Source organism: Streptomyces sp. NBC_00885 (assembly GCF_045207475.1).
GTDB lineage: Bacteria > Actinomycetota > Actinomycetes > Streptomycetales > Streptomycetaceae > Streptomyces.
Map to the genome: position 1 here is coordinate 5,907,875 of NZ_CP108796.1, position 461,373 is coordinate 6,369,247.

Annotated in this window: 381 protein-coding genes, 1 tRNA gene, 1 other RNA gene, 10 pseudogenes and 2 riboswitches (1 of these 395 running past the window's edge); of the genes and pseudogenes, 177 read left to right on the forward strand and 216 right to left on the reverse strand. The window is 70.1% G+C overall.

Annotated features, from left to right (window positions below; genetic code table 11):
• From OHA61_RS26865 to OHA61_RS26900, 8 genes are all read right to left on the reverse strand, one after another.
• Positions 1–357, reverse strand: the 5' portion of a protein-coding gene (locus tag OHA61_RS26865; RefSeq protein ID WP_406305173.1) for a hypothetical protein. It extends 240 nt beyond the left edge of the window; 357 of the gene's 597 nt are visible here — the first part of the coding sequence; it begins with the start codon at positions 355–357; its stop codon lies beyond the left edge, outside the window.
• A 60-nt stretch (positions 358–417) separates the two neighbouring features.
• Entirely contained in the window at positions 418–843 is a 426-nt protein-coding gene (locus tag OHA61_RS26870) for an STAS domain-containing protein (protein WP_406305174.1), read from the reverse strand.
• Between the two features lie 547 nt (positions 844–1,390).
• A complete protein-coding gene (locus OHA61_RS26875; protein WP_175256304.1) occupies positions 1,391–1,573 on the reverse strand; it encodes a hypothetical protein in 183 nt (60 codons plus the stop codon).
• 246 nt (positions 1,574–1,819) lie between these two features.
• Entirely contained in the window at positions 1,820–1,972 is a 153-nt protein-coding gene (locus OHA61_RS26880; protein ID WP_175256303.1) for a hydrophobic protein, read from the reverse strand.
• Positions 1,973–2,149: 177 nt separating this feature from the next.
• Complete coding sequence (locus tag OHA61_RS26885; RefSeq protein ID WP_406305175.1) at positions 2,150–2,575, reverse strand: hypothetical protein; 426 nt, start codon at positions 2,573–2,575, stop codon at positions 2,150–2,152.
• Positions 2,572–3,192: a hypothetical protein gene (locus tag OHA61_RS26890; protein WP_406305176.1), complete on the reverse strand. Its 621-nt coding sequence runs from the start codon at positions 3,190–3,192 to the stop codon at positions 2,572–2,574. Before OHA61_RS26890 ends, OHA61_RS26885 begins: the two co-directional genes overlap by 4 nt.
• A 131-nt stretch (positions 3,193–3,323) precedes the next feature.
• Positions 3,324–3,497 (reverse strand): CsbD family protein, encoded by a 174-nt coding sequence (locus OHA61_RS26895; RefSeq protein WP_175256302.1) that lies wholly within the window; start codon positions 3,495–3,497, stop codon positions 3,324–3,326.
• Between the two features lie 113 nt (positions 3,498–3,610).
• A complete protein-coding gene (locus tag OHA61_RS26900; RefSeq protein ID WP_406305177.1) occupies positions 3,611–3,787 on the reverse strand; it encodes a hydrophobic protein in 177 nt (58 codons plus the stop codon).
• A 974-nt stretch (positions 3,788–4,761) separates the two neighbouring features.
• Between OHA61_RS26900 and OHA61_RS26905 the strand changes: the two genes are divergently transcribed.
• Positions 4,762–5,118: a PRC-barrel domain-containing protein gene (locus OHA61_RS26905; protein ID WP_406305178.1), complete on the forward strand. Its 357-nt coding sequence runs from the start codon at positions 4,762–4,764 to the stop codon at positions 5,116–5,118.
• Positions 5,119–5,150: 32 nt separating this feature from the next.
• Positions 5,151–5,321 (forward strand): hypothetical protein, encoded by a 171-nt coding sequence (locus OHA61_RS26910; RefSeq protein WP_406305179.1) that lies wholly within the window; start codon positions 5,151–5,153, stop codon positions 5,319–5,321.
• A gap of 521 nt (positions 5,322–5,842) precedes the next feature.
• Here the strand turns inward: OHA61_RS26910 and OHA61_RS26915 are convergent.
• Positions 5,843–6,532 (reverse strand): annotated as a pseudogene (locus OHA61_RS26915) (YhjD/YihY/BrkB family envelope integrity protein); the annotation flags it as partial.
• A complete protein-coding gene (locus OHA61_RS26920) occupies positions 6,529–7,521 on the reverse strand; it encodes an IS481 family transposase (RefSeq protein WP_406305180.1) in 993 nt (330 codons plus the stop codon). The gene OHA61_RS26920 and the pseudogene OHA61_RS26915, both read right to left, overlap by 4 nt.
• A 433-nt stretch (positions 7,522–7,954) precedes the next feature.
• Between OHA61_RS26920 and OHA61_RS26925 the strand changes: the two genes are divergently transcribed.
• The 5 genes from OHA61_RS26925 (at position 7,955) to OHA61_RS26945 (ending at position 13,099) form a co-directional block, all read left to right on the forward strand.
• Positions 7,955–8,311, forward strand: coding sequence for a PRC-barrel domain-containing protein (locus OHA61_RS26925; RefSeq protein ID WP_406305181.1), 357 nt, complete (start codon positions 7,955–7,957; stop codon positions 8,309–8,311).
• A gap of 36 nt (positions 8,312–8,347) precedes the next feature.
• Positions 8,348–8,518, forward strand: coding sequence for a hypothetical protein (locus tag OHA61_RS26930; protein WP_406305182.1), 171 nt, complete (start codon positions 8,348–8,350; stop codon positions 8,516–8,518).
• Between the two features lie 932 nt (positions 8,519–9,450).
• Positions 9,451–10,797 (forward strand): flavin-containing monooxygenase, encoded by a 1,347-nt coding sequence (locus tag OHA61_RS26935; protein ID WP_406305183.1) that lies wholly within the window; start codon positions 9,451–9,453, stop codon positions 10,795–10,797.
• Positions 10,794–11,672: an SDR family NAD(P)-dependent oxidoreductase gene (locus OHA61_RS26940; RefSeq protein WP_406305184.1), complete on the forward strand. Its 879-nt coding sequence runs from the start codon at positions 10,794–10,796 to the stop codon at positions 11,670–11,672. The genes OHA61_RS26935 and OHA61_RS26940 overlap by 4 nt, the downstream gene beginning before the upstream one ends.
• Positions 11,669–13,099, forward strand: a complete 1,431-nt coding sequence (locus OHA61_RS26945) for an aldehyde dehydrogenase family protein (RefSeq protein WP_406305185.1) — start codon at positions 11,669–11,671, stop codon at positions 13,097–13,099. Before OHA61_RS26940 ends, OHA61_RS26945 begins: the two co-directional genes overlap by 4 nt.
• 21 nt (positions 13,100–13,120) lie before the next feature.
• On the opposite strand, the gene OHA61_RS26950 is transcribed toward OHA61_RS26945, so the two are convergent.
• Positions 13,121–14,203: an AraC family transcriptional regulator gene (locus tag OHA61_RS26950; RefSeq protein WP_406305186.1), complete on the reverse strand. Its 1,083-nt coding sequence runs from the start codon at positions 14,201–14,203 to the stop codon at positions 13,121–13,123.
• Positions 14,204–14,400: 197 nt separating this feature from the next.
• Between OHA61_RS26950 and OHA61_RS26955 the strand changes: the two genes are divergently transcribed.
• From OHA61_RS26955 to tgmB, 3 genes are all read left to right on the forward strand, one after another.
• Positions 14,401–15,648: an MFS transporter gene (locus OHA61_RS26955; RefSeq protein WP_406305188.1), complete on the forward strand. Its 1,248-nt coding sequence runs from the start codon at positions 14,401–14,403 to the stop codon at positions 15,646–15,648.
• A gap of 220 nt (positions 15,649–15,868) precedes the next feature.
• A riboswitch (cyclic di-AMP (ydaO/yuaA leader) is annotated at positions 15,869–16,026 on the forward strand.
• A gap of 12 nt (positions 16,027–16,038) precedes the next feature.
• Positions 16,039–16,230, forward strand: coding sequence for a putative ATP-grasp-modified RiPP (tgmA, locus tag OHA61_RS26960; protein WP_406305189.1), 192 nt, complete (start codon positions 16,039–16,041; stop codon positions 16,228–16,230).
• Between the two features lie 10 nt (positions 16,231–16,240).
• Entirely contained in the window at positions 16,241–17,173 is a 933-nt protein-coding gene (tgmB, locus tag OHA61_RS26965; protein ID WP_406305190.1) for an ATP-grasp ribosomal peptide maturase, read from the forward strand.
• A 13-nt stretch (positions 17,174–17,186) separates the two neighbouring features.
• On the opposite strand, the gene OHA61_RS26970 is transcribed toward tgmB, so the two are convergent.
• The 4 genes from OHA61_RS26970 to OHA61_RS26985 form a co-directional block, all read right to left on the reverse strand.
• Complete coding sequence (locus tag OHA61_RS26970; protein WP_361909068.1) at positions 17,187–17,606, reverse strand: cupredoxin domain-containing protein; 420 nt, start codon at positions 17,604–17,606, stop codon at positions 17,187–17,189.
• 208 nt (positions 17,607–17,814) lie between these two features.
• Entirely contained in the window at positions 17,815–18,603 is a 789-nt protein-coding gene (locus OHA61_RS26975) for a leucyl/phenylalanyl-tRNA--protein transferase (RefSeq protein WP_406305191.1), read from the reverse strand.
• The gene (locus OHA61_RS26980) at positions 18,600–21,875 is read right to left on the reverse strand and encodes an amino acid adenylation domain-containing protein (RefSeq protein WP_406305192.1); all 3,276 of its coding nucleotides are present in this window, start codon (positions 21,873–21,875) and stop codon (positions 18,600–18,602) included. The genes OHA61_RS26975 and OHA61_RS26980 overlap by 4 nt, the downstream gene beginning before the upstream one ends.
• A gap of 70 nt (positions 21,876–21,945) precedes the next feature.
• Positions 21,946–25,125, reverse strand: coding sequence for a putative bifunctional diguanylate cyclase/phosphodiesterase (locus OHA61_RS26985; RefSeq protein ID WP_406305193.1), 3,180 nt, complete (start codon positions 25,123–25,125; stop codon positions 21,946–21,948).
• 403 nt (positions 25,126–25,528) lie between these two features.
• Here OHA61_RS26985 and OHA61_RS26990 point away from each other — a divergent pair, with 403 nt between their 5' ends.
• Entirely contained in the window at positions 25,529–26,719 is a 1,191-nt protein-coding gene (locus tag OHA61_RS26990; RefSeq protein ID WP_406305194.1) for an MFS transporter, read from the forward strand.
• A gap of 54 nt (positions 26,720–26,773) precedes the next feature.
• On the opposite strand, the gene OHA61_RS26995 is transcribed toward OHA61_RS26990, so the two are convergent.
• Positions 26,774–27,193 carry a TOBE domain-containing protein gene (locus tag OHA61_RS26995; RefSeq protein WP_324989770.1) on the reverse strand — a complete coding sequence of 140 codons (420 nt, stop codon included), beginning with the start codon at positions 27,191–27,193 and terminating at the stop codon, positions 26,774–26,776.
• A 133-nt stretch (positions 27,194–27,326) separates the two neighbouring features.
• Positions 27,327–28,583 carry a S8 family serine peptidase gene (locus OHA61_RS27000; protein ID WP_406305195.1) on the reverse strand — a complete coding sequence of 419 codons (1,257 nt, stop codon included), beginning with the start codon at positions 28,581–28,583 and terminating at the stop codon, positions 27,327–27,329.
• 406 nt (positions 28,584–28,989) lie between these two features.
• On the opposite strand from OHA61_RS27000, the gene OHA61_RS27005 reads away from it, so the two are divergent.
• The 4 genes from OHA61_RS27005 (at position 28,990) to OHA61_RS27020 (ending at position 34,565) form a co-directional block, all read left to right on the forward strand.
• A complete protein-coding gene (locus tag OHA61_RS27005; RefSeq protein ID WP_324989765.1) occupies positions 28,990–29,385 on the forward strand; it encodes a helix-turn-helix transcriptional regulator in 396 nt (131 codons plus the stop codon).
• A gap of 95 nt (positions 29,386–29,480) precedes the next feature.
• Positions 29,481–30,281 carry a molybdate ABC transporter substrate-binding protein gene (modA, locus tag OHA61_RS27010; protein ID WP_361912877.1) on the forward strand — a complete coding sequence of 267 codons (801 nt, stop codon included), beginning with the start codon at positions 29,481–29,483 and terminating at the stop codon, positions 30,279–30,281.
• A 67-nt stretch (positions 30,282–30,348) separates the two neighbouring features.
• Entirely contained in the window at positions 30,349–32,274 is a 1,926-nt protein-coding gene (locus OHA61_RS27015; RefSeq protein WP_406305196.1) for an ABC transporter permease, read from the forward strand.
• A 314-nt stretch (positions 32,275–32,588) separates the two neighbouring features.
• On the forward strand, positions 32,589–34,565 hold the full coding sequence (locus OHA61_RS27020) for a ricin-type beta-trefoil lectin domain protein (RefSeq protein ID WP_406305197.1): 1,977 nt from the start codon (positions 32,589–32,591) through the stop codon (positions 34,563–34,565).
• A 64-nt stretch (positions 34,566–34,629) separates the two neighbouring features.
• Here OHA61_RS27020 and OHA61_RS27025 read toward each other — a convergent pair whose 3' ends face one another.
• Positions 34,630–35,028: a winged helix-turn-helix transcriptional regulator gene (locus OHA61_RS27025; RefSeq protein WP_406305198.1), complete on the reverse strand. Its 399-nt coding sequence runs from the start codon at positions 35,026–35,028 to the stop codon at positions 34,630–34,632.
• Between the two features lie 142 nt (positions 35,029–35,170).
• Here OHA61_RS27025 and OHA61_RS27030 point away from each other — a divergent pair, with 142 nt between their 5' ends.
• On the forward strand, positions 35,171–36,133 hold the full coding sequence (locus tag OHA61_RS27030) for an NADP-dependent oxidoreductase (RefSeq protein ID WP_361912865.1): 963 nt from the start codon (positions 35,171–35,173) through the stop codon (positions 36,131–36,133).
• A gap of 124 nt (positions 36,134–36,257) precedes the next feature.
• Here OHA61_RS27030 and OHA61_RS27035 read toward each other — a convergent pair whose 3' ends face one another.
• The gene (locus OHA61_RS27035) at positions 36,258–36,893 is read right to left on the reverse strand and encodes a LysE family transporter (RefSeq protein ID WP_406305199.1); all 636 of its coding nucleotides are present in this window, start codon (positions 36,891–36,893) and stop codon (positions 36,258–36,260) included.
• Between the two features lie 70 nt (positions 36,894–36,963).
• On the opposite strand from OHA61_RS27035, the gene OHA61_RS27040 reads away from it, so the two are divergent.
• Positions 36,964–37,404: an Lrp/AsnC family transcriptional regulator gene (locus tag OHA61_RS27040; RefSeq protein WP_406305200.1), complete on the forward strand. Its 441-nt coding sequence runs from the start codon at positions 36,964–36,966 to the stop codon at positions 37,402–37,404.
• A 24-nt stretch (positions 37,405–37,428) separates the two neighbouring features.
• Here the strand turns inward: OHA61_RS27040 and OHA61_RS27045 are convergent, their stop codons facing one another.
• On the reverse strand, positions 37,429–38,472 hold the full coding sequence (locus tag OHA61_RS27045) for a rod shape-determining protein (RefSeq protein WP_324989751.1): 1,044 nt from the start codon (positions 38,470–38,472) through the stop codon (positions 37,429–37,431).
• Between the two features lie 143 nt (positions 38,473–38,615).
• Positions 38,616–39,182 (reverse strand): hypothetical protein, encoded by a 567-nt coding sequence (locus tag OHA61_RS27050; protein ID WP_406305201.1) that lies wholly within the window; start codon positions 39,180–39,182, stop codon positions 38,616–38,618.
• Between the two features lie 134 nt (positions 39,183–39,316).
• Here OHA61_RS27050 and OHA61_RS27055 point away from each other — a divergent pair, with 134 nt between their 5' ends.
• Complete coding sequence (locus OHA61_RS27055; RefSeq protein ID WP_406305202.1) at positions 39,317–40,012, forward strand: hypothetical protein; 696 nt, start codon at positions 39,317–39,319, stop codon at positions 40,010–40,012.
• Between the two features lie 28 nt (positions 40,013–40,040).
• On the opposite strand, the gene OHA61_RS27060 is transcribed toward OHA61_RS27055, so the two are convergent.
• Positions 40,041–40,484 (reverse strand): MarR family winged helix-turn-helix transcriptional regulator, encoded by a 444-nt coding sequence (locus tag OHA61_RS27060; RefSeq protein ID WP_406305203.1) that lies wholly within the window; start codon positions 40,482–40,484, stop codon positions 40,041–40,043.
• A 92-nt stretch (positions 40,485–40,576) separates the two neighbouring features.
• On the opposite strand from OHA61_RS27060, the gene OHA61_RS27065 reads away from it, so the two are divergent.
• A complete protein-coding gene (locus OHA61_RS27065; protein ID WP_406305204.1) occupies positions 40,577–41,596 on the forward strand; it encodes an NADP-dependent oxidoreductase in 1,020 nt (339 codons plus the stop codon).
• A 65-nt stretch (positions 41,597–41,661) separates the two neighbouring features.
• On the forward strand, positions 41,662–42,084 hold the full coding sequence (locus OHA61_RS27070; RefSeq protein WP_406305205.1) for an organic hydroperoxide resistance protein: 423 nt from the start codon (positions 41,662–41,664) through the stop codon (positions 42,082–42,084).
• 81 nt (positions 42,085–42,165) lie between these two features.
• Here OHA61_RS27070 and OHA61_RS27075 read toward each other — a convergent pair whose 3' ends face one another.
• Positions 42,166–44,727: a M14 family zinc carboxypeptidase gene (locus tag OHA61_RS27075; RefSeq protein ID WP_406305206.1), complete on the reverse strand. Its 2,562-nt coding sequence runs from the start codon at positions 44,725–44,727 to the stop codon at positions 42,166–42,168.
• Positions 44,728–44,837: 110 nt separating this feature from the next.
• Between OHA61_RS27075 and OHA61_RS27080 the strand changes: the two genes are divergently transcribed.
• Complete coding sequence (locus tag OHA61_RS27080) at positions 44,838–45,629, forward strand: EI24 domain-containing protein (protein WP_406305207.1); 792 nt, start codon at positions 44,838–44,840, stop codon at positions 45,627–45,629.
• A 224-nt stretch (positions 45,630–45,853) separates the two neighbouring features.
• Here the strand turns inward: OHA61_RS27080 and OHA61_RS27085 are convergent, their stop codons facing one another.
• From OHA61_RS27085 to OHA61_RS27100, 4 genes are all read right to left on the reverse strand, one after another.
• The gene (locus OHA61_RS27085) at positions 45,854–46,570 is read right to left on the reverse strand and encodes a carbon-nitrogen hydrolase family protein (RefSeq protein WP_406305208.1); all 717 of its coding nucleotides are present in this window, start codon (positions 46,568–46,570) and stop codon (positions 45,854–45,856) included.
• Positions 46,571–46,631: 61 nt separating this feature from the next.
• A complete protein-coding gene (locus OHA61_RS27090) occupies positions 46,632–48,092 on the reverse strand; it encodes a hydrolase (RefSeq protein WP_406305209.1) in 1,461 nt (486 codons plus the stop codon).
• A gap of 267 nt (positions 48,093–48,359) precedes the next feature.
• Positions 48,360–49,595 carry a pyroglutamyl peptidase gene (locus tag OHA61_RS27095; RefSeq protein WP_406305210.1) on the reverse strand — a complete coding sequence of 412 codons (1,236 nt, stop codon included), beginning with the start codon at positions 49,593–49,595 and terminating at the stop codon, positions 48,360–48,362.
• A gap of 421 nt (positions 49,596–50,016) precedes the next feature.
• Positions 50,017–50,925, reverse strand: a complete 909-nt coding sequence (locus OHA61_RS27100) for an SGNH/GDSL hydrolase family protein (protein ID WP_389372204.1) — start codon at positions 50,923–50,925, stop codon at positions 50,017–50,019.
• Positions 50,926–51,184: 259 nt separating this feature from the next.
• Here OHA61_RS27100 and OHA61_RS27105 point away from each other — a divergent pair, with 259 nt between their 5' ends.
• Positions 51,185–51,679 carry a DUF3145 domain-containing protein gene (locus OHA61_RS27105; RefSeq protein WP_361912828.1) on the forward strand — a complete coding sequence of 165 codons (495 nt, stop codon included), beginning with the start codon at positions 51,185–51,187 and terminating at the stop codon, positions 51,677–51,679.
• Between the two features lie 61 nt (positions 51,680–51,740).
• On the opposite strand, the gene fabF is transcribed toward OHA61_RS27105, so the two are convergent.
• The 5 genes from fabF to OHA61_RS27130 form a co-directional block, all read right to left on the reverse strand.
• Positions 51,741–53,003, reverse strand: a complete 1,263-nt coding sequence (gene fabF, locus OHA61_RS27110) for a beta-ketoacyl-ACP synthase II (protein ID WP_406305211.1) — start codon at positions 53,001–53,003, stop codon at positions 51,741–51,743.
• A gap of 78 nt (positions 53,004–53,081) precedes the next feature.
• Positions 53,082–53,330 carry an acyl carrier protein gene (locus OHA61_RS27115; RefSeq protein ID WP_078077492.1) on the reverse strand — a complete coding sequence of 83 codons (249 nt, stop codon included), beginning with the start codon at positions 53,328–53,330 and terminating at the stop codon, positions 53,082–53,084.
• Between the two features lie 55 nt (positions 53,331–53,385).
• Positions 53,386–54,390 (reverse strand): ketoacyl-ACP synthase III, encoded by a 1,005-nt coding sequence (locus OHA61_RS27120; RefSeq protein ID WP_266476672.1) that lies wholly within the window; start codon positions 54,388–54,390, stop codon positions 53,386–53,388.
• Positions 54,391–54,407: 17 nt separating this feature from the next.
• Positions 54,408–55,319, reverse strand: a complete 912-nt coding sequence (locus OHA61_RS27125; RefSeq protein WP_324981831.1) for an ACP S-malonyltransferase — start codon at positions 55,317–55,319, stop codon at positions 54,408–54,410.
• Between the two features lie 89 nt (positions 55,320–55,408).
• The gene (locus OHA61_RS27130; protein ID WP_406305212.1) at positions 55,409–56,593 is read right to left on the reverse strand and encodes a PucR family transcriptional regulator; all 1,185 of its coding nucleotides are present in this window, start codon (positions 56,591–56,593) and stop codon (positions 55,409–55,411) included.
• 91 nt (positions 56,594–56,684) lie between these two features.
• Between OHA61_RS27130 and OHA61_RS27135 the strand changes: the two genes are divergently transcribed.
• Positions 56,685–57,344: a pirin family protein gene (locus OHA61_RS27135; protein WP_406305213.1), complete on the forward strand. Its 660-nt coding sequence runs from the start codon at positions 56,685–56,687 to the stop codon at positions 57,342–57,344.
• Positions 57,345–57,365: 21 nt separating this feature from the next.
• On the opposite strand, the gene OHA61_RS27140 is transcribed toward OHA61_RS27135, so the two are convergent.
• Complete coding sequence (locus tag OHA61_RS27140) at positions 57,366–58,178, reverse strand: serine hydrolase domain-containing protein (RefSeq protein ID WP_361912821.1); 813 nt, start codon at positions 58,176–58,178, stop codon at positions 57,366–57,368.
• Positions 58,179–58,188: 10 nt separating this feature from the next.
• A complete protein-coding gene (locus OHA61_RS27145; RefSeq protein WP_406305214.1) occupies positions 58,189–58,650 on the reverse strand; it encodes a GNAT family N-acetyltransferase in 462 nt (153 codons plus the stop codon).
• A gap of 88 nt (positions 58,651–58,738) precedes the next feature.
• On the opposite strand from OHA61_RS27145, the gene OHA61_RS27150 reads away from it, so the two are divergent.
• Positions 58,739–59,194 carry a MerR family transcriptional regulator gene (locus OHA61_RS27150; RefSeq protein ID WP_406305215.1) on the forward strand — a complete coding sequence of 152 codons (456 nt, stop codon included), beginning with the start codon at positions 58,739–58,741 and terminating at the stop codon, positions 59,192–59,194.
• A 6-nt stretch (positions 59,195–59,200) separates the two neighbouring features.
• On the forward strand, positions 59,201–60,229 hold the full coding sequence (locus tag OHA61_RS27155) for an aldo/keto reductase (RefSeq protein WP_406305216.1): 1,029 nt from the start codon (positions 59,201–59,203) through the stop codon (positions 60,227–60,229).
• 105 nt (positions 60,230–60,334) lie between these two features.
• On the opposite strand, the gene OHA61_RS27160 is transcribed toward OHA61_RS27155, so the two are convergent.
• Both OHA61_RS27160 and OHA61_RS27165 read right to left on the reverse strand, forming a co-directional pair.
• Positions 60,335–61,204: a DUF4429 domain-containing protein gene (locus OHA61_RS27160; protein WP_406305217.1), complete on the reverse strand. Its 870-nt coding sequence runs from the start codon at positions 61,202–61,204 to the stop codon at positions 60,335–60,337.
• Between the two features lie 75 nt (positions 61,205–61,279).
• Positions 61,280–62,491, reverse strand: a complete 1,212-nt coding sequence (locus tag OHA61_RS27165) for an alpha/beta hydrolase (protein WP_406305218.1) — start codon at positions 62,489–62,491, stop codon at positions 61,280–61,282.
• A gap of 347 nt (positions 62,492–62,838) precedes the next feature.
• On the opposite strand from OHA61_RS27165, the gene OHA61_RS27170 reads away from it, so the two are divergent.
• Together OHA61_RS27170 and OHA61_RS27175 are read left to right on the forward strand one after the other, a co-directional pair.
• Positions 62,839–63,213: a peptidase inhibitor family I36 protein gene (locus OHA61_RS27170; RefSeq protein ID WP_406305219.1), complete on the forward strand. Its 375-nt coding sequence runs from the start codon at positions 62,839–62,841 to the stop codon at positions 63,211–63,213.
• Between the two features lie 47 nt (positions 63,214–63,260).
• On the forward strand, positions 63,261–63,569 hold the full coding sequence (locus OHA61_RS27175) for a small hydrophobic protein (RefSeq protein ID WP_266476690.1): 309 nt from the start codon (positions 63,261–63,263) through the stop codon (positions 63,567–63,569).
• Positions 63,570–63,572: 3 nt separating this feature from the next.
• Here OHA61_RS27175 and OHA61_RS27180 read toward each other — a convergent pair whose 3' ends face one another.
• Together OHA61_RS27180 and aceE (OHA61_RS27185) are read right to left on the reverse strand one after the other, a co-directional pair.
• Positions 63,573–64,400 carry a potassium channel family protein gene (locus OHA61_RS27180; RefSeq protein ID WP_406305220.1) on the reverse strand — a complete coding sequence of 276 codons (828 nt, stop codon included), beginning with the start codon at positions 64,398–64,400 and terminating at the stop codon, positions 63,573–63,575.
• A gap of 70 nt (positions 64,401–64,470) precedes the next feature.
• Positions 64,471–67,218, reverse strand: coding sequence for a pyruvate dehydrogenase (acetyl-transferring), homodimeric type (gene aceE / locus OHA61_RS27185; protein WP_406305221.1), 2,748 nt, complete (start codon positions 67,216–67,218; stop codon positions 64,471–64,473).
• A 459-nt stretch (positions 67,219–67,677) separates the two neighbouring features.
• Between aceE (OHA61_RS27185) and OHA61_RS27190 the strand changes: the two genes are divergently transcribed.
• From OHA61_RS27190 to OHA61_RS27215, 6 genes are all read left to right on the forward strand, one after another.
• Positions 67,678–68,106, forward strand: a complete 429-nt coding sequence (locus tag OHA61_RS27190) for a DUF3052 domain-containing protein (RefSeq protein ID WP_266476695.1) — start codon at positions 67,678–67,680, stop codon at positions 68,104–68,106.
• A 114-nt stretch (positions 68,107–68,220) separates the two neighbouring features.
• Positions 68,221–68,679, forward strand: coding sequence for a peroxiredoxin (locus OHA61_RS27195; protein WP_266476697.1), 459 nt, complete (start codon positions 68,221–68,223; stop codon positions 68,677–68,679).
• A 150-nt stretch (positions 68,680–68,829) separates the two neighbouring features.
• On the forward strand, positions 68,830–69,405 hold the full coding sequence (locus OHA61_RS27200) for a TerD family protein (protein ID WP_142216883.1): 576 nt from the start codon (positions 68,830–68,832) through the stop codon (positions 69,403–69,405).
• Positions 69,406–69,503: 98 nt separating this feature from the next.
• Positions 69,504–70,079 (forward strand): TerD family protein, encoded by a 576-nt coding sequence (locus tag OHA61_RS27205; RefSeq protein ID WP_324981776.1) that lies wholly within the window; start codon positions 69,504–69,506, stop codon positions 70,077–70,079.
• 48 nt (positions 70,080–70,127) lie between these two features.
• A complete protein-coding gene (locus tag OHA61_RS27210) occupies positions 70,128–71,267 on the forward strand; it encodes a DUF475 domain-containing protein (RefSeq protein ID WP_406305222.1) in 1,140 nt (379 codons plus the stop codon).
• A 97-nt stretch (positions 71,268–71,364) separates the two neighbouring features.
• Positions 71,365–72,099 (forward strand): Tellurium resistance, encoded by a 735-nt coding sequence (locus OHA61_RS27215; RefSeq protein WP_406305223.1) that lies wholly within the window; start codon positions 71,365–71,367, stop codon positions 72,097–72,099.
• Between the two features lie 9 nt (positions 72,100–72,108).
• On the opposite strand, the gene OHA61_RS27220 is transcribed toward OHA61_RS27215, so the two are convergent.
• The gene (locus OHA61_RS27220) at positions 72,109–72,918 is read right to left on the reverse strand and encodes a TerD family protein (protein WP_406305224.1); all 810 of its coding nucleotides are present in this window, start codon (positions 72,916–72,918) and stop codon (positions 72,109–72,111) included.
• Positions 72,919–73,121: 203 nt separating this feature from the next.
• On the opposite strand from OHA61_RS27220, the gene OHA61_RS27225 reads away from it, so the two are divergent.
• Genes OHA61_RS27225 through OHA61_RS27235 form a run of 3 tightly spaced genes read left to right on the forward strand, consistent with a single transcriptional unit; the run spans position 73,122 to position 77,723 of the window.
• Positions 73,122–74,285: an HpcH/HpaI aldolase/citrate lyase family protein gene (locus OHA61_RS27225; RefSeq protein ID WP_406305225.1), complete on the forward strand. Its 1,164-nt coding sequence runs from the start codon at positions 73,122–73,124 to the stop codon at positions 74,283–74,285.
• Between the two features lies 1 nt (position 74,286).
• A complete protein-coding gene (locus OHA61_RS27230) occupies positions 74,287–76,908 on the forward strand; it encodes a phosphoribosyltransferase (RefSeq protein WP_406305226.1) in 2,622 nt (873 codons plus the stop codon).
• Positions 76,905–77,723 carry an HAD family hydrolase gene (locus OHA61_RS27235; protein WP_406305227.1) on the forward strand — a complete coding sequence of 273 codons (819 nt, stop codon included), beginning with the start codon at positions 76,905–76,907 and terminating at the stop codon, positions 77,721–77,723. The genes OHA61_RS27230 and OHA61_RS27235 overlap by 4 nt, the downstream gene beginning before the upstream one ends.
• Before the next feature lie 37 nt (positions 77,724–77,760).
• Here OHA61_RS27235 and OHA61_RS27240 read toward each other — a convergent pair whose 3' ends face one another.
• The 4 genes from OHA61_RS27240 to OHA61_RS27255 all read right to left on the reverse strand — a co-directional run bounded on the left by OHA61_RS27240 (position 77,761) and on the right by OHA61_RS27255 (position 80,993).
• Complete coding sequence (locus OHA61_RS27240; RefSeq protein WP_406305228.1) at positions 77,761–77,982, reverse strand: zinc ribbon domain-containing protein; 222 nt, start codon at positions 77,980–77,982, stop codon at positions 77,761–77,763.
• 9 nt (positions 77,983–77,991) lie between these two features.
• Positions 77,992–78,636: a DUF4383 domain-containing protein gene (locus OHA61_RS27245; RefSeq protein ID WP_406305229.1), complete on the reverse strand. Its 645-nt coding sequence runs from the start codon at positions 78,634–78,636 to the stop codon at positions 77,992–77,994.
• A 120-nt stretch (positions 78,637–78,756) separates the two neighbouring features.
• Entirely contained in the window at positions 78,757–80,130 is a 1,374-nt protein-coding gene (locus tag OHA61_RS27250) for a hypothetical protein (protein WP_406305230.1), read from the reverse strand.
• A 71-nt stretch (positions 80,131–80,201) separates the two neighbouring features.
• On the reverse strand, positions 80,202–80,993 hold the full coding sequence (locus tag OHA61_RS27255) for a DUF4097 family beta strand repeat-containing protein (RefSeq protein WP_406305231.1): 792 nt from the start codon (positions 80,991–80,993) through the stop codon (positions 80,202–80,204).
• A 191-nt stretch (positions 80,994–81,184) separates the two neighbouring features.
• Between OHA61_RS27255 and OHA61_RS27260 the strand changes: the two genes are divergently transcribed.
• Positions 81,185–81,259 (forward strand) — tRNA-Val (locus OHA61_RS27260).
• A 100-nt stretch (positions 81,260–81,359) separates the two neighbouring features.
• Here the strand turns inward: OHA61_RS27260 and OHA61_RS27265 are convergent.
• The 12 genes and pseudogenes from OHA61_RS27265 to OHA61_RS27320 all read right to left on the reverse strand — a co-directional run.
• Positions 81,360–81,638: pseudogene (locus OHA61_RS27265) on the reverse strand (tyrosine-type recombinase/integrase); the annotation flags it as partial.
• The gene (locus tag OHA61_RS27270) at positions 81,521–82,510 is read right to left on the reverse strand and encodes a tyrosine-type recombinase/integrase (protein ID WP_406305232.1); all 990 of its coding nucleotides are present in this window, start codon (positions 82,508–82,510) and stop codon (positions 81,521–81,523) included. The pseudogene OHA61_RS27265 and the gene OHA61_RS27270, both read right to left, overlap by 118 nt.
• The gene (locus tag OHA61_RS27275; RefSeq protein ID WP_406305233.1) at positions 82,510–82,722 is read right to left on the reverse strand and encodes an excisionase family DNA-binding protein; all 213 of its coding nucleotides are present in this window, start codon (positions 82,720–82,722) and stop codon (positions 82,510–82,512) included. Before OHA61_RS27275 ends, OHA61_RS27270 begins: the two co-directional genes overlap by 1 nt.
• A complete protein-coding gene (locus tag OHA61_RS27280) occupies positions 82,719–84,020 on the reverse strand; it encodes a replication initiator (protein ID WP_406307481.1) in 1,302 nt (433 codons plus the stop codon). The genes OHA61_RS27275 and OHA61_RS27280 overlap by 4 nt, the downstream gene beginning before the upstream one ends.
• Positions 84,021–84,349: 329 nt before the next feature.
• Positions 84,350–84,556: a hypothetical protein gene (locus OHA61_RS27285; protein WP_406305234.1), complete on the reverse strand. Its 207-nt coding sequence runs from the start codon at positions 84,554–84,556 to the stop codon at positions 84,350–84,352.
• Between the two features lie 93 nt (positions 84,557–84,649).
• Entirely contained in the window at positions 84,650–84,964 is a 315-nt protein-coding gene (locus OHA61_RS27290; protein WP_406305235.1) for a SpdD-like protein, read from the reverse strand.
• Between the two features lie 23 nt (positions 84,965–84,987).
• Entirely contained in the window at positions 84,988–85,182 is a 195-nt protein-coding gene (locus OHA61_RS27295; RefSeq protein ID WP_406305236.1) for a hypothetical protein, read from the reverse strand.
• A gap of 19 nt (positions 85,183–85,201) precedes the next feature.
• A complete protein-coding gene (locus OHA61_RS27300; protein ID WP_406305237.1) occupies positions 85,202–85,393 on the reverse strand; it encodes a mobile element transfer protein in 192 nt (63 codons plus the stop codon).
• A gap of 20 nt (positions 85,394–85,413) precedes the next feature.
• Positions 85,414–85,668, reverse strand: a complete 255-nt coding sequence (locus tag OHA61_RS27305; RefSeq protein WP_406305238.1) for a hypothetical protein — start codon at positions 85,666–85,668, stop codon at positions 85,414–85,416.
• 10 nt (positions 85,669–85,678) lie between these two features.
• Positions 85,679–86,338, reverse strand: a complete 660-nt coding sequence (locus OHA61_RS27310) for a DUF2637 domain-containing protein (protein ID WP_406305239.1) — start codon at positions 86,336–86,338, stop codon at positions 85,679–85,681.
• Between the two features lie 144 nt (positions 86,339–86,482).
• Positions 86,483–87,844 carry an FtsK/SpoIIIE domain-containing protein gene (locus OHA61_RS27315; RefSeq protein WP_406305240.1) on the reverse strand — a complete coding sequence of 454 codons (1,362 nt, stop codon included), beginning with the start codon at positions 87,842–87,844 and terminating at the stop codon, positions 86,483–86,485.
• Positions 87,845–87,849: 5 nt separating this feature from the next.
• Entirely contained in the window at positions 87,850–88,191 is a 342-nt protein-coding gene (locus tag OHA61_RS27320) for a hypothetical protein (protein ID WP_406305241.1), read from the reverse strand.
• A gap of 351 nt (positions 88,192–88,542) precedes the next feature.
• On the opposite strand from OHA61_RS27320, the gene OHA61_RS27325 reads away from it, so the two are divergent.
• Complete coding sequence (locus OHA61_RS27325; RefSeq protein WP_406305242.1) at positions 88,543–89,676, forward strand: XRE family transcriptional regulator; 1,134 nt, start codon at positions 88,543–88,545, stop codon at positions 89,674–89,676.
• Here the strand turns inward: OHA61_RS27325 and OHA61_RS27330 are convergent.
• From OHA61_RS27330 to OHA61_RS27345, 4 genes are all read right to left on the reverse strand, one after another.
• A complete protein-coding gene (locus OHA61_RS27330; protein WP_406305243.1) occupies positions 89,660–90,451 on the reverse strand; it encodes an NUDIX domain-containing protein in 792 nt (263 codons plus the stop codon). The genes OHA61_RS27325 and OHA61_RS27330 overlap by 17 nt on opposite strands.
• Before the next feature lie 462 nt (positions 90,452–90,913).
• On the reverse strand, positions 90,914–93,829 hold the full coding sequence (locus tag OHA61_RS27335) for an NACHT domain-containing protein (RefSeq protein WP_406305244.1): 2,916 nt from the start codon (positions 93,827–93,829) through the stop codon (positions 90,914–90,916).
• A 667-nt stretch (positions 93,830–94,496) separates the two neighbouring features.
• Positions 94,497–96,515, reverse strand: coding sequence for a bifunctional polysaccharide deacetylase/glycosyltransferase family 2 protein (locus OHA61_RS27340; protein ID WP_406305245.1), 2,019 nt, complete (start codon positions 96,513–96,515; stop codon positions 94,497–94,499).
• Between the two features lie 169 nt (positions 96,516–96,684).
• On the reverse strand, positions 96,685–97,044 hold the full coding sequence (locus OHA61_RS27345) for a hypothetical protein (protein WP_406305246.1): 360 nt from the start codon (positions 97,042–97,044) through the stop codon (positions 96,685–96,687).
• 102 nt (positions 97,045–97,146) lie between these two features.
• On the opposite strand from OHA61_RS27345, the gene OHA61_RS27350 reads away from it, so the two are divergent.
• The 4 genes from OHA61_RS27350 (at position 97,147) to OHA61_RS27365 (ending at position 99,673) form a co-directional block, all read left to right on the forward strand.
• Complete coding sequence (locus OHA61_RS27350) at positions 97,147–97,416, forward strand: hypothetical protein (RefSeq protein WP_406305247.1); 270 nt, start codon at positions 97,147–97,149, stop codon at positions 97,414–97,416.
• Positions 97,417–97,866: 450 nt separating this feature from the next.
• Positions 97,867–98,220, forward strand: coding sequence for a DUF6221 family protein (locus tag OHA61_RS27355; RefSeq protein ID WP_406305248.1), 354 nt, complete (start codon positions 97,867–97,869; stop codon positions 98,218–98,220).
• Positions 98,217–98,681 (forward strand): hypothetical protein, encoded by a 465-nt coding sequence (locus tag OHA61_RS27360; RefSeq protein WP_406305249.1) that lies wholly within the window; start codon positions 98,217–98,219, stop codon positions 98,679–98,681. The genes OHA61_RS27355 and OHA61_RS27360 overlap by 4 nt, the downstream gene beginning before the upstream one ends.
• 572 nt (positions 98,682–99,253) lie before the next feature.
• On the forward strand, positions 99,254–99,673 hold the full coding sequence (locus OHA61_RS27365) for a hypothetical protein (RefSeq protein ID WP_406305251.1): 420 nt from the start codon (positions 99,254–99,256) through the stop codon (positions 99,671–99,673).
• Positions 99,674–99,729: 56 nt separating this feature from the next.
• Here the strand turns inward: OHA61_RS27365 and OHA61_RS27370 are convergent, their stop codons facing one another.
• Both OHA61_RS27370 and OHA61_RS27375 read right to left on the reverse strand, forming a co-directional pair.
• Complete coding sequence (locus OHA61_RS27370; protein WP_406305252.1) at positions 99,730–99,891, reverse strand: hypothetical protein; 162 nt, start codon at positions 99,889–99,891, stop codon at positions 99,730–99,732.
• Positions 99,892–99,996: 105 nt separating this feature from the next.
• A complete protein-coding gene (locus OHA61_RS27375; protein WP_406305253.1) occupies positions 99,997–100,533 on the reverse strand; it encodes a GNAT family N-acetyltransferase in 537 nt (178 codons plus the stop codon).
• 223 nt (positions 100,534–100,756) lie between these two features.
• Between OHA61_RS27375 and OHA61_RS27380 the strand changes: the two genes are divergently transcribed.
• The 3 genes from OHA61_RS27380 (at position 100,757) to OHA61_RS27390 (ending at position 102,530) form a co-directional block, all read left to right on the forward strand.
• A complete protein-coding gene (locus OHA61_RS27380) occupies positions 100,757–101,194 on the forward strand; it encodes a hypothetical protein (protein WP_406305254.1) in 438 nt (145 codons plus the stop codon).
• 195 nt (positions 101,195–101,389) lie between these two features.
• The gene (locus OHA61_RS27385) at positions 101,390–101,677 is read left to right on the forward strand and encodes a DUF3303 family protein (protein WP_266476800.1); all 288 of its coding nucleotides are present in this window, start codon (positions 101,390–101,392) and stop codon (positions 101,675–101,677) included.
• A gap of 301 nt (positions 101,678–101,978) precedes the next feature.
• Positions 101,979–102,530 carry a tellurite resistance TerB family protein gene (locus OHA61_RS27390; protein ID WP_324979208.1) on the forward strand — a complete coding sequence of 184 codons (552 nt, stop codon included), beginning with the start codon at positions 101,979–101,981 and terminating at the stop codon, positions 102,528–102,530.
• Positions 102,531–102,651: 121 nt separating this feature from the next.
• Here OHA61_RS27390 and OHA61_RS27395 read toward each other — a convergent pair whose 3' ends face one another.
• From OHA61_RS27395 to OHA61_RS27405, 3 genes are all read right to left on the reverse strand, one after another.
• Positions 102,652–102,921 carry a hypothetical protein gene (locus tag OHA61_RS27395; protein WP_361909555.1) on the reverse strand — a complete coding sequence of 90 codons (270 nt, stop codon included), beginning with the start codon at positions 102,919–102,921 and terminating at the stop codon, positions 102,652–102,654.
• A 180-nt stretch (positions 102,922–103,101) separates the two neighbouring features.
• Positions 103,102–104,658 (reverse strand): serine/threonine-protein kinase, encoded by a 1,557-nt coding sequence (locus OHA61_RS27400; protein WP_406305255.1) that lies wholly within the window; start codon positions 104,656–104,658, stop codon positions 103,102–103,104.
• Positions 104,659–104,799: 141 nt separating this feature from the next.
• Complete coding sequence (locus tag OHA61_RS27405; protein ID WP_406305256.1) at positions 104,800–106,254, reverse strand: MFS transporter; 1,455 nt, start codon at positions 106,252–106,254, stop codon at positions 104,800–104,802.
• Between the two features lie 781 nt (positions 106,255–107,035).
• Here OHA61_RS27405 and OHA61_RS27410 point away from each other — a divergent pair.
• From OHA61_RS27410 to OHA61_RS27435, 6 genes are all read left to right on the forward strand, one after another.
• Complete coding sequence (locus tag OHA61_RS27410) at positions 107,036–107,530, forward strand: RidA family protein (RefSeq protein ID WP_406305257.1); 495 nt, start codon at positions 107,036–107,038, stop codon at positions 107,528–107,530.
• 12 nt (positions 107,531–107,542) lie between these two features.
• Positions 107,543–108,211, forward strand: coding sequence for an NAD(P)-dependent oxidoreductase (locus tag OHA61_RS27415; protein ID WP_406305258.1), 669 nt, complete (start codon positions 107,543–107,545; stop codon positions 108,209–108,211).
• Positions 108,208–109,062 (forward strand): SDR family NAD(P)-dependent oxidoreductase, encoded by an 855-nt coding sequence (locus OHA61_RS27420; RefSeq protein ID WP_406305259.1) that lies wholly within the window; start codon positions 108,208–108,210, stop codon positions 109,060–109,062. The genes OHA61_RS27415 and OHA61_RS27420 overlap by 4 nt, the downstream gene beginning before the upstream one ends.
• A gap of 183 nt (positions 109,063–109,245) precedes the next feature.
• On the forward strand, positions 109,246–109,644 hold the full coding sequence (locus OHA61_RS27425) for a YybH family protein (protein WP_406305260.1): 399 nt from the start codon (positions 109,246–109,248) through the stop codon (positions 109,642–109,644).
• A 105-nt stretch (positions 109,645–109,749) separates the two neighbouring features.
• Positions 109,750–110,475: a tyrosine-protein phosphatase gene (locus OHA61_RS27430; RefSeq protein WP_406305261.1), complete on the forward strand. Its 726-nt coding sequence runs from the start codon at positions 109,750–109,752 to the stop codon at positions 110,473–110,475.
• Positions 110,476–110,526: 51 nt separating this feature from the next.
• Positions 110,527–111,402, forward strand: coding sequence for a glycosyltransferase family 2 protein (locus OHA61_RS27435; protein WP_406305262.1), 876 nt, complete (start codon positions 110,527–110,529; stop codon positions 111,400–111,402).
• Between the two features lie 24 nt (positions 111,403–111,426).
• Here OHA61_RS27435 and OHA61_RS27440 read toward each other — a convergent pair whose 3' ends face one another.
• The 3 genes and pseudogenes from OHA61_RS27440 to OHA61_RS27450 all read right to left on the reverse strand — a co-directional run.
• The gene (locus OHA61_RS27440) at positions 111,427–111,921 is read right to left on the reverse strand and encodes an SRPBCC family protein (RefSeq protein WP_406305263.1); all 495 of its coding nucleotides are present in this window, start codon (positions 111,919–111,921) and stop codon (positions 111,427–111,429) included.
• Entirely contained in the window at positions 111,902–112,255 is a 354-nt protein-coding gene (locus tag OHA61_RS27445; RefSeq protein ID WP_406305264.1) for an ArsR/SmtB family transcription factor, read from the reverse strand. Before OHA61_RS27445 ends, OHA61_RS27440 begins: the two co-directional genes overlap by 20 nt.
• A gap of 100 nt (positions 112,256–112,355) precedes the next feature.
• Positions 112,356–112,469 (reverse strand): annotated as a pseudogene (locus OHA61_RS27450) (LysR family transcriptional regulator); the annotation flags it as partial.
• Positions 112,470–112,592: 123 nt separating this feature from the next.
• Between OHA61_RS27450 and OHA61_RS27455 the strand changes: the two are divergent.
• Together OHA61_RS27455 and OHA61_RS27460 are read left to right on the forward strand one after the other, a co-directional pair.
• Positions 112,593–113,750: a serine hydrolase domain-containing protein gene (locus OHA61_RS27455; protein WP_406305265.1), complete on the forward strand. Its 1,158-nt coding sequence runs from the start codon at positions 112,593–112,595 to the stop codon at positions 113,748–113,750.
• Between the two features lie 56 nt (positions 113,751–113,806).
• Positions 113,807–114,082: a DUF2277 domain-containing protein gene (locus OHA61_RS27460; protein ID WP_389372239.1), complete on the forward strand. Its 276-nt coding sequence runs from the start codon at positions 113,807–113,809 to the stop codon at positions 114,080–114,082.
• On the opposite strand, the gene OHA61_RS27465 is transcribed toward OHA61_RS27460, so the two are convergent.
• The 5 genes from OHA61_RS27465 to OHA61_RS27485 all read right to left on the reverse strand — a co-directional run bounded on the left by OHA61_RS27465 (position 114,036) and on the right by OHA61_RS27485 (position 120,041).
• The gene (locus OHA61_RS27465; protein WP_361909580.1) at positions 114,036–114,695 is read right to left on the reverse strand and encodes a VTT domain-containing protein; all 660 of its coding nucleotides are present in this window, start codon (positions 114,693–114,695) and stop codon (positions 114,036–114,038) included. The genes OHA61_RS27460 and OHA61_RS27465 overlap by 47 nt on opposite strands.
• 222 nt (positions 114,696–114,917) lie before the next feature.
• On the reverse strand, positions 114,918–115,376 hold the full coding sequence (locus tag OHA61_RS27470; RefSeq protein ID WP_361909583.1) for a DoxX family protein: 459 nt from the start codon (positions 115,374–115,376) through the stop codon (positions 114,918–114,920).
• A gap of 57 nt (positions 115,377–115,433) precedes the next feature.
• Positions 115,434–117,500, reverse strand: a complete 2,067-nt coding sequence (locus tag OHA61_RS27475; protein ID WP_406305267.1) for an FAD/NAD(P)-binding protein — start codon at positions 117,498–117,500, stop codon at positions 115,434–115,436.
• A 96-nt stretch (positions 117,501–117,596) separates the two neighbouring features.
• Positions 117,597–119,294, reverse strand: a complete 1,698-nt coding sequence (locus tag OHA61_RS27480) for an alkaline phosphatase D family protein (RefSeq protein WP_406305268.1) — start codon at positions 119,292–119,294, stop codon at positions 117,597–117,599.
• A 93-nt stretch (positions 119,295–119,387) separates the two neighbouring features.
• Positions 119,388–120,041, reverse strand: a complete 654-nt coding sequence (locus tag OHA61_RS27485) for an HNH endonuclease family protein (RefSeq protein WP_324979258.1) — start codon at positions 120,039–120,041, stop codon at positions 119,388–119,390.
• A gap of 166 nt (positions 120,042–120,207) precedes the next feature.
• On the opposite strand from OHA61_RS27485, the gene OHA61_RS27490 reads away from it, so the two are divergent.
• Both OHA61_RS27490 and OHA61_RS27495 read left to right on the forward strand, forming a co-directional pair.
• Positions 120,208–120,948 (forward strand): ABC transporter permease, encoded by a 741-nt coding sequence (locus OHA61_RS27490; protein ID WP_406305269.1) that lies wholly within the window; start codon positions 120,208–120,210, stop codon positions 120,946–120,948.
• Positions 120,949–121,216: 268 nt separating this feature from the next.
• A complete protein-coding gene (locus tag OHA61_RS27495; protein WP_406305270.1) occupies positions 121,217–121,801 on the forward strand; it encodes a TMEM165/GDT1 family protein in 585 nt (194 codons plus the stop codon).
• 42 nt (positions 121,802–121,843) lie between these two features.
• Here OHA61_RS27495 and OHA61_RS27500 read toward each other — a convergent pair whose 3' ends face one another.
• Positions 121,844–122,521, reverse strand: a complete 678-nt coding sequence (locus tag OHA61_RS27500; RefSeq protein ID WP_406305271.1) for an HAD-IA family hydrolase — start codon at positions 122,519–122,521, stop codon at positions 121,844–121,846.
• A 120-nt stretch (positions 122,522–122,641) separates the two neighbouring features.
• The gene (locus OHA61_RS27505) at positions 122,642–123,439 is read right to left on the reverse strand and encodes a peptidoglycan-binding protein (RefSeq protein ID WP_406305272.1); all 798 of its coding nucleotides are present in this window, start codon (positions 123,437–123,439) and stop codon (positions 122,642–122,644) included.
• A gap of 258 nt (positions 123,440–123,697) precedes the next feature.
• On the opposite strand from OHA61_RS27505, the gene OHA61_RS27510 reads away from it, so the two are divergent.
• Complete coding sequence (locus OHA61_RS27510) at positions 123,698–125,749, forward strand: DHA2 family efflux MFS transporter permease subunit (RefSeq protein ID WP_406305273.1); 2,052 nt, start codon at positions 123,698–123,700, stop codon at positions 125,747–125,749.
• 194 nt (positions 125,750–125,943) lie between these two features.
• On the opposite strand, the gene solA is transcribed toward OHA61_RS27510, so the two are convergent.
• Positions 125,944–127,086, reverse strand: coding sequence for an N-methyl-L-tryptophan oxidase (gene solA / locus OHA61_RS27515; RefSeq protein WP_406305274.1), 1,143 nt, complete (start codon positions 127,084–127,086; stop codon positions 125,944–125,946).
• Positions 127,087–127,357: 271 nt separating this feature from the next.
• Here solA and OHA61_RS27520 point away from each other — a divergent pair, with 271 nt between their 5' ends.
• The 4 genes from OHA61_RS27520 (at position 127,358) to OHA61_RS27535 (ending at position 131,395) form a co-directional block, all read left to right on the forward strand.
• The gene (locus OHA61_RS27520; RefSeq protein ID WP_406305275.1) at positions 127,358–128,332 is read left to right on the forward strand and encodes a BTAD domain-containing putative transcriptional regulator; all 975 of its coding nucleotides are present in this window, start codon (positions 127,358–127,360) and stop codon (positions 128,330–128,332) included.
• 143 nt (positions 128,333–128,475) lie between these two features.
• Complete coding sequence (locus tag OHA61_RS27525) at positions 128,476–128,898, forward strand: type II toxin-antitoxin system RatA family toxin (protein WP_406305276.1); 423 nt, start codon at positions 128,476–128,478, stop codon at positions 128,896–128,898.
• A 26-nt stretch (positions 128,899–128,924) separates the two neighbouring features.
• Positions 128,925–130,169 carry an aspartate aminotransferase family protein gene (locus OHA61_RS27530; RefSeq protein WP_406305277.1) on the forward strand — a complete coding sequence of 415 codons (1,245 nt, stop codon included), beginning with the start codon at positions 128,925–128,927 and terminating at the stop codon, positions 130,167–130,169.
• Positions 130,170–130,222: 53 nt separating this feature from the next.
• On the forward strand, positions 130,223–131,395 hold the full coding sequence (locus OHA61_RS27535; protein WP_361905614.1) for a thioester reductase domain-containing protein: 1,173 nt from the start codon (positions 130,223–130,225) through the stop codon (positions 131,393–131,395).
• A 79-nt stretch (positions 131,396–131,474) separates the two neighbouring features.
• Here the strand turns inward: OHA61_RS27535 and OHA61_RS27540 are convergent, their stop codons facing one another.
• The 4 genes from OHA61_RS27540 to OHA61_RS27555 form a co-directional block, all read right to left on the reverse strand.
• On the reverse strand, positions 131,475–134,237 hold the full coding sequence (locus OHA61_RS27540; protein ID WP_406305278.1) for a LuxR C-terminal-related transcriptional regulator: 2,763 nt from the start codon (positions 134,235–134,237) through the stop codon (positions 131,475–131,477).
• Between the two features lie 624 nt (positions 134,238–134,861).
• Positions 134,862–136,601, reverse strand: coding sequence for an ABC transporter ATP-binding protein (locus OHA61_RS27545; RefSeq protein ID WP_389372253.1), 1,740 nt, complete (start codon positions 136,599–136,601; stop codon positions 134,862–134,864).
• Positions 136,601–138,394, reverse strand: coding sequence for an ABC transporter ATP-binding protein (locus tag OHA61_RS27550; protein WP_406305279.1), 1,794 nt, complete (start codon positions 138,392–138,394; stop codon positions 136,601–136,603). Before OHA61_RS27550 ends, OHA61_RS27545 begins: the two co-directional genes overlap by 1 nt.
• A gap of 207 nt (positions 138,395–138,601) precedes the next feature.
• Positions 138,602–140,794, reverse strand: a complete 2,193-nt coding sequence (locus tag OHA61_RS27555; protein WP_406305280.1) for an MMPL family transporter — start codon at positions 140,792–140,794, stop codon at positions 138,602–138,604.
• A gap of 245 nt (positions 140,795–141,039) precedes the next feature.
• Between OHA61_RS27555 and OHA61_RS27560 the strand changes: the two genes are divergently transcribed.
• Positions 141,040–141,642 (forward strand): TetR/AcrR family transcriptional regulator, encoded by a 603-nt coding sequence (locus OHA61_RS27560; protein ID WP_266476865.1) that lies wholly within the window; start codon positions 141,040–141,042, stop codon positions 141,640–141,642.
• Between the two features lie 250 nt (positions 141,643–141,892).
• Here the strand turns inward: OHA61_RS27560 and OHA61_RS27565 are convergent, their stop codons facing one another.
• From OHA61_RS27565 to OHA61_RS27630, 14 genes are read right to left on the reverse strand one after another with little or no spacing between them, the layout of a single operon-like run.
• On the reverse strand, positions 141,893–144,286 hold the full coding sequence (locus OHA61_RS27565) for an SDR family NAD(P)-dependent oxidoreductase (protein ID WP_406305281.1): 2,394 nt from the start codon (positions 144,284–144,286) through the stop codon (positions 141,893–141,895).
• Positions 144,283–145,665, reverse strand: a complete 1,383-nt coding sequence (locus OHA61_RS27570) for a cytochrome P450 (protein WP_406305282.1) — start codon at positions 145,663–145,665, stop codon at positions 144,283–144,285. The genes OHA61_RS27565 and OHA61_RS27570 overlap by 4 nt, the downstream gene beginning before the upstream one ends.
• A complete protein-coding gene (locus tag OHA61_RS27575) occupies positions 145,662–148,376 on the reverse strand; it encodes a KR domain-containing protein (protein ID WP_406305283.1) in 2,715 nt (904 codons plus the stop codon). The genes OHA61_RS27570 and OHA61_RS27575 overlap by 4 nt, the downstream gene beginning before the upstream one ends.
• The gene (locus tag OHA61_RS27580) at positions 148,373–151,819 is read right to left on the reverse strand and encodes an SDR family oxidoreductase (RefSeq protein ID WP_406305284.1); all 3,447 of its coding nucleotides are present in this window, start codon (positions 151,817–151,819) and stop codon (positions 148,373–148,375) included. The genes OHA61_RS27575 and OHA61_RS27580 overlap by 4 nt, the downstream gene beginning before the upstream one ends.
• Positions 151,816–153,132: an acyltransferase domain-containing protein gene (locus OHA61_RS27585; RefSeq protein ID WP_406305285.1), complete on the reverse strand. Its 1,317-nt coding sequence runs from the start codon at positions 153,130–153,132 to the stop codon at positions 151,816–151,818. The genes OHA61_RS27580 and OHA61_RS27585 overlap by 4 nt, the downstream gene beginning before the upstream one ends.
• A gap of 49 nt (positions 153,133–153,181) precedes the next feature.
• The gene (locus OHA61_RS27590; RefSeq protein ID WP_406305286.1) at positions 153,182–153,937 is read right to left on the reverse strand and encodes a 4'-phosphopantetheinyl transferase family protein; all 756 of its coding nucleotides are present in this window, start codon (positions 153,935–153,937) and stop codon (positions 153,182–153,184) included.
• Positions 153,934–155,277: a 3-deoxy-7-phosphoheptulonate synthase class II gene (locus OHA61_RS27595; protein WP_406307483.1), complete on the reverse strand. Its 1,344-nt coding sequence runs from the start codon at positions 155,275–155,277 to the stop codon at positions 153,934–153,936. Before OHA61_RS27595 ends, OHA61_RS27590 begins: the two co-directional genes overlap by 4 nt.
• Positions 155,278–155,282: 5 nt before the next feature.
• A complete protein-coding gene (locus OHA61_RS27600; RefSeq protein ID WP_406305287.1) occupies positions 155,283–157,166 on the reverse strand; it encodes an anthranilate synthase family protein in 1,884 nt (627 codons plus the stop codon).
• Complete coding sequence (locus OHA61_RS27605; RefSeq protein WP_406305288.1) at positions 157,163–157,828, reverse strand: isochorismatase family protein; 666 nt, start codon at positions 157,826–157,828, stop codon at positions 157,163–157,165. Before OHA61_RS27605 ends, OHA61_RS27600 begins: the two co-directional genes overlap by 4 nt.
• A gap of 27 nt (positions 157,829–157,855) precedes the next feature.
• On the reverse strand, positions 157,856–158,632 hold the full coding sequence (locus tag OHA61_RS27610; protein ID WP_266476892.1) for a 2,3-dihydro-2,3-dihydroxybenzoate dehydrogenase: 777 nt from the start codon (positions 158,630–158,632) through the stop codon (positions 157,856–157,858).
• Positions 158,629–160,113 carry an amidohydrolase family protein gene (locus tag OHA61_RS27615; RefSeq protein WP_406305289.1) on the reverse strand — a complete coding sequence of 495 codons (1,485 nt, stop codon included), beginning with the start codon at positions 160,111–160,113 and terminating at the stop codon, positions 158,629–158,631. The genes OHA61_RS27610 and OHA61_RS27615 overlap by 4 nt, the downstream gene beginning before the upstream one ends.
• Positions 160,113–160,382, reverse strand: a complete 270-nt coding sequence (locus tag OHA61_RS27620; protein WP_406305290.1) for a phosphopantetheine-binding protein — start codon at positions 160,380–160,382, stop codon at positions 160,113–160,115. Before OHA61_RS27620 ends, OHA61_RS27615 begins: the two co-directional genes overlap by 1 nt.
• A gap of 1 nt (position 160,383) precedes the next feature.
• Positions 160,384–162,021 carry a (2,3-dihydroxybenzoyl)adenylate synthase gene (locus OHA61_RS27625; RefSeq protein ID WP_406305291.1) on the reverse strand — a complete coding sequence of 546 codons (1,638 nt, stop codon included), beginning with the start codon at positions 162,019–162,021 and terminating at the stop codon, positions 160,384–160,386.
• Positions 162,022–162,031: 10 nt separating this feature from the next.
• A complete protein-coding gene (locus OHA61_RS27630) occupies positions 162,032–163,069 on the reverse strand; it encodes a ketoacyl-ACP synthase III family protein (RefSeq protein WP_406305292.1) in 1,038 nt (345 codons plus the stop codon).
• Between the two features lie 285 nt (positions 163,070–163,354).
• On the opposite strand from OHA61_RS27630, the gene OHA61_RS27635 reads away from it, so the two are divergent.
• The gene (locus OHA61_RS27635; RefSeq protein WP_406305293.1) at positions 163,355–164,665 is read left to right on the forward strand and encodes a phenylacetate--CoA ligase family protein; all 1,311 of its coding nucleotides are present in this window, start codon (positions 163,355–163,357) and stop codon (positions 164,663–164,665) included.
• Between the two features lie 111 nt (positions 164,666–164,776).
• Positions 164,777–169,918, forward strand: a complete 5,142-nt coding sequence (locus OHA61_RS27640; protein ID WP_406305294.1) for a type I polyketide synthase — start codon at positions 164,777–164,779, stop codon at positions 169,916–169,918.
• Between the two features lie 87 nt (positions 169,919–170,005).
• Here the strand turns inward: OHA61_RS27640 and OHA61_RS27645 are convergent, their stop codons facing one another.
• Positions 170,006–170,740 carry a GNAT family N-acetyltransferase gene (locus tag OHA61_RS27645; protein WP_406305295.1) on the reverse strand — a complete coding sequence of 245 codons (735 nt, stop codon included), beginning with the start codon at positions 170,738–170,740 and terminating at the stop codon, positions 170,006–170,008.
• 12 nt (positions 170,741–170,752) lie between these two features.
• Between OHA61_RS27645 and OHA61_RS27650 the strand changes: the two are divergent.
• Both OHA61_RS27650 and OHA61_RS27655 read left to right on the forward strand, forming a co-directional pair.
• Positions 170,753–170,923: pseudogene (locus OHA61_RS27650) on the forward strand (MarR family transcriptional regulator); the annotation flags it as partial.
• Between the two features lie 184 nt (positions 170,924–171,107).
• Positions 171,108–171,545 carry a hypothetical protein gene (locus OHA61_RS27655; RefSeq protein WP_406307637.1) on the forward strand — a complete coding sequence of 146 codons (438 nt, stop codon included), beginning with the start codon at positions 171,108–171,110 and terminating at the stop codon, positions 171,543–171,545.
• Between the two features lie 18 nt (positions 171,546–171,563).
• Here the strand turns inward: OHA61_RS27655 and OHA61_RS27660 are convergent, their stop codons facing one another.
• On the reverse strand, positions 171,564–172,259 hold the full coding sequence (locus OHA61_RS27660; protein ID WP_389372504.1) for a TetR/AcrR family transcriptional regulator: 696 nt from the start codon (positions 172,257–172,259) through the stop codon (positions 171,564–171,566).
• 249 nt (positions 172,260–172,508) lie between these two features.
• Here OHA61_RS27660 and OHA61_RS27665 point away from each other — a divergent pair, with 249 nt between their 5' ends.
• The 10 genes from OHA61_RS27665 to OHA61_RS27710 all read left to right on the forward strand — a co-directional run bounded on the left by OHA61_RS27665 (position 172,509) and on the right by OHA61_RS27710 (position 198,848).
• Positions 172,509–174,056 carry an MFS transporter gene (locus tag OHA61_RS27665; RefSeq protein WP_406305296.1) on the forward strand — a complete coding sequence of 516 codons (1,548 nt, stop codon included), beginning with the start codon at positions 172,509–172,511 and terminating at the stop codon, positions 174,054–174,056.
• 248 nt (positions 174,057–174,304) lie between these two features.
• Complete coding sequence (locus OHA61_RS27670; RefSeq protein ID WP_406305297.1) at positions 174,305–176,260, forward strand: BTAD domain-containing putative transcriptional regulator; 1,956 nt, start codon at positions 174,305–174,307, stop codon at positions 176,258–176,260.
• A gap of 320 nt (positions 176,261–176,580) precedes the next feature.
• Positions 176,581–176,847, forward strand: coding sequence for an acyl carrier protein (locus OHA61_RS27675; protein ID WP_266476925.1), 267 nt, complete (start codon positions 176,581–176,583; stop codon positions 176,845–176,847).
• A 374-nt stretch (positions 176,848–177,221) separates the two neighbouring features.
• Entirely contained in the window at positions 177,222–184,118 is a 6,897-nt protein-coding gene (locus OHA61_RS27680) for an SDR family NAD(P)-dependent oxidoreductase (RefSeq protein WP_406305298.1), read from the forward strand.
• A gap of 105 nt (positions 184,119–184,223) precedes the next feature.
• Positions 184,224–191,603, forward strand: coding sequence for a beta-ketoacyl synthase N-terminal-like domain-containing protein (locus OHA61_RS27685; protein ID WP_406305300.1), 7,380 nt, complete (start codon positions 184,224–184,226; stop codon positions 191,601–191,603).
• 41 nt (positions 191,604–191,644) lie between these two features.
• Positions 191,645–193,279 carry a PfaD family polyunsaturated fatty acid/polyketide biosynthesis protein gene (locus tag OHA61_RS27690; RefSeq protein ID WP_406305302.1) on the forward strand — a complete coding sequence of 545 codons (1,635 nt, stop codon included), beginning with the start codon at positions 191,645–191,647 and terminating at the stop codon, positions 193,277–193,279.
• Positions 193,276–194,979: an acyl-CoA dehydrogenase family protein gene (locus OHA61_RS27695; protein WP_406305303.1), complete on the forward strand. Its 1,704-nt coding sequence runs from the start codon at positions 193,276–193,278 to the stop codon at positions 194,977–194,979. The genes OHA61_RS27690 and OHA61_RS27695 overlap by 4 nt, the downstream gene beginning before the upstream one ends.
• A 9-nt stretch (positions 194,980–194,988) precedes the next feature.
• Positions 194,989–196,782, forward strand: coding sequence for an acyl-CoA dehydrogenase family protein (locus tag OHA61_RS27700; RefSeq protein ID WP_406305304.1), 1,794 nt, complete (start codon positions 194,989–194,991; stop codon positions 196,780–196,782).
• 21 nt (positions 196,783–196,803) lie between these two features.
• Positions 196,804–197,535 (forward strand): 4'-phosphopantetheinyl transferase superfamily protein, encoded by a 732-nt coding sequence (locus tag OHA61_RS27705; protein ID WP_406305305.1) that lies wholly within the window; start codon positions 196,804–196,806, stop codon positions 197,533–197,535.
• 8 nt (positions 197,536–197,543) lie between these two features.
• The gene (locus tag OHA61_RS27710) at positions 197,544–198,848 is read left to right on the forward strand and encodes an NAD(P)/FAD-dependent oxidoreductase (RefSeq protein ID WP_406305306.1); all 1,305 of its coding nucleotides are present in this window, start codon (positions 197,544–197,546) and stop codon (positions 198,846–198,848) included.
• Between the two features lie 66 nt (positions 198,849–198,914).
• Here OHA61_RS27710 and OHA61_RS27715 read toward each other — a convergent pair whose 3' ends face one another.
• Positions 198,915–199,865 carry a BTAD domain-containing putative transcriptional regulator gene (locus tag OHA61_RS27715; RefSeq protein WP_406305307.1) on the reverse strand — a complete coding sequence of 317 codons (951 nt, stop codon included), beginning with the start codon at positions 199,863–199,865 and terminating at the stop codon, positions 198,915–198,917.
• Positions 199,866–200,093: 228 nt separating this feature from the next.
• Positions 200,094–200,729, reverse strand: coding sequence for a MerR family transcriptional regulator (locus OHA61_RS27720; RefSeq protein WP_406305308.1), 636 nt, complete (start codon positions 200,727–200,729; stop codon positions 200,094–200,096).
• Between the two features lie 85 nt (positions 200,730–200,814).
• Here OHA61_RS27720 and OHA61_RS27725 point away from each other — a divergent pair, with 85 nt between their 5' ends.
• Positions 200,815–201,228 carry a DUF3291 domain-containing protein gene (locus OHA61_RS27725; protein WP_324989107.1) on the forward strand — a complete coding sequence of 138 codons (414 nt, stop codon included), beginning with the start codon at positions 200,815–200,817 and terminating at the stop codon, positions 201,226–201,228.
• A gap of 91 nt (positions 201,229–201,319) precedes the next feature.
• Here the strand turns inward: OHA61_RS27725 and OHA61_RS27730 are convergent, their stop codons facing one another.
• Positions 201,320–201,991, reverse strand: a complete 672-nt coding sequence (locus OHA61_RS27730; RefSeq protein WP_406305310.1) for an O-methyltransferase — start codon at positions 201,989–201,991, stop codon at positions 201,320–201,322.
• Positions 201,992–202,023: 32 nt separating this feature from the next.
• The gene (locus tag OHA61_RS27735; RefSeq protein WP_406305311.1) at positions 202,024–203,139 is read right to left on the reverse strand and encodes a DUF2330 domain-containing protein; all 1,116 of its coding nucleotides are present in this window, start codon (positions 203,137–203,139) and stop codon (positions 202,024–202,026) included.
• A gap of 218 nt (positions 203,140–203,357) precedes the next feature.
• Between OHA61_RS27735 and OHA61_RS27740 the strand changes: the two genes are divergently transcribed.
• A complete protein-coding gene (locus OHA61_RS27740) occupies positions 203,358–205,385 on the forward strand; it encodes a bifunctional glycosyltransferase 87/phosphatase PAP2 family protein (protein WP_406305313.1) in 2,028 nt (675 codons plus the stop codon).
• Between the two features lie 212 nt (positions 205,386–205,597).
• Here the strand turns inward: OHA61_RS27740 and OHA61_RS27745 are convergent, their stop codons facing one another.
• A complete protein-coding gene (locus OHA61_RS27745; RefSeq protein WP_361904313.1) occupies positions 205,598–206,854 on the reverse strand; it encodes a cytochrome P450 in 1,257 nt (418 codons plus the stop codon).
• Positions 206,855–207,119: 265 nt separating this feature from the next.
• On the opposite strand from OHA61_RS27745, the gene OHA61_RS27750 reads away from it, so the two are divergent.
• Positions 207,120–208,289 carry a steroid 3-ketoacyl-CoA thiolase gene (locus OHA61_RS27750; protein ID WP_389372490.1) on the forward strand — a complete coding sequence of 390 codons (1,170 nt, stop codon included), beginning with the start codon at positions 207,120–207,122 and terminating at the stop codon, positions 208,287–208,289.
• A 156-nt stretch (positions 208,290–208,445) separates the two neighbouring features.
• Here the strand turns inward: OHA61_RS27750 and OHA61_RS27755 are convergent, their stop codons facing one another.
• The 6 genes from OHA61_RS27755 to OHA61_RS27780 form a co-directional block, all read right to left on the reverse strand.
• Positions 208,446–208,868 (reverse strand): transglycosylase SLT domain-containing protein, encoded by a 423-nt coding sequence (locus OHA61_RS27755; protein ID WP_406305314.1) that lies wholly within the window; start codon positions 208,866–208,868, stop codon positions 208,446–208,448.
• A gap of 317 nt (positions 208,869–209,185) precedes the next feature.
• Positions 209,186–210,040 (reverse strand): ECF transporter S component, encoded by an 855-nt coding sequence (locus OHA61_RS27760; RefSeq protein ID WP_406305315.1) that lies wholly within the window; start codon positions 210,038–210,040, stop codon positions 209,186–209,188.
• Positions 210,004–211,725: an ABC transporter ATP-binding protein gene (locus tag OHA61_RS27765; protein WP_406305316.1), complete on the reverse strand. Its 1,722-nt coding sequence runs from the start codon at positions 211,723–211,725 to the stop codon at positions 210,004–210,006. Before OHA61_RS27765 ends, OHA61_RS27760 begins: the two co-directional genes overlap by 37 nt.
• Entirely contained in the window at positions 211,722–213,041 is a 1,320-nt protein-coding gene (locus OHA61_RS27770) for an energy-coupling factor transporter transmembrane component T (RefSeq protein ID WP_406307485.1), read from the reverse strand. Before OHA61_RS27770 ends, OHA61_RS27765 begins: the two co-directional genes overlap by 4 nt.
• Complete coding sequence (locus OHA61_RS27775; protein ID WP_406305317.1) at positions 213,038–213,688, reverse strand: SCO2322 family protein; 651 nt, start codon at positions 213,686–213,688, stop codon at positions 213,038–213,040. Before OHA61_RS27775 ends, OHA61_RS27770 begins: the two co-directional genes overlap by 4 nt.
• On the reverse strand, positions 213,688–214,914 hold the full coding sequence (locus OHA61_RS27780) for a prenyltransferase/squalene oxidase repeat-containing protein (protein WP_406305318.1): 1,227 nt from the start codon (positions 214,912–214,914) through the stop codon (positions 213,688–213,690). Before OHA61_RS27780 ends, OHA61_RS27775 begins: the two co-directional genes overlap by 1 nt.
• 132 nt (positions 214,915–215,046) lie before the next feature.
• Positions 215,047–215,119, reverse strand: a riboswitch (cobalamin riboswitch).
• 298 nt (positions 215,120–215,417) lie between these two features.
• On the opposite strand from OHA61_RS27780, the gene OHA61_RS27785 reads away from it, so the two are divergent.
• Positions 215,418–215,756 carry an SCO0607 family lipoprotein gene (locus OHA61_RS27785; protein WP_406305319.1) on the forward strand — a complete coding sequence of 113 codons (339 nt, stop codon included), beginning with the start codon at positions 215,418–215,420 and terminating at the stop codon, positions 215,754–215,756.
• Positions 215,757–215,802: 46 nt separating this feature from the next.
• On the opposite strand, the gene OHA61_RS27790 is transcribed toward OHA61_RS27785, so the two are convergent.
• Together OHA61_RS27790 and OHA61_RS27795 are read right to left on the reverse strand one after the other, a co-directional pair.
• The gene (locus tag OHA61_RS27790) at positions 215,803–216,618 is read right to left on the reverse strand and encodes a MerR family transcriptional regulator (RefSeq protein WP_406305320.1); all 816 of its coding nucleotides are present in this window, start codon (positions 216,616–216,618) and stop codon (positions 215,803–215,805) included.
• Positions 216,619–216,720: 102 nt separating this feature from the next.
• Positions 216,721–217,761, reverse strand: a complete 1,041-nt coding sequence (locus tag OHA61_RS27795; protein ID WP_406305321.1) for an MBL fold metallo-hydrolase — start codon at positions 217,759–217,761, stop codon at positions 216,721–216,723.
• A gap of 410 nt (positions 217,762–218,171) precedes the next feature.
• Here OHA61_RS27795 and OHA61_RS27800 point away from each other — a divergent pair, with 410 nt between their 5' ends.
• Positions 218,172–219,053: an alpha/beta fold hydrolase gene (locus OHA61_RS27800; protein ID WP_406305322.1), complete on the forward strand. Its 882-nt coding sequence runs from the start codon at positions 218,172–218,174 to the stop codon at positions 219,051–219,053.
• Here OHA61_RS27800 and OHA61_RS27805 read toward each other — a convergent pair.
• Positions 219,040–220,830, reverse strand: coding sequence for a helix-turn-helix domain-containing protein (locus tag OHA61_RS27805; protein ID WP_406305323.1), 1,791 nt, complete (start codon positions 220,828–220,830; stop codon positions 219,040–219,042). The genes OHA61_RS27800 and OHA61_RS27805 overlap by 14 nt on opposite strands.
• Between OHA61_RS27805 and OHA61_RS27810 the strand changes: the two genes are divergently transcribed.
• The 5 genes from OHA61_RS27810 (at position 220,807) to OHA61_RS27830 (ending at position 223,504) form a co-directional block, all read left to right on the forward strand.
• Positions 220,807–221,358, forward strand: coding sequence for an AMP-binding protein (locus tag OHA61_RS27810; protein WP_406305324.1), 552 nt, complete (start codon positions 220,807–220,809; stop codon positions 221,356–221,358). The genes OHA61_RS27805 and OHA61_RS27810 overlap by 24 nt on opposite strands.
• Entirely contained in the window at positions 221,355–221,507 is a 153-nt protein-coding gene (locus OHA61_RS27815; RefSeq protein ID WP_406305325.1) for a hypothetical protein, read from the forward strand. The genes OHA61_RS27810 and OHA61_RS27815 overlap by 4 nt, the downstream gene beginning before the upstream one ends.
• Before the next feature lie 207 nt (positions 221,508–221,714).
• The gene (locus OHA61_RS27820) at positions 221,715–222,491 is read left to right on the forward strand and encodes a hypothetical protein (protein ID WP_406305326.1); all 777 of its coding nucleotides are present in this window, start codon (positions 221,715–221,717) and stop codon (positions 222,489–222,491) included.
• Positions 222,488–222,862 (forward strand): GntR family transcriptional regulator, encoded by a 375-nt coding sequence (locus OHA61_RS27825; RefSeq protein ID WP_406305327.1) that lies wholly within the window; start codon positions 222,488–222,490, stop codon positions 222,860–222,862. Before OHA61_RS27820 ends, OHA61_RS27825 begins: the two co-directional genes overlap by 4 nt.
• 114 nt (positions 222,863–222,976) lie before the next feature.
• A complete protein-coding gene (locus OHA61_RS27830) occupies positions 222,977–223,504 on the forward strand; it encodes a SigE family RNA polymerase sigma factor (protein WP_406307487.1) in 528 nt (175 codons plus the stop codon).
• Positions 223,505–223,544: 40 nt separating this feature from the next.
• Here OHA61_RS27830 and OHA61_RS27835 read toward each other — a convergent pair whose 3' ends face one another.
• Positions 223,545–224,537, reverse strand: a complete 993-nt coding sequence (locus OHA61_RS27835) for an IS481 family transposase (protein WP_406303294.1) — start codon at positions 224,535–224,537, stop codon at positions 223,545–223,547.
• A gap of 124 nt (positions 224,538–224,661) precedes the next feature.
• Entirely contained in the window at positions 224,662–226,644 is a 1,983-nt protein-coding gene (locus OHA61_RS27840) for a pentapeptide repeat-containing protein (protein ID WP_406305328.1), read from the reverse strand.
• Between the two features lie 247 nt (positions 226,645–226,891).
• On the opposite strand from OHA61_RS27840, the gene OHA61_RS27845 reads away from it, so the two are divergent.
• Positions 226,892–227,590: an alpha/beta fold hydrolase gene (locus OHA61_RS27845; RefSeq protein ID WP_406305329.1), complete on the forward strand. Its 699-nt coding sequence runs from the start codon at positions 226,892–226,894 to the stop codon at positions 227,588–227,590.
• Positions 227,591–227,639: 49 nt separating this feature from the next.
• Here OHA61_RS27845 and OHA61_RS27850 read toward each other — a convergent pair whose 3' ends face one another.
• Positions 227,640–228,212 carry a TetR/AcrR family transcriptional regulator gene (locus tag OHA61_RS27850; RefSeq protein WP_406305330.1) on the reverse strand — a complete coding sequence of 191 codons (573 nt, stop codon included), beginning with the start codon at positions 228,210–228,212 and terminating at the stop codon, positions 227,640–227,642.
• Between the two features lie 121 nt (positions 228,213–228,333).
• Here OHA61_RS27850 and OHA61_RS27855 point away from each other — a divergent pair, with 121 nt between their 5' ends.
• The 7 genes and pseudogenes from OHA61_RS27855 to OHA61_RS27885 all read left to right on the forward strand — a co-directional run.
• Positions 228,334–228,774: a nuclear transport factor 2 family protein gene (locus OHA61_RS27855; RefSeq protein ID WP_406305331.1), complete on the forward strand. Its 441-nt coding sequence runs from the start codon at positions 228,334–228,336 to the stop codon at positions 228,772–228,774.
• Positions 228,775–228,906: 132 nt separating this feature from the next.
• Positions 228,907–230,367 (forward strand): aldehyde dehydrogenase, encoded by a 1,461-nt coding sequence (locus OHA61_RS27860; RefSeq protein ID WP_406305332.1) that lies wholly within the window; start codon positions 228,907–228,909, stop codon positions 230,365–230,367.
• Positions 230,367–230,600 (forward strand): ferredoxin, encoded by a 234-nt coding sequence (locus OHA61_RS27865; RefSeq protein WP_266476968.1) that lies wholly within the window; start codon positions 230,367–230,369, stop codon positions 230,598–230,600. Before OHA61_RS27860 ends, OHA61_RS27865 begins: the two co-directional genes overlap by 1 nt.
• Positions 230,601–230,939: 339 nt before the next feature.
• Positions 230,940–233,579, forward strand: a complete 2,640-nt coding sequence (gene lanKC / locus OHA61_RS27870; RefSeq protein ID WP_406305333.1) for a class III lanthionine synthetase LanKC — start codon at positions 230,940–230,942, stop codon at positions 233,577–233,579.
• 52 nt (positions 233,580–233,631) lie between these two features.
• Positions 233,632–233,772 carry a SapB/AmfS family lanthipeptide gene (locus OHA61_RS27875; protein WP_406305334.1) on the forward strand — a complete coding sequence of 47 codons (141 nt, stop codon included), beginning with the start codon at positions 233,632–233,634 and terminating at the stop codon, positions 233,770–233,772.
• 82 nt (positions 233,773–233,854) lie between these two features.
• Entirely contained in the window at positions 233,855–235,525 is a 1,671-nt protein-coding gene (locus OHA61_RS27880) for an ABC transporter ATP-binding protein (protein WP_406305335.1), read from the forward strand.
• Positions 235,526–236,357: 832 nt separating this feature from the next.
• Positions 236,358–236,864: pseudogene (locus OHA61_RS27885) on the forward strand (ATP-binding cassette domain-containing protein); the annotation flags it as partial.
• Between the two features lie 315 nt (positions 236,865–237,179).
• Here the strand turns inward: OHA61_RS27885 and OHA61_RS27890 are convergent.
• Together OHA61_RS27890 and OHA61_RS27895 are read right to left on the reverse strand one after the other, a co-directional pair.
• On the reverse strand, positions 237,180–237,788 hold the full coding sequence (locus tag OHA61_RS27890; protein WP_406305336.1) for a LuxR C-terminal-related transcriptional regulator: 609 nt from the start codon (positions 237,786–237,788) through the stop codon (positions 237,180–237,182).
• 150 nt (positions 237,789–237,938) lie between these two features.
• Positions 237,939–238,595 carry a TetR family transcriptional regulator gene (locus tag OHA61_RS27895; RefSeq protein ID WP_406305337.1) on the reverse strand — a complete coding sequence of 219 codons (657 nt, stop codon included), beginning with the start codon at positions 238,593–238,595 and terminating at the stop codon, positions 237,939–237,941.
• A 198-nt stretch (positions 238,596–238,793) separates the two neighbouring features.
• Between OHA61_RS27895 and OHA61_RS27900 the strand changes: the two genes are divergently transcribed.
• The 3 genes from OHA61_RS27900 (at position 238,794) to OHA61_RS27910 (ending at position 242,111) form a co-directional block, all read left to right on the forward strand.
• Positions 238,794–240,113, forward strand: coding sequence for a glycosyltransferase family 4 protein (locus OHA61_RS27900; protein WP_406305338.1), 1,320 nt, complete (start codon positions 238,794–238,796; stop codon positions 240,111–240,113).
• Positions 240,114–240,309: 196 nt separating this feature from the next.
• On the forward strand, positions 240,310–241,044 hold the full coding sequence (locus OHA61_RS27905; RefSeq protein ID WP_328678432.1) for a class I SAM-dependent methyltransferase: 735 nt from the start codon (positions 240,310–240,312) through the stop codon (positions 241,042–241,044).
• A complete protein-coding gene (locus OHA61_RS27910; RefSeq protein ID WP_361904250.1) occupies positions 241,041–242,111 on the forward strand; it encodes a prenyltransferase/squalene oxidase repeat-containing protein in 1,071 nt (356 codons plus the stop codon). The genes OHA61_RS27905 and OHA61_RS27910 overlap by 4 nt, the downstream gene beginning before the upstream one ends.
• A 295-nt stretch (positions 242,112–242,406) precedes the next feature.
• On the opposite strand, the gene OHA61_RS27915 is transcribed toward OHA61_RS27910, so the two are convergent.
• From OHA61_RS27915 to OHA61_RS27940, 6 genes are all read right to left on the reverse strand, one after another.
• Entirely contained in the window at positions 242,407–242,697 is a 291-nt protein-coding gene (locus OHA61_RS27915) for a hypothetical protein (RefSeq protein ID WP_361914936.1), read from the reverse strand.
• Positions 242,698–242,732: 35 nt separating this feature from the next.
• Positions 242,733–243,740 (reverse strand): LLM class F420-dependent oxidoreductase, encoded by a 1,008-nt coding sequence (locus tag OHA61_RS27920; RefSeq protein ID WP_406305339.1) that lies wholly within the window; start codon positions 243,738–243,740, stop codon positions 242,733–242,735.
• Between the two features lie 98 nt (positions 243,741–243,838).
• Entirely contained in the window at positions 243,839–244,672 is an 834-nt protein-coding gene (locus OHA61_RS27925) for a hypothetical protein (protein WP_406305340.1), read from the reverse strand.
• 147 nt (positions 244,673–244,819) lie between these two features.
• Complete coding sequence (locus tag OHA61_RS27930; RefSeq protein ID WP_406305341.1) at positions 244,820–245,779, reverse strand: N-acetylmuramoyl-L-alanine amidase; 960 nt, start codon at positions 245,777–245,779, stop codon at positions 244,820–244,822.
• 23 nt (positions 245,780–245,802) lie between these two features.
• Positions 245,803–246,453: a class I SAM-dependent methyltransferase gene (locus OHA61_RS27935; protein WP_406305342.1), complete on the reverse strand. Its 651-nt coding sequence runs from the start codon at positions 246,451–246,453 to the stop codon at positions 245,803–245,805.
• A 43-nt stretch (positions 246,454–246,496) separates the two neighbouring features.
• On the reverse strand, positions 246,497–246,916 hold the full coding sequence (locus OHA61_RS27940; RefSeq protein WP_406305343.1) for an ATP-binding protein: 420 nt from the start codon (positions 246,914–246,916) through the stop codon (positions 246,497–246,499).
• Positions 246,917–247,000: 84 nt separating this feature from the next.
• Here OHA61_RS27940 and OHA61_RS27945 point away from each other — a divergent pair, with 84 nt between their 5' ends.
• Both OHA61_RS27945 and OHA61_RS27950 read left to right on the forward strand, forming a co-directional pair.
• Positions 247,001–247,849 (forward strand): Scr1 family TA system antitoxin-like transcriptional regulator, encoded by an 849-nt coding sequence (locus tag OHA61_RS27945; RefSeq protein WP_406305344.1) that lies wholly within the window; start codon positions 247,001–247,003, stop codon positions 247,847–247,849.
• The gene (locus tag OHA61_RS27950; protein ID WP_406305345.1) at positions 247,809–248,084 is read left to right on the forward strand and encodes a DUF397 domain-containing protein; all 276 of its coding nucleotides are present in this window, start codon (positions 247,809–247,811) and stop codon (positions 248,082–248,084) included. Before OHA61_RS27945 ends, OHA61_RS27950 begins: the two co-directional genes overlap by 41 nt.
• Before the next feature lie 197 nt (positions 248,085–248,281).
• Here the strand turns inward: OHA61_RS27950 and OHA61_RS27955 are convergent, their stop codons facing one another.
• On the reverse strand, positions 248,282–248,827 hold the full coding sequence (locus tag OHA61_RS27955; protein ID WP_406305346.1) for a GNAT family N-acetyltransferase: 546 nt from the start codon (positions 248,825–248,827) through the stop codon (positions 248,282–248,284).
• Between the two features lie 193 nt (positions 248,828–249,020).
• Between OHA61_RS27955 and OHA61_RS27960 the strand changes: the two genes are divergently transcribed.
• Together OHA61_RS27960 and OHA61_RS27965 are read left to right on the forward strand one after the other, a co-directional pair.
• The gene (locus OHA61_RS27960; RefSeq protein WP_406305347.1) at positions 249,021–249,935 is read left to right on the forward strand and encodes an alpha/beta fold hydrolase; all 915 of its coding nucleotides are present in this window, start codon (positions 249,021–249,023) and stop codon (positions 249,933–249,935) included.
• Positions 249,936–250,002: 67 nt separating this feature from the next.
• On the forward strand, positions 250,003–250,740 hold the full coding sequence (locus OHA61_RS27965) for a MerR family transcriptional regulator (protein WP_406305348.1): 738 nt from the start codon (positions 250,003–250,005) through the stop codon (positions 250,738–250,740).
• A gap of 144 nt (positions 250,741–250,884) precedes the next feature.
• Here OHA61_RS27965 and OHA61_RS27970 read toward each other — a convergent pair.
• Positions 250,885–251,278 (reverse strand): annotated as a pseudogene (locus OHA61_RS27970) (DUF4259 domain-containing protein).
• 196 nt (positions 251,279–251,474) lie between these two features.
• Between OHA61_RS27970 and OHA61_RS27975 the strand changes: the two are divergent.
• The 3 genes from OHA61_RS27975 to OHA61_RS27985 all read left to right on the forward strand — a co-directional run bounded on the left by OHA61_RS27975 (position 251,475) and on the right by OHA61_RS27985 (position 255,912).
• Complete coding sequence (locus OHA61_RS27975) at positions 251,475–252,212, forward strand: dienelactone hydrolase family protein (RefSeq protein ID WP_406305349.1); 738 nt, start codon at positions 251,475–251,477, stop codon at positions 252,210–252,212.
• Positions 252,213–252,562: 350 nt separating this feature from the next.
• Entirely contained in the window at positions 252,563–254,713 is a 2,151-nt protein-coding gene (locus tag OHA61_RS27980) for an acyl-CoA dehydrogenase (RefSeq protein WP_406305350.1), read from the forward strand.
• Positions 254,714–254,724: 11 nt separating this feature from the next.
• Entirely contained in the window at positions 254,725–255,912 is a 1,188-nt protein-coding gene (locus tag OHA61_RS27985) for a lipid-transfer protein (protein WP_406305351.1), read from the forward strand.
• A gap of 4 nt (positions 255,913–255,916) precedes the next feature.
• On the opposite strand, the gene OHA61_RS27990 is transcribed toward OHA61_RS27985, so the two are convergent.
• Positions 255,917–256,114 carry a hypothetical protein gene (locus OHA61_RS27990; RefSeq protein WP_406305352.1) on the reverse strand — a complete coding sequence of 66 codons (198 nt, stop codon included), beginning with the start codon at positions 256,112–256,114 and terminating at the stop codon, positions 255,917–255,919.
• A 39-nt stretch (positions 256,115–256,153) separates the two neighbouring features.
• Entirely contained in the window at positions 256,154–256,726 is a 573-nt protein-coding gene (locus tag OHA61_RS27995; protein ID WP_406305353.1) for a TetR/AcrR family transcriptional regulator, read from the reverse strand.
• Positions 256,727–256,800: 74 nt separating this feature from the next.
• Here OHA61_RS27995 and OHA61_RS28000 point away from each other — a divergent pair, with 74 nt between their 5' ends.
• Positions 256,801–257,982 (forward strand): FAD-dependent oxidoreductase, encoded by a 1,182-nt coding sequence (locus OHA61_RS28000; protein ID WP_406305354.1) that lies wholly within the window; start codon positions 256,801–256,803, stop codon positions 257,980–257,982.
• Between the two features lie 162 nt (positions 257,983–258,144).
• A complete protein-coding gene (locus OHA61_RS28005; RefSeq protein ID WP_406305355.1) occupies positions 258,145–260,844 on the forward strand; it encodes a PAS domain S-box protein in 2,700 nt (899 codons plus the stop codon).
• Positions 260,845–260,881: 37 nt separating this feature from the next.
• On the opposite strand, the gene OHA61_RS28010 is transcribed toward OHA61_RS28005, so the two are convergent.
• Together OHA61_RS28010 and OHA61_RS28015 are read right to left on the reverse strand one after the other, a co-directional pair.
• Complete coding sequence (locus tag OHA61_RS28010; RefSeq protein ID WP_406307489.1) at positions 260,882–261,514, reverse strand: response regulator; 633 nt, start codon at positions 261,512–261,514, stop codon at positions 260,882–260,884.
• A gap of 84 nt (positions 261,515–261,598) precedes the next feature.
• Positions 261,599–262,750, reverse strand: coding sequence for a sensor histidine kinase (locus tag OHA61_RS28015; protein WP_406305356.1), 1,152 nt, complete (start codon positions 262,748–262,750; stop codon positions 261,599–261,601).
• Between the two features lie 322 nt (positions 262,751–263,072).
• On the opposite strand from OHA61_RS28015, the gene OHA61_RS28020 reads away from it, so the two are divergent.
• The 3 genes from OHA61_RS28020 to OHA61_RS28030 are packed head-to-tail and all read left to right on the forward strand — an operon-like array spanning position 263,073 to position 265,969.
• A complete protein-coding gene (locus OHA61_RS28020) occupies positions 263,073–263,927 on the forward strand; it encodes a MaoC/PaaZ C-terminal domain-containing protein (protein ID WP_406305357.1) in 855 nt (284 codons plus the stop codon).
• A 13-nt stretch (positions 263,928–263,940) separates the two neighbouring features.
• Positions 263,941–265,017, forward strand: coding sequence for a Zn-dependent alcohol dehydrogenase (locus OHA61_RS28025; protein WP_406305358.1), 1,077 nt, complete (start codon positions 263,941–263,943; stop codon positions 265,015–265,017).
• A gap of 10 nt (positions 265,018–265,027) precedes the next feature.
• The gene (locus tag OHA61_RS28030) at positions 265,028–265,969 is read left to right on the forward strand and encodes a 3-oxoacyl-ACP reductase (protein ID WP_406305359.1); all 942 of its coding nucleotides are present in this window, start codon (positions 265,028–265,030) and stop codon (positions 265,967–265,969) included.
• Between the two features lie 509 nt (positions 265,970–266,478).
• On the opposite strand, the gene OHA61_RS28035 is transcribed toward OHA61_RS28030, so the two are convergent.
• On the reverse strand, positions 266,479–267,624 hold the full coding sequence (locus tag OHA61_RS28035) for a hypothetical protein (protein ID WP_406305360.1): 1,146 nt from the start codon (positions 267,622–267,624) through the stop codon (positions 266,479–266,481).
• Positions 267,625–267,897: 273 nt separating this feature from the next.
• Between OHA61_RS28035 and OHA61_RS28040 the strand changes: the two genes are divergently transcribed.
• The 4 genes from OHA61_RS28040 (at position 267,898) to OHA61_RS28055 (ending at position 271,632) form a co-directional block, all read left to right on the forward strand.
• Positions 267,898–268,716: a Nif3-like dinuclear metal center hexameric protein gene (locus OHA61_RS28040; RefSeq protein WP_361913131.1), complete on the forward strand. Its 819-nt coding sequence runs from the start codon at positions 267,898–267,900 to the stop codon at positions 268,714–268,716.
• The gene (locus tag OHA61_RS28045) at positions 268,713–269,456 is read left to right on the forward strand and encodes a zinc ribbon domain-containing protein (protein ID WP_406307491.1); all 744 of its coding nucleotides are present in this window, start codon (positions 268,713–268,715) and stop codon (positions 269,454–269,456) included. Before OHA61_RS28040 ends, OHA61_RS28045 begins: the two co-directional genes overlap by 4 nt.
• An 8-nt stretch (positions 269,457–269,464) precedes the next feature.
• Positions 269,465–270,721 carry a bifunctional RNase H/acid phosphatase gene (locus OHA61_RS28050; protein ID WP_406307493.1) on the forward strand — a complete coding sequence of 419 codons (1,257 nt, stop codon included), beginning with the start codon at positions 269,465–269,467 and terminating at the stop codon, positions 270,719–270,721.
• A 62-nt stretch (positions 270,722–270,783) separates the two neighbouring features.
• On the forward strand, positions 270,784–271,632 hold the full coding sequence (locus OHA61_RS28055; protein WP_406305361.1) for a GNAT family N-acetyltransferase: 849 nt from the start codon (positions 270,784–270,786) through the stop codon (positions 271,630–271,632).
• Here the strand turns inward: OHA61_RS28055 and eda are convergent.
• A complete protein-coding gene (gene eda / locus OHA61_RS28060; protein WP_406305362.1) occupies positions 271,625–272,239 on the reverse strand; it encodes a bifunctional 4-hydroxy-2-oxoglutarate aldolase/2-dehydro-3-deoxy-phosphogluconate aldolase in 615 nt (204 codons plus the stop codon). The genes OHA61_RS28055 and eda overlap by 8 nt on opposite strands.
• A 56-nt stretch (positions 272,240–272,295) precedes the next feature.
• Complete coding sequence (yaaA, locus tag OHA61_RS28065; protein WP_406305363.1) at positions 272,296–273,078, reverse strand: peroxide stress protein YaaA; 783 nt, start codon at positions 273,076–273,078, stop codon at positions 272,296–272,298.
• Between the two features lie 271 nt (positions 273,079–273,349).
• On the opposite strand from yaaA, the gene OHA61_RS28070 reads away from it, so the two are divergent.
• Positions 273,350–274,789 carry an RNB domain-containing ribonuclease gene (locus OHA61_RS28070; protein WP_406305364.1) on the forward strand — a complete coding sequence of 480 codons (1,440 nt, stop codon included), beginning with the start codon at positions 273,350–273,352 and terminating at the stop codon, positions 274,787–274,789.
• Here the strand turns inward: OHA61_RS28070 and OHA61_RS28075 are convergent.
• Together OHA61_RS28075 and OHA61_RS28080 are read right to left on the reverse strand one after the other, a co-directional pair.
• Positions 274,740–275,360 (reverse strand): hypothetical protein, encoded by a 621-nt coding sequence (locus tag OHA61_RS28075; RefSeq protein ID WP_406305365.1) that lies wholly within the window; start codon positions 275,358–275,360, stop codon positions 274,740–274,742. The two genes, OHA61_RS28070 and OHA61_RS28075, sit on opposite strands and share 50 nt — an antisense overlap.
• Positions 275,357–276,130: a MerR family transcriptional regulator gene (locus OHA61_RS28080; RefSeq protein ID WP_406305366.1), complete on the reverse strand. Its 774-nt coding sequence runs from the start codon at positions 276,128–276,130 to the stop codon at positions 275,357–275,359. The genes OHA61_RS28075 and OHA61_RS28080 overlap by 4 nt, the downstream gene beginning before the upstream one ends.
• A gap of 155 nt (positions 276,131–276,285) precedes the next feature.
• Between OHA61_RS28080 and rnpB the strand changes: the two genes are divergently transcribed.
• The 4 genes from rnpB (at position 276,286) to OHA61_RS28100 (ending at position 288,461) form a co-directional block, all read left to right on the forward strand.
• Positions 276,286–276,689: RNase P RNA component class A (gene rnpB, locus OHA61_RS28085), an RNA gene on the forward strand.
• A 515-nt stretch (positions 276,690–277,204) separates the two neighbouring features.
• Positions 277,205–283,972: a DUF3320 domain-containing protein gene (locus tag OHA61_RS28090; RefSeq protein ID WP_406305367.1), complete on the forward strand. Its 6,768-nt coding sequence runs from the start codon at positions 277,205–277,207 to the stop codon at positions 283,970–283,972.
• A gap of 285 nt (positions 283,973–284,257) precedes the next feature.
• Positions 284,258–286,168, forward strand: coding sequence for a DNA/RNA helicase domain-containing protein (locus OHA61_RS28095; protein WP_406305368.1), 1,911 nt, complete (start codon positions 284,258–284,260; stop codon positions 286,166–286,168).
• Between the two features lie 178 nt (positions 286,169–286,346).
• A complete protein-coding gene (locus OHA61_RS28100) occupies positions 286,347–288,461 on the forward strand; it encodes a DUF2075 domain-containing protein (protein WP_406307495.1) in 2,115 nt (704 codons plus the stop codon).
• Between the two features lie 53 nt (positions 288,462–288,514).
• On the opposite strand, the gene OHA61_RS28105 is transcribed toward OHA61_RS28100, so the two are convergent.
• Complete coding sequence (locus tag OHA61_RS28105; RefSeq protein ID WP_093774758.1) at positions 288,515–288,643, reverse strand: DUF6408 family protein; 129 nt, start codon at positions 288,641–288,643, stop codon at positions 288,515–288,517.
• Between the two features lie 506 nt (positions 288,644–289,149).
• On the opposite strand from OHA61_RS28105, the gene pglW reads away from it, so the two are divergent.
• Complete coding sequence (gene pglW / locus OHA61_RS28110; RefSeq protein WP_406305369.1) at positions 289,150–293,847, forward strand: BREX system serine/threonine kinase PglW; 4,698 nt, start codon at positions 289,150–289,152, stop codon at positions 293,845–293,847.
• Positions 293,844–297,455 carry a BREX-2 system adenine-specific DNA-methyltransferase PglX gene (gene pglX, locus OHA61_RS28115; RefSeq protein WP_406305370.1) on the forward strand — a complete coding sequence of 1,204 codons (3,612 nt, stop codon included), beginning with the start codon at positions 293,844–293,846 and terminating at the stop codon, positions 297,453–297,455. The genes pglW and pglX overlap by 4 nt, the downstream gene beginning before the upstream one ends.
• Here pglX and OHA61_RS28120 read toward each other — a convergent pair.
• Positions 297,382–297,930 carry an ATP-binding protein gene (locus OHA61_RS28120; RefSeq protein WP_406307497.1) on the reverse strand — a complete coding sequence of 183 codons (549 nt, stop codon included), beginning with the start codon at positions 297,928–297,930 and terminating at the stop codon, positions 297,382–297,384. The two genes, pglX and OHA61_RS28120, sit on opposite strands and share 74 nt — an antisense overlap.
• 241 nt (positions 297,931–298,171) lie before the next feature.
• Here OHA61_RS28120 and OHA61_RS28125 point away from each other — a divergent pair, with 241 nt between their 5' ends.
• Positions 298,172–299,002: a helix-turn-helix domain-containing protein gene (locus tag OHA61_RS28125; RefSeq protein WP_406305371.1), complete on the forward strand. Its 831-nt coding sequence runs from the start codon at positions 298,172–298,174 to the stop codon at positions 299,000–299,002.
• Positions 298,999–299,202, forward strand: a complete 204-nt coding sequence (locus OHA61_RS28130; RefSeq protein ID WP_406305372.1) for a DUF397 domain-containing protein — start codon at positions 298,999–299,001, stop codon at positions 299,200–299,202. The genes OHA61_RS28125 and OHA61_RS28130 overlap by 4 nt, the downstream gene beginning before the upstream one ends.
• A 62-nt stretch (positions 299,203–299,264) precedes the next feature.
• Here the strand turns inward: OHA61_RS28130 and OHA61_RS28135 are convergent, their stop codons facing one another.
• Positions 299,265–300,116, reverse strand: coding sequence for a helix-turn-helix domain-containing protein (locus tag OHA61_RS28135; protein ID WP_406305373.1), 852 nt, complete (start codon positions 300,114–300,116; stop codon positions 299,265–299,267).
• 40 nt (positions 300,117–300,156) lie between these two features.
• Positions 300,157–300,878: pseudogene (locus OHA61_RS28140) on the reverse strand (DUF6879 family protein).
• A gap of 175 nt (positions 300,879–301,053) precedes the next feature.
• On the opposite strand from OHA61_RS28140, the gene OHA61_RS28145 reads away from it, so the two are divergent.
• From OHA61_RS28145 to OHA61_RS28160, 4 genes are all read left to right on the forward strand, one after another.
• Positions 301,054–301,263, forward strand: coding sequence for a hypothetical protein (locus OHA61_RS28145; protein WP_326649598.1), 210 nt, complete (start codon positions 301,054–301,056; stop codon positions 301,261–301,263).
• 427 nt (positions 301,264–301,690) lie between these two features.
• A complete protein-coding gene (locus tag OHA61_RS28150) occupies positions 301,691–302,191 on the forward strand; it encodes a hypothetical protein (protein ID WP_406305374.1) in 501 nt (166 codons plus the stop codon).
• A 71-nt stretch (positions 302,192–302,262) separates the two neighbouring features.
• On the forward strand, positions 302,263–302,919 hold the full coding sequence (locus OHA61_RS28155; protein ID WP_406305375.1) for a class I SAM-dependent methyltransferase: 657 nt from the start codon (positions 302,263–302,265) through the stop codon (positions 302,917–302,919).
• Between the two features lie 401 nt (positions 302,920–303,320).
• A complete protein-coding gene (locus OHA61_RS28160; protein ID WP_406305376.1) occupies positions 303,321–304,196 on the forward strand; it encodes a hypothetical protein in 876 nt (291 codons plus the stop codon).
• A 118-nt stretch (positions 304,197–304,314) separates the two neighbouring features.
• Here the strand turns inward: OHA61_RS28160 and OHA61_RS28165 are convergent, their stop codons facing one another.
• Entirely contained in the window at positions 304,315–304,953 is a 639-nt protein-coding gene (locus OHA61_RS28165; RefSeq protein ID WP_406305377.1) for a DUF6879 family protein, read from the reverse strand.
• The gene (locus OHA61_RS28170) at positions 304,946–305,215 is read right to left on the reverse strand and encodes a hypothetical protein (RefSeq protein WP_406307499.1); all 270 of its coding nucleotides are present in this window, start codon (positions 305,213–305,215) and stop codon (positions 304,946–304,948) included. The genes OHA61_RS28165 and OHA61_RS28170 overlap by 8 nt, the downstream gene beginning before the upstream one ends.
• A 227-nt stretch (positions 305,216–305,442) precedes the next feature.
• Here OHA61_RS28170 and OHA61_RS28175 point away from each other — a divergent pair, with 227 nt between their 5' ends.
• From OHA61_RS28175 to pglZ, 4 genes are all read left to right on the forward strand, one after another.
• Entirely contained in the window at positions 305,443–305,853 is a 411-nt protein-coding gene (locus OHA61_RS28175) for a hypothetical protein (RefSeq protein ID WP_406305378.1), read from the forward strand.
• A complete protein-coding gene (locus OHA61_RS28180; protein WP_406305379.1) occupies positions 305,850–307,985 on the forward strand; it encodes a tetratricopeptide repeat protein in 2,136 nt (711 codons plus the stop codon). The genes OHA61_RS28175 and OHA61_RS28180 overlap by 4 nt, the downstream gene beginning before the upstream one ends.
• 382 nt (positions 307,986–308,367) lie before the next feature.
• Entirely contained in the window at positions 308,368–312,255 is a 3,888-nt protein-coding gene (locus tag OHA61_RS28185; protein ID WP_406307501.1) for a phage resistance protein, read from the forward strand.
• Positions 312,252–315,155, forward strand: a complete 2,904-nt coding sequence (gene pglZ, locus OHA61_RS28190) for a BREX-2 system phosphatase PglZ (protein ID WP_406305380.1) — start codon at positions 312,252–312,254, stop codon at positions 315,153–315,155. Before OHA61_RS28185 ends, pglZ begins: the two co-directional genes overlap by 4 nt.
• A gap of 93 nt (positions 315,156–315,248) precedes the next feature.
• On the opposite strand, the gene OHA61_RS28195 is transcribed toward pglZ, so the two are convergent.
• Together OHA61_RS28195 and OHA61_RS28200 are read right to left on the reverse strand one after the other, a co-directional pair.
• Positions 315,249–316,295 carry a CBS domain-containing protein gene (locus OHA61_RS28195; RefSeq protein WP_406305381.1) on the reverse strand — a complete coding sequence of 349 codons (1,047 nt, stop codon included), beginning with the start codon at positions 316,293–316,295 and terminating at the stop codon, positions 315,249–315,251.
• The gene (locus OHA61_RS28200; RefSeq protein WP_406305382.1) at positions 316,292–318,109 is read right to left on the reverse strand and encodes a DUF262 domain-containing protein; all 1,818 of its coding nucleotides are present in this window, start codon (positions 318,107–318,109) and stop codon (positions 316,292–316,294) included. The genes OHA61_RS28195 and OHA61_RS28200 overlap by 4 nt, the downstream gene beginning before the upstream one ends.
• A gap of 182 nt (positions 318,110–318,291) precedes the next feature.
• On the opposite strand from OHA61_RS28200, the gene brxD reads away from it, so the two are divergent.
• From brxD to OHA61_RS28215, 3 genes are all read left to right on the forward strand, one after another.
• The gene (gene brxD / locus OHA61_RS28205) at positions 318,292–319,641 is read left to right on the forward strand and encodes a BREX system ATP-binding protein BrxD (protein WP_406305383.1); all 1,350 of its coding nucleotides are present in this window, start codon (positions 318,292–318,294) and stop codon (positions 319,639–319,641) included.
• On the forward strand, positions 319,641–321,839 hold the full coding sequence (locus tag OHA61_RS28210) for a DEAD/DEAH box helicase (protein ID WP_406305384.1): 2,199 nt from the start codon (positions 319,641–319,643) through the stop codon (positions 321,837–321,839). The genes brxD and OHA61_RS28210 overlap by 1 nt, the downstream gene beginning before the upstream one ends.
• A 1,021-nt stretch (positions 321,840–322,860) precedes the next feature.
• Complete coding sequence (locus OHA61_RS28215) at positions 322,861–323,736, forward strand: hypothetical protein (protein ID WP_406305385.1); 876 nt, start codon at positions 322,861–322,863, stop codon at positions 323,734–323,736.
• Positions 323,737–323,745: 9 nt separating this feature from the next.
• Here OHA61_RS28215 and OHA61_RS28220 read toward each other — a convergent pair whose 3' ends face one another.
• Together OHA61_RS28220 and OHA61_RS28225 are read right to left on the reverse strand one after the other, a co-directional pair.
• The gene (locus tag OHA61_RS28220) at positions 323,746–324,078 is read right to left on the reverse strand and encodes a MazG-like family protein (RefSeq protein ID WP_361913189.1); all 333 of its coding nucleotides are present in this window, start codon (positions 324,076–324,078) and stop codon (positions 323,746–323,748) included.
• Between the two features lie 323 nt (positions 324,079–324,401).
• Complete coding sequence (locus tag OHA61_RS28225; RefSeq protein ID WP_406305386.1) at positions 324,402–325,151, reverse strand: SDR family oxidoreductase; 750 nt, start codon at positions 325,149–325,151, stop codon at positions 324,402–324,404.
• Between the two features lie 133 nt (positions 325,152–325,284).
• On the opposite strand from OHA61_RS28225, the gene OHA61_RS28230 reads away from it, so the two are divergent.
• Complete coding sequence (locus OHA61_RS28230) at positions 325,285–326,907, forward strand: alkaline phosphatase D family protein (RefSeq protein WP_406305387.1); 1,623 nt, start codon at positions 325,285–325,287, stop codon at positions 326,905–326,907.
• Between the two features lie 79 nt (positions 326,908–326,986).
• Positions 326,987–328,366: a Bcr/CflA family multidrug efflux MFS transporter gene (locus tag OHA61_RS28235; RefSeq protein WP_406305388.1), complete on the forward strand. Its 1,380-nt coding sequence runs from the start codon at positions 326,987–326,989 to the stop codon at positions 328,364–328,366.
• Positions 328,367–328,375: 9 nt separating this feature from the next.
• Here the strand turns inward: OHA61_RS28235 and OHA61_RS28240 are convergent, their stop codons facing one another.
• Complete coding sequence (locus tag OHA61_RS28240) at positions 328,376–329,701, reverse strand: hypothetical protein (RefSeq protein WP_406305389.1); 1,326 nt, start codon at positions 329,699–329,701, stop codon at positions 328,376–328,378.
• Between the two features lie 164 nt (positions 329,702–329,865).
• Here OHA61_RS28240 and OHA61_RS28245 point away from each other — a divergent pair, with 164 nt between their 5' ends.
• Positions 329,866–330,864: a small ribosomal subunit Rsm22 family protein gene (locus OHA61_RS28245; protein WP_406305391.1), complete on the forward strand. Its 999-nt coding sequence runs from the start codon at positions 329,866–329,868 to the stop codon at positions 330,862–330,864.
• Positions 330,865–330,874: 10 nt separating this feature from the next.
• On the opposite strand, the gene ddaH is transcribed toward OHA61_RS28245, so the two are convergent.
• Positions 330,875–331,720, reverse strand: a complete 846-nt coding sequence (gene ddaH, locus OHA61_RS28250; RefSeq protein ID WP_406305393.1) for a dimethylargininase — start codon at positions 331,718–331,720, stop codon at positions 330,875–330,877.
• A 271-nt stretch (positions 331,721–331,991) separates the two neighbouring features.
• Here ddaH and OHA61_RS28255 point away from each other — a divergent pair, with 271 nt between their 5' ends.
• Positions 331,992–332,744 carry a bifunctional DNA primase/polymerase gene (locus OHA61_RS28255; protein ID WP_406305395.1) on the forward strand — a complete coding sequence of 251 codons (753 nt, stop codon included), beginning with the start codon at positions 331,992–331,994 and terminating at the stop codon, positions 332,742–332,744.
• A 37-nt stretch (positions 332,745–332,781) separates the two neighbouring features.
• Here the strand turns inward: OHA61_RS28255 and OHA61_RS28260 are convergent, their stop codons facing one another.
• The 7 genes from OHA61_RS28260 to OHA61_RS28290 form a co-directional block, all read right to left on the reverse strand.
• A complete protein-coding gene (locus OHA61_RS28260; RefSeq protein WP_406305396.1) occupies positions 332,782–333,732 on the reverse strand; it encodes a hypothetical protein in 951 nt (316 codons plus the stop codon).
• Positions 333,650–334,633 (reverse strand): iron uptake transporter permease EfeU, encoded by a 984-nt coding sequence (gene efeU, locus OHA61_RS28265; protein WP_406305397.1) that lies wholly within the window; start codon positions 334,631–334,633, stop codon positions 333,650–333,652. Before efeU ends, OHA61_RS28260 begins: the two co-directional genes overlap by 83 nt.
• A 16-nt stretch (positions 334,634–334,649) precedes the next feature.
• The gene (gene efeB / locus OHA61_RS28270) at positions 334,650–335,900 is read right to left on the reverse strand and encodes an iron uptake transporter deferrochelatase/peroxidase subunit (RefSeq protein WP_406305398.1); all 1,251 of its coding nucleotides are present in this window, start codon (positions 335,898–335,900) and stop codon (positions 334,650–334,652) included.
• Between the two features lie 14 nt (positions 335,901–335,914).
• Positions 335,915–337,054: an iron uptake system protein EfeO gene (efeO, locus tag OHA61_RS28275; protein ID WP_406305399.1), complete on the reverse strand. Its 1,140-nt coding sequence runs from the start codon at positions 337,052–337,054 to the stop codon at positions 335,915–335,917.
• Between the two features lie 151 nt (positions 337,055–337,205).
• Positions 337,206–338,045: a heme ABC transporter ATP-binding protein gene (locus OHA61_RS28280; protein ID WP_406305400.1), complete on the reverse strand. Its 840-nt coding sequence runs from the start codon at positions 338,043–338,045 to the stop codon at positions 337,206–337,208.
• Complete coding sequence (locus OHA61_RS28285; protein ID WP_406307503.1) at positions 338,042–339,148, reverse strand: FecCD family ABC transporter permease; 1,107 nt, start codon at positions 339,146–339,148, stop codon at positions 338,042–338,044. The genes OHA61_RS28280 and OHA61_RS28285 overlap by 4 nt, the downstream gene beginning before the upstream one ends.
• A 359-nt stretch (positions 339,149–339,507) precedes the next feature.
• Positions 339,508–340,584, reverse strand: a complete 1,077-nt coding sequence (locus OHA61_RS28290; protein WP_406305401.1) for a hemin ABC transporter substrate-binding protein — start codon at positions 340,582–340,584, stop codon at positions 339,508–339,510.
• A 159-nt stretch (positions 340,585–340,743) separates the two neighbouring features.
• On the opposite strand from OHA61_RS28290, the gene OHA61_RS28295 reads away from it, so the two are divergent.
• Positions 340,744–341,415, forward strand: a complete 672-nt coding sequence (locus OHA61_RS28295; protein WP_406305402.1) for a PhzF family phenazine biosynthesis protein — start codon at positions 340,744–340,746, stop codon at positions 341,413–341,415.
• Here OHA61_RS28295 and OHA61_RS28300 read toward each other — a convergent pair.
• Positions 341,405–342,073, reverse strand: coding sequence for a heme oxygenase (biliverdin-producing) (locus OHA61_RS28300; protein WP_406305403.1), 669 nt, complete (start codon positions 342,071–342,073; stop codon positions 341,405–341,407). The genes OHA61_RS28295 and OHA61_RS28300 overlap by 11 nt on opposite strands.
• A 143-nt stretch (positions 342,074–342,216) precedes the next feature.
• Positions 342,217–343,074, reverse strand: coding sequence for a type I methionyl aminopeptidase (gene map / locus OHA61_RS28305; protein ID WP_406305405.1), 858 nt, complete (start codon positions 343,072–343,074; stop codon positions 342,217–342,219).
• A 58-nt stretch (positions 343,075–343,132) separates the two neighbouring features.
• Between map and OHA61_RS28310 the strand changes: the two genes are divergently transcribed.
• Positions 343,133–343,369 (forward strand): hypothetical protein, encoded by a 237-nt coding sequence (locus OHA61_RS28310; RefSeq protein ID WP_266477065.1) that lies wholly within the window; start codon positions 343,133–343,135, stop codon positions 343,367–343,369.
• Between the two features lie 346 nt (positions 343,370–343,715).
• Here the strand turns inward: OHA61_RS28310 and OHA61_RS28315 are convergent, their stop codons facing one another.
• Positions 343,716–344,996: an MFS transporter gene (locus tag OHA61_RS28315; protein ID WP_406305407.1), complete on the reverse strand. Its 1,281-nt coding sequence runs from the start codon at positions 344,994–344,996 to the stop codon at positions 343,716–343,718.
• A gap of 43 nt (positions 344,997–345,039) precedes the next feature.
• Positions 345,040–345,645 (reverse strand): hypothetical protein, encoded by a 606-nt coding sequence (locus OHA61_RS28320; RefSeq protein WP_361916926.1) that lies wholly within the window; start codon positions 345,643–345,645, stop codon positions 345,040–345,042.
• A gap of 95 nt (positions 345,646–345,740) precedes the next feature.
• Here OHA61_RS28320 and npdG point away from each other — a divergent pair, with 95 nt between their 5' ends.
• Positions 345,741–346,454, forward strand: a complete 714-nt coding sequence (gene npdG, locus OHA61_RS28325; protein WP_324973073.1) for an NADPH-dependent F420 reductase — start codon at positions 345,741–345,743, stop codon at positions 346,452–346,454.
• A gap of 24 nt (positions 346,455–346,478) precedes the next feature.
• Positions 346,479–346,721, forward strand: a complete 243-nt coding sequence (locus OHA61_RS28330) for a hypothetical protein (RefSeq protein ID WP_406305408.1) — start codon at positions 346,479–346,481, stop codon at positions 346,719–346,721.
• On the opposite strand, the gene OHA61_RS28335 is transcribed toward OHA61_RS28330, so the two are convergent.
• Entirely contained in the window at positions 346,711–347,514 is an 804-nt protein-coding gene (locus OHA61_RS28335) for a site-2 protease family protein (protein ID WP_324973069.1), read from the reverse strand. The genes OHA61_RS28330 and OHA61_RS28335 overlap by 11 nt on opposite strands.
• 160 nt (positions 347,515–347,674) lie before the next feature.
• On the opposite strand from OHA61_RS28335, the gene OHA61_RS28340 reads away from it, so the two are divergent.
• Positions 347,675–350,983, forward strand: a complete 3,309-nt coding sequence (locus OHA61_RS28340; RefSeq protein ID WP_406305409.1) for an AfsR/SARP family transcriptional regulator — start codon at positions 347,675–347,677, stop codon at positions 350,981–350,983.
• Between the two features lie 13 nt (positions 350,984–350,996).
• Here the strand turns inward: OHA61_RS28340 and OHA61_RS28345 are convergent, their stop codons facing one another.
• The 4 genes from OHA61_RS28345 to panB form a co-directional block, all read right to left on the reverse strand.
• Positions 350,997–351,851, reverse strand: a complete 855-nt coding sequence (locus OHA61_RS28345; RefSeq protein ID WP_361916917.1) for an ABC transporter permease — start codon at positions 351,849–351,851, stop codon at positions 350,997–350,999.
• Positions 351,848–352,840 (reverse strand): ATP-binding cassette domain-containing protein, encoded by a 993-nt coding sequence (locus OHA61_RS28350; protein WP_406305410.1) that lies wholly within the window; start codon positions 352,838–352,840, stop codon positions 351,848–351,850. Before OHA61_RS28350 ends, OHA61_RS28345 begins: the two co-directional genes overlap by 4 nt.
• 89 nt (positions 352,841–352,929) lie before the next feature.
• Positions 352,930–353,301 (reverse strand): cupin domain-containing protein, encoded by a 372-nt coding sequence (locus OHA61_RS28355; protein WP_406305411.1) that lies wholly within the window; start codon positions 353,299–353,301, stop codon positions 352,930–352,932.
• Between the two features lie 169 nt (positions 353,302–353,470).
• Positions 353,471–354,331: a 3-methyl-2-oxobutanoate hydroxymethyltransferase gene (gene panB / locus OHA61_RS28360; protein ID WP_324988643.1), complete on the reverse strand. Its 861-nt coding sequence runs from the start codon at positions 354,329–354,331 to the stop codon at positions 353,471–353,473.
• A gap of 160 nt (positions 354,332–354,491) precedes the next feature.
• On the opposite strand from panB, the gene OHA61_RS28365 reads away from it, so the two are divergent.
• The 3 genes from OHA61_RS28365 to OHA61_RS28375 all read left to right on the forward strand — a co-directional run bounded on the left by OHA61_RS28365 (position 354,492) and on the right by OHA61_RS28375 (position 358,097).
• Positions 354,492–356,093 carry an MFS transporter gene (locus OHA61_RS28365; RefSeq protein ID WP_406305412.1) on the forward strand — a complete coding sequence of 534 codons (1,602 nt, stop codon included), beginning with the start codon at positions 354,492–354,494 and terminating at the stop codon, positions 356,091–356,093.
• A 161-nt stretch (positions 356,094–356,254) separates the two neighbouring features.
• Positions 356,255–356,869: a TetR/AcrR family transcriptional regulator gene (locus tag OHA61_RS28370; protein WP_328682664.1), complete on the forward strand. Its 615-nt coding sequence runs from the start codon at positions 356,255–356,257 to the stop codon at positions 356,867–356,869.
• A 205-nt stretch (positions 356,870–357,074) separates the two neighbouring features.
• Positions 357,075–358,097, forward strand: coding sequence for an endonuclease/exonuclease/phosphatase family protein (locus tag OHA61_RS28375; protein WP_406305414.1), 1,023 nt, complete (start codon positions 357,075–357,077; stop codon positions 358,095–358,097).
• A gap of 191 nt (positions 358,098–358,288) precedes the next feature.
• On the opposite strand, the gene OHA61_RS28380 is transcribed toward OHA61_RS28375, so the two are convergent.
• The 4 genes from OHA61_RS28380 to OHA61_RS28395 form a co-directional block, all read right to left on the reverse strand.
• Positions 358,289–360,046, reverse strand: coding sequence for an NAD+ synthase (locus tag OHA61_RS28380; RefSeq protein WP_406305415.1), 1,758 nt, complete (start codon positions 360,044–360,046; stop codon positions 358,289–358,291).
• A 103-nt stretch (positions 360,047–360,149) separates the two neighbouring features.
• On the reverse strand, positions 360,150–361,760 hold the full coding sequence (locus tag OHA61_RS28385; protein ID WP_406305416.1) for a multicopper oxidase family protein: 1,611 nt from the start codon (positions 361,758–361,760) through the stop codon (positions 360,150–360,152).
• A 107-nt stretch (positions 361,761–361,867) separates the two neighbouring features.
• Complete coding sequence (locus OHA61_RS28390) at positions 361,868–362,320, reverse strand: hypothetical protein (protein ID WP_406305417.1); 453 nt, start codon at positions 362,318–362,320, stop codon at positions 361,868–361,870.
• Between the two features lie 51 nt (positions 362,321–362,371).
• Complete coding sequence (locus tag OHA61_RS28395) at positions 362,372–362,992, reverse strand: TetR family transcriptional regulator (protein ID WP_406305418.1); 621 nt, start codon at positions 362,990–362,992, stop codon at positions 362,372–362,374.
• A gap of 146 nt (positions 362,993–363,138) precedes the next feature.
• Between OHA61_RS28395 and OHA61_RS28400 the strand changes: the two genes are divergently transcribed.
• Together OHA61_RS28400 and OHA61_RS28405 are read left to right on the forward strand one after the other, a co-directional pair.
• On the forward strand, positions 363,139–364,047 hold the full coding sequence (locus OHA61_RS28400) for an NADP-dependent oxidoreductase (RefSeq protein WP_406305419.1): 909 nt from the start codon (positions 363,139–363,141) through the stop codon (positions 364,045–364,047).
• A 169-nt stretch (positions 364,048–364,216) separates the two neighbouring features.
• Complete coding sequence (locus tag OHA61_RS28405; protein WP_406305420.1) at positions 364,217–365,092, forward strand: alpha/beta fold hydrolase; 876 nt, start codon at positions 364,217–364,219, stop codon at positions 365,090–365,092.
• Here the strand turns inward: OHA61_RS28405 and OHA61_RS28410 are convergent.
• Entirely contained in the window at positions 365,077–365,496 is a 420-nt protein-coding gene (locus OHA61_RS28410; RefSeq protein WP_324977388.1) for a CBS domain-containing protein, read from the reverse strand. The genes OHA61_RS28405 and OHA61_RS28410 overlap by 16 nt on opposite strands.
• A 109-nt stretch (positions 365,497–365,605) precedes the next feature.
• Here OHA61_RS28410 and OHA61_RS28415 point away from each other — a divergent pair, with 109 nt between their 5' ends.
• Positions 365,606–366,034, forward strand: coding sequence for a DUF5990 family protein (locus OHA61_RS28415; protein WP_406305421.1), 429 nt, complete (start codon positions 365,606–365,608; stop codon positions 366,032–366,034).
• A gap of 181 nt (positions 366,035–366,215) precedes the next feature.
• Here OHA61_RS28415 and OHA61_RS28420 read toward each other — a convergent pair whose 3' ends face one another.
• Genes OHA61_RS28420 through OHA61_RS28430 form a run of 3 tightly spaced genes read right to left on the reverse strand, consistent with a single transcriptional unit; the run spans position 366,216 to position 367,993 of the window.
• Positions 366,216–366,896 carry a DUF305 domain-containing protein gene (locus OHA61_RS28420; protein ID WP_406305422.1) on the reverse strand — a complete coding sequence of 227 codons (681 nt, stop codon included), beginning with the start codon at positions 366,894–366,896 and terminating at the stop codon, positions 366,216–366,218.
• A 5-nt stretch (positions 366,897–366,901) separates the two neighbouring features.
• On the reverse strand, positions 366,902–367,543 hold the full coding sequence (locus tag OHA61_RS28425) for a DUF3105 domain-containing protein (protein ID WP_406305423.1): 642 nt from the start codon (positions 367,541–367,543) through the stop codon (positions 366,902–366,904).
• Positions 367,544–367,600: 57 nt separating this feature from the next.
• Complete coding sequence (locus OHA61_RS28430; protein WP_406305424.1) at positions 367,601–367,993, reverse strand: hypothetical protein; 393 nt, start codon at positions 367,991–367,993, stop codon at positions 367,601–367,603.
• Between the two features lie 237 nt (positions 367,994–368,230).
• Here OHA61_RS28430 and glnA (OHA61_RS28435) point away from each other — a divergent pair, with 237 nt between their 5' ends.
• A complete protein-coding gene (gene glnA, locus OHA61_RS28435) occupies positions 368,231–369,592 on the forward strand; it encodes a type I glutamate--ammonia ligase (protein ID WP_361917781.1) in 1,362 nt (453 codons plus the stop codon).
• Positions 369,593–369,673: 81 nt separating this feature from the next.
• On the opposite strand, the gene OHA61_RS28440 is transcribed toward glnA (OHA61_RS28435), so the two are convergent.
• On the reverse strand, positions 369,674–371,833 hold the full coding sequence (locus tag OHA61_RS28440) for an MMPL family transporter (protein WP_406305425.1): 2,160 nt from the start codon (positions 371,831–371,833) through the stop codon (positions 369,674–369,676).
• A gap of 296 nt (positions 371,834–372,129) precedes the next feature.
• Here OHA61_RS28440 and OHA61_RS28445 point away from each other — a divergent pair, with 296 nt between their 5' ends.
• Positions 372,130–373,356, forward strand: a complete 1,227-nt coding sequence (locus tag OHA61_RS28445) for a sensor histidine kinase (protein WP_406305426.1) — start codon at positions 372,130–372,132, stop codon at positions 373,354–373,356.
• The gene (locus OHA61_RS28450; RefSeq protein WP_406305427.1) at positions 373,353–374,030 is read left to right on the forward strand and encodes a response regulator; all 678 of its coding nucleotides are present in this window, start codon (positions 373,353–373,355) and stop codon (positions 374,028–374,030) included. Before OHA61_RS28445 ends, OHA61_RS28450 begins: the two co-directional genes overlap by 4 nt.
• 17 nt (positions 374,031–374,047) lie before the next feature.
• On the opposite strand, the gene OHA61_RS28455 is transcribed toward OHA61_RS28450, so the two are convergent.
• The 11 genes from OHA61_RS28455 to OHA61_RS28505 all read right to left on the reverse strand — a co-directional run bounded on the left by OHA61_RS28455 (position 374,048) and on the right by OHA61_RS28505 (position 383,497).
• Positions 374,048–374,491: a VOC family protein gene (locus OHA61_RS28455; protein WP_361916011.1), complete on the reverse strand. Its 444-nt coding sequence runs from the start codon at positions 374,489–374,491 to the stop codon at positions 374,048–374,050.
• 13 nt (positions 374,492–374,504) lie between these two features.
• Positions 374,505–374,753 carry a DUF397 domain-containing protein gene (locus OHA61_RS28460; RefSeq protein WP_406305428.1) on the reverse strand — a complete coding sequence of 83 codons (249 nt, stop codon included), beginning with the start codon at positions 374,751–374,753 and terminating at the stop codon, positions 374,505–374,507.
• Positions 374,750–375,586, reverse strand: coding sequence for a helix-turn-helix domain-containing protein (locus tag OHA61_RS28465; protein ID WP_406305429.1), 837 nt, complete (start codon positions 375,584–375,586; stop codon positions 374,750–374,752). Before OHA61_RS28465 ends, OHA61_RS28460 begins: the two co-directional genes overlap by 4 nt.
• Positions 375,587–375,767: 181 nt before the next feature.
• Positions 375,768–376,709 (reverse strand): glycoside hydrolase family 16 protein, encoded by a 942-nt coding sequence (locus tag OHA61_RS28470; RefSeq protein WP_406305431.1) that lies wholly within the window; start codon positions 376,707–376,709, stop codon positions 375,768–375,770.
• 51 nt (positions 376,710–376,760) lie between these two features.
• Positions 376,761–378,863, reverse strand: coding sequence for an ATP-binding protein (locus tag OHA61_RS28475; RefSeq protein ID WP_406305432.1), 2,103 nt, complete (start codon positions 378,861–378,863; stop codon positions 376,761–376,763).
• Positions 378,860–380,401 (reverse strand): glycosyltransferase, encoded by a 1,542-nt coding sequence (locus OHA61_RS28480; RefSeq protein ID WP_406305433.1) that lies wholly within the window; start codon positions 380,399–380,401, stop codon positions 378,860–378,862. The genes OHA61_RS28475 and OHA61_RS28480 overlap by 4 nt, the downstream gene beginning before the upstream one ends.
• Complete coding sequence (locus OHA61_RS28485; protein WP_406305434.1) at positions 380,398–381,498, reverse strand: HEAT repeat domain-containing protein; 1,101 nt, start codon at positions 381,496–381,498, stop codon at positions 380,398–380,400. The genes OHA61_RS28480 and OHA61_RS28485 overlap by 4 nt, the downstream gene beginning before the upstream one ends.
• Entirely contained in the window at positions 381,495–381,869 is a 375-nt protein-coding gene (locus OHA61_RS28490) for a response regulator transcription factor (RefSeq protein WP_266477124.1), read from the reverse strand. Before OHA61_RS28490 ends, OHA61_RS28485 begins: the two co-directional genes overlap by 4 nt.
• Positions 381,869–382,258 (reverse strand): response regulator, encoded by a 390-nt coding sequence (locus OHA61_RS28495; protein WP_406305436.1) that lies wholly within the window; start codon positions 382,256–382,258, stop codon positions 381,869–381,871. Before OHA61_RS28495 ends, OHA61_RS28490 begins: the two co-directional genes overlap by 1 nt.
• Before the next feature lie 263 nt (positions 382,259–382,521).
• Positions 382,522–382,953, reverse strand: coding sequence for a VOC family protein (locus OHA61_RS28500; protein WP_406307505.1), 432 nt, complete (start codon positions 382,951–382,953; stop codon positions 382,522–382,524).
• A 31-nt stretch (positions 382,954–382,984) separates the two neighbouring features.
• Positions 382,985–383,497 (reverse strand): pyridoxamine 5'-phosphate oxidase family protein, encoded by a 513-nt coding sequence (locus tag OHA61_RS28505; RefSeq protein ID WP_406305437.1) that lies wholly within the window; start codon positions 383,495–383,497, stop codon positions 382,985–382,987.
• Between the two features lie 177 nt (positions 383,498–383,674).
• Here OHA61_RS28505 and OHA61_RS28510 point away from each other — a divergent pair, with 177 nt between their 5' ends.
• On the forward strand, positions 383,675–386,689 hold the full coding sequence (locus tag OHA61_RS28510) for a bifunctional [glutamine synthetase] adenylyltransferase/[glutamine synthetase]-adenylyl-L-tyrosine phosphorylase (protein ID WP_406305438.1): 3,015 nt from the start codon (positions 383,675–383,677) through the stop codon (positions 386,687–386,689).
• A 577-nt stretch (positions 386,690–387,266) separates the two neighbouring features.
• On the opposite strand, the gene OHA61_RS28515 is transcribed toward OHA61_RS28510, so the two are convergent.
• The 3 genes from OHA61_RS28515 to OHA61_RS28525 form a co-directional block, all read right to left on the reverse strand.
• Entirely contained in the window at positions 387,267–388,145 is an 879-nt protein-coding gene (locus OHA61_RS28515; protein ID WP_406305439.1) for a phosphatase PAP2 family protein, read from the reverse strand.
• A gap of 97 nt (positions 388,146–388,242) precedes the next feature.
• Positions 388,243–389,274, reverse strand: a complete 1,032-nt coding sequence (locus OHA61_RS28520) for a LacI family DNA-binding transcriptional regulator (RefSeq protein ID WP_406305440.1) — start codon at positions 389,272–389,274, stop codon at positions 388,243–388,245.
• Positions 389,275–389,299: 25 nt separating this feature from the next.
• On the reverse strand, positions 389,300–390,946 hold the full coding sequence (locus OHA61_RS28525; RefSeq protein WP_406305441.1) for a glycoside hydrolase family 13 protein: 1,647 nt from the start codon (positions 390,944–390,946) through the stop codon (positions 389,300–389,302).
• A 364-nt stretch (positions 390,947–391,310) separates the two neighbouring features.
• Between OHA61_RS28525 and OHA61_RS28530 the strand changes: the two genes are divergently transcribed.
• The 5 genes from OHA61_RS28530 (at position 391,311) to OHA61_RS28550 (ending at position 397,504) form a co-directional block, all read left to right on the forward strand.
• Positions 391,311–392,585: an extracellular solute-binding protein gene (locus tag OHA61_RS28530; protein WP_406305442.1), complete on the forward strand. Its 1,275-nt coding sequence runs from the start codon at positions 391,311–391,313 to the stop codon at positions 392,583–392,585.
• Between the two features lie 97 nt (positions 392,586–392,682).
• On the forward strand, positions 392,683–393,681 hold the full coding sequence (locus OHA61_RS28535) for a sugar ABC transporter permease (protein ID WP_324988946.1): 999 nt from the start codon (positions 392,683–392,685) through the stop codon (positions 393,679–393,681).
• Positions 393,682–393,734: 53 nt separating this feature from the next.
• Positions 393,735–394,658, forward strand: coding sequence for a sugar ABC transporter permease (locus tag OHA61_RS28540; protein WP_406305443.1), 924 nt, complete (start codon positions 393,735–393,737; stop codon positions 394,656–394,658).
• Between the two features lie 108 nt (positions 394,659–394,766).
• A complete protein-coding gene (locus OHA61_RS28545; protein ID WP_406305444.1) occupies positions 394,767–396,434 on the forward strand; it encodes a glycoside hydrolase family 13 protein in 1,668 nt (555 codons plus the stop codon).
• On the forward strand, positions 396,419–397,504 hold the full coding sequence (locus OHA61_RS28550; protein WP_389373725.1) for a LacI family DNA-binding transcriptional regulator: 1,086 nt from the start codon (positions 396,419–396,421) through the stop codon (positions 397,502–397,504). Before OHA61_RS28545 ends, OHA61_RS28550 begins: the two co-directional genes overlap by 16 nt.
• Before the next feature lie 359 nt (positions 397,505–397,863).
• Here the strand turns inward: OHA61_RS28550 and OHA61_RS28555 are convergent, their stop codons facing one another.
• A complete protein-coding gene (locus tag OHA61_RS28555) occupies positions 397,864–398,334 on the reverse strand; it encodes a hypothetical protein (RefSeq protein ID WP_406305445.1) in 471 nt (156 codons plus the stop codon).
• A 10-nt stretch (positions 398,335–398,344) separates the two neighbouring features.
• Positions 398,345–398,854, reverse strand: coding sequence for a GNAT family N-acetyltransferase (locus OHA61_RS28560; protein ID WP_406305446.1), 510 nt, complete (start codon positions 398,852–398,854; stop codon positions 398,345–398,347).
• A 1,701-nt stretch (positions 398,855–400,555) separates the two neighbouring features.
• Between OHA61_RS28560 and OHA61_RS28565 the strand changes: the two genes are divergently transcribed.
• The 3 genes from OHA61_RS28565 to OHA61_RS28575 all read left to right on the forward strand — a co-directional run bounded on the left by OHA61_RS28565 (position 400,556) and on the right by OHA61_RS28575 (position 409,470).
• Positions 400,556–402,241: a carbohydrate-binding module family 20 domain-containing protein gene (locus OHA61_RS28565; RefSeq protein WP_406305447.1), complete on the forward strand. Its 1,686-nt coding sequence runs from the start codon at positions 400,556–400,558 to the stop codon at positions 402,239–402,241.
• A gap of 323 nt (positions 402,242–402,564) precedes the next feature.
• Complete coding sequence (pulA, locus tag OHA61_RS28570; protein WP_406305448.1) at positions 402,565–407,856, forward strand: pullulanase-type alpha-1,6-glucosidase; 5,292 nt, start codon at positions 402,565–402,567, stop codon at positions 407,854–407,856.
• 24 nt (positions 407,857–407,880) lie between these two features.
• Positions 407,881–409,470: a SpoIIE family protein phosphatase gene (locus OHA61_RS28575; protein WP_406305449.1), complete on the forward strand. Its 1,590-nt coding sequence runs from the start codon at positions 407,881–407,883 to the stop codon at positions 409,468–409,470.
• 18 nt (positions 409,471–409,488) lie between these two features.
• On the opposite strand, the gene OHA61_RS28580 is transcribed toward OHA61_RS28575, so the two are convergent.
• Positions 409,489–409,998 (reverse strand): GNAT family N-acetyltransferase, encoded by a 510-nt coding sequence (locus OHA61_RS28580; protein ID WP_406305450.1) that lies wholly within the window; start codon positions 409,996–409,998, stop codon positions 409,489–409,491.
• An 89-nt stretch (positions 409,999–410,087) separates the two neighbouring features.
• Between OHA61_RS28580 and OHA61_RS28585 the strand changes: the two genes are divergently transcribed.
• A complete protein-coding gene (locus OHA61_RS28585; RefSeq protein ID WP_406305451.1) occupies positions 410,088–410,438 on the forward strand; it encodes a 5-carboxymethyl-2-hydroxymuconate Delta-isomerase in 351 nt (116 codons plus the stop codon).
• Here OHA61_RS28585 and OHA61_RS28590 read toward each other — a convergent pair.
• From OHA61_RS28590 to OHA61_RS28605, 4 genes are all read right to left on the reverse strand, one after another.
• Positions 410,423–411,145 carry a TetR/AcrR family transcriptional regulator gene (locus OHA61_RS28590; RefSeq protein WP_361915827.1) on the reverse strand — a complete coding sequence of 241 codons (723 nt, stop codon included), beginning with the start codon at positions 411,143–411,145 and terminating at the stop codon, positions 410,423–410,425. The two genes, OHA61_RS28585 and OHA61_RS28590, sit on opposite strands and share 16 nt — an antisense overlap.
• 155 nt (positions 411,146–411,300) lie before the next feature.
• Positions 411,301–413,277: a hypothetical protein gene (locus tag OHA61_RS28595; RefSeq protein ID WP_406305452.1), complete on the reverse strand. Its 1,977-nt coding sequence runs from the start codon at positions 413,275–413,277 to the stop codon at positions 411,301–411,303.
• 60 nt (positions 413,278–413,337) lie between these two features.
• The gene (locus OHA61_RS28600) at positions 413,338–414,132 is read right to left on the reverse strand and encodes a tyrosine-protein phosphatase (RefSeq protein ID WP_406305453.1); all 795 of its coding nucleotides are present in this window, start codon (positions 414,130–414,132) and stop codon (positions 413,338–413,340) included.
• A 68-nt stretch (positions 414,133–414,200) separates the two neighbouring features.
• Positions 414,201–417,263: an alpha-N-acetylglucosaminidase TIM-barrel domain-containing protein gene (locus tag OHA61_RS28605; protein WP_406305454.1), complete on the reverse strand. Its 3,063-nt coding sequence runs from the start codon at positions 417,261–417,263 to the stop codon at positions 414,201–414,203.
• A 102-nt stretch (positions 417,264–417,365) separates the two neighbouring features.
• On the opposite strand from OHA61_RS28605, the gene OHA61_RS28610 reads away from it, so the two are divergent.
• Entirely contained in the window at positions 417,366–417,854 is a 489-nt protein-coding gene (locus OHA61_RS28610; RefSeq protein ID WP_361915815.1) for a hypothetical protein, read from the forward strand.
• A gap of 72 nt (positions 417,855–417,926) precedes the next feature.
• Here the strand turns inward: OHA61_RS28610 and OHA61_RS28615 are convergent, their stop codons facing one another.
• Positions 417,927–419,474 (reverse strand): DUF1996 domain-containing protein, encoded by a 1,548-nt coding sequence (locus OHA61_RS28615; RefSeq protein WP_406307507.1) that lies wholly within the window; start codon positions 419,472–419,474, stop codon positions 417,927–417,929.
• Positions 419,475–419,672: 198 nt separating this feature from the next.
• On the opposite strand from OHA61_RS28615, the gene OHA61_RS28620 reads away from it, so the two are divergent.
• On the forward strand, positions 419,673–420,206 hold the full coding sequence (locus OHA61_RS28620; protein ID WP_324983922.1) for a GNAT family N-acetyltransferase: 534 nt from the start codon (positions 419,673–419,675) through the stop codon (positions 420,204–420,206).
• A gap of 123 nt (positions 420,207–420,329) precedes the next feature.
• Here OHA61_RS28620 and OHA61_RS28625 read toward each other — a convergent pair whose 3' ends face one another.
• The gene (locus tag OHA61_RS28625; protein WP_406305455.1) at positions 420,330–420,938 is read right to left on the reverse strand and encodes a TetR/AcrR family transcriptional regulator; all 609 of its coding nucleotides are present in this window, start codon (positions 420,936–420,938) and stop codon (positions 420,330–420,332) included.
• 160 nt (positions 420,939–421,098) lie between these two features.
• On the opposite strand from OHA61_RS28625, the gene OHA61_RS28630 reads away from it, so the two are divergent.
• The gene (locus OHA61_RS28630) at positions 421,099–421,551 is read left to right on the forward strand and encodes an iron chaperone (protein ID WP_406305456.1); all 453 of its coding nucleotides are present in this window, start codon (positions 421,099–421,101) and stop codon (positions 421,549–421,551) included.
• 170 nt (positions 421,552–421,721) lie between these two features.
• Here the strand turns inward: OHA61_RS28630 and OHA61_RS28635 are convergent, their stop codons facing one another.
• The 3 genes from OHA61_RS28635 to glnII all read right to left on the reverse strand — a co-directional run bounded on the left by OHA61_RS28635 (position 421,722) and on the right by glnII (position 424,740).
• Entirely contained in the window at positions 421,722–422,720 is a 999-nt protein-coding gene (locus tag OHA61_RS28635; protein WP_406305458.1) for an SDR family oxidoreductase, read from the reverse strand.
• Positions 422,721–422,809: 89 nt separating this feature from the next.
• Positions 422,810–423,361 (reverse strand): winged helix-turn-helix domain-containing protein, encoded by a 552-nt coding sequence (locus tag OHA61_RS28640; RefSeq protein WP_406305459.1) that lies wholly within the window; start codon positions 423,359–423,361, stop codon positions 422,810–422,812.
• A gap of 359 nt (positions 423,362–423,720) precedes the next feature.
• A complete protein-coding gene (gene glnII, locus OHA61_RS28645) occupies positions 423,721–424,740 on the reverse strand; it encodes a glutamine synthetase (protein WP_406305460.1) in 1,020 nt (339 codons plus the stop codon).
• A gap of 280 nt (positions 424,741–425,020) precedes the next feature.
• Between glnII and OHA61_RS28650 the strand changes: the two genes are divergently transcribed.
• Positions 425,021–425,929 carry a Gfo/Idh/MocA family protein gene (locus tag OHA61_RS28650; protein WP_406305461.1) on the forward strand — a complete coding sequence of 303 codons (909 nt, stop codon included), beginning with the start codon at positions 425,021–425,023 and terminating at the stop codon, positions 425,927–425,929.
• A gap of 60 nt (positions 425,930–425,989) precedes the next feature.
• Here OHA61_RS28650 and OHA61_RS28655 read toward each other — a convergent pair.
• From OHA61_RS28655 to OHA61_RS28665, 3 genes and pseudogenes are all read right to left on the reverse strand, one after another.
• Positions 425,990–426,289 (reverse strand): annotated as a pseudogene (locus OHA61_RS28655) (hypothetical protein); the annotation flags it as partial.
• A 78-nt stretch (positions 426,290–426,367) separates the two neighbouring features.
• Positions 426,368–426,997: pseudogene (locus tag OHA61_RS28660) on the reverse strand (hypothetical protein); the annotation flags it as partial.
• Positions 426,998–427,145: 148 nt separating this feature from the next.
• Positions 427,146–428,564 carry a PLP-dependent aminotransferase family protein gene (locus OHA61_RS28665; protein ID WP_406305462.1) on the reverse strand — a complete coding sequence of 473 codons (1,419 nt, stop codon included), beginning with the start codon at positions 428,562–428,564 and terminating at the stop codon, positions 427,146–427,148.
• A gap of 47 nt (positions 428,565–428,611) precedes the next feature.
• Between OHA61_RS28665 and OHA61_RS28670 the strand changes: the two genes are divergently transcribed.
• A complete protein-coding gene (locus OHA61_RS28670) occupies positions 428,612–429,085 on the forward strand; it encodes a carboxymuconolactone decarboxylase family protein (protein WP_406305463.1) in 474 nt (157 codons plus the stop codon).
• An 80-nt stretch (positions 429,086–429,165) separates the two neighbouring features.
• Here OHA61_RS28670 and OHA61_RS28675 read toward each other — a convergent pair whose 3' ends face one another.
• Positions 429,166–429,534 (reverse strand): arsenate reductase family protein, encoded by a 369-nt coding sequence (locus tag OHA61_RS28675; protein ID WP_406305464.1) that lies wholly within the window; start codon positions 429,532–429,534, stop codon positions 429,166–429,168.
• A 175-nt stretch (positions 429,535–429,709) separates the two neighbouring features.
• Between OHA61_RS28675 and OHA61_RS28680 the strand changes: the two genes are divergently transcribed.
• Together OHA61_RS28680 and OHA61_RS28685 are read left to right on the forward strand one after the other, a co-directional pair.
• Complete coding sequence (locus OHA61_RS28680) at positions 429,710–429,946, forward strand: hypothetical protein (protein ID WP_389373732.1); 237 nt, start codon at positions 429,710–429,712, stop codon at positions 429,944–429,946.
• 204 nt (positions 429,947–430,150) lie between these two features.
• Positions 430,151–431,488 (forward strand): glycoside hydrolase domain-containing protein, encoded by a 1,338-nt coding sequence (locus OHA61_RS28685; RefSeq protein WP_406305466.1) that lies wholly within the window; start codon positions 430,151–430,153, stop codon positions 431,486–431,488.
• Positions 431,489–431,518: 30 nt separating this feature from the next.
• Here the strand turns inward: OHA61_RS28685 and OHA61_RS28690 are convergent, their stop codons facing one another.
• Complete coding sequence (locus OHA61_RS28690) at positions 431,519–432,361, reverse strand: MOSC domain-containing protein (RefSeq protein ID WP_406305467.1); 843 nt, start codon at positions 432,359–432,361, stop codon at positions 431,519–431,521.
• 32 nt (positions 432,362–432,393) lie between these two features.
• Entirely contained in the window at positions 432,394–433,002 is a 609-nt protein-coding gene (locus tag OHA61_RS28695) for a GNAT family N-acetyltransferase (protein ID WP_406305468.1), read from the reverse strand.
• Between the two features lie 158 nt (positions 433,003–433,160).
• Here OHA61_RS28695 and OHA61_RS28700 point away from each other — a divergent pair, with 158 nt between their 5' ends.
• The 6 genes from OHA61_RS28700 to OHA61_RS28725 all read left to right on the forward strand — a co-directional run bounded on the left by OHA61_RS28700 (position 433,161) and on the right by OHA61_RS28725 (position 438,764).
• Positions 433,161–433,664 (forward strand): NUDIX domain-containing protein, encoded by a 504-nt coding sequence (locus tag OHA61_RS28700; RefSeq protein WP_406305469.1) that lies wholly within the window; start codon positions 433,161–433,163, stop codon positions 433,662–433,664.
• Positions 433,665–433,776: 112 nt separating this feature from the next.
• Positions 433,777–434,646, forward strand: coding sequence for an arpA protein (locus OHA61_RS28705; RefSeq protein WP_406305470.1), 870 nt, complete (start codon positions 433,777–433,779; stop codon positions 434,644–434,646).
• Positions 434,647–434,718: 72 nt separating this feature from the next.
• Positions 434,719–435,564, forward strand: coding sequence for a class I SAM-dependent methyltransferase (locus OHA61_RS28710; RefSeq protein ID WP_406305471.1), 846 nt, complete (start codon positions 434,719–434,721; stop codon positions 435,562–435,564).
• A gap of 2 nt (positions 435,565–435,566) precedes the next feature.
• Positions 435,567–437,375, forward strand: a complete 1,809-nt coding sequence (locus tag OHA61_RS28715; protein WP_406307509.1) for a choline/carnitine O-acyltransferase — start codon at positions 435,567–435,569, stop codon at positions 437,373–437,375.
• A 77-nt stretch (positions 437,376–437,452) separates the two neighbouring features.
• Positions 437,453–437,872 (forward strand): MmcQ/YjbR family DNA-binding protein, encoded by a 420-nt coding sequence (locus tag OHA61_RS28720; RefSeq protein ID WP_406305472.1) that lies wholly within the window; start codon positions 437,453–437,455, stop codon positions 437,870–437,872.
• 127 nt (positions 437,873–437,999) lie between these two features.
• Positions 438,000–438,764, forward strand: a complete 765-nt coding sequence (locus OHA61_RS28725; protein ID WP_406305474.1) for an alpha/beta fold hydrolase — start codon at positions 438,000–438,002, stop codon at positions 438,762–438,764.
• Positions 438,765–438,787: 23 nt separating this feature from the next.
• Here OHA61_RS28725 and OHA61_RS28730 read toward each other — a convergent pair whose 3' ends face one another.
• Positions 438,788–438,916 carry a hypothetical protein gene (locus OHA61_RS28730; protein WP_406305475.1) on the reverse strand — a complete coding sequence of 43 codons (129 nt, stop codon included), beginning with the start codon at positions 438,914–438,916 and terminating at the stop codon, positions 438,788–438,790.
• Positions 438,917–439,020: 104 nt separating this feature from the next.
• Positions 439,021–440,430, reverse strand: a complete 1,410-nt coding sequence (gene glnA / locus OHA61_RS28735) for a type I glutamate--ammonia ligase (protein WP_266477200.1) — start codon at positions 440,428–440,430, stop codon at positions 439,021–439,023.
• A gap of 230 nt (positions 440,431–440,660) precedes the next feature.
• Here glnA (OHA61_RS28735) and OHA61_RS28740 point away from each other — a divergent pair, with 230 nt between their 5' ends.
• Positions 440,661–441,128, forward strand: a complete 468-nt coding sequence (locus OHA61_RS28740; protein ID WP_389373696.1) for an RDD family protein — start codon at positions 440,661–440,663, stop codon at positions 441,126–441,128.
• A 66-nt stretch (positions 441,129–441,194) separates the two neighbouring features.
• On the opposite strand, the pseudogene OHA61_RS28745 reads toward OHA61_RS28740, so the two are convergent.
• The 5 genes and pseudogenes from OHA61_RS28745 to lipB all read right to left on the reverse strand — a co-directional run.
• Positions 441,195–441,659: pseudogene (locus OHA61_RS28745) on the reverse strand (sortase domain-bontaining protein); the annotation flags it as partial.
• A 94-nt stretch (positions 441,660–441,753) separates the two neighbouring features.
• The gene (locus tag OHA61_RS28750; protein ID WP_406305476.1) at positions 441,754–442,464 is read right to left on the reverse strand and encodes a DUF4191 domain-containing protein; all 711 of its coding nucleotides are present in this window, start codon (positions 442,462–442,464) and stop codon (positions 441,754–441,756) included.
• Positions 442,465–442,483: 19 nt separating this feature from the next.
• A complete protein-coding gene (locus OHA61_RS28755; protein WP_266477206.1) occupies positions 442,484–442,693 on the reverse strand; it encodes a hypothetical protein in 210 nt (69 codons plus the stop codon).
• A 291-nt stretch (positions 442,694–442,984) separates the two neighbouring features.
• Positions 442,985–443,953 carry a lipoyl synthase gene (lipA, locus tag OHA61_RS28760; protein ID WP_361909314.1) on the reverse strand — a complete coding sequence of 323 codons (969 nt, stop codon included), beginning with the start codon at positions 443,951–443,953 and terminating at the stop codon, positions 442,985–442,987.
• A 102-nt stretch (positions 443,954–444,055) separates the two neighbouring features.
• On the reverse strand, positions 444,056–444,883 hold the full coding sequence (gene lipB, locus OHA61_RS28765) for a lipoyl(octanoyl) transferase LipB (RefSeq protein WP_406305478.1): 828 nt from the start codon (positions 444,881–444,883) through the stop codon (positions 444,056–444,058).
• A gap of 239 nt (positions 444,884–445,122) precedes the next feature.
• Between lipB and OHA61_RS28770 the strand changes: the two genes are divergently transcribed.
• Entirely contained in the window at positions 445,123–446,568 is a 1,446-nt protein-coding gene (locus OHA61_RS28770; protein WP_406305480.1) for a regulator, read from the forward strand.
• A 185-nt stretch (positions 446,569–446,753) separates the two neighbouring features.
• Here the strand turns inward: OHA61_RS28770 and OHA61_RS28775 are convergent, their stop codons facing one another.
• Together OHA61_RS28775 and OHA61_RS28780 are read right to left on the reverse strand one after the other, a co-directional pair.
• The gene (locus OHA61_RS28775) at positions 446,754–448,100 is read right to left on the reverse strand and encodes an FAD-dependent oxidoreductase (protein WP_406305481.1); all 1,347 of its coding nucleotides are present in this window, start codon (positions 448,098–448,100) and stop codon (positions 446,754–446,756) included.
• Positions 448,101–448,314: 214 nt separating this feature from the next.
• Positions 448,315–449,214 carry a TIGR01777 family oxidoreductase gene (locus OHA61_RS28780; protein WP_406305482.1) on the reverse strand — a complete coding sequence of 300 codons (900 nt, stop codon included), beginning with the start codon at positions 449,212–449,214 and terminating at the stop codon, positions 448,315–448,317.
• A gap of 44 nt (positions 449,215–449,258) precedes the next feature.
• Between OHA61_RS28780 and OHA61_RS28785 the strand changes: the two genes are divergently transcribed.
• Positions 449,259–449,759 carry a GNAT family N-acetyltransferase gene (locus tag OHA61_RS28785; RefSeq protein WP_406305483.1) on the forward strand — a complete coding sequence of 167 codons (501 nt, stop codon included), beginning with the start codon at positions 449,259–449,261 and terminating at the stop codon, positions 449,757–449,759.
• Between the two features lie 41 nt (positions 449,760–449,800).
• Here the strand turns inward: OHA61_RS28785 and OHA61_RS28790 are convergent, their stop codons facing one another.
• Positions 449,801–450,322, reverse strand: coding sequence for a DUF4240 domain-containing protein (locus OHA61_RS28790; protein ID WP_406307511.1), 522 nt, complete (start codon positions 450,320–450,322; stop codon positions 449,801–449,803).
• Positions 450,323–450,444: 122 nt separating this feature from the next.
• Between OHA61_RS28790 and OHA61_RS28795 the strand changes: the two genes are divergently transcribed.
• Entirely contained in the window at positions 450,445–451,374 is a 930-nt protein-coding gene (locus OHA61_RS28795; RefSeq protein WP_406305484.1) for an SDR family oxidoreductase, read from the forward strand.
• 6 nt (positions 451,375–451,380) lie between these two features.
• Here the strand turns inward: OHA61_RS28795 and OHA61_RS28800 are convergent, their stop codons facing one another.
• The 6 genes from OHA61_RS28800 to OHA61_RS28825 form a co-directional block, all read right to left on the reverse strand.
• Positions 451,381–452,346, reverse strand: coding sequence for a helix-turn-helix transcriptional regulator (locus tag OHA61_RS28800; RefSeq protein WP_406305485.1), 966 nt, complete (start codon positions 452,344–452,346; stop codon positions 451,381–451,383).
• Positions 452,347–452,503: 157 nt separating this feature from the next.
• Positions 452,504–455,188 (reverse strand): pyruvate dehydrogenase (acetyl-transferring), homodimeric type, encoded by a 2,685-nt coding sequence (gene aceE, locus OHA61_RS28805; protein ID WP_406305486.1) that lies wholly within the window; start codon positions 455,186–455,188, stop codon positions 452,504–452,506.
• 264 nt (positions 455,189–455,452) lie between these two features.
• On the reverse strand, positions 455,453–456,076 hold the full coding sequence (locus tag OHA61_RS28810) for a GntR family transcriptional regulator (RefSeq protein WP_324976874.1): 624 nt from the start codon (positions 456,074–456,076) through the stop codon (positions 455,453–455,455).
• Between the two features lie 94 nt (positions 456,077–456,170).
• The gene (gene sucB, locus OHA61_RS28815; RefSeq protein WP_406305487.1) at positions 456,171–457,934 is read right to left on the reverse strand and encodes a 2-oxoglutarate dehydrogenase, E2 component, dihydrolipoamide succinyltransferase; all 1,764 of its coding nucleotides are present in this window, start codon (positions 457,932–457,934) and stop codon (positions 456,171–456,173) included.
• Between the two features lie 53 nt (positions 457,935–457,987).
• On the reverse strand, positions 457,988–459,376 hold the full coding sequence (gene lpdA / locus OHA61_RS28820; protein WP_406305488.1) for a dihydrolipoyl dehydrogenase: 1,389 nt from the start codon (positions 459,374–459,376) through the stop codon (positions 457,988–457,990).
• A 266-nt stretch (positions 459,377–459,642) separates the two neighbouring features.
• Positions 459,643–461,187 carry a leucyl aminopeptidase gene (locus OHA61_RS28825; RefSeq protein ID WP_406305489.1) on the reverse strand — a complete coding sequence of 515 codons (1,545 nt, stop codon included), beginning with the start codon at positions 461,185–461,187 and terminating at the stop codon, positions 459,643–459,645.
• Positions 461,188–461,373: the final 186 nt, after the last annotated feature.

Genomic DNA, 461,373 nt, shown 5'->3' on the forward strand with positions numbered 1-461,373 from the left:
GCCGATGTCATCGTCCTGCTCGTGCGGAGCGACCAAGATCCTGTTGATCGCGAAGGCATTGTCGGACTTGGTGAGTTGCTCGATGCTGCGTGGCAGTGCCCCGTCGAACCCGAGCCACCACAAATCGTCGCTCCTCACGGGGAATCCGACGGCACATCCCACCAAGGCAGTCGATTCCGCGATCACCATGGCGAATCCCGGCCGTCGGATGTCGCTACTGAGGCGGTGCAGGAACTCTTCCCGGCTGCGGCTGCGGTACCCCTCACTGGGCCTCAGGTGGAAGGACTCCACGTACAGATCCGCCAGTTCCTCACACAGGTCCTCGGCTTGCCAGCGGTTCAGCCGGCGCAGACGCACGGCATCCGTGGCAGACGTATCGGGACCATCATGGTTCCGCGCTCTGCCGGGACCAGGCCATCACAGCACACCGCCCGAGAGGGCAGCAGTGAGGGGAGCAAGCAGCTGCGGCGGGGCTGGAGCGGTCGGGACGAGTCCGCCCCGGAGAGAAGCCGGCAGGCATCCGGTCGGGTGGCCGAGGAGCAGGAACCCGCAGTCGGTGAGATCCAAGAGCCGAGCCACCGGTGGCAGAGGGTAGTGCAGTTGCAGGGACCCACCGCCTGTGGCGGTCTGATGCGACGCGTGGAGGAAAGCGTTAAGGCCGCTGCAGTCGCAGAAGGTGACAGTGGTGAGGTCGACGTCGATGGTGCGGATGCCGTCGCGCAGGCACTTCTCCAGCGATGCGCGCACTATCGGGGCCGTGTCGAGGTCGATCTCACCGGCCAGGGTGAGCAGCGCCCGGCTCCCTCTGTCGTGCCGGTAGACGTTCAGCTGCGGAATGGGCATAACGCCTCGGTTCAGAAGACCATCCGGGCCCGACAGCGGCTGCGGCGGAGCCGGACTCCCGGCTCCTCGTGACGCGCTCCCGGTGGGGACATGCTTTCGGCGGAGGCAGAGCGAGGGCCGGTCCAACAGCCTGTGCACCAGGACAGGGGACCCACCCAGTTCCCTCCAGGGGATGCGCCGGGTGAGCGGACGGAAGATCCGCTCCCCGCAGCCATCTGTGTTGAGCAACCACAGGCCGCCGGGGGCTAGGACGTCCACACAGCAGCATAGTCCTCAGCCGGTCCAAGAGGGCGGCCTGAAGCCGCCCATTCTCAGAGCCGGGACGGTGCCAAGGCGAGGTGCGGGGTGTGCATATCCGCTGCAATGCACGGTACTTGGACACCCGGCACGAAGTGCGGCCGACGACGGCCGCCCGGGCACGGCAGTCTGCGGAACATCCGAAGAGGTGGCTTCGCATGACGGGAGCGTCACCGACATCGCGCAGATGTCCGCGGGAATGTGATCGCCGGGGTGGAAGGGATAGCGAGTCTTGAAGTCGTAACCTCGCTCAGCGCCGACGTCCGCGGCCCCTGGGGGACCACCCAGACCCCACGCCGCCCGAGTGCACAGCGAGGAGGGCAAGCCCGACAAGCATGAGGCTCGTCGGGCTGAAGATCACCTCGGTCGACGTCTCGGTGACGTGAAGGATGAAGGCGATGACGAAGAGCACGGCCGCCGCGAATGCCAGCATCTGACTTCTCCTGCCATTGGACGGCGAACCACACGTGATTCCGGTGGCTGCGCCGCTATCGGTCGTCTTCCCTGCTAAGGGTCAAGCATTCGTGCGAATCGTGGACCGGTGGTGCAGACGAGTCCGAGCCCGGCGCGTCAACGCTGGAGGCCTAAACGACCGTGCCGACTCGATGTGCGGGAGCATCCTGCGCTTCGCGCTGCCGGTCCGCTGACCTGGTCCGGACCAGCCTCCTGACGTCGGCCTTCACTGGTGGCCCTGGGCGGATCGGCTACCGCCGCGGACGGCAAAGCTGAGGATCCAGATGGCCAGGAGCAGGACCGCGGCGTACCACAGGATCAGCATCGGGATGCCGAACCCGAGCAGAATCAGTAGGAGAAGAAGAATCCATAACAGCATGGCTGGGCCTCCAGGTGCGGGAAATTTCCAGCGTTCCGCGGGGTCCCGGCGAACGGGACGACGAGGACTTCGCCCGGAGAGTCCGAAGCGTCGTAGCCTGCGTCGTCGTCAGTCAGTGCTGGGCAACGTCTGCTATCAACGGACCAGTAGGACTGGGGAGTTCTGCGCGTCGACCACTCACATGCGCAGCAGCCGCTCGGTGATCTCCCGGTACTGCCGTAGTGCGAGTCGCAGTTCCTCTGTCTCCGCTTTGGTGTCCTGGCCCTGCCAACTCGCTCGCAGGACGCGCCGCCGTTCGGCGAGTGCCTCGGTGAGGTGGGTGGCGACTTCGTCGAAGGCGCTGTCGGCATCCTCCACCGCCTGGCGTGGGCTCTCGACGAAGTTGTTGAGGGCCTGCCGGAGGCGGATGGCCACCTTGTCCTGTGCCCCCTGCGGGAGCAACTGCTGCTCCGAGCCCGGGGTGCGGGCGGGGCCTTCGGTGCTGATGGCCGGCTCGCGTGGTTGCCGAGCCGGTTCGGGGCGAGGTATGGGCGGGGCGGTCTGCGCAGCGGGAACCGGGTTCTTGGCCTGGGGCTGCTGTGCGTGTTTCGCGTTGTACGTCATCGCGTGTCACTGCCCTTCGTGTGGCGGCGGCCGAGCGTCCACGGTGCCTGGCCGCGGTCGTCACGGGACTTCTGACGGCGTCGGTCCGAGTCGGCCGACTGTTCTGTGATCAGTGCGTCGAAGAGACCCCGGGCCTCGACCAGGGCCTCCCGCATCTCTTCCGTGCCGCCCTGGCCAGGCACCGCCGTGTGCACCCTGCGGTAGCCCCAAACATGGTCGGCGTGGTGTACCGAGATCGCGGCCGCCTGCTCTTCGAACGGCTCGCCGTCGGGGAAGCCCCGGTCCTTTGCCAGCCGCGCCAACACTGCGTCGGCTTCGGTGACCGCATTCTGCGGCGAGTCCACGAACTGCTCCTGGATTGTGGCCCACTGGGCCACGTACTGCTCGCGGGCCGCGGGCGGCAGCGGCTGCTCCTTGAGGGAACCGTGCCGGTTCACTCGCTCGTCGAGTTCCCGCTCTGCCGCCTTGGTGTTGCCGTCGTGGCGGGCGACGGCACGGTCGTACTCGGGGCCGAATCGTCGCTTCAACCCGCGGCCGCCACTGCCCCGGCCGAGTCCGGCGAAGAGGGCGGCGGCCACGACAACGACAGCCACGGTAATGATCACGCCCGTGAACATGGCTGCCCTCTCTGGCTCTCGGCTCGTAAGTCGCTCTGCTGCATTCCCATCAGCCCCTGTCGTTCGTGCCCCGCATCGGTGCCTGCCGGATGAGGCCCACGCGACGTGACCACCACCCGGGGCGGTGGTGGTCAGCGCCTGAAGGCGTCCTTGGCCTTGGCGCCGGACTGCTTCAGGTTGCCGACGACTCGGTCGGTCTTCCCTTGCCTCTTCAGCCGCGTGTTGCGGGTGGCTCGGCCAATGCCCTCCGTGATCCAGCCCTTGAGTTCCTGTGCCTTGTTCCTGATCTTCTGTTCGAAGCTCATGACTGTCCTCTGCTCGTCTATGGGGTGAGGCCTCCGCGTACCCGTCTGGGGCCCCGCGTGTGATTGCCGTACAACTCGCCATTCCCGCGGGTAGGGCGGCGGCCTGGTACGGATTACCCGCGGCTTCGGCCGTGTCGACGCCCGCCACGACTGCTGCCGCGGCCGCGCATGGTGAACCCGGCGATCCAGACGACCAGCAGTACTACCGCTACGTACCAGAGGATCTGCATGGTGAAGCCGAACCCGAACAGAGCCAGGATCAGCAGAAGGAGAAGAATCCAGAGCAGCATGGCTGCGCCTCCACGCGGTCACAGGGACATGTCCTGCGTTCCGCGGGGGCTGGGCGAAGCGAAGGTGAAGGCTTTGCCCGGGGAATCCGGAGCACCACAGCCCTACGCCGTCGGTGTCAGTCAACGCCGGCCCGTGAGCCCTGTCAACGAGCCAGTGTTACTGGGGAGTTGCGAAGTGGGGTTTGGGGCCTCGGGTGTGAAGGGAGCCTCGGGGGCTTCCGCCGGCTCCTTGGCCGGTGGCAGGACGTGGTCCTCCCACCAGGACAGGCCCATCACGGTGCCCAGCAGGACGAAGGGGACTGCAGCCGGAACGATCAGCGCGTACATGTGTACCGCCAGATGTCGGATACGTGCGACGCAGCGGGCGGCGGAAGCGGCCCGCACGGTGGCGCATCGAGGCTGCGCCAGGATCACGACGCGGCGGCGACTACGGAACGGCCACGCTCGTGACGAGGCAGGTTCCGGCATCGATGCGCAAGGTGCGCCCCCGAGGGAGCGCGGTAACTTTTCGACGCTGCCGGGGGCCCGGGCCGCACCAGACAAGCTAGTCGCCGAGGCTCTCCCTGAACAGGCGTCAGGCGGCCATCTGACGTCCGGCAGGGCTGTCTTGCGTCATACACGCAGGACTAGTCTGGCCGGAGAGTCCCCAGCCCCCGGATGCCATGACCTGTTCCGCTCCGAGGAACTCGTGCACAGAGGGTCGGCTTCATCCCCGTCGTCCTTGGGCTCGCCACTTGGCTGGGGAGGCTGCGCAGAGGTCAATCCGACGGTCGGGAGCGCAGGGAACCCATCCCAGTCTGCCCTGCACGGGTTGGACCGGTGCGGCGCCCAGGAGCAGCCACAGGGTGCGCGCTGGTTTCGGGTAGCGGATGGGGGCACACTGAGAAGGGCTGAGGTCACAGGCCCGGGGGCGAGGCGCGACCAACGGTCGCCGAGCATGCCCCGAGCGGTCGGGCCTCCGGGAGGGATCCAGGATGATCCACGTGGGCGATATCCGCGAGTGGCGCAGCCACGACGTCATTGACCGCGACGGACACAAGATCGGCATGCTGGAAGCGATCTATGTGGACACCAGCACCGACGAGCCGGCCATGGCGACCGTTCAGACCGGTCTGCCCACCCGGCACCGCCTCGTCTTTGTACCGCTGGACGGCGCGACTGTCGGACCCGGCTACGTCAAGGTCGCCCATGACAAGGCGCTGGTGAAGGAGTGCCCCTCGATCGGCACGGACGACGTCCTGCCGGCCGAGGAAGAGGAAGCGATCTTCAAGCACTACGGCCTCACCTACCAGCAGGGCGCCGGCGGCGAGCGCCAACTCGCCCGGCGCTGAGCGCCCGCTCCTACGAAGGAGGCATCCGCATCATGGTGCTGTTCCTTGTCGTGCTCGTCGTGGCCATAGTGCTGGGCATCATCGGCGTGGCCGTCGAGGGCATGCTCTATCTGCTCTCCATCGGCGTACTGCTCCTCTTGGCCGGTATGGCGTACCTCGCCGTTCGCTCGGCATTGCGCTCACGCCGACGCCCGGCCCGCTGACGCGCAGGCTCACCACGCTGTCCGCCGAGCGCCGACCTCGCCGAGTGCCGCCGGGTGGCCGCACGCCTGCTGTGCTGGCGCGGCGGCAGGGTGGTCGTGCCGACGTGCGGCAGGGCGAATACCGGTCCGGATGCCGGGTCGTGCGCGCGGGGGCCTGCACCCTCTAATCTCCCTGCCTCGAACGCGTAGACGTTTCCGGGCGGAAGATGTACGTGTCCCGGACGAAGGACGAGATCAAGGACGCGCGGGAGTTCGACAAGGATAGGCACCTGAGAGACCCGGACTACCACCAGCGTCCTGGCTCGCGGTGCAGTACAGCGAAGCAGCCGCAGGCGAGGGCTCGGGTCCCGAGACCGAACCCGCAGTCAGCACGCACCCCGGCCGCCAGCGGAAAGCAGCGGCCCTCAAACGACACCGCGCAGGCACTGATGCCGGGCTGTTCCACGCCCTGCTCCCGCGGTGACTGCCTACGGAAACCCATTGGGCTCCTGCCCGAGTCAGGCGTGACCAGCTCTGGGATCTCACCATTGCCGTTTCAGTGCATGTGCCGCGCGTGGGATCTCTTCGTGCACCAGCCGACCGACCAGGGCACCGCCGAAGACGACGACGCCCACGCCGACCAGCCAGGACTGGACGACCAGGACGGTTCCGACGGGGCCGTAGGTGATGGTGTTGGATGCAATCAGCGGCGAGAAGACCAGCCGGGAGAAGACCCTCAGGCCGAGCAGCCCGATCACGGTGGCGACCGCGCCGGGAAATAGGGCACGCCAGCGGATCCGCCCGCCGAGCAGCAATCGCTGAGACCACCAGACGAGCAGGAGGGCGCTCAGCGACGCGACGGCCCCACCCGCCAGGGGCTCGCGTCGCAGCGTGGTGGTGGCGGAGGCGAAGAGGTATCCGGTGAGGACGCTGAGCCACACCACATGCCGCCATCTGGCCCACCAGCGGGCCGGCGGCAGGTCCCAGACCTTCTCGTAGCCGGTCTGCACCGCAGCCCCGAAGCTCAGGCCGAAGACGGCGAGGGCGGCGATGCCGAAGGCGGTTGTGGTCCGCAGTGCCTGGCCTGGCTGGGTGAACAACTGCTCGACCTTTGCTCTGGAGGCGGTCGAAACGCCGAGCCCTTCGCCGAGCCACTGCGCGAACCCCCGCCCGTGCTCGGGATCGGCAGAGGAGACGATGATCAGCAGCGGCACCAGCGTGAGGAGCCCTAGCTGTACTGCCCAGGGACGTTGGTCAACCTGGTGATGGGTGGTTTGCCGCTGGTTGCGGTGTGGGGGCGGTGGTGATTGTAGTGATGGAGCCAGGCCGGCAGGGCTTTGCGGCGGGCTGATTCGCTGGAGTAGAAGCGGCCAAGAGCCCAGCCGTCGGCCAGGGTGCGGTGGAAGCGTTCGACCTTGCCATTGGTCTGTGGCCGGTAGGGCCGGGTCTTCTTCGGCGTGATTCCCAGCTCGGTGCAGGCCTGTGTCCAGTGCCGGGAGCGGTAGGCCGAGCCGTTGTCGGTGAGCACCCGCTCGACCCTCACGCCGCGGGCGGCGAACCAGTCGACCGCGCGTCGCAGGACACCGACCGCCGTGGCGGCTTTCTCGTCGTCGCAGATCTCGGCGTAGGCGACCCGGGAATGATCGTCGACGACGGTGTGGACGAACGCGGTGCCCAGCAGCGGTCCGCGGTACTTGTTGCGGGGCCTGTCCGGGGTCGCGGCGCGGTTCCTGCGGCCCTGGACGCGTCCGACGTAGCGCCAGCCGCCGCCGTCGGGAACGTTCCCGAGCTTCTTCACGTCGATGTGGAGCATCGCGCCGGGATGGTCGTGTTCGTAGCGGCGGACCGGCTCGCCGGTGGCGCGGTCGATGTGCGAGAGCCGGTTGATCCGGCACCGGGTCAGGACCGCGTGCACGGTGGAGGCAGGCATGCCGAGCCGTCCGGCGATCTGGACCGGGCCCAGACGCTGCTTCCAGCGCAGGTGCACGATCTTGCGGACCTGCGGCTGCGTGGTTCGGGCAGGACTGCGGTGCGGCCGTGAGGACCGGTCGCCCATGGCCTGGGCACCGGACTCGGCGTAACGGACGGCCCACCGCTTCGCGGTCGGCCAGGACACGTCATAACGCTCGGCCGCACGAGCGACCGGCCACCCGTCATCAACAATCAGACGCGCCAGGCGAAGACGGGCACGAGGAGTCAAAGCAGCGTTAGCGTGAGACACGAAGGCCTCCAGGTTGGCGGAGCGGTTCCTAGACAGCTCCACTCCACAACCGGAGGCCTTCGCCATCTCACAGATTCAGACCGTGTCGTCGCACAAACTCAACCAACCTGCCCGGGCAGTACACCTAGCGCCGCGAAGCCCAGCGCACGCGACCACAGCTCAAGATCGCTGCTCCGCCGCCATCCGCGCCCGACTGGTGAACGGCTGATCACGCGGCGCAGCCGTCCGAACCAGGATGAACGGTTCGCGGCACCAGAAGGCTTCATCGGCATCCCTGTCGACTACCACGGCCGGAACCCTTACCGCGCGGGGGCGCGACGCAGAGGTTCCCCGATAGCCTGGCAGGACAAGGGGCTACCTGGGCTCAGCGGGCTGCGCCTGCCGGTGGGGGCGGCTCGCATCGGCCCGGATCAACGGCTCAGGAGGACAGGTCATGATCCATGCAGCCGATATCCGTGAGTGGCGCAACCGCAACGTCGTCGACCCGAAGGGCCACAAGATCGGCGTGCTCGAAGCGATCTATGTGGACACCACCACCGACGAACCGGCCATGGCCACGGTCCGCACCGGACTGCCCACCCGGCACCAGCTGGCCTTCGTGCCCCTCGACGAGGCGATCCTGGGGCCGGACTATGTCAAGGTCTCCTACACCAAGGCGCTGGTGAAGAAGGCGCCCTCGGTCGGCCTGGACGACATCCTGCCCGCCGGGGCAGAGGAAGCGGTCTTCCGGCACTACGACCTGCCGTACCAACCGGGCGCGGGCGGCGAGAGGCAACTCGCGCGCCGCTGACCGCCCGGAGCTCAGCCAGGAGGAGGTGTTCGCATCATGGCTCTCTTCCTGCTTCTCGTTCTGGCCGCCGTCGTGCTGGGAATCATCGGCGCGGTGGCAGAGGGGCTGGGCTACCTGCTGATCATTGGCATCGTGGTTCTCGTGGCCGCTGTGGCCTTCATCGCCGCGCGCTGGTCCCGACGCTCCGGTCGCCACCCCATCCGATAACCCTGGCGGAAACTCATCGTCGCCGGCACCGGGGAGGCCTGGCCGCCCGCGACATGTTGCCCAACCCCGAGCAACAGCATCGAGTTCCTCGCGCGCCTGCTCGGCATCAGCGCCTGCACCCGTTACAACCACATCCCCTCCCTGAACTGCGCTCCTCTCGCACCTCCACCCAGCTCAAAGGCAGCACGACGTGAAATGAACTACGGCTACCACCGCGCCAAGGGCAACGCGCCCGTGCTCGGCGCCACAGACGGCTGACCTGTGAAGAAGCCGCGTGGCTCCACCCTCGGGCGAAGAGGGCGGAGCCCTTCTCGTCGGTAGGGGAATCCGCTGCGCGCAGGTTCGATCCGCTTCGGCGAACTGGGGCGACGTAAGCCCGGTGCCTCACGGCAGCCCCCAGGGAGCTGCCAGGGGACATAGAGGGGACACAAGGACCCGCACAGATCTGCAAGCATCGAGCAAGACCATCGGCGCGCACCCCATCTGACCAGCAAGAACGCCAAGAATCAGACTAGAAATACAAAGGCCGTCACGATCACCAAAGGACTCATAATCCGTCGGCCGTGGGTTCGAGTCCCACCCGCCCCACTGCGCGCTACGCGTGGAGAATCGATCTGACCAGTGTCTTCGCTGGTCAGATGGATCTTTCCGGTGATCGTTGCGGCCGGTTTGTGCCGTTGTCCACCCAGTGTGTGGACCGTGCGTGGACAGAGGCCGCAACGACACACCCCAGCCGCGTGTCCCTGTGCGGCTTCCTTGCCCGGTCCCTCATGCGAGCCGTCGATCACCGTCAGGCTTCGTGCGGACGGATGCCGCGGTGGCGCGGCCGCTGAGGTCCGGTCCCTGGCCGCGAGGGTCAGTTCCCGCCGAACGGCGGGTGAATACGTTTCCTCACAACGCCCGTGAAACGGGAGCAACGAGGAGGCAGGCCCGTGAAGGAAAGCCAGTTCGACACGTGCGTGATCGGGGCGGGACCTGCCGGGCTGGCGGTCGCCAGGGCCCTGGCGGAGCGGAATCTGCCGTACGCGCATCTTGAGCGGCACACCGGCCCCGGCGGCATCTGGGACATCGACAATCCCGGCAGCCCCATGTACGAGTCGGCCCATTTCATCTCCAGCAGGACCCTGTCGGGATTCGGCGGTTTCCCGATGCCCGACCACTTCGCGGACTACCCGCCGCACCGGCAGGTCCTGTCGTACCTGCGGTCCTTCGCCGACGCCTACGGGCTGACGGAGCGGATCGAGTTCGGCGTGGAGGTCGAGGGCGTCGAGAAGAACGCGGACGGCACCTGGACGGTCACCCGGGCCGACGGTCGGCGACGCGTGCACGGGCAGGTCGTCGTCTGCACGGGCTCACAGTGGCACCCCAACATCCCCGACCTGCCGGGGGAGTTCAGCGGGGAGATACGGCACACCGTCGGCTACCGCAGCACGGAGGAGCTGCGCGGGAAGCGGGTCCTGGTCGTGGGCGCGGGGAACTCCGGCTGTGACATCGCGTGTGACGCGGCCCGGACCGCGGACCACGCGGTGATCAGCATGCGGCGCGGGTACTGGTTCATTCCCAAGCACCTGTTCGGCCGGCCGGTGGACACCATCGCCAACAGCGGGCCGCACCTGCCGATGTGGCTGGCGCAGAGGGTCTTCGGCGCCGTCCTGCGCAGAATCAACGGCGATCCGACGCGGCTGGGACTGCAGAAGCCGGACCACAAGCTGTTCGAGACCCACCCGGCCATCAACTCGATGCTCATCCACCACCTCCAGCACGGTGACATCACCGCCAAACCCGGGATCGCCCGCACCGAGGGCAGGACCGTGCACTTCACCGACGGCACGAGCGGCGACTTCGATCTCGTCATGCTGGCCACGGGCTACGTCCACAAAGTGCCCGTCGCGCAGCGGTACTTCGGCGACGAACAGCACCCCGATCTGTACCTGTCGTCGTTCTCGCGCGAGCACCAGGGTCTGTTCGGCATCGGCTTCGTGGAGACCAACTCCGGTGCGTACCAGCTCTTCGACACCCAGGCGCAGCTGATCGCCGGATACGTCCACGACACGCGGCACCGGCTGCCGAACGCGGAGCGGTTCGCCCGCCTGATCCGCGCCGACCGCCCGGATCTGTCCGGCGGTCTGAAGTTCGTCGACTCGCCCCGCCACACCGGCTACGTCGACAGCGGCGCCTTCGTGAAGTACCTGGGCAAGGTCGCGGGCGAGATGGGCTGGCGCACCGAGGGCCGGCCGCCGTCGGTGCGGCCCCTGCGACGCGCGGAGGCGGCGGCATGAGCGGGTTCGACGTCAACGACAAGGTCGTGCTGGTGACCGGCGGCGCGGGTGGCATCGGCAGTGCGCTGTGCCGCCGCTTCGCCTCCGGCGGCGCCCTGTGCGTCGTCGTCGACATCGACGAGCGCCGCGCCAGGCACGTGGCCGCCGGGCTTCCCGGCGCCGGGCACACGGGCATCGGCTGCGATCTGATGGACCGCGCCCAGGTGGAGCGGCTGTTCGAGCTGGTCGCCGAGTCCTACGGCCGTCTCGACGTGCTCGTCAACAACGTGGGCATGACGAGCGCGGAGCGCTTCGACGTCCGCAGCGTCGAGAGCATCGAGCGGGAGATCAACCTCAACCTGATCTCCCCGCTGATCGCCACCCGTATCGCGATCCCCCTGCTGAAGGCTTCTGGGGACGCCCGGGTGGTCACCACGGTCTCCCTCGGCGGGATCTTCCCGCTCGGTGAGACCCCCATCTACACGGCGTCCAAGTTCGGGCTGCGGGGCGCGATGCTTGCCATCGGGCTCGACCTCAGGAGCAAGGGCATTCTCGCCGGCTCGGTGCTGCCGTCGGCGACCGATACCCGGATGCTGCGTCAGGAGGCCGTGGACGGGGGGAACTCCATGCAGTTCCAGGACCGGCCGCAGCAGCCCGCCGACGTCGTCGCGGCCGTGGTGAGCCTGCTCGACAAGCCCCGCCTGGAGGCCTACCCCCGGGCCGGTGAGTCCCGCCTGGTGCGCTTCGCGATGCTCGTGCCGAACCTTTTGCCCAGGCTCTTCCCGCTGTTCCGCAAGCGCGGTGACCGCGGCATGGTCCGCTATCTGGAAGACCTCCGCCGACGCGGACTGGCCCGCCGGACCGACGGGCGCTGGGAGTTGGTGGAGGAGGCATGACCGCGAACGAGATGCTGCACGTGAACGAGATGCTGCACGTGGTCAACCCCGCCACCGGGGAGCCGATCACCACCCTGCCCGCCGCGAGCGCCGACGACGTCGCCAAGGCCGCCGAGCGGGCCCGGCAGGTCTGCGACGCCGGGGTGTGGTCGCGGCTGCATGTCCGGGAGCGCGGCGCGGTACTCCTGCGGCTGGCCGACCTGATGGAACGCGACGCCGAGATCCTCGCCCGGCTGGACAGCGAGGACGCGGGCAAGCCGATCACGGAGTGCCGTACGGGCGACGTACCGGGCGCGATCGAGTCGATCCGCTGGTTCGCCGAGGCGGCCGACAAGGTCTTCGGCCGCCTCGCGCCGAGCGGGCCCGACGGCCTCGGTCTCATGAGCCGCGAACCGGTCGGGGTCGTCGCGGCGATCCTGCCGTGGAACTACCCCCTCGCCATGACCGCCTGGAAGGCCGGACCCGCCCTGGCCGCGGGCAACTGTCTGCTGGTCAAGCCCGCCGAGGCGACCCCGCGCTCGGCCCTGCACCTGGCCGCACTCGCCGCCGAGGCCGGCCTGCCCGACGGGGTGCTCACCATCCTGCCCGGATACGGCCGGGAAGCCGGCGCGGCCCTCGCCCGTGACCCCCTCGTAGGGGCGCTCTCCTTCACCGGGTCCACCGCGACCGGCCGCCGTATCCTCAAGGCCGCCGCCGAGAGCAACTTCAAGCGGGTCTCGCTGGAGATGGGCGGCAAGAGTCCCCAGGTGCTGATGGCCGACGCGCTCTGTTACGGCGACGAGCTGATCGACAACATGATCGAGGCCGCGTTCCTGACCATGGGGCAGAACTGCACGGCCGGCTCCCGTGTCCTGGTCCACCACAGCATCGCCGAGGAGGTTCTGGAGCGGTTCACGGCAGCGGCCAAAGAGCTGGTCATCGGTGATCCGGCCGACCCGCGCACCCGGATGGGACCGCTCATCAACCACGCCGCCTTCGAGAGGGTCGCGGGAGCGGTGGAGGCCGCCCGGGCCGGCGGTGCCCGGATCCACACCGGGGGACTGCCCCACGGGCTGCCCGCGCGCGGCGCCTACTACCCGCCCACCGTCATCACCGGCGCCCCCGAAGGCAGCGATGTCCTCACCCGGGAGCTGTTCGGCCCCGTGGTCACCGTCGAGACCTTCATCTCGGAGGACGAGGCGGTACGCAGGGCGAACGCCACCGAGTACGGGCTCGCCGCCTCAGTGTGGACCCGCGACCTCGACGCTGCGCTGCGGCTGGCACGCGTCATCGAGGCCGGCGTGGTCTCCGTCAACGCCTACAGCGAAGGCGACATCACCACCCCCTTCGGCGGCTGGAAGCAGTCCGGATTCGGCGGCGTGGAGAAGTCCACCAACGCGTTCGACCAGTGGACCCGGGAGAAGACGGTCTGGATCCGCACCCGCTGACCCGGACCGACAGCCGACACGTCATTCCGGGGGCCGCGCCCTTCGGAGCATCCGCTCCCGCAGGTGGACCGGGGAGGTGCCGTGCCAGCGGCGCACCGCGCGGCGCAGCGCCCGTTCGTCGGAGAATCCCGACCGGTGGGCGATGTCGCGCAGCGTCAGTTCCGGCCGGAGCAGCAGCTGTTCCACGCGTTCGCGCCGCACTCCCTCGACGAGTGCCTCGTACGTCGTGCCGCACTCGGCCAGCCGGCGGCGCAGCGTCCGCTCGCTCGTCGTATGCCGCCGTGCCTGCTCGCCGAAGGAAGGGACCACGGGGAGGCTCTGCGCGACGGAGATCTCCAGCACCTCCAGCAGATCCTGCTGGTCGCGGCGCGAAGCCATCTGCGCGTCGAGCGTCTCCAACGTCGACGCGTAGATCACCGGATCCCGGCCGGGCATCCGGGCACGGGCCCACGCCGGGTCGATGACCAGGCGGTTGGCGGGTGCACCGAAGCGGACCGGACAGGTGAACAGGGCGCCGTACAGATCCCTTTGGCCAGGTGGCGGACAGGAGAACTCCACCCCCCTCGGCGCGAAGGCCGGGCCCACGGCCAGCCGGGACAGGGTGACCACGGAGGCGAACGCCTCCTCGATCAGGAAGCCGGCGACGGCCGGATCCATGGCGGGATCGGGGAGGTCGGCGCGCAGCACGAAGGCGTCGTCCTCCGCGCCCACACCGGCCGACCACACCACCATCGCCCCCGAGAGGTTCTGGTACCTCACCCCGGTCTCGATGGCGTGTCGCAGTGTGTCGTCGGCCAGCAGGGCGAAGCCGAGCATGCCCCACGCGGTCAGGTGCTGCGCCGCGCCGACCTTCAGCCCCAGGTGTTCGTCCCCAGTGAGCTCCAGCGCACGGCGGATCAGCGCACTGCCCTGCCGGTACGACACCCTCAGTGCGGCGGAGCGCATGACCGTCTCGTCCAGCCCGACCTGCTTCAGCAGGGGCCGCAGATCGATGCCGCGCTCGTCGGCGACCACGATGAGATAGCGCAGGATGTTCGGCTGAATCGTCGCCGACGTGCTGCGGCTGGTCCCGGGAGGGTCCGCCGGGCCGGGGGCAAGGGACATCGCACTCACCTTCTCCTGGGCGACCACCGTAGGCAGGCCGTCATCACCGGTCACAGGGCTTGGCCCCCGAAGTCCCCTGTACGGCCCCTGGCGTCCTGCGCTCGCCTGCCGCGCCCTGGCTACGTTTCCTGAACCCGCACCGCATCCGACCCGCCGGCCTTCCCGGCGCACAGAGGGAAAGAAGGGGCGACAGCACCATGTCCCTCAATGCCACACGCGGAGCGTGCGCCCGGCGCCCGACCCCCAAGGCCGGCGCCCGAAGGGTCGCGACCCTCGCGTTCGCCGCACAAGGTGTGTCCGTCGCTGCCGTGTACACGACCGTCCCCGCTGTCACCGAGCACCTGAAACTGGCTCCGCTCCTTACCACCGCCATGATGGTGGCGGTGGCACTGACAGCAGGGGCCGGCAGCTTCCTGGGGCTGGCCGCGATCCGCCGCGCCGGTCCCGTCGCCACGATGCGCGGGGCCATGCTGACGGCAGTCGCCGCGCTGGTACTGATCGGGTCGGCCCCTGACGAGGCGACCGTCATCTGCGCGTACATCCACTTCGGGCTGGCTGTCGGTGCCCTCGACGTCGGGGTCAGCACCCGGGCCGCGGCGATCGAACGCGCCTACGGGCGCAGTGTTTTCGGCTCCTTCTACATGGCATGGAGCGTGGGTGGCGTGGTCGCGGCCCTGCTCACTGCCGGGGCTGCCCGACTGGAGTGGTCCGTAGCCGCGGGGCTGAACGCGCAGGCAGGCATCGTGCTGCTTCTCGCCCTCTGCATGCGTTCCCAGGCCCTGCCCTCCTCCGCCCCAGAGCCGTCGGACACCCTCACTCAGCCGCCGCCGGGGCGCCGCCTGTGGATCCGGCTCATCCCGTTCGGCCTGGTCCTCCTCGTGGTCTACGTCGTCGAATCCACCGTCTCGGCCTGGTCGGCGGTCTACCTGCGCCAGACGCTCGCCGCGTCCCTCACCGTGGCGCCGCTGGGATACGCGGCCTACCAGGCCGGCACCGTCTTCGGCCGCGCGGCCACCGACCGACTCGTACACAAGTGCGGAGCGGTCTCCGTCGTCCGTGCCGCAGCCCTGGTGGTCGCGTGCGCCCTGGCGGGCATGGCCGCGGCGCCGAGCTGGCCGTTCGCCGTTCTCGCGGCCGGGGCAGTGGGCCTGGGGGCATCCGTCCTGGCTCCACTGTCCCTGGCCTCCGCCGCGCGACTGCGCCCCGCCGCCTCGGAGGTGGTCCTGGCGCGCCTGAACCTCTTCAACTACGTCGGCGTGGTCATCGGTGGCGCTGTGAGCGGGCTCCTCGGCTCCACCGGCCAGTTCCGCCTCGCCTACGCGGCACCGGCCGCCCTGGCACTTCTTCTCCTGGCCGCCGCCCGCCACTTCACCCAGCCGCCGCGCGGGACGCAGCCGACGGCGGCCCGCCGGGCATGCAGTGGTCGCGGGTCGGCACCGTCATAGCGGCCTGGATGGCTGACACGCAAACGTGTGCACGCATCCCCCCTTACCGGTGGTACTGGGCGCACCTATCACGAACTCCCCTGTAGGAAAAGCCAGTTGATATGAGTCCGCTTGTGGAGACCTTGTGCTCGAACGCAAGGTCCCCCTAACGTGCTCGGCGTTCGGAGAAGTCGAACACCGCGCGGCCGGACCGCCGAATCCTGCCCCCGGCGCGCGGCAGCACATCACCACACCGCAGGCAGGAGCGGGGGACCCACTTGCGCCGTACGGGAACAACGCGTACCCGGGCGGCTTGGGGTGAAGCCGTGAGAACCGCGGCCGGGCAACTCTCCAGCCCGAACCCGACAGCTCACCTCGCAGGCGTTCGGAGCAGGAGCCACCTTGATCACCATGAGACCGTTCGCATTGAACTACGCCCGTCCCGCCGTGAGCCCGCCGGCCGTGGTCCCGTACGCCTATGACCCCTTGCGTCAGTTGAACGTCCTGCCCGATGGGCGCCCGGCCATCAGCGACCGCGAAATGCTGCTGGCGTGCGGCACCACCACGTCCACCGCCGGTTCCCAAACGCACTTCGACGACTGACGGCCGCCCCATGACCGTGCTCGTACTGACCTGCGCCGAGGACGTGACCGCGGACATGGTGGTGTCCGCCCTGGATGATGCGGGAGTCCCGGTCGTACGTCTGGACCCTGCCGACCTCCCGGGCCAGGTTGCCGTGTCGGCCGAATACGTACAGGGCGACTTCGACGGATACCTGTCGGCCGGTGGCCGTGTGGTGAGCATGAGCGGACTGCGCTCGATATGGGTACGCAGGCCCGGCCGTCCTGCGGCGCACGCCGCCCATCAGTCCGCATGGCTCACCGCCGAGGCCGAACAGGCCCTGTACGGAACGCTGAACTGCACGGGCGTGCGCTGGATGAACCACCCGGCTGCCGCCGCGCAGGCCCGCTGGAAACCATGGCAGCTGCGCGTCGCCCACCACAGCGGCTTCGCCGTACCCCCCACGCTGATCACCGGCTTTCCGCGGGTTGCACGCGAGTTCGCCGCCCAGTACCCGGACCTCGTCGTGAAGCCCGTTTCGGGTGCGCACCCCGGCGACCCGGCGCTGGCACTGCCCACCACGCCCGTCGGGCCGGACGCCGACTTCGACGCGGTGACCGGGGGCCCCACGCTCCTGCAGCAGCGCGTGCCCAAGCGTGCGGACATCCGGCTGACCTGTGTGGGGGACGAGATGTTCGCCGCGCGGAGGGTGTCCGACCCGGACGAGGTGGACTGGCGTTTCACCGACAACGGCGGTGCCTGGGCTCCGGCCGAGGTACCCACCCGTATCGCGAAGGCGGTCTGCGCCTACATGTCCCTCGCCCAGCTCGGCTACGGCGCCTTCGATTTCGCTGAGGACGCTGACGGCACTTGGTGGTTCCTGGAGTGCAATCAGGGCGGGCAGTTCGGCTTCGTCCAACTGGAGACCGGCCAGCCCATCGCCGAAGCCGTCGCAGCCTGGCTGGCTCTGAGTCCTGCGGTGTGAGCCGACCGGGGCGTCAGCTCACGGTGAGGGTGCCTTTCATATTGGGGTGGATGGTGCAGATGTAGGGATAGCTGCCGGATGCGGACGGAGCGACGAACGTGGCTGTTTCGCCGGGATCAATGCTGCCGGTGTTGAATGCCTGGTCCCCGGTGGCGGTCAGGGTGTGCGTGACCGAGTCGTCGTTCTCGACGATGACCTTCGTTCCGGGGCGTACCTGAAGTGTCGCCGGGATGAAGGTGAAGTTCTTGATCGAGATGTGCGCTGCGCCGACGTTGGAGGTGCTTGGGGCGGATGAGGCGCTGGTGGTGGCGGGGGCGGTGGTCTCGTTGCCGTTGCCGTCGCCATTGCTCGAGCAGCCGGCCAGGGCAAGCAGGACACAGGCTCCGCCCACTCTGAGGGCGGTGTGGACCCGGTCCGGATAGGTGAGTGACATGCCGGGCGGACCTTTCCGACGGGGGATGCCGTGGTCTGGGCGCGGCCGGTGATCGGCCGCCGTATTCAGGTTCACGGTCTTCGGTGGCGCTCGCCAGAGCGGTACCGCCAGTCGCGGCGCCGTTCACCTGAATACCGACTTGAGCCGAGCTTCATGCCGGGCATACGGGGGAGCGCCGAAATGGCTCACGCCTGTGCGAGCGGCGCGGTCAGCCCGGTCCCCTCGGCTGGGCGAGGCGGCCGGCCGGCAAGGTGTCGGTGGGTATCGGGAGCCTGCCCGGCGCGGTGCCGCGCAGGTCGCGCACGTATTGCTCGCGCGGTACGAGACGGGCGCCCAGGCCGCGGACGTGCGGGCTGTCCCGCTGCGCGTCGAGCAGCACACCGCCCGCCTGTGCGAAGCGCGCCGCGAGGTCGGACACCGCGACCTTCGAGGCACCGGGACGCTGGAAGAACATCGAGTCCATGCTGAAGACCACTCCGACCTGCAGGCCGAAGACGCCGCCGACCACGTCGCCGTCCTCCCACACCTCGACGCTGTGAGCATGACCCAGCTCCTGCAGCCGGATCAGGCTTGCGATCAGCTCTTCGGTGAGCCAGAGGGGGTCGCGGTCGGCGCCGCATTCGCGGACGACCTGCTCGAACCTCTGGTCCAGGCTGGTCGACCACCGCAGCTGGTTGCGCAGCCGCCGGGCGAGGCTCCGGCTGAGGTGCGCGGCCGAGACGGGCAGCACTGGCCTCGGGTCGGGCGACCACCAGGAGACGGCGTAGGGATCGGCCGATTCCTCCCCCACGAGCGGGATGTGGCCCTCTTCAACCTGCTCGGCGAAGACCACCTCATTGAGGACGCGGGTGTACTCGTCGGACGCCGGGAACGGATAGACCCCGGCGCGGTATGCCGCCAGGAGGCTTGCGGGGCTGAGGTCGGCGGAGAAGGCCACCGGACCGTCGGGCGCCGCCTTGCGCACGTCCAGCGCCTCCCAGTCGGGGCATCGGTTCACCACCGCGACGCTCCGTGCCCTTGGCCGTTCCCGGGCCGGACGTACTCGGCCTGGGAAAGGTAGTCGATGTAGCGGTCCATCATCTCCGCGTCCACCGGCGGAATGTCGATCCCGGCTTCCGTCAGCGCCCGTTCCGCGTTGTCGCGGGTGAACTCCGCGAAAACGCCCTGGAAGTACATCTCGCTCACGGTCATGTCGGCGCGGCTGCAACGGTCGACGAAGAGCGGGACGAACGGGGTTATCGGGTCGGTGGGGTGCCCGGCCGCGTACTTCACCAGAACGGCTATCCACTCGGCGTAGGGGATCTCCTGGACCGGGTAACCGCGCTGGCGCAGGCGTTCGGCGAGCGAGTGCAGCAGCGTGGAACGGGGGTTGTTGAGGTGGTAGACCTCGCCGCGAGCGAGATGGTGGGTGGAGATGTGTCCGATTGCGCGGGCGAGGTGGTCGGCCGGCAGGAAGTCCAGCGGCAGCCGCACGTCGGGGCACAGTCCGGTCCGCGCGATGAAGCCGAAGAGGGCGGCCAACTCGCTGCTGGTGTTCATCACGCTGGTTCCGCTGCCGCCCGTGATGTCCATCAGGCGGTAGACGGCGACCGGCAGGCCGGCATCGGACGCTTTCTTCAGCAGCGCCTCGCCGACCCATTTGGCCTCCACGTAACCCACCGACAGATAGTCCGGGAAGCGCAGTGGCGTGCTCTCTGTCACCTCGTGCACCCCGGCCGGCCCGAATCCGGCGAGCACCGCCATGCTGGAGGTGAAGTGGACGGGGACGGCCCTGTCGGCGGCGAGACGGATGATCTCGTATGTTCCCTCGACGTTGGCCGCGCGCAACTCGTGGTACGGGTAGATGAAGTTGACCTGGCCGCCGAAGTGGTAGACGGCGTCGACGGTCGACCCCAGCTCCTCGAACAGGCCGGGAGGCAGCCCCAGTCCGGGCTTGCTCAGGTCGCCGACGACCGGCTGGACGCGCTCGCTGGACAGATCGCTGAGGACGTACCGCTTGTGGCTCGCGCGGATCCTCTCCATGCCGTCGAGCTCGTCGGAGGCCCTGACCAGACACAGGATCCGTCCCGTCGTCCTGCGCAGCAGCTCGTCGATCATGTACGCGCCGCAGAACCCCGTCGCCCCGGTGAGGAGGACGTCGCCGGGGCGCTCAGGGTGCGGAGCCGGCGCGTCATGGCCTATCGGCGGCATGCTCCGATCGGTCTCGGCGGCGAAGTCGACGCTCCCGCCCTCCGGATGGGCCAGTGTGCCGGCCCGTGCCTGGCGCACGGACTCGGTGAAAGCGGCGAGCATCGGCTGCCGCAGCAGTGAGCGGGTCAGCTCGCGGATCTGGGTGACGCCGATGCCGAAGATGACGCGGGTCCGGGCGAGCATCTCCATGGCCAGCAGCGAGTTGCCGCCCAGCTCGAAGAAGTCGTCGTGCGGACGGACGTACTCCACACCCAGGATCTGGCCCCACAACTGGGCCATCCCCTGCGGCACCGGGCGGTCGTCGGCGCTGGGCGTCGTCGCCGCGGTCTTGGGTTCGGGCACGGCCTTGCGGTCGAGCTTTCCGCTGGGCGCGACCGGCAGCTGTTCCACCACGTGGAAGGCTGCCGGGATCATGTAGCCCGGCAGGACCTCGGCGAGTGCCGACCGCAGCCGTGTGCGCAGCGCCGCCTCGCCGCCGGCCGGCGGTGCGGCCGGTGTGTAGTACGCGATGAGGTGCCGGTCGCCGTTGTCGCGCGCCCGAGCCACCACCATCGCCTGGCCGATCTCCGGGTGTGAGACGAGCGCGGCCTCGATCTCTGCCGGGTCGACCCGGAACCCGCGGATCTTCATCTGGTCGTCGACCCGGCCCAGGATTTCCAGGTTGCCGTCCGGGCGCCGGCGGCCCAGATCCCCGGTGCGATACATCCGGTCCCCCGGAGCGGAGCCGTGCGGGTCGGGCAGGAACTGCTGTGCGGTCAGGGCGGGTTGCCGCCAGACACCGCGCGCCAGCCCCGCGCCGCCGATGTAGAGCTCGCCGCGCTCGCCCGTCGGCACCGGGCGCAGTTCGGCGTCGAGCACGTGGACGTGACTCCCCTCCAGGGCCCTTCCGATCGGGGCTACGGCGGTGTCCGGCGCCGCGAGCACCTCCTCGTTCAGGTCGCAGAGCGTGGAGGTGATGGTGGTCTCGGTGAGCCCGTAGGCGTTGACGAGCCGCGCGCCGGGGATGCGGCGCAGAATGGCGCGGCAGTCCTTCGCGGTGACGATCTCGCCGCCGACGATGACGAGCCTCAGCGACGCGAGGATCTCGCCGCGGTCCGCGACGGAGACGATCCGGTGCCAGAAGGCGGGGGTCAGGTCGGCGACGGAGATCCCGTGCTCGGGGAGGCGATGCAGCAGGTCGGTGGGTGCCCACGTCTGTGTTCCCGCGAGGACGAGCGTGGCGCCGCTGATCAGCGTGGCGAAGACCTGCTCCAGCGAGGTGTCGAAGCCGAGCGCCGCGGCGTGCAACACCCGGTCGTCGGGAGTCAGTTGGTAAGCCCGGGCCACCGCGGTGAGGGAGTGGGCCAGCGACCGGTGGGTGATCATCACACCCTTGGGGGGACCGGTGGATCCGGAGGTGTAGATCACGTAGGCGAGGTCGTCCGGCCGGGGGCCGTGTGCTGGCGGAATTCCTTCCAGCGGCGCCTGGGTGGCCTGTTCCCCGGCGTAGACGATCCGCGCCTCGCACCCGGCGAACAACGGGGCGTGCTCGCGGCTCGAGACGATGTGGCGTGAACCGGTCTCCCCGACCAGTGCGACGATCCGCTGCTGCGGAGTCGCCGGGTCGAGGGGGAGGAACGCGCCGCCGGAGCTCAGCACCGCCAGCAGCGCGACGATCAGCTCGGGCTCGCGGTCGAGGCACACGGTGACGACGGACTCCGCGCCGACGCCCGACTCCCGCAGTTCGTGGGCAAGCACGTCGGCGCGGCCGGTCAGCTCGGCGTAGCTGAGCCGCCCCTCGTCCGAGAGCACCGCGAGAGCGGACGGCTCCTGCCGCGCCCGCTCCCGGACCAGCTCGGGCACGGTGCCCGGCCCGGATCCCGGAGGCTGCCGATCGGCGCGGGCGCTCGCGGGCCGCATGTCGGTCCACAGGTGTTCGACCAGGCTCCCGCACTCCGCGGCGGACGCCGGTCCGCCGATCCGGCGCCACCCGTCCGGAATCCGGCGATCGGCGGGCCAGATCGCGTACTGCTCCTCGTCGTTGCGCAGCACGACGCACAGAGCAGCAGACTCTGCCGGAGCATCCTGACGTGTCGTCACGTTGGTCTCCTGCCTCGTGCGGCGTCCTGCGGAGCACGGCCCGTGCCCCTCGCGGGAGAGGCCGGGTCCATCACCGCTTCCTCTCCGCGGGCGCCTCCTCGGGCAATCCGGTCAGGCGGCCGAGCGGCGGTGCGAGGACGAGCTGCTCCGCCTCCTCTGCGCTGACCGGCTCGGCGAAGAGGTATCCCTGACCGAACTTGCAGCCCATGGAGGCCAGCAACTCCTGCTGCCTCACGTCCTCCACTCCTTCGGCGATCACCGTGAGGCCGAGTGTGTCCGCGAGATGCGTGATGCCCTCGACAAGCGCGTACTGTTCGGGTGAGCGTCCGAGTTCGTCGACGAACGACTTGTCGATCTTGAGTATCGAGATCGGGAACTCACGCAGATAGCTCAGCGACGAGTAGCCCGTTCCGAAGTCGTCGATCGCGATACGGATCCCGAGATCGGTGAGCGCACTCATCTCCCGCAGGATGCGTTCGTCGTTGTACATCAGCACACTCTCGGTCAGTTCCAGTACGAGAGACGACGGTTCGATGCCGGAGAGATCAAGGGCGCGCCGGATCACCTGGTAGAACTCCGCGTCCCGGAACTGACGCGGCGACACATTCACACTGACGTAGGGCTGGATGCGGTCGGCCGTCCCGTCGCGCAGCACGGAGTCCTGCCACCGGACAGCCTCGGCCGCGGCCTGATCAAGCACCCAGGCGCCAAGCGGTACGATCTGTCCGCTCTCCTCGGCCAGCGTGATGAACTGCTCCGGCAGCACCATGCCGCGCGTGGAGGGCCAGCGAACGAGTGCCTCGAAGCCGGAGATCCGCCCGCTGGCCAGCTCCACGATGGGCTGGTAAAGCACCAGGAACGAAGTCTCGATCGGCGAACTGTCCAGGCCCTCCTGCAACTTGGCACGCTCGGCCATGCCGCTCTGCAGCTCCGGTTGGTAGCGGCGCCACTGGCGCTTGCCCGCCGTCTTCGCCGCGTACAGCGCGAGATCGGCGTGTGTCAGCAGTTCGACCGAGTCGATGCTGTCCTCCGTCGTCGCGACGCCGATGCTCGCGTATGTGCTCACCGGCCCCACACTGAGCCGGAACGTCTCGGCGAACACGGTCATCACGTTTTCGGTGAACCGCTCCACGCCCTCGGGCCCAATGGAGCCCTCCACCAGCAGTGCGAACTCGTCGCCGCCGATGCGCGCGGCGGTGTCGGAGGCACGGACGGTGGTCGACAGCCGGAGTGACAGCGCGACCAGGAGTTCGTCGCCCACACTGTGGCCGTGTATGTCGTTGACGACCTTGAAGTCGTCCACGTCGACGAAGAGCACGCCGACCACCGTGCCGTCGCGCTGAGCCTGAACCAGTGCGTGGTTGACCCGCTCCTGGAAGAGGATGCGGTTGGCCAGGCCGGTGAGCGGGTCGTGGAACGCCTGGTGGGTGAGTTCGCGTTCGAGCTTTCGCTGCTCGGTCACGTCCTGAAGGGTGAGCACCACCCCACCGACGGTCGCCTCCTCGCGCAGGTCGCTCCACCTCACCTCGACCTCGATGGTTGCCCGGTCGGTGCGGACCATGCGCCAGTGCTCGCGCCTGCCCTGGTGTTCGCGGGTCCGTATCCGGCCGAGCGTCTCGACCACCCCGCGGCTGTCCTGCGGCGGCACCAGATCGATGAGGAGGGTGCCCTCCAGGTCCGGAATGCCGAGCACCTGGTCGGCGGAAGGGCTGGCGTAACGGATCCGGTCGTCGTCGTCGAGGATCAGGATGACGTCGGAGGCGTTCTGCACCAGCGTGCGGAAGTACACCTCGCTGTTGCGCCGGTTGACCTCCTGTGCAAGGCCGACCCGTGCCACGGCAAGTGCCGTCTGCGCGGCGAGAGTCGCCAGCGTTTCGCGGAGCACGAGCAGGTCCTGCTCGTCCCCGGCCACGATCAGTGCCCCGATCAGCGGATCGCCCGAGGGGTGATCCTGCGAGCTGAGCGGGCAGACGAGCGCCTGGTCGGTGCGGCTCGGCTCCTCGTCCTGACTCGTGAGGCAGTCGGCGAGATCGGGCCCCAGACCGTCGAGGGTCACCAGGCGGTTCTCGCCGGACGCGGTCAGTTCCCGTACGGCTGCGGTCACCCGTTCGGCCGCGGGCCCGCGTACGCCGCCTTCCGCCCCGTTCACCCAGAGCGTGTTGTCCGGCGGGGTGAGCAGCGCGGAGCGCGGCGGGCCGTGTGGCATCAGCTCCGTCACTGCCAAGTGGGCGGAGGCGGCCACATCCCGCACGTCGCCCGCTCCGCCCAGCGACGACACCGCGATGCGCAGCACCTTCTCCCGGCCGACCGCCTGCCGGTGGGTCGCCGCCACGCCCGCCAAGCGGTAGAGCACGAGGACGAAGAGCACCGCGGAGAACACTCCGATGACGCCGACATTGGACCTCACGCCGCGCAGCGCCTCGATCAGGAGGATTGCCGGCGCGATCAGCGACGCCAGGGTGAGCAGGCTCAGCCGGCCCACACCGGTCTCACCGCGCCATGCCACCGGCTGGGTCAGCGACCGCATGGACGGATGGAGCGCGGCGGCCGCCCAGGCGCCGTACAGGACGGCCCAGCCGAGCTCGACAACGCTACCCGTGCGCCACGTTCCGTTCAGTTGTATCAGGCCGTAAGCCACGTCTGCGACGAGCAGGCCGACGGTGCCCGCGGTGAGCAGCATGAGCGCGGGGCTCCTGCCGCCACGGCCGGCGAGCAGGCGCACCAGCATCGCCAGTACGAGGATGTCGCCGAGCGGATAGGCGATGGAGAACGCCTTCTGCACCCAGGTAAGACCCGCGATGTGGGCGAGCGGATCGATGAGGAAGATCCACGAAAGCAGCGCCAGGCCGACTGTCAGCGTCAGTGCGTCGACGAGGCTCGCCCGGTCGCGCCACCCAGTGCGCCAGTGGACGAAGCCCAGCAGCCCGGCCGCATAGAGCGGATATGCCGCGAGATAGAAACCGTCGGCGATCGACGGAAACGGCATCTCCTCCTGGAGCAAGTCGATGAGGATGATCTGGGTGGCCTGACCCGCGGCGAAGGCGAAGTTTCCCGCGGCGAGCAGCAGCCAGGGGAGTCGATGCGCCGGGCGGTTGAGAAAGACACCCAGGGCAATTCCGATGACGCCGATCGCTCCAATTCCTACGAAGATCAGCCGATGCTGCGGAAATGTGTAGTAGAGCGCCGTCAGCAGGATGATGCATGCGCTGACGGCGGCCATCGTGGCCAGGCTTCGCAGTCGCGGGTTCACCCCAACTCACCTCCAGGGAGGGCCACTTGTCGGGCGGACCGAGCTGGGCGAACGGCACCGGGCGTCGGCGGAGAAGCCCGTGGGATCGGGCTGAAAAAGGAGAATCTCTCCGGGGCCGGGATTCGGTCCTGGTTGCACGGGAGCACGATCGCCGGTATACGCAGTCACCGGTACACTCGGTCGCCGGTATACGGGCTCCTTACTCGCCAAGACATCGACGTGTCTTCCACTCAGCTTACCCGGCTCGCCATTTCCCGCACGCGCAAGGAGAGATGCCCCAACGCGCAAGGAGAAATACCGCGTCGCGTCGCGAGATGTCGCGCCGTACGTGAAAATGGAAGACGCGGAAAACCGGACCGGATCCGCCCAGCGACGATCGGCTCCTGATGGAGCGTGGAGTCCCATGCTCTCCGATTACCGCCGGATCTTTTCTCCTGCAGGCACTCTGCTCTTCTCCGCCGCGGGCTTCATTGCCCGTCTTCCGCTGGCGATGATCGGCGTCGGAATCATCACCATGCTGTCGCAGCTCGGCTTCGAGTGGTGGCTCGCCGGCTCGGTCTCCGCCACGCAGGCGCTCGCCGCCGCGGCGATCGGACCGCAGATCTCCCGGCTGGTGGACCGTCACGGCCAGCGCCAGGTCGTCCTTCCGGCGACGGCTGTGACGGTCGCCGCCATCGGTGCGCTGCTGCTGTGTGCCCGGTACGCCGCTCCGGCCTGGACGCTTTACGTAGCGGCGGCGCTGGCCGGCTGCATGCCCAGCATGGGCGCGCTCGTCAGGTCACGCTGGGCGGAGATCTACCTGCAGTCACCGCGGCTGCTGCACACCGCGTACTCACTGGAGTCGGTACTCGACGAGGTGATCTACGTCGTGGGTCCGGCTCTGGCCATCACTCTGTCGACCAGCGTCAGCGCCGAGGCCGGACCGCTGGCGGCCGCGGTCCTGCTCGCCGTCGGCGTCCTGCTGTTCGCCGCCCAGCGGCGTACGGAACCGCCGGTGCGCCACGAGTCCCAACGCCCCGGGGGCAGCGTGCTGCGCATCCCGGGACTCGGCCTGCTGGTGCTGACGCTGACATCGGTGGGCGTGGCCTACGGTTCGGTGGAGGTCGCGACGGTCGCGTTCGCCGACGCGCACCACCACAAGGGGTTCTCCGGCCTGCTGCTGGGGGTGTACGCGCTCGGCTCGGGCCTGGCGGGCGCGGTCTTCGGCGCGATCAGGCCGCGGGGGGCGATCACGCGGCGGTTGCTGCTCAGCGTGTGCGCGATGGCGGTGACGATGGTGCCGCTGTTGTTCGCGCCGAATCTCGCGGCCCTGGCCGGGATGCTCTTCGTGGCGGGCATGGCCATCGCGCCGACCCTGATCACCGCGATGGGGCTGGTGAGCCACCTGGCGCCGGCCTCTCAGCTGACCGAGAGCATCACCTGGCTCGTCTCCGGCCTCTCCGTCGGGGTGGCGCTGGGCTACGCCGCGTCCGGATGGGTGGTCGATGTGGCGGGAGCCTCGGCCGGCTACCGCGTGCCGTGCGGGGCGGCCCTGCTCGCCGCCGCGACGGTCTCCCTCGCCCTGCCACGGCTGACCCGCGCCGGCGTGCAGTGAGCCCGCCGCGCGTGGTTGGGCGCCGGGGCGCCGATGCCGGGTGGGGTGGCGTCGTCAGTCCGTCGCGAGGGAGATCTCCGTCGACTTGACCAGCGCGACGACCGAGGATCCTGCCGTCAGGCCCAGATCGGTCACCGCGTCCTTCGTGATCGCGGCCGTCAGTTCGCCGCCGACGACGCCGACCTTGACGCTCGCCATCGCGCCACCGGAGGTGATGCCGTTGACCGTGCCCGGGATCTGATTGCGGATGCTCAGGCCCTCGACCGCCGCCGTGGCAAGGGAGACCTCAGTGGACTTCACCAGGACGCGTACGGGCGAGCCCGGCGCGAGGCCCAGCTCCTGGGCGGCCTCCAGCGTGATCGCGGCGGTGATCTCCTGGCCGCCCTCCAAACGGACCTTGACGGTCGCCATGACCTCGCCGGGATGGACGGACACGACCGTGCCGGGGATCTGATTGCGGATGCTCAGGCTCATGGAAGCACCGTAGTCACGGGCGCGCGCGGAGGCCGGTCGGCGCGCTTGCGTCACCCGGCGGCGGTCGGGACGAGCCGGACGCACGTGGGCGCGCCCCTCATCGGGGCGCGCCCACGGGTCCGGTGACCGCCGGTCAGAAGGACGAGACTCTGAGGAGGCTCTCCTTGGTGCCGTCGGGGTCCTGGGAGGGCCAGGTCCAGTCGAGGCTGCCGGCGGCCTGCAGGGCCGTCTTGACGGACAGGGGTGATGCGGTGGGGTGGGTGGCACGGTACAGCGCCGCGCCGCCCGCGACATGGGGTGCCGCCATCGAGGTGCCGGACAGCGTCGAGTAGCCGCCGAACCTGTAGGTGGAGCGGATGCACACGCCCGGCGCGATCAGGTCGACGTCGGCGCCGTAGTTGGAGAAGTCGGCGAAGGTGTCATCCTGGTCGTCGCGGCACGTGGCGGTGCCGGCGCCTCCGGACTTGCCGTCGAAGTCGGCCAGGGCGCTGACGGTGATCACTTCGTCGTACGCGGCGGGGACGGTGTTCTTCGCGTCGGCGTGGGCGTTGGCCGCCGCAACGGTGTAGGTGACGCCCTTGGCGACCGAATCGCAGATCGCCCGGTGCTCGGCATCGCCGTCGGTCCTGCCGCAGTTGCCGTCGTCGGTGCCCTCGCCGCCCAGACTCATGTTGGCGACGTCGATCTGGTCGGCGTGCTGGGTGACGTAGTCGATGCCGCAGATGACGTCCGAGGTGCTGCCCCAGCCGGCGGCGTTGAGCACCTGCACCGGCCAGATCCGGACGCCCGGTGCCATACCGACGACCCCGGTGCCGTTGTCCAGAGCGCCGATGATTCCGGCGACATGGGTGCCGTGACCGTGGAAGTCCTCGGGCTGCAGGAAGGGCATCGTGCAGTTCTTGGCGCCGGCTTTGTACACGTTCAGGTCCGGGTGGCTCAGATTGACTCCGGTGTCGATGACCGCGACATCGGCGTTGACCCGGGTGTCCTTGCCGTCGATGGCGGCAGTGGGGCTCAGGTCGGCCTCCGCCCGGTCCACACCGGTCGGGACCGACTGGGCGGCGGCTCGTACCCACTTGTCGGGCTGCACCGAAACCTGCGGGTCGGCGGCGAGCGCGGCCGCGGCGCTCGGGGTCATGGATGCCGCATAGCCGTGGACGGCGTAGCGGTAGACGTGGTGCACCACGGCACCGAAGGTGGAGGCCTGCTCCACAGCCGCGTCCACAGCCTCGTCCATTTCGGCTTCCCCGCGCGTGGTGGTGTCCGCGAGGGTCACGATGTACCGGCCGGGGATCTGACCGGACGGGACGGACTCCTTGGCCGCGGAAGGAGTCGGTGAAGCAGTCAGCAGGGCAAGAGCAAGGAGGGCGGCGCCGAAAAGTTTGGGCATCCCGGACCTTTCGTGAGAGCGGTGGAGGGCGAGCCAACCCGGCAATTCCGGGGCATTTGCCCTGGAAATATCCGGTTCGCTATCGCGCCCACAGCTAGCAGGTTTGCGCCTGTGCGACAGCCCGACATACGGCGCCCAGGGGATTCTCTGACCCTCTGTCAACCATGTGGCCCTGTACGGACCCTCGCTCCCTCGCCCCGCTGTCGGGGCCGGTTCGAAGCCCGGGTCCTGCGGGTCCGTTGCGGGGACCGGCCGCGGATGCTCGGACTCATGAATCCGCCGTACGAGCGGCGGCGCCCGCTCGCCGGGCTGCGCTTTGGGCCTTCGTCCAAGCGATCTGGCATTTGCTATGAAGCAGCGCTCCATGGCTTGTAAATGCTGCTCCATGCTGCCTACCGTGTCGCATATGCAGTCCTACACAATCGGCCAGGCGGCGCGCCTGCTGGGCGTCAGCGCCGACACCGCGCGCCGGTGGGCCGACGCCGGCCGGGTCGTGACCCATCGCGACGAGAGCGGCCGTCGGCTTGTCGACGGCCGCGATCTGGCCGCCTTCTCGGTCGAGGTCGCCCAGAGCGGCACCGGCGACGAGGAGGTCTCGTACACCTCGGCCCGCAATGCCTTTCCCGGCATCGTCACCGCCGTGAAGCTCGGAGATATCGCCGCGCAGGTCGAGATTCAGGCCGGTCCGCACCGGCTGGTCTCCCTGCTGACCCGGGAGGCCGTCGAAGAGCTGGGACTGGAAGTCGGCATGCAGGCCACCGCCCGCGTGAAGTCGACCAGCGTGCACATCGACCGCACCTGAGCAGCTGACAGCACACCTTCTTCCGCTTCTTCCGCAGTGGCGTCGTCCGTCCCCGACGCGGCCTTTCCCTACCGCTTTTGCCAAGGAGTCCCGTCATGTCGTACGCCTTCACCCGGCGCCGTACCGCTGCCGTCGTCCTGACCGCCGCCCTGCTCGTGCCGCTGGCCGGCTGCGGCAGCGACGACGCCGAAAAGGACAGCGGCGCGAAGACCGGCGCGTCCGGCACGCCGAAGGCCGCTCTGATCGTGCTGGCCGCCTCCTCGCTGACCGATGTCTTCAAGACCGCCGGTGCCGCGTACGAGAAGTCCCACCCCGGCACGAAGATCACCTTCTCCTTCGCCGGGTCGCAGGAACTCGCCGCCCAGGTCAAGCAGGGCGCCCCCGCCGACGCGCTGGTCACCGCCGACACCAAGACCATGGACGGTCTGAAGTCCGACACCGGCACCCCGACGGTGATCGCCAAGAACCGTCTGGTCATCGCCACCGTCGAGGGCAACCCGAAGAAGGTCGACGAACTGGGGGACCTCGCCGACAGCACGCTGAAGGTCGTCCTCGCCGCGCCCGAGGTCCCCGTCGGCCGCTACAGCAAGAAGATCCTGGACGCTCAGAAGATCGTGGTGAAGCCGGTCTCGGAGGAGCCCAACGTCCGGGCCGTCCTCAGCAAGGTCGAGCTCGGTGAGGCCGACGCGGGTCTCGTCTACAAGACGGATGCCGCCACGGCCACCGGCAAGGTCGACGCCGTCGAGATCCCCGACGCGCAGAACGCCATCGCCCAGTACCCGGCCGCGACCCTGAAGACGTCCAAGAACAGCGAGGCCGCCGCCGCGTTCGTGCAGTGGCTGTCCACGCCCGAGGCGCAGAAGATCCTGAAGGACGCGGGCTTCCAGCAGCCGTAACCGCCATACGCGGGCTGCCCGGTACGGGGGGCCGGGCAGCCCGCCACCAGACCCCCGGGAACATCCGATGAGACGTCCGCGCACGCGTGGCATCCGCACCACCCCGGTCGCGCTCGCCGTGCCCGCGCTCCTCGCGATCGCGTTCCTGCTGATGCCGCTGATCGGCATCCTCGCCCGGACCGCCTGGGGCGATCTCGGTACGCATCTGACCAGCCCGGGCGTCACCGAGGCGCTGCGGCTGTCGCTGCTCGTCTCCTTCTGGGCGCTCGGTCTCTCCCTGCTCCTCGGGGTGCCGCTGGCCTGGCTGCTGGCCCGCGTCGACTTCCCGGGCAAGGCGCTCGTACGCTCCCTCGTCCTGCTGCCGATGGTGCTGCCGCCGACCGTCGGGGGCGTGGCGCTGCTCCTCGGCTTCGGGCGCCGGGGACTGCTCGGCCCCTGGCTGGAGGGCACGTTCGGCATCACGCTGCCCTTCCACACCTCGGGCGCGGTCGTCGCGGCGACGTTCGTCGCGATGCCGTTCCTCGTCATCAGCCTCGAAGGCGCCATCGGGGGACTGCGTCCGAGCTACGAGGAGACCGCGGCCTCGCTCGGAGCCTCGCCGCTGCGGGTGTTCCTCACCGTCACGCTGCCCATGGCGGCTCCCGGGCTCGTCGCCGGGGCGGCGCTCACCTGGGCGCGTGCACTGGGCGAGTTCGGCGCGACCATCACCTTCGCCGGCAATCTGCCCGGCACCACACAGACCCTGCCCCTCCAGGTCTATCTGCTGCTTCAGTCCCAGCCGGAAGCAGCAACCTCGCTGTCCCTGCTGCTGCTCGCCATCGCCATGACGGTGCTCGTCGCCCTGCGCGGGCGCTGGAACGGCGGACCCCCGGTCCGGGCAGCGGGCGGACAGCGTCCTAAGGACGGCCCCGAACCGGCTCCGGCCGGCCCGCAGGCGGACTTTCCCGTACTGGACGAGCACTGGCCGCTGCACGCCCGCGTCACCGGCTTCAACGAGCTCACCCTGGACGCCGGGCCCGGCACCACCATCGCCGTCGTCGGCCCCAACGGCGCGGGCAAGACCACCCTGTTGCGCGCCCTGCTCGGCCTGACCCCGCGCGCCCACGCCGTACTGCGTCTCGGCGACGCCGATGTCACCGATCTGCCCCCGCACCGCCGCGGCGTGGCCTGGGTGCCCCAGGACGGCGCCCTCTTCCCGCACTTGAGTGCCCTGAGCAATACGGCCTACGGGCTGCGGGCCCATGGCGTCCCGCGCGCCCAGGCCCGCCGCAGCGCCCAGGACTGGCTGGACCGGCTCGGCGTCGGCCACCTCGCCCACCGCAGGCCCGCCCAGCTCTCCGGCGGTCAGGCCCAGCGTGTCGCCCTGGCCCGGGCGCTGGCCACCCGGCCCCGGCTGCTGCTGCTCGACGAGCCGCTCGCCGCACTCGACCAGACCACCCGTGCCCAGGTGCGCCACACCCTGCGCACCCACCTCGACGGCTTCGGCGGCGTCTGCCTGATCGTCACCCACGACCCGGTGGAGGCAGTCTCACTGGCCGACCGCGTTCTCGTACTGGACGAGGGCCGCACGATCCAGGACGCGCCGCCCTCCGAGGTCACCCGCCACCCCCGCTCACCGTGGGTCGCCCGGATGCTCGGCCGCAACGCCTGGCCGGGCACGGCGACTTCGGACGGCCTTGCCCTGCCCGGCGGCGGGCTTCTGGTCGTCGCCGAGCCGCTGCCGGTCGGAACCGAGGCGCTGGCGATCATCGCGCCGGAAGCGGTCGCCGTGCACCGCGACAAGCCCGGCGGCAGCCCGCGCAACGTCTGGCCGGGCACCGTCAGGGAGATCACCGCCAGTGGCAGCCGGCTGCGGATCCTGATCGCCTCGCCGCAGGCGCCGGACCTCGTCGCCGAGATCACCCCTCAGGCGGCGGCCGAACTCGGCCTCGCCGACGGGACTTCTGTATGGACAAGTGTCAAGGCGACAGAAGCCGTTGTTGTCACTCTGTGAGTATTGATCGCCGAACTGGGCGGGAAACCGGCCAACTCTGAACAAAAGTCGAGCACTCTTTTTCCTTTCCCGGCAGCGGCCGGAATGGTCGCCGGTTCCCGGAACTCTTGTTCCCCGCCTGGGGTTTGTGTAAGGGTGAGCTTCCTCGCGTCTGAACATGGTGATTATTGTTCAGTCGTTCGAATTAACCGCGGTATAGACCAAGTAGGGCGCATCCTTTCAAGCGACAGAAATTTCTCCGGGCCGGCAACTCGGACCGGGGAACCGGCAACCGTTCAACCCCCCACCGCAATGCCCTGGATGGAAACACGTCTATGCAGAATCCCCGTACTCCGGGTCCCGTCCCTCCCTCTCGCACCGGCCTCAGCTCCGGGGACTCCGACGAAGGTCTCGCGGCGACACTGCGGACCGGCGGGGGGACGGACGAGATACGTCCCGTAGCAGTGCTGCTGGCGAGGCACTGGCAACCCGTCTTCGACTACACGTCGATCTGCACTCCATCGGCCACGGCGGCGTCCATGCTCGCCACTGCCGCCTCCAACAAGGTGCTGGAGAATCTCCGGCAGGTGCGGACGACCGCCGCGCTTCGTCCGCTTCTTCTGGTGACGGCCCGTCAAGTCGGCAAGGCGTGGGCGGCCGACGAGCGGATCACCGCACTGCCCGAACTCCAGAATCCGGACACCGGCCGCTCCGTTCCGGTCGACATGTTCACTATCCCGGAGAATCGGACCCTCGTCGCGCGGGCATTCCAGGCATTGCCCGGGCCCGCCCAATGCCTGCTGTGGCACGCCGAGGCCGAGGGCGAGGGCATATCCGTACCGGCTGGTTTGCTGGCCATTGATCCGCGGGGTGCGGCGGCCCAGCTGGAGCAGGCCCGGGAAATCTTCCGGGCGGCCTGCCTGCGGTTGCACGTGGAGCTGGCCCCGGACAGCGAATGCCGCCACTTCAGCAGGCTGCTCGACGTGTCCCTGCGGCGGGGCGGCACACTGATCCCCGACATCAAGGCGCACTTGGCGAAGTGTCAGCACTGCCGCTTCGGCGCGGAACAACTCGACCAGGTCGGTGGCCGGCTGGCCCTGCTGCTGGCCGAGGCCGTGCTCGGCCGGGCCGCCCAGCCGTATCTCGACTCGCGGCCCGCCCGCAACAGCGCCCGCTTCCAGGCGAAGGCCGCCGGGGCGGAGGGGGCGTCCGGCGGCGCCGGAGTGCGCCCGCCCGCACGAGGCGCCGGACGGCACTCACGGGGCGGACGCCCGCGCGCACTGCCCCGCCTCTCGCTGAGCCCGCGCGGGCGTGGCGCGGTCGTCACCGGGCTCGGGATCATGACCGGCCTCCTCGTCGTCGCGACCGCCGTCACCGAACTCTGGCCGGACGACGACAGCCACGCGGGGCCCGCCGTCCCGAGCGGCTCCGTCACGGCGATGCCCGCGCCCGGATCCCGTACCCCCTCCAGCCCCGGCCCCCAGCCGTCCACCACCTCCGCCGCGATGCCGACCGGCCCGCTGAACACCAGGCTGCGCAATGTCGGCGCGGGCCTGTGCCTCGACATCAAGGACCAGAGGGTTCAGGCCGGTACGGAGGCGACGATGGCGGCGTGCTCGTCGGCGGTGACCCAGCAGTGGGTGTACGAGACGGACGGGCTGCTGCGCAGCGCGGCGGCCGTCGATCTCTGCCTCGACTCCCACGAGCTGGACGGGGTCGCCGAACTCGGCGCCTGTACACAGGCGTTGGCGGCCGATGCGGGGGATGTGCGCTACGACCTGACGATCCAGGGCGATGTGATCCCGCGCTGGAACGAGGCACTGGCTCTGGTGCCCGCTTCGGCCGAGGCCGGGTCGGCGGTGGTGGTCAGGATGAGGGACGGGTCGCCGGGGCAGCGATGGGCCACTGACAACGTTGCCGCACGGGTGCCGAGGGCGCGGCCGAGCGCGGACACGGGGCATCCCTCGACCAAGGAGGTCAACGTGCCGCCGCCGGGGGGTACCGGCAGCGCGCCCGCCGGAACGGGCGCGGCGCCGGACCCTGCGCCGAGCCAGCGGTACGGCGAGACCCGCTCGAGCGTGCGCCGCGTCAACGACGGTGGTACCGGCTGGGGTTCCGAGGCCGTTCCGGAGCCGGAGCGCGCGCCCCGGCTGCGCCCGGCGGCTGCGACGAACCTGCTGAGGCCGACGTCGAGGGGTGCGACCGGAGCGCTGAATGCGCGGGTCCCCGACAAGGATCCGGCGGCGGGAACTGAGCCCATCGGGGCTCGTATCAAGGCAGCCTCCGCTCACCCTGCCCGAGCGTCACTCTGACGGGAGAGCTACTTGTCACGTCGCGGCAGCTTCGGGAGTACGGACTCCCGGAGCTGTCCGGCGGCTAATTCGCCGCGATCGGCCCGGTCAAAGGGCGGATCGGCGTGCTCGTGGCATTGTCGAGGTTCTCTTCGACCCAGGTGCGGAGCAGACGCAGCGGAACGGCTGCGCCGTGACCGAGGTCGGTCAGGGCGTACTCCACGTGCAGGGGCACCGCGGGGTAGATGGTGCGGTCGACGAGCCCTGTGTCCTCCAGGCGCCGCAGGGTCTGGGTGAGCACCTTGGGGCTGACGCCCTGCAGGTGCCGCTGCAGGGCGCCGAAACGCTGTGGGCCGCCTTCCAGGGCTCCGATGGCCAGGGCCGACCACTTGTTCGCGAGCAGGTCCAGCATGGCGCGGCAGGGGCACTGTGCCGCGTAGACGTCGTGGTGGGCGTGCTGCCCGGTCTGGCAGTCGGTGGTCACAGGAACGCTCCTCAGCAGCATGCTTCCCATTGGGAAGTAGGTTCCCTTGATAGTAACTACCTCCCTGGGGATACGGTCAAGCCCGCTGGACCGGGGGTCGACAAGTGGCCTTTCGGCGGTTTTGTTTCAAGGGAGATGACTGATGTCCTCGATGCGCGCGGTGGTGCAGCACACCTTCGGCGGCCCCGACGTCCTGCGGGTGGAGGAGGTGCCCCGGCCCGTACCGCTGCCGACCGAGGTCCTGGTACGGGTGCACGCCGCCGGGATCAACCCGGTCGACTGGAAGACGCGGGGCGGCGGCGGCATGGCCGGTGTGCTCGGCGAGCCGCCGTTCACCCTGGGCTGGGACGTCTCCGGCGTCGTGGAGGAGACCGGCTTCGGTGTGACCACCCTCAAGGCCGGCGACGAGGTCTACGGGATGCCGTGGTTCCCGCGCGCGGCCGGCGGCTACGCCGAGTACGTCACCGCCCCCGCCCGCCAGTTCGCCCGCAAGCCCGCGAGCATCAGCCACGAGCAGGCCGCCGCCGTACCGCTGGCAGCCCTCACCGCTTGGCAGGCCCTGGTGGACACCGCCGGCATCCGCCCCGGTCAGCGCGTGCTGATCCACGCCGCCGCCGGAGGCGTCGGACACTTCGCCGTCCAGTTCGCCAAGCACCTGGGCGCCCATGTCACCGGCACCGCCAGCAGCGCCCGCCACGAGTGGCTCACCGCACTCGGCGCCGACGAACTCATCGACTACACCACGGTCCGCTTCGAGGAGGCGGCCAAGGACATCGACGTCGTCATCGACCTTGTCGGCGACGTGCGCGACAACACCAGCACCCGTTCGCTCGACGTGCTGCGCCCCGGCGGACTGATCGTCGCGATCCCCGCCGGTGTCTCGCCCGAACTCCACGAGGCGGCCGAGTCCCGGGGGCTGCGCACCAGCGCCTTTCTGGTCGAGCCCGACGGCCCGGCCCTGACCCGCATCGCCGAACTCATCGAGGCCGGCGAGGTGAGCGTGGAGGTCGAGGAGGTCTTCCCGCTGGAGCAGGCCGCCCAGGCCCACACCCGCGGCGAGAGCGACCGCACCCGGGGCAAGCTCGTCCTGCGCGTCACCTCCTGACCCCCGCTCAGTCGCCGGCCACGCCACGTTCTCGGCTCGCTCGGCTTCGAGATCCCGGACTGAGACGGTCCACCGTGCCCGTACGGGGCAGCGCCCGGCGCGCCGCCCCGTGCGTGCACGATCGTCAAGGCAGCGGGAGCGCCACCCTGACCGCGTACACGGCCACCAGCCCGTACCCGATCCGGAAGGTCCATGCCCGGGCGGTGTCCGAGATCCGGGTGCCCGCGAAACCGCTGGCCGCCACCAGCAGTTGCTGCCAGCCGAACGAGGCGAGGAACACCGCGCCGACGAAGACCGCCCCCGCGGCGCCCGTGCTCAGGGTCGCCCCCTGAGCGGTGGTCAGGGCGGCGAAGTACAGCGCCGTGGTCGGGTTGATCAGTGTGATCGCGGCGAACCGGGTGAACGTCTGCACCGGGCCCGTGCCCGTCCCTGTGCCCGTGCCCTCGCCCTCGCTCGCCACGGCGGGGCCGGGCCGCCGCGAGGCGAGCAGCCCGCGTACCGCGATCACCGCCAGCACGGCGGCCGACACCAGCCTGACCCAGGCCTCCACACCGGAGAGCGCGGAGGCGACGAGAGGGCCCAGTGCCGTCGCCACGGCGGCATAGGCGCAGTCGACGACGGCGACCGCGGCCGCGGCGGCCACGGCTCCTCGGCGCTCCCGCATGCCCTGCTGGATGAGCAGCACGCCCACCGCCCCCAGGGGCATCGCCACTCCCAGGCCCGCCGCCGCGCCCGCCATCGCCGTTGTCCACATACTCATGGCGGACACTGTCCGGCCCGGGCTGTGATCGGCGCGGCCGTATTACGCCTCGTGCTGCGACAATCTCCGTATGGACCGTCTCGACAGCGAAATCCTCGGTGTGCTGCGGGAGGATGCGCGGATCTCCTACCGCGATCTCGGCGTACGCGTGGGCCTCAGCGCGAATGCAGCCGCCGAGCGCGTGCGCCGGATGCTCCGCGACGGCGTGATCCGCGGCTTCACCACGATCGTCGACCCCACCGCCGACTCCCGCGGGGGTCTCGTCGTCTTCATCGACGTCACGCTCCGGCTCGACACGACGAACGAGGAGTTCGAGCGGGTCGTGCTGAAGCTGCCCGGCATCACCGAAGTCGTGCATGTGACGGGCGCGCACGACTATCTCGTACGGGCCAGAGCAGCCGACCCCGCCGAACTGGACGCACTGTTGCGCACCCTCAAACGCGAGGCGGGCGTCGCCCAGTCCAGCACCCGGATCGCGCTGCGGGCCGCTACCGGGGGACCTGCCAGGTGAGCGTCATCTGCCCCTGACCGGCCTTCATTCGGCCCCGGTGAGAGGGTCGAGGACCAGCGGCCGGATCTTGCCCTCCAGCATCGAACCGAGGCCCAGGATGGCGCAGATGTCGGGCCGTTCGGCGATGTGCACCGGCATGCCGGTCGCGTCGCGCAGCATCTGGTCCAGGCCCGGCAGCAGCGCGCTGCCGCCGACCATCATGATCCCGCGGTCGGCGAGATCGGCCACCAGATCCGGCGGGCAGTCCCGCAGCACCTTGCCGATGCCGTCGAGGACGGAGGTGAGCGGGGTGTGGATCGCGTCGCGTACGGCAGCGGTGTCCACGCGCACCGAACGGGCCAGGCCGGTGGCCACGTCCCGGCCGTGGATCTCGGTCGACGCCGGGCCGTGAGGGGTCAGGCCGTTGCCGTGCAGGGCGAGTTGCAGGGGCCGTACGGACTGGCTGGGCAGCATCAGCTCGTGCTGGTGGCGCAGGTGCTGGATCACCGCGTGGTCGATGGCGTTGCCGCCCACCGGGATCCGCTCGGCGGTGACGATCGCGCCGAGCGAGAGCACGGCGACCTGCGTGGTCGCCGCGCCGCACACCAGGATCATGGTCGCGACGGGCTGCTCCACCGGCAGCCCGCAGCCGACGGCCGCGGCGATCAGAGTGTCGACGAGCTCGACCCGGCGGGCGCCGAGTCCGACGAGGGTCTCGACGGCGGCCCGCTGGGCGAGCGGGTCGCTGTCGTGCGGGGTGCAGGCGGCGGCGCGCAGCCTGGGCTTGCGGCGCAGCTGGCGGCGGAGCTTCTCGCCGAGAAGGTGACGGAGCATCCGCTGGGCCATGTCGATGTCGACGACGGTGCCGCCGGAGACGGGGCGGGCGACGCGGATGTAGTCGGGCGTGCGGCCCGTCATCTGCTCGGCGAACGAACCGACGGCGATCAGCGCGCCGGTGCGGGTGTTCACGGCGGCGACGCTGGGCTCGTCGACGACGAGCCCGGCCCCCTTCACGAAGACCCTGGTCCTCGCGGCTCCCAGGTCGACGGCGACATGGCAACGGCGCAACTGCTCAAGGCTGACGGTCACGGCGGATCCTCCCGAGTGCGGTACCTGTTCGCATCGTGCGATCGCCACGGGAGGTACGCGCGCTGGGTGAGCCGGTCGGGGGTACGAACCTGACGACCCGCCAGATCAGCTCCGCCGTTCGGGGGGTCCGGGCCCTGGGACCCCTACCGCAGCCTCTGCAGCAGCCCCCACGTGAACTCCGCCACGCACCGCTCCCCGCCCGGAAGCGTCAGCTCCAGCTGCCACCTCGTCGGAGCCGAGCCCTCCATCGGCCGTGCGGGCGGGAACGCCCGCGCCGCCTCGTCCACCGTGCACGACCACGGCTTCAGGTCCTGGGCCGTACGCAGCGAAGGACCCGGCACCCCGGGCGCGCGGACCAGCCATTCGTTCCACACCGCCCCGCCGCCCGCCGCCAGCACCTCGAAGCGCAGATCGGGCCAGAGCGGTACGGGCCACAGCAGCGCGTCGCACTCCAGATCGCCGATCGTGCGGCGCACGACCTGTTCCGGCTCGCCGAGCACCGAGCGGTAGCGGGCCAGCGCGCCCCGGCTTCTGGGCGCGCGGACCATCGCCTGCCAGCGGCGGTTGGCCTCGCGCATCTCGGCGAGCGAGGCTCCCAATTGGTGGCGGGCGTCCTCGACGAGGCCCGGCTGGTGGTCGGCCATGCGGCGCAGCAGCACCAGTTGGAAGTCGCGGGGCCCGAAAGGCGCGGCTGGGGTCATGCCCGACATCCTGCCCCGCTGACCGGCTCGAACGCGCCGTCAACCCGGCGAAGCAGACCCGCCGCGGAGTCGAAGATTCCACACACAACCCTCACAGAGTCCTTCACCGCCGGCCCCCTCGGGCCGCATAATCTGCGGGCGCCATGGATTACTGCCACCAGTGTCAACGGCACCTCAACGGCGCTCTGGCCTGCGCAGGCTGCGGCACGCCCGTCGAGGAGCTACGGCATTTCAGCCCCAGTGCGCCCGCGGCGGACCCCGTCTTCGAACTGGACGAGGTGTCCGAGCCCGTGGGCCACAGGCGTTCGCGCCGTCAGCCCCCTCCCCGCCGCAGAGCTCCTGCGGGGCGCCGGGCCCGCAAGAGGCGTGGCCGCAAGGCGCTGTTCGGCACGGTCGGCCTGGTCCTCGCGGTGGGTGCGCTGAGCCTCGCCGAGCTCGCTTACGAGAGCGGGGGCGAGGACGGCGCGGCCACCGCGGTCAAGGAAGAGGACAGCGTCGAGACGGAGCCCGCTCCGGAGCCGACGGACACCTTGACTCCGCAGGGCCCCGACGAGGTGACGGACGCGCCGGTGACCTCGTCCGGATCCCCGCGCCCCAGGCGCACGGCCACCCGTACCGCCGCGGGCGGCAGTGGCACCGGAAAGCCGACCGCGACCGGGTCCGGCCCGGTCGGCACGCCGTCCGCCTCGTCCTCCGCCGCAGATCCCTCGGGCAGTGCGCAGCCGTCGGGCTCCGCGCAGCCGACCGGGTCGAACCCCGGCGAACCTCCTCCACCGAACCCGGTTCCGACGCCCAGCCCCAGCGAGACGTGCGACCAGTTCCTCTGGTGGTGCATCTAGACCGCGGAGTGCTCTTGCGCGGAGTGCTCTACGGCACCGCGGGAGCCTGGTCTCCCAGCATCCGCTTGAGCAGGTCCCGCAGCACCGTCCGCTCCTCCTCCGAGAGCTGGGCCAGCGGCTCGCGCGCGAAGTCCAGCGACTCCCGCAGCCGGCGCGCGGTGTCCTTACCGTCCTCCGTCGGTGCGGCGAGCTTGACCCTGCGGTCGCCCGGATCGGGCCGCCGCTCCACCAGGCCGCGCGCCTCCAGCCGGTCGACGATGCCGGTGATGTTCGACGGCTCGCATTTCAGCGTCTGGGCGACCTGCCGCATGGGCAGGGGCTCGAGGGCCAGCAGTCCCAGGACCCGGGCCTGTGCCCCGGTGAGCGAGTGTTTGGCCGCGGCCTGCTCGTACTCCGTGTAGTAGCGGGCCACGACGGTGCCGATGAGCTCGACGACTTCGCGGGTCAGGGGGTCTGTGCGTTCAGTGGCCATGGGCACCAGGATACCCAGTTACTTGACAACATGAAATATCGAGGCGCATGGTTGTTTCAGTTAGTGAAGCTTTTTCCTAGGAGGAACGCAGCATGTCCGCACTTCCCACGTCCAGTCGTGAATGGCACCTGATCGCCCGTCCGCACGGCTGGCCCAAGGCTGAGGACTTCGCTCTGCGTGAGGCTCCGGTGACCGAGCCGGGCGAGGGCCGCATCCTCGTGCGCAACCACTACTTCTCGGTCGACCCGTACATGCGCGGCCGGATGAACGACGTGAAGTCGTACACCCCGCCCTTCCAGCTCGACCACCCCATGGAGGGCGGCGCGGTCGGCGAGGTCATCGCCTCCGGCGCCGAGGGCTTCGCCGTAGGCGACCACGTACTGCACGGGCTCGGCTGGCGTGAGTACGCCGAGGTGCCCGCCCAGTACGCCACCAAGGTCGACGCTTCCCTCGCCCCCCTCTCCACGTACCTCGGTGTGCTGGGCATGACCGGCCTCACCGCCTACGCCGGTCTCTTCGACGTCGCCTCCTTCAAGGAGGGCGACGCGGTCTTCGTCTCCGGCGCGGCCGGTGCGGTGGGCAGCCAGGTCGGCCAGATGGCCAGGCTCAAGGGCGCCTCGCGGGTCATCGGCTCGGCAGGATCCGACGAGAAGGTCAAGCTCCTCGTCGAGGAGTACGGCTTCGACGCGGCGTTCAACTACAAGAACGGCCCCGTCGCCGAGCAGCTGAAGGAGGCCGCCCCGGACGGCATCGACGTCTACTTCGACAACGTCGGCGGGGACCACCTAGAGGCCGCGATCTCCTCGCTCAACGTGCAGGGCCGCGCGACCATCTGCGGCATGATCGCCCAGTACAACAACACCGAGCCGACGCCCGGCCCGCGCAATCTGGCCATGGTCATCGGCAAGCGGCTGCGGCTGCAGGGCATGCTCGTGAACGACCACAAGGACCTCCAGCCGGAGTTCGTCCGCGAGGTCGCGGGCTGGATCGCCTCCGGCGAGCTCAAGTACAACGAGACGGTCGTCGAGGGCATCGAGAACGGCTACGACGCGTTCCTCGGTCTGCTGCGCGGTGAGAACACCGGCAAGATGATCGTTTCGCTCACCCAGTAGTCTCGACGTCAGCCACCGCGGTCGTGGGCGCGAGCCGCGGTGAACCAGCAGGAGGAAATCTCTTCATGTCGATCCAGCATTCCGACGTCCTCTACACCGCCGTCGCCACCGCGGAGAACGGCCGTGACGGCCGCGTCGCCACGCATGACGGTCAGCTCGATGTGGTCGTCAACCCGCCGAAGGAGATGGGCGGTTCGGGCTCGGGCACCAACCCGGAGCAGCTCTTCGCCGCCGGTTTCAGCGCCTGCTTCCAGGGTGCGCTGGGTGTCGTCGCCCGCCAGGAGAAGGCCGACATCTCCGGCTCGACGGTCACCGCCGAGGTCGGCATCGGCAAGAACGACGAGGGCTTCGGGATCATCGTCAAGATCTCCGCGACGATACCGAACGTGGACGCCGCCACCGCCAAGGACCTGATCGAGAAGGCCCACCAGGTCTGCCCGTACTCCAAGGCGACCCGCGGCAACATCACGGTCGACCTCGCGGTCTGATCGCCTCACGGCATACGAGAGGGCCGCACCCCGGCGGGGGTGCGGCCCTCTTCCATGCTCAGTGCGTCGGCCTTCGCATGCTCAGTGCGTCAGCAGCGCCCGGCCGACCTGCGCGAACACGCCCTTGGGGTGGTCGCGGAACAGCGGCTCGGTGCCGAACAGCACCACGTGCGCCCCCTTCGCGCTAAGGCCGCTGACGATCGACGCCTGTCCCGCCGCGTCCTTCGGGCCGCCCTTGCCGTCCTCCGTCGTACGCCAGTGGCCCGCGACGAGCGGGTTCCCGGAGGCGTACGACTGCTCGACCCGCACGCCCGGGCCCAGGTCGGTGAACCAGAGCGGCGAGTAGACGAAGGAGTGCGCGAGCGCGCCGCCGGTGACCGGGCTGCCGGCCGTATTGGCCACCCGGACCACGCCGTTGGCATCGCCATTGCCCGCCACCGGCTTGGCGGCGAGCAGTCCCGCGCCGGCGTTGAAGGCGGCGCCGCCCGCGCCGAGACCGACGACACCGCCGCCGCGCTTGAGGAAGGCGTCCAGCGCGCCGCGGGCCTTCGGGTTCAGACTCCCGTACTCCAGACCGCTCGACACATACAGCGCATCCGTGGTCGAGAAGTCGTAGCCCGCGTTGAGCACGGCCGTCGACACCGGCCGCACCTCGAAGCCCATCTCGCGCAGCGCGAACAGCTCCCCCGCCGTCACCGCCGCCGCCACCCGGGTCCGCTTCAGCAGGGCCGTGCCCTTCTCCCCGGTCGCCGGGAAAGCGACCCCGAGGCGATCGGCGAGCACGGACGCCACCCCGCGGGCCGAACCCGGCACCACCGCCGAGCCGTCCGCCGCGCGCCGCACCCGCACGCCCTGCGCGAGCAGGGAGTTGAGCGCGGCGATCTCCTTCGGGTCGTCGAGCCGCAGCCGCAGATCCCCGAAGGGGGCGACATGGCCGGTGGGCGCCGCGGCATGCACCGGGCGGCCCACGACATGCAGTTTGCCCGTGACGGCCTTGTCGACCCTCGCGCCCCACAGCAGCCCGAGACTCCAGCCCGAGATGTCATACATCGTGGCGACATCCGCGCTGATGTCCCGGCCCGCGGCCAGGATCACATTGGCGACGGCGCGCTTGGACTGGTGCATGTCGACGACATACGAACCCGCCGGGTAGACGCGGCCCGCGAGCCGGAAGGGCAGCAGCGCCCGCTCCACCCGTACGTCATTGGCGAGAAGATGGTCCACGAGCCGGGCCGCCGCGGTCGCCGACCGCTGGCCCCGCCCGGCCGGAATGACATACGCGCGCGGGAAGGTCGTCGTGTAGACGTCCTCGGGGCCGATGCCCGGCACACCCGGCACGGTCTTCTCCGACACCGGCCGCTGTGCCTCGCCCGCCGCGGCCCGCCGGAAGGTCTCGATCTGGTCGGCGATCACCGAGGTGCGGTGCGTGCGCGTGTAGTCGAGGGTCGCGCGCATCGCCGCGCCCGCAATGGCGGTGTTGATCGCGGCCCGGCGGCGCAGTTCGGCCACCGGGAGCGAGTCGTACTCCTCGTTGTTGACCGCCATCGGGAACTCGACGGTGTGCGCGGCGACCGCGCCCTGGAAGGGCATGTACTGCGGGGTGAAGATCGGAGGCCAGTCGTCCCAGCCCTCCTGCTGGTCACGGAAGGGGATGATCGCGGGCTCGACGCCGTCCTTCGCGGGCGTGTAGCCGAGCCCGTTGACCGCCTTCTCCATCCCGAGCGCGTTGGCGTAGGCGTTCTTCAGAAAGAGGTCGTACTCGTAGTTCTCGCCGTGCGGCGGGGTCGTCGGCTCGATCAGTGTGCCGTTGACGTAGCCGTGCAGATCGAGCATGAGGGCGGGCTGCTTGTCGATGGCGATCTGCCGGATGGCGCGCGCCTCGGGCTGGGATCCCGTGATGAAGTCGCGGTTCAGGTCGAAGCCGTTGGCGTTCGTACGGGTTCCGGCGATCCGGCCGTCCGGGTTGGCCGTCACATTGAGATAGACGCGGTTCTTCGACAGCAGCTCGCGGGTCGTCGCGTCCTTGGCCTTCGCCAGGCGCTCGATGAGACGCAGGGCGGCGTCCGTGCCCTCCCACTCGTTGCCGTGGATGTTGTTGTTGATGAACACCGGCGTCTTGTACGAGGCCTTGATGCGCCTGTCCTTGGCCGCGGCGGCGGGGGAGTTCTCGATGCGCTCCCGCATCCGCTCCTGCTCCCGGGCCTGCGCGGAGCTCTCGGGCGAAGTGACGGTGACGAGAAACAGCTCGTGCCCGCCGGCGGAGTGCCCGGCGACCTCTACGCTGACCCGGTCGCCCAGCTTCTGCAGGGCGTTGAGCCTCGGTGCGAGCGAGTGGTACGGCGCGAGCCCCAGCTTTATCGACTTGTCGGCCGGGTTCACGGGCGGCACGTCGAGGACGGTACGCCGCGGATAGCCTCCGCTCTTCGCGAGCCCGGGGGTCGTGCCTGTCCCGGTCCGCAGGGCGTTGACGGCGGCCTGGAGGGGAGTCTTCGCGACCTCGGTGTCGCGTCCGCCCCCTTCGCGTACGGGATGCGGAGAGTCGCGACCCGGTGCGCCGGGGACGGCGGTCGCGGGCGGCGGTGCGAGTAACAGCGCACCGGCGAGCGCCGCGGTGGCGGCCAGGGCGGGTCGGGGAATGCCCATGCGTACGTGCCTCCATGGTGTCGAAAAATCGAACAGCACAACGATCAGTACGCAGGGGTCTACCGGATCCGACGGCCCGGCAACAAGGGGCCCCCGATAGGCTGGGCCTTATGCGTGATCTTGGGGTGGGCTTCGGCTACTTGGTCAAGGGGCAGCGCTGGGTCACCGGGCACGGCCGGTGGTTCGGCTTCGGGCTGCTGCCCGGGCTGGTGGCCGTGGTGCTGTACGCGGCCGCGCTGGTCGGGCTCGGTTACGGCGCCGACGATCTGACGGCGTGGGCGACACCCTTCGCCGACGACTGGTCCTCGCCCTGGCAGGGCCTGTTCCGCGGCTTTCTGACCGCCCTCGTCGTCGGCTTCGGGCTGTTCACCGCAGTGATCACTTTCACCGCGGTGACCCTGCTGATCGGCCAGCCCTTCTACGAGTCGCTGTCCGAGCAGGTCGACCGCACCGAGGGTGGAGACGTGCCCGAGTCCGGGCTGCCGCTGTGGCGGGAGCTGTGGATCTCCGCACGCGACTCGCTGCGGGTCCTGACGCGCGTCGTGCTGTACGGAGTCCTGCTCTTCGCCCTCGGCTTCGTCCCGGTCGTCGGCCAGACGGTGGTCCCGGTGATCGGCTTCTGTGTCTCGGGCTTCTTCCTCGCCGAGGAGCTCACGGCGGTCGCCCTCCAGCGGCGCGGAATCCAGCTCAAGGAACGCCTCGCGCTGCTGCGCGGCCGCAGGCTGCTCACGCTCGGCTTCGGGGTTCCGCTCACGCTGGCCTTCGTGGTGCCGTTCGTCGCGGTGTTCCTGATGCCGGGGGCGGTGGCGGGGGCGACGCTGATGGTGCGGGACCTGGTGGCGCCGCCGGGGGACGACGAGGCGCCGGGGGCGCCGGCGCCGTTCAGCCTGAACAAAGGGTAGGCGTGGGGGGTGCGGGTCGCCTGCGGCGGGCTTGTTCCCCACCCCGTCCTTTCCCGAACTGGGGCTCCGCCCCAGACCCCGCGCCTCAAACTCCCCCAGACTTCGTCCGGGGGGACCCCCACGGGGCTGAATTTCGCGTCCGGGATCACGCCTCAATCGCCGGCGGGGCTGGATGTGCGGCCCTGCCGCACATTTCAGCCCGCCGGCGATTGAGGCGGCGCGTCCTAGAACCGGAGATCCGCCACCGCCAGGCCCGGCGACCCCGCGCCCGCCGTGGCGAGCAGTGATCCGTCCGGACCCCAGATCGCGCTGCCGCCCCCGCACTCCCCGACCTCGCTCCGGCCCACCGGATTCGCGAGGAGCACATACAGCCCGTTGTCCCGGGCCCGGACGGGGTAGACCGACTCGAACGAGTCATTGCCCACTTCAAGCGCTGAACTCGCCACGTATGCCCGGCAGTTGTCGGCGCGAGCCCGCTCGGCGAGCTCCGGGAAGCGGTTGTCGTAGCAGATCGCCATCGCGAACCGTACGCCGTCGAGCGTGAACCGTCCGTCCTCGGTGCCGGCCTCGAAGAGGTCGAGCTCGTTCCCGTACGGATGCAGCTTGTCGTAGCGGGCGAGCAGTTCGCCGTTCGTGCCGAGGGCGAGCGAGGCGATGGTGGGCCGCTCGCCGGGGGTGCGGGCCGCGCAGTTGACGACCGCCGCGGTGGAGGTGGCGCGGCACGCCTCCCTGACCGGCTGCAGACGCGGATCGTCCGGCGCCACACACAGCTCCGGGTCGTCTGCGATCAGCTTCAGCTCGTAGCCCGTCACCGCCAGCTCGGGGAAGACGACGAGCCGGGCGCCCTGCGCGGATGCCGCATGGATCAGGGCGGACATGGAACGGACATTGGCCTCGATGTCACCGGGTACTGGTGTGAACTGCCCTGCCGCTGTCTTCATGCGTCCCATCATCGGACACGGTCTCCCCCAGGTGCCGTGCTGGGGGAGACCGCCGTCGGCCTCAGCTCACATTGAGCGCCGTGTCGTCGACGACGAACGACGTCTGCAGCTGGGAGCCTTCCGTGCCGGTGAACTTGAGCGTGACGCTCTGGCCGGCGTACGCGCCGAGGTTGAAACTGCGCTGGGCGTAGCCGCTCGCCGCGTTCAGGTTGGAGTACGTGGCGAGCGTGGACAGGACCGTGCCGCTGCTGCTCAGGACCTGGACCTTGAGGGTGTCGTATGCCGTGCTCGTGGTCGTCTCGGCCGTGTCGATGTGCAGATAGAAGCTGAGGGTCGCACTGGTGCAGCCGGACGGGATCGTCACCGACTGGGACAGGGTGTCGGTGTGGGCGGAGCCGTAGCCGTTCAGCCAGGCCTTGTAGGAGCCGGTACGGGCGGGCTCACCGCTGTCGGTGGTGATGACGCCGCCGGTCGCGGACCAGGAAGCGGCGCCGGACTCGAAGCCCGGGTTGGCGATGAGCTGGCCGGCGGTGCAGGTGCCGCCACCGCCACCTCCGCCGCCCGTGCCGCCGGAGAGCCACTCGGTGGCGTTGAGGGCGAGCGCGGCGTTGGTGCCCGCGGTGTCGTTCCAGCCGTCGTAGAGGGTGTTGCCGGACTGGCCGGTGCCGTCGTCGATGGGCGAACTGTCGCCCCAGACCGCGACCCGGCCGCTGCCGAAGGTACTGGTGGCGAAGAAGGCGCCGGTGTTGCCCGAGTAACCCGTGCGGTAGACCAGGCCCTTGACGGCCGGATTGTCGGCGGGCTTGAGCGTGACGGTCGTACCGCTGCGGATGATGCTGCCGGTGACCTTGCCGAAGGGGCCGTTGAGCACCGGGTCGGTGGTGTCGCTGATGGCGCGCGGGTTGTTGGTGGAGACGGACAGCGTGTCGACGGAGAACCCGAACGGGTCCGTGCTGTCGACGCTGTTGTTGCTCATCAGGTCGTTGATGACCTCGACGGCGTCGTAGCCGTCGTTGTTGCGGTCGGCCCCGGTGTGGTCGGAGACCAGGAAGAGCCCGCCGCCGTTCTGCACGAACCTCATGACCGCGGTCTTCTCGGCCGCGCTGAGCAGGACGTTCGGCTCGGGCAGCACGAAGGTGTCGAAGTTCTGCAGGTCGAGCGCGGCGGTGGTGCCGTACGTGATGCTGTTGCCGGGAGGCAGCGTCTTGAGCTGGTAGTCGCCGGTCTTCTGCAGCGCGACACCCCAGGCGGAGATCGCGCCGGTCCAGTCGGTCTCCGCGGAGGGCGTCGCGTCCTGCCCCAGCGGGTCGGGCTGGCTGGTACCGATGATCCAGTCGGCGTTGCCGGCGGTCTCGGCCTTGCTGTTGTCGAAGAGAACCCGGTGGGGAGTGGCGGCGACCGCGGCGGGGGCGGTGGCGGCCTGAACGGTGGTTCCGGCGACGAGGGCGGCGAAGACGGCGAGGGCGCTGACGAGTCCGCGTCCGGGTCTTCTGGCACTTCTGGAACTTCGGGATCCGAGCATCCGGCAGTACCTCCGTGAGGGGTGGGGAGAGGTGGTGCGGGCGTCGATTCTGCGCGCGTAGAACAGCGGGCGGCGAACCGCGGGACGACGCGCGCTTGAACGGTACATGGCGAACCCGGTACCAACAATGGCTTGTTCCCCACCCTGCCCCGCCCGCGCCTCAAACGCCGGCGGGACTGTAATTCAGCCCGTCCGGCGTTTGAGGACAAGCCCGAAGGGTGTTCCGGGGTCTGAAAAGGCCCGCCGCAGGCGCACCCCCGTACCGGCTCAGCCAGACGACTCCGCCGCCACGCGAATGACCGCGCGGACCTGCGCGATGATGTCCAGCCGGTTCCTGACGAACACGGGGTCCGTGACCTCCGTCGTGTTCTCCGGCCCGAACTGGAGTACCGGCGTGTGCACATGACCCCCCGGGATCTTCAGCCCCAGCCGGTCCCGCAGCAGCGTCGCCCGGTACGCGATCTCGTTCGACAGGTAGTCGCCCCCGCCCCCGGCCCGCGCCGTCGAGCCCGCCGTCGGGCCGTCGGGGCGGACCACCGGGTCCGAGCCGCCCGCCGGGATCTCCGTCACCGTCGTGTTGTCGTACACCGGGAAGCGCCCCGTCTGCGCCGCGACGATCGCCTTGTACGGAAGCGTCGTGGTCGTCCACTGCGGCTGCGACGCCGGGTCGGCCACCGGCACCGTCTCCGTACGCGAAACGTTCTCGTTGTCGCCGAACCCGCCCCGCCACGCCCCGTTCGTGCGCTCGATGTCGATACGGCCGACCCGGCCCTGACTCACCGTCGTGAACAGATCCGCCTTCGGAAGCTGCGGGCGCAGCGTCCGCTCGACCGTGCCGTCCGCGAAGTCCTGCCAGCGCACGGGGAAGACCGCAGTCTCGATACGCGCCGGGCCGTCCGAGGTACGGATCCACGTACCGTCCAGCGCCAGCGCCGTCGCCCCGGACGGGTTGCTGATACGGATGTCACGGTCCAGCGTGAAGGGGTCGAAGCCCGTCATCACGATGCGCTTGATGCCCTTGCCCGCGGGGAGGTTCATCGAGTCCTGGCCGCGTGAGGAGCGTTCGAGCCGGTCGAGGAGGCGAGCCCGCTGGGTGTTGGAGAGCCCGAACTCCGGCTGCCACTGCCGCAGTTCGCGGGTCATGCCGAGCCGCGCCCAGTACAGCGGCCGGTCGTCGTCCCGGCTGAGATCACCGAGCGCCGGGCCGCGGCCCTGGGCGCGGTCGACGGCCCGGTCCCACAGCTGTGAGCCTTGGCGTACGACGGCCCGCTCGGCCTGCCGGTACGTCCGCGCCGCGGCGAGCGCGTCCGCGAACCGCGGTGCCACGGCGTCGAATCCGCTGCGCCGCAGGATCTCCTGGGGCACGGCCCGGTCGAGCCGCTGTTCCTCCACCGTGGAGGGTGAGGCCGGTGCGGGCTCGGCCGCGGCGAGGGGTAAGCCTGTGAGGGTGAGGGTGACGAGGGCGGCGCCAACTACGTGCAGGCGGATGCGTATCCGGGACACGGGATTCCTTCCGTCGGGTGGCGGAAGTATCGCCGCCGTCCAACCACCGTGGCCAGTACGTCACTTCGGCAGCGCGGGCCCCAAGAGCCTCAGGAGGCGGCCCGGCAGCTTCTCGCCGTACTCGGTCCGCAGCATCGTGGCCCGGGCCCTGTCAACAAGGCGCCGGGCACGCCACTTTCCGCCATCATGTTCTCCCTCACCCATTTCGGCCCGCAGCGCGACGCCGACGAGCTGATCGCCGAGGCGGTCCGGTCCGGCGGATCGGTGCGCCTGCGGCGGGCTTGTTCCCCACCCCGCCCTCCCCCTACGGCCTGGCGGCCGTGGGAGGTACCCCCATCCCGTAACCGGGGGCGCTGCCCCCGGACCCCCGCGCCTCAAACGCCGGCGGGGCTGAAACGGGGTGCGGGGCGAAGCCCCGCGGTCAGGCCGGCGGCTTCGCCGATGTCACGTTGCGGTAGGCGATTTCCGCCAGCCGTTCCTGGCCGTCCCTGCTCGGGTGGAACCAGTCCCACCGGCTCAACTGCTCGCCGCTGAAGCGGAAGTCGAACACCGCCCCGCCGTCGTACCGGCAGCGCGGGTCCTTTCCGCAGACGGTCTTCAGCACCTCGTTGTACGCGACCACCCGGTCCTGCACCCGCGCCCGCCGTGCCTGCGCCCGCGTGCTCACGTCGTCCGCGTCGCCCAGCATCGACGCGCAGATGCCCAGCTTCCAGATCTGCCTGCCGAGCGGATTGCCGCGCCCGGCCGACCACAGCCGTTTGAGGTCCGGCACGCTCGACACATAGACCTGGGCCTTCGGTGCCGTACGCCGTAACTGCTTCAGCGCGTCCTCGAAGGACCGGCGGAAGTTCTCGACGGTCGTCATCCTCTCCGCCGAGTCCGCGCACGCGTCGTTCGCGCCGACCATGACCGTGACGAGCTCGGGCTTCTTCGCCGCTGCCTGTGCCATCTGCTCGGGCAGATCGGCGACATCGGCCCCGGAGCGGGCGTAGTTCCAGCTGCGCTCGGCGATCGCGGGTTCGCCGATCAGGCGCATCGCAAGGCTGCGTACCTTCGTGTCCGTGCCGGTTGCCCAGGACACTTCCGGGCAGTCGGAGAGCACCACACACGCGTCGAAACCGCGGGTGATGGAGTCGCCGACCGCGGCGATCGAGTCCGGGCTGCGGTCCCAGACGGGGGTGGGGGAGGGCCGCCGTTTGGCGGGCGATCCGTGAGCGTTCGGGTCCGACGAGGAGTCACAGCCGGTCACTGCACCGGTCATGAGGAGGAAAGCCGCCGTCAGGGCTGCCGCCGCCCTGCGTGAGCGGCGCGTCCGACGTGTCTCCCGCATCCCCAGTTCCCCTCCGTATCACCCGTCCCAGACGTCCTGCCGAGTGAAAGCTTGGTGCGTACGGCCCCGGGACCGACATTACGTCACCCCTGGGGCACCTACTCACGGTAGCTTTTTCCCGTCGACCCAGAGGCGCCGCGCCCATCGGCCCCGGTAAATTACATCACGTCACATGCTGTCCCTTTTGTGGAGTTTGACTCCCGATGCTGTTTACTGAGGCCGCTGGGAAGACGATCCTCGTCCCACACTGGAGGTCCCGGTGACGACACGTGGCGTTCTGTACGTTCACTCCGCACCGCGCGCGCTGTGCCCGCACGTCGAATGGGCGGTCGCGAGCGTTCTTGGCGTGCGCGTCCAACTCGACTGGATCCGGCAGCCGGCATCGCCCGGTACCTGGAGGGCCGAGTTCTCCTGGCAGGGCGAGGTGGGCACGGCCTCCAAGCTCGCCTCGGCGCTGCGCGGCTGGCAGCTGCTGCGCTTCGAGGTGACCGCCGAGCCCTGTCCCACCGCGGAGGGCGAGCGCTACAGCGCCACGCCCGAACTCGGCATCTTTCACGCCGTCACGGGGATGCACGGCGACATCCTGATCCCCGAGGACCGGCTGCGCGCGGCGCTGGCGCGGTCGGTGCAGGGCGAGACGGACCTGGAGGCGGAGATCGCCAAGCTGCTGGGCAAGCCGTGGGACGACGAACTGGAGCCGTTCCGGTACGCAGGGGAGGGCGCACCGGTCCGCTGGCTGCACCAGGTCGTCTGAACGACATAGCCGAAAGGGCCCCCACCGCGTGGTGGGGGCCCTTTCGGCTACGTACGCAGACTCAGACCGTGCGGAACGCCAGAACCACGTTGTGGCCGCCGAAGCCGAACGAATTGTTGATCGCCGCGATCGTGCCCTGGGGGAGCTTGCGGGGCTCGCCGCACACGATGTCCGCGTCGACCGCCTCGTCGAGGTCGTCGATGTTGATCGTCGGCGGTGCCGTGCGGTGGTACAGCGCGAGCACCGTGGCGACCGTCTCGATTCCGCCCGCGCCGCCCAGGAGATGGCCGGTCATCGACTTCGTGGCGGACACCGCGACATGGTCGAGGTCGTCGCCCAGGACCTTGCGCAGGGCCTTGATCTCGGCGATGTCGCCCTGCGGCGTCGACGTGGCGTGCGCGTTGAGGTGCACGACCTCGGACGGCTTGAGGTCCGTCGCGTCCAGCAGGTTCTGCATCGCGGTGGCAATGCCGCGGCCGGTCGGCTCGGGCTGCGCGATGTGGTGGCTGTCCGCGGACAGGCCCTGGCCCAGCACCTCGCAGTAGACCTTCGCGCCGCGCTTGGCGGCGTGTTCGGCCGACTCCAGGATGACGACGCCCGCGCCCTCACCGAGGACGAAGCCGTCACGGGCCGTGTCGTACGGACGGGAGGCCTTCTCGGGCTCGTCGTTGTTCTTTGACATCGCCATCATGTTGGCGAACGCCGCGATGGGCAGCGGGTGGATGGCCGCCTCGGTGCCGCCGGCGACGACGACGTCGGCGCGGCCGGTGCGGATCATCTCCACGGCGTAGCCGATCGCTTCGGCGCCCGACGCACAGGCGGAGACCGGAGTGTGCACGCCCGCCTGGGCGTTCACCTCCAGGCCGACGTTGGCGGAGGGGCCGTTCGGCATGAGCATGGGCACGGTGTGCGGGGAGACGCGGCGTACGCCCTTCTCCTTGAGCACGTCGTACTGGTCGAGCAGAGTTGTCACGCCGCCGATGCCGGAGGCGATGACCGCGCCCAGGCGCTCGGGGAGAACGTTGACGTCCTCACCGGCCGGTGCGCCGTAGCCGGCGTCCGCCCATGCCTCGCGGGCCGCGATCAGCGCGAACTGCGCCGAGCGGTCCAGCTTGCGGGCGAGCGGGCGCGGCAGGACCTCGCCCGGGTCGACCGCCGCGGGTGCGGCGATCCGGACCGGGAGTTCGGCGAAGCGCTCGCCCTCGAGGGGCTTCACTCCGGAGCGCCCGGCGAGCAGACCCTCCCAGGTCGATGCGCTGTCGCCACCCAACGGTGTGGTTGCGCCGATACCGGTGACGACCACGGTGCGATTGGTCGAGCTCACAGGAATTCTTTCTCCACGTGTAGGGGGTGCTGAATTTTCACGGCGCCACCGCCGGGTGGCGACAAACGCGATTCAGGCTCAGGCCTGGTGCTTGGCGATGTAGTCCGCGGCGTCGCCGACAGTCTTCAGGTTCTTGACGTCGTCGTCCGGGATCTTGACGTCGAAACGCTCTTCGGCGGCGACGACAACCTCGACCATGGACAGCGAGTCGACGTCCAGGTCGTCGGTGAAGGACTTGTCCAGCTGGACGTCCTCTACCGGGATGCCGGCGATCTCGTTGACGATCTCCGCGAGACCGGTGACGATCTCTTCCTGAGTGGCGGCCATGTGGCGCTCCTTCGGTGTTGTATCAGAGGGTGTGGCGTCCGGAAGATCCGGTTGCCTAGGGGAGGGTAACGACCGTGGCTGCGTAGACGAGACCCGCCCCGAAGCCGATGACGAGCGCGGTGTCGCCGCTCTTGGCCTGTCCGGTCGCCAGGAGCCGCTCCATTGCGAGCGGGATCGAGGCGGCCGAGGTGTTGCCGGTGGTTTCCACGTCACGGGCGACCGTGACGTGCTCCGGCAGCTTCAAAGTCTTCACCATCGAGTCGATGATCCGCATATTGGCCTGGTGCGGGATGAAGACGTCCAGGTCGTCCGCGCTGATTCCGGCCGCGTCCAGCGCCTGCTGGGCGACCTTCGCCATCTCGAACACGGCCCAGCGGAAGACCGCCTGGCCCTCCTGCGTGATCGCCGGAAACTTCTCGACGGTGCCGTTGCGGTAGTCGTCCCACGGCACGGTCTGCTTGATGGTGTCGGACTTGTCGCCCTCCGAGCCCCAGACGGTCGGGCCGATCTGCGGGTCCTTGGAGGGGCCGACGACGACCGCGCCCGCGCCGTCACCGAACAGGAAGGCCGTCGCGCGGTCCTCCAGGTCGGTCAGGTCGCTCAGCCGCTCGACGCCGATGACCAGTACGTACTGCGCCGAGCCCTCGACGACCATGCCCTTGGCGAGGGTGAGGCCGTAGCCGAAACCGGCGCAGCCCGCGGAGATGTCGAACGCCGCCGGCTTGACCGCGCCGATCTTGTCCGCGATCTCGGTGGCGATGGCCGGGGTCTGCTTGAAGTGCGAGACGGTGGAGACGATGACGCCGCCGATCTGCTCCGGGGTGATCCCGGCGTCGGCGATCGCCTTGCCCGCCGCCTCCACGGACATCGCGCTCACGGTCTCCTCGGGGGAGGCCCAGTGACGCGTCGCGATGCCCGAGCGCGAGCGGATCCACTCGTCGGAGGAGTCGATCGTCTCGAGGATCACCTCGTTCGGCACGACCCGGATGGGGCGGTAGCCGCCGACACCCATGATGCGTGCGTACGGGGCGCCCTGGCTGGGCTTGATCTTCGTCGACATGCTCTTACGGCTCCTTGTCAGGCTGAATGCTCGGCGACGAGCGTGCGGGCCGCGTCGAGGTCGTCGGGGGTCTTGAGCGCGAGCGTCTGCACACCCGGCAGGGCGCGCTTGGCCAGACCGGTGAGCGTGCCGCCGGGGCAGACCTCGATCAGGGCGCTGACGCCCTGATCCTTGAAGGTCTCCATGCACAGGTCCCAGCGGACCGGGTTGGCGACCTGGCCGACCAGCCGGGCGATGACCTGGTCGCCGGTGGAGACCGTGCGGCCGTCCTTGTTGGAGATGTACGGCAGGACCGGGTCGGAGACGGTGAGGTTCTCCGCCGCCTCCTGGAGGGTCGCGACCGCGGGCGCCATGTGGTGCGTGTGGAACGCGCCGGCCACCTTCAGTGCGATGACGCGGGCCTTCTCCGGCTTGTTCTCGGCCAGTGCCGCCAGCTGCTCGGCGGTGCCGGCCGCGACGATCTGGCCGGCGCCGTTCACATTGGCCGGGGTCAGGCCGAGGCTTTCGAGATGGGCCACGACCTGGTCGGGGTCACCGCCCAGGACGGCCGACATGCCGGTCTCGGTGACCGCGGCGGCCTCGGCCATGGCCAGTCCGCGCGTACGGACGAAACCGAGCGCGGCGACCTCGTCGAGGACACCGGCGAACACGGCCGCAGTGATTTCGCCGACGCTGTGACCTGCGACGGCGCCGGGGCGTACGTCACCGAGCGCCGCGGCCGAGAGCAGGCCCGCGGCGACCAGGAGCGGCTGTGCCACGGCGGTGTCGCGGATCTCGTCCGCGTCGGCCTTCGTGCCGTAGTGGGCAAGGTCGAGCTCGATGGCGTCGGACCAGGCCGCAATGCGGTCGGCGGCGCCGGGGAGGTCGAGCCAGGGAGTCAGGAAGCCGGGCGTCTGAGCGCCTTGGCCGGGAGCGACGAGTACGAGCACCCTCACACTTTCTCTTGTGGACGGCTCCAACCGCCCGTGGGGACAGGGACCAAGAAACGTCAGGGGAATTGTGGGCAATCGACAAAAGTCTAGGGCTGCGAATCTGCGTCGGCCAGACGCCCGAGAATGAGCGCGATCCGCAGGGTGAACGCGGAGCGTACATCGGAGGGTGACCATCCGGTGACGTCGGTCACACGTCGCAGCCGGTAGCGCACGGTGTTGGGGTGGACGAAGAGCATCCTTGCGGCGCCCTCGAGACTACTCGCCTGCTCTAGATAGACGCTCAAGGTTTCCAGAAGCGCCGACCCCGCTTCTTCCAGCGGTCTGTAGATCTCCTCCACCAACTGCTCCCGCGCGGCCGGGTCCGAGGCGATCGCGCGCTCCGGCAGCAGATCGTCCGCGAGAACCGGGCGGGGGGCGTCCTGCCAGGCGAGACACGCCTTGAGCCCCGCGGCCGCGGCCTGTGCGGACTTGGTGGCGGCGAGCAGGTCGGGCACGACGGGCCCCGCGACCACGGGTCCCGCGGCATAAGGCCCGATCAGAGCCTTGGCGACCTGCAGCGGGTTGTCGCTGCCGCCCGCGATGACCACGAGCCGGTCGCCGAGGACTCCGGTGAGGACCTGGAGCTTGGCGTGCCGGGCGGCCCGGCGGATGGCCTCGACGGTGAGTTCGCTGTCGCCGTCGGGTGCGGTGCCGAGGATGACGCAGACATGCTCGGGAGAGTTCCAGCCGAGCGCGGCGGCGCGGGAGACGGCGCCCTCGTCGGCCTCGCCGGACAGTACGGCGTTCACGACCAGCGATTCGAGCCGGGCGTCCCAGGCGCCGCGGGCTTCGGCGGCCTGGGCGTAGACCTGGGCGGTCGCGAAGGCGATCTCGCGTGCGTAGACGAGCAGTGCCTCGCGCAGTACGGACTCGTCACCGGGCGCCGCGACCTCCTCGATCGCCGACTCCATGACCTCGATGGTCGTGCGCACCATCTCGACGGTCTGGCGCAGGGTGATCGCGCGGGTCAGCTCGCGCGGAGCGGTGCCGAAGACGTCGGTCGAGATCGCCTGCGGGGTCTCCGGATGCCGGAACCACTCGGTGAACGCGGCGATACCGGCCTGGGCGACAAGGCCGATCCACGACCGGTTCTCCGGGGGCATCGCGCGGTACCACGGCAGCGTCTCGTCCATGCGTGCGATGGCGTTCGCGGCGAGCCGGCCGGAGGACTGCTCCAGTCGGCGCAGGGTCGCGGTATGCGGGTGGGCGGAGTTCGCAGCAGGTTCGGGCACGGGGACAAGAGTGCCTTATCGGGACGGGTGAGCGGAGTGGCGGGGCTCCGGTACGTCCATCGGGCCGCCGTCTCGGACTACGGTGGACCCCGTGATTGACGTACGGCGCTCCGCTGGCCGCTTCCGCGGTGGCGACCCCGCCTCGGGCATCGAATCCCTGCACGCCTTCTCCTTCGGGCGGCACTACGACCCCGACAACCTGCGCTTCGGTGCGATCCTCGCCTGCAACGAGGAGCGGCTCGATCCCGGTGCCGGCTTCGACGAGCATCCGCACAGCCACACCGAGATCGTCACCTGGGTCGTCGAGGGTGAGCTGACCCATCGCGACTCGACGGGCCACGCGACCGTCGTCCGGCCCGGCGACGTCCAGCGGCTCAGCTCCGCGGACGGCGTCCGCCATGTGGAGCGCAATGACGGGGACGCGCCGCTGACCTTCGTCCAGATGTGGCTCGCACCGCTGTCGCCGGGCGGCGATCCGGCGTACGAGATCGTGCACGGCATCGCTGACTCGACGCCGTACGCACTCCCCGAGGCGGGCGCGCTGCTGCATGTCCGCCGACTGGGCCGGGGCGAGCGCACGGCGGTGCCGGACGCGCCCGCGGTGTACGTGCATGTGGTGCGGGGCGAAGTGCGCCTGGGAGATGCGGAGTTGGCCCCCGGCGACGCGGCACGCATCACGGACGCGGACGGCCTGGCGCTGGCGGCACTGGTACCCGCCGAGCTGCTGCTCTGGGAGCTGAACGAGTCCTGAGCCCGGTCCTGAGCCGCGTGCTCAGCCCAGCTCGGCCAGCACGGCGTCCGTGAACGGCGGCCACGCGTCGATCGCCCACTGCCCGAAGGGCCGGTCCGTGAGCGCCACACACGCCGCGCCCGCCGCCGGGTCGATCCACAGGAACGTGCCCGACTGGCCGAAGTGGCCGAAGGTGCGGGGCGAGGACGAACTACCCGTCCAGTGCGGCGACTTGGAGTCCCGGATCTCGAAGCCAAGCCCCCAGTCGTTCGGCTTCTGGTGCCCGTAGCCGGGAAGGATGCCCGACAGGCCCGGGTGGACGACCGTCATGGCCTCAAGGACCGTACGGGCGTCAAGGAGCCGGGGCGCCTGCACCTCGGCGGCGAAGCGCACCAGGTCCTCGACCGTCGAGACGCCGTCCTTCGCGGGGGAGCCGTCCAGCGTTGTCGCCGTCATGCCCAGCGGTTCGAGGACCGCCTGGCGCAGATACTCAGCGAACGGGATGTCCGTCGCCTTGGCGATGTGGTCGCCGAGCACCTCGAAGCCCGCGTTGGAGTACAGCCTGCGCGTACCCGGCGGGGCTGTCACCCGGTGCTCGTCGAAGGCCAGGCCAGAGGTGTGGGCGAGCAGATGACGGACCGTGGAGCCCTCGGGGCCCGCCGGTTCGTCGAGCTCGACCGCCCCTTCCTCGTACGCCACGAGCGCCGCGTAGGCCGCGAGCGGCTTGGTGACGGAGGCGAGCGGGAAGCGGTGCGCGAGGGGGCCGTGCGCTCCGGCCAGGGTGCCGTCCGCTCGCACGACGGCGGCCGCCGCGGTCGGTACCGGCCAGTTCTCGATCATCGCCAGGCTCTGCATGCGTACGAGCCTAAAGGGTGAGTCTCATCGCCGGATCGGGGGTGCGGACGAAGCCGAGCGAGGTGTACAGCGGCTCGCCGTCGGCGGAGGCCCGCAGGTCGACCTTGCATACGCCGCGCTCGCGGAACCAGTCGAGCAGCGCCTCCATGCAGGCCCGCGAGTAACCGCGTCGGCGCAGGTCGGGGTCGGTGGCGACACTGAAGACATAGCCGCTGACGCCGTGCGGATTGCCGGGCCCGCCCAGGCGGTACTCGATGGTGCCGACCACGCACGCAGCCAGGCCGCCGGGCCGCTCGACGACGAACGCCGTCAGATCGCCGTCCGGGTCCACGAGCCTGCGGCGCAGCGTTTCGATGGCGGCAGGCTGCCAGCTGACATCGGGATGCGGCCCGAGATACGAGTCCTGCATGACCTTGCGCAGGCGGACCAGCTCTTCGGCGTCGTCGGGGGTGGCGCGTCGTGCGAGGCTCATGGTTTCGGCAGGCTAGGGGGCGCCGCAGGAAAACTGCCATCCATTTCTGCTTGCTTCGAGTGCACTCCAAGGTTTTAGCGTTGAGGACATGACGCTGATCGAGAGCACGCCGGCAGGAGTGGACCTCTGCAAGCCGGCTCCCCGCGCGCATCCCCGCCCCGAGGGCCAGGACCGCTACACGATCAGCGAGGTCGTCGCTTTCACCGGGCTCACCGCGCACACCCTGCGGTGGTACGAGCGGATCGGGCTGATGCCGCACATCGACCGGTCGCACACCGGACAGCGGCGCTTCACCAATCGCGATCTGGACTGGCTCGCCTTTGTCGGCAAGCTGCGGTTGACCGGGATGCCGGTCGCGGACATGGTCCGCTACGCCGAGCTGGTGCGCGAGGGCGAGCACACCTTCGAGGCACGGCAGGAGCTGCTGCAGCAGACGCGGCGCGATGTGCGCAGGCGCATCGCGGAGCTGCACGACACGCTCGCCGTGCTGGATCACAAGATCGACTTCTACGCGGACGCCCGGCGGGCGTCGGAGAGGCTCTGAAACCTGATGGCTGAATCCTCAAGGAGCGGCAGCAAGATCGCACAGGTGCGGCTCGGGACCGGCGGACCGCTGGTCGGCATACAGGGCCTGGGCTGCATGGGCATGAGCGAGTTCTACGGAGAGACCGACCTGGCGGCCGCCCGGGACACCCTGGAGGCTGCGCTGGAGGCGGGCGTCACGCTCTTCGACACGGCGGACGTGTACGGGCGGGGGGCGAACGAGGAGTTCCTCGCGCCGTTCGTCGCAGCGCACCGCGACGAGATCACCCTGGCCACGAAGTTCGCCATCGAGCGGACCGACGACCCGCAGTACCGGGCCGTCCGCAATGACCCGGCGTACATCCGCAAGGCCGTCGAGGCGAGCCTTCGGCGGCTGAAGACCGAAGTCATCGACCTGTACTACATGCACCGCCGCGACCCGGCCGTGCCGCTCGCCGAGTCCGTCGGCTCAATGGCCGAACTGGTGGAGCGCGGCCTCGTCAGGCACCTCGGGCTGAGCGAGGTCACCGGCGCGGAGCTGCGCGAGGCGCACGCCGTGCATCCGATCGCCGCGCTGCAGTCGGAGTGGTCGCTGTTCAGCCGGGACGTGGAGCGCAGTGCGGTGGGCGCCGCGGCCGAACTCGGCGTCGCCTTCGTGCCGTACTCGCCGCTCGGCCGCGGCTTCCTCACCGGCGCCTTCGCCGACGCGGGAAAGGACCTCTCCGAGGGCGACTTCCGCAGGTACCAGCCGCGCTTCACCGGCGACAACGCCAAGACCAACGCCGCGCTCCTGGAGCCGGTCCGCAAGATCGCCGCGGCGCACGGGGCGACGGCCGCGCAGGTGGCTCTCGCCTGGGTGCAGCAGCGGGCCGAGGTGCACTCGCTCGCCGTGGTGCCGATCCCCGGCACCCGCAAGACCAGCCGGCTGCTGGAGAACGTCGCGGCGACCCGGCTGAAGCTGACCGAGGAGGAGCTGGCGGTGCTGGAGCCGATCGCCGGGCAGGTGGCGGGAGACCGCTACCCGGACATGTCCTCGACGTCGGCGGCGCGCGAGTAGCCGTACGGGGCGGGCCCGAAACCGTAAAACGGGGGGCCGGCGCGAAGGACGAAGCCCGCCGCGAGCAGTGCTGCTGCCGCGCGGCGGGCCCTCGTCATGTACGGCTCACAGCTCCGCGAGCAGCTGCGCCTTCTTCGTGCTGAACTCCTCGTCCGTCACCAGACCCGCCTGGTGCAGCTCCCCGAGGTGCCGTATCCGCTCGGCGATGTCCGCCGGGTCGCGCCGCCCCGCCCGCAGCGCCATCACCGGCGCCGAGCCGCTGCTGCGTACGGAATCGAGCACGGCGGCCGCGAACGGCAGCGACTCGTGCACCGGCCCGCGGCTCACCCCGAAGAGCACCGTCGCCGGATCCTGGTCCGCCTGCTTGGGCGCGGCCGCCCCGTCGCCCGGATCGTCCGCCCGGCGCAGCAGCCGCAGATACCCGTCGAAGGCCTCCGGCGAGCGCCACTCCACACCGCTCAGCTCCGTCACCGGGAAACTCTGGTCGCCCGCTCTCCACTTGGCGGACGACGCGGCCGTCCGGGACCAGCGGAAGGAGACCATCGAGCCGTCGAAGAAGGCCTTTCCGTCGTACGCCTTGAAGTGCATCGGCCCCTCGGGCGCGGCCACGGCGTACCGCTCGGCCGGGGTGTCCGCGTCGGCGGGGAGCAGGGCGCGCAGTTCGTCGGCGTAGTACTCGGCGAGCGTCTCGCGCTCCGCGGGCAGCACCAGCCGGTAGGGGTCGCAGCCCTCCTTCAACTGCCCTGCCGCGGCATCCATCAGCGGATCGGCGCCGGGTCTTGGCAGGGCGTGCAGCACCACCGTGCCGCGCTTGCCGGGGGAGAGGGTCACCGACGCCAACGCCTCGTGGGGGATGCGGCGTTCGCGAAGCGTCTGGAACAGCTTCGGCGCACGCAGCCCCCGTTCGAAGCGGATGAGCACGGAGTCGGTCTCGAACTCCCAAGTGGCTTGAATTCCGGCCAGAACATCACCCATACGCCTCATCGTAGGCGGCGCGTGCCCGCGCGTCGCCCCTCGGTGCTCAGGCCCGGCCACGATGCTCTACGCGCGTCAGGCCGCCTCGTCGCCGTAAATACCACTGCGGCATGTGTCCCCGCCGCTCTCACAGGTCACGCCGTCGTACGAACCGACGCCTATCTCGGCGAAGTTGCTGACGCTCTCCGTACCCGGCTCGAAATAGCCGGTGTGACCGACCGCGTCCGCCGCGGACAGCACCCGTGCGCCGAAGGCCTCGGTCACCGGGTCCTCGCCGTGGCCGAGGCCGCCGACCGCCAGATGCGGCACGTCCTCGATCCAGTCGTCCCTGTCGCGCATCGCCCAGACGCGGGCTCGGGCGTGGAGCCCGGCCACGTTCTCGGCGCGCATGCCGGGACTGCCGGCGACCGCCACGTCGGCCACGCGGGCGGGAAGATGGCGGGCGGCGACGCCGCACACGACGGAGCCGTAACTGTGGCAGAACAGCGCGATCTTGGAGCTGCCGGGCAGCGCGCCGGTGAGCGCGGTCAGGCGCACGGCGCCGTCCTCGGCGCGGCGCCCCGTGGCCGAGTCCATGCCGAGGCCGGCGGGTGCGGTGTAGTCGGCCCAGGCGATGACCGCCGTGCGCGTACGCGGGGACGCGGCCCGCTCGGCGGCGTACAGCGACTCCGCCATGCCGACCGGCGCGGTGTACTTGCGGGAGGTCTTCTGGAACGTGAGCACATTGGTGTCCACACCGGGGACGATCACCGACACGCGCTGGGCGCGGTCGAGATCGCCGAGCACCTCGGCGACCTTGCCGGGACCGGACGGGTCGAAGGCGAGGATCTGCCGCTCGGCGCTCATGAGCGCCTCGAAGCGGTGCATACGGCGGACCGCCTGGTGACGGCCGTCCGCGGTCAGGTTGACGTCCTCCACGCGCTTGCGCTCCTCGGCGACCGAGAGCGCGAGGGCCTTGCGGTTGGCTCGGTAGCGCAGGGTGACCGGGGCGCCGTTGAGATTGCCGACGAGGATCGGGTAACGGTCGGCGAGGCGGGCCCGCTGCGTGCTGCCGATGGAACCGAAGAACGCGGCGAGCCGCTGCGGCGGCGAGCCCGGCTCGGGCAGTGCCCGCACCCCGATCCGGGCCTTGGCCCAGCCGGCCAGCTCGGCCTCGAGAGCGTCGCGAGGACCGCCCTGATGTCGTATGGCGGTCCAGCCGGTCGTCGCCAGCATCATGAACACGACCGCGAGCGCGAGCAGGGCGCGCCAGGCGGTGAGGGTGGGGGAGGAGTCGAAGGAAGTCACTGCGGGACACCCTAGGAGACGCGCGACGCGGCTCGTGAAGACCGTGAGACAGATCACGTGTCCGGGGGGCGTGCGGGGGGCAGGTCGTCACTTTCCGTGCGCGGGCGCGCCCCTGTGGTCACCGGGATCGCGGTACGTCGCCCCCTGCCCTCCAGCGCCGGGGCGCGTGCGGGCGCGACCCACATCCGGGGGCGGCAGCGCGTCAACCTTGTGCGTACGACAGCCCCGCCGCGTCCGCCCGGCGGAGCCGTCCCCTATCAGGGTGATGTGTCCCGAACCCCTTTTCCGGCCCCTCGGCCGGGGGCAGGGTGCGGTCAAGTGATCAGTACGACACGGGGGTTGCCAACATGCGCCTTATCGTCACGGCCGGATTCCTGGCCGCATCAGCCCTGGCCGCAGCAGTACTGGCGCCGCAGACGGCGGCCGCCGCGCCGCCCCGCCTCGGGGAGTGCGCGGCGGGCCAGCTCTGCCTGTGGGAAAAGGGGGACTTCAAGGGCACACGCCAGGTCCACGAGCTGTCCGGCACCGATATCGAGAGCTGTGTTCCACTGCCGCCCGGTACCACCGCCGAGGCACTGGCCAACCGGACCGGGCGGCCCGTCACCACGTACCAGTCGGCGGAGTGCGAGGAGACGGGCGAGTTCGAGACCTACCCGGGCGGTGGCACGTGGGTGCCCCAATCCCCGTACCAGGTCAGGGCGTTCAAGGTCTGGGAGCGCTGAACCGGGGTACCCGCTGACGAGGCCCCGATTCGACGACTCGAGGAGTGATGATGGCGGGCTTCGGACACACAACGCGCAGGCACCCCCGTTCACGCAGCCGGAACTGGTCGCGGAGCGGGCCGGATCGCGCCGCACTCGGAATCATCGGCCTGATCTGTGCGATCGCCGGCTTCTTCGTGCTGGGGATCGTCCTCGGCCCGATCGCGATCGTCTGCGGATGGCTCGGTATGGGCCGCCGCTGGAACGGCGCACAGCCGGTCCCGGCACTGGCCGCGGTCGTGCTCGGCGGCATCGACACCCTGCTGGCGATCGTCTGGCTCGCGGGAGCCACGGTTCCCGCGAGCGGTATGTGGTGATCGTCAGCCACGCACAGCAGGCTCGTCGGACGGACCGACCGGGGTGGGCATCGCGCCCGCCCCGGTTTCCGCCGGCATAGCCGTCTGAGGGAGCTCAGTGACCGCGCGGGCCTGCGACAGCGTGGCCACCTGCTCCCGCAGCGCCCGTACTTCCGCCGTCAGCGCCTGGAGCAGCGCCGTCTGCTTGCGTTCCTCCGCGTCGTCCCGCTCGAAGCGGGAGATGAACCACGCCGCGATATTGGCGGTGACGACACCGAGCAGCGCGATCCCCGAAATCATCAGCCCGACCGCGAGCACCCGCCCCAGACCCGTCGTCGGCGCATGGTCGCCGTACCCGACCGTCGTCATCGTGGTGAACGACCACCACACCGCGTCGCCCAGCGTCTTGATGTTCCCGTTCGGCGCGTCCCGTTCCACATGCAGCACGGCCAGCGAGCCGAACATCATCAGCCCCACCACCGCGCCTCCGACATACGTCGTGAGCGTGATCTGGGGTGCCATCCTGGCCCGGCGGCCCACCAGCAGCAGGGTCGAGACGACCCGCAGCAGCCGCAGCGGCTGCACCAGCGGCAGCACCACCGCCACCAGATCCAGCGGATGCTTGCGTACGAAAAGCCACTTGGCCGGTGCCAGCACCAGCCGTACGAGGTAGTCGACGGCGAAGGTCCCCCACACGACCCACTCGGTGACCGTGCAGACGGTTATCACCGACCCCCTGGCGTCGGGCGCCACGATCGGCACGGCGTACGCGAGGGCGAACGCGATGGCGAGTACCAGCAGGGGGGTCTGCATGCGCTGTTCCCACCGGACCTGCGCTGTTCGCTGCTTCATGCCTGCATGTTAGAGACGCGTAAGGGCGGCGGAACCCGGCCGGGTCCCGCCGCCCTTCACCGTGCGAGCGTTACGCGTCGCCGCCGGCCGCGCCCGGGTCCGCCGCGGCCACGTCGAGCAGCTGGTAGCGGTCCACCGCCTGCTTCAGGACCGAGCGGTCGACCTTGCCCTCACGCGCGAGCTCGGTGAGCACCGCCAGGACGATCGACTGCGCGTCGATGTGGAAGAAGCGTCGCGCCGCGCCCCGGGTGTCCGCGAAGCCGAAGCCGTCGGCACCCAGCGACTGGTACGTGCCGGGAACCCAGCGCGAGATCTGGTCCGGGACCGAGCGCATCCAGTCCGAGACGGCCACGAACGGGCCCTCGGAGCCGGAGAGCTTCTGTGTGACGTACGGGACGCGCTGGTCCTCCTCGGGGTGCAGGAGGTTGTGCTGCTCGACCTCGACGGCCTCGCGGCGCAGCTCGTTCCAGCTCGTCGCCGACCACACGTCGGCGCGTACGTTCCACTCCTCGGCGAGGATCCTCTGCGCCTCGACCGCCCACGGCACGGCCACACCCGAAGCCATGATCTGCGCCGGGATCGCACCGGCCTCGCCGGCCTTGAAGCGGTAGATGCCCTTGAGGATGCCCTCGGCGTCCACGTTCTCGGGCTCGGCCGGGTGCTGGATCGGCTCGTTGTAGACGGTGAGGTAGTAGAAGACGTCCTCGCCGTGTGGGTGCTCCTCGGACGAGCCGTACATCCGGCGCAGACCGTCCTGGACGATGTGCGCGATCTCGAAGCCGAAGGCCGGGTCGTAGGCGACACAGCCCGGGTTCGTCGAGGCCAGCAGCTGGGAGTGGCCGTCGGCGTGCTGCAGGCCCTCACCGGTCAGCGTCGTGCGGCCCGCGGTCGCGCCCAGGACGAAGCCGCGCGCGAGCTGGTCGGCCATCTGCCAGAACTGGTCGCCGGTGCGCTGGAAGCCGAACATCGAGTAGAAGACGTACACCGGGATCAGCGGCTCGCCGTGCGTGGCGTACGCCGAACCGGCGGCGATCAGCGAGGCCGTGCAGCCCGCCTCGGAGATGCCGTCGTGCAGCATCTGGCCGGTCGGCGACTCCTTGTACGCGAGCAGCAGCTCGCGGTCCACGGCTTCGTACTGCTGCCCCAGCGGGTTGTAGATCTTGGCGCTCGGGAAGAACGAGTCCATTCCGAACGTGCGGTACTCGTCCGGCGCGATCAGCACGAAGCGCTTGCCGATCTCCTTGTCCCGCATCAGGTCCTTGAGCAGCCGGACGAACGCCATGGTGGTGGCGATCGACTGCTGGCCGGAGCCCTTCTTGACCGGGACGTACGTCTTGTCCTCGGGCAGGACCAGCGGCTTGGACCGCACGACTCGGGTCGGGACGTACCCGCCCAGCGCCTTGCGGCGGTCGTGCATGTACTGGATCTCCTCCGAGTCGCGGCCCGGGTGGTAGTACGGCGGCGCGCCGTTCTCCAGCTGCTGGTCCGTGATCGGGATGTGCAGACGGTCGCGGAAGCGCTTGAGGTCGTCGACCGTCAGCTTCTTCATCTGGTGCGTAGCGTTGCGGCCCTCGAAGTTCGGGCCGAGCGTCCAGCCCTTGACCGTCTGGGCGAGGATCACGGTCGGCTGGCCCTTGTGGGCCTTGGCCGCCGCATACGCCGCGTAGACCTTCTTGTGGTCGTGGCCGCCGCGTCCCAGGTGCAGGACCTGGTCGTCGGTCATGTTCTCGACCATGGCGCGCAGCCGGTGGTCGTCGCCGAAGAAGTGCTCACGGATGTACGCGCCGGTCTCGGTGGCGTACGTCTGGAACTGGCCGTCGGGCGTGGTGTTCAGCTTGTTGACCAGCACGCCGTCGCGGTCCTGGGCGAGCAGCGGGTCCCAGGAGCGGTCCCAGACCAGCTTGATGACGTTCCAGCCGGCGCCGCGGAACTGGGACTCCAGCTCCTGGATGATCTTGCCGTTGCCGCGCACGGGGCCGTCGAGACGCTGCAGGTTGCAGTTCACGACGAAGGTCAGGTTGTCCAGGCCCTCACGGGCGGCGATGGAGAGCTGGCCCAGCGACTCGGGCTCGTCCATCTCGCCGTCGCCGAGGTAGGCCCAGACATGCGACCTGGAGGTGTCGGCGATACCGCGCGCCTCCATGTAGCGGTTCATCCGCGCCTGGTAGATCGCGCCGAGGGGGCCAAGGCCCATGGAGACGGTCGGGAACTCCCAGAAGTCCGGCATCAGCCGCGGGTGCGGGTAGCTGGACAGACCCTCGGGGGCCTTGGACTTCTCCTGGCGGAAGGCGTCGAGCCGGGCCTCGCTGAGGCGGTCGAGCAGGAAGGCCCGGGCGTAGATACCGGGGGAGGCGTGGCCCTGGAAGAAGATCTGGTCGCCGCCGTCGCCCTGGTCCTTGCCGCGGAAGAAGTGGTTGAAGCCCACGTCGTAGAGGGAGGCGGAGGAGGCGAAGGTGGCGATGTGGCCGCCGACGCCGATGCCCGGGCGCTGGGCGCGGGAGACCATCACCGCGGCGTTCCAGCGGGTCGCGTTGAGGACCTTGCGCTCGATCTCCTCGTTGCCGGGGAAGAACGGCTCGTCCTTGGTGGCGATGGTGTTCACGTAGTCCGTGCTGCGCATCTCGGGCACGGCCACGCGCTTCTCGCGGGCTCGCTCGATCAGGCGGAGCATCAGGTAGCGGGCGCGCTCCCGGCCCCGCTCGTCGACGGCGGCGTCGAGGGAGTCCAGCCACTCCTGGGTCTCTTCAGGATCGAAGTCCGGGACCTGGCTGGGTAGGCCGCCAATGATGATCGGGTTGCGATCTGATCCGGAAGCCACGCTAATCCTTCGCTGTTCGGTGGGTTCTGCCCCTGCGGGAGACACGGGATGTCCAGGCGGTGTCGCGCCGCCTCCCATCGTGTACCGCGGGGAGGAAAACGTCATCTCTACCGGGGGGTAACCCTTGTTCTGACTGACATCCTGACCCGACCCCCGTTCCGGGGCCGGTCAAATCGCAACCTTACGCCCAAGCCGCCAATGTGTTTCGTTTGGCTGTTCGGTTCCGATTGGCCCACCGAAGGGAAAGATTGCCGCAAAGATGGTCGAATGGTGTGCCATGAAGCACGAGGCGGGATTGAGCGTGTCTGGAGTTGGGCCGAGACGGCCCCAAACGTCACCGTTTCGGCGGTCTGAACGGCCGGGTACTTGCGCGATCCGCCCCGCCCGTGTGGACTACGGCCAACGCCACGCGTACGCGCGCGGCCGCAGGATTTTCCAAACATGATCAGGAGGCAAGCCGTGAGCGCGACCGCGGACCACGCGGAGGAGCGGACCAACCCGGCCGTCAGGCTGGGGTTCGAGCCCGGACAGGTGGTCCAGGAGATCGGCTACGACGACGACGTCGAGCAGGAGCTCCGTGAGGGCATCGAGGCTGTTATCGGCCAGGAACTCGTGGACGAGGACTATGAGGACGTCGCCGACGTCGTCGTGCTCTGGTTCCGTGACGAGGACGGCGACCTTACGGACGCGCTGGTGGACGCCATCGGACTGCTGGACGAAGGCGGCGACATCTGGCTGCTGACGCCGAAGACCGGCAGGGACGGATACATCGAGCCGAGCGACATCAACGAAGCCGCGCAGACCTCCGGTCTCTCCCAGACCAAGAGCATCAACGCGGGCAAGGACTGGTCGGGCACCCGGCTGAGCGCACCCAAATCCAAGCGCTGAGCCCCCGTACGCCCTGAGGGCCCCCGTCGGCAACTGCCGGCGGGGGCCCTCTGCGTAGGGTGGACCCACCCGAACGGACCAGTCGGGCCAAGCCCAGTGAAGGGACGCAACGTCATGGCGATCGAGGTCGGCACCAAGGCCCCGGACTTCGAGCTGAAGGACAACCACGGCCGCACCGTGAGCCTCGCCGAATTCCGCGGCGAGAAGAACGTGGTGCTCCTCTTCTATCCCTTCGCCTTCACCGGTGTGTGCACCGGCGAGCTGTGCGCGCTCCGTGACGAGCTGCCGCGGTTCGTCAACGACGACACCCAGCTGCTGGCCGTCTCCACCGACTCCATCCACACCCTGCGCGTCTTCGCCGAGCAGGAGGGGCTGGAGTACCCGTTGCTCTCGGACTTCTGGCCGCACGGCGAGACCTCGCGGGCGTACGAGATCTTCGACGAGGAGAAGGGGTGCGCGGTGCGTGGAACCTTCATCATCGACAAGGAGGGCGTGGTCCGCTGGACCGTCGTCAACTCCCTGCCCGAGGCGCGCGACCTGAACGACTACGTCAAGGCGCTCGACGCGCTCTGACGCGCGCCCTTCGACGCACGCCCCGATTCATCGGCCGACCCCTGCCCGAAAGGGTGTTTTCGATGGGAACCGGTCACTAGGATCCACTCGTTGATCCGATACATCACCGCACGACGGGGGCGCTGCCCCTGACAAACAATGGAGGGACTCGTGGGAGTCAGCCTCAGCAAGGGCGGCAACGTCTCGCTGACCAAGGCCGCGCCCAACCTGACCGCGGTCACCGTGGGCCTGGGCTGGGACGCACGCAGCACCACCGGCACCGACTTCGACCTCGACGCCAGCGCCCTGCTGACCAACGCCGAGGGCAAGGTCGCCAACGACGGCAACTTCGTCTTCTTCAACAACCTCAAGAGCCCCGACGGCTCCGTCGAGCACACCGGTGACAACCTCACGGGTGAGGGCGAGGGCGACGACGAGCAGATCAAGGTGAACCTCGCCTCGGTGCCCGCCGACGTCGACAAGATCGTGTTCCCGGTCTCGATCTACGAGGCCGAGAGCCGCCAGCAGTCCTTCGGCCAGGTGCGCAACGCCTTCATCCGCGTCGTCAACCAGGCCGACAACAACGAACTCGCGCGCTACGACCTGAGCGAGGACGCCTCGACCGAGACCGCCATGGTCTTCGGCGAGCTCTACCGCAACGGCGCGGAGTGGAAGTTCCGTGCCATCGGCCAGGGGTACGCCTCGGGTCTGCGCGGCATCGCGCAGGACTTCGGCGTGAACGTCTGAGCGAGCGGTTCATTCACTGTCCGGCGCCGCACCTTCCAGTGCGGCGCCGGACGCGCCTGCACCACCTTTGCTTCGTCACCTCGGGGAGGACCACAAACATGGGCGTCACGCTCGCCAAGGGAGGCAATGTCTCCCTCTCCAAGGCCGCACCGAACCTCACACAGGTGTTGGTCGGGCTCGGCTGGGACGCGCGCTCCACCACCGGAGCGCCCTTCGACCTCGACGCCAGTGCCTTGCTCTGCCAGTCCGGCCGGGTGCTCGGCGACGAGTGGTTCGTCTTCTACAACAACCTCAAGAGTCCTGACGGCTCCGTCGAGCACACCGGTGACAACCTCACGGGCGAGGGCGAGGGGGACGACGAATCGATTCTTGTGGACCTCTCCCGGGTGCCGGCCCATGTCGACAAGATCATCTTTCCGGTCTCCATCCATGAGGCCGACAACCGGGGCCAGACCTTCGGCCAGGTCGCCAACGCTTTCATCCGGGTGGTCAACCAGGCGGACAGCCAGGAGCTCGCGCGCTACGACCTGAGCGAGGACGCATCGACGGAGACCGCGATGATCTTCGGCGAGCTCTACCGCTACGGGGGCGAATGGAAGTTCAGGGCCGTGGGACAGGGGTACGCGTCGGGTCTGCGAGGCATCGCTCTAGACTTCGGGGTCAACGTTTCGTAAAGCCGCGCGTGGCGCGGGGGAGACCCGTACTTACACGATTGGGTACCAGTGGTTCTGAAAACCTTCGGCTGGTCGTTCGCGGTCACCGCGCTCGGCCTGGTCGCAGCGGTCTTGTTCGGCGGGTGGACCGCGTTGGGGGTCGTCGCGATCCTGTCCGTCCTCGAGATCTCGCTGTCCTTCGACAATGCGGTGGTCAACGCCGGAATCCTGAAGAAGATGAGCGCCTTCTGGCAGCGGATCTTCCTCACGGTCGGCGTGCTCATCGCCGTATTCGGCATGCGACTGGTCTTCCCCGTCGTGATCGTTGCCATCAGCGCCAAGATCGGCCCCATCGAGGCGGTCGACCTGGCGTTCAACGACGCTGAGCGCTACGAGCAGCTGGTCACCGACGCTCACCCGTCGATCGCCGCGTTCGGTGGCATGTTCCTGCTGATGATCTTCCTGGACTTCATCTTCGAGGACCGTGACATCAAGTGGCTCGGCTGGCTCGAGCGGCCGCTCGCCAAGCTCGGCAAGATCGACATGCTGTCGGTCTGCATCGCGCTGATCGCACTTCTCATCACGGCCATGACCTTCGCGACCCAGGCGCACCAGCACGCCGGCCATGCCGACAAGGCGGCGACGGTTCTGCTCTCCGGCGTCGCGGGTCTCATCACGTATCTGATCGTCGGCGGTCTCTCCGGGTACTTCGAGAACAAGCTCGAAGAGGACGAGGAGCGCGAGCACGAGGCCGAGGAGGAGGCCAAGAAGAGCGGCAAGCAGGTTTCTGCGGTCCAACTGGTCGGCAAGGCCGCGTTCTTCATGTTCCTGTACCTCGAGGTCCTGGACGCCTCGTTCTCCTTCGACGGTGTCATCGGCGCCTTCGCCATCACTAACGACATCGTGCTGATGGCGCTCGGCCTCGGTATCGGCGCCATGTATGTCCGGTCGCTCACGGTCTACCTGGTCCGCCAGGGCACCCTGGACGACTACGTCTACCTGGAGCACGGCGCGCACTACGCGATCGGCGCCCTCGCCATGATCCTCCTCGTGACCATCCAGTACCAGATCAGCGAGATCATCACCGGTCTCGTCGGCGTCGTGCTGATCGCCTGGTCCTTCTGGTCCTCGGTGCGCCGCAACCGGGCTCTCGCCGCCGAGGGCGGGGACAACTCGGACGAGAAGCAGGAAGTCACCTCCGGGGTGTGACCCGGCGGGGATTGAGGAACGCTCTGTGCGGGGCGGCTCCGAGGCACCGGCCTCGAAGCCGCCCCGCTGGGTTCATCGACGCATGTGGGGGTGGGGCATGGCCTTCTGGGACGGCCTGCGGGGCAGGTCACTGCAGTTCGACTCCGGCAGCGCAGCGACCAATTCGATCGAGCTGACCAAACGGCACCCGACGGTCTCGCTCACCAAGCAGGGCGCGGCCACCGGCAATCTGCGCGTCAACCTCTCCTGGAGGATGCGCACGTCCGACATCGAGGGCAGGTCCAAGCAGAGCGGCAGACTGCTGCGGCACCCCTTCAAACTCTTCCAGCCCGATGTGGTCCAGGCCCACACGCAGGGCGTGGTCAATGTGGACCTCGACCTGGGCTGTCTCTACGAGCTGACGGACGGCAGCAAGGGCGTGGTGCAGCCGCTCGGCAGCTTCTTCGGCAACATCAACGAGGCGCCCTATGTGAAGCTCAGCGGCGACGACCGATTCGGCTCCCCCTCGGGCGAGACGATCTACGTCAACCTCGACCACCGCGAGTCGATCAAGCGGTTGTTGTTCTTCGCGTACATCTACGACCAGACACCGGCCTTCGACCGTACGCACGCGCATGTGACCCTCTACCCGAGCAATGGTCCGCGGGTGGAGATAGAGCTCGACGAGCGCGCGCCGCAGGCCCGTTCGTGCGCGATCTTCTCCATGGAGAACGTGAAGGGGGAGCTGGTCGTGCGCCGCGAGGTGAAGTTCGTATACGGCTTCCAGGCGGAGCTGGACCGGCTGTACGGCTGGGGTCTGCAGTGGGGACGCGGCTACAAGAACCGCGTCTAGGCCGACCGATCAGGGGCGTACGAACTGGGGGCCCATGGGCGGCAGCCGGAAATTCGGGTCGGGCGCGGGCGCCGCCGCGGCGGCGGGCTGCGGATAGCCGTACGCCGGGGACGTGACCGGCTGGGTCACCGGCGGCTGAGGGTAACCGTACGAGGGCTGAGGGTAACCGTAGGCGGGCTGGGCGGCCGGGGGCTGCGCGGGCGGCGCGGGGTGCGGGTCGGTCCGGGGCTGAGGCTCGGGCTCGGCGGCCGGCTCGGAGGCCGCCTCCGCCTCGTCCACCGAAATGCCGAACGCCGTGGCCAGACCCACCAGTCCGCTCGGATATCCCTGCGCCACCGCGCGGAACTTCCAGCCCTCCCCGCGCCGGTACAGCTCGCCGCAGATGATCGCCGTCTCCAGGCCCGTCTCCGGCTTCACATCGAAGACGGCAAGCGGGTCGCTGTCGGCCAGGGCCGCGTCGTAGAGCAGTATCCGCAGATCGCGTACATGCTGGAAGGTGTCGCCGTCGGACGAGGCGGCGAGTACCACCTGGTCGACGGACGGGTCGAGGGAGGAGAGATCCGCCTCGACGGTGTCCGTCAGATGCTCCGCGACGCGTTTCTTGGACAGCCGCCGCACCAGGCCCGACGGATGGCGCGGCTGGTTGTAGAAGACGAAGTCCTCGTCGGAGCGCACACGCCCGTCGCTGCCGAGCAGCAGGGCTGAGGCGTCCACGTCGGGGACCCCGGCGCCCGGGGTCCAGCGCAGCACGGCCCGTACGGCCGTGGCATCGAGAGGAACGTTCGAGCCCTTCACCATCGCGTGCGTCATGTCCGTCATCCTGCCTTCCCGATGGCCGCCCGGACAACGCGGGGGCCCTTAGGGCGTGTTCGAAGGAGACCCCCTTGTCGTCAGGCCAGGACATGGGCATGGTGCAAGCGGGTTACCTGGAATTCATGGGCTTGGGGAACTCTTGACACATGGTCGTACGTACTATTACCGGCCACGCCAGTTGGGCCGCCAAGGCAGTACGGGGGAAATATATGCGTCACTTTGGGCAAATTTCGCCTACTGTGCGTGACAGTCTGTTCCATCAAGAGCCGTGTGAATTCAGCGCCGCCTCGCCCGCGCGCACCCTCGCGGCCGCGCTGGGCGCCACGCTCTACAGCCCCGCGACCCGGCCCAAGCTCGCGGACGACGTGCTCAAGCTGGCGGCTCGCGGTGTCGTCTCCATGGTGCTCTGCCTGGAGGATTCCATCGACGACGCGGAAGTCGCCGAGGCCGAGGAGAATCTGGTCCGGCAGTTCGCCGAACTCGACGCGTGCGGCGAAGAGCTGCCGCTGCTGTTCATCCGGGTCCGCGAACCCGGGCAGATCCCGGACCTCGTGGAGCGGCTCGGCCCCTCGGTCCGACGACTGTCCGGTTTTGTACTTCCCAAATTCACCGAAGAGCGGGGCGTTCCCTTCCTGGAAGCCCTCGCCGACGCGGAGACCGCGAGCGGACAGCGGCTTTTCGCGATGCCCGTCCTGGAGTCCCCGGAACTCCTCCACCTCGAAACCCGCACCGAGACGCTCACCGGCATCGCGGCGACCGTCGACAAATACCGCGAGCGGGTCCTGGCCCTGCGGCTCGGCGTCACCGACTTCTGCTCGGCGTACGGGCTGCGCAGATCGCCCGACATGACGGCGTACGACGTCCAGATCGTCGCCGCGGTCATCGCCGACGTGGTGAATGTCCTGGGGCGGGCTGACGGCACCGGCTTCACGGTGACCGGGCCCGTATGGGAGTACTTCCGGCTCCAGGAGCGCATGTTCAAGCCCCAGCTGCGCCGCAGCCCCTTCATGGAGGGCCGGGCCGAGGAGCTGCGTGCCACCCTGATCGAGCACGACCTGGACGGACTGCTCCGCGAGATCGAACTGGACCGGGCCAATGGCCTTCAGGGCAAGACCTGCATCCACCCCTCGCACGTCCTGCCCGTGCACGCGCTGTCGGTCGTCAGTCACGAAGAGTTCAGTGACGCGCAGGACATCCTGCGCCCGGAGCGCGGCGGCGGAGGCGTGATGCGTTCCGCTTACACGAACAAGATGAACGAAGTGAAGCCCCACCGGGCCTGGGCCGAGCGCACGCTGCTGCGCGCGGAGGTCTTCGGGGTGGCCAGGGAAGAGGTCGGCTTCGTGGAGCTGCTCACGGCCGGACTCTCCGGCTGACATGAAGAGGGAAGAGACTGTAAGCGTGGTGTGGTCGGGTGCATGGGTCGCTGAACGGCTGGGCGTCGGGCTGGTCGGAGACGCCGAGCTGAGCGCTCTGCTGGGACTGGCCCTGCGGCGCAATCCCAAGCGGGCGCATCTGCTCGTGTCGAACGTGCTGGGCAAGCATGTGCCGCAGTCGCCGTCGGTCGTGTACGACGCGGGGTACGGGCTCGGCGAGCAGGTCCGCAAGCTGCTCGGCGACGAGGAGGCGGCCCGCGCGGTCGTCCTCGGCTACGCGGAGACGGCGACGGGCCTGGGCCACTCGGTGGCGGACGGGGTGGCGCTCGCGCCGTATCTGCACTCCACGCGCCGCCCGGTTGACGGGGTCGAGCGGGCGGGCGGCTTCGAGGAGTCCCACTCGCACGCGACCTCGCACCTGCTGCTGCCCGAGGACCCGGCGCTGCTGGCCGGTGACGGACCGCTGATCCTGGTCGACGACGAGTTCTCGACGGGCAACACCGTGCTGAACACGATCCGGGATCTGCACGAGCGGTATCCGCGGGAGCGGTACGTGATCGTGGCGCTGGTCGACATGCGCTCGGAGGCGGACCGCGAGCGCTTCGACCGCTTCGCCGAGGAGATCGGCGCGAAGGTCGATCTGGTGGCCCTGGCCTCGGGGACGGTCCGGCTTCCGGAGGGAGTGCTGGAGAAGGGCCAGGCGCTGGTCGCGGAAATGGAGGCGCTCGCGCCGCGGACGGCGCCCGGCGCCGGTACCGAGGCCCTGACGCGGGCGGCATCCGGTGATGCTTTGCGAGGGGAGCTGGGGCCCGTGGCCCAGGCTGGGGCGATCGACGGCGCTCCCGGCGAGGCACTGGCCGGCGGCGCGGAGCCCGAGACGTGGGGCGCGTCCGGCGAGGCTGCCTCCGGCGGGGCAGGGTCCCCCGCCCATGCCCGGGTGGAGCTCGGCTGGCCGAGCGGCGTGCCCGATGGTGGGCGGCACGGGTTCACTGCCGTGCACCGCGCCGCGCTCGAAGCGGCCCTGCCCGCTATGGCCGGGCGAATAGCCGAGGCGGTAGGCGAGGCATCTCGCGTACTCGTCCTCGGCTTCGAGGAGTTGATGTACGCCCCGCTGCGCCTCGGCACCGCCCTTGAGCAGGCCCTCGACGCCGACGTCCGTTACTCGACCACCACCCGCTCACCCGTCCTCGCCGTCGACGACCCCGGCTACGCCATACGCACCCGGCTCGTGTTCCCGGCGCACGACGACCCTGCCGACGGTCCCGGCGAGCGGTACGCCTACAACGTCGCCGGCGCGGGTTTCGACGCCGTCGTCGCTGTTGTGGACTCGGCCGCCGACACGCCCCAACTGCACGCCCCCGACGGCCTGTTGGCCCAGCTCGCCGTGCACGTCCCGCACGTCGTCCTGGCCGTCGTACCGAGCTACGTACCCCAAGAACCCCAAGCACCCGAAGCTGCCGAAGCCCCCGAAAGGGCGTCCATGCTGCCCGAGCCCCTCCGCGGCCCCGCCTTCTCCTCCTACGCCCCGGACGAGGTCGGCTGGCTCCTCCAGGATCTGTCCGAGGTCGATCTCGAGGCCCCGACCGAGGAGCGCGAAGAGGCCATACAGAGCGGCGGCGCGCACTACGCCGAGTCGCTTCCCGTCGAGTACCAGCCCAGCGCCCAGTACCAGGAGCTGTTCAAGTCCGCCCTGGAGATGTCGGCGGCCCGTATCGCCCGCGCCGTCGGCACCGTCACCGAGACCGTCATCGCCGAGCGGTCCCCGCGCCCCGTGCTCGTGTCGCTGGCCCGAGCCGGCACCCCCGTCGGCGTGCTGATGCGCCGTTGGGCGCAGCACCGGCACGGCCTGGACCTGCCCCACTACGCCGTCTCCATCGTCCGCGGCCGCGGCATCGACGCCAACGCCCTGCGCTGGCTGCAGCAGCACCACGACCCGGCCGATGTCGTGTTCGTCGACGGCTGGACCGGCAAGGGCGCGATCACCCGCGAACTGGCCGATGCGCTGGAGGAGTTCGAAGGGTTCAACCCCGAGATCGCGGTTCTCGCCGACCCCGGCGGCTGCGTCCGCACCTACGGCACCCGCGAGGACTTCCTCATCCCCTCCGCCTGCCTCAACTCCACCGTCTCCGGCCTGATATCGCGTACGGTGCTGCGCGCCGATCTGGTCGGCCCCAACGACTTCCACGGCGCGAAGTTCTACCGCGAACTCGCCGGCAGCGATGTCTCGGAACACTTCCTGGACACCGTCGCCGCCCGCTTCGACGAGGTCGCCACCGCCGTCGACGCCGAGGTCAAGGAACTGCTCGCGGCGGACCGGGCACCCACCTGGGAGGGCTGGGCCGCCGTCGAGCGGATCAGCGAGGAGTACGGCATCCACGATGTGAACCTCGTCAAGCCGGGCGTCGGCGAGGCCACCCGCGTACTGCTGCGCCGCGTCCCCTGGAAGATCCTCGCCAAGCGTGGCGCGGGCGCGGACCTCGACCATGTCCGGCTGCTCGCCGAGCAGCGCGGCGTACCGGTCGAGGAGGTCGACGAACTCCCCTACACCTGTGTCGGGTTGATCCACCCCCAGTACACCCGCGGCGCCACGGGCGCGGACGGCAAGGCGGTGTCGGCGCTGTGAGCACGCCCGGGACCTCCCTGATCGCGAGCGATCTCGACCGCACCCTCATCTACTCCAGCGCCGCGCTCGAGCTGGGCATGCCGGACGCGGACGCGCCCCGTCTGCTCTGTGTCGAGGTGTACGGGAGCAAGCCGCTGTCGTACATCACGGAGACCGCCGCCGGGCTGCTCGACGAGCTGGCCCGTAGAGCCGTCTTCGTACCGACCACCACCCGCACCCGCGAGCAGTACCAGCGGATCCATCTCCCGGGCCCCGCCCCCGAGTTCGCGATCTGCGCCAACGGTGGACATCTGCTCGTCGACGGCGTCTCGGACACCGGCTGGCAGCGGCAGGTCGCCGGCCGGCTGGCCGACGAGTGCGCCTCGCTCGCCGAGGTCCGCGACCATCTCCTGGCGGCGGCCGACCCCGCCTGGCTGCTCAAGGAGCGGGTCGCGGAAGACCTGTTCGCGTATCTCGTCGTCGAGCGCACCCTGCTGCCCGAGGGCTGGGTGAAGGAGCTCTCCGAGTGGGCCGAGGGCCGCGGCTGGACCGTCTCGCTCCAGGGCCGCAAGATCTACGCGGTGCCGCAGCCGCTCACCAAGAGCGCTGCGGTGCGCGAAGTGGCCCGGCGCAGCGGCGCGGAGCAGATCCTCGCGGCCGGGGACTCGCTCCTCGACGCCGATCTGCTGCTCGCCGCGGACCGTGGCTGGCGCCCGGGCCACGGCGAGCTCGCCGACAGCGGCTGGAACGCCCCGAACGTCGAGGTTCTGTCCGAGACGGGGGTCGCGGCGGGCGAGGAGATCCTGCGCCGCTTCGGCGGCGCCGCGACTGCCTGAGCGCGCGGGGGTGGCCGCGCGGGGGTGATCGGAGGCGTCAGCCGCAGCAGCCGCCCCCGCAGCAGCCCCCTCCGCCGCCTGGGTTTCCGCCGCCGGGCGCGGGCGCGGACTTCGTACCGCCGACGGCGACGGCCGAGAGCAGCTTGACGGTGTCCTCGTGTCCGGCGGGGCAGTTCGCCGGGTCGGAGGACCGGGCCATCGGCCGGTTCACTTCAAAGGTGTCGCCGCAGCTGCGGCAGCTGTATTCGTAACGAGGCATGGCCTCAGGCTAGCTGCCCTGCCCCTTGTCCAGTGTCGGGCCCGGTCCTGGTTCGGCGGGGCGGGCGGGTTGTTCCTGGGCCTGGGTCGAGGCCGGGGCGTCGGCCTGGGCCGAGGACTGAGCCTGGGCCGCACGGTCGGGATGGCGGGCCTTCCAGTACGGGTTGTCGTGCGGCAGCGTCGAACTGACCCTGCCGTACATCCCGAAGAACATCAGCAGCACGCCGACCACAAAGCTGAACAGGACGTTCTGGATCTCGAAGGCGAGGGGGTTGAAGGTCGTGTCGATCAGCGCGAGGTTGATGAAGCCGCTGAGGATGAAGGCGATGCCGAGGACCATGTTGAGGGTCGAGGCGAAGTTCCCGCCGATGACCATGCCGACGAAGAGCAGCAGGCCGATGCAGATGGACAGCACGCTGAGCGCGCCGTTGGTGTTGAGGCCCGCGACGGTGTCGCCGTCGGTGTCGAAGAAGCCGACTTCGTCGATGAGCCCGAGAATCCCGAAGGCGAGCAGCACGAGCCCCATCAGCCCGGCGCCCACGCGGTAGACCTGGTTGAGCCGGTGGTCGACGGGGAGGTGCTCGTCGAGCAGGGGCGCGTTCCGGCTGGTTTTCGCGGTCCGGCTGGTTTTGGGGAGCGGTACGTGTGCGGCCATGTCCGGCCTCCTTTGGACGTACGTACTCCTAGGATCCGCCCGAGTGCGACAGCGTTCAATCGGTGGGTTCGGGGCCGGGCCGAAGGGAGGGCCTGGGCCAGGCCGCCGGGTGGACGTCGCTCAGGCGTGGCCCGCGCCGCGCTCGTCGCGGATCTGCTCGACCACACGTGCGGCCGTGTTCCGCACGGCCTCGGTCTCCATCAGAAAGTGCCAGTAGTCGGGGTGACGGTTCTCGAGCCCCGCGACGGCCCGCTCCAGCCGCCCCACGGCGTCGTCCAGCGGCCGCGCGTGCCGGGGATCGGGGGTGTTGCGCCCGGCCATGGCGAGGCGCTGCGCGTCGCGGATGGCGAAGCGGGTGCGCTCGATCTCCTGCTGCGGGTCCTTGGCCACGGCATTGAGCCGCTGCAGCCGGTCGCCTGCGGCAGATACGGCTTCGTCTGTGGTGTTCAGCAGCGCCCGTACCGTACTGAGCAGGGCCGTCGCATCCGCCCAGCGCTGCTCGTCGCGCGCCTTCGCCGCCTCCGTGAGCTTGTCCTCGGCCTGGCGGACGCTGATTGCCGCCTGCTCGGGGACGGGCTGCAGATCCTGCCAGCAGGCGGCGGAGAAGCGCCGCCGGAGCTCGCTGAGGACGGGCTCGACGGATCCGGCGCGGTTGGTGAGGGCCTGGGCGCGCGTACGCAGGGAGACGAGGCGTTTGTCGGTCTCGGCGGCGCGCTCGGGCAGCCGCTCGGCCTCGGCCCGTACTGCTTCGGCGTCGCGCAGGACCCGGTCGGCGCGCTGGAGGGTCTCGGCGACGCCGTGCCGGCCCGCGCCCTGATTGAGCATGGTCAGCTCAGGGGCGAGGGCCGCGAGTCGGGCCGCGAGATGATCTGCTCGCAGTCCGGAGCTCCGCACCGAATCGAGAGCATTGCTCGCGGAAAGGAGCGCCTGTCTCGCCCGCTCGACGGCGGGCGCGAGCCGGGCGAGCTGTGTCTCCGCCTTGTCGAGCAGTGGACCGAGCCCCTGGGCGAACCGGTCGAGATCGCCCTTGACCCGTACGAGCTCGTCCTTGGCCCGGTCCAGCTCCCCGCGGGCCCGCGTGGCGACCGAAGCTTCCAGATCGTCCCGGTCGAGATCGTGCGCGTCGACGGCGGTGATGTACCGATCGCTCGCCTCGTCGATCCGCTGCCCCAGCGCGGCGAAGTCGTCCACGGCCCGGCGAGCCCCCGGCGAACTGTCGACGGCACTGATCGTCTCGATCGAGATCCGCAGATCGCGCTGGGCGGTGTCCAGCTCGTAGAAGGCGGCGGCCGCGGCATCCTTCGCGGCCTGCGCATCGGCCCGGTGACTCTCACCCCGCCCGCCGAACCAGCGCCGCGTCCCCCCGCCGGCGAACGTGCCCGGCAGCGCCACGGCGATCAACGGCAGGGGCAACAGCACAAGCGCGAGGACGTCCCGGACGGCACTCGCTCGCGCCTGCGCTCTGGCGTGCGGCCGCGCGTGTGTCGCCGTCACATCCCTCTCCCGTGCTGTGTCGCCCTGCCCGGTTCATTCTCCCACCAGGTAAGGACGAACACACGGGCCGGTTAGTTCGCGCTTCGCACAGTGACTTTGCCGTTGTCGCTGCGCGCCTTCACGACGTGTGAGCTGCTGCTGTCGTTCGGCACGTCGACGTCCACGTCGCCGTTCTCGCTCTTGGCCGTCACGGCGTACGGAGCCCCCGAGCGCGGCAGCTCGATGAGGACCGACCCGTTGTCACTGACGGTCTCGACCCGCTCGGGCGCGGCAAGGAGCCCGAGCCTCACGTCCCCGTTCGCCGAGTCGACACTCACGGTCCGGGCCTTGACGCGCTCGGTGACGACGTTCCCGTTGTCGCTGTCGAGCTCCAGCGGCCCGCTGGAATCCCGTACCGTCACGGAACCGTTGTCGGACCGGATCGTCAGCGCGGTGTCGAACCCACTGGCGGTCACGCTCCCGTTGTCATCCTCAACGGTCACGGCGACGCCGCGGGGCACCTTTACGATGTGCCGCGCCTCGCAGTCACTGGCGACGGCATCGCACTTCACGCGGAGGGTGAGCTTCCCGTCCTCCATCTTCCAGGTGGCCTCGGGCCCGTTCCCGAGGAACACCCACCCGTCGACCTGCCGGGTCACCTGCACGTCCTTCACATCGGCGGGCTGCAGCTCGATGTCGGAGTCGTCACTGTCGATGGTGAGCGCCTTCCCGGCAAACGGAAACGCCCGCTTCTCGACGGGCGCCTCCCCGGCATCGGCACTCCCGCACCCGGTCAGCGAGAGGCCGAGGACCGTGGCGCCCCCGAACACAACGAGCGCCCGACGGCCGGCACGGCGGGCACGGCGGGTGCGGAGTGCGTCCATGGTGATCGTTTCCCCCAGGTCTGGTTCAGGCGGTATCGCCGATGTGATCTCACCGTATGAGCGGGGACAGGGGTGGAACGATCCGGGGGACCACCGAGTGCGGGGTGGGGATAGCCCCAGTAGCGGCCTGGTCACGGGGAACGGGTTTGCAGCGCGCCCCCATCTGCCATGTACGCTGTTGCCTCATCCACGGGTGCGTAGCTCAGGGGTAGAGCGCTGCTCTTACAAAGCAGATGTCGGCGGTTCGAAACCGTCCGCGCCCACCAGAAGGAAGCACGACGAAGGCCCAGGTCACCGGTAGCGAACCGGGAGCCTGGGCCTTATTCGTTCCTCCGCGACGGCGGCGGGGGAGGGGCGTCGTGCCACTTACGTGCCAGATGCTTCCTCGGGATCGTCAGCAGGGGAGTCGGCTGGCCGAACCTTCTTGATCAGCTCATCGACGTGAGCAGCGATCGCCTGATCCCGTCCGTTGACCAGGTGCTGATAGATCAGCGCGGCCCGAACCGACGAGTGCCCCATGCGCTGCATCAGCTCACGCGTCGTTGCGCCGCCGGTGGCAGCGAGGGTGTTGCCCGTGTGCCGGAGGTCGTGAAAGTGCACGTCGCCGAGTCCGGCCTTCTCGACAGCCCGGAGCCAGACGCGGCGGAAGTTGTTCCGGCGAAGCTGGCCTCCCCGTGCCCCGGTGAAGACTCGCCCCTTGGACTCGACTCGGTGTACAGGTCGAGATGCAAAGCCAGCTCAGCCGTCAGTGACGCCGGGAACGCGACGGTACGGACGCCAGCCGCGCTCTTGGGAGCCTTGATCAGCAGCCCGTCCGTCCGAGTCTCGGCGAGAGCGCGACGCACTGAGACGGTGCGCCGTTCGAGGTCGACGTCACGACGTTCGAGAGCGGCCAGCTCTCCGAAGCGCAGGCCGGTGAACGCAGCCAGGAGGATGAGCACACGAAATCTCGCGGGCACAGATTCGGCGAGCTGGAAGACCTCCGCAACTTCCAGGAACGGCCGTTCGGCGGTCTTCGCGGCGCCAGCGCCCTTGATGCGGCACGGATTCCGTTGAATCACGCCGTCGTCCACCGCCGTATTCATGATGGCTCGAAGGATCTGATAGGCCTTGGCCACAGTCGGCTCACCCACAGCCGCGGCCAGGAGCTCGGCGCGCCAACGTCGGATCTGGGGTGTCGTGATCTCACTCAGTACGGCGTGCTGGAAGGTGGGCAGGATGTGCAGACGCAGGGCGCTGCCGTTGCGTTCCCGAGTGGTGGCGGCGTAGTCCCGTTCCTTGAACCAGGCTTCGGCGTAGACACCGAACACGACCTTCTCGTCCGGATTTTGCCAGCGACCCTCGATGATCTCGGCTTCCTTGCGCACCAGCCAGCGATCAGCGTCGGTCTGGGAAGGGAAGGTCTCCGGCGCGGAACGCAACAGGCCGTCCGGACCCGGATACCGCGCCTGGAAGCGGCCGGACGGCAGCTTGCGCACCGCGCCGAACCGACGACGCTTGCCTTTCCGGTTCGCCATCAGGCCACCGCCCCGAAGCGACGGCGACTCGTGGTGATCGGCTGCACGGTGTTGGCCGCAACGAAGTCCGTCAACGCGCGCTCAGGGATGCGGACATGCCGCCCCACCTTCACGAAGGCGATCCGTCGTTCGGCAATCAGCCGCCGGGGAAAGCGAGCGGTTGTGCCGAGAAGCTGGGCGGCCTGCTCCACAGTGAGCAGTCGGTCAGTCATGCGGCCATGTCTCCTTCCGTGCTGTCGGGGGTGATGGAGGCGGCGAGCCATTCCTCGCCGCGGGTGAGTCCGGTTCCGGCGAAGGCCCAGTGCGCGAGGACGAGCGTCGTTTCGTCACTGTCCGAGTTGGCCGGCACGGGGTTTTCGTCACCGTGGGCGATGGCGGCTTGGAGGCGTCGCCATTCGGCGCGGGCGGTGCGGAGTGCGCCGAGGGTGGTGGAGTAGCGGCGGGTTTTGGTGGAGAAGTGGCCGCGGAAGCCGAGCATGTGGGCCCAGGCGCGCAGGCGGAGGTCTTCCAGGTCCTTGCGGGCGCCGAGGGTCCAGGCGGTGCGGATCAGTCGGCGTGCGTGCTCGGGGATGGACTTGCGGCCGAGTTCGGCGAGGAACTTGATGGGGCGGTCCAGGGTGCCGGTCGCGGTCTCTGCTCCTTTGGTGGCGTACTTGGCGATGTAGGCGGCGACGGCGCGTTCGGTCAGTTCGGTGGCGCCGTCGAAGTCGGCCGAGCGGATCGGGCGAATGTCGAGCTGGGTACCGAAGGCGAAGGTGTGGGCGCGGCCGTCGACGACGGGGCCGGGAACATCTGCGGCATCAGCGGCGGCGCGGATGGCGTCGGCGAGGAGTTCAGCGGTGGCCCAGGCCGGGGGTGCGGTGTCGCCGCCTTCGGGGCCGTCGAGTCGGATCACGGCATGGAAGTGGATCGCGCCGCGGCGCTGGTATTCGGCGACCTTGGCGAAGGAGACGCGGGCGTGATCGCGGAATTCGCGTTGGCTGAGTCCGGCGCGCTTGGCGACCTCGCGGCGGAGGTAGATGGAGAACCGGGCCCAGATCTTGGAGGCGTGCGCGTTCCACAGAACGGCTGCTTCGTAGTCGTACGTCTCGGGGTTGAGCGGGGTCCCCAGCTCGGGTGCGTCGTCTGGGTGCTGGATCCCGCAGCGGCAGCGGCCTTTGGTGGGGCGGTTGTGGACGGGGCCGAAGCTTGGGGCGGTGAAGGTGGCGAACACCCGCGGGTGGGTGGCGACTGCCTCGGGGGTGCCCTTGCCGCCGCGCAGGCCTGCGGTGATCAGTTGGTAGGTGTCGCGGCGGTAGGTCTCCGCGCAGGCGGCGCAGCGGGTGGCGCGCCGGTTGTTGCACCGGACCAGGAGGTTCCCTGCGGGCAGGTCGGAGGAGTTCAAGTGGTGGACGACGGGGCCGATCTCACCGGTCACGGTGTTCAGGGTGTGCTCTGTGCGCTGTCCGTCGAGGCGGATTGGGGTGGTGCAGCCGCCCAGGCCCCGCAGCTGCCGCATGAGGCCGGGCATGGTGCCGAGCGAGGCGAGGAAGGCGAGGTCGCCCACGGGCGGCGGCGCGGTCGTGGTCAAGGAAGGGTCCTCCTCTCAGAGGTCATCGGGGGATGCCGGGGCACCGGCCGTGGGAGCGGCGGGGTGCCCCGGCAGGGGTTCAGCGGTGGGGGCAGGTGTTGCGGTGGTCGATCCACTCGGCGACCAGGTCGCGGACGTTGTCATCGCCCTGGGCGCGGCCGGAGGTACCGCAGCAGCAGGCGTAGGAGCCGGTAGCGGGGTAGTCCCTGGCGGTTTGGCGACGTGCACGCCGGGGTGGTCGACGGTGGGTGAGAGGTCGGCTGGGGCCGTCATCGGCGGGCGAAGGCGGCGGCAGCAGCAGCGTCGAGGAGCTGGCGCAGGGGCGGGACGGTCCCGGTTCCCTGGCAGGTGCGGCAGTGCGCGGTGATGGTGCGCCGGTTGCCGTTGCGGTCGCGGCCGCCGAGGGTGACGGCGGCGGAGGCGAAGCCGTCGCAGCCGGGGCAGACACGAGCCGGGGCATGGCTGGGCTGGGGCATGATGTGAAGTCCTTCCGGTTGATGAAGTCGGGTAGGGGCTGGGCCGTCCGGGCGGCGGAGACTTGGCGGTTTCAGGGCCGCCCGGAGGGCCGGTCAGCGATGGCGCGGGTTGTTGACCATGGAGCGCAGGACCACGGCGCACACCGCGACGGATGCGGCGGTGACGGCGACGGCGAGCAGCAGCGAGACCAGGACCGCGCCGACCACGAGCACGACCGCGGCACCACCGCCGACGACGGCGAGTAATCCGGCCGGGCTGAGCCGCACCGCGGGCATGGCGCGAACCGGGGCGGGGTGCTGGCAGGCGCACGCGGCGGCTTGGTGCTGCTGCTCGATCGGAGCCGAATGGACGATCGGGGCGACGATTCCGGTCGGGGTGGGCATGGTCGGGATGCGTGGGCGGAGCATGGTGGATCTCCCTTCTGGATGGGTCACTTGGTGGTGCCGTTGACGACGTCGACGCCGGTCTGGGTGCCGGACTCGATGGCCGGGGCGAGGAAGGTGTCGGCGAGGAGGAAGCCGCCGAGGAGGAGCACGATGATCAGCCAGGTCGGCGGGCGCATGAGCTTGATCCCGAAGTAGCCGAAGACGGCGACCAAGACGATCAGCGGAAGTTCGACGTTCACGGCAGGGCCTTCCTGGGGGTCAGTGGACGCGGCAGCGGTGGGTACGGGCGGCGAGTTCAGCGGCGGATCGGGTGGTGAAGTCGGAGGACCAGCCGCAGTTGTCGTTGCTGCACACCGCGGCGTGCTTGGTGCGTCCGTGACGGTCGCGGTGGGTGCCGATCTGCACCGGGCCGATCCGGGTGATGGAGTGGAAGAAGTCGCGGGCAACCATCAGCGGTTCTCCTTGTCTGGTCAGGTGAGTTGGGCGGCGCTGGCGGCGGTGTAGGTCTCGACGGCGGCGGCGTAGGCACTCACGGCGGCCATCAGTTCCCGCGCGAACCTGAGGTGCTCAGCAGGGGCGAGGTCGTCGCGGGCGGCGAGCGCCAGCGCGGCGTGCGTGTCCTGCACCGCGAGGATCGGGGTGCGATTCGTGCCGTAGTCGTGGCACATGACGAACGGCTTCTCGGTCAGGTGGAAGCTGATCGAGGCGGCGATGTGGCTGGACATAAGACCTCCGTCAGACGAAGTGAGCGGCGAGCTGGTCGGCCATCGGGCCGGGCAGGCCGAGGCGGTCGCGCAGGGTGTCGGCGTCGATCGCGTGGCCGGTCGCGGTGCGGTAGGCATCGGCGAGCTTGCGGGCGTGGTCCACGAGCGCGGGCGGTACGTCAGCGGGCGGTGGTGCAGGCAAGGCCGGGACCGGCTCGGGAGCCTCGACCGCATCGAGCTCGGGTTCGAGTGCCGAATCGGCCGGCACACTCACGGGCTCCACCACCGGCAGAGGCCCAGGCTCCGTGTTCTCGCGGTCAGCGGGTGTGTGGACGAGGAGCGTTCCGCCGAGGAAGGCCAGGGCAGGCCACCCGGCGACCAGGATCCGCAGCCAGGCCGGGACGTTCGTCAGGTCGAGCAGTCCCGCGGTGGCGACGTTCGCCCCGAGAGACGCGGCGAGGGCGACGGCGAACCAGGTCCACGCCGAGCGGGTCGGCCCGCCAGCACTGCGCAGGATGCGTAGCCGTCGCCAGGCAGCGACGAGCAGCAGATCCACGGAGATCGGGTAGGCCCAGGCTTTCCAGCCGTCTTGTCCGGCAGCGGCGGCGATGTCGTGCAGGTGGGCGAAGGACAGGGCACCGGCGATCACGGCTTGCACGAGCACGGCATCCGGGCGGATCGAGCGGCTCACAGGTCTTCACCTCCTTGGGAGTTGAGGCCGGGCCCGGCGGGGCGCAGATGGCCTGCCGCCGGGCAGCGGCGGGGATCGTTTCGGGCATGGCTCGGGTAGGGACCTGGCGCGAGACGGTCACGCCGACCGGAGTGCGGGATGTGCTCAGGCCGTGGCGGGCTCGACCGCCGGGGCCGGGATCTCGACCGGCACCAGGGCGGGCAGCACCGGGCGGAAGGCATCCAGGCCATCCAGCGCGGGAGCGCGGTAAGCGTGCGCGGTGCAGGCGTTCACGGCCTGCCGCATCGAGGTGAACGGCGTACGGATGCGGACCCAGCCGCCCGTGGAGTCACCGGCCACCGCCATACCCGGGCGCTCGACCGGGATCTGTGTCGTGGCCAGCACGGCATCCGGGGAGATATCACCGAAGGCCATCTTGGCGGAGGCTTCGTCGTTGACCCGGTGCGAGATGCGGCCGGTGAGCTGGGCGCGGAGCATCGTGATGCCGTCCCCGAGCTCGGCGCCGAAGCGCTGCCCGCAGATCTCCACGTAGACCCCCGCCGCGCGGCCGAGCTGGACCAGGCGGACCAGGGCGGTGACGATCCGCTCGCGGCGCTTCTTCTCTGCGGTGTTGGAGAACAGCGCCAGCTCGGCGACCTCGTCGACCAGGAGGACGACGGGCACCGGCCGCAGGTGCTCGGGCAGGCCCCAGATGTCGGCGGTGATCTCCGCATCCGGGGTGTCCGCGCTGATCCGCTGCTCGCGCCGGATCACCTGATACGTCTCGGCCATCCGCTCTACCAGCGCTTCGAGCAGGTCGGCGGCATCGTCCGGGTTGTCGGCCAGGGCGGAGAACCGGCGGGCCAGCGGGGCGAGTTCGACGCCCTGTTTGCAGTCGATGCCGACCAGGGCGACGTGCCGGGCAGCGAGTTCCTTGACCAAGTGGCGCTGATAGACCGACTTCCCCGACTTCGTCGTGCCGAGGTTCAGCGAGTGCGGCACCTCCTGATAGTCGCGGTAGTGGACCTCTCCGTCTTCCCGCAGCGCGACCGGGATGCGCAGCCCTTCGCGCTCGACCTTCGCGGGCATCTGGACCTGCGCCAGGACGTCGTAGCCGGTCATGCGCAGCTCGACCACGCCCGACTTGACCTCACGCGAGGTGATGCCGTGCATGGAGAACGAGTGCCGCAGCCGGTCCGTGGAGGCCGTGAAGTCGAACGCGTCCTGACCGGGCCGCATCTTCAGCCGCAGCACCAGACCGGTACGCGTCGGCCGCATCCGCAGAATCCGCGGCACCCGGGACTCGGGAGCCGGGCGGCCCGTCATCCGGGCCAGGGCCAGCCGCAGCCGGGACGGAGGAACAGTGAGCCCGCACGCGTCCATGACCGAGGAGTACCGGAAGACCACCCGCAGCATCGCGAAGACGACCCCGAACGTGCGCCAGTACCAGGCCGGGCAGACCTTCCGCAGCACCAGCGCCGCAGCGGTGACGACCAGCGCTATGACGAGGAACCAGGTTCCCGACACGGCGCTCAGCCCTTGGCCGTGGACGGGGCGACCAGCGCGACCGCGCGGAACGCGATGCCGAACCGCTTCTCACCGTTGAACGTGTTCTCCCAGTCACGGGCCTTCAGGCCGACGACCTTGACCGGCATGCCGAGCGTGAGCCCCGCCGGAACACCCGTCTCCGGGATCGAGACGGTGTAGAGGTTGGCCTCGCCCTCATCCGCGATGGTCAGGCCGACCGTCATCATCTTCGCGCCGGTCTCCCGGTCGACGGCGACCTCTTCGGTCTGCTTGTTGATGATCTTCATCTTCGGCTCAACCGCAACGAACACGACGGCGGTCGAGGTGTCGATCTTGAACGATGACATGATGGAGGCTCCCTTGTAGGGGCGGAAGCGACGACTTGCTTGGCGGTAGGGCGTCGCTTCCTGCATTGAGTCGTTGGAGCCCTGTGGCAGCGCCGCAGGGCTTCTGCATTCCCAACTGGTGCGCACCAGTAGGTTGCATCTGGTGCGCACCAGCTGTCAAGCGATGTCGTCGTCTGGCTTTCTCAACTCGCCTTTCTGCGACGCTTCTAGAGAACCGCGCCGCTCAACGACCCGGTAGCCAACAGAGGTTCACTGCCGCACCGTTAACCCGACCTGTTAACCCCTGCCGACCTGCTGCGATGTGAGGCATGCTTCTTTGAGGAGCTGTCGGAACCAGCGGGGGCGGTACAGGTGCTCAACCGGCTGCGAGAGGTGAGGACCGCGCGCGAGTGGTCACAAGCGCGCCTTATCCACGAGATCGAGAAGTACGCGAGACGGCATGTGCTCGACGTCGGTTCGACCGCCAGCCTGCGCGTCTACGTCTCGGAGTGGGAGAACGGCAAGCGCTCGATCAGCGAGCGCTACGCCCAGATCCTGCGGCCGGTTTTGGGTGTCACCGACGAGGAGCTATTCGGCCGGCACAGTCCTGCCGCCCCGCCCCCGGTAGTCGGCGGCTACGACGACCTGATCAGCCGCATCGACTCTGCACGCAGCGTCAGTCTGACGATGGTGAAGACCTTCATGGATCAGACCGAGCTGCTGCGCACGGTCGACCGCCAGATGGGCGCGGCGGCACTCGTCGACCAGATGACGGGACACCTGGCGACACTTGAGGACGCGCTCACCTTCGCTGTCCTTCCCGAGACACGCCGTCCTGTTGCTCTCGCCCTCGCTGGAGCGGCCACCCTCGCAGCCTGGCAAGCCCTTGATGCCGGAGGCGTCGAAAGGGCTTGGCGACACTACGAGTTGGGCAAGCGGGCAGCGCAAGAGGCAGGCGAGCCGATGTATCTCGCGCACGCCACGGCTGAGCAGGCGTATGTGCTCAACGATGCCGGGCGACCGGAGATGGCGGTTGATCTCGTACGCGAGGCTCAGCGTTTGGGTGGTAACCAGATGTCGCCGCGGTTGCAGGCATGGCTGTACGCGGCCGAGGCGGAGCTCTGCGCCAAGGCCGGGCTGGCGGATGACTGCCGTCGCGCCCTCGACAAGGCTGACTCTGTTCTGCCCGCGGGCATCGAGGCCCGGGACGCGGACATGCTGAGCATCTTCCTCAACGGCGGTCATCTGGCCCGATGGCGTGGGAACGCACTCGCGATGCTGGGCGACGACGAAGCGCTCGGCAGCCTCTACACCGCGCTCGATGAAGCCGACCCGACGTTCATACGAGCCACATCGGGCCTTCGATGCGACCTTGCCCAAGCGCACCTTGCGCGCGAGGAGCACGCCCAGGCCCAAGAGCATCTACAGCAGGCACGCTTGTTGGCCAACCGCACGGGGTCCGTGCGCCACCGGCGACGTATCGAGCAGCTCACGCAGAAGCTGTAGGAGCTCCTTCGCCGCGCGCGGCCAGCAGGTGCAGGAGTGCAACGAGGGTGCCCGAGCCCATCAGCTCATCTCTGGCCATCAGCCCCGGGATGTCCGAGAGCGGCACCCAGGCAACGTGCCCAGCTTCCTCAACGTCCGTCGGATCGCCGACATGCTGCGCGCCCTTGCCGACGTAGATGTCATGCGGTGAGTCGACCATGCCGACCATGGGCTGATAGGTGACCACGTGATCCAGCGACTTCGGCCGCCAGCCGGTCTCTTCCTCAACCTCGCGGAGCGCGGTCGCATGGGGGTCTTCCCCTTCGTCCACGATTCCGCCAGGGAGCTCCCAGCCCCACTTGTCAGGCACGAAGCGGTAGCGCCAGAGCATGAGCACTCGGTCTTGGTCATCGAGTACGGCTGCGATCGAGACGTGGTGCAGCCGCACAACGTGATGCTCGAAGCGCTCAACACCTGGCGGCTCAACGTCGACAAGCGCCAGCTTCACCCAGCGGTTGTCGTAGACAGTCCGCTCGCCATGGATCTGCCACGACTCCAGATCGTCCGGCCGCTCGACACTCACAGCGCGGGAGGGGACCCGGTAGGAGCTGCGGGCGTACGACTCGATCACCTTCTCGGCAACGAGCTTCGCCAGTACGGTCCGCAGCTGGGTGCGACCGATCTCCAGCTCCTTTTCGAGGGTGCGCTCAGAGGGCAGCTTCTCGCCGGGCTTCAGCCGACCCGACGCAACCCACTCGCGAATCGTGCGGTAGACCCGCTCCGACTTCGGTCCCATCCCTTGAGCCCACTCCCTAAGTCATCAGCTGGCGCGGACCAGCGTAGCCGCCGAGACTGACCGCCAACAGGTGACGATCACGGTCCCCACGGTCGCCGCGGAGGCGGTGAGTAGAAATCTTCTGTACGGGTTCAAGGCGCCGCGCAAGCGCGGCGCGCGCCGCAGCCCCCGGCTCGGGGGCTGCCTTTGTCTTCGCCCGGCTGCCCCCGGCCGGGCGGCGGCGCACCGAGCGCGGACACCAAACGGTCAGAGAGAGGCCGGCGGGGGCTGGGGCGGTCGGCTCCACGGCTTTAGCCACCTCCCCGGTCCGGGTCCCGCGTCGAGCAAGACCAGGGGGCCACTCGGACAAATTACGGGCAGGGGGGCAAGCCTGCCCGAGTAGCTGGCAAGCGTACGGCCCCCTGATCATGCTCGACCCCAAACCGGGCAGGACACCGGCCAAACCCGCTCCACCGACCTTGGTCAGCGCGTATTTGGGCCCTCAGTCACATCCAATTGCCTGGCAGCCCAGCGCTCGAAGATTGATTGAAACTCCTGCGGGACAGGAAGCGGCGAGAGATCGACATCCGCCAAACCGAGGCGTTTTATCAAATAGGGTTGCAGCCCGGAAAGGCATCCCAAGTCTTGCGGGTGTCCGCTCCGAATTCCGACGTTACCGGAATACTCGACCATCCCGATCATCAATGCAGCTGCGCCAAGAAACGCTTCGGGACTCAAGTGTGGCGACTCATCACCAGAACGTTCCTGCAGGAAGCCCGACCACACCGTCCTGTCCTGACCGAGCCACGGAGGGGTTGGGTGCACTAGAAGGTAACGCCCAACCGACTCCATATTCCTGGTGAGGGTTGGGAACTCCTCAGGCTCCGCCCTAAGTAGACGAATAATAGAGTGCAGCAGAAAGGGTCCCCAGATAAGGCCGAAAATCCCAGCCGGATGACCGGCTGCCGTGAGCTTGTGAAAACCATCAGCAGTCGCCAGCACGGCGTCCAGATCCACAAGCTCCTTGATCAGGGCAAGGTACAAGAAACCAGAGTCGTCCTCGGCCGCTGCAACGATATTTGACGCGTACCGGTTTTGGTTTTCTTCGGTGAAAGACTCCCAGAAACTCGCAACTTCATCACTCAATCCACCCGGTCGCCCTCGAAGGATGAAGCCGTATCGAGGACTACACCAAACAGCCAACCTCAGCGCGTTCCTTTCGGTTTCCATATCGCCTGAGACAATGAGGCTTTCGATCCTAGAGTTGATCTCACTCGCAACGATTTCGCGATACGTTCCTGCGTGCCTCAACAGCAAAACCAGGGGCGCATAGCGATTTTCGCTATCCAAATCACCCTGGAATAGATGGTCCAGGATAGAGATAGTGAGTTCCCGTACAGCAGCGGGAGGGGGATCCACTGATTGTAGACACGAGGCAAGGAAGCTAAGCAGATTGGCCCGACTCTGGACAGATGTGTATCTCCGATCTGCAAGCAGATTCTTATAAATTCTTGCCGCTCCCTGGTCCACGGCACGGTCTTTCATCTGAACGGCGAGCTCCGCAACCACTTCCCACTCTTGCTTTGCGACACGTGGAGCCAACGCCTTCGCCAACTGTTCCGGAGTGTCGGTCACTGACGCCAGAAAACCGGCTGTGAAATACTCCAGGAATGTACGATGCGTGAAGGTGTATAGAGTCTCCCCTTTCGCAGTTGTGCCTGTGTCGCTGAATACCCAGGCTCTCCCTTTGCAGAAATTGACGAACTCATCTGCAGCTTCTTCTGCCTCTTCCCTGGACTCGAATCCGCGGTGATGTAGGAAGTTGGCTGTTTCGGAGATCAGGTTTCTTTGGGTGACTGCAGACTCGCTGTCCTCTCTTACGAAAAGCCAGTGAGCTAGATGGCGTAGAGATGGCTCCACGTGCGCACGCGCGCGCAGCTCGGTGTGGATCCGACGCCTCGCATCCCACTTCCGGAAGAGCAAATTTGCGCACTGCTCATATACTTCTGGTCTGTTCTGAGGGATCGACCCTTCTCCCCGATATAAGATGCACATGAGGGCGAGCATCAGTGGGTTAGACCGCAGATCTGAAACGGGGGCGCTTTCATCCATGAAAGCGGATGAAAAACGCTCACTCTCTGCACTGCTGATTCCATCCTCTTGGGAAAACCATTTCCCAACGTACTCGGCCACCCTGTCCGCATCGAATCCGCCGACTCGGTAACGAACAAACTGCTGATCGTCCAGTCGCGCTTGGTTATATCCAACCAAGCGCGAGGTGACGAGAATTCTGGCCATGGGGTACTCTGAGCCGAATCGCTCCACGATTGCCGTCACCTCGGCGCGTCGAGTCGTATCGATCAGCTCGTCAAGGCCATCAAAGATTACGAGAGCTGAGCCGTTCAGGAGTAGCTTTGCAATAAGCCCGCTAGGTGCCGGACACTGGTAGAACGTCTCAAGATTGTGCTCGATATGACCCAAGACGGAACGGGCTGGAGGATCCTGAGAAGCGAACTCGCGTAGAGTAACAAGAAACGGTACTCGGTGATCGCTTGACTTTGCATGCCAATGCATTATGACATTAGAAGTTGTGGTCTTCCCGCCTCCTGGGTCTCCAAGCAGAACCGTCCTGTCGATGCGGTCAACAAGTTCCCAGGTGTTGACTGCGTCTGGGGGAGAGGAATCCATTCTTGTGATCTCTGGTGGAACATAGAGATCCTCGATTGATACGCGCCGTCGCCTCTCGAAATCTGGAGGCTCAATCTTCCCAAAATTCTCCACTACATGGTTTCGGTAGCGCCGAATGAACTCTCTCTCCTCTTTAGGATTCGAGACATCGAATGATTTGAGACGTCTTTCAATGGCTCGCAAGGAAGAGATCATGCGGGCCGAGTAGGCCTCACTCTTGATCCTCGGGAGGAATTCACTTGACGCCCCTTGGAGCTTGCCGACAATTTCGCAAATTTCGCCATCGTAATATTCAAAGAGCGCATCAGAAACTTCGTCGAGTTCAATATGGGGATTGACGGAAGACACCGTCAATCGAAAGATGTCGTGGATCCTTTGAATCTCCTCGTCGGTAGCGTCGGTAAGTCGGGCGGCTAGCAGTTCATGGACGGTGGAATGGAAAGCATCACTGCGCAGAATCTCGCACAATTCACTTTCGCTTACCCCTTCAGGGATATCCGTAACTTCCGGCCGCCTCTCCGCAATTCGATAAGTGCTGAACCACTTTACAATCTCTTCGTCTTCCTTGAGCGCTCGATTTCCCATTCCTTTTAGCGTCACTCCAAAACGGGAGCTAGTTGCAGCTACAACACTTGCGATAACACCGCCAGCGGCTTGCTGAAATACGGGATCTGTAAGCACTTCACGTTTCCTTTCGTTGGTAGGCTGCATAGTAGTGCTGGCAAGAGGCTCAGGGTGGTCATTTGGTAGATCTGACCCGAATGAAGCACATGTTCGGATTAATCGAGCTCGCAGGTACTCGACTGCGGCATGTAATAGAGGCCAACGGCTCGGCCGAAGGACGCTAGACATGAGGCCAATGTTGGCCAGCCAGGCCATGTTGCCGCCGCACGCCGGGGCGGCCTGACATCCACGATTGACATCAACGACGGCGGACAGCAGCAGCATCGAGCGGCTGCCAGCAGCACCGTCGCCCACGGCGGGACCAGGTGCGACGGCCGACCAGCCGAACTTACAAGGCAGGTGTCGGCGACGGCGCTCGTGCCAGATCCGTGCCAGATCGAGCGGTCAACCACGGTCAGTCGAGGCGCGTCAAGGTGCAGACAGCCGCAGACAGGACGAGCGCCGTGCTCCACGGTTGACCAGCAAAGACCCGTCCGCGAGCGGTGCCAGGCTTACAAAGCAGATGTCGGCGGTTCGAAACCGTCCGCGCCCACCAGTGCAAAGGCCCCCAGCCGATCATGGCTGGGGGCCTCTTCCGACCCGGGATCGTGCACTTTACGGCGAGGGCAGGGCGAGCACGCCGGGACGTGGCGTCATCGGTCGACGGTCGAATTGCCGTTCGTGCGGCGTGCTGGAGGTGTCCGGCCGTACAACCTCACGCCGGCTGCCGCTGCAGCGTGTCCGTCGCCGAACCGGTGCGCTGCATCCGGTGCCAGCGCAGCCTGCTGCCCAGCAGCGCCGTGACGACCGACTGCACCACCACCAGGTACATCAGCTGCCGGTAGACGATGATCTGCAGCGGCAGAGTCCACAGCGGTTCGAACTTCTCCTTGTCGAGGCGGAGCGCGTAGAGGGCGCTGATCACCTGCACGGCCGTGAAGCCGAGCCACACGGCCCCCGCCTGGGCGGCGCTCTGGAACAGCAGCTCGTACACAGCGAACACGTCGACGAGCGGCGCGAGCAACGGCAACAGCGTCTGAAAGACGGCGAGATAGGTCAGTCCGCGGCGGCCGAACTTGCCTGCCGACCCCTTCTCGAAAAGCGACCTGCGGTGCTTCCACATCGCTTGGAGGGTGCCGTAGCACCAGCGGTATCGCTGCTTCCAGAGCTGTCGGACGGTGGACGGCGCCTCCGTCCAGGCGATCGCCGACTCCTCGTACACGACCCGCCAGCCCATGCGGCACAGCGCCATCGTCAGATCGGTGTCCTCGGCAAGGGTGTCCTCGCTGACCCCGCCGACGCCCGTGAGCGCCTGCCGACGGAAGGCGCCGATGGCTCCCGGCACAGTCGGCATGCATTCGAGCACGTCGAACATGCGGCGGTCGAGGTTGAAGCCGACGACGTACTCGAGGTGCTGCCAACGGCCGAGTATGCCCTGCCGGTTGCCGACCTTCGTGTTGCCGCTGACCGCGCCGACGCGCGGGTCGGCGAGCGGCTGGATCAGGTTGCGGATCGCCTCCGGCTCGAAGACCGTGTCACCGTCGATCATCACCACGATGTCGAAGTGTGCCCAGGCGAGACCGGTGTTGAGAGCAGCCGCCTTGCCCGCGTTGGGCTGGCGCACCACCATCACGCGCGGATCCGCCTGCCTGACCCACTCGGCGATCTCGAATGTGCGGTCGCTCGATCCGTCGTCGACCACGATGATCTGGATGTACGGGTGCGTGGAAGCGAGCAGCGAGCGCAGGGTCGCCTCGATGCCTGCCTCCTCGTTGTACGCGGGCACGATCACGGTGACCGGGTCGTTGACCGGTGGCAGCCGCTTGCCGCGGCGCCGTTTCCGGCGGGTGCGGCGCACGTGCACGCGGGCGACCGTGAACAGCAACACGAGGCGCCCCAGGGAGATCACACCTGCGGCCACCAGCAACCAGGTCATGGAGTCGGCGAAGCCGCGGGACAGGGTCTGCGCCCACAGGACGGCTGTGCCCTTCGCCTCGGTGGCCTCCGAGACGGGGTAGCTCGCGCCGTTCATCCCGAGCGCCGCCCCGACCGTCGTGAACCGCACGCTGTGCGGCGCGGACGCCAAGAGTTTCTCGGTGGCGTCGACGGCCTCCTGCGAGCCGCTGAACTGGCGGATCGCACCCCGCTTCGTGCTCCGGTCGGCGGCGTCGGCGGCAACCAGGATGTAGCCGTCGTCGATCGCGCGCCGTCCGGCCGCCCACTGGTCGGCGCACATGGACGAGATGTCCCCGGTGTGCGGCAGCCTCACCAGACGTGTACCGAGGCCGGTGGCGCCGGCGAGGGTGTTCTGGGTGATGGCGAGTTCGAGCCGCGCGCGGGCCGCCGAGACCTGTGCGAGGTTGGCGTCGGTGTAGGTGTGCGAGCCGATCTCGTGGCCCTCGCCGTGGATCCTGCGCACGAGGTCCGGGTGGGCGGCCACCTGGGTGCCGGACAGGAAGAACGTCGCCTTGGCGTGATGCTTCTTCAGGACGTCGAGAAGTGGCGGAGTCCAGGTGGGATCGGGGCCGCCGTCGTAGGTCAGGGAGACCCTCCCGGCGGGCAGGTGCGCGCTGTGCGCCTTTCCGCCTGCCTCGCTGAGCACGGGGCCGCCCGTGCGTACCGCCGCGGGGGCGGCGGCGGTGCAGTGATGTGCGGGGGTGGCGGTGGGCGTTATCTCGTGCCGACCGTAACCGCTGAACAGCAGCGCGGTGGCGGCGACTGCGAGAGTGAGCACTAGCAGCAGCCAGTGGGCGCGGGGGTCGCGCCGCAGGGCATGCCGGTTGGTTCTGGCAGGCGGCGCCGTCTGCGTTGAGCGGGTCACCGCAGTCGTGCCGAGCGTTTGGTGCGGGGAGAACGGCTGCTGCCGGTGGAGCGGTTCGTTCCGGTGTCGCGCTGTGCCTGACTCACCTAGGTCCCTTGGTCGATCCCTGGCCGCTGGTCGATCCCTGACCGCCGCCGGGGTGGTCGCCGGAGTTCCCCTGGCCCGGCGCGCTTGTGGTGGAGGCGGCCGTGGTCGTAGGCGCCTTGGTGGGCAGTTCCGTGGTCTCGCCGCCAGTCTTGGTGGCGCTCACCGAGGGCGAGGGGCTCGGGGCCGCTGACTCCGCGGGCGTGGCGGAAGGGCCGGCGGTGGGCCGGTCGGTCGAGCCGGGCTGATCCGTGGCCTTCGTCGAGCCCTCCTGCTTCTGCTCCCGTTCCGGCTCCTGCTTCTGGCTCCAGGGCAGCACGCCGCCGGAAGGCGCCGGACTGAAGAAACCTGCGATCACGACGGCTATGAAGGCACCACACACCGCCGCGACAGCGAGGGCCGCACGGCGGATCAGCCGACTGCGGCGGCCCGATGCATCGACGAAGACCGAGCCGTCGGCGTGCCCTGCGTCGTCCTGGTCGTCGTCGGTGCCGTAGGCGTATCCGTCGTCTCGATATATGCGGTCGTGCTCGATGCCGTAGGCCCCATGGTCGGTCTCATGGGGGCCGAAGCCCCCCTCATGGGTGTCGTGGCCGCCACCGTACGCATCGTGACCGTCAGCGTACGTGCCTCGGGGGTGGCCGAAAGCATCGCCGGGCGCAACCCCGTGACCGGTCGCAGCCGACTCCTGCCACCCCTGCCGGCCGCCGGATCCACGTATCCGCCATAAGCCAGGGGGCTGTCGCCGTACCGGTGGGGCACGAGCGGCAGGCCCTGGGTGTCGCCACGGTCCTGGTAGGCGCCGTTCCCGGCGTACACGCCATTGGCGCCGTCCGCGAGGTTCGCTTGCTCCGCGTGGTACACGCCATTGGCGCCGCTTGCGCCGTACGCACCGTTGCCGTGTTGAGGCTGCCAGGACATGGGCGCAGAGTATAGAGACTCGGGAGACCTGCGACGCAACGGAGGACGATACCGGCTCGAAGTCCCCAGCCCCTCCATGACAAAACGGCTGGAAAGCTGCGCTATATCGCTCTATCAGTACAAACACGGCGCCCATGTCTAAAGCGGGTGTAAAGGGCGTGCCCCGTCCTCGAGGATGCGCTCATGAGAGATGACGTGGTGGTGTTCTTGCGAGCTCGGTTGGACGAGGAGGCCGAGCTGGCCGTTCGATGCGACGGCGATGACTGCGGACAGTGGAGTGCCCACGGAGACACGGTGGGCTTCTGCCAGATTCCACCCAACGATCGCCCAGCACGTGGCGCTTCACGATCCCGCCCGCGTCCTTCGCGACGTAGAAGCCAAGCGCCGTGTTCCGGCGCGGCACACGCTCAGCCCACCGATCGGCGATCCCGCATTGCCCTGGGACAATCGCAGCGACTGCCAATACGACGAGGCGTCGCCATTCGGCGCGGGCGGTCGGAGTGCACCGAGGGTCCAGGCGGTGCGGATGAGTCGGCGGGCGTGCCATCGGACCCGTGTGCGATCGTCACGCCTCCCAGGTACGTTGAGCCGTCAGCAGAGGGGGGAACCGTGAAGTATGCAGTCGTCGAGCAGCAGGGCCGGGGAATCTTCTGGCACGACCCGAGTCCGTACGTTTCCAAGCTCCCGGAGCTGCTGCTGGCCCTTCCGCCCGGAGCACGTGCCTTCGCCTCACATCCGGAGCACTACGACTTCTCGGCACCTCGCTGCATCAAGGACCTGAGGCCCCAGGCGTTGCCCGCCGCTGCCGATTCACTGGGGCAGTACGAGATCCGTTTCGCCGGGTCAGGTTGTGAGGAGGACGTGCTCACGATTCGGTACAGCGGAGTCAAGAGCGTTCAGATCGCGGCTGACGACGGGGAGTCGATCGAGCTGTCGGACTTCAGCTCCGTTCGTCTGGACGAAGTCCTGCCAGATGAGGCCGGATGTAGTCACGAGCTGAGGCTGACGACCGCAACGGTACGCATCCTGTGCGCGGACCTCAGGGCTGAGTGGGTGGCCGGCGCGGGCGTCTGAGGCGTGCCCCTCGCGTGCCCGATCCGGTGGGGGCGAGGGGGAGCCAGGGGGAGTGTGGAGCAACCATCGCTCCCTCGCAGGTCAGCGGACGTGCAGGTCAGGCTCAGTCCGCATACGGGACCTTCCAAACTCGTGCGCCAAGAACCGTCGCGCCATTGCTCGACTGGGTCATTGAGTACTCCGATCTCCTGACGGCGACACCCCCAAGGGGAGCTTCCGGATCTCGCCTGACCTACGCCACCCGCACCACCCAGCGGAGCCGTGGAACCCGCCGCCCACCGCGCGTGAGCCGGCTCCGAAACCTGCCCACACTCAGCCTGAACAGCCGAAACGGCCCGCCGAACACCCGACGGACCGTCATGAAACGCCGAGGTTAACGCGCGCTTACGTAGTCGAACTCAGTGGTTTCACCGATGTGCGAGGCCGTTGCTCTGGGAGAGGGTGAGGGCGTTCTGGGGGGCGGGATATCCGAGGCTCTCGTCGTGTGACGGCGGAGTCGCAGGCTTCGCGTTTCCCACGGGAGTCACTCTCACAAGGTGAGTCTTCCTCAACTAGCTTCGTGGAGACGGATCATGCGCTTTCCTGCCCTGTCTGTCACCGTCGCGGTCGTCGCCGCGACGGTAGCGGGAGGAGTGGCTCCGGCCGCTGCCGACACCGCGGCCAGCACGGTCAACCTGGTGGCCGGTGCCGGCCGCCACCTCAATTCCGCGACGGTGACCTATGAGCACGTCGACGGCGCGGTGAACTCGGTCAAGATCATCTCGGTGGAGGCCTACTCCGGCGAGCCCGACTGCGTCTGGGTGGAGTGGAACGACCCGAAGGACGTGGGGGACGGTTGGAACGCCCTCAACTCCGAGCCTCCCTGTTACGGCAACAACCTGCTGGAGACGCCCAACCGGATTATCAAGGCGCCGAAGGGCTATCAGCTCAAGGTGCGCTTGGCCGCGTACCACGGCTCCGAACTGGTCCACAAGGACATCGCAAAGCTCTAGGCCGGATCTGCGTGGTCGGACCGCCGCGGGACCGTCCGAGGCCATGGCCGGCCGGCTCACCGACCGGGGCCCCTTTGACGGGCCCCGGCGGCGTGCCGGTGAGCACGGACGATCGTGGAGTCGACCGCGACCACCCAGTCCAGGGCGCCTTCGGTGTCGGCGTGGGCGAGCAGGGCGGTGAACACCTTCTCCCAGGTCCCGTCATCGGCCCGTGGCACTGCGCACGGCTGGGCCCCGCCCGGCCCTCGGCGGGCGGGGCCGACACTGATGGGAGTACCTGAAAGTCACCAGGTCCGCTCTCCGTTCCCCAGGCAGTTACGCGATCAACGACTGGGCGGGGCCGTCCGGTACAACACGCACTGGCGAAGCGGCCCTTCGGGCACGCTCGGATCCTCGAAGTCGTCGGCCGGGTCGCGCGTCATACCGATCCGGCGCATCACGGCCTGGGAACGAAGGTTGTTGACGGTCGTCGACGCGACCACTTCCGGCAGCCCGAGTACCTCGAAGCCGAATGCCAGGCAGGCCAGGGCGGCCTCAGTGGCGTAACCGTGGCCCCACGCCGAACGCACCAGCCGCCAGCCAATATCCACCCCCGCGAACGGCATGTCCTCGCCCACATCGTCCAATCCGACGCGCCCGATGAACTCGCCGGTCTCCCGTGCTTCCAGCGCCCACCACCCAAAACCTCGCCCATCGAACACGGCCTGCATGTGTGCCACCGCGGCATCGCTCTGCTCCCGTGTCAGCAACTCCCCCAGGTATTCTCGGACTTCGGGATCGGCGTTCATCGCCGCCCACGGCTCGAGGTCGGACTCCCGCCACCGGCGGAGCAGAAGGCGATCGGTTCGCAGCTCTGGCATGCCATCCAGCCAACCCGATCAAGGACGAGGGTGTCGATCGGTTATATCGAGCCCCTGTGCTTCGCCACTCTGGACTGCTTGCCCCGCCCTTGGACCTGGCCGGTTATCGGGTGGCCGCTCCGCTCCGGCGCCTGTCCGCTGGTCATCGCGCGCCGCCCGCAGGCGGGCCGCAATGGCGCAACAGTCCCTTTCCCCGGCGATCATGCTCAGCCAGGCTGCGTCCATGGCGACCAGCGACTCACAACCGATCATCCGTGTCACCTTCACGGACTTCCTGCCCGACCCGCACGATGAAGACTGCTTGCGGCGCGCCGTCAACGTGCCCGCCGATCTGGTGACCTTCGAAGGCAACCATGCCGTCCTGTGGCTCGCCGGTGTCGAAGCTGCCCGGTACCCGCTGCCCGACATCACATCGGTCGCTCCGGCAGGCCCTCGTGGCAGCAGCCGTCAACCGAAAGATCCCGCGGCCATACGAGCCAAGTACCCCAACGCGTATCAGCCATGGTCGTCGCGGGATGAAGAACGCCTCCTGACCCGGTACCGAGCAGGGGCCACCGATCCGGCCGAGCTCGCCGATGAATTCGGCCGACAGCCGAGCGCCATCCGGTCTCGTCTCGCCAAGCTGGGGCTTGAACACCTGGCTGCAGGCGACGGGGCGTAGGAGTCGGAGGCGGGGCGGAGCCCTCCACCGACCTTGCAGATGTCTGCAGGTGGCAGCGTCGCCCTCGCCCGGCTCACGTAGGGCGTAGGAGATGTTGCGGCCGGTGATCAGCGAGGGGAATCTGAGCGGGAAGCACCGGATCCCAGCGAGCGCGGACGGAACCGCGCAGGTCGTGGTGCGCGAGGAGAGCGTGCGATGCGGATGATGATGAAAGCCCGCATGGACACCCAGATGTCGAATCAGGTGACGAAGGGGGGAGCCATGCCCGCGTCGGTGAAGTCAGCCATCGAGCGGCTGAAGCCGGAAGCCGCCTACTTCACCCCTGAGGGCGGGCGCTCCATGATTCTCGTATTCGACATGCAGGACAGCTCGCAGCTCCCCTCCATCGCCGATCCGTTCTTCCAGGAGATGGGCGCCGACGTCACATTTGAGCCGGTCATGAATCTCGAGGATCTGCAGAGGGGCCTTGCTGCCCTGAAGTAGCGGTGCTGATTCGGCGACCGCACATTGATCAGCCTGAGAGACCCCCAGCGATCGCCCGCCGTGGTTCGGCATCGAGAGGCGGCCTGACTCTTCCTTCAAGGCCCCCAGCCGATCACGGCCGGGGGCCTTTGACATCCATGTCCGACGTCAACGAGGGCGGTCACGCACGGCCGGGCTTCGCGCACCCGGCGACACGGCAGGCCGAGCGCGGAACTTCGGCGGGGCCGGGAGGCGTTGGCAGGAGGACGCGCGAAATCGCGGGACGACCGGAACGACATGGGCAGAAGCCGAGGTGGCACGAGTGGCGATGTGGGATCGGATCAAGGACCAGGCCAAGAATCTGCAGCAGCAGTCGCAGGGGACGCGGGGCTCCGGCGGACATGGGCGGCCGGGTGCGGGGTCGTCCGGCGGATCGCGGGCTCAGCTGGTGAACACGCTCAAGTCTCAGCTCACCTCCCTCAAGGCCGAGCTGAAGAGTGGCGCCTACCGGGATGCCAGCATGGCGATGTGCGCGTTGGTGGCGGCCGCCGACGGGCATGTCGATCCGGCCGAGCGGCAGCATGTGGAGTCGTTGATCCTGAACAACGACGTCCTGCAGAACTTCCCGTCCGACCAGCTGCGGCAGCGGTTCAACAAGCACGTCGACCAGTTGGCGTTCAACTTCCAGCAGGGCAAGGCGGAGGTCATGCAGGAGATCGCCAAGGCGGCGAAGAAGCCGACGGAGGCCAGGGCGGTCGTGCAGACCGGCCTCGTCGTCGCCGGTGCGGACGGATTCGTCGCGCCGGCCGAGGAGCAGGTTCTGCGTGAGGCGTGCTCGGTACTCGGTCTGTCCCCGCAGGAGTTCGGCATCTGACCACCGGCCCCACCGCCTGTCGCCGTCGGTGACCCTTCGACCGCGCCCACCCGCGCCACCACCCCGATGACCGCGCTGGGCAGCACCGAATGAACCGGAGGCTGAGCAGCCGCTGGGGTCATCACGTACGCGGAATCAGCGTCACTTCGACTTCTCCCACCTTGGCCGTCCAGCGCTCTCCCCGTTCTACGGCCGCGCGGCCGTCGCTGAGCATCAGATCGCGGACGACTCGCGCCGATTCATCCAGGACCGCAGCGTGGCCAGGGGGCGTGGCTCGTTCCTGAATCCGCCGCACCGACTGATCAAGAGCCTCCACTGCGCCCTCGATGTCGCCCACATCCTCACCCGCCGAGGCGATCGGCGAGACTTCCCAGGACATCCACAGAGCCATGGTCGAAGCATAGGAGCAGGCCAGGGAGTCCGTCGTCGTCACCGGGCCGAACGAGGCCTGCCGGCAGACAGCGCGGAACAGCGTCGCCGGCGGACAATGCCAAAGAGACAGGCCCTCTGACCGAGTTGCCTGGTCAGGGGCCGATCACCGGCGGTGGGTGTGGGGTGTGAGCCGCGTCCGTCAGCGCCGGGTGAGGGTGGACGGCGCGCCGGCGGACTGGGCACCTTCGTCGCCCAGGCCCAGGGTGTCGCGGCCGGTCATCGTGACGATGTAGATACTGCCCTTGGGACAGGAGAAGGACGCCGATTGGTCGGTGGGGCGGCTGGTGACCGCCTCGAAGACCATCGATGTCCTGCGCACCTCCCGCAGTTGCAGGGCCTCGGTGCAGCCCAGCTCACGGCCGCTGCCCACTTCGGTCACCTTGCTGACCTGCTTGCCCGCCAGTTCACCGCGCAGTGCCGGGTGGAGGGTCAGGGTGACGGCGAACCGGCCGGTCCGGGCCTGGGTGACGCCGTCGGCCCTTGGGGTGCCCGGGCCGGTGCCGACCCATGTGCCGGTCCAGGACGCGGGAAGAGAAGCGACGGTGGGCGACGGCGAAGGCGTCGCGCCGGATGCGTCATCGCCGGAGAAATGCTGCACGAGCAGCGTGCTCGCCGTGGCGATCAGGGCCGCGGTAACGGTCCCTGCGACAGCCGCCCATGCGGTACGGCCGGACAGCCGCCGTCGCTGGGAAGTGGCAGTCGGCGGGGCGGTGGCGCCCGCGCCGTCAGAGGCCGGGGTATCCGCAGTCGCACGTGACACGGGCGCCACCGGCGGCGGTTGCACTGCTGCGGAGACCAAGGCGTGCGCCTCCTCCTCCCGTACCGCGAGATCCCTCTCCAGCGCGTCGGGCAGCAACTGCGGCCAGGTACCGGTCCGGCCGCCCAGGCGTTCCAGCATCGCGCCGACGGCGCCGACCGCAGGCCGCTGCTGCGGGTTCTTGGCCAGGCAGGACCGCAGCAGCGAGACCAGGGCGGCCGGAACCCCGTCGAGGTTCGGCTCATCGTGCACGATGCGGTAGAGCAACACCGCCGCCGAGACCTCCTCGCCCCGGTGGGAGAACGGGCCCAGTCCGGTCGCCGCGTACACCAGCACCGCAGCCAGGGAGAAGACATCACCCGGCGCACCCGAACCCCCGGCACTCGCCTGCTCCGGCGCCAGATAACCGGGAGAACCGATCACGCCGCCGGTCATGGTGTGGCGCGAGTCCTCCGCCGCGCGCGCGATCCCGAAGTCGATGAGCAAAGGGCTTCGGCGGCCCAACAGCACATTGGACGGCTTGACATCCCGATGTGCCAGACCCGCCGCGTGTACCGCCCCCAGCGCCCCGCACAGCTCGGCCGCCAGAGCCAGTACGGACCGCTCGGGCAGCGGGCCGTACCGCTGCACCCACTCCGCCAACGAAGGCGCGGCCACATACTCCGTGGCGAGCCACTGCGGGCGCTGGCCCACAGGGCTGTAGTCCACCACCGCGGTGGTCCACGGCGAGCGCACCCGGTCGCTGTTACGGATCTCCCGCGCGAACCGCTCCTCGAACCCCGGATCCCGCCCGAACTCGGCACGCACCGTCTTCAACGCCAGCGGCCGCCCCGACACCGTCCGGGACAGATACACCAGCCCCATGCCGCCCTCACCGAGCCGCGCCAGCAGCGGATAACCACCAATGGCCCCCGGGTCCGACCCCTCCAGCAACTCCACGCCCCCGCCGCCCCCTCACACCTGCACGCTGCCGACCAGGTTCAGCCCCCGGACCGGCCCGACCAGGCGCCGTATCCATCACGTCCGCACCAAGCATCACCTGCCGCACCCACAACAGACCACCCGGGCCACGGTTTCCTGTCAGCAGCGACGGGTCTGGTACGGCACGGGGGCGGGGTGCGGTTCCGTCGGTGTCGGGCACCGGCCCACGGCGACGAGGAAGGTCAGCACGATTCCGCCCGCCACGACGAAGAGCGCGGTGCTGATCCCGTCGGCGGTGGCAACGCGAAGCTGTTCACCGGACAGGCCGTCGAGGCCTGCCGTCGCCACCAGGACGAGGATGGCGAGGCCGACAGCCGCTCCCGCGCCTGAGCCGGTGGAGGCAATGCCGGAGGCGATGCCTTGTTGTCGGTCGGGGACTCCGGTGGCGGCGGCGATGAACATGGTCGTGAAGACCACCCCGTCGCCGATGCTGAGCGCCACGAGGCCGGGGACGAGTTCGACGTATGTGCCGTTCGGCGAGATCGCGAGGCCGAGTGCGAGCGCACCGAGCGCACCGACGGCGAGGGCCGCGGCCAGCGTGCGCCTGAGACCGAACCGCGTCACGAACTGGCCCGCGGTTGTCGAACCGGCCACCACCACTGCCGTGGGGATGAGGAATCCGGCGCCGGTCTGCAGTGCGTCGTAGCCCAGAATCTCCTGGAAGTAGAGGGACAGGAAGTAGAGCACGGAGCCGAAGGTCGCCATGAACATGAACGCGATGACGGTGCCGGTGACCAGGTTGGGGTTGGAGAGCAGCCGGGGTGGCATGAGCGGGTCGTCGCTGTGCCGCTCGATGATGACGAAAGCCCCGATCAGCAGCAGGCCCGCCACTGCGCTGACCAGGATGCCCGGCGAAAGCCAGCCCAGTCCCGGGCCTTGCACGAGGGCGAACACGATGAGGGTGACGCCGAGAGTGACGCTGAGCGCACCGGGGAGGTCGAACGTGCGGCCCTTCTCGCGTTCACCGTCCCGGGGGATCAGTACGAAGGCGAGCAGCAGCGCAGGGCTGGCCAGGGCGACGTTGACGAGGAAGACCGCTTGCCAGCCGAACGCCTGCGTCAGCAGACCGCCGAGCAGCACACCGATGACGAGTCCTGCCGCGCCCGACCCTCCCCAGATTCCCAACGCACGGTTACGGGCGCGGCCTTCGGCGAAGGTGGTGTTGATGAGTGCCAGGGTGGTGGGGAAGACGAGGGCTCCGCCGAGCCCTTGGAAGGCGCGGGCGGCGAGGAGCATTCCGGGGCTGGACGCGAGTCCTCCGGCGAGTGCCGACCCGGCATAGAGCGCGAGGCCGGTGGCCAGGATGCGACGTCGTCCGAGCAGGTCGGCGGCACGCCCGCCGAACAGCAGGAAGCCGGCCGAGGCCACTGCGTAGGCGCTGATGACCGACTGGAGCGTCTGCGCTGAATAGCCGAGGTCGCGTGCGATGTCGGGGAGTGCCACGACCACGATGTACTGGTCGAGCGAAACGATCAGCATGGCGAAGGACAGCAGCGCCAGCATCGCTGTCTCACGGTTCCAGCCGAGGCTTCCGGGCGCTGATGGTGTCTCCATGGGGCCCACGGCAGCACTCCTGATGATCGGCCGAGTCTGCGCATACGGCCTGCCGGGAAAGTCCGTCTGATTCGGGGCGGGCGGGAGGGCGGGCCACGTCGGGAAAGGGACGGTTGGCCAAGACCCTATACAGCTCGCCCTGACCGATCCCGTCAACGACCCACGCTTGTCGGACGGCGCACTGACGACGGACCACATGCGTACCCCGCGCGGTTCGACGGACCGCCGCCGCCCGGTGGACGCCGCCACCCGTTCGGATGTGCGTCTGTTGCCCGGCACGGCCGGGGCCGGTCATATGTGACTGTGCCTGCCGATGATCGGCCGCCGTCGCCATGACTCATGCCGCAGCTCGTGCTGCCCCAGGAAGGTCTTCCACCGCAGCGCCGTCTCCGTACCGCCCGCGAAGCTGACCGTCGCGCATGTGGTGACCGGCCGTCGTTCGGCGCCGGACTCGGTATCCCGGTCTCAAGCCGCAGATCCGCGGGGCCCCCGCTGCCCGGTTGGAGGGCTGCCTGTTCCTCCAGGGTGTGGCCCACGGTGACCTGACTGATTCAGCAGATCAAGGGCTGTTCGCAGGGTGCGCGCAAAGTCGAGCCGCGCGGGTCGGCTTCGGGCCGGGCTTGACGGGGAGCTCATGGACCTCCCTATAGTGAACATTGTTCACGTGAACGACGTTCACTAAATGGGGAGGGCGACGACATCACCGCACGCCGTGACGAGCGGCGAAAGGCGCTGACCGCCTGTGCCGGAACGCCCTCCTGAATCCCAGAAGGAAACAGTCATGCCCATAAAACGCGTCAATCCCCCCGCCGTGCACAGCCCGTCAGGGATGGTCAGCCAAGTCGTCACCACCGACGGCGAGCCGCTGGCGCATCTCTCGGGCCAGGTCGCCTGGGACGCCGACGGGCGGCTCGTGGGGCCCGGGGACCACGAGGCCCAGGCCACCCAGATCGCCCGCAACATCGAAGCGGCTCTCGCGGCGGTCGGCGCCACCCGGCACGACATCATCAAGGAAACCGTCTACGTCGTGGACTACCGCCCCACACTGCTGCCCGCGATCTTCGGGCCGCTGCGGGCGGGCATCCGGCAGGCGCCCGCCAGCACACTGGTGGGCGTGCCCGCCCTCTTCGCACCGGAGTATCTGCTCGAGGTCGAGGTGGTCGCCGCTTTGCCGACGGCGCGCGCGGTGCGGGTCCCCACCGGCGAGAACGCCCTACGCCCCGTGCCGGCCACCGGCAACCGCCCCGCCGGGGCAGAATCCGACCGTGAGAACTGAGGAACTGCCACCGTGCGTCTCTTCGTCACAGGAGCCAATGGCGGGATCGGCCGCCAGGTCGTATTCCGCGCGCTGTTGAGCGGTCATCGCGTCACCGCGTTCGTCCGGCGGGCGGAAGGTTTGCCGCCTGATCCACGTCTGACGGTGGTGACGGGGGCGGTCGCGGACGAGCCCGATGCCGTGCGCAAGGCGGTCCCCGGACATGATGCCGTCATCTGCGCCCTCGGCAACCCGCTGTGGCTCAAGGGCCGCAAAGGACCGGCGATCGTTGCGAGGGCGACCGGACATCTGGTGGCTGCGATGCGCGACGGCGAAGTGGAACGGATCGTGATGCCCCTGGCCTGGGGCGCGGGCGCGAGCCGCCACGGGGCGTCCCCGCTGGTCCGGACAGCGACCCGAGTGTTCATACGGCGTGACTACCGGGACTTCGACGCCGCTGAGCGGATGCTCGAGGAGTCCGAACTCAATTGGACGGTCGCGTACTTCGGCGCCCTGACCGACGCGTCGGCCGGCGCGCACTGGTCGGCGTCCGCGGAGATCCGCACCCCGGCGAACCTCGCGATCTCACGCGCGGACGTGGCCCAGTTCCTGCTCACCGCGGCCGAACACAATGCCTTCGCCCGGGCGCGCGCCGTGCTCAGCGGGCCTTCCGACGACCGGAAGGGAGCGGTCCCGCGATGAGCAGCACCGCGGCCGGCAGCGCCCTCGGCACCGTCGTCATCACCGGAGCCAGCTCCGGAATCGGCGCCGAGGCCGCCCGGCAACTCCACCGACAAGGCGCCCGGGTGATCGCCGTCGGCCGCGACCCTGCGAGGACCCGCGCCTTGGCGGGCGAGCTCGGAATCGACGGCCTCACGGTGGACTTCGCAGATCTCGCGGACGTCCACCGGCTGGCCGACGCCCTGCGCTTGCTGGTGCCCCGGATCGATGTGCTCGCGGCGAACGCGGGAGGCATCCCGCGCGCCCGCGGCGCGACGGCGGATGGCATCGAGCCCGTCTTCCAGGTCAACGCGATCGGGCCATGGCTGCTCATGCCCCTCCTCGCCCCCCTGCTGGCGGGAGGACGGGTGGTGGCGACGTCCTCCCGCTCCCACACCGGGGCTTCGCTCACTGGGGGCACGGTCGCGGCAGCCGCGGCCGGCGCCTCGGGCCTGAGTGCCCACAAGGTCTATGCCCGGGCCAAACTGGCTGCCGGGATCCTGCTGCGCGAATTCGGCCGCCGCCACCCGGAGATCACGGTCGCCACCTTCCATCCGGGCATCATCGCCTCCGACTTCGGCCGCTACATGGGCCCTGTCGGCACCCTTCTCAAGACACTGGCCCGGCCCTTTCTCGACAGCCTGGCGGACGGCGCGCACCGTCTGGTCCGGCTCGCCACGACGGCGGATCCCATCGAAGAGGCCTACTTCGTCCGTAATCGCCCGGCGCCCGGCTCGCCACAGCTTCACGACCCGGCGCTCGGCGCCGAACTGTGGGCGCTGGCCGAGCGCCTCACCGCCCACCACGGGCTGGGCCCCGTCCAGCCGTCATGAACCGCCGGCGCCGAGGCAGTCATGCCGCGTTCGACGCGGGCGCCGGCGCGGGCTGCCGCGTTGTTTCCTCGGCTGTCCGGAGAGGGTTGGGAGCGCGCGATGAGTTCCGGTCGTCGCTGCAGTCCATACTGTGTACGCACTCGAAGAAGCCCGCCCACGGGCGGCATCCTGGAGGGCGCAGCAATGGTTGACGATGCCACGCAGATCCGGACATTGATCGAGCGCTGGGCGCAGGCTGTGCACGCCGGTGATCTGGATGGTGTTCTCGCTGATCATGCCGAGGACATTGTGATGTTCGATGTGCCGCCGCCGAATGACGGGGTGCGGGGCATCGGCCCCTACCGGGAGACCTGGCCGCCCTTCTTCACCTGGCAGCGGAAGGGCGCCTCCTTCGAGATCGTCTCGCTTGAGGTCACGGCGGGCGACGACGTCGCCTTCGCGTACGCGTTGCTGCGCTGCGGCACTCCCCAGGAGCTGCATGAGGACCCCGAGAACCGCCTGCGCCTGACGCTCGGGCTGCATAAGGAACGCGGACGCTGGGTCGTGGTGCACGAACACCATTCGTTCCCGTCCAAAGACTGACGGAAGCGGATCTAGTTGCGCTTGAGCACGCCAAGGGCTCGTTGACAGTGGCCAGTTGGCGCTCCACCGGCCGGTGAGTGCGGGGGAGTTCGTAGGGTGTCCGACGTGAGACGACAGATAGATTTCGAGCGCCTGCACAACTTCCGCGACCTGGGCGGCTATCGCACCCACGACGGCCACACCGTGCGATGGGGCCGCCTGTACCGGTCCGACTCGCTCTCCAAGCTCCGGGGAGACGACTGGGACCGCTTCCTGGCCCTGGGCGTGCGCACGGTGATCGATCTGCGCTACCCGTGGGAGATCGAGGCCAAGGGCCGGGTACCCGGAGCCGACGGGCTGACCTATGTCAACCTCAGCGTGGAGCATCGCCCTTACGACCAGGCGGAGATCGACCCCGGCCTCGACCCCTGGCGCTTCCTCGCCGACCGGTACGCGGAGGTCGCGCTCGACGGCGCCGGGGAACTGCGGCAGGCGCTCGAACTCATCGCCGCCGAGAGCGCCCCGCAGGTCTTCCACTGCGCCTCGGGCAAGGACCGCACCGGGCTGCTGGCCGGCCTGGTGCTCTCGCTCCTGGGTGTGGACGAGGACGACATCGCCGCGGACTTCGCACTCACCGAGCTGGCCACGGACCGCCTGATCTCCGACTGGGAAGCGGCCAACCCGACCCGGACACTGAAGTGGCCCGGCTACGGGCGAGCACCGGAGGAGATCATGCGGCTGTTCCTGTCCGACCTTGCGGTCACGTACGGCTCGGTGCGCGAGTACGCGGTCAAGCAGCTCGGCGTCGACGAGGCCTTGATCTCCCGACTGCGCGCGCGGCTGCTGAGCTGAGCCCTTAGCATCGTCCCTTCTGCCGGCCCCGAGACTGGGAGTGATCTGGACGTGACCCGACCGCGCGTGGGTGTGGCCGTACTGACCATGGGAACCCGGCCCGCCGAACTGCGGGCCCTCCTCGATTCGGTGGCCAAGCAGGGCGAGCCCGCTGCCCGTGTCGTCGTGGTCGGCAATGGCTCACCCCTGCCGGAACTGCCCGACGGGGTGGAGGGAGTGGAGCTTCCGGAGAATCTCGGGGTCTCCGGTGGCCGGAATGTCGCGATCGACCGGCTCCGTGAAGCCGGGGACGTGGATGTCCTTGTGGACCTGGACGACGACGGGCTCCTGATCGACAACGACGTGTTCACACGGATCGCCGATCTGTACGCCGCCGACCCCGGGCTCGGTATCGTCAGTTTCCGTATCGCCGACGAGACCGGCTTCACCCAGCGGCGGCACGTGCCCCGGCTTCGAGCCGGCGACCCGATGCAGCGTGGGCTGGTGACCACGTTCCTGGGTGGCGGCCATGGCCTGTCGATGCGGATGCTCGACGGAATCGGCGGCTGGCCCGACCAGTTCTTCTTCACGCACGAGGAGACCGACCTCGCCTGGCGGGCGCTGGATGCGGGCTGGAAGATCCTCTACGAGCCGGATCTGGTGCTCCAGCACCCCCGCACGTCCCCGGCCCGCCATGCGGACTTCTATCGCATGACCGCCCGTAACCGCGTCTGGATGGCCCGCCGCCATCTGCCCGCCCCGCTCGTGCCGGTCTATCTCGGAACATGGATCGCGCTCACACTGGCCCGAACCCGTTCACTGGCCGGTCTGCGGGCTTGGTTCGGCGGCTTCGCGGAGGGTGTGCGGAAGCCTTGCGGACCGCGCCGCCCCATGCGGTGGCGCACTGTCCGGCGCATGACTCGACTCGGCCGTCCGCCGATCGTCTAGACGGTGCGAGGCCGATCTCCGCCCTCAGGCCATCGCCCGCAGGTGCTCGTCGAGGCGTTCGTACGTCTCGACCACTCCCGCCTCCATGCCCATGCCCATGGCAATGGCTCCGGCGAGGACCTCCGCCGAGGGCCAGACCGAGGTGCTCGTCAGGGTCGTCCGGCCGTCCTTCTCCTCGAAGGTGAGGGTGGTCAGGACCGCGGGGCCCGGCATCTGTTCGAAGATTTCCGTGTAGACGATGCGCTCCGGCGGCACGATCTCCTTGTACTCGCCCGAGAACACGACGGCGTTTCCGTCGGGTCCCGTCTGGCCCCAGCGCCACGCGCCGCCCGGGCGGAAGTCGATCTCGCAGACGGACGTCGTGAGCGAGCGCAGGCCGTACCACTGGCGGACGTGTTCGGGCTTGGTCCAGGCCTCGAACACGAGGCTGCGCGGGGCGTCGAAGACGCGTGTGATGACGAGCTCTCGGTCCGACGGGGTCGTCAGCGTCGTCGGGTGCTCACTGGCTTTCGATGTCATTGTTCCGCTGCCTTTCCTGAAGATCGATCAGGTACTCGTCGAGCTGGCCGAAACTCTCCTCCCAGAAGCTGCGGTAGCGCTCCAGCCACACGGTGACGTCTTTGAGCGGGCCGGCCCGCAGATGGCAGGGCCGGTACTGGGCGTCACGGCCCCTTGTGATCAGGCCGGCGCGTTCGAGCACCTTCAGGTGCTTGGAGATGGCCTGCAGGCTGATGTCGAACGGCTGGGCCAGCTCGTTGACCGTCGCCGCGCCGTCGGCGAGGCGCGCCAGGATGGCCCGGCGGGTCGGGTCGGCGAGGGCGCCGAAGGTGGTGCTGAGCGGGTCGTCTGGCATCTGTAATCAACCATCTAGTTGTTTAACCGATAGGTTGAGCATGCGCCTCGCGCCATGCGCTGTCAAGCCCCGTCCCGGGTCGTCGGCGAGGCCTAACGGTTCAGTTCGACGTCAGCGACTCGCGCACGCAGGCCCGCAGCCACGCGTGCGCCGGATCCGCGTCGTTGCGCGGGTGCCACGCCAGGCCGAAAGGCAGCGTCGGCAGGGAGAGCGGGGCTCGACATGGACCTCGGGCGAGCCAGTGTCGATCACGCCGTGAACTGCCGGACGCGGCAGGCGGCGTGGCGTATGTTGCGGGCGACGCGCGGAACGTACAGCGGATCACCGGGGAGGACGCATGACCGCCGAAGCCGGCGTGCAGGGGAACGTGGCCGAGGGCTTCGAGGCCGTACGGGAGGAATTCGCCGCCCTGCTCGACGAGGGGATCACCACGTCCGGGGTGCAGCTCGCGGCCTGTGTCGACGGGCGGCAGGTCGTCGACCTGTGGGCCGGGGCGGGCATGGAGTGCGACTCGCTGACCGCCGTCTACTCCGTCACCAAGGGCGCGGCGCATCTGATCGTGGCGCTCCTGGTGCAGGAGGGAACGCTGGAGCTGGACCGTGAAGTCGCCCACTACTGGCCACAGTTCGCGGCCGAGGGCAAGGGTGCACTCACCCTGCGGCAGCTGCTCATGCACCAGTCCGGGGTGATCGGTGCGGACGGCGGCTTCAGCAAGGCGGAGCTCGCGGACGACCGGCTGATCGCCGAACGGCTGGCGGGTCAGCGCCCGTTCTGGGAGCCCGGCACGGCGTACGGCTATCACGCCCTCGTGATCGCCGCCCTCACCGGTGAGGTGGTGCGCCGGGTCACCGGGCAGTCGATCCAGGAGCTCTTCGAGGAGCGGATCAGGGTTCCGTACGGTCTCGACTTCTACCTCGGCCTGCCTGAACCGCTCGAGGCGCGCTGGCTCGACGTCCAGCCGATGGAGCCCACGCGGGAGCAGCTCGCCGATCTCGTGGCCAATGCGCCGGCGCGCGACAGCCTGATGGGCATCGCCTTCAACGCCCACGCCAAGCCGCCGACGGACCTGGTGCGCTTCGCCAACAGGCGTGACGCGCGCGCACTGGGCCAGGCGTCGGGGGGCGGGGTCGGGAACGCGCGGGGTGTCGCCGGGATGTACGCGGCCGCCATCAGCGAGACCGGCGGCCGGGCACCCCTGCTCAAGCCGGACACGATCGCGGAGTTCGGCCGCCTGCACACCGTGGGCACGGACGTGGTCACCGGCGACGTGGACCAATTCGGCCTCGGCTTCGAGGCGATGGGCGTGCGGTATCCGTTCCTCGGCCCGGACGCCTTCGGCCACAGTGGCGCGGCGGGCGGTATGGGTTTCGCCGACCCGGCATCCGGCGTCGCGTACGGCTATGTGCGCCGGCGCTTCGCCTACCCGCCGGGTGGTGGAGCCGCGGAGAACGACCGTCTGGCGCACGCGGTGGTGCGGGCGGCGGCAGGGGTCTGACCAGCCCAGAGGCGCTTTCGCGGACGACTGTCACACCCACGAGGCACACTGAAGACATGTGCCGCAGTATCAAGACTCTCCGCCCGCCCGTCCTCCCCGAAGAGGCCACGGAAGAGGACATCCGCGCCGCCTCCTTGCAGTACGTACGCAAGGTGTCCGGCTTCCATGTCCCCGCCGCGCACAACCGAGAGGTCTTCGAGCAGGCCGTCGCCGAGATAGCCGAGGCGACCCGCAAGCTGCTCGAAGGGCTCGAGGTGCGCGGTTCCGGTGGCAGCCGGACAGGGACTAAGCGGCAGGCTCCGGAGCCGGTTCCCGCTTCGGGCGCCGCATGACGTAGGACGCCAGCGCGCCCGCCGCGAACAGCGCCAGTACGGACACGGCCGCGCCGACCCAGGTCGCGCCCAGCCAGTGGCCGCCGAAGTAGCCGAGGCCGACGCTGTAGCCCGCCCAGGCCACGCCCGCCAGGGCGGACCAGGGCAGGAAGTCCCTGGCCTTGCGGTGGGCCGCGCCCGCGCCCAGTGAGACGACCGAGCGTCCCGCCGGGGCGAAGCGTGCGATGACGACGAGGGCGCCGCCGCCCCGGCTGAGAGCCCAGCCAAGACGTTCCTGCGCGCTGGTCAGCTTGCGGGAGCGGGCGATGGCACGGTCCAGCCGGTCGCCGCCGCGCCAGGCGAGGCGGTACGCGACGAGGTCGCCGAGTACGGAAGCGGTGGCCGCGCACAGGACGAGGGCAAGGAGCGAGGGCACCTCGTGCGGGACCTGCCCGGCCGCGCTCTGGACGGAGCCGCCTGCCGCGGTGGTCGTACCCGCGGCGGCCGCGGTCGCGGCCGTGATCACCAGGACTCCGCTGGGGAGCACGGGCAGGAAGACATCGAGAAGTACGGACAGCGCCACTACGGCGTAGATCCATGGGCTGCCGGTCAGCGACCCCATACTCTCGAGCACCCGAACTCCCCGGTTTCGTGAAAAGGCCGCGACGTCGCAGGGGAGCGGCAGGGGCGGCAAGTACAGCTGTACAGCGTACGCCTGGGGTTCGGCTCGAGGATCGCCAGGGTGAGGGATGTAGTGATCGTCACGTGTCGGCCAAAACGGAACGCCCGGATCCTCCTCAAGGGGACCCGGGCGCTCCGGAATTCGACCTGGCCGGACCTGGATCTGGTCCTGAACCTAGACCGCGACCGGGGCGGACTGCTCCGTGCGCTCCTCGTCCGCCGCCCGGCTCCCGCCGCGCGCGAACAGCCGGTCCAGCGCCAGCGCGCCGGGGCCGGTGAAGACCAGCAGCAGGAAGGCCCAGCAGAACATCACGGCTCCCTCGCCGCTGTTCTGAATCGGGAACAGGCCCTTGGGCTGGTGGGCGCTGAAGTACGCGTACGCCATCGAGCCCGAGGCGACGAACGCGGCGCTGCGGGTGCCGAGGCCGAGCAGCACCAGTGCGCCGCCGACCAGTTCGATCACGGCGGCGTACCAGTCGGGCCAGGTGCCGGCCGCGACGGTGGTGCCGCCGAGCAGGCCGAAGAGCGAGCGGGCGCCGTGGCAGGTGAAGAGCAGGCCTACGACGATGCGGAACAGGCTGAGCACGTACGGCTGGGCCTTGTTGAGCCGGGTGGACAGCGAGGGGTGTGCCATGGGGGCTCCTTCGGTCTGGGGACGTGAACCGACGAGGGGGCCTCAGGTTAGGCAGACCTAATCAATGCTTGCAAGTTCAACTTTCGACCGGAGGTCGATTTCCGCCGGGGATTCCGTTTCGCTGCCCGTCCCGCTGTCTGTTGCGCACTCCTTGGGCCCTCGGAGGGTGCGCAGCGCGGCGCGTGCCACCGCGTCCGCGTCCGAGAGCGTCACCGAGTCGACGCCAGGCCTGGCCCCGGCCGCGGTCACCCAGTGCACGCCTTCGGTGGGCACGCCGATCGCGAAACGCCGGGGGTGCGGGCGGCCCTGACGGTTGATCAGACGGTACGGGCGCTGCGTTACGTCCAGCCCTCCGGTTTCGTAACCGTCGATCGCGTGCGGGCGGCACTGGCCCGTCTTCATCAGCCGGCCCAGCAGCTCGTCGCAGGTCCGTCGCAGATCCGGCTCCGGCAGTCGCGCCTCGATGAGCGTCGTCGCCGTGACGAGCGATCCGGGCACGTCGGGCGACTCGGCGGTGAAGACCCCGTCCGCTGTCCCGAAACATGTGCGCGGGCCGACCACATCCAGCACGCCCGCCTCGATCAGTGCCGTCATCTCCTCGATCCGGCGGCGCGGAGGGCCGATGGAGAGGAAGGCGTTCAGCGGGGTGTACCAGCGGTCCAGGTGGTCACGCCGGGACGTGCCGGACAGGCCTGCGTGGTCCACGATCAGCCGCAGTTCGTTGCGGAGATCGCGCAGTACGTCGAGCGCGGCCTTCAGCGGGCCCGCGACATTGCCGAGCGCGGCCTGGGCGGCGTCCTGGCGCAGATGCGCCAGGAGCCAGCCGCGGTGCTCGGCGGGGGTGTTGAAGCTCTGGCCGTCGTACGGGCGCGAAACGCGGTCCCAGGACCAGCGGTCCGCGCGCGCGACCCCGAACTCGTCCAGCACGGCGGTCTCCTGGGGGCTGCCGTGCGGGGCGTCGAGATAGCGGGAGCGGAAGTCGCGGGGCACGAGGCCGTCGGCGCCCGCGAGCAGCGCCTCGTAGTGGACCGTCTCCACCTCCTTGGCGACCAGCGGCCAGATCTCGGTCAGGAACTCCGGTGGATCGCCCTCGTCCGCGCGCTTGCGGAAGACCGCGATCACGTCCGGGGTGAGAAGGAGGGGTTCGTGCCGGGCCGATGCGCCTTTGGCGTTGTCGCCGCGTGCCTGGTACGGGACGCCGCGCCGCGATCCCGCATGCATGCGCGGCTCGCGGCCGGAGGGACGGTAGACCAGCGTGCCCCAGCCGTCGCGTACGAAGGTCCCGCCGCGGCCGGTCGTCAACAGGGCCATGTGATCGAAGAAGTTGAGGCCGAGGCCCCGCAGTAGGACCGATTCGCCGGGAGCTATGGCGGAGAGGTCGAGGTCGGCGGGGTTGGCGGGCTTGTAGTAGCGCAGGCGGGGGTGGCGAGAGGCGTACGCGGCGAGATGTGCCTGGGCCTGGCGGGAGACCACGGGCAGATGTCCCTGGGCGAGGATCACCGCGGACAGGCCGGTGAGCGTGGTGTCGTCGTCGAGTGTGAGTGTCTGCCGCGGCGCTGCCCGTCGCCCGACCCCGCCCCCGTCATCGCCGCCAGCAGCCTCGTGCACGGCGCCGACCCCGGCCGCGTCCTGCGCCGCCTCGTCCCGGTCGTCCTCGAGCCGTATCGCCCGCGCTCGGTGGACCCGGACCGTCACCGTTCCCGGGGCGGCGTCCGCCGTCGTGCGGAACGCCCACTCCAGATAGCGCCCGTAACAGGCCCGCGTCGGATAGTCGTCCGGGCCCAACTGCTCGTCCGTGTGCGCCGAAGCCCACTCGTACAGGCTCGGACCGGGTCGTATCGGACCTTCGCAGACAACGCTGTCATCCGTGAACAGAGTGACCTGCGAGGCCACCGTGTTCATCAGCAGCTCCGCCGGCTGGTCGGTGCGCCACACCCGGCCCGGGCCCGGCGGTGCGGGGTCGACCAGGTGGACCGTCAGCGGCGTTCCGGGGGTCAGCTCGGGCGCCGAGGCGCAGAGCCGCTCCAGGACGGAGGTGCCGCGCGGGCCGGCCCCCACGACGGCGATGGCGCGGGCGCCGGAGGGGGGAACTGCGGACCATGCGTCGTCGCGTACGTCGGACAAAACGGGAACTCCCGGTGCATGTGGGGTGCTTGGAAGCGGAGTGTCCGGCTCATCATGCCGGGGCCGCGCCGGGAGTCGAACCCCTGGGGCGGAGGATCACCCTCCGCTGTGGGAAGGATCACGGTGCGCGGTCAGCTCCCGCTCCTCCGCCGTGACCAGCCGCGCACCACCGCCCGGACCCGCGCCCTGACCGGCTCCCACCGCCCGCGCCTGATCGAGCCGAAGGCCCGCCGAGCGCCCGCGCAGCGTCAGCGTCATCAGCTGATTGCCGAACCAGGGGCCGCCCGTTCGCCCCCAGTGGACGCTCGGCCTGCCCGCTCTGCCGTGCCGGGCCAGGGCATGACCGAGCCGCCGTCCCGTCCGGCTCCAGCCGAAGCGGAAGCCGAGCTGTACGGAGCGGGGGATGGAGTTGTGCACGGGCGAACAGGTCAGTTGCAGCACCCGGGCGACGGGCGCCTCGCCGGGCCACTCGGGTTCGGCGACATACGCATGGTGGACGTCGCCCGACAGCACGCACACCGTCGCCGGCGCGTCCGGGCCGCTGCCCGCCTCCGCGATAAGCCGCGTCAGCTTCTCGAAGGAGTCGGGGAAGGCGGCCCAGTGCTCCAGGTCGGCGCGTCTGCGCAGATCCTCGCCGAAGCGCGCCCAGCGTGCTCCCCGCTCGCCCCGGCACAGCGCTGCGTTCCAGCTCTCCGCGTCATGGATCAGGGGCGGCAGCAGCCAGGGCAGCGAGGTGCCGATCAGGAGATGGTCGTACGAGCCCCGTCCGGCCAGTGTCTGTTCGCGCAGCCAGTGGGCCTCGTCGGGGTCCAGCATCGAGCGCCCCTGCTCGTCCAGGACCCGGCCCGCCCGGGTGTCCACCATCAGCAGCCGGGTCCGGCCGAAGTCGCGGCGGTAACTCCAGCGCACACAGGCCGGGTCGGCGTCCGCCTGCGCGGCGAAGTTCCTGAGCAGGTCGGTCCCGTCGGGCGCTGCCCGCACCGCCGCGTACAGCTCGTCCGACTCCAGCTCCGCGGGGGAGAGATTGCCCAGGTGCTGATAGACCCAGTACGACATCAGTCCGCTGACGATCCGCTCCTGCCACCACGGCGTCCGGCGCATCTCGGCCAACCAGGACTCACTGGTGTTCCAGTCGTCTATCACGTCGTGGTCGTCGAAGATCATGCAGCTGGGGACCGTGGAGAGCAGCCAGCGCACCTCGGGGTCGAGCCAGGACTCGTCGTAGAGGTGGGTGTACTCCTCGTAGTCGGCGACCTCCGCGCCCGGGGGCTCGCGCAGATCCCGGCGGGCCGCGAGCCATGCCCGGGTCGCCTTGGACGTCGCGTCCGCGTACACCTGGTCGCCCAGCAGAAGCAGCACGTCGGGGCGCTCGGCAGCGGGTTCGGCGGCGAGCTTGACCGCCAGGGTGTCCAGCGCGTCCGGGCCGACCGGGTCGTGCTCCCCGGCGGGCGCGGCCGACCAGCGGCACGAGCCGAAGGAGATGGTGACGCCGTCGCAGGGCACATCGGGTGTACGGATCGTGCTCGGCGGGAAGCCGGAGCCTTCGACTGGCCAGACGCGGCGGTCGTCCAGCAGTACCTCGTACGCGGTCGTGGTGCCGGGCGTCAGCCCGGTGACCGGGACCAGGGCGTAGTGGTGCCCCGCGATCTGGAACGTGCGCGCGGTGCCCTGCGCGCCGTCCGCGCACCGGACCTCGGCCGTGCACGGCCGGTCGGCCTCGACCCAGACGGTCGCGCTCCCGCCGGTCTCCCAGTCGACAAACCGCAGTAGTGGTCCCAGGCGCAGGCCCGCCATGTGTGCCCTCCTCTGTCGCCCCGTACGGTACGGAACGACAGAGGTGGGCGGCCAGGTTCCGGCCGTGATCGTGGCCGAACCGTCAGGCGCAGGTCAGCAGCCGTTCAGGACGCTCTGCAGCGCGCTCTTCTCGGCCGAGTCCACGGACAGGTTGTAGTAGTGCTTCACGTCCACCCACATCCGCACGTACATGCAGCGGTACGAGGTGCGCGAGGGCATCCACTCCGCCGGGTCCTGGTCACCCTTGGCCTGGTTGACGTTGTCGGTGACGGCGATCAGCTGCGGACGGGTGAGGTCGTTGGCGAAGCCCTGGCGCTTGGACGTGGTCCAGCTGTTGGCGCCGGACTTCCATGCCTCGGAGAGCGGCACCACGTGGTCGATGTCGAGGTCGGAGGCGAGGGTCCAGGTGGCACCGTCGTACTCGGAGAACCAACTGCCGCTGACGGCCGCACAGCTGGAGTCCTGGACGACGTTCGTGCCGTCGCGCTTGAGGACGACCTCACGGGTGTTGCAGGTGCCCGACTGAGTGATCCAGTGCGGGAACTTGTCCCGGCTGTAGCCGGTGGAGGAGCCTTCCGCCTTCACCGTCAGCTGGCTGAGGTAGGTACGGGCGGTGGAGGCGCTGACCGGGGTGGGCGGGGAGGCCTGAGCCGCGGGGGCGGTGGCAAGCAGGCCGGTCACGGCGAGAGCGGAGGTTGCGGCGAGTACGGCTATTCGGCGGGCGTTACGCGCGTAGACACCAGGCATGCGAACTCCTTTGATGTGGGGGGAGCTTGGCCGTTCGGGCGTGGCCATGCTGGCGGCGCCAGGTTTCCATGGGGGGTGCGCCAGGTAACAGGGTGACGACATGGGCACGTCAGATCAAGGTTTCTGACGCCCCGGCATACACCTTGTTACGTCGTAGGGTTGCCGGGTGCTGCTGACGGTCAATGTCACCTTCGGGGTCGTACTCGCCGTGCTGCTGGCCGCGGCGGCCACCGTGGCCGCCGTCGCCCACCTGGGCCGGGCACGCGAGATCGCCGTGGCCGGCGTGCGCGCGGCGGTCCAACTCGCCGTCGTCTCCCTGGTGATCCGCTGGGTCGTCGACTCCCTGCCGCTGCTGCTCGCGTTTGTGCTGCTGATGTACGCCGTCGCCGTACGCACAGCGGGCCGGCGCATCACCAAGAACGGCACCTGGTGGTGGGCCTGGCTGCCGATCGCCGCGGGCGTCGCGCCCGTCGTCTGCTCCCTGCTCCTCACCGGTCTCGTTCCGCTCAAGGGCATCGCGCTGATCCCCGTCACGGGGATCCTCATCGGCGGCGCGCTCACCGCGACCGTGCTCGGTGGGCGGCGGGCGCTCGACGAGCTGGGGCTGCGGCACGGAGAGGTCGAGGCGGGGATGGCGCTCGGGCTGCTGGATCGCGACGCCCGGCTGGAGGTGGCGCGCCCGGCCGCGTCCGACGCGCTGTTGCCCGGGCTGGATCAGACCAGGACCGTGGGCCTCGTCACGCTGCCCGGCGCGTTCGTCGGCATGCTGCTCGGCGGGGCCTCCCCGCTGCTGGCCGGGGCGGTGCAGCTGTTTGTGCTGGTCGCGCTGATGGCGGTGCAGGCGGTGGCGGTCTCGCTGGTCCTCGAGCTGGTGGCGAGGGGGCGGCTGTACCGGGATCCGGCGTGACGGGGGTGTGCGGGGTGGGCCCGGCCTGTGCCGGGGGCGCTGCCGTACCCTGAAGGGAGCAGAAGGGGAGTAGCTCTTCGCCGGAACGTCGACATACTGCCGGGCCTCGTGCCCGGCCGGCGCCCGGAGGCGGCCTCGGTGAGGTCCGTCAGCGAGACCTTCGGCCGCAGTGCCCATGTACGTGTTCATGGCGCTGCCGTGCCGAAGCGACCCCTGAAACGCTCAGGACTCTCGGCAGGGCAGCGCCCGACCGATTGAGGAATCACCCGTGATCAGCTTCACCGTCATGGCGATCACCTTCGGCGTCGTCTTTCTCGCCGAACTGCCCGACAAGACCGCGCTCGCCGGTCTGATGCTCGGCACCCACTACCGCGCCTCGTACGTCTTCGCCGGTGTCGCCGCCGCCTTCGCCGTCCATGTCACGCTCGCCATCGCCGCGGGCAGCGTACTGACCCTGCTGCCGCACCGGCTGGTGCAGGCGGTGGTCGGGCTGCTCTTCCTCGCGGGAGCGCTGATGCTGCTCATGAAGAAGGACGACGGCGACGAGGAACACATCAAGGCCCCGGCGGACCAGTCCTTCTGGAAGGTCTCCGGGGCGGGCTTCATGCTGATTCTGGTGGCGGAGTTCGGCGATCTGACACAGATCATGACCGCGAATCTCGCGGCGCGCTACGACAGCCCCGTCTCGGTCGGGATCGGTGCGGTGCTGGCGCTGTGGGCGGTCGCGGCCATCGGGATCGTGGGCGGGCGGACGCTGATCAGGTACGTGCCGCTGAGGCTGATCACGAGGGTGGCGGCGGGGCTGATGCTGGGGCTGGCGGGGCTCAGCCTGGTGGAGGCGGTTGCGGGCTGACGCGGGCGGCTCGGGTGCGGGGGGCGCCTCGGTCCCCGCGCCTCAGGGGCCGACGGGGCTGAAAGCGAGGCGGATCAGGCCGTCCGGGTCTGCCGTCACCCGCAGGCCCGTCAGGTCCTCGACGTGGACGTCCGGGGACAGCGACTTTGCGCGCGGGCCCACGCCCACCACCCGCATGCCCGCCGCGCGTGCCGCCTCGATGCCCGCCTCGGAGTCCTCGAAGGCCACACAGTCCGCCGGGGCGAAGCCCAGTTCCGCCGCGCCCTTGAGGAAGCCCTCCGGGTCCGGCTTGCTGGCGCCGACGCGTTCGGCGGTGACGCGGGTCCGGGGCATCGGCAGGCCCGCCGCGGTCATCCGGGCCCGGGCGAGGGTCTCGTCCGCCGAGGTGACCAGGGCGTGCGGGAGACCGGCGATCGCGGCCAGGAAGGCGGGGGCGCCCGCGATCGGGACCACGCCTTCGGTGTCCGCGGTCTCCTGGGCGAGCATCACGCGGTTGTCGGCGTGGTTCTGCTCCATCGGCCGGTCCGGCAGCAGCGCCGCCATGGTGGCGTACCCCTGGCGGCCGTGGACGACCTTCAGCGCCGCCTCCGGGTCCAGGCCGTGCTCGGTCGCCCACCGGCGCCAGCAGCGTTCCACCACCGCGTCCGAGTTGACGATGGTGCCGTCCATGTCGAGCAGGAGGGCGCGGGCGGTCAGGACGGGCGGTGCGGTTGCCGGCATCGGCGTACTCCAGAGCGCGGGAAAAGAAAACAAGGCGGCTCCGCCCGCCGGTCAGGGAGTACGGGCGGAACCACTTTGTTCCACCACGATACAAAGCACGGGCTCCCGCGTCCACTCCGCCTAGTTCGTCTCCGCCTCCAGGGCCCGGCGTGTCTTCGGGCCGTAGACGCCCTTGGGGTCGCCCTTGACGTGCCGGGTGTTCTGGAAGGCACGCACGGCATCCGCCACGGACTGGTCGTACTCGCCGTCCATCGGACCGACGTACAGCAGCACCTCGGCCAGCCGCTGCTGCAGATCCACGACCGCCGCTCCGCTGTCCCCGCTGCGCAGCGTGCCCGAGACCTGCGTCTGGGGCGCCTGGGACACCGAGCCCGTGGTCTGCGCCGTGGACGACGCCGAATCCGCCGGTGAGGAGTCACGCGAGGCCGCCGAGGTCGCGGACGGATCCGCGGACGCCGTACCGGACGCCGAAGCCGACGCATCGGCCGAAGCGGAACCGGTCGGCTCGGATGTGGGTGCATCCGGCAGGCGGCTGACGGTCGGTGTGACCGTCCCCCTGTCCGGCAGAGCCTTCTCCTTGTCGTCGTCCCCGGAGAACAGGCCGCCGGCGAACGCCGCGGTCCCGGCCACCGTCACCGCCGCCGCGGCCACGACGAGCCCCTTGTACGACCGCTTGCGCCGACGATGGCGCACGGGGGTGAGGCCGGCCGGCGTGAGGTTCACCGGGTCGAGCATGTCCACGGCGAGGGTGTCCGGCCCGTCGTGCGGCGCGGCATCCACCACGCGCGGCAGCGGCACAGTCCCCCCGTCCGGCGCCACCCCGCTTTCGGCCACGTTCTGCAAGCTCACATACGGCCGTACGCGCAGCGGATCGAAGACCTCGGCCGTCGCGGAATCCGCCTCCCGCTCAGCCCGCACCGCGTCCGCGGCCCCCTCCGCACAGGCGCAGCCGGGCCCGGCTCTGCCCCCGCCATCTCGCGGAGTACCGCATTCAGGACACTGGTGTCCGGTCATCGCTGGATCCCTCCCCTTGCACTGCGAGCGATTATGCAGCCGCCCCTCGCGACGCCCAACAGCGCCCGCCCTCCCGGCCGCACACTCGGCAGGCCATAACCGGCCACACCCACCAGGATGGGGAGGAGAGTGGTCAAGAGCCCGGCGAGGAGTGAAAGCGGAATGGCTCAGGGGATGAGCACCGAGGCCGTGAGCCCGGCCCCCGGCGAGGGGCAGAACCGGCAGACGGTCATGGTCGCCATCGGTGCACTGCTCCTGGGCATGCTGCTCGCAGCCCTCGACCAGACGATCGTCTCCACCGCGCTGCCCACCATCGCCAGCGAACTCGGCGGCCTGAACCATCTGTCGTGGGTGGTCACCGCGTACCTGCTGGCCTCGACCGCCGCCACCCCCCTGTGGGGCAAGCTCGGTGACCAGTACGGCCGCAAGAAGCTCTTCCAGGCCGCGATCGTCATCTTCCTCATCGGCTCCGCGCTGTGCGGCGTCGCCCAGAACATGGCGCAGCTCATCGGCTTCCGCGCGCTGCAGGGCCTGGGCGGCGGCGGCCTCATCGTGCTGTCCATGGCGATCGTCGGCGACATCGTCTCCCCGCGCGAACGCGGAAAGTACCAGGGCCTGTTCGGCGCGGTCTTCGGCGCGACCAGCGTGCTCGGCCCGCTGCTGGGCGGCCTGTTCACCGAACATCTCAGCTGGCGCTGGGTCTTCTACATCAATCTCCCGATCGGCGTCGTGGCGCTCCTCGTCATCGCCGCCGTACTGCACCCCCCGGTCCGGCCGACCCGGCACACCATCGACTACCTCGGCACCTTCCTGATCGCCTCCGTCGCCACCTGCCTGGTCCTCGTCGCCTCCCTCGGCGGCACCACCTGGGCGTGGGGCTCGGCGCAGATCGTCTCCCTCGCCGCTCTCAGCGCCGTACTCCTTCTCGCCTTCGTGTACGTCGAGCAGCGCGCCACCGAACCGGTGCTGCCGCTCAAACTGTTCCGGATCCGCACCTTCCGGCTCGTTGCGATCATCAGCTTCATCGTCGGCTTCGCGATGTTCGGAGCAATGACCTATCTGCCGACCTTCCTCCAGGTCGTGCAGGGCATCTCGCCCACCCTGTCCGGAGTCCACATGCTGCCGATGGTGCTCGGCATGCTGATCGCCTCCACCGCGTCCGGGCAGATCGTCAGCCGCACCGGACGCTGGAAGATCTTCCCCATCGCGGGCACCGGCGTCACCGCCGTCGGCCTGTTCCTGCTCCACCAGCTCGACGAGTCAAGCTCCACCTGGGAGATGAGCACGTACTTCTTCGTCTTCGGCGCCGGGCTCGGTCTGGTCATGCAGGTACTCGTACTCGTCGTCCAGAACGCCGTCGGATACGAGGACCTGGGGGTCGCCACCTCCGGCGCGACCTTCTTCCGTTCCATCGGAGCCTCGTTCGGCGTCTCCATCTTCGGCACGATCTTCACCAGCCGGCTGGAGGACAAACTCTCCGACGCGCTCGCCGGACAGTCCGTGCCCTCCGGCACCGGGCCCGGGCAGCTGGCCGCCGACCCGCGCGCCATCGCAGAACTGCCGCCCGCGCTGCGGCCGTCGGTGCTCCAGGCGTACGCCTCGTCCATCACGGACGTCTTCCTGTACGCGGTACCCGTGGTGATCCTCGCCTTCCTCGTCTCCTGGTTCCTCAAGGAGGACAAGCTGCGCGGCTCGGTCACCGCGCCCGACCCCAGCGAAACCGTTGCGTCCAACCCGGTCGAGCGGTCCTCCCACGAGGAGGTGGCGCGGGCGCTGTCGGTGCTCGGCTCGCGCGAGGGGAAGCGGCGGATCTACGAGAAGATCACGGCGAAGGCGGGGTACGACATGCTGCCCGCGGCCAGTTGGCTGCTGCTGCGCATCCGGCGGCACGGCATGGTGCAGCCCGCGCTGCTCGCGGACACCACGCCGGTGCCGCTGCGGACCATCACCGAGGCCGCCCGCCAAGTGGAGGAGCGGGGCCTCGCCCGCCGCGAGGGGCTGCAACTGCTGCTCACCGACCGGGGCGACGAGGTCGCCGTCCGGCTGGCGAATGCGCGGGAGGAGTCGCTCTCGGAGCTGCTGGGGGACTGGTGGGGGCCGGAGCGGCCGACGGATCTGGTGCAGCTGGTGCGGGAGCTGACGGCGGAGCTGTGCGGCTCGGACGCGGAGCGGCCGTACGGCCGCCCGCCGCCGGGGGATCACCACGCTCCGTGACCGCCTCAACGGGTGCGCCTGCGGCGGGCCTTGTCCCCTACCCGCCCTCCCCCTACGGCCTGGCGGCCGTGGGAGGTACCCCCATCCCGAACCGGGGCAAGCCCCAGACCCCGAATGCGACCTTCGGCCGCATGTCCTCAAACGCCGGACGGGCTGAATACGGTCCGGGGGGCACCCGCACCCCGGATCAACGGTCAGGCGAACCGGTCGGGGGAGAGGAAGTCCAGCGGAACCCTCGGCGGCCGGGACTGGACGAGATCCGCCAGGGCCTCGCCGATGCCGGTCGCGTGCTGGAAGCCGTACGTGTTGTCGCCGCCCGCGACGATCACGCGCGGGTCACCCCCGGGGCGGCCGATCACGAACTGCCCGTCCGGGGTGCGGGTCGCCATGCAGACCGCGACCCGGGCGGGCACCGGTTCGAGGCCCGGGATCTTGGCGGGCAGCATGGCCGCCAGGTCCGACCAGTCCTCGGACGCCACCGAACGGTCGCTGTCGTCGGGGTCGATCGGCTTGGCCGACACACTGCGGTCCTCCAGGCTCAGCTGGATGTCGTGACCGCCCTCCATCCCGCTGCCCCGCAGCACCCGGACGTCGTCCAGCTCCCGTATGAATACGGGGAAGTTGTCCAGGGTGAAGCTGTCGTCCGGCTCCAGCTGCCGGAACCAGGTGATCGGCATGCGTACCGTCTCCAGAGGCAGCCCCGGTACGAGGGACGCCAGCCAGGAGCCGGCCGTCACGACGACCTGCCGCACCCGCACGGTCCGCTGCGCCGTGTGCAGGAGAACTCCGCCCGGCACCGGCTCGATCGAGGTGATCCGGGTGTCGGTGTACACGCGGGCGCCCGCGTTCCGGGCGAGTGCGACGGCGGAGCGGACGGCCCTCTCCGGCCGTACGATCCCGGCGGTCGGTTCCCAGACACCTATGTGGTGGTCCGGCACGGCGGTGTGGCGCGGGTACTGGAAGCGCAGGGCGCGGGCCGTGAAGGTGCGCACGTCGATGCCGTGCTCGCGGGCCGAGCGGAGGGTGCCGCCGGCGATATGGCCGTTCTCGGGGCCGATCAGGAGCCCTCCGGTGGGGACGAACAACTGCTCCTGTGCCGCGTCTTCGAGCTCCGACCACAGCTCACGGGACCGCTGTGCGAGCGGGACGAGCCGAGGGTGCTCCAGACAGGCGAGCCGGAACATCCGGGCCCCGCCGTGGGAGGAACCGAATGAATGACCCGGTGTGAAGCGCTCGAAGCCCAGGACGTCGACGCCCCGGGCAGCCAGTTTCCACAGGGCCGAGGCGCCCCAGGCCCCGAGTCCCACGACCGCAGCCTCAGCGTCCCACCGAGTCATGCCACTCACTCCCGCCCGTCGTCAGGTGCTCAGGGTCCACACCACCACGCGCCCCCGCGCGTATGCCTGAGTACCGGCTACTCACCTTGTGGCCGCCCCTGACCGCTTGGCCGTTGCCCTTCCGGAGGACCGTCAGGGGCCGGGTCGGGGCGCTGCGGAGCCGGGACGCACAAGAGGTTTGAGTACCTGAGTACTCATGAAGCCGACTCCCGGCGCGTGGTCAGCTCATGGCGCCGCGCGGTGCAGCGCGCGACGACCGGTGGAGGTTTGGATGCAATTCCGTGTACTGGGGACTCCCGAGATCTACGACGAGGTCAGACAACGGAGCGTCCAGCTGACCAGTCCCAAGCAGCGGGTGCTGCTCGGGGCGCTGCTGGTCCGGATGGGATCTCCGGTGCCCACGGAAGCGCTGATCAACGAGCTCTGGGGACGCAACGCACCGGACAAGGCCATCAACGCGCTGCAGGCGCACGTCTCCCGGCTGCGGCAGCAGCTGATCGAGGTGGAGCCCTCCCGGGCCAATACGCCGCGCCTGGTCGCGCGGGGTTCCGGTTATCTGCTGCAGGCGCGGCCCGACGAACTCGACAGTGTGCAGTTCCGGCTCCTGGTGGCCCGCGCCCAGCGGCAGTTGGAGTCGGATCCGCATTCCGCGTGCGTCCTGCTGCGCAAGGCCCTGAAGCTGTGGCGCGGACCCGCCCTGGCCGGCGGCTCGCACGGACCGCTGAGTGCGGGTGTCGCCGCGCGGCTGGAGGAGGAGCGGCTGCTCGCTCTGGAGGACCTGTGCGACGCCTCGCTCCGGATGGGCCAGCACCGCCAAGTGATCGCCCAGCTGGAGGAGTTGGTCGCCGACCACCCCCTGCGGGAGCGCTTTCGCGACCAGCTCGCCCTCTCGCTCCAGCGCAGCGGCCGGCCGGGCGAGGCGCGCACGGTGCGCGACACCGTACGGCGACGTCGCGCCGCCGAGGTCGGTACGGGCGCGGCGCCGGTGCTGACCGTGCCCGTACGCCAGATCCACGATGCCGGGAGCCGGTGGCAGACGCAGCCCGCGGTCGAGCACACGGCGGCGGAGGAGTACCGCGACGGCGACGCCCACCACCGCGAGGGTGCGAGCAACCTCGAACTGCTGCGGCTGCGACGGCGCGTCGACCAGCTGACCTCCGAACAGCACACGCTCCGCTCGGAACTCGACCGCCTCATGGCACTCGTGGAAGAGCGCGTCCCTGCCCGGCGCAGGGATTCCGCGTGAACTCCCGGTGCCGGACCGGGCCCGTTTGTCAGTCTGTCAATTGCGTGTCAGATATGGGCATTTGAATGCCCAGGTGAGTGGCGCGTCAAACTACGATGCGAATCGCTGATGAGCGGGAATTCAATTTCTGAGAGGAGATTTCCGTGGCCGTGCTGCACACGACTCACAAGAGTGCCGGGACACCGGACCAGGTGTGGAAGGTGCTTCTGGACTGCGAGGCGTTCCCTTCGTACATGGAGGGCGTCAATGAGGTGACCGTCACCGGCGAGGAGGACGGTCGCCGGACCAGTAGTTGGGTGGTCGAACTCAAGGGTTCCGAGATGGAGTGGGACCAGGAGGACGTCATCGACGCCGAGCGGCGGCGTCTGGAGTTCCGCCAGACCGAAGGGGATCTCGCCCACTACGAGGGCTATTGGCAGGTCGTCGAGGACGGCGACGGTGCTGTCGGCCTCGAACTGAACGTGGAATTCGACATCGGTCTGCCGATGGTTGCCGAAATGATTCATCCCGCGGTGGCCAAGGCGCTGGAAGGCTACCAGGCCGGAATTGTCGGCCAGAGCCTCTAGGACCAGAGCCTCCAGGAGGAGAAGCAATGAGTGACCTTCGCTCGGGTGACGCCAAGGAAACCTTCCGGCGCGTGAAGCGCCATTTTTCTCCGGCGCTTTCCGTGGCCGGTAAGTTCTCCGGGCAGGGTGCCGTCGAGTCCTCGGCGGACGGCTGCCGGGTGACCCTCTCGGACGGCCGGTCCGTCCTCGACTTCGGCTCGTACGCCGTCGCACTCCTCGGCCATCGCAACACGGCGGTCATCGACGCCGTACGCAGCCAGCTGGACGTGATGCCGGCGTCGACCAGGACGGTCCAGAGCCCCGTGTCGCCGATGGCCGCGGAGACCCTGTCGGAGTACTTCGGAGGAGTCCTCAACAGGGTCTTCTTCGGCTGCGGCGGCGCTGACGCCGTCGAGGTGTCCCTCAAGCTGGCCCGTATGGCCACCGGCCGGATGACCGTCATCGCGGTCGACGGAGCCTTCCACGGAAAGACCCTCGGCGCCCTCGCGCTGACCCACAACGAGCGCTTCAGGGCGGGCCTGGAGCCGCTGCTCCAGGGCGTCGTCCATGTCGACCCGGACGACCCCGAGGCGGTCGCGCGGGTCATCCGCGAACAGGACGTCGCTGCCGTCATCTTCGAGCCCGTACAGGCCGAGAACGGTGTGCAGGTGCTGGACGAGGCCGTCTTGGCGCAGTGGTGCCGCGACGCCCACGAGCACGGTGCCTTTGTCATCTCCGACGAGATCCAGGTCGGCCTGCGGCGGTGCGGCGCCAAGTCCGTGGCGCTGGAGGCAGGGCTGCCGGTGGATGCCGTACTGCTGGGCAAGCCCCTGGGCGGCGGCGTCGTCCCGGTCTCGGCCGCGGTGGGCAACGACCGGCTGTTCCAGCCCCTGCTGACCGATCCGATGAAGCACACCGCCACCTTCAGCGGCCATCCGCTGGGCACCGCGGTGATTCCCGTGGCCCTGGCCACCATCGAGCAGCACGCCGAGGACGGTGTCCGCGTCGCCGCGGCCATGGCGGAAGGACTCGCGCGGATCCAGGAGGAGCACAGCGACATCGTCGTCGCCGTGCGGGGCCGTGGACTGCTATGGGGCATCGACTTCCGCTCGCCGGAGCTGTCCGGCGACGTACTCGCGGGACTCGCCCAGAGCGGTCTGGTCGTCTCACCCTGCATCAGCCGTCCGACGACCGTGCGGCTGCTCCCGCCGATCGTCGCGACCGACGAGGACGTGAAAGAGGCGCTGTCACTGCTCGCCGGCGCGATCGCAAAGGCCGCCGCCGGCGCATAAGTGCCGCGGCACCGAACCGGACGAATGTCCCGGGGAAGGAACGAAGATAACTGATGACTTCGCTCACGCATTCAGAAGTCACCGAGGAGTTCGCCGACGATGTCGTACTGCACGAGGACATCACCGGTTTCACGGCTCCGGATCCGCACACCGTATCCGAAGTGTTCCTCACCGGCGCGACCGGTTTTCTCGGGGCATTTCTGCTGAAGGAACTGCTGGCGCGTGGCCTTGTCGTGCACTGCCTGGTGCGGGCCGCGGACGCCGATGCGGGACTCGGCCGACTGAAGGCCAACCTGGACACGTACGAAATCGACGAGGTCGATCTGGACCGGGTCCGGGTCACTCCCGGGGATGTGACGAAGCCCCGGTTCGGTATGGATGAGGCCGCCTATGCCGAACTGGCCGGGCGGGTCGGCGCCATTTATCATTCCGCGGCCAAGGTCAACTTCCTTACGCTGTACAAGTGGCTGCGTAAGTCGACGGTCGACGGAACTCACGAGATCCTGCGATTCGCGTGCGCGGCGAAGGCCGCCCTGCACCATGTGTCGACCACGGGCGTCTTCGAGCCGAAGGCCGCCCTCGGGCCGAGGCGCGAGGCGGATCCCACCGGACCGCCGGAGAAGCTGTCGCTCGGCTACACCAAGAGCAAGTGGGTTGCCGAGCAGCTCGTGCGCGAGGCCGGGCGCAGGGGTGTGCCCACGACCATCCACCGCCCCGGGCAGGTGTGGGGCGACACGCGCAGCGGAGCGTGCCAGCCGAACGACTTCGTCTGGCGGTTCATCAAGGGATCCATCCAGGCGGGCCTGTATCCCCGGAAGTTCCGGCTCGACATGAACATGGTGCCGGTCGACTACGTCAGCGCCGCGATCGTCGCCATCTCCCGGGACCCGGCCTCCATCGGCAGGGCGTTCCACGAGGTGAGCCCCGGGTCGCTGGACTCCGACGAGATTCTCGGCCTCATCCGCAGCTCCGGGTACGAGCTGAAGGAAGTCAGCATCATCAAGTGGATGAAGGGCATTTCGGCCGACGTCCACAACTCCATGTACCCGCTGATGGCCATGATCGTGGACCTGGAGAAGGTCGAGGTCGCGGAGTTCGCCGACGGCGACACCCGGGAGTTCCTCAGTGGCTCCGGGGTCGAATGCCCGAGCATCGACGAGAAGGTGTTCGCCGCCTACGTGGCCTACTTCGTCCGTCATGACGTGCTGCCCGACCCGTGCCTGTGAACCGCTGACGAAACGAAGGTGTCCCGCGAGGAACCTCGCGGGACACCTTCATGTCGGCGGACCACCGGCCGGCGAGACCTCAGGAGGCGGGCCGGTCGACGAACCGGAGGCTGGACTGGCGGGGCGTGCGCCGGTCGGTGTCCTTCTTCTCCGGAGCCGGAGATTCGGGCTCGGCCGAGCGGATCAGCTGCATCGATGCCGTCCGGCTCATGCCGTCGGACTGCGTGGTCGCCTGGTCCAGCCCCTGCTTGAGGTTGTTACGCGCGGTGATGCCCAACTTGTGGTAAATGCGGTGCAGATGGTTCTCCACGGTGCGCACGGAGACCACCAGCTGGTTCGCGATGTCACGGTTCGACAGACCCGTCGCCGCGAGCGCGGCGACCTCGCGCTCCCGCGGGGTCAGCGGTGCGATGTCGCTCTCGCCGCGGCTCTCGCTCACCATCCACGGCGGCAGAGCACCACCACGGGCGCGGAGCATGTCCTGGCAGGCCGCCCAGGCCTCACGGCCCTTGCGGCGCTGGCCCGACGCCCGGTACGCGCGGGCCGCCTGCGCGGCGGCCTCGGCGGCGAGCGGAAGCGCTCCCATGTCGCGGAACTGCCTGGAGACCTTGGTGAGCACATTGCCGTCGGCCTCGGCGAGCGCCTGGATGTGATCGGCCATCACCCGCACCAGGCCCCCGGTGCTCTGCGCGGCGAGCTCACGGGCCTGGTTGCGGAAACGGCACGCGGCGCTCTCCTTGAGCCGGGCCGCCAGATGCAGCGCGATCACGGCCGTGACCGTGCGTCCTGAGGCCGCGGCGCCCTCGGCCAGCTCGACGGCCTGGGCGACGGCTCCCGTGAGGTCTCCGGTGTGGGCGAGCACCAGTGCGCGGTCGTGCGCGATCTCGTCCTCGGCGATCGGGTGCGAGACCGCCTCGCGCTGGACGAGGCGGGCCTCGACGAGGGTGCGCAGGGCCTCCGAGTGCATGCCCGACTCGGCGAGCGCGCCCGCCAGTTGGGCCAGCGGCCAGGCCCGCGTCGCCGGCCATTCGTGGCCCGTCTCGAAGGCGATCGCCTGCCGCAGCAGTACGACGGCCCGCTCGGGCTGACCCAGCAGCCGCAGCAGCCTGGACCTGGCGATGATGCTCTGTACCAGTACGGGCCAGCGGTCGGTTGAGTCGTAGCGGCGCGGGGCGTCCAGGGTGTCGGCCGCCTCCTGCAGATTGCCCGCGAGGTAGGAGCAGCGTGCGGCGACGGCGTCGACGAGCACCAGCGCGTCGGTGTCCCAGTCGTACGAGACGTCCCGGTAGCTGTTCAGCAGCTCCAGGGCGCCCGCAGGGTCTCCGAGTTCGGTCCGCGCGAACGCCACGACGGGCACCAGTGCCTGGGCGACGGGAAGACCCGCGGTCTCGGCGCCCAGCACGGTGTCACCGATGGCGACGGCGTCCTGGAGCCGGTTGGACATGACGGCGATCATGGCGCGGCTGCCGTGCAGCACCCCGGCCTGCTCGGAGCCTACGGCCTTGATGGCGTGGGCCAGTACGGCCCCGGCGTCCGGCACCCGCCGCAGCCTCCAGGCCAGGTTGATGACCCGGGTGTGCACCGCGGCGATGTACTCGGCGTGCGGCACGTCGACGCCGCATTCCAGCGCCGTGGCCAGGACCGCCTCGGCCTCCTGGTGGGATCCCTTGCCGATCAGGACCTGGCCGAGCAGCAGAGCGGCGCGGATGCTGTCCGAGGGCGCGGAGCTCCGGGCGGCGCGGGTCACCACGCGGCACAGGTCCGTTCCGTACTCCACGGAGTCCGGCACCGGGCGATAGGGCGCCGACTCGGACTGCGAGGGGGTGTCGCGCAGCGCCAGCAGGCACAGGCGTTCCGCGAGTGCGAAGTCCCGGCGCTGGATCGCGGTGCGGGTCGCGGCGAGCAGCTGGTGCCGCTCGGGGACTATGCCCGCCTCCATCCGCAGGGAGACGATGCGCAGAACGTCCTCGACCCGGCGGGCGCCGGTGCGTTCCAGGGCGTCGGCGACCTGCCGGCGCAGCCGCTGCGCGGTGAGGTCGGACATCCGGGACGCGACCACGACGCGGCTCAGCGGTACGGAGAGCCGCAGGTCCACGCGGGCCCCGGTGCGCTCGACGGTCACGATGCCGCGCAGGTCGAGTGACTCCGCCGCGTGGGCGAGGCCCGACGCGGCGGCGATGTCGACTTCCAGCGGCTCGGCGACGGCGAGCATGTTCACGAGTTCGTTCTCGTCGTGACTGAGGTCCCGCAGTCCCAGGCGTATGACGTCGGACAGCCGTTTGCCCGGGCGTTCGGTCAGGCCCTGCCAGACCCAGGTCCCGTTCAGGCAGCGCAGCGACTCGTCCTCGAGGGAGTGCTCGATGAGTTCGCGCAGCATCAGCGCGTTTCCGTGGGTGGCTGCCCACAGACGCTCCAGCGTGGAGGTGTCGGTGTGGCCGCCGAGGCGGGCGCGCAGGACGTCGCCCAGCGCGGCCCTGTCGAACGGAGCCACTTCGACGTGGTCGATGAGCCTGTCGACCCAGAGTTTATCGATGCCGGCCGGGGTGATCGCGTCCTTGCGGCTGGTGGCGAGCACGCTGAGTCGGCCCGCTGCGACGAGCCGGTGCAGGCGGTGGCCGGATGCGGCGTCGACCAGGTGGGCGTCGTCGATGCCGACGACCGGGCGTTCGGCCCCGGCGCCGTCCAGGGTGGACGGCTCGACGGACTCCAGGCATTCGGCGAGAGATCCGAAACCCTTGGCCCGCGTGCCGCTGTTCCAGCTCGCCCCGCCGACGGACAGGACCGTCCGGCCCTCGTCGGCCGCTCGCTCCAGTGCGGTGGACAGGAGCAGACTTTTGCCCACACCGGAGCCACCGACCAGAATCGCTCCGCTGCCTCGCCCCAGGGCGCTTTCGACGGCGTCGAGTTCGGTATCTCGTGCAGTTATTGGCCAGTGGAAAACAACATCTGTTGACATATGTTCTCAAGCCCCCGCAGGAAGAATGTCAGCACCCTTCGATGAATGTCCTGGAACCCTCAGATGTCTTGGCGTGTTGGCTGATTAAGGAGTCCGTAACCAGGGAGAAACGTGCTTCTTCAACTACTCTTCTCCCCGGGCGGCCGAAAACCAGCGCTGTTTTTTCGTCACTCGAACCTGGTGGGTCATCAGGACGATTACAAGTATAGACCGGCATGTTGCAAGCGGGACTTGAATGATTATGGCGGGGGCGGCAGACACTGAATTGCCTGGTGGTTCCGGCATTCAGGTCCGGCGCGGCAGGGGAGCGGCAAGATGGACCGGCAATTCTGACATCCTGCAAGACGCCGTTCCGGTTGAGGGGACTTCAGGCCAGGCATTCTGCTAGAGGGTTCCGTTTGCCGTGCTGAGGGCGCAGGTGCCTCCTTCGTGTCAGCGTCCGGATACCACTTGTCCCCGGTCGTGGACCGGGGACAAGTGACCGTGCAGGGTGGCTGAATTGAATATCCGTCAGGAGTACTGACGGGTAAGCCGCCAGCGCTGAGCACGGCTCCGCTCCGCCCAGAAGTCGGCGTACCGGCCATCCGCGGCGATCAACTGCTCGTGCCTGCCGCGCTCGGCGATCCTTCCGTCGTCGAGCAGCAGGATCTGGTCGGCGGCGGCCACGGTCTGCAGCCTGTGCGCGATGACCAGGAGCGTCCGGCCGGCGGTGAGATGGCTCAGTGCCTCCTGCACCGCCTGCTGGTTCTCCGGGTCGAGCGAGGCGGTCGCCTCGTCGAGCAGCACGATCGGAGCGTCCTTGAGGATCGCGCGGGCGATCGACACGCGCTGGCGCTCACCGCCCGACAGCAGGGCGCCGCCCTCACCGACCTTGGTGTCCCAGCCGTCGGGCAGCCGCTGCACGATCTCCTCCACCCGGGCCAGCCGGGCGACTTCGCGGATCTCGCTCTCGGTGGCCGAGGGGCGGCCCACCCGGATGTTCTCCATGATGGTGCCCTCGAAGAGGTAGACATCCTGGAACACCACGGAGATACGGGACATCAGCACCTCGGGGTCGATGTCGCGCACGTCGACGCCGCCGACCCGCACCACACCGGAGTCCACGTCCCAGAACCGCGGAATCAGCTTGCTGACCGTGGTCTTGCCGGAACCGGAGGGGCCGACCAGCGCGGTCATCGTGCCCTCCTCCATGACCAGCGACACCCCGGAGAGCACCGGAGTCCCGTCGTAGCTGAAGGACACGTTCTCGAACTCGATCGCATTGCCGAGCGGGACCCGCGGGTCGTCCTGCTGCGGGAGCTGGGGCTGCTCGAGGAGATCAGAGACGCGGTCGAGCGCGGAGCGTGCCGTACGCAGGGTCGAGCCCAGCACCGCGGTCTCGGCGATCGGTTCGGTGAACCGGGCCGACAGAACCAGGATCGCCAGCAGCTTGGCCACGTCCAGGCCCCCGTCGAGGGCCAGATAAGTGCCGGTCACCAGGATGACGGTGAACGCCGCCTGGACCACGAGGGCGAAGCTGATCAGACCGGGCACGCCGGTGACGAGCACCTTGCGGGACGCCTCGTACTGGGTGTGCAGCGCGTCGTCGAGCCCGCGCGTTCCGGCGCCCTTGCCGCCCCGGCCGAAGACCCGCAGAACGGGCTGGAGCTGGGCGAACTCGACGACCCGGCCGCCGGTCACGGCGTGCGCGGCGGTCCGTGCCTCGTCGGCCTTCTGGTTGAGACCGGCGCTCCACCGGTAGACCACGACGATCACCGGCACGGTGAGCGTGGCCGCCAGCGCCAGGCGCCAGTCGAAGGCGTACATCACCAGCACGACGGTGGCCGGGGTGAGGAAGCTGGTCACCAGGGGCCGCAGCAGATGCGCCGGCACGCCCATGATGTCCATGACGCTCTTCGTGGCGAGCTGGCCGAGCTGCCCGACCCGCTCCGGTGCGAACCAGCCCAGCGGCAGCGAGGCCACCTGGTCACCGATCCGGTGGTGCAGGGTCCTGGAGAGCGTCGCGCCCGCCTGGAATCCGGTGCGCAGGCTGTCGTAATAGACCGCGCAGTAGAGGAGGGACACGCCGAGCAGCGACCAGATCCACGGCCAGACCGAGTCGGGGTCGGAGCCGAACAGCGCCTCCAGAATCGGCACCAGCAGGGCGAAGGCGATGCCCTGGAGCACCGCGCCCACCGCCAGGGCGACGAGCATCCTGCGGACGGGAGCTCCCTGCTCGGGGCCCACCACATTGAGCAGTTGGCGGATCATCAGCTGTTCCCTCCCACCGGAGCGGCGCTCACGGTCGTGATCAACGTGGGCTGGTGGGGTTGCCACTGAGCCGTCTTCTCATGGGCGTGCCACATCCGCGCGAACCTGCCGCCCCGGGAGACCAGTTCGGAGTGGGTGCCCCGCTCGACGATCTTTCCGTCGTCGAGCACCGCGATCACATCTGCGTCGACCACCGTCGACAGCCGGTGGGCGATCAGCAGCACGATCTTGCCGCGGGTCAGCTCGGAGAGCGCGTCCTGCACCTTGGCCTCGGACTGCGGGTCGGCGAAGGCCGCCGCCTCGTCGAGGACGATGATCGGGGTGTCGGCCAGCAGCGCCCGGGCGATCGAGACGCGCTGCGCCTGGCCGCCGGACAGCCGTGCGTCCTCGCCGATCACCGAGTCGTAGCCGCGCGGCAGCGCCTCGATCACATCGTGGACGCTGGCGGCGCGGGCGGCGGACTGCACCTCGGACAGATCTGCGTCGGGCCGTGCCATCCGGATGTTCTCGGCGATCGTGTCCTGGGTCAGTTTGACGTCCTGGAAGACGAAGGCCACCCGGCTGTACAGATCCTCCAGGGCCATTTCCCTGATGTCGACGCCCCCGATGGTGATCGAGCCGCCGGTCACGTCGCCGAACCGCGGAAGGAGGGTGGCCAGGGTGCTCTTGCCCGAACCCGAGGGGCCGACCAGAGCGGTGACCGTGCCCGGGGAGAGCTCCAGATCGACGCCGGCCACGGCTTCCTTCTTGCCGTCGTAGGAGAAGTGCACGTCCTTGTAGCTGACGTGGTTCCCGGACGGGGTGCGGGGCGCGTCGGCGACGGCAAGCTCCTCGGTGGCGAGGATCTCGCTGACGCGCTCGGCCGCGCCCTTGGCGAACCGCAGTTCGTAGCTCGCGTAGAACAGGGCGAGCACCGGGGCGGTGAGGCCGATCCCCAGCAGGGCGAACGGCAGCAGATCCACGGCGGCGATCCAGTCGTTCGTCACGAACACCGCGCCCCCGGTCAGCACGGCCACCAGGACGGCGATCGGGGACAGCACGATCTCGGCCGCGGCCTTGGAGTTGAGCGTGGAGCGGACCCAGTTGAGGAAGAACGAGGAGAAGTCGTCGGCCGCCGCAGCGAACTGCTGGTGCGCCCGGCGGGTCTGTCCGAAGGTCTTGACGACCGCGATGCCCTGGACGAATTCGACGGCGCTGCCGTTGATCCGCTCCATCGCCTTGTCGTACTCGGGAAGGTGGCTCGCCATCCCGGCCATCGTGATGCTGTACAGGCCGAGTCCGATCACCAGCGGGGCGATCGTCACCAGGGTCATCTGCCAGTCGACCCAGAACAGATACGCCAGCGAGGTCACCGGCACGACCGTCGCGGCCGTCATGTCGAGCACCGAGTGGGCGATCATGTGGTGCATCGCGTCCACGTCGTCCTGCACGGCCTTCTTCACCGAGCCGGAGTTACGGGCGGAGAACCAGCCCAGCGGGACGCGGCCGAGCCGGTCCACGAGGCTTCGCCGGATGTGCAGCTGCAGTTCGTTGTCCGCGAAGTGGGAGATGGCGCCCGAGGCCAGCAGAAAGATCAGCCGCACCAGGAGGGCGCCCGCGCCGATGGCGGTGATGGTCCAGGCATCGCTGTTGCGGTCGGGCTCGTTGTCGAGCAGTACCCGGCCGAGTTCGGCGATGGCGATGAAGGGGACGACGCCGGCGACCGCCGAAACGGCCTGGGCGGCGACGGCCAGTCGTAGCCGTCCCTTGATCGGGCGAAGGATCTCGCCAAGTGCGGCCTTTTCCGCGGCCATCCGGTCCTCCAGAGGCTCAGTTAGACGTTAGACGGTGTCTAATAGATGGAATGACTGTACCCGACGCGCGACTTGGTGCGTCAAGCGTTGAGGGGTGTTACGTAGCGCCGGACATCACCGATGACCGGCGAGAACGGCCGATGGCCGAGCCCGGGTCGAAGTGCCGTGAGGAGCACGGCACTTCGACCCGGGAGCGAGACCGGCCGGTCAGCTCGGGACGGGCACACGCTCGGTGGACTCCGGGGCCTCGACCCCGTCGCCCTCCTTGATGCCGTACTTGGAGTACAGCTTCTGCAGGGGGCCCGGAGCCCACCAACTGGCGCGGCCCATCAGCTTCATGACGGCGGGCACCAGCAGGATCCGCACCACGAACACATCCAGCAGGATCGCGATGACCATGCCCACACCGAAGAGCGTCATGGTCAGCACACCGCTGGTCGCCATGGCGGCGAGCGGCACACACATCAGCAGGGCGGCGCTGACGATCAGCTTCCCGATGCTCTGCAGCCCGGTGGCCACCGCGGCGGTCGGGTCGCCCAGCAGGTCGTACTGCTCCCGGATCCTGGACACCAGGAACACCTCGTAGTCCATGGAGAGTCCGAAGATCAGCGCGAACAGCATGATCGGCATATTGGGCTCGATGTTGCCCGTGGGATCGAAGCCGATCAGATCGGAGAGGTGCCCGTCCTGGAAGATCCACACCAGGATTCCGAAGGTCGCCGAGAGCGACAGCAGGTTCATCGCGATCGCCTTGAGCGGCAGCAGCACCGAACCGAAGGCGAGGAACAGCAGGATGTACGTCGCGACGGCGATGTAGAGCAGCATCATCGGCAGCGTGTCGGCGAGCGCGTCCAGGGTGTCGTCGAACACCGCGGTCTCACCGCCGAAGTACGCCTTGGCGCCGGGCGGCGGTGCCACCTCGCGCAGGTCGTTCACCAGGTCCCGGGCCGGGCTGGAGACGGCGACCCCGTCGAACTTCACCGAGACCCGCGCGGTCGTGCCCTCGGCTCCGGTGATCTGCGCGCCCTTCGCGCCGGGCACCTTGCCGAGCTTGTCGGCGTACGCCTGGAGCGCGGCGCCCTGCTCCTTGGACGTGGCCTCGCCGGCCAGGGTCAGCAGCGAGTCGATGGACTTCACGCCGTCGCCGTCGAAGTCCTTCTCCAGCGTGTTGTGAACCTGGCGGCCCTCCGCGCTGTTGGGCAGCTGCCGGGCGTCGTTGGCGCCGAAGTCGATCCGCAGGAACGGCGACGCGAGGGCGATCAGCACGCCCAGCGTGACCACGGTGATGGCCACCGGGCGCCGCATCAGAACGTGGGCCAGCTTGTACCAGGCGCCTTCGCCCTCGGTCCGGGCCGCCGGTGCCTGTGCCGCACGCTTCTTGCGGCGCAGCGACAGGGCGTTGACCTTCGGGCCCATGACCGCCAGAGCCGCCGGCAGCGCGATGATCGAGAAGAAGACGGACAGGACGACCGCCGCCACACCGCCGTACGCCATGGACTTCAGGAAGGCGAAGGGGAAGAAGGTCATTCCGAACAGCGCCACCGCGACGGTGATTCCGGAGACCACCACCGTGCGTCCGGCGGTGGCGACGGTGCGCGAGAGAGCGTCGGCTCCGGTGCGCCCGCGGTCCAGTTCCTCCCGGTAGCGGCTCACGATCAGCAGGCCGTAGTCGATGGCGACCGCGAGACCGAGGACGGTGACCAGGCTCATCGCGAACACCGAGACATCGGTGAACTGCGCGATGACCCGCAGGACCGCCATCGAGCCCAGGATGGACAGGCCGCCGACGAGGAGCGGAAGGCTGGCCGCGGCCAGTCCGCCGAACACGATCACCAGGAACAGGAAGAGCACGGGGAAGGAGAAGCCCTCGGCCGCTCCGAGGTCCTCGCCGATCTCCTCACCGGCCTGATGGCCCGTCGGGACCGGGCCGCCGCGCAGGGTCTTGAAGCCCTGCAGTTCCAGCTTGTCCTTGATCGCCTTGTAGGACTCTTCCTTGATGTTGTCGTCGCTGCCGTGCAGGTTCATCGCGACGTAGGTCGCGTGCCGGTCCCGGCTCACCTGCTCCGGCATCTTGGTCATCCAGAAGTGGGCCGACCCGGTGACCACCGAGCGCGGCAGCGAGTTCACCTTGTCGGTGACCGCCTTCTGGAACGCCGGATCGTCCACGGTCAGGTCGTCGTTGCGGTAGACCACGACCGCGTCGGGTGCCCGCTGAGGAAATGCCTTCTCGGCGAGGAGGGCCGCGTGCCGGCTCTCCGACTTCGGGTCTTCGAAGCCGCCCGGCTTCATGTCGCCGAAGACGCCGACGCCATAGACCCCGGACAGTACGGCGAACAACAGCGTGAAGATCAGCAGAGGCTTGCGCCCCCGGTGAATGAACCGCCCCAACCCCTCGAACATCACGTCTCTCCCTAGATCGTCAGCGAGCGCAGGTTGCCTTGCCTGACCTCGACGGTACGGCAACAGTAACACCGTTATCAATCGCCTTCAGGGAGGAGCTGGGCGTCGCGGTCACGAGGTGCGCACGAGTAAACGGGCTCTGACCTGCGTAAATGCCAGGCCAATTTTTCGGTGATGTGCGTAGCCCGGAAGCGTCTACGCAGAGCGACCCAGCTTGTAAAACACTGTTGCGGTACATTTAACTTATGGCCAGGCTCAAGACTTACGACGAAGCACTCCGACTCAGGCTGATCAACCGCGCCGCCGCCACGGTCTTCGACCGGGGTACCGCCGCGCTGAGCCTGCGGCGGCTCGCAGCCGATGTGAAGACCTCGACCACGGCGGTCTATTCGCTGTTCGGAAACAAGGCGGGTTTGCTCGACAGCCTGTACCGGGAGGCGGCCCGGCTCTTTGTCGCGCGTCTGGCCACGGTCGATTCGAGCGACGATCCCGCAAACGATGTGATCCGGCTCGGCGTCGCCTACCGCGAGTACGCACTCGCAAATCCGCACTTGTACGCGATCCTGTTCGCCGACCGCACCGTCGAGTACGAGCCGACGGACGAGCGCAAGAGCGAGGTCGGAGACACCATCCAGCCGCTCGTGGACGCCGTGGTCCGGGGACAGAAGGCCGGCCGGTTCAAGGCCGACGCCCCGCCCGAGGTCATCGCGCTGTCCTGCTGGGGGTCGGCGCACGGGCTCGTATCGCTGGAGCTGTCCGGGAACGAGCCGCCGGGTCTGGACATCGGCGACTGCTACGAGGCCACGCTGCGGGCGGTCGTCTCCGGGTGGCGGCCGGAGCCCGAGTGAGCGGTGGGGGTGCCCCTGCGGGGCGTTTTCCCCACCCCGCCCCTTCCCGAACTGGGGGCAAGCCCCCAGCCCCCCGACGGGGCTTCGCCCCGGACCCCGTATGCGACCTTCGGCCGCATGTCCTCAAACGCCGGACGGGCTGAATAATTCAGCCCCTCCGGCGTTTGAGGAGCTGGAGGTTGGGGGTCCCCCCGGACGGAGTCTGGGGGAGGGCGGGGTGGGGAACAAGCCCGCCGCAGGCGCCCCGGCCTCACACCGTCAGGCCGACGCCCTCCGCGAGAAGCACGCCAACTCCCTCCCGCGTCCCCGTCCATCGCCGCAGACCGTCCGTCGCATACAGGCGCTCGACATGCTGCGCGCCCGGGCTGAGAACCAGTCGGCGGATCGTCAGCGTCCCGGCCGCGTCTCGTGCCGTGTGGCGGTCCGTCTCGCGGACGATGGCCTCGACCGCCGCGGGCGCGACGGTCGGGTCGGGCGGGAAGGGGACCGTCCACAGATCGGCGGGCAGTACGGGCGTGACGTCGAGCCGCCGCCCCCGGCCTGCCTCCCCTTCCGGGAAGACCACACCGGCCCAGCTCAGCCAACCTGCCTGCGCCGTCGGCCAGTTGCCGCCGTCCTCCTCGTCCGGCACCGGCATCCGCCCGGCGGGCTCGGCACCGTAGACGAGCGTCACCGACGCGATGTCCGCGCCTTCCCGGTCGCGAATGGTCACATCGACGCACCACTCGCCCTCGGCATAACCGCCGCGCGCCTCGCGGTGCAGATCGAGACGGCCGCCGGCGAACCGCAGTCCGTCGAGCCGGACCTTCAGCTCGCGCAACTCGCGCAGATGCAGCAGGGGCCAGCCCTCCGGCACCACCCAGTCGCCCGCTGCCACCGCGTGCTCCAGCACGACGCTGACGGGGACGGCGGGGGCCGCGCCGACGTGTACGTCCGACAGGCAGGGATGCTGCCCGGCGTTCAGGCGCAGGGTGGTGCGCAGCGAGCGGAAGATCTCGTACTCCTCGACCTCACCGAGATGATGGTCCAGGGCGTGGAGCCGGGGCAGATCCGGGTGGCCGGTGAGCATCCCGAAGCCGCGGAGCTGGCCGGGGGCGAGTACCGCGCCGATCCTGCCCAGGAACACGGCCTCGTCGGTGTGACCGGAGGCGAGCTCCTCGGTCCAGCGGCGTGCGCCCTCCACCGGGTCGAGCGTGGAGACGTAGCGGACGGCGGCGGAGTAGTTCGCGATCACGCCGAGCCGTTCCCAGGTCGGCCAGCACAGGGTCTGCACCGGCAGGCCGAGGTTGTCGCGCGCCCAGAAGCCGAGCCGGGCCAGGGCCTCGTTGCCCGCCGCGTAGTCGATCTGGCCGACCATCCCGCCCATGCGGCCCGCGAGCGATCCGACATTGCTCAACAGGCGCAGCGCATCGCGGCGTTCGGGCCGGGCCAGGATCGCGGCGACCAGGTTCGCGAAGCCGGTGACCTTGACGTCGACCGTACGCACCACACCGTCCGCGGATTTGCGGTCAAAACGGGCCGGATCGTCGATCCCGGCGTTGTGGACGACGAACTGCGGGCCGTCGCCCAGTGCGGCGAAGGCCCGCTCGACCTGCTCCATGTCGGTGCAGTCGCAGCGCAGATAGTCGATGCGCAGCCCGTCCGCCGCGGCCCCCGTGAGGTTGCGGTGGACGGTGCGGTCCTCGTCCGCTCGGCGGATCTCGCCCCGGGCCGCGGCGAGGTCCTGCGGGGTACGGGCACCGGAGAGCCGCCGACGGCGCCAGGCCGCGAACTCCTCGTCGTCCAGGGAGCTCACCTCGCCCGCCGCGGGACGTACCCCCCGGCCCGTGACGACGACGCGGCAGCCGAACGACTCGGCGAACGCGCGGGCCGCCGCGAAGCCGACCCCGCGCGCGCCGCCGGTGATCAGGACCGTGTCGTCCGGGCCCGGCGGCCGCGCGCCGGGCGGTCCGAGAGGTGCGGGACGCCCGACCAGCACATGGCGGCGGCCGTCGCGGTAGCCGACCTCGAAGTGGCCGGGGCGTACGTACTCACGCTCCACCGCGTCGGCGATCGCCGCGGGCTCCGCACGGTCCAGGTCCACTACCACGATCCCGGCGGCGGGCAGTTCGCGCGGCAGGCACTTGGCGAGACCGGCCCAGATGCCGCCCAGCGGCTGCGGCACCTGTCCCTCGCCGTGCCCCGCGTGCCCGCCGAGATGGGTCACGGCGAGATAGACATGGCGGCCGAAGCGCGGCTCGGCGGCCCACTGCTGATAGGCGCTGCGGACGGCTTCGGTGGTGCGGGCGAGCGCAGAGCGCCAGGTGGTGTCGCCCAGTTCGTATCTCTCGCCCATGACATTGAGGTCGACGATGCCGTCCCATCCGCCCGCGCTCAGCGGCGTATCGGGATCGGAGCGTACGACCAGCGCGCCGCGCTCGCCCAGCTCCCGGGCAACGGCGCCGACCAGGTCCGCCGACTCACCGACGAGCAGCAGCCTGCGTCCGGCGAGCGGGCGGGCCTCCCGCGGCCCGGTGTGCGGGACGTGGACGGGCTCCCAGACGAACCGGTCGACCGGCCGGACGAAGGCGTCCGGGTCGAAGGAGGACAGGTGCGGGCGGATCGCCGGCCACGCATCGGCGGCCGGCAGATCAGTGGTCGTCATCGGTGCCGCTCCTCGGCCGTGACATGGATGCCGCCCTTGGGGAAGAGCGTGATGAACGCGCCGGAGCGGGCGTCCTCGCGCGCGAGCGTGAGCCGGAACCGGCCGGATGCCGCGGCGACCGCCTGCTGGAGCAGCGCGAGCCCCATCTTCTTGCCGATGCACTGGCGGCGGCCGCCGCCGAAGGGCAGATAGGCCGAACGGTCCTGGCTGGGCGCGCTGCCCGGCCGGAACCTCTCCGGGTCGAAGCGCTCGGGGTCCTCCCACTGCTCGGGGTTGTAGTGGGCGCCGTACACGGACACGAGCAGGGGCGTGCCCGCCGGAATGTGGTGGTCGGCGAGCACGTCGTCCTCGATCGCCTCGCGCGTGAACTGCCAGACCGGCGGGTGCATCCGCAGTCCTTCGTCCACGACCATGCCGGCGTACGGGAGTTCGGCCAGGTCCTTCGTCGTGGGCATCCGGCCGCTCAGCACGCGGTCCGTCTCCTCCTCGAGGCGATCACGGGTCGCAGGGTCCCGGGCGACTTCGTACAGCGTCCAGGACAGGGACAGCGCCGTGGTCTCGACACCCGCGAGGAAGAGGGTCACCAGGTCGGCCCACAGGGCGTCTTCGGGCAGGTCCGACTCCCGGATGAGGGTGGCCACTTCGCCGCCCACACCGAGGTCTACGTTCCGGGCGGCCTCGGCGATGACGCGCTCCAGCGTGCGCCGGGCCCTGGCCACCTTGCGGCGGTAGGGGGTCGGGATGAACGAGGGGATCGCCTTGTCCACCGAACCGACGTTCTTGAAGATCGCCTCCAGCGCGACGGACACCGCCTCGGCGAACTCGCCGCCGTCATGGGACAGATCCTTGCCGACCAGGGCATGTCCCATCACCCGGCAGGTCAGCTTCATCGACTCGGTGAACAGGTCGAACGAGCGGCCCGCCCTGGCGTGTTCGGCCCAGCGGTCGAGCAGATCGGCGACGGCCGCGTCGGACTCGGCCGCGCGCGCGGCGATCGCGTTCGGCGTGAAGGCGGGGTTGACGACCTTGCGGTGGCCGCGCCAGTCGCCGTCGTCCAGGGTGAGCAGACCCCGTCCCATGAACAGCTCGAACGCCTCGTAGTAGGCGCCGCGCGAGTAGTTGTCGGCATTGCCCTGCAGGACTCGCCGGATCGCCTCGGGCGAGGAGAGCTGGACCGTCGGATTGTGCGGCAGGATCGGGATCTTGACGACGGTGCCGTGGTCCTTCTGGGCCCGCAGCGAGAAGCCCGGCGGATCGGCGGCGTACCGCACGGTGGAGATGATGGGCGAGGACATCGGGAAGCCCGTCGGCCCCTCGACCTGTTTGGGCCCGGCACCGGTCACCGGGCAGACGCCCTTGATCACGTTTTCCTCGGTCATGCTGCTGCCTCCTCGGCGGGGCGCCGGCGCTCGCGGTACTCGCCGGTCGACTGGTTCACATGGCCGAGTACGACGCCGGTCATGTCCTTGATCTGCAGTACGACGTCCCCGGCCGCGGTGACCGCGAGGGCACGGTTGTCCTCCGCGCTCTCGAGATCGAGACGGGAGGGCAGGGAGTAGAGCTCGACCCCGGTGCCCGCCGCGGCGAGCGAGGCGTCGGTGTGGCCGCCGTACAGATCGATACGGCGGATCGTGCGCGGCACGGCCAGCGGGGTCCAGTCGCCCTCGCTGCGGTCCAGGACCGAGACACGGGCCAGGCCGTCCAGGAGGACCGACGGGACGACGAGGGAGGAGAACCACCGCTCGATGCCGGGCCAGTCGGGTACGTAGCGGGCGCGCCGGCCGTTGGGATGCATACGGGTGTCGGCGGTGGAGACGAAGACACCGCTGAGCAGCACAGCCGGATTGGGCACGTGGTACGGGTCGGCCATGCGCTCGGCGCCCTGGTCGTCCCAGTGGTCCCAGCGTGGTGGTGCGACGTGCTCGTCGCGCAGCCGTACGCGGGCGGAGAAGTGGCGGCGGTCCTTCACGAGCAGCCGCCCGCCCGGGGCCAGCACGTCACCGGTCACCTCGATGTCGACGACCGACTCCTGCGGTCCATGGCTGACGAGGTGGGCCTTGATGCGTTTGGTCTCGTCGCGGCCCGGCTTGTAGACGCGCAGGAAGGAGTCGAGCCGGACGTCCTCGAAGACGACCGGGACCCGGCCGGGTACGAGGTGCATGGCGGCCTGTGCGGCGAGTTCGGGCACGAAGGTGCCGGGCAGGGTCGGGAAACCGTTGACCACATGCTCGCGGAGGTAGGCGTCCCGGTCCTGGTTGAACGTGCGGACGACGGTGAGCCGGTCGGGGCCGCGGTCGACGATGTCGTCGACGAAGAAGTCCGGCAGGGCGGGCGTCGGCGCGATCGGTGCGGGAGGCGTCGGTGGTGTGCGGCAGAAGTCCAGATATCCGGGGACGGCCGCCTCGATCGCGGCGCGTTCCGGATCTCCGAACAGGACCGTGACCGGCGTGTGCGCGGCCTGGTCCAGCTCGTGCAGGAAGTGGTCGATCCCCTCGGCCGTGGGCATCGCGGTGAACTGCGCGCTCTTCGCGAGGAACGTCCGCATGATCGGTGTGGCACCGAGGCCGACGTCCCGCCACAGCGTCCAGCCGATCGTGAACTCCCGTGCACCGCGAGAACTGCTGTACAGGGCCGCGGTGTTGAAGTAGTCGTTCGCCGCGCCGTAGTCGGTCTCGCCGGTCTGTCCGGTGAAGCCGACGAAGGAACCGAAGTTGCACCAGCGGCGCGGCTGCCCGCTGCCGAAGGCCGCCTTGAGATTGGCGTATGTCCGCACCTTCAGGTCGCGGACCGTACGGAAGTCCCCGAGGCTCTTCTGGTCCACCGACGCGGCCCGGTTGGTCCCGGCGATATTGAGCAGCAGGTCGACGCGGCCGCCGCCCCGCGCGTCGGTGATCTGTCCGACGACCGCGTCAACGGCGGCACGATCCCGCAGGTCGCAGGCGTGGTACGTGACCCTGCCCGGGCCGCAGATCTCCTCCAGGGCCGTCAGATTGGCCTTGACCTCGCGGGCGGCGGACAGCCGGTCGAAGGCGGCGTTCGCCTCCCGCACGGTGAGCCGGCCGGCGCCGGTCGCGGTCGTACGGGTGCGGATGAAGTCCTTGCGGGTCAGCAGGGCGTCCGCCTCGGTCACCGTGTCGAGGTGCGTGGAGCCGATGACATGGAGGCGGGGGCGCTCGCGGCGGGCCAGCGCGACGAGGAGCTCGGCGCCGATGCCGCGTCCGCCGCCGGCCGCGACGACCGTGTACTCCGCGGTGCTGGACCGCTGGGGCCCGCTCTCGCCCGGCTCCGGCGCCGCCTGCCAGAGCAGCCGGGTGCCGCCCGCGAAGGAGACGACGGGCAGCAGCTGTTCGGCCACGGCCACGGCCGCGGTGTCCGCCTCGGCCGACGCGAGGACGGTGGCCTCGTGGACGACGGCGACGACGGACGAGTCCGGCCATTCGAGCGCGAGGCTCTTCGCGAAGCCGGTGAACAGGCCGCTGCACGGGTGCGGGACCCGCGCGGCGTCGATGCCGCCGAGGACGAGCACGACGAACGACTCGGGCCGCTCGGGGAGTTCGGTGCAGGCCTTGGCGGTACGGAAAAGGCCCTCGTGCAGGCGCAGCAGCCGCTCAGAGGGGCCGGTGTCCTTATCCTCCGCGGACAGGTCGACCAGCACTCGGACATGGCGCGGGCGGGCACGAAGGACGTCGGCCTCGATGGTGTCGTCGTCCTGGAGAACCGTGCTGTCGCCGGGCAGTTGTGAGGCGTCGAGGTTGGTCAGGACGGCGGTGCCGGGCGGGAAGAGCGGCGGCGGCCCCTCGGCGCGAGCCGGACGGGGCGCGGGCGCCAGCCGCAGGACGTGCCGGTCGAGGAGGTGCGGCTCGGCGGGGCGGGCCGGGGCGGCGGTTTCCTTCGCCTCGGCTTCCTTCGCCCCGTCCGCCGGAGCAGCCTCCGGGTGGCGCAGCCGCAGCCGGTGGACCGGGCCGCCTTCCTGAACGGCGCGTTCGATCACCGCCGTCCTCGACGGCGCGGGGGCAGTGAGGAACGCGATCAGTTCACGGGCGCCCTCGGCGCCCAGCAGGGTGGTGGAACCCTGACGCGGGGCACTCACACTCCCACGCTCCTTTCCATGACGGCCAGCACGGGCAGACCGGCCTCTTCGGCGAGCGACCTGCGGGTCACCACGAACAGGAAGGCGCCTTCCGTGGCGTTCCGTCCCGCCGTGTCGTTCCAGCCGGGCAGCGCCGTTCCGTTGACCCCGGCCACCAGGGCGACATCGATCTCACTGAAGTCGAGGTAGGAACCCGCCACGTCGAACGCCTCGATGAGCGAGGCCTCGCCCGCGTCGACCGTGATGTTGAGGCCGCGGAGGTCGAAGTAGTTCGACAGCCGGGCGGCGATGACATTGGGCATCTCGCCCGGGAACGAGTCCTCGGTCGGCGCGGCGATCAGGCCGGTGGCCCGCTCTTCGAGCCGCTGAAGGAACTTCGCCGTCGTGGCCCGCTCGTCCGCACCCGCCACCGCATGGCCGATCTCGTCGAGATAGGCACGGGTCTTGTAGAGGAGGGCATTACGGGTGGCGCCGGTGTGCCCGACCACGACACCGGTGGTCTTGTGGTGGTCCAGGCACAACTGGCGTACTGCTTCGTCCAGTTCCTGCATGCAGCGCACCATCATCAGCTGCGTACGGTCCGTGGCGCGCGCGGTGGGCGGCGGCATGCGCAACTGCTGGAACGGCGGCACCGGATAGGCCGTCCCGAACGAGGGCTCGGGGTCCTCGCCCCGGCCGGCCGCCCATGCGGCGACCGCGTTCGCGTCAGGGCTGCCGGGCTGGTGCGAGGACCAGCCGACCAGCACCAGGTCCTCGCCGACCGGGGCGGGCAGCGCGGCGGGATGGCCGGACCGGCTTCCCCGGTGGTCCTCGGAGATGATCATGTGGGCGTTGGTGCCGCCGAAACCGAAGCCGGAGACCGCGGCGCGCCGGGGACGCGCCGCACTGGCGGGCCAGGGCACCGGCTGTTCCGGCACCGTGAGCCCGTCCGCCTCGCCGGCCAGAGCGTCCGGCAGCCGCTCGAAGCGATACTGCGCCGGGATCGTGCCATGCCGCAGGGCGAGCAGGGTGTGGATGACCGAGACCACGCCGGCGGCCCAACCGCAGTGCCCCACCAGCGACTTGTTGGAGGTCACCAGGGTCCCCCGGTCACCGGCGTACCGCTGGCCGAGGCTCGTGAACTCCGCCTCGTCCCCCGCCGGGGTGCCGGTGGCATGCGCGACGATCCAGTCCACGTCGTCCGGGCCCAGCCCGCTGCGGTCGAAGGCCCGCTCGATGGCGAGCTCCTGACCGGCACGGGCGGGAGCGTAGATCGCCTTGCCGCGGCCGTCGGCCGACAGCCCGATCGCCGAGACGATGCCGAGCACCTGGTCGCCGTCCGCGCGGGCGCGCGAGAGCCGCTTGAGTACGACGAGCCCCGCACCGTCGGAGAACAGCGCACCGTCCGCACCGGCGTCCAGGGCGCGTACGGCACCGCCCGCGGAGAGTCCGTTGAGCTTGGCGAACAGGATCGAGCCGCTGGGCGCCAGTGCGAACGAGCCGCCGCACACGGCGATGTCACTGCGTCCGGACAGCAGATCGCGCACCCCGAGATCCATCGCGTAGAGCGAGGACGAGCAGGCGGTGTCCACCATGTGCACCCTGGTGGCGGGCGGCAGGATGCCCGCCATCGCGTCCTGGCCGATGCGGTGGGGCAGATACGAGGCCGACGGGTCGTCGCCGCGGCTGAACCGGCGCCGCAGCGCGTCGCCGATCGGTCCGTCGACGGCGTCGTCGCCGTCCTCGGCGAGGGTCTCCAGCGAGGAGCGCAGGACGAAGGCCTCCTCCAAGTGCTGGCTGCCGTCGGGGGTGTAGCCGACGCAGAAGGAGAACCGGTCCTGCGCGTTGCGTCGTACGCCGTCGAGCGCCTGGTGAAGGCTGTGCCGCAGCCAGAGCGCGGTCTGATCGAGTCCGGCCTCGGCCAGGCCCTCCGCACGCAGCTTCTCGTGCGGCCGGAAGTCGGTGATGAAGCCGGAGCGGCGCTGGTACGTCTTGTCGGGGGCGCCGCGGTCGGCGGCGTGGAAGCGTGCGATGTCCCAGCGGTCGGCGGGAGCGTCGACGAAGAGCTCGGCCCCGTCGATGAGAAGCCGCCAGAACTCCTCGGGGGAGGAGGCGCCGGGGACGGCCATGCCCATGCCGACGACGGCGATGGGGTCGTCCTCGGGCGCGCCCGACTCGGCGGGCTCGGGCACATCGGCGGGCGCGGCCTCGGTCTCGACGACGGCATCCGCCACGGCCTCGGCCCAGGCCTCGCCGGATGCGCGGCCCACGAGGTCGGCCCGGGTCTTGATCGTGCCCTCGGCCGGAGTGTCGGCCGCACGGCCGGTCCGGGTCCCGACCGGACTGTCGGCCGCGGCGCCGTGCCGGGGCCCGGCCACGGGGTCGGCCGCACTGCCCGCCCGGGCACCGGCCCGGGGCTCCGCCCCTGCTCCCGGCGGGGCGCCGGTCGGAGTCCGGGCCTCAGAACCCAGGCGGGTCCCGGCCACGAACCCGGCCTGGGGCTGTGCCACTTCGCCCGGCAGGGGCTCGGTCGGCGCCTGGGCCACGAGGTCGGCCCGGGTCTCGATCCGAGGCTCGGCCACGACGTCGTCCCGGGCGTCGGCCGCGAGCCCGGCCTGGGGCTCAGCCACGTCGAGGGCAGCCGCCACCTCCCGCGGTGGCGACATCGCCGACCTGAGCAGTGTCAGGCCGCCGTCCGCGAGGACCGTCTGGCCCGTGACCCAGCCCGAGCGTTCCGAGGCCAGGAACAGGACGACCTCGGCCAGGTCCTCCGGGCGGCCCAGGCGGGACAGCGGTGTGGCCGCGACCGTGTTCGCGCTCACGCCCGCGAAGTCCGGGAACATCTGGCCGACCGGGTTGTCGATCAGGCCGCACGACGCGGCGTTCACCCGGATCAGGTCCTCGGCGAGTTCCGCCGCGAGATAGCGGGTCAGTGCCTCCAGGGCCGCCTTCGACACCCCGACCGGCAGGTAGTTCGCCGGTGTGGTGACCGCGCCCAGCGAGGAGACGTTGACCACCGAGCCACCGCGCCCCCGCGCCGCGGCGAGCAAGGGGCGGGCGTAGCGGGCGCACCACAGGGGGCCCTTGACGTTCGTGGCGTAGGTGCGGTCGAGGAGTTCCTCGGTGATCTCGTCGAAGGGGACGAACGACCCCGCCGCCGCGTTGTTGACCAGAATGTCGAGGCGGCCGTGCTCCTCGCCGATTTCCGCGAACATCCGCTCGACCTGAGCCGGGCGGGCCACCGAAGCGCGCACCACCCGGACGTCCAGGCCGCGTTCGACCAGGCCGCGGGCCTGTTCCTTGGCGGAGTCGTACGAGTGGAAGCAGTTGAGCAGGACCGTGGCGCCGCGCTCGGCGAGCCGCTCGACGATCACCCGGCCCACACTTCCCGCGCCGCCGGTGACCAGTGCGATCCGCCCGGAGAACTCCAAGTCCCCACCTGCCGTGGGGTGGTGCGGGTTCACGGGGCGATCCCGGCGGCGACGAAGTCGACGACCTTGCCGAAGGTGTCGTAGTCGGCCACCCGCAGTCCGGCCGGCGGGACGCCGAGCCCGAAGCGGTCGCCGAGCCTGCTCAGCAGCTCGGTCTGCTTGACCGAGTCGATCCCGAGGTCCGCCTCAAGGAGCACGTCATCGGTGAAGACCTCGTCGGGGTACTCCATGGCCTCGGCGTACAACGCCCGTACCTGGGCAGTCAGTTCATCGCGGTCCACCTCAACCGCAGCGCTCTGCGCCGGATCCGCAGCAGAAACCGCAGCCGCAGCCGGAGCCGGAACGGCAGTCTGAACCGCCGCCGCAGGAACCGCGTCCCCGCCCAGCGGGTCCCGCAGCGCCTCCGCCGCCGACGCCAGGCCCGCCTCGTCGTCGCGGCCCGCCAGCGGTGCCACCGCGTGCACCCCGGGCAGCGCCTCCGCGACCAGCGCGGTCAGCACCCGCCCCGCGCCGATCTCCACGAACTCCCGCGCACCGGCGGCATGCAGCGCGGCCACCGACGTACGGAAGTCGACGGGCGTCACCAGGTGCAGCGCCAGCAGCTCGGCGAGGTCGTCCCCGTCGCGGTAGAAGCGGCCCAGGATCGGCGAGTACACCGGGACGGTGAGCGGCCGGGTCCGCAGCGGTGCGATACGGGCGACGAGCTGACGCCGTGCCTCGGCGAGCAGCGGGTTGTGGAAGGGGTGCGGGGAGCGCAGCTGAGTGGACGTGATGCCGAGCTGCGCGGCGATCCCCGCGGCCGTGGCGATGGCGTCCGCCGGGCCGGATATGACGGCCTGGCCGGCGCTGTTGTCGACGGCGAGGACCAGTTCGGGGTGGTCGATCAGCGCGACCACGCGCTCGGCCCGCTCACTCCCGCAGCCGAGCGCGAGCATCGCGCCGCCGCTGGTGTCGTGCTCGCGCAGCACGGAGATCCGCTCGCAGAGCACGGCCGCCGCGTCCGCCAGGTCGTACGCGCCCGCGCAGGTCAGCGCTGCCAGCTCGCCCAGGCTGTGTCCGAGGTGCACCGAGGCCCGCGCGCCGCGCTCGGCGAGCAGGCGGTGGGTGGCGACGGAGGTGGTGAAGACGGCCAGCTGCAGGGTGTCCGGGGCGGATGCCAGCAGGGTGGCCGGGCTCGGCGGCGAGGGCCGGAAGACGGTCGAGGACACATTGCGGCCGAGTTTTTCCTTCGCGACCGCGTCGACCTCTTCGTAGGTGTCGCGTACGGTGTCGTCGCCCCGCTCCCAGAGTCCCGCGAGGGTCCCCGGCCGGTAGGCGCCCTGCCCGGGGAAGAGGGCAACACTCATGTGCAGTTCTCGGTTCATGGGAAGGTCCAATCTCTGCGCTGTCAGCGCGCTATATGCCGGATAAGTCGGTCCGTTGCAGCGCACCGGAGTGCGTTCCCTCGACGGCGATGGCGAGGATGTGCTCGGGGCCGGGGTGGAGCAGCTCGAACGACCAGCCGTCGCCGCTCTCGCGCCGCTCGGGGTCGTTGACACTGATACGTCCCGGCCTGCCCGCGGGTTGCACGGCGAAGGAGAATCCGTCGAGACTCCGGTGCAGACCGGTGCCGAGAGCTTTGAGGTACGCCTCTTTGAGCACCCACAGCTCGCTGCCGCGGGCGATCCGCCCGGCGGGGGTGAGGGCGGCCAGCTCCGCGCGCTCGTCGGCGGCGAAGTAGCGGCTCACGTAGTCGGTGGTTTCGCAGGTGGCGGGAAGCCGCTCCACGTCGGCGCCGCAGAGGCGCCCCTGGGTGACGGCGCAGACGATGAGCCCCTCGGTGTGGGAGAGGCTGAACCGCATGCCGTCGTCGTCCGGTTCGGCCTCGGGCCGCCCGTGCGGGCCGGCCCGAAAGCGCCAGTGGTCGAGCGGGCGGCCGGTGCGGTCGCTGAGCGCGTACCGGCACAGCAGCCGCCGGGCGAGGAAGCGCCGCCGCAGCGGTGCCGTCAACAGCCGGTCCATGCGGGCTCGTTCGTCCTCGGTGAGGAGCCGGATGCCCCCGAGATCCGCGGCGAAGGAGTCCACGGATTGCTCGGGCAGCAGCCAGACATGCGTCAGCCCCGCGGCGGAAACCTGCTCCGCCACGGTGCTGACATCGGCGCTACCGGTCACCCGAACGTCCGGGCACGGACGAGGTCGGCGAGCCGGAACGCGAGGTCGAGCGACTGCTCCCGGTTCAGCCGGGGGTCGCAGACCGAGCGGTAGCCACCGGGCAGATCGTCGAACCCGGGTCCCGCACCGCCGCCGACGCATTCGGCCACGTCGTCACCGGTCAGCTCCAGGTGTACGCCGCCGGGATGGGCGCCGAGTCCGGCGACCACCTCGAAGAACCCGGACAGTTCGTCGAGGATGTCGTCGAACCTGCGGGTCTTGCGCCCGCACGGCGCGCTGATCGTGTTGCCGTGCATGGGATCGGACACCCACGCGACGGGCAGCCCCTCGGCCGTGACCCGCTCGACCAGGCCGGGCAGTACGGCCCGTACCTTTCCGGCGCCCATTCTGGCGACGAGCGTGAGCCTGCCCGGCTCGCGCCTCGGGTCGAGCCGGTCGATCAGACGCAGCAGTTCGTCCTGGTCGACGGTCGGCCCGATCTTGACGGCGATCGGGTTGCTGATACCGGAGAAGTACTCCACGTGTGCGCCGTCGAGCTGCCGGGTGCGCTCGCCGATCCAGAGCAGATGCCCGGAGGTGGCGTACGCCCTGCCGGTGTCGGAGTCGGCCCGGGTCAGCGCCGCTTCGTAGTCGAGGAGCAGTCCTTCGTGCGACATGAACAGCTCGCCGGGCGTGTGCCAGCCGTCGGTTCCGGTGAAGCCTCCGGCCTCCTCGATCTCGGCGATGAGCTTCTCGTGGCGGGCCCGGTCGGGCGAGTCCACGGCGAACTTCTTGATGTTCTCCAGGGCTTGGCCGGCACTGGCCGACTCGCCCGTGCCGAAGGCTCTGACCAGATTCAGCGTCGCGGCGGAGGCGTTGTAGACGCGCACCATGCGATGCGGGTCGGGGGTACGGGCCGCGGTGGCGAAGGCGAAGCCGTTCACGGCGTCGCCCCGGTACGCGGGCAGCTCGATGCCGTCGCGGGTCTCGGTCGTCGCCGAGCGCGGCTTGGCGTACTGCCCGGCCATGCGCCCCACCGTGACCACCGGCAGGGACATCATGTGTCCGAAGACCGTGGCCAGTTGCTGCAGGGTGCTCGCGCTGCGGCTGATCGACGTGGCGTTGACCGCGTCGAGGGATTCGGCGCAGTCGCCGCCCTGGACGAGGAAGGCCTCGCCCTGGGCGACGGCTGCGAGCCGCTTCTTGAGGAGGTCGCACTCGCGCGGAACGACCAGGGGAAGGCTGCCGGTGAGGCTGTCGACCGCGGCGTCGAGCGCGGCGGGGTCCGGCCACTGGGGCTGCTGCTTGGCCGGCAGCGACCGCCAGGTCTGCCCGGCGCGTGCGGAAGGGACGTCGACCATGGGGGTCACGCCGTGAGCTCCACTCTGTGAGGCACCGGCGCGAGAGCACCGGTGACCAGGCTGTCGAGGATTGCCGATCCGTGACGGGTCATCACCGACTCGGGGTGGAACTGCACGGAGGTGAAGCCGGGACCGCGCAGGCCGTGCACCTCACCCGTGACGGGATCGCGCGAGACTTCCACGTAGTCCCGGCACAGGGGGCTCTCCAGCAGTTCGCTGCCGGAGCGTGCGGTGAACGCGTTGTAGAAGTAGACCGGTTCCGGGCTGCCGAAGAGATCGATCGTGCGCCGCACGCCCTGGTTCGGGAAGTCCAGCTTGTGCAGCGGCAGGCCGAGCAGTCCGCTGAGGATCTGGTGGCTCAGGCACACCGATACGAACGGCACGCGAAGGTTGAGCAGGCTGCGGGTCACCGCCCGCAGATACGCGATCTTGGGGTGGTTCTCGTCGCGCGGATCACCGGGACCCGGACCGAGTACGACGAGGTCGTAGCCGGTCAGCCGGTAGGGCTCGTCGAAACGGCGCACCGTCACCTCGAAGCCGAGCGCCCGTAGCTGCAGCGCGCCCATCGCGGTGAAGTTGTCCTCGGCGTCGATGATCAGCAGCTTGCCGCGGGTGGCGATCCGGGGCACGGCGGGTGCGAGCCAGAAGTCCGAGAGTGCTCTGTTGCGGTCGGTGAGTGCGGCTCTGATCAGTGGATGTCCGTCGAGGCCCGCGGGGCGGGCGTGTTCGGCGACGCGGCCGAGGGCGTCGAGCAGCCCGGCCGCCTTCGCCGCGGTCTCCGCGGCCTCCTTCACGGGATCGGAGTCGCGCACCAGCGTCGCGCCGACGCCGATCCGCATCCGTCCCTTCAGGTCGACGTCCGCCGTCCTGATCATGATCGCGGAGTCCATGCGCCGCCGGTTCGAGGCGTCCCGCCCGATGAGGGCGGCGACGCCGGAGTAGTAACCGCGCCCGGCCGGTTCGAACTTGGCGATCACCTCGCAGGCGCTCTGCACCGGGCTGCCGGTGACCGTGGGCGCGAGCAGGGTCTCGTGCAGGATCTCCCGTACGTCACGACTGCTGTGCCCGACGATGCGGTACTCGGTGTGGGCGAGGTGCGCCATCTCCTTGAGCTGAGGACCGACCACGCGCACGTCGTCGCAGACCCGGCTCATCATCTTCAGTTCCTCGTCGAGCACCATGTACAGCTCGTTGGTCTCCTTGCTGTCGGCGAGGAAGTCCAGCACGCCGTCCGGGCTCGGGCCGCCGGCCGGGTAGCGGTAGGTGCCGCTGATCGGGTTCATCACGGCGACGCCGTCGTCGAGGCTGACATGGCGCTCGGGGCTGGCACCGATGAAGGTGCGCTCCCCGGTGTGGATCAGGAACGTCCAGTACGCACCGGGCTCGGCGCGCAGCAGCCGGCCCCAGAACGCCAGCGCGGTACGCACCGACCAGTTGGGTATCTCGGTGAGGAAGGTGCGCTTGAGCACGAAGTTGGCGCCCGCGCCATGGCCGATCTCCTCGGCGAGCACCCGGCGCACCAGATCGCCGTACTCCTCGTCGTCCAGGTCGAAGGTGCCCTCGCCCATCTCGATCGGCCAGCGCAGCACCAGGTCGAGCACCTCGTCCACCGGCAGCAGCGACTGCTCCTCGACGGGCATCGCCAGTACGGGCTCGCCGTCGTCGTGGTGGTCGTAGCCGCGCTCGCCGATCACCCGGTACGGCAGCAGGACGAGCGTCTCGTGCGTGTCGGGCTCGCCGAGGTCGGGGACCGGCAGCTCGGCGGTGCCCGCGACCTCGGTGAACTCGCCGAGCAGCAGGTCGACCATCTGCTCCCGGCCGCTCTCGGGACGGTGCAGCACCGCGAACGGCCTTCCGCCCCCGGCCAGTTCGTCGAGGCGGGTCATCATGAGTCTCCTACGGACGCGGTGGTCACCGTCGCGAGCGCCTGGAGCACCGTCGCGGTCGGAAGGGTCATGGCGCAGCGGGTCGCCGCGTACTGCAGCGCCATCCGGTGGAACTCGGGCGTGAAGTCGGCGATCGCGTCGGCCACCACGAAGGGCTGGATGTTGTGGGCGAAGGCGTCGCAGGCGGTGAGCAGGATGCCGACATGCGCGTAGATCCCGCAGATGATCAGCTGGTCGCGGCCCTGCGCGGACATCAGCTCGAGCAGCCCGGTGTTGTGGAAGGCACTGGCCCGCCACTTGGTGAGTACGGTGTCCCGCTCACCGGGCGCGACGGCGTCGGGAATACCTCTGTCCTCGGGCGCGGCCGACATGCCCGGTCCCCAGAAGTCCTGGAGCAGACCGCGCTCTTCGGGTGTCATTCCGCCCGGCTGAGCCGTGTAGAACACCGGGACGCCGTGCTCCTCGCAGCTGTCGCGCAGAGCGCTGGTGTGGGCGATCAGATCGGTCAGCGGCTGCCTGCCGCCGGCGAACGGGGCGAGGAAATAGTGCTGCATGTCGTGCACGAGCAGCACGGCCCTGCGGGTGTCGACGGTCCATGTTGCGGTGTTGGCCGGTAGGTCGACGGGCCGCGGCATCGGATAGGAGTCGATCGGCGCAATCGCCACTGGTCGTGTCCTCTTCTCATCGGTCGGTCAGGCTCCGAGCGCGGCGCCGCCGTCCACGGTCAGGTCGTGCATGGTGATGTGGGAGGCCCGCTCCGAGAGCAGGAAGAGCACGGCGTCGGCGATGTGGGACGGCTCGGCGATACGCCGCAGGGGGATGCCGACCCGGTAGGCGTCGGGCACACCCTCGATCGACGCGCGCTCGGCGGCGTCGCCCTGCAGCGCGGTCAGCATCGGGGTCCTGGTCGAGCCCGGGGCGACCACGTTGCAGCGGATGCCGTGCGCGGCCAGTTCCAGGCCGAGGCATTTGGTGAACATCGCCGACGCGGCCTTGGACGCCGCGTACGCGGACATCGACATCCGCGGGGTGGCCGCGGCATTCGACGCGACCGTGACGATCGAGCCGCTGCCGCGCGGCACCATCACGCGGGCCACCGCGCGGCTCATGTGGAAGACCCCGCCCGCGTTGACGGCGAAGGTGGTGTCCCACTCCTCGTCGGTGAGCTGGGCGGCCTGCCCGCTGCGCAGTACCCCGGCGGCGTTGACGAGGTACTCGATCGGTCCGAGTTCGACCTCGACCTTGGCCACCGCGCTGTCCACGTCGCCGCTGTCGGTGACGTCGGTGGCCACCGCGAGGACGCGTACGCCGGTCGAGTCCAGCTCGGCCGCCAGCTCCCACAGCGCCAGTACGTCGCGGTCGAGCAGTGCGACCGGTGTCTCGGCGGCCACCAGGGACCTGGCGATCTCGGCACCGATCCCGCCGGCAGCCCCGGTGACGACGGCGACGCCGGACAGGCCGCCGGTCACCGTGTCACCTGGCCGAGTATGCGCCCGACCACCTCTGAGGGCACCCGCAGGGTGCGCGTCGTGAAGGCGCCGAGCGCTTCGAGATAGCGCTCCTGCAGGCCCGCCTCGTCGACCTCGACGCCCTTGCCGCCGGACAGCAGCGTGCGGCCGCCGACGATCACGGTGTCCACATCGGCCGAACCGGCCAGCCACAGGAAGCTCTCCAGCGGCCGGGGGTTGAGCAGATAGCGCCAGTCGTCGGCCCGTACGAGCACCAGGTCGGCCTGCTTGCCGACCTCCAGGCTGCCCACCGCGTCGTCCCAGCGCAGCCCCTTCGCCGCGATCCGGGTGCCCATCGCCAGCGCGTCGCTGGGCAGCACCTCGGTCTGGTCGGCGCTCATCTCGTTGTACATCTGCCAGGCCGCGCGCATCGTCTCGGCGATCCCCGCGTTCGGCATCGACGAGCCGTCCGTCGACAGCGACACGTCCAGGCCCGCCCTGCGCAGCGCCGGGACGACGCCGGTCTCGGTCAGCGACGACTCGCCGGACGGCCCGTACTTGCCGGGGGAGTGGCTGATGTGGGCGCGGGCCTGAAGCAGGAGCTTCTGCTCCTGCTCGTCGAGGAACGCACAGTGCCCTGCCATCAACCGCTCGTCCACGAGACCGAGTTCGGCAAGCCGGCGCACACCCGTCTCGCCGTAGTAGGTGCGCATCAGCTCGACCTCGTTGCGCAGCGCGCCGACGTGCGTCGCGAACCCGAGATCGTGCGCGGCGACCAGGTCGGCCATGCCGCGCGCCAGCTCGTCGGTCATGTTCGTGACGTAGGCGATGCTCGGACGGCACCTGATACGGCCCGAGGTGTCCTTGCCGACGAGTTGCAGCAGCGACTCGAAGTTCGCGAGAACGCCGTCGGCGTCCCTGGTGCGCAGATACGTGCCCCGGTCGGGCGGGCAGATCGCGTCGCTCGCCCAGGTGCTCGCCGAGAACCGGATGCCCAGGCGCTGCGCCGCGGCGACCATCGAGTGCGGGCGGTTGAGCGAGCCCATGTCGCCGAGCGTGGTCACCCCGCCGCGCAGCTGGGTCCACATCGAGTACTCGGCGATGGCCTGAGCCTCGTCCGGCGTCATGCCGTCGATCAGGTCGTCGAAGCGGTCGAAGGTGGCGGAGATCTCGTGCATGTTGCCGCCGCCGCCCATGAACGCGACCTGGTCCTCACGGTCGGAGACCGGCCGCAGGGCGCCGCGCATCGGGAAGCGCATGGCGAACATCTCGTGCCAGTGCGCGTTGACGAAGCCGGGCAGCACCATCATGCGGCCGGCGTCGGTCCTCTTCATCGCGGCCTTCTGCGCCGGGTCGAGGGCGGCGGCCGCCTCCTCGACCTCGGCCGCGCTGCCGACAGCGGCGATCGTGCCGTCCACGATCAGCACCGCGCCGCGGGCGTGCACACTCTCCTCGGAGTCCGCCGTGTAGACGGTTCCGCCGGTGATCAACTGGACGCTCATCACGCCACCCCGGGCTCGGTCGAAACGGGCATGGTGATGGAGGCGAAGTGCGCGAGCCAGCCGTTCAGCGTGGGAGCGGCGACCAGCTCGTCGAACTGGACCGGGATCTTGTTCTTGCGCCAGCGGCTGACCAGCCGCATGATCTCCAGCGAACTGAGGCCGAGAACCACCAGGTTGGCGTCCGGCTCGATCGCCTCGGGCTCAAGGCCCAGCAGCGGCGCGACCGTTGCGCGCAGATCGAGCTCAGTTGGGGTCGCAGTGTTGTCCACGTCAGCCTTCCTGCTCGGACGCGGCCATGACGGCCAGCGCCTTCTTGTCGACTTTGCCCAGCGGCGTCAGGGGGAGCTCGAGCACGTAACGCACCACGTCGGGCAGCTTGTAGTCCGCGACGCCGCGGGAGTGAATGGCCTTCTTGAGCTCGGCCAGCGCCAACTGCTCGCCGTCCGGGACGAGATACGCGCAGATCCGCTCGCCGAGGAACTCGTCGGGCACGCCGATCACGGCGGCCTGGGCGATCGACGGCAGCGCCAGCAGATGGTCCTCGACCTCGCCCGCGGAGATCTTGTCGCCACCGCGGATGATCATGTCCTTGATACGGCCCTCGATCACCAGGTCACCGTCCTCGGTGAGCCGGGCGAGGTCACCGGTGCGGTAGAAGCCGTCCTCGGTGAAGGCGCGCTTGTTGTACTCGGGCACCCCGTAGTAGCCCCGCAGGGTGTACGGGCCGCGGGTGATCAGCTCGCCGATACAGCCGGCGGGCAGCACGTTGCCGTCCTCGTCGACGATGCGCAGCTCGTCGGCGTCCGAGATCGGCTTGCCCTGGGTGGTGAGCACCGACTCGGCCGGGTCGTCCGGCCTGCTGAAGGTCAGCAGACCCTCGGCCATGCCGAACACCTGCTGGAGCGAGCAGCCGAGCGTCGGCGCGATGCGCTCGGTGAACTCGCGCGTCATCCGTGCCCCACCGACCTGCACAAGACGCAGGCTGCTCAGGTCGTCCTCGCTCCACTCGGCGGCCTCCAGCCACAGCTGCATGATCGAGGGGACCATCGAGGTGACGGTGACGCTGTGCTGCTCGATCAGCGGGAAGCAGTCCAGGGGGTTGGGGGTGTCGGCCAGGACGACGGTTCCGCCGGTGTGGAAGGTGCCGATCACTCCGGGGCAGCCGTAGGCGAAGTTGAACTCGACCGGCAGCACGGCGAGATAGGTGTCATCGCTGGTCAGCTCGCACACCTGGGCTGCGCGCCGGGACTGGTAGACGTAGTCGTCGTGGGTGCGCGGGATCAGTTTGGGCAGGGCGGTCGTCCCGCCCGAGAGCAGGAAGAACGCCACATCGGCCGGGTCGGGCTCGGGCAGCGGCCCGGACTCGGACTTGGACTCGGGCTCGGCGGTGGCGAGCTCCAGCTCGGACACCGAGACGAAGCCCTCGCTCTTCTCGCCGAGCACGAACAGCGTGCGCAGCTCGGGGGCTCCGGCCTGGATCTCCAGCGCCGTCTCGCGGTGGTCGAACCCGCGGTGCGTCTCGGGCAGTACGTAACCGGTGGCCCCGCTGAGCTCCACCAGGTGGGAGATCTCCGTCGAGCGGTGCGCGGGCAGCGAGAAGACCAGCTTCGCGCCGATACGCATCAGGGCGAAGGCGATCGCCACGAACTCCGGGACGTTGGGCAGCTGCACCACGAGCCGGTCGTTCTCGCGCACCCCGTGCGCGGCGAACCCTGCGGCCAGCCGGTCGGCCCACTGGTCGAGTTCGACGTAGCTGATCCGCCGGCCGCCGTGCACCAGCGCGGTGGCGGAGCCGTACCGGCGCGCGGCGCCCCGCAGCAGCGCGCCGAGCGTCTCACCGCGCCAGATGCCCTGCTCGCGGTAGCGCTGCGCGACATCGGACGGCCAAGGAGTGCATCCGGCAAGCATCTTCGAACTCCTACTCGGCTTCGGGTGCGGACTCGGTGATGCGTACGACGGCGGCGCCCGCCTCCATGCCGGTGCTCGCGCCGATCAGCAGGACGTGGTCACCGGGTCCCACCTGGCCGGTGCGCCAGACGTGCTCAAGACCCAGGAACAGGTCGGCAGCGCCCGTGTGCCCGATGGTGTTGACGTACTCCCACAGGGCCTTGTCCTCGTCGACGTCGAGCGGCAGCAGGAACATGGCCTCCAGCGCCTGCCGGCCGAAGCCGACGTGGCAGACCCTGGCGACCTGATCGAAGGTCAGGTCCGCCTCCTTGAGCGTGCGCTCGGCGATCTCGGCGACCTTGTCGCCGAAGTTCTTGATCGGCGGGGCCTGGCCGGCGGCCCACTGCTCACGGACCTTCTGGGCCCGCTCGCCGAAGTTCAGGCCGCGGCCCCGGGTGACACCCGGCGGGAAGAGCTCCTCGCCCGCCCGGTGGAGGATCTCCATCGAGGAGTCGGACAGCGAACCGACCGCGAGCAGCTCGGCGAAGCCGCCGCGCCGCGAGAGCACCACGGCGGAGCCGGCGTCGGCGAGCACGAAGAGACCGGAGGCACGCCAGCGCTCCACACCCGGAGTTGAGTAGTTGTCGCCCGTGGTGATCAGGGCGGCGTCATGGGTGGGGTTGGCGATGAGCCGGTTGGCTGCCACTTCCACGGAGGCGAGCATGCCGAGGCAGCCCTGCTTGATCTCCACGGCGGGCACCGGGCGGTCGACGGTGTTGTTGAGGATGTAGTGCACCGCCGACCAGCCGTCGGGACCCTGGTGGTGGGTGTAGCTGTGCAGCAGGATGCCGATGTCGTCGGGCCCGTGGCCGGATGCGGACAGTGCGGCCCTGGCCGCGTCGATCGCCATGTCGGGCGCGGGTGTCGACTCGCTGACGGCCGCGGAACGCATGCCGGAGGCCTGCCTGGCCTCCTCGTCGTACAGGCCTTCCTCGACCGCGCGCTCGGCCGGGTACAGGGGCGGCAGATGGCTGCCGATCCCGGCGAGATACAGGTTCTCGGTCCTCATCGCGCCGACTCCTTCGTGGGGTGGATGCGTTTCGCGGCAAGCACAACACGGGGGCTGACGGGCCTCATGAGTAGGCGCTACTCAAGGTCCCGTCTTAGACGCTGTCTAAGACGGGGGCCGACTAAGGGTCCCCTACGCAGGTGATCCGGCCCCTGCCGGCCTGCGCGCCCGTTGGCTGATTTGAGTAGCGACTACTCGGGCCCGGGCCAAGGCCGCGGTGTGTGCTGGGCGGGTATCCGCCGCGTGATGTCCGCTCGCGGCCCCCGGCACAGACGAGGAGATCCGATGTCGTGGTCGCGTCCGGAACTGGGCGACTGGTCAAGTCCCGCCGAACTCACGCAGCTGCAGCGGGCGGAGCTGCCGCGGGTGATCGCCCAGGCGATGCGCTCGCCGTTCTACGCGGCCCGCTATGACGGCCGCGCCGTGCCGCGCGACGCGGAGGACTTCGCCGGCATCGAGCTGACCACCAAGCAGGATCTGCGCGACCAGTACCCCTTCGGAATGCTGGCGGTGGACCGCCGGAAGCTGGCCACGTACCACGAGTCGAGCGGCACGGCCGGGGATCCCACCGCCTCGTACTACACCGACGACGACTGGACCGACCTCGCCGAACGCTACGCACGCAAATGGGTCGGCATCACCCCCTCGGACACCTTCCTGGTGCGCACCCCCTACGGCCTGGTGATCACCGCGCATCTGGCACAGGCCGCCGGACGGCTGCGCGGCGCCACGATCGTGCCGGGCGACGCCCGTTCGCTCGCCACCCCGCTGCCCCGGATGATCCGCGTCATGCGGGCTCTTGACGTCTCGCTGACCTGGTGCAATCCGACGGAGATCATGATGCTCGCCGCCGCGGCCAAGGCGGCCGGGCTGCGTCCGGACCAGGACTTCCCCGCACTGCGGGCCATGTTCACCGCGGCGGAACCGCTGACCGAGGTGCGACGGCGCCGGCTCAGCGAGATCTGGGGCGGCATCCCGATCGTCGAGGAGTACGGCTCGACCGAGACCGGCACCATCGCCGGCCAGTGCCCGAACGGCGCTCTGCACCTGTGGGCGGACCGCGCGATCTTCGAGGTCTTCGACCCCGAGACGGGTGAACTGTCCAAGTCCGGCCGCGGCCAGCTCGTCGTGACCCCCCTCTACCGCGAGGCCATGCCGCTGCTGCGCTACAACCTCGCCGACGACGTCGAGGTGTCCGACACCGAGTGCTCCTGCGGCTGGCTGCTGCCGACGGTCCGCGTGCTCGGGCGGTCCGGGACCGGCTATCCGGTCGGCGCGGCGACGGTCACCCAACAGCGGCTCGAGGAGCTTGTGTTCAGCCTCCCCGGCAGCTACGAGGTGATGTTCTGGCGGGCCATGGCTCACCCGGACGTACTGCGCCTGGAGTTCGAGGCACCCGACGAGAGCCGCGACCAGGCGGTCAAGGAGCTGGCCGACCTGATCGACCGCGAGCTCGGCGTACCGCACCGCATCACTGGACTGCCGCTGGGCACGCTCGTGCCCCGCGAAGCGCTCACGGCGCAGCGCGACATCCTCAAGGCCCGCTATCTGTTCGGCGAGGGCGAGGACTGGGACAAGGCGGTCATGTACGCATGAGCCGCCTCCCGCTGCCCGCCCTGCGAGCGAATTTCGCCGATTCCGGCCGACTTCTTCTTGTTCCGTCGTCGTCCGCTGTGGACGACGCCCGACCCGTAAGCGGTGACCCCCATGGTGAGTGAGTTGTCCCCCCTGCCGCCGACCTCCGAAGACCGGATAGCCATCGTCGGCATCGGCTGCCGCTTCCCCGGCGGAGCCAACTCGCCACAGGAGCTGTGGGAGTTGCTGATGGGGGCGGTCGACGCGTCCGGCCCGATTCCCGAGGACCGGTGGGCGCCGCAGCGCGCCCAGTCGCGCGAGAACGCCGCCGTCCTGTCACGGGTGACCTCCAACGGCGCCTTCCTGGGCGACATCAGCGGATTCGACGCCTCCTTCTTCGGCATCTCGGCCACCGAGGCCCGCCAGCTCGACCCCCAGCAGCGCATGGCGCTGGAAGTGGCCTGGGAGGCGCTGGAGCATGCGGGCATCGCCGCATCCACCCTCGCGGGCAGCGACACCGGCGTGTTCGTCGGCGTCGGCACCGACGACTACGGCCGCCGGCTCCTGGAAGACCTGCCCGGAGTCGAGGCCTGGACCGGAATCGGCTCCTCGCTGTGCGGTGTGCCCAACCGGATCTCCTACACCCTCGATCTGCGCGGTCCGAGCGTCGCCGTGGACACCGCCTGCTCGTCCTCGCTGGTCGCCCTGCACCAGGCGTGCGCCAGTCTCCAGCGCGGTGAGGTACCGGTCGCACTCGCGGGCGGAATCATGCTGATGGCCGGCCCGGGGCTGACCACCGTGCTCGACATCGCCGGCGCCATCTCGCCCGACGGCCGCTCCAAGGCCTTCGACGAGGCCGCCAACGGCTACGGCCGAGGCGAGGGCTGCGGCATCGTCGTACTCAAGCGGCTCGCCGACGCACAGCGCGACGGCGACCGGATCATCGCCCTGGTCCGCGGCAGCGCCGTGCACCAGGACGGCCGCACCGACGGCATCATGGCGCCCAGCTCCTCGGCGCAGGCGCATCTGCTGCGCAAGGCGTACGAGTCGGCGGGCGTCGCGCCGTCCGAGGTCGACTACGTCGAGGCGCACGGCACCGGCACCAAGGTCGGCGACCCGATCGAGGCCGCCGCCCTCGCCGAAGTCGTCGGCGCCCGCGCCGTGGGACAACGACCGTGCCTCATCGGCTCGGTGAAGACCAACATCGGGCACTGCGAGGCGGCGGCGGGCATCGCCGGGCTGATCAAGACCGCGCTCGCCATGCAGAACGGGATCATCCCGCCGACCCTGACCGTGGACGGTCCGCGCAAGGACATCCCGTGGGCGGATTCAGGGCTCAGCCTGGTCAGTGAGGCCACGCCGTGGCCCGACTCCGGCCGGCCGCGGCTCGCGGGAGTCGCCAGCTACGGGTACGGCGGCACCATCGCGCACGCGGTGCTTGAGCAGGCCCCGGTCACCGCTGAGGCACCTCTCACCGCTGAGCCGGAGCAGGCCGAGCAGGCGGAGTCGGCGGAATCCGCCGGGCTCACCGTCTACCCGTTCTCGTCGGCGACGGCCCCCGGGCTCGCCGCCCAGGCCGCCCGGCTGGGCGAGGCGCTGCACGCGCACGCGCTCCCCGATGTCGGGCACACCCTCGCGCACCGCAGGGCGCACCTGTCCGCCCGCGCCGTCGTGGTCGCGGCGGACCGGGCCGAACTCGCCGACGGTCTCGGCGCCTTGGCCGAGGGCGAGGCGCTTCCCAGCGTCATCACCGGCGAGACGTCCGGACCGCCGCGCTCGCCGGTCTGGGTGTTCTCCGGACACGGCGCCCAGTGGTCGGGCATGGGTCAGGACCTGCTCGCCCAGGAGCCGGTGTTCGCCGCGGCCATCGACCGGCTCGGACCCATCTACTCCGAGGAACTCGGCGTCACCCCGCGCGAGGTGCTCAGCAGCGGTGACCTCGGCTCGGTCGACATCATCCAGTCGATGCTGTTCGCCATGCAGATAGGCCTCGCCGAGGTCTGGCGCCGCTACGGCGTCACGCCCGGCGCGGTGATCGGGCACTCCGTCGGCGAGATCGCCGCGGCGGTCGTCGCCGGAGTGCTGTCCGAAGCGGACGGCGCACGGCTGGTCTGCCGCCGCTCCGGACTGCTGCGCAAGGTAGCGGGCCGAGGCGCGATGATCATGGTCGACCGGCCCTTCGACGAGGTGCAGGACGCGATCGGAGCCACCGACACCCTCTGCGCCGCCATCGCCGCCGCCCCCTCGTCCACCGTCGTCGCCGGAGACATCCCGGCCGTCGACGAAGCCGCCGAGCAGTGGGCCGAACTGGGCTGGACCGTACGCAGGGTCGACTCCGACGTCGCCTTCCACAGCGCGCACATGGACGCGATCAGCGCGGACCTCGCCGCCGCCGTCGCCGATCTCCAGGCAGGGCCCGCGCAGGTGCCGCTCTACCTCACCGCGCTCGACGACCCGAGGTCGACGCGGCGCCAGGACGCCTCCTACTGGGCGCTCAATCTGCGTAATCCGGTGCGCTTCCAGCAGGCGGTCGAGGCCGCGTTCGAGGACGGCCACCGGCTGTTCCTGGAGATCTCCGCGCACCCCGTCGTCGGCCACTCGATCAACGAGACCGTCTCGGGCGCCGGGGACACCCTGGTCACCCCCAGCCTTCGCCGCCACCGCCCGGAGCGGACCACCCTGCTCACCTCGCTCGCCGCACTGCACTGCCAGGGCGTCCCGGTCGACTGGTCGGTCCTGCAGCCCGCGGGCAACCGCACCGACCTGCCCACCACCGCCTGGCAGCACGCCCGGCACTGGGTCGACGCACGCGACCGCAGCGAGTCGCCGGTCGACACACTGCTCGGCACCGAGACCGGGGTCCACGGCTCCCGGCTGCGGGTCTGGCAGACCACACTCGACCTGCGTACCCGGCCCTACCCGCGCCGCCACCCCGTACTGAACACGGAGATCGTCCCGGCCGCCGTGCTGGTCAACACCTTCCTCACCGCGGGCCGCACCGACGTGCTCACCGATCTGCGGCTGCGTCAGCCGGTCGTGGTGCCGGAGCAGGAGACGCGGGAACTGCAGATCGTCCGCGACGACACCGCTCTGACCCTGGTCTCCCGCCGGCTCGGCGCACCCGACTCGGCCTGGTCCACCCACACCCTCGCCACCGTCGGCGGGGGAGCGGCGCCCGAGCCCGTACACCTCGGACAGACCACCGAGACCCTCGACCCCGGCCATGTCATCGAGCGGCTCGCCGAACTGGGCGTCGCCGACATGGGTTACCCGTGGCGGATCGAGGAACTGCGCCGCGGCGAGGGCACCTTGACCGCCACCGCGAGCGCCGAACTGGACCGCAGCTGGGCCGCCGTCCTGGACGCCGCCCTCTCCATGGCCTCGGTCATCTTCCCCGGCCCCGGCGTGCTGCGGATGCCTTCGTACGTGGACCAGGTGACCCGGACCGGGCAGCCGCCCCGGACGGCGACGATCTCGGTCAGCCTCGACGAGGACCACCCCACGACCGTGCACGTCGACATCCGCGGCGAGGCCGACGGCGACGAGTCCGTACTCACCCTGCGCGGGCTGCGCTACAGCGAGCTCGAAGGCGACCTCTCCGGGGAGGAGCAGAGCACCAGCGGCCGCTTCGAACTGGACTGGCAGCCCTTCCCGGTGGACACCGGCGCGCACACCGCCCTCCCGGACCGCACCGTGCTGGTGCTCGGCCCCGACGGCCTGGCCCGCGCGCTCGTTCCCGCCTGCGCCGAGCACGGTGCGACGGTCAGCGTCGACCGGGCGGACCTGGACGGCGCGGACCATGTGCTGTTCGCACCGCACGAGATACCGGCCGCCGACGTCGCCGTGGCCTTCGCCGAACTGGTCGGCGCGATCGCCGCGCTGCCCGGCCGCAAGCCCACGCTGTGGTGCCTGACCACAGGCGTACGGGAGGCCGCATCGGCCGACGAGCTCAACCACGCCCCGCTGTGGGGCATGGGCCGGGTCGCCGCGAGCGAACACCCCGAATTCTGGGGCGGCGTGGTCGACCTGCCGGCCGGGCCGCTGGAGGAACTGCCCGCCGGGCTGCTGCTGAGCCTGCTGCACCTGCGCCCGGCCGAGCCGGTGCTCGCCGTCACCGACGGCGAGGTGCGGGTGCCCCGGCTCGTACCGGCCGAACTCGCCGAGGGCGGCGAGCCGTTCACCTGCCGGGCCGACGGCACATATCTGATCACCGGCGGTCTCGGAGTGCTCGGCCTGGTGCTCGCCGAGCACCTCGCCCGGCGCGGCGCCCGCCGTATCGTGCTCCTCGGCCGCACCGCTGTGCCCCCGCGGGCACAGTGGTCCGACGACGACCCCCGGGTCGCCGCGCTGCGCCGGCTGGAGGCCGCCGGGGTCACCGTCACCACCGTGGCCGCCGACATCACTGACCTCGGCGCCACCCGGGCGGCGCTCGACGCGCTCCAACTGCCCCCGATCCGGGGCGTGGTCCACGCGGCGGGCACCGTGCACAGCGCGCTCCTGCACCGGCTGGACGCCGGGCATCTGCGGGAAGTCATGCGGCCCAAGGTGGACGGCGCGATGGTGCTCCACGAGCTGTTCCCGCCCGGGTCGACGGACTTCTTCGTCCTGTTCTCCTCGTGCGGACCCCTGCTCGGACTGCCCGGCCAGGGCGCGTACGCGGCGGCCAACGCCTTCCTCGACGCACTGGCCGCCCACCGGCGGGCCGCAGGGCACGAGGAGACGGTGAGCATCGCCTGGACCAGCTGGCGCGGCATGGGCATGGCGACGGCGGCCTCGGCCACCGACGCCGAACTGGCGGCCCGTGGCACCGCCGACATCGCCCCCGACCAGGCGCTGCGCGCCTTCGACCAGACCGTCGGCCGCGCGCCGAGCGGCCTGGTCACCGTCCTGAGCCTGCTGCGCGGCCACACCGGCCCGCGGCCCGCCCTGCTGGCGGAACTGGCCCAGGACGACACGTCCCAGCCGGCCGAGGTACCCGACTGGGTCGGCCTCACCGGGGACGAACTGGCCGCGTATCTGCTCGACGACGTACGCCAGCGTGTCGCCGTCGTCCTCGGCGTCCAGCCGGCGGCGGTCGGCGTCCACCGCCCGCTCACCGAGGCGGGCGTCGACTCCCTGCTCGCGACCGCGGTACGGGTCGCGCTGGAACGGGACCTGGGCGTGGCGCTGCCGGCGACGCTGCTGTGGAACTACCCGACGGTGAGCGAGATCGCGGGCTTCCTGGCGGGTGTGCTGGGGGAGAGTGCGGACGCCTCGAACCGGACCTCCGCCTGACGGGACTCCGCCCCGAATCCCGCCTCGTGGGTCTCCCGGACGACCTCCGGGGGAGCCCGAGGCGCGGGTCCGGGGCGGAGCCGTCCCTCAGGCCTCGGGGTCGCGCAGGCCGACGCAGTCAAAGGCCCAGAAGACGTCTGAGTAGACGAAGGTGCCCGTCATCCACGGCTCGTGAGCGGACAACCGGGCGACCTGGAACGCGGCTTCAGGAATACGCAGCGACGGCGAACGGAAGCCCACCGCGCCGGCACCCTCGAAGCCGCGCGTGCCGTAGTAGCGCGGCGAACCCTCCAGGAACACCAACGGCACACCCTTGCTGTCGGCCGCCGCGAGGGCGTACGCGACGAGCTGAGTACCGATGCCCTGACGCTGGAACTCCGGGACCACGCCCAGCGGTGACAGGGACAGGACGTCCACGATCCGGCGCGGAGCGTCCAGCCGCGTCGCGCTCAGCAGGACATGCCCGACGACCCGGTCATCAACGGTGGCGACGAAGGACATCGGCGCCAAAGCGGCCTCCGCGACGCGAAGTGCCTCCACGAGCCCGGGAACCCGCTCGCTGTCACCGAACGCGCGCGTATGAACCTCGCGCACGTCCCGGTGATCGTCAGGGGTCTCTTGCCGGATCACCGGCCCGGCACCACCGGCAGCGGTCCGGGAGCCTTCAGGCGCATCGTGTGACGTCATGGCCGCGAGGGTAGATCGCGGGGCGGCTCGTGAGCGAGGTATTGCGTCGACTACTACGAAATCGTATAGTCCGAAATCGTGAAGAGTGTATCCCCTGAAGGTTCGGCCCTGCTCGCGTTGCAGCGGGCCACCCATGCCACCCTGCAAGTGCTCTCCGCAGAACTCGTCGACCTCGACCTGACCGCCTCCGAGATCAATGCCCTGGCCAACCTCGCTGACGGCCGCCCCCGGAAAGTCTCCGAGCTCGGCGCCGCCGCGGGCACTCGGCCGACCACATTGACCAGCGTGCTGGATCGACTCGAGCGCCGCGGTCACATCACCCGGGGCACCCGTGCCGGCGACCGGCGTGCGGTGCTCGTCGAACTGACCCCCACCGGCCGCCTTGCAGCCGACACGATTCAGAGAACCCTGACCGACCTGGAGCACCGCGCACTCGACGGGCTTCCCGCCGAGGCAGTCGCCGGTTTCCACGCGGTTCTGCGGGCGCTGACAGGGTATCCGCATGACCCGGACCGGCCCCGAACCCCACGGGACGAACACAGTCGCCTTCGACGAGCTGATGGCCGAGGTGATGGCGTCCGCCGAGCACTTCGGCCACCGACAGCACATCCACCTGACCTGGCTGGCGGTGCGGAGGTACGGCGTTCCGGCGGCGGTCCGCCTGGTCAGTGAGGGCATCCAGCGCACCGCGCGTTACGCGGGAGCGCCGCAGAAGTACAACGAGACCGTAAGCCGGGCCTGGGTGGAACTGGTGGGGCACCACGTGGCCGACGACGACACCAGGACCTTCTCCGCCTTCGCCGAACACCACCCTCCCCTGCTCGACAAACGCCTGCTCACCCGCTTCTACCGCCCCGCGACACTGGCGAGTGCGCCCGCGCGGACCGGCTGGGTCGAACCTGACCTCACCCCGTTCCCCTGGCAGGACGCCGACCGCTGACGAGCTCCCGCGGTCGCGTCAGTCCTTCAGCAGCGCCTCCGCGCCGTCCAGGGATCGTTCCACCGTCAGTTTGAAGAACGCCAGGTCCTGCGCCGCCAGATCCGCCGGGTCGTCGCTCGCGACCGCCTGCGCGCCCGCCGCCGCCAGGCCGGGGCGCGTCTCGTCCTTCGCGAACGCGGCCATGGCGCGGCCCATTTCCGCGCGTGCCGCCGGGAAGTAGTTGTCGCGGTCGTCCTCCACCGCCACCAGCATGAACGCGCTGTTGAGCAGGTAGCGGTAGATCTCGGTCGCGTGCTTGCCGAACCCCGCCCCCAGCAGCACCTTGATGCCGACGTCGATCGTCGGCAGAGCCGCCGGCACGTTCGGCCCGACCAGGACCAGGCGGCGTGCCACGCCCGGGTACTGGCGCAGGACGGCGCGCCCTTCGAGCATCAGTGCGCTGAACCAGTCGCGCCACGGTGCGTCCGCGTCGGGCACCGGAATGCGTGCGATCACCCGGTCGGTGACCGCCATGACCACCGCCTCGCGGTCGCCGACGTGATGTGCGACCACACCTGGCCATACGTCCAGCTTGGTGGCGATCTGCCGGATCGACCAGCCGTCGAGTCCGTGCTCGGCAGTCAACTCGACCGCGGCATCGATGATTTTGTCCGCCGTGATGGGCGGCAGGCCTGCCGAGGCACGTGAACGGCGGCGGGGCGCTGACCCAGACATGACTAAAAACCTAACGCTGGAGGGGGTGTGACCGAAGCGACTTGACGCCCGGCGACCCGCAGGGCATAGAGTCAGCCTAACCTATTAGTCACTGTCTAAGAGGTGCCCGCACAGACCGCCCGTCACCGGCGCCGCGTCCTGCGGCACCGGTTGTTACGCAGCAGTGCACGACCCGGCCGCCGGGCGACCCGACCGACCGGCCGAAGGTATTTGTCCTTTTTCGCCCCGCAATCTGAGAGGCTCCGCGTCATGCGCAAATGGATGCCGCTGCTGGCGGTTTGCCTTGGCACCTTCATGCTGTTGATCGACGTGACCATCGTCAGCGTCGCCCTGCCGCAGATGACCGACTCGCTCGACGCGTCGTTCTCCGATCTGCAGTGGGTCGTCGACGTCTATGTGCTGGTCCTGGCTGCCCTGCTGATGGCGATCGGCTCGCTGTCCGACCTCAAGGGCGCCCGGCGCGTCTATCTCATCGGCCTCGCCTTCTTCGCCCTCGCCTCGCTGGCCTGCGGCCTCGCGGGCAACAGTGGCCAGCTGATCGCGGCGCGCGGTGTGCAGGGCCTCGGTGCCGCCGCGATGTTCGCCACCAACACCGCCCTGCTGGCCGGCAATTACCGCGGTCGCGACCGCGGAATCGCCTTCGGCCTGTGGGGCGCGGTCAACGGCGCCGCCGCGGCGGCCGGACCGATCCTCGGCGGACTGCTCACCGAGCATCTGAACTGGCGGTGGATCTTCCTGGTCAACCTGCCCGTCGCGGCGCTCGCGCTGATCGTCGGCCGCAAGTACCTGGAGGGCTCGGCCATCCGCACCGACCGCCGGATCGACCTGCCCGGCACGATCGGCTTCACCCTGATGGCGACGCTGCTGATCTTCGCCCTGATCCGCGCGGGCGAGGACGGCTGGGGCGGGAACACCACGCTCGCCCTGTTCGGCGGTGCGGCGCTCGCGCTGGTGGCCTTCATCCTGGTCGAGCGCGGCAGGCGGGATCCGATGCTGGACCTGGCTCTGATGCGTACACCGTCCTTCGGCGGGCTGATGGCCGGAGCCGTGGTGTTCAGCGCCGCGGCCTTCGCCAACCTGGTGTTCGTCTCGGTGTGGGCGCAGTCGGTGCTCGACCTCAGCCCGGTCAAGGCGGGTCTGATCCTCACGCCGCTGAGCGGAATGTCCTTCCTGGCCGCCGGACTTGCGGGCCGGTTCCTGGCGAGCGCGGCTCCGCAGTGGCCGATCGGTATCGGTCTTCTGCTGATCGGCGCGGGCACCCTCCTGGAGATGCTCGTCACCGGCGACTCGGGCTGGACGGCCCTGCTCCCCGGCATGATCGTCACCGGTATCGGTGTCGGTATCGCCTCGCCCACCCTCGCGTCGGCCGCGCTGGCGGCCGCGCCGGCGAGCAGGGCGGGCATGGCGGGCGGTGCGGCGAACACGTTCCGTCAGCTCGGATTCGCGGTCGGCATTCCGATCGTCGGCGCCATCCTCACGGGTGTGGTCGGCCGCAGCCTCGACGACAGCAACACGTTCGCAGGGGCGAACGAGGTGGCCGAGCAGGTCAGCAGCGGTCAGGCCGCCGGCGTGGTCGCCGCTCTCCCGGAGCAGTCGCGGGCCGCGGCGACCACCGCGATCGAGGACGCCTGGGCGGCAGGTCTTGATCAAGTGTTCCTGATCAGCGGTGTTGCGGCCGTGCTCGCCGGGGTGCTCGTCCTGGTGCTGGTGCGCCGGTCGGCCGAACAGCCGGACGCCGATATTCCCGAGTACGACGGGCAGTCGCCGGCGGCGGAAAGTCCGCTTCGGACCGCCTGAGAGTGGTGCGAGGGTCCGTCGGCCGTCGGCCGGCGGACCCGGGGAATTTGGTTGAGGGTTCGACTGGATTCCCACAAGACCACAGTCCATGGTCACTTGGTGTCAACACCCTGGGACCGTGTTTCGTAGGACTGTTGGCAATGACAAAGTCGGAGTCTTCACTTCCGCAGAATCTTCACAATAGAGTGACCGGTGGCGAGACGTATGTCAGTCCTTATCGAACTGGCGTCGCCAAATGCGCTTGAAGGGTGGGGGGATGGTTGAGGATTGCCAGGGGGGACGGTCTGCGGGCCGCACGCATCAAGGCAGGATTAACACAGGACGAAGTGGCGCGAAGGGCCGAAATCAGCGTCAGAACCGTCCGCCATATTGAACGTGGCCAGGTGAAGAATCCGCGCCACGAGACCTTGGCGCGGATGGCCGAGGTGGTCGGGTACGACTACGAGGCCGCAGGACCGGGGAGTGAGCCCGACACGGATCTGCAGGCCGACCAGCCCGGATTCCGCTATGAGATCCGCCTGTTGGGGCCGCTGACGGTCCTGTGCACGGGGCTGCCCGTGGCGATGCCGCTGAAGCAGCGGGCGCTGCTCGGGCTGCTCGCCGTACAGCCGGACCAGACCGTGAGCCACGAAGAAATAGCGGATGTGCTCTGGAGCGGTGAAGCGCCACCCGCCTATCAGAAATTGGTGCACACCTATGTGGCACGACTGCGCCGCCTCATCGAGCCGGGGCAGGGCAGGCACGGAAGAGGAGCCCGCCGTATCAGCACGGTGCGCGGCGGATACGTCTTCAACAGTAGAGGCGTTGAACTGGACCTCCGTCAGTTCGAGGAACGCAGCGCACAGGCCAAGCAGACGGCGGCAGCCGATCCGATGGCCGCGCTCGAATTGTTCGGCCAGGCTCTGCGCGGCTGGCAGGGGCGGCTCCTGCAGGATCTGTCGCAGCTGTGGCAGCACCCCGCAGTTGTCAGGGTGGCGCAGCGGCACATCGATGTGGCCATCGATTTCGCGGATCTGGCAATCAGGCTGAACCGTTCCGCCTTTGCGGTCGAACATCTCAGGGTCGCGTCGTACGAGGAGCCGCTGCATGAGGCACTCCAGGCGCGGATCATGCTCGCGCTCGCCGGCTCCGGGCGGCGGGCGGCCGCGCTGCGCCTCTTCGCCGATCTGCGGATGCGGCTGAAGAAGGAACTGGGCGTCGAGCCGAGCGAAGAGATCTGGCAGGCGCGCAACGCCATCCTGATGCACGACGGCCCCGACGGGCGCACCGATCAGGCGCCCCCCGGGCCGCCCGGCTCGGCGACGACCCATGCGTACGGCGCGGCCCGCGACTCCTGGCCCGCGCCGACCCCGTCGCCCTTCGTGGCGGAGGCGGCCCGCCCCAGAAGCCTTGCTCCACCGGCGCAACTTCCGCCGGTCATCACGCCTTTCATCGGCCGGCAGGAACAACTGGGGATTCTGGACGGTCTCTTGGCGCACCAGCGCAAGGGGCACCCCTCCGTGGGTATCGCCGCCATCCACGGACCGCCCGAGATCGGAAAGACGGCGCTGGCCGTACGGTGGGCTCATCACCGCCACGAGGAGTTTCCCGACGGGCAGCTCTACGCCGATCTGCAGGGCAGCGCCGAGTCCACGGGACGGCCGATCGACCCCCGCACGGTGCTCAACCGCTTCCTGCGGTCCCTCGGAGTGCCGGACACCTGGATCCCGGACACCCGGGAAGAGGCGTCCGCCCTGTTCCGCAGCCTCCTCGCCGGCCGCCACTTCCTGGTGCTGCTCGACGACGCGGCGGACGCGGCGCAGGTGCGCGCACTGCTGCCGGGCACGCCGGGAAACCTGGTGGTCGTCACCAGCAGATCGCCGCTGATGGATCTGGTGACCCGCGAGGGCGCCCAGTCCATCGCCCTGGACGTCCTGTCCGCAGCGGAGTCGTACGCCCTGATCGAGACCCATCTCGGTCCGGAGCGTACGCAGGCGGAGCCCGACGCCACGGCCGAACTGGCGGCGGTCTGCGGACAGTATCCGCTGGAGCTGCGCATGGCCGTGGCCAGGCTCGCGGCGACACCGCACCTGTCGATCCACGCACTTGTCGCCGAGCTCGCGCGCAGGGCTGTCGACCACTCCTATGCGCTGCGGTCGAAGCAGTCGGTGACTTCGAGCAGGACACGCAATGCAGACAACGGCCGGTGGCACCGGCTGACATGACCGCTGACAGCCTTGCGCGAGGCTGACAGCACTTCTTCTCCCGTCTTCCTCCACTCAATCGCCGCAGCTCAGCACGGGAATTCCGCCCAGCACAGGCCGAACGAATGATTGCCATGAGGTAAATCGGCCTTTGCTGGTGCGGAGTTCGGTTGCCCGGACAGGGGCTCAGACCTATGGTCAAAGCTCGCGGGCAAGTCCCGAATAATGGCCGGGTTTTCGGTCATTGCTGAAGATTGTTTGCGCCTCCATGTGCGAGGCGCCCTTACGGGGAATGCAAATGTCCCCGAAGGCGTGCAATAAGCCGTGGGAGAGGATGGGAAATGGCGAACGTTACGGCCGAAGAAGCCCAGAAATGGCTGATCGACGAGATCGCACAGCGCCTGGGTGTGGAGCCGACGGAGGTCCCGGCCGACCAGTACTTCGACGAGCTCGACCTGGACAGCACCCAGGCGCTCATCATCGCCGGTGAGATGGAGAGCTGGCTCGGCTTCGAGCTCGGTACGACGGCGCTGTGGTACCACCCGACCATCGAGGCACTCGCGGCGCACATCGCCGAGGAGTGCGCGGCGCGTTCCGCCGCGGCGTAGCGCCCCAGGCGCCGGGCCGGTCGCACCGGCCGACGCCGCTCGACAGCGCGGCCGGCCCGTCCGTACGTCGGCGACCACGTCCGTACAGCCGCTCGCCGGCACGGCCCCAGAGCCTCGTCCCACGGGAGAGGCGAACCACAGCCCCGTCCGCCATCCCGTGGGACGAGACACCCGGCCGCGCCGAACGGTCCGAACGGACCCGTCGCGCACACCGCACCAGGCGACCCCTCCACGATGCGGACCCGCTGCAGCAACCGTCGCCGACCCTGGTCCGCCGCCCCCGAGGGCGCGCGCCGCCCGCCTCGGGCCGCCGGCCCCGTGCCACAGGCGCCGAGACCGAAGTCCCTGTTCGCCCAGATCCAGAGAGACTTGCCGTGAACTCTTCGCAGGAATCCGACCTCGACCGTCGGCTCGCCCGGGACCCCATCGCCATCGTCGGCCTCTCCGCGCTCTACCCCAAGTCCAGCAACGTGCAGGAATTCTGGGCGAACGTCGTCTCGGCCGCCGACTGCATCGACGATGTGCCCGCGGACCACTGGGACGTCGACGAGCACTACGACCCGGACCCCACGGTGCCGGACAAGACGTATTCCACGCGCGGCGGGTTCATCCCCGACGTGCCGTTCAACCCCCTGGAGTTCGGTCTTCCGCCGAACACGCTGGAGGTCACGGACGTCCTGCAGCTGCTGAGCCTGGTCGTCGCGCGTGATCTGCTCAAGGACGCCGGAGCCGACCAGCCCTGGTACGACGCCTCGCGCACCGGCGTCGTCCTCGGCATCACCGGCGCCAACCAGCTGACCCAGCCACTGACCGCACGACTCCAGAGCGGCGTGCTCAAGGAGGTCGTCCGCAGCTGCGGACTGTCGGCCAGGGACGCCGAGGAGATCGTCGCCAAGTTCCGCCTCGCCTACGCGCCGTGGGAGGAGAACTCCTTCCCGGGCATGCTCGGCAACGTGGTCGCCGGACGGGTCGCCAACCGGCTCGACCTCGGCGGCATCAACATGACGATCGACGCCGCCTGCGCCAGCTCGCTCGGCGCCGTCCGCACCGCCGCCAGCGAACTGCTCGAAGGCCGCTCGGACACGATGCTGGTGGGCGGCTGCGACGCCGAGAACACCATCTTCATGTACCTGTGCTTCAGCAAGACCCCGGCGCTGTCCAAGTCCGGGCGCATCCGGCCGTTCGACAAGGACGCCGACGGCACGCTGATCGGCGAGGGCATCGGCATGCTCGCGCTGCGCCGCCTCGCGGATGCCGAACGTGACGGCAACCAGATCTACGCGGTGCTGCGCGGCATGGGCACCTCCAGCGACGGCCGGTTCAAGTCCATCTACGCCCCCCGCAAGGAAGGGCAGATGGTCGCGCTGCGCCGCGCCTATGAGGACGCCGACTGCTCGCCGTCGAGCATCGAGCTGTTCGAGGCGCACGGCACCGGCACCGCCGTCGGCGACGCCACCGAGCTGAGCGCCCTGTCCGCCGTCGTGTCCGACGGCAACGAAAGCCGTCAGTACGCGGCCGTCGGCAGTGTGAAGTCGCAGATCGGCCACACCAAGGCCGCCGCGGGTGCGGCCGGTCTGATCAAGCTGGCGCTCGCGCTGCACCACAAGGTGCTGCCGCCGACCATCAACGTGGACGAGCCCAACCCAGCCATCGACTTCACCTCCGGGCCGTTCTACGTCAACACCGCCGCCCGGCCGTGGATCCGTGACCCCGAGCGGCCCAAGCGACGGGCCGCGATCTCCTCGTTCGGGTTCGGCGGCACCAACTTCCACATGGTCCTCGAAGAGCACGGCGACGGCGAAGACCTGCAGGTCAGCTACCCGGTCGCGGCCGTGCACCTGTGGCACGCCCCCGACACCCCCGCCCTCACCGAGCTCCTGGCCGCCGGTGCGCCCGCCACCGCGGGCCCCGCACCCGAGGGGCACGCCCGCGTCGCCCTGGTCGCCCGCACCGAGGACGAGCTGACGACGCTGCGCGAGCTGGCGCTCGGCGAGCTGCGCTCCCGGCCCCAGGCGCAGGCGTGGTCGCACCCCAAGGGTGTCCACTTCCGTAACTGGCCCGCACCGGCCGGCAAGGTCGCAGCCCTCTTCGCCGGCCAGGGCAGCCAGTACGTCAACCTCGGCCAGAGCGCCGTGATGGCGCTGCCGCCGCTGCGCGCCGCCTTCGACAAGGCCAACCAGTATTTCGAGGGCTCCGAGCCGCTGTCCCGCATCGCCTTCCCGCCGCCGCTCTTCGGCGACGACGTACGCACCGGGCAGGAAACCGCGCTGCAGGCGACCGCCTACGCCCAGCCCGCCATCGGCGCGCTGTCGGCCGGACAGTTCCGCTACCTCACCGAACTCGGCTTCACCGCCGAGGGGTTCCTCGGCCACAGCTTCGGTGAGCTGACCGCCCTGTGGGCCGCCGGCGCCCTCGACGACGATGCGTTCTTCGCGCTGGCCAGGGCCCGCGGCAAGGCGATGGCCCCGCCGCCGGAGACCGGCTTCGACGCCGGGGCGATGGCCGCGGTCTCCGCCCCCGAGGAGCGGGTGGCCGAACTGCTCGCCGACCGGGCGGGTCTGGTGGTCTGCAACCGCAACGCGGCCGACCAGATCGTGATCGGCGGCGGCACCGAGGAAGTGGAGCTCCTGGTCGCGGCGGCCAAGGCGGCGGGCCTGCGCGCCAGCCGACTGCCGGTGTCGGCCGCCTTCCACACCCCGTTCGTCGGCCACGCGGTCGACGCCTTCCGCAGCGACGTGGAGCGCTTCGAGGTCCGCCGGCCCAGCGGCACCGTCTTCGCCAACACCAAGGAAGCGGTCTACGGCGACGACGTGGCCGCCAACCGCAAGGTGCTGGCGGAGCAGCTGATCAACCCGGTCGACTTCGCCGCGCGTGTGGAGGAGATGTACGCGGCCGGGTTCCGGGTCTTTGTGGAGTTCGGCCCCAAGAGCGTGCTCACCCAGCTGGTACGCCGGATCCTCGGCGACCGCGAGCACACGGTCGTCAGCCTCGACGCCGGTCCCGGACGCGACGCGGACGTCGCGCTGAAGCAGGCTGTGGCCCAGCTCGCCGTCCTGGGACTGCCGCTGGCCACCACCGACCGCTACGTGGCAGCACCGGTGGAGAACGCGCCGGCCAAGGGCATGTCGATCCTCCTCAACGGCATCAACTACGTCTCACCCCAGCGCAAGGCGGCCTACCGCGACGCGATCGACAACGGCTACCGCATCGCGGTCCCGGCCACTCCGGCCGCTCCGGCCGCTCCGGCCGCTCCGGCGCCGTCCGCGCCCGCTCCGGTGCCGGCACCGGCGGCACATCAAGCCCTTCCGGCGTCCGCGGACCGGGGTCCGGTGCGGAGCCCCGGGACACCGTCACCGGCGCCGACACCGGCGACCGCCTCCGCCGCGACCGGCGTCGCCACCGCCACCGCCCTGGCCACCGCACCGGCACCCGCACCCGCTCCGGTTCAGGCGGCGCCCGCCCCCGCCCCCGCTCCCACCGTCATGGAGACAGCCCACGTGGACAGTGACCGCCTGGCCGATCTTGTGGCCGACCATCTTTCCCTGCACGACGAGTACCTCAACGGCCAGCTGCAGAGCGCCGAACGCCTCACCGGTCTGCTGGAGCGCGCCGCCGACCAGGGGCAGCTCGGCCAGGTGCTGGCCGGAGTCAACGCCGTCAAGGAGCACGGCCTGGACATCGGCCGCAGCCACCTGCGGGCGAACGAGATCCTGCGCGACCTGGCCGGACTGGAGCTGGGCAACGCCCCGGCCCCGACTCGCGCTGCCACGCCTCAGCAGATCGCACCGGCCGCCCTCGCCACGGCCCCCCAGGCCGTGACCCCTGCCCAGGTCCCGGCCGCGCTGACGGCGGCCCCGGTCTCGGCGGCCCCGGCTCCCGCCGCGCCGCAGGCTCTGCCCGCCGCTCCGGTCCCGGCCACCCCGGCTCCCGCTCCGGCGGCTGTCGTGGTCGCCCAGCCCGCGGTGGATGTCGAGGCCGCGCTGCTGGAGGTGGTCGGTGAGAAGACCGGTTACCCGGCGGACATGCTTGAGCTGGACATGGACATCGAGGCGGACCTCGGTATCGACTCGATCAAGCGGGTCGAGATCATGGGCGTATTGCAGGAGCGCCTGGGCGAGTCGGTCTCCGCCGGTCCCGAGCAGCTCGGTGAACTGCGCACCCTGCGCCACATAGTCGACTTCATGGCCGAGGCCGCGGGCTCTGCTCCCGCTCCGGCAACGGCGGTTGTGGCGGTTGCCGCGAAGCCCGCGGTGGATGTCGAGGCCGTCCTGCTGGAGGTGGTCGGTGAGAAGACCGGTTACCCGGCGGACATGCTTGAGCTGGACATGGACATCGAGGCCGATCTCGGTATCGACTCGATCAAGCGGGTCGAGATCATGGGCGTGATGCAGGAGCGCTTGGGCGAGACGGTTTCCGCCGGTCCCGAGCAGCTGGGTGAACTGCGTACGCTGCGCCACATAGTCGACTTCATGGCTGAGGCCGCGGGTACCGCTGCCGCCCCCGCTGCCTCGCAGCCCGCCGCCCCGGCTCAGACCGCAGCTGCGGCCGCCGCTCCGGCCGGCCCGGACGCCGCCGGTCTGGAGGCCGCGCTCCTTGAGGTCGTCGGTCAGAAGACCGGTTACCCGGCGGACATGCTCGAGCTGGACATGGACATCGAGGCGGACCTCGGTATCGACTCGATCAAGCGGGTCGAGATCATGGGCGTCATGCAGGAGCGGTTCGGCGAGCTGGTCGCCGCCGGTCCCGAGCAGCTCGGTGAACTGCGTACGCTCCGCCACATCGTGGATTTCATGGCGGGCGGCACTGACGCGTCAGTCGCCGCCCAGACCTCCGCGACCCAGGCCGCCGACGCGACCGCCCCCGAGCCCGCCGCCGACAACTCCCGCGCCGGTATCGGCCGGGCCCAGGCCGCGCTCGTCACCCTCGCCACCCCCGACCTGCTGGTCGGCGCCTACCCGGAGGGCTCGGGCGCGCTGGTCGTGGACGACGGTGCGGACCTCGCGCCGGTCGTCGTGAACCGCCTCATCGAGTCGGGCCGCCATGTGCACGTACTGCGGCTGCCGGGTGTGGCCCAGCGCGTCAGCGGCGTCAAGGACCACTCCCTGTCCGGTTGGGGAGTGACCGAACTCGCCGACCGGATGGAGGAGATCCTCGCCGACCGGATCAGCCTGGTCGTCGACCTCTCCGCCGCGCACGGCGGCGAGTGGACCGAATCAGTACGCCGCCTCGCCCACTCGCTGCTCGTCGCCAAGCACGCGTTCGAGCCGCTGAACACCGCGGCCACCGCGGGCCGGGCCGCCTTCGTCACCGTCACGCGTCTCGACGGAGCCTTCGGCCTCGGCGGGGTCGACGAGGAGCTCGCCCCCGCCGGCGGTGTGGCGGGCCTGGTCAAGACCCTGGCGGTGGAAGCGCCCCAGCTGTTCACCCGGGCTCTGGACCTCGCCCCCGCCCTCACCCCCGAGGCTTGTGCCGACCTCGTCCTGAGTGAGGTCCACGACGCCGTCACCGACACGGTGCAGGTGGGCCACGACGGTACGCGCCGGGTCGGCCTCACCCTCGCCGAGCGGCCGCTGACCGACACGGGCGCGGACATCGCGCCGCTCACCTCCGACGACGTACTGGTGGTCACCGGCGGCGGACGCGGCATCACCGCCGACTGTGTGATCGAGCTGGCCAAGCAGTACAAGCCCGGTCTGCTGCTGCTCGGCCGCACCCCGCTGGACGAGGAGCCGCAGTGGGCGCACGGCGTCGAGGCCGCCGCTCTCAAGGCCGCGGCAGCGGGCCAGTTGAAGGCCGCGGGCGAGAAGCCCACCCCCAAGCGGGTCGAGCAGCTCTACCGGGCCGTCGTCGGCGCCCGTGAGATCCGTAAGACCATCGAGGACGTACGAGCCGCCGGAAGCCAGGTCGAGTACCTGGCGGTGGACATCACCGACCCGGCCGCCGTCGCCACCGCCCTCGCCCCGCACAAGGAGCGCATCAGCGGCCTGGTGCACGGTGCGGGTGTCCTGGCCGACCAGCTGATCGCCAACAAGAAGGCCTCCGAGATCGAGCGGGTCTTCGCGCCCAAGCTGGCCGGGCTGCGCGCCGTGACCGCCGCGCTGCCCGCCGACGCACTGCGCCACGTGGTGCTCTTCTCCTCGGTCGCCGGATTCTTCGGCAACCGCGGCCAGTCGGACTACGCCATGGCCAACGAGGTCCTCAACGCCTGGGCGTCCTCCTGGAAGCAGCGCCACCCGGCCGCCCGCGTCACCTCGCTCAACTGGGGTGCCTGGGACAGCGGAATGGTCTCCCCGGAGGTCAAGGCCGTCTTCCAGGAGCGCGGCATCACGCTGATCCCGGCGGACACCGGAGCCCAGATGTTCACCGAGCAGTTCGCACCCGAGCACGCCGGGGACGTGGTGACCGTACTCGGCCCGACGACGCCCCTCTCGGAGCCGGAGCGGACCGTTCCCACGGCCACCGTCACCGTCGAGCGAAGCCTCGGCGAGCTGGCGGGCGACCCGATCCTCACCGACCATGTCATCGGCGACTCGCCGGTGCTGCCGGCGGCCGTCGCGCTCGGCTGGGCGATCGGCGCGGTCGAGCGGGCAGCTGCCACCGAGGTGTGCCAGGTCAGCGACTTCTCGGTCCACAAGGGCATCGTCTTCGACGGTACGCAGCCCGAGCAGGTCAGCCTGGCGATGACCCCGGCCGGGGACACCGTCAAGGTGGCCATCCGCGCGACCGACACCGAGGGAGTCGCACGACCGCGCTACGCGGCCGTCGTCGCCCCGGGGACCACGCTCGCCGATGCCACGGTCGCCGGACTGCCGGCGCTCGGCTCGGGCCGGGACGCCGCCGGCTTCTACAGCGACGGAACGCTCTTCCACGGACCTGCCCTGCGCGGTGTGCGCCGGGTGCTGGCCGAGGACGAATCCCGGCTGGTCCTCGAGTGCGAACTGCCCGAACTCCGGCCTGCCGGAGGCGCCTTCGGCGGCTCCCGCTTCGCTCCGGGTACGGCGGACCTGCTGCTCCAGGCGGGCCTTGTGTGGGTGAGGCTGTTCCGCGGCACCGCGGGTCTTCCCCTCTCCGTGGGCCGGGCCGATCTGCACCACCCGCTGCCGGACGGTGAGCCGTTCCTGATCGTGGTGGAGCCCGCAGCGTCGGGCAGCAGCATCGGCGCCTCGCTCACCATCACCGCCTGCGCCCCCGACGGACGGGTGCTCACCCGCTTCGACGGCGTATCCGTGGTCTCGGCCCCGCAGTTGGCGGCCAAGTTCATCAGCAGCTGATCGACGCTTCGTAGCTGACGCAAGCGATCGGGTCGGCCCGGACGGCGCTCACCGTGCCCCAGCCGTCCGGGCCGGCCGCCCCTCAGAAGGGACCCCAGAGCTCTCATGAGCAAGTACGCCATCGTTGGCCTCTCCTGCCTGTTTCCAGGAGCGGAGACACCTGCCGAGTTCTGGCAGAACCTCCGCACCGGGGCGGACAGCCGCAAGGAAGGGGGCGAAGAGGTCTTCGGCCCCGCCCTCGACGCCCGGGACACCGACCCCCAGCACGGCATCTACTGCAGCCGGGGCGGCTTCATCACAGACTTCGACTTCGACCCGTCCGGCTATCTCCTCGACCCCGGCCATCTCGCGGGGCTCGACCGCATCTTCCACTGGTCCCTGCATGTCGCCAGGGAGGCGCTGCGCGACAGCGGCAATGCGAACCGCCCCGAGATCCTGGCCCGTACCGGACTGATCCTGGGCAACTACTCCTTCCCCACGCCCACGTCCGCCGAGGTCAGCGTGCCGCTGGTCCAGGAGGCGGTGCTGGAGGGGCTGCGAGGGGCCGGACACCCGGCGCTCGGCGCGCTCGCCGACCAGGAGCGCCGTATCGACCGCGACGCTCTCAAGCCCGAGGACCTGCGGGTCAGCGGCTCCCCGTCGTCGCTCGCCGCCACCGCCCTGGGCCTCGGCGGCCCCCGCTACGCGCTCGACGCCGCCTGCTCGTCCGCGCTGTACGCGCTCAAGCTGGCCTGCGACCATCTCGCCGCCGGCCAGGCCGACCTGGTGCTGGCCGGCGGTGTGTGCGCGCCGGACCCGACGCTGATCCACCTGTCGTTCTCGGACCTGCAGGCCTACCCCCGCGACGGCTTCAGCCAGCCCTTCGACGACCGGTCCGGCGGCATCCTCACCGGCCAGGGCGCGGGCATGGTCGCCGTCAAGCGGCTGGCCGACGCGATGCGCGACGGCGACCGGATCCACGCCGTCGTCGACGGCATCGGCCTGACGAACGACGGCAGCGGACGCCATCTGCTGGTCCCGCAGGGCGGCGGCCAACTCCAGTCGTACGAGCTGGCGTACGAGCAGGCGGGCATCGACCCGACCACCATCGACTACCTGGAGTGCCACGCCACCGGCACCCCCATCGGCGACTCGACCGAGGCCGATTCGGTGGCCGCGTTCTTCGGCGACGCGGGCAAGGTCCCGCTGATCGGTTCGGTCAAGGGCAACATCGGCCACCTCCTCACCGTGGCCGGGCTCAGCAGCATGCTCAAGGTCATCCTGGCCATGGGCAACGGCCACATCCCGCCGACCACCGGCGTGGACCGCCCGGTCGCCTCCAAGGACGGACGCGTCGGCGATGACGTGCTGGTCCGCACGGGCCGGGAGTGGCCGCGCGGTGAGGAACCGCGCCGGGGAGCGGTCTCCGCGTTCGGCTTCGGCGGCACCAACGCGCATGTGGTGCTCTCCGAGCCGGTCGCCGAGACCGTCACCGAGGCGGCCGCGGCCACCGTGCCCGCCCTCGATGTGGTGGGCCTGGGCGCGCACTTCGGCTCCTTCGACTCCCTCGACGCCTTCGAGCGTGCCGTCCACGAGGGCAGCGACGCACTGGGCCCGCTGCCCGAGCGCCGCTGGCGCGGCCTCGACCAGACCCGCGGCGGCTCCCTGGAGCACGGCACCGGCGTCTCGCCCGACGCGCTCCCGCACGGTGCTTTCGTGGACGGGCTCGGCATCGACCCCGTAGACCTCAAGATCCCGCCGTCGGACCTGCGGACGTACAACCTCCAGCACGCGCTCGCCTCCAAGGTGGCCGACGAGGCCCTGCACGGCGCCGGCTTCAGCCGCGCCGTGGCTCAGGGCCAGACCGCTCCCGCACCGCGCCGGGTCGCGGTCGTGGTGGCCATGGAGATCGAGCCCATGACGCATCTGCGGCTCACCCGCCGCACGCTCGGGGCCTTCGTACGCGAGGAGTTCGAGCGGGCCGGAGTCGCGATCGACGAGGAGCAGCTGGCCGCGGTGACGGCGGTCGGCCGGGACGCGGTGGTCGACCCGATCGTCGCCAACGAGGTCCTCAGCTTCATCGGCAATGTGATGGCGAGCCGTATCTCCTCGCTGTGGAACCTGACCGGACCGTCCTTCACCGTCTCCTCCGACGGTTCGGGCACCGCCGAGGCCCTGGAGGTCGCACGGCTGCTGCTGCTCGACCCCAGCATCGAGGCGGTCCTCGTCGGAGCGGTCGACCTCGCGGGCTCGGCGGAGAACCTGCTGCTGCGGCCCGATGTGGTCGCCGAGGCCGGGCTGACCTTCGGCGAGGGCAGCCGTGGCCGCCGTATCGGCGAGGGCGCGGGCGCGATCGTCGTCACCCGCCCCGGTGAGTCCGAGTCGACGGTGTACGCGCGCCTGGACTCGGTCGCCATCCGGCATGCCGCACCGGTCGACGGCGCGGTGCCCGAGGCCGACGCGGCGACCCTCGCATCCGCGGCCGAGGCGGCGCTGACCGCCGCGGGCGTCACGGCCGCCGACATCGGCTATCTGGAGGCTCACGCCGGCGGCACCGACACCCAGGACCGGGCCGAGATCGCCGGACTGGCCCGGGTCTACCCGGCCGACGGCGGCAGTGTGGCCCTCGGCAGTGCCAAGGCGCAGATCGGCGACGCCGGTTGTGCCGCGACCATGGCCGGACTCATCCGGTCGGTGCTCTGCCTGCACCACGGCTATCTGCCCGGCACCAGCGGCTGGAGCCGCCCCGCCGGTGAGCTGGCCGACGACTTCGCCGCCTCCGCGCTGTACGTCCCGGACGCGTCCCGCCCGTGGCTGCGCGAGACCAAGGACGCCCGCCGGTACGCCGCCCTCAGCTTCATCGGCGCCTCCGGAGCCCACGGCCACCTCGTGCTTTCCGCCGAGGCCACCCGCGGCGCGGTCACGCAGAGCGACTGGCAGCACGCGGGCGGCCCCGTCGTACTGCCCCTGGCCGCCGACTCCTTCGAGGCCCTGCACGCCTCGATCGAGCAGCATCTGGAACTGCTCGAAGTCGCCGACCCGTACGCGCTGGCCCGCGAGGCGGCCCAGGAGCTTGCGGGCAGGAAGCTGCGCGCGGTCTTCGTGGGCCGTGGCCGCGCCGAGCTGCGGGCCCAACTGGAGCTCGCAGCAAGGGATCTGCCAGGCGTGCACGCCGAGGGCGGCGAATGGGCCACCCCGGCCGGGAGCTTCTTCACCGCCCGGCCCATCGGCCCCGACGGCAAGGTCGCGCTGGTCTACCCGGGTGCGTTCAACTCCTACCCCGGACTCGGCCAGGACTTCTTCCGGGCCTTCCCGGGGCTGCTCGACCGGTTCGAGGACCAGGCGGACGAGCCCGCGCTGCACCTTCGTTCCCGAGCCCTGTACCCGCGCACCCAGGTCACCCCGGGGCGGCGCGAACTGATGGGCCTGGAGGCCGAACTGGGTGAGGACATCCCGTTCATGCTCGCCACCGGAACCAGCTTCGCGATCCTCTACACGGACCTGGTCCGGGACGTGCTCGGCGTCCGGGCGCACGGCGGATTCGGCTACAGCCTCGGCGAGTCGAGCATGCTCTTCGCCACCCGGGGCTGGCTCCCCGAGAGCCGCCGCGACGAACTCATCAGCGATACGCCGATCTTCAAGGACCGGCTGTGCGGGCCGAAACGTACGGTGCGCGAGCACTGGGACCTGCCCGAGTCCGTGCCCGACGGGCAGGTGTGGGCCAGCCATGTGCTGCTCACCGACGCGGACACCGTCCGGGACGCGCTGACCCGCTACGACCGGGTCCACCTCACGCACATCAACACCCCCAACGAGCTGGTGATCGCCGGAGACCCGGCCCAGTGCAAGGCCCTGGTCAAGGAACTGGGCTGCCCCGCCGCGCGCTCTCCCGTCAACGCGGTCATGCACTGCCCGGTCGTCGACGCCGAAGTCGGCGGCCTGGCCGGTCTGAACGACTACCCCACTGGCTCGTTCGGCGATCTGGAGCTGTTCAGCGCCTACGACTACGAGGCGCTGCCGGGCCTGGCCCGCAAGGAGATCGCCCGGCGCATCGCCCACACCCTGCGTTCCCCGATCGACTTCCCGCGCCTCGTACAGGGCGCGCACGACCGCGGATTCCGCTACTTCCTGGAGGTCGGGCCCAGCGCGACCTGCTCGCGCTGGATCCACGACACGCTCGGCGACGCGGCCCATGTCGCGCTGCCGGTCGACCGGCGCGGGGCGTCGGCCACGAAGTCCGTCGCGCAGCTGGTGGCCCGCCTGGTCAGCCACGGTCTGGAACTCGATCTGAGGCCGCTGCTGGGCACCGCCGCGGACCAGGCTCCCGCCAGGTCCGCCCGCGCCTCCCGGTTCAAGGTCGGCGGCGGTGACCCCGTACCGGCGCGCGTCGCCCGGGGGATCGCGGCGACCCGCTCCGCGGCCGAGCCGGTTCGGGCACCGCAGCCCGTGGCCGCCGCGGCGGCACCCGCCAAGCCCGCCCCGACTCCCGCCTCTACTCCTGTCCCTGTTGCGCCCGCGCCCGTCCCGCCCGTACCGCCGGAGGACTCCGTCATGCCTGCCGACCCGACTCTCGCTGACGCGGAGGTCATCGCCTTCGACGGCACCCCGATCTCCTTCCTGCCGTGGGCGCCGCCCGCGGCGGGGGCACCCGAGCCCGCTGCCTCAGGACCGGTGCCCGCGGCACCGGTCGCCGTACCGGTCGCGCCGCCGGCTGCTCCCGCGGCTGCTCCCGCGGCGGCACCCGCCAAGCCCGCGCCCGCCACCGCAACGGCCGCCTCCGGGGACCCCGCCGCCGATCTGGTCCGGGAGATCCGCCAGCAGATGGTCGCCACCCACTCGGTGGTGATGGAGACCCAGCGCATCCTCCAGGGCGCCACGCTCAGCCGGATGGAGGCGCTCCTCGACGGAGCCACTGCTCCGGCACCCGCACCCGCCCCGCGCACCGCGGACCTCGCACAGCAGCCGGCCCTGACGGCGGCCGTGTCCGACCAGGCCGTACGCCCTGCCCTGCCTCCGGCCGCTCCCGCCCGCCCCGCGGCGCCCGCCGCGTCCGGCCCCGCCACGCCGCCGCCCCCGCCCGCAGACCGCGAGGTCAAGGAGGGCGTGATCAAGGAGGGCGTGATCTGGGACGAGGCGGATCTGCTGGAGTTCGCGGTCGGTTCCGTGGCCAAGGTCTTCGGCCCGGAGTTCGGTGTCGTGGACGGTTATGCCAAGCGTGTGCGGCTGCCCGCACCCCCGTACCACTTCGTCACCCGTGTCACGGAACTGAGCGGTACGACGGGTGAGTTCAAGCCCGCGACGATCACCACCGAGTACGACGTGCCCGAGGACGCCTGGTACGCGGTGGACGGCGGGGTGCCGCCGGCGGTGACCGTCGAGGCCGGGCAGTGCGACCTGCTGCTCGTCAGCTACCTCGGCATCGACTTCCGCAACAAGGGCGAGCGGGTCTACCGGCTGCTCGACAGCACGCTGATCTTCCGCGGCAATCTGCCCCGGGTCGGCCAGACCCTGCGCTACGACATTTCCATCGACCGGTTCGTCCACCAGGGCGAGACCACGCTCTTCTTCTTCAGCTACAAGTGCTACGCCGACGGTGAGCTGATCCTCGAACTCCACGACGCCTGCGCCGGGTTCTTCAGCCAGGCCGAGCTGGACACCCCGCTCGGCGTCGTGATGACGGAGAAGGAGAAGGCCGCCCGGGCCGCGCTGCCCAGGGGCTACTTCAAGCCCCTGGCCTACACGGAGAAGAACCATCTGACCTCCGAGGATCTGGAGCTGCTGGCCCAGGGCCGTATCGGTGAGGTGTTCGGCCCGGACCATGCGCAGGACCCGGGCATCAACCCGGCGATCCGGCTGCCCGACGCCAAGCTGCGGATGGTCGACGAGGTCACCATCGACCGCAAGGCCGGCCCGCGCGGTCTTGGCACGCTGAGCGCGGTCAAGAAGCTCACCCCGGACGCCTGGTACTTCACCTGCCACTTCCCGGACGACCATGTGCTGGCCGGCTCGCTGGTCGCCGAGGGCGCGGTGCAGCTGCTGCAGATCTACCTGATGCACCAGGGCATGCATCTGACGCTGCCGGACGCGGCGTTCCAGTGTGTGACCGACGTACCGATCGAGGTGCAGGTCCGGGGCCAGATCACCCAGCAGCACGAGGAGATCCGCTACGAGGTCGAGGTCATGGAGCTCACGCTCCTGCCGCGGGCCACGGTGATCGCCGACGTGCTGATCTATCTGGGCGACAAGCCGGTCATCAAGATGAAGGGCCTGGGCCTGCAGGTCCGGGAGAAGGAGGGCACGCCCTACCGTCCGGAGGCGGGTGGTGTGCCGCAGTTCCTGGGCCGCCGCAACCGGAACGGTGAGGCGGCGATGATCAACGAGATGCATCTGGCGCACGCCGCCAAGGGCCTGCTCGATGTCGCGATGGGACCGGAGTTCGAGGTCTACCGCAACAGCCGCGCGCCGTACATCCCCAATGGGGACTTCCAGTTCGTGGACCGGGTGATGTCCCTCAAGGGCACGCGCGGCGATCTGCGCAGCCCGGGCTCGGAGATGGTCACCGAGTACGACTCCCCGGCGGATGCCTGGTACTACGAGCAGAACTCCCACCCGCACATGCCGAACGCGATCTACATGGAGTCCTCGCTCCAGGCGGCGATCTTCCTGGGCTACTACCTCGGCGCGACCCTGGAACGCCCCGAGGAGCAGTACGCGATCCGCAATCTGGACGGCCGGGCGACGTTGGTCAAGGACATCGACCTGCGCGGCAAGACCATCCGTCACCATTCCAAGCTGCTGATGACCAGCGCGGTCTCGGGTGCGGTGCTGCAGAACTTCTCCTACGAACTGTCCGCGGACGGCGAGGTGTTCTACACCGGTGAGTCGCTGTTCGGCTACTTCAGCGAGGCGGCGCTGGCCAACCAGGTCGGCCTGGACAACGGCAAGTACGTCGCCCCCTGGATCGAGACGGCGAACGTCGACACCGCCAGGGTCCGCCGGATCGAACTGCCCGAGAACGCACCGGCGTTCACCGACCCGGCCGGCGGCCGGCTGCACCTTCCCGGTGGGCACTTCGCGCTGGTGGACCGGGTCGACCTGGTCGAGGACGGCGGCAACCACGGCAAGGGCTATCTGCACGGCTTCCGTGAGATCCGGCCCGACGAGTGGTACTTCGACTGCCACTTCCACCGCGACCCGGTGATGCCCGGCTCGCTCGGCGTCGAGGCGATCCTTCAGGCGATGCGCCTGTTCGTGATCGAGCAGAACCTCGCCGACGGCATGGAGCGGCCGCACTTCGCGATGGCCACCGATGTGGAGATGGCCTGGAAGTACCGCGGCCAGATCCTGCGCCACGACAAGGAGTTGCAGTTCGACGTGCACATCAAGGAGGTCCGGCGCGAGGCGGACCGCCTGCTGGTGATCGCCGACGCGGATCTGTCGAAGCCGGGGCTGCGCATCTACGAACTCACCGACGTGGCCATCGAGGTCCGTTCCGCCACCGCCTGACGGTCCGCACCCGCGCACAGCCCAAGGAGCTTCGTTTCACCATGGATATTCGCCAGACCCCTCTGCGATGGTCCGGAGACCGGTACCCCAGCACCGACCCGGCCGGGATCTACAACGCGCTGGCCGATCTCGACCAGCCCTGTTTCATCGTCGTCACGCCGGACGGGATCGGTGCCGTCTCCGGCGGCGCGGTGACCGGCGGCGACAGCCCCTCGACCGGGCTGCCGCTGCTCGCCGCCGCGCAGCCGCTGCCTCCGCAGCGCCTGGGTTCGGCCGCGTTCCTTGCCGCCCACCAGGTCGCGCAGCCGTACATGGCGGGCGCGATGGCCGGCGGGATCGCCTCCGCCGACATGGTGATCGCCCTGGCCAGGGAGGGCTTTCTGGCCTCCTACGGCGCGGCCGGGCTGCTGCCCGAGACGATCGAGAAGGCGCTGGGCCGGTTCGCCGACGAGATCCCGGGGCTGCCGTACGCCGTCAATCTCATCCACAGCCCCAGCGAGGACCGGCTGGAGCGGGAGGCCGTGGAGCTGTTCCTGCGGCACGGCGTCAGGTGTGTGGAGGCCTCGGCGTTCATGGACCTCACCCCGCATGTGGTGCGCTACCGGCTGGCCGGGCTGCGCACGGACCCCGACGGGCGGGTGGTCGCCGAGAACCGGCTGATCGCCAAGATCTCCCGGTCCGAAACCGCCGAGCGGTTCATGCGCCCGGCCCCGGCCACGCTGGTCAGCTCCCTGCTGGAGCAGGGCCTGATCACCCACGACCAGGCGGCACTTGCCCACCATGTGCCACTCGCCGACGACATCACCGTCGAGGCGGACTCCGGCGGCCACACCGACCGCCGCCCGCTGCCCGCGCTGCTGCCGACGATCCTGCGGCTGCGCGACACCGTCCAGCGCGAGCACCGCTACGCGGTGCCGATCAGGGTCGGCGCCGGCGGCGGTCTCGGCACACCCCTCGCGGTGGCCGCGACCTTCGCGATGGGCGCCGCCTATGTCGTCACCGGCTCGGTCAACCAGTCCTGCCTGGAGTCCGGGGCGTCCACCGTGTCCAAGGCGATGCTCGCCGATGCCGGGATCGCCGATGTCGACATGGCCCCGGCGGCCGACATGTTCGAGATGGGCGTGGACCTCCAGGTCCTGAAGAAGGGCACGCTCTTCCCGATGCGGGCCAAGAAGCTCTACCAGATCTACCAGGCCTACGACGGCATCGATGCGATCCCCGCGCCCGACCGCGCCAAGCTGGAGCAGCAGGTCTTCCGCCGCCCGCTGGAGGACGTCTGGCAGGAATGCGTCGGCTACTTCCGGCGCCGCGACCCGGAGCAGCTGCAGCGTGCGGCGGGCAACCCCAAGCGGAAGATGGCGCTGATCTTCCGCTGGTATCTCGGCATGTCGTCGAGGTGGGCGGTCGTCGGTGACAAGGACCGGGCGATGGACTACCAGATCTGGTGCGGCCCGGCGATGGGCAGCTTCAACGACTGGGTGACCGGCAGCTATCTGAAGAATCCGAGCAACCGGCGGGTGGCCGACGTGGCCCACCACCTGATGCTCGGCGCCGCCTTCCACACCCGGCTCACCCAGCTGCGGAGCGCGGGCGTGCAGATCCCGGCGACGGCGGGCGACTACCGTCCGGTGCCCCTGGAGACGCCCGCCCACGGCTCACCGGCAGGCATGCGATGAGCCTGCTGACGCCGGAGGCGCTGGAGGCGCTGCTCGGCGACCCGGGCGACAACACCAATCCGTACGGCTTCGCCGCCGCCGTAGAGCGGGACGAGCGGGACGAGTTCCCGGCCACGCTCTGCGAGGCGCTCGTGAAGTCCGGTTTCCATCTGAACTATCTGCCCGCCGAGTGGGGCGGCTGCTTCGAGTCCTTCGACCGCAGCCTCACCCTCGTACGGTCGGCGGCCCGCCGGGACGTCAACATCATGCCCGGCACGATGTTCAGCATCATTGCCGCGACCTGTCTGCAACTGCACGGCACACCCGAGCAGCAGCGCAGGGCGGCGGACATCCTGACCCGTGGCGGCGGGGTGGGCTTCGCGCTCACCGAGGCCGAGCACGGCAGCGATCTGCTCGCCAACGAAGTGCGTCTGGCTGACGGGCAGTTGAACGGCGAGAAGTGGATGGTCGGTCTCGGCATGAGCTGCGAGGCCGTCTATGTGATCGCCCGCACCGGCGAACGCGCGGCCCCGAACGCGTTCTCCGCCGTGCTGATCGACGTGGCCGAGGTGCCCGAGGGACAGCTGGAGCGCACTCCCGCGGTCCGCACGGGCGGTATGCGCGGCATCGACATGGCCCGGCTGCGTTTCAACGGGCTGCAGGTGCCCGACAAGGCACTGGTCGGCAAGGAGGGCGAGGGCCTGGAGGCGGCCGTCAAGGCTCAGCAGGCCGTGCGGCTGATGAGCATGGCGGGCAGCCTGGGCATCGCGGACACCGCGATGCGGCTCGCGCTCGACTTCGCCACGACCCGCAGGATCGGCCGCACCGTCCTCACAGGGTCGCCGCACCCGAGGCGTGAACTGGCCGTCGCCGCCTCTGCCTTGCTGGCCGCGGATGTCGTGGCGCTGACCGCGGCACGCGGCGTCCATGTGGTGCCCGAGGCGTTCAGCGTCTGGGCACTGGCCGCCAAACACGTAGTGGCGGAGGCTACCGACGAGCTCATCCGCCGCTGCGGCACAGTGCTCGCCACCCGCTCGGTCCTGCGTGAGGGCGAGCGGGGGGCGGGCCTGTTCCAAAAGCTCCAGCGCGACTCGGCGGTCGTCCGGGTCATCGACGCCAGCACCCTGGCCAACATCAAGTCCTTCGCCGGCCAGCTGCCCACGCTCACCGAGGGCACGGCGCAGCCGGACCCGGCGGCCGTGGCCGCCATCTACGGGCTCGACGCCGAACTGCCCGCCTACGAACCCGCCAGACTCGACATGTTCGCCCGCGGCGTCGACCCGGTCCTCGCCGGACTCCCCGACGCCGCCGATGACGTGGCAAAGGCGCTCGACGACGGCGGCGCGGCGGACGTCGCGGCTCTCGTCGGGCGGCTCGCGGACGCTGTGGCCGGGCTCGGCGATCTGACCCGGGCCGCACGCGAGCGCGGCGCCGACCCGAACGCGCTGGTCGACGCCGCAGAACGGTACGCCTGGCTGCACGCCGCCGCCTCCTGCCTCCACCTGTGGCAGGCCAACCGGGACCGCTCGCTCTACGGCACGCCGCCCGGCTCCGCCGGCTGGCTCGGCGCGACGCTCGGCTTTCTCCTCGCCCGCGCCGACGGCGTCGACCCCCGCCACCACGGAGACGTACTGACGCCAGCGCTCGACGCCGTCGTGGCGCTGCGCGAGACCAACCAGCTGTTCTCCGCCCAGCCCGTCCGACTGGCCACCACCCGATAGGAGTTCTTCATGTCCAAGGCCGACCTGACCGCGCTGGCGGCGCAGTTGGAAGAGCACCTCGGAGACCCGCACGACCCGGGCAGCCGGATTCCCTTCACCCGGGTGCTGGACCACGACGAGAACCAGGAGTACCCGCACGCCTTCGTCAACCAGCTCCGCCGCTGGGGCGTACTCGACCACACCCTGCCCGCCGCGCACGGAGCTCGGGCCGACGACATCGAGACCGGCTTCAACCTGATGCGGCTCGTCGCCCGCCGTGACGTGACGACCGCCACCGCCCTGGTCATCAACGTCCTCGGCTTCCTGCCCGCGTGGATGGGCGGAACGGACGAGCAGAAGCGCTCATTGATCGAGGAGATGCAGCGCGGCCGCGGACTGTCCTGGGGACTGACCGAGCGCGAGCACGGCAGCGATCTGCTCGCCAACGAGGTGGTCGCCGAGAAGGTCGACGGCGGCTACCGGCTGACCGGCGAGAAGTGGCTGATCGGCAACGCCACCGTCTGCGACAAGGTGGCCGTCCACGCCCGCACCGGCAAGCGCGGCGGCCCGGCCGCCCACTCCATCCTCATGGTGGACAAGTGGCTCCTCGACGCCGACACCGTCGAGGAACTGCCGGTCGAGAAGCTGCACGGACTGCGGGCACTCGACCTCAGCGGGCTGCGCTTCAAGGGGGCGTTCGTCCCCGAGTCCGCGCGTATCGGAGCCGAGGGCCAGGGCCTGGAGCTCGCCCTCAAGTCCGGCCAGCTGGCGCGCGCCGTCATCAGCAGTTTCGCGATGTCGGCCGCTGACACGACGCTGCGGCTCGTGCTGGACTTCACCGAGGTCCGGGTGCTGATGGGCGACACGGTCAGCGATGTCCCCTACAGCCGCCGCCAGTTGACGGAGTGCTTCGCCGACCTGATGCTGGCCGACGCCGTGAGCCTCGGCGCGGTCCGCGCGCTGCAGGCGGCGCCGGAGCAGATCAGCGTGTGGTCGTCGGTGGTCAAGTACCTGGTGCCGACGCTGCTCGAGAAGACCGTGTCGCAGCTGAACGTGATCCTCGGGGCGCGCTTCTTCCTGCGGGACCACCCGCACTACGGCATGCACCAGAAGATGCTGCGGGACCTCATGGTCGCCAACTTCGCCGACGGCAACACCGTGGTGAACCTGCGCAACATCGGCCAGCAGCTGGGCGGTCTGCTGGCCACCGCGGGCGGCGCCGCCCCGGAGGTTCTTGAGGCCTCGGCCGAACGCGCAGCCACCCTCTTCGGCATGGACAGCGAGCTGCCGCCGTACGAGCCGGTGAAGCAGGAGATGTTCAGCCGCGGGCTCGACGACGCGGTGCTTGCCGGACCCGACGCGGTACGCCGGCTGCGTGTCCTGGCCGAGGACGCCAAGGGCGACGAGCGCGACTGGCTGCTGAAGGCGGCCGACGTGGCCGGCGAACTGCTCGGCAGGGTCGCCTCGATGAGCGAGCGTTCCGCGGCGCTCAAGGCCGAACTGGGCCGCAGCTACGCGCAGTCGACGGAACTGTTCGAGCTGTCCAAGGAGTACTGCCTGCTCCACGCCACCGCGGCCTGCGTGCTCACCTACGTCCACTCGCACGACGCGCTGGAGGACCCGCTGCCCAGCGGCGCTCTGCTGCTGCTCCAGCTGGAACGGCTGCGCAAGCACTTCTACCCGTACGAGTCCGTCACCGACCAGGTGGTCATCGACGAGGTGATGCGCGTACTGCGCCATCTGCACCGCGAGAACCTGCTCTTCTCGCACTGGCAGTTCCCGCTCGCCGAGCGCTCCGTCGACGCCGCCGCCACCCGCCGCTGACCGGCCGGGGGACCGACGCCGATGCATCTCGACCCGACGTTCCTGTGGCTGCTGCCCGAGCACGCCGTGGACCGCTTCGCCACGGCGCTCGGCGGGACACGGCTGCTCACGGCGCCGGAACGCGCCGGGATGGAACGGCGTATCACCGCGGGTGCGCGGCGCCGGTACCTCGGTGCGCGGCTGCTGTGCCGTTACGCGCTCAGCGCCCGCACCGGCCGCCCTCCGGACCGGTGGCGCTTTCGCACCGGCGACTTCGGGCGCCCCGAACCGGAGCCCGACGAGGAGGGCGTGCGCTTCAACCTCTCCCACACCGAAGGCCTCATCGCGTGCGTCGTCACCCAGGGGCGCGGCTGCGGGGTCGACGTGGGCCCCACGCCCTCCACGGACCGGCTGATGACCCATCTCGCCCACCGGCTCGCCCCCGCCGAACGCGCGGAGCTCGCCGCCGCCGCTCCCGGCGTCCGGGCGGCCCTGGTCAGTGAGTTCTGGGTGCTGAAGGAGGCGTATCTCAAGGCCCTGGGCACCGGGTTGTCCCGGGGCCTCGGCGGCTTCTCCTTCGCGCCGCGGACGGCGGACCGGATCGCCGTGCACGACCCGCAGCAGCCGCCGGGGACCGATGCCCGCTGGTGGTTCGACCTGCTCCACCCCGGCCCGGAGCACGTCCTGGCCGTCGCCACAGAGAACGGGCGGCCAGGAGCCCTGCGCCGCACAGACCTCTCCGACCTCTCGCTCTCCGACCTCTCGTACGTATGAGACCGACCATGAAGGACAAGCTCATGCCGCAGCCCACCACCCCACGAGTCGCCGTCGTCGGTGCCGGCGTCGCCGGCATCTCCGCCGCCTACCACCTGCGCGACCGCGCCCGGATCACCGTCTTCGAGCGGGAGGACCGCCTGGGCGGGCATGCCAACACCGTCGAGGTCGAGGAGAACGGGAAGATCCTCGGCATCGACACGGCATTCGTCGTCTTCAACCGTCCCGCCTACACCAACCTCTGCGAGTTCTTCGACGAGCTGGGCGTCGATGCCGTCGAGCACCGCGGGGCCTTCAACTTCTTCGACCTGGACTCCGGTCTCGAGTACGGCACGAAGGAGCTCGGCCTCAGCGAGGAGGAGGTGGCCGGGCGCTACTCCGAGGAGTTCGTGACCATCTGGCAGGAGGCCAGGCGCTTCCACACCGAGGGCCGCAAGGACTTCGTCCGCAAGCGGGCCGACATCCCGCTCGGTGAGTACCTCGACCGCGGCGGATACAGCCAGGCCTTCCGTCACTCCTACGTCATCCTGCTCTGCTCGGCGGTCTGGTCGATTCCCGCCGAACTGATCTGGGAGATGCCGGCGAGCACCGCGATCGCCTTCTTCATGGGCCACGACGAGGGTGGTCTGGGCGGCCAGCACGTGGACTGGCGGACCGTCGGCGGCGGTTCGATCTCCTACGTACGCAAGGCGATCGCCGCGATCGGCCCCGAGGTCCGCCTCGGCGAGGCCGTCAGCCGCATCCACCAGGAGGCCGACGGCGTCACGGTGACCACGGACAAGGGCAGCGAGAAGTTCGACTACGTGGTGGTCGGCGCCCACGCGGACGAGGCCCTCGCGATGCTCGGCAATCCCACCGAGCGCCAGCACGAGGTGCTCTCCAAGGTGGAGTACAACTCCTCCAAGGTCATCCTGCACACCGACCCCTCCGTGGTGCCCGAGGACAAGAGCCGCTGGGAGGCCTGGAACTACGGCAAGGTCGAGGTCGGCGGACAGCCCAAGACCTATGTCGCGTACTACATGAACAAGCTGCACGGATTCACCGCCGAGAAGGACTACTTCGTCACCCTCGACTATCCGGGGGAGGTCGACCCGGCGACGGTGATCGCGGAATTCCCGTACACGCACCCGATCATCAATGTCGATGTGCGCGAAATGCAGAACGACATCTACAACGTCAATGAGGGAACCCGCGTGAAGCTGTGCGGCTCCTACTTCCACGCCAAGCGGCACGGCGTGGACCAGATCGGTTCCCACGAGGCCGGCTACTCCTCCGGAATGGAGATCGCGGCCCAGCTCATCCGCGAACTCTGATCCCCCTGAATACACCAGCGCCCCTGCGTACCGCGTCCGGTACGCAGGGGCGCTTGTTTGTGCGGATCACGCGCCGCCGGTGCGCAGAGCCTGCCCGCTGAGGATGTTCGTCAGATAGCCGACGACCGACCGGGCGGTCTGCTGTTCCGCCTCGATCTGGTTCATCTCCTGCCGCAGCCGGTCGATTTCGCGCCCGCCGGCCGCCGGCGCCATGACCCGGGCCCGCTTCCTGGCTTCGGGACGTTCCGCCTCGTGCGCGAACAACGAGGGCGCCTGCACGCTGATCTGCTCAAGGCGGGCGGTCAGCAGGGGAGTGCCGCCGTGCGCCGCGGTCAGCCGCTGACGGGCCCGCGTGTAGACACGGATCGCGTCCGCCCCCCGCCCGCAGCGGCACAGGGCCAGCATCAACTGGTCGTGGAAACGCTCGCGCAGTGGGTGCGCGACGGTCAGTTCCTCCAGCTCCGGGATGATGCCACGGTGCTCCCCGGTGCGCAGCGCGCAGTCGAAGAGGACTTCCAGGGCCTGCTGCCGCTCCTCCTCCAGCTGGGCGACCAGCGCCGCGCAGACAGGACCGTGGGAGCCGCCCTCCAGTGCGCTGCCGCGCCAGAGCCCGAGCGCCCTGCGCAGCGAGTCGTACGCACCGCGCGGATCGTCCTGCGCCATGCGCTGGGCCTGGGCCACGGCCAGACAGAACCGGCCGCTGTCGGTCTCCGCCGGGCGGGCCTCCAGCAGATAACCCGCCGCCCGGGCGACGATGCGCGGTGTGTTGGCACGCTCGGGCTCCGCCTCGAGGAGGACCTTGCGAAGCCCGGAGACATGGGCGTTGAGCGTGTTTCGCGCCTTCAGCGGGGGCAGCGCGCCCCACAGCTCCCGGATCAACCGCTCCCTCGGGACGGGGGAGTTGGGACGGGCGAGCAGGGTGCCGAGAAGCAGTCTCTGCTTGGGGCTGGTCAGCGGTATGCGCCGGTGCCGCCTCTCGTCGTACAACTCGGGCGAGCCCAGAATCCGGAACTGCATGCTCTTGCCTCCCCGTGCGCCGTCCACGGCATTCGCCGTATTGCGTTCAGCTCACGAGCAGACCACCCGGCGGCAGGCCGGGCCTGAGTCATGGGTACTCACCTTCGCCGCCGCGAGCCGGGTGCGCCGGGCCCCGGGGGGCACGTGACTTTCCAGCCATGTGAGTACTGATCACTCACGTACGGGCGGGCACCGCATGGTGAAGTAGGCGCAGCGCCGGAAGCGGTGTCAGCCGCGGTACCTGACGGTTGACTCGGCTTCCTGCGCGAGCCGGCGCAGGGCCAGCAGCGCCGGTTCGAGGAGAAACGTCAACAGGACGGCACGCTCGGCCTTTTCGATCGGCTCGGCCGGATCCTGGAGCTGATCGAGATCCAGGGCGGCGGTCTTTTCGGCGAGCTGCGCGTAGGGAACGAGCTTCTGCCAGTCGTAGTCCATACCGAGCGATCTGAGGGTGTCCAGTGTCTGGGATATGACGTGCCGGGCGGGGTTGTGCTCCGTGACCGTCCAGCCCATCTCGGCCAGCAGCGCGTTCACTTCGGAGCTGTCCGAGTCGGGGTCCTCGTCCTTCGCGGCGGAGTCCTTGGCACCGGAGGCGGGCCAGACACCGAAGACGAGCCCGAGCAGGTCATGGGTGTCCGTCTCGACCTCGGAGAGTGCGTCGAGTACGTCCTTGGCGGCACTGACGGTCAGACCCCGCACCCCGATCAGTGCGCGGATCAGCCGGAGGCGCTGCACATGCGACTCCCCGTACTCAGCCTGGGTCGCGGCGGTGGCGCGGCCGGGCGGCAGCAGCCCTTCGCGCAGGTAGTACTTGATCGTCGCGGTGGCTACCCCGCTGCGGCGGCTCAACTCGGAAATTCGCACCTGGTCCCGCTTCCCACTGGCAATTGGGCAGCTCTACTGTCTAATATAGATACTGCCACTCACCAACTGTGGATGCGAGGATACCGTGCCGACTCTTCCTTGGACGACGCCGAACCCTGCCCGACCCGACACCCGCGCCTTCGTCATGGCCTCGCGTCTCGAGGTGAAGTCCAAGAAGGACGTGCCGCGCTTCTTCCTGAAGTCCCTCTCCGCCTGGGGCCAGGTGCGGTCCGCGCCCGGAGCCCTCGGGGCGTCCCTGGAGGCCCAGCTGTTCAAGGGGGTCTTCTTCACCCTCTCGGCCTGGGAGGACAGGGACGCGCTGTACAAGTACGCGCGCACCGAGCCCCACAAGAGCGTGATGACCGGCCTGCGGTCCACGATGAGCGGGTCGACGTTCACGTTCTGGGAGGTGCCGGTGGAGGAGCTGCCGATCTCCTGGAAGGACGCGAAGCGCCGCATCGATGAGCAGGCCCGCGCGGACGCGAACCGCGCCACCTGAACTCCCGGCCCGGGGTCGCCCCCGTCCCCGGGCCGGGGCACCAACGGACGGGCTGAATATTCAGCCCGTCCGGCGTTTGAGGACAACCCGCTCAGGCGACCACCCGCGCCAGCAGGAACCCGTCCCACCCCTTCGTCCCCACCGTCTGCACCGCCGTAGCCTCCAGCCTCTCCTCCCGCCCCACCAGCTCATACATCGCCCGCGTCCCCGCGATCGCCGGGTCCGCCCGGTCCACGTCCACCACCCCGCCGCCGCGGATCGCGTTGTCGACGATGATCAGGCTGCCGGGGCGCGTGAGCTTGAGCGCCCACTCCACGTAGTGCGCGTTGTTCTGCTTGTCCGCGTCGATGAAGACCAGGTCGAACGGCCCCGCCCCCGGCTCCTGCACCAGCTTCGGCAGGGTTTCCAGCGCCGGGCCCACCCGGACCTCCGCGATCTTGTCGAGGCCCGCGTGCGCGAGGTTCGCGCGGGCGACCTCCGCATGGTCGGGGCTGTACTCCAGGGAGATCAGCCTGCCCTCCTCGGGCAGCGCCCTGGCCAGCCAGATCGTGCTGTAGCCACCGAGCGTGCCGATCTCCAGGACGGTCCGCGCCCCCTGGATCCTGGCCAGCAGATGCAGCATCTTGCCCTGGTTCGGGGCGACATTGATGGCGGGCAGCCCGGCCGCGTCGCTCGCCGCGAGGGCCGCGGTCAGGGCTTCGTCGGCGGGGACGAGGAGATCGGTGACATAGCGGTCGACTGCGTTCCACTGCTCCTGGGTCATACGCCCAACCTATTTCAGGCGGGCGGGCGTTTTCAGGGCAACGGCGGCGGCGCATGGACGGGCGGCGGCGGCAGCACCGGCCTCCTCCGCCGTGCCGTCGTCCGCCACACCCCGGCGCCCACCAGCACCACCAGGCCCCCGCCCACCGTCAGCAGCCATACCGGCACACCGCCCGCCGTCAGCAGTTCGTTCTCGTACACCACCCGCCGGAACGGGGTGTCCGCGCCCGCCGCGCGCAGCTCATGGTCGTCGTCGATCCGCCCCGGCTCGGGGAAGCTCTGGTCCAGGGCCGTCAGAAAGGTCTCCCGGCCGCCGGTGAACCCGCCGAGCGGCCCTTCGGGCTCGACCTTCCCCGCGTACGTGACCTCCGGCCGGTTCCCGCCGATCGAGCTCCGCGGCTCCATCCGGTGCGGCGCGAGCACGTACAGGCCCAGCGACTGCGCGGTCTTCGCGAGCCGCGACAGCCGCATCGGATAGATCAGCTTCTCGCTGGCGAAGCGCAGCCGCAGGGGATCGAGCGTGCCGCGCAGCACCGCGCCCTTCGCCTGGGGCGCCAGGCGTACGGCGACGTACTCCCACTCCTGCTCGACGTACGGCTTCAGCTCGCGCGCCAGCCCGTCCGGCAGCTCGAAGCCGTTGCTTTCCAGCCAGCTTCGCAGCGCCCCCGGATCCGTCGCCGTCAGCCGTGCGACATCGAAGTCGCCGAGGCGCTCGCGCCCCACCACACCCACCGGAGCCCCGGCCCTCGGAGCAGGAGCCCCCGCGCTGTCCGCGTTCGTGCCCGAGAAGGGCCAGTCGCTGCCCCGCGGCCAGAAGTAGTACCGCTTGCGGTGTGCGGGCGCCGTGACCGTCTCCAGCTCCTCGAAAAGGGCCGCGTCACCGAGCTCGACCGTCGCCCGGCTGGGCACCGGCATGATCCATGCGGCCTTCGGGGCATCCCCGTCAACCGTGAAGCGCATGACGATCTGCTCCGTACGGCCGTCCCAGCCGACCACCGAGGTTTCCCGGTCGACGGCCATGTGAGCCCCGCGGCCCGGGACCATCGCGCCGCAGCCGCAGGCGTACGCCGGGCTGATCAGCGAGCCGAGCTGCAGCACCAGCAGCGCCAGCACCAGGAACAGCGTTTTCTGTCGCCTGCGACACGGCATGTGGCCAGGCCTGAAGTCTTGTATCTTCCCCCGCATGCCTCCTGTGACGAGCCCGCGGACCACATGGTTCCGGTGCCGTTCAGCGAGATAATCAGTCAAAACGGAGTGACACTCAGGCGAAGAGGGGGTTGCCTGAGTCTCCCTCATGGGGCAGTGCGACCCTCTATGGACCGCAAATCCGGGACGGCCTACAAAACGCAGGGGAGGCTCGGCGCGACGTGGCGAACGCGGAGCACAGTATGCACGGGAGTGCGACGACGGACTCGAGGATGGGTGCGGCCAGGGTCGCACTGTGGCTCGTAGCCGCCGTACTCGCGATACGGCAGACGGCAGCGGTGCTCCGGCAGCCGCCGGGTGAGCGGCTCACCGACCTGGAGACCTGGATCGGCGAGAACGGTGTCCTGCATCTGAAGGGCTCGCTCTACGACGCGGACAAGTTCACCGGTACGCCCTTCGCCGGGCTGGTGCTCAAACCACTCGCGCACTCCGCCGAGCAGAGCCTCGGCGTCGCCTGGACCTTCGGCACGCTCCTGCTCGTCGTCGGCATCGGCCTGGTCGTGGCCCGCGCCCTGCCGGGCCCCGTGTCGCGCCGCAGTACCGTGCTCGCGGCGCCCATCGCCATCAGCCTGCTGATGCTGTCGCTGCCCGTGCGCAACAGCTTCTACCTCGGGCAGACCAGCATCATCCCGGTCCTGCTGGTGCTGCTCGGCTGCTTCGCCGCCCGCGGCGAGAGATCCTCCGGCGTACTGATCGGTGTCGGCGCGGCCCTGCAGCCCACCGTCCTGCTCTTCGCGCCGCTCTTCTGGTTCACCGGACGCAGACGCGCCGCCGTCACCTCGGCCGGCACCTTCGCGCTGTGCTCGGGGCTCGCCTGGGCCACGCTGCCCAGCGACTCCTGGACGTACTGGGTCCACCACGTCGCGGGCGCGGGGCTCGGCGCCAGCCCGGACAGCCTCGCCAACCAGTCCCTCCACGGAGCCCTCCTCCGCTTCGGCCTGGAGGGCCCCCTCGAAATCTCCGTCTACCTCGCGCTCGCCGTCGCCGTCTCCTTCGTCGGCCTGCGCCGCGCCGTCCGCTACGCCGAGGACGGCCAGTTGCTTCTCGCCGTCGCCCTGACGGGCTGCGTGGCCGTCGCCGTCTCGCCCACCGCCTGGCAGCACCAGCTCCTGTGGGTGCTGCTCGCCGTCGTCGGCCGCGTCGGCAAGCGCGCGTCCGACCGCATGCTGTGGCCGGTCCTGATCATCCTGGCGATGACCCTGCCCGGGACGATGCTGCTGCCCAACATGCCCGTGCTCCATCCCCTGCGCGACAACGTCCTGCTGGCGGCGGCCCTCGCCGCGGCCTGCGCCGTGCCCTTCCTGCCGCGCACCTCGCCGTACTTCCGCAGGCCCGTACCGACCCGGTACGCGATCCCAGCCCCCGCCCGCTGGAGCCGGGTGCCGCTGCTGCCCTACTGGCGGCGCGTGATCAGCCGCCCCAACCTGCTGCTCGAACTCCTGGTGATCCGGGTCGGCTACTCCGCCTACTCGCACATCCGCGCCGCCGCGACCGGCGGTGTCGCCGCGGCCGAGGAGCACGGCCGCCAGATCGTCGACATCGAGCAGGCGCTCGGCATCGACGTCGAGCACTGGATCAACCACGCGGTGGTGAAGGCGAAGTGGGCCGAGTCCTTCTTCGACTTCTACTACACGTCCTTCCACTTCGTGGTGCCGCTGACCATCCTCGGCGTCCTGTACGCCCGCCGCCCCGCCGACTACCGCTGGGCGCGCGCCTCACTCGCCTTCGCCACGCTCCTCGCGCTGGTCGGCTTCTGGTTCTACCCGCTGGCCCCGCCGCGCCTGATGCCCGGCATGGACTTCATCGACACGGTCCACGGCCCGCAGGACCTCGCCAACCCGGACTACGGAGCGATGACCGCGGTCACCAACCAGTACGCGGCCATGCCCTCGCTGCACTTCGGCTGGTCCCTGTGGTGCGGGCTCGTCATCCTCGTCCTCGCGCCCAAGCTGTGGATGAAGCTGCTCGGCCTGCTCCACCCGCTGTTCACGGTCTGCGCGATCGTCGCCACGGCGAACCACTGGGTTCTGGACGCGGCGGGCGGCGCCGCGGTCGTCGGCGCGGGCTTCGGCCTGACGTATCTGCTGGCCGGGCGGCGGCAGCTGAGGCTGCCGGGAGGCGCGCTGCCGCACGCGAGGGCGGACGCCGCCGCGCAGGCGGAAACGCCCGTCGCGGCCGCACCGAAGTAGTACGCGAACAGCCGCCGCACCGAAGCAGTACGCGAACACGCGCGGCCCCAGGGGCTACGGGAAGTCCCGTACCCCCTGGGGTGGATCGTCGCGTTCTGCCAGGATCCGCCCGCGGCGCCGGTTCCGCCACTCGGGGACGCAGGTCGTGTGTTCCGGCGGGAGGCAGGGGCGGGGCGTGGGATCGGAGCCCCTGCCTCCCACGGCTCGGCTCGTCAGCCGTGGCTGACCTGGAGCTCCTTGATGCCGTTGAGCCAGGCCGAGCGCAGTCGGCGGGGGTCGCCCGCCAGGCGGAGGTCGGGCAGAACGTCCGCTATCGCGTTGAAGATCAGGTTGATCTCCATGACGGCGAGGGACTTGCCGAGGCAGAAGTGCGGGCCTCCGCCGCCGAACCCGAGGTGCGGGTTCGGGTCGCGGGTGATGTCGAACTCCTCCGGCGCGTCGAAGACTTCGGGGTCGTTGTTGGCCGACGAGTAGAAGAGTCCGACCCGGTCGCCCTTCTTGATCCGCCGGCCGCCCAGTTCGAGATCCTGTGTGGCGGTGCGCTGGAAGGAGACCACGGGCGTTGCCCAGCGCACGATCTCCTCGGCGGCGGTCTCCGGGCGCTCGCGCTTGTAGAGCTCCCACTGCCCGGGGTGGGTGAGGAAGGCGTGCATGCCGTGGCTGATGGCGTTGCGCGTCGTCTCGTTGCCCGCCACCGCCAGCAGGATCACGAAGAAGCCGAACTCGTCGTTGGAGAGGTTGCCTTCGTTCTCCGCGGCGACCAGCTGGCTGACGATGTCCTTGGCCGGGCACTCCTTGCGGGCGGCGGCGAGGTTCATCGAGTACGAGACGATCTCCATCGCCGCCTCGGCGCCGATCTCCTCGGTGATCGCGTACTCGGGATCGTCGTAGGCCGCCATCTTGTTGGACCAGTCGAAGATCTTGGTGCGGTCCTCCTGCGGTACGCCGATGAGCTCGGCGATCGCCTGGAGCGGGAGTTCGACGGCGATGTTGGTGACGAAGTCGAAGCTGCCGCCGTCCTTCGCACCCGCCAGCGCGGTCTCGACGATGGCGCGGGCACGACTGCGCAGGGCCTGTTCCAGGGAGCGGACCGCCCGCGGAGTGAAGCCGCGCTGGACGATCTGGCGTACGCGGGTGTGCTCCGGCGGGTCCATGTTGAGCATGATCAGCTTCTGGACCTCGATCTGGTCGCGGCTGATGGACTCGTTGAAGCGGATGACGGCCGTGTTGGTGTTGGAGGAGAACAGTTCGGGATGTGTGGAGACGTGCTTGACGTCGGCGTGCCGGGTAACGACCCAGTAGCCCTCGTCCTGGAAGCCGGAGATGCCGGCGGGCTGCGCGCACCACCAGACCGGGGAGGTCTGCCGCATCTCGGCGAACTCCGGGTAGGGGATGCGGGCTTGGAGCAGATCGGGATCGGTGAAGTCGAACCCTTCGGGCAGATGGGGGCAGTCCTTCGGCAGCTTCAAGGTCAACTCCAGGTCCGGCGGCGGTGTCAGTGACACGGATTTGTCTGACGACCCATCAGAAGTTGACCGAAAGGTAGTAACGAGTTCTACAAGTGGCAAGGGTCATGGCGGCTTCTGTTGCCTTCGGCGCTCGCAGCGGAGGCGTGCAAGAGTCTTGCGTACCGGGGGTAACTCTCATCAGACTGCACTGAGAACTAGAACGCGTACTAGTTCCAGCTGCGAGGCGCCGGGACGCCCAGCGGCTGTGTGAGGAGAGGACGAGCTCATGGCCGCGGAACCCGTCATCGTCGAAGCAGTACGCACTCCGATCGGCAAGCGCGGGGGCGCGCTCGCCAACCTCCATCCCGCCTACCTTCTGGGCGAGACCTACCGTGAACTCCTCGGCCGCACCGGCATCCACGCCGACTGCGTCGAGCAAGTGGTGGGCGGCACCGTCACCCACGCCGGCGAACAGTCCATGAACCCCACGCGCAACGCCTGGCTGGCGATGGGGCTTCCGTACGAAACCGCGGCGACGACCGTGGACTGCCAGTGCGGATCCTCGCAGCAGGCCGGCCACATGGTCGCCAACATGATCGCGGCGGGTGTCATCGACGTCGGCATCAGCTGCGGCGTCGAGGCGATGTCGCGGGTGCCGCTGGGCAGCGGGTCCAAGCACGGGCCCGGAAAGCCCTTCCCCGACGAGTGGAACGTCGACCTGCCCAACCAGTTCGAGGCCGCCGAACGCATCGCGCGCCATCGCGGACTCACGCGCGAACGGGTCGACTCCCTGGGGCTGTTGTCACAGGAGCGGGCGGCCGTCGCCTGGTCCGAGGAGCGCTTCAAGCGGGAGACGTTCGCGGTGCAGGTGCCGACGACGGAGGAGGAACAGGCCGCCGGGCAGGGCATGTGGCGCCTCGTCGACCGCGACGAGGGACTGCGGGACACCAGCATGGAGGCGCTGGCCCGGCTGAAGCCGGTCATGCCGACCGCCGTGCACACGGCGGGCAACTCCTCACAGATCTCGGACGGCGCGGCGGCGATCATGTGGGCGTCGAAGCGGATGGCACGGGCGCTGAAGCTGAAGCCGCGCGCGCGGATCGTCGCCCAGGCGCTGGTCGGCGCGAACCCGCACTACCACCTGGACGGGCCGATCGACGCGACGCGGGCGGTGCTCGGCAAGGCGGGGATGTCGCTCAGGGACATCGACCTGGTGGAGGTCAACGAGGCTTTCGCGTCAGTGGTGCTGAGCTGGGCGCAGGTCTTCGAGCAGGACCTGGAGAAGGTCAACGTCAACGGCGGCGGGATCGCGATCGGGCACCCCGTGGGGGCGACCGGAGCGCGGCTGATCACGACGGCGCTGCATGAACTGGAGCGCAGGGACAAGGAGTTCGCGCTGGTGACGATGTGCGCGGGGGGTGCGCTGGCGACCGGCACGATCATCCAGCGCCTGTAGATCACGTGCTGGGGGCGGGCCCCCAGACCCCTGTATGCGACCTTCGGCCGCATGTCCTCAAGCGCCGGACGGGCTGGATGTGCGGCGGGGCCGCATATCCAGCCTCTCCGGCGCTTGAGGACCGGGGTCCGGGGCGGAGCCCCGGGGGAGGGTGGCTCAGTACCAGCCCTGGGACTGCCACGCGGACCACGCGCCACACGGGCTGCCGTAGCGGTCGTTCATGTAGTCCAGACCCCACTTGATCTGCGTCTTGGGGTTGGTCTTCCAGTCCGCGCCGGCGGAGGCCATCTTGCTGCCGGGCAGAGCCTGGACCAGGCCGTACGCACCGGAGGACGGGTTGGAAGCGCCGGCGTCCCAGCCGCTCTCGTGCGACACGATGTTGCTGAAGCAGTCGAACTGCGCGTCGTCCTTGATCATCTGCTGGGCGATCGCCTTCGCCGACCCCGTCTGCGAGGGAGCGGCTGCGGCCGAGGCCGGGTTCGCGCCCAGCACCATGGCGGCGGAGCTCAGTACGAGCGCGGAGCCGACCAGAGCGGTCTTCGGACGGTTGGCGATGCGGCGGATGATCGAGCGGGACACAGGCGGACCTAACGTCGGGAACAGGGCGGTCGTGCGGGCATGCCGGACTCCCGTACGTACGAGGGATTCCGGCCGCCCGAGTGGCGCCGCGGCTCTGTGGCGAGCCCGTTGGCGCCTTGCGACCTGAACAGTTCTAGCGAGCGGAACAGCCCCTCGCAACGACCGCTGTTACTAGTGGAGGTCGCACCCGGGGCGAAATGCCCGGGGGGCTTGACGGGCGGTGTTCGCGCAGGTCGCCACCGCAATGAGGCGGTTTGTCCGGAGTGCCGGAAGGCTCCTATACCGCCTAGTACGGCACCCGGGCCGTGTGGGGCGGCTCACCCCGGAGGGACCCTTCCGGGGGCCTCGAATGTGACCTGCGCCTCGAAGTTGGCGCGTCGCGTGGCCCGGCGCAGCGCCTTGAGGACGGTGGAGCCGATCGTGAGGGTCAGGACGACGGTGAGCGCGGCGCGGCCCAGGTCCCAGCCGAAGGAGGTCGCAGCGCAGTAGGCGAGGAAGCGGACCAGGTTCTCGTGGACCGGATCGCCGGGATGGAAGGAGACCCCGGAGGACAGGCCGCCGATGTACGTCCAGCCCTGCAGGTTCATCACCGTGCCGTACGCGAACGCCGCGACCGCGCCGTAGACGCCGAGCATCGCCGGCTCGGCCCGCCCTCGCAGCCGGTCCGGGCCCGGCAGAAGCCCGGCGCCCATCGTGAACCAGCCCATCGCCAGCATCTGGAACGGCATCCAGGGGCCCACACCGCCCGTGAGCAGGGCGGACGCGAACATCGTGACCGAGCCCAGGACGAAGCCGAAGCCCGGACCGAGGACCCGGCCGCTCAGCACCATCAGGAAGAACATGGGCTCCAGGCCCGCCGTGCCCGCGCCGAGGGGCCGCAGCGCCGCGCCGACCGCCGCCAGCACGCCGAGCATCGCCACCGCCTTGGCGTCCATGCCGGTGTCGGCGATCGTCGCCACGACGACGGCGACGAGCAGCGGCAGCAGCGCGGCGAAGAGCCAGGGGGCGTCGGCGGAGTGGGCCAGCCCGGAATCGGCGTCGGCGAGCAGCGGCCAGCCGAAGGCGATCACACCGATACCGCTGATCAGGGCCAGGGCGGCGACGGAACGCGGGCCGAGCCTGATCGCGCGGGCGCTCACAGGGCCTCCTCGACCTGGGCGACGGTCAGCCACGGCTGAGGAGCCAGGATCTTGGCGACCTGCGGCGCGAAGGCGGGGGACGACACCACGACCTCGGCGGTCGGGCCGTCCGCGACGATCTCGCCGTCGGCCAGGATGACCACGCGGTGCGCGAGCTCGGCGGCCAGTTCCACGTCGTGGGTGGCCAGGACGATGGCGTGGCCCTCGGCTGCGAGGCCCTTCAGCACGGCGACCAGTCGCGCTTTCGCGGCGTAGTCCAGGCCACGGGTCGGCTCGTCGAGCAGCAGCAGCGGGGGCCTGCCGGTCAGCACGACGGCGAGAGCGAGCGCGAGGCGTTGCCCCTCGGACAGATCGCGGGGGTGCGTGGCGTCCGCCAGGCCGGGAAGCAGCTCGCCGACCAGGTCACGGCAGGTGCCGGGCGCTGCGCCCGCGTCGGTGTCGGCAGCCGCGCACTCGGCCCCCACGGTGTCCGCGTACAGCAGATCGCGCGGCTCCTGCGGTACGAGACCGACCCGGCGGACCATCTCGCGCGGGTGGGTGCGGTGGGGCGTCCGTCCGCCGACCAGGACGGTGCCTGAGGTGGGCTCGATCATGCCGACGAGGGCGGCGAGGAGGGTGGACTTCCCGGCGCCGTTGCGTCCCATGAGGGCGATCGCCTCACCGGGCTCGACCGTGAGGCCGATGTCACGGAGAGCTTCGACGCGGTCACGGCGGACGGTGAGGGCGGTGGCCCGGGCGAGCGAGCCGTTGCTGGGGCTCCGCCCCAGACCCCGCGCCTCAAACGCCGGCGGGGCTGTTTTCCCGCCGGTTCGCCGGGAAGACCAGCCCGTCCGGCGATTGAGGACTGGGGAGGTTGGGGGTCCCCCCGGACGAAGTCTGGGGGAGGGCGGGGTGGGGGAAAGCCCCGCCAGGCGCTCCCGCAACTCACCGGCGCTGCGCCTCGCGTCCCGTACCGACAGCGGCAGCGGATCCCACCCCGCCAGGCGACCCAGCGCCACCACCGGCGGCCGCACCGGCGAAACCGCCATGATGTCCGCCGGGGCGCCCATGACCGGAGCAGCCCCCGGCGCGGGCAGCAGGATGACCTGGTCCGCGTACTGCACCACCCGCTCGAGTCGGTGCTCGGCCATCAGCACCGTCGTGCCGAGGTCGTGGACGAGCCGCTGCAGCACCGCCAGCACCTCTTCCGCAGCCGCCGGGTCCAGCGCCGACGTCGGCTCGTCGAGGACCAGCACCGCGGGGTGCGGGGTCAGCACCGAGCCGATCGCGACCCGCTGCTGCTGGCCGCCGGACAGTGTCGCGATCGGCCGGTCGCGCAGCTCGGCCAGGCCGAGGAGGTCCAGCGTCTCTTCGACGCGGCGGCGCATCACGTCCGGGGCGAGGCCGAGCGACTCCATTCCGTAAGCCAGCTCGTCCTCGACCGTGTCGGTGACGAAGTGGGCGAGCGGGTCCTGGCCCACCGTGCCGACGAGGTCGGCGAGTTCGCGGGGCATATGGGTGCTGGTGTCGCGGCCGCCGACGGTGACGCGCCCGCGGAGGGTACCGCCGGTGAAATGGGGGACGAGCCCGGACACGGCGTTGAGCAGGGTCGACTTGCCGACGCCGGACGGGCCGACGAGCAGCACCAACTCGCCCTCGGGGACGGTCAGATCGACGCCGCGGATCGCGGGTGCGTCCGCGTCGCCGTAGGTCACCGACACGTCTTCGAAGCGGATCACGGTTTCTCCTGCGAAGGCTGCGCGGGGACGGGGGCGACGAATGCGGGCAGCAGCCCGATGAGGATGCTCGCCGCGGGCCAGAGGGGAAGCGTGGGCGCGGTCAGCGGTACGACGCCGGGGTGCAGGGCCTCGGGGGCGTACACGCTCGCCCGGATCATCAGGGTCGCGACCGCCGCGCCGGAGCCCGCGACCAGCCAGGCCCTCGGCCCCCAGCGGTCGGGGCGGTAGCGGGTGCGTACGGAGCGGCGGCCGCCGAGCCAGAGGCCGCCCGCCGCCGCCGCGAGCCCCGTGACCAGCAGAGGCACCCCGTAGGCGAGGCTCGTCGGGTCGAGCAACCCGTACGAACCGACACAGACGCCGAGGAGTCCGCCGAGGGTGAGGGCAGTGGTGGTGTGCCGTACGGCGGGCGGCACCTGGGCGGTACGCCCGTATCCGCGCGCGTCCATCGACGCGGCGACGGCGACGGAACGCTCCAGCGCGCCCTCCAGGACGGGCAGTCCGATCTGGACGAGCGCCTTGATGCCGCCGGTGGGCCGTCCGCGCAGCCGGCGGGCGGTACGCAGGCGCACCACGTCGGCGACCATGTTCGGCGCGAAGGTCATGGCCACGACGACGGCGACCCCGGCCTCGTACAGCGCGCCCGGAAGGGACTTGAGGAGACGCGCGGGGTTGGCGAGGGCGTTGGCCGCGCCGACGCAGATGAGGAGGGTGGCGAGCTTCGCGCCGTCGTACAGCGCGAAGACCAGCTGCTCGGCCGAGACCCGGCCGCCGACGCGGATGCCCTTCGCCCAGTCGGGGAGGGGGACTTCGGGGAGGGTGAGGAGGGTGTGCGTACCGGGGATGGGCGATCCGAGGACGACGGAGAACAGGACGCGGATGGCGATGACGACAAGGCCGAGCTTGACGAAGGCGCCGTAGGACCGGGCCCAGGGCGCGTCGGTACGGCGCGCGGCGACGACGTATCCGGCGACGCCGACGATGAGCCCGAGGAGCAGCGGATTGGTGGTCCGCGAGGCGGCGACGGCCAGCCCGAGGGCCCAGAGCCACCAGGCCCCGGCGTGCAGGGCGTTACTACGACTGGCCTCGGGCGCGAGCCTCAGCCGGCGGGGGCGGCGGGGTTTGGCGTCCGCGGTGCGGGGGTTCGTGTCGTGCGGGTTCCGGGCCCCCTCCGGGCCAACGCCCCCTGGCCCACGCTCACCACGGACGCTGGAAACGTGGGGACGACCCTGCACGGGCCCTCCCCACGGGGACGGCGTGTGCGCGGCCCCGCCGGAGCTCCCTGGTTCAGGCACCGCGTTCGCGCCTGCCGTCGTCATCGCCTGCGGCGACGGGACTGCCACACCGCCGCCGCCCCCAGCGCCGCCACCGCCGCGATGCCCGCGATGATGCCGACCGACGGGCCGCCACCGTCCCCGCCGCCCGCCGAAGGCTTCCGTGAGGCGGACGGCGTCGGCTCGGACGCCGCGACCTGTTCGCCGCAGCCCGACTTCGGGTAGCCGGAGATCGCGCACAACAGCGCCTCGCTGTTGTAGCGCAGCGGCTTCGCCACCGACGCCAGTGCCTCCGCGCTCGTCGCGTCCTTCGGCACCTGCGCACACGCCACCCGCAGCGCGGGCGGCGTCTCGCCCGACGGGGCGTCCGCCGGAGTGCCGGAGTCGATGACCAGGGCGATCCGCTTGGCGTCCGCCTTCGCGGGCGTACCGGCGCAGATCGCCTTGAAGTCGGGCGCCCTGCGCGGCTGCGCCGAGTCCGCGCTGTCCTGGCTCACCGAGAAGCGGAAGCCGTTCACGGCCCCGTCCTCGGGCCGAGCCGTCGCCGGGCCCTCCGTGGCATACGTCCAGGTGTCGCCACTGCTCTGCCAGAACGACCAGTAGCGGTACCCGGCCGCCTGCGCCGGCCCCGCTCCCAGCACCGTCAGCGCGGCGCCGAGCGCGAGGACCAGGGCGAGAAGTCGCGTGCGCATCAGCGCTGCTGACTCTTCCGGCGACCGCTGATCAGGAAACCGGCGCCGACGCTCGCGATGAAGAAGACGCCGACGATCCACCACACCCCTATGCCCGAGTCGGAGTCCTTCTTCTCGGACTTCTCCGACTTCTCGGCCGCCGCGGCCTTCTCAGGCGCGGGGCCCGTCGCGTTCAGGCCCGCCACCAGGTCCGTACCCCCGAAGCTCTTCGGGTCCGTACCGGCCGCGTGGGCCGCGAAGATCAGCTGGGCGTACGCCGCGGGACCCGCGCCCTTCGCCCACGCCGCGGAGTTCTGCTCCAGCCACGCCAGCGGCTTCTTCGCCTGGTCGCCGAGGCCCTGTGCGCTGAGCGCCACGACGGCGTCCGCCGTGTTCCCGAAGTCCGGCTTCTCGGTCGGGTCCTCGGCGCCCGGCATCGGGGCCGTGTTGAGGTGGCCGGTCTTGGCGAGGGCGGCTGCCAGGTACGTCGCGCCGTTGTGCGCCGCGCCCTCGACCGTCGTCGACTTCTCGCAGACCGTCCCCTTCGCGTCCTTCGCGCCCGGGGTGGCGACGAATCCCTTGCCGCGCGCGCCGAGCACGGCCGCCGAGGTCGAGTCCGCGACGATCCCCGGCTGCTTCGGCTGGTAGACGAACGCCCCGCCGTTCTTCCCGCCGCACGGCTGCGCGAACGTCAGCAGCGCGTCGTACGGCGTCCTGCCGCCCTTCGACTTCACGGCGTCCGGCTTCTCGCCCGCCGCGGCGAGCGCGCCGATCACGATCGACGTGGAGTTCGCGTCGCTGGCCCCGCCCGGGTTGTAGCTCCAGCCGCCGTCCGCGTTCTGTACGGACTTGAGCCAGCCCACCGACTTCTTCACGGCGGCGTCCTGCCCGCCGAGCGCGGCGAGCGCCTGCACCGCGGCGGCGGTGGCGTTGGAGTCCAGGGGCAGCTTGACGTCGCAGGGCTTGGCCGCGTCCGCGCGGTGCGAGGGGAAGGCCCCGCCGTCGCACTGCTGCCCGGTCAGCCAGTCGACCGCCTTGGCCGCGGGCTTCACGCCCATGATGTCCTGCGCGAGCAGGGCGAGCGACTGCCGCCAGACGCCGTCGTAGGTCGGGTCGCCCGTCCCGTACAGGCCGGAGGGGATCGCGGGCGCCGGCGTCGGGCTCGGCGCCGCGACGGCAGCGGGGCCGGCGGCCACGCAGAGCACGGCGGATGCGGCGAGCGCGGCTGCGCTGCGGCGAACGGTCATGACGGGCGGTGCCTCTCCACTGGGGAGCCGGGCACGGGCGCACTCAGGCACCAGGGCTCCGGCTCCGTATTCCTCGACGGTGCCGGCCACCGGCGGGCTGCCGGTGGCGCGAGCCGGTCACACCTGTGTACGGGGCATTCCGACTCACCGCCTGCGACGGCGGCTCACGGTTGCGGGTCAGTGCCGGATTTGCACCGGCTTCCCCCCGTACGGGTGTGATGACGACGCGCTCACTCTACCGGCCGGTCACCAGCACCCGGCGGGGCGCATCCTGTCTCCGGCCCGCCTCGGCCGCGGCGGGCCCCGGGGGCGACGCCCGCGATCCTCGGCCCGACACCGGGGCCGGACCGCCGCCGGGAGTCGTCCGGGCCGTCAAGCGGGTGTGGAATGCGGCGTGTTGAGATGGGGGACGGGTGCGCTTCTGAGTACGCGTACTCAAGGCGCGGCGGTCGATGTCGGCGAGAGTGGTGCGCACACCGAAACGACAGGAGACCGCCGTGCCCATGTCCCGCAGAATCAGCCGGCCCGCCACCGCCTCCCGGCGCGGCAGGGTCCGTGCAGCAGCTGCTGCCGCGCTCGCGGGCGCGGCGGCAACCGTGGCACTCACCGGATGCTCCTTCGCGTACGAGGAGGACATCTGCAGCAAGGGTGAGTACCCCGTCATGACGGTCGGAGGAACCGGGTCCGCATGCGTCTCGGACGACAAGCAGCCTCCGAAGGACTACACGCGATACCCCGAGGGCAAGGTGCCGAAGCAGGTCGACGACAAGTGGGACGTGTACTGGCGCACCCACACCCTCGACAAGGACGGCAAGATCATCGACGCGCCGGACGCCGGCTGACCGCCCGGACCGTGCGGGCCTCGGGCGGAGCCGACGCTCCCGGGTGTCAGGCCACCGGCACCTGCAGTTCGGTCACCCAGTCGTCCCGGTTGTCGGGGCACTCGAGGTTTATCTCCCGGGCGTATCCGGTCGACCGGTGTCCGTTGCCGTCGATCCAGCGGGCCAGGGCGTGGACCGTGGGCAGCACCGTGTCCATCGAGCCGCGGTGCACGATCGTCGCAGCGTGGTCGATGGGCGGCAGGTCGAGCACGCGGAAGGCGCCGTCCTGGAGGGGGGCCTCGACCTGGACGGCGGCGTGGACGCTGATCCTGCCGTCGCCCTCCGGGACGTCCTCGTAATAGGCGACGCCGGGCCCCGCGGGCGTGACGCCCGCCGCGTCCAGGCGCCGGAACAGCTCGTCGTAGAGCGGCCCGATGACCGGGCTGATGTGCTCCGGCTCGTAGCTCGCGGCGGTCGCGGTCAGCTCCGCCACCCGGATGGCCGGGACGGTCTTGATGACGACGTCGTTCGTGGGCATGTGCCCCTCACTCTCGATCGACCGGAGCCTCGCCTCGACCTGGACCAGCCGCGCCGCAGCGGCGGCCATCGTGACCTCCAGCTCGGCCCTCCGCAGCCGCAGCATCCCGCGCAGTTCCTCAGTGGTGACCTTCTCGTCCAGGATGTCCTGGACCTGCTGAAGGGTGAAGCCGAGGTCCTTGAGCGCGATGACGCGGTTGAGACGGGCCAGCTGGGCGGCCGTGTAGTGGCGGTAGCCGGTGGCAGGGTCGACGTGGGCCGGGCGCAGCAGGCCGGTCGCGTCGTAGTGACGCAGCATCCGGACCGATACGCGGCCGTGCCGGGCGAAGTCTCCGATGGTGAACATGATGTCTCCGAGTTCAGCGCCTGACACGGTGTGAGGGTCAAGAGGCCACATCCTGCCCGTCCGGCGAGGGGCACGAATCAGCTCCGGGCCGGACTGAGGTTGTCAGCTCGTCGCCGCGTACACCGTCGGGCCGCACCCCATCCGTACCTCGGCCTGCCCCAGCTTCACCAGCCTGCGCAGGTGCGCCTCCGCCTCCGAGACCGCGATGTTCCGTGATCCGTACGGAATCTGGTCCCAGGGCCGGTTCCACTCCATGCGCTCGGCGACCTGCCACGGCGTGAGCGGCTCGGCCAGCAGCGCGAGCAGCCCGGCCAGGCGCTCCTCGTGGTGGGCGAGCAACTCCCGTACGCGGGAGGCCGCGTCGGGGAAGGCGTACTGGTGCGCCGGCAGCACCTCCGCGGGGGCGAGGCGGCCGATGCGCTCCAGTGAGTCGAGATAGTCGCCGAGCGGGTCGGTGACGGTGACGTCGTCCGGGTCCTCGTACAGGCCGATGTGCGGGGTGATCCCGGGCAGCAGATGGTCGCCGGAGAACAGCCTGCCGTTGCCGGGCCGGTTCGCCGGATGGTCCTCCTCCAGATGCAGACAGACATGCCCGGGCGTGTGGCCGGGCGTCCAGATCGCACGCAGCCGCCGCCCCGCCAGGTCGAGGAGCTCACCGGGCACGATCTCCCGGTCGGGCAGCGCGGCCCGCAGCCCGGGCAACGTACGCATCCGCCCCGACGCGCGGGCCTCACGCAGCGGGGCGGTGTGCTCGTCGGGCGCACCGGCTCTGGTGAGCTTGTCGGCCAAGTAGTCGAGCCAGAGCCCGGGTTCGGCCTCGCGCGTGCGCCGCACGACGGCACTGTCGGCGGCGTGCATCGCGATCCACGCTCCGGACGCCTCACGGACCCGGCCCGAAAGACCGTGGTGGTCGGGATGGTGATGGGTGATGACCACACCATGAATGTCGCCGATGCCGACGCCGAGCGACCCGAGCCCGGCGGCAAGCGTGTCCCAGGAGGCGGGATCGTCCCAGCCGGTGTCGATGAGGACGGGGCCGAGGTCGGTGTCGAGGAGGTGGACGAGGGTGTGGCCGAGGGGGTTGTCCGGGATGGGCACCTCGATGGACCAGACGCCTCCGCCGTGGTCGATCACCTGAGTCATGAGGCTCTCATCTCTCTTCGGCGGCACGGCCATTGCTCACTATAACTAGAACTCGTTCCAATGGTCGCCCAAGTCGACCACCTTCTCAGGGGAGTTGGCTGACCTGGGGTGAACCCCGACTGGCCGCAAGGATCTGACCGAGAAGGGTCAACTGATCCCGACGTCCGATTGCTCACCGGGCCTGCGCGTTGCTCACCGAGCCTGCGCGACCGTTGCTAGCCTGACCAGCGCCGAATGTGGTTGCAGAGTAGGCCTGTTGGTACGGGGACCCCATGAGTCTGGGAAAGCAACTCGTAACTCTCCTCAGGCGTAGCCGCTGAAGGTGTCGGCGATCTGCTCGGGGGTGTACGGCTGGTGCGGGCCGTACCACTGGCGCTCGTCGGCGCCGCCGAACACGACCGGGAGAGAAGATGACTGAGCCGACGGCGATTGACCTGCCCGTCCAGGGCGGCACGCTGCGAGTGCTGCGCTTCGGCAGCGGATCGCGCACCGCCGTTGCCGCGCACGGCATCAGCGCCTCCGGGATGGCCTTCCGGGCAGTGGCCCGGCAGCTGCCCGCCGAGTGGAGCCTGTACGCACTGGATCTGCGCGGCCGCGGCGGCAGTTCCGGCACGCCGGGCCCGTACGGCATCGACTGGCATGCCGCGGATCTCTGCCGCGCAGCCGAGGAGTTGGGGGACGGCGGGCCCGTCGCGCTGACCGGGCACTCGATGGGCGCGTACATCGCGCTGCGCGCGGCCGCCCGTCGGCCCGAACTCTTCGACCGGCTGCTGCTCGTCGACGGCGGTCTGCCGCTGCCCGCCCCCGAGGGCGTCGACCCGGACGCGATCCTCGACCTCACGCTCGGCCCGGCCATCGCCCGGCTCTCCCGGACCTACGAGAGCGATCAGGCGTACGTGGACTTCTTCCGGGCGCATCCGGCGCTCGGCCCGGACTGGAGCCCGGACATCGAGGCATACGTGCGCTACGACCTCACCGGACCGCAGGGCGCGCGCCGTTCCAAGGCCAGGGAGGACGCCGTGCGGCAGGACGGGCGGGATCTGCTCGGCTCCGCCGACGCCTTCGCCGCGGACCTCGGCCGGCTCGCCGTACCCACCCTGCTGCTGCACTCCCCGCTCGGTCTGCTCGGGCAGGAGCCTGCGATGCTGCCCGTGCCGCTCGTCGAGCGCTGGGTGGGTGAAGTCCCCCGCCTGCACGCCGAGTTCGTCGAAGGCTCCAACCACTACACGATTCTCATGGGCTCCCACGCCAAGACCGTCGCCGAGCGGCTGGCCGGTGTCAGCTTCCCGTGAGGTGCAGCTTGAGCGCCAGATGCACCTGCAGGGCCCGGTCGCCGTGGCGCCAGTCGGCGCCCAGGAGCGCGCCCACCTTGTCGATGCGCTGGTAGAGCGTGTTGACGTGGACGTAGAGGGCCCCGGCGGTGCGCGCGAGGGACCCGTCGCAGCCGAAGTAGGCCAGCACGGTACGGGCCAGTTCACTGCCGCGCGCCTCGTCGTGCGCGAGCAGTGGCCCTACGGTGCGTTCCACGAAGCGGTTCAGTTCGGACCGTCCCGCGTGGCTCAAAAGCAGTCCGTATATGCCGAGTTCGTCGCGGCAGGCGCCCTCGCCGTCCCGGTCGAGGGCGAAGAGCACATCCAGGCAGCGCGCGGCATCCCGGTGTGCCTCGACCAGGGCGGCCGCGCCGGGGCCCGCGCTCTCGCCGCCGACCGTCACCGGCCGGCCCGCGCCCTGGGTCAGTACGGCGGTCAGCGCCCGCGCCGCCTCGCCCGCACCCGGGCCACCCGGGCCGTCCGGCAGGACGACGACCGTGTTGCCGCCGTACTCTCCCGCCAGCCCGCCGAGCCGCAGGGCGTAACGGCCCGCGGCGTCCGTGACCTGGCGACGGCGGTCGCCGTCGCGGCAGCGTGCCGCGAGCACCACATGGCCTCGGTCCAGATCGAGGCCGACGAGTGCCACCCTGCGCCGGAGGCCTTCGGGGTCGCGGTGCGGGGCTCCGAGGAGGTCGTCGAGGATTTCCCCGCGCAGCCGCTGCTCGGCCTGGCTGACCGTGCGTTCGCTCAGCAGCATCAGTGCGGCGATCTGGGCGGCCCGCTCCAGAGCCTGGACGTCGGAGGCGTCGAGCCGGTGCCGTACGAGCAGCAGGGTGCCGAGCTGCTCGCCGCCCCCCACGATCGGGGTGACACACGTCGCGTCGTCGTCGAGAGCAACGCGTCTGCTGCCGTTGCCCTTGCAGCGCGGAAGGGGATCGGGCAGAGGAGCCTCGCCCGCCGCGGCGAGCCGGCGGCCGTGGGCGTCCAGGACGAAGACGCTGCCGCCGAGCACCTCGGCCAGTGTGCTCGCGAGCCCCGCCGTGCCTCCGCCCTCCAGCGCCACGGCGGTCAGCCGCTGGTGGACGGTCGCGGCCCGTTGCACCTCTTCGAAGAGGGTGGCGTTCTCGATCGCGAGGGCGGCGTGGTTGGCCAGCGAGATGAGCAGGTCGACCTCTTCGGGGGCGAACGGCCGCACGCGCCGGTTGGCGGCGAACAGCACTCCGTAGACCTGATCACCGGACTTCAGCGGCACCCCTTGGATGGCGACGAGCCCCTCGGCCCCGATGACGCCGTCGACATAGTCGGAGTGCGCGAAGCGTGCGTCGTTCGGATAGTCGGCGGTGTGGTACGGCTCGGCGGTCTCGGCGACCAGGCCGCCGAGACCTGTGCCGACCGCGAGCCGGCCGTTCTTGAAGGCCTCGGTGTGGATGCCGTCGGTGACCCGCACATAGGTGTCGCCGCGCTCGGGGTCGTGCAGCAGCAGATACGCGACATCGGTGCCGATCAGAGTGCGGGCGCGGCGCACGATGGCCTGAAGGACCTCCTCGAGGTCACGCAGCGAGGCGAGGTCGCCCGCCGTCTCGTACAGCGCGGCCAGCGCGGCCTCGCGCCGTGACTGGGCGACGAGCCGGGCCCGTACCTCCAGGGCGTCCTCGACCTGCTGGGCGGGTGCGCCCAGGCCGAGGAACGCGCCCTCGTCCGCGCCCTCACGCAGCAGGCGCAGCAAGGCTTCGGTGTGCTGGTCCGGCTTGTCGCTCACCCGGCCAGTGATACCTCATGTCCCCCTGCCTGTGGTGATGGTTGTGATCTGGCGGCGGGCGCGTGCCTGACCCTGCTGCCGCGCTTCGACGCGGCCAAGGCCCTGCCGATGTTCGTACGGGACGAGGTCACCGTCATCGCCGCCGTACCGACCATGTACGCGGCCCTGCTGCATCACCCGTCCCGTACCGCCGATCAGGGCAGCCGGCTCCGGATCGCGGTCTCCGGCGGGGCCGCGCTGCCCGTGGAGATCCTGCACGGCTTCGAAGAGGCCTTCGGCTGCCCGCTGCTGGAGGGCTACGGCCTCTCCGAGACGTCCCCCGTCGCCAGCTTCAACCGGCCCGAGGGGCCGCGCCGCCCCGGCACCATCGGCGTACCGATCGACGGTCGCCCCGCTCCTGCGCGGCCGGCGCGGCGTGCAAGCTCGTCGTCGCCCTGCACGGCTGCCTCAGCGACAACAAGTTCGTCGGCAGCCGCTTCGCCCGGGAATCGCACCTCAACGAGTACGCGGACACCAACAACCTGGTGATCCTCTACCCGCAGACCGACATCAGCCTCCTGCGCGGCAACCCGCAGGGCTGCTGGGACTGGTGGGGATACACGGGCAGCGACTACGCCCAGAAGACCGGACCGCAGATGCGCACCATCATCAACGAGGTGCGTGCGCTGGGCGGTTGATGCGGTGGCCGAGGTCGCCTCCGACCTGCCGCCGGCCCCGGACGGGACGCCCCGTCCGGGGGCTCAACTTGTATCGAACGCTTGACACAAGATTCCTCCCCGGTGCATCTTGTACTAACTGCTCGATACAAACAGGGCTTGCGGCAAGCGGCGTCCGCTACCGCCGGGCGCAAGCCGCGCAGCCGTCACCACTCACGGGGGTTCCATATGCTCGACACCGCCCGGCCCGAATCCCGCCTCCGTGGCCGCGCCGACCGCTACGCCCGATGGGCCGGTCTGGCCGTGGGCGTCGTGGCCGCACCGTGGTGGGCCACCATGGACATCACTACTTACCCGCTGTTCGGCTTCGGCGTGCCCTGGGTGAGCTACGTCACCGCTTTCGGCCTGTGCGCCGTGGGCGGCGTCCTGCTCGGCGACGCCCTCACCCCCCGCCCTCGGGAGGCGGTGCGCACCGCCAGTCTCACCCCGCGCCGGGTCCGGGACCACGTGCCGCCCCGTATCTCCCGTCTCCTTCTCCTCCAGGCGGTGTTCCTCGTCGGGCTGGTGGGCATCGGGGATGCCACAGCCACCCAGGACGCCATGGACCGGGTGATCCGGGCTCGGGCGGGTGACGGCGGCTGTGACGGGAGCGAACCATCTGTCATCCTCTGGCCCGGCATCATGGACAGTCGCCAGATCCTCGGCTCTCTCGTCATCGGCACAGTCGCCTGCGCCTGGGCTCTGCGCCGTGTCGCCCGTCGTGGGGGCGACGATCAGCAGCGCCGCGACCGCTCGTGGGCGATCGTCGCAGCTTGGGGCGTGCTGGTCTCGAGTCTGCTGTTGCTCGTCGTTTTGATGATCGCCACCTATCTGACGGACAGTAACTGCGGGGGCATGATGGGCTCCGTCACCTCCTTGGCGATCTACCCCCTGGGCCTGCTGTCCCTGTTCACCCTGGCCTGGTCCCTGTTCACCGTGGTGGTGCCCCGGGCGGCCCGGCGATGACCGCACTCGCCGTCCGCGTCGACACCACCAGCCCGGTGCCGCCGTACGAGCAGATCCGCGCCCAGCTCGCCGCGCTGATCGCCACAGGCCGACTGGCAGAGGACGAACGCCTGCCGACCGTGCGTCAGCTCGCCACCGACCTGGGCCTGGCGCCGGGCACCGTGGCCCGCGCATACCGCGAGCTGGAGACCGCCAAGCTGATCCGCACCCGCCGTGGGGCAGGCACCCGGGTCGCGGCGCTCCCGCCAGCACCGAAGCACCCGGATCCGGCCCAACTCGCCACCCTGGCCGGGGACTTCATCGCAGCCGCCCGCGCTCTGGGCGCCGACACCGAAGCCATCCTGGCCGCCGTCCGCAAGGCCCTGGACTGAAGAGGACCGGCCCCGCCGGATTCGCCGCCGCCGCGTCGCCCTGCCTGGGCTCTTCGAGGCATGAGCCACCGCAACCAACCCCCCATGGCAACGTAAGGAACCCGACACGTGAACCTGCGCAAGCACCAGGACAAGGTGCTGGAATTCGAGGAGTACGTACGTACACGGCAGGACGCGCTGCTGCGCAGTGCCCGGCGTCTGGTCGCCGACCCGCTCGACGCTCAGGATCTGCTGCAGACCGCGCTCGTGCGCACGTACGGCCGTTGGGACGCCATCACGGACAAGCGCCTGACGGACGCCTACCTGCGCCGCGTGATGATCAATACGCGAACCGAGTGGTGGCGGGCCCGCAGGCTGGAGGAGGTCCCCATGGAGCAGCTCCCGGACGCATCCGTCGAGGACTTCACCGGACAGCACGCCGACCGCGCCCAGCTGATGGACGCCCTCAAAGTGCTCGCCCCGAGGCAGCGCAGTGTCGTCCTGTTGCGCCACTGGGAGCAGATATCCACGCAAGAGACGGCCGCCGCCCTCGGCATGTCGACCGGCACGGTCAAGAGCACGCTGCACCGGGCACTCACCCGCCTCCGCCAGGAACTGGAGGCCCGCGACCTCGATTTCAGCTCCGTATCAGCCGCGGGTTGAGGGTGCGCAGCCTGCGCCCGGAGCGCACTTGAGGAGTGCCCTAGGTGTACTGCCCAGGGACGTTGGTCAACCTGGTGATGGGTGGTTTGCCGCTGGTTGCGGTGTGGGGGCGGTGGTGATTGTAGTGATGGAGCCAGGCCGGCAGGGCTTTGCGGCGGGCTGATTCGCTGGAGTAGAAGCGGCCAAGAGCCCAGCCGTCGGCCAGGGTGCGGTGGAAGCGTTCGACCTTGCCATTGGTCTGTGGCCGGTAGGGCCGGGTCTTCTTCGGCGTGATTCCCAGCTCGGTGCAGGCCTGTGTCCAGTGCCGGGAGCGGTAGGCCGAGCCGTTGTCGGTGAGCACCCGCTCGACCCTCACGCCGCGGGCGGCGAACCAGTCGACCGCGCGTCGCAGGACACCGACCGCCGTGGCGGCTTTCTCGTCGTCGCAGATCTCGGCGTAGGCGACCCGGGAATGATCGTCGACGACGGTGTGGACGAACGCGGTGCCCAGCAGCGGTCCGCGGTACTTGTTGCGGGGCCTGTCCGGGGTCGCGGCGCGGTTCCTGCGGCCCTGGACGCGTCCGACGTAGCGCCAGCCGCCGCCGTCGGGAACGTTCCCGAGCTTCTTCACGTCGATGTGGAGCATCGCGCCGGGATGGTCGTGTTCGTAGCGGCGGACCGGCTCGCCGGTGGCGCGGTCGATGTGCGAGAGCCGGTTGATCCGGCACCGGGTCAGGACCGCGTGCACGGTGGAGGCAGGCATGCCGAGCCGTCCGGCGATCTGGACCGGGCCCAGACGCTGCTTCCAGCGCAGGTGCACGATCTTGCGGACCTGCGGCTGCGTGGTTCGGGCAGGACTGCGGTGCGGCCGTGAGGACCGGTCGCCCATGGCCTGGGCACCGGACTCGGCGTAACGGACGGCCCACCGCTTCGCGGTCGGCCAGGACACGTCATAACGCTCGGCCGCACGAGCGACCGGCCACCCGTCATCAACAATCAGACGCGCCAGGCGAAGACGGGCACGAGGAGTCAAAGCAGCGTTAGCGTGAGACACGAAGGCCTCCAGGTTGGCGGAGCGGTTCCTAGACAGCTCCACTCCACAACCGGAGGCCTTCGCCATCTCACAGATTCAGACCGTGTCGTCGCACAAACTCAACCAACCTGCCCGGGCAGTACACCTAGGGCAAGACTGCCCCCTTCCATATGGCCGTTCGCCGGTCGGTGCCGCTGAGGAGTGCCCCGCTGAGATTCGCGCGCGTGAAGTTCGTGCGGGTAAGCGTCGTCGCGGGGAGATCCTTTGCGGTGTCCTTGCTGAAGTCGGCCTGGATGAGACCGGCGTCGGTCAGGTCGGCATCGGTCAGGTTCGCGCCGGATAGGTCCGCGTAGTCGAGGTTGGTCACCGCGCCGCTCTCTCGGAAGGCGAGCGTGGCGCCCGTGAGGTTGGCGCTTGTCAGGTTCGTGTCGTGCAGATCGGCCCCGTCCCACCTGGCCTTCGTGAGGTTCGTCCCGATGAACTCCGCGTCCTCGAAATCGCCACCACTCAGAATGGCTTCGGACATGGAGGCGTCGGTGAACAAGACGTTCTCGAACTCGCCACCGGTCAGATCGGCACGGGTGAGATCGGCCCCGCGCAGGTCCGCGGCGGAGAATTCCGACTGAGAGAGGTCGGCCCCCACGAGGAAGGTGCGACGCAGGTCGATGACACGCTCTTCCTCTGCGCCCGGCTGCCGCGATCCCAGAACAGTCAGCGCGGCCTGCACGTCATCGGCGGCTCGCGTTTTCACGTCCTTTCGCAGGGCGGCGGCCTGCACCTTCTTGGGCATCTTGGTGTGCTCCCTGATGTAGGCGCTCAGGACTTCGACGATCGCGGGTTGTTCGCGTGGAGACTCGCGCATGATGCGCTGAAGTGCGTAGATGCTGCTGATCCTGACGTTGATGGACTCATCACCCAGGTTGGCGACGGTCTCGTTGTACGTGGTGGCGACCTGATCCCGCTCGGTGAGTTTGAGCGTGTCCTTGGCCTGGCTGATCGCCACGGCGGTGAAGGCCAGCGCGAGCAGGGCCGGAATCGTCGGCAGCGCTGTTGCTATGGCCATGTATCGCTGCAGGCGGCCCGTATCGACGGCGGGTGCTGTCGCCGCGGGCTGCAGTGCGGGGACGGGTGCCGGGCCCGGTGGCGGGGAGGGGTCGAGGAGCGCGAGCCACCGGGAGGCATGGAGACGGTCCTGGACGGTAGCGAGCAGCTGCACGAGGCCCGGCAGGGCAGTGTTTCCGTCGCGCAGGACCCGGCTCATCGCCTCGTGCAGGGCTGCCGCCACTTGCGCGCTGTGTTCCTCCAGTTCGGCACGCCGATCGGAGTCGGCGGGGAGGCCATGCCGGGCGAAGTCCCGCAGGGCAGCGCGCAATTCGGCGATGCGCATGTCCAGCACCGACGCCTCGGGGGCCGGGGAGCGCAAGGCGTCCCGCCCGGCCGTCAGGGCGTCCAGGCAGACAAGAAGGGGAGGTTCCTGGCTCTCCCAGACAGTGAACTCCCGGATGGCAACCCGCCGGCAGTGCCACGCGGCAAGGAGCAGCGCGGCGGCCACGCCGAAAGCCACGCCCGACTCGATGCCGCTCCACCAGTAGACGTCGTCCAATGCGCAGCCTTTGAGAAGGGACCAGGACGCGCAGTCCTCGTCGCGCCCGACGTAGTACGTCCCCGTTCCCAGCGCGTCGACGAGAACTTCGTCAAGGCTGGGCAGCGCAAAGCCCGGTCCTTCGTCGATGTACGGGGTCAAAAGAAGCCAGACCACCAGCGCGGCGCCGCACAGCAACAGCGCGGCGGGGATGATCTGGGACCAGATCCGGCGGCCGACGTGCAACACGCGCGTGGACCGGTCCCTCTCCACCAGCCGGTCCAGGAATGCGGCAGCGGGCGTCGCACTGCTCAGCCCCTGGTGCCGCCGCAGGGCCGTGGAGACGCGTAACTGTCGTCTTATGGCCTGCCTACGCGGCCGGATCAGCCACCGCGGGACGAGAACGATGCGTCGTCCCGTGCGCCGGTGCGCGTCGCTGAAGGCGGCCGCCCTCACCACCGCTCGCCAGGTCAGCGTCAGCACCGCGTAGGTGACCGACATCCCCAGCACCGCACGTATCCAGTCACTCCAGGAAGTGAAGTCCACCCGCTCCCGCTCCTGCCCCCTGCAGCCGATCACGCAATCTGGCTGCCCCGGTTGGAGTATGCCTGCCTCCGCGGGGTCGTTGGACCTTGATCGCCAAAACACCGGACGGGTGACGTGGCGGCCGAGGCCGTTCACGACCTGCCGCCCCGGACGGGACCCGTCCGGGGCCGGCGGCAGCACGGGCTCCCGGGCGCGTATCGAAGGTTATTTCTGAGCAGTTGTCAGGCTGCTTCGCTACGGTGCGGCCATGGCGAATCTCGTACTGGTTGCAGGCGCACGGCTCGGATCGTGGGCGTGGGACGAGGTGGTGCCACATCTGCGTGCGGCCGGCCACGGCGTCCACCCGTTGACGCTGTCAGGTCTTGCCGACAAGCAGGGTGTGCCGGCCGGCCAGCAGACCCACGTCCGGGACATCGTCGACGAGGTCGAACGCCGGGATCTGCGCGACGTCGTTCTGGTAGGTCACAGCTACTCGGGTATCCCGGTCGGTCAGGCCGCCGAGCGGATCGGCGACCGGCTGGCCCGCGTGGTCTTCGTCGACTCCAGTGTTCCGTCCGACGGCGAGTCGTTTGTTTCCGGCTTGCAGGACATTGGGGCGATGGTGGAGGCGTCGATCGCCGAGAACGGAGGATTCTGGCCGCTCGTGACCGCGGCCCACTACGAGGGCGAGGGTCTCACCGATGAGCAGATCGCACGGATCGTGGGCGGCTCGACGCCGCACCCGGGCGCCACGATGACGGAGCCCGCCATCCTGGCACGGCCACTCGGCGAACTGCCCGCGACGTACATCAAATGCCTGCTCGCCGGCGCCGAGCCGAGCGCCGACGTGGCCGAGCTGCTGACCAGCGGGCACTGGAAGCTGGTCACGATGGACACCGGCCACTGGCCGATGTTCTCCCAGCCGCGTGAACTGGCGCAGATCTTGCTCGACGCGGCCGGGGAGTGACCGCAGCCCCTCTAACCGAGGTGGGCGTACGACGCCCCGGCGGCGGGGCTCAGCGTGGCCGCAGCCCGTCGAAGACGACCTCGAAGATCCGCTCCCGGGGTGCCGGATCCGCTCCGAGCTGTTCCATCGCCCTGCCGACGCCGGCCAGGAGGGCGACGAACTCCGGCAGGCCCAGCTCCGGGCGGACCGCCCCCGCCTCTTGCGCCCCGGTCAGCAGCTCGGCCAGCCGAGCCTGGATCTCCATGGTCGGCTCCTGCAGGGACGCGTGTACGTTCACGCCGGCCGCGGCGAGTGCCTGGGCGAACTCGTTCTTGCCGGCGGACTGTTCCACCACCAGACGGAAGCAGGCGAAGAAGGCTTCGGCGGGCCCGGTCTCGGCGGCCAACTGCGCGGTCTGGGCTGCCATTTCCTCCAGTCTGCGCACCATCACCGCCTCCAGCAGTGCCTCTTTGGTCGGGAAATGCCGAAAGAGCGTGCCGACTCCGACCCCGGCGATGCGGGCGATCTCCTCGGTCGGCACGCTGACGCCGCGGGCGGTGAACACCTCCGTGGCGACATCCAGCAGCCTGGCCCGGTTGCGGGCCGCGTCCGCCCGCAGCGGGCGCTCCTGAGCGCCACCCATCCCTCTCCCAATCCCTTCGCCGTCGACGGCAGAACGACCCTGGACAACCGGAGTCTCCAGTCCGTATCGTGAAAACGGAGTCGCTAGTCCGATTCTAGCGTGGACCCCACGGAGGTTTGTCATGCCCGAAACGCTGTCACCGCACGAGGTCTTCCAGAAGCTGATCCAGGGCATCGGAGCCGGGCGGTTCTCGGAACTGGCCGAGCTCTATGCGGAGGACGCCGTGGTGGAGACCGTCTTCGAGCCGGTCGGCCCGCGCCGGATCGAGGGGCGGGCCGCACTCGAGGAGCGGTTCGCTCAGGTCTCCGCAAGTTCGCCCGTTGAGCTGACCCCGGTGAACGTGGTCGTCCGGGAAACCGACGACGCGGAGGTGGTCGTCGCCGAGTTCGACTACCACGTGCACCACCGGTTGACCGGACGGACCTTCGAAGCCTCCAACATCCAGGTGCTGCGGGTCCGCGACGGCCTGATCGTCAGCAGCCGGGACTACCACGACCACCTCGCCCTCGTGGTGGCCGCCGGCAACCTGTCTCAGCTGGTGGCGGCGCTGGAAGGCAAGTAACGCGAGCGCGGTGCTCAGGGTCGGGGTCGCCGGTCGGGGGCCCTTTCGTCCCTGCCGTGGACTACTGGAACTAGAACTGGTATCAGTTCTGAAACAGTGTCAGATACGCCGGGGCCCCGGGAGGCAGCAGCCATGACCGAGCTTGTGGAACACGGAAAGCTGTTCATCGGCGGGGAGTTGACCGATCCCCTCGGCGGCGACGCCATCGAGGTCGTCTCGCCGCACACCGAGCAGGTCATCGGGCGCGTGCCGCATGCCTCACGGGCGGATGTCGACCGGGCCGTGGCCCTCGCGCGGGAGGCGTTCGAGCACGGGCCGTGGCCGCGTATGAGTCTGGAGGAGCGGATCGGGGTCGTGTCGCGGATCAAGGACGCGATCGCCGTACGGCACGAGGAGATCGCCCGGTCCATCAGCTCGCAGAACGGCTCCCCGTACTCCTGGAGCGTGCTCGCGCAGGCGCTCGGCGCGATGATGGTGTGGGACGCGGCCATCACCGTCGCGCGGGGTTACGCGCACGAGGAGCGGCGGGACGGGGTGCTCGGGCCGATTCTGGTGCGGCGGGAGCCCGTTGGGGTCGTCGCGGCGGTTGTGCCGTGGAACGTGCCGCAGTTCACCGCCGCCGCCAAGCTCGGGCCCGCGCTGCTCGCCGGTTGTACGGTCGTGCTCAAGCCCTCGCCCGAGTCGCCCCTCGACTCGTACATCCTCGGCGAGATCGCCACGGAGGCCGGGCTTCCGAAGGGTGTTCTGTCGATCCTGCCCGCGGACCGCGAGGTGAGTGAGTATCTGGTCGGGCACCCCGGGATCGACAAGGTGTCCTTCACCGGGTCCGTCGCCGCGGGCAAGCGGGTCATGGAGGTCGCCTCGCGCCATCTGACCCGCGTCACTCTGGAGCTCGGCGGCAAGTCGGCCGCCGTCATCCTGCCGGACGCGGATCTGGAGTCGGCGGTCGCCGGGATCGTGCCCGCGGCCTGGATGAACAACGGGCAGGCGTGCGTGGCCCAGACCCGTATCCTCGCGCCGCGCAGTCGCTACGACGAGTTCGCCGAGACGTTCGCCGCTGCCGCATCCGCGCTGGTGGTGGGTGACCCGCTCGACCCCGCGACCCAGGTCGGGCCGCTCGTGGCCCGCCGTCAGCAGCAGCGCTCGCTCGACTTCATCCGGATCGGCCAGGAGGAGGGCGCAAAGATCCTCACCGGCGGCGGCCGGCCGGTCGGTCTCGAACAGGGCTGGTACGTCGAGCCGACCCTCTTCGGCGGGGTCGACAACTCCATGCGTATCGCGCGCGAGGAGATCTTCGGGCCGGTCATCTGTCTGCTGCCGTACGGCGACGAGAGCGAGGCCGCGAAGATCGCGAACGACTCCGACTACGGGCTCAGCGGCAGCGTCTGGACGGCCGACGTCGAGCGCGGCATCGACTTCGCGCGGCAGGTCAGGACGGGGACGTACAACATCAATACGTTCAGTCTCGACATGCTCGGTCCGTTCGGCGGCTACAAGAACTCCGGTCTGGGGCGGGAGTTCGGGCCCGAGGGGTACGGCGAGTACCTGGAGCACAAGATGATCCATCTGCCCTCCGGATACGGAGAGAACTGATGGGGGACCGCTGGCACGTCGAGGTCGACCGGAGCGTGTGCATCGGCTCCGGCATGTGTGTGGGGCACGCCCCGGACGGCTTCAAGCTCGACTCGGGGCGGCAGTCGCATCCGGTGGCCGACGACACCGACGCCAATGAGCGGATCCTCGCGGCCGCGGAGAACTGCCCGGTCGAGGCGATCGCGATCACGCTGCTGGAGAGCGGGGAGCCGGTCTTCCCGCCGGAGGAGTGAGCGAGCAGACCCCGCCCGCAGTCGGGCCCCTAGGCCGTGTCTGACAAATCTCGCCTGGTGCGCGACGCCCGGCACGCACACTCGCTGCGTTGTCGGAGTCATCCAAGTACGTCCAGTACGAGGATGATCCTCCGCCTTGCGATTGCACGCACCGGACGCCGCGCACCCCGCCCTGCGGGCGGACGGCGCTATTTGTCAGACACGGCCTAGTCGAACTCCCGCCGCTCGAACAGAGGTTGACTCGTGCGTATCGCACGGTGATCTCGTGACATGCGTGACTGTCCGGCCCCCGGACGCCGTGGAAATCTCGTTGCCACGTCGCCGACGGGGGGAAGCACGATGGACAAGCGGTATGAGGTCTTCTGTCTTGCGGACAGGTATTTCTACGAGACCCCTGACCGCTTGTCCGCCGTGCGGGGGCCGTCCCGCGGAGCGGAGCAGGGGGAGGCGGGGGAGAGCGTCCCCCTCTTCGAAGCGGCGCGGCGCCCGGTCCCCGAAGGGTGGCGGCGTTTCCTCTCCGGGGACTGGCTCCACATCAGCCCGGTGGGCACGGCCCGCCCGCGCCAGGGCTGGAAGATCCATGTCTCGGCCACTTTGGACAACGCCGAGAAGACGGCGGCCAGAGTGTGGGACTACTGCGTCCCGCGCTCCGTACCCTTCAAGTTCGTCCCCGGACGGCAGCCGCTGCACCTGCGCAACTCCAAGTACGCGGGCCGCGGCTCCAGCGGGAAATTCGCCACGATCTATCCTGCGGACGAGTCCGAACTCCGGTTGATTCTTGACGAGTTGGGCCAGGAGCTCGCGGGCGAGCCGGGCCCCTACATCCTCACGGATCTCCGCTGGATGCAAGGCCCGCTCTATGTTCGGTACGGAGGCTTCGCCAAGCGGCACTGCGTCGACGAAGCCGGCTCGGGCGCGCTCGTGCCCGCGATCGAGAACCCCGAGGGCGTGCTGGTGCCCGACCGCAGGGATCCGGTCTTCCAGCTGCCCGAGTGGGTGACGCTGCCCGCCTTCCTCGAACCCCAGCTCGCGGCGCGCAACGCGACCACCACGCAGGATCTGCCGTACCGCATCGAGCGTGCCCTGCACTTCTCCAACGGCGGGGGCGTGTACGCGGGTACCGATCTGCGAACCGGTGAGCAGGTGGTACTCAAGGAGGCGCGGCCCCATGCCGGGCTCGCCGCGGACGGGGCGGACGCCGTCACGCGGCTGGAGCGCGAGCGGGCCGCACTGGAGCGGCTCGGCGGGCTGGGCGTGGCTCCCGAGGCGCGGGACTGGTTCACCCTCGGCGACCACCGCTTCCTCGTCATGGACTTCCTGCCCGGCCGGACGCTCAACTCCTTCTTCGCCGAGCGCCATCCGCTGCTGGCCGTCGAGCCGGACCCGGCGGCGGTCGCCGACTACACCCGCTGGGCGCTGGGGGTGCTGCAGGCGGTGGAGGAGGCCGTGGCGGCCGTGCACGGTCGCGGTCTCGTCTTCAACGACCTGCACATGTTCAACATCATGGTCGACCCGGACGACGACTCCGTACGGCTGCTCGACTTCGAGGCGGCGACGCCGGTCGAGGAGCATCGTGGCCAGGCCATGGCCCACCCGGGATTCGTCGCGCCCGGCGACCGCGTCGGCTTCGAGGTGGACCGTTACGCGCTCGCCTGTCTGCGGCTCGCCCTCTTCGTGCCGATGACGACGCTGCTGGTGGTGGACCGGCACAAGGCGGCGCATCTGGCGGAGGTCGCGGGGGAGCTGTTCCCGGACCTGCCGGACGGTTTCCTGGCGGAGGCGGTGGAGGTCGTACGGGGCGGTCGGCAACAAGGGCAGCGGCAAGGGCAGCGGCAAGAGCAGCCCGTCGCCGGGGGCGGCGCTTGCGCATCGGCGCCGCGGGACCGCTATCTGCCCGTGCCCGTACAGGACTGGCCCGCGAGCCGAGACTCCATGGTGCGCGCGATCCTCGCCTCCGCCACACCCGAGCGCGAGGACCGGCTCTTTCCCGGCGACATCGCGCAGTTCGGCGACGGAGGCGGACTCGGCCTGGCGCACGGCGTCGCCGGGGTGCTCTACGCCCTCGCCGAGACCGGAGCCGAGCGCTACGAGGCGGGTGAGGAGTGGCTGCTGAGCCATACGGACCCGCCCCCGTCCGGCACCCCGTTCGGGCTCTACGACGGGCTGGCCGGCGTCGCCGACGTCCTCGACCGGCTCGGCCACCGCGAGCGCGCCGTCGAACTCGTCGGCCGCGTGATGGACGAGAAGTGGCAGCGCCTCGCCCCCGACCTGCACGGAGGACTGGCCGGCATCGGTCTCGTACTCGACCGGCTCGGGCTGCGCGCGCAGGCGCTGGAGGCCGCGTCCGTCCTCATCGACCGGCCGCAGCCGCCCGGGCGCGGCAGACGCGCGGGGCTGCTGCGCGGTGCGAGCGGGCCCGCCCTGTTCTTTCTGCGGCTGTACGAGTCGACGGGCGACCCGGCCCTGGTCGACGAGGCCGCCCGGGCCCTGCGCCGGGATCTCGCCGCCTGCGTACGGGACCGCACCGGAACCCTGCTGGTGGACGAGGGTGCACGCACCATGCCGTATCTCGGCGCGGGCAGCACCGGCATCGGCGCGGTCCTCGACGACTTTCTCGCCCATCGCCACGACGAGGAGTTCGCCCGCGCCCGCGAGGCGATCCTGCCCGCCGCGCGACTGCGGTACTACGCGCAGCCCGGGCTGTTCAACGGGCGCGCCGGGATGGTGCTTCACCTGGCCCGGACGCGCGCCCCGCGACCGCACCTGGACGCCCAGATCGCCGCGCTCGACTGGTATGCCGTGCCGTACAGGGGCGAACTCGCCTTCCCCGGCGACCAGATGATGCGGCTGTCCATGGACCTCGCCACCGGAACCGCGGGCGTCCTGCTCGCACTCGGCACCGCGCTGGGCCACAGCGAACGGCCCGCACGGCTGCCCTTCCTGCCGCCACCGAAGGCGGCTCCTCGAACGACCCCATGAGGGGTCGAGCAAAGAGCACCACGCACCACGCACCACGTATTCAACTGTCCCCATGAACAAGGAGATCACGATGGCACTTCTCGACCTGCAGACGATGGACGTCCCCGAGACCGACGGCAACGGCGGCGAGAGCAGCGTCAGCCTGCTGCTCTGCGACAAGCACAGCTCGCACAGCAACCTGCTCTGTCTCTGATCGAGTGAGGATCGCGGCCCCGGGTGGCACCGCTCACCGGCCACCTGGGGCCGCATCGATCGCAGCGACGTAGGAGTCCTGCATGTTCCTCCGGGAGATCGTCCGGCACGGCGCGCCGCGTGCCGTCCTCGTCCTGCTGCTGACCTGCGCCTCGGCCGCCGCCGGGCTCGCACTGCCCGCGGTGCTCGGCCACGCCCTCGACCTTCTGCTCGCCGGAAGCGGAAGCGGAAGCGGAACCGGGGCTCGCGCGGACGCCGGGCCATGGCTCGCCCTCTGCGCCGCTCTCACCGCCCTGTCCGTGCTGCTCGGCGCGCTCGACGGGTTCGTCACCGCAAGCGCCAACGCCCGTACCACCGCCTGGATACGGGCACGGGTCCTCGGGCATGTCCTCGCCGCCGGACCCGAGCAGCGCCTGTCCTCCGGCGAGCTGGTGGCCCGGATCACGGGCAACGCCGCGCAGGCCGGAACCGTACCGACCGCGCTGGCCGCCGCGCTCGCCGCCGTACTCACGCCCGTGGGCGGCCTCGTCGCACTCGCCCTCACCGACGTGTGGACAGCACTCGTGGTCATCGCCGGAATGCCGCTGCTCGCCCTGCTGCTCAGGGTGTTCATCCGGGCCTCCGGCGAGAGCAGTGCCCGCTATCTCACGGCCCAGGGCGAGATCGCGGGACTTCTCGCGGAAGCGGTACGAGGCATCCGCACGATCACCGCGGCCGGTGTCCCGGAGCGCGACGCGGCCCGCATTCTCGCGCCGCTGCCCGAACTGACCCGCCAGGGGCGCCTGATGTGGCGGATCCTGGGCAGCTCGACCGCCCGCGCCGCCGCCCTGCTGCCGCTGCTCCAGCTCACCGTGCTGGCCGTCGCCGGTCTACGCCTCGCGGACGGTGCTCTGAGCGTCGGCGGGATGCTGGCCGCCTGGCGGTACGGGGTGCTCGCCACCGGCACCGGCGTACTGGTGGGGCAGCTGAACGGCCTGGTGCGCGGGCGGACAGCCGCAGGACGGCTCGCGGAGATCCTCGAAGCTCCTGCGATGACGTACGGATCGCGTCAGCTCCCGCCCGGCAAGGGTGAGTTGCAGCTCAAGTGCGTGGATCGGCGCGGGTTGCGCGGCATCGATCTGGTGGTTCCGGGCGGCTCGGTCACCGCCGTCGTCGGGCGCTCGGGCAGCGGCAAGTCCGCGCTGGCCGCCGTGGCCGGACGGCTGGCCGACCCCGACGCGGGCGCCGTCCTCATCGACGGCGTCCCGCTGACGTCGCTCTCCCGCGACGCGCTGCGCCGCGAGGTCGGCCATGCCTTCGCCCGTCCGGCACTGCTCGGCACAACCGTCGCGGGCACGATCGCCTTCGGCTCCCACCTGCCCGCGGGCATCGAGGCTGTGAAGCAGGCCGCGCGTGCCGCCTGTGCCGACGACTTCGTACGCCGCCTGCCCCTCGGCTACGAGACGCCCTGCACCGACGCGCCGCTGTCCGGTGGCGAAGCCCAACGCCTCGGTCTGGCACGGGCGTTCGCACACACCGGGCGGCTGCTCATCCTGGACGACGCGACCTCCAGCCTGGACTCCGCCACCGAACGCAAGGTGTCCCAGGCCCTGTTCGCAGGGGACCGTCGGACCCGGCTGATAGTTGCCCACCGCGCCCCGACCGCCGCCCGCGCGGACCTCGTGGTGTGGCTGGACGAGGGGCGCATCCGCGCGGTCGGCCCGCACGCCGAGCTCTGGCAACTGCCGGAGTACCGGGCGGTGTTCGATGAATGAACTCCGGCTCCTGCGCGCCCGGCCCTCCGTGCTCGTACGCCTCGCCGCCTGGTCCGCGCTGGAGGCCGGGCAGACCTTCCTCCTCGGCTACGCCCTCGCCCGCGCCGTCGACGGCGGCTTCCTTGCCCACGACCCCGTCCACGGTCTGCGCTGGCTGGCGGCCGCCGCGCTCGCCGTCGTCCTCGGGGCGTACGGCACCGGCAGGGTCCACCGGGTGGTCGCCGACCTCGTGGAGCCCGTGCGGGACGCACTCGTACGACGGGTGGTCGACCGGGCGCTGCGCGACGGGGACGACGCCGCCGTGTCCCGGCTGACCCACCAGGTGGAGATCGCCCGGGACACCTTCGCGGGCCTGGTCCTGGTCTCGCGCACCTTCGCCTTCACGGCCGCCGGAGCCCTGGCCGGACTGTTCTCGCTGGCGCCCGTACTGCTCCTGGTCGTCACGCCGCCCCTGCTCGCCGGGCTGACGCTCTTCGCGCTGACCCTGCGCCCGATGGCGCGCAGACAGGAGGCCTTCCTCGTCGCCGACGAGTCGATCGCCACCGAACTGGGCGCGCTGACCTCGGGGTTGAGGGACATCACCGCGGCCGGGGCGGAGGAGCGGGTGACCGCCGACGCCCGCGTACGCTTCGCCGACGAGTACCGGGCCGCCCGCGCGCTGGCGCGCTGGGGCACCCTGCGCGTCCTCGCCGTGGGCATCGGCGGCCGACTGCCCATCGTGCTGCTGCTGGTCACCGCACCCTGGCTGCTCACCCACGGGGTGAGCGCGGGCGCGCTGGTCGGCGCCCTCGCCTATCTCAGTCAGTCCCTCCTGCCCGCCCTGCAGTCGCTGATGCAGGGCCTAGGGACCTCGGGCGCGCGTCTCGCGGTCGTCCTGCGCCGGCTCACCGCCGAGGGGGAGCGGCAGCCGGGTGCGGTGTCCCCGGCGGGGGGAGCGGAGCAGGCGGTCCGGCTGCGCGGGGTGACCTTCGCCTACGGGCCGGGTGCCGCCCCCGTCGTCGACGGGCTCGATCTGGACGTCCCGTACGGCGGCCACCTCGTCGTCGCCGGTCCGAGCGGCATCGGCAAGTCCACGCTCGCCGCGCTGATCGCCGGGGTGCTGCGGCCCGACAGCGGGGAGATCGCGCTCGGCGGCGAGCGGGTTCTCGTACCGCAGGAGGCGTACGTCTTCACCGCCACCGTGCGCGAGAACCTCGGCTACCTGTGTCCCGAGCCGCCCACCCCCGCCGCGCTGCTCGCCTCCTGCACGGCCGTCGGCGCGCTGGGGCTCGTCGAACGGCTCGGCGGGCTCGACGCGAAGCTCGACCCCGGAGCCCTGTCGGCCGGTGAGTGCCAGCTGCTCGCGCTGGCCCGCGCTCATGTGGCGCCCGCGCCCCTCGTCCTGCTCGACGAGGCGACCTGCCATCTCGACCCGGCGGCCGAGGCCCTGGCGGAGCGGGCGTTCGCCGCCCGCCCGGGCGGCACGCTCATCGTCGTCGCGCACCGGATCGGATCGGCGCGGCGGGCCGGGTGCGTCCTGCTCATGGACGGTACGCACACGCAGTGCGGCACCCACGAGGAACTGCTCGCCCGCTCCTCCTTCTACCGCGAGCTGACCGGCTCCGATCTCAACGGCTCCGGGCTGACCGGCTCCGATCTCAGCGGCTCCGAAGCCTCACACCCAGCCCTCCCCCTGGGAGATCCTTATGGCGTCGACCCTGTTGCGGGCCCCCGTCTTGCGGGTGATGGCCGCCATGTAGTTGCGCACCGTGCCGTTGGACAGATGGAGACTGCTGGCGATGTCGGCGATCGAGGCTCCCTCGGCCGCGAGTGACAGCACACTCAACTCCCGTCTCGTCAGCGGCATCTCGGCCGCCTTGAGAAAGCTGAAGCCCAGGGAGTAGTCGACGAAGCGCTCACCCCGCGCCACCTGCCGGATCGCCGCGATCAGGCCCTCGGGAGTGCCCTCCTTGTCGACGTAGCCGATGGCGTGTGCCTCGACCGCGCGCCGGAGCGGACCTGGCCGGTTTGCGCTGGCGAGTACCAGCAGCCGGCCGTTCGTGGCTCCTTTGCGCCGCCCGCGCAGCTCACCGAGCGGCGCGATGCCGTACGAGTCCTCGCACTCCAGGTCGACGGCGCAGACGTCGGGCGCGAGCGAGCGCGCCAGCCCCGGCGCGGTGCGCCACGGCGCGTGGGAGACCTCCAGGTCCGGCTCATCAGCGAGCCTGTCCGCCAGCGCCGAGCGCAGCAGTCCCGCGTCGTGCACGAGAAGTACCCGGATCACGTATCGCCCCCTCAGCTCCCGCCCACCGGTTTGCTCCGTGCAGCACGCGAACATTGTGGTCGGCGTTGCGCCGCCACGTGCACGGAGATCCGGCCAAAGGGGTGCCAAGAGGGGCGCATGGGCTGGGCGTGAGCGCCCGGCGTGCGCCGGTCAGGCCCCTCTGGCGGCGCGCCCCGGCACTGCCGGCCTCGACGGCGCCGAGGGAGTCGTCAGGTCGATCAGACGGCAGACGGTCTCGATGTCGATCTTCACCTGTGCGATCGACGCGCGCCCCGACAGCCAGGTGATCAGCGCGGAGTGCCAGGTGTGCTCGATCACGCGGACCGCGGACAGCTGCTCGGGCGTCGGGTTCTCCAGGCCCATCGCGTCCAGGATGATCGCCGTCGTCTGCCGGGAGACCGTGTCCACTTCGGGGCTCACGCTGCGGTCCGCGAAGGTCAGCGCCCGCACCATCGCGTCCGCGAGATGCGGTTCGCGCTGCAGCGCGCGGAAGGCCCGCATCAGCGTCTCTGAGACACGTTCCGCCGCGCTGTCACCGGCCGGGGGGCGTTTGCGCAGCGTCGTGTGCATGTGCTGGAGCTGGTCCTGCATGGTGGCGACCAGCAGATGGATCTTGGAAGGGAAGTAACGGTAGAGCGTGCCGAGCGCGACCCCGGCGGCTTCGGCGACCTCGCGCATCTGCACCGCTTCGAAGCCGCCGCGGCTGGCCAGCTGCGCGCTGGCGTGCAGGATGCGACGGCGGCGCGCCTCCTGGCGTTCTGTCAGGGGCGGCGACGCAGGCCCCGCCGACTTGGCTTCCGCTGTCATGTTTCCCGTTCCATGCACGAGTCCGGATCGCACAGCATGGCAGCGTGCCCGTCGTGGCGCGAATCACCTGATCCGGCCCTTACAGCGGCGCTACCTGCCGGTAGATTCGAAGCTCCTTGAACGATCAAGTCTGAAACTTGTTCTAGATTAGCGTGAGCGGTTACGCTCCGGCGAAACGCAGTGAGAAGGGGGCCGTGGGTGACCGCTGAGGCCATAGAGGCCGGCCCTCGTACGGGACGGTCCGGCGGCGGTGACGAGCCGCTGCGCATCGCGCTCCTCACCTACAAGGGCAACCCCTTCTGCGGCGGCCAGGGCGTCTACGTACGCCACCTCTCGCGCGAACTCGCCCGCCTCGGTCACAGCGTCGAGGTGATCGGCGCGCAGCCCTATCCCGTACTCGACGAGGGCGTGCCGCTCACCGAGCTCGCCAGCCTCGATCTGTACCGCAGCCCGGACCCCTTCCGCACCCCGAAGCCCGGCGAGTACCGCGACTGGATCGACGCGCTCGAGGTCGCGACGATGTGGACCGGGGGCTTCCCCGAGCCGCTGACCTTCTCGCTGCGCGCGCGGCGTCATCTGGCCGCGCGGCGCGGCGAGTTCGACGTCGTCCACGACAACCAGACCCTTGGCTACGGGCTGCTCGGCGACCTCGGCGCGCCCCTGGTCACCACGATCCACCACCCCATCACCGTGGACCGGCAGCTGGAGCTGGACGCCGCGGAAGGCTGGAAGCGGAGAGCCTCCGTGCGGCGTTGGTACGGCTTCACGCGGATGCAGAAGCGGGTCGCGCGGCGGCTGCCGTCCGTACTGACCGTCTCCGGCTCCTCGCAGCAGGAGATCGTCGACCACCTCGGTGTACGGCCGGAGCGCGTCCGGGTCGTCCACATCGGGGCCGACACGGATCTCTGGTCGCCGGACCCCGCGGTCGCGGAGGTCCCCGGCCGGATCGTCACCACCTCCAGCGCGGACGTCCCGCTCAAGGGCCTCGTGCACCTGGTCGAAGCGCTCGCGAAGCTCCGTACGGAGAACCCGGCCGCGCACCTCGTCGTCGTCGGCAAGCGGGCCGAGGACGGGCCGGTCGCGCAGCTCATCGAGCGGTACGGGCTCCAGGACGCGGTCCGGTTCGTCAAGGGCATCACCGACGCGGAACTCGTCGACCTCGTACGCGGCGCGCAGATCGCGTGTGTGCCGTCGCTGTACGAGGGCTTCTCGCTGCCCGCGGCCGAGGCGATGGCGACGGGGACGCCGCTGGTCGCCACGACCGGGGGTGCGATCCCGGAGGTCTCCGGGCCGGACGGGGAGACCTGCCTGGCCGTCCCGCCGGGCGACGCGGGCGCGCTCGCCGCGGCGCTGAGCCGGCTGCTGGGCGACCCCGAACTGCGGTCCCGGCTGGGGAGGGCGGGCCGGGAACGGGTGCTGGCGCGCTTCACCTGGGCGAGGGCGGCACAGGGGACGGCGGAGCTGTACCGCGAGGCGATCGCCGCGCGGGGCCGCGCGGCGCGGGGGGTCGCGCGGTGACGGTGGTCCGGCGCGGCGGGCCCACGGCCCCGGCGGATGCCCGGGTGATCCGGCACCCCGGCGTCTTTGCCCGCTCCGCGGTCAGGTCTCTCGGCCGCTCCGCGGCCACAGATGTGGGCCACAGGCCCACAGCCCCCGCCCGCTCAGCCACCGCCACGGCAACTCGAACCACCCCCGACCGCGAAAGCAGGTCCACGTGCTGACCGTCGATTTCTCCCGCTTCCCGCTCGCCGCAGGCGACCGCGTGCTCGATCTCGGCTGTGGCGCCGGGCGGCACGCGTTCGAGTGCTACCGGCGCGGCGCCCAGGTCGTGGCGCTCGACCAGAACGGCGAGGAGATCCGCGAGGTCGCCAAGTGGTTCGCCGCGATGAAGGAGGCCGGTGAGGCCCCCGAGGGCGCCACCGCCACCGCCATGGAGGGCGACGCCCTCAACCTGCCCTTCCCCGACGAGTCCTTCGACGTCGTGATCATCTCCGAGGTCATGGAGCACATCCCCGACGACAAGGGCGTCCTCGCCGAGATGGTCCGGGTGCTCAAGCCCGGCGGGCGTATCGCCGTCACCGTGCCCCGCTACGGGCCCGAGAAGATCTGCTGGGCACTCAGCGACGCGTACCACGAGGTCGAGGGCGGCCACATCCGCATCTACAAGGCCGACGAACTGCTCGGCAAGATGAAGGAAGCCGGACTGAAGCCGTACGGCACGCACCACGCGCACGCGCTGCACTCGCCGTACTGGTGGCTCAAGTGCGCGTTCGGCGTCGACAACGACAAGGCGCTGCCGGTCCGCGCGTACCACAAGCTGCTGGTCTGGGACATCATGAAGAAGCCCCTGGTCACCCGACTCGCGGAACAGGCGCTCAACCCGGTCGTCGGCAAGAGCTTCGTGGCGTACGCGACCAAGCCGCACCTGCCTGCGGTGGCTGCCAAGTGACATCTCCCGGGCGTACGGAACACCTTGTCCTGCCCGGGGTGCTCACCGCCGAGCAGGCCGCCGAGACGGTCGCGGGCATACGCGCGATGCAGCGCGAGGACGGTGCGATCCCGTGGTTCAGGGGGCACCACCTCGACCCGTGGGACCACACCGAGGCGGCCATGGCGCTGGACGCGGCCGGTGAGCACGAGGCCGCGGCCCGTGCGTACGAGTGGCTGCTGAGGCACCAGAACCCGGACGGGTCCTGGTACGCGGCCTACCACGACGGCGAGGCCGGCCGGCCCACCGACCGCGGCCGCGAGAGCAACTTCTGCGCGTACATCGCCGTCGGCGTCTGGCACCACTATCTGGCCACCGGGGACGAGGCGTTCCTCGACCGGATGTGGCCCGCCGTGTTCGCGGCCATCGAGTTCGTGCTGGAGCTGCAGCAGCCGGGCGGCCAGATCGGCTGGAAGCGCGAGGCGGACGGTACGCCGGTGAACGACGCGCTGCTGACGGGCAGTTCGTCCGTCCACCAGGCGCTGCGGTGCGCGCTGGCGATCGCCGAGGAACGTGAGGAGCCGCAGCCGGACTGGGAGTTGGCGGCGGGCGCGCTCGCGCACGCGATCCGCAAGCACCCCGAGCGCTTCCTCGACAAGAACCACTACTCCATGGACTGGTACTACCCGGTCCTCGGGGGCGCGTTGACCGGCACGGAGGCCAAGTCCCGTATCGAGGAGTCGTGGGACGACTTCGTCGTGCCCGGCCTCGGAGTGCGGTGTGTGCTGCCCAATCCGTGGGTGACCGGGGGCGAGAGCTGCGAACTCGCGCTGGCGCTGTGGGTGATGGGGGAGTCCGACCGGGCGCTGGAGATCCTGCAGTCCGTGCAACACCTGCGGACCGACGGCGGGATGTACTGGACGGGTTACGTCTTCGAGGGCAACCGAGCGGTGTGGCCGGAGGAGGTCACGTCGTGGACGGCGGGGGCGCTGCTGCTGGCGGTGGCGGCGCTGGGGGGCGACGAGGCGACGGTGGCGGTGTTCGGCGGGGAGCGACTGCCGAAGGGGCTCGCGCCGGAGTGCTGCTAGCGGTGCGGGGTGCGCCTGCGGCGGGCTTGTTCCCCACCCCGCCCCTTCCCGTAGGCGGGGGCGCTGCCCCCGGACCCCCGCTCCTCAAACGCCGGAGGGGCTGAATTTCGCGTCCGGGACCACGCCTCAAACGCCGGCGAGGCTGGATATGCGGCCCAGCCGCATATCCAGCCCGTCCGGCGTTTGAGGACATGCGGCCGAAGGTCGCATACGGGGTCTGGGGCGAAGCCCCAGTTCGGGAAGGGGCGGGTCGGGGAACAGGCCCCGCGCAGCGGACCCCGTACCGCGGACCCCGCTACCTCCGCAGGCGCCCCGCCACCCCGTGCCCCACCACCAGGTACACCACCGCCGCCAGCCCGTACCCGGCCACCACCCTCGCCCACGCCTCGTCGAACGTGAACAGGTCGTAGGACCAGCCGGCCAGCCACCGCGCCGTGTCCTGGACGAAGCTCACCAGGTCGTTGGCGCGGTTGGCGTCCAGCAGGTACATCAGGATCCAGAGGCCGAGGATGACGGCCATGACATCGGCCACGATGGTGATGACCTTCGCGGCCTGCAGCGTTCCGTTCCGACGACTAAGGCTCATACACATCGGGTTGCCGCTTGTGAGCCTGTGAAACCTTAAGTGAGTTCGGCCAGCACCCGCAGCGTATGAGGGTCCGGCGCGGTCACCAGCAGGTCCGTGACCGGGCCCTTGCGCCACATTTCCAGCCGTTCCGCGATCCGGCCGCGCGGTCCGACGAGGGAGATCTCGTCGGCGAAGGCGTCGGGCACCGCCAGCACCGCCTCCTCGCGGCGGCCTTCGGCGAAGAGTTGCTGGATGTGCCGGGCCTCCGACTCGTATCCCATGCGCGCCATCAGGTCGGCGTGGAAGTTACGGGCCGCATGGCCCATGCCGCCGATGTAGAAGCCGAGCATCGCCTTGACCGGCAGCAGTCCTTCGGCGACGTCGTCGCAGACCTTGGCACGGGCCATGGGGGCGATCAGGAAGCCCTCCGGAAGGTCGGTGAGTGAGGCCTCGTACACATCCGTCCGCAGCGGGGACCAGTACAGCGGGAGCCAGCCGTCGGCGATACGCGTCGTCTGGGCGATGTTCTTCGGGCCCTCGGCGCCGAGCAGCAGCGGCAGCGAGGCGCGCAGGGGATGCGTGATGGGCTTGAGGGATTTGCCGATGCCGGTGGCGTCGTCACCGCGGTACGGGTGGGAGTGGTAGCGGCCCGCCAGTTCAACGGGGGCCTCGCGCCTAAGGACTTGGCGGATGACGTCGACGTATTCGCGGGTCGCCGTCAGCGGGCTCTTGGGGAACGGGCGGCCGTACCAGCCCTCCACGACCTGCGGGCCGGACAGCCCGAGCCCGAGCATCATCCGGCCGCCGGAGAGATGGTCGAGGGTGAGCGCGTGCATGGCGGTGGCCGTCGGTGTGCGGGCGGCCATCTGCGCGACCGCCGTGCCGAGGCGGATCCGGGAGGTGTGCGCGGCGATCCAGGTGAGCGGGGTGAAGGCGTCGGAGCCCCAGGCTTCGGCCGTCCAGACGGAGTCGTAGCCGAGGCGTTCAGCCTCGCGGGCGAGCTCCAGGTGGGCGGGGTCGGGGCCGCGGCCCCAGTAGCCGAGTGCGAGCCCGAGTCGCATGGCGATCCCTTCTGACGGTACGTCAGGTCGGGCCAGACTGTACGACAACGGCCCCCCGCCCGGAAGGGCGAAGGGCCGTGCTCGGTCGGGGCGCGGGATCAGCCGCGCTGGATACCGCTCGTGTCCTGAAGGACACCCCGGCGGCCGTCCTGCGTCTGGGCCACCAGACCCGGACCGCGCTGCTCGACCGCGAGGTACCAGGTGCCGGGCGCGAGCTCGGCGATCGGGGTCGGCGAACCGTCCTCGCCGAACAGCGGACGGGCCACCGGCACCGCGAACCAGAACGGCGTGAAGTCGGACGGAGCACCCGCCTGCTGCGGCGCGGCCGGAGCCGGCTGCTGCTGACCGGGCTGCGGCTGGGCGCCGTAGGGCTGGGGCTGACCCGGCTGAGCGCCGTAGGGCTGCGGCTGGCCGCCGCCCGGGTAGCCGTAACCGGCTCCGGCGACGCCCGGCTGTGCGCCGTACGGGGTCGCCGGAGGCTTCGGGGCGCCCATCAGCGGCGCCTTGAAGGCCGGGACGAGCAGCGAGCAGACCGCGCCCGCCGCGAGCGCGAGCGCCGCGATGAAGCCGAGGATGAGGCCGGTGCCCGAGTCGATGCTGCTGCTGCCGAGGTCGAGCGAGCCCGCCGGGTCGAAGATCGCGCCGAGCGCGCTCCACGCCGTGAAGAGCGTCAGGGCGACACCGAGCTGGCCGAGGTCGAGACCGATGACCTTCGGCGGCTGCGGCAGCGCACGGGAGGTGACGATCAGTGCCGCGCCGATGATGCCCGCCAAGTAGACACCCAGGAGCAGGGAACCGTTGTCCCAGGCGGTCGGCACGTCGTCGCAGTTGGAACCGGAGCAGTCGAACGTGTCGAGGAACGAGGCGATGAACAGCAACACCGCTGCTCCGATCACCACGCCATCGCCTCGAGTGAGGGAGCGGATGTTCACGTAAAAGTCCTTCGTCGGTCGTCTCATCGGGGCGGTCGTCGCTGCCGCCGGTGCGGCGGTGTGCACGGCGCGGAGCTCGGGGGTGACTCCCCATCGTAGAGGTGAATGTATCGTCTGCCCGATCCGGCCGTCTGCCGGGTATCGCAGTTACCCCTGGAGGTAGCCGGCGATGCCGTCCGCCATTCCCTGTGCGGCCAGTTGGCGCCACGCGGAGTCTTTCAGCAGGGCGGCATCCTGTGGGTCACGCATATTGCCGCATTCGATGAATACCTTGGGCACGGTGGACAGATTGAGGCCGCCGAGATCCTTGCGCACGTCCAACCCGGTGCCGTCGCCCACGTAGTTGGAGGGTGCGCTGCCGGTCGCGCGTACGAACCGTCCGGCGATCCTTGTCCCCAGTTCACGCGAGGGGCCGACGATGTTCGTGGTGTCCGCGGCACCCGCCTTGACCAGGGCGGGAAGGATGACATGGAAGCCGCGGTCGCCGACGGAAGCGCCGTCCGCGTGGATGGAGATGACGGCATCGGCCTTGGCCTTGTTGCCGATCCGGGCGCGCTCGTCGACGCAGGGACCGAACACCCGGTTGTTGTCGTGGGTGAATTGAACCGTTGCGCCCTGCTTTTCCAGCAGCCTGCGAAGACGTTGTGAAACATCGCGGGTGAATTCGGCCTCGGTGTAACCGTCGGCGGTAGCGGTGCCCGTCGTGTCGCATTCCTTGCGATTGGTTCCGATGTCCACGAGCCTGTTGATCTCGCTCGTGTGCTGGAAATTGCCGGGGTTGTGCCCGGGGTCGACGACCACGACCTTCCCGGCCAGCGGCCCCGTCCCGCCGTTGTTCCCGTCAGAAGACTTCGAGGGCGACTTCGAGGGCGAGGCGGGGGTGCGGCTCGGGGAGGTCGTCGGGCCGCCCGGCTTGCCCGTCGTGGCCTGCCCGCTCGGCAGCGGCAGCACCTTCGGCGGCTCGTTCTCCTCCGGGCCGCTCATCGTCTGCCACACCAGCCACCCCGCCAGGGCGGTCGGCACCAGCGCGGCGATCGCGATGGTGAGATTGCCCCGGCCGATACGGCGCGGCCGGGCGGCGGGAGGCTGGTTCTCGTCGTACGACACCCTGGCGATGCTAGCCGGGCCGCTCAGATCCCCGGCCCGGTGCGACGCAGGACGCGCAGGGAGTCCGTCACCGATACCTCGGTGAACGCCCCGGACGCGAGTGCCCGCAGGTACATGCGGTACGGCGCCTGGCCCGTCCACTCGTCGACCGGGTCGGGGAAGACGTCGTGGATCACCAGCAGACCGCCCTCGGCGACATGCGGCGCCCAGCCCTCGTAGTCCGCGGCCGCGTGCTCGTCGGTGTGGCCGCCGTCGATGAAGACAAGCCCCAGTGGCGTACCCCACACCTTGGCGACCTGCGGGGAGCGGCCCACGACCGCGATGACGTGGTCCTCCAGACCGGCCCTGTGCAGGGTGCGACGGAAGGTGGGAAGCGTGTCCATACGGCCGATCTCGGGGTCCACGGTCTCCGCGTCGTGGTAGTCCCAGCCCGGCTGCTGCTCCTCGCTGCCCCGGTGGTGGTCGACCGTGACGGCCGTCGTGCCCGCTTCACGGGCGGCGTCGGCGAGCAGGATCGTCGAGCGCCCGCAGTACGTGCCCACCTCCAGCAGCGGCAGGCCAAGACCGCCCGCCTCGGCGGCTGCGGCATACAGGGCGAGCCCTTCCCGTACCGGCATGAAGCCCTTGGCGGCCTCGAAGGCGGCGAGGGTCTCCGGCTTGGGCGCGGCGGCCATGGTTCCTCCTGGTCGTACGGGGTGTCCGGCCGCCCATCGTGCCTCACGCGTCGCACTCGAACCACATCGTCTTGCCGCCGGGCACCGGCATCGCGCCCCAGCGGTCGGTCACCGCCTCGACGAGCAGCAGCCCGCGCCCGCCCTCGTCGAGCTCGTCGGCTGTGCCCTCGGGGCGCGCCGGGCGGGGGCAGTGCGGGTCGCCGTCCGCGACCTCGACCCGCAGCCCGTCGGGCCGCCGCAGGATGAGCAGCGTGCACCGCCTGCCGGGCACGTGCCGCACCACATTGGCGACCAGCTCGGTCAGCGCCAGCTCGGCGGCGTCGGTCAGCCCGGGCATCTCCCAGCGGGTCAGGAACATCCGCAGGATGCGCCGCAGATGCCGAGCGGAGTGAGTACCCACCGTGAAGCCCATGCGGTAGCAGCCTTCAATCGTCGCTGGTGGGCAGTTAGTTACGTGATTCATGTCACCAGAGTGGAGTGGCGCGCTTACGCTCGGCTATGACCGGAAACGTACGCCGCGAGGCGTTTGCTTGGGGGTGACCGCCGCGTGGTCAACATCCGCGACCTGGATCCCAGCGCATCACCGCTGGACTACTACGGCTCCGAACTGCGCCGCCTGAGAGAGGACGCCGGGCTGAAGCAGGGCGAGCTGGGCGTCAGTGTCTTCTGCACGGCGTCGCTGATCGGCCAGATCGAGACGGCGCGGAAGGTGCCGACGCGGGACTTCTCGGAACGCGTTGACGCGGCGCTGGGGACGGGCGGGGTGTTCTCGCGGCTGGTGGGGCTGGTACTGCGGAGTCAGTTGCCGAGCTGGTTCCAGGCATATGCGGAAATGGAGGCGAGAGCGGCGTACATCTCGTCATTTCAGGCGCAGTTGGTGGATGGCCTGCTGCAAACCGAGGCGTACGCGCAGGCGGTCCTCGGTGCCCGGACCGAGGACAGCCTCGACGCGAAGGTGGCCGCTCGGATGGAGCGGCAGCGGATCCTGGTGCGCGAGAACCCGCCACTGAGCTGGGTGGTGCTGAGCGAGGCCGTCCTGCACCAGGAGATCGGCGGCCCGGAGGTCATGCGGAACCAACTCGCCCACTTGTTGGGCGTGCGCGGGCGGGAGTGGGTCACGGTGCAGATCCTGCCCTTCGACGCGGGTGCCCATGCGGGGCTACCGGGCTCGTTCTACCTTCTGCGATTCGAGGACGACCCGGATCTCGTCTATACCGAGGACTTCGTTCAGGGCCATATGACGGCCAATCCGCAAGCTCTCAGGGAAGGTTCGCTCCGTTACGATCACTTGCAGGCCGCCGCGCTCTCCGAGGACGATTCGGCGGCACTGATCGCCCGCGTAATGGAGGAACGTTATGGACACCATCCAGGACCTGACGGGCGCACGGTGGCGTAAGTCGTCGTACAGCTCCGACACCGGCGGCGCCTGCATCGAGTGCGCACCCCTCGGCGCGGCCGCCTGGCACAAGTCGACGTACAGCGGCGACACCGGAGGCGACTGCGTCGAGGTCGCCGCCCAGCCCTGCCGCATCGCCGTCCGCGACTCCAAGAACCCCGACGGCCCCGCCTTCACCGTCACCCCCGCCGCCTTCGCGGCCTTCGTCACGGCCGCCGCCGAGGGCGGTCTCTGACTGCTGCAAGCGAGTGTGGCCGGTGGAGCGGAGGTCCATGATTCTCCTCTCCGCTCCACCGGCCACATTCGGACTAGGCAGGTTGGGAACAGGCCGCACGGGCCCAGGTCAGCTTCACAACTCATCCAACCCGTGCGGCCCTTCTCATGTAACGGCCCGACCGGACGATCACCATGTCCGCCGAGGCCGTAAAGCTGCTAGGCCTGAATCGCGTCTGCCGGGACCTCGAAGACGATCTCGAGCCCGTCGCGCTCGTTTCCCTGCTCGGCGACGCGCGTGAAACCGAAGCCCGCGATGGTGGCCAGGGAGGCGTTGTTGTCGGATCTGATAGTGGCCCGCACGGTCCTGACACCGGGTTCGGCGGCGGCTCTGACGAGCAGCGCCGTCAGCATGGCGCGGGCATAGCCCTGGCGGCGGTACCCGGGCACGACGGTGTAGCCGACCTCGACCATGCCGGCCTCGTCCGGCGGCCCGTGGAACCCGGCGTCGCCGACGACGGCCCCGTCCGGCTCGGACACCGCGGCCCGCGTGATCCAGGGCGCGGCAGACGGGTCCTCGGCGAGCTGGTCAGCGCGATGGCCGAAGATCCAGCGGGCCCGGTCGCAGACGAAGTATTCGTCAAGGGCGACCCTGGCCTCGGCGCTGCCGCCAGCGAGGTCACCGTCGGCAAGCGCCCGCAGCGCCTTTGCGCTGAGCTCGACGAAGCGGACGCGTTTGGGGATGGGGAGAGGTTCGTTAATCATCGCGGAGATGCTCGCCCAGCACCGGACGGCTGTCCACCGCTTTACGGCCTCGGCGGACATGGTGATCGTCCCGGTCGGGCCGTGTCATGAGAAGGGCCGTCCGGACGCCGCGCTTCGACACAACAGTGCTGTGTGACCTACTGCGGCGGAAGGGGTTGACCCTGACCCCACGTCAGGGTTGGAGCCTGGTCGCATGACGAACAACAGCACTACCTCAGCTCGGCTCGCTCCGTCGGTCGGAGGGTTCCAGGAGATCGACGGCCGCCGCATTTTCGTGCATCGGTCGGGCAGCGGCGGACCGGCCGTGGTGTTCCTGCCGGGCGCCGGCGCGGTCGGCCTGGACTATTTCGGTGTCCAGCAGGGGGTTTCGCAGTTCACCACCGCCGTTGTGTACGACCGCGGCGGCACGGGCTACAGCGATCCCCTCCCGCTGCCGCGCACCGCCGCTGCGGTCGCCACGGAACTGCGCGACCTGCTGCGCGCCCAGAACATCACCGCCCCATACGTTCTGGTGGCGCACTCCCTCGGCGGCTTCTACGCGCATCGGTTCGCGCAGCTGTACCCGCAGGACGTGGCCGGACTGGTCTGGTTGGACGCCTTCCATCGCGACTGGGACGGCTTCATGCCTCCCACGGCGGGTCTAACCGTGGTTGAGCAGATGGCACCTGATCGGGAGCAGCTGGAACAGATGCGCCCGGCCCTGCGCGAGATGTTCGCCGAGTTGCTCGCGGACTACCCGGAGCACGTGCGGCAGGCGCTGATCGAGGCCAAGATGAGTGAGGAATGGACCGACGTCGGCATCGCCGAGCGCACCAAGTTGGCCGAACTCGCCACCGAACTGCGGGCCGGGCCGAACATTCCCGACGTCCCGGTGGTTGCTCTCACCGTGGTGGGCACCGACCCCGGCCAGCAGGCGCTGACGTCGGAGCGGACGTTGCAAGAGATGCATGACGGCAGGACGAGACTGGACGCGGCCTTGGTGAGCGGGGTCTCGCACGGGGAGCAACGCATCCTCTCCGACACCGCTCACCACCGGCTCTGCTTCGACCGGCCCGATGCCGTGGTCCAGGCGGTCCGCGACGTCGTCGACCGGGCGGCTCGCCCCTAGGGGGTGTCCGCCGGACACCCCCTAGACTCGGCACGACCCACGAAGACTCGAAGACCCGAGGAGGACGGTGCTCACGATCGGCCAGCTGGCGGCGACCGCTGGTGTGACCGTGCGCACCGTTCGCCACTACCACCACGTCGGCCTGTTGTCCGAGCCCGAGCGCGATGCCTCCGGCTACCGCCGCTACAGCGCGCAAGCGGCGGTGGATCTCATCCGGATCAGGACCCTCGCCGATGCCGGGGTGCCACTGGCCCGTATCGACGCGCTGCTGCATGCACAGCCGACCGAATTCGCCGCGGCCATCACCGACATCGACGCCGAATTGCAGCGCAAGATCGACCAGCTCACCGAATACCGCTGGAGGATCGCCGAACTGGCCAGCGGCGAAAGGCTTGTCCTGCCCCCTGAGGTGGTCGCCATCCTGAACCGGATGCGCAGTCTCGGGGTCAGCGAACGGAGGGTACGAGTCGAGCGCGACTCGTGGATCCTGATGCAGGCACTGGATCCGCACGTCATGCCGCAGCGGATACGGGACAAGAACGCCGGCTTCGACGACCCTGAGACGACGCGCCTGTATCTCGCCTGTGATCAATCAGTCGACTGGGATCCGCACGATCCACGCCTGGACCGGCTCATCGACGACCTGGACGCATGGGAGATCAAACACGAACGAGACAGCAATCGGGCAGGGTACCTGAAGCTGGTCTCTTCCCGGATCTCCGAGGCATCACCGGCATGGCAACGCATCGTCGATGCGCTCGTCCACCGCGCCAAGCAGCGCCGACCTGCGGGGCACGACATCTGAAGCCAGCACCCTGGTCGCGTCCGACAGCTGATGCACGCACATAACGAGCACGACTTCCTACCTCTCGGCGTCCCGGAAATCCGCCGGATCGCGCACGTCATCGTCACGCCCCACTGCCTCGGCGACGAGCGCAGACTGCGCTGATCACGCTACCGACGCAACAGCCAAGCCCGCGTGCCAACAAGACAAGACACTGTCCCGTCCGACTGAACGTTGCGAGCCCTGCTCCTGGTGATCTGCGATTCGCAACCTTCGCTTGGGCAGGTGAGGGCCGGATCTGGCAGGCAGCTCGGGGATGGGCAGGTCCGGCCCGTAGGCGGTCGTGATGGGCTCGCCTCCGGGGCACTGTGCGGCCACCAGGGCCGCCGCGGCGATTGCCTCGACCGACGTCGTGGTTGAGGCAGCCGTGGGTGTCGACCGTGCGGACCAGCGCCGCGCGGATGATGTTTTCCCGCTCGCCCTCGGCTGCTTCGTCGAGGGTGTAGGAGAAGTCCGCCGCGGTGTCGTTGTCGAAGGGGCCGACGTCCCAGGTGCCCATGTCTCTCCTGATCGTGTGGATGCCCGGGCATCGTGCCAGAAGGGGGTGTGACCGAGATACGCGCCAAAGGGGCAACGAGATGATCTTGAAGCCCTGAGCGCCGGGCCGTCCCGTATCTCAGAGGGACACCTACGCTGTTCTGCCAGCGGCAGAACACCGGCCGGACCGGGCTCGACGATCACTACAGTCCAGTCTCATGACGACGATTACGACGCGTACGGTCGAGTACCCGGCCGACGGTTTGACGATGATCGGGCACCTCGCGCTCCCGGCCGGTGTCGACCGCCGGCCCGCAGTGCTGCTCGGACCAGAGGGCATGGGGCTCAGCGACGTCGAGTGCCGCCGGGCCGATGCTCTCGCCGAGCTGGGATATGTAGCGCTGGCCTTCGACCTTCACGGCGGGCGCTATTTGGGTGACCCCGAGGAGATGCTGGCCCGTTGCATGCCACTGCTCGCTGATCCCGACCGGATGCGGCGCATCGGCCACGCGGCACTCGACGAGTTGCGCACCGAGCCCCGGACCGACCCCGACCGGATCGCCGCCATCGGCTACGGCACCGGGGGCGCCATCGCGCTGGAACTCGGGCGAGGCGGCGTCAACTTGCGCGCGATCGGGACGGTCAACGCAACTACCACGGGCCGACCGGGCGAGGCAGCGCGCATCCGCTGCCCGGTGTGGGCCGGGGTCGGATCGGAAGACCCGATCATGCCGCCCGCGCATCGAAACGCGTTCACCGCTGAGATGCAGGCCGCGGGCGTCGACTGGCGCCTCGCGGTCTATGGCGGCGCCTTGCACGCCTTCCACCACCCGCCGGTCGACCACCCCGTGGTCCCCGGTGTCGGCTACCACCCACAGCACGCGCGGCGAGCCTGGCGCGACGTCGTCGACCTGCTCGCCGAGTGCCTGCCCGTGACGGAGGACCTGGGGGCATGACCCAGGCAAACATGCTGGCGCCAGGAGTGGTCAGCGTCGCGCACTGACAGTCTCCTCCCCTCAAGCCCTCACAGCAGAACCACATTCGGGCGGTTGTGCGATCGCGGAGACGTATTCACAACTGCCGCAGTAAATACCGGATTTACTGCGACGGAGCCCTGGCCGTGATCGTCGCGACCTGCGGCGGACCGTTCCGGCTTCCAGGGCGAGATGTACGCATTTACTGCGGCGTCACTGTGCTGACCACGCGTAAAGCCGCATCAAGAGACAACACCACCAGACGGTCGACGGCATGCCAGAAACGCGTATCTGACCTTCCGTCAGATTGAAACGTGTTCTAGTCTGCCCGCATGGGCATCGGAATCACGCAGGAGCAGCTCGCGTTGGCCGAGTCGGTGCGTGGCTGGCTCGCCCGCGCCGTGCCGCCCGAGGCCGTACGGAAGCTGCTCGACGCGCCCGGCGACGGGACCGGGCGGCCGGGTTACTGGGAGGGCGCCGTCGAGCAGGGCATCCTCGGCCCGCACCTCGCCGAAGAGCACGGCGGCGGGGGCGGGACGACGCTCGACCTCACCGTCGTCACGGAGGAGACGGGCCGGGCCGCGCTGCCGGGGCCGTATCTGCCCAGCGTGCTCGCATCCGCCGTGCTGGCCCGCGCGGGCCGGGGCGATCTGGCGGGCGCACTCGCGGGCGGCGAGCGCATCGGGGCCGTCGCGCTCGGCCCCGGGACGCTCACCGCCACCGAAACCCCGGACGGCTACCGGCTCGACGGCACGGCACCGCCCGTGCTCGGCGGCGGGCAGGCCGATCTGCTCGTACTCGACACCGGGACCGCCTGGCTCGCGGTGGACGCGGACCGGCTCACCGTCCGCGTGCACGAGAGCGCCGACCCGACCCGGCCCAGCGCCGAGGTCAGCGCGCACGGCGTGACCGTGCCGCGGGACCGCGTGCTGGAGATCGACGCCGGTCTCGTACAGGACCTCGCCTGCGTGCTGTACGCGGCCGAAGCGTGCGGCACCGCCGCCTGGGCGCTGCACACCGCGGCCGAATACGCCAAGGTGCGTGAGCAGTTCGGGCGGCCCATCGGGCAGTTCCAGGCGGTCAAGCATCTGTGTGCCGACATGCTGGTGCGCGTCGAGCAGGCCCGCGCGCTGACATGGGACGCGGCACGCGCGGTGGACGAGACAGAAGAGGTGCGGGGACTCGCGGCAGCCCTGGCGGCGAGCGTCGCGTTGGACGCCGCCTACTCCTGCGCCAAGGACTGCATCCAGGTGCTCGGCGGGATCGGCTTCACCTGGGAGCACGACGCGCATCTGTATCTGCGCCGGGCCCTTGTCGCACGCCAGTTGCTCGGACCCGGCGACAGCCATCGGCTGCGGGCGGTCCGGCTCGCGGCGGGCGGTGCGCGGCGGGAGCTGCGGCTGGAACTGCCGGCGGAGGCCGCGACGTACCGGGGAGCGGCCCGCGCTGCGGCCGGGAGCGTACGAGGGCTCGACCCCGCCGCCGTACGCAGGGAACTCGCACCCATCGGGTACGCCGCACCGCATCTGCCGAAGCCGTACGGACTTGGCGCGGGAGCGGTCCAGCAGCTCGTCGTGCAGGAGGAGTTGCGGACCGCCGGGGTGCGGGTGAGCGATCTCGGGATCGCGACGTGGGTGGTGCCCTCGCTCATCGCGTACGGGACGCCCGCGCAGCGGGAGCGCTTCCTCGGGCCGACCCTGCGTGGCGATCTGCGCTGGTGTCAGCTGTTCTCCGAGCCGGGCGCCGGATCGGACCTGGCGAGTCTGCGGACCCGGGCTGAGAAGACCCCGGACGGCTGGCTCGTCAGCGGCCAGAAGGTGTGGACGAGCTCCGCCCAGCAGGCCGACTACGGCATCCTGCTCGCCCGTACCGACCCCGAGGCCCCCAAGCACAAGGGACTCACCTACTTCCTCGTCGACATGAAGCGGACGGACGGAATCGACATCCGGCCGCTGAAGGAGATCACCGGCGACTCCCTCTTCAACGAGGTGTACTTCGACGCCGCGCTGCTGCCGGACGACGCGGTCGTCGGGCAGATCGGCGAGGGCTGGAAGGTCGCCCGCAACACCCTCGGCAACGAACGCGTCCACATGGCCGACCAGATGGCCTTCGACACGGGCCTTGAGGCACTGCTCGCGCGGGCGTCCGGCCTGGACGGCGCGGACCGGGTACGGATCGGGGCGCTGGCGGCCGAGGCGCACGCCCTCGCCTGCATCGGGCTGCGGACCACGATGCGGCAGGTGTCCGGGCTCGAACCGGGCGCGGGCGCGTCGTTGAGCAAACTCGTCCAGACCGTGCACCAGCAGAAGACCGCCGAGCTCGGACTCGAACTGCTCGGGCCCGAGGGCGCGCTGAACGAAGGCGCGGGCGCGCGAGCCGTGCACGGCTTTCTCATGTCGCGCTGCCTCACCATCGCGGGCGGCACCACGCAGGTACAGCTCAATGTCGTCGCCGAGCGCATCCTCGGCCTGCCCAGGGACTGAGAGGGAAGACCATGAAGGCGTACATCGTCGGGGTCGGGACGACGAAGTTCGAGAAGCCCGAGTCGAGGGACTGGCAGTACTGGGACATGGCGAAGGAGGCGGGGACGGGCGCGCTCGCCGACGCCGGGATCTCCTACGACCTCGTCGAGCAGGTGCCCGTCGGGTACTGCTTCCAGGCCTCGACGGCGGGCCAGCGGGCGGCGTACGAACTCGGGCTGACCGGTGTGCCCGTCTACAACGTCAACAACAACTGCGCGACGGGCTCGACGGCGCTGATGATGGCGCGGCAGTTCGTCGAGGGCGGCATCAGCGACTGCGTACTGGCGCTCGGCTTCGAGAAGATGATGCGCGGCGCGCTGGGCGCCGGTTCCGACGGGGGAGACTTCAGCACCTCGCCCGTCGCCCGGCACTACGGGGTGATGGCGGCTGCGCACGGCTTCGAGATGTCACCGCCCACCGCGCAGATCTTCGGCAACGCCGCCCGCGAGCACATGGAGCGGTACGGCACCACCGAGGCGCAGCTCGCCGCCGTCGGCTCCAAGAACCACCGGCATTCGGCGAACAATCCGGAGGCCCAGTTCCAGGACGTCTACTCCGTCGACGAGATCCTCGCCGCGAAGACGATCCACCGGCCGCTGACCAAGCTCCAGTGCTCGCCCACATCGGACGGCGCGGCCGCGGCCGTGGTCGTCTCCGAGCGCTTCGTCGTCCGGCACGGGCTGCACGACAAGGCCGTCGAGATCGCCGCCCAGGCCATGACCACCGACACCGCGGAGTCCTTCGCCTCCGGCTCCTGCATCGACGTCGTCGGCAAGCCGATGTCGCGGCAGGCGGCACGGAGCGTGTACGAGAAGTCCGGGGTGGGCATCGAGGACGTCGACGTCATCGAGCTGCACGACTGCTTCTCCATCAACGAGCTGCTGACGTATGAGGCGCTCGGCATGTGCGAGGACGGCGAGTCCGGCAAGCTCGTGGAGAGCGGCGCGACGACGTACGGCGGCCGGTGGGTGGTCAACCCGTCGGGCGGCCTGATCTCCAAGGGCCATCCCCTCGGCGCGACCGGTCTGGCCCAGGCGGCCGAACTGGTCCGGCAGTTGAGGGGAGAGGCCGGGCCGCGGCAGGTGGCGGGGGCGCGGGTGGGGCTCGCGCACAACATCGGGCTCGGCGGCGCGGCGGTGGTGACGCTGCTCCGGAAGTAGCAACTCACCGTTCCCGCCGCGCCGCGATGCGTCTCGCGGTGACCCGGAGACGTGCCCTGTGCGGGAAGGGGCGGCCGGGCAGGGAACCCGACTGGTGCCAGGTACGGGTGGCGGCTGCGTAGGACCCACTGCGCAGCTCGTCCAGCAGGCCGGGCTCGACCGGCTTCCAGCCGAGCACCTGCTCGGCGCCGGAGGGATCCATCGTCGAGGAGCGGGCCGAACATGAGCGGCCGGACAGGACCTAGTCGGCCAGCGCAGCGTCAAGCATCCGGCGGGCGACCGCCGTGAGTTCCGCCAGGTCGGGGGCGGGCCGCGTGCCGGCCATCGCGCCCGCGAGGCGGTCGAAGAGCAGGCCTTCCATCCAGGCGACCAGCAGCTCGGCGGCCTCCGGGGGCCGGGCGGCGCCCAGCGCCGCGAGAACGGCGGCCGCACCGGCTCGGGCCGCCAGGCCCGCCCGGTGGAGAGCCGACGCCAACTCCGGCGTGCGCGCGGCCTCAAGGCTGAGCTCATAGCGGGCGAGTTGGCGCTCGCGGCCCGTGGTCAGCCAGCGGTGCAGCAGCGCCCCGAGCGAGGCCGCGGCCTCCTCCCGCGAGACCGGCTGCCTCAACTCGACGTCGTCCAGGTCCAGTTCCGCAATGCGCGCATAGCACGCGCCGATCAGCGCCGTACGCGTGCGGAAGTAGTACGACGTACTGCCCGCGGGCAGCCCGGCCGCGGTGTCGATCGCGCGGTGTGTGAGCCCCCGCAGGCCGGCCGCGGCCACGGTGGCGATCGCGGTGTCCGCGATGAGGGTGCGGCGGTCAGGGCTGGACATGCCCTCACTCTACAGTTGTAGAGTGAGGGCTCTACAGCTGTAGAGGATGCCTGAGCCGAACGGAGGGGTGTTCCATGCCGAAACGTCACGCGGTGGTGGTCGGGGCCGGAATAGGCGGCCTCACGGCCGCCATCGCACTGCACCGCCGTGGCTGGCACGTCACCGTCTGCGAACGCGCCCCCGAACCCCCCACCACCGGCGCCGGCATCGGTCTCGCCCCCAACGCCCTGCGCGCACTCGACACCATCGACGTCGACGCCGCCCACGCCGCAGGCAGCGCCGTACCCACGGCGATGGGCCTGCGCCGCTCCGACGGCCAGTGGCTCACCCGCACCGGCACCGCCGACATGGCGGCCCGCTACGGCATGCCCCCGATCGCCGTCCCGCGCCCGGCCCTGGCCGCTGCCCTGGCCGCCTCCCTGCCGCCGGAGGCCCTCCGCTACGGCACCGCCGTGACCGCCGTCGACGACGCCGCGGGCCGCCCGACCATCCGTACGGCAGCCGGACCGGACCTTCCCGCCGATCTGGTCGTCGCCGCCGACGGCATCCACAGCCCGCTGCGCCGCGCGTACTTCCCCGCCCACCCCGGCCTGCACTACATCGGCGAGACCGCCTGGCGGACCATCGTCGACGCCCCGGACCTGCGGATACCGGCCATGAGCGAGACCTGGGGGAGGGGTGAGCGGTTCGGCGTCACCCCGCTCTCCGACGGCCGGTTCTACCTCTACGCCACCGCAGTCGTCCCGGCCGGCACCCGGTCGGCCGACCCCCGCGCCGAACTCCGGCACCGCTTCGGCTCGTGGCACGACCCGATTCCGGCCCTGCTGGACCGCGTCGGGCGCCTCGACCCCGCCGACGTCCTCCAGAACGACCTCTACGACCTGGCCGCCCGGCTCCCCGCCCTGCACCACGGCCGGATCGCCTGGCTGGGCGACGCCGCCCACGCCATGGCCCCCAACCTCGGCCAGGGCGGCTGCCAGGCCATCGAGGACGCGGTGCTCCTCGCCCACCTGCTGCCCGCCGGGGACGGCAAAGACAGCACCGACTCCGTCCCGGCCGCCCTCGCCGCGTACACCGCCGCCCGCCGCGACCGCACCGATGCCGTGCGCGTCCGCGCCCGCCGCGTCGGCCGCCTGGGTGCCCTGCGTAACCCGCTCGCGGTCGCGGCCCGCGACCTCGCGGTCCGTGCCACCCCTGCCCGCCTGGCCCTGCGCGGCATGGACGACCTCTTCAACGGCTTCCGCCTGCCCGGGTAAGGGACCCGCCAGGTTCTTGCGTCGTCGTCAGACGGTCACCGGGGGCACTGTCGGCGGACAGGTTCGGCCGTTGTGAAGCCAGTAAGCGACATGTCGGGGCGGGCGCGGTCCAGGTGTACTGGGATGGGCCGATTCACGGTAGTCGGCACGTCTGGGGCGGACATGAGTGACTTTGTTGGAGCGGCATCAGCTCGGTCCGCGGATGCGGCGGCCCGGAAGCATTGCGTGTGTGGTGTCAAGGCTCACGAAGGCGAGCCGGGAAGTGCCGAGGATCGGTTCCGGGGGCTGCTGGAGGCGGCGCCGGACGCCATGGTCATCGTTGACGACACCGGCGTCATCAAGCTGGTCAATGCCCAGACCGAAGCGCTGTTCGGGTATCAGCGTGAGGAGCTTCTGGGGCAGCCTGTCGAGTTGCTTGTCCCGGGTCGTTTCCGTGCGCACCACGCCAAGCATCGGGACGGCTATGCCAACAACCGTCAAGTGCGCCCCATGGGTGCGGAGTTGGAGCTGCACGGACTGCGCAAGGACGGTACTGAGTTCCCTGTCGAGATCAGCCTCAGTCCGCTGGAAACCACCGACGGTCTCCTTGTGTCCGCCGCTGTCCGTGACGTCAGTGACCGTAAGGCCGCGGAGGATCGGTTCCGGGGGCTGCTGGAGGCGGCGCCGGACGCCATGGTCATCGTTGACGACACCGGCGTCATCAAGCTGGTCAATGCGCAGACCGAGGCTCTGTTCGGGTATCAGCGTGAGGAGCTTCTGGGGCAGCCTGTCGAGTTGCTTGTCCCGGGTCGTTTCCGTGCGCACCATTCCCAGCATCGGGACGGTTATGCCAACAATCGCCAAGTGCGGCCCATGGGTGCGGGGTTGGAGCTGCACGGACTGCGCAAGGACGGTACTGAGTTCCCTGTCGAGATCAGCCTCAGTCCGCTGGAAACCACCGACGGTCTCCTTGTGTCCGCCGCTGTCCGTGACGTCAGTGACCGTAAGGCCGCGGAGGATCGGTTCCGGGGGCTGCTGGAGGCGGCGCCGGACGCGATAGTCATCGTTGACGACACCGGGGCCATCAAGCTGGTCAATGCGCAGACCGAGGCTCTGTTCGGGTACCGGCGTGAGGAGCTTCTGGGGCAGCCTGTCGAGTTGCTTGTCCCGGGTCGTTTCCGTGCGCACCATTCCCAGCATCGGGACGGTTATGCCAACAATCGCCAAGTGCGGCCCATGGGTGCGGGGTTGGAGCTGCACGGACTGCGCAAGGACGGTACTGAGTTCCCTGTCGAGATCAGCCTCAGTCCGCTGGAAACCACCGACGGTCTCCTTGTGTCCGCCGCCGTTCGCGATGTCAGTGACCGCAAAGCCGCCGAGGACCGCATCGCCGAACTCGCCGCGCTCGTCGAGTCCTCCCAGGACGCGATCCTCGCCAAGACCCTCGACGGCCACATCACCTACTGGAACGCCGCTGCCCAGCGGCTGTACGGCTACACCCGGGCCGAGGTCATGGGCCAGCACGTGTCCCTGCTCGCCCCGCCCGAACGCCGGGACGAGATCACCGTACTCATGGACCGGCTGCGCAACGGAGAGAGGATTGAGCACTTCGAGACCCTGCGCCTCACCCGCTCCGGTGCTCTGCTGGACGTCGACATCACCCTCTGGCCCACCCGCGCAGCGAACGGCACAGTCACCGGCGCGTGCGCCATCGTCCGCGACATCAGCGACCGCAAGCAGGCCGAGGCGGAACTGACCGTCCTCTACGAGCAGCAGCGACACATCGCCCTCACCCTCCAGCGCAGCCTGATGGGTACCCCTCCCGCCATCCCGGGCCTGGCCACCGCCAGCCGCTACCGGCCCGCCACCCAGGGCGCCGGGGTCGGCGGCGACTGGTTCGACCTCATCCCACTCGGGGCCGGCCGGGTAGGCGTCCTGATCGGCGACGTGATGGGCCGCGGCCTGGAAGCCGCCGCCGTCATGGGCCAGTTGCGCTCCGCCGCGCACGCCCTGGCCAAGACCGGCATGCAGCCCCGCCAGCTCATGCAGGCCCTGGATACCTGCGTCGCCGACCTGGACGTCCCCGACCAACTGGTCACCTGCTGCTATCTGGTCATCGCCGCCGACGCGGGCGAGGTCACGGTCTGCTCGGCCGGCCATCTGCCCACCCTGATCGCCACCCCAGGCGACGGCGCCCGGGCGCTCCCGGCGCCCGTGAACGCGCCCCTTGGCGTCGGCGGCATCCTTTACCAGCAGTCCCGCGCCGTCATCCCGCCCGGCGCCACCCTCGTCCTCTACACCGACGGCCTGATCGAAACCCCCGGCAGCGACATCGAGGACCAACTCACTCAGCTCACGTCCACCCTGAGCGAGCTCTTCGCCACCACCCCTGATCTGGAAGCCGCCGCCGATCACGTCCTGGCCACCCTGTTGCCCGACGCCGATGGCCACAACGACGACGTCACCCTGCTGCTGACCCGGCTGCCCGACGCGCCCCTGGCCGCCGTCACCACCGACCTGCCCGCCATACCCGAATCCGTGCCCGAGGGCCGCGCCTTCCTCGGCAAGGCCCTCACCTCCTGGGACTGCACCGAGGCCGCCGACGAGGCACGGCTCCTGCTCTCCGAGATCCTGACCAACGCCGTCCAGCACGCGCAGGGACCCATCGGCCTGCACCTGCGCCGCACCACCACCGATCTCACCGTTGAGGTCAGCGACCACAGCCCCCATCTGCCCCAGCCCCGGCTCGCGGCCGAGGACGAGGAGTCCGGCAGGGGACTGATCCTCGTCCGCGCCCTCGCCGACAGCTGGGGAGTGCGTCCCACCGACGAGGGCAAGACCACCTGGTTCACCCTCGAGCTGCAAGAAAAAACGACACGCTGAGACTCGAACGCCGGACGGGCTGCAAACGCGGCGCCCGCTACAGCCAGCCCTGCTGCCGCGCCGCCCGCACCGCCTCCATGCGGTTGCGCGTGCCCGTCTTGCCGATCGCCGACGACAGATAGTTCCGTACCGTCGACTCGGACAGATGCAGCGTCCCCGCGATGTCCGACACCGTCGCCCCGTCCACCGACGCGTTCAGGACATCCCGCTCGCGCGCGGTGAGCGGGCTCGGGCCCGCGCTCAGGGCCGCCGCGGCCAGGGCCGGGTCGATGACCGTCTCGCCGGTCAGGACCTTGCGGATCGCCCCGGCCAGTTCCTCCACGGGCCCGTCCTTGACCAGGAAGCCCGCGGCACCGGCTTCCATCGCGCGGCGCAGATAGCCGGGGCGCCCGAAGGTGGTGAGGATCAGTACCCGGCAGTCGGGGACCTCGTCCCGCAGGTCGGCGGCCGCGTCGAGGCCGCTGCGGCCGGGCAGTTCGATGTCGAGGAGGGCCACGTCGGGGCGCGAGGTGAGCGCCGCGTCGACGATGGCGTCGCCCCGGGCGACCTGTGCGACGACTTCGATGTCCGGCTCCAGCCCGAGGAGCAGCGCGAGCGCGCCGCGCATCATGCCCTGGTCCTCGGCGAGGAGTACGCGCACGGACTTGGCGGGGCGGTGATCCTGGGGCATCTCTTCCACGGCGTAAGCGTAAGGCGGATCGGGGGGTTCGGCTGCGATGCGTAGCAGGTCAAAGCGGTCGCGGCGGCGGGACGGTCAGCACTTCGGCGCCGACTGGAGTGCCTCCACGGGGAGTTGAGCCCGTACCCGGAAGCCGCCGCTCGGAGAAGGACCCGCCTCCAGGGAGCCGCCCGAGGCCGAGAGGCGTTCACTCAGCCCCTTCAGACCGGTGCCGCAGGACAGGGAGGCCACCACATCACCGCCGCGCCCGTCGTCGGCGACGGTGAGGCTCACCCGCTCGGCGGTGCCCTCCAGGGTGATCTCGCAGTGGGCCGCGCCACTGTGGCGTACCGCGTTGGTGACCGCCTCGCGGACCACCCAGCCCAGCAGTACCGCCGTCTGGGGCTCCGGTGGCGGGCCCGACTGGCGGACCACCGGTTCGATGCCCGCGGCCGTGAGCGCCGAGCGGGCCCGGTCGAGTTCCCCTGCGAGACTGCCCTCGCGGTAGCCGCTGACCGCCTCGCGGATCTCGGTCAGCGCCTGGCGGCCCACCGACTCGACATCGGTGATCTGGACGAGCGCGGCGTCCATGTCCCGCGGGGCCAGGCGGCGCGCGGCCTCCGACTTGACCACGATCACCGAGAGGGTGTGGCCGAGCAGATCGTGCAGGTCGCGCGAGAAGCGCAGCCGTTCCTTCTCGACCGCGGTACGAGCCAGCTCCTGCCGGGTCTCCCGCAGTTCCCGCACGGTCTCGGACAGGGCGAGGATGGCGGCGGTCACCATGCCGGAGATGAACGTCCCGTACGCGACACTCACCGCGCCCCAGCCGTCCCGCACTCCGGCGATCACCCCGGCCAGGGCGCTGAGCCCCAGCACGGTGGGGCCGAGAAGCCGCCCTCGTACGACTGAGCCGACGGCCAGGCCGAGGAGGGGGAAGAAGAGCAGCCAGGTGCCGCCGTACCCGATGGCGAGGCCGCAGGTGACCGCGGTCATCGCCACGAGCAGCCGGCGGGTGGCGGGCGCTTCCCTTGCCTCCTTCCTGAAGGCGCGGAACACCACCGAGATGTAGAGGGAGTTGAAGACCAGCAGACCGATGCCGCCGATCCACGGGTTGGGGGTCTTGCCCTGGAGGAGGTTGGAGAAGGCGCCCATCCCCATGAACAGCCAGGGCAGCATCGCGAAGCCGTTGGGCGGGCCCATCTCCTCGGCGCCCCGCCGCCCGGCGTACCGCCCGTTCGTGCAGCGCATGATCGCTCCCGCCCCTGTCTCTGTTACACATCCTCGCGGTCCGGATGTCTGCGTCATGGGGATCACGCTACGGAGCGGGCGGCGGGTCCCGGCAGAAGCGCATGTACGCACTCGGCAGTGACAAATGTCCTGGGCCGCCCACGGTATCTGACATGGAGTCAGCAGTCTTCACAAGTTCTGGGGGCTGCGTTATACATAGGGGCCACCGACCCTAGAACGCGTTCTAGAACGGGCGCCCGGGCCGGTCCCGTGCGACCTCGGTGCGGCCGACGGTGCGGACGGCCGCGCCGAGGTCTTCCACCCATCAAGGAGCAGCAACCCCATGCCCATTGATGCCGTCAAGGCCGTCGCCGCCGAACCCCGCAGCGCCGAGATCCGCTGGGACCGCAAGGACGTCCTGCTCTACCACCTCGGCCTCGGCGCGGGCGTCCCCGCCACCGACCCCGCCGAGCTGCGCTACACCTTCGAATCGAAGCTGCACGTACTGCCCAGCTTCGCCACCGTCGCGGGCGGGCGCCTTGGCGTCGTCGCCGGACTCGGCGGCCCCGGGCTCGACATCGACCCCACATCCGTACTCCACGGCGGACAGAACATCCGGTTGCACCGGCCTCTCCCGGCCGAGGGGAGAGCCGTCTCCACCTCGCGCGTCGCCGCCGTCTACGACAAAGGCAAGGCCGCGGTCCTCGTCCTGCGCACCGATGCCGCCGACGACGACGGGCCGCTGTGGACGAGCGACGCCCAGATCTTCGTACGCGGAGAAGGCGGCTTCGGCGGCGAGCGCGGGCCGTCGGTGCGCCTGGAGCAGCCGCAGCGCGAGCCCGACAAGACCGTCGACCGGGGCATCCGTGAGGACCAGGCGCTGCTCTACCGGCTCTCCGGCGACTTCAACCCCCTGCACGCCGACCCCGGGTTCGCCGCGCTCGCGGGTTTCGACCGGCCCATCCTGCACGGGCTCTGCACGTACGGGATGACCCTCAAGGCCGTTGTCGACACCGTCCTCGGCGGGGACGTCGGCCGCGTCCGCTCGTACACCACACGCTTCGTCGGCGTGGTCTTCCCGGGCGAGACCCTGCGTATCCGGATGTGGCAGCAAGACAGCAAGGTCCAGGTGTCGGTGACAGCCGTGGAACGGGACGACGCCCCAGTCCTCGCCGACACCCTCGTGGAAACGTCCTGAAGGGAGCCGCGCCATGCGCGCAGCCATATTGCACGAGACAGGGCAGGACAAGCTCGAAGTCCTCGACGACGTCGAGGCGGTGGGCTTCGGCCCGGGCAAGGTCAGGATCCGTGTCCGGGCCACCGGACTGTGCCACTCCGACATCTCGGCCATGAACGGCGTACTGCCGCAGCCGGCGCCCTTCGTACCCGGACACGAGGGAGCGGGCGAGATCACCGACGTCGGCGACGGCGTGAACGGGCTCTCGCAGGGCGACCGGGTGCTGCTGTGCTGGCTGCCCGCGTGCGGTGTCTGTCCCTCCTGCAAGCGCGGCCAGAGCGAACTGTGCCTCGCCGGATTCATGAACGCCGGCACCCCCAACTTCAAGCGCCCCGGCGGCGACGTCTTCGGCTTCGCCGGCACCGGAACCTTCACCGAGGAAGTCGTCGTCCCTGCGGGCTGCGCCGTGCCGATCCCCGACGACGTGCCCTTCGACATCGCCGCGCTCATCGGCTGCGGGGTGACCACCGGCCTCGGCGCGGCCATCAACACCGCGGATGTGGCGGCCGGTTCGTCGGTCGCCGTGATCGGGTGCGGCGGCGTCGGCATCTCCGCGATCCAGGGCGCCCGGCTCAAGGGCGCGGCCCAGATCGTCGCCGTCGACCCGGTCGCCACCCGGCGTGAGGCGGCCCTGAAGTTCGGCGCCACCGAGGCCGTCTCGCCCGACGAACTCGCCGACGCCAAGCAGCGCGTCACCGCGGGCGAGGGCTTCGACTACGTCTTCGAGGTCGTCGGCAAATCCGCCACCGCGCGCACGGCGTACGAGACGACCCGGCGCGGCGGCACCCTGTGCATCGTCGGCGCGGGCGCCATGGACGACCACCTCCAACTCAACATGTTCGAGCTGTTCTTCGACGAGAAGCGGATCCTGCCGTCCATGTACGGGGGCGGGGACGTGCTCACCTCCTACGAGAGGGCCATCGCCCTGTGGCGCGCGGGCCGTATCGACCTCGAAGGGCTCATCACCCACCGGGTGAAGCTCGCGGAGATCAACGAGGCGCTGGTCCAGATGCGTACGGGCGAGGCGCTGCGCACCTGCATCGAGATCTGAGAGGACGTTGATGTCACTCCCACTTGAGGGCCTGAGCGCGATCGTCACCGGCGCGGGCCGGGGCCTCGGCCGGGCGGAAGCCCTGGAACTCGCCCGGCTCGGCGCGGCGGTCGTCGTCAACGACTACGGCCGCCCGGGCCGCGACGGCTCGGGCGAGGCGTCCGCCGCGCCCGCGGAGAACGTCGCCGAGGAGATCCGCGCGGCGGGCGGCCGCGCGGTCGCGCACCTCGGCGACGTGTCCGACTTCGAGTCCGCGCGCGCCCTCGTCGACCTGGCCGTCACGACGTACGGCAAGCTCGACATCCTGGTCAACAACGCGGGCATCCTGCGCGACCGGATGATCTTCTCGATGACCGAGGGCGAATGGGACTCGGTGATCCGCGTCCACCTCAAGGGTCACTTCAACACGACCCACTTCGCATCCGTCCACTGGCGCGAGCGCTCCAAGGCGGCGGGCGGCCCGGTCTACGGCCGGATCGTCAACACGTCGTCGGAGGCGTTCCTGGCGGGCTCGGCGGGCCAGCCCAACTACGCGGCGGCAAAGGGCGGCATCGTCGGCCTGACGACGTCGACGGCCCTGGCACTGTCCAAGTACGGCGTGAGAGCCAATGTGATCTGCCCGAGGGCCCGTACGCGCATGACGGAAGACGTCTTCGCGGGCTTCGCGGAGCCGGCGGCCGGCGAACTCGACCCGCTGGCACCGGAGCATGTCGCCCCGCTGGTGGGCTATCTCGCCTCCCCGGCTGCGGGAGGGGTCAACGGGCAACTGCTCGTGGTGCACGGCGGGATGGTGGCGATCGTGGAACGCCCGAAGGTGGCGGCGAAGTTCGACACGTCGAAGGAGGCGTTCAGCTTCGAGGAGCTGGAGGGGGTGCTGGGCGCGTATTACGCGGAGCGGCCCGGGGCGGAGACGTTCGGGGCGGCGGAGGTCTTGGGGCTGAAGCGGGGGTAGCGGTGCGGTTCCGCTGCGCGGGGCTGTTCCCCACCCCGCCCGTTCCCTTAACCGGGGCTCCGCCCCGGACCCCGTATGCGACCTTCGGCCGCATGTCCTCAAACGCCGGACGGGCTGAATGTGCGGCCCAGCCGCACATTCCAGCCCCGCCGGCGTTTGAGGCGCGGGGTCTGGGGCGGAGCCCCAGTTCGGGAAGGGGCGGGTAGGGGAACAAGCCCGCCGCAGGCGCACCGGCACCGGCACCGGCACCGGCCCCCACCCACCGTCACCCCCTGCGGCCCCCCTCCGGCCGCCTGTGCTTCCCGTGCCCCGGCGCCGCCGAGTCCTCCGACGATGCCGCAACACCCCGGTGCTTACCGGCCCCGTCGGCTTCTCCCGCCTGTCGCGGATGCTCCTGAGCCGTATCGGTTCGGTCTTCAGACATGTGGAACGTTCACCCCGTTGTTATCTCTGACTTCATGTCACAAGGCCCCCGGCCACCACCGCACCGGGCCGCCCGGCCGCAGAGTTTAGCCACCGACCGTACCTCCGCTGAGCGGCGCCTCCCGCAAGGGAACCGGCTTCCAAGCGCCAGGATTCCCCGCACCCCCGTACCGTTCCCCACCTGCGCATTCCGCTTGTGCCGGTTCCGTGATCACCTCGTGCGCCGCGATCGCCGACGCGTCGAGTCGCGCCACCCCGCACGGCACCGCCTTCGTGGCGTACGGCAGTTGCAGCACGCACTCCGGGCTCCACAGACCTGCTCCCGCCAACCACCCTTCCGGCGCTGCCAGTTGGTGCAGCCTCCGTCCCGACGGGCACCAGATGCCCAGCCAGCTTCCCGCCGCCCCGTCGATCCGCAGTGCGACCGCGCAGCTCTCCGGCGTCAGGACCTGACCCGGCTGCACGGCGAACGGCGTCACCGCGCAGTCCGCGAGCCGCAGGCACTCCGGGAAGCGCACGGGCAGCAGGCTGCCCAGCACGCCCCAGCCGATCCGGTCGTGGCCCGGCGCGTTCGAGCGGATCACGAGCAGGCCGCTGTCCGGGGCCGCCAGCAGCAGCCGGTCGTCGCTGTCCTCGGTGATCTGGAGCAGCGGTGTCACCTCCCCGCCCCGCTCCAGGTCGACCGCCACCGCCTTCACCGGGCCGCCCTCCAACTGCCGGTCCAGGGCGAGCATCCGGCCCGTACGGTCGAGCCACACCCCGCCGGAGCAGCGCCCGGGCACCTCGGCGACATGCTCGGGACCGAAGGCCCCGCCGGCCACCAGCCAGATCGCGGTCGACCTGGGGCCGGGCGCCAGGGCGTAGGCGCAGACGCCGTCCGGCGCGGGCGGCAGGAGCCTCAGCTCCGCCGACTCGATGCCGCCGAGCGGCAGTTCACCGGTCCCCGGCCCGGTCGGGTACAGCAGCGAGAAGGCATGCCGCCTCTCCACCCGCCGCCGGATCAGTACCCGCCCGTCGGCCAGCGGCAGGACATCGGCGTCACGCTCCTCGGGCTGCCCGAGCGGCAGGGGCACCGCATAGGGCTCGGGCCCGTCGAGCGTCCACCGCTCGGCGAACAGGGCCTCACCGTCCCCCGCCAGCCGGGCCGCGTAGCTCCCGCCCGCGGTGATCGTGAACCCCGTACTCGCCACGGATCCGTCCTCCGCGGCGGTCTCGATGGCACAGGCTGTCATGGGATCGTCACCTCCGGTCACGAAGCTAGGTATCGCACTTCCTGCCGAACAGCACGAGCCCGTCGTTTCACACATACGGGTGGCCGAGCCGGGATTCGCCTGAGGGGCGGGGGACGAGTGTGCTCAGCGGGGATGCGGTGCCTCAGGTGAGCACCTCTGACTGCTGCGCCGGGAGCAGGCGTCCCCCTGCGCCGCCGCAGCCGGCAGGAGCCCGGAAGAACTGGGCCAAGGAGCCCAGGCCACCGGGGCACCCGGCGCAGGTAACCTGTGTCCGTGCCCCGTCTGTCTGAAGTCATCGCCGCGCTCGACGCCCTGTGGCCCCCCGAGCGGGCCGAACAGTGGGACGCCGTCGGCACCGTCTGCGGCGACCCCGACTCCGAGGTCACCCGCGTACTGTTCGCCGTGGACCCGGTCCAGCAGATCGCCGACGAGGCGATCGGGCTCGGGGCCCAGCTGATCGTCACGCACCACCCGCTCTATCTGCGCGGCACGACGACGGTCGCCGCCTCCCACTTCAAGGGCCGGGTCGTGCACACCCTGATCAAGCACGACATCGCCCTGCACGTCGCGCACACCAACGCCGACACCGCCGATCCCGGCGTGTCCGACGCCCTCGCGGGCGCGCTGGACCTGCGGGTCACCGGCCCCCTCGTACCCGAGAGCGGCCTCGGCCGGATCTGCGAGCTCGACCACCCCGAGACCCTCGCCGAATTCGCCGAGCGTGCCGCCAAGCGGCTGCCCGCCACCGCGCAGGGCATCCGCATCGCGGGCGACCCGGACGCCCTGGTGCGCACGGTCGCGGTCAGCGGCGGCTCGGGCGACAGCCTCTTCGAGGTCGTACGGGCCGCGGGTGTGGACGCCTTCCTCACCGCGGACCTGCGCCACCACCCGGCCTCCGAGGCCACCCAGCACTCCCCCCTGGGGCTGGTCGACGCCGCGCACTGGGCCACCGAGTGGCCCTGGTGCGAGCAGGCAGCCGCCCAGCTCGACGCGATTTCCGACCGGCACGGCTGGGGCCTTCGGGTCCACGTCTCGCACACGGTCACCGACCCCTGGTCCGCCCACCACTCTTCTCCTGGAGCCCCCAACTGAACGCCGCGCCCGCCGACCAGATCCGACTTCTCGACGTCCAGGCACTGGACGTACGGCTGTCGCAGCTCGCCCACAAGGTCAACACGCTGCCCGAGCACGCCGAGATCGAATCGCTCACCAAGGACCTCACGCAGCTGCGCGATCTACTGGTCGCCGCGCAGACCGAGGAGAGCGACACCGCCCGCGAGCAGACCAAGGCGGAGCAGGACGTCGACCAGGTGCGCCAGCGTGCCGTACGCGACCAGCAGCGCCTCGACTCGGGCGCCGTCACCTCGCCCAAGGACCTGGAGAGCCTGCAGCACGAGATCGTCTCGCTCGCCAAGCGCCAGGGCGACCTGGAGGACGTCGTCCTCGAGGTCATGGAGCGCCGCGAGTCCGCGCAGGAGCGTGCCACCGAGCTGACCGGGCGCGTCTCCTCCGTGCAGGCCAAGGTCGACGACGCGACCGCGCGCCGCGACGCCGCGCAGGAGCAGATCGACGGCGAGATCGCCTCGGCCACCAAGGAGCGCGAGGTCGTGGCGGCCTCCGTGCCCGCGGACCTGCTCAAGCTGTACGAGAAGCTGCGCGTCCAGCAGGGCGGGGTGGGCGCGGCCCGCCTCTACCAGCGCCGGTGCGAGGGCTGCCAGTTGGAGCTCAACATCACCGAGGTGAACGAGGTCAAGGCGGCGTCCCCGGACACGGTGCTGCGCTGCGAGAACTGCCGGCGCATCCTGGTCCGTACCGCTGATTCGGGGTTGTAGTGCCTGTACTGCGCGAGTTCGTCGTCGAGGCGGACGGCGGCTCCCGGGGAAATCCGGGCCCCGCGGGATACGGCGCCGCGGTCATCGACCCGAAGACGGGGGAGACGCTGGCCGAGGCGGCCGAGTACATCGGTGTCGCGACGAACAACGTCGCCGAGTACAAGGGCCTGATCGCCGGTCTCAAGGCCGCGAAGGCCCTTGACCCCGATGCCTCGGTCCGGGTCCGGATGGACTCCAAGCTCGTCGTCGAGCAGATGTCGGGCCGCTGGAAGATCAAGCACCCGGACATGAAGCCGCTGGCGGCCGAGGCCTCACGCATCCTTCCCGCCTCGCAGGTGACGTACGAGTGGATCCCGCGCGAGAAGAACAAGCACGCGGACCGGCTGGCCAACGAGGCGATGGACGCGGGCAAGAAGGGCAAGCAGTGGGAGCCCTCGCGCTCCACGGCGGCCCTGGACGCGCGTGACGCGAAGGCGGCGCGGGTGGTCGGTGATGCGGCGGCGGGCGCGGCGAAGGCAAGGGCGGCGCTCGCGGGCCGCGGCGCCGCCGACGAAGCGGATGCCGGTGAGGCGTTCGCCGAGCCGTCGGTTGCCGAGGCGGAGGCCGCCGAGCAGACGGTCGGCTGGGGGCCCGCCGACCTGGGCACGCCCGCGACCTTCGTACTGCTGCGCCACGGCGAGACACCGCTTACCCCCGAGAAGCGCTTCTCGGGCAGCGGCGGCACCGACCCGTCCCTGTCCCCGGCGGGCATGCGCCAGGCGGAGGCGGTCGCCGCGGCCCTGGCGGCGAGGGGCACGGTCCAGGAGATCGTCAGCTCCCCGCTCAAGCGCTGCCGCGAGACGGCGGAGGCGGTCGCGACCCGGCTGGGTCTGGACGTCCGCATCGACGAGGGCCTGCGCGAGACGGACTTCGGCGCGTGGGAGGGCCTGACGTTCGCGGAGGTCCAGGAGCGGTACGCCGACGACCTGTCGGCCTGGCTGGCCTCCCCGAAGGTGGAGCCGACGGGCGGCGGCGAGAGCTTCGCGACGGTGGCACGCCGGGTCGCGGCGACGCGGGACAGACTGGTCGCGCGCTACGGGGGCCGTACGGTCCTGCTGGTTACGCATGTGACCCCGATCAAGACCCTGGTCCGCCTGGCGCTCGGCGCCCCGCCGGAGTCGCTGTTCCGGATGGAACTCTCGGCGGCGTCGATCTCGGCGGTGGCGTATTACAGCGACGGCACCGCGTCGGTGCGCCTGCTGAACGACACGTCGCACCTGCGCTGAGGGGCACACAGGCGGGGGCAATTACGGGTGCGCCCGCGCCCCCGCCCGTAGGAACATCTGGCATGACCTGGCAACTGACCGAGGACGTCGAGGAGTTCCACCGCGCGGCGGGCGACTACCTGGCGCGGGACCCCGCGCGGTGTACCGCGCTGCTCACCGTCAGCGAGACGGTGCGACGGCACGGGCCGCATGCCTTCGGGCAGGCCGGACCCGCCCGGTTCGGCTGGTGGCGGGAGCCGGGCGGCGGTCGCGTGGGTGCCGCGTTCTTGCAGACGCCGCCCCAGCCGCCGCTGCTCGCCCCGATGGTGGAGCCCCTCGCCCGCGAGCTCGCTCAGGTGCTGCGGGGCGCCGGGGTCCCGCTCCGTGGGGTCAAGGGCGGGGACGGATCCGCCCAGGCCTTCGCCGAGGAGTGGACCGGAGGCGGCGGCTGGACCGTCGCCCTGCGGCTGCGACTCTTCCGGCTCGGCCAGCTCACACCCAAGCACCCGGCACCCCCGGGCGCCGCCCGGCAGGCCACCGCTGACGACGTGCCTCTGGCCGCCGCCTGGATGAAGGAGTTCGCCGCCGACATCGGCGAGAGCTCCGACGCCGACCACACCCGGAACGTCGCACGTCGCGTCGCCGACGGATGTCTGTACCTGTGGGAGTCCGGCGGGCAGCCCGTCTCCATGGCTGCCCGCTCGCCGCTGTTCGCCGGGCAGTCCCGGGTGTCGCCCGTCTACACCCCGCCCGGGCTGCGCGGCCGCGGCTACGCGGGAGCGGTGACCGCTGCCGTCAGCCGGTCCGCGCTGGACGCGGGAGCCGAACAGGTGCTGCTCTTCACGGACTTGGCCAACTCCACCAGCAACGCCCTCTACCAGCGGCTCGGTTACCGCCCGCTCGCCGACTACGTGGACCTGGCCTTCACCTGAGCGCGGCGGCCTCGCGGGCCAGCGTCTCGACCCGCGCCCAGTCCCGCGCGGCGAGCGCGTCCGCCGGAAGCATCCACGTACCGCCCACGCAGCCCACGTTCGGCAGTGCCAGATACGACGGCGCAGACGTGAGCGAGATGCCGCCCGTCGGGCAGAAGCGGGCGTGGGGGAGCGGCCCGGCAAGGGACTTGAGGTATGCCGTGCCGCCGGCCGCCTCGGCCGGGAAGAACTTCAGTTCGCTCAGCCCGCGCTCCAGCAGTGCCACGACCTCCGACGTCGTCGAGACCCCGGGCAGGAACGGCACTCCCGACTGCCGCATCGCCTCCAGCAGCCGGTCCGTCCAGCCGGGGCTCACCAGGAACCGGGCCCCCGCCGCGACCGCCGCGTCCACGCCCTTGGGGGAGATGACCGTGCCCGCGCCGACGATCGCGCCCGGTACCTCGCAGGTGATCGCGCGGATCGCGTCCAGCGCCGCGGGCGTCCGCAGGGTCACCTCGATCGCGGGCAGGCCGCCCGCGACCAGGGCCCGCGCGAGCGGTACGGCATCGGCGGCGTCCTCGACGACGACGACGGGAACGACGGGCGCGAGGTCCAGGACGGAGGGCATGCGCCCATCCTGACGGGCCACTGCACCTGACACAACGAGCGTTGCAGAGAGTGCAATCAGTGGATCTGGGTGACCAGCACATCCAACGCCCACGGTCGCCCCGCCTGCGCCGGAGCCTCCGACTCCACGACGTACCCCAGGTCCCGCAGCACCTCCACCAGCTCCGCCGGACCCGTCGGCTTCGCGCCCGCCGTCAGCAGGTCCCGTACGAGCCGCCCCTTCGTCGCCTTGTTGAAGTGGCTGACCACCTTCCGGGTCGGCGCATGCAGCACCCGCACCGTCGCCGTACGCCCCGCCACCTCCCCCTTCGGCTTCCACGCCGCCGCATACGCGGAGGACCGCAGATCGAGGACGAGCCCGTCGCCCGCCGCCTCCGGCAGGACGGAGGCCATCGGCTCCCGCCAGTGCGCACCCAGTGCGCCGAGCCCCGGCAGCTTCACGCCCATCGAGCAGCGGTAGGACGGAATCCGGTCGGTGATCCGCACGGCACCCCACAGCCCCGAGAAGACCAGCAGCGACTGCCGCGCCCGGCGTCGCGCGTCCGGCTCGAGCGTCGCGAGGTCCAGCGCGTCGTACAGGACGCCCGTGTAGATCTGCCCGGCCGGCCGGGTCCCCGCGGTCCGCAGTTCCACGTTCTTGGCGATCTCGCCGCGCAGGCCCTCGCTCAGCCCGAGCACCTCCCGCGCCTTGTCCTCGTCGGCGGCGCACAGCTCGACCAGTTCGTCCAGCACCGCGGCGCGCGCCCCGGCAAGACCCGGCAGTGACAAGGACTCCGGCTTCAGCGGAGCCCCGCGCCCGGAAGCGGCCTTACCTTCCGACGGCGGCAACAGCACGAGCACGGCACAACTCCTTCGTACGTACGGGGGGCGGGGGGCGCGGGCGTGTTTGCAAGTTGCGCCTGCCCCGCGACGCCTGGCACGCACACTCGCGATGTTGTCGGAGTCGCCCAAGTACGTCCAGTACGAGGACGATCCTCCGCCTTGCGATTGCACGCACCAGACGCCGCGGGGCCCGCCCTTCGGGCGGACGGCGCCACTTCCAAAACACGCCCGCGGCCCCCGCGCCAGCGTACGGGGTGCCAAGGACCCCACCCCGCCATACGCTCGGTCCATGCCCCGCCGCAAGATGCTTGTGACCGGCTCAGCCGAGGCTCCGCTGCGGGCCGCGCTGCAAGAGCTGCGTACGACGCTCGACCTGCCGCAGGACTTCCCACCCGAGGTCCTCGCCGAGGCGGAGTCGGCCGCCCGGGCTCCACGCCTGCCCGACCACGACGCCACCGACATCCCCTTCTTCACGATCGACCCGCCGGGCTCGGTCGACCTCGACCAGGCGATGTACCTCTCCCGGCGCGACGGCGGTTTCCGCGTGCAGTACGCGATCGCCGACGTCGCCGCCTTCGTCGCGCCCGGTGGCGTGCTCGATGCCGAGGCCCATCGCCGCGTCCAGACCCTCTACTTCCCGGACGAGAAGGTTCCGCTGCATCCGGCCGTGCTCTCCGAAGGCGCGGCCAGCCTGCTGCCCGACCACCCCGCGCCCGCGCTGCTCTGGCAGATCGACCTCGATGCCGAGGGCCGCACCGTCGCGACCGAGGTGCGGCGCGCGCTCGTACGCAGCAGGGCCAAGCTCGACTACGAGGGCGTGCAGCGGCAGATCGACGCGGGCACCGCCGAGGAGCCGCTGGCGCTGCTCAGGGACATCGGGCAGCTGCGCGAGAACCTGGAGCGCGAACGCGGCGGGATCTCCCTGAACGTCCCCGAACAGGAAGTCGTCGAGCGGGACGGCTCGTACGTCCTCGCCTACCGTGCCGTACTCCCCGCCGACGCCTGGAACGCCCAGATCTCGCTGCTCACCGGCATGGCCGCGGCGGACGTCATGATCGCGGCGGGCACCGGCATCCTGCGTACGCTGCCCACCGCCCCGGACGGCGCGGTGGCACGGCTGCGCCGCTCGGCCAAAGCCCTGCACATCGACTGGCCGCACCATGTCTCGTACGCGGACGTGGTCCGTTCCCTCGACCCGGACAACGCGCGCCACGCCGCCTTCCTGCAGGAATGCACGAGCCTGCTGCGCGGCGCGGGCTACAGCTCCTTCACGGGCGGCGCACTGCCCTCACCCGCGCTCCACGCCGCCGTCGCCGACGAGTACACGCACTGCACGGCCCCGCTGCGGCGGCTCGTGGACCGGTACGCGGGCGAACTGTGCGTGGCCGCCGTGGCCGGACAGGAGCCCCCCGAGTGGGTCTCGGCCGCGCTGGAGGCACTGCCCAAGGAGATGGCGGACGGCTCCCGCCGCGCCAACACGGTGGAGCGCGAGTGCGTCGACATCGTCGAGGCGGCGCTGCTCAAGGAACGGATCGGCGAGATCTTCGACGCGTACGTGGTGGACGTGAAGGAGGACGAACCCGCGGTCGGCACGGTCCACCTGGAGAACCCGGCGGTGATCGCGAGGATCACGGGCGGAGAGGCGAAACTGCCGCTGGGGGAGCGCCTGCGGGTGAGGCTCACACAGGCGGACCCGGGCTCGGCGAAGGTGCAGTTCGCGCCCGCGTGAGCGCGAGGACGAGCGCGTTGGGGTCATCGGCGTGGAAGCGCACGGTCCGGGCCCGCCCCTCCTTCCCGAGCGGACGTACGTAGCGAACGGGCGCCGTCAGCTCCACCGCCACCGTCGTCTGGTTCGCGACGATCAGCTCCAGCGACCCGTCGTCGCGCGGCTGGATCAACCGCCCCTCGGGATAACGCCGTTCGACGCGGGCGCCGACGATCTCGTCCGCCCGTATCCGCAGGTCGAACAGCGCGCCGTAGCGGATCCGCAGTGATCCGTCCGGTCCCACCACATGGGGCCGCGTCACACACGACGCGTGCAGGGCGACCATCAGCAGCACGCCGTACACATCGACGACCAGCGTGATCGCATGCACGAGCGGCCACGGGACCAGGACGGCCAGCGCCACGGTCTCGACGACCGACACGAAGATGAACCCGTACATCATGGCGGTCTGCGGCCCGGTGTACGGGGCCGCGTGTGCCCCCGGCGCGACCGCGTGCCGCCGTCGGGCCACCCAGAGCGCGAGGCTGTGCATCGCCCGCACCTCGTGCGCGAGCAGCCGGCGCAGAGCCCTCATCGCCGCTCCCCGGCGCGAACGGTGAGTGCGGCCAGCATCCGTCGTACGGCAGCGGCCTGCGCGGGAGCGAAGTCGTCGAGGAAGGCCTCACCGAAGGCGCTGTCCGTCTGCGGCGCCCCCTCGCCCATAAGATCCAGCAGTTCGTCGGGCATGCACGCGGCGAGCTCGTCGCCGAGCGGTCCCACCCGCGGGTCGTCGGCGTCCGCGTCGGCGAGGTCGTCGAGGCGCTCGTACAACTCCTGGACCCGCACGGAGAATTCGGCATCCTCGGCGAGCGGGCGCAGCGCCGTGAACAGCCGGTCGCGCTGCTGCGGCTCCACCATCGTGTCGAGCAGAGCCAGATGCGAGCGGTCCTTGGCGGCCATCGGGGAATCGCTCGGCGTAAGCGCCCCGAGGAGCCCGGCGAGCTCCGGGGACACGGGTCCCTCGGCAGGCAGCAGCCCGGCCCGCGCCTGCTCGATGAGACCGCCGAGCCGGTCCCGCCGCGCGGCGATCGCGGCGGCCTGCCGGGCGAGGTCGTCGTCGAGCTCCTGAAGCACCTCGGCGAGCTCGCGCCCGGCGTCGTCGGCGAGTACGTCGCGCACTTCGGCGAGTCCGAGGCCGAGCTCGGTCAGCCGCCGGATACGGGCGAGGGCGACGACGTGCCGGAGGCGGTAGTCGCGGTAGCCGTTGGGGAGGCGTTCGGGCTCGGGGAAGAGCCCGAGGTGGTGGTAGTGGCGGACGGTACGGGGCGTGACGCCGGCGAGTGCGGCGATCTCTCCGATCCTCATGGCTTCAGTAGAAACCCTGACGTTGCGGCAGGGTCAAGGCGGACCCGCGGCCGGTGGAGCGCCGCCCTCACGGAGGATCGTCGGCGCCGCCCCCTCACACCAGCTCGGCGGGATTCGTCCCCGCGCACGCCAGGTAGCATGGTCGTCACGGCAGACGAGCCGGGCGGACGGCCGCGTGGAGATCTTCGGATCTTCCCGAGGAACGTCCGGGCTCCACAGGGCAAGGTGGTGGCTAACGGCCACCCGGGGTGACCCGCGGGACAGTGCCACAGAAAACAGACCGCCGGGGACCTCGGTCCTCGGTAAGGGTGAAACGGTGGTGTAAGAGACCACCAGCGCCTGAGGTGACTCAGGCGGCTAGGTAAACCCCACCTGGAGCAAGGTCAAGAGGGGCCGCTGTAACAAGGGGCCCTGCGCGGACGTTCGAGGGCTGCCCGCCCGAGTCCGCGGGTAGACCGCACGAGACCGGTGGCAACGCCGGTCCTAGATGGATGGCCGTCGCCCCGACGACCGCGAGGTCCCGGGCGCACAGAACCCGGCGTACAGCCCGACTCGTCTGCCGCCACTTGCGGCTTTGCCTTGGAAAGGGTCTCTGATCTGCGGCGGAGGCTCTTTCCGATCTTTCGGAGGCTTGCCGCGTTATGCCGCGGAAAGTCCATCGGGCAGCACTGAATGCCCTGAAAAGTCCCTGGCGCAGATGAGCGGGCAAGGCCTCGGAGCTGGCCGACTGGTGGATCGCCGCGCCAGGACTGAAGCAGACGCCCGTGCCGGACGGGCGGCTGCCGAGGGCGTGGACCGGGCGACGGAGTGGGTTGTGCTCCCTTCGCTGTTCATTAGGGAGCCGCGGGCTGGGTACACCGAGGCTTCGCGAACAGCGCGAGAAACGTTCCGTAGTTAACGCTTCACGCATTGGTGCGCTGACCGTAGAATTCCCATCCAGGGGGGATCAGCGGGACTTGTGCGGCCACCCGGACAGTACGAACGTCTGTGGCCGCGCTTTGCGTTGGCGGCAGAGGCGACTGCCGTCGACGCCGGTGCTCCGTTGGCCCAGAAGCGACAACATCAGGGACCAGCGTGACGAACTCGGGTGACTTCGGGGGCAGCCAGGAACTCGACCGCCTCAAGGCGATGCTTGAGAGCTGGCGCACCTCTCTGGTGGACCTGAGCGGCCGCAACCGGCTGCTCAATTTCCGCCACACCAAGTCGGCGACGCTGGAGATCTCGACCCCATCCGCGCAGGAGCTCGTCGAAGGCCTGCCCCGTGGCTGGGACTTCGCGCCGCTCCCGGACGAGGAGCCGGAGGCCGGTGAGGGCATGCGGCCCGGCGATGTGGTCCTCGCGAAGAAGGGCGGCCGCACCGACGGAATCGTCACCCAGAAGACCACCGCGCCTTCCCTTCTGCGCGCGTTGAACAGCCTGCGCGCCAAAGCGACGCAGGTCTTCAACGACTATGGCCTGTGGACCCTCAACCTCGGAGTCGGCATGCTCCGCTGGCGCGAGGACGGAGCTGAGACGGCGAGCGACGCCCCCCTGATCCTGATGCCGGTGGTCATCGAGCGCGCGCGCAACGGCCGGATCCGCCTCAGAGCGAGCGACGACGAGGAACCGCGCCTCAACCCGGCCCTGAAAGTGAAGCTGCAGCAATTCCACATCGACTGGACGCCGGTCGCCGAACAGGACCCTTCGGACCTGCAGGCGGTGCTCTCCGCCGCGGCTCGCGCGGTGGCGGGCAAGGCCGGATGGCAGATCTCCGACCGCGTGGTGCTCGCACTCTTCGCCTCCCACAAGGAGTCGATGTACCAGGACCTGCTGGACAACGAGGACCGCGTCCTCGGCAGTGACCTCGTACGGGCGATGGCGCTCGGCCCGAATTCCGGACTCGCCTCCGACCGTTTCGACTTCGAGGAGATCGAGCTCGACCGGATCGACGAACTGAGCGCGCCCGAGGACAGCCCGCTGGTGCTTGACGCCGACGCCTCGCAGCGGCAGGCCGTCGCCGCGGCCGTGGCCGGCCAGTCGTTCGTCCTGGACGGCCCGCCTGGCACCGGCAAGAGCCAGACGATCACGAACATGATCGCCGGCCTGATGCACGCGGGCCGCAGTGTGCTGTTCGTCAGTGAGAAGGCGGCGGCCCTCGACGTCGTCCTCGACCGGCTGAAGTCGGTCGGACTCGACTCGTACGCCCTGGCCCTCCACAGCCACAACACCAGCCGCAAGGCGGTGGCCCAGGAGCTGGGCCGGGCGCTCGCGGAGGAGCCGCGCGCACCGCAACTGTCGCAGCAGACCCTGGCGCAGGCCAGGGAACTGCGCCTCGCGCTCAGCGCCTACGCCGAAGCGATGAACGAGGTCCGCGACCCGCTGGGACGGACCCTGCACGACGTGCTCGGTCAGGTCGGCCGGCTGTCCGAGGCGCCGGTGGCCTATCTGAGCCATGGTGACGACACCCCCACGGGGGCAGAGGCGACGTTTCGCGCTGAGACGCTCAGTGACGAGGACCTGCGCCTGATCGTCGAGGCGACGAAAGCCATCTCCGAGGCTTGGGAGGCGGTCGCCGACCCGTCGTTCCCCTGGCGTGACCTGCGGGCCGGCCTGCCGCATCCACGTCCTGTGCTGGAGCAGGCGCAGGCGGCGCGGGACGCGCTCACGACGGCGGTCCACCGGTACCGAGATCTCGCGCCCGGGGGAGTGCCCGTCACGGACCAGAGCGGAATCGACCGTCTGATCGCGCTCCTGCGGCTGCTCGACGTGCGGAGTCCTGTGCCGGAAGCGTGGCTGACCACGGATGCCTTCGCCGATGAGGTGGACGACCGGGTCGACGCTTTCCTGGCGGAACTGCGCAAGGTGCAGCGTACGAGCACTGCCGTCCGCGCGGCGGTGGGCGAGCGTTGGCAGGAGCTGTCCACCAGGCTGACGGCTGAGCCGGGGGAAGCCGAGAAGACGCTCTCGACGATGGCGCCGCGCGGCCTCGACCTCGCCGGACTCACGGAGGAGCGAGCGCGACAGCTCGCCGGGGAGTTCGACGCGACCGCTGGTGTGCTGGAGCGGACCCTGCAGAGCCTCACCCGTGTCAGCCACCTCACCGGGCTCACGAATCCCGGCAGCCCCGAGCAAGCACATCATCTGTGTGAAGTGATCGCCGTGGCCGGCACCGAACACCGCCCTCTTGAGCAGTGGTTGGTCCTTGAAGGCGCCGCGCAGGCGGAGGAGGCGGCGGTCGGGGCCGCCGCCGACGCACTGAGCGACTTCTTCCTACGACGGGACCAGGTACTCTCCGCCCAGGCCCTCGCGATGGACCGCGCGGGCCCGGGGTGGGCCGAACTGCGTCGGGAAATGAGTGCCGAGCGACCGGCCAACGAGCAGGCCCTCGCTGCACTGGAACCGCCTGGCACCGACATCGCGTCGTTGACCGGCCGAGAGGCCGCGGATCTGGCCGAGCGGTTCGGCACGCTCGCCGACACCCTTGAGAAGGCCGCCGAGCACGCCGACTCGGTGGCCGAGCGCCTCGGGTGCGACCGGCCGAAGGCGACGTCCGAGGCGGAGGACCTGGCCACGCTCGTGGAGCTGGCCACAGCCTCGGACCGCGCGCTCGAAGCATGGCTCGACCCCCGGGCACTTCCCGGTGTCAGGGCAGCCGTCGCGGAGATCTCCTCGGCCGCCGACGACCTGGCTGCCGCAGAGGAGGCGGCGCGCGACACCTTCCTGCCCGAAGTCGTCTCCACGCCCGAACTGCCCGAAGCAGTCCACCGGCTCCTGGAGGGCCGCCAGGGACTTGCCGGCATGCTGTCCAGCGGCATCCGGGCCGACCGGAAGCTCGTGGCCGGGCTGACGCATGGCGGCTCGTGGCGCGGCGAGCTGTACGACAAGCTGCCGCTCGCCGACGCCTGGTGCGCCGCGTACCGAAAGCTGCGGTCGTTGGCCACAACCCACACCGAGCTGATCGGCCGCTTTCGGGGCACAGCGTTACCCGATGTACCGGCACTGCGCAAGGCACTCGCGCACGCCGAAGCGGTCCACGCACTCGCGCCGGAAACCGTCGCCGACCCCTACCGCCGGAGTCTGCTCGCCACTCACCTGGCCGACGGCCGAGAGCCGCGACCCGCACTCGTCGAGCAGGGCACGGCGCTGCGCAACGACCTAGCCACGTGGCGAAGGGATTTGGACAGCCCGTCGCTGGCACCGCATGCGGCCGACCTCACCAAGCAGCCGTTCGGCGACGCAGCCCGCTGGCTGCGCGCCCACCTCGCACCATTGCGACAGGCCGTCGCGCTGCTGGACACCGTGGCCTCGGTCGGTCGCCGGGACAGTGGCCCCGGTTCCGAGCACACGCTCGCCTCTGCGCGCACGGCGGTCACGGCCGCGCACGCGGCACAGAAGGAGACCGCCGCGTTCGCCGCTCAGGCCGTAGCCGACCGCAGCCTTCTCGGCCCCTGGTACCGGGGCCTCGACACGCAGGCGGACGACCTGCACGACGCCGCGCCCAACGGCGTGACGGGCTACGAGCCCATGGGGCAGCTCCTGCGCCGCGGCCTTGACCTGACGCGACAGCAACCGGGCCCGTACACCACGGAGCAACAGCGCGAGTTGCTGGGACGGTACGTCCCGGAAGGGCACCCCCACACCGAGGCTTTGCGAGCCGCCCTGGACTCCGCGCAGCTGATCGCCCGCCTTGCACTCGACACGCTCACGGAACCAGCGCGCCGGACCAGCCTTGTCGACGTACTGGCCGACGGTCGGCCTGAACCGCGCGAACTCCTCGCGCAGACCGACCAGATCCGTCGTGACCTGGACCTATGGCAGGAGTACACCGGGCAGTCCCACGTCGCGGCGGTCGGCGCAGCACTCGCCGCCCAACCCCTCGAACAGGCGGCGAGCTGGCTCCGCGCGCACGTGGAACCCTTCGAGGACGCGGCCGACCTCATCCGCTCATCCGCCCGCGTCATGGACGAGGAGACGGGCCTTACCCTGTCGCGGGCCAGGGAAGCAGTGGCCGCCGTCGTCTCCGCCCGCGCCGCCGAGTCGTCCTTCGCGGAGAACCAGTCCACCTACCGAAGCCTTCTCGATTCCCTCTACCAGGGCACCGAAACAGACCGCGACGAGATCCTGGATGCCCTGGACTGGGCCCAGAAGGTCCGTCGTACCGCACACGGCGGCCACTCCGCGCCCCTGCCCGAGGCGGCGGCCCGGCTGATGCTGGCCGCGTCAGCCGACACGTCCGTTGCGGCCCGCGCCAGCGACTGGAGCGGTCAACGCGAGGCAGTTGCCGGGTACTTCGAGCCTGAGCGGGCTGAGGAGCTGCGACGCGAACTCGCCGCATCCCTCACCGCGGCCCAGTCCGTCCTGTCCCGCCTCGACCGCGACCCCTTCGGCCCGGAAGCGTGGACCAGCTGCGCCGACGCACTGACCCTGCTGCGCCGCTACCACCTCGACGGGCTGCCCGACCAGCTCGCACGCCGCGAGGTCTCCGCCGAGGACTTTCCCGCCGCGATGGAGCGCGCGGTGCTCACCGCTTGGGTCGAGCACCAGCTCGCCACTGACCAGAGGCTGAAGCCGATGCGGGCTGTGGAACGCGACCAGTTGGTGGACCGCTTCCAGAGGGCGGACCAGGACTTGGTGGCCGCGGCACACGCCGAGGTCATCGCCTCGTGCAACTCCCGCCGCCCCCGCCGGACATCGGTGGGCCAGGCCGCCGTGATCCGCAAGCAGGCCGAGTTGAAGGGCCGCCACATGCCCGTACGGCGCCTACTGAAGGAGACCCGTGAGGTGGTACGGCTGGTCAAGCCCTGCTTCATGATGAGTCCGTTGACCGTCAGCCAATTTCTGCCACCGGACTTCGAGTTCGATGTCGTCATCTTCGACGAGGCGTCCCAGGTCCTGCCCCAGGATGCGGTGAACGCCGTGTACCGAGGCAAGGCCCTCATTGTGGCGGGTGACCAGAAGCAGCTGCCGCCGACCTCGTTCTTCACCGCGGCCGGTGTCAGTGACGACGGCGACGAGTGGGACGAGGACGCCAACGACGTCTTCGAGTCCATTCTCGACATGTGCAAGGCCAGCGGAGTCCTGCGCGGGCTGCCCCTGCGCTGGCACTACCGCAGCCGGCACGAGAACCTGATCGCCTTCAGCAACCACGACTTCTATGACAACTCCATGGTCACGTTCCCGGGCGCGCTGGAACAAGGACCGGACATCGGAGTGGAGTTCATCAAGGCGGACGGCGTTTACGACCGCGGCGGAAGCAGCGACAACCCCCTCGAGGCCACGAAGGTGGCTCAGCGCGTCATCCACCACTTCGACACCCGCCCCGAGCACACCCTCGGCGTGGTCGCGCTGTCGAAGGCGCAGGCGGAGGCAATCGAGGAGGCGGTGCAGAAGGCGAGGGCGGCCCGCCCGGACCTCGACCACCACTTCACGGAGGGCCGGCTCGACGGTTTCTTCATCAAGAACCTCGAAACCGTCCAGGGCGACGAGCGCGACGTCATCATTCTCTCCGTAGGCTACGGTCCCGACCACCGGGGCAAGATGGACTCGAGATTCGGTCCGATCAACAGAGAGGGCGGCTGGCGACGCCTCAACGTGGCCGTGACCCGCGCCCGACGCCGCATGGAGGTCGTCGCCTCCTTCCACGGAGGCGACCTGCCGGACAGCGCCAACAAGAGCGTGCAGCACCTCAAGCGGTACTTGCAGTACGCCCAGCACGGTCCTGCGATCCTCGAGACGGCTGCCGCCGATCCGGACGCGGCCCCGGAGAGCCCCTTCGAAGAGGAGGTCATCGACGTCCTGCGCGGCTGGGGATATGAGGTCCAGCCGCAGGTAGGGGTCGCCGGTTTTCGCATCGACATGGCGGTACGGCACCCGGGCGCGCCCGGTACGTACGCGCTGGGCATCGAGTGCGACGGCGCCATGTATCACTCCTCACGGGCGGCTCGGGACCGGGACCGGCTCAGGGAAGCGGTCCTGCGCGACCTGGGTTGGAAGCTGCACCGAATCTGGGGTACGGACTGGTATCGGAACCGGCGGGATGCGATGGCGCGACTGCGGGCCGCGGTGGAGGCCGCGTGTGCGGAGGATCCGCATGCGGTGCGAGTGGCGCCGCCCGTGGGGGTGGACGGCAGTGGTGGCGACCTCGGCAACGCTGACAGTACGGCGGAGGCCGTGGACGGCCTCCTGAGCGCGGGGGGTGGAGAACCTGTAGAAGTGGCCGGTGGTCCGGCAGTCCCGCGAGTGGAGTTCGTGACCGACAACGCCGGCCCTGCGCCCTGGAGCCGTCCCTACCAGGAGGTCGACCCTGACCTGTTGGCAGAGGTACGTGACAGGTCGAGCAGCCAGCGGGGCATGTGGGGCGCGGAGTTGCAGGACCCTGATGCCCTTGACGTGGTGGCGGACGTGGCGCTGTGTGTAGTCGAGGTGGAAGGGCCCGTCGAGAAGGAAGTGATCTACACCCGGGTCCGTCTCGCGTGGGGCCTCGGACGAGCAGGCCAGGTGGTCCGCGACCGCATCGACCGAGCTCTTCGCCGTCTGCTCAAGCAGGGCAAGATCGTCCACGTCGGTACGGCCTACGACAGGCCCGGCCACGAGACGGAGTTCGCCCGCACGCCGACGGAGCGGTGCGCCCGACGAGTCGCGGAGGTTCCCGTGGCTGAGCGGCAGCTCGTGCTCAGAAACGTGGTCGACGAAGGACCGGGCGTGCATCGCGAGGACCTGCTGCGGGAAGCCGCTCGCTTCTTCGGGTGGGCGCGGCTCGGAGTCGATATCCGGGACGCGCTGACTGGCGACATCGACGCGTTGATCGCCGCAGGGGACTTGATCGATTCGGAGGGCGGCCTGATGCCCGCCGAGGGTTCTTGATTCGTTGCGGTGACGCGTCCGCTGGGATGACGCGGACGCTACCGAGGTCGACCTCGCCGACTCCAGAGGTCAGAGGCCATGCACTCGGTATCCGGATGTCGGTCGGGGAGACCGGGCATGGGGTCCGCTGCCTCCAATGCGGCCACCGGTACGACTGCCAGTACCGCCAGGTACCCTCGAACACATCGTCATCGCGGCCCGACGGGCTTCCGTTCCACTCCGGTGGAGTCTCGAAGGACATGCCCCCACCCGCACGAGTCTCTTCGTGCTGCCTGGGGGAAGTCCTTGCTGTTCCGCGCGTCCGCGAAAACGGTCGCCATCATGGCACTCGACGGTTCGCTGTTCCTGCACCTCACCGAGCAGTTCGTCCACATGCACGGCTATCGGCACGGAGCCTCGGAGATGCGTTCCTGGGAGCGCAGCATCCCGCTTCTGACCGCCGCGCTCAACGACGCTGGCCTGGGCGACGTCGAGGTCATGCTGGAGTACGCGCTACCGCTGAACAGCAAGCGTGCCGACGTCGTCCTCGCCGGCTTGCACCCGATCACGCAGGAGCCGTCCTACGTCGTGGTGGAGCTGAAGCAGTGGAGCCAGGCGGCTCCGCACGAGGACGACCCCACCCTGTGCCATGTCGACGCCTACGCGCACCCCGTGCTCAACCCGATCGAGCAGGTGCGGCGATACTGCGACTACCTGGTCAACTTCAACGGCGCGGTGGCCGAGCACGGCGAGCGGATCCACGGAGTGGCCTTCCTGCACAACGCCACCGAGTCCGGGGTGGCGGGGCTGCGGGAGATCGAGCGCGACGGGCAGGGACGGCTCTTCACGGGGGAGGGGCGCGGCGCGTTCCTGGAGCACCTCCGGTCGAAGCTGAGCGACAAGCACCCCGGGGCCCGTGCGGCGGACGAACTGCTCGCGGGCGCCACCGTGCCGTCGAAGCAGTTGATGTCCGTGGCGGCTCAGGAAGTGCGGGAGCGCCAGCAGTTCGTCCTCCTCGACGAGCAGCAGGTCGCCTACCGCATGGTGCTCAACGCGGTGGAGCGGGCGAAGCGCGCCGACCACAAGGAAGTCGTCATCGTCACCGGCGGCCCCGGTACCGGGAAGAGCGTGATCGCGCTCCAACTGCTCGGCGAGCTCTACCGGAGGGGCGTGGCCGCGGTCCACGCGACCGGCTCGCAGTCGTTCACCAAGACGATGCGCAAGGTGGCAGGTTCCCGGAAACGGGAAGTCCAGGATCTCTTCAAGTACTTCAACAGCTTCATGACCACGGAGAAGAACAGCCTGGGTGCCCTGATCTGTGACGAGGCGCACCGCATCCGGGAGACCTCTGCCAACCGCTACACCCGCGCGGCACTGCGGACCGGCAGGGCACAGATCGACGAACTCATCGACGTCGCCCACGTACCGGTCTTCTTCCTCGACGAGCACCAAGTGGTGCGTCCCGGTGAGATGGGCACCGTGGAGGAGATCCGTGAGGCCGCGGCCAGACGGGGCATCGACTGCCATGTCGTCCCCCTGGACAGCCAGTTCCGCTGCGGAGGCAGCGACGCCTACCTGCGCTGGGTGGTCCGGCTCCTCGGCCTCGAGCCCGGCGGGCCGGTCGTGTGGGAGCCCGACGACCGCATGCAGCTGTTGGTCGCGGACAGCCCTGAAGAACTGGAGTCGTTCCTCGACGCCCGCCGCGCCGAGAAATACGGTGCCCGGATGTCCGCGGGCTACTGCTGGCGGTGGTCCCCCGAGCCCAAGCCCGGCGATCCACTGCCTGCCGACGTCGTCATCGGGGGCTGGGCCCGTGCGTGGAACCTGCGCGGGGACCGGTCGGTCTCCGGCGCGCCCCCGTCCGCGCTGTGGGCCACCGACCCGGCGGGCTTCGGACAGATCGGCTGCGTCTACACCGCCCAGGGGTTCGAGTACGACTGGTCCGGCGTCATCATCGGCCCGGACCTGGTCTGGCGGGGTGACCGCTGGGTCACCGACCGTACCGCTTCCAAGGACCCGGTGTTCAAGAAGTCCACACCGGACACCGATGTGGACCGTCTCATTCGGAACACGTACAAGGTGCTGCTGACGCGGGGGATGGTCGGCACGATCGTGTACTCGACCGATCCGGAGACCCGGGAGAAGCTGCGGGAGCTGGTGTCCGGCCGACCGGCGCCACGGCCTGCCGCGATCGAGGAGCCCTCTCTGCGGCGGTGAGTGCGCGATATCCGGCCATGATGTCCGTGCTTCCAGCCGACCGACGTGTCATATGCGTCGGGACGGGACGTCACTTCCCTAAGATCCCAGACGTCATTGCGGCCCGACGGGCTTCCCCACGTGGACACGCCCCCATCCGCACGAGTCACTCGTGCCCTGGGGGATCCACCTCGTGTCCATGCTCCTGCTGAAACTGGCAGCGCGGGATCTGCTGAACCTGAACTCAAGACGCCGTATGGTGCCCCACCTCGCCGCGAGGTGGAAGCATTTCCTCAGCACCGACGCCTCGTTGACCGAACGTTCCGCCTGGGCAGAGAGCCTGGTGCATCTCGCCGAGGATCTGGTCGCCGCCGACCGTGGGAACGTCGAGATGGTCGTCGAGTGCGCGGCCACGCTCGACGAGGCCGACCGGGCTGGGGACCCGCGGCTCATCGACGTCGTCCTCGTGGGTCATCATCCCGAAGAGAACGGGCTGTCCGTCCAACTCGTCGAGCTGAAGCGGTGGTCGACGGTGACCCGGGTGGAGCGAGCCACCGCGGAACTGGTGCATGTCCCCGGTATGGGGGAGAAGAAGCATCCCGCGCTGCAACTGCGCGAATACTACGAGGCGTTCACGGGTGACAGAGGTCCGCTGTACGGACTGGACTACGAGTGCGGCGGCTTCGCCTATCTGCACAACGCCACCGACGCCGCAGTGCTCCCGCTGGTCGGCGTGGACGCGCCGACCGGTTCCTACGCCCGTGTCTACACGAACGACCGCCGCGATCAACTGCTGTCGGACCTGCGGAGCAGCTTCGCCGCCGACGGTGCCGACTCGGCGGCTGAGATCCTGCTACGGAGCATGGGTCTGCGTAATACCCCGCTGCTCGACGCCATGATCCGCTCCAGCGGTGAGGACACGGTCTTCACCCTGCGCGGCCGTCAGAAGAAGGTCGCGGACCAGATCCTCGACACTGCCGCCAAGGTGCTTCCCGATCCCCGGCGGCCCGCGCTCCTCCCCGACGAGCGACGGGTGGTGTTCCTCGTCACGGGCGGTGCCGGTACGGGCAAGAGCGCCATCGGCCTCCAGCTCAAGGCCGAACTGGAGGCGGACGGCCGCACGGTCAAGTACGCGAGCGGTAGCAGGGCCTTCAACGGCGCCCTGCAGGAGCATGTCGGTTACGGTGACCGGGAGTTCAAGGAGACCTTCACCTACTTCAGCAACTTCGTCACGCCGCCCGACCCGCCGCTGGACGTGCTGATCTGCGACGAAGCCCACCGCCTGCGCGACCGCTCCACCAACCGCTTCTGGAAACCCGAGGACTGGGGCACCAAGCCTCAGGTGGACGAGCTCCTCGACGCCTCCCGGCTGACGGTGTTCTTCCTCGACGAGGGGCAGTCCGTGCGCCCGCAGGAGGTCGGTACCGCCGCTCTCGTGGAGGACGCGGCACGGCGCTACGACGCCCATCTGGTCCGTAGCTGCCTGCGGGAACAGTTCCGGTGCGGCGGCAGCGACGCCTACATCCGCTGGGTGCGCGGTGCGCTGGGGGTGTCCGACGCGGAGCCGGAGCTGTGGACCCCGGACGGACTGATGCACGTCGAGGTCGTGGACAGCCCGGAGGAACTCGAGCGGATCATCCGTTCCGAGGCCGGGGCGGGAGCGTCCGCGCGCATGGTCGCCGGATACTGCTGGCCCTGGACGAAGCCCCTGGGCAAGGAGAAGCGACTTGAGCCCGACGTCCGGATCCGTGACTGGCACCGGCCGTGGAACGCGGACAGTGACTCCTTCTGCGAGAACAAGACCGTCCCGCCTTCCAAGATCTGGTCCGTGCACGAGAACGGCCTCGGCCAGATCGGCTGTGTGTACACCGCGCAGGGCCTGGAGTGGGACTGGTGCGGCGTGATCATGGGCGAGGACATGGTGCGTCGGGGCGACCGTTGGGTGTTCCGCCGGGGCAAGGAGAGGGCGGACAAGGAGGCGGGCGTCAAGCGGGTAGCCGTTCCCGGGTCGTTCGATCCCAAGGTGAAGCCGAAGAGCGTGGACGATGACGAGTTCGCCCGCCTCGTCCGGCACGCGTACCACGTGCTGATGACCCGGGCGAGCCGGGCGACCGTGCTCTACTCGACGGACGAGGAGACCCGGGAGTACCTGAAGGGGCTCGTCGGCGGCGTCGAGATCCACGGTCTGCGACCCACCTGGGAGAACCTGCCGGAGCAGGCGCGACAGCCACACCTGCCCCGCCCCGGCCGAGGACGGCGCCGCCGCAGGAAGCGCCAGAAGGACACCCCGCCCGGAGAGCTCCGTCTCTTCTGACACGGGGGCCAGCATGTGGAGTGGCGGGCTCTCCCGGGCCCGCCACCTGCCGGTCAGAAGACCAGGCGTGCTGCCGCGGTCAGGGCCGCCATCAACAGGTTGATGACGACTCCCACCGCGACGTCGACCAGAATCTGACGAATCCGGTCACGACGTGCAAGCTTGTACTCAACGGGGTTCATCGGTTTCCACTCCTGAGCGTGAGCTGGGAATGGCAGGGATCGCCCTACCGGGCATCCGCAGTCACACCGCGTACAGCACGCGGTGGAGACCACTCGTCGCTCATCGCCGAGGACCGGCACCTGGAACACCGCCGACGTACCCTCCGGGAAGGTGCGCAGCGGGTAACCACGTTAGTGCACAAGCCAGTTGACGCCGATCAATTTTGCACGCCGCGGTGTCTCCGCCCAGGCGCCGGACACGATGGCGCCGGACTGGACGGCGTCGATCACGATGACATCGGCTGTGTGGAGTTTGCGTATTTTCACCTGAGGGGATGGGCGAGGTTCCAGAATGTGGGTGGTCCGCGCACCACAAGTCACCGGATTCGGAAAATAAGGGTGGAATGTCCCGTACTCCCGTCCTTCACCGTCTCTTTTCATGGCACGGCCAGCCACTAGGATCTGCGTCAAGGGTCTGACCACGGGGAACGGTCGCCCTTGCGGGACACGAGAAGCGGGGAACAGGCATGCGGGAAGGCCGGTGGGTCACGGTCACCGAGTCCGAGTTCGATCACGAACGCCGTGGCCTGGACGCGATCCGCGAGCGGCTCCCGGACTCCGACCCCTGGCGTGCCTGGTCGAACTTCACCTTCACCGCGAACACCGGTCACGTTCGGGAAGTCGACCTCCTGGTCGTCACTCCCGGCGGCGTCTGCATGATCGAACTGAAGGACTGGCACGGCTCGGTCACCTCCGAGAACGGCACCTGGGTGCAGACCACTCCCGGCGGCCGCCGCCGTACGCACGGCAACCCGCTGCACCTGGTCAACCGCAAGGCCAAGGAACTGGCCGGCCTGCTCGCGCTGCCCGGCGGCAAGCGGGTCTGGGTCGCCGAAGCCGTCTGCTTCACGGACAACGGCCTGCGTGTACGCCTGCCCGCCCACGACCAGAACGGCGTGTACACCGTCCACCAGCTGGTCGAGATGCTCAAGCAGCCTCCGCGTGACGAGCGGCGCCGCGTCACCGCGACGGGCTCGCGCGAGATCGAGGCGGCCCTCAAGAACATCGGCATCCGCAAGAGCGACGCGCAGTACAAGGTCGGCCCGTACGAGCTGGAGCGGAAGTCCTTCGACTCCGGGCCCACCTGGGCGGACTACCTCGCCCGTCACAGCGACCTTCCCGAGGCCGCCCGCGTCCGCATCTACCTCAGTGAGCGCGGCTCCGACGCCTCCCTGCGCCAGTCCGTCGAGAACGCCGCCCGGCGCGAAGCCGCGGTGCTGGGCCGTTTCAAGCACCCGGGCGTGGTCGAACTCAAGCAGTACTTCCCCTCCGGGCACACCGCCGGCCCGGCCCTGATCTTCGACTACCACCCGGACACCCTGAAGCTGGACGAGTACCTGGTCCAGTACGGCGAGAAGCTGGACATCCTCGGCCGGATGGCGCTGGTCCGCCAGCTCGCCGAGACCATGCGCTCCGCGCACTCCAGCCGCATCCACCACCGGGCGCTCGCCGCCCGCTCCGTGCTCGTCGTCCCCCGGCCGCGCGGCAGGAAGGGCCGGGCGGTGGGGGAGGAAGCCGCCTGGCTCACCCCGCACCTCCAGATCTCCGACTGGCAGATCGCCACCCAGCGCAGCGGCGACTCCTCCCAGGGCCAGGGCATGACCCGCTTCGCGCCGACCGCCCTGTCCGCGATGCACCTGGCCGACGACGCCGACGCCTACCTCGCCCCCGAACTCACCGCCCTCAACCCCGACCCGGTCCACCTCGACGTGTACGGGCTCGGTGTCCTCACCTACCTGCTGGTCACCGGCAAGGCCCCGGCCGCCAGCCAGGCCGAGCTGCTGGCCCGCCTGGAGGCGGGGGAGGGCCTGCGCCCCAGCTCCCTGGTGGACGGACTGTCGGAGGACGTGGACGACCTGGTGCAGGCCGCCACCGCATACCGGCCGGGCCAGCGGCTGTCCAGCGTGGACGAGTTCCTGGAGCTGCTGGAGGTCGTCGAGGACTCCCTCACCGCCCCGGCCCCGGCGGCCACCGCCACGGAGGGGCCGGCCGACGAGGACGACGAGACCGCCGCCGACAAGGACCCGCTGGAGGCCGTCGCCGGTGACGTGTTCGCCGGCCGGTGGGAGATCCGCCGCCGCCTCGGCACCGGCTCCACCAGCCGCGCCTTCCTCGTCCGCGACCTTCAGGCCGAAGCACGCAGGACCCGCCCGCTGGCCGTGCTGAAGGTCGCCCTCTCCGACAGCCGCAGCGAGATCCTCGCCCGCGAGGCCGAGGCCATGGGACGCCTGCGCCCCCACTCCGGCATCATCCGCCTCGTCGAACCCGATCCGCTGCACATCGGCGGCCGTACCGTCCTGGCACTGGAGTACGTCGGCGACGAACGCGACGACAACAGACAGGGCACCGAGGGCGGCGCGCGCCCGCGCCGCCGTGAGGAGACCGTCTCCCGCCAGCTCCGCGAGAACGGCCGCCTTCAGGTCGACCAGCTGGAGGCGTACGGCGACTACCTCTTCGGAGCCGTCGACTTCCTGGAGGGCGAGGGCGTCTGGCACCGCGACATCAAGCCCGACAACATCGCCATCCGCATCCGCCCCAACCGCACCCGCGAACTCGTCCTCATCGACTTCTCCCTCGCCGGCTATCCGGCGAAGAGCACCAACGCGGGCACCGACGGCTACCTCGACCCCTTCGTCGACGTCATCACCCGCGGCTCGTACGACTCGCACGCCGAGCGGTACGCCGTCGCCGTCACCCTGCACCAGATGGCCTCCGGCGAGCTGCCCAAGTGGGGCGACGGCAGTGTCCTGCCCCGCATGACCGGCGCCAAGGAGTGGCCGTACCCGACCATCGCGGCCGAGGCCTTCGACCCGGCCGTACGGGACGGTCTCGTCGCCTTCTTCCAGAAGGCCATGCACCGCGACGCCGGGCAGCGGTTCCCCGAGCTGAAGCCGATGCGGGACGCCTGGCGCAAGGTCTTCCTCGACGCCTCTCAGACTGTCCCGTCCAGCCACCGTTCCCGCCACCCGGCCGCCGCGACCGCAGGGGAGGGGACACCCGCCGAGGCCGCCGCCGCCGCGGCGATCGCGGACGCCGAGCCGGAGACCGCCGAGCAGCAGCGCGACCGCCTCGCCGCCGAGGTCACGCGCGACACCCCGCTGACCGTCTCCGGCCTCACGCCCGCCGCCCAGTCCTTCCTCTACGGCCTGGGCACCACGACGGTCGGCGAACTGCTCGACTACAGCCGCCGCAAGCTCGTCAATGCCCCCGGACTGGGAGCGAAGACCCGCAACGAGGTCCAGCAGAGGCAGCGCGAGTGGGGCGAGCGGCTGCGCGAGATCCCCGTCTCGCCGCTCACGCCGAAGGGACGCGCGGAGGCCAAGGAGGAGCTGGAGCAGCTCACCGCCGCCGAGTCGGCCCTCGTCGGCGAACTCGCCACGGGCGCCTCGGCGGGCGCGCTGTCCCCCCGCACGCTCCGCTCCGTCAGCCTCGACACCCTCGCCACCGTCTTCGTGCCCGCCGTCAACAACAACGGCTCCAACCGCAACAAGGCGGAGATGGTGCGGCTGTTGCTGCGCCTGCCCGACGAGCACGGCGTGCTGCCCGACATCGGGGTCTGGCCGAAGCAGAAGGACGTTGCTGACGCGCTCGCCCTGAGCCACGGCCGTATCCCGCAGATGCTCAAGGACGAGCGCAAGCGCTGGAAGGCGGAGCCCGCCGTCCAGGCACTGCGCGAGGAGATCATCGACCTGCTGGTGAGCATGGGACGGGTCGCTTCGGCGGTGGAGATCGCGGATGCCTTGGCGGTCCGGCGCGGCACGCATCTCGCGGGGCGTGAGCAGCGGCGGGCCATGGCGCTGGCGGCCGTACGAGCCGTGGTCGAGGTCGAGCAACTGCTCCCGCAGGAAGCCGAGTTCCAGCACCAGCCGAACCGCAAGGCCACGGACGAGTCCCTGGGCGCAGGCCTGCTCGCCCTCGACGTACGGGAGAACGACGGCCCGGACACCCCGACCGCGCCCGGCCTGCTGGAGTACGCGACCCGTCTCGGCAAGACGGCCGACCGGCTCGCCAAGCTGGACACCCTGCCGACGGCCGCGACCGTCCTGGCCGAACTGGGCGCGCTGACGGTGCCACCGGGCGCGGTCGACTGGGACGAGCGGCGCATGGTGGAACTGGCGGCTGCGGCATCCGTGAACGCCGCCGCCACACCACGCCTGGAGATCTACCCGCGGGACCTGTCGCTCGTCAGGGCGTTGCGCCTCACGCAGGCGGGGCTCGTCCGCTGGACCCCGGGTATGGCGGAGGGGCAGCAGCCGGGCCTGACCGGCGAGGCCGTGCACGAGCGGGTCCGTGCTCGCTTCCCGGAGATGGTCGTTCCCGACGGGCGTGGCGGCACGCACCACGAACTGCCGACGGGCGGCCCGCTCACCAAGGCGTTGCGCGACGCCGGCTTTGAACTGTCGCTGAGCATGCACGAACGCGAGGGCGTGCTGCGCTACCTGCCGACGCGGGTGGACGACGCGTCGAGCTATCTGACGACGGGTGCGTGGCGGCAGTCGACGCGTACGGGTGCGGTGACGCGGTACGCCGACGACCCGCAGCTCGCGGGCGCAGTACGCGCTGAGGAACGGCTGCTCGCGTCGGCCCGACGGGACGGGTACCGGGTGCTGACCGTACGGCAGCAGCTCGTGCGGGACGCGGTGCGGGAACTGGGCGCCGGGAGGCTGGGCACGGATGCGGTGTCGGTGACGGAGCTGTTCCTGGAAGCCCTGCACGCCCAGGTCACGCCGGGCACCAAGCCCACCTGGGAGACCCTGCTCAAGGCGGACGCCGCCGAGCCGGGCTCGAAGGGGGCGGTGCGGTTCGCGGAGTACGCGCGGACGGCGTGGGGCGCGGTGGAGCCTCGGATCGCGGAGCTGCTGGGCAACGGTGGTGGCGGGGTCGGTCCTGTGCTGCTGACGGAGGCCGGGGTGTTCGCCCGGTACGACGCGATGGGCGTCCTGGACCGGCTGGCGTCGGCGGCCCGGCGGGGCGGGCGGGGGCTGTGGCTCCTGGTCCCGCAGAGCGACCCCTCGCGCGAGCCCCGGCTCGGGCAGGTGGCCGTGCCGTACCAGGCCGGCCTGGGGGAGTGGATTCAGCTTCCGGACACGTGGGTGGGCAATGCCCATCGCGGGTCCGGTGAGGTTGTGGCTAGTGCCAGTGGTGTCGAGGGAGACGTCAAGTGATCGACCGCAAGGCTCTGTTGAACGACCTGAAGCAGCAGGTCAAGGCGGTCGAAGCCGACCTTGGGCGCCAAGTGAAGGCGCTGGTGGATGTCGGCGCGCGGCTGAGGGCCGAGTACGACCAGGCACGCAAGCTGGGGCGTACGGCGGCGACGTGGACCTCGTGGCTGGACGAGCGGGTCACGCAGGTCGCGGTGGCGTGGGTGCTGGGGACCGTGTTCGTGCGGTTCTGCGAGGACAACCGGTTGATTCCGGAGCCGCACCTGACGGGGCCTGACAGCGACCGGCGGGAGCTGGCTGAGTCTCGGTACGACGCGTATGTGGAGTCGGACGAGGATCCGACGTACCGGGGGTGGCTGGAGAAGGCGTTCGAGGAGCTGGGGCAGGGGCAGGCGGGACGGCTACTTTTCGACAAGCGGCACAATCCGCTGTATCAGGTTCCGCTGTCGCACGATTGTGCGCGGGAGCTGGTCGAGTTCTGGAGGGGGAGGGACGAGGCGGGCGTCCTTGTACACGACTTCACCGACCTGCTGAACGAGGGCGGTACGGAGGGCTGGGACACGCGATTCCTGGGCGACTTGTACCAGGACTTGAGCGAGGCGGCGCGGAAGACGTACGCGCTGCTTCAGACGCCGGAATTCGTGGAGGAGTTCATCCTCGACCGGACGATGAACCCGGCGGTGCGCGAGTTCGGGTACGAGGAACTCAAGATGATCGACCCTACGTGTGGCTCGGGACACTTTGTGCTGGGGGCGTTTCGGCGGTTGGTGCGGCTCTGGGCTAAGGGGCAGCCGGGACGTAACGTGCACGAGCGGGTGCGGGCGGCGCTGGACTCGGTGTACGGGGTGGACATCAACCCGTTCGCGGTGGCTATTGCTCGGTTCCGGCTGTTGGTTGCGGCTATGGCGGCGAGTGGGGTGCGGACGCTGGTGGAGGCCGCGAAGTACGAGTGGCCGATTCATCTGGCGGTGGGTGACTCGCTCATCAAGGCGCGGCAGTTGGAGTTGACGCTGGGTGGGGATGATGGCGTAGACGACCCGCTGGCGTCGTTCGCGTATACCACGGAGGACGTGTACGAGCACTCGGGGATCTTGCAGCAGGGGCGCTATCACGTGGTTGTGGGGAATCCGCCGTACATCACCGTGAAGGATAAAGATTTGAACGCGCTGTACAGAGAGCTTTACAGCGCTTGTGCGGGCAAGTACGCCCTGTCGGTGCCATTTGCGCAGCGGTTCTTTGAGCTGGCTAAACGAGGTAACGCCGAGGGGCGCGGATATGGCATGGTAGGCCAGATCACCGCGAACTCGTTTATGAAGAGAGAGTTCGGAACTAAACTGATCGAGTCGTACTTCAGGCATGAAGTAGAGCTGACGGAAGTCGTTGATACGTCGGGCGCCTATATCCCTGGCCATGGGACGCCGACACTCATCCTGGTGGGCAGACGGCGCGGAGGTAGCGGGCGGTCGGAGACGATTCGCACGGTCCGGAGCGTGCAGGGTGAACCGAGCGTACCGACAAGGCCGGAAGACGGGACCGTTTGGAAGGCCATCACGGACCAGATTGACAATCCTGGCTCAGTGAGTTCGTGGGTGTCCGTCGATGATCTCGACCGCGTACGTGACTTCGGTCGGCAGCCGTGGATCCTGACGGACGGTGGTCTAGAAATGGTGGAGAGGCTTGCAGAAGTCTCTGTTGGGAACCTGGCGCAGAACTCGTCCGTGATCGGAATGACAGCGCTCACTCTGGAAGACGACGCGTTCCTGGCACCTGACGATGCCGCGGCACGTCTTGGTTTCAGGGAAGACTGCGTCTTCCTCGTGAGCGGCGACGAGGTGCGGGATTTCACTATCGACGATCCGCAGCGCGTCATTATGCCCCTCGGCTGGGATGGTGGACAGCGTCAACTGGGCAAGTCATCCATGAACCACCTGTGGGCCTTCCGGACGAACTTGCGCAGGCGCCTGTATTTCGGGAAGGTGCCAGAGGAGCGGGGACTTCGCTGGTTCGATCTCGGCATGTTTTTCCCAAGCCGCCATGAGTCCGCGCTATCAATCACTTTCCCCTACGTGACCACCCACAACCACTTCGTACTCGATCGGGGTGGAAAGGTCTTCAAGCAGACCGCTCCGGTGATCAAGCTACGCAAGGACGCAAGTGAGGACGAGTATCTAAGTCTGCTCGGGCTGCTCAATAGTTCTGCGGCTTGCTTCTGGCTTAAGCAAGTTAGTCACAACAAGGGAAGCACGGTAGATTCTAGGGGTGCTCGGCAATCCACAATCCCGTTCGAAGATTTTTACGAGTTCACCAATACAAAGGTCCAAGATTTTCCCCTTCCTCCCGACTCTCCCACTGTCCTCAGTGCCGCGCTTGATTTCCTCGCCCAGCGACTCGCCGCCACCAGCGCTGTACATGTGGCTGCCGAGACCACTCCGACAGTTACGGTTTTTCGGGAGGCGAAGACCGGTTGGGAGTCCACCCGTGCCCGAATGATCGCCCTCCAGGAAGAACTGGACTGGCAGGTCTACTCCCTCTACAACCTTCATCCCGAAGACCTCCGCGTCTCCGAGGACCCCGACGACCCCAACCTCCCCGAACTGGCCCTCGGCGAGCGTGCTTTCGAGATTGTCCTCGCCCGACGCGTAGCCGCAGGCGAGGCCAGCGACGAGTGGTTCAAGCGGCACAACTCCACCCCCATCACGGAGATCCCCGCCCGCTGGCCCGCTCCCTACCGCGATGTCGTCCAGAAGCGGATCAATGCCATCGAGTCGAACCGTGCCATCGGCATGGTCGAGCGCCCCGAGTACAAGCGCCGTTGGGCCACCGAAGGCTGGGACGCGCTTCAGGAGAAGGCCCTCCGCTCCTGGCTGCTCGACCGCATGGAGAACCGCGACCACTGGTTCGACGAGAACGGCCAGCCCACCATCCTCACCCTGGCCCGCCTCTCCGACGCTCTCTCCCGTGACGAGGACTTCGTCTCCGTCGCCAAGCTCTACGCGCCCCGCAAGGAACTCGCGAAGGTCGTCGCTGAGTTGATCACCGACGAACACATGCCGTTCCTCTCCGCCCTGCGCTACAAGCCCTCCGGGCTGAAGAAGCGCGCCGACTGGGAAGAGGTGTGGGACCTCCAGCGCAAGGAGGACGCTGCTCCCGACGAGCCCGCCAAGCGGAAGATCCGGGACTCCATCCCTGTGCCGCCGAAGTACACCTCGGCCGACTTCCTCCGCTCCTCCTACTGGAAGGTGCGCGGCAAACTCGACGTGCCCAAGGAGCGGTTCGTCTCCTATGGGCAGACCAACGCCGCCACCCCAGAGCTGTACGGCTGGGCCGGCTGGGACCAGCGGGAGCAGGCGCAGGCCCTCGCCACGTACTTCACCAACACCGCGCTGTCCACCGAGGAGATCACGCCGTTCCTCGCCGGCTTGCTGGAACTCCAGCCGTGGCTGTCCCAGTGGCACAACGAGTTCGACATGCTCTACAGCGGCTCCCCGGCGGACTTCTTCGCCGGTTACCGCCAGCAGAAGCAGGGCGAGCATGGACTCACCGACGACGATCTCCGTAAATGGCAGCCCCCGGCCGCAACCCGAGGCCGTCGCGCCGCTGTGAAGAAGTAGCCGTAAACGACTCGGTGTTGTGCCCGTACGCCGACGCCGAGTCTGCCGGACGAGGGGCCACCTGGTGCATGCGCGGGTGGCCTCCGGTCGGTACGCGCAGCTCGGCCCAGACGGTCTTGCCGGGGGCGGCCGGGCGAGGGGTGACGCCCCAGTCGTCCGCGAGCGCGGCGACGAGAAGCAGCCCGCGGCCGGACTCGGATGCGGAGTCGGGGGTCGGGGGAGCGGACGAGGGCTGTTTCTCGGCTCGGGTGTCGGTCACCTCGATGCGGAAGGTGTCCTCGGCCAGGGTGAGTTGGAGGTGGAAGTCCCGGCCGGGGACGTGGCCGTGGCGTACGGCGTTGGCGGTGAGTTCTGCCGTGATGAGGGTGAGCGTCTCGTTGGCCGGGGTTGTGTAGGGGTGGCCCCAGTCGTTCAGGCGGTGTGAGACGAGTCGGCGGGCGAGGCGGGCGCCGCCTGGGGTTGAGGTGAAGTGCATGGTGAACTCGCGTTCGGGTGTGGGGTGCTGTGGCATATGCCTGTTCGGGGGAGTTGCTGACTTCATGGGGTCAACAGTTGCGGACTCTGCGTAGCGTTGACCAGGAGCGATGCGCTGACGGGTGCGGGCTGTACACGTCGGCGGTGCGCTTGTACGTGATGTCGGGCGTGACCGGTTTCCGGGCCGTGCGTTGGGCGGGCGGTGTCCGGTGACTTGATGGTCGTACGGGAGGAGCTGCGGCATGGACGACGAGGTTCAACAGCCGGAGTACGAGTTCGGGACGGGCATTCTCTACGTGTTCGGGCGGCAGTTGAAGCTGTTCCGGGAGCGCGCGGGGATGGACCGCGCGAAGCTCGGGTCGCTGACCGGGTACTCGGCCTCGACGATCGCGTCGTTCGAGCAGGCGAGACGTATCCCGCCGCCGAAGTTCATCGACCAGGCGGATGAAGTGCTGGGGGCGAGTGGGGTGTTGAGCGCGAGCAAGGAGGAGGTGGCTCGGGCTCAGTATCCGGCGTTCTTCCGGGATGCGGCACGGTTGGAGGCGGAGGCCGTTGAGCTGCATGTGTACGCGAACCAGGCGGTGCCTGGGCTCTTGCAGACCGAGGAGTACGCGCGGGCCATCTTCATGATGATGCGGCCACCCATGGCTGACGAGCTGATCGAACAGCGAGTGTCGGCGCGCCTGGCCCGGCAGGAGATCTTGTCCAGCCGCGATGCGCCGCTCGCCAGCTTTGTCATCGATGAGGCCGTGTTGAGGCGTCCCATCGGAGGACGGGGAGTCCTGGGTGGCCAGCTTGAGCACATCCTCCTGACAGGGGAGCGGCGGAACGTCGAGATCCAGGTGATGCCGCTCGACCGTGAGGAGAACGCTGGTATGGCTGGTCCCTTCACCTTGATCGAGACGAAGGAAGGGCGGAGGATCGCGTACGTCGAGGTACAGAACGTGAGCCGCCTGCAAACGGAGCGGGAACGGGTCCGTGCGCTGGAGGCCAAGTACGGAATCATCCGGGCGCAGGCCCTGACTCCTCGTGAATCATTGGCGTACGTAGAGAAGTTGCTGGGAGAGCCATGAACACGCACGTATATCAGTCGCCCATAGACGAGTTGGCATGGCGCAAGAGCAGCTACAGCAGCGAGGAAGGCGGCGAATGCGTCGAGGTCGCCGTCCGCCCCACCAGGGTCCACGTCCGCGACTCGAAGGACACAACCCGCGCCGCACTCGCCGTGGTTCCCACGGCGTGGACCGCGTTCGTCGAGTTCGCGACCCTCTGACAGGGCAGGGCCCCTGGGCAGGCGGGTGCTTGCCCAGGGGCCCTGCCACACCCACAACGTCGTCAACGCGCATTCAGGGCTCGGCGGGCCGAGTTGATGAGGTTGTGGGCGTCGGCCCCGTACGCCGCCGACTCGCTGAGGGACTTCCAGACCTTCTTGTACAAGGCGATGTTGTCGGCGTCGTCCAGCCACAGTTCGGCGTGCCAGTCCTCGGCGACGACCAGCCGGTCATCGAGCACCCAGAAGCCATTGGCAGGCACGATCTTGACGGACGCCGTGAAGGGGATGACACCCAGTTCGACCGTGTCCATGCCGATCATGCTGTTGAGGCGGTCGAGTTGGCTCGCCAGCACCGAGGGCGGGCAGATCAGCGACCGCAACGCGGCCTCCCACATCAACACGTGCAGCCTGCGGCTGGACCGGTACAGCCATTCCTGGCGCTGCACCCGAGAGAGGACGGCTGCCTCGACGTCGCCGGGTCCGTCCAGCAGCTCCGCATACCGCTGGATGACGTGCCGGGCGTACTCCGGGGTCTGCAGCAGTCCGGCGATCACCGACTCCTCCCAAACCCACATGTCCGAGGTGCGGTCGATCTCGGCGCTCAGCCCCTCGTGAAGGGGCTTGAAGCCGTTCGCCAGCGCTCGACGCCATGACCTGATGTGCGACTCGAACCCGGCCAGCCGGGCAGCGAGTTCGGGGTACACCCCAGGCTGCCCGGTCGCGTCGGCCCACGCCCTCAGATCCTCGGGGGCGGCCGTCTGCTTGCCGTTCTCCAGCTTGCTGACCTTGGAGCCCGGCCAGCCGAGTCGCTGCGCGAGCTGTTGACCGGTGAGCCGACCACCGGGGCAGGTGAAACGGAGTTCGCGCAGCCGCGCCCCCAACGCCGCCCGTGCCTGCTGGTAGTCAGTGCTCACCGTTCACGTGCTATTCGGTCGTGGCCACCTGCGTGGCGAACTAGTCGCGCGGGAGGGCGTGGTGCATCGCCGCATCGCGCACCATGGCATACCGCACGACCTCAGCCGGTTCGGTGATCAGCTCGATGTCGAGCAGGTTGTCCTCGTCATCGAAGTGCAGCAGGGCGACGAGCCTTGAATCGAAGATCCAGAAGTCCTCGGAGGGCAGGCCGGCTTGCGCGGCGTCCTCGCGCCACAGGTACCGGATGTCCTCGCCGAAGATGGCGTTGTGCCGGGCGTAGTCGAGCAGGAACAGCTGTTCCGTGGTGGGCGGGTTGTCGGCGATGCGGAACGGCCGACCGTCTTACCGGCGCCCGTCTGGGCCTTGATGTTGACGAACCAGGGTTCGTCAGGGTCGCAGGGTGACGAGCCGGTGGCCAGGAACGCCTGAAAGTCGGGGTCCTGTCGGTCCGACGCGTAACCGCGCCGCGTCTCCAGCCGCCAGGCGGTGTGCTCGAAGGTCTCGAACAGGCGGCGGAAGGTGGCTCGGTCCACGAGTTCCGGCACTCGCTCCATCTCCTTCGGTCCCCAGTTCACGAGCAGTTCGCGCGGCACGGCCACCGCTGCCTCGTCGACTCCGAAGTGCTGGAGCTGTGTGAGGTCTTCGGGCTCGGTGACGGGCGTGCCTTGAACGATGATCTCGCCGGTGCCTTCGTCCGTGTGCAGGGCGGGGCAACCGTCGACCTTGCTGTCCGTGCCAGTGAAGCGCAACCGACGAACCATGGATGCTCTCCCTTCCGTGGGGTGTTGATCCCATCAGCATGGTCGGGGGTCAGGGCCTGGCACTACGGGGTCAGGCAGGGCTCAGGAGAAAACACCAGCAATCTTGGGCGCGCGGCGAGCAAATTCGAGAAAACAGCGTACCGCCAGTCAACGCCCCGCTTCTAGCGTCCTGTTCATGGCCTCGAAAGAACGGAACAACGTCGACCCGCACGCGGCGGCGGAGACGTTGAGAGCGGCGCTGTCCGATGTCGGGCTTGTCCTGCCCTCGCTGAGAGTCGACCCTGCCTCCCCCACGCTGCGGCTCATTGAGCTGGGGCGGGTGCGCTCCGACGTGGCCGCCCGCCTGGCCGAAGCGATCCGACGGGGGGTGACGCGTGATGCCTGAGGAACAGCAGCCGGAGGGCGCGCTGGTCGTCGACACCGAGCGCGACAGGCTTGGCTACGTCATGGTCGCCTCGGACGGGTCGTGCAGCTTCGGCCGGTGACGGGCGGACGCGAGTGGGACGTCGACCCTGCTCGCGTACGCCGTGCAACGGACGAGGAGCGGCAGCAGGCATGCGGGAGCGAACCCGTGCTCTGAACTCAGCAAGCAGTGGGGTCTTCTCATGACCACTCCGGACACCTCGACCACGTGTGCTGAATGGGCAACCGCCAGGGCTCCACCCAAGCCGCCCGCTCCAGCCAGGTCACCCAGTAGCCCTCGCTGGAACGGAATCCGCAAGGCGCCCGCGCCGCGCTTTCAGCCGGGACAGGCTGACAGGCGGGGCGGGCTCGAACCGGTACGACACGACCTGTCTCCGAAGGAGTAGTCCATGACCGCCACACTCGACCGGCCCGTGAGCACCCGCACACGGGACCCGCAGGAACTCCTCAACGCCGTTCAGCACCGCATCAAGCACCTGACGATAAACGTACTGGCCGGCGACATGACCCTGTGGGACCGCGAGGTGGCCCTGCTGCTGCGCGACCACACGATGGTCCGCGACATGGCCGAGCGGATCCTCGGCAACGCCGTCATGTACACCGTTGGCTGCATGGAGCACCCCGAGGTCCACCTCGGGGTCGGCAAGCTCGTCGACATCGGCGTGCACCAGCTCATCCTCGACACGCCCGTGTGGTGGGCCCTCTGCGAGGCGTACAACGCGGGCCGCTACAAGCACCACGCACCGTTCATCGAGCGCCGTCGCGACGGTCTGTGCCTGCGCACGGCGGACTTCCTGAAGTCCATCGGCTTCGACATGGACGAGGAGCTGTGGATGATTGACGGCACGGACTGCTCGCCGTGTGACAACAAGGTCCCCGACAGCCACTGAACGCCCCTACGCCGGCCCCTGTCCTCGGCCCTCCGGAGGACAGGGGCCAGCCGTTGCGAAGAGGAATCGCTTTGCCCGTACAACACGACATCGCCGCCGAGACGGAGCTGTGGGACACCTTCGCCACTTCCGCCTTCAAGGAAGACGCGGAGCCGGGCTTCTGCTGGACCCAGTACGCCGGTCACGGACCCGGTCTGGAGCTCCTGGGCAACCCGCGCTCCGTGCTGGAGATCGGCTGCGGCACCGGCCGCGCCCTCGCCCACCTTGCTCAGCACGGCATCGCCGCTCGGGGTGTCGACCTGTCTCCCGTCATGGTCGAGAAGACCACCACGAAGTGGGCCGTTACCGGTGCGGAGTTCGTGTGCTGCGAAGTGCTGGAGTACCTGAGCGGGCACGAGGAGGTGTACGACGCGGTCTACTCGATCTTCGGAGCCGCCTGGTTCACCGACCCGGGCCGTCTCTTCCCCCTTGTCCGCCAACGGCTCAGGCCCGGCGGCGTCTTCGTGTTCTCGCAGCCGCCGGCCATCCCCGGCGCGTACGGGCCGCAGGGCATGTACAAGGGAGGCTTCGCCGGGAAGGCGATGTTCACCTACCGCTACAGCTACCGTCCGGCAGTCTGGGAGCGCCTGCTCACGCGGGCCGGGTTCGCAACGGCCGACGCGACGGTGCTCGACGCGCCTCAGCCTGGGCACATTGGGACGCTCTTCGTACGCGCGGTCGCTCCGTGACGGACAGGGTCGAGCGTGTCTTCGTGCTTCGATCCGCGACGGCTGGTCCGAGGAGTCGGCGGGCGAGGCGGCCCCGCGTGGGGTTGAGGTGAAGCGCATGGTGCACTCGCGTTCGGGTGCGGGACGCTGTGGCAGGTTGCCGAGGGCCCTGCGCATGTCCGCCTCCGCAGCACCTCCAGCAGCCCTGGCGCCTCGCTTCACCGGGTGTCGCGCCGGCGCTGGCTGCCACGGCCATCAACGTCCGCCCAGAGACGCTCGGTTCGCGACGGCGGTCGGCTTCCCCGGCGACGATCGACATCGTGATGGACCCAGCCCTCCCCACCGTCACTCACATGGCGAGGCCCCCAACTGAGCTGACACAGTCCGGCCCTTGGGGCGCGGAGTTACTGTAGGTTCCTGCTATGAAACAGGGCAAAGGGATCGAGAACCCCGAGTCGCGCTTCTCCGCGGTGCTGCTGGCGGCAGCAAAGCTTCCGGGTGTGCGTATCAACAGGGAGGCGTACCTCCGAAGTGCGCTGGCTCGCCACTGCTCCGAGGATGACATCCGAAGGGCGATAGAAGAGACCCCCGCTGCGGCGGGCATCACTGTCGAGGTTCTCGACAAGGTGGCCAACGACTCCATCCGCTACGAAACCGCCAAGGTCAGCGCTCTCTCCGCCGCTGCCGGGATCCCCGGCGTCCTCGCCCTTCCCGCCACTGTGCCCGCCGACGTGGCCCAGTACTTCGGCCACATGGTGCGTATCGCGCAGAAACTCGCCTACCTCTACAGCTGGCCCGATCTGTTCTCCGACGACGGCGATGACGTCGATGACGCGACCATGGGGGTGCTCACGCTGTTCTTCGGCGTGATGTTCGGCACCCAGTCGGCGAACGCCGCTGTGGGGAAGGTCGCCGGGATGATGGCGGAGCAGGTCGCCAAGAAGCTGCCCCAGAAGGCACTCACCCAGGGTGTCATCTACCCGATAGTGAAAAAGGTCGCGGCTTACCTCGGCGTCCAGATGACAAAGCAGACCTTCGCGAAGAGCGTCTCGAAGGCCATCCCTCTCGTCGGGGCCGTTGTCTCTGGCGGGCTCACTCTTGCGACCTTCCTTCCGATGGCCAGGAGGCTCAAGAGGCACCTCTCCAGCTTGCCGCTGGCGGAACCGTCGCACCGATTGGTGGATGGGGAAGTCGTGGAAGGGGAAGTCGTGGAAGACCACGGACCTTTCACCGCAGCACACGCTGATCAGCGCGACGCAGACGCCACTGCCATCAAGCTGGAGGAACCTCAGCCTTGACACCGCAAGCGCACTCCTGAATGCCGAAGGGGCGGCCGATGCGGCGGGCGTTCTCGTCATCGCCGGGGGCGGTGGTGATCTGTTGGCACGAGGGCTCGCTCGTCACCCGCCTTGCTGATCACCGCGAACCGCGAAAACCCGTCGGAGCACCGGACACCCGGGGCGGGGCCAGGGTGACGATCTCCCGGTCGAAGAAATCGTGGAATCCCTCACCACGCTCATAAAGCGCATCGAATCCGACGTTCGTTTCCCGGATCAGTGAGCGGTCGGTGTAGCGGTTGGCTCCGGCTGCATTTCCGTCCTCGTCGTAAACGACCTCATACATGGCTACATCGCCGAGAATCACTACTTCTGGAACGGAGCGAGTCCGCTCGATGTGCGAAATATCGCGAGCGTCGAGAACCTTGATGTCGTCGCCCAGGTCCACGCGTACGCGCAGGACGAATAACTCCCATTGCACATACGGCGTGATCGGGAATTCCACGACGCGGAGGCGGCGGTGCGTGACGCCCAATTGCGACGCCTGGCGGAGTTCCTGGGCGTAGTCCTCGCGCCTCTCGTCGGCCAGAGACAGGGCTCTCTCCCAGTCGCCGTCGGCGAAGGCCTCCCAGCTCGGGAAGCCGCGCTCCTTGAAGTGCTGGCCGCGCTCAAGCTTGTTGAGGAAGCCGATCCCGTTGGCGTAGACCCGTCCCAAGTCCGCGTGGTACGTCGGGCGGTCCAGGCGTTCGGAGGCGCCGCCGGGGAAGGAGTCAAACACTGGGGATGTCCGGCTTCGCCGCGATGAGCATGTTCCTGGGGATGACCACGAGGCGTTCGTCCGACCCGATCGAGACCCCGTCGGGCAGGTTCCTGCCGAGCGACTGGGTGAGGTCCCGGCCGATGATGGCGATGTCGCCGTTGGCCAGTTCCCAGATGTCCGGGCAGTCAGGAGTCCCGGTTGTGTTTCCTAACTCCTGGGGAGTTTTTCCCAGCCGCTGTTTGAAACTTGTGTCCGGATCTGCTTCCCATGGCCTGGCCAATTCCATCGCCCCCTCGATCGGTCGGGATGCCTCACTGTAGCGTGCAACTCGCCTGCCTGACCATGTGTTACACCCGACCCGCGGGGGTAATGGCGAGATTGATTCCTCCTTGTCCCATGTCGCTCAGGGGTGGAATGATATTGATCGGAAAGAAAATCATGCCAACGCCCGACAGGTGACACCTTCCATCTGCGCTGTCGGAAAAACGGGTGAACGGAGGGGCGGCTGTGGACCCAGAAGTGACCTTGCTTGCACAGAGCGCGGGGACCACCTTGGTCGCGTTGATGGCGACCGAGGCCTGGCACCATGTGCGTGATGGGATCACACAGCTCTGGCGCCGGACGCAACCCGAGCGCGCCGATACCGTCGCCGCCGAGTTGGAAGCCGGCCGCGAGGACGTGCTGGCCGCCGCGGCGACGGACGACCAGGAGACCCTGGACGAACTACGCCTTCAGTGGCAGGGGTTGGTGCGGCGGCTGCTCGTAGCCCGGCCCGCCGCCGTCGAGGAACTGCGCGCGCTGCTGGACCAACTCGATCCCGGTGGCTCGGCCGCCCGGCAGATCAACCAGCACGCCACAGCGTCCGGTCAGGCCCGGGTCTACCAAGCGGGACGTGATCAGCACATCGCAGAGCGATGACGGGTGGGACGGACGGCCACGCCGAGGACCAGGGACGTGTCTACCAGTCGCGGGGCGACCAGCACATCAGCGAACACCACCACTACGGCGGTGACGGGCCGGAGCACGGCGGACCGGACTCGGTGCGACGCCCGGCGGTCGGCCGGCCCCCCGTCGCGCTCCGCGACCGCAGCGAGGTGATGGAACGCCTGCGGGCGAGCGTCGAGGAGGAGCGCGGCGGCCAGGTCTATGTGCTGTACGGCATGGGCGGCTCGGGCAAGACGGCGGTCGCCTGCGCCCTGTTCCAGGAGGTCACCGGAGAACAGGGCCGGGTGGGCCTGTGGGTCAACGCCTCCGACCGTGCGAGCCTGCGCGCCGGCATGCTCGCCGTCGCCGCCGACCGAGGGGCGGGCGACGGCGAACTGCTCGCCGCACGCAACGGCCTCAGACCTGCCGCCGATCTCGTCTGGACGTATCTCGACCGTTCCGCCGAACCCTGGTTACTGGTCCTGGACAACACCGACGAGCCGGAGATCCTGCGGGACGGCAACTGGCTGCGCACCAGCCCCCGCGGCACTGTCCTGGTGACCACACGGCGAGCGGCGGCCCGGTGGTGGCCGGGCGCCGAGCTGCAGCACATCGGCGTACTGCCCCGAGAGGACGCCGCGCTCGTGCTGCGCGATCTCGCACCGCACAGCGGTACGACGGAGCAGGCGGCGCGGGTCGCGGACCGGCTCGGGCGGCTGCCCCTCGCCCTCACCCTGGCGGGCGGCTTCCTCTCCCACCAGGTCATCGACCCCTGGACGATGGACGCCTACGGGGACCAGCTCGACGGAGACGAACGGGTCCAGCTGATCGACCGGGGAGCCGACGCGCTGTCCGAAGCGGACCCCCGGCATCTGGTCGGTCTGACCTGGCAGCTGACCCTCGACGCGTTCGAAGCGCGCGGGCTGCCCGAAGCGGCGGACCTGCTCAGACTGCTGGCCCGGTTCGCTGCCGAGCCGCTGCCGCTGACCCTGCTCAACCACGCCGACATCGGCGCCGTACTGCCTCGTGCCCGAACCGAGACAGCCCTCAGAGCCCTCCTCGACCAGTCGCTGTCCGAACTGGTCGACGCCGCCGGCGCGCGCTGCGTACAGAGCCACGGCATCCTGCTCGACAGCGTCTCGGCGGCGACCCCCGCGGACCTGGTGCCCGCCCTCGACACGACAGCCGTCCGGCTGCTCGACGCGGCCGTGCCCGGCGTACCCGACGCGGGTCCGCACGATCCGCGACTGCGCCTGCTGGTACCTCACGCGCTGGCCCTGCTGGGGCACATCGGCGGGCCGTCCGCCGCCGACGCCCTGGCCGTCGCGACGCGGCTGTCGGTCGCCCTGCACCGGACCGGTGACTACCTCTCCGCCTGGGAGACCGCCCGAAGCGCGGCGGACCTCGCACAGCGACTCCTCGGCGCGGACCACCGTACGGTCCTCGCCGCCCGCTCCAGGGCAGGGCGGGCACTGTTCCGGCTGGGCAGGTACGCCGAGGCCGAAGCGGCGCTCCGCGCGGTCCGGGACGCCCAGGAGCGCCTGTTCGGCGCCGACGACCCCGACACCACGGACAGCGGCTATGGACTCCAGCTCGTGCTGGCGAACCTGGGCAGACGCGAGGAATCCGTCGCGCTGCTCCGCGACACCGTCGCCGGGCGGTGCTCGGCGCTGGGCCTCACGCATCCGCTGACCCTGCGGGCCCGCGCCAGCCTGCTGGAGATGCTGCCCGCTGCCGAAGTGGTCACCGAGGAAGGCGGCACACTGCTCACGCTGCCGTCGGAATGCGATCGGTTCCTCGGCCCCGACCACACCGTGACACTGGGCGCCCGGCACAACCACGCGTGGGCGCTGTACCTCCTGGGCCGCTTCGACGAGGCCGACCGTGAGATCCGGCGGGTCGCCGAGACGTATGTGCGGCGCTTCGGGCCCGAGTACCCGATCGTGCTCGCCGCCCGGCAACTCCTCTCCCGGACCCGGGCCGCGCTCGGACACGTGGAGGAGGGGATCGCGCTGATGACCGACGTCGTCGAGCGGCGGGAACGCGGCCTGGGCCCCGAACACCCCTTCACGGTCGCGAGCCGACAACTGCTGGACGCCTACCGGTCAGGACGATGGCGGCCGTAGTGCTCACGGCGGGACGGGACGGGAGCGGCCCGCACGGACGGTGCGCGAGGGTGTACGGCACGGGGTCGATGGGAGTACGGATGTAGGGTGCTATGCGCAGGCCGTACGGGTGACGTTCAGTACGAGGGGGACGAAAAGTACAGACGCCGCGAACCCGTCTACCTTGACCCGGCCGATGCCGTGAGCGTCGTTCCCGTCCGGTCACCGCATGACCGGTTCCGTCCTCGCCTCAGGCCAGGACACCCGGCCCGCCGCACCGGCCATCCGCACCCCTGAGCCCCGCCCCACCCCTCGGACCGGCCTCGGGACTCCGCGGCGGACCCCGCACGACACCGAGTACGAGCAGCAGTACCGATCACCGTCAGGGAGAGCGAGACCCGCAATGGCCCAGCCGCCCTTCCTCCGCGATGTCATCGACATCAAAGAGAACATCTCCACTTCGGACTTCGTGCTGTCCCTCGCCGAGGCGACGACACCCGAAGGCGCCCAGAACGCGCTCAAGGACTACGTCGTCACCGAGCGGCTGCTGGAGAACTTCGACGAGGCGCTGGCGCTCATCAAGTCCTCGCTCGACGGGCATCGCTCCAAGGCGGCCTACCTGCACGGCTCGTTCGGTTCCGGTAAGTCCCACTTCATGGCCGTGCTGTACGCGTTGCTCAGCGGCGACCCGGCCGCCCGTGCCCGTACCGAGTTCGACCCGGTGCTGACCAAGCATGAGTGGCTGACCACGGACGGCAAGCGGTTCCTGCTCGTGCCGTACCACATGCTCGGCGCTAAGGCCCTCGAACAGCGGGTGCTCGGCGGGTACGTCACGCACGTCAAGAAGCTGCACCCGGACGCCCCGACCCCGCAGGTGTACCGGACCGACTCCCTCTTCGCCGACATCCGGGCCAACCGTGCCACCTACGGTGACGAGGCGGTCATCCGTGGCCTGGGCGGCGGCGACGCGGGCGACGGCGAGACGGACGAGTGGGGTGAGGGCTTCGCCTGGACCCCGCAGCTCCTCGACACCGCCCTCGCCGCCGAGGAGAACCACGAGGGCGGCACCCCGCTCAACCTCCGCAATCCCTCCACCCCGGCCGAGCTGCGCGCCAAGCTGGTCAACGACGCCAGCACGAACCTTTTCCCTGGCTTCGCCAAGAACGCCGTCGAGAACGAGCACGGCTTCATCTCCCTGGACGCCGGTCTGTCGGTCATCGCCGAGCACGCGAAGTCGCTCGGCTACGACGGACTCATCCTGTTCCTGGACGAGCTGATCCTCTGGCTTGCGACGCTTATCCACGAGCAGAAGTTCGTGGCCCGCGAGGCCAGCAAGATCACGAACTTCGTGGAGGGCGGTGACGCTCGACGTGCCATCCCCGTCGTGTCGTTCATCGCCCGCCAGCGCGACCTGCGGGAACTCGTCGGCGAAGAGGTGTCCGGCGCGGCGGAAGCCTCCATTCAGGACACCCTGAACCTGGCCTCCGGCCGGTTCGACAAGATCACCCTGGAGGACCGCAACCTCCCGCAGATCGCTCACGCGCGCATCCTCAAGCCGAAGGACGCCGAGGCGGAACGGCTCGTCGACGCGGCCTTCGAGCAGACCAAGCGGGTCGGCACCCAGGTCTGGGACACCCTCCTCGGCTCGGAGAAGGGCACGACCGGTGCGGACGCGGAGTCGTTCCGGCTGACGTACCCGTTCTCGCCGGCGTTCATGGACACCCTCGTCCACATCTCGTCCGCGCTGCAGCGCTCCCGTACCGGTCTGAAGCTGATGGGCGAGCTCCTCGCCGACCACCGGGGCGAGATCCGGCTCGGGCAGCTCATCCCCGTCGGCGACCTCTACCCGGTGATCGCCAAGGGCGGCGACAAGCCGTTCACCGACAGCCTGAAGGTCGTCTTCGAGGCCGCCGACAAGCTCTACAAGACCAAGCTGCGGCCCTACCTGCTCAGCTCGTACGACATCACCGAGGACGACGTCGAGCAGTACGTCAACCGGCCCGAGGCCATCACCGACCCGCAGCGCCTTAACCGCTGCCGCATGTTCGTCGGCGACAACCGGCTTGTGTGCACCCTGCTGCTGTCGGCACTCGCGCCCAGCGTGCCCTCCCTGGCGGAGCTGACCATCCGGCGGCTCGGCGCGCTCAACCACGGGTCGGTCCTCGCACCCATCCCGGGCGCCGAGGTCGGCATCATCAAGAACAAGGTCGCCGAGTGGGCGGCCAGGTTCCCCGAGATCAAGGAGACCGGCACCGACGCCAACCCCGGCGTGCGGCTGGAGCTGTCCGGCGTCGACGTCGACTCCGTCATCGCCAACGCCCAGGTCAACGACAACCCAGGCAACCGGGTCGCCCTCGCGCGCCGTCTGCTGTCCGAGGAACTGGGCGTCGAGCACGGGCAGTTGAGCGACCAGCTCAGCTTCACCTGGCGCGGTACCTCCCGCACCGCCGAGATCGTGTTCGGCAACGTCGCCGACGAGGACGAGCTGCCCGACCACGACCTGATGCCGCAGGAGGACGGCCGCTGGCGTATCGCCATAGACCTCCCCTTCGACGAGGGTGAGTGGGGCCCGGTCGAGGACGTCAACCGCATCCGGCGGCTGCGCGAGCGCCAGCAGGGCGAGCGGTCCCGTATCGTCGCCTGGCTGCCCGCCCACCTGTCCGCGCAGCGCTTCGCCGACTTCCGGCGTCTCGTCGTTATCGACAAGGCCCTCGCCGACGAGCACCGCTTCGACACCCAGTACGCGGGCCACCTCAACGCCGACAACCGCAGCCGCGCCAAGGGCCTCCTCGAAACCCAGCGCGAGGCTCTGCTCAAGCAGGTCAAGGGTGCCTTCAAGCAGGCGTACGGACTCGCCCAGAAGCAGGCCGCCGACGTCGTGCCCGACTTCGACGACCACCTCGTCCCGCTGCCCGACGTGGACGGCCTCACCCTGTCCTTCGGGCAGAGCCTGCACGGCGGCATCCGGCATGTCGCGGGCAAGCTGCTCGCCCACCAGTACCCGGCGCACCCCGACCTCGACCCCGACGCCACCGGCACCGCCGTCAAATCCGCCGACACCCGCAAGGTGTTCACCCACGTCCGGTCCGCCGCGGAAGCGCGTGACGGGCGGGTGGAGGTCCCGGCCACCGACCGCAAGCTCATGCAGCGGATCGCCGGACCCCTGCGCCTCGGGCAGCAGAAGGAGGCGTACTTCGAGCTGTCCCGCTACTGGGCCGACCACTTCCGCCAGCTCGCCAGCGCCCAGGGCGTCACCGGGGACCTGTCTCTGATCACCCTGACCGACTGGACGGACAAGCCCGACCCGCGCGGCCTGCCCGACTTCCTCGCGAGGCTCGTCGTCGCCGCCTTCGCCGAGATGGACGACCGGGTGTGGGTGCGCGGCGGCACCGTACTCGACCCCGCGCCCGAACTGTCCGCGATCAAGGACCATGACGCGCTGCGCAGCCAGCCGTTGCCCGCCGAGTCCGAATGGGACACGGCACGGCAGCGCTTCGAGACGGTCTTCGGGCAGAAGGCTCCTGCCCTTCGGCGCGGCCGGATGGTCAACCAGTTCGCCCGCCAGATCATCGAGGCCGCCCGCGCCCACCGGGACCACGCGGCGGACCTGGTGCACCAGTTGGAGGCCCACGCCTCCTTCCTCGGCCTCGACCAGACCGCCGACACCGGACGGCTCGCCCTCGCCCGCCGCTCCCTGCAACTGCTGGACGCGCTCACGGCGGAGGCCGGCAAGGGCGCGGCCGGGGCGAAGAAAACCGTGGAGGCCCTCGCCTCCTTCGACCTGGGCGAGACCAGCGCCGACCGGTACGGGACCTCCATCAAGCAGGCCCGCAGCGTCGCGGAGGCCGTCGCCTCCGCGCCCTGGAGCACCCTCGAACTCGCCGCCGGACTAGGCCCCGAGGGCGCGGCACTGCTCGACTCGCTGCGCAACATCGCACGCGACGACCAGCGCACCGCCGACCTGCGCGACGCGCTCGCCCGCACTCAGCGCGAGGTCGTGGCCCTGCTGAAGCGCAGCCAGGCCGCCGCCACCCCGCCGCCCCCTCCCTTCGCGCCGCAGCCCACGGCCGACGACCTGTCCCTGAACACGCCGACCAGCGACCCGCGCATCCCCTACGCTCCGCCGGAGACACCCACACCGGCCTCCTCCGGCAGCGGCTCCGCGCGAACGGCCGGTGGCCGCCGTACGACCGTGGCACGCGCCGCCGCCGACCTCCAGGCGGAACTGTCCGAACTGGCCGCCCGCCACCCCGACGCGACCATCGAGATCACCTGGAAGGTCGTCGAATGACGGACACCGTCGCCGCTGTCCCGGGCGCCGTCCGGCTGAACACCGCGACCGTCACCCAGTACCTGTCCTCGCAGTCCTCCCTCGCGGCCTCCCTCACCGGAGACGGCGGGGGCAGGCGCCGGGTTGTGCTGCTGCGGTCCGCGGCCCAGTGGGACGGGCCCGCGGAACCCGCCTGGGGCGAGGGCCGGACGGCCGGCGTCGCGGTGGCGCCCTCCCCGCTCGCCGTCCACGAACTCGTCCTCGACCACCTGACGGGCCGCCGCCCCGGCCCCGCCGTCCTCGTTGTCCTCACCGACCGCGAGCAGAACGAACTCGACCCGGCGATCACCGCCCGCGTCCACAAGCAGCGCATCGACATGGTCGACAGCTGGGACGTCGTGCGGGAGGCGTTCGGCGCCCGGCAGATCGACCCACGCCTGAAGGACGTCAACTGGGCCGCCGAAGCCCTGCTCGACGCCACCCCGCCCGGCGGTTGGCCGCCGGTGCCCGGTGGCTGGCTGCCCCGGCAGTACGCCCTCACCGCGCTCGCCCAGCGCCGCCTGCGCCTCGGCCGCTACGACACCGAGGGCGGCCCGCGACGCCCCGGCGAAGACCGGCTCGACGCGCAGACCCTGCTGCACTGGTCGACCCAACCCGGAGCCCCCGAGCGGCTGCTGGGCCTGCGGGGTCCCGAGCGCGCCGGGCTGACCGCCTTCCTCGGCGAGGAGGACCAGGCCGGTCTCGCCGGACGCGCTCTGCTCGCTCTCGTCGACGCCGAGCGCGGCGCGGACGCCGCCGCCTTCGGCCTCGTATGCGAGGCCCTGTGGCAGCACGCCGAGCCCGCCCCCGAGACGTATCAGGCCCGGGGCCGTGCCGAACGCTACCTCGGCGACCAGCCCCCAGCCGTCGGCGAACAACTCGATGCCCTGGTGGGCGTCTTCGGCCGGTCCGCCGAGGAGTACGTGAGCACGCTGCTGACGGCCGGACACCGGGGCGGCGGCTCCGACGCCGACCAGGCCCGCGAGGCGCGCCGCACCAGCGGCATCGTGCTCGACCGGGCCGCCGTGCTGGCCCGCCAGTTCGGCGCGGAGGCGGCCGTCGCGGCGAGCCCCGTCCTGCGCGGCGGACTGGAAGCCCGGTTCACCGCCGTCGGCCAGGCCCTCGCGGCGGGCGACACGGCCGCGGTCACGGAGGCCGTCCGACTGCTCGCGGACCACAGGCTCGCCGCCGACCCAGAGGAGTCCGCCCGCATCGAACGCGCCCGCATGGGGCAGCGCCTCGCCCTCTGGCTGGCCACCGACCCGTCCGCCGACGCACCCACCGTCGCCGACGCCATACAGCGGCACGTGGCCGAGACCGGCTGGGTGGACCTCGCCCTGGAGCACATCGAGGCCGGAGGCGACCCGGACCCCGTCCTCAAGGCCGCCTACGACACGCTCGGCACGCGCGTCAGGGACCGGCGGCGGCAGATCGACGCGTCCTTCGCGCGCTCGCTGGCAGGTTGGACGGAGGACGGCACCCCGCCCCGCAGCATGCTCACCGTCGAGACCTTCCTCGACCGGGTAGTCGGGCCCGTCGTCCGGCGCGGGGAGGATCGGCGGGTGCTGCTGCTCGTGCTCGACGGCATGAGCGCGGCCATAGCGAACGAACTCGGCGAGGAACTGCGCCGCTCCTGGGCCGAGTTCGACCCGCTGGCCGGGGACACCCCGCGTCGGCGGGCGATGGCCGCCGCCCTCCCCACCGTGACTGCCGTGTCCCGGACATCGCTCTTCGCGGGCACCCTGATGAAGGGCACCCAGGCCGACGAGAAGCGGCTCTTCCCCGCGCTGAAGCTGTGGAGCGGGGCACCGGCCGCCGTCTTCCACAAGGACGACCTGCGCACCGAGACCGCGGGCGAGACCTTCGGCCCCGCCCTCACGGAAGCGCTCACCGACGGCAGGACCCATGTCGCCGTCGTCCTCAACGCCATCGACGACCGGCTCGCCAAGGAACAGAAACTCGGCGACGGAGCCTGGCGGGTCGACGACGTACCCGGCCTGCGCGACCTGCTCCGGGTGGCGGCGGCGCAGGGCATGGCCGTCATCGTCACCAGCGACCACGGCCACGTCGTCGACCGGCACGGAACGAAGGCCGACGCGGCCACCGAGCCCGCGTCCGCACGCCACCGCCTGCCCGGCGGCCCCCTCGCCGAACGGGAGATCGCCCTCACCGGGCCGCGCGTGGTCTGGCCCGAGCCCGGCGCGTCCATCGTCGCGCTCTGGGACGCGGACTCCCGCTACACCGCCCTCAAAGCCGGTTACCACGGCGGGGTCTCCCTCGCCGAGTTCACCATCCCGGTGCTCGCCTTCCTGCCGTTCGGGGCGGAACCGCCCAAGGGGTGGCGGGAGTTGGGAGACCAGCGGCCACCCTGGTGGGCTTCGAAGGAGGCGGGCAGGCCGGTGTCGGGTGAGCGCTCGGCTCAGTCGGCGGGCGCGGCTCCGAAGAAGGGGACGGCGAAACCCCGCAAGAAGCACCCCGAACCCGAGTCGCTGCCCGACGCGCTGTTCGACGTGGCGCTGACCGCCGGGGGAGACGACGCACTGCTCACACCGACCCTCGTCTCCCGGACCGAGGTGCTCGTGAAGGCACTGCTCGACTCGGAGACGTATCAGGTGCAACTCGACGGTCTGGCCCGCAAGCCGCAGCAGGAGCAGGTCCACAAGGCACTCGCCGCCCTACTCGACGCGGGTGGCACATTGCCCGTGACCGCGCTCGCCCAGCGGGCGGGCATGCCCACCGCCCGGGGCGACGGCTTCGCCGCAGTCCTGCGGCAGCTCCTCAACTACGACGGCGTACAGGTGCTGGAGACCCTGCCGGACGGACGCACGCTACGTCTCCATGAGGGGCTGCTGCGCGAGCAGTTCGCCCTCCGCGTGGGCTGACAGGGTTCGGGGTGCCTCTGGTGTTCGCCTGGAGGCACCCGGGCAGCGGCCCCGGCACGCGGCACCCCTCTCCTGGTATCCCCGCCCGCCGCCTCAGGCCACGAACGCCCGCAGCAGCTTCGCGAACGTCGTCAGTTCGTCGAGCAGCTCCTGCGGAAGCGGTTTCTCATCGAAGTGGGCGATCCGGTTGCGGATGTCCTTCACCTGCTTCAGACGGCCGATGAACTGCTCCCTGGGCATGTTGGGCCACTTCAGGGCTTCCCAGTTGGCGTCGGCGGCTTCAGCCAGCGACGTCTTCGTCTGGTCGCCGTCCAGGAGTTTCAGATAGTCGCCGAACATGAGGTCGGAGACCTGGCCGGTGCGGTGCTCGGCCTTCTTGTTCGTCTGAACGGCCTTGATGGTCTCCTCGTCCAGTGCCGCACCCAGGCAGCGGCGCAGCAGGGACTCGATCTCGCCGACGATGAAGAAGGGCCGTGCCGCCCCCTCGAAGCGGTCCGTGACGTCCGCTGCGCTGACGATGCCAGAGAGGCAGCCGTCGTCGCCCCGGACCAGGAGGTAGCCGTGTTCGCGGATGACCGGCAGGGCGGAGAAGAACTCCTGGCGGGTGTCGGCGACCGGAAGGGAGTCCTTCTCCATCGCGTTGTCCAGCGTGGGCTGCTTGCCCGCCTCGTACATCTTGGCGACGGACCCCCAGGTGACCACCCCGTGGATCTGCGCCATGCCGGTGGTCACCGGGACCTGCGCGAGGCCCTTCGTGCGCATCAGGAACGTGGTCTGCGCCAGGGGCGTACCGGGACCGACGGACACCAGACCGCGCCGCGCCGACGGGATGTCTCCGAGCAGCAGACGCTGCGGCAGGGCGGCCGAGGGCAGGGCCTCGTCCGTTTCGTCCTCCTCCACGTCCGCGGGGGCGGCCTGCGCGGGGACGGACGCGAGCGGCACCACTTCGACGTTGCTGCGCTGGCCGCAGACGGCGAAGTCCGGCAGCGTCGTCAGCCCGGCGTCCGTGAGTGCCTGCGAGATGCGGTGCACCGTCCGGTGGTCGCGGACCCTGACCTGGAACAGGTCGAGAATGTCCTGCACGGGGACGGTCCTGCCCTTGAGCGCGGCGAGGTCCTGCCCGCTCGGTGTGGTCGTCATCGGGCGTCGTCCTCCGCGAAGTCACGGAGCATGGTCCTCTTGCCCATGGCGGCGTGCACGAGATCCTGCAACTGCTTGGAACGGTCGTTGTAGAACCGTTCGTAGTCGTTGTCGCGGAGTGCTTCCGGATCGATGAGGTGGGTGGCGAGCACATCGTCGAACCACTCGGGGCGCATGTCGGAGGCGGCGACCATCGTGGACAGGTAGGACGCCGGCGCCCCGGTCATGTCCATCGCCGCGCGGTAGGAAAGCGGGGTCTTGTTCACGATGGAGTTCGTGGGCAGGTCCTGGCTGTTGCCCCGCCGGAACCAGGTCTTGGGGAAGATCTGCCGGACGTCCACGCTGTACTCGTCCAGCCTGCCGGGCTTGAGTGGGCTGTCCGTGTAGTGCCAGTCCACCGCCCCCTGCTTGACCAGCAGTGCGTAGATGCCCTTGTAAGCGGCGCTGTTGCGGGTGGTGAGGCTGTCGAGGCGGTCGGCGAAGAAGAACGCGTCCGTGACGGTGTCGGGCGCCCGGTCGTCCTGCGCGATCCAGGGGACGAGCTGCTCGACGTCACGGGTGAAGCGGGTCTCGGTGGAGCCGCCGTACATCTCGCCGAGGACTCCGCACCAGTACCACTGCTCGGTCTTCTCCTCCGCTCCCAGGCCGTCCAGCGCCGTGTCGAGGATGGCACGGACAGCCGCGAGCGGGACGAGCTGCGTCTTGTACGGCAGGTCGCTCGGGCGGACGATGCACTGCCGTTCCAGGAAGTCGCCCACCCAGGCGAAGGCGTCCGCGAGTTTCGGCGCCAGCCGGACGAAGTCGGCCAGCGGGAGGTCCAGCAGATCCCGGCGCTTGCACGACACCGTCGCCCCCGTGCCCGACTGCTTCCGCTCCCAGGTGCGTACCAGGGCGATGGCCTGCAGGAAGTCGATGCTGCTCAGCCCGTTCTCGATGCCGCCGTCCAGACGGCCGAAGACCGGGTACTTGGCCGCCAGGCCCTGCTTGATCTCCCGCCATACTTCGGGGAGTTGGTAGTAGTCCCCGGTCCGGTCCACGTACTCGCGGTCCCCGGCGTAGGTCGCGGTGAGCAGTTCGAAGACGTTCAGGGGCACACCGCCCGTATTGACCCGCTCGAACACCGCGCACACGGCGTCCATGGAGGTGGTGGCGGCCAGCCGGATCATCGGGACCTGGAAGGCGCGGACCTGCTGGAGGACCAACTCGTCGAACTGTCCCCACAAGTTCCAGTTCCGGTCCTCGTCCGCCTTGACGTACGACATCATCCACTGGTTCACACGCTGTGCGTCGAAGACGAGATGCAGAGGGAAGAGACCGGCCGCGCACTCGTTCTCCGTGGTGCTCAGATCCAGCACCACCGTGCGGTTGAAGTCGGTGCGGAGAACCTTGTCCGCCGGGACGGACAGGATGGCTTCGTCGCGGTCCGCGGACGGGCCGACGGCCTTCTCGATGTCGACGTAGTACCACCGCTCGATGGGCTTGTTACGGGCGTCCGCGGTCTCCACCGGGGCGTCCAGCCACAGGGCCTGGAAGAGGGAGGTGAGGCGCTGCTGCCCGTCGAGCAGGAGAAGGTCCGCGGCCGGATCCCCGTCCGGGCGTGCTCCGGTGAGCGTCCGGGAACGGAATCGGGTGGCGCCGCCGGTCTGCAGCGTCATCACCACGCCGAGCGGATAGTCCAGCGTCACCGTCGCGATGATCGCGCGGATCCTGTCGTCGTCCCACTTCCAGTTCCGCTGGAAGTCGGGCAACTGTAAGGAGCCCGACGCCACATCCGCGAGTACGTCCTTCAGCTTCACATTGTCGAGTGCCGCCACGTTCGTCCCACTCCCACCCGGCCGTATGTACGGAGAGTGATTCCAGCAGCGTCTCCGGGTGACCGTCAACCGATTCAACGAAGTAGGCGCCCCGCCACGGTGCCGCGTGCAGCGCGGACCGATCGACGGCCGCCATCCGGTACTCGTACGGGCATGCCCGTGGAAATGGAAGACTGGCTCCTGTGAGCACCACCGGATCCCAGCGCCCCGCACAGGTGAGCGCCGCCCGCCGCCGTACCGTCATCGACGCGCTGCGACGCGGTGCCGTGCCCGACAGCGGACTCGACCTGCTGGCCACCGGACTCGACCGGTTCGAAGCGGCCCTGGACGCGGAACTGGACTCGGTGGCGTCGGGCGGGTCCGTGTTCAAGGCCGTGCGGGGCGAGTACGGGTCCGGCAAGACGTTCTTCACCCGCTGGCTGGGGGAGCGGGTCAAGCGTCGCAACTTCGCCGTGGCCGAGATCCAGATCTCGGAGAACGAGACACCGCTGCACAGGCTGGAGACGGTCTACCGGCGGCTCACCGAGCGCCTCACCACCTCCAGCTTCCCTGCGAGCGCCCTCCGACCCGTCGTCGATGCCTGGTTCTACGCCCTGGAGGAGGACGCACTTGCCGCCGGTGCGACCGAGGACCATCTCCCGGGCGAGGTGGAGAAGCTGCTCGTCGCACGGCTCGCCGAGGTCTCCCGGCACGCCCCGTCGTTCGCCACCGCGCTGCGCGGCTACCGCGCCGCCCTCGCGGACGGCGACGAGGCGACCGCGGCGGCCGTCCTGGCGTGGCTCGGCGGCCAGCCGCACGTGGCGGCCTCCGCCCGACGATCTGCCGGGGTGCGCGGCGACCTCGACCACTTCGGTGCGCTCGGGTTCCTGCAGGGGCTCCTCACTGTGCTGCGCGACTCAGGACACACCGGGCTGTTCGTCGTCCTCGACGAGGTGGAGACGCTGCAGCGGGTTCGGTCGGACGCCCGCGACAAGGCACTCAACGCGCTGCGGCAGCTCATCGACGAGGTGCACTCGGGCCGCTTCCCCGGCCTCTATCTGGTCATCACGGGCACCCCGGCCTTCTACGACGGTCAGCAGGGCGTGCAGCGTCTGGCACCGCTCGCTCAGCGGCTGGCCACCGACTTCACCACTGACCCGCGCTTCGACAACCCTCGCGCCGTACAGATCAGGCTTCCCGGCTTCAACCAGGAGTCCTTGGTCGGACTCGGCCTCACCATCCGTGACCTGTACGCCGATGCCGCAGAAGCGCCCGACCGTGTGCGGAAGGTCGTCGACGACGTGTATGTCGCGGACCTCGCGGTGGCCGTCGGCGGGGCGCTGGGTGGGAAGGTCGGAGTGGCTCCCCGGCTGTTCCTGAAGAAACTCGTCGGGGACGTGCTCGACCGCGTGGACCAGTTCGACGACTTCGACCCCCGGCAGCACTACCGGCTCACCGTCGCCGGCAGCGAACTCACCGATGTCGAGCGGAACCTGGCCGCCACGGTCTCCGGAGACTCCGCGTCGGCCGATGACATCGACCTGGAGCTGTGATGGCGGACGCGGGACTCCCGGCCGGGAAAGACCAGGGCGACGAGGATGCCGACGTGCTGGACCGACTCGACCCCGTCGTCCTGCATCACATCGTCAACACCCTCGGCTGGCCCGATCTGCGTCCCCTGCAGTGTGCGGCGATCACGCCTCTCATGGAGGGACAGGACGCTGTACTGCTGGCGCCGACGGCGGGGGGCAAGACCGAGGCGGCCTGCTTCCCCTTGCTGTCGGCGATGACCGAGCAGAGGTGGACCGGTACTTCTGTGCTGTACCTGTGTCCGCTCAAGGCACTTCTCAACAACCTGGTCGGCCGCGTCGACTCCTACGCCCAGTGGCTGGGGCGACGCGCCGCGCTCTGGCACGGTGACACCAAGGAATCGCAACGGCAGCGTATCCGGGCCGAGGCGCCGGACATCCTGCTGACCACGCCCGAGTCGCTCGAAGCGATGCTGATCGGCGTCAAGACTGACCACGCCCGCCTGTTGGGGAGCGTGCGGGCCGTCGTCATCGACGAAGTGCACGCGTTCGCAGGGGATGACCGGGGATGGCACCTGCTCGCCGTGCTCGAACGGTTGGAGCGGGTCACCGGACGGCCCATCCAGCGCGTCGGGCTCTCGGCGACCGTCGGCAACCCGGCCGAGTTGCTGCACTGGCTGCAAGGCGCGGGCGTCGGCAGCCGCACCGGTCAGGTGGTCGCCCCTGGAGTGCACCTGCTGGCCACCGACGGCAGCGGACACGGCGCCAAAGCGAGCCCCGAGCCGTCCAGCAGGCCTGCGGGCGAAGTGGAACTCGACTACGTCGGATCCCTCGACAACGCCGCCAAACTCATCGCGGCGCTGCACAGGGGAGAGAAGCGGCTCGTCTTCTGCGACTCGCGCCGCCAGGTCGAGGAGTTGGGCGCGGCGCTCCGCGCACGCGAGGTGACTGTCTTCCTGTCCCACGCCTCGCTCTCCGTCGATGAACGCACCCGTTCCGAGCAGGCGTTCGCCGAGGCACGCGACTGCGTCATCATCTCCACGTCAACCCTCGAGCTCGGCATTGACGTCGGTGACCTGGACCGCGTCATCCAGATCGACTCACCGGCCTCCGTCGCCTCGTTCCTGCAGCGCATCGGCCGCACCGGCCGGCGTCCCGGGACTGTGCGGAACTGTCTGTTCCTCACCACCCGCAAAGACACACTGCTGCAGGCGGCGGGCCTGTTGCTGCTGTGGTCGCGGGGCTGGGTGGAACCGGTCGTCCCCCCGCCGGGGCCGCGTCACCTGGTGGCACAGCAACTGCTCGCCGTCACCCTGCAACAGCACAAGCTCGGCGACCAGTTGTGGGACCGGCAGTGGAACGGCCTCGCCCCCTTCGATAGATCGGCTGCCCCCATCCTGCGCTTCCTCACCGAGGAGGGCTACCTCGACAGTGACGGTGGGATGCTGTTCATCGGTCCCGAGGCGGAACGCCGCTTCGGGAAACGGCACTTCATCGAACTCACCGCCTCCTTCACCGCACCTCCGCAGTTCACCGTCCTGTCCGGACGCACGGAGATCGGCCGCACCGACCCGAGTGTGCTCACCGAGGAACGCCCCGGCCCCAGGCGGTTGCTACTCGGCGGACGCAGCTGGCAGGTCACGTACATCGACTGGCTGCGCAAACGCGTCTTCGTCGAGCCGGCCGACGGCGGCGGAATTGCCAAGTGGATGAACGGCGGCGTCGCCGGACTGTCGTACGCCCTGACGCGCGCCATGCGCGAGGTACTGCTCGGCATGAACCCGCCCGTCTCCCTCACCCGGCGGGCGGAGGCGTGCCTGGCCGAGCAGCGCGAGACCGACGCACCTGACACCGTCCACCCGGGCGGCACGTTGATCACACGCGTCGGCTCCGATGTCCGTTGGTGGACCTGGGCCGGCTACCGCGCCAACGCCACCCTGGCGGCCACCCTCCAGTCGGTCACCGACCCCCTGCAACGGCCCACCGACAGTTGGCTGCGCCTGCGCGAGAACCTCACCCCGGACGCCTGGCGTGTGGCCCGCGAGAACGTCGGCGAGAACCTCGTCCTGCCCGACGTGGACCGCCGGGCCGTACGCGGCCTGAAGTTCTCCGCCGCCCTCCCGGAACGCCTCGCCGTGGCCACTGTGGCGGCTCGCTTGGCCGACTTCGAGAGCGCCAGCTTGGTGCTTGGCGAGCCGGCGCGCTTTCAGTACGACGGCTGAATCGCAAAGGCCGTCAAGGCCGCTTCAACGGACGCCAGGGGTTACGCCCGCCCCAACTGCTCCGTGACTACTTGATTCGCACCCCGCCCAGCAAGTGCGTGAAGCCCGCGCGGGCCACCACGGCGCAGGCGATGCGGTGGCAGGAACGCAGGACGTGCAGGCGCCGATCTTCCGGCGCAAGGCGGCGGCGTCTTGGCGGCCGGAGAGGGAGAGCCAAACGAGGGTTACATCGAGCTCGCCACCCTGGAGGCGGCCGGCGGTGTCCACCGTGATGGCCTTGAGGCCGCGTGCGGCGAGTCGGGATCGGATCGCGTCCGCCCGTCCGTGTGCCCTCAGCGGGAGTCGACCGATCGGCTCGAGGGTGCGGAGACGCGGACTGTGCCAGCAGCCCGGCCACGAACGCACGCAGGCTCTGGAGGTAGCTGTCCCGCCCGGCCAGGGCGGCCATTCGTCGCCGATGGCGGCCAGGTGCGGCACCTTGGGATGCGTCGAGGTTGCCGAAGGAGGACTCGCGGGTGATGGCGCGCTCGTCGTCGATCCGCCGAAACGGACGGAGTGGGCGCGGACGAGGATCTGGCCGACGGTGTAGTACCAGATGCTGCGGAAGACCTCGACGGCCCGCGCGGGCGTGCAGCCACAGCCACTGGCTCCGGACACGATGGGCGCACCATGCTCCGTACCGGGAGCCGGAGGTGTCCACGGCGTCCCGCCGGACAGGTGATGCGGACCGCGGACGAGGACACCTTGGTGCCAGCGCACCGTGTGAACCTTCAAAGCCGGCCAGAGGGAGCGACGATCAAGGAGCCGGGACGCCGGTTCAAGCACAGCTGCTCATTCCCAGCGCTGCTTGGTGGACCCGCCCGCGTAACGGAGCACCCTCCGCAGGTTTGTCTTGTGATCGGAATGCACCAGCCGATTCGACTCGCATAAGCTGAGGTCAGAAAGGTGCGGCAGAAGGACCCGGCGTACAGCACGACTCGTCTGCCGCCTCCGCCCGGCGCCTTCGCCCGGAGTTGCCCCCGTGAACGCATCAGTTCGGACCAACCAGTACGAGGGCCCGTGCGTCGTGTGCGGCGAGACCGTGCGTGCCGGGGAGGGGATCCTGCTGCCGCCGGGCAGGCACGGAGGCTGGGAGGTCTGCCACCCCGAGCACGCGCGCGAGCCTGCGCCGCCGCCCCGCGGCAGGCATCCCGGATGGCACCGCCGCCGGCTCATGGCCGTGGATATCGCGGCGACGGGCCGTCGCACCGCGGTCGACCGGATCCTCGCCGCGGCCGTACGCACCACCGACGGGCGCGATCGGGACTGGCTGATCGATCCCGGACCGGGACTCGCCGTCGACCCGCGCACGACGCATGGCATCACCCTGGACGAGGCACGTGCTCATGGTGTTCCGGCGTCCCGGGCGCTGGACGAACTGGCCACGCATCTCGCCGGGCAGCTGGTGGCCAAGGAACTGCTGGTCGTCTGGCACGCGCCGTACGTACTCACCCTGCTCGAGTCCGAGTTACTGCGCCACGGGCTGCGACCGCTCTCCGACCGAGGCCCCGGAGGACTGTTTCCGGTCTGTGATCCGCTGATCCTGGACCGGCATGCCGACCGCTACCGGTCCGGTGGCCGGGCGCTGGAGAAGGTCGCCGAGTGGTACGGAGTGCCGCATGACCGTCCCGGGAACCCCGGCAGTGACGCGGCGGCCTCGCTCGTGCTGGCCCAGGTCATCGGGGCGTGCCACGCGTCGGTCGGCCGGCTGTCGCGGCCCGCGCTGCACTACGAGCAGGTGCGGTGGCGGGAACAGCAGGCGAGCGAGGCGGAAGAGTTCGATCCGTCGAGGAAACGGGATCACCGCTGGCCGCTGGGCACGGTCGAGGCGCTGCCCTGGGAAGCGCCGGCGCCCTGACGTGGCGTTCTATGACGCGGCGTTGAGCGAGCGCTCCGACACCCGGCGCAGATGTCCCGCGAAGACCTCCGACGCCTTCGGCGTCAGCGTCCTGAGCGCCACCATCGCCGTGATGATCACGTCGCACAACTCGGACTCGACGTCCTGCCAGCTGTGCGTGATGCCCTTCCGGGGGTTCTGGCCCGTCGCGCCGACGACCGCCTGCGCCACCTCGCCCACCTCCTCGGTGAGCTTCAACATCCGCAGCAGCGTCTCCTGTTGGGGCGGCAGGTCACTCTCCGCCTCCAGCCAGGTGTGGAGGTCGTCGACCGTGTCCCAGATGGGGTCCAGCGTGTGATTCATAGAAGCCGCCTGCCGTGTGAGGGTTCCCGGATGATATGCGGAGCCGACACATTCACGGGTGGGGTTCGCGCGGGTGGCGGACGCCGAAAGATGAGGGCGGGCGCCCGGGTGCAGGGATGGAAGTGACCCCACCCCGTGCTTCTACGTCCCGACTCCACCCTGCGGCGCCGGGCAACCCGAAGCCCTTACCCCGGACCCGCTACCCCACGGCACCCGGCAGCCCCGTGGCCCCGCGCCCCGGACCGGCGCGCCCGCGGCTCCGGGCAGCCCCGTGGGCCGCACCACGGACCCGCCAGCCCCGCCGCAGCAACCCCCCGCCCCCCTCACCCCCGCCCGATGTACGGCATCCCCGTCGCCATCACCGTGGCGAACTGGACGTTCGCCTCCAGTGGCAGTTCCGCCATGTGCCTCACCGTCCTCGCCACATGCCCCACGTCCATCACCGGCTCCACCACCACCTCCCCGTTCGCCTGCAGAATCCCCGCCCGCATCCGCTGCGTCATCTCCGTCGCCGCGTTCCCGATGTCGATCTGGCCGCACGCGATTGAGTACGCCCTCCCGTCCAGCGACAGCGACTTCGTCAGGCCCGTCATCGCGTGCTTCGTCGACGTGTACGGCGCCGAGTGCGGGCGCGGCACATGCGACGAGATCGAGCCGTTGTTGATGATCCGGCCGCCCTGCGGTGACTGGTTCTTCATCATGCGAAACGCCGCCTGCGCGCACAGGAACGCGCCGGTCAGATTGACGTCCACCACCGCGCGCCAGTCCTCGTAGGAGATGTCCTCGAAGGGGACCCGTGGGCCGGACGTGCCTGCGTTGTTGAACAGCAGGCCAACACGGCCGTGGCGTTCGTGCGCGGTTGCAAACAGCGTGGTGACATCCGCCGGTGACGTCACATCAGTGGGGACACACAGGACATCCCCGCCCGCCAGCGAGGCCGTTTCCTCCAAGGACTCCGCCCGCCGGCCCGCCAGGACCACCGACCAGCCCGCCTCCGCCAGAGCCAGCGCCACGCTCCGGCCGATGCCCGAGCCCGCTCCCGTCACTACCGCAATCTTCGCAACAGCGTTCATGCACGCGCAGCGTAGTCGCGTACCTGTACGTGGAACTCATCCGACCGACATGCGGATGTTGTGTACTCGACAGCACAGAGTCGTCGGCCCCTACTCCAATGCGAAAGGACAACACACGTCAGGGGAGGGGCACATGACACCCGCACCGCACGCACCCGAGCTCCGGGCCGCCGCCCGGCACATCGGCCGTCGCAGGTTTCTCACCGTCACCGGTGCTGCCGCCGCACTCGCGTTCGCCGTCAATCTGCCCGGCACGGCCCACGCCGCCGAACTCGACGCCAAGAAGATCACCGAGGATCCCTTCACCCTCGGCGTCGCCTCCGGAGACCCGCAGCCCGGTTCCGTACTGCTGTGGACACGGCTCGCGACCCGTCCGTACGAGCCCGACAGCGGCCTGCCCCGCGCCAGGATCCCGCTGCGCTGGGAGCTCGCCCACGACTCCCGCTTCACCCGTGTCGCCCGGCGCGGAACCGTCACCGCCCACCCGGAGTTCCACCACAGCGTCCATGTCGCGGTCTCCGGCCTCGGCTACGACCGCCCCTACTACTACCGCTTCCGCGCGGGGAGCTGGATCAGCCCGACCGGCCGCACCCGCACCGCGCCCGCCCAGTCCGCGCGGATCGGTGAGCTGAAGCTCGCCGCCGTCTCCTGCCAGGCGTACCACGACGGCTACTTCACCGCGTACAAGCATCTCGCCGAACAGGAACTCGACGTCGTCTTCCATCTCGGCGACTACCTCTACGAGTACGCCGTCAACGCCGTCGGCGGCGCTCGCAACTACACCGACCGCCGTCTGCCCGCCCATTTCAACCGGGAGACCGTCACCCTGGAGGACTACCGGCTGCGCTACGGCCTCTACAAGTCGGACCCCGACCTCAAGGCCGCGCACGCCGCCCACCCCTTCGTCGTCACCTGGGACGACCACGAGACCGAGAACAACTACGCGGGCGACATCCCCGAGAACGGCGGCCCGCCGGAGGAGTTCCTGCTGCGCAGGGCCGCCGCCTACCGCGCGTACTTCGAGAACCAGCCGCTGCGCAGGCCCCAGCAGCCCGAGGGCCCCGACATGCGGCTGTACCGCAGGCTGCACTTCGGGCGGCTCGCGCAGTTCGACATCCTCGACACCCGTCAGTACCGCTCGGACCAGGCGTACGGCGACGGCTGGCAGGTCCCGGGCCCGGAGTCCGAGAACCCGGCGCGCACGCTCACCGGCGCCGCGCAGGAACGCTGGCTGCTCGACGGCTGGCAGAGCTCGCGCGCCCTGTGGAACGTCATCCCGCAGCAGGTCACCTTCGCGCAGCGGCGCAGTGTTCCCACGGGGACCTTCAAGTTGAGCATGGACGCCTGGGACGGCTACCCCGCGTCCCGCGACCGGGTCCTCGCGGGAGCGGAGGCGGCCGGTATCGAGAACCTGATGGTCCTCACCGGTGACGTCCATGTCGGCTACGGCCTCGACCTGAAGAAGGACTTCGACGACCCCGCGTCCCGCACCGTCGGGACCGAACTCGTCGCCACCTCCATCAGCAGCGGAAAGGACGGCGTCGACAAGCCCGGCAACTGGGACAACCTCACCCAGGCCAACCCGCACATGAAGTTCTACAACGGCCGGCGCGGCTATGTGACCGTGACGCTCGGCGAGCAGCAGGCGCGCGCCGACTTCCGGACGCTCGGCGCGGTCACCACACCGGGCGCGCCGATCACCACGGCCGCGTCCTTTGTGACGGAGGCGGGCGATCCGGGCCTCAAGCCCGTGTAGCCCGGGGCGTCTCGAAAGGGTCTCGACCACTGCGGCGGAGCTGAGAGGATAGGGAAGGATTCAACGACATGGAGATGTGATGCCGAAGCCGGACAGCGGCCAGGGACGTACAGAAGGACACATACCGGCCGCCGCCCCGGCTTCCGCATCCGCCCCGGCTTCCGCCACGGGAGCCGCACCGGCACCGGCATCCGCCACGGGACCCGCACCGGCTTCGGCCACGGGAGCCGCACCGGCATCCGTCACGGCAGCGTGCCGCGTCGGCCTTCTGGTCACGCTCGTCCTCGGCGGTCTCACCGCACTGCCGCCGCTCTCCATGGACATGTACCTCCCGGCGCTTCCCGCGGTCACCCGCTCCCTCGGCGCACCCGCCGCCACCGTCCAGCTCACGCTTACCGCGTGCCTCGCGGGCATGGCACTCGGGCAGCTCGTCGTCGGCCCCATGAGCGACAAGTGGGGCCGGCGCCGTCCGCTGCTCGTCGGCATGATCGTGTACGTCGCGGCCACCGCGGTCTGCGCGCTCGCCCCCACCGTCGACATGCTGATCGGCTTCCGCCTGCTGCAAGGACTGGCGGGTGCTGCGGGCATCGTCATCGCCCGCGCCGTGGTCCGGGATCTGTACGACGGCGTGGAGATGGCCCGCTTCTTCTCCACCCTGATGCTGATATCCGGCGTCGCCCCGATCATCGCGCCGTTGATCGGCGGCCAGGTGCTGCGGATCACCGACTGGCGCGGCATCTTCGTCGTCCTGACCGCCGTGGGCATCCTGCTCACGCTGGTCGTGGCGAAGTGGCTGCACGAGACCCTGCCGCCCGAGCGGCGGCACGGCGGCGGCGTCGGCGAGGCGCTGCGCACCATGCGCGGGCTGCTCGCCGACCGGGTCTTCACGGGCTACACGCTCACCGGTGGGCTCGCCTTCGCCACGCTCTTCGCGTACATCTCCGCCTCGCCGTTCGTGGTCCAGGAGATCTACGGCGCGTCCCCGCAGACCTTCAGCCTGCTCTTCGGTGTCAACTCCGTCGGCCTGATCACGCTCGGCCAGATCAACGGCAAGGTGCTCGTGGGCCGGGTCAGCCTGGACAAGGCGCTGGGCCTCGGCCTGGGCGTGGTCATGCTCGCGGCCACCGCGCTGCTGCTGATGACCTCGGGGGTCTTCGGCAAGGTCGGCCTGTTGCCCGTCGCCGTGGGCCTGTTCGTCCTGATGTCCGCGATGGGCCTCGTGATGCCCAACACCAACGCCCTGGCCCTTCTGCGCACCCCGCACGCCGCGGGCTCGGCGTCCGCGCTGATCGGCACGTCCGCGTTCCTCATCGGGGCGATCGCCTCACCGCTGGTCGGGATCGCGGGCGAGCAGACGGCCGTCCCGATGGCGGTGGTCCAACTGACCTGCGCGCTGGGCGCGCTGGGCTGCTTCCTGGGGCTGTGCCGCCCCTGGCAGCGCCGGGCCGAAGCAGTCTGAGACCTGCGCCTACTGGTCCTTGCGCGGGTACCCGATCAGATGCAGCCGGTCCTTCGCGTCCGTCCAGCTGAAGATCCCGACGCCCGCGGCCTCCGCGGCGGGCAGCCGGACGTTGGGGGACAGCGCCCGGGGAACGGCGGTGGCCAGATCGAGTTCGATCGGGTTCCCTCCGCCGGCCAGCGCGTCCGCCGCGCCGAGCGCGCTGGTCGCTCCGTACGCCGTGCCCGAGTCCGTCACCGACGTGAGCGTCAGCGGCTTGGAGCCGTCCGACTCCTCGAAGCAGTGCGCCGTACGCCGCTCCAGGTCGAAGGCCAGGTTCCCGGCGACCAGATAGTCCCCGCCGGGCGCGGGCACGGCCTGCGGATACTCGCCCGGTTCGATCGCGGGCTTGTGGCAGCGCGCCTGGACCAGCGGCTTCCCGGTCGCCGCGTCGTGCACCGCCCAGATGTCGTACGCCGCCGAGTCGTTGCCGTTCTTGCCGCCTTTCGCGGGCTGCCACTTGGCCAGTACGTAGCCGGGGACGATCGAGGTCGGCACGCCGGAGGCCGGGTCGGTACCGGCCGGGGCCACATCGCGGCTGGAGAAACCGCCACGCACCCAGAACCCCGGATCCCCGCTCACCAGCAGGCCCTTCGCGGTCAGCGCGCGGACCTCGGTGAGCCGGCGGCAGCCCGTACAGCCCTTGGGGTGGCCGAGCGCGCTCTCCGGCACCCGGGCCACCTCGCCCGAGACCGGGTCGACCACCGCGGTCCGGGTGCGGCCGTCGCTGATGAGGATGCCGGGGCCGGTGCCCGAGACGGTCGGCGCGGCGGGCCAGGGGACCTCGATCCGCCTGCGGTCTCCGTCGGCCACGTCGTACACATCCAGCGCGACAAAGGTGTCCGCCGGCGTCAGCGCGTCCTCGCCCGCCTTGCCGAAGGACCAGGTCACGAAGTACTCGCTGCCGTCCTTGGCGACGGACAGCAGTCGCGGGAACCGCTCGTCCGAAGCGGGCGGATGCCAGGGCGGCCCCGTCCAGCCGGGCCTGCCCGTGGCGGCGTCGAGGGTGCGCAGCCGGAAGCTGTCGTCCTGGACCCGTTCCAGATAGCCGAAGCGGCCGCTGTCCCGCGCGATCGCGTACTCGGGCGAGGCGTTGGTGATCTCCCAGCCCTGCCGGGTGTCGTACGCGGAGGGAACGGTGAGCCGGGTCAGCGGCGCCGCGCTGTGCCGGACCGGCTTGCGGGGCTTGTCGCCGCCCTCGCGGCCCTCGCCGGTGCCGCACATACTCAGCAGGAGCAGCAGGGCCAGTACGGTCCCCCCGGCCACCAGGGCCAGGCGCACGACCCGCTGTCTCATGGTCCCCCCGTGAGCGGTGCAGCACGTTCCGTGTGCGGCGACGGCCGTCAGCGTAGCAACTGCCGCCGGGCTCCCAGGAGTTCGATTCCGTCCCCGTATCGTCCCGGTTCCGTGCCGCACGAGCCGCGGCGACCGGCTCCGCCGCGCGCGTCTAGAATTTCCCGGTGAACGCCACACTCCCCACCGCGGAAGCCCTGCGCACCACACTGGCCGCGCTTCTGGACGGGCTGCCGCCGAAGCAGGCCGCGCAGGCCGTCGACCGGCTGATCGCCAACTACCGGGGGACCACCCCGACCGACGCCCCGGTACTGCGGGACCGCTCGGACGTCGCCGCGTACGCCGCGTACCGGATGCCGGCGACCTTCGAGGCGGTACGGTCCGCGCTCGCCGCGCTGCGGGCGGCTGCGCCCGAGTGGACTCCGGCGACGCACACCGACATCGGCGGTGGGACGGGCGCCGCGAGCTGGGCGGTCGCCGAGGCGTGGGATGAGGACGCCCCGCGCACCACGGTCCTGGACTGGGCCGAGCCTGCGCTGGCGCTGGGGCGTGAACTGGCCGTCGCCTCAGGGGTTCCCGCGCTGCGGGCGGCCGAATGGCAGCGCTCGCGGATCAGCGCGGCGCTCCGTATAGAGAGCACTGATCTCGTCACGGTCTCTTACGTCCTCAAGGAGCTCACCGCGAAGGACCGCGAGGCGGTCGTCACCGAGGCGGCCCGCGCCGCCCAGGCCGTGGTGATCGTCGAGCCCGGCACCCCTGACGGCTACGCCCGCGTCATCGAGGCCCGCGACCGCCTGATCGCCGCCGGACTCACCGTCGCGGCGCCCTGCCCCCACAGCGCCGCCTGCCCCATCGAGCCGGGCGCGGACTGGTGCCACTTCGCGGCGAGGGTCAGCCGCTCCTCGCTCCACCGCCAGGTCAAGGGCGGCTCACTCCCGTACGAGGACGAGAAGTTCAGCTATGTCGCCGCGGTGCGCTTCCCGGCGAACCCGGCGCTCTCGCGGGTCACCCGCAAACCCCAGATCCGCAAGGGCCTGGTGCTGCTCGACCTGTGCACGGACACGGAGGGGCTGCGCCGCGACACGGTGGCCAAGCGCCACGGCCCGCTGTACAAATCGGCGCGGGACGCGTCGTGGGGCGACCCCTGGCCGCCCCACGACGAGTGAGCCTCAGACGTCAGATCCCCAGGCCCTGTCCGGGCAGCTCCTGGCCGCGCAGTTCCTGCGTACAGCACTTCACGCTGCCGCCGCCCTTCAGCAGCTCGCTCAGGTCCATGCCGATCGGCTCGAACCCCCGGTCCCGCAGCGGATCGAACAGTCCCACCGCCGACTGCGGCAGCAGCACATGACGGCCGTCGCTCACCGCGTTCAGACCGAACTCCGCCGCGGCCTGCTCGTCCGCGATCAGGGCGTCCGGGAAGAGGCGGGCCAGCACCGAACGGCTCCCCGCCGAGAACGCGTCCGGGTAGTACATGATCTCGTCGCCCGCGTCGTCCAGGACGCACAGCGCCGTGTCCAGGTGGTAGTACCGCGGGTCCACCAGATCGAGCCCGATGACCGGCCTGCAGAAGAACTCCTGCGCCTCGGCGTGCGAGAGCGGGCTCGAACGGAAGCCCCGGCCCGCGAGCAGACAGGACGCGGTGACGGCGAAGTCGCCCTCGCCCTCGTTGATGTGCACGGGCTCGTGGATCCGGGCGAAACCATTCGCCCGGAACCAGTCGAGATGCGCGCCGGCTTCGGGCTCGCGCTCTGCGTGCGCGAAGCGGGCGCCGAGCACCCGCCCGTCGATCACGGTCGCGCCGTTCGCGGCGTAGACCATGTCGGGCAGTTCCTCCTGCGGCTCCAGCAGCTCGACGGTGTGGCCGAGCGAGCGGTAGCGGTCGCGCAGGTCCTCCCACTGGGCGAGGGCGAGCGGCAGGTCGACCGGCTTCGCCGGATCCATCCATGGGTTGATGGAGTAGGTCACCTTGAAGTGCGCGGGTGGGCACATCAGGTAGCGCCGGGGTGTGGCGTCACGGGGCAATGAGGGCTCCTCGCGGTCGGGTGTGGCAACTGCCGCCCATGGTGAGGCCTGTGGGGCCCCTGCGATGTGCACCGATCGGGTGATTCATCGTCTTGTACGCGAGCTGCTGGTCGCCGTACGCCAGTGCTTCATTCCCTCCCTGCGATGCGCTTCGAGCCCTCCCGGAATATGCCGGAAGGGACCCCGGTCGGGGACCGTGGCCACCCGGGGAGCAGGATGGTGGGACCATGGCAGAGTCCGCGTGGGGCGAGCGTGAGGTGTGAGGGGATAGATGGGCGACGGTAACGGCCGCTTCCGCGGCACGGAGAACAGGCTGTCCAGGGGGAGCCGGCTGCCCCAGTGGATGCGCCGCCGCCCCAAGAACACCGACACCGAGGACTCCCGCCGCGTGCCCCTGCTGCTGGCTGCCGCCGCCGTTGGACTGCCGCTCGCTCCCGCCGCGCACCCCGTCTCCTACCGCTGCTCCTGTGAACGCATCGGCTGCCCCACACCGGGCAGGCATCCCGTCTCCTTCGCCTGGCAGACGCAGTCCACGACCGACCGCGGCCAGATCGAGCGCTGGGCCAAAGGCCAGCCGGAAGCGAACTTCATCACCGCGACCGGCATGGTCCACGATGTGCTCGACGTACCGCTGGAGGCGGGCCGCAGCGCGCTGGAACGCCTCCTCGACCTGAACATTGAGGTCGGCCCGGTCGCCGAGGACGGCGAGGACCGGATGCTGTTCTTCACCGCCACCCGCGGCACCCCCGAGGACGAGGACGAGTGGTGGCCCTGCGAACTGGACTGCCATCCCGAGACGATGGACGAGCACCCCGGCCTGCGCTGGCACTGCCGCGGCAGCTATGTGCTCGTGCCGCCCGCGCGGCTGCCCGGCGGCCTTGAGATGAAGTGGGTACGCGGCCTCGAGCATCCGCTGCCCGACCCGCTGACGCTGCTGGAGACGCTGACGGACGCGTGCGCGAAGTACGCGGGCGAGAACGAGTCGGTGGACCAGTCCGCCGTGGCCTGGCCGCTCGGCCGCTAGCTCGGCCGCCGGAGGTCGCGACGGGCTACAGGCGGGGCTACGAACCCTTCGCCGCCGTCAGGCCCGTCAGGCGTCCGAGCACATCGACGTCGCCGCCGCCCGCGCCGCCCGCCGGAACCGTCACGGCCTGGCTGGAGATCCGCTCCTTGGTGAGCGTGGACTTCACCTCACCCGTCAGCAGTGCCTTCACATCCGGGACGACCTGCAGCTGTACGCCCTTCGCGGCGATCTGCCGCTCGTAGTTGCGTACGGTGAAGAAGACCAGCGCGCCGCCGTCCCGCGTGACGAAGCCGAGCGGCCCGAAGTCGTCGGAGTCCAGCGCCTGGTCGATGTACAGCGTCCGTATCCCCGGCAGGTTCTCCTGCTTCTTGCGTTCCGCGCGCCACTCCGACGTGTGCGGCCCGTCCTTGAAGTGCTCCGGCTTCCCGTTCTGCATGTACGAGGAGTACTCCTCGCTCAGATCGCGCGGAGCGACCGCGAGCTCCGCGCCGTCCGGGGCGACCGGCTCGGCGAAGCCGTCCTCGTCGGTCTTCAGGGCCGGAATCGCGTTGGGCCGCAGGATCGTCAGATACGCCGCCTGCCAGAGGTCGTCCGGGCTGTCGCGCAGGAAGACCAGCACCCAGCGGTTGTCCTGACTGCCCTGGTCCTGGTCGCGGTTGGAGTCGACGTCGGCGAGGAAGAAGCGCGGCCAGCCGGCCTTCTTCGGGATGGTGAACTTCGCGTCGGTCAGCTCCAGCGGCACATGCTGGGGGTTGCCGTCGGGGTAGTTGACGCTGCGTGCCTTGAGACCGGCCTGGTTTATCGCGCCGAGCGCACCGGTGACATGCTCGGCGTCCAGAACGGGGTCATAGGCTTTGTCGGCCTTGTTGTAGGCGTCGGCGAAGTCCTCGAGCGCCTGCGCGGCCTCAGCCTTCGTCGCCGACGGTACGACTTCCCGCTCCCCGTGCACCGTCACGCACCCGGTCGCCGTCAGGGACAGCACCGTCATCGCCGTCAGCCCCGTCGCCGCCAGACGCAGCCTTCCCACCCGAATCGGCCTTCTCATCGGTTGCCTTCTGCTCCTTGACCCCCACTGACCGTCCGAACCCTACCGGGGCCAGGAACAGGCCGAGCGTCGGGATCAGATAGAGCACCCACACCGTGACCTGGAGCACGGTCGGGTCCGGCTGGAAGTTGAACACGCCCTTCAGCAGCGTGCCGTACCAACTGTCCGGCGGGATCGTCGTCGTGATGTTGAAGGCCTTGTCCGCCAGACCGCCCAGGAAGCGGGCCTCCTGCAGGTCGTGGACGCCGTACGCGAGAACACCGGCAGCCACGACCACCAGCATGCCGCCGGTCCAGGTGAAGAACTTGGCGAGATTGATCCGCAGCGCGCCCCGGTAGAACAGCCAGCCCAGCACGACCGCGGTGGCGATGCCGAGCAGCACGCCTACCAGCGGCGCCTGCGTACCCTCCCCGTCGGTGGCAGCCCTGACCGAAGCCCAGACGAACAGCGCCGTCTCCAGGCCCTCGCGGCCCACCGCGAGGAACGCGGTGGCGACCAGCGCGGCCGTGCCCATCTGCAGCGCGGCGTCCAGCTTGCCGTGCAGCTCGGCCTTCAGATGCCGCGCGGTGCGCCGCATCCAGAAGACCATCCAGGTCACCAGGCACACCGCGACGATCGACAGCGAGCCGCCGAGCAGCTCCTGGGCCTCGAACGTCAGCTCCTGCGAGCCGTATTCGAGCGCGAAGCCGAAGCCGAGCGAGAGCGCGATCGCGACCCCGATGCCCATCCAGATCGGACGGAGCGCATCACGGCGCCCCGTCTTCACCAGATACGCGATCAGGATGCAGACGACCAGACTGGCCTCCAGGCCCTCGCGCAGGCCGATCAGATAGTTGCCGAACACGTCGGGTCCCTTCAGGTCAGGAGAACAGCGCCCGGCCCCACCAGTCGTCCTTGTCGCGGACGCCCGGCGGGACGGCGAACAGCGCCGAACCCACGTGCTGGATGTACTCGTTGAGGACGTCGCTCCCCGCGAGACTGCGCTGCACGGGGATGAAGCCCTTGTGGACGTCGCGCTGGTAGGCGAGGAAAAACAGCCCGGCGTCCAGGCGGCCCAGACCGTCCGTACCGTCGGTGAAGGAGTAACCGCGGCGCAGGATCCTCGCGCCGCCGTTGGTGTCCGGGTGCGCGAGCCGCACATGCGCGGTCGGCAGCATCGCCTTCAGGAACGGCTCGTCGCGCTCCTTGGCCTTGCCGACCGGCGCGCCCTCGCCCTTGTCCCGGCCGAAGATGTCTTCCTGCTCCTTCAGCGGCGTACGGTCCCAGGTCTCGATGTTCATCCGGATCCGGCGCGCGACGAGATACGAGCCGCCCGTCAGCCAGCCCGAGCCCTCCTTCTCGGAGACCCAGACGTGCTTGTCGAGCGCTGCCTCGTCCGTACCGGCGATGTTCCGGGTGCCGTCCTTGAAGCCCATCATGTTGCGCGGGGTCTGTGCCTCGGGCGTCGTGGACGAGGTCTTGCCGAAGCCCAGCTGCGACCAGCGGACGGCGACCTTGCCGAAGCCGATCCGGGCGAGGTTGCGGATCGCGTGCACGGCGACCTGCGGGTCGTCCGCGCAGGCCTGCACACAGATGTCGCCGTCGCTGCGCGCCGCGTCCAGGTTGTCGCCCGGGAACGCCGGCAGCTCCACCAGGGCCGCCGGGCGCTTGCCCTCAAGGCCGAAGCGGCCCTTGGCGAACAGGGACGGGCCGAAGCCGATGGTGAGGGTGAGGCGGGACGGCTTGAGACCAAGAGCCTCGCCGGTGTCGTCCGGCGGCGCCTCGTCGAGGCCGCCGAACGCGCCCTCGCCGACGGCCTGTCCTGCCGTCATCCGCTCCGCCGCCCGGGTCCAGTCCTTGAGCATCTGGACCAGCTCGCCGCGGTCCTTCGTCTTCACGTCGAAGGCCGCGAAGTGCAGCCGGTCCTGGACGGCGGTCGCGATACCCGCCTGGTGCGCGCCGTGGAAGGGCACCGCCGCGCCGCTCTCGGCGGCGGGCACGGCCGTGTCCTGGCGGGTCATGGCGACAGCGGCGCCGCCTGCCGCGGCGGCGCCGAGCGCGAGCCCCGCACCGCCCCAGCCGATCAGCGAACGACGGCTCGGGGCCTGGCTGTTGGTGGTCTCTTCGGACATCTTGTGGTCCCCCCTTACTTCACGACGGCGGCGGCGAGCTTGGACAGGGGCTCGGCCAGCGCGTTGACGCCGTCCGACAGTTCCTTGCGCTCCGCCTTGCCGACCTTGTCGTACGAGGTGAACTCGTACGAGGCCGGGCTCTTGCGGTACTTGTCGAGCAGCGTGTTCAGCGCGGCGAACTGCTTGTCCAGTTCGGCGACGAGCTTCGGGTCGTTCTTCGACGCGACCGGCTTGAGCAGCTCGTACGACTTCTGCGCGCCCTCGACGTTCGCCTTGAAGTCCACCAGGTCGGTGTGGCTGTAGCGCTCCTCCTCACCGGTGACCTTGCCGGTGGCGACCTCGTCGAGCAGCTCCTTGGCGCCGTTGGCCATGGAGGTCGGCGTGATCTCCGCCTTGCCGACCCGCTTCTGCCAGGCGGTCAGGTCGGTGATGAGGGTGGTGGCGAGGGTCTTCTCGGCGGGGCCGATCTTCTTGTCCTGCCACAGCGCCTTCTCCAGCGTGTGCCAGCCGGTCCACTTCTGGCCCTTCTCCAGGCCGTCCTCACGAAGGTCGACCTTCGGGTCGATGTCACCGAAGGACTCGGCGACCGGCTCGGTGCGCTCCCAGCCGATGCGGGAGTCGGCGTACGCCTTCTTCGCGGCCTCGATGTCGCCCGCCTGCACGGCGTCCGTGAAGACCTTGACCTTGGGCAGGGTCTCGTCGGCCTGGGCCTGCACGTAGGTGCGGTAATCGGCGACGGCCTTGTCCATCTCGGGGCTGCGCTTGGCGGCCTTGCCACCGGTGACGGTGACCTTCTGGCGGATGCCGTCGCCCTTCATGCCGGGCTTGCAGGCGATCTCGTAGTCGCCCGCCTTCACCTCGGCGGTGAGCTTCTGCTTGGTGCCGGGGCCGATGTTCTCGCGCTCGGAGACGATGCGGTCGTCGGGGAAGAGGAGGTAGACCTCGGTGACCTTGCTGCCCTTGTTCTCGATGGCCAGCTCGACATGGCCGGCCGGGAACTCCTTCTTCGACACCTCGCAGGAGTCGTCCTTCGCGGTGACCGACACGGCGCCGTCGGAACCCTTGGCGTCGCTCTTCTCGGAGCATCCCGTGACGGCGGTCAAAGCCGCCACGGTCGCGGCGGCGGTGACGACGGAGAGACGGACGGGTCGCATACGGGCTCCACAGAGGACGAGTACGGGGGTACGAGGGTGAGGCGGACCTAACTTAACCGAGGCTTACCTCACCGATACCCACCCGTCCAGTGATGTAGCTCTCACATGCGGGGTACGGACACGGCACCGTCACGACATGGTCAAGCGAATGTCACACCCCTCTCCTCGGGACGACCAGCGGCGCACCGGTCCGCGGATGCGCGAGCACCTCGACCGGCTGCCGGTAGACCCGGCTCAGCATCGCGTCGTCCAGAACCGTCGCGGGCGGACCCTCGGCCGCGATCCGTCCGGCGTGCAGCACGGCGACCCGGTGCGCGTACGCGGCGGCCAGCCCGAGATCGTGCAGCACCACGACGACCGCGTCCCCGGCCGCGGCGCGCTCCCGGCAGACGCGGAGCACCAGCTCCTGATGGCGCAGATCGAGCGCGGCGGTCGGCTCGTCGAGCAGCAACAGGGGGGCCCGCTGGGCGAGTACGCGGGCGAGAGCCACGCGGGCGCGCTCGCCGCCGGACAGCGCGGAGAACGGCCGCGCCGCGAAGTCCGCCACCTCGGTGGCGGCCATCGCCTCGGCGACGGCCGCGTCGTCCTGCTCCTCCAGGGCGGTACCGGCCCAGGGCGCGCGTCCCATCCGTACGACGTCCTCCACCGGGAAGGGGAAGGACAGGGTGGCCGACTGGGGCAACACGGCGCGGCGCAGGGCGAGTTCGGGTGCCGACAGCTCGGCGGCCGGGCGGCCCGCGATCCGCAGCTCGCCCCGCGCCGCGGGCAGATCCGCGGCGAGGGCGGCGAGCATCGTCGACTTCCCGGCGCCGTTGGGCCCCACCAGCGCGAGCACCTCGCCGGGGTGGGCGGCGAGATCGACACCGCCGAGCACCTCGCGCTGCCCGAGCCGCACATGGAGACCGCGCGCCTCGACGAGCGGGCTGCCCGGGGTGGGGGGAGCGGGCAGCTCGCGCCTGTGTGCGGCGAAGAGACGCTTCAAGGCCCTCATGCCCAACCCCCCTGCTTACGGCGGGTCCTGCGCAGCAGCAGGAAGAAGAACGGGCTGCCGAACAGCGCGGTGAGCACCCCGAGCGGAAGCTCCGCGGGCTCGGCGACGGTCCGCGCGGCGAGGTCGCCGGCGACCAGCATCAGCGCACCGCCGAGAGCGCTGCCCGGAATGAGATATCGGTGACCGGAGCCGTGCGCCATCCGCAGCAGATGCGGCACGAGCAGGCCGACGAAGGTGATGATCCCCGCCACGGCGACGGCGGCGGCGGTGAGTAGCGCGACGACGAGCACGAGGGCGATACGGAGTCGCTCGACGTCGACACCGAGATGCCGGGCGGGCCGTTCGCCGAGGGCGAGAAGGTCCAGTTTGCGTGCGTAGAACGGCGCGACGGCGAGCCCGGCGACGGCGCACGGCAGTACGGCGAGCACCCTCGGCCAGGTCGACTGCGAGAGCGAGCCGAGCTGCCAGAAGGTGATCTGGGTGATCTGGGCGTTGTCCGCGAAGAAGATGAAGATCCCGATGAGGGCACCGGCGAAGGCGTTCACGGCGATGCCGGTGAGGATGAGCGTGACGACCTCGGTCCTGCCGCCCGAACGGGACAGGGAGTACACGACGAGGACGGTCACAAGACCGGCGACGAACGCGCAGGCGGTCACGGTCCAGTTCCCGAGAAAACTCAGCCCGAGCGCAACGGCCCCGACGGCGCCGACGGCCGCGCCGGAGGCGATCCCGATGATGGCGGGCTCGGCGAGGGGATTGCCGAAGACGCCCTGCATCAGGGCCCCGGCACACCCGAGGGAGGCCCCGACGAGCAGCGCGAGCACGACGCGCGGCAGCCGGACATTCCACAGGACGCTCTCGCCGACACGATCGAGGGCGTGCCCGCCGAGCCCGACGCGGTGCTGGAGGGAGGAGACGACGTCGCTGAGGGGGATGTCGTAGGCGCCGAGCCCGGCGGAGAGAAGGGAGAGGACGAGGAGGGAGAGTACGAGGGACCCGGTGAGGAGGTATGTCCTGCGTGGGACGGACTTTCCGGCCGGTCCGGCGGAACAATCAGCCCCTCCGGCGTTTGAGGAGCGGGGTCTGGGGCGGAGCCCCGAAATCCAGCCCCGCCGGCGTTTGAGGCGCGGGGGTCCGGGGGCGGAGCCCCTGGTTACGGGGAGGGGCGGGGTGGGGGACAGGCCCGCTCCAGGCGCGGACGCCGGCGCGGCTTCGGCTCCGGCCTCGGAAGTCCCGTTCACCACAGGCGGGTTGGCCCCCGGGCTACCCGGCGCGGCGGGAGCGCCGGGCTCGGCGTCGCGTGGCGCGGGCGCGCCCGGCTGAGCGGCCTCACCGGTACGCGAAGTCCCGTTCGGCGCAGGCGAATTGGGCTCCGTGTCACCCGGCGCGGCGGGAGCCCCCGGCTCGGAGGCCGGAGGCCCAGGCACCGCCCGGGCCTCCTCCGCAGACGTCGACGACATCCTCAGCTTCCGTTCGCGTAAAGCTGGTCGACCAGCGTCCGGAGCACCTGATCCGTCCGCGGCCCGTAGTTCAGGATCACCCCGTCGTCGACCGAGACGACCCTGCGGTCCATGCCCGCCGGCGTCTGCGCCACGCCCGGAATCTTGAGCAGCCCGTCCACGCCGCCCACCGACTCCAGCCCGTCCGTCATCACCAGAAGCGCGTCGGGCGCGGCCTTGGCCAGCGCCTCGCTGGTGATCGGCGTGAAGTCCTTCGTCAGGCCGGACTCCTTGCCGGCGTCCACCGCGCCCGCCGCCTCCAGCAGCGACGTCGCCCCCGATTCGCCGCCGCCGATCAGGTAGACCGACGCCGAGCCCCGCAGGTACAGGAACGCGACCCTCGGCTTCTTGCCTTCCTTCGGCTGCGGAAGCTTCTTCTGGACCGCGTCGATACGGGTCTGCGTGCGCGTCTTGAGCTCGTCGCCCGCCGACTTGACGCCCAGCGCCGCCGCGACCGCGTCGATCCGCGGCGCCACGTCGGCCAGGCTCTTGCCCGGCCTGACCAGCACGACCGGGACGCCCGCGTCGCGTATCTGGCCGATGGCCTCGGCCGGGCCGGTCAGGGTCTCGGCCAGGACGACGGTCGGCTTCAGCGAGAGCACGCTCTCCGCCGAGACGTTGTGAGCGCGTGTCACCACGGGGAGTTTCTCGGCCTGTTCGAAGCTCGTCGCGTTGTCGCGGGCGACGACCTGCTTTCCGAAGCCGAGGGTGAAGACGGTCTCGCTCAGCGCCGGTGTCAGCGGCACGATCCGCTCGGTCGATGCGACAGTGACCTTTTTCCCGTCCGCCGATGTCACAGTGACCGGCATCTGTGGCTTCGGTGCCGCGGCCAGTGGCTCGACCCGGTCCGGCGCGGCGGCGGCCCGGGCCCCGGCCGGCTTCTCCTTCGTGGCCGGTCCGGCGTCGTCCGTACTGCCGCATCCACCGGCCGTCAGGGCGAGAGCGAGCACGGCAATCACCGTGCCCGCAAGGCGAGTTGTGCGCACCGATGCACCTTCCTCTTGTTCATTGTCTAACAGCGGTCGGCCGCAGTCTGCCATGGGGTGCCGTGCTGTCCAGTGGGTCTTGATGTGAAGGGAGGTCTTTCAGCCCGAGTCATCGTCAGTTTAGGTTAGCCTTACCTTATTAACCAGGCCGTGGATCGCCGCGTTCGCGCATTTGGCCGTCACTGGCTTGAAGTGACTTGCTTCAATGGCGGGGTGAACCAACGCGACGTGCTCGACGTACTTCAGGTCTTCTGCGGCGCCGACGGCCGCCACGGCAACACCCTCGGCGTCGTCCGCGACCCCCGCGCCTTTCCCGACCGGGCGTCGCGGCAGACCCTCGCCGCCGAGCTGGGCTTCAGCGAGACCGTGTTCGTCGACGACCCCGAGCGAGGCGTCGTCGACATCTACACCCCCGGCCTCCGGCTCCCCTTCGCCGGGCATCCCCTCGTCGGTGCCGCCTGGCTGCTCGATCTGGAGGTGGTGAACCCACCCGCGGGCGAGGTGTGGGTCAGTCAGGACGGGGAGTTCACCTGGATCACGGCGCGCGCCGAGTGGGCGCCGCCGCGCACGCTCCGGCAGTACGCCTCGGCCGCCGAGGTCGAGGCGCTGGAGGTGCCGCCGGCGGGCGAGTGGTTGTACGCGTGGGCGTGGGAGGACGAGGCCGCCGGCCGGGTCCGGGCGCGGGCCTTTCCGGGGCGGGGTGACGGTATCGACGAGGACGAGGCGACCGGCGCCGCCGCGCTGCTGCTCACCGACCGGCTGGGGCGGGCGCTGAACATCACGCAGGGCCGGGGTTCGCAGATCCTGACCGCCCCCGGCCCCGACGGCACGATCGAGATCGGTGGCCGCGTACGCCTCGCGGCCCCCGTTCCCGCTATGCGCTGAGCGGGAACTCCGCTCCGAGCTCCCGGAACACCGCGCCGTTGTAGTCGAACGCCCGCTTGCACTCGGCCACGATCCGCTGCTTCTCCAGATCGTCCGCGTTCACCGCGTCCAGCAGCTCGCGGTAACCCCGCTTGAACGCCGCCGGGTTGGGGATCTGCTCGAAGACGTAGAACCGCACGCCGTCGCCCTTGCGGGCGAAGCCCCAGGTCTTCTCCGCCTTGTCGCGGATGATCTGGCCGCCGGAGAGATCGCCGAGGTAGCGGGTGTAGTGGTGCGCGACATAGCCCGCGGGCCAGTCGCGCGCACACTGCGCGACCCGCTGGGCGTACGCGACGGTGGCGGGCAGCGGCGTGAGCTCCGCGCGCCAGTCCGCGCCCCTCAGATGCGCCAGATCGCGCTCCAGCTCGGCCGTACGCATCAGCTCCGGCCGGATGAAGGGCCCCGCGACCGGATCGTCCCTGAGTGACTCGGCGCCGTCCTCCAGCGCCCGGTACACGAACCACAGCTGCTCGGTGTAGCGGGCGTACGCCTTCACGCCCAGCCGGCCGCCGAGCAAGTCGCTCATGAAGGTCGAGGTCTCCGCCTCGGTGTGCTGCTCGTGCGAGGCGACACGGATGACCGTCGAGAAGGGCGTACCGGACGTGGTGGTGGCGTCCAAGGCGGGCCTCCAGGGGCCGATGGTGACGGGAAAGGAAGCGATGGCGGCGCTGGGGCTTGCCGCGACCGGTCTTCCTACTTAGGCTTACCTAAGTCGATGTGTTCCCGACGTCCTGTCGGTAAAAACCCTACTCCTCGAAGCGATCAGGGCAACGTCAGAATTTCGGCCCCGTTTTCGGTCACCACCAGCGTGTCCTCGAACTGCGCCGTCCGCTTCCGGTCCTTGGTCACCACGGTCCAGCCGTCGTCCCACATGTCGTACTCGTGCGTGCCCAGCGTGAGCATCGGCTCGATGGTGAAGGTCATGCCCGGCTGGATGACGGTGGTCGCGTGCGCCGCGTCGTAGTGCGGGATGATCAGCCCGGAGTGGAACGACGAGTTGATTCCGTGACCGGTGAAGTCGCGGACCACGCCGTAGCCGAAGCGCTTGGCGTACGACTCGATGACCCGCCCGATGACATTGACCTGGCGTCCCGGCCTGACCGCCTTGATGGCGCGGTTGAGGGACTCCCGGGTCCGCTCGACGAGCAGGCGCGACTCCTCGTCGACGTCGCCGCAGAGGTAGGTGGCGTTGTTGTCGCCGTGCACGCCGTTGATGTACGCGGTGACGTCGAGGTTTACGATGTCGCCGTCGCGCAGGACGGTCGAGTCCGGAATCCCGTGACAGATGACCTCGTTGATCGAGGAGCACAGGGACTTGGGGAAGCCGCGATAGCCGAGCGTGGAGGGGTACGCGCCGTGGTCGCACATGAACTCGTGCGCGACCCGGTCCAGTTCGTCCGTGGTCACGCCGGGCGAGATGTGCTTGGCGGCCTCCTCCATCGCCTGCGCGGCGATGCGACCGGCGATGCGCATGCGCTCGACGGTGTCGGAGTCCTGGACCTCCGGCCCGGTGTACGGCGTCGGCGCGGGCTTCCCGACGTACTCGGGGCGCCGGATGTTTCCGGGGACGGATCGGATGGGAGAGAGCTCCCCTGGTACGAGCAGCGACTGGCCAGACATGTCAGCGAGTCTAACCAGCGGGGGTGGGGCAGCATGGCGGGAGAGGAAGGAGCCGACGATGGCCCTGTTCAAGAAGCGCACGGTCGGAAAACCGGGCGAGTGGTACTACTGCCTGGAGCACAAGAAGGTCGAAGAGGGCCCGGAGTGCCCGGCGAAGGACCGCTTCGGCCCGTATGCGACGCGCGGGGAGGCGGAGCAGGCGATGGAGACGGCGCGGGAGCGGAATCTGGAGTGGGAGACGGATCCGCGGTGGCATGACGGGTCTGCGACGGCGGGGGACGACGACTCGGCGTGACGGTGCGGGGGTCCGCGGTGCGGGTGCGGGTGCCGCTGCGCGGGGCTTGTTCCCCTACCCGCCCTCCCCCAGACGCCGTCCCGGGGGGACCCCCAACCTCACCCGCGCCTCAAACGCCGGCGGGGCTGAATTTCGCGTCCGGGATCACGCCTCAATCGCCGGCGGGGCTGGATGTGCCGGCCCTGCCGAACATCTCAGCCCGTCCGGCGATTGAGGACATGCGGCCGAAGGTCGCATACGGGGCCCGGGGCGGAGCCCCGGACCGCGCCGCGAAGCAGGCGCAGGGGTCTGGGGCTTGCCCCAGTTCGGGAAGGGGCGGGTAGGGGATCAGCCCCGCCGCAGGCGGTCAGACCCGCGCCGTTTCCTCCCGCTGCGCGCGCCTGCGCCCCGCGTCCTCGTCCGTGTCCGCGTCGTACCTCAGCAGCCCCGGCAGCGCCCCCGCCAGCAGCCCCACCGAGGCCACGCACGCCACGCCACCGCTCCAGATCGCCGCGCGCGTCCCCGTCCAGCCCGCCATCGTGCCCGCGCGGACCTGGCCCAGTTGGGGGCCGACGCTGTAGGAGAGCACCTCTATGCCCGCCAGCCGGCCGCGCAGCTCCTCCGGGATCGTCTGGTTCCAGATCGTCGAGCGGCCCAGGCCGCTCAGCATGTCGCCGGCGCCCGCGAAGGTGAGGCACAGCAGCACGAGCCAGACGTTCGAGAACCAGCCCGCCGCCGCGATCGCCAGGCCCCAGCCCGCCGCGCCGAAGACGACGAAGCAGCCGTGCCGTCGCACCCGGGACGTCCAGCCGCTGGTCAGGCTGAGTACCACCGATCCGACCGAGCCCGCCGCGTACATCAGGCCGAGCGCCCACTGCGCGTCCAGGTCGTCCGCGAGGAACGGGAAGATCGTGTTCGGGAAGGCGAAGAACATCGCTGCAAGGTCGATCGCGTACGTCCCGAGCAGCACCGGACGCGACCACGCATAGCGCGCCCCCTCGGCGATCCCCCGCAGCGACGGCTTGTCCGCGTCGTGCGCCGGCGGCGCGGCGGCCAGGCGCAGGCAGAGCAGTACGGACGCGACGAAGCCGAGGACCGTGATCGCGTACGCCGGGGCATGACCCGCGTACGCCACGACCAGACCCGCCAGCGCGGGACCCGCGATCGCGCCGAGCTGCCAGCGCAGGGCGTTGAGCGCGGCCGCCGCCGTGAGCTGGTCGTGGCGGACGATCCGGGCCATCAGCGAGTCCAGAGCCGGACGTTGCAGACCGGCGAGCGCGGAGACGCCTGCCGCGACGACGTACAGCGGCCAGAGCATCGGCTCGGGCAGCAGCGCGTTCACCAGGAGGATCACGGCCAGCAGGCCCAGGCCCGCCTCGGTGCCGAGGATCAGTTTGCGGCGGTCGACCGCATCAGCCAGCGCCCCTCCGTACAGGCCGAAGACCACCAGCGGGACCAGCTCCACCGCGCCCATCGCACCGACCGCGAGCGGTGAGTCCGTGAGCTCCTTGATCTGGAGCGGCAGGGCGATCATCGCCATGGAGCTGCCGAAGTACGTGACGAGGCCCTGGATCCACAGCAGCCGGAAGTCGCGGGAGGACCGCCACGGCGACAGGTCGGGCAGTACGGAGGCAAGTCTGGAAGTCACGAGGGATCATCGTCCGCGCCTCTCGTCGCCCGCGGCAACCGAATTACCAGCGCGCGGGCGGCGGTGACGTCAGCTGGTCGGCGAGCCGCGAGAGCCGGTCCCTGAGCCGTCGCCGCCCGCGCGCCGCGGGCACCACGTTCTCGCCCGCCGCCGCGCTGACCAGATGCTGCACGGTGTCGATGTCGACCTCGTCCACCCGGTCGCTCACCGTCAGCGCTTCGTGCGCCAGGCCGTGCACCTCCGCGTCCCCGCCGTCCAGCGCCAGCACGGTGGCCCCGGCCCGCCGTGCGTCGTGCACCCGTTCAAGCAGCCCCGCGTCCGGCCGGGTCGGTGCCACCACCAGCAGGGTCTCGCCGCGTCGCGCCGCCTGCAGCCTGCCGAGCCCGACGGCCAGTTGGGCGGGGTCCCCGGGCCGCACCCGGTGCCGTACGAGCGTCGGTGTCAGCTCCGGCTGTCCCGACCAGGCCGCCTCGTCCACGAGATGCGCTGCCATATGCCACGGCTCGTACTCCTCGGTCCCGACCAGCAGCAGTCCGCCGCCCTGCGGCACCACCGACGAGCGCAGCGTCCCGGCGAAGCGCCGAGTCGCCGCCGGCCACTCCGTACCGGCCAGGACTTCCCGCAGCAGGGCGACGCGTACAGCATCCATGGCCCCGCATCGTGCACGACGGCCGAACCGGGCGGGCCGGATTGCCACCGGCTCACCCGATCGGGTGCCGATACCCAGGAAGTAAGGTCGGGCGCATGACTTCTCGTGACAGTGCAGGCACCGCGCCGAAGGCCCCGGCCCAGGATCCCTGGGACCTTCCCGACGTATCCGGGCTGGTCGTCGGCGTTCTCGGCGGCACCGGCGACCAGGGGCGCGGGCTCGCCTACCGGCTGGCCAGGGCGGGCCAGAAGGTGATCATCGGGTCCCGCGCCGTGGAGCGCGCCGAGACCGCGGCCGCCGAACTCGGCCTCGGTATCGAGGGCGCAGACAACGCCGAGTGCGCGCGGCGCAGCGATGTGGTGATCGTGGCCGTGCCGTGGGACGGGCACGCCAAGACCCTGGAGACGCTGCAGAAGGAGCTGGTGGGCAAGCTCGTCGTCGACTGCGTCAACCCGCTCGGCTTCGACAAGAAGGGCGCGTACGCACTCAAGCCGGAGGAGGGCAGCGCCGCCGAGCAGGCCGCGGCCCTGCTGCCGGACTCGCGGGTGACCGCAGCCTTCCACCATCTGTCCGCCGTACTGCTGCAGGACGAGTCGATCGAGGAGATCGACACCGATGTGATGGTGCTGGGCGAGGTACGCGCGGACACCGACCTCGTGCAGGCGCTGGCGGGCCGCATTCCGGGCATGCGCGGAGTCTTCGCCGGCCGGCTGCGAAACGCCCACCAGGTCGAGTCGCTGGTCGCCAATCTGATCTCGGTGAACCGCCGCTACAAGGCGCATGCGGGGTTGCGCGTCACCGACGTGTAGCCGGTGACGGGGGCGGGCGGGGGCATGGGGGACACTGGACGGCGAATGCCATCAGTACCCGGACAGGAGCCGTACCCCATGCCCCGCCTCGCTCTGTACTCCCTCGTCGTCTGCATCCTCGCCGTCGCGGCAGCGGTTGTGTCCTTCGCGCAGGGCAGCTTGCTCGGGATCGTATGGGTGCTGCTCGCCGGGCTCGCGTCGAACATGACCTGGTACTACCTGCGCCGGGCGAAGGCGGAGCGCGCGGCTCCCGGGGCTACTGGCTGACGATCGCCTCGCACCTGCCGTCCGTCTGCCAGAAGCGGTAGAACTCCTGACCGCAGTACGTCTCCACCTCGCTGATGCCGAGCCCTCGCAGGATCGTGTCGATCGCTTCGAAGAACGCGAGGTTCACCTCGGGGATGAACAGCACGCCGAAGACCGCGAGCAGCCCGAAGGGCGCGAACGGCTCGACCTGGCGGCGGATCTTGTACGAGAGCCACGGCTCGATCACTCCGTAGCCGTCGAGCCCGGGCACCGGCAGGAAGTTCAAGATCGCGGCCGTGATCTGGAGCAGCCCCAGGAACGCGAGCGCGAAGCGGAAGACCATCGGCACCCCGTCCAGCGCGTGCAGCCAGAACGGCGCCGTGCACACGAGCGCGAACAGCACATTGGTCAGCGGCCCTGCCGCGGAGATCAGACTGTGCTTCCAGCGGCCCCGGATACGGCCCCGCTCGATGAAGACCGCGCCACCCGGCAGACCGATGCCGCCCATGATCACGAACACCACCGGCAGCACGATGCTCAGCAGCGCGTGCGTGTACTTGAGCGGATTGAGTGTCAAGTACCCCTTGGTGCCGATGGAGATGTCACCGCTGTGCAGCGCCGTGCGGGCATGCGCGTACTCGTGCAGACACAGCGAGACGATCCACGCCGAGGTGACGAACAGGAACACGGCCACACCGGGGCTCGCCGCGAAGTCCGTCCACACCGCCCACCCGGTGACCGCCATCACGGCGACGATCCCGAGGAACACCGGACTGATGCGCCGGTCGCTGTGGCGAGAGGTGGCGGTGGTCATGGGTGCGGCTCCTGAGGGCTGGGGGTCCTCCCACGCCCGCCAGGCGCAGGGGGAGGGACGTGCGGATCCGACCGTACCGGTGACGTCGGGAGAACGTCCCAGGGGGGCGCGGGGGTTCCTGCTGCGCGGGCCCGGTTCGGCACCGGGTGACAATGGTCGGGTGCACTATCGGGTACTCGGCACCACTCAGGCACTTCACGACGACGGCACCCCCGTCGCCCTCGGCGGTGCGCGGCTGCGCGCCCTGCTGACCGTGCTGGCCCTGCGGGCCGGGCGCACGGTCCCGGTCGGCGTACTCGTCGACGAGGTATGGGACGGCGATCCGCCCGCGGACGCGGTGGGCGCGGTCCAGGCGCTCGTCGGGCGGCTGCGGCGCGCGCTGGGGCACGCGGCGGTCGCCTCGGCGGACAGCGGCGGATACCGGCTGTGCGCAACGGGCGACGACGTGGACCTGCACCGGTTCGACCGGCTCGCGGGGGAGGGCGTGCGGGCGCTGGACGAGGGCGACGCGGTCAAGGCGGCGGCGCTGCTCGACGACGCGCTGGCGCTGTGGCAGGGGCCGGTGCTGGCCGACCTCCCGGACCGCACGTCCGAGGCGGCCCGCTGGGAGGCCCGCCGCCTGGACACCCGCCGGGCCCGGCTCGCGGCGGCGCTCGCGCTGGGCCGCGCGGAGGAGGCGCTTCCGGAGCTCGCCGCGCTGTGCGAGGCCCACCCGCTGGACGAGCGCCTCCAGGCGCTGCGCCTGCGGGCGCTGCGGGACGCGGGGAGGGCGGCACAGGCGCTGGCGGCGTACGAGGAGGTACGGCGGCTGCTGGCGGACAGCCTGGGAGCGGACCCGGGTCATGAACTGCGGGCGCTGCACAGGGAGTTGCTTTCACATTCGGCCCCGCCCGCGACGGCCCGCGCCGCGGACACGCCGCCGGTGCCCGCGCCACGGCCGTACGCCCGCGGCAACCTGCGCGCCCGCCTCACCTCCTTCGTCGGGCGCGACGCCGACATCGAGGCCATCCACGGCGACCTCGCCGCCGCCCGGCTCGTCACCCTGCTCGGGCCCGGCGGCGCCGGCAAGACCCGGTTGTCGCAGGAGGCCGCCGAGCGGGTCGCCGCGACCGGACAGAGTCCATGGCCCGACGGGGTCTGGCTCGCCGAACTCGCGCCCGTGGACGACCCGGAGACCGTCCCGGAGGCCGTCCTCAGCGCGCTCGGAGCGCGCGAGACCGTGCTGCGCGGCGCCGGTGCCGAGGAGTTGAGGGCCGCGGAGGGGCACAGCGACGACGCCGTCCTGCGGCTGACCGAGCACTGCGCGCGCCGCCGTATGCTCCTGCTCCTCGACAACTGCGAGCATGTCGTCGGCGCCGCCGCCGCCCTCGCCGAGCGGCTGCTCGAAAGCTGCCCGGGCGTCACGGTGCTGGCGACCAGCCGTGAACCGCTGAGCGTGCCGGGCGAGTTGGTGCGCCCGGTGGACCCGCTGCCGGACCCCATGGCGCTGCGCCTGCTCGCCGAGCGCGGCGCCGCGGCCAGGCCCGGCTTCCGTACGGAGGACGACCCGGAGGCCGCCGCCGAGATCTGTCACCGGCTCGACGGGCTGCCGCTCGCCATCGAACTCGCCGCCGCCCGCCTGCGGATGCTCACCCCGCGCCAGATCGCCGACCGGCTGGACGACCGTTTCCGCCTGCTGACCAGCGGCAGTCGCACCGTACTGCCGCGCCAGCAGACCCTTCGGGCCGTCGTCGACTGGTCCTGGGACCTCCTCGACGACGCCGAACGCGCCGTACTGCCGCGGCTGTCGGTCTTCGCGGGTGGCTGCGACCTCGCCGCCGCTGAGGCGGTCTGTGCGGAGCCGGACGCGGACCTGGATGTCGCCGACGTCCTTGGATCCCTCATCGACAAGTCGCTCGTCGTCGCCGCACCCACCCCCGACGGCCAGATGCGCTACCGCCTGCTCGAAACCGTCGGAGAGTACGCCGCAGAACGCCTCGACCAGGCCGCCGAACGCACCGCCGTGGAGCGGCGGCACCTGGTCCACTACCGGGAGCTGGTACGCGCCACCGACCCCCTGCTGCGCGGCTCCGGCCAGCGCGCGGCCGTCGGTCTGCTGCAGCTCGAGTACGAGAATCTGCGCACCGCGCTGCGCCGCGCCGTCGCCGCCCGCGACGAGCAGGAGGCACTGTTCCTCGTCGTCTGCCTGACCTGGTACTGGCAGATGCGGGATCTGCGCACCGAGGCCCGGCACTGGGCCACGGCCGCCGGCGAGCTCGGCCCGGACCCCTTCGCGCTTCCCGTCCAGCCCGCCCCGCCGATCAGCGAACGGTTCACGGACGCGCCGCCGCCCATGTCGCCCGAGCTGCTCCAGGAGGCCCGGCGCGGTGCCGCGCTCATCCGGTTGGTCTTCATGGACTACGACATGGACGACTGGACGACCCCGGAGAAGATGGAGGTGCTGCGCAGGATCACCCAGACCTACCGGCCGGGGCTGCCGCAGACCTGCCGCCCCCCGGCTTCGTTCTGGTTCTTCGCCGTTGTGATGACCGCAGAGACCGCTCAGCTCCAGAATCTGCTCAACAAGACCACCGAGGCCGCCCGCGCGTTCGGAAACGAGTGGGAGCTCGCCGTTTCGCTCCAGCTGCGGGCCAATGTGCTCGCCAACCGCAGCGAGTGGGCCGGGGACGCGGCCCGCGACGCCGACGAGGCACTGGGGATCTTCACCCGCATCGGCGATGCCTACGGCGCGGCCGAGGCCCTGTCCGCGCGCGCCGAGGCGCGGGAGCGGAACGGCGAATACCCGCTCGCCGCCCAGGACTTCACGGCCGCCATCGGATACGCCGAGCAGGTCGGTGCCCAGGTCCAGACGGCGGTGCTGCGCTCCCGTCTCGGCGGTGTCCTGCTGGAGATGGGGGAGGACGAGCGGGGCGAGGCCCTGATCCGTGACGTGCTGGCCGACAGCAGGGGAGCAGGCTCGGACTCGACGGTCTTCGCCCGGCTGTACCTCGCTCTGTGGCTGGGCCGCACCGGCCGCATCCCGCAGGCGCGTGTCGAGATCGACCTGTTGCTGACGCACTTCCAGTCCACGACCGTGGCGATCTTCGATGGCATGATCACCGGCTTCCTGGCCCGGCTCGACCTCGTCGAGGGCGAGTACGAGATGTCGCTCAGCAGGGTGCGCTATGCGCTGGAGAAGGCGCGGGACCCGCTGACCCTGATGGTCGCTCCGCAGATGCCCTCGCTGCACCTGGCGACGGCAGCCGGTGCGCTGGTCCTGCGGCACCCGGAACGAGCCCCGGACGCGGCGCGGATACTCGGGGCGTCCGACGCCCTGCTGCCGCGTGGCCACTTCTCGCCCCGGTACGAGCGCGAGGGCCGGGCCGATTCAGAGGCGGCGGTCCGCGCCGCGCTGGGGGACGCGGCGTACGAGAGCGCCTACGCCGAAGGCGGCAGCCTCACCCTGGATGAGGCCGCCGCCCTGGTGTGACCCCATGTCGGGATCAGGTCTTCTTGCGGAACTTGGCGACCGCGAGCGGCGCCGTGACCAGAGTGATCGCCGCCGACCAGCCGAGTGTCATCCACACGGAGTGGGCGACCGGTCCGCCGTTGACCAGGTTCCGGGCCGCGTCCGCCAGATTGGACAGCGGGTTGTAGTCGGTGAAGGTCTGCAGCCAGCCGGGCATCGTGGTCGGCGGGGCGAAGATCGACGAGCCGAACTGCAGAGGCATCAGCACCATCATGGCCACTCCCTGGACGGCCTGAGCCGTCTTCATGGTGAGACCGAGCAGAATGAAGATCCACATCAGCGAGGCGCCGAAGACCATGGAGAGGCTGACCGCGGCGAGGAGTTCGAGCACCGAGGTGTGGATCTGCAGGCCGAGCAGGAAGCCCATGGAGAGCAGGATGGTCGTGGCGACCATCATGCGGCCGACCTCGACCACGATCTTCGCGATGAGAACCGAGGAGCGGGCGATCGGCATGGACCGGAAGCGGTCCATCACGCCCTTCTTGAAGTCGTCGTTGACGCCGGTTCCGACAGCCATGGCGATGTTCATGCCCATCATCGCCATCATGCCGGGGACCACGTAGTTGACGTACTCCTGCTGGTTGCCCTTGCCGGAGATCGCGCCGCCGAAGACATACACGAACAGCAGGATGAAGATGACAGGCATCAGCACGGCGTCGAACATCGACTCCGGGTCCTGCTTGATCTGCAGAGCGTTGCGGCGCACCAGCGCGCCGATGTGCCGCAGATTGCCCCGCAGGCCGATCCGGCCCTCGCCGGCCGATGCGTTCTTGACCGGGGCGGGCACGGGAGCGGGCGACTGGGCGGTGGTGGCAGTGGCCGTACTCATGCGGCGACCTCCTCGGGAATCGTGTCGGACACGGGCGTCTTCTCGCCCGTGATGGCCAGGAACACCTCGTCCAGGCTGGGCAGATGGGTTCCGATGTGCGCGATGCCGAAACCGTGCGTGCCCAACAGGCCCACGACAGCGGTCAGTTGCGTATCGCTCAGGATCGGTACGTACAGCAGACCCTCGTCGGGGACGACCGTCGCACCGGCGATCCCGTCGAGACCGGACTCGCCGACCGCGCGGGCCATGGCGGACAGCTGCGCCGGATCGCTGGGCCGGATCTGCAGCGTGCGGCCGCCGACCTTCGCCTTGAGCTCGTCGACGCGGCCATTGGCGATGACCCGCCCGCGGTCGATGACCGTGAGCTCGCTCGCCAGCTGCTCGGCCTCTTCCATGTACTGGGTGGTGAGCAGGACGGTCGCCCCCTCCGCGACCATCCGCTGCACCTCGTCCCAGACCTCGTTGCGGGTCCTCGGGTCGAGGCCGGTCGTCGGCTCGTCGAGATAGAGCACGGACGGGCTGCCGATCATCGAGGCGGCCAGGTCGAGCCGCCGCCGCATACCGCCGGAGTACTGCATGGCCGGCCGCTTGGCCGAATCGGTGAGCGAGAAGCGCTCCAGCATCTCGTCGGCGCGGCGGCGGGCGTCCTTGCGGGGCAGATCGAGCAGCCGCCCGATCATGTAGAGGTTCTCCCAGCCGGACAGCTTCTCGTCGACCGAGGCGTACTGGCCGGTGAGACCGATGGTGCGGCGCAGCTGCCGCGGCTGCTTCACCACGTCGTAGCCCGCGACGACGGCATGGCCGGCGTCCGGAGTGATGAGGGTGGACAGGCAGCGGACGAGGGTGGTCTTGCCGGCGCCGTTGGGGCCGAGGACACCGAGGACCGTGCCCTCGCGGACATCGAGGTCCACCCCGTCCAGCGCCTTCGTGTCGCCGTAATGCTTGACGAGGCCTCGTACCTCGACGGCGTTCTTGTCGATTCGCGTCATGCCGTCAACGATGACGGGCGTCACCGACAAGCCGCCGACAAGCTGCCGACATGCGGGCTACAGCCTGCCGACACCCAGGAAAGGGCAGGTCAGGATGCGGGTTTGGCGTAGTCGACGAAACCGACCCAGTCGAGCGCGACGACGGGCTCGTCGCCGACGACCCACGCGTCGTGGCCGGGCTGGATGTCGAAGAAGTCTCCGGGGCGGATCTCGTCGGTCTCGCCGTCGGTCATGACGACCTTCATCCGGCCGCTGACGACATAGCCCACATGGTGCGACTGGCAGCTGTCGGTGCCGACGATGGGCTTGACGTGCTTGGACCACTGCCAGCCCGGCTCGTACACGGCCCGGCCGACCGGCGGACCGCCTTCAGTGGTGACGAGGTCGAGCTTTCCGGTTCCCTCCGCGAAGGGCCGGGTCTCTTCCGGGGAGTCGAAGGTCTTGCGCACGATTCCGGCCATGGCGACAGCCTTCCGGCGGGTGATGCAAGCAAGCCCCGAGTCCACCTTCAAGGCTACGCGCCGGGGCTCCCGTAGGCCTTTTGGGACTTCGGGGCCCGTATGCCGCAGGACAGGACGACAGCCCGCCGATGGGGGATGTCGGCGGGCTGTCGGTGGTGCCGGAGGTGGCTCAGTGGAAGGTGTGCTCCTCCTGCGGGAACGCCCCGCCGACGACATCGTCGGCGAAGGCCTTCGCGGCGTCGCCGAGCGTCTCGCGGAGGTTGGCGTACTGCTTGGTGAAGCGCGGCACCTTGCCGCCCGTCAGGCCCGCCATGTCGGTCCAGACGAGCACCTGGGCGTCCGTGTCGGGGCCCGCGCCGATGCCGATGGTCGGGATGTGCAGGCTGCGGGTGACCTCGGCGGCCAGCTCGGCCGGTACGAGTTCCAGGACGACCGCGAAGGCGCCGGCGTCCTGTGCCGCCTTGGCGTCGCGCAGCAGCCGGTGCGCGTCCTCGTTGCCGCGGCCCTGCACGCGGTAGCCCATGGTGTTGACGGACTGCGGGGTCAGGCCCAGATGCGACATGACCGGGATTCCGGCCTGCACCAGCAGCTCGGTCTGGCCCAGCGAGCGCTCGCCGCCCTCCAGCTTGACCGCGCCGACGCCCGCGTCCTTGACCAGCCGGGTGGCGTTGCGCAGCGCCTGGACGGGGCCTTCCTGGTACGAGCCGAAGGGGAGGTCGCCGACGACGAGGGCGCGCCTTGTGCCCCGTACAACCGCGGCGGAGAGCATGGTCATCTCGTCCATCGTGACCGGCACGGTGGTCTCGTAACCGAGGTGACAGTTGCCCATGGAGTCGCCGACGAGAATGACCGGGATGCCGGCCTCGTCGAAGACGGACGCGGTCATCGCGTCGTAAGCGGTGAGCATCGGCCACTTCTCGCCGCGCTCCTTGGCGGTGGCGATGTCGTGGACCGTGATGCGGCGAGTGCCCTTGCCGCCGTACAGCGCCTTGCTGCTGTCGGTGGGCTTCTGGGCAGCCTGAAGCGTCATGGCTAACGGCTCCTTCGTCATCTCGAGGCGCCCTGACGGCGTCCCCGGATCGGGTCCATGGTGGCACCTCGTGCCGCCCGGACGGAAGGGGATCCGTCACGTTCTCCTTCGGCTTTCGATACGAGACGGTCTCGTATCGGAATTGAGTTACGCTGCCCCCATGACGACCCCGTCCGGCAGACCCGCCCCGCCGCGGATTCCCGAAGCCGTGCACCGCCGCAGGTGGGCGATCCTCACGGTCCTGATGTTCAGCCTGATCATCGTCGTGCTGGACAACTCCATCCTGAATGTGGCGGTCAAAACGATCGCCAGCCCACCGCCGCACGGCCTCGGTGCCACCCAGAGCGAACTCGAATGGGCGATGAACTCCTACACGCTCGTCCTCGCCGGGATGCTGTTCACCGCCGGCGTGGTGGGCGACCGTATCGGCCGCAAGAAGGTCCTGCTCTTCGGCACCTTCCTCTTCGGCTTCGGCTCGGGACTCGCGGCGCTCTCCGGCTCACCCGCCGAGCTCGTCGCCTACCGGGCGCTGATGGGCTTCGGCGCCGCCTTTGTGATGCCTGCCACGCTCGCCGTGCTGGTGCACGTCTTCGAGCGTGACGAGCAGCCCAAGGCCATGGGGATCTGGGCGGGCAGTGTCGGCGTTGCGATCGCTGTCGGCCCGGTCACCGGCGGACTGCTCCTCGACCACTTCTGGTGGGGCTCGATCTTCCTGATCAACGTGCCCGTCGTCATCATCGCCCTGGTCTGCGTCGCACTTCTGGTGCCGGACTCCAAGGACCCGAACCCCGGCGGGCTCGACCCCCTCGGCGTCGTGCTGTCGATCGTCGGCATGCTGCTGCTGGTGTACGGGATCATCCACGCCGGCGAGCTGGGCGACTTCACGGCCGGGTCCGTGGTGGGCCCGGTGGTCCTGGGGCTCGCCGTGCTCGTCTGCTTCGTCCTCCACGAGAAGCGCAGCAGGCATCCCGCCCTGGACATGGGGTACTTCAAGAAGCCCGCCTTCTCCGCAGCCGTCGCCGCGGTCGCGCTCGTCTTCTTCGCCCTCATGGGCCTGACCTTCTTCTCGGCCTTCTATCTGCAGAGCGTGCGCGGCTACAGCGCACTGCGGGCCGGGCTGCTCATCCTGCCGATGGCCGCGGCGCAGATGGTCTTCGCGCCGCGGGCCCGGCTGGCCGTGGCCCGGTTCGGCACCCGGGTCACCTGTGCGGCGGGCATGCTGCTGATCGCTGCCGGGTTCGGGGCGTTCGCGCTGTTCGGCACCTCGACCCCCGTATGGGCGATCGAGATCGCCTTCCTCGCCCAGGGTGTGGGTATGGCACATGTCTCCACGCCGGTGACCTACCTGGTGGTGCGGCTGCTGCCGCAGGAGAAGGCTGGCTCGGGCAGCGCCGTCAACAACACCTTCCGCCAGATCGGCGGCGCGCTCGGGGTGGCCGTACTCGGCTCGCTGCTGGCCACGCACTACCGCAGCGGGATCGAGGAGCACCTCGGCGCGCTGCCCGCCGGGGCACGGGATGCCGCGGGCGAGTCCATCGAGGCCACCCTCGCCGCGGCGGAGAGCCTCGGCCCGGCGGGCAAGGCACTGATCGGCCCGGCGAACGAGGCCTTCCTCGACGCCATGCATCTGACGTCACTCTGCTCGGCGGTCATCGCCGTCGTCGGTGCCGTGGTGGTCGGGGCGTTCCTGCCCGGCCGGCCGGGCGCGGGACCGGACCGCCCGGACCCCGAACGCGTCCCGCAGACGGCGGCGCGCGACTGAGCGCCCGGTGTGCGGAACCCTCCGTCCGGAGCCGACCCGGGTTTCGCGCGGGGGCTGGGAGAATCGGAAGGACAGGTGAGGGCGGGACACGGAGGGAGCCGGACACGGTGGGGGAGGGAGCGAACGTGCCCCTGAGGGAGCAGCAGATGGAGCAGCGGCAGATGGAGCGGCAACAGGCGGAGCAGCGCAAGAACCCAAGGCGAGGGCGGCCCCGCAGCGAGGCGGCCGAGCGGTCCATCGTCGAAGCCGTCGTGCGGCTCCTCGAAGAAGGCGTTCCCATATCCGAGCTGTCCATCGAGCGCATCGCCCGCACCGCCGGGGTCGGCAAGGCCACCATCTACCGCCGCTGGGAAGGCAAGGAAGCCCTCCTTCTCGACGTCGTACGGTCCATGGAACCGGTCGCTCCGCCCCTGCCCGGCACCTCCGTGCGGGACGACCTGGTCGCGCTCGTCGAGATGCTGCGCCGGCGCGGGCTCGCCAAGCGGTCCTCCACGCTCCTGCACAACGTCTTCGCGCAGATGCAGAACTATCCCCAACTGTGGGAGCTGTACCACCGCACCGCGGTCGCCCCCCGCCGCGAACTCATGGAAGCCGTCCTGCGCCGCGGCATCGAGAGCGGCGAGATCCGCTCCGACATCGACATCGAACTCCTCGGCGACCTGTTCGTGGGACCGATGCTGGTCCGCACCGTGCTGCGCCCCGAAGGCACACCCGAAGAGGGCGGTGCGGAACGGATCGTGGACGCGGTGCTGCAGGGCGTACGCCCGCCACGCTGAAGCGTCCTGAACCGCCGTCCGGGCCACTGCCCGAAGTGTGCGGGTTCTGTCACAGCGCCCTCACCTGGCCCGATACGAGGAACCCCGTATGCCGCCCTGTCGTCATCGAGGCAGAACGGCCGTCCGGCGACGGCGGCGAAACGCCCGTCATCGCCTAGTGTCGACGGCGAGGCTGGTGTGACGGCAAGGCAGTGAGGAAAGCTCCATGGCGCAGGCGTACAAGACGGAGACAGGTAACGGCAGCCCCCAGAACGGGCGCACCGGAGCCCGGTTCCGGAGCCTGCTCGACGGCTGGAGAGGCGACCGTGGCATCTGGCGGCGCGGCCTGGTGCTCGCCGCACTCGCCGTGCTGATCGCTTTGTTGATGATCCTGCACGCGCAAGTCCCCAACCGCATCGGCAACCTGGGGAGCCTGAGCGAGACCTTTCTGCCATGGTTCGCCGTGTTCATCCCGGTGATCCTGGTCGTCGCCGTGGTGCGGCGTTCGGCCACCGCGCTGATCGCCCTGCTGCTGCCGACGATCGTCTGGCTCAATCTCTTCGGCGGCCTGATCGCCGACAAGTCGGGCGGCGCCGGCAGTCTGACCGTCGCCACGCACAACGTCAACGCGGGCAACCCCGACCCCGAGGGCACAGCCAAGAAGGTCGCCGCGTCGGGCGCGGACCTGCTCGCGCTGCAGGAACTCCCGGGGGGTCAGGTCACGGCGTACGAACAGGCGCTGGCCGGGACGTACAAGTACCACTCCGTGCAGGGCACGGTGGGGCTGTGGAGCAAGTACCCGATGACCGACACGGCGCCCGTGGACATCCGGCTGGGCTGGACGCGCGCGATGCGCTCCACGGTGCGGACGCCCGAGGGCGCGGTCGCGGTGTACGTCGCGCACATGCCGTCGGTACGGGTCAAGCTCAACGCCGGCTTCACCGCGAACCAGCGCGACAACAGCGCGGACGCGCTGGGCGAGGCGATCGCGCATGACCGTACGGGCAAGATCGTGCTGCTCGGTGACCTCAACGGCACCATGAACGACCGCTCGTTGAGGTCGATCACCTCCCAGATGCGCTCCACGCAGGGGGCGGCGGGGAACGGCTTCGGCTTCAGCTGGCCGGCGTCGTTCCCGATGGCGCGGATCGACCAGATCATGGTGAAGGGCGTGGAGCCGGTGGCTTCCTGGACCCTGCCGCAGACGGACAGCGACCATTTGCCGATCGCGGCGCGCATCAGGCTTTGAGCTTTCCCCACCCCGCCCCTTCCCGTAATTGGGGGCGACCCCTGACGGGGCTTCGCCCCGGACCCCGTACGCGCTTCGCGCGTGTCCTCAAACGCCGGACGGGCTGAATAGTTCAGCCCCAGCGGCGTTTGAGGAGCAGGGGTCCGGGGGCAGCGCCCCCGGTTACGGGAAGGGGCGGGGTGGGGGTCCGGTCAGTGCGTCGTCTCGCGCCAGCGGTTCGTGATCGGCAGCCGCCGGTCCTTGCCGAAGCCCTTCGCCGAGATCTTGGTGCCCGGCGGGTACTGGCGCCGCTTGTACTCCGCCGTGTCCACCATCCGCAGCGTCTTGGCCACCAGCTCCTCGTCGAAACCGGCCGCCACGATCGCGTCCTTGCCCTGGTCCCGGTCGACGTACAGCTCCAGGATCCGGTCCAGTACGTCGTAGTCGGGCAGTGAGTCGGTGTCGACCTGTCCCGGGCGCAGCTCCGCGCTCGGCGGCTTGGTGATCGAGGCCTCGGGGATCGGCGGGACCTGCCCGCGCTCCTCGGCGGCGCGGTTGCGCCACTTCGCGAGCCGGAAGATCGAGGTCTTGTAGACGTCCTTGATCGGCCCGTACGCGCCCACCGAGTCGCCGTAGAGCGTCGAATAGCCCACCGCCAGCTCGGACTTGTTGCCCGGCGCGAGCACGATGTGGCCCTCCTGGTTGGAGACCGCCATCAGCATGGTGCCGCGCAGTCGCGACTGGAGGTTCTCCTCGGCGAGACCGGTCAGGGAGAGCGATCCCATGTACGCGTCGAACATCGGCTCGATCGGTACGGTGCGGAAGTTGAGCCCGGTACGGCGCGCCAGCTCGGCCGCGTCGCCCTTGGAGTGGTCCGAGGAGTACTTCGACGGCATCGAGATGCCGTACACATTCTGCGCGCCGACCGCGTCGCAGGCGATCGCCGCGACCAGCGCGGAGTCGATGCCGCCGGACAACCCGATCAGCACCGAACGGAAGCCGTTCTTGGCGGCATACGCGCGCAGGCCCACCACCAGCGCCGAGTACACCTCCTCGTCGTCGTCGAGCCGCTCGGCATAGCCGCCGGTCAGCTCGGGCTCGTACGCGTCGAGGGGCTCCTCGGACAGGACGACGCGCTCGATGCGCAGCCCGTCGTCGACCACGCCCGAGGGCGGCTCGGCGGATGCCGCGGGCAGCTCCAGATCCAGCACGACGCTGCCCTCGGCGAACTGCGGGGCCCGCGCGACGACTTCACCGGCCGCGTCGACGACGATCGAGTCGCCGTCGAAGACCAGCTCGTCCTGTCCGCCGATCATGGCCAGATAGGCGGTGGTGCAGCCCGCCTCCTGGGCGCGCTTGCGCACCAGCTCCAGGCGGGTGTCGTCCTTGTTCTGCTCGTACGGCGAGGCGTTGATCGAGATCAGCAGCCCCGCCCCGGCGGAACGGGTGGCCGGGACGCGGCCGCCGTCCTGCCAGAGGTCCTCGCAGATCGCGAGCGCCACATCGACCCCGTGCACGCGGATCACCGGCATGGTGTCGCCCGGCACGAAGTAGCGGAACTCGTCGAAGACGCCGTAGTTGGGCAGATGGTGCTTGGCGAAGGTCAGTACCACCTCGCCGCGGTGCAGCACGGCCCCGGCGTTCTGGGGTGCGCCCGCGGGCTGCCCGTAGCGGGGCTGGGCCCGCTCGGAGCGGTCGAGGTAGCCGACGACGACCGGCAGCTCCCCGAAGCCCTCCTCGTCGAGGCGCACGGCGAGCGCGCGCAGGGCGGCCCGGGACGCTTCCACGAAGGACGACCGCAGGGCCAGATCCTCGACGGGATAGCCGGTCAGCACCATCTCGGGGAAGGCGACGAGATGCGCCCCCTGCTCGGCGGAGTGCCGGGTCCAGTGCACGATCGCCTCGGCGTTGCCGGCGAGATCGCCGACGGTCGAGTCGATCTGATTCAGAGCGAGGCGTAGTTGAGGCACGCGGCTCAGTGTAATCGTCTTTCTGACGCGATGTCCCGGCGGGGAGATGTGGGACGCCCCACGTACCGGCCCGTGCGGCGCCCCACGTGGGGCGCCCCGGGGGCTACTTCCGGTAACCGAGCACCGTCATCATCCCCGACTCCGAGTGGTAGACGTTGTGGCAGTGGGTCATCCACAGGCCCGGGTTGTCGGCGTCGAAGTCCACCACCACCGTTCTGTTCGGCAGGAGGCCCGCGGTGTCCTTGCGGGGGCCGTCCGGGACCCCCGCCAGGGCGAAGGTGTGGCCGTGCAGGTGGATCGGGTGCCACATCCTCGTGCTGTTGAAGAAGACCAGCCGGACCCGCTCGCCCGCCCGGACCGGATGGCGCCGGCCCGGGGTGTAGGGCTTGCCGTTGAAGGCCCAGTTGTACTTCGTCATGCCGCCCGTCAGGCGCAGCCGGATCAGGCGGTCCGGCTTGCGTGCGGGAAGGGCGACGGACTCGGCCGCCCTGAGACGGTTGGGGGTCAGCAGACTGCCGGACAGCTCCTTCGGGCGTACGGAGGCGGTGGGTGCGCTGCCGCTGCCGGTACGGAGCAGGGCCATCGCGGCCGCCTCCCTGCCCGGTGCGTCCTTGCCCTCCGCGACCGCCGTGAGCGGGAAGACGCCGTCGCCCGCGGTCACCAGCACGTCGTACCGCTCGCCCATACCCAGGATCAGGGCGTCGGCCTTGGCGTGCCGGACGGGGAAACCGTCGGTGTGGGTGATCGTCAGCTCATGGCCGCCGAGTGCCACCCGGAACGGGGTGTCCCCGCCGGCATTGATGATGCGCAGCCGGATCCGGTCGCCCGGGCTGGCCCTGAAGACCGAGGGATCCTCGGCCGTGCGCCCGTTGACCAGGTAGTACGGATACGCGACATCGCCCGCGTCGCCGCCGAGCAGTCTGCTGGTCGCGCCCATCATCATCCGGGACGGGCTCTTTGCCCTCGCGGTCGGAGACGGCGTTTCCATAGGCATGTCCATCGGCATGTCGTGGCCGGAGCGTTCGCCCATTCCGTGCCTCAGCTCGGCCAGCACCGCCTCGGGCGTGGAGCCGTCGACGCCGTCGACCCAGTCGTCCAGGACGACGACCCACTCCTTGTCGTACGCCAGGGGTTCCCTCGGGTCCTCCACGATCAGCGGGGCGTACAGCCCGCGGTCCTGCTGGAGGCCTGAGTGGGGATGGATCCAGTACGTCCCCGGGTCCGGGACCGTGAAGCGGTAGGCGAAGGAGCCGCCCGGCCTGACCGGGTTCTGGGTGAGGCCGGGGACGCCGTCCATGTCATTGCGCAGGGCGATGCCGTGCCAGTGCAGCGAGGTGGACTGCGGTAGATGGTTGGCGAGGGTGAGCGCGAGGGTGTCGCCCGCCGTGACGCGGACCTCCTGGCCGGGCAGCCGGTCGCCGTATGCCCACGACGTGACCGTGAGCCCGCCGCCGAGGTCCAGCGGGGTGGGCGTGGCCGTCAGCTTCACGGCTCGGACGGGGCCGGAGCCCCGCTTCTCCTCGGCGGCTGCGACCTCGGGGCCGTCGGGGCTGACATAGCCTTTCGGGCTCGCCTCCGCGCCGGCGCCGTGGTTCATGGATCCATGGTCCGTACCCGGCGATCCGGAGCAGGCGGCCAGAACTCCCGTGCCGGCTGCGGCGATTGCCGCTCCCAGGACGGTGCGGCGGGTGAGATCGGTGGGGTGAGTGCGCATGAACTGAGAGCACCTCGTGGTGTGTGGTGATGCGTGCGGATGGGCGCGTCTGCTGCTTCTGGTACACCGCTCGCAGCGCGGCGGGTTTCCAGGCAGCGGGCCCACCTCTAGATCCGCAGCACCGACAGCCTGGCGAGGAGGGTCTTACGGGGAGGCGGGTTGGGCCGTAGGGCGCGGAGTATCCGGGCGTGACAGCCCGCGAGCAGTGCGCCGATGTCGGTGCGCAGCAGTCCGGCGACGAGCAGGACGAACGTGAAGGTGTCCAGCACGGCGAGGCAGACGCTCATCGGATCCATGCCCATGCCGGGCACCTTCGGCCCGGCGTACGGCGGCCCAGCCTCGGCAGGGTCGGCGGCGTGGTGCTGTCCGGGATTCGCCATGGAGACGGGATTCACGACGCCCGTCATGTCGACCTCGTGCGAAGGTGCGGCCACGTGCCTCGCCGCGCCCCCGCCGTGATCCGCGCCCGGGTGGCCGAGCGTGTGCATCGTGGCGATGCCGAGCAGCAGCGCCATGAACAGCAGCAGCTGTCCGAACCGCGCGGGCCGACCGATCACCATGGTCCGCAGCTTACCCCCACCCGGTATGCGTCGACGCGGGGCCACACGTGGTCACGACGGAGTCTTCTCCGTGTCATGGCCGGGTGGGGGAGTGCGGTCGACGGTGGTGAGCCACTGGGTGACGACGGCGTCGATGAACTCGTCGGTGACGTCCCGTCGGTCGAAGAAGAGGCGGGACATGACCGGTCCGAAGAGCAGGGTGTATTCGTCGGCGGTGATCTGGCGGCCTGACGGTTTCAGGAGCTTGTTGAGGGCTCCCAGTCGATCGGTCCCGATCCGCGTGAGGGCTTGGGCGCTGTCGGCGTCGTAGTCGGCCTGGGCGGTGACGGCCAGCACCGCGGGGCGGGTGGCCGGGTCGGTCAAGCCCGCCCGAAGGCTGGTCAGCCATGCGGTGGCGACCGTGCGCAGGTCGTCGCCGGGCTCGGGGTAGCCCACGTCGGGGCCTTCCAGGATCAGGTCGAAGAGCAGGGCGGCGCGGGTGGGCCAGTGGCGGTAGAGGGTCTGCCGGGTCACCGAGGCCCGTTCGGCCAGCAGCGCATACGTCAGCCCGGTGGGCCCGACCTCCGGCAGCAGCTCACGGGCCACGGTCAGGATGCGGGCGCGGGTGCGCTGGACCCGGGGGTTGCTGATCGACGGGCGGCGGGCCCAGGCGGGCGTCGGTTGTTCGGGCATGCGCCCATCATTCCACGTAAATCATACGCAACGTGTGGATGTGCGGGACTCTCGCAATCATACGTCCTGTGTGATAGACAGGAATGGCAATCATACGAACTGGATGAATCAGCTCGTGTGCTGTCTCAATTCCTCAGGGAGTTCCGATGTCTACAGCGATCACTTACTCGGCCTACGGCGCCCCGGACGTGCTCACGCTCTCGCAGGTCGAGACCCCCCGGCCGGGGCCGGGGCAGGTACGGATACGGGTGCGGGCCACCGCCGTCAATCCGATCGACGTGCGGATCCGCGCCGGTCTGATGGACGGCTTCTTTCCCGTGCAGTTCCCGATGACCCCGGGCTGGGACGTGGCCGGCGTTGTCGACTCCGTCGGTGACGGAGCGAGCGCGGCCGTGGGGGACGAGGTCTTCGGGGTCGCCTCCGTCGGCGGCTACAGCGAGCACGCGCTGCTGGACCGGCCGGTGGCCAAGCCCGAGGCACTGTCGTGGGAAACCACAGCCGCACTGGTGACCGTCGGCGAGGCCGCGTTCCGCGCCCTGAAGCACCTTGGTGTCCAGGCGGGCCAGACACTGCTCGTCCACGGTGCCGGCGGCAGCGTCGGCACGATCGCCGTCCAGCTGGCCTCCGCCCAGGGCGTCACTGTTGTCGGCACAGTCGCCGAGGACGACATCGAGCACGTCACCGCACTCGGTGCCACGGCCGTCCGCTACGGCGACGGCTGGGTCGAGCGGGTCAAGGCCGCCGCCCCGGGCGGTGTGGACCGGGTCTTCGACGCTTCCGGCGCCGGCGTGCTCGCCGACTCCGTCGCTCTCGTCGGCGATGCGGCCCGTGTCATCACCATCGCCGACCCGTCGTTCGCGCAGCACGGGGTGCGATTCACCGGCATGGACCCGGCCGACCGATGCCCCGAGTCCCTGCCCGTGCTGGCGGAGCTGGCCGCTTCCGGCAAGCTCACCGTGCCGGTCTGGCGGACCTACCCTCTGGCGGAGGCGGCCCGGGCACACGCCGACGTCGAAGCCCGCCGCAACGACGGAAAGATCATCCTGCTCCCGTGACCCGGCCGGGCCGGTGAGGAGCGAAGCCCGGGTGCCACGGCCCACAAGGGCTGCGTCACCTGGCAGTTGTCACCTGGGACGGCGTTCCCCGGTCGTCAATCGCACCTCGGTTCGTGGCAGGCTTGCCTCCGGTGCTCGCGCTGTCCCTGGCGCGGGAGGAGGAGCGACGTTGACGTTCGTACGAGTGGGAGACGTGCCGCACCATGTGGTCGTCGAAGGCAGCGGACCGGTCTGCGTACTGAGCGCCGGGCTCGCGATGAGCTGGTTCGACTGGGACCCCGTCGTCCCACTGCTCGCCCCGCACCGCACCGTCGTCCGCTTCGACCGGCCCGGGCACGGAATGAGCGGCCCCGCCACCGTCCCGCCGTCCGCGGCCGGAGAGGCCCACCGCATCGCGGGCGTCCTTGACGCACTCGGTCTGGACGGGCCCGCCACCGTCGTCGGCCACTCGATCGCCGGGTTCCACGCCGAGGCCTTCGCCCGGCTGCACCCCGCCCGCACCGCCTCCGTCGTCCTCCTCGACTCGTCCGTCGAGGAGCACGCACGCGTGCCCGCGGCGCCCGCGGTGCGCACGGCCGCGGCCCGGGCTCTCGGCACGGTACTGTCCGCCGCCGGTGTCCCCGCAGCCCTCGGCCCGCTCGCCCGCCGCGCCGTGATCCGCCTCTCCCGCACCGGCGGCGGCGACCCGGCCCCGGCCGCGCTCGTACGCCGCTGCTATGCCACCTCGCGGGTGCTGCAGGGCGGCCTCCTGGAGAACACCCACTACCGCGCGGTCGCCGCCGAACTCCTCGGCCTGCGGGAGCGGTACGCGCTGCCCGACGTCCCGGTCACGGTGCTCGCCGCCAACGCCGCGGGCGAGCGCTGGCTGGAGCGCCAGCACGCCCTCGCCCAGCTGCTCGGCGCCCGCTTCGAGACGGTCGCACCGGCGGGCCATCTGGTCATGCTGGACCGCCCGGAAGCGGTGGCCCGGGCGGTCCTCGACGGACCGGCCCTGGCGAGCGGCGGACGGGCCGTACGCGCGACATGGCCTCAGCCGTTCGCGTAGACCCGCTCCACAAAGGCGTGGATCTGCGCGTCGGACAGATGCTGGGCCAGATCGGCCTCGCTGATCATCCCCACGAGCCGCTTGTTCTCGATCACCGGCAGCCGCCGGATCTGGTGGCCCTGCATCTCCTGCAGCACCTCGCCCACGTCGGAGCCCGCGTCGATCCAGCGCGGCGTGCCCTTGGCCATGTCGCCCGCGGTGACCTGCGAGGGGTCGTGGCCCATGGCCACACAGCCGACGACGATGTCACGGTCGGTGAGAATGCCGCAGAGCCGTTCGTCGGAGTCGGCTATGGGCAGCGCACCCACATTGAGCTGCCGCATCAGCTGCGCGGCCCGGTCGAGGGTCTCGTGCGCGGGGATCCACTGCGCCCCGGGGTGCATGATGTCTCTGGCTGTGGTCATGGCTTCGTACCTCCTGGCATGCCTTGACGGCCCGAGCGAACCCATTGTCATTGGGCCGTTCGGAGTACGCGACCGCAGCAGGTGGAGCCGACGGAAGGAACCCTCGGACATGGCACGGCTGACCCTGCGGATCACGGGCCGCGAACTGCCCGGCAGCTCGTGCGGCGAGTACCGCCACGTCCACGTCGGTACGCAGCGCGGCAGCGAGCCCGACCAGCTGGTGCCCGCCGACGCGGCCGAGGCGGTCTTCGAGATCCCCGTCGAGACCGTCACGGCGCCGGACGGCACGGCCGACTTCCGCGGGCCGTACGTCCAGGGGCGGCGCGGTGAGCGCTTCGTCTATCTGACGTGGGGGGAGCTGCCGCCGGGCGGATCGTTCGCGATGTTCCGGCGGGCGAAGCTCTTTCTCGCGGACGTGCCGGAGGAGGCGGTGACGGGCGGCGCGGCCGAGGCGGGGCTGGGGCTGACGGACGGCGCGGGCATGCCGCTGTGTGCGGCGGTCCGCCCGCCGCGGATCGTGTGGCGGGCGGGAAGCTAGGCGGGGGTGGGTGCGCCTGCGGCGGGCCTGTTCCCCACCCCGCCCCTTCCCGCTGTATCGATTTGCGGCTCCGCCGCGTGGCGGGGGCGCTGCCCCCGGACGCCCGCTCCTCAAACGCCGGACGGGCTGAATGTGCGGCTCGGCCGCACATTCAGCCCGTCCGGCGTTTGAGGACACAGCCCTACGACGTACGAACCTCCGCGCCCCGCTTGTGCAGCAGGTCCACCATCAGTTCGACCTCGGAGCGCTGCGCCGCCACCATGCCCTCCGCCAGCGCCTTCTCAGGGCCGACCGTGCACAGCTTCGCGCAGCCCTCCGCCATCGAGATCCCGCCGTTGTGGTGGATGATCATCAGCTGGAGGTACTCGATCTCGGCCTGCTTGCCGCCGGCCTTGCCCAGCCGGTCCAGGTCCGCCCTGGTCGCCATGCCGGGCATCAGCGCACCCTCCCCGGCCTCGGACGACCCGCCGTGCCCCGAGTGTCCGGAGTGTTCGGACCCGCCGTGCGCGTCCTTACCGGCCATCCAGGCCATCGGCTCTTTGTCCGCCGCCAGCTTCGGCAGCCCCCACAGATCCAGCCAGCCCAGCATCATGCCCCGCTGGTTGGCCTGGGTGTTGGCGATGTCGTACGCGAGCCGGCGCACCTCGTCGTCCTGCGTACGGTCCCGGACGATGAAGGACATCTCCACCGCCTGCTGGTGATGGACCGACATGTCCCGCGCGAAGCCCGCATCGGCCGAATCCGCGGACGGCGTACGCGACGTGGTGTCGCCGCCGCCCCCCGCCGAGGCCACCGTCGCGGCCCCGGCGAAGAGCAGCGCGAGCACGACCGCCGTGATCGCGGCCCAGTGCGTACGCGTCATGCGGATCACTTGCCGCCCAGTCCGTTGGTGCACGCGGCGCCCGGTTCGGGAGTCTGCGCGCCCTGGACGTACTTGGTGAAGAACTGGCTCACGCGTGGGTCACTCGCGCTGTCGACCGTCAGCTGCTTGCCCCAGGCGCTCAGCATGATCGGCCCGGCCTGGTCCTTGAACGGGCTCATCAGCGTGTACGGGGTCTTCTTGACCTTCTCGCTCAGCTTGCTCACGTCGCCCGCCGAAGCCTTGTCGTTGTACGTGACCCAGACCGCGCCGTGCTCCAGCGAGTGCACGGCGTTCATGTCGGGGACCGGCTCCTTGTAGACGTCGCCGTTGCAGTTCATCCACACCTGGTTGTGGTCGCCGCCGACCGGAGGCTTCATCGGGTAGGTGACCGTCTTGGTGACGTGCGTGCGGCCGAGCTTCTTCGCGTCCCAGCTCTTCTCGCCGGTGACAGGAGCCTTGGCCTGGGCGAGCTCCTGGTCCTTCTTGTCCGACTCCTTGTTGAGCACGTAGACGCCGAAGCCGACGAGACCGGCCACGACGACACCGCTGACGGCGATCGTGATGATGCGGCTGCGGCGCTCGCGGGCCTGCTCGGCGCGGCGCATCTGCTCTATTCGGGCCTTGCGGTCGTTGGTACGGGTAGCCATGGTGTGTCGTCCTTCGTCAATGAAGTGATCAAGGGGCTGTGGGGGAGGCGGGACCGCTCAGGTCCGCAGCACTTGAAGGACGTGGAGGCTGGGTGCCCGCGGCTGCGCGCCCGAACGGGGCAGCGAGGCACCGGCGGGCGGAGCGCCGAGGTGCTGGGGCTGTGCCCCGGCCTCGACGGGTGCGTCCAGCGGGGGTGCGGTGAGTACGGCCGGTTTGACGAGCGGCATCAGGCCGCAGGCGCCCTTGTCGTACGGGCAGGTGTACTCGGCCGCCGCATCGCCGGACGCGGACGTGGAGCCGGACGTGGCGCCGGTCGCGGAGGCGGCGGCGTGATGCTCGGCGGGCGGGCTCAGGCAGATGAAGAGCGCGCCGAGGAGCGTCGCCACGGCACTGAGCAGTGCCATGGGACGCGCGGTGCGCGCGATGTGGTTGAGCCGCGGACCCCCCATGGGCGCAGATCGTAGTGTGCGGGCGCCTCCGGCACCTCATACGGGGCCGCCAAAAAGCCATCGCCCGCGGTGCCGGACGGGTTGGCAGGGGCCTCAGGGTCGTCTCGCCGCGGGGTCTGACCCACAATGGGCTCAGCCGGTACAGATGGCCGTGGGACGAGGCACGCAACGCGCCTGAAACCCACGGATGGCATGCTCGTGCGGAGCAGGCGGCTTGACCAGCAAGGATGGGTGGAAATGGATAAGCAGCAGGAGTTTGTGCTCCGTACGCTCGAGGAGCGCGACATCCGCTTCGTGCGCCTGTGGTTCACCGATGTGCTCGGCTTTCTGAAGTCGGTCGCGGTGGCCCCCGCCGAACTGGAGCAGGCCTTCGACGAGGGCATCGGCTTCGACGGCTCCGCGATCGAGGGCTTCGCGCGGGTCTACGAGTCCGACATGATCGCCAAGCCGGATCCCAGCACCTTCCAGATTCTGCCGTGGCGGGCCGAGGCTCCGGGCACGGCGCGGATGTTCTGCGACATCCTGATGCCGGACGGTTCGCCGTCCTTCGCGGACCCGCGCTATGTGCTGAAGCGGATCCTTGCCAGGACCTCCGACCTGGGCTTCACCTTCTACACCCACCCGGAGATCGAGTTCTTCCTGCTGAAGAACAAGCCGCTGGACGGCACCCGGCCCACCCCGGCCGACAACTCCGGCTATTTCGACCACACCCCGCAGAACGTCGGCATGGACTTCCGCCGTCAGGCGATCACCATGCTCGAATCCATGGGCATCTCGGTGGAGTTCAGCCACCACGAGGGCGCGCCGGGCCAGCAGGAGATCGACCTGCGGTACGCGGACGCGCTCTCCACGGCCGACAACATCATGACCTTCCGCCTGGTCATGAAGCAGGTCGCGCTGGAGCAGGGTGTCCAGGCGACCTTTATGCCGAAGCCGTTCAGTGAGTACCCCGGCTCCGGGATGCACACCCACCTCTCCCTCTTCGAGGGAGACCGGAACGCCTTCTACGAGTCCGGCTCCGAATACCAGCTCTCCAAGGTCGGCCGCTCCTTCATCGCGGGCCTGCTCACGCACGCGGCGGAGATCTCGGCCGTCACTAACCAGTGGGTCAACTCCTACAAGCGCATCTGGGGCGGCTCGGCCCGCAGCGCGGGCGCGGGCGGCGAGGCACCCTCGTACATCTGCTGGGGCCACAACAACCGCTCGGCGCTGATCCGCGTCCCGATGTACAAGCCGGGCAAGACGGGCTCGGCCCGCGTCGAGGTCCGCTCCATCGACTCCGGCGCGAACCCGTATCTGACGTACGCGGTGCTGCTCGCGGCGGGCCTCAAGGGCATCGAGGAGGGCTACGAACTCCCGGCCGGCGCGGACGACGACGTGTGGGCGCTGTCGGACGCGGAGCGCAGGGCGATGGGGATCGAGCCGCTGCCGCAGAACCTGGGCGAGGCGATCGCGCTGATGGAGCGGAGTGAGCTGGTCGCCGAGACGCTGGGCGAGCACGTCTTCGACTTCTTCCTCCGCAACAAGAAGCAGGAGTGGGAGGAGTACCGCAGCGAGGTCACGGCCTTCGAGCTGCGCAAGAACCTCCCGGTTCTGTAGGCGGGGTGTGGCGCCAGGGAGGGCCGACGGCTTGTGGCCGTCGGCCCTCCCTGCGGTGAGCCGTACCGCTCCGGGGAGACTTCAGCGGCTCGCGGGCGCGGGGGTGAGTACCGGCTCGGGATGGGGCCGCTCGGCGTCCTCTACGCCGACGCGGGGCAGCCGATGGTCGAGCCAGCGGGGCAGCCACCAGGTCGCGCGCCCCATCAGCGCCATGGCCGCGGGTACGAGCACCATGCGGACGATGGTCGCGTCGAGCACGATCGCGGTCGCCAGGCCCAGGCCCATCATCTTCACGAGCGGCGACGGGTTGGCGACGAAGCTGAGGAACACCACCGCCATGATCAGTGCGGCAGAGGTGATCACACGGCCCGTGGCCGCCATGCCGCGTGCCACCGACTCGGTGGTGTCGCCCGTCGCGGCGTACTCCTCGCGGACGCGCGAGAGCAGGAACACCTCGTAGTCCATGGACAGGCCGAACAGGACCGCGAAGAAGATCGTCGGCATGGGCGAGGCGATCAGGAAGGTGTCCTGCAGGTTGAACAGGCCCCCGAACCAGCCCCACTGGAAGACGGCGACGACCACGCCGTATGCCCCCCCGATGGACAGCAGGTTGACCACGGCGGCCTTCAGTGGCAGTGCGACGGAGCGGAACACCACCATCAGCAGCAGGAACGACGCTGCCAGGATCGCGGCGATGAAGACCGGCAGGGTGTCGGCGAGTTGCTCGGTGAGGTCGTCGGTCATGGCGGTCAGGCCGGATACGGCGACATTGTCGGGGACGAGGTCACGGACGCGCTCAAGGGTCCGGGAGGTCTCGGCGTCGGCGGGGGCGGTGGTGGGGAACAGGGACAGCACGACGGTGTCCCCGGCCGCGGAGGTCTGTGGCTCGCCGACCGTGGCGACGCCCGGGTCGGCGGCGATGCGCCGGGACAGTGCGGGCACGTCCTCGGCCCCGGCGCCGGGGCGGGTCAGATCGGCGACGATCAGCAGAGGGGCGTTGAAGCCCGGGCCGAAGCCCTCGGCCAGCAGGTCGTAGGCGCGCCGGTGGGTGGTGCTCGTGGAGTCGTCGCCCGCGTCGGGGAAGCCGGTCTCCATGCGCAGCGCGGGGGCGGCCAGTGCGAGCAGGACGGCGGATGCGGCGAGCAGGTAGCGCCACGGCCGGCCGGACACGCGGTGGGCGAAGCGCCACCACGCCGTGTCCTCGGCCTTCTTCACAGGCCGCTTGCGGCCCCGGCGGCTCCTTTTGTGGACTCGGTCCCCGAGGAGCGACAGCAGGGCAGGCAGCAACGTCAGGGCGGCCGCCACGGCGAAGAGAACGACCAGGGCGGTACTCAGACCGATCGACGTCAGGAAGCCCAGGCCGGTCAGCCCGAGGGCGGCCATCGCCACGATGACGGTGCCGCCGGCGAACAGGACGGCCGCGCCCGAGGACCCCATGGCGTTCGACAGCGCGGTGGTGTTGTCCTGGCCGGCGGCGCGGTTCTCGCGGTGACGCGCCACGATGAACAGGGCGTAGTCGATGCCGACGCCCAGGCCGATCATCGCGCCGATCGTGGGGGCGGCGGTGGAGACGTCCATCGCGTTGGCCAGCAGCATGACGCTGCCCAGGCCCGCCGCGACGGCCACCAGGGCGAGCACGATCGGCACCAGCGCGGCCAGGATCGTGCCGAACGCCACCACCAGGATCACGAGTCCGGTCAGCAGGCCCGCCGCCTCCGCGCCCGAGGTCTCCGTCTCGGCGTTGATGAAGACGGCGTCGCCGCCCAGTTCGACGACGACGCCGTCCCCGCGTGCGGGCTCGATCGCGTCGGTCAGGGCCTCGATCTCCTTGGGGTCCACTTCCATCGCGGGCACGTCGAACGTGATCCGGGCGAAGCCGATACGTCCGTCGGGCGAGAGCGTGCCGGCGGTGAAGGGTCCGGCCGCGGTGGCGACGTGCTCCACATCCGCGATCCGGGCGACCGCGGCGTCGACGGCAGGCCGGTGGCGCTCCAGCCGCTCCCCTTCCGGCGCGGCGAAGACCGCCATGGCACTGCCACCGGACGCTTCAGGGAAGCGCTCTTCGAGCAGCTCCATCGCCTCCTCGCTCTGGCTGCCGGGAGCGACCAGGTCGTCGACGAACGAGCCGCCGACGGTTGCTGCCAGGGGCAGCACGAGGAGGAGGGCAACCGCCCAGGCGGCGATGGTGACCCATGGTCGGCGGGCGCTCGCGCTGCCGATGCGACGGGTGAATCGGTTCATGGCTGTGTGGGCTCCCGTGAGATGGCCGCCGTCCGCCGCCGGCCGGTGGCGCGCTGGAGGCAGGAGTTGTGAGCGGTTCCATCGTGGGTTTCCGGCGCCGGTGCTGTCCCCCGCCACCGGACGGGCCGGGGGCTCCGGCGCGGGACGGGGAGAACGCGACGGCACCTCCGCCCGGCGGGGGAGCCCGGCATCCGCCCGCAGGTGGGTGACTGCGCCCGTGACCTGGACCTACGATGGCGTGCCCGGTGCACCCCGATGACCAACGTCAGTGCGCCGGAAAGCCTTTTGACGGAGCGATGATGAACCGCACGGCGCTGCCCTCAGAGACGCTGGTCCGCGGCGTGCCGGTCAGGTTCCGCGGGCCCTTTGTCCGGTGGCCGCGGACCGCGGACGCCGTCCTCGCTGCCGCCATGCTGCTGGCCGCGGTCTTCGTGGAGGAAGCTCCCGGCGACGCGCTCCGCGTCCGTCCGATCACCGACGTGCCCGTCCCGGTCCTGCTGCTGTACGTCGTGGCCGGCGCGGCGCTCTACTGGCGTCGCCGCGAACCTGTCGCGGTCGTGGCCGTGGCGCTCGTCGCCTGGGGGCCGACGCTGGGGAGCAGCTACTCCACCTCGGGCGGGATCGTGATCGTGGCGCTGTACAGCGTCGGGCGATACGCCGCAGACACCCGGTGGAACCGACTCTGCACCGCCGCGGCCATCGCTGCCGCCATCGCCGCGATCCTGATCGACGGACTGCTGAATTCCGTCCCCTGGGGGGAGATCGCCTTCGGCGCCCTGGTCATGTTCGGAGCCTGGTACATCGGTCGGCGGCTGCGGATGCGTGCGCTGCGCGCCGTCCGGCTCCGCGAGGAGCAGGCCGCCGAGACGCGCCGTATCGTCGCCGAGGAGCGCACCCACATCGCCCGCGAACTGCACGACGTGGTCGCCCACCGGGTGAGCATGATGACGGTGCAGGCGGGTGCGGCCCGGATGGTGGCCGCCGACGATCCCCAGGAGGCTCTGGAAGCGATGGCGGCGGTGGAGCAAGCCGGGCGCCAGGCGCTGGACGAACTGCGGCACCTGCTGGGAGTACTGCGGCCGGACGCCGACCGCGACCGGCTGGGTCCCCAGCCCCGGCTGGCCGACCTTCATCAGCTCGTCGAGCAGGTCCGCGAGGCGGGTCTGGACGTCTCGGTCACCGGCGGTGTCGAGGCCGCACTCCCGGCGCGCGTGGAGCTGTCGGCGTACCGCATCGTCCAGGAGGCACTGACCAACGTGCTCAAGCACAGCGGACCGCGCACGCACACCGAGGTGCGCCTGAGCTGCGAGAGTGGCGGTCTCACCATCGAGGTGCTCGACGACGGTCGCGGAGCCGCCGTCCAGTCCGTGTCGGCCGGCGCCCACGGCGGTGTGCCCGGCCATGGGATCGTCGGTATGCGGGAGCGAGCACTCCTCCTCGGCGGCAGCCTCGAAGCGGGGCCGCGTCCCGGCGGCGGATTCCGGCTGGCCGCCCATCTGCCCACTTCAGGAGAGCCCGCGTGAGCATCCGTGTCGTTGTCGTGGACGATCAGGCGCTGGTCCGCCGGGGCTTCGTCATGATTCTGAGGGTCCACGACGACATCGAGGTCATGGCCGAGGCCGGGACCGGACTCGAGGCCGTCGAGGCAGCACGCAAGCATCGTCCGGACGTCATCCTCATGGACATCCGCATGCCCGGCATGGACGGCATCGAGGCCACCTCCCGGATCCTGCGGGAGGCGGACTGGGACGTACGGGTCCTGATCCTGACCACGTTCGATCCGGACGAGTACGTCTACAAGGCGCTACGGGCCGGTGCCAGCGCCTTCGTGCTCAAGGACATTCCCCCCGAGGAGCTCGCCACCGCCGTGCGCACCGTGGCCGAGGGCGGTGCGCTGCTGGCACCGTCGATCACCCGGCGTCTCATCGACCAGTTCGCGGAGCGACGTGTCGTCAACACCGCCGTGGCGGGCCGCCTGGAGCGACTCACCGAGCGCGAACTCGAGATCGTGGTCGCCGCCGCGCGCGGCGCGAGCAACTCGGAGATCGCCGCCCAGCTCTTCATCGGGCCCGCCACCGTCAAATCGCACGTGTCGAGCATCCTCACCAAACTCGGTCTGCGTGACCGCATCCAGATCGTGATCTTCGCCTACGAGAGCGGACTCGTCGAAGCGGGCGACCACGACGTCGGTCACTGAGACCTGGGCGTGGTCCGTCAGTCGCTGTCGGCCGTGCTCGGGCGCAGCACCTCATGCAGCGGCTTCGTGGCCCGTACGCGGTACTCCTGCACCGCCCAGGCATTGCCGTCCGGATCCGCGAAGTGCATGAAGGTCCCGCCGTCGCCCGGTGCGATCTCGACCGGGCCGGAGACGTCCACACCACGCTCGACGAGCTCGGCATGGGCCGCCTTGATGTCCGAGACGACCAATTGCAGCCCGGAGTACGAGCCGGGCTCGGGGCCCTTGCCGTCGGGGCCCCCGATGCCCTCGCCGATGACGATCGAGCAGCCGGAGCCGGGAGGCGTGAGCTGGACGATGCGCATGGTGTCGGTGACGCGGGTGTCGATGTCGACCTTGAAGCCGACCTTGTCGCGGTAGAAGTCTCTGGCTCGGTCCACGTCCGAGACGGGGACCACGATCACTTCGAGCGTCCAGTCCATGCGGGCCTCCGGGTCAGTGGTCGGCTGCGTACGTGACAAAGTCTGCCCACGTACGGGTCGCGAAGGCGAGTTGTGGGCCGGGTGTGTTCTTGGAGTCCCGTACGTGGATGGTGCTCGGGGTGCCCGCGACCTCGACGCAGTCGGAGCCGGGTTCGCCGCTGCTGTAGCTGCTCTTGAACCACGCCACCTCCACGCAGTCGGAGCCGGCTTCGCCGGTGCTGTAGCTGCTCTTGAACCACGCCAGCTCGGGCTCGATACTCATGTCTCTCCCCGCACTTTCTCGATGAGGGCCAGCGACTCTCGCGGCGTGAGAGCCTGCGCTCGGATGCTTCCATACTGCATCTCCAGGAACTGCACCTCTCTTGGCTCGGAGATCAGGCGCGTGAAGTGCAGCACCTCCGAATACCCCAGCGTCGCGCCGCTCCGGAGCTTGAAAATCCTGAACCCACCGGTCAGACCGGCATGTTCCTCGCGGTCCGTCGGCATCACCTGGATCTCAACGTTCCGGAACTGGCCGACCTCCAACAGCCGTTCGAGCTGCCGCCGCTGCACTATTCTGCCGCCGACCGGGCGGCGCAGCGTCACCTCGTCCTGAACGAAGCTGAAAACAGGCAGCGTCTTCGTCTTGTCGACGACGTCCTGTCGTGCCATCCGTGCACCCACTTCGCGTTCGATGACGTCGTCGGTGTACAGCGGCCGTCTCATGCCGAACAACGCCCGCGCGTAGTCCTCCGTCTGCAACAGCCCCTGGATGACAGAACTGTTGTACGCGCCGAGCTCGACCGCCTCCGCCTCCAGCTTCGCCAAGTCCCGTACCTTCTTCGGATACCGGGCCTCCGCCACGTCCCTCTGCATCGAGATGATCTTGCCGCCCGCGCCCAGGACGTCGTCCGCCCTCTGCAGATACACATCCTTCGGAGCACGCCGCCCGCGCTCCACCGAGGAGACCAGGTCCTCGCTGTACCCGATCGCCGTCCCCAGCTCAGCCTGCCGGAGCCCCGCCGCCTCCCGCCACGCCTTCAGCTGACGGCCGACGATCCTGAGGACCGCCCCGCCCTCGTCGTCCCAACTCTGCTGCTCCGTACCGTCGTCCATGCCGCCGACCTCCACCCGTCCGCACTCTCCGGACGCACCCCGGCGCTTCCGGACAGTTACGCTGCGTACCGACTTAATTACTGTCCAGAGTAGGTGCGGGCGGCCACGCTGAGTGACGTGAATCAAGAAATCACCCGAACCGTGACTGCTGTACGCCATTTCCGAGATCGACCGGCCCGCGTCACTCCGACGCGCCTGTGGTCAGCACACTGACGTGGTCGACGAGCATGGAACTGCCGGGGCGGGTCTGCGGAGTGGGCGTGCTGTGCCCGGCGATGGCCTTGGGGAACCCGCCGCCTATGGCCAGGTTGAGGAGGATGAAGTGCCCGTGGCCCGTGGCGGCTTCCCAGGTGGCCTCGTTCATCTGTGCCGAGCTGACGGAGTGGTAGCGCCTTCCGTCGACGTACCAACTCACCCGCTCCGGCCGGGCGCTGCGGTCCCATTCGACGGCGTACGTGTGGAAGCGGCCGGTGCAGTTCGAGCCGGGGCAGGTGGTGTCGGCGGCGAGTCCGGTGCTCTCCTCGCAGGGGCCGCCCTCGCTCGTCCCGCAATGCATGGCACCCCAGATCCGGTTGACGCCGTTGGCGTTCTCCAGCACGTCGAACTCGCCGACGGTGGGTGATACCCCCTCGCCGGTACGGAAGGGCTTGCCCAGGGTCCAGAAGGCCGGCCAGTAACCCGAGGCCGTGGGGCCGGTGATCGCGGGGAGCTGGATGCGGGCCTCAATGCGGAGCTTCTTGCCGTCCGGTGGCCGAAAGTCACTGCGGCGCGTCTCGATGCGGCCGGAAGTCCATCGTCCGGAGTTGTCCCGCAGCGGTGTGATGCGCAGGTTGCCTCGGCCGTCCTGGCTCAGATTGGCCGGGTCGGCCGTATAGCGCTGGACCTCACCGGTTCCCCAGTGGGGCGGACCGCCGGGATAGCCGGTGCCGACGTCGGTGATCCAGTTCTCGGTGTCCGGCGCGGTTCCGGCTCGGCCGTCGAAGTCATCGGTCCACTCGACTGCCCACTCGTCGGCGGCCGGCGGGGTGGCACGCGCAACCGATGGGCCGAAGCCCACGGCGAGGACGGCGAGCGCGGACACCACCGCCGACCATGTGCGACGGTTCCTCAGCGGCAGTTTCATCGGGTTGCACCTCCTGCCTCCGGCTGTGAACAGCCCACCCTGCGGGGCAGTTCAGGGGGCGTTCACGGTCTCCGGCGCGGCCACCCGCGGCAGCCGTGCGGTCACCGTCGTGCCCTCGCCCTCCTGGGAGTGGACTTCCGTCGTGCCTCCGTGGTTCGCCACGATCGTGTGGACGATGGTCAGCCCGAGTCCCGTGCCCGGGATGGCTTGGTCCACGGCGTTCGAGGCCCGGAAGAACCGGCTGAAGAGCTGCTCGCACTCCTTCTGAGGGATGCCGATACCGGTGTCGCTGACGCTGAGGACCACCTCGCCGTTGTCTGCGGCAGCCTGGACGCGTACGTGCCCGCCGCTGGGAGTGAATTTCACGGCGTTGGACAGCAGGTTCATCAGGACCCGGTCGAGCTGGTCGCTGTCCGCCTCCAGCACGAGCGGCTCTTCGGGGCAGTCGGTCTCCAGATGGACGGAGGCCGCCTCGGCGGCGGGCCTGATGGTGTCCACGGCCGAGCCCACCAGTTGGCGCAAGTCGACCTCCACCTTCTGCGAACTGAAGGTGCCGGCCTCGATCCGGGACAGCGTGAGCAGATCCTCGATCAGCGCGCGCAGCCGGTTGGCGTTGCGGTCGACGATGTCCAGCATGCGATGCTGCGGCTCCGAGAGCGGGCCCGTTTCGTCGTCCCTGAGCAGCTCGACATATCCCACGATGCTGGTGAGCGGAGTCCGCAACTCGTGGGAGACGGTCGACAGGAAGTCGCTCTTGGCCTGGTCCAGCGCGCGCAACTTCTCCACCAGGGCGGCTTCTTGCCCATAGAGCATCGAGTTGTGCATCGCCCGGCCGACACCGGAGGCCATCGACTCCGCGATGTCGATCTCCACAGCGCGCCAGGCGTGCTCCGGCGAACTGCGCGAGAGGCACACGGCTCCGAGCGGTTCCTCCCCCACTCCGATCGGCGTGAGCAAGACGGAATACAGGCCCAGGTCCCTCGCGGCGTCGCGATTCTCCTCCGGCAGGCCCGTCCTGCCGAAGGAGCCGGGGGCGTCCGGCAGTGGCACGCCGGCGGAGAGATAGTCGGGGAGATTGTCGATGGACCAGGTCGTTCCTCGCCTGTAGTGGTCGCGGACCACCTCTGCGGGGATGGGAGGGAGCGCCTGCAGGCCCTCGGCCGTGAGCAGACCCTGCTCTGCGTTCCATGCCCGCGCCACCGGGACCACCTGGCTGTCCTCCTGCATGAGCAGGATGAACACGTGGTCGGCTTCCAGACCCTCGCCGATCCCCGTGCAGGCCGCGTCCAGGACCTCATCCACATCGAGGCGCTCCCGGATCCGGATGCCGACGTCCCGCGCGATCATCGACAGCCGGCGCCGCTCGTCGTCGATCCCGCGCAGCCGCTCGCTCTCGTCGGCGAGCGTGTTCACCGACCGGGCCACTGCGCGGATCTCGGCGGGCCCGTGCTCCTTGGCCCGTGCCGAGGACTCCCCGGCGGTGAGCCGGCCGAGTGTCCGCTCCACGCCCCTGAGGGGCCGGACCAGGGAACGGGTGGTTCGCACCGACGTGTACACAGCGGCGGTCAGCGCCGCGATCAGCAGGACGGCGACCCATACGGTACTGAGGCGGACGAGCCCGTCGGCGTTGTCGTCCATCCGCAGGACGTCTGCGCTCAGCCGTTCCTCAAGCTCGTGGTTGGTGGCTTCGAAAGCGTTGTACCGGACGGTGCCCTCACGGGTGAGCCGCGCCGCCTGATCGCTTCTCGGTGCGGCTCTCGCCTGTTGGTCGGCGACGCGCACATACGCCTGGAGCTGCTGTTGCTGTGCCTTAAGATTCCGGTCGGCCTGCGGATCGCCGTGCTCAAGGGCGGAGGCGAGTATGGCCGGGTACGCCTGGCGCGCGGTCCGGTAAGCGGCCAGTAGTTTCTGATCGCCGGTGAGGAGATAGCCGCGCATGGAGCGCTGCATGTCGGAAGCCTCGCCGTGCAGCCGCAGATTGTCGACGAGGGCCGGCTGCGTCTGGTCGACGATCTCGTCACTCGCCCGGTGTCCGATGAGCGCGGAGGTCAGCACTCCGGCCGCGACCAGCACGATGAGGCCGCTCATCACGCCGAACGCGGTGCCGAGCCGCCGCGTGACGGAGTAGCTGCCCCGTCCCTTGCGTCCGCTCATGCACGATCACCTCCGCCCGCGCCCGCCTGCCCGGTCTCGGCGAATCCGCTGCGTGGTATGGACCCCCAGGCCTGCTCAGAGCCGCGCAGCCCCTGCAGCATGCCGCGCAGTCGCCACCACGCGGTGAGCTGGCGGTATCCGAGGTTCTCGGCGATCGCCCCGACGACAGCACCCCAGATGTCCCGCGACCGTGCGAACCGGTGGAAGGCGTACTCCTCCACCGCCAGCGACACCAGACTGACCACCAGGGCGTAGCCGTACGCGACGAGCAGGAAGCGCCACACGAAGTCCGGATCGACCGCGCCGAGCAGCACGCTCACGGGTACCAGGACGAGACCGGCCAGTTCGACGACGGGGGCGAGCAGTTCGAAGACCACGTAGAACGGCAGCGACACCAGCCCGATCCGGCCGTACCGGGGGTTGCCGATCATGCGGCGGTGCTTCAGCAGGATCTCCGTCAGCCCGCGATGCCACCGCCGCCGCTGTCCCGCCAGGGCCTTCCTCGTCGACGGCGCCTCGCTCCAGGAGATCGGCTCGCTGACGAAGACGATGCGGTAGTCGCGGCCCTGGTCACGCAGATACCGGTGCAGGCGGACGACCAGTTCGGCATCCTCGCCGATGCAGCCCGCGTCCATGCCGCCCACGGCCACCACCATGTCCCGCCGGAAGAGACCGAAGGCACCGGCGATGACCAGCAGGCCGCCGACCTTCGACCACCCCGTACGTCCGAGCATGAAGGCCCGCAGATACTCGACCACTTGGATGCGGCCCAGCAGCTCCCGGGGCACGCGCGGCTCGACGACGCGGCCCGCGACGACGGTGCAGCCGTTGGCGATGCCGACCACGCCGCCGGTGGCGACCACCCGCATCGGGTCGTCGCAGAACGGCTTGGCCACCGCCAGCAGCGACTCGGAGTCCAGGATCGAGTCCGCGTCCACCATGCACAGCAGCGGATAGCGTGCCAGGTTGATTCCGGCGTTGAGCGCATCTGCCTTGCCGCCGTTCTCCTTGCGGGCCACCACGAGCGGCACCGGTCCGCCCCTGGGCAGATGGACCGACTCCACCGCACCGCGCAGCGGTACGTCGTCGGGCACGACGCGCTCCACCTCGACGAGGTCGAACGCCTCGCGCAGGGCGTCCAGCGTCCCGTCGGCGGAACCGTCGTCCACGACGACGACCTCGAAGACCGGGTAGCGCAGCAGGAGCATGGCCCGGACCGCCTCCGCGATCGATGCCTCCTCGTTGTACGCGGGCATGATCAGCGACACCGGCGGGGTGAAGGGACTCGCCGAGGCGTCTTCGTAGCCCGCGAAGGATGCCCGGCGCAGCCTCCTGACGAGCTCTCCGAAGGCGACGAGGATCAGCAGCAGATAGCTGGTGTTGATGACCGCGAAGTACACGAGGATCACGCTGTCGCTCACCGTGATCAGGGTGCGCCCCGCGTCCTGCAGCCAATCCAGCGACCCGTCGCTCGCCAGGCTCCAGGCACCGGGTGCGTGCGCCGGGCTCAGGATGCCGGCAGCGCTCACCGCACTCACGGGGCCACCTCGGCGACGTGGGCGGAGGACGCGCCGATGACGGACGACTCCGCGAGCGCCGCCCTGGCCTGTGCCGCCGCCCGCAGGCCCCAGCGGCCGTCGGCGGCTGCCCGCAGTTCGACGCCGCCCACGTCGCCGAGGCGCAGCAGCGACCGGGCCGCAGTGGAGGCCACATGATCATCCGGGTCGCCGAGCAGGCCCCGCAACCGGGCAGTGGCGGCCACGGCACCCAGGCTGCCCAGGGCCCCGGCGGCCACCCGGCGCAGGGCGACCGGCTGACCGGGGCCCACCGCGGCCAGCAGCGGTTCAAGGCCGTCCGGCATGCCGAGCCTGCCCAGCGCGCGGGCGGCCCTGATGCGCACCTCCGCATCGGGGTCCTTGCGCAGAGCGCTCGCGATCTCGGCGGTCCTGGAGACCCCGCCGATCGCGCCCAGCGTCTCGATCGCCACCGCCCTGACGAGCGGCTCCGGGTGGTCCAGGCCTGCCGCGATGCTCCGCAGGGCCTCCGGCCCGAACGACGTCAGCGCCCTGGTGACCACGGCGGGCGGTACGGTCCGCGGTCCGTAGAGGCATTCCAGCAGCTGCGGAACGACCGAGGGTTCTCCGATCAGGCCCAGCGCCCGCGCGGCGACCAGCCGCACCTCCGGGTCGCGGTCGTCCAGCAGGCGGCAGAGCGGTGGGGCCGCGGGCCGGTGACGGAGCTGGCCGAGCACTTCCGCGGCGCGGCCCCGCCGGACCGCGCCCCGGCGGCCCAGATCCGCCACGGCATCCGCGGTGTCCCCGCGGCGCTCGAACAACTCGATGAGCGCGGTCCTGGCCTGTCCGGAGACCTTGCCGAACATCAACGCGACCGTCGGCTCCAGAGCCCCCCAGGTGCGGTCGTCGAGCTCCGAGAGCCGGTCCAGCGCCTCGTGCTGCTCGTCCTCCTCCGCGCACAGGAGCTCCAGCAGCACGCCCCGCACCGGGGCCACGATCCGGTCTCGTCGGCGCTGCCGGTAGTGACGGACGACGCGCAGGCCGACGATCAGTACCCCCAGGAGCACCACTACGGTCACCAGGCACACCAGTGCGCCGGTGACGAGACTGGTCGCGATCACCGGGAGGCCCTGGTGAGCACGGCCTGGACGCGGCTGCTCAGTTCGCGCGGGCTGAACGGCTTGATGATGTAGTCGTCGGCTCCCGCGGCGAATCCCGTCTCGACGTCTCCCTCCTGGGAGCGGGCAGTGATCAGGATGACGGGGAGCGAGGCGGTCTCGGGCGCCGCGCGGAGTTCGCGGCACACGTCCAGGCCGGACATCCCGGGCATGCGTATGTCGAGCAGAGCGACATCGACCGGCTGACTGCGCGCTGCCTTGAGCGCGGCCATACCGTCCTCCACGGCGATGACCTCATGACCGCTCTGGGTCAGTTTGAACGCGACGAGGTCCCGTATGTCGCCATCGTCATCGGCTATGAGGACTCGAGGCATTACGTCTCCTGGGCTGCGGAATTCCGGAACGAGTCGAGAAGGTGCATCACGCTTGAGCGCCGGAACGGTTTGGCCAGCATCGCGTCCACCGCCAGCTCGGACAGGTCCTGCTGGTCGATCACCGAGGAGACGACGAGATGGCACTTGCCCGTACGGCTGTCCGCGCGCATCCTGCGGATGACTTCCCGGCCGTCGATACCGGGGAGCATGATGTCGATGATCGCCATGTCGGGTGGGTCCGCGAAGGCGAGTTCGAGGCCCTCCTCACCCGTGTCCGCGACGGCCACCTGGCATCCCAGCCCCCGCAGATGACGCTCCAGCAGGGCACTGACGTCCAGATTGTCTTCGATCACAAGTACGCGCGGAGTGCCCATTACTGTCCTTGTCACGGAAGTATCGCGTCACCTGCCATCAAGGTATGTGCGTTTTGTCCTGCCTGCCACATTTATGATCACTGTGGGTAACGCCCGGCCGGTGCCACCGGCACCAGGAGCGGACCGGCCAACTGGCGCTGAGGGGCCCGGCTTACCGAGGGTGACGAAGGGGCAGGCCGGGGACGTCGGTCAATTCGGCCGGGAGACAGGCGGGTTGGGCAACGGTCTTGTCAGGACCGGGAGTTGTGTGACGTGCGGCGTCACACGCTCGCGTCCGCTCAGCGCTCGGAAAGCGGTGCGGGAGCCTCCTGGACGACCCAGCCGTTGCCGTCCGGGTCCTGGAAGAACATGAACGAGTTCCATGTGTCGCCCGGGCCGTCCTCCCAGCCGCTCGCGCCCACGTGCTGGATCTCGCTGACGTCCACCGACCGCTCGACGAAGGCGGCGCGAGCCGCCGCGATGTCCGTCACGCACAGTTGGAGGCCCTGGAGCGAGCCCGGGGTCATGGGGGTCTGGCCGGGAGGGCCCGGGAGGCCGCTGCCCATGGAGACGGAGCAGCGCGAGCCCGGCGGGGTCATCTGGATGATGCGGATGCCCGGGGCCACGTCCTGGTCGAGGTCGACCTTGAAGCCGCAGCCCTCCTCGTAGAACTCCTTCGACCGGTCGAGATCCGTGACCGGGACCATGATCACTTCAAGCGTCAGTTCCATCGGCTGTGTGGGTGGCATCGGTGGAGCTCCTCTATTCGCTGAACTGCCAACGGGTCTGGCCGTACGGGCTCTTCGCGAAGCCGAAGGCCGTGCGCGGCTCCACGCGGAAGACCAGAGCGGTCCCGGCCTGGTGCACGAACGCGCCGTCACGGACCTCGAAGGTCCAGTCCGAGCCGTACTTCTCGACATACGCGTCCGCCAGCGCGCGCAGTCGCGTCTCGTCGCTCACGCGCGCCGCCGCTCCCTCGACCACCACGTCGTAGCCCTCGCCCAGGGCATTGGCCCCGGTGGTGAGGACCACCTCCCGATTGTCGCGGAGGTTCTTCGCCTTGCGCTCGTCGGCGCCGGTGCAGAAATGCAGCCCGCCGTCGTGCCAGACGCCGATCAGCGGGGTGACATGCGGACGGCCCTCCGGGCGCACGGTCGACAGCCAGTAGGTTTCGGCCGCCTTCAGGCGCTCGACGGCATCGGTCCAGTCGTCGGCGGTGGCCTTTTCGTCGCTGTAGCGGGCGTCCAGCTTGGTCACGGGTTCGTTCTCGGGCATGGTGCGGTCCTCTCCACTCGGGTCACCGAATGTGTAGACCGTGAGCGGCGCCCCTATTCATCGCCGACGGGACGGACGGGATCACGAGGGTCCTGATCGGCCGGACAGGGCCTAGGCTCGAATTTGGGGCCCTGATCGGGCGCGACGTTCGTTGAGCGCAGGACGGGAGACGACGGGATGACGGTGTCGGGGCGCAGAAGCAGTACCTTCACGCGACTGCTGCGGCACGGCTTCACCGATCCGTCCGCCGCCGAACGGTTCCTCGGCCTCTCCGACATGGCCTCCGTACGCTCCGACCCCGTCCTCCTCGACGCGCTCGGCGCCGTCGCCGACCCCGACCTCGCGCTGCGCGCCCTCGTACGGCTCGTCGAGGCGCAGCCGTCCGCCGGCAGGCAGAGCCTCCTCGACACCCTGATCACCGCGAAGCCCCTGCGCGACCGGCTGCTCGGCGTGCTCGGCGCGTCCGAGGCACTCGGCGACCATCTCGCCCGACACCCGCGCGACTGGCAGACGCTCGTCACTTACGAGGCGGCCGATCTGCACCCGGGCGTAGCGGACTTCGAGCGAGGCCTCGCCGATGCCACCGATACGGTGTCGCTGCGCGTCGCCTACCGGCGGTGCCTGCTGTCCATAGCGGCCCGCGACGTGTGCGGTACGACCGATGTCGCCCAGACCGCCGCGGAACTGGCCGACCTGGCCACAGCCACGCTCCGCGCCGCCCTCGCCATCGCCCGCTCCTCGGCGCCCGGGGACGCGGCACAGTGCAGGCTCGCCGTCATCGCCATGGGCAAGTGCGGCGGCCACGAGCTCAACTACGTCTCCGACGTGGACGTCATCTTCGTCGGCGAACCCGCCAACGACGCCGACGAGAGCAAGGCCGTGCAGGCCGCGACCCGGCTGGCCTCGCATCTCATGCGGATCTGCTCCGAGACGACCGTCGAGGGCACGATCTGGCCGGTCGACGCCAATCTGCGGCCCGAAGGACGCAACGGCCCGCTGGTGCGCACCGTGTCCAGCCATGTCGCGTACTACCAGCGCTGGGCCAAGACCTGGGAGTTCCAGGCACTGCTCAAGGCCCGGCCGGTCGCCGGGGACCCGGGGCTCGGCGAGGACTACATCGAAGCCGTGTCGCCCATGGTGTGGCAGGCCGCCGAGCGCGAGAACTTCGTCCCGGACGTGCAGAAGATGCGCCGCCGAGTCGTCGACAACATTCCCGCGGCCCAGATCGAACGTGAGCTCAAGCTCGGCCCGGGCGGGCTTCGGGACGTCGAGTTCGCCGTACAGCTGCTGCAGCTGGTTCATGGACGCAGCGACGCGACGCTGCACAGCGGCACCACGCTGGAGGCCCTGCGGGCGCTGGCGGCGGGCGGCTACGTGGGGCGCGCGGACGCAGCCCAGATGGATGCGGCGTACCGCTTTCTGCGCGCCATGGAGCACCGCATCCAGCTGTACCGGCTGCGGCGTACGCACCTGGTGCCCGAGGCCGAGTCCGATCTGCGGCGCCTCGGGCGCTCGCTCGGGCTGCGTACCGACCCCGTCGCCGAGCTCAACAAGGAGTGGAAGCGGCACGCGGCGGTCGTACGGCGGCTGCACGAGAAGCTCTTCTACCGGCCGCTGCTGGACGCCGTCGCCCAGCTCACGCCCGGCGAGACGCGGCTCAGCCCGAAGGCGGCGGGGCAGCGGCTGGAGGCGCTCGGTTACGCCGATCCCGCGGCGGCCCTGCGTCACCTGGAGGCGCTCTCGTCCGGGGTGACGAGGAAGGCGGCGATCCAGCGGACCCTGCTGCCGGTGCTGCTCGGCTGGTTCGCCGACTCGGCCGATCCGGACGCCGGTCTGCTGGGCTTCCGCAAGGTGTCCGACGCGCTCGGCAAGACGCCCTGGTATCTGCGGCTGCTGCGCGACGAGGGCGCGGCCGCGGAGAACCTGGCGCGCGTGCTCTCCGCCGGGCGGCTCGCCCCCGACCTGCTGCTGCGGGCCCCCGAGGCGGTGGCGCTGCTCGGCGATCCGGAGGGCCTGAGGCCGCGCGGCCGCGAGCACCTGGAGCAGGAGATCCTGGCGGCCGTCGGACGCGCCGACACCCCGGAGGGCGCGGTCGCTGCTGCGCGTGGCGTACGCCGCCGGGAGCTGTTCCGTACCGCGGCGGCCGACCTGATCGGTTCCTACGGCACCGAGGAAAGCCCCGCCGAGGCGGACCCGGGCGCGCTCGTGGACCGGGTCGGCAGCGCGGTCACCGACCTGAACGCGGCGACGATCGCGGGAGCGCTGCGGGCCGCGGTGCGCGAGCAGTGGGGCGACGAGCTGCCGACCCGGTTCGCGGTCATCGGCATGGGGCGCTTCGGGGGACACGAGCAGAGTTACGGCTCCGACGCGGACGTGCTCTTCGTCCACGAGCCGCGCGAGGGCGTGGACGAACAGGAGGCGACGCGGGCGGCGAACACGGTCGTCACCGAGATGCGCCGACTCCTCCAACTGCCCACGACAGACCCGCCGTTGCTGATCGACGCGGACCTGCGGCCGGAGGGCAAGAGCGGTCCGATGGTCCGTACGCTCGCCTCCTACGAGGCGTACTACCGGCGGTGGTCGCTGGTGTGGGAGAGCCAGGCGCTGCTGCGCGCGGAGCCGATGGCGGGGGACCTGGAGCTGGGGCGGCGCTTCATCGACCTGATCGACCCGCTGCGGTATCCGGCGGAGGGGCTCGGGGAGGACGCCGTCCGCGAGATCCGGCGGCTGAAAGCCCGGATGGAGTCCGAACGCCTGCCACGGGGAGCGGACCCCACGCTCCACGCGAAACTCGGGCGCGGCGGGCTGAGCGACGTGGAATGGACGGTCCAGCTGCTCCAGATGCGCCACGGCTGGGCGGAACCGGGCCTGCGCACCACCCGCACCCGCGAGGCCCTGCGGGCGGCACACGCGGCGGGCCTGATCGACACGGAGGACGCGCAGATCCTCGACGAGGCGTGGGTTCTGGCCACCCGAGTCCGCAACGGCGTGATGCTGGTCCGCGGCCGCCCGGGCGACACGTTCCCCTCGGACGGCCGCGAACTGGCGGCGGTGGGGCGGTACTTGGGGTACGGGCCGGGGGTGACGGGGCGGGAGGTGCATATGGGGCACAGCGGGGACATGCTGGACGACTACCGACGGATGACGCGGCGGGCGCGGGCGGTGGTGGAGGTGCTGTTCTACGGAGCGTAGGGGTGCGGCCGGGGGGTGTTTTCCCCCACCCCGCCCCTCCCCGAAACCGGTGGCTGCGCCCCCGGACCCCCGGGGGGTGGGGCTCAGCGGGGCTGACGCCCCCGTGCCCTGGGGGTCCGGGTTCCCGCGGGGCTGGCGCCCCCGCGCCCCAGAGCACAGGCTCCGCGGTGCGGGGCCGTCGGCTCCCGCTGCCATGAGCTACCCAGTCCCGCTCCCGGGCCGGGGCCCGTTCTCCGCGGCAGTCGGCAGTCGGCAGTCGGCAGCCGCGCCGCGAAGCGGGCGCCCCGGGGGTCCGGGGGCGGACGCCCCCGGTTTCGGGAAGGGGCGGGGTGGGGGAAAATCCCCGCCCGAACGCCTGCTTCGCGGCGCGGAGAGTCCGGCCCAGGTACCGGGTGGTGGGCGGCGCCTGCGGCGCCCCGAGCCGGAGGCTCCCCCCCGGAGCCCGGAGCCCGGAGCCCGGAGCCCGGCGGACGGTTACCGGCATCCGGCGGGCGCGGCGGCCGGGGCTGTCCCCAGCCGGAGACGGCGCGGCAGGCTCCCGGCTACCGGGATCCCGCGGATCCGGCGCGCGGGTCGCTCATCTTCCCGCGGTGAAGCGGGGGAGCAGCCGCGCCTCGCGGTCCGGCCGGTCCACCTGCCGGGGCAGCTGGTGCGGAAGCGCCCGGTACCAGGCGTACGAGACCGCGAAGCCGAAGGCCAGGCAGATCATGCCGCCGACCGCGTCCAGCCAGAAGTGGTTCGCCGTCGCCACGATGACCACGAGCGTGGCCACCGGGTAGAGGACGCCGAGGATCTTCGCCCAGGGCGCGGACGCCAGCGCGAAGATGATGAGGCCGCACCACAGCGACCAGCCGATGTGCATGGACGGCATGGCGGCGTACTGGTTCGACATGTTCTTCAGGTTGCCCGAGGCCATCGAGCCCCAGGTGTGATGGACCAGCACGGTGTCGATGAAGTCGTGGCCGTTCATCAGCCTCGGCGGCGCGAGCGGATACAGGTAGTAACCGACCAGAGCCACCGCGGTCGTTGCAAAGAGCACCAGTCGCGCGGCCGCATAACGCCCGGGATGGCCGCGGTAGAGCCATACCAGCACGCCGATCGTCACAATGAAGTGCAGCGTCGCGTAGTAGTAGTTCATCGACACGATCAGCCATGACACCGAGTTGACGGCGTGGTTGACCGATTGCTCGAAGGCGAGGCCCAGGGAGCGTTCGACGTCCCAGATCCAGTCCGCGTTGCTCAGGGCCGCGGACTTCTGCTCCGGTACCGCATTGCGGACGAGTGAATACGTCCAGTAACTGACCGCGATCAGGAGTATCTCGAACCACAGCCGTGGACGGCGCGGTGAGCGCGCCCGACCGCTCGGCGCAGGCGTCGATGCCGGTCGTTCCTCGTCCACGATGGGTGACGGGGTGGCCGTCCGGCCTTCCAGTGTCTTCACGGTCGCTTCACCCATGGGGAGAGAGTCTGCCAGATTCGCGTCCCACACCGATCATCCCTCGGTCTGGTTCAGTACGCATTCTCTCCACCCTATGGACTACTGCTTGCGCGGGTCACCCCGAGGGGCGCTGCACGGGTCCCGAAGCGGTTGATCCCCGTACCACCAGCTCAGGCATGAAGACGAACTCGCTGTGCGGGGCGGGGGTGCCCCCGATCTCCTCCAGCAGGGTCCTCACGGCCGCCTGCCCCATGGCGAGGACCGGCTGCCGGATGGTGGTCAGCGGCGGATCCGTGAACGCTATGAGCGGGGAGTCGTCGAAGCCCACCACGGAGATGTCTCGGGGCACCTCGAGGCCCAGCCCCCGCGCGGCCCGGATCGCGCCGAGCGCCATCATGTCGCTCGCGCACACCACGGCGGTGCAGCCGAGACCGATCAGTGCGCCGGCGGCCGCCTGGCCGCCTTCGAGGGAGTAGAGGGAGTGCTGGATCAGCTTCTCGGACTCCTCGGCCAAGAGGCCGAGTCGGTCCTCCATGGCCTGCTGGAAACCCTCGATCTTCCGCAGGACGGGCACGAAGCGCTTGGGCCCGACCGCGAGTCCGATCCGGGTGTGGCCGAGCGAGGCGAGATGGGTCACGGCGAGGTTCATCGCTGCCCGATCGTCGGGGGAGACGAAGGGGGCCTTCACCTTGGGCGAGAAGCCGCCCAGCAGGACATAAGGGACACCCTGGCCGCGCAGTTGGTCGTAACGCTGCATGTCGGCGGTGGTGTCCGCGTGCAGGCCGGAAACGAAGATGATCCCCGAGACCCCGCGGTCCACCAGCATTTCGGTGAGCTCGTCCTCGGTGGAACCGCCCGGGGTCTGGGTGGCCAGGACCGGTGTGTACCCCTGCCGGGTCAGGGCCTGGCCGATGACCTGGGCGAGCGCCGGAAAGATCGGGTTGTCGAGCTCCGGAGTTATCAGGCCGACCAGTCCCGCGCTGCGCTGCCGCAGCCGCACCGGCCGCTCGTATCCGAGGACGTCGAGCGCCGCGAGTACGGATTCACGGGTGGCCGCGGCCACACCGGGCTTGCCGTTGAGCACGCGGCTGACTGTGGCTTCGCTGACCCCCGCCTGGGCTGCGATGTCGGCGAGCCGTGCGGTCACGGGATTGGACTGTACCGGTCGCATGTCAGATTGCCCACCACGCGCAGGAATCGGCCGGAATACGGGCTGTGTCTCCCGATGGTTCCATACCGTCGGAGCAGAGCAACAGCCGTCCCGGCAGCGGGATTTCGATGACGGACCCGGTGGTGTTGAGCGTGCAGACCAGGCCCGGCCGGGACAGCGCGAGCAGCCCGTCGGACCCGGGCAGCCAGCGCATCGGCCCGCCCGGCAGCCGGCGCCGCAGCTCAAGGGCCGAGCGGTAGAGCTCGAGCGTCGAGTACGGGTCGCCGCTCTGCGCCTCGACGGACAGCTCCCGCCAGCTGCCGGGCTGCGGCAGCCAGCTGGATCCGGGGCCGAAACCGTACGGCGGCTCCTGGCCCGCCCACGGGATCGGCACCCGGCAGCCGTCGCGGAAGCCGTCCTGGCCCGCCGCGCGGAAGAAGGCGGGGTCCTGGCGCACCTCGTCGGGCAGATCGGTGACCTCGGGCAGGCCGAGCTCCTCGCCCTGGTAGACGTACGCGGAGCCGGGCAGCGCGAGCATCAGGAGCGCGGCCGCGCGGGCCCGGCGCAGCCCGCGCCGCCCGCCGCCGTACCGGGTGGGGTGGCGGACCACGTCGTGGTTGGAGAGCACCCAGGTGGTGGTCGCCCCCACCGAGGCGGTCGCGGTCAGTGACTCGTCGATCACGGCGCGCATCGCCGCCGGGTCCCAGAGGCACCGCAGGAACTGGAAGTTGAAGGCCTGGTGCAGTTCGTCGGGGCGTACGTACAGCGCGAGCCGGTCCGGGCTCGGCGCCCAGGCCTCGGCCACGCCGATCCGGTCGCCGGGGTAGGAGTCGAGGAGCCTGCGCCAGGAGCGGTGGATCTCGTGCACGCCGTCCTGGTCGAAGAAGGGCAGTTTCTGCGCGCCGATGAGCCTGGCCTGTTCCTTGTGGCCGATGTCCGGCAGTCCGGCCGCCTTGACCATGCCGTGCGCGACATCGATCCGGAAACCGTCGACGCCGAGGTCCAGCCAGAAGCGCAGGACGGACTCGAACTCCTCGTGGACCTCCCGGTTGTCCCAGTTGAGGTCCGGCTGCTCGGGGGCGAAGAGGTGGAGGTACCACTCGCCGTCCGCCGTGCGGGTCCAGGCGGGGCCGCCGAAGACCGACTCCCAGTCGTTGGGCGGCAGCTCGCCGGCCGGGCCCTTGCCGGGCCGGAAGTGGTAGCGCTCGCGGGCCGACCCCGCTGACTGGCTCGTCGGGCCCGCGAGCGCGGCCCGGAACCACGGGTGCTGGTCCGAGGTGTGGTTGGGGACGATGTCCACGATCACCCTCATGCCCAGCTCGTGGGCGGTGCGTACGAGATCGTCCGCGTCGGCGAGGTTCCCGAAGAGCGGGTCGACGGCCCGGTAGTCGGCGACGTCGTAGCCGCCGTCGGCCTGCGGAGAGGCGTAGAACGGCGTGAGCCAGACGGCGTCGATGCCCAGCTGGGCGAGATACGGCAGGCGCTGGGTGGTCCCGCGCAGATCGCCGATGCCGTCGCCGTCGCTGTCGGCGAAGGAGCGCACATACACCTGGTAGATGACGGCATCGCGCCACCAGCCGCGGCCCTTGCTGGAATTGCTTGCAGCAAGCGGCCCTTCGGCCGCCGTGGGGGCGGGAAGTCCGACGGCGGAAGCGAGCTCGTGGGTCATTCGGGGTCCCTCTCGTCAGGTCCGGGGCGGGGGGACGTACGACTAACGAGGTCAACGTGGGTACGGGCTCGGTGGTGACGGTGCTCCGGGAACCAAAATAACAGCCCTGCAAGAGCTTGCGAAAGTAGTTGCAGCCTGCTGTGGAGCGCCCTGGACGGCAGAAACGGCCGCCGTCAAGCGATGCAATGGCAACTGTCAGGACACGTGGATGTAACGATCCCCTGCTCTTGCAGAAAATTGCCGCAAGGTCTTTCGGGTCTCTTTCATCCTTGTTACGTTCTGGCCCGAACCCGGCGCCGCGAGGGAGCGGTCGGCAGGGGGCCTGGTCGCCCCCGCCATCTCGGGCATCTCTGAAGGAGTTCACATGCGGCGTGGCATAGCGGCCACCGCGCTGGTTGCGGCACTGGCAATGGCAGCGACAGCGTGCGGCGGGGACGGCGACAGCGGTGACAAGGCCGGCGGTCCGGTCACCCTGACCTGGTGGGACACGTCGAACGCGACCAATGAGGCGCCTACGTACAAGGCGATGATCGCCGAGTTCGAAAAGGCGAACAAGGACATCAAGGTCAACTACGTCAACGTCCCGTTCGACCAGGCGCAGAACAAGTTCCAGACGGCGGCCGGCAGCAAGGGTGCCCCCGACATCATCCGCGCCGAGGTCGGCTGGACCGCCTCCTGGGCCAAGTCGCAGTTCCTGGCCCCGCTCGACGGCACGGACGCGATCAAGCAGACCGAGGACATCACCCCCTCGCTCCTCAAGCAGGCCCAGTACGAGGGCAAGACCTACGGTGCCCCCTTCGTCACCGACTCCCTCGGCCTGATGTGGAACAAGGAGATCCTGAAGAAGGCGGGCTTCGACAAGGCCCCGACCACCTGGGAAGAGATCAAGACGGTCTCCAAGGCGGTCAAGGAGAAGGCCGGAGTCGACGGCTTCCAGCTCCGCGCCGACTCCTACTTCGAGCTTCCCTTCCTCTTCGGCGAGGGCACCGACATGGTCGACGCCGCCTCGAAGAAGATCACCGTCAACTCGCCCGAGGCCGTCAAGGCCGTCGACGCGAGCAAGGCACTCCTGGCCGCGCCGGGCGTCGCCAAGCTCGATGTGACCGCCGACTCCTACGCCCACATGATGGACGCCTTCAACACCGGCAAGGTCGCGATGATCGTCCAGGGCCCGTGGGAGCTGACGAACATCTACAAGGGCACCGCGTTCAAGGACAAGGCCAACCTGGGCATCTCCGGTGTCCCGGCCGGCTCCACCGGCAAGGCCGGCGCCCCGACCGGTGGCCACAACCTCTCGGTCTACGCCGGTTCCGACAAGGCGCACCAGGCCGCGGCCCAGAAGTTCGTCGGCTTCATGACCTCGGGTGCGACCCAGGCCAAGATCGCGCTGAAGAACGGCACGCTGCCGACCCGCACCTCCGCCTACACCGCCGAGGTCAAGGCCAGCCCGGGCATCGCCGAGTTCCAGGCGATCCTCGCCGGCTCCGCCCGGCCGCGTCCGGAACTGCCCGAGTACAGCTCGCTCTTCGCCGACCTCGGCACCAACCTCACCGCGATCCTGCAGGGCAAGGTGAGCACCCAGAAGGGCCTGGACACCACCGCCGAGTCCTACAAGAAGCTGCTCAAGGACTTCTCCTAAGTCTGCCGCCCGTGGTGGTGCGGCCGGGAAACCCCGGCCGCACCACCACGGCGCACGCCGTACACCCTCCAGAGAATCTGTCGCAAAGGTGTCGAAGATGACCGTCGCCGTCGAGGGCGGAAGCGAGAAGACCCGCCGTGGCTCTGCGCCGCGCCGCGGGCCGATCAGCCGTATCAGGCAGTCGTACAACCGCAATTGGTACGCCTGGGCGATGGTGGCCCCGGTGGTCGCGGTCATCGGCGTGCTGGTGGTCTACCCGCTGATCCGCGGGATCTATTTGTCGCTGACCGACGCCAACAGCAACAACGTCGGCAAGACGATCGGCGTCAACAAGATCCCCGACAGCTTCTCCTGGGTGGGTTTCGACAACTACTCGGAGATCCTCTCCGGCGGCGACCACCAGTTCTGGCCCCACTTCACCTGGACCATCGTCTGGACCGTGGTCTGTGTGGCCCTGCACTACAGCATCGGCATGGGGCTCGCGCTGCTGCTCAACCGCAAGCTCCGCGGCCGCACCTTCTACCGGATGGTGCTGATCCTGCCGTGGGCCGTGCCGACCTTTGTCACCGTCTTCGCCTGGCGGCTGATCCTCGCCGACGACGGTGGCGTCCTCAACCTGGCGCTGGACTCGCTCCATCTGCCCACCGCGCCCTGGCTGAGTGACCCCTTCTGGCAGCGGACCGCCGCCATCATGGTCAACACCTGGGTCGGCGTCCCCTTCATGATGGTCTCGCTGCTCGGCGGACTGCAGTCGATCCCGCCCGAGCTCTACGAGGCCGCCGAGGTCGACGGTGCGACGCCCTGGCAGCGCTTCCGCCATGTCACGGTTCCCGGCCTGCGCTCCGTCAGCAGCACGGTCGTGCTGCTCGGCATCATCTGGACCTTCAACCAGTTCGTCGTGATCTTCCTGCTGTTCGGCGCGACCGGAGCGCCCGAGGCACAGATCCTCGTCACCTGGGCCTACCGCCTCGGCTTCGGCCAGGACCCGCGCGACTACGCAGGCTCCGCCGCGTACGGCGTCATCATCCTGTCGATGCTCATCGTCTTCGCCTCCTTCTACCGGCGCTGGCTGGCCCGCAACGAGAAGGCCGTCTGACGGCCGCCCCGGAAAAGGAACCAGCCATGACGAAAGAGAGGGGAGCGACCCCCATGAGCACCACCGCAGATGCCCCGGTCGCGGCCGCCGAACCGGTCGCCGCCGTCCCGCCCCGTAAGCCCGCCGCAGGCAAGCGGCAGCTGAGGCGCGGCGAGCGCCCCCGTTCCGCATCCGTGCTCATCCACACCGTGCTGATCGCCGCCGCCTTCATAGCGGCCTTCCCGATCGGCTGGATCGCCTGGATCTCGCTCGGCCCGGACAAGACCGACTACCTGCACCCGGGCGATATCGCCGACAAGATCAGCTTCGAGAACTACACGACCGTTCTCGGCGACACCGAGTTCCTCCAGTGGTTCGCCAACTCGCTGATCGTCGCGCTCGGTACGTGCCTGCTCGGCGTCTTCATCGCCGCCAGCTCCGGCTACGCGGTCTCCCGCATGCGCTTCCCCGGGCACCGCCAGCTGATGTGGACCTTCCTGGTCACGCAGATGTTCCCGGTCGCCATCCTCATGGTGCCGCTCTACAACATCCTGGCCAACATGGGTCTGCTGGACACCTACTGGGCGCTGATCCTGGTCTACTGCACCACCGCGATCCCGTACTGCGCCTGGCTGCTCAAGGGATACTTCGACACCATCCCCAAGGAGATCGACGAAGCCGGCCGGGTCGACGGCCTCTCGCCCTTCGGCACCTTCTACCGGCTGATCCTGCCGCTCGCCCGGCCGGGCCTGGCGGTCGCCGCGTTCTACACCTTCCTCACCGCCTGGGCCGAGGTCGCCTACGCGTCGGTCTTCATGCTCAGCGAGGACAAGTACACCCTCGCCGTCGGCCTGACCAGCTTCATCAGCGAGCACGACACCCAGTGGGACCTGATGGCCGCGACCTCCGTGCTCATCGCCATCCCCGCGTCGCTGTTCTTCTATCTGGTCCAGCGCCACCTGGTCACCGGTCTCACCGCGGGTGCCGCCAAATCCTGACCCGTACGACCCGGGGCACCCGGCCCGAACACCGGCCGGGTGCGCCCTGCTGTCCGACGTTTCGCCCGAACCGCTGCACCGAGCCTCCGAGCCTCCAAGGGATCGAGAATGACCCAGTACCTGGCTGACGCCCATCACACCACCGACCGGACCGCTTCGGCGGACTGGTGGAGAAGCGCCGTCATCTACCAGGTGTACCCCCGCAGCTTCGCCGACGGGAACGGCGACGGCATGGGCGACCTTCCGGGCATCCGCAGCCGGCTGCCGTATCTGAAGGAACTCGGTGTCGACGCCGTCTGGCTCAGCCCCTTCTACGCCTCCCCGCAGGCCGACGCCGGGTACGACGTGGCCGACTACCGCGCCATCGACCCGATGTTCGGCACGCTGCTGGACGCCGACGCGCTGATCCGTGACGCCCACGACCTCGGGCTGCGCATCATCGTCGACCTGGTGCCCAACCACTCCTCCGACGCGCACGAATGGTTCAAGCGCGCGCTGCGCGAGGGCCCGGAATCGCCGCTGCGTGAGCGCTACCACTTCCGCCCCGGCAAGGGCGCCGACGGTGAACTGCCGCCCAACGACTGGGAGTCCATCTTCGGCGGCTCCGCCTGGACCCGTACCCGGAATCCGGACGGCACCCCCGGCGACTGGTACCTGCACCTCTTCGCGCCCGAGCAGCCCGACTTCAACTGGGAACACCCGGCCGTCGCCGACGAGTTCCGCTCGATCCTGCGCTTCTGGCTCGACATGGGCGTCGACGGTTTCCGTATCGACGTCGCCCACGGCCTGGTCAAGGCGGCGGGTCTGCCCGACATAGGCTCCGGCGAGCAGCTCAAGCTACTGGGCAACGACGTCATGCCGTTCTTCGACCAGGACGGCGTCCACGAGATCTACCGCGCCTGGCGCACGATCCTGGACGAGTACCCGGGCGACCGGATCGCGGTGGCCGAGGCCTGGACCCCGACCGTCGAGCGCACCGCCAACTACGTCCGCCCCGACGAGCTGCACCAGGCCTTCAACTTCCAGTACCTGGGCACCCATTGGGACGCGGCCGAACTGCGCGCGGTCATCGACGTGTCGCTGGGCGCCATGCGGCCCGTCGGCGCCCCGGCCACCTGGGTGCTCTCCAACCACGACGTGACCCGGCACGCCACCCGCTTCGCGAACCCGCCCGCCGGCACCCAGATCCGCGAGGCCGGTGACCGCGAACTCGGCCTGCGCCGGGCCCGCGCCGCCACCCTGCTGATGCTGGCACTTCCCGGCTCCGCATACCTGTACCAGGGCGAGGAGCTCGGCCTCCCCGACGTCACCGATCTGCCCGACGAAGTACGCCAGGACCCGGCCTTCGGCCGCACCGAGGGCCAGGACGGCTTCCGCGACGGCTGCCGGGTGCCGATCCCCTGGACCGCCGAAGGCTCTTCGTACGGCTTCGGCACCGGCGGCAGCTGGCTGCCCCAGCCTGACAGCTGGGCCGCGCTCAGCGTCGAGGCGCAGACCGGGGTTCCGGGCTCGACCCTGGAGCTGTACCGCAGCGCGCTCGCGCTGCGCCGGGAGCACCCCGCGCTCGGCGCGGGCGACACGGTCGAGTGGCTGGAGGCCCCCGAGGGCGTGCTCGCCCTGCGGCGCCCGGGCGGCTTCGTCTGCACCGTGAACACCACGGGCGCGGCCGTACGGATCCCCGCCCCCGGCCGTGGCCTGTTGGCCAGTACCGCCGTCGAGCCGGCCGGCGCCGACGTCGAACTGCCCGCGGACAGCACTGTGTGGTGGACGGAGTGACCATTCCCCCCGCGCGGGGCGAGTCGTCGCGGGGCGGTGCCGTCCAGACCGGCGCCACCCCGCGGCTCGCGGACATCGCGGCCCAGGCCTCGGTCAGCGAGGCGACGGCCAGCCGGGTCATGAACGGCAAGTCGGGCGTCGCGAGCGGTACCCGCCAGCGGGTGCTCGCGGCGCTCGATGTGCTCGGCTACGAGAGGCCCGTACGGCTGCGGCAGCGCAGCGCGGGCCTCGTCGGGCTGCTGACCCCCGAGCTCACCAACCCGATATTCCCCGCCTTCGCCCAGGCCGTCGAACAGGTCCTGGCCGGGCACGGCTACACGCCGGTCCTGTGCACCCAGCTCCCGGGCGGCGCGACCGAGGACGAACTGGTCGAACAGCTCCAGCAGAGCGGTGTCAACGGCATCGTGTTCCTGTCCGGGGTGCACTCCGACACCTCGGCCGACCATGCGCGGTACGCCGAACTCGTCGGCCGGGGCGTTCCGTTCGTCCTCATCAACGGCTACAGCGAACAGATCAGCGCGCCCTGCGTCTCCTGCGACGACCGGGCGGCGATGCGGATGGCCGTACACCATCTGGCGGAGCTCGGGCACGAGCGGATCGGTCTCGCGATCGGCCCCCTGCGCTATGTGCCGGCGAGCCGCAAGGCCGAGGGGTTCACGGACGCCCTCGTCGGCATCCACGGTTACACCGCCGCGGCGGCCGAACAGCTGGTCCAGCGCTCCCTGTTCAGTGTCGAGGGCGGCCATCAGGCGGCCGGAGCGCTGCTGGACAAGGGCTGCACCGCGATCGTCTGCGGCAGCGACATGATGGCCCTCGGCGTGGTCCGGGCGGCCCGGGAACGCGGCCTGGACGTGCCGTACGACCTCTCGGTGGTCGGCTTCGACGACTCGCAGCTGGTGGCCTTCACCGATCCGCCGCTGACGACGGTACGCCAGCCGGTGAAGGCGATGGCCGCGGCGGCGGTGGGTGCGCTGCTGGAGGAGATCCAGGGGAGTCCCGTACAGAGCACGGAATATGTCTTCCAGCCGGAGCTCGTGGTACGGGGCTCAACGGCGCAGGCGCGGCGGTAGGTGCGGCGGGGTTGTTCCCCACCCCGCCCCTTCCCTCAACCGGGGCTCCGCCCCGGACCCCTTGCGGGGTCTCCGCCCCCAGCCCCGTACGCGCTTCGCGCGTGTCCTCAAACGCCGGACGGGCGCGCCGTCGCGCGGCGGGCAGGATTCACCCCCGGCAAGCAGCCGCACAGCAAGGACGGCACACGGTTCCACTGGTACATCCGGGATCTGCGCGTCGCTCTCCAGTGATGATGGGAACCTGTGAAATCCGGCCAGTGTCGCTCTTCGTACCCCAGCTGCTCAGGGTTTCGAGACGGGCATGGGAGGCCGCTCGTCTTGGCGGCTCCTGACGGAGGGTCCCGCTTATTCGCTTGGGTTCAAGGGGATGCGAGGTTCGCGCGTGCTGCGGCCATGAAGGCGATCTTGTGTTCCTCGAGGTGCTCGTTGACCTCGACGTCGCCGATCTCTCGCCACACCGCCTGGTTCAGTGCCCGACCGTATGTGTGCACAGGGGCGTGCAGGTCCGCGTCGCTGAGCAGCACGAGGTGCCGTTCAGCGATCCAGAGCCTGGTCATGGCACCCGAAGCGGTACTGCTCCAGTCTTCGTCATCGCCCCAGGCCTCGGGACGGCTGTATGCCGCCCGTTCGGCATCCAGGGCGCAGGCGATGAAGTCCTTGATCGCCTGCATCTGCTCTGCTCGGCGCGCCTCGCTGGTGGCCGCTGCCTGGCGGCGTTCCTCCAGCCGTTCGGCGGAGCGCTGAGTGGCGCGCTGGGAGAGCGCCGTCAGGCCGCCGCCGAGGGCGACGCCTGCGAGTGAAAAGATCGGTGCCCACACTTCCATCGCCACGCAGCGCCCCCTACGACAAGTCCTTGTGCATCAGCGTGCACATGGTCTCGTACCGGAGCAGTGAGCCGTCCGGCGCCTGGACGTCCCAGGCGTCCGGTCGGCGACCGTGGGCCACGTAGCCCAGTCGCTCGTACAGGGCCCGGGCCCGTGGATTGCTCTCCTCCACCGCGAGCTCGGCCCTGTGCAGGCCGCGTGACCTGATGCGGTCCTCCGCGGCCCGGATGAGCATGGTGCCCAGACCACACGACTGCAGGGCCGGAAGTACCCCGAGCTGCCAGAGTGTGCCCACGTCGGCCGTGACCTGGTAGTCGATGCCCCCGATCGCCACCGGAACATCGGCCGGGGTGCACACCGCCAGATAGTCCACATCCCCCGCTGCCGCTCGTACCAACTCCCGTTCCACCTGCATCAGATGGACGGTCGAGCCGGACCACGTACAGGCCGGCAGATCAGTGGGCGTCAGGTCACGGACGAGGACTGGCACGACAACCTCGGCCACCCCGGTACGAGGAAGACTCATGCGCCTATCCGATCACCCCAAGGAGCCTACGGACCAGAGGATTTCGCGTGTAAGCCCTCGACACGTGGTGAAAACGCGGGTGGTCTCACGCTGACCAACGAATACGGGCTGGCGGTGCGCGCCAAGCTGTCGAAGGTAGGTGGCAGGGGCCTGGTCACCCCGGTGGTCCTTGATGGGTCGTCAGCATGGCAAGACAGCAAGGACCCCGGCGACCGCGCGAACGGCCCCGGGGCGTGGCCGACGCTTCGAAGGAGCGACGACGTGAACGACTTTATCCGCCGCGTACTCGATGGGGTGAGAGCAGTCCTGTTCGGGCACCGTACCCCTGGTAGGTACTGCCGACCCGCCCCCGCTGTAGCGCCCCGAGCGCTCCCAACTCGGCTCATCCCTGAGGTGCTCGGGGCCCGGCTGGTCGTGGCGCGCAGACACCGCGAGGCGAGGCACGTTCCACCGCTGCCGGAGCCACGCGCGCAGTGGTACCCGCCTGCCCCCTGGGGGCGCCCACTTACCGTAGTCCGGCCCTACGTGCTCGCCTCGATGGGCGAGGAATGGCGGACCGTCCCCGCAGGCACCCGGCCCTTTTCCTGGGAGGCCGCACTGTGAGCCCTGTCAAGCGGTTGTGGCTGGACACGGGCTCGGGCCCTGGGCGAGTGGTGAACGCGCTCATGTCGGCCGAGAGCACCATGCAGCTCGCGTACAGGGATTGGCTGGCGCACGCCCAGGGTTGCGACGCCTGCGGCAGTGCGGACACACCGGAAAGCGGCTGTGCGTCAGGTCAAGACCTGTGGGGCGCTTATCGGTCCGCGCGGGTGTCGACTGCCTGAGCGCCCCCACAGAGCGCCCGTGCCGGTTAACCACCCCCGTGCGTCTGGCACGGGCAGCGCCCCTCAACTGCCTTCCGTCGTACGCAGTTGGGGGCGCCGCACCACACGGCACCGGGACCGATTCCCGGCACTCAGCGCGAAGGGACAAGCACCATGAACGCAGGCCCTGAATTCGAGTTCCGCACGTCAACCGCGTGCAAGTACGACAACAACGACCCCCGCTGTGTCCGGCCACCGGCCCAGGCTGATCACTGCACTCCGCAAGTTGGACGAGTACCGGGATCTACGTCGCTGAGCCGGCAACGGCCCTGGTCGGCACACTCCCGCGTGTGCCGGCCGGGGCCTTCCCTATGTCGCCGACCATGGGCGCACGGTCACGGCAGGGGCACGCCTGCGTCCCGATATCCGGCGCCCGGGACCGCGCAATACCCTTGATTTCCGCCCGTTTGCACAGGTCAGGCCCTATCCGCCACTAGAAAAGTGAACCGGGCGGAGCCCCAGTTCGGGATGAGGAACGAGCCCGCCGCAGGCGCCCCGGTTCGCCGGACCGGACCGGTCGGCCGGGCGCGTGGGGCCCGGGCTTGCCGAGCCCCCGGCCGACCGGCCCGGAGTCATGGTTGAACGTAACACCACTGCAAGGCTTGCGAAAGGTCTTGCAACGAGGAAACGGCAAGATTTCCACGGTGCTACGACCACGTGTCCAAAGGGTTGACCCCGGCCCGCGAGCCTCGTACGGTCGCGACCGCAATAACTTTCTGCGTTCTTGCAGCAAGAATCATCAGCACCACAAAGGCCTTACGGGCATGGCGCGTTGCCGGGCAAGGCTCACCGTCACCCGCATTCCCCCACGTATGCACAGTGCTGTGCAGGAGGACACATGGCCAGCAGACCTCTGGCTGCCGCGCTCGCCCTGGTGGCGGGCGCGGCGGTCGCAGTGATCGCGCCACCCGGAGCCGCCCGGGCGACGCCGCCCGGCGACAAGGACGTGACCGCCGTCCTGTTCGAGTGGAACTTCGCCTCGGTCGCCAAGGCGTGCACCGACCAGCTCGGACCCGCGGGCTATGGATTCGTCCAGGTCTCCCCGCCCCAGGAGCACATCCAGGGCCCGCAGTGGTGGACCTCGTACCAGCCCGTCAGCTACAGGATCGCCGGCCGTCTCGGCGACCGTGCCGCGTTCAGCAGCATGGTGAACACCTGCCACGCGGCGGGCGTCAAGGTCGTCGTCGACAGCGTCATCAACCACATGGCATCCGCGTCCGGTACCGGCACGGGCGGCTCGAGTTACGAGAAGTACTCCTACCCCGGCATCTACTCGGGCGCCGACATGGACGACTGCCGGTCGACGATCACCAACTACCAGGACCGCGCCAACGTCCAGAACTGTGAGCTCGTCCAGCTCGCCGACCTGGACACGGGTGAGGACTACGTACGCGGACGCATCGCCGCCTACCTGAACGATCTGCTGACGCTCGGCGTCGACGGCTTCCGTATCGACGCCGCCAAGCACATGCCCGCCGCCGACCTCGCCAACATCAAGTCCCGGCTCAGCAACCCCGGCGTGTACTGGAAGCAGGAGGCGATCTACGGCGCGGGCGAGGCGGTCTCGCCGAGCGAGTACCTCGGCAACGGCGACGTCCAGGAGTTCCGTTACGCCCGCGGCCTCAAGCAGGTCTTCAACAACGAGAACCTCGCCTACCTGAAGAACTACGGCGAGGGCTGGGGCTACATGGAGTCGGGGAAGTCGGCGGTCTTCGTCGACAACCACGACACCGAGCGCGGCGGCGACACCCTCAACTACAAGGACGGCGCCAACTACACGCTCGCGAACGTCTTCATGCTGGCCTGGCCCTACGGCTCCCCGGACATCCACTCCGGCTACGAGTGGTCCGACAAGGAAGCGGGCCCGCCGGGCGGCGGCGCGGTGAACGCCTGTTACAGCGACGGCTGGAAGTGCCAGCACGCCTGGCGTGAGATCTCCTCCATGGTCGCCTTCCGGAACACAGCGCGCGGTCAGGTCGTGACGAACTGGTGGGACAACGGCGCGGACCAGATCGCCTTCGGACGCGGCTCGAAGGCGTACGTCGCCATCAACCACGAGGGGTCCTCGCTCACCCGGACCTTCCAGACCTCGCTGCCGGCCGGCGACTACTGCGACGTGCAGTCCGGCAGAGGTGTGACGGTGAACGGATCCGGCCAGTTCACGGCGACGCTCGGCTCGAACACGGCGCTCGCGCTGCATGTCAACGCCCGCAACTGCGGGTCGAGTTCGGCGACGGGCGCATCGTTCAACGTCAACGCGACGACGGTGACCGGACAGAACATCTACGTCACCGGCAACCAGCCGGCGCTCGGCAACTGGAACCCGGCCGGCGCGCTGAAGCTGGACCCGGCGAGCTATCCGGTCTGGAAGCTGGATGTCGCGCTGCCCGCGGGGACGGCGTTCGAGTACAAGTACATCCGCAAGGACGCGGCGGGGGCGGTGACGTGGGAGACGGGCGCGAACCGGTCGGCGACGGTGCCGGCGAGCGGTTCGGTGACCTTGTCGGACACGTTCCGCACGTGATGCTGCGCCTGGGGCGGGCTTTGCCCCCACCCCGCCCCTTCCCGTAACCAGGGGCTTCGCCCCCTGGACCCCCGTACGCCCTTCGGGCGTGTCCTCAATCGCCGGACGGGCTGGATGTGCGGCCCTGCCGCACATTCCAGCCTCGTGGGGGTCCCCCCGGACGAAGTCTGGGGGAGTTTGAGGCGCGAGGTCTGGGGCGGAGCCCCAGTTCGGGAAGGGGCGGGTAGGGGAAAGGCCCGCCGCAGGCGACCCGCACCCAACTCGCACCCGCACCCCACCCCCCCGCCACCCACCCGCACACCCCGCCCAAGGAGACCCAACCGGTGACCACCACCCGCCGCGCCGCCCTAGGCACCGCGGTCGCCATCCTCGCCGCGCTCATATCCGCCGGCCCCGCCGCCTCCGCCCCCAGACCCCCCGCCCCACCCTCCGACACCGCGCTCGCCGCGCAGCCCGCCCGGCACGATCTGACCCGGGAGCAGTTCTACTTCGTCCTGCCCGACCGCTTTGCCAACGGCGACACGTCCAACGACCGGGGCGGGCTGACCGGTTCGCGTCTGGAGACCGGTTACGACCCCGCCGACAAGGGCTTCTACCAGGGCGGCGACCTCAAAGGGCTGACCGGGAAGCTCGACTACATCAAGGGCCTCGGCACCACCGCCATCTGGCTCGCGCCGATCTTCAAGAACCGGCCCGTCCAGGGCGTCGGCAAGGACGCGTCGGCCGGGTACCACGGGTACTGGATCACCGACTTCACCCAGGTCGACCCCCACTTCGGCACCAACGCCGATCTCGAGAAGCTGATCGACAAGGCCCACGGCAAGGGCATGAAGGTCTTCTTCGACGTCATCACGAACCACACCGCCGACACCGTCGACTACGCGGAGAAGAAGTACGGCTACCGCCCCAAGGGCGCCTATCCGTACCTCGACAAGGACGGCCGCCCCTTCGACGACCGGGCGGCGATCGGCAAGGTCGACGCCGACTCCTTCCCGTACACCCCCAAGGCCAGTGGTCAGAAGGTTCCCGCCTGGCTCAACGACCCCACGATGTACCACAACCGGGGTGATTCGACCTTCGCGGGCGAGAGCTCCGAGTACGGCGACTTCTCCGGCCTCGACGACCTGTGGACCGAGCGTCCCGAGGTCGTGAAGGGCATGGAGCAGATCTACGAGAAGTGGGTCCGCGACTTCGACATCGACGGCTTCCGCATCGACACCGTCAAGCACGTCGACATGGACTTCTGGACCCAGTGGGCCACCGCGCTCGACGCGTACGCCGCCAGGCGCGGCCGTGAGGACTTCTTCATGTTCGGCGAGGTCTTCTCCGCGGACACGGCGATCACCTCGCCGTACGTCACCCGCGGCCGGCTCGACGCCACCCTCGACTTCCCCTTCCAGGACGCGGCCCGCGCGTTCGCCTCGCAGGGTGCGCCCGCCGAGCGTATCGGGAAGGTCTTCGCCGACGACTACCGCTACACCAGCGACAAGGCCAACGCCTATGAGCAGGTGACCTTCCTCGGCAACCACGACATGGGCCGGATCGGCGCCTTCCTCACGCAGGACCATCCGCAGGCCGACGACGCCGAGCTGCTGAAGCGGGCGCGGCTCGGATACGAGCTGATGTTCCTGAACCGCGGCAACCCGGTCGTCTACTACGGCGACGAGCAGGGCTTCACCGGCGCGGGCGGCGACAAGGACGCCCGCCAGAGCCTGTTCGCCTCCAAGACCCCCGACTATCTGGACGACGACCAGCTGGGCACGGACCGCACGCACGCGTCGGACGCGTACGACACCGGGCACCCGCTCTACCGCTCGATCGCCGCGCTGTCGAAGCTCACCAAGGACCACCCGGCGCTGCGCGACGGCGTCCAGAAGGAGCGCTACGCCAAGGACTCGGTGTACGCCTTCTCCCGTACGGATGCCAGGACGCGCACCGAGTACATCGTCGCCGCCAACAACCAGGCCGTGCCCACGACCGTGACCGTCCCGGCGGACGCGGCCGACTTTGTCACCCTGTACGGCGGTTCGGGCGCGGTGCACGCCACCGACGGGAAGATCACCCTCACCGTCCCCGCGCTGTCGTCGCTGGTGCTGAAGGCCGCAAAGCCCCTGGCTCAGCCCGCCGCCAAGCCCAGCGTCACCCTCAAGGCCCCGCCCGCCGGAGCCACCGGCACCGTCGAGATCAGCGCCCGGACCGGCGGCGGACAGCTCGACCGAGTCGTCTTCGCCGCCCAGACCGGCAACGGCCCCTGGCGCACCCTCGGCTCCGCCGACCACGCCCCGTACAAGGTCACCCAGCACATCGACGCCAGGGTGGCGGCCGGAACCCCCCTGCGCTACAAGGCAGTTGTGGTCGACAGCGCGGGACGTACAGCCAGTGCCCTGGCGCAGACGACCGCCGGGCAGGCCCCGCCGCCCGAGAAGCCGGTGGCTGTCGAGCGCGACTACGCGGTGGTCCACTACCAGCGCCCCGACGGCGACTACGACGGCTGGCAGCTGAAGGCCGGAGAGCAGCAGGCCGCGTTCACCGGGCGTGACGCGTACGGCGCGTTCGCCTGGGTCAAGCTCGCCGAAGGCGCCTCCGCCCTCCCGTACACCGTCGAGAAGAACGGCTCGGCCGACGGCCCGCAGCGGACGATCGACCTCGCCCGCACCGGCCAGGTCTGGATCGCGCAGGGCAAGGACGGCCAGTCCGCCACCGCGCCCGACGGCGCCTACCCGCCGCAGGACAAGACAAAGGCCGTCCTGCATTACCACCGGCCCGACGGCGACTACGACGGCTGGGGTCTGCACACCTGGACCGGCGCGAAGGATCCGACCGACTGGTCCAGGCCGCTCCAGCCGGTGAAGAAGGACGCGTACGGAGTGACCTTCGAGGTACCGCTCGCGGCGGGCGCGACCTCGCTCAGCTACATCGTCCACAGGGGTGACCAGAAGGACCTGCCGAGCGACCAGTCCCTGGACCTCGCGACGTATACGAACGAGGTCTGGCTGCTGGCCGGTCAGCCGAAGTACCTGCTTCCGCAGACCGGCGGCGCGCCCTCGCTCGACCTGGCGAAGGCCGAGGCCCAGTGGATCGACAGGGACACGGTCGTCTGGAAGGTGAAGGCCACCGACGCGACCAGCCAGCAACTGGTGTACGCGGCGAACGGCGGGATCTCCGTCGTCGACGGGGCGCTCAGCGACGAGGGCCGCTGGCTGCGGCTGAACCCCGCCGCCCTGACCGACGCGCAGAAGGCCAAGTACCCGCACCTCGCCGCGTATCCGGCCTTCAGCGTCGACCCGCGCGACCGCGACCGGGTGCGTGATGCCCTGCGCGGCCAGCTGATCGCCACACAGCGTGCTGCGAACGGCGCCCTGCTCGCCGCGACCGGCGTACAGATCCCGGGAGTTCTGGACGATCTGTACGACGCGACCGGTGCGAAGCTCGGTCCGGTCTTCGACCGCGGCCGCCCCACCCTGTCCCTGTGGGCCCCCACCGCACGGTCCGTCTCCCTCGAACTCGACGGCAGCACGGTCGCGATGCGGCGCAATGGCACCAGCGGCGTCTGGTCCGTCAGCGGGCCGAAGAGCTGGGCGGGCAAGCCGTACCGCTACGCGGTCAAGGTCTGGGCGCCCAGCGTCCAGAAGGTCGTCACCAACAAGGTCACCGACCCGTACTCCACCGCGCTGACCACCGACTCGGCCCGCAGCCTGATCGTCGACCTCGCCGATCCGCGTCTCGCCCCCAAGGGCTGGGCGACCCTGAAGAAGCCGGCGGCCGTGCCGCTGCGTGACGCACAGATCCAGGAGCTGCACATCCGCGACTTCTCGGTCGCGGACCGCACATCCAAGCACCCGGGCCAGTACCTCGCCTTCACCGACCGTGAATCGGCCGGGACGAAGCATCTGCGCGCGCTCGCCGCGTCCGGGACGTCCTACGTCCACCTCCTGCCCGCCTTCGACATCGGCACCATCCCCGAGAAGAAGTCCGGCCAGACCGTCCCCGACTGCGACCTGAAGGTGTACGCGCCCGACTCCGAGGAGCAGCAGGCGTGCATCGCCAAGGCTGCCGCGAAGGACGCGTACAACTGGGGCTACGACCCGCTGCACTACACCGTCCCCGAGGGTTCGTACGCCTCCGACCCCGAAGGAACCCGGCGCACGGTCGAGTTCCGGCAGATGGTCCAGTCCCTGGGTGAGGGCGGCCTGCGCACGGTCATGGACGTCGTCTACAACCACACCGTGGCGAGCGGCCAGGCCGACAAGTCCGTGCTCGACAAGATCGTGCCCGGCTACTACCAGCGCCTCCTCGCCGACGGCACCGTCGCCACCTCCACCTGCTGCGCCAACACCGCGCCCGAGAACGCCATGATGGGCAAGCTCGTCGTCGACTCGGTCGTCACCTGGGCCAAGGAGTACAAGGTCGACGGCTTCCGCTTCGACCTGATGGGACACCACCCGAAGGCCAACATCCTCGCGGTCCGCAAGGCACTCGACGCGCTCACCGTCGAGCGTGACGGCGTGGACGGCAAGAAGATCATTCTCTACGGGGAGGGCTGGAACTTCGGGGAGATCGCGGACGACGCCCGCTTCGTCCAGGCGACCCAGAAGAACATGGCCGGGACAGGGATCGCGACCTTCTCCGACCGGGCCCGCGACGCGGTCCGCGGCGGCGGCCCCTTCGACGAGGACCCGGGAATCCAGGGCTTCGCCTCCGGCCTGTACACCGACCCCAACTCGTCCGCGGCGAACGGCACTCCCGCCGAGCAGAAGGCCCGCCTGCTGCACTATCAGGACCTGATCAAGGTCGGCCTCACGGGCAATCTCGCCGCGTACACCTTCACCGACAGCTCCGGCGGCACCGTCAAGGGCTCCGAGGTCGACTACAACGGCGCCCCCGCCGGATACGCGGCCGCCCCGGGCGACGCCCTCGCCTACGCGGACGCCCACGACAACGAATCCCTCTACGACGCGCTCGCCTTCAAGCTCCCCCAGGCCACCTCGCCGGCCGACCGGGCACGGATGCAGGTCCTCGCGATGGCGACCGCCGCGCTCTCGCAGGGGCCGGCGCTCTCCCAGGCCGGGTCGGACCTGCTGCGTTCCAAGTCGCTGGACCGCAATTCGTACGACAGCGGCGACTGGTTCAACGCGATCCACTGGGACTGCAAGGACGGCAACGGCTTCGGGCGCGGACTGCCTCCCCAGGCCGACAACAAGCCCAAGTGGTCCTTCGCCAAGCCGCTGTTGACGGCGCCCTCGCTCACGGTGGGCTGCGACCGGATCGACGGCGCATCGGCCGCCTACCGGGATCTGCTCACCATCCGCGCCACCGAGAAGGCCTTCAGCCTGGCGTCCGCGGGCGAGGTGCAGTCCACGGTCTCCTTCCCGCTCTCGGGCAGGGACGAGACCCCCGGCGTGATCACCATGGCCCTCGGTGACCTGGTGGTCGTCTTCAACGCGACACCGGACACGCAGACCCAGCGGGCCGAAGGCCTCGCCGGCCGTACCTATGGCCTGCACCCCGTCCAGCAGGCGGGAGCGGACTCTACCGTCAAGAAGGCATCGTTCGAAGGGAGTTCGGGAACCTTCGCCGTTCCAGGGCGTACTGTCGCCGTCTTCGAACGCAAGTGAGGCCCACGGCGTTACGGTGACCGGATGGACGGCACCACCGTGCTGGTGGTGGACGACACCGATGCCAACCGTTACGCCATGGGCGCGGTCCTGCGCAGGGCGGGGCATCTGGTGATCCCCGCCGCAAGCGCCGGCGACGCACTGGTCGAGCTCGACACGAGGCTCAAGGCCGGTGCGTTGCCGGACGCCGCGCTGGTGGATGTCGGACTGCCCGACATGAGCGGCTTCGAACTGTGCCGCCGCATCAAGCAGCTCCCCGTCGTCGCGACCATGCCGGTGGTGCACTTCTCCGCCACCGCCGTCACTCCGCAGGACCGCACCCGCGGCCTGGACGCGGGAGCCGAGGCGTATCTGACGGTCCCCGTCGAGCCGGAGGAGATCCAGGCCGTCATGCGCGCCGCCCTGCGCGGGGCGCGCTCCCGCCACGACGCCGAGGCCCAGGCCGAGCGGATGACGCAGCTGGCCGCGGCGACGATGGAGGTGCACACCGCACGCAGCCCGCAGGAGCTGGCCGACGTGGCCACCGCCGGGACCGCGCGGCTCGTCGGCGGTCCGGCGGTCGCTCTCGTCCTCGGCTCCGGCGGTGAACTGTATGTGGGGCGCGCGGGCGAGCGCGGCCCCCGCCCCGACGAGAGCGCGCGCACGGCCGTGGCGCGACTGCTCCAGCACGCCATGTCCGGACGCACCGGCGTCCAGAGCCTTCTCGCGCCCGAACCGCTGTGGCCGGCCGGCTTCTTCCGGCGCGGCCTCGCCACCGACGCCCGGTTGCTGCTCGCCCGCAGCAGCGAGGACCAGCCGCCGGTCTGCCTGGCCACCCCCGGCTACCGCAGGGCCGATCCGGAGGCCGCGCTGCTGCTCACTCAGCTCGCCCGGGCCACGGCCCTGGCCGCCGAATCGCTGCGTACGTCCGCGGAGGAACGGCATCTCGCCCTCACCCTGCAGCACAGCTTCCTGCCGCAGCGGCTGCCCGAGATCCCCGGCGCCGAGATCGCTGTACGGTACGTCCCCGCCTCCACCCAGGCCGAGATCGGCGGCGACTTCTATGTGACCCTGCCGACGCCGCACGGCGTCCTCGTCGGCGTCGGCGATGTCGTCGGCCACTCGCTGGACGCGGCCACGGTGATGGTCGAACTGCGGCACGCCCTGCGCGCGTACGCCACCGACGAGAGCGACCCGGTTGTGCTGCTGCACCGCCTGGACCGGATGCTCCAGCGCTACCACCCGGATTCCACGGCCACGGTCTGCCTCGCCCTGATGGACCCCCGCGGCGGCCGCATCAAGATCGCGAACGCGGGCCACATCCCCCCGCTGATCGTCTCCGCCGGAGCCACGGCGTCCTACGTCCAGACTTCGGGGCCGCTGCTCGGCCTCGGCCTGGAGCGTCCCCCGCCGACCGACGTCCGACTGGTCAGGGGAGAGCGGCTGTTGCTGGTCACGGACGGCCTGATCGAGACTCGCGGCACGGACCTCACGGTCTCGCTCGAACGCCTCCGCCATGCCGCGGCTCACGCGCCACCGGGCGTCTCCCCGCTTTGCGACACCCTGCTGGACTGCTTCGGCACGGGCGAGGACGACGTCGCTCTGCTGGCGCTCGAGCTGACCAGCTGCAGCTGAGGGGCTTGAGCTGAAGGGTCAGTTGACCTGCTTCTCCAGCAGGACCACTGCGTAACGGCTGCCGTCCTTGGCCACCTTGCCCGGCTCCTCGCCGGCGACCCGGTAGCCCGCCGCCTCGTAGTAGGTCCGCAGCGCCGGATTGCTGGACAGACAGTCCAGCCGTACGAACTCCCGCCCCGTGTCCGCGATGCGCTGCTCGGCATGCGCCAGCAGCAGTCGGCCGAAGCCCTGCGGTGCCGTGTCCCGGTCGATCATCAGGCGGTGCACATACCCCGCCACCGGAGGCTGGATCCCCCAGGCGGGCTGGTCCTCCCACCACAGTTCGTACGCCCCCAGCGTGCCGCCATCCTCTCTCTCCGCGATCCAGACCTCACCCTCCTTGATCCAGTGCCGGAAATGGTCGGCGTCCTTGTCGCCGGGCTTCCACTGCGCGATGCCCCTGAGCTGCATCCAGCGCGCGGCCCCGTCGAAGAGCGCGACAAGTGTCTCCGCATCCGAATGGTTGGCGAGCCGACAAGTGATCTTCATTCCCGCATTATTGACGGGATCATGGAGACCTGCGAAAGGGTGGTCCCACAACCGCCCGGTCCCACCGATCACCCGTGCTGGAGCGCCCGATGCCGCAGATCACCGTCGACTACTCCGACAGCCTCGAGTCCGCCTTCGACCGCCGCAGCTTCGCGCTCGCGCTGCACCCGCTGATCGTCGAGACCATCGACACCCAGCTCTCCGCCTGCAAGACCCGTTTCCGCCGCGTCGACGAGACGGTCGTCGCCGGGGGCACGCCCGGGGACGCGCTCGTCCACATCGGGATCGCCGTGCTGCCGGGCCGCAGCCCCGAGCTCAAGGCCCAGTTGTCGGAGGCTGTCCTCGAACTCCTCGCCGGTCATCTGGGGCCCGCGGAGGGCATCGCGCCCATCATCTCCGCCGAAGTGCGCGACCTGGAGCCGTCCTACCGCAAGCGCTGAGTCGGCACCCGGTCCAGCGAGGGCGCCAGCGACACGAGCCGGCCGACCAGATCGCCGAAAGGCCCATCGGCCGGCTCGTCACGCAGGACGCGCAGCAGGATGCCCGCCATCTCCTCGTCGTAGGCCGCGCTCACCGCGCACAGCGCCGCGAAGTCGTGCACCAGCTGCAACTCCAGCTCGGCGCGCGGGATCCTGCGCCCGTCCAGCCAGATCAGCGCCGTCGACTCGGCGAGCGACACCCAGGACCGTACGACCAACTGAAGCCTCGCGGGCGGCTCACCGATCCCCAGATGCGCCAGGATCTGCTCGTACGCCGCCTGCCTGACCTCGTCGATCATCGCGTTCGTCGTCGAACAGCCGACCGCGGGACCGCCCCGCATCAGCGCGGAGAACCCGGCCCCGTGCTCGTCCACGAAGTCGAAGAACCGGCCCATGACCCGCAGCAGCCGCGCCCCCAGGGGCCCTTCCGGCGGCTCGTGGAAACGCCCGGCCAACTCGTCGGCGGCGCGGCGCAGCGCAGCCTCGTACAGGCTGTGCTTACCGGGGAAGTAGTGGTAGACGAGAGGCCGCGAGATACCGGCGGCCGCGGCTATCTCGTCGATCGACACGTCGTCGGGGGAGCGGTGGCTGAACAGCTCGAGAGCCACGGCGATCAGCTGCTGTCTGCGCTCGTCGACGCCCATCCTGCGGCGTACCCCGGTCGTCATGCGCACAGCCTACCCACGGCTGCCGCGCACCTGTTCTACCGGTCCGGCACCGGCCGCCGGCGCCCCAAGTTGAGGGGGCGTGGGGCAACCCCATGGCTCCTTGCGGGCGTGGAAGCGGGTTCCTTGGCCTCGCCGGGCAGCTCAGCGGGCCGCGGCTAGTGGAGGGCGCCCACGCGACTCCCGTCGCCCAGGCGGCCGTTGAGCTCCGCTCGGGCCCCCTCCTTCGCCGGGACCGCCAGCACACTGCCCCGAGCGCTGCCGTCGACCCCGCCCGATGTGGTCAGCGACCTGAACTGGTCGCTGCCCGCCGCGAGCACATACCAGTGGCCCGCCCGGGACTTCCACAGGACGCCCGCCAGGACCTTCGGGTCACGCACCCCGCAGGACGGCGAGTCCTCGGAACGCGCCGCGATCGCACCGGGTGCGCCCGCCTGCGCGCCGGGTGCCTGGAACTGGGCCATCACCCGGCTCCCCGTGCCCTGCCAGGTCTCCGCCCGCGTGCACAGCCACGCCGCCGTGCCGTTCGACTCGGGCAGGGTCTGCTTCGCGTACGTCCACGAGTTGACGCTGCGTACACCGTGCGCCCGAACCCCGGGCAGCAGACAGGCCGTACGCGCCCACGAGGCCCGGGCCGTTTCCCCGGTGACGTCCCGCGGCGCCGACGGCGGGCCCGAGGTCAGCCTGGCCGGGGTCAGTTCGCCGAGGTCGGTCAGCAGCCGCTCGGCCGTGCCGTCCGCCAGCTCCAGCACGTCCCAGGTCTTGCAGTCCCGGGCCTGCGCCGGGCTCGGCAGCGGTGAGGTGACCCCGTCCGGGCGCCGGGTCAGCGGCCGCGCCGCGCCCGCCGGGTCGAGCAGGTCCCGTACGGACGTCGCCCGCACCCAGGGCGCCGTCAGATAGCGGACGTTGCTCGTGGTACGGCCCGCCACCAGCGCCCCCGACGAAGCCGCGTCCGCGGCGTCCGTGCGGGCGAAATCGAGCGCCACGCCCCCGCCGCCGTCCTTCGGCTCGGCGTAGCGGACCACCCGCAGCCCGTCGTGCAGCAGCACCACGTTCGCCTGGTCGACCTCGCCCGCGTACAGCAACTGCGGCGAACCCATCGGCGGTCCCGGCGGTGTGCCGGGGGTCGCGGAGACCTGGACCGTGCTGCCGGGCCGCGCCCACACGGCGAGCGCCCGGCGCAGCAGGGCCGCGTCATCGGTCAGGCCGCCACGGGTCGGCCAGACGGAGAAGTCCGTACGGGAGGACTGCTGCCATGCCGCGGGGGAGACGCGGATCAACTTGGCCGGGTCCAGGGCGGTTTCGGCGGTGGGATTGCGGGCGTAGGGCGGCGCGGCCGCTCCGTCGGGGCCCCAGCCGTCGCCCGGCAGCCCGAGCAGCGCCCCGCACACCGCGAGAGCCGCGGCCGCCACCAAGGCCGCCTTGACGTGCTGGCGGCGCCGCATCAGATCGGTGGGGCGGGCCTGGAGCGAGCACGGATCGAACTCGGCGGATTCGAGCAGCGCGGCCGCGCCCGCCCCCACCGCCGCCTCCATCCCGTCCGCGTCGGCCAGCGCGGCATGCGGGTCCGCCACCCCGGCCGCGCTGAGCACCTGATGTACGGCGGTGTCGGCCAGTTCCTCCAGGCCGCGCAGGACATAGGCGGCGCGGGCGGGCCCGGAGAGCGCGGACAGGTGCTGGTCCAGGGCGAGTTCGTCGGCTCCGCCGGAGCGGGGGAAGACCCGCAGCCCCCAGACGTGGGGCAGCAGCGGCGGGAGCTGGGCGCGCCTGGGGCGGGCGAGCCGCTTCAGCGGGAGCCCGGCGTCCAGGGCCTGGCGCAGCACCCGTCCCCGTACGTACACATAGCCGGGGTCGGCGTCGCCGGGTGCCCGGCGCGAGCCGGGGATGGAGTCCGCGGGGTCGGCGGCGCCCGCCGGTGTGGTGCGGCCGCGCGGCAGGGAGCGCTGCACGAGAGCGTGCGCGGTCAGGACGCGGCGATTGCGGCCGAGGGTGGGCGGCAGTACGAGATACGCGATCCGTACGAGCCGGGTGTAGTGCTCGACGAGAGCCGCCTCGGCCTGCTCGACCGCGATGGGGCCGGGGTCGGGAGCGGGAGCGGACGGGGCGGGGGTGGTGACGACATCCTGTGGGCGCACGTTCAGCAGAACGAGCGAATGGTCCTATGGTCACCCGCCGCCCCCCGATCGGCTCCAATCTCAGCCGGCCAGCCGTTCGTGGATGTTCTCGATCGCCTGGACCGGCACGCCGAGCCCTTCGACCACGTATTTCTCCATCGTGCCGTAGCGGGCCTCGACCTCTTCCAGCGCGGCCGCCAGATATTCGGGCACGACGCCGATGACCGCGAGGGCGGTCTCGGGGTCGCCGCCCTGTGCGATGAAGCCTTCGATGAGCGGTGCGAAAGCCTGCCGCACCGCCGGGTTCACGGCGAGATACTCGGCCTCCACTGCCTCGGGCAGCGCGCCGAGCAGGGTGAGGACGATCGTCGCGGCCCAGCCGGTGCGGTCCTTGCCCGCCGTGCAGTGGAAGAGCAGCGGGCCCGCGTCGGGGTCCGCGACCTCGATCAGGAAGGCGCGGTAGGCGGCGCGCGCCGATTCGGCGGTGACGAAGCCGCGGTAGGTGTCGGCGAACATCTGCTGGGCCCGGCCGCCGCCCAACTCCTGCTCGGCGAGCACCGGATCGGCCAGCACCTGCTTGAGTTTCGCGGCGGCCGGCAGCAGCCCGGAGGAGACCCGGTCGGCGAGCACGTCGGCGAGGAGCAGCCGGCCGCCGGCGGGGATGAGGTCCGGGCGGGCGAGGCGTTCGGCCTGCGTGCGGAAGTCGACGATCGTACGGATCCCGAGGGCGGCGACGACCGGATCGGCCGTGGGATCGAGCCGGTCGAGCTGCCCGGAGCGGAAGAGCAGACCGGAGCGCACGGCATGGCCCGCGGGCAGGGGTGTGCCTCCGAGGTCGCGGAGATTGGCGACGGTGGTGGCGGGGATCGCGGTCATGGCGGGCGGCTCCCTGGCTCGGACAGGCCCCGAAAGGATCGGAAGGGGGCGATATCAATGTAAACAACCTATGTGACCGACCACCCGCTGAAGTGGACCGTGCCGCGCGCTCCGCCGCCGCCGTTGGCCGCGCTCATGAAAAGGCCCACGTCCTGGACGTCCGCGGCTCCCGGAACGGACACCGTGGCGACCGGGCGCCAGGTGGCGCCGCCGTCCGTCGAGCAGGAGCCGGTGAAGGAGGTCCCGGCGCCGCGGGTCAGCCGGAGCAGCACCGGAGCCTTGACCCCGAGGATGCGTTTGTACGTGTCCAGGGTGCCGTCGCCGTTCGTGTCGTACGACAGGGCGACGCCCTGCCCCGGTGTGGCCGCCAGATTCAGGAAACCGGCGTCACCCGGCCGTGCGAGGCCGTTGCGGACGACGATGCCCGCCCGGGCCCAACTGCTCGTGTTCTCCTGGGAGTCCACCCTCAGCTCGACGCTCGCGCCCACCGTCAGCGCGCTCTCGCGATAGGCGGTGCCGAAGTGGGCGGTGCCCCGCCACAGGTCGGTGCCCCCGCCGTTGATCGCGAACCGGTCGCCGGCCTGCCCGAATACGGCCGCGTTGCTGCTGTACGTACGCCACCCGGCATCCAGCGGCGACGCGAGGAAGAGCGAGCCCTGCTGGGGGACGGTCACGCGCTCCTCGCCGCGCGGCCCGTACTGCGTGCGCAGCGCGTACGGCATCGCGCGCAGCGGCTCCTCGACGGGATCGACCGGGGCCGTCACCCGCCAGGAAACTGTGCCGGTGCCGCCCGCCGGGACACTGTCCAGGAAGGGCTCGCCCTGCGGCTCGGCGTCCAGGCCGGTCAGCTCGAAGTCGACGCGGCCGGTGGAGCGCAGCCCGCTGAGGTTGCGGAACGCGGCCGTGACCGTGCCGGTGCTGCCCGGCGTGAAGGCGGGCGGCTTCACGGTGACGTCGACGTAGCCCTGGTAGGGGGCGGTCGCGAGAGTGTCGTACACCCTGCGGGCGGTGCGGTACGCGTCGCCCGTGGCCCGCACCGGATAGGCGCGCCGCTCTTTCGTCCAGGCCTCCTCGGCCGGATACCAGTCGAAGGGCTTGGGGGCGCGGCCCTCGGACAGGGCGGTGGCCAGCTCCTCCAGATACGCCTCCCACTGCGGCAGATGGACGTCGCTGATCAGTCCGTGCCAGTCGCGGTTGGCGTAGTTGCTGAGCTGATTGGCCGCCGCCCGGTCCGCCCAGGTGGAGATCAGAGCCCGGGCCGTGCGCTCCAGCTCGACCGCCTCGTCCGCGCTGGTGGCCAGCCGTTTGGCGTCCTCCAGCCAGGGGCCCAGCAGGAAGGAGCGGTGACAGCCCGCCATCGTGTCGCTCAGCCGCATGAGCCTGAGCCACAGCGCCGAGACGGCGCGGAAGGTGTCCACGTCCTTGTTCTGATAGGCGGCCCGCAGCGGAAGCTGAAGCGTGCGCGAGCGGTTGGCGAGTGCCTGGCGGGCCAGGTCGGTGGCGTCGTGCCGGTAGGCGTCACTGTCCCGCAGCGAGGGCCGTACGCCGAGCAGCGCCGCGAACGCCCGGTCGAAGCCCGCCGGATCGAAGGCCGTACCGATCGATGAGGTCATGCCGGGGCGGCGGCAGAACAGCGAGTCGTAGGGCCGCCCGTCGGTGCTGGTGAGCTTGTACGCCGTCGCGGCGAGCGCGGCGAAAGCGGCCCGCGCCGAGCCGTCCTCGCCGCCGTAGCGGATCTCGGCGTACTCCTCGAACCACGCGTCCCGGTCGATCCTCTCCTCGCGCCAGGCGAGCTCGCTGAACAGCTCCAGCGCGGCCGGGTCGCGCTCGGCGGCCTCCGGCATGTACGCGGTTCCGGCCAGCGCGCTGCCCGGCTTGTCGCGCCAGGCGGTGAACTTGGCCGTCCAGCGGTCGGTGTTCGCGCCGATGGTCGTACGCCCGCCGAAGTTCGGGATGGTGCCGAAGGCGTACGGAGCCCCGCCCCACTCCTTCTCGCGGTCGGTGACCGTGTCCAGATCGGAGAGCCCGTCCACGATCAGCACCCGGTCGGTGTCGATGGCGTCGAGCAGCGCCGGCCGCGGATTGGCCTGCCAGCCGAGGATCACCCAGGTGGCGCCGGGCCGGGCGGTCTGCAGGGAGGTCTCGACCGCGCGGGCGGCGTCGGCGACCGGGACGTCGCCGGGTGTGCCGCCCTCGTGCAGCAGATCCATCTTGAAGTGGAAGGTCTCGCCGAACAGTTCCCTCTGGTGCTGGTAGAAGGCCGTGGCGACGTCGGAGAAGTTCTGGGTGCGTGGATCCAGCCAGTCGGGGCGGCGCAGCCCGTTCCAGGTGCCCTGGGGGATGACACGGGCACCGGGATTGCGGGCGGTGAAGCCGTCCGGGACCGTACCGAAGTAGCCGGGCAGGACCGGGTGCATCCCGAGCTCGCGCATCCGCTCGGCGATCCGGCTGCCGAGGTCCGCGCGTCGGCCGATGAGCTCGGGGGAGAGCGGGCCGCCGTACCCGCTCATGTTCTGCAGCAGCCACCACGGCTGGTGCGAGGGTGCCGGCAGCCAGGTGCGGGCCTCGGTGTCGGAGTATCCGAAGTCCATCAGGAGGCGGTGGTAGACGGCCTCCTGGCCGGGTGTGACCAGGACTTCGTTGCAGCCGTGCAGGGCGAGAACATCGAGAAGGCGCTCCCAGCGGGCCCAGTCGGCGTACGGGGCGGTGTAGCCGTCGTGCGTGTCGTTGTAGGCGAACCGGTGCGGGACGGTCGCGGAGAGCTCCAGCGCGGTGCCCGGCCCTGGCAGCAGCGCCGGCAGGTCGAGCTGACTGCCCGACCAGGAGATGTGCGCCCGGCAGACGTACTTGAGGTACCAGTGCACCCCGGTGAGCAGTACGGCCGCGCTGGTGCCCTCGACCTCGATGCGGCCCCGGGAGCCGGTGACCCGGAAGCGCTCGGGGCCCTCCAGCGCCCGCAGCCGGAACTGGCCGGCGTGCCGGGGCAGCAGGCGCCCGAGCGCCTCCCGGGCGGGCGAGGTGGCGAACGGTGCCGCGGGCGCGGCGGCCGCCGGGGCGTGCCCGGCGAGAGCCGCACCTAAGCCGATTGCTCCCGCGGTGCCCAGAACCGTACGTCTCGACAACCCGGCCATCGGCGCTCCTCCATGTTGCTCCCGTCACAACAGGTGCGTGCGTCGCGCAGGTTACCGGGAGTTCGGCGGCGCAAAAGGCGGCCGACAAGGCACGATGGCCGGATGCGGACGAGTACGAACACGGGCGCGAGGCGGACGGCCCGCGCAGCACTGGCAGTTCTGGCACTGACCCTTGCCGCGGCCTGCGGATCGGGCGACGACGGCGACGGGCGTGGCGGGGACGGCGACAAGGCCCCCACGACGGCGACCGGCACCCTGGAGCAGCTGGCCCAGCAGGCGAAGTGCAAGCCGAACATCCAGACGGACGCCGCCGAGCTGCGGCAGGCCAACTGCACGACCGGCGACGGCAAGTATGTGCTGGCCACCTTCGCCACCGACCGGGGCCAGCGCGAATGGATCAACGAGGCCAATGACTACGGCGGCTCGTATCTGGTGGGCCGCAAGTGGGTCGTGGTCGGCGACGCCAAGGTGGTGACCGCGCTGCGCGGCCGGCTCGGCGGGACGGTGGAGACCGGCTCGGAGCACCACTCCGGGAGCACCGGTGACAGCGCCGGGAGCGAGGGCGGCCACTCGGGACACCACGGGAGCTGACAGAAAACGACCGGATCGGCCCCCCTTCCCAGGGAGGCCGATCCGGCCGTTTCAGGCGATCGTGTCAGTGGGTCACCGGCACTTCTGGCCGTTGTTGATGCAGTTCACCACCTTGTTCATCAGGTTCTCGTCGAAGACGTTGATGAAGTCACCGTGGTCCGTGACCGGCTTGTGCAGCTGCTCGGGGAAGGAGTCGACCGCGAAACCGGGACCCGGCGGGACGTCATAGACGATGCGCTGGACCAACTGCGGAATCGCCTTGAATCCATTGCCACAGTTGCCATTGGCGTCCGCGAATGCCACATGGGTGCGGTGATTGGCACTGTCGGTGTTCTGACCGTCCCAGCAGCTCTGGAACTTGAACGACCGCACCACCTGGCTGCCCTCGGGGCAGATCGGGTACTTGTCCTTGAGCTGACGGTCCTCGAAACCGGTGCAGCTCCAGGAAGCGTTCGCGTTCGCGTCGCCGTTGACGAATGCCTTGGCGTCACCGGTGATGATGCGCAGGAAGCGGGGCATCGCGGTCACCTTGCTGACCGGGTTGCCGACGAAATTCAGCGTGACCTGGGACGGAGTCTGGATCTCTCCGACGTTCTGGTCCTTGCCGCCACCGTCCGCATTGGCGTCGTTCTCGTTCTGTCCGTTCTGCAGACGCAGCACGGGCCAGTAGTACGTGGACTTGTCGCCCTGATTCTGGCAACTGGTGTCCCCGTTGGCGAGATCGTCGTCGCTGGCAAAGGCGTCATTGGCCTGATTGCCGACGTAGTCGTGCATATGGTGCGCGCCATTGCTCACACCAGGGGCGACGATGACATTGTCCGGATTGAACTTGCCGTTCTGGTTCGTTCCGCACTTGGTGGCGAACGATCCTCGGGAGCCGCCCCGGCGCTGCTGGGGCTGCTGGACGTTGGGCTGGACGGACTGGATGTCTACGAAGTCGGCTGCTTCGGGGCCATTGCCGCCCTGTCCGTTGCCGTTGCCCTGATCGTCGCCCTGACCATTGTCATTGCCCTGGTCATCGCCCTGATTGTCGTCCTGGCCGCCATTTTGGTCACCATTCTGACCGCCGTCCTGGCCGTTGTCGTTCTGACCGTCGTCGTTGTTCTGGTCGCCGTTCTGATCGCCTTGGTTGTCGTCACTGTCGTCGGCGCGCAGGCTGCACTGAGCGAGGGAGTCAAGTCCCTGGGGCGGCTGGCCGGACCGGCCGATCGCGATGGAAATACGCTCGATGCTCGCCGTCCGCTTGTCCTTCAGCGGATTCAGAATGGCGTTCTGAGCCAGCTGTGGATCCCGTTCGATCGCCTCCTTCTGGTCTGCGAACTGCTTGTACGCGTCGGTGATCTGGCTGTCCATCTTCGCCAGCTCGCCGTCGACCTCCGGACGTGCCTGGTCCGGCACCTCGCGGATATCGTTCGCGACCTCGGGGCAGTCGATCGTGGAGATCTCAGCTCCGGCGTTCTTCGTCTGCGTCTGCTCGTTTTCCTGACCGGACCAGGACCAGCCTTCGCCCGCGGAGGCATACGTATTGACCGCGACCAGCCCACCCCCGCCCAGGATCAATGCGGCCGAGGCAACGATCGCCCGGTTCGCCAGCGTCGAGCGTTTTCTTGTGCGTCCCATGGAACTCCTCTGCTTCGTCGTCGGGTGTGGGTATAAGGGGGTCCCGACTGAGGGAGAAGCGCGACCATCCATACGGGTGGGGCCCATGGGGTGTTCAAGCAGAGCTGGTTTGAAGCGGGAATTCGTAGAATTCTCCAGAAGCAAACCCGGTGGATTGCCCCGAAGTCGGGCGGCGGCCGGGATGGCAGGATGGGGCGCATGACCGAGATCCACACCCCCAGGCTCCTGTTGCGCCGCTGGCGCGAGGACGACCTCGCCCCCATGGCCGAAATCAACGCGGACCCGCAGGTCATGCAGTGGATCGGAGACGGCTCCGTACGCGATGAGGAGCAGACCGCCGAGGACATCGAGCGCTGGGAGGAGGAGTGGGACGAGGAGGGCTTCGGACTCTTCGCCGTCGAACTGCTCGCCTCGGGCGAACTGGCGGGCTACGTCGGCCTGTCCGTGCCCACCTTCCTGCCCGAGGTACTGCCCGCGGTGGAGATCGGCTGGCGGCTCGGCACCCCGTACTGGGGCCAGGGGTACGCCTCCGAAGCCGCCGCCGCCACACTGGAGTTCGCGCTCAGGGACCGCGGCCTGGACCGGGTGATCAGCATCGCGCGGCTGGGCAACGACGCGTCGGAGAACGTGATGCGCAAGCTCGGCATGGAACTGGACCACGAAACGACGCACCCCGAGTACGGCTTCCCGCTGCACGTCTACGCGATCGACCTCAGCGAGTACGAGGCCTGACGGGAGCCCCGATGACCGCGTCGGGCGTGCGACGCGGTCGTCCAGCCCCGGCCCTTGGCACCCAGCCTCCGCCGGTCAACACCCGGTAGCAGCGGCACTGTCCGCTCCCAGGCGCCACATCCGTCATCTCTCGGACGGGCTCTGGCCGGTGGTTCCGTAGGCGGCCATGAACATGTTCAGCAGTCCGTCGACCGCGTCCTCGTCGATGGGGCGGGTTGACAGCAGGCTGCGGTAGTACAGAGTGCCGCACAACACCTCGGCGGCGAATTCCAGGTTCGCTTCCGCGGTCAGTTCACCCGTGCGCTGGGCGCGGGTGATCCGGTCGAGGGTGCTCTGCTCGACGGTGGCCAGGAATCGTTCGTGCAAGGTCGCCCGCAGCGTGGAATCGGCCTGCGCTTCGGCGATAACTGCGCGGTAGATGGGGCCGATCGGCGGGCTGGAGAGGGCGAGGCCTGAACGTAGGAACTGTTCGCGCAAATCCATGCGGACGTCCCCGGTGTCGCGGTAGTCCAGATCGCTGGTCCACACGCGGCTGAGTGCGTCGAGCAGCAGCGCCGCTTTGGACGGCCAGCGGCGGTAGATCGTGTGTTTCCCGACCCCGGCCCGTCGGCCGACCGCTTCGATGCTCAGGCCCGCGTAACCGACCTCCGCAGCCAGCTCGAGGGTTACCCGCAACAGCTCTTCGGTGCGCGCGGTACCTCGGCGCCGTGGCGTGGCGGGCGTGTCGCTCATGCTCCCACCCTATCTGCACGCGGCGTGCCGTTGACTTTGCCGAGGACTGCGCGCAGTATTCAGTCTCGATCGGCACGGTGCGTGCCGATGATGGGGTGATGGTGTGTCGCCACACACGCCCAAGGTCCCGCCACACCAGATCAACAAAGGGAGATCTGCGATGAGTAGCGCCGAAAGCAGCGCGTACAAGGGATTCACGGCCGAGGAGCGGGCCGCGATGAAGGACCACGCCCAGGAGCTGAAGACGGCTGCGCGCCGCAGCTCGCGTGCGGACAAGGCGGCGGAGGCGGAGCGGGATGTGCTCGCGAAGATCGCCGAGATGCAGGACTCGGACCGGATCATGGCCGAGCGCGTCCATGCCGTCGTCACAGCCGGCGCTCCTGTCCTCGCGCCGAAGCTCTGGTACGGGATGCCCGCCTACGCGCTGGACGGCAAGGTCGTCTGCTTCTTCCAGAGCGCGGAGAAGTTCAAGTCGCGCTACGCGACGCTCGGGTTCAGCGACCAGGCGAAGCTGGACGAGGGCACGATGTGGGCGGTCGCTTTCGCCCTGACCGAGGTCACGGCCGAGGTGGAGGCGCGGATCGGTGCGCTCTTGAAGCAGGCGGTGAGCTGAGGCGCGCGCCAGGGGCGCCCGTCGGTCGGCTGGGCCGTGTCTGACGAGGAGCGCCGTCCGGCCGGAAGGCGCCGGCGGGACTTGTCAGGCACGACCTAACCGCGGTCGAGATACGCCAGCACCGCGAGCACCCGCCGGCTCAGCCGCGTGACCCCGCCGCAGGCGCACCGTCACGCCCCGCCCAGAACCCCCGCCTCCACCTCCCGCGACAGCCCCACCACCGGCCGGTCCGCCCGCTGCGGCGCCGTCCCGCCGATCGACTGGAGCCACCCCCACGTGTCCTCCACCGTCTCGCCCACCGGCCGGCACCTCAGCCCCGCCCCCACCGCCTTCGCGACGCCGACGCCGTGCACCGCGTCGTAAAGCTCGGGCTGCTCGGCCCGGGGGATCCAGATCGGCAGGTCCGTCCAGGGCCGGATGCCCGCCGCGAGGATCTCATCGGCCGGGGTCCACCGGAGTTCGGGCACCGACCCCGTCGCCCGCCCGCACGCCTCCAGAAGTTCCCCGATCGTCGTGTGCCCCTGCTCGCTCACCAGGTTGTACGGACCGCTCAGCCCCCGCTCCGCCGCCTGGAGCATCCAGTCCGCCAGGTCGCGTACGTCGACGTACTGCAGCGGCGTGTCCCGCGGTCCCGGTGCGAGGACCGGGCCGCCGCGGGCGATCCGGCCCAGCCACCACGGCAGGCGGCCGATGTTCTCCCTGGGCCCGATGATCAGGCCGGCCCGGACCAGCAGCGCACGGTCCTCGCCGAAGGACTGGACCGCAGCCAGCTCGCCGCCCCGCTTGGCCTCCGCGTACGGCACATCGCCCGCGTCGGCCGAGCTCTCGACGACCGGGCTGGTCTCGTCGTAACCGGCCGACGGCGGCCAGGCGTACACGGAAGCGCTCGACACATAGACGTAGCGACCGACGCGCCCCGCGAGCAGCCGGGCCGCGTCCCGTACGGCGGACGGCGCCGCCGACCAGGTGTCGACGACGACGTCCCACTCGCCCTCGGCGAGCGCCGCCAGACCGTCCGGCGCCGTGCGGTCGCCGAGCAACGTGGCCGCACCGGCCGGTGCTTCATGGCGCCCGCGGTGGAAGACCGTGACCTCCCAGCCGCGGGCCAGTGCCGACTCGACCACCGCACGGCCGACGAACTCCGTGCCCCCCAGAATCAGAAGTCTCATACCGGCGACTCTGCCTGGCGGGAGGGCCTTGGGAACAGGGATTCCGCTGCCAGGGAAACACCCCGGGCGTGGGGTTACGGCGCGTCGGGTTACGGCGTGTACTTGTAGCCGACCCGCCGCACGGTCTGGATCGTACGGCGGTGCTCGGCGCCCAGCTTCCGGCGCAAGCGGGCCACATGGACGTCGACGGTCCGGCCGTCGCCCACATGCCCGTAGCCCCACACCGTGGTCACCAACTGGTCGCGCGTGTGCACCCGGTGGGGGTGCGCGACCAGATGCGCGAGCAGTTCGAACTCGAGGTAGGTCAGATCCAGCGCCCGCCCGTCCACCAGGGCGGTGCGCTGCGCGGCGTCGATCCGTACGGGACCGTCACCCTGTTCGCCGGGCTCCTGCTCCCGCTGCAGCTGCTGCTCGGCCGGTACGAGGACGAGATAGCCGACCATCGGCGGCCGACCCGGAAGAGTGGGCAGGGTGTGCGGCGGCGCGGGCAGCCAGGTGGCACCCGGCGGCAGGAAGTCGGCGACATCGACGAGGGCGGCCGGTGCGACGACCTCGTCGCGTTCGACGGCACGCAGTCGGTGACGGCCCTCGGGGGGCAGGGGGGCGGCGGGGAGGGCAGAGATGGAACGGGAATTCGCCATGAGAGGTCAGCTCTTTCGCGCGGAGGAAGTCGTCGAGTCGAGAGGACGGACGTACGTCGTGCGCGCTGGCCGAAGACCGGGGTGAGCGGCTTTAGAGGGCCCGCGCGTTCACCGCGCGGCAACACACCCGGTCGAAGTCGTGGTGCTGCCGGGTAGGCCAGAACGGCTCGAGGTCGGTGCGACCTGTCGCGGTGTGCTGGTAGCTGGCCATGTGCCCATTGAATCAGATGACATGGTGCGGCAGCACTCGGCTTCCGCACCTTGATACGGCTCGTGCGTTCCCTGTGCGTGAGGCACGCCGAAGGGCGCCCACCGGCCGGACCGGTGGACGCCCTTGTGAACGCGGCATGGCGGTGGGATCAGACCTGGCCGGCCTTCTCCAGCGCGGTGCAGCAGGTGTCGACGATCAGTTGTGTGACGACGTAGGGGTCGACGTTGGCGTTCGGGCGGCGGTCCTCGATGTAGCCCTTGCCGTCCTGTTCGACCTGCCACGGGATGCGGACCGAGGCGCCGCGGTCGGAGACGCCGTAGCTGTACTCGTTCCACGGGGCGGTCTCGTGCAGGCCGGTCAGGCGGTCGTCGATGCCGGCGCCGTAGTTCTTGACGTGGTCGAGCGGCTTGGAGCCCTCGCCCAGCGACTCGCAGGCGGTGATGATCGCGTCGTAGCCCTCGCGCATCGCCTTGGTCGAGAAGTTGGTGTGCGCGCCCGCGCCGTTCCAGTCGCCCTTGACCGGCTTGGGGTCCAGGGTCGCGGAAACCTCGAAGTCCTCGGCGGTGCGGTAGAGCAGCCAGCGGGCCACCCACAGCTGGTCGGAGACCTCCAGCGGGGAGAGCGGGCCGACCTGGAACTCCCACTGGCCGGGCATGACCTCGGCGTTGATGCCGGAGATGCCCAGACCCGCCTTGAGGCAGTTCTCCAGGTGCGCCTCGACGATGTCACGGCCGAAGATCTCGTCCGCGCCGACACCGCAGTAGTAGCCGCCCTGCGCGGCGGGGAAGCCGCTCTCGGGGAAGCCGAGGGGACGGGCGCCCTTGAAGAAGGTGTATTCCTGCTCGATGCCGAAGATCGGCTCCTGGGCGGCGAACTTCTGGGCGACCTCGGCGAGCGCGGCACGCGTGTTGGACTCGTGCGGCGTCATGTCCGTGTTGAGGACCTCGCACATCACAAGGACGTCGTCGCCGCCGCGGATCGGGTCCGGGCAGGAGAAGACCGGCTTGAGCACCCGGTCGGAGGCGTGGCCCTCGGCCTGGTTGGTGCTGGATCCGTCGAAGCCCCAGATGGGCAGCTCGGCGCCGTCGTTAAGGATCTTCGTCTTCGAGCGAAGCTTGGCGGTCGGCTCGGTGCCGTCGATCCAGATGTACTCAGCCTTGAAGGTCACGGGGCCTCATCCTTTGCGGGTGCAGCGGTATGTCGCGCAGCTTCGCAATAGGGGATTTCCCGTCCGTTGCCCGTTTGTGAACCCCACGTTACGCCCGACCGGTGGCCCGGCCCGGCTTGGCGTGAGCCCCCTCTGCCCCCTGCTTCACCTGCGGATTTCGTCTCCGGCCAGCCGCTTGACCCCCTGCTTGAGCGGCGACCATGTCGTATACAAGGGTTCGGCGGGACACGGACTCCGGCGGGATCGAGGAGCCTGCGGCGTTCACGGGCAGACTGGCCGCATGATGAAGCCCGCGAAGCAGCTGCGTATCGGACTGATCGGCGCCGGCCCCTGGGCGGAGCGCACCCAGGCTCCCGCGCTCGCCGCGCACCCGCAGGTCCACTTCAGCGGGGTGTGGGCCAGACGGCCCGAGGCGGCCGCCCTCCTGGCCGGCGCGCACGGTACCGCCGCCTTTTCCGGTGACGACGGCGTGGACGCCCTCATCGCCGCCAGTGACGCGGTCGCCTTCTCGCTGCCGCCGGACATCCAGGCACCGCTCGCGGCCCGCGCCGCAGCGGCGGGCTGCCATCTTCTGCTGGACAAGCCGGTCGCCACGAGCGTGGCGGCGGCGGGCGAGACGGCACAGGCGGCCGAACGCGCCGGGGTCGCTTCGGTGGTCTTCTGTACCTTGCGCTTCGCCGCGGACACGGCGCCCTGGATCGCCGAACAGGCGGCGGTCGGCGGCTGGTTCACGGCTCACGCGCAGTGGATCGGCTCGCTGTACGCGCCGGGTGGAGACAGTCCGTACGCCGCCTCGCCGTGGCGGCGTGAGAAGGGCGGACTGTGGGACGTCGGCCCGCATGTGCTCTCCGTACTGATCCCGTCGCTCGGCGATGTCACGGAGGTGACCGCGGCGCGCGGGCCCAAGGACACCGTGCATCTGGTGCTGCGGCACACGTCGGGGGCGTCGAGCACGGCAACGCTCGGCCTGAGCGCGCCGGTGAGGGCATCGGGCGTGCGCATCGAGCTCGTCGGCGAACGGGGGACGGTCCAACTGCCGGTGTGGGGAGATGCGGTGCGCTCGTTCGGGGCGGCGGTGGACGCGCTGCTGGAGTCGGCGCGTACGGGGCGGGCCCACGACTGCGACGTACGGTTCGGGCTGCGGGTCACTCAGATCCTGGGGGAGGCGGAGGTCCTGCTCGAACGGTGACCAGGACGGTGCCGTGGGGGGTGCGGCACCGTCCTGGGGTTCCCGTTGACGACCGTCAGGTCAGCCGACGCGCTCGATCCTGGCCTTGCGGATCAGGAACTTGCCGGGCTCGCGGACCTGCTCGAAGGCCGCGTTGTTCAGCAGGGCGCAGCTGCCGGACGCCGAGGTGACCTTGACCGTCGTCGACTTGTTGTTGTCGAGGTTGGTCACCTTGAGGCTGGTGCCGACCGGGAACTGGTTGCTGGAGGCGGCGGGTGCGCCGGCTTCGCCGGAGAGGGTGACGGTCGACCCGGCGCAGACGACTTCGCCGTTGGCCTGTCCGCCGCCGGCCTGGTCACCTGCCTGGTTTCCGCCCTGACCGCCGTTCTGGCCGGCGTTCTGGTCACCGGCCTGGTCGCCACCCTGGTCACCGGCCTGGTCGCCGGCCTGGCCGCCGTTCCCGATCTTCTCGATCCTGGCCTTGCGGATGAGGTTCTTGCCGGGCTCGCGGACCTGCTCGAAGGCCGCGTTGTTGAGCAGGGCGCAGCTGCCGGACGTCGAGGTGACCTTGACCGTGGTCGACTTGTTGTTGTCGAGGTTGGTCACCTTGAGGGTGGTGCCGATCGGGAACTGGTTGCTGGAGGCGGCGGGTGCGCCGGCTTCGCCGGAGAGGGTGACGGTCGACCCGGCGCAGACGACTTCGCCGTTGGCCTGTCCGCCGCCGGCCTGGTCACCTGCCTGGTTTCCGCCCTGATCGCCGTTCTGGGCGCCGCCCTGGTCTTGTGCGGGCGGCTGAGCGGCCTCACCTCCCCCGCCTCCCACCTCGCACCCGGAAGCCGCCTGCTTCCGCTTGATCTCCTCGATGACCGCCTGCCGGTTCGCGATCCGGGCTTCGGACTGCGCGTCCGGATTGGCACGCTGGCCGGCGATGAAGCTCTCGTTGTTCTTCAGGGCCTGGGTCAGTCCGTCGCAGGCCACCGACGCGTTACTGGTGCCGGTCATGGCCACTGCCGTACCGCCCACTACTGCGGCGGCGCCGACGAGCAGAGCGATCTTCTTCTTACCGCTGAGGGTCTTCTTGCGCGACACGTGGGACTCCTGTCGGGTCGGTTCCGTGTGCCGTTACGTACGAGTACGCATCGCGTGTTTCTCAGCCCTCCCACCGACAACTTCCTTAACTTTCCTTAAGGTTGGCGCAGCTCAGAGGGTTCCCGCGGCGACTCACTCCCGCGGCGACTCACTCCGGCGGCAGCGCGCGGCACAGCGCGTCCAGCGCTCCCGCGTAACCGTGCTCGGGCGGCGTGGCGTATCCGACGACGAGCCCGTCGCGCCGGTCGTGGCCGTCATGCCCGTCCGCCGGGACGTCGGGGTGGCGGTAGTCGGACAGCCCTTCCACCGCCAGCCCCTGCCAGGCCGCGGCCTTCACCACGGCCCGCTCGGTCCCCGGCGGCAGTTCGAGCACGGCATGCAGCCCCGCCGCGATCCCGCTGACCCGTACGTGCGGAGCCCGCTCCGCCAGAGCCGCGACCAGCTGATCGCGCCTGCGGCGGTGGCGCCGGCGCATCCTGCGCACATGGCGGTCGTACGCCCCCGAGGTGATGAAGTCCGCGAGCGTGAGCTGCTCCGTGGCGCTGGAGTGCTGCTCGCGCTCGCCCTTCGCCGCCACCACGTCGTCCACCAGATGCTCGGGCAACACCATCCAGCCGAGCCGCAGGGTGGGGGAGAGGCTCTTGCTCACCGACCCCATCAGCACCACCCGGTCGGGATCGAGGCTCTGCACGGCGCCGACCGGCTGACGGTCGTAACGGAACTCGCCGTCGTAGTCGTCCTCCAGGACCAGCCCGCCCGTCGAGCGGGCCCAGTCCACGACGGCCGCACGCCGCTCGGGGTGCAGCGGCCCGCCGGTCGGGAACTGGTGCGCCGGAGTCAGCAGCGCGGCGCGGACCTTCCCCAACTCGCCGACTCTCGCGCCGTGTTCGTCGACCGCGAGCGGCACGGTGGGTACGCCCCCGTCCGCGAGCAGCCCGCGATGGAAGGGCAGCCCGTACGACTCCACGGCCCACCGGCCGCCCACGACCGACGCCATCAGCCGCAGCGCATGGGCCGCTCCCGAGCAGACGACGACCCGGTCCGGAGCGGTCCGCACGCCGCGCACCCGCGCCAGATACTCCGCGAGTGCCTCCCGCAACTCGGCCCGCCCGCGCGGATCGCCGGGCCCGAAGGCGTCGTGCGGCGCGAGGGTGAGCGCCCGCCGCGCCGACGCCAGCCAGGCGCCACGGGGGAAGGCGGAGGGGTCCGGCCGCCCCTGCACCAGGTCGTACGCCGGGCGCCCGGCCCGCGCCGGGGTGCGCTGTCTGCCTACGGGAGCCACGGGCGCGACCTGCTGGGCGACCCGGGTGCCCGAGCCCTGACGCGCGGTGAGCCAGCCCTCGGCGACGAGCTCGGCGTAGGCGTCGGCGACGGTGTTACGGGCGATCCCCAGGTCGGCGGCGAGGGAACGGTACGGCGGCAACCTTGTCCCGGGCGCAAGCCGCCCGCTCCGCACGGCCTCCCGCAGAGCCCGCATCAGCGCGGCACGCCGACTGCCCGCGCCGCTCAGCTCCAGATGCAGATCGGCGCCGAGACTCTCCGCCGAATTGACCCATGATTCCGCCACTGAAATGCACCCCGCTGCCGGTCGCCTACGCCTCTAGATTCGTACACATGACGACGACAGAGATCAAGCAGACCGTGACCCGGGTCAACTTCGCCAAGCTGGCCCCGAAGGCCTTCCGCGCCGTGATCGGCCTGGACGCGGCGGCCCGCGAGGGCCTGGACCCGACGCTCGTGGAGTTGGTGCAGATCCGTTCCTCGCAGCTCAACCACTGCGCGTACTGCCTCCACATGCACACCGGCGACGCACGCAAGGCGGGCGAGAGCGAGGAGCGCCTGCACATGACGTCCGTCTGGCGGGAGGCGAAGCACTTCTTCACGGCGAGGGAACAGGCGGCGCTCGCCCTGACGGAGGCGGTCACACTGGTCGCGGACGGCGGGGTGCCGGACGCGGTGTACGCGCAGGCGGCGGCGCACTTCGAGGAGCAGGAGCTGGCTCACCTGCTCGCGCTGATCTTCACGATCAACACGTGGAACCGGATCGCGCTCGCGACGGGCAAGGTCGCGGGTACCGACGAGCGCTGACCTCAAGCCGGGCATCCTCGTCGAGCCGCTGACGCACCGCCGCCGGTACGCCGTGCCGTTGTGAGCTCGTACCGTCTGAGCTACTGCGAGGACCGGCCGAGCACGTCCCGTACCGCCTCCTCCGTACGCCCCACGACCGCCGTCCCGTCGTCCGCGGTGATGATCGGCCGCTGAATCAGCTTCGGGTGCTGCGCGAGCGCGGTGACCCACCGGTCCCGGGAATCCTCGTCCCGCGCCCACTCCTTGAGCCCGAGCTCCTTCGCCTCGGCCTCCTGCGTCCGTGTGATGTCCCACGGCTCAAGCCCGAGCCGCGCGAGGACGGCCCGGATCTCCTCCTGGCTCGGCACGTCCTCCAGGTAGCGCCGGACGGTGTACGAGGCGCCCTCGCCGTCGAGCAGATCGACAGCACTGCGGCACTTGGAACAGGCGGGGTTGATCCAGATCTCCATGCCGTCACGGTACCGCTCACGCGCCACTCAAACACCGCCTGGCCAGGGCCGATTGTCAGTGGTGGCCAGTAGACTGAACAGTAGTTCGGGATGGTCCCGCCACCGTGCCAGGAGGTTGCCGATGGCCGTTGCCACACTCATTTCGAAGCCCGTGTCCGCGTCTCTGTCCTCGTCCATGCACCAGCCGAAGAAGAAGCCGCTCCCGGCCGGACAGCCGCGCGAGTGGTACGTCTCGCACAACCGCCGGCTCAAAGCCATGCGCCTGGCGATCGCTCTGCTCGACTCGGGGGTCTATCACCCGGCGACGGCGGACAACCGCAGGATACGAGCGACGGCGGAGAACATCGGAATCCACCCGCCGTCGGACACGACGTGCCGGATGGTGCGGGCGCTGATCCGGTACGGCCGCTGATCCGTTACGGGCCTCGATCCGCTGCCGGCGACGACGAGTTCGCCGACTGAGGCAAGCCGTCCCGCCGCTGTCACCCGGGCCCTCCTGGGTGACAGCGGCGGGACGGCGGCAGCTTGCCTTCAACAAAACCCCGGTGTCGCAGGGTCCGATCGGCGCAGAACCGCGCATTCTGGTCTCACGGTCCGAGTCACTCCGGGGGCAGCCATGTCGTATCCGCACCACGGCCTTCGTATCCGCCGCAGATTTCTCGTGTTCACGGCCGCCGGCGTACTGAGCGCCGGCTCGGCCCTCACCTTCGGTCCGCCCGCCGCGGCCGAACCGGCCACGTCGGTCGCGTATGCCGCGGGGGCGAGCGCGACCCACTACTCCGGACTCGCCTTCGACACGTGCACGGCGCCACCGCTGTCGGCGATCCAGGCGTGGGGCGCCTCGCCGTACCGCGCCGTCGGGGTGTACATCGGGGGCATCACCCGCACCTGCGCGCAGCCGCAACTGACCGCGTCGTGGGTCGCGTCCGTGTCCGCGCTGAAGTGGCGCCTGCTGCCCATCTACAAGGGCCTGCAACCGCCGTGCGGCGGCAGGCCCACCGACGCCAAGATCAGCCGGGCCGCCACGACCGCCAAGGGCCAGGGCACGGCCGCGGCCGGCGACGCCGTCGCCAAGGGCAAGGCGCTCGGCATGCAGCCCGGCAGCGCGTTCTACAACGACATCGAGGCGTACTCGCAGACCGACGCCACCTGCCGGACCGGCGTACTGTCCTTCCTCTCCGGCTGGACGAAGGAACTGCACCGGCTCGGCTATGTCTCGGGCGTGTACATGAACCTCAACCTCGGGGCGAAGCAGCTCGCCGACGTGTACACCTCCACCTCGTACGCCCGCCCCGACGCACTGTGGATCGCCCGCTTCGACTCGGTCGACTCGCTCAAGGGCTGGACCGGCATCGCCGACTCCAAGTGGGCGGTGCACCAGCGGGCCAAGCAGTTCAAGGGCGACCACGACGAGACGTACGGCGGTGTCACCCTCAATATCGACACCGACAGGCTCGACGCGCCGGTGGCCACCGTGGCGTACACCTACACGGCGACGAGCGCCACCACGCTCAACGCCCGCACCGGCCCCGCGACGAGCTACCCCGTCGCGAAGACCTACGCGCCCAAGTCCGCGCTCAAGGTGGTCTGCCAGGCGCCGGGTTCCGCGGTCGGCACCACGCCCATATGGGACAAGCTCACGGACGGCACGTACGTCACCGACTACTACGTCAGCACCCCGTCCAACACCACGTACAGTGCCCCGCTGCCGCGCTGCACGTACCCCTACCAGACCACCGCGACCGTCGCCGAACACACCGGCGCCGGCACCTCGTCCTCCATAGGCGGCACGTCCCCCAACGGGGCGCTGGCGTGGGTGGTCTGCCAGAAATCGGGCTCGGCGGTCGGCACGACGAAGATATGGGACCGCATCGAGAACGGCCGTTATGTCACGGACTACTACGTGGCGACCCCCAGCAACACGACCTACAGCAAACCGGCTCCCCGCTGCTGAGCGGGGGCCTTCAGGCAGCCTCAGGCAGCTTCAGCCGGCCGCCGCCGACGTCCACGTCGGCAGAACCGCGTCTCCCACCGCCAGCGACCCGTGCGCCACGACCGCCGCCTTCATGCCGAAGCTGACCTTGTTCTCGTACTCCGGCTCCCGCCGGTACGTCGCGAGCGTGCGGATCGGCTCGGGGCCCGCGCGCAGGCCCGTGAGCTGGTCGACCAGCGGGACGCTGCACCGCATCGCCCTGACCGCGTACGCGAGGTGCACAGTGCCGATCTCCAGGCGGCGCATCTCGTCCTCGGCGTGCGGCTCGGCGCAGCCGGCGAGGACGATGTTCGCCCGGAAGCGGTCCATCGGCACCGGGGCCGCGCCCCGCGCCGTGATCCGTGCGTTCAGGCCGTCGAGCGAGGCCTGGGACGCCACCAGTACCGCATGCGCGTCCGCGAAACCGACCTTGCCGGGCGTCTCGCCCCACCCGTCCCGGTCGAAGTCCGAAGGCACCCGCACCAGCCGGGACTTCGCCCCCAGCACCTGCGAGAACCACTCGGCGGCGGCGTCCCCCTGATCCGCGCCCTCCCCGATGTCCCGCCCGAACATGCTCACCGGCCGCCGCTCGCCGTCCGGGTCGACGTCCAGCAGTACGCTCTCGACCCCGTCAGCGGACAGCCGCAGTGCGGCGCCCCCGCCGACGATCTCCGGCCGGACAGCGGCCATGGCGGGCAGCGCCCGCTGACTGCGGAACGACCCGTCCGCGGCGTCGACGACCATGAACGTCCGGTCGTGCTCCAGCCCCGTCTCGCCGACCCGGGCCGACTCGACACCGGTCCCGGCACAGCCCTTGACCGGGTAGTACGTCAGCTTCTGCACGGTGATCCCCATGCGGCCCGATGGTATGTCCGTGCCTCGGGCGGTCATCCTTCAGCACCCCGGAGCCGGTCGCCGAGGCGCGCCTTCACCCCGGGCCACTCGTCCACGAGGATCGAGAAGTAGACGCTGTCCCGCCACGTCCCGTCCGGGCGCCGCCTGTGGCGGCGCAGGACGCCTTCCCGCCGCGCCCCGAGGCGGGCGATGGCGGCCTGGGACCGCTCGTTCATATGGTCCGTCTTCAACTGGACGCGCCCCATGCCCAGTTCCTCGAAAGCGTGGTTGAGCAACAGCAGCTTCGTCTCGGTGTTGACCGCCGTACGCCACGACGCGCGGCCGTACCAGGTCCAGCCGATCTCCAGGCGCTCGTCCTGCGTGTCGACGTCCATGTACGTGGTCCAGCCGACGGCCCTGCCGGTCTCGCGCCGGATGACGGCGAACGGGAGGTACGTGCCCTGTTCGGCGTCCTTCAGCAGTTCACGGAGCTTGAGGCCGAGCTCGTCCTCCGTGTGCGGAGTGGGTCCGCCCTGCCAGCGCCAGACCTCGTCGTCACCTCCGCCCGCGGCGAAGAGGTCGGAGAGGTGATCTGTCGTCAACGGTTCGAGGCGTACGTGGTGGCCGGTCAGCGTCACGGGCCGCGGTGTCTTCGCAGGCATGATCCGAACCGTAACCCGATCCTGCACTAGCCGCAATCTAATTTTGCACTAGTGCAAATGCCGAGGCGTCAGGGTGACCGCGGCGCTAGGGTGCCGACTCTGTCCCATCTGCCCAATCGGCCAGACCGGCCGACCGATTGACCGACGAGGGGATCGCAGTGGCCCAGCCGAACACCGAGAACCGCCCTCCGGCACTCCCGCCCGCGCTCGATGCGATGACCGTCCTCGTCGCCGCCGTCATCGTCCACGACCGGGAGACCGACCGCGTCGTCCTCCTCCAGCGCGGCCCCGGCAACAAGTTCGCCCGTGGCCGGTGGGACCTGCCCGTCGGCAAGAGCGAGCCGGGCGAGCCCATCACCGAAACCGCGGTCCGCGAACTCCGCGAGGAGACCGGTCTGATCGTCAAAGCCGACGACCTGCGCCTCGCCCAGGTCGTCCACGGCGCCTGGGGCGTCGACGCGCCCAACGGCTTCCTCACCGTCGTCTTCGCCACCCATCAATGGGCCGGGGAACCCGAGAACCGTGAACCCGCCAAGCACGCCCAGGTCCGCTGGGTCGACACCGGCGACCTCCCCGAGGAATTCGTACCCACCTCGGCCACGGCCCTGCGTCACTACCTGTCCGGTGGCCCACAGATCTCATTGCGCGGCTGGGCATCCTGAGCCGACGCCAAACGGCCGCCGGCGCGTGTGACGTGTCACAGACATCCTCGCGTCACTATGGGAGCTTCAACTCGGTTACTTCTCAGTTGAGTTCGGGCGTTGAGAGGATCGTATGAGCACTCTGGAAGCCGTCACGCTCGACCAGGTGGTCGACACGGCCCGCTACCCCCTGTCGGAACTCGAAAGTGCCGAGGGACAGGCCGTCGTCTCCCGTGCCAGGCGCGAACTGTCGACCGTCGGCTGCACCGTACTGCAGGACTTCATCCGCCCCTCACTCCGCGATGTCCTGCGGCAGGAGTGCGCGGCCATCGCCCCGCGCGCGCACTTCGACACCGAAACCGTCAACGTCTACAACATCCCCGTGGACTCGGCTCTGCCCGAGGACCACCCCGGCCGGCGTACCTTCGAGCGGGGCAACGCGTTCGTCGCGCGGGACCGTGTCCCCGCGGGCTCCCTCATCAGCCGGCTCTACTCCCACACCGCGTTCCAGCACTTCGTCGCCCGCTGCTTCGGGCTGCCGCAGCTCCACGAACTGGCCGACCCGCTCTCCGGGCTGGTTCTCAACGTCGTCGAGCCGGGCATGGAACACCCCTGGCACTTCGACACCAACGAGTTCACCGTCAGCATGCTCACGCAGGACGCGCGGTCCGGCGGCGTCTTCGAGTACTGCCCGAACATCAGGTCCGCCCAGGACGAGCGCTTCGACGACGTCCGCGACGTACTGGACGGCCGGGGCGAGCGGCTGACCCGGTCCCTGTCCCTGCAACCCGGCGACCTGCAGCTGTTCAAGGGCCGCTACTCGCTGCACCGGGTCAGCCCCGTGCGGGGCGACATCGCGCGGCACTCCGCGATATTCGCCTACAGCGAGCGCCCCGGCGTCATCGGGAGCGTGGCGCGGACCCGGCAGCTCTTCGGCCGCGTCCTGCCCGAACACGTGGCGGCCGAGGGCCGGGCCGTCCGCGGCGACCGGCTGCTGGACTGACGCTCGTCGCAGACCGATTCCCCCCACTCTGCGATCCACGCGATCCGCGCGATCCATGGAGGAGTAAGCCCTGTGCGTTTCGACGCGACCGGAAAAGTCTCGCTCGACCACATCTACACCCAGCCCGATCCGCGCGCCTATTTCAGCGTGCTGCGCCCCCTCGGCTACTGCGTTCCGCAGCTGGCCAAGCCCTACTTCGCGAAGCTCATCAAGGAGTACCGGGACTCCCAGCACATCGCCGTACCGAAGGTGCTGGACATAGGCTGTTCGTACGGAATCAATGCCGCCCTGCAAAAGTACGACGCGACCATGGACGAGCTGTACGCGCGCTACGGCGACGAGGAGCGCGAAGGCGAGAGCCGCGAGGCGCTGCTCGCCCGGGACCGGGAGCTGGCCCGCTCGCGGCAGCCCGCGCAGCCCGTACGCTTCGTCGGCCTCGACACCTCCGCCAATGCGCTCTCGTACGCACTCGACGCCGGATTCCTCGACGACGCCGTGCACGCCGACCTGGAGGCGCACGAGCCCACACGGGAGCAGCGCGCCCAGTTCGCCGGGACGGACCTGGTGATCTCGACGGGCTGCCTCGGTTACGTCACCGAGCGGACGCTCAAGCGCGTCGTCGAGGCTCAGGGCACCCACCGGCCCTGGATGGCGCACTTCGCGCTGCGGATGTTCCCGTTCGACCCCGTCGAGCAGGCGCTCGCCGAACTCGGCTACCGGACCATCCATGTCGAAGGCGTCTTCAAGCAGCGGAGGTTCGCCTCCCCGGAGGAACAGACGCTCGTCCTGGACACGATGTCGTCCAACGGGGTGGATGCTCGGGGCCTGGAGGCGGAAGGCTGGATGTACGCACAGCTCCACCTTTCCCGGCCGTACCGCCCGTCCGGCCCCAACGATCCGAATCGAGAGCAGAGTTGAAGATCAGTCAGGATGTAACAGGCAACCCGACCTTCGCCCAGGAGGACAGCCTTCCGCGCGTGCCGCTGCCCACGCTGGAGGCGAGCTGTGAGAGGTTCCTCGCCTGGTGCGCGCCGCTGCTGAGTGCCGACGAGCAGGCGGCGACGGAGGCGGAGGTGGCCGCCTTCCTCAGGCCCGACGGCCCCGGCCGGGTGCTGCACGCGGCGCTTGAGGCGTACGACGCCACGGAAGGCGTGCACAGCTGGCTCGACACCTTCTGGCCGTACCGCTACCTGGGCCGCCGGGACCGGATCGCGCTCAACGCCAACTTCTTCTTCCTGTTCAAGGACACCGGCGAGGCGCAGCTGGAACGGGCGGCCGGGCTCGTCGCCGGGGCGCTCAACTACAAGCGGCAGCTCGACCAGGGGCTCATCCCGCCGGTGGCCCAGCGCGGCGTGCCCCAGTCGATGGTGCAGAACAAGTTCCTGTTCTCCACCACCCGTATCCCCGGCGCCGAGCTGGACACCGTACGCGCCCCCTACACCGAGGCCTGGCCGGGCCCGTCCGACGCACGGCACATCGTGGTGTTCTTCCGGGGCGGCATGTTCCGGCTGGACGTGCTCGGCGAGGACGGTGTCCCGCACAGCCTGGACGACATCGAGGCGGGCCTGAGCGCCGTGATGAAGGCCGGCGCGGAACCGGCGGACGTGTCGGTGGGCCACCTCACCACCATGGCCCGCGCGGAATGGGCGGCCGCCCGGCAGTCCCTGCTCGCCCGCGACCCCCGCAACGCCGACGCACTCGACGACATCGAGACCGCGCTGTTCTGCGTCTGCCTGGAGGACTTCGCACCGGCGGACACCCAGGAGGCCTGCGACGAGCTGCTGTACGGCGACCGCGGCAACCGCTGGTTCGACAAGGCCGTGTCGTTCGTCGTCTTCACCGACGGCCGGGCGGGCATCAACATCGAGCACTGCGAGCTGGACGGGACGACCATCCTCAGCTTCACCGACGCCCTGCTCAGCTCCCCGCCCGAGGAACACTCCCAGCAGTCCGGCGCCCGCTCCCAGGGGCTGCCCGCGCTGGAACCTCTCGTGTTCGAGCTGGACGACACCCTGCGGGCACAGGCGCGCTCGGCCGCCGAAGCGTTCGCCGCGTACGGACAGGCCACCGCGACGGCCACCGTCTCGTTCGACGACTTCGGCGCCACCACGGCCAAGGCGCTGGGGGTCTCGCCCGACGCGTTCGTCCAGGTCGCCTACCAGCTGGCCCACCAGCGGGCCAAGGGCCACCTGGGCGCGACGTACGAGTCGATCGCCACCCGCCAGTACCGGCACGGGCGGACCGAGGCGATGCGGGTCGTCACCCCGGAGATGGTCGATTTCGTCGCGACGATGGAGAACCCGTCGACGGACCGGGCCACCCGCCGCGCCGCCTTCCAGGCCGCCGCCCAGGCCCATGTGACCCGCGCGAAGGAATGCCAGGCCGTGCAGGTGCCGGAACAGCACCTGTGGGAACTGGAACTGATCCAGCGCCGCCGCGGCACGGAGCTGGGGGTGACCGAACAGCCCGCGCTGTACCGGACACCGGGCTGGCTGACGATGCGCGACGACTACCTGAGCACGAGCTCGGCGCCGTCCCACAACATCCAGTACTTCGGCTTCGGCTCGACGAGCCTCCAGTGCATCGGCGTCGCGTACGTCCTGCTGCCGGAGCGCTTCAACGTCTACCTGAGCACGCCGCGACCGGTGGCCGACCAGATGCACACGTTCGCGGACCGGCTGCGGGAGGCGGTGGCCGAACTGCGGGAACTGCTGGGCTCCGAGGACTGAGCCGCCGGTAGGCTCGGGCGGCCGTACGGTTCGGCACCTTGAACGTTTCGGCACTTTTGACATGAAGGAGAGCCGAGTTGACGGATCCGGCCGACGTCCCGCCCGAGCTCGTCGCCCCGCTCCGGTCGCTGTGCATGCGGCTGCCGGAGGCGTACGAGGAGGAGGCGTGGGTGGGCACCCGCTGGCGAATCCGCCGGCGGACCTTCGCTCATGTCCTGCGGGTCGCCTCGGGCCGTCCACCCGCCTACGCCCGGGCCGCAGCGACCAACGACCCGGTCACCGTGCTGACCTTCCGCTCACCGAGCCCGGAACTCGAAGCGCTGAGCAGCGCGGGCCATCCGTACTTCCGGCCGGCGTGGGGGAGAGATGTGGTCGGCATGGTGCTCGGCGACGCGGTCGACTGGGACGAGGTCGAGGAACTGCTCACCGAGAGCTACTGCGTCCTGGCGCCGAAGAAGCTGGTCGCGTCGGTGGACCGACCGGCCGCGGCGCCCTGAGCAGCCGTTCGGCCAGTGCTGTGACCGGGAAGGTTTGCCGGGTGCACGACCCCAGAGGGCATTGCGTCGCGGGTCGGCGCCAATATGTGGTGTCCCTGGGGACGTGGTGTCCGTTACCGTCCGCCGGATGACTCTTCCTCACGACGTGTCAGGGGACGGTCCTGCCCTGGTGCTGCTGCATTCCTCGGTGTGTGACCGGCGCATGTGGGACCCGCAATGGCCGGTGCTGGTCGACGCCGGGTACCGGGTGGTCCGGTGCGACTTCCGGGGTTTCGGCGACTCCCCGGTGGCGGACCGCCCGTACGGCGACGCCGCAGACGTCACGGACCTCCTGGAGCACCTGGGCATCGAGCAAGCCGCACTGGTCGGGGCCTCGTACGGCGGACAGGTAGCCCTGGAGCTGGCCGCCACCCGTCCGCACGCGGTCACGGCCCTGGTGCTGCTCGGCTCCGCGATGCCCGGGCATGTGCCCGGTCCAGCGCTGCGGTCCTTCGCCGAACGGGAGGACGCGCTGTTCGAGGCCGGCGACCTCGCGGGGGCCGTCGAGCTGAACGTGGAGACGTGGCTGGGTCCGGAGGCCGGTGACGAGACCCGGGAGCGGGTCCGGCAGATGCAGCGGCACGCGTTCGAGGTGCAGTCAGCGGCACAGGAGGAGTTCACTCCGGCCGAGACGCAGGTCGACCTCTCGCAGATCAAGGCACCCTGTTTGGCCGTGTCGGGCGCGCACGACCTGGCGGACTTCCGCGAGATCGCCGCCCGTCTGCCGGAGCGGATCCCCGGCGCCCGCCACCTGGAACTGCCGTGGGCCGGCCACCTCCCGGGCCTGGAACGACCCGGCGCAGTCGCCGACCTGCTGACGCAGTTCCTCCGCGAGACAGTCCCCGGCGCCTGAAGGCACCACGGCCGAGCAAGCCGTCAGGCGGCAGCGAGCAGGGTCCCGCCGCCCCAGCGGATGCCCTTCTCGCTGCGGATGCGGGCGTGCTTCTTGTTGTGGATCACATCACGGACGGTGTCCCGGTCGGCCCGGACCAGCTGGGCGATCACCAGCAAAAACGGCCGTCGGCCGCGCCTTCCGGAAGGGGAAGAGCACGGCCGACGGCCGACAGACGACCCGGGCGAGCGGAAACCCGCTGCGACCCGCGGTGATCCTAGATGTCGAAGTACAGCTCGAACTCGTGCGGGTGCGGCCGGAGCTGGATCGGGGCGATTTCGCTCGTCCGCTTGTAGTCGATCCACGTCTCGATCAGGTCGGACGTGAAGACACCGCCCGCCTGCAGGTACTCGTTGTCCGCCTCGAGCGCCTCGAGCACCGCCGGGAGGGAGGTCGGGACCTGCGGGACGCTCGCGTGCTCGTCGGGAGCGAGCTCGTAGAGGTCCTTGTCGATCGGCTCCGCCGGCTCGATCTTGTTCTTGACGCCGTCGAGGCCCGCCAGCAGCAGCGCCGAGAACGCCAGGTACGGGTTCGAGGACGGGTCCGGGGCGCGGAACTCGACGCGCTTGGCCTTCGGGTTCGAGCCCGTGATCGGGATACGCATCGCAGCCGAGCGGTTGCGCTGCGAGTAGACCAGGTTGACCGGGGCCTCGAAGCCGGGGACCAGGCGGTGGTAGGAGTTCACCGTCGGGTTGGTGAAGGCCAGCAGCGACGGGGCGTGCTTGAGGATGCCGCCGATGTAGTAGCGGGCGGTGTCCGACAGGCCCGCGTAGCCCTGCTCGTCGTAGAAGAGCGGGACGCCGCCCTGCCACAGCGACTGGTGGACGTGCATGCCCGAGCCGTTGTCGCCGAAGATCGGCTTCGGCATGAAGGTCGCGGTCTTGCCGTTGCGCCAGGCGACGTTCTTCACGATGTACTTGAAGAGCATCAGGTCGTCGGCCGCGGCGAGCAGCGTGTTGAACTTGTAGTTGATCTCGGCCTGGCCGGCGGTGCCCACCTCGTGGTGCTGGCGCTCGACCTGGAGGCCGGACGCCTCCAGCTCCAGGGAGATCTCGGCGCGCAGGTCGGCGAAGTGGTCGACCGGCGGGGCCGGGAAGTAGCCACCCTTGTAGCGGACCTTGTAGCCGCGGTTGTCCTCCAGCGCACCGGTGTTCCAGGCGCCTGCCTCGGAGTCGATGTGGTAGAAGCCCTCGTTCGCCGTGGTGGCGAAGCGCACGCTGTCGAAGACGTAGAACTCGGCCTCGGGGCCGAAGTACGCCGTGTCGGCGATGCCGGTGGAGGCGAGGTACGCCTCCGCCTTCTTCGCGATGTTGCGCGGGTCACGGCTGTACTGCTCGCCCGTGATCGGGTCGTGGATGAAGAAGTTGATGTTGAGGGTCTTGTCCTTGCGGAACGGGTCGAGCCGCGCCGTCGACAGGTCCGCGCGCAGCGCCATGTCCGACTCGTGGATCGCCTGGAAGCCGCGGATCGACGAGCCGTCGAAGGCCAGCTCGTCGGACGGGTCGAACGCCGTCGCCGGGATCGTGAAGTGCTGCATCACGCCGGGAAGGTCGCAGAACCGGACGTCGACCATCTTGACGTCGTTGTCCGCGATGAACTTCTTGGCGTCATCGGCGTTCTGGAACATCCAACTCCTCCTACTCCCGACCCGGGGACGGGCGGGTTGGTAGCTCGTCGTGCGGCCAGTGCGGTGGCACACGCTGGACCCGACCTTAGGCAGGCCGGATTTCTCAAGCATGACCCATTTGTTTCGCCCAAGTTAACCGGACCGGGGGGACGGGGTCTCGTCGCCTGGGTTCAGGTCTGGTCGAGGACCCGGACCGAAGTGATCCAAACCGGGCGCAGTACCGTGGTCCGGTGGACAACAGGCAAGCAATCGGATCGTGGCTGTCCGGGCCACGCGCGGCCGCCGAGGACATGGGCGCCGACTTCGGCCACCGCGGGATGCGGCTGGGCCTGCCGGAGGCCGGACCGGGCTCCATCGCCCCTCTCGGGCGGCGCTTCGGCGCCGTCTTCGTCGACTGGGGGCTGTGCCTCCTGATCGCATACGGACTGTTCGCCAATGGTGACCGGCAGGCCGCCGGGAACTGGGCGCTCGGCATCTTTCTCCTGCTGAGCGTGCTCACCATCGGTACGGTCGGCTTCACGCCGGGCAAGCGGCTCCTCGGACTGCGCGTCGTCGCCGAGGACGGCGGACGGCTGGGGTTCGTCCGGGTCCTGGTGCGCAGTGTGCTCCTCACCCTCGCGATCCCGGCCCTGATCTGGGACCGCGACGGGCGCGGGCTGCACGACCGGCTCGCCCGCGCCGTTCAGGTGCGGATCTAGAGCGCAGTACAGCAGGTGCAAGGGGTGGTGGCCCGGGGCTTCGTCCCGGGCCACCACCTTTTGACCTCAGGGGGACGTACTCGGGGCATCCCGCGTCTCCGCCAGCACGCCGACCTTGTCGATCCGGTGCTCGGGGTTGCCCCGGTCGTCCCGCCAGTGGTTCCCGGCCGCGGTGTCCTCCGGCGTCGCGCAGGTGGAGATCGTGATCATCGCTCGGGTGGCGCGCTCCCCGGGGCGGCCGGGAAGCGCCGCCCGCTGCCCGGTGAGCGACCGCAAGGGAGCGGAAGGAGGTCTCACGGGTCTCGGTGATCTTGTACTCGTAGACCTTGCCGCCCGACGTGATGAGGACCGAGTCGCCCTTCTCGACGGCCGGGAGATCGCGCAGCGGCCCGCCGAAGGAGATCCTGTGCGCCGTGACCAGGTGGTTCCCGACCTCCCGGGCCCGACACCGCCACCGTCCCCATACGGGCTGGCGGCCACGCCTTCGTTCTGGATCCGTGTACCGGGCCAGTCGTCGGTGGTCCCCTCGTAACCCAACGGGTCCGGCTGAGGGGCACGAATGCCGCCCGGGAAAAGGCGGTGGCCCGGGACCAGAGTCCCGGGCCACCGCCTTGCTTCGTAGGGATCAGCGCATCTTCCCGCCCCGCGGCATCCGCGTGCCCTTCGGCATCGGACCCTTCGGCAGCGGCATATTGCTCATCAGGTCGCCCATCGCACGCAGGCGGTCGTTCGCCACCGTGACCTGCGGGCCGGTGAGCACGCGCGGCAGCTTCAGCATGGTGGTGCGCACCTTCTTCAGCGGCACCTGGCCCTCGCCCTCGCCCACGATGATGTCGTGCACCGGCACGTCCACCACGATGCGCGCCATCTTCTTCTTCTCGGCCGCCAGCAGCGTCTTCAGCCGGTTCGGGTTGCCCTCGGCCACCAGCACGATGCCGGCCTTGCCGACCGCCCGGTGCACGACGTCCTGGCTGCGGTTCATCGCGACCGCGGGAGTCGTCGTCCAGCCGCGCCCCACGTTCTGCAGCACCGCGGCCGCCGCGCCGGGCTGGCCCTCCATCTGCCCGAAGGCCGCCCGCTCGGCGCGGCGTCCGAAGACGATCGCCATCGCGAGGAAGCCCAGCAGAAAGCCGAGGATGCCCAGATATACGGGGTGGTCGATCAAGAAACCGATCGCGAGGAAGACACCGAAGGTGACGATTCCCACAGCCGCGACGACAAGACCGACCTTCGGGTCGGCCTTCCGGGTCATCTTGTACGTCAGGGCGATCTGCTTCAGTCGCCCGGGGTTCGCAGCAGCGTCATCAGCGCTGTCTGAGTTTGCCTTCCTCGCCATGACTGGAAGTTTACGTGGCCTAGGAAGTGCGACCCGCCACGGCCTCCAGTACATGCTGCGCATCGACCCGGTCCTTGGCCCTGCGCCGGTCTTCGAGGACGGCGGTCCATGCGTTCCTGCGGGCTGTGCGCTGCCCGCTGCGAAGAAGCAGCGACTCCATGGCGCGCAGAGCATCGGTGACGGACGGGATGGCGTTTGCGCGTACGGGTCGAACCGGCGCGGCCTGCATGGTGGAGGTCCCCCTCGGGGTGAGGATCGACGTGGTGCGGACGGTGCGGGGGGTACTGGGTGAAAACGGGGAGGCGGTGCGTGCGGGGTGACGCTTGGTGGTGCGTGCTGTGCGTAGAGCCAGCGTCACTGATTGGTGTTACCAGGGCGTGACCCCGGGGTCAAACACCGATGAAACGTTTACGCCCGTGCCGGAAAAACTGACGCGGCCCGCACGCCGCCCCGACCTGCGGGGGGAGTACGGGCCGCGCCCAATTCGCTGTTACTCAGCGGTAGTTACTTGTGCCTGAATTCACACAGCCTGTGACGTGGCCACCGCGGCGCCGCGCCGCTCCATCGCCTGCTGGTACAGCCGACCCGCGCGGTACGAGGAACGCACCAGCGGGCCCGACATCACACCGGAGAAGCCGATCTCCTCGGCCTCCTCCTTCAGCTCCACGAACTCGTGCGGCTTCACCCAGCGCTCGACCGGGTGGTGGCGCACGGAAGGACGCAGATACTGCGTGATCGTGATCAGTTCGCAACCCGCCTCGTGCAGGTGCCGCAGCGCCTCGCTGACCTCCTCGCGCTCCTCGCCCATGCCCAGGATGAGGTTCGACTTGGTGACCAGGCCCGCCTCGCGGGCGCGCGTGATGACCTCGAGGGAGCGCTCGTAACGGAAACCGGGGCGGATCCGCTTGAAGATCCGCGGCACGGTCTCGACATTGTGGGCGAGCACCTCGGGGCGGGCGGAGAAGACCTCGGCCAGCTGCTCCGGCACCGCGTTGAAGTCGGGGATGAGGAGCTCGACCTTGGTACGGCCGGCCTCGCGCTCCGCGGTCATCGTGTGGATCTGGCGCACGGTCTCCGCGTACAGCCAGGCGCCGCCGTCCTCCAGGTCGTCGCGCGCGACGCCCGTGATGGTGGCGTAGTTCAGGTCCATCGTGACGACGGACTCACCCACCCGGCGCGGCTCGTCACGGTCCAGCGCCTGCGGCTTGCCCGTGTCGATCTGGCAGAAGTCGCAGCGCCGGGTGCACTGGTCGCCACCGATGAGGAAGGTCGCCTCGCGGTCCTCCCAGCACTCGTAGATGTTCGGACAGCCGGCTTCCTGGCACACGGTGTGCAGACCCTCGCTCTTCACGAGCTTCTGCATCTGCGTGTACTCGGGGCCCATCTTCGCCCGGGTCTTGATCCACTCGGGCTTGCGCTCGATGGGGGTCTGGCTGTTCCTGACCTCCAGGCGCAGCATCTTGCGTCCGTCGGGTGCGACTGCGGACACGACCGGCTCCCTACAGCTTCGATTCTTCGGCGAACACCAGGGTACGCCCGTAATTCGTACGGCTTTACGTCTGGCCAACCTGCGGCCGGACGGCCGCATTCCTCAGACGGTCGCCTTCTCCGCCTCGCGCGGCTTCTCCGCCTCGCGCTCGATCACGCGCGGCTTGAGGTCCGCGTGCTCCAGCACCTCGCGCAGCTGCCTCTCCAGTACGGGGAGCACCTCCGCGATCGTGATGTCGCGGCCCAGCTCGTTCGCCAGCGAGGCCACGCCCGCGTCCCGGATCCCGCACGGCACGATCCGGTCGAACCAGGTGTTGTCCGGGTTCACATTGAGCGCGAAGCCGTGCATCGAGACGCCCTTGGCGATACGGATGCCGATCGCCGCGAGCTTGCGGTCCTCGCGACGCTGGCCCGCGTTGGACGGCGCGTACTCCGGACCGTTCAGCCGCGGGTCGAACTCGTCGTCCTGGAGCCGTGGGTCGAAGTCGAGCGAGAGACCGCCGATCGCCGGGCGCCGGTCCACCGGGTCGCCCAGCACCCAGACGCCGCTGCGGCCCTCGACCCGGCTGGTCTCCAGGCCGAACTCCGCGCAGGTGAGGATCAGGGCGTCCTCCAGCCTGCGGACATGCGCGACGACATCCACCGGACGCGGCAGCTTGAGGATCGGGTAGCCAACCAGCTGGCCGGGGCCGTGCCAGGTGATCTTGCCGCCGCGGTCGACGTCGACGACGGGAGTGCCGTCGAGCGGGCGCTCGCTGTCCTGCGTACGCCGCCCCGCCGTATACACCGGCGGATGTTCGAGCAGCAGACAGGTGTCCTCGATCTCTTCGGCGAAGCGGGCGGCGTGGACCTCGCGCTGCTTCTGCCACGCCTCCTGGTACTCGACGGCTTCGTCGCCGAATCCCAGATGGACGAACCGGAGCTCACTCACGGCTGTGCCTCCCTAGAACCTTCAGCGTGCACTCATCACGCCCCAGCCACTGTACGGCGGCCCTCGGGGGAGCGGACGGGCAGGGATGTTCGCCGGATGTCCGTCAGTGGCGACCCCAATCCTCACACGATCGGATGAATGTGAAGCGAAGGTGGCGGTGTGGGCAGGAAGTGCCGCTAAATTCGCGCCGTTCCATGAGGGCTGCTCCCCGGCCCGGAAGGCAGGAGACCGCACAGCTGATGACGGAACGACCCCCACAGCGCATCCCCAACCGACAGCTCGCCGCGCTCATCGCAGAAGCCGGATTCTCCAACGCAGGACTCGCCCGCCGGGTGGACCAGCTCGGCCTCGAGCACGGACTCGATCTGCGCTACGACAAGACGTCCGTCACCCGCTGGCTCCGCGGGCAGCAGCCGCGCGGTACGACGCCCGCGCTGATCGCCGAGGTCTTCACACGGCGGCTCGGCCGCCGGCTGTCGGCGCAGGACCTCGGTCTCGACGCCTGCGCCCCCGTCTACGCCGGTCTGGAGTTCGCGGCCACACCCGAAGAGGCCGTCGACATCGTCAGCGGGCTGTGGCGCAAGGACTCCGGCAGCCATGTGGAGCTGCGCAAGATCGCTTTCACCCCGGCCGGTCTGGTCGTGCCGAGCCGGGACTGGCTGATCGGCCGGGCCGACGAGCGAGTGAGCCGGGGAGAAGCCGTACAGAACGGCACGATCCGCGTCCCCCAGCAGGGCCGCGCCTCCGTCCCCCGCCAGCGCGGCACCGAACGGGGGCCCGGCCAGAAAGTCTCCGGCGGCGACATCGCGGCGCTGCGCTCGGTCGGCGAGCTCTTCCGCAGCCTCGACCACGCCTACGGCGGCGGGCACGCCAGGCAGGCCCTCGTGCGCTACCTCGAACACGAGGCCGAGCCGATGCTGCGCGGCACATACGGGGAGGTGACCGGGCGGCGCCTGTTCGCCGCGGCCGCGGATCTGACGCGGCTGGCCGGCTGGACCTCGTACGACATCGCGGCGCACGGGCTCGCCCAGCGTTACTTCGTCCAGGCGCTGCGGCTCTCCCAGGCCGCGGGCGACCGGGCGTACGGCTCGTATGTGCTCGTCACCATGAGCCGCCAGGCGGTCTACCTCGGGCACGGGCGCGAGGCCGTCCAGCTGACCCGCGTCGCCCAGCAGGGCGTGGGCTCCTCGGCGCCGCCGGTCGTGCAGGCGCTGCTGCACGCCGTCGAGGCGCGCGGGCACGGGGTGCTCGGCGAGGTGCGGGCGTGCACCGCCGCGCTGGTGCGGGCCGAGCGGGCACTGGAGACGGCGCGGCCGGGGGACGATGTGCCGCACTGGGCGCGCTTCTTCGACGAGGCGCAGCTCGCGGACGAGTTCGGGCACTGCCACCGGGATCTGCAGCAGTACCGCTCGGCGGTGCAGCACGCCGAGCGCTCGCTGCAGCTGCGCGCCCCGGCGTACGCGCGCAGCCGCCTGTTCTGCCGGGTGGTGCTCGCCTCCGCCCGGCTCGGGCTGGGGGAGCTGGACCAGGCGTGCGCGCTGGGGGCGGAGGCGGCGTTGCAGGCGTCGGAGATGCGGTCGGCGCGGGCGGTGGAGTACGTGCGGGACTTCGAGCGGCGGCTGGAGCCGTACCGGGACGCGGCGGCGGTGCGGAACTATCGCGACCGGGTCGCTGCGCTGGGCTAGGGGGCTCGGGCCTGCGCGCCTGCGGCGGGCCTTGTCCCCTACCCGCCGTTCCCGAACTGGGGGCAAGCCCCAGACCCCGTATGCGACCTTCGGCCGCATGTCCTCAAACGCCGGACGGGCTGAACTTCAGCCTCGCCGGCGTTTGAGGCGCGGGGGTTCGGGGGCGGAGCCCCAGAGAGAATGCGCTAGGCGGCTGTCGAGAGCGCGGCCGACTCCTGGCGTGGGGACTGGACGCCGAAGTCGCGCAGGATCGCCTCCGCCGCCCTTCTGCCCGAGAACAGCGCTCCCTGCACCGTGCTCGTGTCCCGGTGGTCCCCGCACACGTACAGACCCGCCAGCAGCCGCACCGGGCGGCGCACGTCGTGTGGTGGGGGCATCGCCGGGACCGCCTCCGGGTCGTGGTGGACCGACAGGAGTTCCCAGTCGTCGGTCGGCGTGCCGTACAGCGTGGCGAGGTGCGCGCGGACCCTGCGGTCCAGATACGGCGGGGGAGTCCCGAGCACCGTCGAAGAGATCAGCACCCGGCCGGCCGGTGCGCGCGAGGGGTCGACCTCGCTCATGACCGCGGTGTGCGAGACGGGCCCGCCGCGGTCCGCGTCCAGGACGAGGGCCGGGTCGGCGAGCGGGGCTCCGGGCGCGGTGTGGTGCAGCACCGTCACCGGGTGGAAGGGCGGCACCCGCAGGCCCGGCAGCAGTTCGGCCGCCGCGCGGGCGCCGGTGGCCAGCAGCAGGGCGCGGCAGCGCAGTTCGCCGTACTCCCGGGTTCTGACCCGGCTGATGGAGGCGTCGCTCACGCGGATGCCCGTGTGGACCGTGCCGGGCGGCAGGGCGGCCGCGAGCTGCCGGGGCAGGACCGCGGCGCCGCCCTCGGGAACGCACATCAGGCCGCGTGCGAAGCCGCGCAGCGCGAGATCGGCGCACCGGCTGGACGTGATGAGCGCCGGGTCGCAGAGCAGCGTGGAGAGCAGCGGCCGCAGGAAGCCGTGGACCGTGCGCGCCGGCATCCCGCGGGCGCACAGCGAGCCCGCTGTGACCCGTTCGGGGCGGGCGAGCAGGCGCTCCACCGAGGTGCCCGCAAGGCGGGCCAGGGACGCTCCGAGCCGCGCCTGGTCCAGTGGCCTGGGGGCGCTCGCGAGGGCGCGCGCGACGGTGAATGCTCCCCCTACGCCCCGGAGGGCGTGGGGAGCCCCCCACCGCGCGCCCCCCGGTTCGCCGGTTCGGCGGACCACTTCACCGGTGCGCTGCAGCCGTCCCCCGCTGTGCACGAGCACCCCGGGCGAAAAGGGCCGCAGGACGACGTCCCCGAGCCCGCCCGTACGGCGCAGTTCGGGATACGAGGTGTTGAGCAACTGGCCTATGCGGTCGAGCCGGAAACCGTCGAGCTCCTCGGTGGCCATCCGGCCGCCCACCTCGGGGGCGGCCTCCAGAACCCTGACCGAGACGCCTGCGCCGGTCAGTTGATGAGCCGCCGAGAGACCGGCGATTCCGGCCCCGACAATGATGACGTCCGCATGATGAGCGGTGCTGAGCACGTGCCCCTCCCCGAGGTCGGCGCGGCTGGTGGGAGGCTCATGCCCCCAACAGGCCCGAGGAATACCCGAGTTCCGCCCGAGACTAGGCAGGGGTGGCCGAACCGGGAGTCGCGCATGCGGTGGAGCACCGGTGCGCGGGGGCGCACGCCGTTCCGGGAGCGCCGCCCGGGTCCCGCCCGGGCTCCCGCCCCGCGATCGACCCCGGCCCCGAAGCTCAGACGGACGCGTGAACGGCCGCGCCGATCGCCTCGTCGATGCCGGGGAACGCGAACGAGAAGCCCGACTCCAGCAGCCGCGTCGGCAGCACCCGCGCGCTGGTCAGGATGTCCCCGGCCAGCTCGCCGAGCGCGATCCGCAGCGCCGGGGCCGGGACCGCGAAGACCGCCGGACGGTGCAGTGCGCGGCCCATCGCCGCCGTGACCTCGCGATTGGTGACCGGGTCCGGGGCCGTGAGGTTGAAGGGCCCGGACAGCGACTCCGTATCGAGGAGGTGCCGCAGCGCCGCGACCTCGTCGTGCAGCGAGATGAAGCTCCAGTACTGCCTGCCGTTGCCGAGCCGACCGCCGAGGCCGGCCTTGAACAGCGGGAACATCCGCCCCCAGGCCCCGCCCTCGCGTGCGACCACAAGTCCCGTGCGGGCGATGGCAGTCCGGATGCCCGCCTCCTGCGCCGGAGCCGCCGCCTCTTCCCACTCCACGGCCATGTTTGGCAGAAATCCGTCGCCCGGGGGCGCGCTCTCGTCCACCGCGCGGTCCCCGGTGTCGCCGTAGTAGCCGATCGCGCTGCCGCAGACCAGCACCCGCGGCGGTTCGGCCAGCGAGGCCAGGGCCTCCGCCACGGCGGCGGTGCCCAGCACGCGGCTGTCCCTGATCTTCTTGCGGTACGCGTCGTTCCAGCGGCGCTCGCCGATCCCGGCGCCCGCGAGGTGCACGACGCCCTCGCAGCCGACCAGTCCCGCGGCGTCGACGTACTGCCGCTCCGGGTCCCACTCCACCTCGTCCCCGGCCTGCGGCGGGCGGCGCACCAGGCGCACGACCTCGTGCCCGTCCGAGCGCAGGGAGCGTACGAGTGCCGTACCGATGAGTCCGGTGGAGCCGGTGACCGCGATTCGCATGGGCTCATCCTGCCCCGCGGGAGCCGCATGGCACAGTGACGTCCATGTCCGCGTCGCACATACGTCCCGCACTGCTCGCCGACGAGGCGGCCCTCGGCGAGCTCGACCGCGATACCTGGTCGCCGCTGCACGCCGTACAGCCAAAGCCCCGGCCGCCCTTCGATCCGTTCTTCGACTCGAACCACCGGCCCGAGCACTTCCTGGTCGCCGAGGACGCCGCCGACGGCGGTGTCGTCGGCTACATACGGCTGATCCCGCCCACCCCGCTCGCCTGCAACCAGCATGTGCGCCAGATCCAGGGCCTCGCGGTGGCCGGCCGGGCGCGCGGGCGCGGCATCGGGCGGGCACTGCTGCGGGCGGCGTTCGACGAGGCGCGGCGGCAGGGCGCGGTGCGCATGACACTGCGGGTGCTCGGCCACAACAAGCCGGCGCGGGCGCTGTACGAGTCAGAGGGCTTCGTGGTCGAGGGCGTGCTGCCGGGGGAGTTCTACCTGGACGGGCAGTACGTCGACGATGTGATGATGGGCCGCAGCCTCACCCGCTGAGCGGGCGGCGAAGGCAACTCGCCCGCCCCGCACGGGAGTTCTCACGGCTCCCCGAAACGCTCCCAGAGCTTGGGGAAACGCCCCGCGAGGGCCGCGTCGTCGTCGAAGTCGAACGGCGTGCCGACCGGCTCGGCCGCCTGCGGCGGGATTCCCAGATCCGGTGCGACAACGCCGGTGAGCTGCTCGTACGCCTCGTCCGCCGCGTAGCCCAGCTCCTCGCCGTCCCCGTCGATGTCCTCGTCGAACTCGTCGAGGAGCTCGGCGAGCGTGTCCGGATCGTGCACCGCCCCCTCGAAGATCTCCCGGCCCTGACCGATGAGCCAGCAGCGGAAGTAGTCGAACGCGTCGTCGCTGGCGCCGCCGAGCAGCACGGCGGCCGCGCCCCACAGATCCCAGGTGTACGCGCGGTTGTAGCGGGCCTCGAAGTGCCGCGCGAAGTCCAGCACGGAGTCGGGGTCGAGCTGCAACAGTCGCTCGACCAGCAGATCGGCATGGTCCTCGGGGTCGCCCTCGGCGGCCTCGCGGGTGCTGTCGATGATCTCCCAGAACTCCGTCTCGTCCATCACGGGACAAGCATCGTGGTTGGCGGGGGGCTGCGCACGCGGAGCCGCCGAAATGCTGAGTCTTTCGATGAGCTGATGAATGGCGGACAGAGGATGTCGGGTATCCGTGCGACGGTCGGTTCATGACGACGAAAACACCCCTGGCAGGGAAAGTCGCACTGGTCGCGGGCGCCACCCGGGGCGCGGGCCGTGCCATCGCCGTGCAACTGGGCGCCGCGGGCGCGACCGTCTACGCGACCGGAAGGACCACCCGCGAGCAGGTCAGCGAGGTCGGCCGGGCGACGGAGACCATCGAGGAGACGGCGGAACTGGTCACGGCCGCGGGCGGCGAAGGCATCGCCGTACCGACGGACCATCTGGAGCCCGGGCAGGTACGGGCGCTGGTCGGGCGGATCGAGCGGGACCACGGCCGGCTCGACATCCTGGTCAACGACATCTGGGGCGGCAACTTCCTGCTCGACTTCAACACGAAGATGTGGGACGTCGAGCTGGACCGCGGGCTGCGGATGCTCGATCTCGGAGCCAAGAGCCACATCATCACCAGCAGCATCGCGCTTCCCCTGCTGGTGAAGCAGCCCGGCGGTCTGGTGGTCGAGGTCACCGACGGCACGGCCGCGACCAACAAGGGTTTCCGCGAGAACTTCTACTACGACCTCGCCAAGAACGCCCCGATCCGCATGGCTTTCATCCTGGGCGAGGAGCTGAAGAGTGTGGGCGCCACGGCCGTCGCGGTCACTCCGGGCTTCATCCGCTCCGAGGAGATGCTCGACATCTTCAAACTCACCGAGGAGACCTGGCGCGACGGGATCGGCAAGCAGCCGCACTGGGCGCTGTCCGAGTCGCCGCTCTATCTCGGCCGGGGGGTCGCCGCGCTCGCCGCCGATCCCGAGCGGGCCCGCTGGAACGGACAGTCACTGTCCAGCGGGGAGCTGGCCAGGGAGTACAGAGTCACCGACGCGGACGGCAGCCGGCCGGACGTCTGGGCGTACATGATGGCGGAGAAGGCAGCCGAGCACACCGGGGACAAGCCGTCCATGGAGGACTACCGCTAGAGGGGACTACCGGTAAAGCTGGGAGGCCCGTTCCGCCGACTCGGCGAACAGGGCGCGCAGTTCCGCGGGCTCCAGCACCTCCACATCGGGTCCCAGACCGAACAGCTGGCCGTACGCCACCTCGTGGGACTCCACCCGCAGCGAGAGCGTCACCCGGCCCTGCTCGTCCGGCCCTTCCGCGGCCGCCAGCGCCTCGCGGGCCGCTGCCCGGTCGGTGACGTACGGCAGCCGGCGCACGCCCTCCTCGGTGAGCCGCACCACCACCTCGGCACGCAGGATGGAGCGCGCGAACTGCGCCGCGCGCTCCTCCCAGAAGGCGGGCAGGTCGAACTCCTCGTCGCGCTCGAAGACTTCGCCGTCCGGCTCCACGCCCGTGAAGCGGTCGATCCGGTACACCCGGAAGGCAATGCCCGCGCGGGCGCACAGATACCAGACGCCCGCCTTGAGCACGAGCCCGTACGGCTCCAACTCCCGCTCCACCTCGGCATCCTGACGCCGGTAACGCGCCCTGATCCGGCGGTCGTCCCACACCGCCTCCGCGACGGCGGGCAGCAGATCCGGCGTCCGCGGCTCCTGGTACCAGCCAGGGGCATCGAGATGGAAGCGCTGCGCCGCGCTCTGCGGGGCGTCCCGCAACGAGGGCAGCAGCGCCGCGGACACCTTCAGGCGCGCCGCGGACGCCGCGTCCTGAAGGCCCATCTCCCGCAGCGCGCCCGGGAGCCCCGACAGGAACAGGGCCTCGGCCTCACTGCGCCCGAGCCCGGTGAGCCGGGTGCGGTAGCCGCCGACGAGACGGTAGCCGCCGGCCCGGCCGCGGTCGGCGCAGACCGGCACCCCGGCCTCGGACAGCGCGAGCGCGTCCCGGGTGATGGTCCGCTCCGACACGTCCAGCTCGCGTGCCAGCTCGGCCCCGGTCATCGAGGGCCTGGTCTGGAGGAGCAGAACCATCTTGATCAGCCGTGCGGCGCGCATGGAGACATTGTCACGGGTGGGGGCGCGCGGGGCGGAAGATCGGCGCACGGACTGTGATGCGCTCCGGGTCGTGGAAGCGCCGGGCTGCTGAAACGATCCAGGTCTGACCATTAAGGGGGCGACGCGCACCGCGTCGCCCCCTTCGCCACGCGTGGCGTTACAGGCCGTAGCGCTCGCGCGCCTCCTTCACGGCCGAGGCCGGGACCTCACCGCGCCTGGCCAGCTGGGCCAGCGCCGCGACCGTGATCGACTGGGCGTCCACGCCGAAGTGGCGACGGGCCGCCTCCCGCGTGTCCGACAGGCCGAAGCCGTCCGTGCCGAGCGAGGAGTAGTCCTGCTCGACCCACTGGCTGATCTGGTCGGGGACCTGGCGCATCCAGTCGGACACCGCCAGGACCGGGCCCGGTGCGCCCTCCAGTGCCTGAGTGACGTACGGGGTGCGCTGCTCGCCGTGGAGCAGGGCCTCGTCGGCCTCCAGCGCGTCCCGGCGCAGCTCGCCCCACGAGGTCGCGGACCAGACGTCGGCCGTGACTCCCCAGTCGGAGCTGAGCAGTTCCTGTGCCTCGAGGGCCCAGTGGATCGCCGTGCCCGAGGCGAGGAGCTGGAGCCGCGGGGCGTCGGCGCCGGCGGGCGCACCCTCCTTGAAGCGGTAGAGACCGCGCAGGATGCCCTCCTCGACGCCCTGGGGCATCGCGGGCTGCACCTTCGGCTCGTTGTAGACCGTCAGGTAGTAGAAGACGTTCTCCGCGTCGGGGCCGTACATCCGGCGCAGACCGTCCTTGACGATGACCGCGATCTCGTACGCGAAGGCCGGGTCGTAGTTGAGCGACGCCGGGTTCGTGGACGCGATCAGATGCGAGTGGCCGTCCGCGTGCTGCAGGCCCTCGCCGGTCAGCGTGGTACGGCCGGCCGTCGCGCCGACGATGAAGCCCTTGCCGAGCTGGTCGGCGAGCTGCCACATCTGGTCCGCCGTGCGCTGCCAGCCGAACATCGAGTAGAAGATGTAGAACGGGATCATCGGCTCGCCGTGCGTCGCGTACGACGTCGACGCGGCGATGAAGTCGGCCATGGCCCCGGCCTCGGTGATCCCCTCGTTGAGGATCTGGCCGTCCTTGGCCTCCTTGTAGTACATCAACTGGTCGCGGTCGACCGGCTCGTACGTCTGGCCCAGCGGGGAGTAGATGCCGGCCGACGGGAAGAGCGACTCCATACCGAAGGTGCGGGCCTCGTCCGGGACGATCGGCACCCAGCGCCTGCCGGTCTCCTTGTCCCGCATCAGGTCCTTGACCAGGCGTACGAAGGCCATGGTGGTGGCCATCTCCTGCTTGCCGGAGCCCTTTTCGAGCGCCTTGAACCCCCGCGCGGTGTTTTCATCGGGGGCGGGCAGAGCGACCGCGTGCACCCGGCGGGCCGGGGCCGGGCCGCCGAGGGCGGCGCGGCGCTCCTGGAGGTAGCGGACCTCGGCGGAGTCGGCGCCGGGGTGACCGTAGGGCACCGGGCCGTCGGCGAAGGCGCTGTCGGCGATCGGGAGTCCGAGCAGGTCGCGCATGCCCTTGAACTCGTCGGTCGTCAGCTTCTTCATCTGGTGGTTGGCGTTCTTCGACTCGAAGCCCTTGCCGAGGGTGTAGCCCTTCACCGTCTGCGCGAGGATCACGGTCGGCGCGCCCTTGTGCTCGACGGCCGCGCGGTACGCCGCGTACACCTTGCGGGCCTCGTGGCCGCCGCGGGAGGTGTAGAAGCACTCGGCGATCTTCGCGTCGCTGATCAGCTTCGACAGCTCGACGAGCGCGGGCTCGGCGCCGAAGAAGTGCTCGCGGATGTACGCGACGTCGCGCGTGGCGTACGTCTGGAACTGCGCGTCCGGGACCTCGCGCAGGCGGCGCACCAGCGCGCCCGCCGTGTCCAGCTGGAACAGCTCGTCCCAGGCGGAGCCCCAGAGCGACTTGACGACATTCCAGCCGGCGCCGCGGAACTGTGCCTCCAGCTCCTGCACGATCTTGAAGTTGGCGCGGACCGGACCGTCGAGCCGCTGCAGGTTGCAGTTGATGACGAAGGTCAGGTTGTCGAGCCGCTCACGCGACGCGAGCGCGAGGGCGGCGGTCGACTCGGGCTCGTCCATCTCGCCGTCGCCGAGGAAGGCCCAGACGTGCGAGTTCGCCGTGTCCTTGATCCCGCGATTGTGGAGATAGCGGTTGAACCGCGCCTGGTAGATCGCGGAGAGCGGGCCGAGGCCCATGGAGACGGTGGGGAACTCCCACAGCCACGGCAGGCGCCGCGGGTGCGGATAGGACGGGAGGCCGTTGCCGCCGGCCTCCTGGCGGAAGTTGTCCAGGTGCGCCTCGGTCAGGCGTCCGTCGAGGAAGGCGCGGGCGTAGATACCGGGGGACGCGTGGCCCTGGATGTAGAGCTGGTCGCCGCTGCCGTCGCCCTCCTTGCCGCGGAAGAAGTGGTTGAAGCCGGTCTCGTAGAGCCAGGCGGCGGAGGCGAAGGTGGCGATGTGGCCGCCGACGCCGAAGCGGGAGCCGCGGGTGACCATCGCGGCCGCGTTCCAGCGGTTCCACGCGGTGATGCGGGCCTCCATCGCCTCGTCGCCGTCGAATGCGGGCTCGGCGGAGGTGGGGATGGTGTTGACGTAGTCCGTCTCCAGCAGCCGGGGCACGGGAACCCCGGCCGTCTCGGCGTGCTGGAGGGTACGGCGCATCAGATACGCGGCGCGGTGCGGTCCTGCGTGCTGGGTGACGGCGTCGACAGACGCCGCCCACTCGGCGGTTTCCTCGGCGTCGCGGTCCGGGAGCTGGTCGAGCTCGCTCGGAAGCTTGCGTACGCGTACGGGGTCGGGCATGGTCGCCGCCTTCCGGACAGGAGGGGGGTGGAGAAAAGGGGGTGCCGTGTCTGGCAGGACAGGGCGGGTGGGTCGGTGGACCCGGAGACGACTGTAAGTCCCTGATCGATGATCGATCAAAGCTTGGCGGGAAATTGGCATCCAGTGCCGCGAAATGGGGCACAGGGTGCCGCCGCAAATCGGTATGTTCCGGGCGGGCGCCGGTCGCCGCGGTCCGCCCGGTCATCCGGTGTGTCCGTCCTCGAACGCCGGACGGGCTGGAAATCAGGCTCGCGGCGCGCAGCCGAGGACGTGGGCCTTGACCAGCGTGCCGATCTCCGGGTCGCGCCGCCGGAACGCCGCCACCAGTTCCTCGTGCTCCTCCGCGTACGACTTCTGCACCGTCCCCAGCCACCGGATCGACAGCGCCGTGAACACCTCGATGCCCAGCCCTTCCCAGGTGTGCAGCAGTACGCCGTTGCGCGCGGCCCGTACGAGCTCCCGGTGGAAGGCGACCGTGTGCCGCACCTGCGCCGCCGAGTCCCCGGTCCGGTCCGCCTCGTACAGCGCCGCCACATGCGGTTCGAGCGCCGAGCAGTCGTCGGCGAGACGCCCGGCCGCCAGCTCGGCGGCGATCTGCTCCAGACCGGCCCGTACGGGGTAGCTCTCCTCCAGGTCGGCGGCGGTGAGATTCCGTACGCGTACGCCCTTGTTGGGCGCCGACTCGATCAGCCGCAGGCTCTCCAGCTCCCGCAGCGCCTCGCGCACGGGCGTCTGGGAGACCTGCAGCTCGGTCGCGATGCGCCGCTCCACGATCCGCTCGCCGGGCTTCCAGCGGCCGCTGACGATCCCCTCCACGATGTGCTCGCGGATCTGCTCGCGCAGCGAGTGGACGACGGGCGGGGTCATGAGGGCTCCTCCGGAAACGATCTGGCACCCCTGACAATACGGCGCCCCGTCCGGAACAACTCCGGACGGGGCGCCGTCGTACTGCTGTTGAGCCCTACAGGCCGAGCTCGACCTCGAACTCGCCCGCCTCGAGGATCGCCTTGACGGCCGTCAGGTAGCGGGCCGCGTCGGCGCCGTCCACCAGGCGGTGGTCGTAGGAGAGCGCCAGGTACGTCATGTCACGGACGCCGATGACGGTGCCCTCGGCGGTCTCGATGACCGCCGGACGCTTGACGGTGGCGCCGATGCCCAGGATGGCGGCCTGGTTCGGCGGCACGATGACCGTGTCGAACAGGGCGCCGCGCGAGCCGGTGTTGCTGATGGTGAAGGTCGCGCCGGACAGCTCGTCCGGAGTGATCTTGTTGCCGCGGACCTTGCCGGCCAGGTCGGCGGTGGCCTTGGAGATACCGGCCAGGTTCAGGTCGCCCGCGCCCTTGATGACCGGCGTCATCAGACCCTTCTCGGAGTCCACGGCGATGCCGATGTTCTCCGAGTCGAAGTACGTGATGGTGCCCTCGTCCTCGTTGATCCGGGCGTTGATGACCGGGTGGGCCTTCAGCGCCTGGGCAGCGGCCTTGACGAAGAACGGCATCGGGGACAGCTTGACGCCCTCACGGGCGGCGAAGGCGTCCTTGGCCTGGTTGCGCAGCCTCATCACCTTGGTGATGTCCACCTCGACGACCGAGGTCAGCTGGGCCTGGGTGTGCAGGGCCTTCATCATGTTGTCGCCGATGACCTTGCGCATGCGGGTCATCTTGACCGTCTGACCGCGCAGCGGGGACACCTCGAGGGCCGGAGCCTTAGCGGCGGCCGGTGCGGCGGCAGGGGCCGGAGCGGCAGCGGCGGCCCTGGCGGCCTCCGCGGCTGCGACGACGTCCTGCTTGCGGATACGGCCACCGACGCCGGTGCCCTTGACCGAGGCCAGGTCGACGCCGTTCTCGGCGGCGAGCTTACGGACCAGGGGGGTCACGTACGCGTCGCTCGCCTCGGCGGCGGGCGCGGCCGGAGCAGCCGGAGCCGGAGCGGCGACCGGGGCCGACGCGGGGGCAGCGACCGGAGCCGGAGCAGCCGGGGCCGCGGGAGCCACAGGGGCAGCCGGAGCCGGGGCGGGAGCAGCCGGAGCCGGAGCCGGAGCCGGAGCCGGAGCAGCGACCGGGGCCGGGGCGGCGGGCGCGGGAGCCGCGGCCGGAGCCGCACCCGCGGCGCCGATCACGGCCAGCTTGGCGCCGACCTCCGCGGTCTCGTCCTCGCCGACGGTGATCTCCAGCAGCACACCGGAAGCCGGGGCCGGGATCTCGGTGTCGACCTTGTCCGTGGAGACCTCGAGCAGCGGCTCGTCGGCCTCGACGCTCTCGCCGACCTGCTTGAGCCAGCGGGTGACGGTGCCCTCGGTGACGCTCTCGCCGAGCGCCGGAAGGACGACGTCCGTACCGGTGGCGCCGCCCGCGGGGGCAGCGGCCGGAGCGGGCGCGGCAGCCGGGGCCGGAGCCTCGGCGACCGGAGCCGGAGCGGCCGGCACGGGGGCGGCCACGGTCGGGGCCTCGGCGGCAGCCGGAGCCGGGGCGGCGGCGGGCGCGCCGCTGCCGTCGTCGATGATCGCCAGCTCGGCGCCGACCTCGACGGTCTCGTCCTCGGCGACCTTGATGGAGGCGAGGATGCCCGCGGCCGGGGCCGGGATCTCGGTGTCGACCTTGTCGGTCGACACCTCGAGCAGTGGCTCGTCGGCCTCGACTCGTTCGCCCTCGGCCTTCAGCCAGCGGGTGACAGTGCCCTCGGTGACGCTCTCGCCGAGCGCCGGAAGGGTTACGGAAACCGACATGGTTTCTGTTGCTCCTAACGGATGTGCGGAAATGGTCGTCGCGCCCGAGGGGCTCAGTCGTGGGAGTGCAGGGGCTTGCCCGCGAGTGCCAGGTGGGCCTCGCCGAGAGCCTCGCTCTGCGTCGGGTGCGCGTGGATGAGCTGCGCGACCTCGGCCGGCAGAGCCTCCCAGTTGTAGATCAGCTGAGCCTCACCGACCTGCTCGCCCATACGGTCACCGACCATGTGGACGCCGACCACGGCACCGTCCTTGACCTGGACGAGCTTGATCTCGCCCGCGGTCTTGAGGATCTTGCTCTTGCCGTTGCCCGCGAGGTTGTACTTCAGGGCGACGACCTTGTCCGCACCGTAGATCTCCTTGGCCTTGGCCTCGGTGATGCCCACGGAGGCGACCTCCGGGTGGCAGTACGTCACCCGGGGCACACCGTCGTAGTCGATCGGAACGGTCTTCAGACCGGCCAGCCGCTCTGCAACCAGGATGCCCTCGGCGAAGCCGACGTGCGCGAGCTGGAGCGTCGGTACGAGGTCGCCGACCGCGGAGATCGTGGGGACATTCGTCTGCATGTACTCGTCGACCAGGACATAGCCGCGGTCCATCGCGACGCCCTGCTCCTCGTAGCCGAGGCCGGCGGAGACGGGGCCGCGGCCGACGGCGACGAGCAGCACCTCGGCCTCGAAGGCCTTGCCGTCCGCGAGCGTGACGCGCACGCCGTCCGCGGTGTACTCGGCCTTCTCGAAGAAGGTGCCCAGGTTGAACTTGATGCCGCGCTTGCGGAATGCACGCTCAAGAAGCTTCGAGCTGTTCTCGTCCTCGACCGGGACGAGGTGCTTGAGGCCCTCGATGACGGTGACGTCGGAGCCGAAGGACTTCCACGCGGAGGCGAACTCGACGCCGATGACGCCGCCGCCCAGCACGATCGCGGACTGCGGGACGCGGTCCAGCACCAGCGCGTGGTCCGAGGAGATGATGCGGTTGCCGTCGATCACCAGGCCCGGCAGCGACTTCGGTACGGAGCCGGTGGCGAGAAGGACGTGGCGGCCCTGGACACGCTGGCCGTTGACGTCGACGGAGGTGGGGGAGGACAGCCGGCCCTCGCCCTCGATGTAGGTGACCTTGCGGGAGGCGATCAGACCCTGAAGACCCTTGTACAGGCCCGAGATCACCTCGTCCTTGTACTTGTGGACCGCCGCCATGTCGATGCCCTCGAAGGTGGCCTTGACGCCGAACTGGTCGGCCTCACGAGCCTGGTCGGCGATTTCGCCGGCGTGCAGCAGTGCCTTCGTGGGGATGCATCCGTTGTGCAGGCAGGTACCGCCGACCTTGCCCTTCTCGATCAGGGCGACGTCCAGGCCCAGCTGAGCTCCACGCAGCGCCGCAGCGTAACCGCCGCTACCACCGCCGAGGATCACTAGGTCGAAAACGGTGCTGGCGTCGTTCGCCACGTCACGTCCTCCATGCATGTGCGCCGGTCGCCGGTCCTCTGTGACCGGGCGGCGGCTGGTGTTCGGCCGCTGTTTCTTCGGCCCTGTGGTGGGGGCCCTGTCCTGCCGAGAACCCATCTTCGCACTTGTTGACGGACGGCGGGACCCGGGGCCAGTTAACTGCGGGCCCGGACCCTGGACCTCCGTGTCCTCCAACGCAGGACGGGCTCAAAGATTCCCTCCGCCTGCGATCGGGGCACGGGTCCGGGGGCCGGGCCCGGCGGTGACTAACCCAGGTCGCCGTCGGCCGTGCGCTCGGCCAGCTTCACCAGCGTGCGGATCGCGGAGCCGGTGCCGCCCTTGGGGGTGTAGCCGTACGGCGCGCCCTCGTGGAAGGCCGGGCCGGCGATGTCCAGGTGCGCCCAGGTGACGCCCTCGCCCACGAACTCCTTCAGGAACAGACCGGCCACCAGGCCGCCGCCCATCCGCTCACCCATGTTGGCGATGTCGGCGGTCGGGGAGTCCATGCCCTTGCGCAGCTCGGTGGGGAGCGGCATCGGCCAGGACTGCTCGCCGACCTCCTCCGCGATCTCGTGGATCGAGGTACGGAAGGCGTCGTCGTTCGCCATGATGCCGAAGGTGCGGTTGCCCAGTGCCATCACCATCGCGCCGGTCAGCGTCGCCACGTCGACGATCGCGTCCGGGTTCTCCTCACACGCCTTGGTGAGCGCGTCGCCCAGGACCAGACGGCCCTCGGCGTCGGTGTTGAGCACCTCGACCGTCTTGCCGCTGTACATGCGCAGCACGTCGCCGGGGCGGGTGGCCGAACCCGACGGCATGTTCTCGGCGAGCGCGAGCCAGCCGGTGACATTGACGGCCAGCCCCAGACGGGCGGCCGCGACGACGGCGGCGAACACGGCGGCGGCGCCGCTCATGTCGCACTTCATCGTCTCGTTGTGGCCGGCCGGCTTGAGCGAGATGCCGCCCGAGTCGTAGGTGATGCCCTTGCCGACCAGGGCGAGCGTCTTGGCCGCCTTGGAGTGGGTGTAGGAGAGCTTGACCAGGCGCGGCGGATTCTGCGAACCCTGGCCGACGCCGAGGATGCCGCCGAAGCCGCCCTTGAGGAGCGCCTTCTCGTCAAGGACCTGGACCTTGATGCCGTGCTCCTTGCCGGCGGCGGTGGCCACGGCGGCGAAGGCCTCGGGGGTGAGGTCGTTCGGCGGGGTGTTGACCAGGTCGCGGGCGCGGTTGATCTCCTCGGTCAGCGCGATCGCGCGCTCGGCCGCGGCCTTGTACGCCTTGTCGCGCGGCTTGGCGCCGAGCAGGGCGACCTCGGCGAGCGGCCGCTTCGGGCCGTTGCCGTTGCCGGTCCTGGCGTTCTTCGCGTCCTTCTCGCCGCCCTGGTAGGCGGTGAAGGAGTACGCGCCGAGCAGCGCGCCCTCGGCGATGGCCTCCGCGTCCTCGGCCGCCTCGACGGGCAGCGCGAAGGCGGCCTTCTTCGAACCGGCCAGCGCACGGGCGGCGGCGCCCGCGGCACGGCGAAGCGATTCGGCGGTGAACGCCTCGTCCTTCTCGGGGACCGGGCCCAGGCCGACGGCCATGATGACGGGCACCTTGAGGGAGGAGGGGGCCGGGAGCTTGGTCACCTCACCCTCGGCACCCGAGGCGCCGAGGGTTTCCAGCACGGAGGCGAGCTTTCCGTCGAACGCCTTGTCCACGGCCTCGGCGCCGGGCGCGACGACCGGGCCCTTGGCGCCCTTGGCGACCCCGACGACGAGGGCGTCGGCGCGGAGCGTCGCCGCGCCGGCGGTGCTGAGAGTGAGAGCAGTCACGGTGGTGAAATCTCGCTTCCGTTGAGTTCCGGGGCCGTAGAGCCGTAGGTAGGGGATGGATCGGCATCCCACGCCGGGCAAGAGCCTACGCGCGGTCACATGTCTCGCTCACGGCGGCGGTGGTTCACCCGTCCGTGGCGCATCTTTCATGTCCTGCGCCGGGGGTGGCGAGACCTCGGTCACACC

Bases quoted from the DNA above. Each gene is read 5' to 3' on its own strand.
- OHA61_RS26870 (WP_406305174.1), bottom strand. From the start codon at position 843: ATGCCCATTCCGCAGCTGAACGTCTACCGGCACGACAGAGGGAGCCGG.
- OHA61_RS26875 (WP_175256304.1), bottom strand. From the start codon at position 1,573: ATGCTGGCATTCGCGGCGGCCGTGCTCTTCGTCATCGCCTTCATCCTT.
- OHA61_RS26880 (WP_175256303.1), bottom strand. From the start codon at position 1,972: ATGCTGTTATGGATTCTTCTTCTCCTACTGATTCTGCTCGGGTTCGGC.
- OHA61_RS26885 (WP_406305175.1), bottom strand. From the start codon at position 2,575: ATGACGTACAACGCGAAACACGCACAGCAGCCCCAGGCCAAGAACCCG.
- OHA61_RS26890 (WP_406305176.1), bottom strand. From the start codon at position 3,192: ATGTTCACGGGCGTGATCATTACCGTGGCTGTCGTTGTCGTGGCCGCC.
- OHA61_RS26895 (WP_175256302.1), bottom strand. From the start codon at position 3,497: ATGAGCTTCGAACAGAAGATCAGGAACAAGGCACAGGAACTCAAGGGC.
- OHA61_RS26900 (WP_406305177.1), bottom strand. From the start codon at position 3,787: ATGCTGCTCTGGATTCTTCTCCTTCTGCTGATCCTGGCTCTGTTCGGG.
- OHA61_RS26905 (WP_406305178.1), top strand. From the start codon at position 4,762: ATGATCCACGTGGGCGATATCCGCGAGTGGCGCAGCCACGACGTCATT.
- OHA61_RS26910 (WP_406305179.1), top strand. From the start codon at position 5,151: ATGGTGCTGTTCCTTGTCGTGCTCGTCGTGGCCATAGTGCTGGGCATC.
- OHA61_RS26925 (WP_406305181.1), top strand. From the start codon at position 7,955: ATGATCCATGCAGCCGATATCCGTGAGTGGCGCAACCGCAACGTCGTC.
- OHA61_RS26930 (WP_406305182.1), top strand. From the start codon at position 8,348: ATGGCTCTCTTCCTGCTTCTCGTTCTGGCCGCCGTCGTGCTGGGAATC.
- OHA61_RS26940 (WP_406305184.1), top strand. From the start codon at position 10,794: ATGAGCGGGTTCGACGTCAACGACAAGGTCGTGCTGGTGACCGGCGGC.
- OHA61_RS26945 (WP_406305185.1), top strand. From the start codon at position 11,669: ATGACCGCGAACGAGATGCTGCACGTGAACGAGATGCTGCACGTGGTC.
- OHA61_RS26950 (WP_406305186.1), bottom strand. From the start codon at position 14,203: ATGTCCCTTGCCCCCGGCCCGGCGGACCCTCCCGGGACCAGCCGCAGC.
- OHA61_RS26955 (WP_406305188.1), top strand. From the start codon at position 14,401: ATGTCCCTCAATGCCACACGCGGAGCGTGCGCCCGGCGCCCGACCCCC.
- tgmA (WP_406305189.1), top strand. From the start codon at position 16,039: ATGAGACCGTTCGCATTGAACTACGCCCGTCCCGCCGTGAGCCCGCCG.
- tgmB (WP_406305190.1), top strand. From the start codon at position 16,241: ATGACCGTGCTCGTACTGACCTGCGCCGAGGACGTGACCGCGGACATG.
- OHA61_RS26970 (WP_361909068.1), bottom strand. From the start codon at position 17,606: ATGTCACTCACCTATCCGGACCGGGTCCACACCGCCCTCAGAGTGGGC.
- OHA61_RS26990 (WP_406305194.1), top strand. From the start codon at position 25,529: ATGCTCTCCGATTACCGCCGGATCTTTTCTCCTGCAGGCACTCTGCTC.
- OHA61_RS26995 (WP_324989770.1), bottom strand. From the start codon at position 27,193: ATGAGCCTGAGCATCCGCAATCAGATCCCCGGCACGGTCGTGTCCGTC.
- OHA61_RS27000 (WP_406305195.1), bottom strand. From the start codon at position 28,583: ATGCCCAAACTTTTCGGCGCCGCCCTCCTTGCTCTTGCCCTGCTGACT.
- OHA61_RS27005 (WP_324989765.1), top strand. From the start codon at position 28,990: ATGCAGTCCTACACAATCGGCCAGGCGGCGCGCCTGCTGGGCGTCAGC.
- modA (WP_361912877.1), top strand. From the start codon at position 29,481: ATGTCGTACGCCTTCACCCGGCGCCGTACCGCTGCCGTCGTCCTGACC.
- OHA61_RS27015 (WP_406305196.1), top strand. From the start codon at position 30,349: ATGAGACGTCCGCGCACGCGTGGCATCCGCACCACCCCGGTCGCGCTC.
- OHA61_RS27020 (WP_406305197.1), top strand. From the start codon at position 32,589: ATGCAGAATCCCCGTACTCCGGGTCCCGTCCCTCCCTCTCGCACCGGC.
- OHA61_RS27030 (WP_361912865.1), top strand. From the start codon at position 35,171: ATGTCCTCGATGCGCGCGGTGGTGCAGCACACCTTCGGCGGCCCCGAC.
- OHA61_RS27035 (WP_406305199.1), bottom strand. From the start codon at position 36,893: ATGAGTATGTGGACAACGGCGATGGCGGGCGCGGCGGCGGGCCTGGGA.
- OHA61_RS27040 (WP_406305200.1), top strand. From the start codon at position 36,964: ATGGACCGTCTCGACAGCGAAATCCTCGGTGTGCTGCGGGAGGATGCG.
- OHA61_RS27050 (WP_406305201.1), bottom strand. From the start codon at position 39,182: ATGTCGGGCATGACCCCAGCCGCGCCTTTCGGGCCCCGCGACTTCCAA.
- OHA61_RS27055 (WP_406305202.1), top strand. From the start codon at position 39,317: ATGGATTACTGCCACCAGTGTCAACGGCACCTCAACGGCGCTCTGGCC.
- OHA61_RS27060 (WP_406305203.1), bottom strand. From the start codon at position 40,484: ATGGCCACTGAACGCACAGACCCCCTGACCCGCGAAGTCGTCGAGCTC.
- OHA61_RS27065 (WP_406305204.1), top strand. From the start codon at position 40,577: ATGTCCGCACTTCCCACGTCCAGTCGTGAATGGCACCTGATCGCCCGT.
- OHA61_RS27070 (WP_406305205.1), top strand. From the start codon at position 41,662: ATGTCGATCCAGCATTCCGACGTCCTCTACACCGCCGTCGCCACCGCG.
- OHA61_RS27075 (WP_406305206.1), bottom strand. From the start codon at position 44,727: ATGGGCATTCCCCGACCCGCCCTGGCCGCCACCGCGGCGCTCGCCGGT.
- OHA61_RS27080 (WP_406305207.1), top strand. From the start codon at position 44,838: ATGCGTGATCTTGGGGTGGGCTTCGGCTACTTGGTCAAGGGGCAGCGC.
- OHA61_RS27085 (WP_406305208.1), bottom strand. From the start codon at position 46,570: ATGAAGACAGCGGCAGGGCAGTTCACACCAGTACCCGGTGACATCGAG.
- OHA61_RS27090 (WP_406305209.1), bottom strand. From the start codon at position 48,092: ATGCTCGGATCCCGAAGTTCCAGAAGTGCCAGAAGACCCGGACGCGGA.
- OHA61_RS27100 (WP_389372204.1), bottom strand. From the start codon at position 50,925: ATGCGGGAGACACGTCGGACGCGCCGCTCACGCAGGGCGGCGGCAGCC.
- OHA61_RS27115 (WP_078077492.1), bottom strand. From the start codon at position 53,330: ATGGCCGCCACTCAGGAAGAGATCGTCACCGGTCTCGCGGAGATCGTC.
- OHA61_RS27120 (WP_266476672.1), bottom strand. From the start codon at position 54,390: ATGTCGACGAAGATCAAGCCCAGCCAGGGCGCCCCGTACGCACGCATC.
- OHA61_RS27140 (WP_361912821.1), bottom strand. From the start codon at position 58,178: ATGCAGAGCCTGGCGATGATCGAGAACTGGCCGGTACCGACCGCGGCG.
- OHA61_RS27145 (WP_406305214.1), bottom strand. From the start codon at position 58,650: ATGAGCCTCGCACGACGCGCCACCCCCGACGACGCCGAAGAGCTGGTC.
- OHA61_RS27150 (WP_406305215.1), top strand. From the start codon at position 58,739: ATGACGCTGATCGAGAGCACGCCGGCAGGAGTGGACCTCTGCAAGCCG.
- OHA61_RS27155 (WP_406305216.1), top strand. From the start codon at position 59,201: ATGGCTGAATCCTCAAGGAGCGGCAGCAAGATCGCACAGGTGCGGCTC.
- OHA61_RS27160 (WP_406305217.1), bottom strand. From the start codon at position 61,204: ATGGGTGATGTTCTGGCCGGAATTCAAGCCACTTGGGAGTTCGAGACC.
- OHA61_RS27170 (WP_406305219.1), top strand. From the start codon at position 62,839: ATGCGCCTTATCGTCACGGCCGGATTCCTGGCCGCATCAGCCCTGGCC.
- OHA61_RS27175 (WP_266476690.1), top strand. From the start codon at position 63,261: ATGATGGCGGGCTTCGGACACACAACGCGCAGGCACCCCCGTTCACGC.
- OHA61_RS27180 (WP_406305220.1), bottom strand. From the start codon at position 64,400: ATGAAGCAGCGAACAGCGCAGGTCCGGTGGGAACAGCGCATGCAGACC.
- OHA61_RS27195 (WP_266476697.1), top strand. From the start codon at position 68,221: ATGGCGATCGAGGTCGGCACCAAGGCCCCGGACTTCGAGCTGAAGGAC.
- OHA61_RS27205 (WP_324981776.1), top strand. From the start codon at position 69,504: ATGGGCGTCACGCTCGCCAAGGGAGGCAATGTCTCCCTCTCCAAGGCC.
- OHA61_RS27215 (WP_406305223.1), top strand. From the start codon at position 71,365: ATGGCCTTCTGGGACGGCCTGCGGGGCAGGTCACTGCAGTTCGACTCC.
- OHA61_RS27220 (WP_406305224.1), bottom strand. From the start codon at position 72,918: ATGACGGACATGACGCACGCGATGGTGAAGGGCTCGAACGTTCCTCTC.
- OHA61_RS27225 (WP_406305225.1), top strand. From the start codon at position 73,122: ATGCGTCACTTTGGGCAAATTTCGCCTACTGTGCGTGACAGTCTGTTC.
- OHA61_RS27230 (WP_406305226.1), top strand. From the start codon at position 74,287: ATGAAGAGGGAAGAGACTGTAAGCGTGGTGTGGTCGGGTGCATGGGTC.
- OHA61_RS27240 (WP_406305228.1), bottom strand. From the start codon at position 77,982: ATGCCTCGTTACGAATACAGCTGCCGCAGCTGCGGCGACACCTTTGAA.
- OHA61_RS27245 (WP_406305229.1), bottom strand. From the start codon at position 78,636: ATGGCCGCACACGTACCGCTCCCCAAAACCAGCCGGACCGCGAAAACC.
- OHA61_RS27255 (WP_406305231.1), bottom strand. From the start codon at position 80,993: ATGGACGCACTCCGCACCCGCCGTGCCCGCCGTGCCGGCCGTCGGGCG.
- OHA61_RS27270 (WP_406305232.1), bottom strand. From the start codon at position 82,510: ATGGCGAACCGGAAAGGCAAGCGTCGTCGGTTCGGCGCGGTGCGCAAG.
- OHA61_RS27275 (WP_406305233.1), bottom strand. From the start codon at position 82,722: ATGACTGACCGACTGCTCACTGTGGAGCAGGCCGCCCAGCTTCTCGGC.
- OHA61_RS27280 (WP_406307481.1), bottom strand. From the start codon at position 84,020: ATGCCCGGCCTCATGCGGCAGCTGCGGGGCCTGGGCGGCTGCACCACC.
- OHA61_RS27285 (WP_406305234.1), bottom strand. From the start codon at position 84,556: ATGCCCCAGCCCAGCCATGCCCCGGCTCGTGTCTGCCCCGGCTGCGAC.
- OHA61_RS27290 (WP_406305235.1), bottom strand. From the start codon at position 84,964: ATGCTCCGCCCACGCATCCCGACCATGCCCACCCCGACCGGAATCGTC.
- OHA61_RS27300 (WP_406305237.1), bottom strand. From the start codon at position 85,393: ATGGTTGCCCGCGACTTCTTCCACTCCATCACCCGGATCGGCCCGGTG.
- OHA61_RS27305 (WP_406305238.1), bottom strand. From the start codon at position 85,668: ATGTCCAGCCACATCGCCGCCTCGATCAGCTTCCACCTGACCGAGAAG.
- OHA61_RS27320 (WP_406305241.1), bottom strand. From the start codon at position 88,191: ATGTCATCGTTCAAGATCGACACCTCGACCGCCGTCGTGTTCGTTGCG.
- OHA61_RS27330 (WP_406305243.1), bottom strand. From the start codon at position 90,451: ATGGGACCGAAGTCGGAGCGGGTCTACCGCACGATTCGCGAGTGGGTT.
- OHA61_RS27335 (WP_406305244.1), bottom strand. From the start codon at position 93,829: ATGCAGCCTACCAACGAAAGGAAACGTGAAGTGCTTACAGATCCCGTA.
- OHA61_RS27355 (WP_406305248.1), top strand. From the start codon at position 97,867: ATGACTGCGGACAGTGGAGTGCCCACGGAGACACGGTGGGCTTCTGCC.
- OHA61_RS27365 (WP_406305251.1), top strand. From the start codon at position 99,254: ATGCGCTTTCCTGCCCTGTCTGTCACCGTCGCGGTCGTCGCCGCGACG.
- OHA61_RS27375 (WP_406305253.1), bottom strand. From the start codon at position 100,533: ATGCCAGAGCTGCGAACCGATCGCCTTCTGCTCCGCCGGTGGCGGGAG.
- OHA61_RS27380 (WP_406305254.1), top strand. From the start codon at position 100,757: ATGGCGACCAGCGACTCACAACCGATCATCCGTGTCACCTTCACGGAC.
- OHA61_RS27385 (WP_266476800.1), top strand. From the start codon at position 101,390: ATGCGGATGATGATGAAAGCCCGCATGGACACCCAGATGTCGAATCAG.
- OHA61_RS27395 (WP_361909555.1), bottom strand. From the start codon at position 102,921: ATGGCTCTGTGGATGTCCTGGGAAGTCTCGCCGATCGCCTCGGCGGGT.
- OHA61_RS27405 (WP_406305256.1), bottom strand. From the start codon at position 106,254: ATGGAGACACCATCAGCGCCCGGAAGCCTCGGCTGGAACCGTGAGACA.
- OHA61_RS27410 (WP_406305257.1), top strand. From the start codon at position 107,036: ATGCCCATAAAACGCGTCAATCCCCCCGCCGTGCACAGCCCGTCAGGG.
- OHA61_RS27420 (WP_406305259.1), top strand. From the start codon at position 108,208: ATGAGCAGCACCGCGGCCGGCAGCGCCCTCGGCACCGTCGTCATCACC.
- OHA61_RS27425 (WP_406305260.1), top strand. From the start codon at position 109,246: ATGGTTGACGATGCCACGCAGATCCGGACATTGATCGAGCGCTGGGCG.
- OHA61_RS27440 (WP_406305263.1), bottom strand. From the start codon at position 111,921: ATGACATCGAAAGCCAGTGAGCACCCGACGACGCTGACGACCCCGTCG.
- OHA61_RS27445 (WP_406305264.1), bottom strand. From the start codon at position 112,255: ATGCCAGACGACCCGCTCAGCACCACCTTCGGCGCCCTCGCCGACCCG.
- OHA61_RS27455 (WP_406305265.1), top strand. From the start codon at position 112,593: ATGACCGCCGAAGCCGGCGTGCAGGGGAACGTGGCCGAGGGCTTCGAG.
- OHA61_RS27460 (WP_389372239.1), top strand. From the start codon at position 113,807: ATGTGCCGCAGTATCAAGACTCTCCGCCCGCCCGTCCTCCCCGAAGAG.
- OHA61_RS27470 (WP_361909583.1), bottom strand. From the start codon at position 115,376: ATGGCACACCCCTCGCTGTCCACCCGGCTCAACAAGGCCCAGCCGTAC.
- OHA61_RS27480 (WP_406305268.1), bottom strand. From the start codon at position 119,294: ATGGCGGGCCTGCGCCTGGGACCACTACTGCGGTTTGTCGACTGGGAG.
- OHA61_RS27485 (WP_324979258.1), bottom strand. From the start codon at position 120,041: ATGCCTGGTGTCTACGCGCGTAACGCCCGCCGAATAGCCGTACTCGCC.
- OHA61_RS27500 (WP_406305271.1), bottom strand. From the start codon at position 122,521: ATGCCGGCAACCGCACCGCCCGTCCTGACCGCCCGCGCCCTCCTGCTC.
- OHA61_RS27510 (WP_406305273.1), top strand. From the start codon at position 123,698: ATGGCTCAGGGGATGAGCACCGAGGCCGTGAGCCCGGCCCCCGGCGAG.
- solA (WP_406305274.1), bottom strand. From the start codon at position 127,086: ATGACTCGGTGGGACGCTGAGGCTGCGGTCGTGGGACTCGGGGCCTGG.
- OHA61_RS27520 (WP_406305275.1), top strand. From the start codon at position 127,358: ATGCAATTCCGTGTACTGGGGACTCCCGAGATCTACGACGAGGTCAGA.
- OHA61_RS27530 (WP_406305277.1), top strand. From the start codon at position 128,925: ATGAGTGACCTTCGCTCGGGTGACGCCAAGGAAACCTTCCGGCGCGTG.
- OHA61_RS27535 (WP_361905614.1), top strand. From the start codon at position 130,223: ATGACTTCGCTCACGCATTCAGAAGTCACCGAGGAGTTCGCCGACGAT.
- OHA61_RS27545 (WP_389372253.1), bottom strand. From the start codon at position 136,601: ATGATCCGCCAACTGCTCAATGTGGTGGGCCCCGAGCAGGGAGCTCCC.
- OHA61_RS27550 (WP_406305279.1), bottom strand. From the start codon at position 138,394: ATGGCCGCGGAAAAGGCCGCACTTGGCGAGATCCTTCGCCCGATCAAG.
- OHA61_RS27555 (WP_406305280.1), bottom strand. From the start codon at position 140,794: ATGTTCGAGGGGTTGGGGCGGTTCATTCACCGGGGGCGCAAGCCTCTG.
- OHA61_RS27560 (WP_266476865.1), top strand. From the start codon at position 141,040: ATGGCCAGGCTCAAGACTTACGACGAAGCACTCCGACTCAGGCTGATC.
- OHA61_RS27565 (WP_406305281.1), bottom strand. From the start codon at position 144,286: ATGACGACCACTGATCTGCCGGCCGCCGATGCGTGGCCGGCGATCCGC.
- OHA61_RS27570 (WP_406305282.1), bottom strand. From the start codon at position 145,665: ATGACCGAGGAAAACGTGATCAAGGGCGTCTGCCCGGTGACCGGTGCC.
- OHA61_RS27585 (WP_406305285.1), bottom strand. From the start codon at position 153,132: ATGAGTGTTGCCCTCTTCCCCGGGCAGGGCGCCTACCGGCCGGGGACC.
- OHA61_RS27595 (WP_406307483.1), bottom strand. From the start codon at position 155,277: ATGGTCGACGTCCCTTCCGCACGCGCCGGGCAGACCTGGCGGTCGCTG.
- OHA61_RS27600 (WP_406305287.1), bottom strand. From the start codon at position 157,166: ATGATGACCCGCCTCGACGAACTGGCCGGGGGCGGAAGGCCGTTCGCG.
- OHA61_RS27615 (WP_406305289.1), bottom strand. From the start codon at position 160,113: ATGAGCGTCCAGTTGATCACCGGCGGAACCGTCTACACGGCGGACTCC.
- OHA61_RS27625 (WP_406305291.1), bottom strand. From the start codon at position 162,021: ATGCTTGCCGGATGCACTCCTTGGCCGTCCGATGTCGCGCAGCGCTAC.
- OHA61_RS27630 (WP_406305292.1), bottom strand. From the start codon at position 163,069: ATGAGGACCGAGAACCTGTATCTCGCCGGGATCGGCAGCCATCTGCCG.
- OHA61_RS27635 (WP_406305293.1), top strand. From the start codon at position 163,355: ATGTCGTGGTCGCGTCCGGAACTGGGCGACTGGTCAAGTCCCGCCGAA.
- OHA61_RS27640 (WP_406305294.1), top strand. From the start codon at position 164,777: ATGGTGAGTGAGTTGTCCCCCCTGCCGCCGACCTCCGAAGACCGGATA.
- OHA61_RS27645 (WP_406305295.1), bottom strand. From the start codon at position 170,740: ATGGGTGGCCCGCTGCAACGCGAGCAGGGCCGAACCTTCAGGGGATAC.
- OHA61_RS27655 (WP_406307637.1), top strand. From the start codon at position 171,108: ATGACCCGGACCGGCCCCGAACCCCACGGGACGAACACAGTCGCCTTC.
- OHA61_RS27660 (WP_389372504.1), bottom strand. From the start codon at position 172,259: ATGTCTGGGTCAGCGCCCCGCCGCCGTTCACGTGCCTCGGCAGGCCTG.
- OHA61_RS27665 (WP_406305296.1), top strand. From the start codon at position 172,509: ATGCGCAAATGGATGCCGCTGCTGGCGGTTTGCCTTGGCACCTTCATG.
- OHA61_RS27675 (WP_266476925.1), top strand. From the start codon at position 176,581: ATGGCGAACGTTACGGCCGAAGAAGCCCAGAAATGGCTGATCGACGAG.
- OHA61_RS27685 (WP_406305300.1), top strand. From the start codon at position 184,224: ATGAGCAAGTACGCCATCGTTGGCCTCTCCTGCCTGTTTCCAGGAGCG.
- OHA61_RS27690 (WP_406305302.1), top strand. From the start codon at position 191,645: ATGGATATTCGCCAGACCCCTCTGCGATGGTCCGGAGACCGGTACCCC.
- OHA61_RS27695 (WP_406305303.1), top strand. From the start codon at position 193,276: ATGAGCCTGCTGACGCCGGAGGCGCTGGAGGCGCTGCTCGGCGACCCG.
- OHA61_RS27700 (WP_406305304.1), top strand. From the start codon at position 194,989: ATGTCCAAGGCCGACCTGACCGCGCTGGCGGCGCAGTTGGAAGAGCAC.
- OHA61_RS27705 (WP_406305305.1), top strand. From the start codon at position 196,804: ATGCATCTCGACCCGACGTTCCTGTGGCTGCTGCCCGAGCACGCCGTG.
- OHA61_RS27710 (WP_406305306.1), top strand. From the start codon at position 197,544: ATGAAGGACAAGCTCATGCCGCAGCCCACCACCCCACGAGTCGCCGTC.
- OHA61_RS27715 (WP_406305307.1), bottom strand. From the start codon at position 199,865: ATGCAGTTCCGGATTCTGGGCTCGCCCGAGTTGTACGACGAGAGGCGG.
- OHA61_RS27730 (WP_406305310.1), bottom strand. From the start codon at position 201,991: ATGACCCAGGAGCAGTGGAACGCAGTCGACCGCTATGTCACCGATCTC.
- OHA61_RS27735 (WP_406305311.1), bottom strand. From the start codon at position 203,139: ATGCCGTGTCGCAGGCGACAGAAAACGCTGTTCCTGGTGCTGGCGCTG.
- OHA61_RS27750 (WP_389372490.1), top strand. From the start codon at position 207,120: ATGGCCGCGGAACCCGTCATCGTCGAAGCAGTACGCACTCCGATCGGC.
- OHA61_RS27770 (WP_406307485.1), bottom strand. From the start codon at position 213,041: ATGACGACGGCAGGCGCGAACGCGGTGCCTGAACCAGGGAGCTCCGGC.
- OHA61_RS27775 (WP_406305317.1), bottom strand. From the start codon at position 213,688: ATGCGCACGCGACTTCTCGCCCTGGTCCTCGCGCTCGGCGCCGCGCTG.
- OHA61_RS27780 (WP_406305318.1), bottom strand. From the start codon at position 214,914: ATGACCGTTCGCCGCAGCGCAGCCGCGCTCGCCGCATCCGCCGTGCTC.
- OHA61_RS27785 (WP_406305319.1), top strand. From the start codon at position 215,418: ATGTCCCGCAGAATCAGCCGGCCCGCCACCGCCTCCCGGCGCGGCAGG.
- OHA61_RS27790 (WP_406305320.1), bottom strand. From the start codon at position 216,618: ATGTTCACCATCGGAGACTTCGCCCGGCACGGCCGCGTATCGGTCCGG.
- OHA61_RS27795 (WP_406305321.1), bottom strand. From the start codon at position 217,761: ATGACTCAGGTGATCGACCACGGCGGAGGCGTCTGGTCCATCGAGGTG.
- OHA61_RS27800 (WP_406305322.1), top strand. From the start codon at position 218,172: ATGACTGAGCCGACGGCGATTGACCTGCCCGTCCAGGGCGGCACGCTG.
- OHA61_RS27820 (WP_406305326.1), top strand. From the start codon at position 221,715: ATGCTCGACACCGCCCGGCCCGAATCCCGCCTCCGTGGCCGCGCCGAC.
- OHA61_RS27825 (WP_406305327.1), top strand. From the start codon at position 222,488: ATGACCGCACTCGCCGTCCGCGTCGACACCACCAGCCCGGTGCCGCCG.
- OHA61_RS27845 (WP_406305329.1), top strand. From the start codon at position 226,892: ATGGCGAATCTCGTACTGGTTGCAGGCGCACGGCTCGGATCGTGGGCG.
- OHA61_RS27850 (WP_406305330.1), bottom strand. From the start codon at position 228,212: ATGGGTGGCGCTCAGGAGCGCCCGCTGCGGGCGGACGCGGCCCGCAAC.
- OHA61_RS27855 (WP_406305331.1), top strand. From the start codon at position 228,334: ATGCCCGAAACGCTGTCACCGCACGAGGTCTTCCAGAAGCTGATCCAG.
- OHA61_RS27860 (WP_406305332.1), top strand. From the start codon at position 228,907: ATGACCGAGCTTGTGGAACACGGAAAGCTGTTCATCGGCGGGGAGTTG.
- OHA61_RS27865 (WP_266476968.1), top strand. From the start codon at position 230,367: ATGGGGGACCGCTGGCACGTCGAGGTCGACCGGAGCGTGTGCATCGGC.
- lanKC (WP_406305333.1), top strand. From the start codon at position 230,940: ATGGACAAGCGGTATGAGGTCTTCTGTCTTGCGGACAGGTATTTCTAC.
- OHA61_RS27875 (WP_406305334.1), top strand. From the start codon at position 233,632: ATGAACAAGGAGATCACGATGGCACTTCTCGACCTGCAGACGATGGAC.
- OHA61_RS27880 (WP_406305335.1), top strand. From the start codon at position 233,855: ATGTTCCTCCGGGAGATCGTCCGGCACGGCGCGCCGCGTGCCGTCCTC.
- OHA61_RS27895 (WP_406305337.1), bottom strand. From the start codon at position 238,595: ATGACAGCGGAAGCCAAGTCGGCGGGGCCTGCGTCGCCGCCCCTGACA.
- OHA61_RS27915 (WP_361914936.1), bottom strand. From the start codon at position 242,697: ATGAGCCTTAGTCGTCGGAACGGAACGCTGCAGGCCGCGAAGGTCATC.
- OHA61_RS27920 (WP_406305339.1), bottom strand. From the start codon at position 243,740: ATGCGACTCGGGCTCGCACTCGGCTACTGGGGCCGCGGCCCCGACCCC.
- OHA61_RS27935 (WP_406305342.1), bottom strand. From the start codon at position 246,453: ATGGCCGCCGCGCCCAAGCCGGAGACCCTCGCCGCCTTCGAGGCCGCC.
- OHA61_RS27940 (WP_406305343.1), bottom strand. From the start codon at position 246,916: ATGAATCACGTAACTAACTGCCCACCAGCGACGATTGAAGGCTGCTAC.
- OHA61_RS27950 (WP_406305345.1), top strand. From the start codon at position 247,809: ATGGACACCATCCAGGACCTGACGGGCGCACGGTGGCGTAAGTCGTCG.
- OHA61_RS27955 (WP_406305346.1), bottom strand. From the start codon at position 248,827: ATGATTAACGAACCTCTCCCCATCCCCAAACGCGTCCGCTTCGTCGAG.
- OHA61_RS27960 (WP_406305347.1), top strand. From the start codon at position 249,021: ATGACGAACAACAGCACTACCTCAGCTCGGCTCGCTCCGTCGGTCGGA.
- OHA61_RS27975 (WP_406305349.1), top strand. From the start codon at position 251,475: ATGACGACGATTACGACGCGTACGGTCGAGTACCCGGCCGACGGTTTG.
- OHA61_RS27980 (WP_406305350.1), top strand. From the start codon at position 252,563: ATGGGCATCGGAATCACGCAGGAGCAGCTCGCGTTGGCCGAGTCGGTG.
- OHA61_RS27985 (WP_406305351.1), top strand. From the start codon at position 254,725: ATGAAGGCGTACATCGTCGGGGTCGGGACGACGAAGTTCGAGAAGCCC.
- OHA61_RS27990 (WP_406305352.1), bottom strand. From the start codon at position 256,114: ATGGATCCCTCCGGCGCCGAGCAGGTGCTCGGCTGGAAGCCGGTCGAG.
- OHA61_RS27995 (WP_406305353.1), bottom strand. From the start codon at position 256,726: ATGTCCAGCCCTGACCGCCGCACCCTCATCGCGGACACCGCGATCGCC.
- OHA61_RS28000 (WP_406305354.1), top strand. From the start codon at position 256,801: ATGCCGAAACGTCACGCGGTGGTGGTCGGGGCCGGAATAGGCGGCCTC.
- OHA61_RS28005 (WP_406305355.1), top strand. From the start codon at position 258,145: ATGAGTGACTTTGTTGGAGCGGCATCAGCTCGGTCCGCGGATGCGGCG.
- OHA61_RS28010 (WP_406307489.1), bottom strand. From the start codon at position 261,514: ATGCCCCAGGATCACCGCCCCGCCAAGTCCGTGCGCGTACTCCTCGCC.
- OHA61_RS28015 (WP_406305356.1), bottom strand. From the start codon at position 262,750: ATGCGCTGCACGAACGGGCGGTACGCCGGGCGGCGGGGCGCCGAGGAG.
- OHA61_RS28020 (WP_406305357.1), top strand. From the start codon at position 263,073: ATGCCCATTGATGCCGTCAAGGCCGTCGCCGCCGAACCCCGCAGCGCC.
- OHA61_RS28025 (WP_406305358.1), top strand. From the start codon at position 263,941: ATGCGCGCAGCCATATTGCACGAGACAGGGCAGGACAAGCTCGAAGTC.
- OHA61_RS28030 (WP_406305359.1), top strand. From the start codon at position 265,028: ATGTCACTCCCACTTGAGGGCCTGAGCGCGATCGTCACCGGCGCGGGC.
- OHA61_RS28035 (WP_406305360.1), bottom strand. From the start codon at position 267,624: ATGACAGCCTGTGCCATCGAGACCGCCGCGGAGGACGGATCCGTGGCG.
- OHA61_RS28055 (WP_406305361.1), top strand. From the start codon at position 270,784: ATGACCTGGCAACTGACCGAGGACGTCGAGGAGTTCCACCGCGCGGCG.
- eda (WP_406305362.1), bottom strand. From the start codon at position 272,239: ATGCCCTCCGTCCTGGACCTCGCGCCCGTCGTTCCCGTCGTCGTCGTC.
- OHA61_RS28070 (WP_406305364.1), top strand. From the start codon at position 273,350: ATGCCCCGCCGCAAGATGCTTGTGACCGGCTCAGCCGAGGCTCCGCTG.
- OHA61_RS28075 (WP_406305365.1), bottom strand. From the start codon at position 275,360: ATGAGGGCTCTGCGCCGGCTGCTCGCGCACGAGGTGCGGGCGATGCAC.
- OHA61_RS28080 (WP_406305366.1), bottom strand. From the start codon at position 276,130: ATGAGGATCGGAGAGATCGCCGCACTCGCCGGCGTCACGCCCCGTACC.
- OHA61_RS28100 (WP_406307495.1), top strand. From the start codon at position 286,347: ATGCTCCTGCTGAAACTGGCAGCGCGGGATCTGCTGAACCTGAACTCA.
- OHA61_RS28105 (WP_093774758.1), bottom strand. From the start codon at position 288,643: ATGAACCCCGTTGAGTACAAGCTTGCACGTCGTGACCGGATTCGTCAG.
- pglW (WP_406305369.1), top strand. From the start codon at position 289,150: ATGCGGGAAGGCCGGTGGGTCACGGTCACCGAGTCCGAGTTCGATCAC.
- OHA61_RS28120 (WP_406307497.1), bottom strand. From the start codon at position 297,930: ATGCACTTCACCTCAACCCCAGGCGGCGCCCGCCTCGCCCGCCGACTC.
- OHA61_RS28125 (WP_406305371.1), top strand. From the start codon at position 298,172: ATGGACGACGAGGTTCAACAGCCGGAGTACGAGTTCGGGACGGGCATT.
- OHA61_RS28130 (WP_406305372.1), top strand. From the start codon at position 298,999: ATGAACACGCACGTATATCAGTCGCCCATAGACGAGTTGGCATGGCGC.
- OHA61_RS28145 (WP_326649598.1), top strand. From the start codon at position 301,054: ATGGCCTCGAAAGAACGGAACAACGTCGACCCGCACGCGGCGGCGGAG.
- OHA61_RS28150 (WP_406305374.1), top strand. From the start codon at position 301,691: ATGACCGCCACACTCGACCGGCCCGTGAGCACCCGCACACGGGACCCG.
- OHA61_RS28160 (WP_406305376.1), top strand. From the start codon at position 303,321: ATGAAACAGGGCAAAGGGATCGAGAACCCCGAGTCGCGCTTCTCCGCG.
- OHA61_RS28180 (WP_406305379.1), top strand. From the start codon at position 305,850: ATGACGGGTGGGACGGACGGCCACGCCGAGGACCAGGGACGTGTCTAC.
- OHA61_RS28185 (WP_406307501.1), top strand. From the start codon at position 308,368: ATGGCCCAGCCGCCCTTCCTCCGCGATGTCATCGACATCAAAGAGAAC.
- pglZ (WP_406305380.1), top strand. From the start codon at position 312,252: ATGACGGACACCGTCGCCGCTGTCCCGGGCGCCGTCCGGCTGAACACC.
- OHA61_RS28195 (WP_406305381.1), bottom strand. From the start codon at position 316,295: ATGACGACCACACCGAGCGGGCAGGACCTCGCCGCGCTCAAGGGCAGG.
- OHA61_RS28210 (WP_406305384.1), top strand. From the start codon at position 319,641: ATGGCGGACGCGGGACTCCCGGCCGGGAAAGACCAGGGCGACGAGGAT.
- OHA61_RS28220 (WP_361913189.1), bottom strand. From the start codon at position 324,078: ATGAATCACACGCTGGACCCCATCTGGGACACGGTCGACGACCTCCAC.
- OHA61_RS28225 (WP_406305386.1), bottom strand. From the start codon at position 325,151: ATGAACGCTGTTGCGAAGATTGCGGTAGTGACGGGAGCGGGCTCGGGC.
- OHA61_RS28230 (WP_406305387.1), top strand. From the start codon at position 325,285: ATGACACCCGCACCGCACGCACCCGAGCTCCGGGCCGCCGCCCGGCAC.
- OHA61_RS28235 (WP_406305388.1), top strand. From the start codon at position 326,987: ATGCCGAAGCCGGACAGCGGCCAGGGACGTACAGAAGGACACATACCG.
- OHA61_RS28240 (WP_406305389.1), bottom strand. From the start codon at position 329,701: ATGAGACAGCGGGTCGTGCGCCTGGCCCTGGTGGCCGGGGGGACCGTA.
- OHA61_RS28255 (WP_406305395.1), top strand. From the start codon at position 331,992: ATGGGCGACGGTAACGGCCGCTTCCGCGGCACGGAGAACAGGCTGTCC.
- OHA61_RS28260 (WP_406305396.1), bottom strand. From the start codon at position 333,732: ATGACGGTGCTGTCCCTGACGGCGACCGGGTGCGTGACGGTGCACGGG.
- efeB (WP_406305398.1), bottom strand. From the start codon at position 335,900: ATGTCCGAAGAGACCACCAACAGCCAGGCCCCGAGCCGTCGTTCGCTG.
- efeO (WP_406305399.1), bottom strand. From the start codon at position 337,054: ATGCGACCCGTCCGTCTCTCCGTCGTCACCGCCGCCGCGACCGTGGCG.
- OHA61_RS28280 (WP_406305400.1), bottom strand. From the start codon at position 338,045: ATGAGGGCCTTGAAGCGTCTCTTCGCCGCACACAGGCGCGAGCTGCCC.
- OHA61_RS28290 (WP_406305401.1), bottom strand. From the start codon at position 340,584: ATGGCAGACTGCGGCCGACCGCTGTTAGACAATGAACAAGAGGAAGGT.
- map (WP_406305405.1), bottom strand. From the start codon at position 343,074: ATGTCTGGCCAGTCGCTGCTCGTACCAGGGGAGCTCTCTCCCATCCGA.
- OHA61_RS28310 (WP_266477065.1), top strand. From the start codon at position 343,133: ATGGCCCTGTTCAAGAAGCGCACGGTCGGAAAACCGGGCGAGTGGTAC.
- OHA61_RS28320 (WP_361916926.1), bottom strand. From the start codon at position 345,645: ATGGATGCTGTACGCGTCGCCCTGCTGCGGGAAGTCCTGGCCGGTACG.
- npdG (WP_324973073.1), top strand. From the start codon at position 345,741: ATGACTTCTCGTGACAGTGCAGGCACCGCGCCGAAGGCCCCGGCCCAG.
- OHA61_RS28330 (WP_406305408.1), top strand. From the start codon at position 346,479: ATGGGGGACACTGGACGGCGAATGCCATCAGTACCCGGACAGGAGCCG.
- OHA61_RS28335 (WP_324973069.1), bottom strand. From the start codon at position 347,514: ATGACCACCGCCACCTCTCGCCACAGCGACCGGCGCATCAGTCCGGTG.
- OHA61_RS28345 (WP_361916917.1), bottom strand. From the start codon at position 351,851: ATGAGTACGGCCACTGCCACCACCGCCCAGTCGCCCGCTCCCGTGCCC.
- OHA61_RS28350 (WP_406305410.1), bottom strand. From the start codon at position 352,840: ATGACGCGAATCGACAAGAACGCCGTCGAGGTACGAGGCCTCGTCAAG.
- OHA61_RS28355 (WP_406305411.1), bottom strand. From the start codon at position 353,301: ATGGCCGGAATCGTGCGCAAGACCTTCGACTCCCCGGAAGAGACCCGG.
- panB (WP_324988643.1), bottom strand. From the start codon at position 354,331: ATGACGCTTCAGGCTGCCCAGAAGCCCACCGACAGCAGCAAGGCGCTG.
- OHA61_RS28365 (WP_406305412.1), top strand. From the start codon at position 354,492: ATGACGACCCCGTCCGGCAGACCCGCCCCGCCGCGGATTCCCGAAGCC.
- OHA61_RS28370 (WP_328682664.1), top strand. From the start codon at position 356,255: ATGGAGCGGCAACAGGCGGAGCAGCGCAAGAACCCAAGGCGAGGGCGG.
- OHA61_RS28375 (WP_406305414.1), top strand. From the start codon at position 357,075: ATGGCGCAGGCGTACAAGACGGAGACAGGTAACGGCAGCCCCCAGAAC.
- OHA61_RS28385 (WP_406305416.1), bottom strand. From the start codon at position 361,760: ATGCGCACTCACCCCACCGATCTCACCCGCCGCACCGTCCTGGGAGCG.
- OHA61_RS28390 (WP_406305417.1), bottom strand. From the start codon at position 362,320: ATGGTGATCGGTCGGCCCGCGCGGTTCGGACAGCTGCTGCTGTTCATG.
- OHA61_RS28395 (WP_406305418.1), bottom strand. From the start codon at position 362,992: ATGCCCGAACAACCGACGCCCGCCTGGGCCCGCCGCCCGTCGATCAGC.
- OHA61_RS28400 (WP_406305419.1), top strand. From the start codon at position 363,139: ATGTCTACAGCGATCACTTACTCGGCCTACGGCGCCCCGGACGTGCTC.
- OHA61_RS28410 (WP_324977388.1), bottom strand. From the start codon at position 365,496: ATGACCACAGCCAGAGACATCATGCACCCCGGGGCGCAGTGGATCCCC.
- OHA61_RS28415 (WP_406305421.1), top strand. From the start codon at position 365,606: ATGGCACGGCTGACCCTGCGGATCACGGGCCGCGAACTGCCCGGCAGC.
- OHA61_RS28420 (WP_406305422.1), bottom strand. From the start codon at position 366,896: ATGACGCGTACGCACTGGGCCGCGATCACGGCGGTCGTGCTCGCGCTG.
- OHA61_RS28425 (WP_406305423.1), bottom strand. From the start codon at position 367,543: ATGGCTACCCGTACCAACGACCGCAAGGCCCGAATAGAGCAGATGCGC.
- OHA61_RS28430 (WP_406305424.1), bottom strand. From the start codon at position 367,993: ATGGGGGGTCCGCGGCTCAACCACATCGCGCGCACCGCGCGTCCCATG.
- glnA (WP_361917781.1), top strand. From the start codon at position 368,231: ATGGATAAGCAGCAGGAGTTTGTGCTCCGTACGCTCGAGGAGCGCGAC.
- OHA61_RS28440 (WP_406305425.1), bottom strand. From the start codon at position 371,833: ATGAACCGATTCACCCGTCGCATCGGCAGCGCGAGCGCCCGCCGACCA.
- OHA61_RS28445 (WP_406305426.1), top strand. From the start codon at position 372,130: ATGATGAACCGCACGGCGCTGCCCTCAGAGACGCTGGTCCGCGGCGTG.
- OHA61_RS28455 (WP_361916011.1), bottom strand. From the start codon at position 374,491: ATGGACTGGACGCTCGAAGTGATCGTGGTCCCCGTCTCGGACGTGGAC.
- OHA61_RS28460 (WP_406305428.1), bottom strand. From the start codon at position 374,753: ATGAGTATCGAGCCCGAGCTGGCGTGGTTCAAGAGCAGCTACAGCACC.
- OHA61_RS28465 (WP_406305429.1), bottom strand. From the start codon at position 375,586: ATGGACGACGGTACGGAGCAGCAGAGTTGGGACGACGAGGGCGGGGCG.
- OHA61_RS28470 (WP_406305431.1), bottom strand. From the start codon at position 376,709: ATGAAACTGCCGCTGAGGAACCGTCGCACATGGTCGGCGGTGGTGTCC.
- OHA61_RS28475 (WP_406305432.1), bottom strand. From the start codon at position 378,863: ATGAGCGGACGCAAGGGACGGGGCAGCTACTCCGTCACGCGGCGGCTC.
- OHA61_RS28490 (WP_266477124.1), bottom strand. From the start codon at position 381,869: ATGCCTCGAGTCCTCATAGCCGATGACGATGGCGACATACGGGACCTC.
- OHA61_RS28500 (WP_406307505.1), bottom strand. From the start codon at position 382,953: ATGGAACTGACGCTTGAAGTGATCATGGTCCCGGTCACGGATCTCGAC.
- OHA61_RS28505 (WP_406305437.1), bottom strand. From the start codon at position 383,497: ATGCCCGAGAACGAACCCGTGACCAAGCTGGACGCCCGCTACAGCGAC.
- OHA61_RS28510 (WP_406305438.1), top strand. From the start codon at position 383,675: ATGACGGTGTCGGGGCGCAGAAGCAGTACCTTCACGCGACTGCTGCGG.
- OHA61_RS28515 (WP_406305439.1), bottom strand. From the start codon at position 388,145: ATGGGTGAAGCGACCGTGAAGACACTGGAAGGCCGGACGGCCACCCCG.
- OHA61_RS28525 (WP_406305441.1), bottom strand. From the start codon at position 390,946: ATGACCCACGAGCTCGCTTCCGCCGTCGGACTTCCCGCCCCCACGGCG.
- OHA61_RS28530 (WP_406305442.1), top strand. From the start codon at position 391,311: ATGCGGCGTGGCATAGCGGCCACCGCGCTGGTTGCGGCACTGGCAATG.
- OHA61_RS28535 (WP_324988946.1), top strand. From the start codon at position 392,683: ATGACCGTCGCCGTCGAGGGCGGAAGCGAGAAGACCCGCCGTGGCTCT.
- OHA61_RS28540 (WP_406305443.1), top strand. From the start codon at position 393,735: ATGAGCACCACCGCAGATGCCCCGGTCGCGGCCGCCGAACCGGTCGCC.
- OHA61_RS28545 (WP_406305444.1), top strand. From the start codon at position 394,767: ATGACCCAGTACCTGGCTGACGCCCATCACACCACCGACCGGACCGCT.
- OHA61_RS28560 (WP_406305446.1), bottom strand. From the start codon at position 398,854: ATGAGTCTTCCTCGTACCGGGGTGGCCGAGGTTGTCGTGCCAGTCCTC.
- OHA61_RS28565 (WP_406305447.1), top strand. From the start codon at position 400,556: ATGGCCAGCAGACCTCTGGCTGCCGCGCTCGCCCTGGTGGCGGGCGCG.
- OHA61_RS28575 (WP_406305449.1), top strand. From the start codon at position 407,881: ATGGACGGCACCACCGTGCTGGTGGTGGACGACACCGATGCCAACCGT.
- OHA61_RS28580 (WP_406305450.1), bottom strand. From the start codon at position 409,998: ATGAAGATCACTTGTCGGCTCGCCAACCATTCGGATGCGGAGACACTT.
- OHA61_RS28585 (WP_406305451.1), top strand. From the start codon at position 410,088: ATGCCGCAGATCACCGTCGACTACTCCGACAGCCTCGAGTCCGCCTTC.
- OHA61_RS28590 (WP_361915827.1), bottom strand. From the start codon at position 411,145: ATGACGACCGGGGTACGCCGCAGGATGGGCGTCGACGAGCGCAGACAG.
- OHA61_RS28600 (WP_406305453.1), bottom strand. From the start codon at position 414,132: ATGACCGCGATCCCCGCCACCACCGTCGCCAATCTCCGCGACCTCGGA.
- OHA61_RS28605 (WP_406305454.1), bottom strand. From the start codon at position 417,263: ATGGCCGGGTTGTCGAGACGTACGGTTCTGGGCACCGCGGGAGCAATC.
- OHA61_RS28610 (WP_361915815.1), top strand. From the start codon at position 417,366: ATGCGGACGAGTACGAACACGGGCGCGAGGCGGACGGCCCGCGCAGCA.
- OHA61_RS28615 (WP_406307507.1), bottom strand. From the start codon at position 419,474: ATGGGACGCACAAGAAAACGCTCGACGCTGGCGAACCGGGCGATCGTT.
- OHA61_RS28620 (WP_324983922.1), top strand. From the start codon at position 419,673: ATGACCGAGATCCACACCCCCAGGCTCCTGTTGCGCCGCTGGCGCGAG.
- OHA61_RS28625 (WP_406305455.1), bottom strand. From the start codon at position 420,938: ATGAGCGACACGCCCGCCACGCCACGGCGCCGAGGTACCGCGCGCACC.
- OHA61_RS28630 (WP_406305456.1), top strand. From the start codon at position 421,099: ATGAGTAGCGCCGAAAGCAGCGCGTACAAGGGATTCACGGCCGAGGAG.
- OHA61_RS28635 (WP_406305458.1), bottom strand. From the start codon at position 422,720: ATGAGACTTCTGATTCTGGGGGGCACGGAGTTCGTCGGCCGTGCGGTG.
- OHA61_RS28640 (WP_406305459.1), bottom strand. From the start codon at position 423,361: ATGGCGAATTCCCGTTCCATCTCTGCCCTCCCCGCCGCCCCCCTGCCC.
- OHA61_RS28650 (WP_406305461.1), top strand. From the start codon at position 425,021: ATGATGAAGCCCGCGAAGCAGCTGCGTATCGGACTGATCGGCGCCGGC.
- OHA61_RS28670 (WP_406305463.1), top strand. From the start codon at position 428,612: ATGACGACGACAGAGATCAAGCAGACCGTGACCCGGGTCAACTTCGCC.
- OHA61_RS28675 (WP_406305464.1), bottom strand. From the start codon at position 429,534: ATGGAGATCTGGATCAACCCCGCCTGTTCCAAGTGCCGCAGTGCTGTC.
- OHA61_RS28680 (WP_389373732.1), top strand. From the start codon at position 429,710: ATGCACCAGCCGAAGAAGAAGCCGCTCCCGGCCGGACAGCCGCGCGAG.
- OHA61_RS28685 (WP_406305466.1), top strand. From the start codon at position 430,151: ATGTCGTATCCGCACCACGGCCTTCGTATCCGCCGCAGATTTCTCGTG.
- OHA61_RS28690 (WP_406305467.1), bottom strand. From the start codon at position 432,361: ATGGGGATCACCGTGCAGAAGCTGACGTACTACCCGGTCAAGGGCTGT.
- OHA61_RS28695 (WP_406305468.1), bottom strand. From the start codon at position 433,002: ATGCCTGCGAAGACACCGCGGCCCGTGACGCTGACCGGCCACCACGTA.
- OHA61_RS28705 (WP_406305470.1), top strand. From the start codon at position 433,777: ATGAGCACTCTGGAAGCCGTCACGCTCGACCAGGTGGTCGACACGGCC.
- OHA61_RS28725 (WP_406305474.1), top strand. From the start codon at position 438,000: ATGACTCTTCCTCACGACGTGTCAGGGGACGGTCCTGCCCTGGTGCTG.
- glnA (WP_266477200.1), bottom strand. From the start codon at position 440,430: ATGTTCCAGAACGCCGATGACGCCAAGAAGTTCATCGCGGACAACGAC.
- OHA61_RS28750 (WP_406305476.1), bottom strand. From the start codon at position 442,464: ATGGCGAGGAAGGCAAACTCAGACAGCGCTGATGACGCTGCTGCGAAC.
- OHA61_RS28755 (WP_266477206.1), bottom strand. From the start codon at position 442,693: ATGCAGGCCGCGCCGGTTCGACCCGTACGCGCAAACGCCATCCCGTCC.
- OHA61_RS28770 (WP_406305480.1), top strand. From the start codon at position 445,123: ATGACGGAACGACCCCCACAGCGCATCCCCAACCGACAGCTCGCCGCG.
- OHA61_RS28780 (WP_406305482.1), bottom strand. From the start codon at position 449,214: ATGCGAATCGCGGTCACCGGCTCCACCGGACTCATCGGTACGGCACTC.
- OHA61_RS28785 (WP_406305483.1), top strand. From the start codon at position 449,259: ATGTCCGCGTCGCACATACGTCCCGCACTGCTCGCCGACGAGGCGGCC.
- OHA61_RS28790 (WP_406307511.1), bottom strand. From the start codon at position 450,322: ATGGACGAGACGGAGTTCTGGGAGATCATCGACAGCACCCGCGAGGCC.
- OHA61_RS28795 (WP_406305484.1), top strand. From the start codon at position 450,445: ATGACGACGAAAACACCCCTGGCAGGGAAAGTCGCACTGGTCGCGGGC.
- OHA61_RS28800 (WP_406305485.1), bottom strand. From the start codon at position 452,346: ATGCGCGCCGCACGGCTGATCAAGATGGTTCTGCTCCTCCAGACCAGG.
- aceE (WP_406305486.1), bottom strand. From the start codon at position 455,188: ATGCCCGACCCCGTACGCGTACGCAAGCTTCCGAGCGAGCTCGACCAG.
- OHA61_RS28810 (WP_324976874.1), bottom strand. From the start codon at position 456,076: ATGACCCCGCCCGTCGTCCACTCGCTGCGCGAGCAGATCCGCGAGCAC.
- sucB (WP_406305487.1), bottom strand. From the start codon at position 457,934: ATGTCGGTTTCCGTAACCCTTCCGGCGCTCGGCGAGAGCGTCACCGAG.